The organism is Pseudomonas sp. KK18 (assembly GCF_037094675.1).
Classification (GTDB): Bacteria; Pseudomonadota; Gammaproteobacteria; order Pseudomonadales; family Pseudomonadaceae; genus Aquipseudomonas.
On sequence record NZ_CP146605.1, the window covers coordinates 5,079,622 to 5,536,401 of the forward strand.

At 59.3% G+C, this 456,780-nt stretch carries 430 protein-coding genes, 8 tRNA genes and 5 pseudogenes (1 of these 443 only partly in view); 177 read left to right on the forward strand and 266 right to left on the reverse strand.

The window, feature by feature from the left end:
- The 16 genes from V6607_RS22705 to V6607_RS22780 all read left to right on the forward strand — a co-directional run.
- On the forward strand, positions 1–255 hold the 3' end of the coding sequence (locus V6607_RS22705; protein WP_087695262.1) for a sigma-70 family RNA polymerase sigma factor. The gene continues 264 nt to the left of window position 1, outside the view; only the last 255 of its 519 coding nucleotides appear in the window; its start codon lies off the left edge, out of view; its stop codon occupies positions 253–255.
- A 7-nt stretch (positions 256–262) separates the two neighbouring features.
- Entirely contained in the window at positions 263–1,243 is a 981-nt protein-coding gene (locus V6607_RS22710; RefSeq protein ID WP_134327073.1) for a FecR family protein, read from the forward strand.
- Positions 1,244–1,320: 77 nt separating this feature from the next.
- On the forward strand, positions 1,321–3,744 hold the full coding sequence (locus V6607_RS22715; RefSeq protein WP_087695264.1) for a TonB-dependent siderophore receptor: 2,424 nt from the start codon (positions 1,321–1,323) through the stop codon (positions 3,742–3,744).
- 949 nt (positions 3,745–4,693) lie between these two features.
- Positions 4,694–5,542: a transporter substrate-binding domain-containing protein gene (locus V6607_RS22720; RefSeq protein WP_042558395.1), complete on the forward strand. Its 849-nt coding sequence runs from the start codon at positions 4,694–4,696 to the stop codon at positions 5,540–5,542.
- 7 nt (positions 5,543–5,549) lie between these two features.
- Positions 5,550–6,209, forward strand: coding sequence for an amino acid ABC transporter permease (locus tag V6607_RS22725; RefSeq protein ID WP_131672230.1), 660 nt, complete (start codon positions 5,550–5,552; stop codon positions 6,207–6,209).
- Positions 6,209–6,856 carry an amino acid ABC transporter permease gene (locus tag V6607_RS22730; protein ID WP_042558394.1) on the forward strand — a complete coding sequence of 216 codons (648 nt, stop codon included), beginning with the start codon at positions 6,209–6,211 and terminating at the stop codon, positions 6,854–6,856. The genes V6607_RS22725 and V6607_RS22730 overlap by 1 nt, the downstream gene beginning before the upstream one ends.
- 4 nt (positions 6,857–6,860) lie before the next feature.
- Positions 6,861–7,667: an amino acid ABC transporter ATP-binding protein gene (locus V6607_RS22735; RefSeq protein ID WP_042558393.1), complete on the forward strand. Its 807-nt coding sequence runs from the start codon at positions 6,861–6,863 to the stop codon at positions 7,665–7,667.
- Positions 7,664–8,896: a M20 family metallo-hydrolase gene (locus V6607_RS22740; protein WP_042558392.1), complete on the forward strand. Its 1,233-nt coding sequence runs from the start codon at positions 7,664–7,666 to the stop codon at positions 8,894–8,896. The genes V6607_RS22735 and V6607_RS22740 overlap by 4 nt, the downstream gene beginning before the upstream one ends.
- Positions 8,897–8,912: 16 nt before the next feature.
- Entirely contained in the window at positions 8,913–9,623 is a 711-nt protein-coding gene (locus V6607_RS22745; RefSeq protein WP_042558391.1) for an urea carboxylase-associated family protein, read from the forward strand.
- 82 nt (positions 9,624–9,705) lie between these two features.
- Complete coding sequence (locus tag V6607_RS22750; protein ID WP_042558390.1) at positions 9,706–10,311, forward strand: cupin domain-containing protein; 606 nt, start codon at positions 9,706–9,708, stop codon at positions 10,309–10,311.
- A gap of 496 nt (positions 10,312–10,807) precedes the next feature.
- Positions 10,808–11,815, forward strand: a complete 1,008-nt coding sequence (locus tag V6607_RS22755) for a BMP family protein (RefSeq protein WP_162184574.1) — start codon at positions 10,808–10,810, stop codon at positions 11,813–11,815.
- Positions 11,815–13,332 carry an ABC transporter ATP-binding protein gene (locus tag V6607_RS22760; protein ID WP_042558389.1) on the forward strand — a complete coding sequence of 506 codons (1,518 nt, stop codon included), beginning with the start codon at positions 11,815–11,817 and terminating at the stop codon, positions 13,330–13,332. Before V6607_RS22755 ends, V6607_RS22760 begins: the two co-directional genes overlap by 1 nt.
- Positions 13,329–14,429 carry an ABC transporter permease gene (locus V6607_RS22765; RefSeq protein WP_042558388.1) on the forward strand — a complete coding sequence of 367 codons (1,101 nt, stop codon included), beginning with the start codon at positions 13,329–13,331 and terminating at the stop codon, positions 14,427–14,429. Before V6607_RS22760 ends, V6607_RS22765 begins: the two co-directional genes overlap by 4 nt.
- The gene (locus V6607_RS22770; protein ID WP_042558387.1) at positions 14,419–15,345 is read left to right on the forward strand and encodes an ABC transporter permease; all 927 of its coding nucleotides are present in this window, start codon (positions 14,419–14,421) and stop codon (positions 15,343–15,345) included. Before V6607_RS22765 ends, V6607_RS22770 begins: the two co-directional genes overlap by 11 nt.
- Before the next feature lie 38 nt (positions 15,346–15,383).
- Positions 15,384–16,298, forward strand: coding sequence for a polysaccharide deacetylase (locus V6607_RS22775; protein WP_223816864.1), 915 nt, complete (start codon positions 15,384–15,386; stop codon positions 16,296–16,298).
- A 486-nt stretch (positions 16,299–16,784) separates the two neighbouring features.
- Positions 16,785–17,804 carry a GlxA family transcriptional regulator gene (locus tag V6607_RS22780; protein WP_169864294.1) on the forward strand — a complete coding sequence of 340 codons (1,020 nt, stop codon included), beginning with the start codon at positions 16,785–16,787 and terminating at the stop codon, positions 17,802–17,804.
- 89 nt (positions 17,805–17,893) lie between these two features.
- Here V6607_RS22780 and V6607_RS22785 read toward each other — a convergent pair whose 3' ends face one another.
- From V6607_RS22785 to V6607_RS22815, 7 genes are all read right to left on the reverse strand, one after another.
- Positions 17,894–19,234, reverse strand: a complete 1,341-nt coding sequence (locus tag V6607_RS22785; RefSeq protein ID WP_042558386.1) for an MFS transporter — start codon at positions 19,232–19,234, stop codon at positions 17,894–17,896.
- Positions 19,235–19,531: 297 nt separating this feature from the next.
- Positions 19,532–20,743, reverse strand: coding sequence for a M24 family metallopeptidase (locus V6607_RS22790; protein WP_042558385.1), 1,212 nt, complete (start codon positions 20,741–20,743; stop codon positions 19,532–19,534).
- A 999-nt stretch (positions 20,744–21,742) separates the two neighbouring features.
- Entirely contained in the window at positions 21,743–22,351 is a 609-nt protein-coding gene (locus V6607_RS22795) for a hypothetical protein (RefSeq protein ID WP_052491505.1), read from the reverse strand.
- A gap of 151 nt (positions 22,352–22,502) precedes the next feature.
- Complete coding sequence (locus V6607_RS22800) at positions 22,503–23,300, reverse strand: amino acid ABC transporter ATP-binding protein (RefSeq protein ID WP_042558384.1); 798 nt, start codon at positions 23,298–23,300, stop codon at positions 22,503–22,505.
- An 8-nt stretch (positions 23,301–23,308) separates the two neighbouring features.
- Positions 23,309–23,968: an amino acid ABC transporter permease gene (locus V6607_RS22805; protein ID WP_042558383.1), complete on the reverse strand. Its 660-nt coding sequence runs from the start codon at positions 23,966–23,968 to the stop codon at positions 23,309–23,311.
- A 9-nt stretch (positions 23,969–23,977) separates the two neighbouring features.
- Positions 23,978–24,628 carry an amino acid ABC transporter permease gene (locus V6607_RS22810; protein WP_042558382.1) on the reverse strand — a complete coding sequence of 217 codons (651 nt, stop codon included), beginning with the start codon at positions 24,626–24,628 and terminating at the stop codon, positions 23,978–23,980.
- Between the two features lie 30 nt (positions 24,629–24,658).
- Positions 24,659–25,510, reverse strand: coding sequence for a transporter substrate-binding domain-containing protein (locus V6607_RS22815; protein WP_042558381.1), 852 nt, complete (start codon positions 25,508–25,510; stop codon positions 24,659–24,661).
- A gap of 178 nt (positions 25,511–25,688) precedes the next feature.
- Here V6607_RS22815 and V6607_RS22820 point away from each other — a divergent pair, with 178 nt between their 5' ends.
- The 6 genes and pseudogenes from V6607_RS22820 to V6607_RS22845 all read left to right on the forward strand — a co-directional run.
- On the forward strand, positions 25,689–26,615 hold the full coding sequence (locus V6607_RS22820; protein ID WP_042558380.1) for a LysR substrate-binding domain-containing protein: 927 nt from the start codon (positions 25,689–25,691) through the stop codon (positions 26,613–26,615).
- A gap of 114 nt (positions 26,616–26,729) precedes the next feature.
- Complete coding sequence (locus V6607_RS22825; RefSeq protein ID WP_338740782.1) at positions 26,730–27,944, forward strand: aminopeptidase P family protein; 1,215 nt, start codon at positions 26,730–26,732, stop codon at positions 27,942–27,944.
- A gap of 117 nt (positions 27,945–28,061) precedes the next feature.
- Positions 28,062–28,250 (forward strand): annotated as a pseudogene (locus tag V6607_RS22830) (transposase); the annotation flags it as partial.
- 197 nt (positions 28,251–28,447) lie between these two features.
- Complete coding sequence (gene tnpB, locus V6607_RS22835; protein ID WP_003425037.1) at positions 28,448–28,792, forward strand: IS66 family insertion sequence element accessory protein TnpB; 345 nt, start codon at positions 28,448–28,450, stop codon at positions 28,790–28,792.
- Between the two features lie 37 nt (positions 28,793–28,829).
- Positions 28,830–30,335 carry an IS66 family transposase gene (locus tag V6607_RS22840; RefSeq protein WP_003425038.1) on the forward strand — a complete coding sequence of 502 codons (1,506 nt, stop codon included), beginning with the start codon at positions 28,830–28,832 and terminating at the stop codon, positions 30,333–30,335.
- A 3-nt stretch (positions 30,336–30,338) separates the two neighbouring features.
- A pseudogene (locus V6607_RS22845) lies at positions 30,339–30,635 on the forward strand (plasmid pRiA4b ORF-3 family protein); the annotation flags it as partial.
- A gap of 95 nt (positions 30,636–30,730) precedes the next feature.
- Here V6607_RS22845 and merB read toward each other — a convergent pair.
- Genes merB through merT form a run of 5 tightly spaced genes read right to left on the reverse strand, consistent with a single transcriptional unit; the run spans position 30,731 to position 34,190 of the window.
- Positions 30,731–31,369: an organomercurial lyase MerB gene (gene merB, locus V6607_RS22850; RefSeq protein ID WP_003425042.1), complete on the reverse strand. Its 639-nt coding sequence runs from the start codon at positions 31,367–31,369 to the stop codon at positions 30,731–30,733.
- A gap of 12 nt (positions 31,370–31,381) precedes the next feature.
- Positions 31,382–33,064: a mercury(II) reductase gene (merA, locus tag V6607_RS22855; RefSeq protein ID WP_003425044.1), complete on the reverse strand. Its 1,683-nt coding sequence runs from the start codon at positions 33,062–33,064 to the stop codon at positions 31,382–31,384.
- A 35-nt stretch (positions 33,065–33,099) separates the two neighbouring features.
- A complete protein-coding gene (gene merC, locus V6607_RS22860; protein WP_003425046.1) occupies positions 33,100–33,534 on the reverse strand; it encodes an organomercurial transporter MerC in 435 nt (144 codons plus the stop codon).
- A 12-nt stretch (positions 33,535–33,546) separates the two neighbouring features.
- On the reverse strand, positions 33,547–33,822 hold the full coding sequence (gene merP / locus V6607_RS22865) for a mercury resistance system periplasmic binding protein MerP (protein ID WP_003425048.1): 276 nt from the start codon (positions 33,820–33,822) through the stop codon (positions 33,547–33,549).
- A gap of 17 nt (positions 33,823–33,839) precedes the next feature.
- On the reverse strand, positions 33,840–34,190 hold the full coding sequence (merT, locus tag V6607_RS22870; protein WP_003425049.1) for a mercuric ion transporter MerT: 351 nt from the start codon (positions 34,188–34,190) through the stop codon (positions 33,840–33,842).
- 71 nt (positions 34,191–34,261) lie between these two features.
- On the opposite strand from merT, the gene merR reads away from it, so the two are divergent.
- The 23 genes and pseudogenes from merR to V6607_RS22985 all read left to right on the forward strand — a co-directional run bounded on the left by merR (position 34,262) and on the right by V6607_RS22985 (position 54,244).
- Positions 34,262–34,693, forward strand: coding sequence for an Hg(II)-responsive transcriptional regulator (gene merR, locus V6607_RS22875; protein ID WP_003425050.1), 432 nt, complete (start codon positions 34,262–34,264; stop codon positions 34,691–34,693).
- A gap of 569 nt (positions 34,694–35,262) precedes the next feature.
- On the forward strand, positions 35,263–36,012 hold the full coding sequence (locus V6607_RS22880) for a hypothetical protein (RefSeq protein WP_042558378.1): 750 nt from the start codon (positions 35,263–35,265) through the stop codon (positions 36,010–36,012).
- A gap of 115 nt (positions 36,013–36,127) precedes the next feature.
- Complete coding sequence (locus V6607_RS22885) at positions 36,128–36,352, forward strand: AlpA family transcriptional regulator (protein ID WP_042558377.1); 225 nt, start codon at positions 36,128–36,130, stop codon at positions 36,350–36,352.
- Between the two features lie 5 nt (positions 36,353–36,357).
- The gene (locus tag V6607_RS22890; RefSeq protein WP_042558376.1) at positions 36,358–37,203 is read left to right on the forward strand and encodes a ParA family protein; all 846 of its coding nucleotides are present in this window, start codon (positions 36,358–36,360) and stop codon (positions 37,201–37,203) included.
- Positions 37,204–37,288: 85 nt separating this feature from the next.
- A complete protein-coding gene (locus tag V6607_RS22895) occupies positions 37,289–37,498 on the forward strand; it encodes a hypothetical protein (protein WP_042558375.1) in 210 nt (69 codons plus the stop codon).
- A gap of 14 nt (positions 37,499–37,512) precedes the next feature.
- Complete coding sequence (locus V6607_RS22900) at positions 37,513–39,102, forward strand: ParB family protein (RefSeq protein WP_042558374.1); 1,590 nt, start codon at positions 37,513–37,515, stop codon at positions 39,100–39,102.
- Positions 39,099–39,647 carry a DUF2857 domain-containing protein gene (locus V6607_RS22905; protein ID WP_010565142.1) on the forward strand — a complete coding sequence of 183 codons (549 nt, stop codon included), beginning with the start codon at positions 39,099–39,101 and terminating at the stop codon, positions 39,645–39,647. The genes V6607_RS22900 and V6607_RS22905 overlap by 4 nt, the downstream gene beginning before the upstream one ends.
- Complete coding sequence (locus V6607_RS22910; RefSeq protein WP_131672194.1) at positions 39,644–40,834, forward strand: STY4528 family pathogenicity island replication protein; 1,191 nt, start codon at positions 39,644–39,646, stop codon at positions 40,832–40,834. The genes V6607_RS22905 and V6607_RS22910 overlap by 4 nt, the downstream gene beginning before the upstream one ends.
- Before the next feature lie 264 nt (positions 40,835–41,098).
- Positions 41,099–41,854, forward strand: a complete 756-nt coding sequence (locus V6607_RS22915; RefSeq protein WP_042558373.1) for a TIGR03761 family integrating conjugative element protein — start codon at positions 41,099–41,101, stop codon at positions 41,852–41,854.
- Positions 41,851–42,369 (forward strand): DUF3158 family protein, encoded by a 519-nt coding sequence (locus V6607_RS22920; RefSeq protein WP_042558372.1) that lies wholly within the window; start codon positions 41,851–41,853, stop codon positions 42,367–42,369. Before V6607_RS22915 ends, V6607_RS22920 begins: the two co-directional genes overlap by 4 nt.
- Positions 42,366–42,821 carry a single-stranded DNA-binding protein gene (locus tag V6607_RS22925; RefSeq protein ID WP_042558371.1) on the forward strand — a complete coding sequence of 152 codons (456 nt, stop codon included), beginning with the start codon at positions 42,366–42,368 and terminating at the stop codon, positions 42,819–42,821. Before V6607_RS22920 ends, V6607_RS22925 begins: the two co-directional genes overlap by 4 nt.
- A 228-nt stretch (positions 42,822–43,049) precedes the next feature.
- Positions 43,050–45,017 carry a DNA topoisomerase III gene (locus V6607_RS22930; RefSeq protein ID WP_042558370.1) on the forward strand — a complete coding sequence of 656 codons (1,968 nt, stop codon included), beginning with the start codon at positions 43,050–43,052 and terminating at the stop codon, positions 45,015–45,017.
- A gap of 897 nt (positions 45,018–45,914) precedes the next feature.
- Positions 45,915–46,496, forward strand: coding sequence for an STY4534 family ICE replication protein (locus V6607_RS22935; RefSeq protein WP_042558369.1), 582 nt, complete (start codon positions 45,915–45,917; stop codon positions 46,494–46,496).
- Between the two features lie 71 nt (positions 46,497–46,567).
- Complete coding sequence (locus V6607_RS22940) at positions 46,568–46,825, forward strand: hypothetical protein (protein ID WP_080896004.1); 258 nt, start codon at positions 46,568–46,570, stop codon at positions 46,823–46,825.
- A 100-nt stretch (positions 46,826–46,925) separates the two neighbouring features.
- A complete protein-coding gene (radC, locus tag V6607_RS22945) occupies positions 46,926–47,420 on the forward strand; it encodes a DNA repair protein RadC (RefSeq protein WP_042558368.1) in 495 nt (164 codons plus the stop codon).
- A gap of 52 nt (positions 47,421–47,472) precedes the next feature.
- Positions 47,473–48,232 (forward strand): annotated as a pseudogene (locus tag V6607_RS22950) (ABC transporter substrate-binding protein).
- Positions 48,233–48,325: 93 nt separating this feature from the next.
- Positions 48,326–48,868, forward strand: coding sequence for a PilL N-terminal domain-containing protein (locus V6607_RS22955; protein WP_042558367.1), 543 nt, complete (start codon positions 48,326–48,328; stop codon positions 48,866–48,868).
- Positions 48,865–49,536 (forward strand): chemotaxis protein, encoded by a 672-nt coding sequence (locus tag V6607_RS22960; protein WP_042558366.1) that lies wholly within the window; start codon positions 48,865–48,867, stop codon positions 49,534–49,536. Before V6607_RS22955 ends, V6607_RS22960 begins: the two co-directional genes overlap by 4 nt.
- A 9-nt stretch (positions 49,537–49,545) precedes the next feature.
- Complete coding sequence (locus tag V6607_RS22965) at positions 49,546–50,265, forward strand: TIGR03759 family integrating conjugative element protein (RefSeq protein WP_042558365.1); 720 nt, start codon at positions 49,546–49,548, stop codon at positions 50,263–50,265.
- On the forward strand, positions 50,247–50,795 hold the full coding sequence (locus tag V6607_RS22970; RefSeq protein ID WP_042558364.1) for a lytic transglycosylase: 549 nt from the start codon (positions 50,247–50,249) through the stop codon (positions 50,793–50,795). The genes V6607_RS22965 and V6607_RS22970 overlap by 19 nt, the downstream gene beginning before the upstream one ends.
- A complete protein-coding gene (locus V6607_RS22975; RefSeq protein ID WP_042558363.1) occupies positions 50,792–51,307 on the forward strand; it encodes an integrating conjugative element protein in 516 nt (171 codons plus the stop codon). The genes V6607_RS22970 and V6607_RS22975 overlap by 4 nt, the downstream gene beginning before the upstream one ends.
- Positions 51,308–51,315: 8 nt before the next feature.
- The gene (gene traD, locus V6607_RS22980; protein ID WP_042558362.1) at positions 51,316–53,421 is read left to right on the forward strand and encodes a type IV conjugative transfer system coupling protein TraD; all 2,106 of its coding nucleotides are present in this window, start codon (positions 51,316–51,318) and stop codon (positions 53,419–53,421) included.
- Positions 53,422–53,512: 91 nt separating this feature from the next.
- The gene (locus V6607_RS22985) at positions 53,513–54,244 is read left to right on the forward strand and encodes a TIGR03747 family integrating conjugative element membrane protein (protein ID WP_042558361.1); all 732 of its coding nucleotides are present in this window, start codon (positions 53,513–53,515) and stop codon (positions 54,242–54,244) included.
- Between the two features lie 27 nt (positions 54,245–54,271).
- Here V6607_RS22985 and V6607_RS22990 read toward each other — a convergent pair whose 3' ends face one another.
- On the reverse strand, positions 54,272–55,354 hold the full coding sequence (locus V6607_RS22990) for a hypothetical protein (RefSeq protein ID WP_042558360.1): 1,083 nt from the start codon (positions 55,352–55,354) through the stop codon (positions 54,272–54,274).
- 117 nt (positions 55,355–55,471) lie between these two features.
- On the opposite strand from V6607_RS22990, the gene V6607_RS22995 reads away from it, so the two are divergent.
- The 9 genes from V6607_RS22995 to V6607_RS23035 are packed head-to-tail and all read left to right on the forward strand — an operon-like array spanning position 55,472 to position 62,933.
- Entirely contained in the window at positions 55,472–55,801 is a 330-nt protein-coding gene (locus V6607_RS22995; RefSeq protein ID WP_042558359.1) for an RAQPRD family integrative conjugative element protein, read from the forward strand.
- Positions 55,798–56,037, forward strand: a complete 240-nt coding sequence (locus V6607_RS23000; protein ID WP_042558358.1) for a TIGR03758 family integrating conjugative element protein — start codon at positions 55,798–55,800, stop codon at positions 56,035–56,037. The genes V6607_RS22995 and V6607_RS23000 overlap by 4 nt, the downstream gene beginning before the upstream one ends.
- A gap of 17 nt (positions 56,038–56,054) precedes the next feature.
- Positions 56,055–56,426 (forward strand): TIGR03745 family integrating conjugative element membrane protein, encoded by a 372-nt coding sequence (locus V6607_RS23005; protein WP_042558357.1) that lies wholly within the window; start codon positions 56,055–56,057, stop codon positions 56,424–56,426.
- A 7-nt stretch (positions 56,427–56,433) separates the two neighbouring features.
- Positions 56,434–56,847 carry a TIGR03750 family conjugal transfer protein gene (locus V6607_RS23010; protein ID WP_042558356.1) on the forward strand — a complete coding sequence of 138 codons (414 nt, stop codon included), beginning with the start codon at positions 56,434–56,436 and terminating at the stop codon, positions 56,845–56,847.
- Positions 56,844–57,485 carry a TIGR03746 family integrating conjugative element protein gene (locus V6607_RS23015; protein WP_042558355.1) on the forward strand — a complete coding sequence of 214 codons (642 nt, stop codon included), beginning with the start codon at positions 56,844–56,846 and terminating at the stop codon, positions 57,483–57,485. Before V6607_RS23010 ends, V6607_RS23015 begins: the two co-directional genes overlap by 4 nt.
- Positions 57,482–58,294 carry a TIGR03749 family integrating conjugative element protein gene (locus V6607_RS23020; RefSeq protein ID WP_042558354.1) on the forward strand — a complete coding sequence of 271 codons (813 nt, stop codon included), beginning with the start codon at positions 57,482–57,484 and terminating at the stop codon, positions 58,292–58,294. Before V6607_RS23015 ends, V6607_RS23020 begins: the two co-directional genes overlap by 4 nt.
- Entirely contained in the window at positions 58,284–59,801 is a 1,518-nt protein-coding gene (locus tag V6607_RS23025) for a TIGR03752 family integrating conjugative element protein (protein ID WP_042558353.1), read from the forward strand. Before V6607_RS23020 ends, V6607_RS23025 begins: the two co-directional genes overlap by 11 nt.
- A complete protein-coding gene (locus V6607_RS23030; protein ID WP_042558352.1) occupies positions 59,764–60,180 on the forward strand; it encodes a TIGR03751 family conjugal transfer lipoprotein in 417 nt (138 codons plus the stop codon). Before V6607_RS23025 ends, V6607_RS23030 begins: the two co-directional genes overlap by 38 nt.
- Positions 60,180–62,933, forward strand: a complete 2,754-nt coding sequence (locus V6607_RS23035; RefSeq protein WP_042558351.1) for a conjugative transfer ATPase — start codon at positions 60,180–60,182, stop codon at positions 62,931–62,933. The genes V6607_RS23030 and V6607_RS23035 overlap by 1 nt, the downstream gene beginning before the upstream one ends.
- A 35-nt stretch (positions 62,934–62,968) precedes the next feature.
- On the opposite strand, the gene V6607_RS23040 is transcribed toward V6607_RS23035, so the two are convergent.
- Complete coding sequence (locus V6607_RS23040) at positions 62,969–63,226, reverse strand: LasR-specific antiactivator QslA (RefSeq protein ID WP_042558350.1); 258 nt, start codon at positions 63,224–63,226, stop codon at positions 62,969–62,971.
- Between the two features lie 158 nt (positions 63,227–63,384).
- Between V6607_RS23040 and V6607_RS23045 the strand changes: the two genes are divergently transcribed.
- From V6607_RS23045 to V6607_RS23065, 5 genes are all read left to right on the forward strand, one after another.
- Entirely contained in the window at positions 63,385–63,639 is a 255-nt protein-coding gene (locus V6607_RS23045; protein ID WP_042558349.1) for a helix-turn-helix transcriptional regulator, read from the forward strand.
- Positions 63,640–63,744: 105 nt separating this feature from the next.
- Complete coding sequence (locus V6607_RS23050; protein ID WP_042558348.1) at positions 63,745–64,701, forward strand: TIGR03756 family integrating conjugative element protein; 957 nt, start codon at positions 63,745–63,747, stop codon at positions 64,699–64,701.
- Positions 64,698–66,080 carry an integrating conjugative element protein gene (locus tag V6607_RS23055; RefSeq protein WP_042558347.1) on the forward strand — a complete coding sequence of 461 codons (1,383 nt, stop codon included), beginning with the start codon at positions 64,698–64,700 and terminating at the stop codon, positions 66,078–66,080. Before V6607_RS23050 ends, V6607_RS23055 begins: the two co-directional genes overlap by 4 nt.
- A 3-nt stretch (positions 66,081–66,083) precedes the next feature.
- Positions 66,084–66,392 (forward strand): hypothetical protein, encoded by a 309-nt coding sequence (locus V6607_RS23060; protein WP_042558346.1) that lies wholly within the window; start codon positions 66,084–66,086, stop codon positions 66,390–66,392.
- A gap of 10 nt (positions 66,393–66,402) precedes the next feature.
- The gene (locus V6607_RS23065) at positions 66,403–67,959 is read left to right on the forward strand and encodes a conjugal transfer protein TraG N-terminal domain-containing protein (protein WP_042558345.1); all 1,557 of its coding nucleotides are present in this window, start codon (positions 66,403–66,405) and stop codon (positions 67,957–67,959) included.
- A gap of 8 nt (positions 67,960–67,967) precedes the next feature.
- On the opposite strand, the gene V6607_RS23070 is transcribed toward V6607_RS23065, so the two are convergent.
- Entirely contained in the window at positions 67,968–68,333 is a 366-nt protein-coding gene (locus tag V6607_RS23070; RefSeq protein ID WP_080896003.1) for a DUF3742 family protein, read from the reverse strand.
- Between the two features lie 455 nt (positions 68,334–68,788).
- On the opposite strand from V6607_RS23070, the gene V6607_RS23075 reads away from it, so the two are divergent.
- Positions 68,789–69,118, forward strand: coding sequence for a hypothetical protein (locus tag V6607_RS23075; protein WP_042558344.1), 330 nt, complete (start codon positions 68,789–68,791; stop codon positions 69,116–69,118).
- A 130-nt stretch (positions 69,119–69,248) separates the two neighbouring features.
- Entirely contained in the window at positions 69,249–70,208 is a 960-nt protein-coding gene (locus tag V6607_RS23080) for a zincin-like metallopeptidase domain-containing protein (protein WP_042558343.1), read from the forward strand.
- 129 nt (positions 70,209–70,337) lie between these two features.
- Here V6607_RS23080 and V6607_RS23085 read toward each other — a convergent pair whose 3' ends face one another.
- Positions 70,338–70,535, reverse strand: coding sequence for a hypothetical protein (locus V6607_RS23085; RefSeq protein WP_007901093.1), 198 nt, complete (start codon positions 70,533–70,535; stop codon positions 70,338–70,340).
- Positions 70,536–70,756: 221 nt separating this feature from the next.
- Between V6607_RS23085 and mobH the strand changes: the two genes are divergently transcribed.
- Positions 70,757–72,496 carry a MobH family relaxase gene (mobH, locus tag V6607_RS23090; protein WP_338740840.1) on the forward strand — a complete coding sequence of 580 codons (1,740 nt, stop codon included), beginning with the start codon at positions 70,757–70,759 and terminating at the stop codon, positions 72,494–72,496.
- A gap of 107 nt (positions 72,497–72,603) precedes the next feature.
- Here the strand turns inward: mobH and V6607_RS23095 are convergent, their stop codons facing one another.
- Genes V6607_RS23095 through V6607_RS23105 form a run of 3 tightly spaced genes read right to left on the reverse strand, consistent with a single transcriptional unit; the run spans position 72,604 to position 76,849 of the window.
- Positions 72,604–73,278 carry a hypothetical protein gene (locus V6607_RS23095; RefSeq protein ID WP_131672193.1) on the reverse strand — a complete coding sequence of 225 codons (675 nt, stop codon included), beginning with the start codon at positions 73,276–73,278 and terminating at the stop codon, positions 72,604–72,606.
- A 2-nt stretch (positions 73,279–73,280) separates the two neighbouring features.
- The gene (locus tag V6607_RS23100) at positions 73,281–76,346 is read right to left on the reverse strand and encodes an N-6 DNA methylase (protein WP_042558341.1); all 3,066 of its coding nucleotides are present in this window, start codon (positions 76,344–76,346) and stop codon (positions 73,281–73,283) included.
- Between the two features lie 47 nt (positions 76,347–76,393).
- Positions 76,394–76,849, reverse strand: a complete 456-nt coding sequence (locus tag V6607_RS23105; RefSeq protein WP_042561996.1) for a hypothetical protein — start codon at positions 76,847–76,849, stop codon at positions 76,394–76,396.
- Positions 76,850–77,552: 703 nt separating this feature from the next.
- Here V6607_RS23105 and V6607_RS23110 point away from each other — a divergent pair.
- Positions 77,553–78,884 (forward strand): site-specific integrase, encoded by a 1,332-nt coding sequence (locus tag V6607_RS23110; protein ID WP_170037988.1) that lies wholly within the window; start codon positions 77,553–77,555, stop codon positions 78,882–78,884.
- A 60-nt stretch (positions 78,885–78,944) separates the two neighbouring features.
- Positions 78,945–79,961, forward strand: coding sequence for a hypothetical protein (locus V6607_RS23115; RefSeq protein ID WP_170037986.1), 1,017 nt, complete (start codon positions 78,945–78,947; stop codon positions 79,959–79,961).
- 13 nt (positions 79,962–79,974) lie between these two features.
- Here V6607_RS23115 and V6607_RS23120 read toward each other — a convergent pair whose 3' ends face one another.
- The 3 genes from V6607_RS23120 to V6607_RS23130 all read right to left on the reverse strand — a co-directional run bounded on the left by V6607_RS23120 (position 79,975) and on the right by V6607_RS23130 (position 83,155).
- On the reverse strand, positions 79,975–81,075 hold the full coding sequence (locus tag V6607_RS23120; protein ID WP_170037984.1) for an inovirus-type Gp2 protein: 1,101 nt from the start codon (positions 81,073–81,075) through the stop codon (positions 79,975–79,977).
- Between the two features lie 327 nt (positions 81,076–81,402).
- Entirely contained in the window at positions 81,403–82,857 is a 1,455-nt protein-coding gene (locus V6607_RS23125; protein ID WP_170037982.1) for a YfjI family protein, read from the reverse strand.
- A gap of 28 nt (positions 82,858–82,885) precedes the next feature.
- Entirely contained in the window at positions 82,886–83,155 is a 270-nt protein-coding gene (locus tag V6607_RS23130; RefSeq protein ID WP_338137002.1) for an AlpA family phage regulatory protein, read from the reverse strand.
- A 372-nt stretch (positions 83,156–83,527) separates the two neighbouring features.
- On the opposite strand from V6607_RS23130, the gene V6607_RS23135 reads away from it, so the two are divergent.
- The 5 genes from V6607_RS23135 to V6607_RS23155 all read left to right on the forward strand — a co-directional run bounded on the left by V6607_RS23135 (position 83,528) and on the right by V6607_RS23155 (position 89,943).
- Positions 83,528–83,857: a hypothetical protein gene (locus tag V6607_RS23135; RefSeq protein ID WP_170037980.1), complete on the forward strand. Its 330-nt coding sequence runs from the start codon at positions 83,528–83,530 to the stop codon at positions 83,855–83,857.
- Between the two features lie 71 nt (positions 83,858–83,928).
- A complete protein-coding gene (locus tag V6607_RS23140) occupies positions 83,929–84,897 on the forward strand; it encodes a DUF932 domain-containing protein (protein ID WP_032902033.1) in 969 nt (322 codons plus the stop codon).
- Between the two features lie 81 nt (positions 84,898–84,978).
- Complete coding sequence (locus V6607_RS23145; protein ID WP_032902034.1) at positions 84,979–85,983, forward strand: YqaJ viral recombinase family protein; 1,005 nt, start codon at positions 84,979–84,981, stop codon at positions 85,981–85,983.
- 418 nt (positions 85,984–86,401) lie between these two features.
- The gene (locus V6607_RS23150; RefSeq protein WP_143979135.1) at positions 86,402–88,471 is read left to right on the forward strand and encodes a bifunctional diguanylate cyclase/phosphodiesterase; all 2,070 of its coding nucleotides are present in this window, start codon (positions 86,402–86,404) and stop codon (positions 88,469–88,471) included.
- Between the two features lie 152 nt (positions 88,472–88,623).
- Complete coding sequence (locus V6607_RS23155; RefSeq protein WP_064361040.1) at positions 88,624–89,943, forward strand: methyl-accepting chemotaxis protein; 1,320 nt, start codon at positions 88,624–88,626, stop codon at positions 89,941–89,943.
- A gap of 132 nt (positions 89,944–90,075) precedes the next feature.
- Here the strand turns inward: V6607_RS23155 and V6607_RS23160 are convergent, their stop codons facing one another.
- The 3 genes from V6607_RS23160 to V6607_RS23170 all read right to left on the reverse strand — a co-directional run bounded on the left by V6607_RS23160 (position 90,076) and on the right by V6607_RS23170 (position 92,349).
- On the reverse strand, positions 90,076–91,623 hold the full coding sequence (locus tag V6607_RS23160; protein WP_034128274.1) for an IS66 family transposase: 1,548 nt from the start codon (positions 91,621–91,623) through the stop codon (positions 90,076–90,078).
- Between the two features lie 61 nt (positions 91,624–91,684).
- Positions 91,685–92,020, reverse strand: a complete 336-nt coding sequence (gene tnpB, locus V6607_RS23165) for an IS66 family insertion sequence element accessory protein TnpB (protein WP_009682493.1) — start codon at positions 92,018–92,020, stop codon at positions 91,685–91,687.
- Complete coding sequence (locus V6607_RS23170; RefSeq protein WP_009682494.1) at positions 92,017–92,349, reverse strand: transposase; 333 nt, start codon at positions 92,347–92,349, stop codon at positions 92,017–92,019. The genes tnpB (V6607_RS23165) and V6607_RS23170 overlap by 4 nt, the downstream gene beginning before the upstream one ends.
- A gap of 114 nt (positions 92,350–92,463) precedes the next feature.
- Between V6607_RS23170 and V6607_RS23175 the strand changes: the two genes are divergently transcribed.
- Positions 92,464–93,384 carry a hydrolase or metal-binding protein gene (locus tag V6607_RS23175; RefSeq protein ID WP_038443645.1) on the forward strand — a complete coding sequence of 307 codons (921 nt, stop codon included), beginning with the start codon at positions 92,464–92,466 and terminating at the stop codon, positions 93,382–93,384.
- A 51-nt stretch (positions 93,385–93,435) separates the two neighbouring features.
- Positions 93,436–93,933 (forward strand): DNA repair protein RadC, encoded by a 498-nt coding sequence (gene radC, locus V6607_RS23180; RefSeq protein WP_172312784.1) that lies wholly within the window; start codon positions 93,436–93,438, stop codon positions 93,931–93,933.
- Positions 93,934–94,164: 231 nt separating this feature from the next.
- On the opposite strand, the gene brxL is transcribed toward radC (V6607_RS23180), so the two are convergent.
- The 10 genes from brxL to V6607_RS23230 form a co-directional block, all read right to left on the reverse strand.
- The gene (brxL, locus tag V6607_RS23185; RefSeq protein ID WP_170037976.1) at positions 94,165–96,267 is read right to left on the reverse strand and encodes a BREX system Lon protease-like protein BrxL; all 2,103 of its coding nucleotides are present in this window, start codon (positions 96,265–96,267) and stop codon (positions 94,165–94,167) included.
- A gap of 12 nt (positions 96,268–96,279) precedes the next feature.
- Positions 96,280–98,787, reverse strand: a complete 2,508-nt coding sequence (gene pglZ / locus V6607_RS23190) for a BREX-1 system phosphatase PglZ type A (RefSeq protein WP_170037974.1) — start codon at positions 98,785–98,787, stop codon at positions 96,280–96,282.
- Entirely contained in the window at positions 98,780–98,962 is a 183-nt protein-coding gene (locus tag V6607_RS23195) for an AAA family ATPase (RefSeq protein ID WP_198832883.1), read from the reverse strand. Before V6607_RS23195 ends, pglZ begins: the two co-directional genes overlap by 8 nt.
- Before the next feature lie 22 nt (positions 98,963–98,984).
- A complete protein-coding gene (pglX, locus tag V6607_RS23200; protein WP_170037972.1) occupies positions 98,985–102,512 on the reverse strand; it encodes a BREX-1 system adenine-specific DNA-methyltransferase PglX in 3,528 nt (1,175 codons plus the stop codon).
- A 71-nt stretch (positions 102,513–102,583) separates the two neighbouring features.
- Positions 102,584–106,141 (reverse strand): BREX system P-loop protein BrxC, encoded by a 3,558-nt coding sequence (gene brxC, locus V6607_RS23205; protein WP_170037970.1) that lies wholly within the window; start codon positions 106,139–106,141, stop codon positions 102,584–102,586.
- An 11-nt stretch (positions 106,142–106,152) separates the two neighbouring features.
- Entirely contained in the window at positions 106,153–106,809 is a 657-nt protein-coding gene (locus tag V6607_RS23210; protein ID WP_169885067.1) for a DUF1788 domain-containing protein, read from the reverse strand.
- Complete coding sequence (locus tag V6607_RS23215; protein ID WP_169885065.1) at positions 106,806–107,417, reverse strand: DUF1819 family protein; 612 nt, start codon at positions 107,415–107,417, stop codon at positions 106,806–106,808. Before V6607_RS23215 ends, V6607_RS23210 begins: the two co-directional genes overlap by 4 nt.
- The gene (locus V6607_RS23220; RefSeq protein ID WP_010463602.1) at positions 107,410–107,613 is read right to left on the reverse strand and encodes a helix-turn-helix domain-containing protein; all 204 of its coding nucleotides are present in this window, start codon (positions 107,611–107,613) and stop codon (positions 107,410–107,412) included. Before V6607_RS23220 ends, V6607_RS23215 begins: the two co-directional genes overlap by 8 nt.
- Before the next feature lie 207 nt (positions 107,614–107,820).
- Complete coding sequence (locus V6607_RS23225; RefSeq protein ID WP_170037968.1) at positions 107,821–108,870, reverse strand: ADP-ribosylglycohydrolase family protein; 1,050 nt, start codon at positions 108,868–108,870, stop codon at positions 107,821–107,823.
- A gap of 11 nt (positions 108,871–108,881) precedes the next feature.
- Entirely contained in the window at positions 108,882–109,139 is a 258-nt protein-coding gene (locus V6607_RS23230) for a hypothetical protein (protein WP_169885060.1), read from the reverse strand.
- A 119-nt stretch (positions 109,140–109,258) separates the two neighbouring features.
- Between V6607_RS23230 and V6607_RS23235 the strand changes: the two genes are divergently transcribed.
- Entirely contained in the window at positions 109,259–110,131 is an 873-nt protein-coding gene (locus tag V6607_RS23235; protein WP_170037966.1) for a WYL domain-containing protein, read from the forward strand.
- Positions 110,132–110,286: 155 nt separating this feature from the next.
- Here the strand turns inward: V6607_RS23235 and V6607_RS23240 are convergent, their stop codons facing one another.
- The 6 genes from V6607_RS23240 to V6607_RS23265 all read right to left on the reverse strand — a co-directional run bounded on the left by V6607_RS23240 (position 110,287) and on the right by V6607_RS23265 (position 116,954).
- Complete coding sequence (locus V6607_RS23240; RefSeq protein ID WP_169864281.1) at positions 110,287–111,915, reverse strand: GTPase; 1,629 nt, start codon at positions 111,913–111,915, stop codon at positions 110,287–110,289.
- Positions 111,902–113,761: a hypothetical protein gene (locus V6607_RS23245; RefSeq protein WP_169864279.1), complete on the reverse strand. Its 1,860-nt coding sequence runs from the start codon at positions 113,759–113,761 to the stop codon at positions 111,902–111,904. Before V6607_RS23245 ends, V6607_RS23240 begins: the two co-directional genes overlap by 14 nt.
- A gap of 6 nt (positions 113,762–113,767) precedes the next feature.
- Positions 113,768–114,220 carry a hypothetical protein gene (locus V6607_RS23250; protein WP_170037964.1) on the reverse strand — a complete coding sequence of 151 codons (453 nt, stop codon included), beginning with the start codon at positions 114,218–114,220 and terminating at the stop codon, positions 113,768–113,770.
- Positions 114,221–114,232: 12 nt separating this feature from the next.
- Positions 114,233–115,099: a GTPase gene (locus tag V6607_RS23255; protein WP_169864276.1), complete on the reverse strand. Its 867-nt coding sequence runs from the start codon at positions 115,097–115,099 to the stop codon at positions 114,233–114,235.
- A 205-nt stretch (positions 115,100–115,304) separates the two neighbouring features.
- The gene (locus V6607_RS23260; RefSeq protein ID WP_255141968.1) at positions 115,305–115,433 is read right to left on the reverse strand and encodes a hypothetical protein; all 129 of its coding nucleotides are present in this window, start codon (positions 115,431–115,433) and stop codon (positions 115,305–115,307) included.
- 243 nt (positions 115,434–115,676) lie between these two features.
- Entirely contained in the window at positions 115,677–116,954 is a 1,278-nt protein-coding gene (locus V6607_RS23265; protein WP_169864275.1) for a DUF445 domain-containing protein, read from the reverse strand.
- Positions 116,955–117,264: 310 nt separating this feature from the next.
- Between V6607_RS23265 and V6607_RS23270 the strand changes: the two genes are divergently transcribed.
- The 5 genes from V6607_RS23270 to V6607_RS23290 all read left to right on the forward strand — a co-directional run bounded on the left by V6607_RS23270 (position 117,265) and on the right by V6607_RS23290 (position 125,336).
- Positions 117,265–117,915, forward strand: a complete 651-nt coding sequence (locus tag V6607_RS23270) for a hypothetical protein (protein ID WP_338740931.1) — start codon at positions 117,265–117,267, stop codon at positions 117,913–117,915.
- A gap of 30 nt (positions 117,916–117,945) precedes the next feature.
- Positions 117,946–119,034, forward strand: coding sequence for a WYL domain-containing protein (locus V6607_RS23275; protein ID WP_169864273.1), 1,089 nt, complete (start codon positions 117,946–117,948; stop codon positions 119,032–119,034).
- A gap of 107 nt (positions 119,035–119,141) precedes the next feature.
- Positions 119,142–121,757 carry a PD-(D/E)XK nuclease family protein gene (locus tag V6607_RS23280; RefSeq protein WP_178123929.1) on the forward strand — a complete coding sequence of 872 codons (2,616 nt, stop codon included), beginning with the start codon at positions 119,142–119,144 and terminating at the stop codon, positions 121,755–121,757.
- 2 nt (positions 121,758–121,759) lie between these two features.
- On the forward strand, positions 121,760–124,945 hold the full coding sequence (locus V6607_RS23285; RefSeq protein ID WP_170037960.1) for a UvrD-helicase domain-containing protein: 3,186 nt from the start codon (positions 121,760–121,762) through the stop codon (positions 124,943–124,945).
- Positions 124,946–125,030: 85 nt separating this feature from the next.
- Positions 125,031–125,336 carry a hypothetical protein gene (locus V6607_RS23290; protein ID WP_047227866.1) on the forward strand — a complete coding sequence of 102 codons (306 nt, stop codon included), beginning with the start codon at positions 125,031–125,033 and terminating at the stop codon, positions 125,334–125,336.
- A gap of 338 nt (positions 125,337–125,674) precedes the next feature.
- Here the strand turns inward: V6607_RS23290 and V6607_RS23295 are convergent, their stop codons facing one another.
- From V6607_RS23295 to V6607_RS23305, 3 genes are all read right to left on the reverse strand, one after another.
- Positions 125,675–126,652, reverse strand: a complete 978-nt coding sequence (locus V6607_RS23295; RefSeq protein ID WP_170037958.1) for a hypothetical protein — start codon at positions 126,650–126,652, stop codon at positions 125,675–125,677.
- 80 nt (positions 126,653–126,732) lie between these two features.
- The gene (locus V6607_RS23300) at positions 126,733–127,095 is read right to left on the reverse strand and encodes a hypothetical protein (protein WP_233097144.1); all 363 of its coding nucleotides are present in this window, start codon (positions 127,093–127,095) and stop codon (positions 126,733–126,735) included.
- Between the two features lie 74 nt (positions 127,096–127,169).
- The gene (locus tag V6607_RS23305) at positions 127,170–128,051 is read right to left on the reverse strand and encodes a hypothetical protein (RefSeq protein WP_169864271.1); all 882 of its coding nucleotides are present in this window, start codon (positions 128,049–128,051) and stop codon (positions 127,170–127,172) included.
- A 100-nt stretch (positions 128,052–128,151) separates the two neighbouring features.
- On the opposite strand from V6607_RS23305, the gene V6607_RS23310 reads away from it, so the two are divergent.
- The 4 genes from V6607_RS23310 to V6607_RS23325 all read left to right on the forward strand — a co-directional run bounded on the left by V6607_RS23310 (position 128,152) and on the right by V6607_RS23325 (position 134,070).
- A complete protein-coding gene (locus V6607_RS23310; protein ID WP_169864270.1) occupies positions 128,152–129,225 on the forward strand; it encodes a WYL domain-containing protein in 1,074 nt (357 codons plus the stop codon).
- A 241-nt stretch (positions 129,226–129,466) separates the two neighbouring features.
- On the forward strand, positions 129,467–131,269 hold the full coding sequence (locus tag V6607_RS23315) for a DUF262 domain-containing protein (protein WP_170037956.1): 1,803 nt from the start codon (positions 129,467–129,469) through the stop codon (positions 131,267–131,269).
- The gene (locus tag V6607_RS23320; RefSeq protein ID WP_170037954.1) at positions 131,266–133,539 is read left to right on the forward strand and encodes a DUF262 domain-containing protein; all 2,274 of its coding nucleotides are present in this window, start codon (positions 131,266–131,268) and stop codon (positions 133,537–133,539) included. The genes V6607_RS23315 and V6607_RS23320 overlap by 4 nt, the downstream gene beginning before the upstream one ends.
- 201 nt (positions 133,540–133,740) lie before the next feature.
- Positions 133,741–134,070, forward strand: a complete 330-nt coding sequence (locus V6607_RS23325) for a hypothetical protein (protein ID WP_170037952.1) — start codon at positions 133,741–133,743, stop codon at positions 134,068–134,070.
- A gap of 697 nt (positions 134,071–134,767) precedes the next feature.
- Here V6607_RS23325 and V6607_RS23330 read toward each other — a convergent pair.
- The 3 genes from V6607_RS23330 to V6607_RS23340 form a co-directional block, all read right to left on the reverse strand.
- Entirely contained in the window at positions 134,768–136,096 is a 1,329-nt protein-coding gene (locus V6607_RS23330; protein WP_042558340.1) for an integrase arm-type DNA-binding domain-containing protein, read from the reverse strand.
- Between the two features lie 233 nt (positions 136,097–136,329).
- A tRNA-Asp gene (locus V6607_RS23335) sits at positions 136,330–136,406 on the reverse strand.
- 19 nt (positions 136,407–136,425) lie between these two features.
- Positions 136,426–136,501: transfer RNA gene (locus V6607_RS23340), tRNA-Val, on the reverse strand.
- Positions 136,502–136,662: 161 nt separating this feature from the next.
- Here V6607_RS23340 and rdgC point away from each other — a divergent pair.
- From rdgC to sugE, 3 genes are all read left to right on the forward strand, one after another.
- Positions 136,663–137,583 carry a recombination-associated protein RdgC gene (gene rdgC, locus V6607_RS23345; RefSeq protein WP_008430455.1) on the forward strand — a complete coding sequence of 307 codons (921 nt, stop codon included), beginning with the start codon at positions 136,663–136,665 and terminating at the stop codon, positions 137,581–137,583.
- A gap of 155 nt (positions 137,584–137,738) precedes the next feature.
- Entirely contained in the window at positions 137,739–138,704 is a 966-nt protein-coding gene (locus tag V6607_RS23350) for a bile acid:sodium symporter family protein (protein ID WP_003212369.1), read from the forward strand.
- Positions 138,705–138,811: 107 nt separating this feature from the next.
- Positions 138,812–139,126: a quaternary ammonium compound efflux SMR transporter SugE gene (gene sugE, locus V6607_RS23355; RefSeq protein ID WP_003190128.1), complete on the forward strand. Its 315-nt coding sequence runs from the start codon at positions 138,812–138,814 to the stop codon at positions 139,124–139,126.
- A 102-nt stretch (positions 139,127–139,228) separates the two neighbouring features.
- Here the strand turns inward: sugE and V6607_RS23360 are convergent, their stop codons facing one another.
- From V6607_RS23360 to V6607_RS23375, 4 genes are all read right to left on the reverse strand, one after another.
- Positions 139,229–141,103 (reverse strand): MFS transporter, encoded by a 1,875-nt coding sequence (locus tag V6607_RS23360; RefSeq protein WP_003212372.1) that lies wholly within the window; start codon positions 141,101–141,103, stop codon positions 139,229–139,231.
- Between the two features lie 69 nt (positions 141,104–141,172).
- Positions 141,173–142,327, reverse strand: coding sequence for a TDT family transporter (locus tag V6607_RS23365; RefSeq protein WP_134327074.1), 1,155 nt, complete (start codon positions 142,325–142,327; stop codon positions 141,173–141,175).
- 106 nt (positions 142,328–142,433) lie between these two features.
- Positions 142,434–142,745, reverse strand: a complete 312-nt coding sequence (locus V6607_RS23370) for a hypothetical protein (protein ID WP_003212380.1) — start codon at positions 142,743–142,745, stop codon at positions 142,434–142,436.
- 41 nt (positions 142,746–142,786) lie between these two features.
- Positions 142,787–143,980 carry an MFS transporter gene (locus V6607_RS23375; protein WP_003212382.1) on the reverse strand — a complete coding sequence of 398 codons (1,194 nt, stop codon included), beginning with the start codon at positions 143,978–143,980 and terminating at the stop codon, positions 142,787–142,789.
- A 91-nt stretch (positions 143,981–144,071) separates the two neighbouring features.
- On the opposite strand from V6607_RS23375, the gene V6607_RS23380 reads away from it, so the two are divergent.
- Complete coding sequence (locus V6607_RS23380; protein ID WP_087695266.1) at positions 144,072–144,617, forward strand: TetR/AcrR family transcriptional regulator; 546 nt, start codon at positions 144,072–144,074, stop codon at positions 144,615–144,617.
- 911 nt (positions 144,618–145,528) lie between these two features.
- On the opposite strand, the gene V6607_RS23385 is transcribed toward V6607_RS23380, so the two are convergent.
- From V6607_RS23385 to V6607_RS23400, 4 genes are all read right to left on the reverse strand, one after another.
- Positions 145,529–146,308, reverse strand: a complete 780-nt coding sequence (locus tag V6607_RS23385; protein ID WP_003217229.1) for an ABC transporter permease — start codon at positions 146,306–146,308, stop codon at positions 145,529–145,531.
- The gene (locus V6607_RS23390; RefSeq protein WP_003217227.1) at positions 146,305–147,237 is read right to left on the reverse strand and encodes an ABC transporter ATP-binding protein; all 933 of its coding nucleotides are present in this window, start codon (positions 147,235–147,237) and stop codon (positions 146,305–146,307) included. Before V6607_RS23390 ends, V6607_RS23385 begins: the two co-directional genes overlap by 4 nt.
- Before the next feature lie 135 nt (positions 147,238–147,372).
- Positions 147,373–147,996, reverse strand: coding sequence for a glutathione S-transferase (locus V6607_RS23395; RefSeq protein ID WP_003217226.1), 624 nt, complete (start codon positions 147,994–147,996; stop codon positions 147,373–147,375).
- Positions 147,997–148,053: 57 nt separating this feature from the next.
- Positions 148,054–148,713 carry a transglutaminase family protein gene (locus V6607_RS23400; RefSeq protein WP_003217224.1) on the reverse strand — a complete coding sequence of 220 codons (660 nt, stop codon included), beginning with the start codon at positions 148,711–148,713 and terminating at the stop codon, positions 148,054–148,056.
- Between the two features lie 192 nt (positions 148,714–148,905).
- Between V6607_RS23400 and V6607_RS23405 the strand changes: the two genes are divergently transcribed.
- Positions 148,906–151,353, forward strand: coding sequence for an acyl-CoA dehydrogenase (locus V6607_RS23405; RefSeq protein ID WP_008431294.1), 2,448 nt, complete (start codon positions 148,906–148,908; stop codon positions 151,351–151,353).
- A 231-nt stretch (positions 151,354–151,584) separates the two neighbouring features.
- A complete protein-coding gene (locus V6607_RS23410) occupies positions 151,585–151,992 on the forward strand; it encodes a PA2817 family protein (protein ID WP_003217220.1) in 408 nt (135 codons plus the stop codon).
- Positions 151,993–152,134: 142 nt separating this feature from the next.
- Here V6607_RS23410 and V6607_RS23415 read toward each other — a convergent pair whose 3' ends face one another.
- Entirely contained in the window at positions 152,135–153,067 is a 933-nt protein-coding gene (locus V6607_RS23415) for a LysR family transcriptional regulator (protein WP_003217218.1), read from the reverse strand.
- 91 nt (positions 153,068–153,158) lie between these two features.
- Between V6607_RS23415 and V6607_RS23420 the strand changes: the two genes are divergently transcribed.
- Positions 153,159–153,785, forward strand: a complete 627-nt coding sequence (locus V6607_RS23420) for a hypothetical protein (protein WP_008431289.1) — start codon at positions 153,159–153,161, stop codon at positions 153,783–153,785.
- Here the strand turns inward: V6607_RS23420 and V6607_RS23425 are convergent, their stop codons facing one another.
- Together V6607_RS23425 and V6607_RS23430 are read right to left on the reverse strand one after the other, a co-directional pair.
- Positions 153,786–155,354, reverse strand: coding sequence for an alkaline phosphatase D family protein (locus V6607_RS23425; protein ID WP_134327075.1), 1,569 nt, complete (start codon positions 155,352–155,354; stop codon positions 153,786–153,788).
- A complete protein-coding gene (locus V6607_RS23430) occupies positions 155,354–155,908 on the reverse strand; it encodes a GNAT family protein (protein ID WP_134327076.1) in 555 nt (184 codons plus the stop codon). Before V6607_RS23430 ends, V6607_RS23425 begins: the two co-directional genes overlap by 1 nt.
- A gap of 189 nt (positions 155,909–156,097) precedes the next feature.
- Between V6607_RS23430 and V6607_RS23435 the strand changes: the two genes are divergently transcribed.
- From V6607_RS23435 to V6607_RS23465, 7 genes are all read left to right on the forward strand, one after another.
- Complete coding sequence (locus V6607_RS23435) at positions 156,098–156,505, forward strand: biopolymer transporter ExbD (protein WP_003217209.1); 408 nt, start codon at positions 156,098–156,100, stop codon at positions 156,503–156,505.
- A 2-nt stretch (positions 156,506–156,507) separates the two neighbouring features.
- The gene (locus V6607_RS23440; protein WP_003217207.1) at positions 156,508–157,245 is read left to right on the forward strand and encodes an energy transducer TonB; all 738 of its coding nucleotides are present in this window, start codon (positions 156,508–156,510) and stop codon (positions 157,243–157,245) included.
- Between the two features lie 24 nt (positions 157,246–157,269).
- Positions 157,270–159,552, forward strand: coding sequence for a TonB-dependent receptor (locus V6607_RS23445; protein WP_008431274.1), 2,283 nt, complete (start codon positions 157,270–157,272; stop codon positions 159,550–159,552).
- Positions 159,553–159,569: 17 nt separating this feature from the next.
- The gene (locus V6607_RS23450) at positions 159,570–160,217 is read left to right on the forward strand and encodes a MotA/TolQ/ExbB proton channel family protein (RefSeq protein WP_003217203.1); all 648 of its coding nucleotides are present in this window, start codon (positions 159,570–159,572) and stop codon (positions 160,215–160,217) included.
- A 56-nt stretch (positions 160,218–160,273) separates the two neighbouring features.
- Positions 160,274–161,491 carry a phospholipase D-like domain-containing protein gene (locus V6607_RS23455; RefSeq protein WP_134327077.1) on the forward strand — a complete coding sequence of 406 codons (1,218 nt, stop codon included), beginning with the start codon at positions 160,274–160,276 and terminating at the stop codon, positions 161,489–161,491.
- Between the two features lie 116 nt (positions 161,492–161,607).
- Positions 161,608–161,934: a hypothetical protein gene (locus V6607_RS23460; RefSeq protein ID WP_087695362.1), complete on the forward strand. Its 327-nt coding sequence runs from the start codon at positions 161,608–161,610 to the stop codon at positions 161,932–161,934.
- A complete protein-coding gene (locus V6607_RS23465; protein WP_003217196.1) occupies positions 161,931–162,476 on the forward strand; it encodes a hypothetical protein in 546 nt (181 codons plus the stop codon). The genes V6607_RS23460 and V6607_RS23465 overlap by 4 nt, the downstream gene beginning before the upstream one ends.
- Positions 162,477–162,575: 99 nt before the next feature.
- Here the strand turns inward: V6607_RS23465 and V6607_RS23470 are convergent.
- The 4 genes from V6607_RS23470 to V6607_RS23485 all read right to left on the reverse strand — a co-directional run bounded on the left by V6607_RS23470 (position 162,576) and on the right by V6607_RS23485 (position 162,989).
- Positions 162,576–162,651: transfer RNA gene (locus tag V6607_RS23470), tRNA-Gly, on the reverse strand.
- A 3-nt stretch (positions 162,652–162,654) separates the two neighbouring features.
- Positions 162,655–162,730, reverse strand: a tRNA-Glu gene (locus tag V6607_RS23475).
- 104 nt (positions 162,731–162,834) lie between these two features.
- Positions 162,835–162,910: transfer RNA gene (locus V6607_RS23480), tRNA-Gly, on the reverse strand.
- A gap of 3 nt (positions 162,911–162,913) precedes the next feature.
- Positions 162,914–162,989, reverse strand: a tRNA-Glu gene (locus V6607_RS23485).
- A 370-nt stretch (positions 162,990–163,359) separates the two neighbouring features.
- Between V6607_RS23485 and V6607_RS23490 the strand changes: the two genes are divergently transcribed.
- Together V6607_RS23490 and V6607_RS23495 are read left to right on the forward strand one after the other, a co-directional pair.
- Positions 163,360–164,118 (forward strand): hypothetical protein, encoded by a 759-nt coding sequence (locus V6607_RS23490; RefSeq protein WP_003217193.1) that lies wholly within the window; start codon positions 163,360–163,362, stop codon positions 164,116–164,118.
- Positions 164,119–164,239: 121 nt separating this feature from the next.
- The gene (locus V6607_RS23495) at positions 164,240–165,052 is read left to right on the forward strand and encodes an alpha/beta fold hydrolase (RefSeq protein WP_134327078.1); all 813 of its coding nucleotides are present in this window, start codon (positions 164,240–164,242) and stop codon (positions 165,050–165,052) included.
- A 36-nt stretch (positions 165,053–165,088) separates the two neighbouring features.
- On the opposite strand, the gene V6607_RS23500 is transcribed toward V6607_RS23495, so the two are convergent.
- The 3 genes from V6607_RS23500 to V6607_RS23510 form a co-directional block, all read right to left on the reverse strand.
- Positions 165,089–167,056, reverse strand: a complete 1,968-nt coding sequence (locus tag V6607_RS23500; RefSeq protein WP_134327079.1) for a methyl-accepting chemotaxis protein — start codon at positions 167,054–167,056, stop codon at positions 165,089–165,091.
- A gap of 115 nt (positions 167,057–167,171) precedes the next feature.
- Positions 167,172–168,596, reverse strand: coding sequence for a PLP-dependent aminotransferase family protein (locus tag V6607_RS23505; protein ID WP_134327080.1), 1,425 nt, complete (start codon positions 168,594–168,596; stop codon positions 167,172–167,174).
- A 203-nt stretch (positions 168,597–168,799) separates the two neighbouring features.
- Positions 168,800–169,561 (reverse strand): SDR family oxidoreductase, encoded by a 762-nt coding sequence (locus V6607_RS23510; RefSeq protein WP_008431261.1) that lies wholly within the window; start codon positions 169,559–169,561, stop codon positions 168,800–168,802.
- Between the two features lie 229 nt (positions 169,562–169,790).
- Between V6607_RS23510 and V6607_RS23515 the strand changes: the two genes are divergently transcribed.
- Positions 169,791–170,798 (forward strand): NADP-dependent oxidoreductase, encoded by a 1,008-nt coding sequence (locus V6607_RS23515; RefSeq protein ID WP_134327081.1) that lies wholly within the window; start codon positions 169,791–169,793, stop codon positions 170,796–170,798.
- A 155-nt stretch (positions 170,799–170,953) separates the two neighbouring features.
- On the opposite strand, the gene pyrF is transcribed toward V6607_RS23515, so the two are convergent.
- Positions 170,954–171,652, reverse strand: a complete 699-nt coding sequence (pyrF, locus tag V6607_RS23520) for an orotidine-5'-phosphate decarboxylase (protein WP_003217180.1) — start codon at positions 171,650–171,652, stop codon at positions 170,954–170,956.
- Positions 171,653–171,942: 290 nt separating this feature from the next.
- Between pyrF and V6607_RS23525 the strand changes: the two genes are divergently transcribed.
- Complete coding sequence (locus V6607_RS23525) at positions 171,943–172,707, forward strand: response regulator (protein WP_087695371.1); 765 nt, start codon at positions 171,943–171,945, stop codon at positions 172,705–172,707.
- A complete protein-coding gene (locus tag V6607_RS23530) occupies positions 172,707–173,744 on the forward strand; it encodes an ATP-binding protein (protein WP_003217175.1) in 1,038 nt (345 codons plus the stop codon). The genes V6607_RS23525 and V6607_RS23530 overlap by 1 nt, the downstream gene beginning before the upstream one ends.
- 28 nt (positions 173,745–173,772) lie before the next feature.
- Here the strand turns inward: V6607_RS23530 and V6607_RS23535 are convergent, their stop codons facing one another.
- The 9 genes and pseudogenes from V6607_RS23535 to V6607_RS23575 form a co-directional block, all read right to left on the reverse strand.
- Positions 173,773–174,837, reverse strand: a complete 1,065-nt coding sequence (locus V6607_RS23535; RefSeq protein WP_003217173.1) for an AI-2E family transporter — start codon at positions 174,835–174,837, stop codon at positions 173,773–173,775.
- A 73-nt stretch (positions 174,838–174,910) separates the two neighbouring features.
- Entirely contained in the window at positions 174,911–175,729 is an 819-nt protein-coding gene (locus V6607_RS23540; RefSeq protein ID WP_003217171.1) for a DUF4892 domain-containing protein, read from the reverse strand.
- A gap of 102 nt (positions 175,730–175,831) precedes the next feature.
- On the reverse strand, positions 175,832–176,686 hold the full coding sequence (locus V6607_RS23545; RefSeq protein ID WP_087695368.1) for an alpha/beta hydrolase: 855 nt from the start codon (positions 176,684–176,686) through the stop codon (positions 175,832–175,834).
- A complete protein-coding gene (locus V6607_RS23550) occupies positions 176,683–177,492 on the reverse strand; it encodes an alpha/beta hydrolase (protein ID WP_008431257.1) in 810 nt (269 codons plus the stop codon). Before V6607_RS23550 ends, V6607_RS23545 begins: the two co-directional genes overlap by 4 nt.
- Positions 177,493–177,590: 98 nt before the next feature.
- Positions 177,591–178,034: a hotdog fold thioesterase gene (locus V6607_RS23555; RefSeq protein WP_003217165.1), complete on the reverse strand. Its 444-nt coding sequence runs from the start codon at positions 178,032–178,034 to the stop codon at positions 177,591–177,593.
- Between the two features lie 31 nt (positions 178,035–178,065).
- Positions 178,066–179,732 (reverse strand): annotated as a pseudogene (locus V6607_RS23560) (AMP-binding protein).
- 937 nt (positions 179,733–180,669) lie between these two features.
- On the reverse strand, positions 180,670–181,119 hold the full coding sequence (gene sixA / locus V6607_RS23565; protein WP_134327083.1) for a phosphohistidine phosphatase SixA: 450 nt from the start codon (positions 181,117–181,119) through the stop codon (positions 180,670–180,672).
- Complete coding sequence (locus tag V6607_RS23570; RefSeq protein ID WP_134327084.1) at positions 181,116–181,463, reverse strand: DUF4389 domain-containing protein; 348 nt, start codon at positions 181,461–181,463, stop codon at positions 181,116–181,118. The genes sixA and V6607_RS23570 overlap by 4 nt, the downstream gene beginning before the upstream one ends.
- A gap of 10 nt (positions 181,464–181,473) precedes the next feature.
- On the reverse strand, positions 181,474–182,499 hold the full coding sequence (locus V6607_RS23575; protein WP_003210548.1) for an NAD(P)H-dependent glycerol-3-phosphate dehydrogenase: 1,026 nt from the start codon (positions 182,497–182,499) through the stop codon (positions 181,474–181,476).
- 195 nt (positions 182,500–182,694) lie between these two features.
- Here V6607_RS23575 and V6607_RS23580 point away from each other — a divergent pair, with 195 nt between their 5' ends.
- From V6607_RS23580 to fabB, 5 genes are all read left to right on the forward strand, one after another.
- Positions 182,695–184,827: a TonB-dependent receptor gene (locus tag V6607_RS23580; RefSeq protein ID WP_134327085.1), complete on the forward strand. Its 2,133-nt coding sequence runs from the start codon at positions 182,695–182,697 to the stop codon at positions 184,825–184,827.
- Positions 184,828–184,847: 20 nt separating this feature from the next.
- Positions 184,848–185,759 carry an ABC transporter substrate binding protein gene (locus V6607_RS23585; RefSeq protein ID WP_052024261.1) on the forward strand — a complete coding sequence of 304 codons (912 nt, stop codon included), beginning with the start codon at positions 184,848–184,850 and terminating at the stop codon, positions 185,757–185,759.
- Entirely contained in the window at positions 185,756–187,657 is a 1,902-nt protein-coding gene (locus tag V6607_RS23590; protein WP_102369646.1) for an ATP-binding protein, read from the forward strand. Before V6607_RS23585 ends, V6607_RS23590 begins: the two co-directional genes overlap by 4 nt.
- Positions 187,658–187,905: 248 nt before the next feature.
- Positions 187,906–188,421: a 3-hydroxyacyl-[acyl-carrier-protein] dehydratase FabA gene (fabA, locus tag V6607_RS23595; protein WP_003210552.1), complete on the forward strand. Its 516-nt coding sequence runs from the start codon at positions 187,906–187,908 to the stop codon at positions 188,419–188,421.
- Positions 188,422–188,432: 11 nt separating this feature from the next.
- The gene (fabB, locus tag V6607_RS23600; protein WP_003210553.1) at positions 188,433–189,653 is read left to right on the forward strand and encodes a beta-ketoacyl-ACP synthase I; all 1,221 of its coding nucleotides are present in this window, start codon (positions 188,433–188,435) and stop codon (positions 189,651–189,653) included.
- Between the two features lie 503 nt (positions 189,654–190,156).
- On the opposite strand, the gene V6607_RS23605 is transcribed toward fabB, so the two are convergent.
- Both V6607_RS23605 and V6607_RS23610 read right to left on the reverse strand, forming a co-directional pair.
- A complete protein-coding gene (locus V6607_RS23605) occupies positions 190,157–191,782 on the reverse strand; it encodes a methyl-accepting chemotaxis protein (protein ID WP_134327086.1) in 1,626 nt (541 codons plus the stop codon).
- A gap of 148 nt (positions 191,783–191,930) precedes the next feature.
- Positions 191,931–192,935 carry an amidohydrolase family protein gene (locus V6607_RS23610; RefSeq protein ID WP_008434016.1) on the reverse strand — a complete coding sequence of 335 codons (1,005 nt, stop codon included), beginning with the start codon at positions 192,933–192,935 and terminating at the stop codon, positions 191,931–191,933.
- A 140-nt stretch (positions 192,936–193,075) separates the two neighbouring features.
- Here V6607_RS23610 and V6607_RS23615 point away from each other — a divergent pair, with 140 nt between their 5' ends.
- Both V6607_RS23615 and V6607_RS23620 read left to right on the forward strand, forming a co-directional pair.
- Positions 193,076–193,492 (forward strand): OsmC family protein, encoded by a 417-nt coding sequence (locus V6607_RS23615; RefSeq protein ID WP_003210558.1) that lies wholly within the window; start codon positions 193,076–193,078, stop codon positions 193,490–193,492.
- A gap of 64 nt (positions 193,493–193,556) precedes the next feature.
- Positions 193,557–194,429, forward strand: coding sequence for a pirin family protein (locus V6607_RS23620; RefSeq protein ID WP_102369648.1), 873 nt, complete (start codon positions 193,557–193,559; stop codon positions 194,427–194,429).
- Between the two features lie 135 nt (positions 194,430–194,564).
- Here V6607_RS23620 and V6607_RS23625 read toward each other — a convergent pair whose 3' ends face one another.
- From V6607_RS23625 to V6607_RS23640, 4 genes are all read right to left on the reverse strand, one after another.
- Positions 194,565–195,293, reverse strand: coding sequence for a dienelactone hydrolase family protein (locus V6607_RS23625; RefSeq protein WP_008434010.1), 729 nt, complete (start codon positions 195,291–195,293; stop codon positions 194,565–194,567).
- A 66-nt stretch (positions 195,294–195,359) separates the two neighbouring features.
- The gene (gene htpG / locus V6607_RS23630) at positions 195,360–197,264 is read right to left on the reverse strand and encodes a molecular chaperone HtpG (RefSeq protein ID WP_003210561.1); all 1,905 of its coding nucleotides are present in this window, start codon (positions 197,262–197,264) and stop codon (positions 195,360–195,362) included.
- Between the two features lie 89 nt (positions 197,265–197,353).
- Positions 197,354–197,806, reverse strand: coding sequence for a PaaI family thioesterase (locus V6607_RS23635; RefSeq protein WP_063028212.1), 453 nt, complete (start codon positions 197,804–197,806; stop codon positions 197,354–197,356).
- A complete protein-coding gene (locus tag V6607_RS23640; protein WP_003210563.1) occupies positions 197,803–198,279 on the reverse strand; it encodes a PaaI family thioesterase in 477 nt (158 codons plus the stop codon). The genes V6607_RS23635 and V6607_RS23640 overlap by 4 nt, the downstream gene beginning before the upstream one ends.
- A gap of 157 nt (positions 198,280–198,436) precedes the next feature.
- Between V6607_RS23640 and V6607_RS23645 the strand changes: the two genes are divergently transcribed.
- A complete protein-coding gene (locus V6607_RS23645) occupies positions 198,437–198,679 on the forward strand; it encodes a hypothetical protein (RefSeq protein ID WP_003210564.1) in 243 nt (80 codons plus the stop codon).
- A 149-nt stretch (positions 198,680–198,828) separates the two neighbouring features.
- Here V6607_RS23645 and brnQ read toward each other — a convergent pair whose 3' ends face one another.
- The 10 genes from brnQ to sdhC form a co-directional block, all read right to left on the reverse strand.
- Positions 198,829–200,142 carry a branched-chain amino acid transport system II carrier protein gene (gene brnQ / locus V6607_RS23650; RefSeq protein WP_003210565.1) on the reverse strand — a complete coding sequence of 438 codons (1,314 nt, stop codon included), beginning with the start codon at positions 200,140–200,142 and terminating at the stop codon, positions 198,829–198,831.
- A gap of 417 nt (positions 200,143–200,559) precedes the next feature.
- Positions 200,560–201,441 (reverse strand): succinate--CoA ligase subunit alpha, encoded by an 882-nt coding sequence (gene sucD / locus V6607_RS23655; protein ID WP_003210566.1) that lies wholly within the window; start codon positions 201,439–201,441, stop codon positions 200,560–200,562.
- Positions 201,441–202,607, reverse strand: a complete 1,167-nt coding sequence (sucC, locus tag V6607_RS23660) for an ADP-forming succinate--CoA ligase subunit beta (protein ID WP_003210567.1) — start codon at positions 202,605–202,607, stop codon at positions 201,441–201,443. The genes sucD and sucC overlap by 1 nt, the downstream gene beginning before the upstream one ends.
- A gap of 214 nt (positions 202,608–202,821) precedes the next feature.
- Positions 202,822–204,258, reverse strand: coding sequence for a dihydrolipoyl dehydrogenase (lpdA, locus tag V6607_RS23665; protein WP_003210568.1), 1,437 nt, complete (start codon positions 204,256–204,258; stop codon positions 202,822–202,824).
- Between the two features lie 95 nt (positions 204,259–204,353).
- Positions 204,354–205,586: a 2-oxoglutarate dehydrogenase complex dihydrolipoyllysine-residue succinyltransferase gene (odhB, locus tag V6607_RS23670; protein WP_008434003.1), complete on the reverse strand. Its 1,233-nt coding sequence runs from the start codon at positions 205,584–205,586 to the stop codon at positions 204,354–204,356.
- Positions 205,587–205,630: 44 nt separating this feature from the next.
- Positions 205,631–208,462: a 2-oxoglutarate dehydrogenase E1 component gene (locus tag V6607_RS23675; protein ID WP_003210570.1), complete on the reverse strand. Its 2,832-nt coding sequence runs from the start codon at positions 208,460–208,462 to the stop codon at positions 205,631–205,633.
- 262 nt (positions 208,463–208,724) lie between these two features.
- On the reverse strand, positions 208,725–209,429 hold the full coding sequence (locus V6607_RS23680; protein WP_003210571.1) for a succinate dehydrogenase iron-sulfur subunit: 705 nt from the start codon (positions 209,427–209,429) through the stop codon (positions 208,725–208,727).
- Between the two features lie 11 nt (positions 209,430–209,440).
- Complete coding sequence (sdhA, locus tag V6607_RS23685) at positions 209,441–211,216, reverse strand: succinate dehydrogenase flavoprotein subunit (protein ID WP_003210572.1); 1,776 nt, start codon at positions 211,214–211,216, stop codon at positions 209,441–209,443.
- Positions 211,217–211,219: 3 nt separating this feature from the next.
- Positions 211,220–211,588 (reverse strand): succinate dehydrogenase, hydrophobic membrane anchor protein, encoded by a 369-nt coding sequence (gene sdhD, locus V6607_RS23690; protein WP_003210573.1) that lies wholly within the window; start codon positions 211,586–211,588, stop codon positions 211,220–211,222.
- Positions 211,582–211,956, reverse strand: a complete 375-nt coding sequence (sdhC, locus tag V6607_RS23695) for a succinate dehydrogenase, cytochrome b556 subunit (RefSeq protein WP_008433998.1) — start codon at positions 211,954–211,956, stop codon at positions 211,582–211,584. Before sdhC ends, sdhD begins: the two co-directional genes overlap by 7 nt.
- A 363-nt stretch (positions 211,957–212,319) precedes the next feature.
- Here sdhC and gltA point away from each other — a divergent pair, with 363 nt between their 5' ends.
- Positions 212,320–213,609: a citrate synthase gene (gene gltA, locus V6607_RS23700; RefSeq protein ID WP_003210575.1), complete on the forward strand. Its 1,290-nt coding sequence runs from the start codon at positions 212,320–212,322 to the stop codon at positions 213,607–213,609.
- A gap of 162 nt (positions 213,610–213,771) precedes the next feature.
- Here gltA and V6607_RS23705 read toward each other — a convergent pair whose 3' ends face one another.
- The 3 genes from V6607_RS23705 to V6607_RS23715 form a co-directional block, all read right to left on the reverse strand.
- Positions 213,772–215,430, reverse strand: coding sequence for a cation acetate symporter (locus V6607_RS23705; RefSeq protein ID WP_003210576.1), 1,659 nt, complete (start codon positions 215,428–215,430; stop codon positions 213,772–213,774).
- Positions 215,427–215,738: a DUF485 domain-containing protein gene (locus tag V6607_RS23710; RefSeq protein WP_003210577.1), complete on the reverse strand. Its 312-nt coding sequence runs from the start codon at positions 215,736–215,738 to the stop codon at positions 215,427–215,429. The genes V6607_RS23705 and V6607_RS23710 overlap by 4 nt, the downstream gene beginning before the upstream one ends.
- A 240-nt stretch (positions 215,739–215,978) precedes the next feature.
- The gene (locus V6607_RS23715) at positions 215,979–216,830 is read right to left on the reverse strand and encodes a glycine betaine ABC transporter substrate-binding protein (RefSeq protein ID WP_008433997.1); all 852 of its coding nucleotides are present in this window, start codon (positions 216,828–216,830) and stop codon (positions 215,979–215,981) included.
- A gap of 330 nt (positions 216,831–217,160) precedes the next feature.
- On the opposite strand from V6607_RS23715, the gene V6607_RS23720 reads away from it, so the two are divergent.
- On the forward strand, positions 217,161–218,714 hold the full coding sequence (locus tag V6607_RS23720; protein WP_134327087.1) for a glycosyl hydrolase family 17 protein: 1,554 nt from the start codon (positions 217,161–217,163) through the stop codon (positions 218,712–218,714).
- Positions 218,715–218,812: 98 nt separating this feature from the next.
- Here V6607_RS23720 and V6607_RS23725 read toward each other — a convergent pair whose 3' ends face one another.
- On the reverse strand, positions 218,813–219,181 hold the full coding sequence (locus V6607_RS23725; RefSeq protein WP_134327089.1) for a hypothetical protein: 369 nt from the start codon (positions 219,179–219,181) through the stop codon (positions 218,813–218,815).
- Positions 219,182–219,417: 236 nt separating this feature from the next.
- Between V6607_RS23725 and V6607_RS23730 the strand changes: the two genes are divergently transcribed.
- Entirely contained in the window at positions 219,418–220,716 is a 1,299-nt protein-coding gene (locus V6607_RS23730) for a hypothetical protein (protein ID WP_003210581.1), read from the forward strand.
- On the forward strand, positions 220,709–221,497 hold the full coding sequence (locus V6607_RS23735; RefSeq protein WP_003210582.1) for a VacJ family lipoprotein: 789 nt from the start codon (positions 220,709–220,711) through the stop codon (positions 221,495–221,497). Before V6607_RS23730 ends, V6607_RS23735 begins: the two co-directional genes overlap by 8 nt.
- A 30-nt stretch (positions 221,498–221,527) precedes the next feature.
- On the opposite strand, the gene V6607_RS23740 is transcribed toward V6607_RS23735, so the two are convergent.
- The 7 genes from V6607_RS23740 to V6607_RS23770 form a co-directional block, all read right to left on the reverse strand.
- Positions 221,528–223,519 carry an FUSC family protein gene (locus tag V6607_RS23740; protein WP_134327090.1) on the reverse strand — a complete coding sequence of 664 codons (1,992 nt, stop codon included), beginning with the start codon at positions 223,517–223,519 and terminating at the stop codon, positions 221,528–221,530.
- Between the two features lie 71 nt (positions 223,520–223,590).
- The gene (locus V6607_RS23745; RefSeq protein WP_134327091.1) at positions 223,591–224,574 is read right to left on the reverse strand and encodes a GlxA family transcriptional regulator; all 984 of its coding nucleotides are present in this window, start codon (positions 224,572–224,574) and stop codon (positions 223,591–223,593) included.
- Positions 224,575–224,608: 34 nt separating this feature from the next.
- On the reverse strand, positions 224,609–225,514 hold the full coding sequence (locus tag V6607_RS23750) for a DUF808 domain-containing protein (protein ID WP_134327092.1): 906 nt from the start codon (positions 225,512–225,514) through the stop codon (positions 224,609–224,611).
- A 67-nt stretch (positions 225,515–225,581) separates the two neighbouring features.
- Positions 225,582–227,003 carry an efflux transporter outer membrane subunit gene (locus V6607_RS23755; protein ID WP_134327093.1) on the reverse strand — a complete coding sequence of 474 codons (1,422 nt, stop codon included), beginning with the start codon at positions 227,001–227,003 and terminating at the stop codon, positions 225,582–225,584.
- Positions 227,000–230,131 (reverse strand): efflux RND transporter permease subunit, encoded by a 3,132-nt coding sequence (locus V6607_RS23760; protein WP_003210587.1) that lies wholly within the window; start codon positions 230,129–230,131, stop codon positions 227,000–227,002. The genes V6607_RS23755 and V6607_RS23760 overlap by 4 nt, the downstream gene beginning before the upstream one ends.
- Entirely contained in the window at positions 230,131–233,193 is a 3,063-nt protein-coding gene (locus V6607_RS23765) for an efflux RND transporter permease subunit (RefSeq protein WP_134327094.1), read from the reverse strand. The genes V6607_RS23760 and V6607_RS23765 overlap by 1 nt, the downstream gene beginning before the upstream one ends.
- Positions 233,194–233,206: 13 nt before the next feature.
- The gene (locus V6607_RS23770) at positions 233,207–234,334 is read right to left on the reverse strand and encodes an efflux RND transporter periplasmic adaptor subunit (RefSeq protein ID WP_134327095.1); all 1,128 of its coding nucleotides are present in this window, start codon (positions 234,332–234,334) and stop codon (positions 233,207–233,209) included.
- A 241-nt stretch (positions 234,335–234,575) separates the two neighbouring features.
- Between V6607_RS23770 and V6607_RS23775 the strand changes: the two genes are divergently transcribed.
- Together V6607_RS23775 and V6607_RS23780 are read left to right on the forward strand one after the other, a co-directional pair.
- The gene (locus V6607_RS23775) at positions 234,576–235,145 is read left to right on the forward strand and encodes a TetR/AcrR family transcriptional regulator (RefSeq protein WP_338741032.1); all 570 of its coding nucleotides are present in this window, start codon (positions 234,576–234,578) and stop codon (positions 235,143–235,145) included.
- A gap of 211 nt (positions 235,146–235,356) precedes the next feature.
- Positions 235,357–235,815, forward strand: coding sequence for a transposase (locus V6607_RS23780; protein WP_003210591.1), 459 nt, complete (start codon positions 235,357–235,359; stop codon positions 235,813–235,815).
- A 64-nt stretch (positions 235,816–235,879) separates the two neighbouring features.
- Here the strand turns inward: V6607_RS23780 and V6607_RS23785 are convergent, their stop codons facing one another.
- On the reverse strand, positions 235,880–236,320 hold the full coding sequence (locus V6607_RS23785; protein ID WP_003210592.1) for a heme-binding protein: 441 nt from the start codon (positions 236,318–236,320) through the stop codon (positions 235,880–235,882).
- 267 nt (positions 236,321–236,587) lie between these two features.
- Between V6607_RS23785 and gcl the strand changes: the two genes are divergently transcribed.
- From gcl to V6607_RS23825, 8 genes are all read left to right on the forward strand, one after another.
- Complete coding sequence (gene gcl / locus V6607_RS23790) at positions 236,588–238,363, forward strand: glyoxylate carboligase (RefSeq protein ID WP_003210593.1); 1,776 nt, start codon at positions 236,588–236,590, stop codon at positions 238,361–238,363.
- A 10-nt stretch (positions 238,364–238,373) separates the two neighbouring features.
- A complete protein-coding gene (hyi, locus tag V6607_RS23795; RefSeq protein ID WP_003210594.1) occupies positions 238,374–239,156 on the forward strand; it encodes a hydroxypyruvate isomerase in 783 nt (260 codons plus the stop codon).
- A 176-nt stretch (positions 239,157–239,332) separates the two neighbouring features.
- A complete protein-coding gene (locus V6607_RS23800) occupies positions 239,333–240,223 on the forward strand; it encodes a 2-hydroxy-3-oxopropionate reductase (protein ID WP_003210595.1) in 891 nt (296 codons plus the stop codon).
- 178 nt (positions 240,224–240,401) lie between these two features.
- The gene (locus V6607_RS23805; RefSeq protein ID WP_134327096.1) at positions 240,402–241,697 is read left to right on the forward strand and encodes a glycerate kinase; all 1,296 of its coding nucleotides are present in this window, start codon (positions 240,402–240,404) and stop codon (positions 241,695–241,697) included.
- On the forward strand, positions 241,687–243,102 hold the full coding sequence (pyk, locus tag V6607_RS23810; RefSeq protein WP_003210597.1) for a pyruvate kinase: 1,416 nt from the start codon (positions 241,687–241,689) through the stop codon (positions 243,100–243,102). The genes V6607_RS23805 and pyk overlap by 11 nt, the downstream gene beginning before the upstream one ends.
- Before the next feature lie 129 nt (positions 243,103–243,231).
- On the forward strand, positions 243,232–244,107 hold the full coding sequence (locus V6607_RS23815) for an urea transporter (RefSeq protein ID WP_134327097.1): 876 nt from the start codon (positions 243,232–243,234) through the stop codon (positions 244,105–244,107).
- 31 nt (positions 244,108–244,138) lie between these two features.
- On the forward strand, positions 244,139–244,963 hold the full coding sequence (locus V6607_RS23820; RefSeq protein ID WP_008434745.1) for an ion transporter: 825 nt from the start codon (positions 244,139–244,141) through the stop codon (positions 244,961–244,963).
- A gap of 107 nt (positions 244,964–245,070) precedes the next feature.
- Entirely contained in the window at positions 245,071–246,075 is a 1,005-nt protein-coding gene (locus V6607_RS23825) for a sulfate ABC transporter substrate-binding protein (RefSeq protein ID WP_003210600.1), read from the forward strand.
- Positions 246,076–246,239: 164 nt separating this feature from the next.
- On the opposite strand, the gene V6607_RS23830 is transcribed toward V6607_RS23825, so the two are convergent.
- Positions 246,240–246,854 carry a DUF5666 domain-containing protein gene (locus V6607_RS23830; protein ID WP_134327098.1) on the reverse strand — a complete coding sequence of 205 codons (615 nt, stop codon included), beginning with the start codon at positions 246,852–246,854 and terminating at the stop codon, positions 246,240–246,242.
- A gap of 178 nt (positions 246,855–247,032) precedes the next feature.
- On the opposite strand from V6607_RS23830, the gene V6607_RS23835 reads away from it, so the two are divergent.
- Positions 247,033–248,229, forward strand: a complete 1,197-nt coding sequence (locus tag V6607_RS23835) for an MFS transporter (RefSeq protein ID WP_032899318.1) — start codon at positions 247,033–247,035, stop codon at positions 248,227–248,229.
- Positions 248,230–248,386: 157 nt separating this feature from the next.
- Here the strand turns inward: V6607_RS23835 and V6607_RS23840 are convergent, their stop codons facing one another.
- From V6607_RS23840 to phnC, 15 genes are all read right to left on the reverse strand, one after another.
- The gene (locus tag V6607_RS23840) at positions 248,387–250,414 is read right to left on the reverse strand and encodes a M10 family metallopeptidase C-terminal domain-containing protein (protein WP_134327099.1); all 2,028 of its coding nucleotides are present in this window, start codon (positions 250,412–250,414) and stop codon (positions 248,387–248,389) included.
- A 389-nt stretch (positions 250,415–250,803) separates the two neighbouring features.
- Positions 250,804–252,300: a M10 family metallopeptidase C-terminal domain-containing protein gene (locus V6607_RS23845; protein ID WP_134327100.1), complete on the reverse strand. Its 1,497-nt coding sequence runs from the start codon at positions 252,298–252,300 to the stop codon at positions 250,804–250,806.
- A 348-nt stretch (positions 252,301–252,648) separates the two neighbouring features.
- On the reverse strand, positions 252,649–253,398 hold the full coding sequence (gene phnP, locus V6607_RS23850; protein ID WP_003210610.1) for a phosphonate metabolism protein PhnP: 750 nt from the start codon (positions 253,396–253,398) through the stop codon (positions 252,649–252,651).
- Positions 253,389–253,952: a phosphonate metabolism protein/1,5-bisphosphokinase (PRPP-forming) PhnN gene (gene phnN, locus V6607_RS23855; protein ID WP_087694466.1), complete on the reverse strand. Its 564-nt coding sequence runs from the start codon at positions 253,950–253,952 to the stop codon at positions 253,389–253,391. The genes phnP and phnN overlap by 10 nt, the downstream gene beginning before the upstream one ends.
- Complete coding sequence (locus V6607_RS23860; protein WP_134327101.1) at positions 253,952–255,097, reverse strand: alpha-D-ribose 1-methylphosphonate 5-triphosphate diphosphatase; 1,146 nt, start codon at positions 255,095–255,097, stop codon at positions 253,952–253,954. The genes phnN and V6607_RS23860 overlap by 1 nt, the downstream gene beginning before the upstream one ends.
- A complete protein-coding gene (phnL, locus tag V6607_RS23865; RefSeq protein WP_008434762.1) occupies positions 255,087–255,806 on the reverse strand; it encodes a phosphonate C-P lyase system protein PhnL in 720 nt (239 codons plus the stop codon). Before phnL ends, V6607_RS23860 begins: the two co-directional genes overlap by 11 nt.
- Positions 255,806–256,579: a phosphonate C-P lyase system protein PhnK gene (gene phnK / locus V6607_RS23870; RefSeq protein ID WP_256662367.1), complete on the reverse strand. Its 774-nt coding sequence runs from the start codon at positions 256,577–256,579 to the stop codon at positions 255,806–255,808. Before phnK ends, phnL begins: the two co-directional genes overlap by 1 nt.
- Positions 256,576–257,442 carry an alpha-D-ribose 1-methylphosphonate 5-phosphate C-P-lyase PhnJ gene (locus V6607_RS23875; protein ID WP_134327102.1) on the reverse strand — a complete coding sequence of 289 codons (867 nt, stop codon included), beginning with the start codon at positions 257,440–257,442 and terminating at the stop codon, positions 256,576–256,578. Before V6607_RS23875 ends, phnK begins: the two co-directional genes overlap by 4 nt.
- A complete protein-coding gene (locus tag V6607_RS23880) occupies positions 257,435–258,511 on the reverse strand; it encodes a carbon-phosphorus lyase complex subunit PhnI (protein WP_134327103.1) in 1,077 nt (358 codons plus the stop codon). Before V6607_RS23880 ends, V6607_RS23875 begins: the two co-directional genes overlap by 8 nt.
- Positions 258,511–259,101, reverse strand: coding sequence for a phosphonate C-P lyase system protein PhnH (gene phnH, locus V6607_RS23885; RefSeq protein ID WP_134327104.1), 591 nt, complete (start codon positions 259,099–259,101; stop codon positions 258,511–258,513). The genes V6607_RS23880 and phnH overlap by 1 nt, the downstream gene beginning before the upstream one ends.
- On the reverse strand, positions 259,101–259,538 hold the full coding sequence (gene phnG, locus V6607_RS23890; RefSeq protein WP_003210619.1) for a phosphonate C-P lyase system protein PhnG: 438 nt from the start codon (positions 259,536–259,538) through the stop codon (positions 259,101–259,103). The genes phnH and phnG overlap by 1 nt, the downstream gene beginning before the upstream one ends.
- Positions 259,539–259,549: 11 nt before the next feature.
- Positions 259,550–260,254 (reverse strand): phosphonate metabolism transcriptional regulator PhnF, encoded by a 705-nt coding sequence (phnF, locus tag V6607_RS23895; RefSeq protein ID WP_166742177.1) that lies wholly within the window; start codon positions 260,252–260,254, stop codon positions 259,550–259,552.
- A gap of 36 nt (positions 260,255–260,290) precedes the next feature.
- Complete coding sequence (gene phnE / locus V6607_RS23900; protein ID WP_003210621.1) at positions 260,291–261,073, reverse strand: phosphonate ABC transporter, permease protein PhnE; 783 nt, start codon at positions 261,071–261,073, stop codon at positions 260,291–260,293.
- 148 nt (positions 261,074–261,221) lie between these two features.
- Positions 261,222–262,223, reverse strand: a complete 1,002-nt coding sequence (gene phnD, locus V6607_RS23905; RefSeq protein WP_003210622.1) for a phosphonate ABC transporter substrate-binding protein — start codon at positions 262,221–262,223, stop codon at positions 261,222–261,224.
- Between the two features lie 32 nt (positions 262,224–262,255).
- Positions 262,256–263,089 carry a phosphonate ABC transporter ATP-binding protein gene (gene phnC / locus V6607_RS23910; protein WP_087694468.1) on the reverse strand — a complete coding sequence of 278 codons (834 nt, stop codon included), beginning with the start codon at positions 263,087–263,089 and terminating at the stop codon, positions 262,256–262,258.
- A gap of 495 nt (positions 263,090–263,584) precedes the next feature.
- Here phnC and V6607_RS23915 point away from each other — a divergent pair, with 495 nt between their 5' ends.
- A complete protein-coding gene (locus V6607_RS23915) occupies positions 263,585–264,007 on the forward strand; it encodes an NUDIX domain-containing protein (RefSeq protein WP_102604693.1) in 423 nt (140 codons plus the stop codon).
- A 298-nt stretch (positions 264,008–264,305) separates the two neighbouring features.
- A complete protein-coding gene (locus tag V6607_RS23920; protein WP_087694315.1) occupies positions 264,306–264,659 on the forward strand; it encodes a DUF6124 family protein in 354 nt (117 codons plus the stop codon).
- A gap of 158 nt (positions 264,660–264,817) precedes the next feature.
- Here the strand turns inward: V6607_RS23920 and V6607_RS23925 are convergent, their stop codons facing one another.
- Positions 264,818–265,714 carry a LysR family transcriptional regulator gene (locus V6607_RS23925; RefSeq protein ID WP_166742178.1) on the reverse strand — a complete coding sequence of 299 codons (897 nt, stop codon included), beginning with the start codon at positions 265,712–265,714 and terminating at the stop codon, positions 264,818–264,820.
- A gap of 135 nt (positions 265,715–265,849) precedes the next feature.
- On the opposite strand from V6607_RS23925, the gene V6607_RS23930 reads away from it, so the two are divergent.
- Complete coding sequence (locus V6607_RS23930) at positions 265,850–267,049, forward strand: MFS transporter (protein WP_087694340.1); 1,200 nt, start codon at positions 265,850–265,852, stop codon at positions 267,047–267,049.
- Between the two features lie 185 nt (positions 267,050–267,234).
- On the opposite strand, the gene V6607_RS23935 is transcribed toward V6607_RS23930, so the two are convergent.
- From V6607_RS23935 to ccmA, 10 genes are all read right to left on the reverse strand, one after another.
- Positions 267,235–267,627, reverse strand: coding sequence for a hypothetical protein (locus V6607_RS23935; protein WP_134327105.1), 393 nt, complete (start codon positions 267,625–267,627; stop codon positions 267,235–267,237).
- 15 nt (positions 267,628–267,642) lie between these two features.
- The gene (gene ccmI / locus V6607_RS23940) at positions 267,643–268,836 is read right to left on the reverse strand and encodes a c-type cytochrome biogenesis protein CcmI (protein WP_134327106.1); all 1,194 of its coding nucleotides are present in this window, start codon (positions 268,834–268,836) and stop codon (positions 267,643–267,645) included.
- Complete coding sequence (locus V6607_RS23945; protein WP_003210629.1) at positions 268,829–269,302, reverse strand: cytochrome c-type biogenesis protein; 474 nt, start codon at positions 269,300–269,302, stop codon at positions 268,829–268,831. Before V6607_RS23945 ends, ccmI begins: the two co-directional genes overlap by 8 nt.
- Complete coding sequence (locus tag V6607_RS23950; RefSeq protein ID WP_008434782.1) at positions 269,299–269,835, reverse strand: DsbE family thiol:disulfide interchange protein; 537 nt, start codon at positions 269,833–269,835, stop codon at positions 269,299–269,301. Before V6607_RS23950 ends, V6607_RS23945 begins: the two co-directional genes overlap by 4 nt.
- Positions 269,832–271,820: a heme lyase CcmF/NrfE family subunit gene (locus V6607_RS23955; RefSeq protein ID WP_003210631.1), complete on the reverse strand. Its 1,989-nt coding sequence runs from the start codon at positions 271,818–271,820 to the stop codon at positions 269,832–269,834. Before V6607_RS23955 ends, V6607_RS23950 begins: the two co-directional genes overlap by 4 nt.
- A gap of 3 nt (positions 271,821–271,823) precedes the next feature.
- Positions 271,824–272,279 (reverse strand): cytochrome c maturation protein CcmE, encoded by a 456-nt coding sequence (ccmE, locus tag V6607_RS23960; RefSeq protein WP_008434786.1) that lies wholly within the window; start codon positions 272,277–272,279, stop codon positions 271,824–271,826.
- Positions 272,276–272,452 (reverse strand): heme exporter protein CcmD, encoded by a 177-nt coding sequence (gene ccmD, locus V6607_RS23965; RefSeq protein WP_008434788.1) that lies wholly within the window; start codon positions 272,450–272,452, stop codon positions 272,276–272,278. The genes ccmE and ccmD overlap by 4 nt, the downstream gene beginning before the upstream one ends.
- Positions 272,449–273,204, reverse strand: a complete 756-nt coding sequence (locus V6607_RS23970) for a heme ABC transporter permease (protein ID WP_003210634.1) — start codon at positions 273,202–273,204, stop codon at positions 272,449–272,451. Before V6607_RS23970 ends, ccmD begins: the two co-directional genes overlap by 4 nt.
- A gap of 85 nt (positions 273,205–273,289) precedes the next feature.
- Complete coding sequence (ccmB, locus tag V6607_RS23975; protein ID WP_003210635.1) at positions 273,290–273,958, reverse strand: heme exporter protein CcmB; 669 nt, start codon at positions 273,956–273,958, stop codon at positions 273,290–273,292.
- On the reverse strand, positions 273,955–274,590 hold the full coding sequence (gene ccmA, locus V6607_RS23980; RefSeq protein WP_023659260.1) for a cytochrome c biogenesis heme-transporting ATPase CcmA: 636 nt from the start codon (positions 274,588–274,590) through the stop codon (positions 273,955–273,957). Before ccmA ends, ccmB begins: the two co-directional genes overlap by 4 nt.
- A gap of 198 nt (positions 274,591–274,788) precedes the next feature.
- On the opposite strand from ccmA, the gene V6607_RS23985 reads away from it, so the two are divergent.
- The 3 genes from V6607_RS23985 to V6607_RS23995 all read left to right on the forward strand — a co-directional run bounded on the left by V6607_RS23985 (position 274,789) and on the right by V6607_RS23995 (position 278,089).
- The gene (locus V6607_RS23985; RefSeq protein ID WP_032899324.1) at positions 274,789–276,372 is read left to right on the forward strand and encodes a flagellar hook-length control protein FliK; all 1,584 of its coding nucleotides are present in this window, start codon (positions 274,789–274,791) and stop codon (positions 276,370–276,372) included.
- Complete coding sequence (locus V6607_RS23990; protein ID WP_003210638.1) at positions 276,369–276,698, forward strand: EscU/YscU/HrcU family type III secretion system export apparatus switch protein; 330 nt, start codon at positions 276,369–276,371, stop codon at positions 276,696–276,698. The genes V6607_RS23985 and V6607_RS23990 overlap by 4 nt, the downstream gene beginning before the upstream one ends.
- 227 nt (positions 276,699–276,925) lie before the next feature.
- Positions 276,926–278,089, forward strand: coding sequence for a hypothetical protein (locus V6607_RS23995; RefSeq protein ID WP_102369668.1), 1,164 nt, complete (start codon positions 276,926–276,928; stop codon positions 278,087–278,089).
- Between the two features lie 33 nt (positions 278,090–278,122).
- Here the strand turns inward: V6607_RS23995 and V6607_RS24000 are convergent, their stop codons facing one another.
- The 49 genes from V6607_RS24000 to V6607_RS24240 form a co-directional block, all read right to left on the reverse strand.
- Positions 278,123–278,518: a DUF2802 domain-containing protein gene (locus V6607_RS24000; protein ID WP_003210640.1), complete on the reverse strand. Its 396-nt coding sequence runs from the start codon at positions 278,516–278,518 to the stop codon at positions 278,123–278,125.
- The gene (locus tag V6607_RS24005; protein WP_003210641.1) at positions 278,519–279,004 is read right to left on the reverse strand and encodes a chemotaxis protein CheW; all 486 of its coding nucleotides are present in this window, start codon (positions 279,002–279,004) and stop codon (positions 278,519–278,521) included.
- 73 nt (positions 279,005–279,077) lie between these two features.
- A complete protein-coding gene (locus tag V6607_RS24010) occupies positions 279,078–279,881 on the reverse strand; it encodes a CheW domain-containing protein (protein WP_003210642.1) in 804 nt (267 codons plus the stop codon).
- Positions 279,882–280,032: 151 nt separating this feature from the next.
- Positions 280,033–280,821, reverse strand: a complete 789-nt coding sequence (locus V6607_RS24015; protein ID WP_003210643.1) for a ParA family protein — start codon at positions 280,819–280,821, stop codon at positions 280,033–280,035.
- A 51-nt stretch (positions 280,822–280,872) separates the two neighbouring features.
- A complete protein-coding gene (gene motD, locus V6607_RS24020) occupies positions 280,873–281,760 on the reverse strand; it encodes a flagellar motor protein MotD (RefSeq protein WP_003210644.1) in 888 nt (295 codons plus the stop codon).
- Between the two features lie 15 nt (positions 281,761–281,775).
- Positions 281,776–282,516 (reverse strand): flagellar motor protein, encoded by a 741-nt coding sequence (locus tag V6607_RS24025; protein WP_003210645.1) that lies wholly within the window; start codon positions 282,514–282,516, stop codon positions 281,776–281,778.
- Positions 282,516–283,637, reverse strand: a complete 1,122-nt coding sequence (locus tag V6607_RS24030; RefSeq protein WP_008434810.1) for a chemotaxis response regulator protein-glutamate methylesterase — start codon at positions 283,635–283,637, stop codon at positions 282,516–282,518. The genes V6607_RS24025 and V6607_RS24030 overlap by 1 nt, the downstream gene beginning before the upstream one ends.
- A 49-nt stretch (positions 283,638–283,686) precedes the next feature.
- Positions 283,687–285,897, reverse strand: a complete 2,211-nt coding sequence (locus V6607_RS24035; protein ID WP_134327107.1) for a chemotaxis protein CheA — start codon at positions 285,895–285,897, stop codon at positions 283,687–283,689.
- Between the two features lie 11 nt (positions 285,898–285,908).
- The gene (locus V6607_RS24040; protein WP_003214538.1) at positions 285,909–286,697 is read right to left on the reverse strand and encodes a protein phosphatase CheZ; all 789 of its coding nucleotides are present in this window, start codon (positions 286,695–286,697) and stop codon (positions 285,909–285,911) included.
- Positions 286,698–286,715: 18 nt separating this feature from the next.
- The gene (locus V6607_RS24045) at positions 286,716–287,090 is read right to left on the reverse strand and encodes a chemotaxis response regulator CheY (protein ID WP_005790040.1); all 375 of its coding nucleotides are present in this window, start codon (positions 287,088–287,090) and stop codon (positions 286,716–286,718) included.
- 170 nt (positions 287,091–287,260) lie between these two features.
- Positions 287,261–288,001: an RNA polymerase sigma factor FliA gene (gene fliA / locus V6607_RS24050; protein ID WP_008434817.1), complete on the reverse strand. Its 741-nt coding sequence runs from the start codon at positions 287,999–288,001 to the stop codon at positions 287,261–287,263.
- Complete coding sequence (fleN, locus tag V6607_RS24055) at positions 287,998–288,831, reverse strand: flagellar synthesis regulator FleN (RefSeq protein ID WP_003192912.1); 834 nt, start codon at positions 288,829–288,831, stop codon at positions 287,998–288,000. The genes fliA and fleN overlap by 4 nt, the downstream gene beginning before the upstream one ends.
- A gap of 120 nt (positions 288,832–288,951) precedes the next feature.
- Positions 288,952–290,268: a flagellar biosynthesis protein FlhF gene (gene flhF / locus V6607_RS24060; RefSeq protein ID WP_003214543.1), complete on the reverse strand. Its 1,317-nt coding sequence runs from the start codon at positions 290,266–290,268 to the stop codon at positions 288,952–288,954.
- 11 nt (positions 290,269–290,279) lie between these two features.
- A complete protein-coding gene (gene flhA, locus V6607_RS24065) occupies positions 290,280–292,409 on the reverse strand; it encodes a flagellar biosynthesis protein FlhA (protein WP_003214545.1) in 2,130 nt (709 codons plus the stop codon).
- A 474-nt stretch (positions 292,410–292,883) separates the two neighbouring features.
- Entirely contained in the window at positions 292,884–294,020 is a 1,137-nt protein-coding gene (gene flhB, locus V6607_RS24070; protein WP_008430191.1) for a flagellar biosynthesis protein FlhB, read from the reverse strand.
- A gap of 3 nt (positions 294,021–294,023) precedes the next feature.
- The gene (fliR, locus tag V6607_RS24075) at positions 294,024–294,800 is read right to left on the reverse strand and encodes a flagellar biosynthetic protein FliR (protein ID WP_003214551.1); all 777 of its coding nucleotides are present in this window, start codon (positions 294,798–294,800) and stop codon (positions 294,024–294,026) included.
- Positions 294,801–294,813: 13 nt separating this feature from the next.
- Positions 294,814–295,083, reverse strand: a complete 270-nt coding sequence (gene fliQ, locus V6607_RS24080) for a flagellar biosynthesis protein FliQ (protein WP_003214552.1) — start codon at positions 295,081–295,083, stop codon at positions 294,814–294,816.
- Between the two features lie 3 nt (positions 295,084–295,086).
- On the reverse strand, positions 295,087–295,830 hold the full coding sequence (gene fliP / locus V6607_RS24085) for a flagellar type III secretion system pore protein FliP (RefSeq protein ID WP_003214554.1): 744 nt from the start codon (positions 295,828–295,830) through the stop codon (positions 295,087–295,089).
- Positions 295,830–296,264 carry a flagellar biosynthetic protein FliO gene (fliO, locus tag V6607_RS24090; RefSeq protein WP_023659254.1) on the reverse strand — a complete coding sequence of 145 codons (435 nt, stop codon included), beginning with the start codon at positions 296,262–296,264 and terminating at the stop codon, positions 295,830–295,832. Before fliO ends, fliP begins: the two co-directional genes overlap by 1 nt.
- 1 nt (position 296,265) lies before the next feature.
- Positions 296,266–296,733 carry a flagellar motor switch protein FliN gene (gene fliN / locus V6607_RS24095; RefSeq protein ID WP_003214557.1) on the reverse strand — a complete coding sequence of 156 codons (468 nt, stop codon included), beginning with the start codon at positions 296,731–296,733 and terminating at the stop codon, positions 296,266–296,268.
- Between the two features lie 34 nt (positions 296,734–296,767).
- Positions 296,768–297,736 (reverse strand): flagellar motor switch protein FliM, encoded by a 969-nt coding sequence (gene fliM, locus V6607_RS24100; protein WP_003214559.1) that lies wholly within the window; start codon positions 297,734–297,736, stop codon positions 296,768–296,770.
- A 9-nt stretch (positions 297,737–297,745) separates the two neighbouring features.
- Entirely contained in the window at positions 297,746–298,246 is a 501-nt protein-coding gene (gene fliL, locus V6607_RS24105; protein ID WP_003214560.1) for a flagellar basal body-associated protein FliL, read from the reverse strand.
- A gap of 223 nt (positions 298,247–298,469) precedes the next feature.
- Entirely contained in the window at positions 298,470–299,840 is a 1,371-nt protein-coding gene (locus V6607_RS24110; RefSeq protein WP_134327109.1) for a flagellar hook-length control protein FliK, read from the reverse strand.
- Positions 299,841–300,255: 415 nt separating this feature from the next.
- Positions 300,256–300,603, reverse strand: a complete 348-nt coding sequence (locus V6607_RS24115) for an Hpt domain-containing protein (protein WP_003214564.1) — start codon at positions 300,601–300,603, stop codon at positions 300,256–300,258.
- Between the two features lie 30 nt (positions 300,604–300,633).
- Positions 300,634–302,352 carry a fused response regulator/phosphatase gene (locus V6607_RS24120; protein WP_102604685.1) on the reverse strand — a complete coding sequence of 573 codons (1,719 nt, stop codon included), beginning with the start codon at positions 302,350–302,352 and terminating at the stop codon, positions 300,634–300,636.
- Positions 302,349–302,654, reverse strand: coding sequence for an STAS domain-containing protein (locus tag V6607_RS24125; protein WP_003214569.1), 306 nt, complete (start codon positions 302,652–302,654; stop codon positions 302,349–302,351). Before V6607_RS24125 ends, V6607_RS24120 begins: the two co-directional genes overlap by 4 nt.
- Positions 302,655–302,742: 88 nt before the next feature.
- Positions 302,743–303,192 (reverse strand): flagellar export protein FliJ, encoded by a 450-nt coding sequence (gene fliJ / locus V6607_RS24130; RefSeq protein ID WP_008434833.1) that lies wholly within the window; start codon positions 303,190–303,192, stop codon positions 302,743–302,745.
- A gap of 3 nt (positions 303,193–303,195) precedes the next feature.
- Positions 303,196–304,554 carry a flagellar protein export ATPase FliI gene (fliI, locus tag V6607_RS24135; RefSeq protein WP_134327110.1) on the reverse strand — a complete coding sequence of 453 codons (1,359 nt, stop codon included), beginning with the start codon at positions 304,552–304,554 and terminating at the stop codon, positions 303,196–303,198.
- Positions 304,544–305,308, reverse strand: coding sequence for a flagellar assembly protein FliH (gene fliH, locus V6607_RS24140; RefSeq protein ID WP_008434837.1), 765 nt, complete (start codon positions 305,306–305,308; stop codon positions 304,544–304,546). The genes fliI and fliH overlap by 11 nt, the downstream gene beginning before the upstream one ends.
- Positions 305,309–305,318: 10 nt before the next feature.
- Positions 305,319–306,338 (reverse strand): flagellar motor switch protein FliG, encoded by a 1,020-nt coding sequence (fliG, locus tag V6607_RS24145; protein ID WP_003214577.1) that lies wholly within the window; start codon positions 306,336–306,338, stop codon positions 305,319–305,321.
- Complete coding sequence (gene fliF / locus V6607_RS24150) at positions 306,331–308,106, reverse strand: flagellar basal-body MS-ring/collar protein FliF (RefSeq protein WP_008434839.1); 1,776 nt, start codon at positions 308,104–308,106, stop codon at positions 306,331–306,333. The genes fliG and fliF overlap by 8 nt, the downstream gene beginning before the upstream one ends.
- A gap of 14 nt (positions 308,107–308,120) precedes the next feature.
- Positions 308,121–308,453 (reverse strand): flagellar hook-basal body complex protein FliE, encoded by a 333-nt coding sequence (gene fliE, locus V6607_RS24155; protein ID WP_003214581.1) that lies wholly within the window; start codon positions 308,451–308,453, stop codon positions 308,121–308,123.
- Between the two features lie 129 nt (positions 308,454–308,582).
- Entirely contained in the window at positions 308,583–309,965 is a 1,383-nt protein-coding gene (locus V6607_RS24160) for a sigma-54 dependent transcriptional regulator (RefSeq protein ID WP_087694335.1), read from the reverse strand.
- Between the two features lie 6 nt (positions 309,966–309,971).
- Positions 309,972–311,183 carry an ATP-binding protein gene (locus tag V6607_RS24165; protein WP_032899354.1) on the reverse strand — a complete coding sequence of 404 codons (1,212 nt, stop codon included), beginning with the start codon at positions 311,181–311,183 and terminating at the stop codon, positions 309,972–309,974.
- 110 nt (positions 311,184–311,293) lie between these two features.
- Entirely contained in the window at positions 311,294–312,769 is a 1,476-nt protein-coding gene (locus V6607_RS24170) for a sigma-54 dependent transcriptional regulator (RefSeq protein WP_003214588.1), read from the reverse strand.
- Positions 312,770–312,940: 171 nt separating this feature from the next.
- Positions 312,941–313,237: a hypothetical protein gene (locus V6607_RS24175; RefSeq protein ID WP_003214590.1), complete on the reverse strand. Its 297-nt coding sequence runs from the start codon at positions 313,235–313,237 to the stop codon at positions 312,941–312,943.
- 24 nt (positions 313,238–313,261) lie between these two features.
- Positions 313,262–313,657, reverse strand: coding sequence for a flagellar export chaperone FliS (fliS, locus tag V6607_RS24180; protein WP_003214591.1), 396 nt, complete (start codon positions 313,655–313,657; stop codon positions 313,262–313,264).
- A gap of 129 nt (positions 313,658–313,786) precedes the next feature.
- Positions 313,787–315,166 (reverse strand): flagellar filament capping protein FliD, encoded by a 1,380-nt coding sequence (gene fliD, locus V6607_RS24185; protein ID WP_102604683.1) that lies wholly within the window; start codon positions 315,164–315,166, stop codon positions 313,787–313,789.
- Between the two features lie 80 nt (positions 315,167–315,246).
- Entirely contained in the window at positions 315,247–315,606 is a 360-nt protein-coding gene (locus tag V6607_RS24190; RefSeq protein WP_008434852.1) for a flagellar protein FlaG, read from the reverse strand.
- A 74-nt stretch (positions 315,607–315,680) separates the two neighbouring features.
- Positions 315,681–317,138 carry a flagellin gene (locus V6607_RS24195; protein ID WP_008434854.1) on the reverse strand — a complete coding sequence of 486 codons (1,458 nt, stop codon included), beginning with the start codon at positions 317,136–317,138 and terminating at the stop codon, positions 315,681–315,683.
- Between the two features lie 266 nt (positions 317,139–317,404).
- Complete coding sequence (locus tag V6607_RS24200; protein ID WP_003214601.1) at positions 317,405–318,334, reverse strand: ketoacyl-ACP synthase III; 930 nt, start codon at positions 318,332–318,334, stop codon at positions 317,405–317,407.
- Positions 318,335–318,637: 303 nt separating this feature from the next.
- Positions 318,638–320,221: a flagellar hook-associated protein 3 gene (locus V6607_RS24205; RefSeq protein WP_003214602.1), complete on the reverse strand. Its 1,584-nt coding sequence runs from the start codon at positions 320,219–320,221 to the stop codon at positions 318,638–318,640.
- A 14-nt stretch (positions 320,222–320,235) separates the two neighbouring features.
- The gene (gene flgK, locus V6607_RS24210) at positions 320,236–322,272 is read right to left on the reverse strand and encodes a flagellar hook-associated protein FlgK (protein ID WP_102604682.1); all 2,037 of its coding nucleotides are present in this window, start codon (positions 322,270–322,272) and stop codon (positions 320,236–320,238) included.
- A 10-nt stretch (positions 322,273–322,282) separates the two neighbouring features.
- Positions 322,283–323,545, reverse strand: coding sequence for a flagellar assembly peptidoglycan hydrolase FlgJ (gene flgJ / locus V6607_RS24215; RefSeq protein ID WP_134327112.1), 1,263 nt, complete (start codon positions 323,543–323,545; stop codon positions 322,283–322,285).
- 4 nt (positions 323,546–323,549) lie between these two features.
- Complete coding sequence (locus V6607_RS24220) at positions 323,550–324,638, reverse strand: flagellar basal body P-ring protein FlgI (RefSeq protein WP_032899355.1); 1,089 nt, start codon at positions 324,636–324,638, stop codon at positions 323,550–323,552.
- A 27-nt stretch (positions 324,639–324,665) separates the two neighbouring features.
- A complete protein-coding gene (gene flgH / locus V6607_RS24225) occupies positions 324,666–325,361 on the reverse strand; it encodes a flagellar basal body L-ring protein FlgH (protein WP_003214607.1) in 696 nt (231 codons plus the stop codon).
- 53 nt (positions 325,362–325,414) lie between these two features.
- Entirely contained in the window at positions 325,415–326,200 is a 786-nt protein-coding gene (flgG, locus tag V6607_RS24230) for a flagellar basal-body rod protein FlgG (RefSeq protein WP_003214609.1), read from the reverse strand.
- A gap of 63 nt (positions 326,201–326,263) precedes the next feature.
- Entirely contained in the window at positions 326,264–327,004 is a 741-nt protein-coding gene (locus tag V6607_RS24235; RefSeq protein WP_003214611.1) for a flagellar basal body rod protein FlgF, read from the reverse strand.
- A gap of 307 nt (positions 327,005–327,311) precedes the next feature.
- A complete protein-coding gene (locus V6607_RS24240) occupies positions 327,312–328,877 on the reverse strand; it encodes a sigma-54-dependent transcriptional regulator (RefSeq protein ID WP_134327113.1) in 1,566 nt (521 codons plus the stop codon).
- Between the two features lie 266 nt (positions 328,878–329,143).
- Between V6607_RS24240 and phhA the strand changes: the two genes are divergently transcribed.
- The 3 genes from phhA (at position 329,144) to V6607_RS24255 (ending at position 331,592) form a co-directional block, all read left to right on the forward strand.
- Positions 329,144–329,935, forward strand: coding sequence for a phenylalanine 4-monooxygenase (gene phhA, locus V6607_RS24245; RefSeq protein ID WP_003214615.1), 792 nt, complete (start codon positions 329,144–329,146; stop codon positions 329,933–329,935).
- Between the two features lie 104 nt (positions 329,936–330,039).
- Positions 330,040–330,396, forward strand: coding sequence for a 4a-hydroxytetrahydrobiopterin dehydratase (locus tag V6607_RS24250; protein ID WP_010166022.1), 357 nt, complete (start codon positions 330,040–330,042; stop codon positions 330,394–330,396).
- A complete protein-coding gene (locus tag V6607_RS24255) occupies positions 330,396–331,592 on the forward strand; it encodes an amino acid aminotransferase (protein WP_134327114.1) in 1,197 nt (398 codons plus the stop codon). The genes V6607_RS24250 and V6607_RS24255 overlap by 1 nt, the downstream gene beginning before the upstream one ends.
- Before the next feature lie 149 nt (positions 331,593–331,741).
- Here V6607_RS24255 and V6607_RS24260 read toward each other — a convergent pair whose 3' ends face one another.
- Complete coding sequence (locus tag V6607_RS24260) at positions 331,742–332,551, reverse strand: UDP-2,3-diacylglucosamine diphosphatase (protein ID WP_003214618.1); 810 nt, start codon at positions 332,549–332,551, stop codon at positions 331,742–331,744.
- Positions 332,552–332,684: 133 nt separating this feature from the next.
- On the opposite strand from V6607_RS24260, the gene V6607_RS24265 reads away from it, so the two are divergent.
- Positions 332,685–333,476 (forward strand): AraC family transcriptional regulator, encoded by a 792-nt coding sequence (locus V6607_RS24265; RefSeq protein ID WP_134327115.1) that lies wholly within the window; start codon positions 332,685–332,687, stop codon positions 333,474–333,476.
- A gap of 154 nt (positions 333,477–333,630) precedes the next feature.
- Positions 333,631–334,521, forward strand: a complete 891-nt coding sequence (locus tag V6607_RS24270; RefSeq protein ID WP_102369680.1) for a DMT family transporter — start codon at positions 333,631–333,633, stop codon at positions 334,519–334,521.
- On the opposite strand, the gene V6607_RS24275 is transcribed toward V6607_RS24270, so the two are convergent.
- On the reverse strand, positions 334,515–334,802 hold the full coding sequence (locus V6607_RS24275; protein WP_003214624.1) for a SelT/SelW/SelH family protein: 288 nt from the start codon (positions 334,800–334,802) through the stop codon (positions 334,515–334,517). The genes V6607_RS24270 and V6607_RS24275 overlap by 7 nt on opposite strands.
- 83 nt (positions 334,803–334,885) lie before the next feature.
- Between V6607_RS24275 and V6607_RS24280 the strand changes: the two genes are divergently transcribed.
- Positions 334,886–337,075 carry a patatin-like phospholipase family protein gene (locus tag V6607_RS24280; protein WP_003214625.1) on the forward strand — a complete coding sequence of 730 codons (2,190 nt, stop codon included), beginning with the start codon at positions 334,886–334,888 and terminating at the stop codon, positions 337,073–337,075.
- A gap of 132 nt (positions 337,076–337,207) precedes the next feature.
- Here V6607_RS24280 and V6607_RS24285 read toward each other — a convergent pair whose 3' ends face one another.
- Positions 337,208–337,642: a MarR family transcriptional regulator gene (locus tag V6607_RS24285; RefSeq protein WP_004371158.1), complete on the reverse strand. Its 435-nt coding sequence runs from the start codon at positions 337,640–337,642 to the stop codon at positions 337,208–337,210.
- Between the two features lie 121 nt (positions 337,643–337,763).
- Positions 337,764–339,890, reverse strand: a complete 2,127-nt coding sequence (gene recQ, locus V6607_RS24290) for a DNA helicase RecQ (RefSeq protein WP_004371161.1) — start codon at positions 339,888–339,890, stop codon at positions 337,764–337,766.
- A 276-nt stretch (positions 339,891–340,166) separates the two neighbouring features.
- Here recQ and V6607_RS24295 point away from each other — a divergent pair, with 276 nt between their 5' ends.
- Positions 340,167–340,754 (forward strand): YecA family protein, encoded by a 588-nt coding sequence (locus V6607_RS24295; RefSeq protein ID WP_004371163.1) that lies wholly within the window; start codon positions 340,167–340,169, stop codon positions 340,752–340,754.
- 20 nt (positions 340,755–340,774) lie between these two features.
- Positions 340,775–341,167, forward strand: a complete 393-nt coding sequence (locus V6607_RS24300; protein WP_004371165.1) for a YbaN family protein — start codon at positions 340,775–340,777, stop codon at positions 341,165–341,167.
- A 117-nt stretch (positions 341,168–341,284) separates the two neighbouring features.
- Here V6607_RS24300 and V6607_RS24305 read toward each other — a convergent pair whose 3' ends face one another.
- Positions 341,285–341,971, reverse strand: coding sequence for an HAD-IA family hydrolase (locus V6607_RS24305; protein ID WP_004371166.1), 687 nt, complete (start codon positions 341,969–341,971; stop codon positions 341,285–341,287).
- 104 nt (positions 341,972–342,075) lie between these two features.
- A complete protein-coding gene (locus V6607_RS24310) occupies positions 342,076–342,924 on the reverse strand; it encodes an oxidoreductase (protein ID WP_087692746.1) in 849 nt (282 codons plus the stop codon).
- Positions 342,925–343,021: 97 nt separating this feature from the next.
- On the opposite strand from V6607_RS24310, the gene V6607_RS24315 reads away from it, so the two are divergent.
- Both V6607_RS24315 and V6607_RS24320 read left to right on the forward strand, forming a co-directional pair.
- Positions 343,022–343,918 carry a LysR family transcriptional regulator gene (locus V6607_RS24315; RefSeq protein WP_134327116.1) on the forward strand — a complete coding sequence of 299 codons (897 nt, stop codon included), beginning with the start codon at positions 343,022–343,024 and terminating at the stop codon, positions 343,916–343,918.
- 24 nt (positions 343,919–343,942) lie between these two features.
- Complete coding sequence (locus V6607_RS24320; protein WP_087692747.1) at positions 343,943–344,299, forward strand: DUF2784 domain-containing protein; 357 nt, start codon at positions 343,943–343,945, stop codon at positions 344,297–344,299.
- Here the strand turns inward: V6607_RS24320 and V6607_RS24325 are convergent.
- Positions 344,286–345,254, reverse strand: a complete 969-nt coding sequence (locus V6607_RS24325; RefSeq protein ID WP_134327117.1) for an SDR family oxidoreductase — start codon at positions 345,252–345,254, stop codon at positions 344,286–344,288. The two genes, V6607_RS24320 and V6607_RS24325, sit on opposite strands and share 14 nt — an antisense overlap.
- A 96-nt stretch (positions 345,255–345,350) precedes the next feature.
- On the opposite strand from V6607_RS24325, the gene V6607_RS24330 reads away from it, so the two are divergent.
- From V6607_RS24330 to V6607_RS24350, 5 genes and pseudogenes are all read left to right on the forward strand, one after another.
- Positions 345,351–346,235 carry a LysR family transcriptional regulator gene (locus V6607_RS24330; RefSeq protein WP_087692749.1) on the forward strand — a complete coding sequence of 295 codons (885 nt, stop codon included), beginning with the start codon at positions 345,351–345,353 and terminating at the stop codon, positions 346,233–346,235.
- A gap of 54 nt (positions 346,236–346,289) precedes the next feature.
- Complete coding sequence (locus V6607_RS24335) at positions 346,290–346,868, forward strand: DUF4337 domain-containing protein (RefSeq protein ID WP_134327118.1); 579 nt, start codon at positions 346,290–346,292, stop codon at positions 346,866–346,868.
- Between the two features lie 68 nt (positions 346,869–346,936).
- Entirely contained in the window at positions 346,937–347,599 is a 663-nt protein-coding gene (locus tag V6607_RS24340) for a M24 family metallopeptidase (protein WP_102606416.1), read from the forward strand.
- Positions 347,600–347,616: 17 nt separating this feature from the next.
- A pseudogene (locus tag V6607_RS24345) lies at positions 347,617–347,971 on the forward strand (gamma-glutamylcyclotransferase family protein).
- A gap of 242 nt (positions 347,972–348,213) precedes the next feature.
- Positions 348,214–348,483, forward strand: coding sequence for a short-chain dehydrogenase (locus tag V6607_RS24350; RefSeq protein ID WP_087692753.1), 270 nt, complete (start codon positions 348,214–348,216; stop codon positions 348,481–348,483).
- 75 nt (positions 348,484–348,558) lie between these two features.
- Here the strand turns inward: V6607_RS24350 and V6607_RS24355 are convergent, their stop codons facing one another.
- Together V6607_RS24355 and V6607_RS24360 are read right to left on the reverse strand one after the other, a co-directional pair.
- Positions 348,559–349,017: a DUF2442 domain-containing protein gene (locus V6607_RS24355; protein WP_134327119.1), complete on the reverse strand. Its 459-nt coding sequence runs from the start codon at positions 349,015–349,017 to the stop codon at positions 348,559–348,561.
- Positions 349,018–349,172: 155 nt separating this feature from the next.
- Positions 349,173–349,262: transfer RNA gene (locus V6607_RS24360), tRNA-Ser, on the reverse strand.
- Positions 349,263–349,595: 333 nt separating this feature from the next.
- Here V6607_RS24360 and V6607_RS24365 point away from each other — a divergent pair.
- From V6607_RS24365 to V6607_RS24375, 3 genes are all read left to right on the forward strand, one after another.
- Positions 349,596–350,285 (forward strand): crotonase/enoyl-CoA hydratase family protein, encoded by a 690-nt coding sequence (locus tag V6607_RS24365; RefSeq protein ID WP_004371187.1) that lies wholly within the window; start codon positions 349,596–349,598, stop codon positions 350,283–350,285.
- Positions 350,286–350,500: 215 nt separating this feature from the next.
- Positions 350,501–351,256, forward strand: coding sequence for a 1-acylglycerol-3-phosphate O-acyltransferase (locus V6607_RS24370; protein WP_134327150.1), 756 nt, complete (start codon positions 350,501–350,503; stop codon positions 351,254–351,256).
- 71 nt (positions 351,257–351,327) lie between these two features.
- Positions 351,328–352,299 (forward strand): magnesium and cobalt transport protein CorA, encoded by a 972-nt coding sequence (locus tag V6607_RS24375; protein WP_004371189.1) that lies wholly within the window; start codon positions 351,328–351,330, stop codon positions 352,297–352,299.
- A 131-nt stretch (positions 352,300–352,430) separates the two neighbouring features.
- Here the strand turns inward: V6607_RS24375 and V6607_RS24380 are convergent, their stop codons facing one another.
- From V6607_RS24380 to V6607_RS24390, 3 genes are all read right to left on the reverse strand, one after another.
- Complete coding sequence (locus V6607_RS24380; protein ID WP_008434897.1) at positions 352,431–353,159, reverse strand: amidotransferase; 729 nt, start codon at positions 353,157–353,159, stop codon at positions 352,431–352,433.
- A 210-nt stretch (positions 353,160–353,369) separates the two neighbouring features.
- Entirely contained in the window at positions 353,370–355,517 is a 2,148-nt protein-coding gene (locus V6607_RS24385; RefSeq protein WP_134327152.1) for a 3-hydroxyacyl-CoA dehydrogenase NAD-binding domain-containing protein, read from the reverse strand.
- Between the two features lie 16 nt (positions 355,518–355,533).
- On the reverse strand, positions 355,534–356,739 hold the full coding sequence (locus V6607_RS24390) for an acetyl-CoA C-acetyltransferase (protein ID WP_134327153.1): 1,206 nt from the start codon (positions 356,737–356,739) through the stop codon (positions 355,534–355,536).
- A gap of 681 nt (positions 356,740–357,420) precedes the next feature.
- Here V6607_RS24390 and V6607_RS24395 point away from each other — a divergent pair.
- Positions 357,421–358,224, forward strand: a complete 804-nt coding sequence (locus tag V6607_RS24395) for a cytochrome c (protein WP_134327154.1) — start codon at positions 357,421–357,423, stop codon at positions 358,222–358,224.
- Positions 358,225–358,430: 206 nt separating this feature from the next.
- Here the strand turns inward: V6607_RS24395 and V6607_RS24400 are convergent, their stop codons facing one another.
- The 14 genes from V6607_RS24400 to V6607_RS24465 all read right to left on the reverse strand — a co-directional run bounded on the left by V6607_RS24400 (position 358,431) and on the right by V6607_RS24465 (position 370,101).
- On the reverse strand, positions 358,431–359,234 hold the full coding sequence (locus tag V6607_RS24400; protein WP_134327155.1) for a transglutaminase family protein: 804 nt from the start codon (positions 359,232–359,234) through the stop codon (positions 358,431–358,433).
- Positions 359,231–360,181 (reverse strand): alpha-E domain-containing protein, encoded by a 951-nt coding sequence (locus V6607_RS24405; protein ID WP_004371204.1) that lies wholly within the window; start codon positions 360,179–360,181, stop codon positions 359,231–359,233. The genes V6607_RS24400 and V6607_RS24405 overlap by 4 nt, the downstream gene beginning before the upstream one ends.
- A 3-nt stretch (positions 360,182–360,184) precedes the next feature.
- Positions 360,185–361,594, reverse strand: coding sequence for a circularly permuted type 2 ATP-grasp protein (locus V6607_RS24410; protein WP_134327156.1), 1,410 nt, complete (start codon positions 361,592–361,594; stop codon positions 360,185–360,187).
- A 425-nt stretch (positions 361,595–362,019) separates the two neighbouring features.
- Entirely contained in the window at positions 362,020–362,361 is a 342-nt protein-coding gene (locus V6607_RS24415) for a ribonuclease E inhibitor RraB (RefSeq protein ID WP_003193463.1), read from the reverse strand.
- Between the two features lie 213 nt (positions 362,362–362,574).
- The gene (locus V6607_RS24420) at positions 362,575–362,835 is read right to left on the reverse strand and encodes a hypothetical protein (RefSeq protein ID WP_004371213.1); all 261 of its coding nucleotides are present in this window, start codon (positions 362,833–362,835) and stop codon (positions 362,575–362,577) included.
- A gap of 79 nt (positions 362,836–362,914) precedes the next feature.
- Positions 362,915–363,520, reverse strand: coding sequence for an START domain-containing protein (locus V6607_RS24425; protein WP_004371215.1), 606 nt, complete (start codon positions 363,518–363,520; stop codon positions 362,915–362,917).
- A 44-nt stretch (positions 363,521–363,564) separates the two neighbouring features.
- The gene (locus V6607_RS24430) at positions 363,565–363,819 is read right to left on the reverse strand and encodes a YkgJ family cysteine cluster protein (protein WP_004371217.1); all 255 of its coding nucleotides are present in this window, start codon (positions 363,817–363,819) and stop codon (positions 363,565–363,567) included.
- A gap of 163 nt (positions 363,820–363,982) precedes the next feature.
- Complete coding sequence (locus V6607_RS24435) at positions 363,983–364,483, reverse strand: hypothetical protein (protein ID WP_004371218.1); 501 nt, start codon at positions 364,481–364,483, stop codon at positions 363,983–363,985.
- Positions 364,484–364,587: 104 nt separating this feature from the next.
- Positions 364,588–366,027, reverse strand: coding sequence for a PLP-dependent aminotransferase family protein (locus tag V6607_RS24440; RefSeq protein ID WP_008434911.1), 1,440 nt, complete (start codon positions 366,025–366,027; stop codon positions 364,588–364,590).
- 312 nt (positions 366,028–366,339) lie between these two features.
- The gene (locus V6607_RS24445) at positions 366,340–367,152 is read right to left on the reverse strand and encodes an OmpA family protein (RefSeq protein WP_004371220.1); all 813 of its coding nucleotides are present in this window, start codon (positions 367,150–367,152) and stop codon (positions 366,340–366,342) included.
- A complete protein-coding gene (locus tag V6607_RS24450; RefSeq protein ID WP_008434912.1) occupies positions 367,149–367,511 on the reverse strand; it encodes a DUF4398 domain-containing protein in 363 nt (120 codons plus the stop codon). The genes V6607_RS24445 and V6607_RS24450 overlap by 4 nt, the downstream gene beginning before the upstream one ends.
- 9 nt (positions 367,512–367,520) lie before the next feature.
- Entirely contained in the window at positions 367,521–368,336 is an 816-nt protein-coding gene (locus tag V6607_RS24455) for a transporter substrate-binding domain-containing protein (protein ID WP_102369693.1), read from the reverse strand.
- 83 nt (positions 368,337–368,419) lie between these two features.
- Positions 368,420–369,349: an FAD-binding protein gene (locus V6607_RS24460; protein WP_004371223.1), complete on the reverse strand. Its 930-nt coding sequence runs from the start codon at positions 369,347–369,349 to the stop codon at positions 368,420–368,422.
- A 2-nt stretch (positions 369,350–369,351) separates the two neighbouring features.
- Positions 369,352–370,101 (reverse strand): electron transfer flavoprotein subunit beta/FixA family protein, encoded by a 750-nt coding sequence (locus V6607_RS24465; RefSeq protein ID WP_004371224.1) that lies wholly within the window; start codon positions 370,099–370,101, stop codon positions 369,352–369,354.
- A 554-nt stretch (positions 370,102–370,655) separates the two neighbouring features.
- Between V6607_RS24465 and V6607_RS24470 the strand changes: the two genes are divergently transcribed.
- A complete protein-coding gene (locus V6607_RS24470) occupies positions 370,656–372,320 on the forward strand; it encodes an electron transfer flavoprotein-ubiquinone oxidoreductase (RefSeq protein WP_008434918.1) in 1,665 nt (554 codons plus the stop codon).
- 193 nt (positions 372,321–372,513) lie between these two features.
- On the opposite strand, the gene V6607_RS24475 is transcribed toward V6607_RS24470, so the two are convergent.
- Entirely contained in the window at positions 372,514–373,404 is an 891-nt protein-coding gene (locus tag V6607_RS24475) for an AraC family transcriptional regulator (protein ID WP_004371227.1), read from the reverse strand.
- Between the two features lie 181 nt (positions 373,405–373,585).
- Here V6607_RS24475 and V6607_RS24480 point away from each other — a divergent pair, with 181 nt between their 5' ends.
- Complete coding sequence (locus V6607_RS24480) at positions 373,586–374,638, forward strand: NAD(P)-dependent alcohol dehydrogenase (RefSeq protein ID WP_134327690.1); 1,053 nt, start codon at positions 373,586–373,588, stop codon at positions 374,636–374,638.
- Between the two features lie 136 nt (positions 374,639–374,774).
- On the opposite strand, the gene V6607_RS24485 is transcribed toward V6607_RS24480, so the two are convergent.
- The 6 genes from V6607_RS24485 to V6607_RS24510 form a co-directional block, all read right to left on the reverse strand.
- On the reverse strand, positions 374,775–375,578 hold the full coding sequence (locus tag V6607_RS24485) for an IclR family transcriptional regulator (RefSeq protein WP_004371229.1): 804 nt from the start codon (positions 375,576–375,578) through the stop codon (positions 374,775–374,777).
- A 185-nt stretch (positions 375,579–375,763) separates the two neighbouring features.
- Positions 375,764–376,729, reverse strand: coding sequence for an L-arabinose ABC transporter permease AraH (araH, locus tag V6607_RS24490; RefSeq protein WP_004371231.1), 966 nt, complete (start codon positions 376,727–376,729; stop codon positions 375,764–375,766).
- A 16-nt stretch (positions 376,730–376,745) separates the two neighbouring features.
- A complete protein-coding gene (araG, locus tag V6607_RS24495) occupies positions 376,746–378,254 on the reverse strand; it encodes an L-arabinose ABC transporter ATP-binding protein AraG (RefSeq protein WP_004371233.1) in 1,509 nt (502 codons plus the stop codon).
- Entirely contained in the window at positions 378,251–379,231 is a 981-nt protein-coding gene (locus V6607_RS24500; RefSeq protein ID WP_008434927.1) for a substrate-binding domain-containing protein, read from the reverse strand. Before V6607_RS24500 ends, araG begins: the two co-directional genes overlap by 4 nt.
- Before the next feature lie 31 nt (positions 379,232–379,262).
- Positions 379,263–380,084: an SDR family oxidoreductase gene (locus V6607_RS24505; RefSeq protein ID WP_004371237.1), complete on the reverse strand. Its 822-nt coding sequence runs from the start codon at positions 380,082–380,084 to the stop codon at positions 379,263–379,265.
- A 149-nt stretch (positions 380,085–380,233) separates the two neighbouring features.
- The gene (locus V6607_RS24510) at positions 380,234–380,713 is read right to left on the reverse strand and encodes a GNAT family N-acetyltransferase (protein WP_004371239.1); all 480 of its coding nucleotides are present in this window, start codon (positions 380,711–380,713) and stop codon (positions 380,234–380,236) included.
- Between the two features lie 112 nt (positions 380,714–380,825).
- On the opposite strand from V6607_RS24510, the gene V6607_RS24515 reads away from it, so the two are divergent.
- The 5 genes from V6607_RS24515 (at position 380,826) to V6607_RS24535 (ending at position 383,951) form a co-directional block, all read left to right on the forward strand.
- Positions 380,826–381,485 (forward strand): HD domain-containing protein, encoded by a 660-nt coding sequence (locus V6607_RS24515; protein ID WP_134327157.1) that lies wholly within the window; start codon positions 380,826–380,828, stop codon positions 381,483–381,485.
- An 86-nt stretch (positions 381,486–381,571) separates the two neighbouring features.
- Positions 381,572–382,765, forward strand: coding sequence for an MFS transporter (locus tag V6607_RS24520; protein ID WP_134327158.1), 1,194 nt, complete (start codon positions 381,572–381,574; stop codon positions 382,763–382,765).
- 85 nt (positions 382,766–382,850) lie between these two features.
- Positions 382,851–383,198 (forward strand): hypothetical protein, encoded by a 348-nt coding sequence (locus V6607_RS24525; RefSeq protein WP_008434934.1) that lies wholly within the window; start codon positions 382,851–382,853, stop codon positions 383,196–383,198.
- A 48-nt stretch (positions 383,199–383,246) separates the two neighbouring features.
- A complete protein-coding gene (locus tag V6607_RS24530; protein ID WP_004371249.1) occupies positions 383,247–383,513 on the forward strand; it encodes a hypothetical protein in 267 nt (88 codons plus the stop codon).
- A gap of 57 nt (positions 383,514–383,570) precedes the next feature.
- Positions 383,571–383,951 carry a Rho termination factor N-terminal domain-containing protein gene (locus V6607_RS24535; RefSeq protein WP_134327159.1) on the forward strand — a complete coding sequence of 127 codons (381 nt, stop codon included), beginning with the start codon at positions 383,571–383,573 and terminating at the stop codon, positions 383,949–383,951.
- A gap of 129 nt (positions 383,952–384,080) precedes the next feature.
- Here the strand turns inward: V6607_RS24535 and V6607_RS24540 are convergent, their stop codons facing one another.
- From V6607_RS24540 to V6607_RS24640, 21 genes are all read right to left on the reverse strand, one after another.
- Entirely contained in the window at positions 384,081–384,809 is a 729-nt protein-coding gene (locus V6607_RS24540; RefSeq protein ID WP_134327160.1) for a class I SAM-dependent methyltransferase, read from the reverse strand.
- Positions 384,810–384,847: 38 nt separating this feature from the next.
- A complete protein-coding gene (locus tag V6607_RS24545) occupies positions 384,848–385,768 on the reverse strand; it encodes a PfkB family carbohydrate kinase (protein WP_134327161.1) in 921 nt (306 codons plus the stop codon).
- On the reverse strand, positions 385,761–387,227 hold the full coding sequence (locus V6607_RS24550) for a cytosine permease (RefSeq protein WP_008434943.1): 1,467 nt from the start codon (positions 387,225–387,227) through the stop codon (positions 385,761–385,763). Before V6607_RS24550 ends, V6607_RS24545 begins: the two co-directional genes overlap by 8 nt.
- A 198-nt stretch (positions 387,228–387,425) precedes the next feature.
- Positions 387,426–388,427: an ADP-ribosylglycohydrolase family protein gene (locus V6607_RS24555; RefSeq protein ID WP_004371263.1), complete on the reverse strand. Its 1,002-nt coding sequence runs from the start codon at positions 388,425–388,427 to the stop codon at positions 387,426–387,428.
- Complete coding sequence (locus V6607_RS24560) at positions 388,424–389,137, reverse strand: GntR family transcriptional regulator (protein ID WP_080673275.1); 714 nt, start codon at positions 389,135–389,137, stop codon at positions 388,424–388,426. The genes V6607_RS24555 and V6607_RS24560 overlap by 4 nt, the downstream gene beginning before the upstream one ends.
- A gap of 70 nt (positions 389,138–389,207) precedes the next feature.
- Entirely contained in the window at positions 389,208–389,768 is a 561-nt protein-coding gene (locus tag V6607_RS24565) for a DUF1285 domain-containing protein (RefSeq protein WP_134327162.1), read from the reverse strand.
- Positions 389,769–389,785: 17 nt separating this feature from the next.
- A complete protein-coding gene (locus tag V6607_RS24570) occupies positions 389,786–390,391 on the reverse strand; it encodes a DUF4823 domain-containing protein (protein WP_063027950.1) in 606 nt (201 codons plus the stop codon).
- Between the two features lie 75 nt (positions 390,392–390,466).
- Positions 390,467–391,435 carry a radical SAM protein gene (locus V6607_RS24575; protein WP_004371275.1) on the reverse strand — a complete coding sequence of 323 codons (969 nt, stop codon included), beginning with the start codon at positions 391,433–391,435 and terminating at the stop codon, positions 390,467–390,469.
- A gap of 139 nt (positions 391,436–391,574) precedes the next feature.
- Entirely contained in the window at positions 391,575–392,228 is a 654-nt protein-coding gene (locus V6607_RS24580; RefSeq protein ID WP_004371278.1) for a TetR/AcrR family transcriptional regulator, read from the reverse strand.
- Between the two features lie 438 nt (positions 392,229–392,666).
- Positions 392,667–393,452 (reverse strand): TatD family hydrolase, encoded by a 786-nt coding sequence (locus tag V6607_RS24585; RefSeq protein WP_017475806.1) that lies wholly within the window; start codon positions 393,450–393,452, stop codon positions 392,667–392,669.
- A gap of 63 nt (positions 393,453–393,515) precedes the next feature.
- Positions 393,516–394,505 (reverse strand): DNA polymerase III subunit delta', encoded by a 990-nt coding sequence (locus V6607_RS24590; protein WP_004371282.1) that lies wholly within the window; start codon positions 394,503–394,505, stop codon positions 393,516–393,518.
- The gene (gene tmk, locus V6607_RS24595; RefSeq protein WP_008434959.1) at positions 394,498–395,130 is read right to left on the reverse strand and encodes a dTMP kinase; all 633 of its coding nucleotides are present in this window, start codon (positions 395,128–395,130) and stop codon (positions 394,498–394,500) included. Before tmk ends, V6607_RS24590 begins: the two co-directional genes overlap by 8 nt.
- Before the next feature lie 19 nt (positions 395,131–395,149).
- Positions 395,150–396,268: an endolytic transglycosylase MltG gene (mltG, locus tag V6607_RS24600; RefSeq protein WP_023659249.1), complete on the reverse strand. Its 1,119-nt coding sequence runs from the start codon at positions 396,266–396,268 to the stop codon at positions 395,150–395,152.
- Position 396,269: 1 nt separating this feature from the next.
- Entirely contained in the window at positions 396,270–397,085 is an 816-nt protein-coding gene (pabC, locus tag V6607_RS24605) for an aminodeoxychorismate lyase (protein WP_134327691.1), read from the reverse strand.
- Positions 397,085–398,329, reverse strand: a complete 1,245-nt coding sequence (fabF, locus tag V6607_RS24610) for a beta-ketoacyl-ACP synthase II (protein WP_004371291.1) — start codon at positions 398,327–398,329, stop codon at positions 397,085–397,087. Before fabF ends, pabC begins: the two co-directional genes overlap by 1 nt.
- A 110-nt stretch (positions 398,330–398,439) precedes the next feature.
- Positions 398,440–398,676: an acyl carrier protein gene (gene acpP, locus V6607_RS24615; RefSeq protein ID WP_004371293.1), complete on the reverse strand. Its 237-nt coding sequence runs from the start codon at positions 398,674–398,676 to the stop codon at positions 398,440–398,442.
- Between the two features lie 192 nt (positions 398,677–398,868).
- Positions 398,869–399,612 carry a 3-oxoacyl-ACP reductase FabG gene (gene fabG / locus V6607_RS24620; RefSeq protein WP_004371297.1) on the reverse strand — a complete coding sequence of 248 codons (744 nt, stop codon included), beginning with the start codon at positions 399,610–399,612 and terminating at the stop codon, positions 398,869–398,871.
- Between the two features lie 30 nt (positions 399,613–399,642).
- Positions 399,643–400,581: an ACP S-malonyltransferase gene (gene fabD / locus V6607_RS24625; RefSeq protein WP_023659248.1), complete on the reverse strand. Its 939-nt coding sequence runs from the start codon at positions 400,579–400,581 to the stop codon at positions 399,643–399,645.
- Between the two features lie 126 nt (positions 400,582–400,707).
- Complete coding sequence (plsX, locus tag V6607_RS24630; RefSeq protein ID WP_083853208.1) at positions 400,708–401,718, reverse strand: phosphate acyltransferase PlsX; 1,011 nt, start codon at positions 401,716–401,718, stop codon at positions 400,708–400,710.
- Positions 401,719–401,722: 4 nt separating this feature from the next.
- Positions 401,723–401,905 (reverse strand): 50S ribosomal protein L32, encoded by a 183-nt coding sequence (gene rpmF, locus V6607_RS24635; RefSeq protein ID WP_004371305.1) that lies wholly within the window; start codon positions 401,903–401,905, stop codon positions 401,723–401,725.
- Between the two features lie 13 nt (positions 401,906–401,918).
- Complete coding sequence (locus tag V6607_RS24640) at positions 401,919–402,446, reverse strand: YceD family protein (protein WP_004371317.1); 528 nt, start codon at positions 402,444–402,446, stop codon at positions 401,919–401,921.
- A 105-nt stretch (positions 402,447–402,551) separates the two neighbouring features.
- Here V6607_RS24640 and V6607_RS24645 point away from each other — a divergent pair, with 105 nt between their 5' ends.
- Positions 402,552–403,130: a nucleoside triphosphate pyrophosphatase gene (locus V6607_RS24645; RefSeq protein WP_008434969.1), complete on the forward strand. Its 579-nt coding sequence runs from the start codon at positions 402,552–402,554 to the stop codon at positions 403,128–403,130.
- Between the two features lie 129 nt (positions 403,131–403,259).
- On the opposite strand, the gene V6607_RS24650 is transcribed toward V6607_RS24645, so the two are convergent.
- From V6607_RS24650 to rluC, 3 genes are read right to left on the reverse strand one after another with little or no spacing between them, the layout of a single operon-like run.
- A complete protein-coding gene (locus V6607_RS24650; protein ID WP_338741261.1) occupies positions 403,260–404,252 on the reverse strand; it encodes a S49 family peptidase in 993 nt (330 codons plus the stop codon).
- Positions 404,253–404,273: 21 nt separating this feature from the next.
- The gene (locus V6607_RS24655) at positions 404,274–404,936 is read right to left on the reverse strand and encodes an HAD-IA family hydrolase (RefSeq protein WP_004371323.1); all 663 of its coding nucleotides are present in this window, start codon (positions 404,934–404,936) and stop codon (positions 404,274–404,276) included.
- Entirely contained in the window at positions 404,923–405,882 is a 960-nt protein-coding gene (gene rluC / locus V6607_RS24660; protein ID WP_004371325.1) for a 23S rRNA pseudouridine(955/2504/2580) synthase RluC, read from the reverse strand. The genes V6607_RS24655 and rluC overlap by 14 nt, the downstream gene beginning before the upstream one ends.
- A 747-nt stretch (positions 405,883–406,629) precedes the next feature.
- On the opposite strand from rluC, the gene rne reads away from it, so the two are divergent.
- On the forward strand, positions 406,630–409,884 hold the full coding sequence (gene rne / locus V6607_RS24665; RefSeq protein WP_338741264.1) for a ribonuclease E: 3,255 nt from the start codon (positions 406,630–406,632) through the stop codon (positions 409,882–409,884).
- 67 nt (positions 409,885–409,951) lie between these two features.
- Here the strand turns inward: rne and V6607_RS24670 are convergent, their stop codons facing one another.
- The 10 genes from V6607_RS24670 to V6607_RS24715 form a co-directional block, all read right to left on the reverse strand.
- Entirely contained in the window at positions 409,952–410,539 is a 588-nt protein-coding gene (locus V6607_RS24670) for a nucleotidyltransferase family protein (RefSeq protein ID WP_134327164.1), read from the reverse strand.
- On the reverse strand, positions 410,536–411,522 hold the full coding sequence (locus V6607_RS24675) for an XdhC family protein (RefSeq protein WP_008434978.1): 987 nt from the start codon (positions 411,520–411,522) through the stop codon (positions 410,536–410,538). The genes V6607_RS24670 and V6607_RS24675 overlap by 4 nt, the downstream gene beginning before the upstream one ends.
- Before the next feature lie 150 nt (positions 411,523–411,672).
- Positions 411,673–412,692, reverse strand: coding sequence for a UDP-N-acetylmuramate dehydrogenase (murB, locus tag V6607_RS24680; protein WP_134327165.1), 1,020 nt, complete (start codon positions 412,690–412,692; stop codon positions 411,673–411,675).
- A complete protein-coding gene (locus V6607_RS24685; RefSeq protein WP_004371338.1) occupies positions 412,689–413,153 on the reverse strand; it encodes a low molecular weight protein-tyrosine-phosphatase in 465 nt (154 codons plus the stop codon). The genes murB and V6607_RS24685 overlap by 4 nt, the downstream gene beginning before the upstream one ends.
- Entirely contained in the window at positions 413,153–413,917 is a 765-nt protein-coding gene (gene kdsB, locus V6607_RS24690) for a 3-deoxy-manno-octulosonate cytidylyltransferase (protein WP_008434982.1), read from the reverse strand. Before kdsB ends, V6607_RS24685 begins: the two co-directional genes overlap by 1 nt.
- Positions 413,914–414,099 carry a Trm112 family protein gene (locus tag V6607_RS24695; protein WP_003174668.1) on the reverse strand — a complete coding sequence of 62 codons (186 nt, stop codon included), beginning with the start codon at positions 414,097–414,099 and terminating at the stop codon, positions 413,914–413,916. The genes kdsB and V6607_RS24695 overlap by 4 nt, the downstream gene beginning before the upstream one ends.
- A gap of 24 nt (positions 414,100–414,123) precedes the next feature.
- A complete protein-coding gene (lpxK, locus tag V6607_RS24700; RefSeq protein ID WP_004371358.1) occupies positions 414,124–415,134 on the reverse strand; it encodes a tetraacyldisaccharide 4'-kinase in 1,011 nt (336 codons plus the stop codon).
- Positions 415,134–415,562, reverse strand: a complete 429-nt coding sequence (locus V6607_RS24705; protein WP_004371361.1) for a biopolymer transporter ExbD — start codon at positions 415,560–415,562, stop codon at positions 415,134–415,136. Before V6607_RS24705 ends, lpxK begins: the two co-directional genes overlap by 1 nt.
- Positions 415,559–416,194 (reverse strand): MotA/TolQ/ExbB proton channel family protein, encoded by a 636-nt coding sequence (locus tag V6607_RS24710; protein WP_004371363.1) that lies wholly within the window; start codon positions 416,192–416,194, stop codon positions 415,559–415,561. Before V6607_RS24710 ends, V6607_RS24705 begins: the two co-directional genes overlap by 4 nt.
- 31 nt (positions 416,195–416,225) lie before the next feature.
- Positions 416,226–418,517 (reverse strand): DNA internalization-related competence protein ComEC/Rec2, encoded by a 2,292-nt coding sequence (locus tag V6607_RS24715; protein ID WP_134327692.1) that lies wholly within the window; start codon positions 418,515–418,517, stop codon positions 416,226–416,228.
- Between the two features lie 147 nt (positions 418,518–418,664).
- Between V6607_RS24715 and V6607_RS24720 the strand changes: the two genes are divergently transcribed.
- Positions 418,665–419,180 carry a DUF2062 domain-containing protein gene (locus tag V6607_RS24720; RefSeq protein ID WP_004371367.1) on the forward strand — a complete coding sequence of 172 codons (516 nt, stop codon included), beginning with the start codon at positions 418,665–418,667 and terminating at the stop codon, positions 419,178–419,180.
- A 3-nt stretch (positions 419,181–419,183) separates the two neighbouring features.
- On the opposite strand, the gene V6607_RS24725 is transcribed toward V6607_RS24720, so the two are convergent.
- Both V6607_RS24725 and V6607_RS24730 read right to left on the reverse strand, forming a co-directional pair.
- Positions 419,184–420,554 carry a sensor histidine kinase gene (locus V6607_RS24725; RefSeq protein ID WP_008434990.1) on the reverse strand — a complete coding sequence of 457 codons (1,371 nt, stop codon included), beginning with the start codon at positions 420,552–420,554 and terminating at the stop codon, positions 419,184–419,186.
- A complete protein-coding gene (locus tag V6607_RS24730; RefSeq protein WP_004371371.1) occupies positions 420,541–421,269 on the reverse strand; it encodes a response regulator transcription factor in 729 nt (242 codons plus the stop codon). Before V6607_RS24730 ends, V6607_RS24725 begins: the two co-directional genes overlap by 14 nt.
- Before the next feature lie 205 nt (positions 421,270–421,474).
- Here V6607_RS24730 and V6607_RS24735 point away from each other — a divergent pair, with 205 nt between their 5' ends.
- From V6607_RS24735 to V6607_RS24750, 4 genes are all read left to right on the forward strand, one after another.
- Positions 421,475–424,234 carry a response regulator gene (locus V6607_RS24735; protein WP_338741277.1) on the forward strand — a complete coding sequence of 920 codons (2,760 nt, stop codon included), beginning with the start codon at positions 421,475–421,477 and terminating at the stop codon, positions 424,232–424,234.
- 214 nt (positions 424,235–424,448) lie between these two features.
- Entirely contained in the window at positions 424,449–425,438 is a 990-nt protein-coding gene (locus V6607_RS24740) for a 2-hydroxyacid dehydrogenase (protein WP_008434996.1), read from the forward strand.
- 71 nt (positions 425,439–425,509) lie between these two features.
- Positions 425,510–425,950 carry a hypothetical protein gene (locus tag V6607_RS24745; protein WP_004371378.1) on the forward strand — a complete coding sequence of 147 codons (441 nt, stop codon included), beginning with the start codon at positions 425,510–425,512 and terminating at the stop codon, positions 425,948–425,950.
- Entirely contained in the window at positions 425,947–426,351 is a 405-nt protein-coding gene (locus tag V6607_RS24750) for an META domain-containing protein (protein ID WP_004371380.1), read from the forward strand. Before V6607_RS24745 ends, V6607_RS24750 begins: the two co-directional genes overlap by 4 nt.
- A 117-nt stretch (positions 426,352–426,468) precedes the next feature.
- Here V6607_RS24750 and V6607_RS24755 read toward each other — a convergent pair whose 3' ends face one another.
- Positions 426,469–426,930 carry a TlpA disulfide reductase family protein gene (locus V6607_RS24755; RefSeq protein ID WP_004371382.1) on the reverse strand — a complete coding sequence of 154 codons (462 nt, stop codon included), beginning with the start codon at positions 426,928–426,930 and terminating at the stop codon, positions 426,469–426,471.
- Positions 426,931–427,045: 115 nt separating this feature from the next.
- On the opposite strand from V6607_RS24755, the gene arsC reads away from it, so the two are divergent.
- From arsC to V6607_RS24770, 3 genes are read left to right on the forward strand one after another with little or no spacing between them, the layout of a single operon-like run.
- Positions 427,046–427,399, forward strand: coding sequence for an arsenate reductase (glutaredoxin) (gene arsC / locus V6607_RS24760; protein WP_008435325.1), 354 nt, complete (start codon positions 427,046–427,048; stop codon positions 427,397–427,399).
- Entirely contained in the window at positions 427,396–428,010 is a 615-nt protein-coding gene (gene wrbA / locus V6607_RS24765) for an NAD(P)H:quinone oxidoreductase (RefSeq protein ID WP_004371390.1), read from the forward strand. Before arsC ends, wrbA begins: the two co-directional genes overlap by 4 nt.
- Positions 427,994–428,413 carry a DUF2069 domain-containing protein gene (locus tag V6607_RS24770; RefSeq protein ID WP_102604978.1) on the forward strand — a complete coding sequence of 140 codons (420 nt, stop codon included), beginning with the start codon at positions 427,994–427,996 and terminating at the stop codon, positions 428,411–428,413. The genes wrbA and V6607_RS24770 overlap by 17 nt, the downstream gene beginning before the upstream one ends.
- A 189-nt stretch (positions 428,414–428,602) precedes the next feature.
- Here the strand turns inward: V6607_RS24770 and V6607_RS24775 are convergent, their stop codons facing one another.
- Both V6607_RS24775 and ttcA read right to left on the reverse strand, forming a co-directional pair.
- The gene (locus V6607_RS24775; RefSeq protein WP_004371396.1) at positions 428,603–429,274 is read right to left on the reverse strand and encodes a DNA-3-methyladenine glycosylase I; all 672 of its coding nucleotides are present in this window, start codon (positions 429,272–429,274) and stop codon (positions 428,603–428,605) included.
- A gap of 67 nt (positions 429,275–429,341) precedes the next feature.
- A complete protein-coding gene (gene ttcA / locus V6607_RS24780; protein WP_102604979.1) occupies positions 429,342–430,166 on the reverse strand; it encodes a tRNA 2-thiocytidine(32) synthetase TtcA in 825 nt (274 codons plus the stop codon).
- Between the two features lie 362 nt (positions 430,167–430,528).
- On the opposite strand from ttcA, the gene V6607_RS24785 reads away from it, so the two are divergent.
- Together V6607_RS24785 and V6607_RS24790 are read left to right on the forward strand one after the other, a co-directional pair.
- The gene (locus V6607_RS24785; protein ID WP_004371402.1) at positions 430,529–431,131 is read left to right on the forward strand and encodes a Yip1 family protein; all 603 of its coding nucleotides are present in this window, start codon (positions 430,529–430,531) and stop codon (positions 431,129–431,131) included.
- Positions 431,132–431,259: 128 nt separating this feature from the next.
- Positions 431,260–431,754: a SprT family zinc-dependent metalloprotease gene (locus V6607_RS24790; protein WP_004371405.1), complete on the forward strand. Its 495-nt coding sequence runs from the start codon at positions 431,260–431,262 to the stop codon at positions 431,752–431,754.
- 123 nt (positions 431,755–431,877) lie between these two features.
- On the opposite strand, the gene V6607_RS24795 is transcribed toward V6607_RS24790, so the two are convergent.
- Complete coding sequence (locus V6607_RS24795) at positions 431,878–433,059, reverse strand: CaiB/BaiF CoA-transferase family protein (RefSeq protein ID WP_102604980.1); 1,182 nt, start codon at positions 433,057–433,059, stop codon at positions 431,878–431,880.
- Positions 433,060–433,208: 149 nt separating this feature from the next.
- Positions 433,209–434,543: a dicarboxylate/amino acid:cation symporter gene (locus V6607_RS24800; protein ID WP_008435307.1), complete on the reverse strand. Its 1,335-nt coding sequence runs from the start codon at positions 434,541–434,543 to the stop codon at positions 433,209–433,211.
- A 337-nt stretch (positions 434,544–434,880) separates the two neighbouring features.
- Between V6607_RS24800 and V6607_RS24805 the strand changes: the two genes are divergently transcribed.
- Positions 434,881–435,879 carry an AraC family transcriptional regulator gene (locus tag V6607_RS24805; RefSeq protein ID WP_003214223.1) on the forward strand — a complete coding sequence of 333 codons (999 nt, stop codon included), beginning with the start codon at positions 434,881–434,883 and terminating at the stop codon, positions 435,877–435,879.
- 129 nt (positions 435,880–436,008) lie between these two features.
- Here V6607_RS24805 and V6607_RS24810 read toward each other — a convergent pair whose 3' ends face one another.
- The 3 genes from V6607_RS24810 to V6607_RS24820 are packed head-to-tail and all read right to left on the reverse strand — an operon-like array spanning position 436,009 to position 438,356.
- Positions 436,009–437,355: an ATP-binding protein gene (locus tag V6607_RS24810; RefSeq protein WP_023659245.1), complete on the reverse strand. Its 1,347-nt coding sequence runs from the start codon at positions 437,353–437,355 to the stop codon at positions 436,009–436,011.
- Positions 437,352–438,029 carry a response regulator transcription factor gene (locus V6607_RS24815; RefSeq protein WP_003214228.1) on the reverse strand — a complete coding sequence of 226 codons (678 nt, stop codon included), beginning with the start codon at positions 438,027–438,029 and terminating at the stop codon, positions 437,352–437,354. Before V6607_RS24815 ends, V6607_RS24810 begins: the two co-directional genes overlap by 4 nt.
- A gap of 18 nt (positions 438,030–438,047) precedes the next feature.
- On the reverse strand, positions 438,048–438,356 hold the full coding sequence (locus tag V6607_RS24820) for a hypothetical protein (RefSeq protein ID WP_003214230.1): 309 nt from the start codon (positions 438,354–438,356) through the stop codon (positions 438,048–438,050).
- Positions 438,357–438,536: 180 nt separating this feature from the next.
- On the opposite strand from V6607_RS24820, the gene V6607_RS24825 reads away from it, so the two are divergent.
- The gene (locus tag V6607_RS24825) at positions 438,537–439,253 is read left to right on the forward strand and encodes a 4'-phosphopantetheinyl transferase (RefSeq protein WP_102604981.1); all 717 of its coding nucleotides are present in this window, start codon (positions 438,537–438,539) and stop codon (positions 439,251–439,253) included.
- Here the strand turns inward: V6607_RS24825 and V6607_RS24830 are convergent.
- Both V6607_RS24830 and V6607_RS24835 read right to left on the reverse strand, forming a co-directional pair.
- Positions 439,250–440,860 (reverse strand): ATP-binding protein, encoded by a 1,611-nt coding sequence (locus V6607_RS24830; RefSeq protein ID WP_008435298.1) that lies wholly within the window; start codon positions 440,858–440,860, stop codon positions 439,250–439,252. The two genes, V6607_RS24825 and V6607_RS24830, sit on opposite strands and share 4 nt — an antisense overlap.
- On the reverse strand, positions 440,857–441,582 hold the full coding sequence (locus V6607_RS24835; RefSeq protein ID WP_008435295.1) for a response regulator: 726 nt from the start codon (positions 441,580–441,582) through the stop codon (positions 440,857–440,859). Before V6607_RS24835 ends, V6607_RS24830 begins: the two co-directional genes overlap by 4 nt.
- A gap of 804 nt (positions 441,583–442,386) precedes the next feature.
- On the opposite strand from V6607_RS24835, the gene V6607_RS24840 reads away from it, so the two are divergent.
- Complete coding sequence (locus tag V6607_RS24840; protein WP_008435294.1) at positions 442,387–445,284, forward strand: ribonucleoside-diphosphate reductase subunit alpha; 2,898 nt, start codon at positions 442,387–442,389, stop codon at positions 445,282–445,284.
- Between the two features lie 364 nt (positions 445,285–445,648).
- Here V6607_RS24840 and flgE read toward each other — a convergent pair whose 3' ends face one another.
- From flgE to V6607_RS24870, 6 genes are all read right to left on the reverse strand, one after another.
- Positions 445,649–446,971: a flagellar hook protein FlgE gene (flgE, locus tag V6607_RS24845; RefSeq protein ID WP_003214240.1), complete on the reverse strand. Its 1,323-nt coding sequence runs from the start codon at positions 446,969–446,971 to the stop codon at positions 445,649–445,651.
- A gap of 31 nt (positions 446,972–447,002) precedes the next feature.
- Positions 447,003–447,731, reverse strand: coding sequence for a flagellar hook assembly protein FlgD (gene flgD / locus V6607_RS24850; protein ID WP_003214242.1), 729 nt, complete (start codon positions 447,729–447,731; stop codon positions 447,003–447,005).
- Between the two features lie 16 nt (positions 447,732–447,747).
- The gene (flgC, locus tag V6607_RS24855; protein ID WP_003214244.1) at positions 447,748–448,200 is read right to left on the reverse strand and encodes a flagellar basal body rod protein FlgC; all 453 of its coding nucleotides are present in this window, start codon (positions 448,198–448,200) and stop codon (positions 447,748–447,750) included.
- A 3-nt stretch (positions 448,201–448,203) separates the two neighbouring features.
- A complete protein-coding gene (flgB, locus tag V6607_RS24860; RefSeq protein ID WP_003214246.1) occupies positions 448,204–448,611 on the reverse strand; it encodes a flagellar basal body rod protein FlgB in 408 nt (135 codons plus the stop codon).
- A 233-nt stretch (positions 448,612–448,844) separates the two neighbouring features.
- Entirely contained in the window at positions 448,845–449,672 is an 828-nt protein-coding gene (cheR, locus tag V6607_RS24865) for a protein-glutamate O-methyltransferase CheR (protein WP_003214248.1), read from the reverse strand.
- Positions 449,673–449,715: 43 nt separating this feature from the next.
- The gene (locus V6607_RS24870) at positions 449,716–450,648 is read right to left on the reverse strand and encodes a chemotaxis protein CheV (protein ID WP_003214250.1); all 933 of its coding nucleotides are present in this window, start codon (positions 450,646–450,648) and stop codon (positions 449,716–449,718) included.
- 80 nt (positions 450,649–450,728) lie between these two features.
- On the opposite strand from V6607_RS24870, the gene flgA reads away from it, so the two are divergent.
- The 4 genes from flgA to V6607_RS24890 all read left to right on the forward strand — a co-directional run bounded on the left by flgA (position 450,729) and on the right by V6607_RS24890 (position 453,320).
- Positions 450,729–451,493: a flagellar basal body P-ring formation chaperone FlgA gene (gene flgA, locus V6607_RS24875; protein WP_032899382.1), complete on the forward strand. Its 765-nt coding sequence runs from the start codon at positions 450,729–450,731 to the stop codon at positions 451,491–451,493.
- A 142-nt stretch (positions 451,494–451,635) separates the two neighbouring features.
- The gene (gene flgM / locus V6607_RS24880) at positions 451,636–451,959 is read left to right on the forward strand and encodes a flagellar biosynthesis anti-sigma factor FlgM (RefSeq protein WP_003214254.1); all 324 of its coding nucleotides are present in this window, start codon (positions 451,636–451,638) and stop codon (positions 451,957–451,959) included.
- Between the two features lie 48 nt (positions 451,960–452,007).
- Complete coding sequence (locus V6607_RS24885; protein ID WP_003214256.1) at positions 452,008–452,475, forward strand: flagellar protein FlgN; 468 nt, start codon at positions 452,008–452,010, stop codon at positions 452,473–452,475.
- A 95-nt stretch (positions 452,476–452,570) separates the two neighbouring features.
- On the forward strand, positions 452,571–453,320 hold the full coding sequence (locus V6607_RS24890) for a flagellar brake protein (protein WP_087694479.1): 750 nt from the start codon (positions 452,571–452,573) through the stop codon (positions 453,318–453,320).
- A gap of 60 nt (positions 453,321–453,380) precedes the next feature.
- On the opposite strand, the gene V6607_RS24895 is transcribed toward V6607_RS24890, so the two are convergent.
- A complete protein-coding gene (locus V6607_RS24895; RefSeq protein ID WP_102369716.1) occupies positions 453,381–454,763 on the reverse strand; it encodes an MFS transporter in 1,383 nt (460 codons plus the stop codon).
- 342 nt (positions 454,764–455,105) lie between these two features.
- Positions 455,106–455,182 (reverse strand) — tRNA-Arg (locus V6607_RS24900).
- A 336-nt stretch (positions 455,183–455,518) separates the two neighbouring features.
- On the opposite strand from V6607_RS24900, the gene V6607_RS24905 reads away from it, so the two are divergent.
- The 3 genes from V6607_RS24905 to V6607_RS24915 all read left to right on the forward strand — a co-directional run bounded on the left by V6607_RS24905 (position 455,519) and on the right by V6607_RS24915 (position 456,708).
- Positions 455,519–455,746 (forward strand): hypothetical protein, encoded by a 228-nt coding sequence (locus tag V6607_RS24905; RefSeq protein ID WP_102604982.1) that lies wholly within the window; start codon positions 455,519–455,521, stop codon positions 455,744–455,746.
- Between the two features lie 20 nt (positions 455,747–455,766).
- On the forward strand, positions 455,767–455,946 hold the full coding sequence (locus V6607_RS24910) for a PA3371 family protein (RefSeq protein ID WP_003214263.1): 180 nt from the start codon (positions 455,767–455,769) through the stop codon (positions 455,944–455,946).
- Between the two features lie 435 nt (positions 455,947–456,381).
- The gene (locus V6607_RS24915) at positions 456,382–456,708 is read left to right on the forward strand and encodes an Arc family DNA-binding protein (protein ID WP_003175643.1); all 327 of its coding nucleotides are present in this window, start codon (positions 456,382–456,384) and stop codon (positions 456,706–456,708) included.
- Positions 456,709–456,780: the final 72 nt, after the last annotated feature.

Here is a 456,780-nt window from a genome sequence, read left to right on the forward strand (position 1 = left end):
GAATTGATGCTGACGGTGGAAACCCTGGAAGGTTTCCAGTCGCCCGAACAGATCCACACCACCCTGGAAGCCCTCGAGCACATTGCCTTCATGCTGGAAGGCATGCACGACAATGTGCGTCAGGCGTTTGTGCTGTATTACCTCGAAGACCTGACCCAGCAGCAAATCGCCCGCCACCTGAAATTGTCGGAGCGTACGGTACGCAAGTATTTGATCCAGGCCCTGCTGCATTGCAGCCACAGCGTGGATATCTGAACCGCACATGCCCGCCTCCCGCCAACAGATCGATGAACAAGCCGCCGAATGGATGATTCGCCTGCACGAAGGTGAATTGACCGAGGCCCAGCGCCAGGCGTTCGAGCGCTGGAAGCAGCAAGGCCCGCAACACGCCGCATCAGCAGCGCGCATGGAAGATGTGATTGCGCGGATGCAGGCCCTGCGCGGGCAAAAGGCACCGGCCCGGGCGGCCTTGAGTGCGGCCTTTCCCCGGCATGGGAAGGCGCGCAAAAACTACGTCCGCGCGTTGGTACTGGCCTGCAGCCTGGGCCTTCCCGCCATGGCGCTGCTCTACAGTCCTTATCCACAACAATGGATGGCCGATGTGCACAACGGTCCCGGCGAATGGAAAACCCTGCGGCTGGCGGACGGCTCGACGCTGACCCTGAACGGCATCAGTGCGGCGAATCTGCATTTCGACAGCCGGCAGCGCCGCATCGAATTGCTGCGAGGCGAGATCCTGGTGGAAGTGGCCCACGATGGCGAACGGCCATTTGTGGTGCAGACCGCCCAAGGCATCCTGCGCGCCCTGGGTACGCGATTTGTGGTCAGGCGCGAGGATGACGTTACGGTGCTGAGCATGCTCGAATCCCGCGTTGCCGCCCAAAGCGCGAATGGCCAGCAGACGCTGGAAGTGGACGCCGGCTCACAGGCGCGGGTCAGCAAGGATGCGGTGCGGCTCTCGGGCAGCGTCGATACGGCGAGCATCAATGGGGCCTGGCGCCGCCATCAACTGGTGGTGGATAACCGACCGTTGCCGGAAGTGCTGGATGAGATCGCCCGTCACCGTTCGGGCCGCTTGCAGTTTGATCGCGCCGCACTGGCCAGTCTCAAGGTCTCGGCCGTACTTCCCCTGGATGACACCGACCGCACCTTGCAGATGCTGGCTCAAACCCTGCCGATCACGCTGAAAACCTTTACGCCGTGGCTGATGATCGTCAGCCCGGATACCGAGAGCAAAAAATAATTATCCAAATTGTTTCCGCTTTGTTTAAAGCTACCCGTCAAGGAAGGTATATCGATAACTAAAGGACTGCCATCGTCATGCCGCTCCCTTCCAAACCCCGCAGACGCCTGCTGAGCAGCGCGCCGCTGACCCTCACACTGCTCGCGACGACGCTGCTCAATACCCATCTGGCCCAGGCCGATACGGTAAACGTCGCGGCCCAAGCCTACGACATACCTGCAGGGCCGCTGGGCGCCACACTTAACCAGTTCGCCCAGCAAGCGGGCGTGGCTATCGTGTTCCAGTCCCAGAACCTGCAGGGGCTGAATGGGCCGGGGCTGAAAGGCACTTATAGCGTGGACGCAGGGTTCGACAGGCTGTTACAGGGCAGCGGCTACCGCGTGATCAAAGGTGATCAGGTGTACGCGCTCGAAGCTGACCCTGCCGCCACCGACGCCATGGAACTAGGCCCGACCCAGGTCAGCTCCAACCAGTTGGGCAACGTTACTGAAGGGACTGATTCCTACACTCCAGGCAGCATCGCGACTGCGACGCGGCTGGTGCTGACCCCCAAGGAAACCCCGCAATCGGTGACCGTCGTCACCCGCAAACACATGGATGACTTCGGCCTGAACAACGTCGACGACGTGATGCGCCACACCCCGGGCATCACCGTGTCGGCCTTCGACACCGACCGCACCAACTACTACGCCCGCGGTTTCTCCATCAATAACTTCCAGTACGACGGCATTCCTTCCACCGCGCGCAACGTCGCCTATTCGGCGGGCAATACCCTGAGCGACATGGCGATCTATGATCGGGTCGAAGTGCTTAAAGGCGCCACCGGCCTGCTCACGGGTGCCGGCTCATTGGGTGCCACGATCAACCTGGTGCGCAAGAAACCCACGGCTGACTTCCAGGGCCATGCCAGCCTCGGCGCGGGCTCCTGGGACAACTACCGCAGCGAACTGGACGTCAGCGGCCCGATGACCGAAAGCGGCAACGTCCGTGGCCGGGCCGTCGCGGCGTATCAGGACAAGCGCTCGTTCATGGACCGTTACTCGCGCAAAAGCCCGGTGTACTACGGCATCATGGAATTCGACCTGTCCCCCGACACGATGCTGACCGTGGGCGGCGACTATCAGGACAGCCTGCCCACCGCCTCGAGCTGGTCCGGCAGTTTTCCGCTGATCAACGCCAATGGCGATCGCAATAGCGTAAAGCGCTCGTTCAACAACGCGGCCAACTGGAGCAGTTGGGAGCAATACACCCGTACCGCCTTCGCCATGCTTGAACATGACCTCGGCAACGGCTGGGTGACCAAACTGCAACTGGACCACAAGATCAACGGCTACCATGCACTGATGGCTTCGATTCAGGGTGACGAGCCCCGTGCAGACGGCACCGCACATGTCACTTCGCAAAAATACACCGGGGAAACCGTCAGCGACTCCGCCGACCTGTACGCAAGCGGCCCCTTCAGCCTGGGCGGCCGTGAGCATGAACTGGTGGTGGGGGGCTCCATCGGCATTTCGGACTGGAACGGCAAGGGCTACTGGAACCTCGCCCCCAACCTCGTCGACTTCAATAACTGGCACGGCCACGCCCCCCAACCTTACTGGGGCGCGCCGCAGCAATACATCGACGACACCATTCGCCAGACCGGCGCCTACATGACCACACGCCTGAACCTGGCCGATGACCTGAAGCTGCTGCTCGGTGGCCGCGTGGTCAATTACCACCTGACCGGCAATAACCCGTCCTACCGCGAGACCGGACGCTTCGTACCGTATGTCGGCGTGGTGTATGACCTGGATGAAACCTACTCGGTCTACGCCAGCTACACCGATATCTTCATGCCCCAGGAGAACTACAACCGCGACCGGCAAAACCAGTTGCTTGAGCCGGACGAAGGCCAAAACTACGAGCTGGGCATGAAGGCTGATTTCTTCGACGGACGCCTGAACGCCAGCGCAGCGTACTTCGAGGTCCATGAAAACAACCGCGCCGTTTCCGACGACGACTACAACAACCTGAAACCTACACCGCAGAACTATGCCTACAAAGGCACCAAGGCCGTCACCAAGGGCTACGAGCTTGAAGTGTCCGGCGAGTTGAGCCCGGGCTGGCAGATTCAGGCCGGCTACACCCACAAGGTGGTGCGTGACGACCAGGACCAGAAGATTTCCACGTTCGAGCCCGAAGACCAGGTCAAGCTGTACACCACTTATAAGCTCAAAGGCGACCTGGACAAGCTGACCGTCGGCGGTGGCGTGCGCTGGCAAAGCGTGGGCTGGCAGGACATCTACAACACCCCCCATGGCGGTTATGAAGAGTTCTCCCAGGAGGCGTACTGGCTGGTGGACTTGATGACCCGTTACCAGATCACCAAGAACGTGTCGGCGACCCTGAACGTCAACAACATCTTCGACAAGTCCTACTACACCAACATCGGCTTCTATAACTCCGCCGCTTATGGTGAGCCGCGCAACTTTATGGTCACCACCCGCTGGGATTTCTGAACCCAATCAAAAACGCCCCCGATCACGGTACATGATCGGGGGCGTTTTTCTGACTGATGGTTTTAGCAAACCCCAGACAGCAAAAAGCCCGCTCAATGAGCGGGCTTCCTGTGGTACCTGGCGTTCAGCGTTCCAGGTGACCGAATATGGCGCAGCGGACGGGATCATAACTCATCCTCTAAATCATTGAAAGCTTCAGCTTTCTGTCGCTCAGCATACCGCTGATGGACTTGATTATGTACTCATTATTTTAAGTTGGGAATTACGATGCTCAGCGACTCTCTGAATGGCCCGAATAGATTACTTTGGACCAGCTTGACGTTCGCGAGCACCTGATACGTCTTGGTAACGTCAAAACCTCGGAGCCGGAACCCAGTCGCTATGTAGTGGTCGACTGATCCCAGCCAGATGTAGCATTGCCCATTACCGTTGCTGCGGCTCTACGTAAAGCAGTTGACTAAAGCCAGAAATCGGCCAATTGCGGACATTCCGTGCTAATCACTGTAGGTCAATGATCATGCGTTCGGTTTCAATCGAATGCCTCGCAATCGTAGCCTGCCGTCTCAGAGTTCAAACTTCCGGCTCTCGCCAACCCTGCAAAGCGTGCCAAGGCGTTCAAGCTGACCAAAGCTGCCATTAGTGACCGACTGCTTTCGAGCTCTGAATAGTTACTCGTTAGGACATATGTAAGCACTGCGTTTTTTCCCCCGCCCCACGAACAAGCACCCGAGCAGCGTCGGCACATCCAAGCACTACAGACACCACCCACACACTGCGCACCACATCAATGCGTAACACCTGCTATCGCACGCAATTAGCGCACCTCTCCCGACTTCCCATCCTCTCCTACGCCCCTATTCGCGCAAGCTACCTCCTGGCACGCTTCATGCTCTTGTATTAATATTCAAGTTACTTGAATAACAATTTGAGGAATTCAAGGGGAATACCAATGACGCGTTTCACTCTAAAAGCACTCTCGCTGTCGCTCGTCACGCTGTGCAGTATTTCTCTAGCGCACGCAGACGATTTGCTGCAGCGCATCAAGCAGAAAAACGAGATAGTCGTTGCCACCGAGGCGCGTTTCGCGCCGTTCGAGTCGGTAGAAAATGGCAAGATTGTCGGCTATGGCGCAGACCTGATGCATTACGTACTGGATGCTGACTTGCCCGGCGTTAAGGTGCGCCAGCTCGATCTACCGTTCCAGGGGATTTTGCCAGGCTTGGATACCCGTAAATTCGACTTCGTCGTGACATCAGTGACAGTCAATAAAGCGCGTTTTGAGCAATTCGCCTTTACCGTCCCCATTGCCGAGTCCACCGTTGCATTGCTCAAGCGCGCCGACGATAACAATATCAAGGCATTGACCGACTTGAACGGTCGGGTGATTGGCTCTCAGGCAGGTTCCGGCCAGCTGGCAGTGCTACAAGCACTGGACACCAAGCTCAAAGCTGAAGGCCAACCGGGCCTCAAGCGGATCAAAGAGTATGTGAGCTTCGATGAAGCTTATGCGGATCTGGCCAATGGTCGTCTCGATGGCGTGGCACAGTCGCTTTCCAACCTAGGCCCATTGATGAAAGCTCGTCCGGGGCTTTTCACAACGCTGCCGGAGATGGTGGGTCCAGTGACGTATTTCGGCTGGGTCGGTCGCAAGGATGCTGACAGCGCAAGCCTGGTGAAGCTATTTAGCGAGGGCATTGCCCGTGCAGGAAAAGATGGCACCTTAAAGACGCTGCAAGATAAGTGGTTTGGTTTCACCATGGACTTGCCTGCTGATGCCATGCCAGTACCGAGCATCTGAGCCGCTGATGATGAATGATTTCAGCAGCCGTCTCGCGCTCTATTGGCCTGCCTTGATCGACGGTGCAACAACCACATTGTGGTTGTGCGCCATCGGCATGCTGCTGGGTTTCATTCTCGGCGTAGTAATTCATCTGATTGCCAATGGTCGCAGCCCTGCCGGCAGAGCATTCACCCGGGTGTATGTCAGTTTCTTTCGTGGCACGCCCATGCTGGCGCAGCTGCTGCTTCTGTTCTATCTCCCATCAGCCCTGGGCCTGGATGTGCCACCCATGGTGGCTGCTGCTGTAGCCCTAGCGCTGAACACGGCGGCTTATCAGTCGCAGATTCTGAGCAGCGGTTTCGCCGCAATCCCCAAGGGCCAGATGGAAGCGGCGGCCGTGTTTGCCATCGGCAAATACAACACGCTTTTTCATATCCAACTGCCACAAGTGTTGCGCCTCACCTCACCCGCGCTGATCTCCGAGTTGATCGATGTGATCAAGGTTTCAGCCGTGGTTTCGGTCATTTCCATCACTGATTTGATGCGCGTCAGCCAGCAGCTGGTTTCGCAGACTTACCGCCCGCTTGAGGTGTATCTGGTGGCGGGCTTGTTTTATCTCGTGCTGACAAGCCTGTTGAGCGTGCTCGGCAGCCTGCTGGAACGTCGCTGGAAGGAGCTCAAGTGATGCAAGAATTATTGAGTTATCTCCCGGATTTCGCCAATGCACTGCTTGTCACGCTGGGTATTAGCCTGACTGCCGCTGCCATGGGCTTACTGCTGGGATTCGGGATCAACGCCTTGCGCATGGCGGCCCCAGGATTTGTAGCGATCTATCGCGTTTACGTGTGGCTTATTCGCGGAACACCTTTTCTCGCCCAACTCGCGATTATTTATTTCGGGCTGCCAGTCATCGGTCTACGGCTGGAAGCCGTCGAGGCAAGCATCCTCTCGCTGGCCTTATACAGCGCTGCTTATTTTGCTGAGCTGTTCCGCTCTGCCTGGGCCAGTGTGCCCAACGGTCAAGTAGAAGCAGCGCGGGTGCATGGCATTTCGCGCAGCCGGGTGTTCTGGCACATACAAGCGCCGCAAGCGCTGGCATTCGCCCTCCCGCTATTGGGCAATCAGGTGATCCTGACCATCAAGGAAAGCGCCGTCACCTCGATTATTACCGTGCCAGAACTGACCATGACTGCCGGACGCATCGTATCCACCACCTTTTCCTACGTATTGCCGTATGCCCTGCTGGTGTTGAGCTACTGGCTGCTGACCTCGTCGGTCGCAGCTGTAGCCAGCGCACTGGGGCGGCGCATGACACGCCATCTACGAGGCTGAACAGATGAATACCCTTCCGCTTCTCAACTTGCGTGGCGTTGGCAAATCCTATGGCTCGCACCGTGTGCTCAGTGAGTTTGACCTGAGCGTACAAGCCGGTGAAATCGTGTCTTTGATCGGGCCTTCAGGATCAGGAAAAACCACCGCCCTGCGCTGTATGAATTTCCTTGAGCGCTATGACGAGGGAGAGATATGGATCGATGGTCAACTGCTGGGCTATAGCGGACCGGGCAGACGTGAAGCCGACCGCGACAGCGAAGCCAAGATCGATGAGGTGCGCAACCCGCTGTCCATGGTGTTCCAGCAATTCAATCTGTGGCCGCACATGACCGTGCGCGACAACGTCATGGCGCCTTTGGTACTCGGCAAGAAAATCGCCAAGGCCGAGGCGCGCAACCTGGCTGATCAGGCACTGGCACGGGTCGGCCTGAGCGCCAAGGCGGATGCGTACCCCGCTCGCCTCTCCGGCGGACAGCAGCAACGCGTCGGCATTGCCCGGGCACTGGCAGTAAAACCGCGGTTGATGCTGCTCGACGAACCGACCTCGGCGCTGGACCCGGAATTGGTCGAGGAAGTACTGCAGGTCATTCGCAGCCTTGCGAACGATGGCATGACCATGGTGATGGTGACCCATGAAATGAGCTTCGCTGCACAGATATCCAGTCAGGTAGTGTTTATGGAAGCAGGAAAAATTATTGAAACCGGTACTCCGCAGGCACTGTTTCAGGCACCAAAGACGGAACGCTTACAGCAGTTTCTCAGCCCCTGGTTTAACCGCAGCCTCACTCCACGCGTGCAGGTGACCCCATGATTGCCGATCAAGTGATGCAGGCCGTTTCATCGGAACGACTGCAGCGTTTGTTGGAGACCCTGGCAACCTTCGGGCCCGGCATCGATGGCGGAATGAACCGTCAGGCGTTGTCCGAAGAAGACTTCCTGGCCCGCGCCTGGCTGATTGAAGAAGCCCGAAAACTGGACTGCAAAGTGTGGACCGACGCCAGCGCCAACCTGTTCATACGCCGCGAAGGCCGTGAGGACTTAACGCCAGTGATGACCGGGAGCCACGTCGACACCCAACCCACAGGCGGGAAGCTTGACGGCTGTTACGGGGTGATGGCCGGGCTTGAATGTCTGTATGCGTTGGCAGAACTCAACGTCAGCACCCGTCGCCCGATCGAAGTGGTGGTCTGGACTAACGAAGAAGGCAGCCGCTTCAGTCCAGGAGCGATGGGCTCCAGCGCCTACGTAGACCCGGCGCGACTGGAGACTTATCGAAACAACCTTGACGCTGCGGGTATCTCGGTAGGAGAGGCACTGGACGCTCACGCCCTGCGCTTTGCCGAACTGCCACAGCGCGAAAAAATCGCCACACACGCCTTTGTCGAGTTGCACATTGAGCAAGGCCCGATATTGGAGCAAGCCAATGTCCCGCTGGGAGTGGTTTCGGGTATTCAGGGCGTGCGCTGGTATCAAGTGCGCTGCAAGGGTGCTTCGGCACACGCAGGAACCACGCCGACGCACATGCGGCGCGATGCGTTGTTGCTCGCCATGGAATCCCTCGGCCGCATCGACGCGCTGGCCGAACAACTTGCCGGTGACGACAAGCGCCTGACATTCGGACGCTGGAACGTCTCGCCCAATGCAATCAACACGATTGCCGGTGAAGCAACCTTCAGCATCGACTTCCGCCACGCCGATCCGGCTGTACTCGAAGCCTTCGATAATGCCCTCAGTGCCTGCCTGCCTGCCGACGCCGAACTGACCAGCCTGTTCAGCCACAGCCCGACCGCGTTCGATCATCAGGTCATCAATGTGTTGGAGAACGCCTGCGACGCCACAGGACTGACTTGGCAATCGATACGTTCTGGCGCCTTCCACGACGCCATGTATCTGGCCGGGCACTGTCCGACAGCAATGCTTTTTGTACCCAGCCGGGACGGCATAAGCCACAACCCGAAGGAATTCACAGATCCCGCGCAATTGAAAGCAGGCGCCCAGGCATTGGCCTGGAGCCTGGTTGCACTTGCAGAACAACCCTGAACCCATAGGAACTCATATGACCAATATTACCCATAGCCACGACTATCCGGCCTGCTGCCAGCCCGACAATGGCTCCTCGCTGGGCATCAACGCCACGTTGAAAGAACCGATCTCGGCCGATGGCACTCCAGTCCTGGGCGAAAGTTACACAGTGCCTGCCCGTTGTGGCCGCGCCGTCCGCCTGAAAGCTGGCCAGGTCATCAAAATCGTCAACACTCACGGCACCCAGGTATGTGACACCTGGTTGTTCAACAGCGAAGACATGAGCGAATTCCTATCGATGGAACATGCTCGCGCGCATTGCAACAGCATCATTCCCAAGACTGGCGACGCGCTGTTCAGTAACCGCCGCCGCACGATCGGTACCTTGTTGACCGACACCTCACCCGGCATTCACGACACCTTGATGGCTGCGTGTGACCTGCACCGCTACACCAACCTGGGAGTCGAGGGTTATCACGACAGCTGCGCGGATAACATGCGTCTGGCCTTGCAGGCTATTGGTCTGCGCTCCCATGAAGTTCCGCAGCCTTTCAATCTGTGGATGAACATTCCGGTCAAGCCTGATTACACTGTTGAATGGCTGCCGCCGGTATCCACAGCCGGGGACTACGTTGAAATCCGTGCAGACATGGACGTTATCGTGGTGATGTCAGCCTGCCCTCAGGACATTGTGCCTATCAATGACCTTAACCCGGTGGAAGTTACCTTCTCGGTTCACGGCTGATCTTCAGTACCCCAGTAGACGACAGGCTCCCGTAACCCTAGGATGCCTGTCGCTCACTTCGTACAAACTTTTCGAGGGATGCATGTCCACACCCAGCAAAACGCCAGTAGCCAAATCCCAGCATTCCGATGCCCTGCCGAGTTTGAGCGTTCGCCTTCGCCATGCGCGTAAGGTGGCAGGCTTAACTCTCAAGCAAGTTGCCCAGGCTGCCAACTGCTCCGAAAGCCTGATTTCCAAGCTGGAAAACGACGCCGCATCGCCTTCACTGGCCATGCTGCACCGCCTGGCACTCGCGCTAGGCAGCAACGTGTCCGAGCTGACATCCGAAGACTGGGAGTCTGAAGAGCCCGTGCTGCGCGCCGGCGGTCGACAAGTGAGTCGTTTCGCACAAGGCACCGCCAAGGGCTATATCGATCTGGAACGCATCACCCATCTGCAAAAAGGCGGGCTGCTGCAAGGCGATATTCATATCGTTTCCCCTGGCATGGTCAGCGACATGATCGAGCATGCTGGTGAAGAGATGGGTTACGTGATCGAGGGAAGCCTCGACCTGACTCTCGGCGAGACCACCTACACGCTGAATGCTGGCGACTCCTTTCACTTCCCCAGCAACGTACCCCATGGCTATCGCAACTCGACCAAGAGTGTCGTTCGCATACTTTGGATCAACACGCCCGCTACCTTCTAACAAACTGCTTTCGGTACTTGGCAACGTCCGCCTCGTCGACACCGCCGCTGACAGCAGCGCCCACCACCCCGCAACATGCGCCGCTCTGATTTGAAATGCATATCTGCAGAGAAAATCGGGAGCGCAGCCTTTTTGGCAAAGTAGTGTCAGCACGCCGCCTCGCAACGCCGTTGGCTCATACAGGTGTTGCATTTGCGGTGCTGTAGGCGATGTCAGGATCGGTGACAAATCATCCGGCCACAACGCCCTCAACGCGCCTTTAACGTCAGAACCAACAATATTCATCAAGCACCTTGAATAAATATCCTGCCACCGTCTTCTATTAGTGCAGCCTACGCCCAGACGCCTCAATCCGGCGCAATTCAGGTTGGCGAAAGACCTTGGTTTTGTGGTGCTACAGGGCAATAGATCGTGCCTCCGAATCAGGCATGAACATTGCTTTCACATTATTCAAGTAACTTGAATTAAATGTAAGCCACTATAATCAGGGGACCGTATGACCCAATCCAGCGTCACGACTCGCTTCACTTTGCTCGCTCGCATTGCAGCGATAACCACCCTCTCCTTCTCGTGTGCCTACGCGGGGACAGTGGCTGCGGATCCGTTGAAAGTTGCCATTGTGCTAGCCGGCAACATCACCGACCGTTCCTTCAACCAGTCCGGTTATGAGGGTGTAATTCAGGCACGCGACGCACTGAAGATAGATGTGGCCTACAGCGAAAAGGTCCCGCAACCAGACCAGGCTCAAGCCTTGGCAGACTACGCCCGACGCGGCTATGACGTGGTGATTGGTTATGGGGGCGAGTTTCAGGATTCAGTGGACCGGGTTGCCAAACGCAACAGCAAGACCCAGTTCCTGGTGGTAAACGGCACCAAAAGCGGCGGCAATGTCTCGACGCTGGCGTTCGATATGAAGGACATGGGTTATGTCATTGGCTACATCGGCGGCAAAACGTCGTTGAGCGGAGTGGGTGGTTTTGTCGGTGCGCAAAAAATCAAAGCGTACTCCGACCTCAACGACGGTTTCGTCGAAGGCTTCAAGGCCGCCCGACCACAGGGCCAGGTCCTGAGTGCATGGACCAACGACTGGGATGACCTGGCCAAAGGCAAAGAAGCGGCCTTGAATCTAATTGGGCAGAAAGCCGATGTGGTGTTCCCAACCATGGATAACGCTGTACTTGGCAGTCTGCAAGCAGTCCGTCAGGAGAACAAACAGGGGTTCGGAATTTACTACGATGCGTTGAGTGACTGGCCGGATAACCTGCTGCAATCAGCCGTGCTAGATATGCGCGGTGCGCTGCTGACGGTGCTTACTCAGGCGCAAAGCTCGTCGCTGGGCGGCAAGTCTTATGTGTACGGCTTTGAAACGCCCAAAGCCTTCCGCCTCGGTAGCTACGGCAAAGCAGTATCCGAGCAGACCAGGACCGATGCCGCGGCATTGATCGAGACCATCAAGCAGCGCAATGCCAGCCAGCCAGCAGTCGCGGCGGCGGTAAAACCCTGATGAGCTATTTACAACTGGAGGGAATCGGCAAGCGATTCGGCGACTTCACGGCCCTGAAGGACGTCACTCTGGGAGTAAGCAAAGGCAGTATCCATGCGCTGTTGGGTGAGAATGGTGCGGGTAAAACCACACTGATGAACATCCTCTACGGCTTTTACCAACCGGACTCCGGTGTGGTTCGCCTTGATGGTAGGGAGCTGTCAATCGACTCGCCCCGTCAGGCCCTGTCCGATGGTATTGGCATGATCCACCAGCATTTCATGCTGGTGGATAACCTGAGCGTTCTGGAGAACGTCGTCCTCGGCCTGCCGGGCGGCCTGCGGCTGAAACTCACTGATCACCGTCGCAAGCTGATAGAACTGAGCGCTCAGGTCGGCCTGAATGTCGATCCTGATCGCCTGATCTGGCAACTTCCGATAGGCATGCGTCAGCGGGTGGAAATCCTCAAGGCGCTGTATCGGGACGTGGAAGTGCTGATTCTGGATGAACCCACCAGCGTTCTGGCCCCTACCGAGATCGACGCATTTCTACAAATTCTGGATAACCTGCGCTCGATGGGCAAAACCATGTTGTTCATCACGCACAAGCTCGATGAGGTGTTTCGGGTTTGTGATCGGGTGACGGTACTGCGCCGGGGCAATGTCGTCGGACACGCTCAGGTCAGTGAAAGCACGCCACAGGAAATTTCCCGGTTGATGGTCGGCCGTGAATTGGCCCAGCCCGTTGAGCTTCCCATGGTTGTACAGGGCCCGGTTGTGCTCAAGGTACGAGCTTTGTCGGCCAATAATGATCGCGGCATTCAGGCGTTGAATTCTGTCAGCTTCGAGATTCGAGCGGGGGAAGTGCTGGGTATTGTCGGCGTTGACGGCAACGGCCAGGCGGAGCTTGCGGATACGATCGCCGGAATGCGCCATGCGCAATCCGGGGAAGTCTACATGCGCGGCCAGTCGATGCTTGGCCACGATGTCGCCAGCCGCCGTAAACGGTTCAGGGTCGGCTATGTTCCCGAAGATCGCCACAGCACCGGGCTGGTACTGGATTTCACGCTGTGGGAAAACGCCATGCTGCGCGATCACCGACGCTCACCGTTTTCGCGTTTCGCCCTGCTCAAAACAAAACGCGCGCGGGAGATCACCAAAGACTGGTGCTCCCGATACGACGTGCGCATGCACTCGGTTGACCAGCAAGTACGGTTCCTCTCAGGAGGCAACCAGCAAAAGCTGATTTTTGCCCGGGAAGTCGAATGCGACCCTGATCTGCTAATCGTCATGCAGCCGTGCAAAGGCTTGGATGTCGGTGCTATCGAAGCCGTGCAAGGGGTCGTGCGCGAACAGCGGCAAGCGGGCAAAGCGGTGCTTTACATATCGACGGAGCTGGAAGAAGTCATGGCGATTTCTGATCGTATTGGCGTGATGTGCGCAGGTCATCTGACGGGTGTACTGAATCGCGCCGACGCCACAGCGGACCTGATTGGTTCACTGATGACCAGCACGGCTTCACAAGAGGTTTTGTCATGAATGAAGTCTGGCGCTGGCTGCATCGCCTGCGAATGGTCTGGGCGGTGCTTGCAGCCTTTGCCCTGGGTTCGCTGCTCATCGTAGCGGCTGGCAAAAATCCCATGGCTGCTTATCAAGCGTTGTTTAAAGGAGCCTTTTTCGACTATCACGGCCTGGCCGATACCCTGGTCAAAATGTGCCCGATGCTGCTCGCCGGGCTTGCGGTGATCATTCCCATGCGTTGCGGGCTGCTCAATGTCGGTGCCGAGGGGCAGATCTATATCGGTGGACTGGCAGCGGCAGCCGTCGCGCTGTATCTGCCGCAGATGCCTGCGATGCTGCATGTGCTGCTGTGCCTGCTGGCAGGCATGCTGGGCGGTGGCCTGTGGGGCTCGATTCCAGGGTATCTAAGGGCAAAACGCGGCATCAATGAAGTCATCGTGACGCTGCTGATGAACTACGTGGCGATCAATATCGTCAGCTATTTCGCAGGCGGTCCAATGATGCAGGAAGGCGCGCCCTACCCTTACTCAGCAGAAATCAGCGAAGACTTATGGCTGCCTCTGCTGCTGTCGGACACTGACACTCACATCGGTGTGCTGATTGCGGCGCTCTTGAGCTTGATGACCTTTGTCGTCTTCAAATACACCACCATCGGCTTTTCAATGACGGCGGTAGGCAAAAGCCCGCAAGCCGCGCGCTACGCTGGTATGTCCGTGAACCGCAACCTGATCGGCAGCATGATCGCAGGTGGCGCCATCGCTGGCTTGGCGGGGGCGATAGAAGTACTCGGGGTCAAATACCGGTTGTATCACCTGTTCAGCCCCGGCTATGGCTACGACGGCATCGTGGTTGCCTTTATGGCCAGCCTGAATCCTTTGCTGGCGACATTTTCGGCGTTTTTCCTGGCAGGCCTGAGCACTGGCGCGCAGTACATGCAACGCGCCATCGGCCTAGATGTGACAGCGATAGAAGCATTGCGCGGGCTGATCGTGATCTTTGTCGCCGCCGGGCTGATCTGGAAATTAAACCTGCAAAAGCGGAATAACCCGTTGGCGAAAACGGCCAGCATCCCGAACCAGCAAAACACAGCGGAGGGTTTGACCGATGGACGCTAGTTATCTGGATATTCTTGCCACCGGACTGCGCCTCGCCGTCCCGCTAATTTTCGCGGCATTGGGCGGCATCTGGTGTGAACGTGCCGGGGTGTTCAACCTGGCGCTGGAGGGCAGCGTCCTGGGCGGCGCGTTCGGTGCGGCTCTAGGTGCGTTTTTCCTGCAAAGCGTGTGGGGAGGTTTGCTGGGTGGATTACTTGCGGCGGGACTGGTCGGACTGCTATTGGCAACCATGACGGTGCGCCTGGCAATCAACCAAATGGTTGCGGGTATCGCCATCAACATGCTGGTCATTGGCATGACCTCTTTCTTCGCACGCATGGCGTTCAGCGAGCAAGCTGCTTCAGCATTGTTGCCGGGCTTCACGACATTGCCTGTTCCGGGGCTGGCGTCGATCCCGGTGATCGGCGATATTCTGTTCCAGCAGAATTTACTTGTCTATCTGCTATACGGCCTGGTGCCACTTGCCTGGTGGCTTCTATTCCGCACTTCGTGGGGCCTGAACCTGCGCGCCACCGGTGAGTATCCAAGAGCCGCCGATAGCGCCGGATTGAACGTATTCCGGATTCGTTTTTTAAGCGTTGTGGGCTCTTGTGTGATCGCCGGACTGGGTGGCTGCTATTTGGTGCTGTCACAAGTCTTCATGTTTACCGAGCACATGAGCGCGGGCAAAGGCTTCATTGCCCTGGCGGCATTGATTCTAGGTCGATGGAATCCAGTGGGCGCACTAGCTGCCTGTCTGTTGTTCGGCCTGGCCGATGCACTGCAACTGCGTTTGCAATTTGGTCATCCGGATGTGCCCTATCAGCTGTTCGTGGTGCTGCCTTATGTCGCATCCATTGCCGCACTGGTGATCTTCGCCGGAAAGATCAGGCCTCCGGCCGCCGCAGGTGAATACTTCAAGCGCGGTGGCAAATAGCATTTCGCCTCGACTTTCAGTTTTTAACAGGTACCGACATGAGCAAACCTGCAAGCATGATCAACAACCCTATTCCGTGGCCTGGCGGCGCGCGATGCGCCGTGGCGATCACCTTCGACATGGACGCCGACAGCTTCCTGCACCTGCATCGCCCCGCAGACAGCCATAAGCGGGTCAGCACCATTTCAACCCTGCAATACGGACCGAAAGTCGGCGTACCGCGAATCCTGCAATCCTACCGGGACCTGGGTCTGAAACAGACATTCTTCGTTCCTGCCTGGTGCATTGAGCAATATCCGGCCGCGGTCGAAGCGATGGTCAAGGACGGTCATGAAATCGGACACCATGGCTACATCCATGAGCACGTCAACGAAATCAGCGAAGAGGAAGAGCTGTTCTGGCTGCGTAAATCTATCGATATCATCGAACGCCACACAGGCCAGAAACCCCGAGGTTTCCGCGCCCCGCTATACAACTTCTCGCCCGCTACCACAGACCTGTTGATTGCCGAAGGCTTCAAGTACGACGCCTCGTTGATGGGCGACGATATCCCGTACATCCTGCAAGGCAAAACCGGCCAACTGGTAGAGCTACCGACCCATTGGGCGATGGATGACTGGCCGCCGTACGTGCACATGAGCGACATCGACTACAGCATGCCGATCCGTTCGCCTCAGGAAGCCATCTCCGTTTACAAGGCCGAGTTTGATGCGATGTGGGAGCACGGAGGGCTTCTGGTTGCAGTCTGGCATCCGTTCGTAAGCGGCCGCCTCGCCCGCTGGCATGAGGCGGTGCGCTTCATTGAATACATGCAGGCCAAAGGTGGAGTGTGGTTCGCCACGCTGGAAGAAATCGCCGCGCATGTAAGTCAAGTACATGACCAAGGGTCGGCAAATCTGCGGGTGGAGCGTATGCCGCCGTACGACGGCCCCGTCAAGTTTGACAAATATTAGCCAAAACGCTGATTAGCGGTCGCCATCAGGCGACTGCCTGACCACCACAGGCAATTCCTTAAACCTATAAAAATACACAGTCAACTCACTTACCCACATGTCCATTTCGGCGACGAGTCGTTAACTACAACTGACAGAATTCGCAATTGACTAAAATGCCCGCGCGTCGAATTCACAGCAGCGCACTTCAACGTCGAGTATTAGAGGGTTACCTAGACAAAGCTGCTATTACGCCCAGCGATTTAACAAGTGGCCATTACGGAGCACCACCCCAATCACATTTTCTGGTACGGACGCCATGGCAGATGGGTAACAAAATGGACGCTCCATGCCCAAAATAAAAAAGCAAAAAGGCCGTTACGCATAGGCCCGACATGCAGGGTAAGATCAAGAGCCAAAACCTGCTAACAATCCCAGAACCAGATGATGCCGAATGTCGGCAGATTGCTGCAGAACGCGTCACTTATACCTTGAGGAGCGCTATCGATGGCGAAACTCCACGCGTCCCTCCACCCTGTCGCAGGGCGTTCGGTTGATGAACATCGGCCATTGAAAACCGTTGGTTTTTTGGTCATACCAAATTTCACCACTATCGGCTTCGCTTCCGCTGTGGAAACCTTGCGCATAGCCAATATGGCGGCGCGTCAAACGATGTTCCGCACGGTTATCATCGCTGCCAACATGGAGCCGGTCATGGCCAGCAACGGCATGCGCCTGCTGCCCGACTACACCATCACCGATGCACCAAAGCTGGATATGCTGTTCGTTGTCGGATCAAACCCTATCGTCTCTAATCACAGCAGCCTACCGCTACTCAACTGGCTCCGTAAGCTGGCGCATGATCAAGTGCCCCTAGGCGGGATTTGCACTGGAAGCCACTTATTGGCGCGCGCAAACTTACTTAAGGGTTATCGCTGCACTATTCACTGGGAAGACATCGAAGCTTTGAAGGAGCGTTTCCCGGGCATCATTATTTCCAATCAGTTGTTTGAGCTTGATCGCGATCGCTACACGTGCTCAGGCGGCGTGGCCTCTATGGACATGACACTGCAGTTGATAGCGCGCGAACCCGGTGGTCGCGAAATTGCAGCCCATGCAGCCGAGTTGCTACTGTGTGATCGGGTCCGGGGCGCGCAGGAACAGCAGCGTGTGCCATTACGACAGAAACTGGGCACCTCTCAACCTAAGCTCAGCCAGATGGTGGCAATCATGGAGGCCAATCTTGAGGAGCCGTTGGGCCTTGAGGAGCTCGCGCGATTGAACGAAGTGTCGGTACGGCACCTAGAGCGGTTGTTTCACAAGCACCTACAACGCACGCCGAGTCAGTATTACCTGGAACTGCGCCTGTCGCGAGCGAGACAATTGCTACTGCGCAGCGAGTCGCAAGTTCGTGATATCGCCCTCGCTTGCGGCTTTATCTCCCCTGCGCACTTCTCCAAATGCTACAGCCGTTTCTTCGGGATATCACCCCTCGGCGAACGCAAGCAAGTGGCTGCGATGCATTAATTTATAGGGCGTATCCTCATCGCAATGGCGACCGCGAGGACTCCACTGAACAGGCTATGCCCCCTATATATTGGGTTGTGACGTTCGGGTCAGTCTTGCAAAGCTTTATGCGCAGTCTCGCGGCTCGCCAGCATGGCAATTAACGCTACAGCGGCGGCCGCCAGCAGATACCAGGCTGGTGCCATTTTATTACCGGTCAGCTGAATCAGCCAAGTCGCAATAAATGGCGCCGTACCGCCGAACACCGCATTGGCGATATTGAAGCTGAAGGCAAAACCACTGAAGCGCACGCGGGTCGGGAATATCTCGGCGAGGAAGCACGGCAAGGTGCCGTCGTTCATCGCCAGGATCGCGCCGAAGGCTATCTGGATCATCAGGATGACGATCAGCGGCTGGTTGTTCAACATGCCGAACAGCGGCCATGTAAGCGCCAGAAACAGCACCGATGCGGTCAGCAACATGGCCTTGCGTCCGAACAGATCCGACAGCTTGCCCATCAGGAAAATCAGCCCGATGTAGGTCGCCAACGACACAGTCGACGCCATGAACGAATCGCTCTCGCTCATGCCCATCTCGGTAGACAGGTAGGTCGGCATATAACTGAGCAACAGGTAGAACGCTACCGCATTCAAGCATGTCACACCGATGCCGATAATCACGCTACGCCGGTGTAAGGTCAAAAGTTCGCGAACCGGAGCGTGGGTCGCGCATTCCTTGGCCTCGAGGCGTTTTTCCATCTCTAGAAATTTGGGTGTGTCTTGCAAACTCATACGGATGTAACGCCCGACTAGACCGAACGGCGCCGCCAGCAGGAAGGGCAAACGCCAGCCCCAACTGTGCAGATCCTCAACGCTCATCCACGAATGCAAACCGGCCACGAACACTGCGCCGAACAACAAGCCGGCAGCAGTACTCGCCGGCACGATGCTGGTATACAAACCGCGTTTACCCTCAGGGGCATACTCGGCCAGAAAGGCTGATGCCCCAGCGTACTCTCCGGAAGCGGAAAAGCCCTGAAACAAGCGGATTAGTAACAACAGAGCGGGTGCCCACAGACCAATATGGTTGTAAGTCGGCAGGATACCGATGCAGAAGGTCGAGATTGACATGATCAGAATCGACCAGGACAACGCGCTGCGCCGCCCGTACTTGTCTCCGAAGTGACCCCAGACTAGCCCTCCCAGCGGGCGAACGAAAAACGACAGCGCAAACACCGCGAAGGTTGCCAGCAGCCCGGTCGCCTTGTCGGTCTGCGGAAAAAACGTCAGTGCAATCACGGTTGCCAAATAGCCGTAGGCCGCGTAGTCGAACCATTCGACGAAGTTGCCCATGAAGCTGGCACTGGCCGCGCGCCGCAGTGCCTTGCGCTCGGAAATCCGTTCAAGCTGCTGTTCCAGGATCGGCGTCAGACTTGCGTTTTGGGTGCTCATTGCGCACCTCCGGGGGTAGAGGTGCTGTTATCGGAATGAAGAGGCAACGCTGTATCGCTACCAGAAGCGGTATGGAAATTGAACTGCTTCGAGCCCGTGGCCGGAATCGTGACGTAGTACATGACAAATACCCTCTATTGTTTTACTTGGCAGGGTTAAGGGTCAGTAAATGATGCGCGATATTATCGTGCACGCGTTGGTTTTTCCGGTTTAACTCAGCCGCCGGGACGGTATTTCCTATACTTTTACTATTAACAAAAGAAAACGCCGCACAGGTTCACTGTGCGGCGCCTAATCTCACTTCTTGATGATGTTATGTTCCGGGCCATACGGGAATTTGGTGATGTTTTCCCCGCCCTGCTCGTTGACGATCAATATGTCATGTTCGCGGTAACCGCCCGCGCCCGGAAGGCCTTCAGGCAGCATGATCATCGGTTCAATGGAAACCACCATCCCCGGCTCCAGTACCGTGTCAATGTCTTCGCGCAGTTCCAACCCAGCTTCGCGGCCGTAGTAATGGCTCAGTGTACCGAAGGAGTGGCCGTAGCCGAAGGTGCGGTATTGCAGCAGATCGTGCTCAAGGAAAATCTCGTTGAGTTGCAGAGCGATATCGCAGCAGCGCATGCCCGGCTTGATTAGTTTCAGGCCGGCCTCGTGCACTTTAACGTTCACTTCCCACAAACGGAGATGCTCGTCGGAGCAATGGTCCAGGAACATTGTGCGTTCCAGCGCAGTGTAATAACCAGCGATCATCGGGAAGCAATTGAGGCTCAGGATGTCGCCCTTGTTAACCTTGCGCGAGGTCACCGGGTTATGAGCACCGTCGGTGTTGATGCCAGACTGGAACCAGGTCCAAGTGTCCATCAGTTCGGAGTCCGGGAAGGTGCGGGCAATTTCGCGCACCATCGCCTGGGTAGCGTGCAAGGCGACTTCATACTCCGGCACCTGATCACGCAAGGCTTCCACGACTGCTGCGCCACCGATGTCTGCCACGCGGGCACCATGACGGATGATTTCATGCTCTTCGGCGGATTTGATCATGCGCATACGCATGCAAGGTGCACCGATATCCACCAGTTCGGCCTGCGGGTAACGACTGGCAAGTTTGTCGCGATTGAGCAGGTTCAGATGGTCAAATTCGATGCCAATGCGTCCAGCTTTCGGCAAAGCTTGCTGAATCGCGACGAAATAATTATCGCGCTGCCAGTCTGTGTAAATGATGTTCTCAGTGCCCACGGTGCGGCGCCAAGGCTGACCGCCATCGATGTTGGCGCTGATGGTAACGGCACTGTCTTGGGTAACGACCAGCGCGTACGGGCGACCGAAAGAGCAAAACAGGAAATCGCTGTAGTAGTTGATGTTGTGATAGGACGTGAATACTGCCGCATCAATATTGTTTTGCGCTAGATACGCTCGCAATTTGGCCTGTCGATTGGCGTACTCCTGAACCGAAAACGTCGATTTTACTTTTTCGCCGTTCTTGATCTGGATCGTTTTAGGCATTTGCATGTCATTTATCCTTGTCGTTGATTGAGCGACATAAGACGCCACTCTGGCTGGCCGCTGAACATCATTCGAACAGATGCGAACTAGGATTTTTTGTGCGAATCCGACCTGTAATTGGCCAGACCCGCTATTTTCGAAGGCGAACTCAGGCCTAATCAAAAAAAGTGCTCCACAGCGCGACGTTTTGGATGGCATACGTCCATCAACACTCAGCACGTCGCGCGTGAGGCTGCGACGGACAGGTTGTGCGGGCTATTCGACGCCAGGGGACGCCAGTCAAATCTCAGGCAACTACGTCATCATCTCGATACGTCGAGCTAGCTTGGAAAAGGCAAAATGTCTGGAGGTCGGTAATTGAACGTCGCCGATTTGTGACGTCAGCTTGGCTGATTTCGCGTGCGCCTTGATTAGTGAATTGCAACATCATCAGCCGCACTGACGCCAGATATAGATAGCACTACTTCCAGCAGACAGGCCTATCGGAGTTATGCGCGCCCAGCTGCCCACCATCATGACTTTGCCTTGTGGAGTAACATCAGACTACAGATTATTACGTAGGCGCCTGGAGCGGACAGGATCAAACATTAGCAGGCCGCCTGACCGCTAGCCTGTAGGGGTCTGCCAAGTGCAGCGTATTTGCGCTGTTATCGGTGATCAGAGCGAAAAAGCGCTTGAGTTCCGAGTAGCCCAACACATCTCAGATGTGCAGACCGGCTTCCAGAATGGGCGATGGATGCGATTCATTAGCGGATATCATGATATTAACGATAACATCCTTGCCGAGGCAGATCTTCATGCTAGCCCGATCAATCTCAGGATAAGGGTATGGCCACGGCGGTAGAGAGATTACCGAAACAAGCTTGGCGATGGATAATTTCGGTCTAGAAGTAAATAACATTGATATGCGAACGGTTGAGCACTTTCGAATCGGCCACACAAAACACCCAGGGCTCTGTCTCTTAAATCTACATCGATAAGCCACTTCATAACGGTTATCTGGAATTAAGTTCGGACCTGAGGGATCGTACCACTTGCGCCTAGTTTAACTGCCAGATTCTTTTCAACTTCTAACATCATGTATCCCCCATACTCTTGTGCTAGAAATTCGCACATGAGCCCTTGAACAGCTTGGCGGCCAATACATGTTAGGCGTCCACGGTCGACACAGAATGGCGCGGTGACAAACTTGATGTCTTTGTAAATACCGAGGTGCTGGGAGTATCCTATTTCAGGAAGGCTGCAACGAAAACCATTTAGCGCGCCACTCATTGCCAACAACCAGCCCGCACCGCCGAAGGCCCCCAGATCAACAGGCTCGGTGCTCCAATGGTCCAGCCGCTGCCTGATATCATCGTAATCCGTATCGGAATGTATATTCTCGGCGGTACACAGGATCAACACATTAAATAACTGCGCATGGTCCAGCCGAGTAGTTTCAGTAGCTATGCCGCTGCTTGCGTTAAGCGTGCCCCCTTCTAAACTGAGAATTTGCCATTCACAAAGCTGAAAGCCTGCTACATGATTAGCGGATCGTAGTGGCTGTATAGCATTCGCTAATGAATATAGGTCAAACCCCTCAGTGAGCAAGAACCCAACTTTCACAATATCCAAGTCACCTCCAGGAAATCTAGGCACTTTTCTGCATCCTCGGAACCATGCTCAAACGCGACACCGCACAATATAACATTTAGCAACTAATATTTCTGGAAAGAGATCAGACGATAGCTTGATCACAAAGTAAGACCATTGATGTAAATGCAATTCAATTTACACTGCCACCATTCTGCCGCTCATTCCATGACGTAAGGAACTGAAGTAAGCGAGGGCTGGTAGGAGCCCCAAATATCTGGCTAGGAGGTCCCTGTTCCTCTACGCGACCATCAGCGAGAAAGACGACTTTATCCGATACCTTTGCCGCGAATCCCATCTCATGCGTCACGATGACTAATGTCATACCTTCACTCGCCACGTCCTTAATGACATTGAGCACCTCTCCTACTAATTCGGGGTCTAAAGCTGAGGTAGGCTCGTCAAAGAGCATAATGCTGGGTTCCATCGCCAACGCTCTGGCTATTGCCACCCGTTGCTGTTGACCTCCGGAGAGTTGACTCGGGTAGCTTGAAGCCTTATGAGCGAGACCGACCTTTTCAAGCTGGGCCTCCGCCATCGCATATGCCGCAAGTTTCGGCATTTTTTTTACAAGCCTCAAGGGGGTGGCAATATTATCAAGAACACGCATATGTGGCCATAGATTGAACTGTTGAAAAACCATGCACACCTTGCGAAGCGAACTCTGGATTATGTTTTCGGGCAATTGGTACAAACCTCCAGTAACAGAGCTTCCGTAACCAATAAGGCGGTTATTTACCAGTACCTCACCACCGTCATATTCTTCAAGAAAATTTATACATCTCAGCAACGTTGATTTACCAGATCCAGAACCTCCGATGATGCTAACCACCTCGCCTTTCGCGACGGTGAGTGAAATGCCTTTGAGCACTTCATGTTGACCATAGCTTTTTTGCAAATCACGAATTTCTATAGCGTATGAATTGGACATGCATAACCTCAGCGCTGCAGATAATTTTTAAAATGCCGCTCAGCTCTGGAACCAATGCCAGCTAGTACAATGGCAATAGCCCAATACGTCAACGCCAATATCGTATATGGCTCCAGCATGGAGTAGCTCTGAACAGCAATTGTCATCGCCACGTTAGTTAACTCAGCGACTGTTATAATCGACAAAACAGACGACTCCTTTAGTAGAATTATCGTCTGCCCGACGACTGCTGGTACGCACCGAGCCATCATCTGCGGCCACAGCACAACGCGAAATACCTGGGTACCTGTCAGTCCCAGATCTCTTGCAGCTTCGAGTTGACCTTGTGGAATTGACTCACGTCCGGCACGAAATATCTCTGCAAAATAGGCTGCACCATACAACCCTAGACCTATCAATCCTACGGTTTCTGCAGTCCATTCAATACCTATGTATGGTCCCCCATAGAAAACCAAAAATAATTGTAGAAGAAGCGGCGTACCCCGAAAAACATTTAAATACAGCTGGTATAAAAAGGCAAATGGCTTGTTATCAGGCTTGTATAAACTCTGTAACACCAAGCCCAAAACCATCCCCAGCGCAATTCCCCCGATACTCATTTTCAGCGTAACGCAAATCCCAGCTAGGATTGAGCCACCGTACTCGTCAAACAGACCAATGCCGATCAAAGGCACCTCCTACGCAATTTTTAGCCTAGCTTCCAGCCAGTTACCCACCCGTCCAGTCGCCATTGTTAGAGCCAAGTAAAGCAGCCCGGTCACGATAAAGAATTCGATGGGGCGGTAGGTAGTTGAGGCAAGGGTTTGAGCTGTCCTCATAAGCTCATGTACAGCGACAGCAGAAATCAATGAGGAATTTTTAATGATATCGATAGTTTCGTTTACAAGAGCAGGCAACATGGCCTTCAACACTTGAGGTGTTTTAATATAAATCAATGCTTGCCAGCGCGACAGACCAAGATCTCTGGCCGCCTCAGTTTGACCGTATGGCAGAAGCTGGAAACCGGAGCGCAATATTTCACCTTGGAAGGCTCCACTGTTCAAAGTTAATGCGACAATCGCGGCCGCCAGTGGAGGTAAACTTATTCCGATAGAAGGTAGTGCATAAAACACTAGAACAAGCTGTACCAACAAAGGCGTGCCTCGAAAGAAGCTTACATAAACAGCGCAAAACATCCGGAGCCACCTACGCTCACTCATCAGACCAAGACAAACAGCCCAGCCCATCACCAGCCCTAACGCAATAGCGGTCAAAGATACCCATAGTGTGGTAAATAGGCCTGCCAAAAGCTGTGGCAAATAGTGGGCTGTAGCTGTTAAATCAAACATACCTAATTTTCCCGATTAGCATTACTGCATTCAGTTTATCGGTGCTGGAACAGCATCAGTAGGTAGAGGCATTTCGAAGCCGAACCATTTGCGCTGAAGTTTGGCTAACTCACCGCTTGCGTTCAGCTTTGCAATACCGTCACTAAAGAATTTAACAAGAGAGGCGCTGTCAGCATCTTTACGACCGGCCCACGCATAGTATGTCGGCGGTCCGAAGGGAGGCTGTACAATTTCAAATACATCTCCACGCTCCTTGATTAAAGGCGCGAGATTGGGTAGGGATTGAACGACTGCATCGACACGACGGGAGGCCAAAGCCGCATAAGCCTCATTATAGTCCATAAATGCCTTGATTTCTTTCACGCCCGAGTTCTTCGTCGGCTGTAGTACAGTCCGCTCATACTCCTTGAGCACGTCGATTTGTGGTGCCCCGGCTTGACTTCCTACTACCATGCCAATCAAATCTTCGGCACTATTGATCCGGGCGTCTCCTTTACGCTTCAATACTGCCACACTAGCAGTGGAGAAAGGCAAGGTAAAAGCAAAACTTTCTGCGCGCGCCTTAGTTATAGTAAGTGACGTGGCTACGAAGTCGAATCTTTTGCTGGATAATCCAGGAAGTATGCCCTGAAATGGAACATCTAATTGTTTAAGTTTAACCCCGGGCAAATCAAGCATAATCGCGTCGAGTAAGTCTTTCCCGTACCCGACAATTTTACCGTCCTCGATCATCTCAAAAGGCGCATAACGTGCTTCGGTTGCGACGACAATCTCGCCACGCCCCTTGATGTCAGAAAGTAAATCAGCCTTAGCCTCAACAGCTGCAAAGGACACTAAAGTGCCAACTAACAATGGGGTCAGCAGCGAGTACAGTGGTCTCATGACGCGATCCTTTCGATGAGTTACGAGTAGAAGTGGGCGAACCGGTTGGCGTTCACACAGCATGTCCACAACCGAAATCATGAACAAACGGCTATTTTTAACGTCGACTCATTAGGTTTACTAATGTCGGCATGACTCATGCTTGTACCGGTAAAATCCCAACAGCTGGAGCCTCGTCATGTCTCGTGCCCTACCTTCTCTTGAGGGATTGCGCTACTTCGATGCTGCTGCACGGCACTTGAGCTTCACTCGCGCATCAAAAGACCTGTTCCTTACACAAAGCGCTGTAAGCCAGAAGATTCAAGCGCTTGAGCAGGAACTGGGCTATGAGCTTTTTTATCGCCTGCCTCGGGGTTTGAGGCTTACGCAACGCGGTGAACGCTTGCACGTCGGAGTCGACCAAGCGTTGAGGCTTTTAGGAATGACTTTGCACCAAATTGGAGATGAAGAGCTAAGTGGCACGCTAAAAGTGCGCGTTATGCCCTCCTTCGCTAGCAAGTGGTTGCTGCCGCGGATGCCATCCTTCAATCAAGCCTACCCTGGCATACAGTTGGAGGTAGAAGCGGATCTGAGTACCCCTAATTTCAATAGCGACGGCGTCGACTTGGCAATCAGCTGCGCTTGGACTGACAATGCCAAACTCTCTCAGCTACACCTATTCGATGACCTCGTTTATCCAGTAGCCAGCGCGGATTTGTTGGCACGAGTAGAAATCAAAGATTATGGTGATTTGTGCCAGACAATCTTGTTACATGACTCTATGCCTCACGCTGCCTACAGCACCAACTGGGACGCTTTTTTCTCCCGGCACAGCCGCTACGATATCAATACCCGTGGAGGCTGCTCATTTTCACGGGCAGACCTTGTGTTGCAGGCGGCTTGTGATGGTCAGGGGGTCGCGTTAATGCGGCATTCGCTGTGTGCAAAAGAGATAGCAAACGGTACCTTGGTCAGGCCGTTCCCTGAGGTAATGCAAGATGGCCAAGTATGGCTAGTGCACCCCAGCATTCATGAAGACCGCCCTCGGGTTCAGGCGCTAAAGAAGTGGATCAAGAGCGAGGTGGAGCAGCATCTGTCGCAGCGGCGCTTGAACCTGGGCAGCTAGATATCTGTCTCAGCCATAAGCTCTGCTAATAGTACGGAATTAAAAATCGTCATTTGTTCCTATTGGGCGTGAAGGAGATGCTACGCGCTGCCTTCACTAGACAGGAACCTCGGCATGAGCATGCCTAATAACATTACACTTCAAAATGGACCTAAAACACGGTCTACTTTCAGTGTGAAGGAAATGTCCCGACGCCTTCAGCTGTTACGTCAGCATATGACCAGCACCAGTTTGGACGCCATTGTATTGAGTTCAATACACAACATAAACTATTTTGGCGACTTCCTCTTCTGCGAGTTTGGGCGTAGCTACGCATTAGTAGTAACGCACGATAGCTCCATTCTTATCACAACCAATATTGATGGAGGCCAAGGTTATCGCCGCAGCTGGGGAGATAATCTTGTCTATACAGACTGGGAGCGTGATAACTATTTCGTTGCTCTACGTAAAGCAATCCCATTAAAATCTCGCCGTATAGGCGTAGAGTTCGATCATCTATCCCTCGATAAATTTCGCAAGATCGAAGCCGCTCTTGATAATGCGGAACTGGTTGACATCGCGCCTGGCACCAACCGTATTCGTATGTTCAAGTCAATCGAAGAAATCCAGCTGATTCGTATTGGTGCAGCGGTAGCGGACGTAGGAGGTGCGGCTTGTTTAGACGCGATATCTGAAGGTGTGCCTGAGTACGAGGTAGCCATTGCGGGGACGTCTGCAATGACTAGGGAAATTGCTAGGCGTATGCCTTACTGCGAGTTACGCGACACGTGGACGTGGTTTCAATCCGGTCTGAACACCGATGGTGCACATAATCCCGTTACCAGTCGTCGAGTTAAATCCGGGGATATACTTTCAGTTAACTGTTTTCCGATGATCGCAGGCTATTTTTCTTCATTAGAACGAACGGCTTTTTTGGGTGAGCCAAATGCCCAGCAGCGTCGCATATGGGAAATCAACTGCAAAGTACACCAACGCGGGCAGGAGATAATCAGACCAGGGGTTCGTTGCTGCGATATTGCGGCAGAGCTAAATGAAATCTATCTACAAGCGGATCTGCTCAAATATCGCACATTTGGTTACGGTCACTCAAATGGAGTCCTTTGCCACTATTACGGACGGGAGGCTGGGCTCGAATTGCGCGAAGATATCGAGACGGTGCTAGAACCGGGCATGGTGGTATCGATGACACCAATGGTAATGCTACCGGAAGGTACGCCAGGTGCTGGGGGATATCGAGAGGGCAGCGTGCTCATTGTAAATGACAGGGGTGCGGAAAATATTACGAAATTAGGCTCTGGGCCTGAGCACAATATAATCAATCTTCCCTAGCAATTAACGTCCAGAGCGGTTCAATTGATCAAGAAGTTCCAAACATCGTAACCGTCCGGCCAGCACCCTCTCCTGACAGCCCTCCAAATTGGCCAAGATAGTGGACACCATTTTTTAGTGGACACTATCTTGGATACAGTTGCCCCAGCCCGTCGAGCCGGTCGCCGCCCCAACTTTCCGCTGGACTTTAAACGCCAAGTCGTCGAGGCCACCTTCCAGCCTGGCGCCTCCGTGTCATTGATCGCTCGCGAACATGACGTCAATGCCAATCTGGTCTTTCGCTGGCGGCAGCAATACCAAGAAGGGCTATTCGGCCCGGTCAGCCAGAGTGCTTCGTTTTTGCCAGTCCAGGTGATCGAGGCGCCAATGGATCTGCCGCCAGTCTTCCAGCCACAGGCAGAGTGTCATTCCGAGATCGCAGTTGAGGTAGGAAAAGCCAAGTTGCGTATCACCGGAGCACCAGACCCGCAGACGCTGCAACTCGTCTTGCAGCAGTTAGTGCGATGATTGCCCCTCCCGCTGGAACCCGTATCTGGATCGCCGCTGGCGTCACGGACATGCGTCGTGGCTTCGACGGTTTGGCGGCCATGGTGCAGACTCAACTGGAAGCCGATCCCTTCTCCGGTCAGATCTTCGCCTTTCGCGGACGGCGTGGTGACCGGATCAAACTGTTGTGGTGGGATGGCGACGGCTTGTGCCTGTTTTGCAAACGGTTGGAGCAAGGACGCTTTGTCTGGCCGCAAGCAACCAGCGGCAGCGTGTCGCTGACGACCGCGCAGTTGTCGATGCTGTTGGAGGGCATTGATTGGCGCCGGCCAATTCGTACAGCACCCGTCCTCGCGGTCTGACTTGCCGCGCTGAAAAAATCCCCAGTAATATTCGGGCATGACCCTCGTGACCGACTCCCTGCCGAATGATCTTCAAGCCTTGAAGGCGCTGATCGCTGCCCAGCACGCAGAGATTGAGCGCTTGAAGATGATGATCGCCAAGCTGCGTCGTACGCAGTTCGGTCGCAGCTCCGAGCAACTGGAAGCGATGATCGACCAGCTCCAGTTGAGCCTTGATGAGCTGCAAATCAGCCAAGCCGAAATGACACCTCCAGTCGAGCCGGCACCTCGCGCAGTTTCGCGCCGTAAACCATTGCCTGAACACCTACCTCGCGAAACCCACGTTCATCAGCCCGAGTCGCAATGCACTGGCTGCGGTGGGACGCTTCGCCATTTAGGTGAGGATGTGTCCGAAGTGCTGGAGTACGTTCCGGCACGTTTCAAAGTCATTCGCCATGTCCGTCCGAAGTGGGTTTGCCGCTGCTGCGAGCACTTCGCCCAGGTGCCGGCACCGAGTCGCCCGATCGCCCGAGGTCTTGCCGGCCCAGGGTTGTTGGCCCATGTGCTGGTCTCGAAGTTTGTCGATCATTTGCCGTTGTATCGGCAGTCCGAGATCTACGCCCGTGAGGGCGTGGAGCTGGAGCGCTCAACCCTGGCCGACTGGGTTGGCCAGAGCAGTCAGTTGCTGCGACCACTGATCAACGCCCTTGAGCACCACGTCATGAGCGGACACAAAGTCCATGCCGACGACACGCCGATTGGCGTGCTCGCGCCGGGCAACGGCAAGACCAAATCGGCGCGCCTGTGGACGTACGTGCGGGACGACCGACCTACGGGGGACGCGACACCGGCGGCGGTCTGGTTTGCCTACTCGCCGGATCGCAAGGGGCAACATCCCCGCGCGCATCTCAAGCGCTTCAGCGGGATCTTGCAGGCGGACGGCTATGCCGGTTTTGCTCAACTATATGCCACGGGCACCATTGAGGAAGCGGCGTGTTGGGCTCACGCCCGGCGCAAGTTTTACGAGGTCTACAAAGACCTGGCTTCACCACTTGCCGCCGAGGCGCTGCAACGGATTGCGGCCCTGTATGCCATCGAAAGCGAGATTCGAGGGCAACCGCCCAACCTGCGAAAAGTGGTTCGGCAAAGCCGAGCCAGTCCGCTGCTGGAACAACTCCACGCGTGGCTCAACCAGACGCTGACTCAACTGTCGAAAAAATCGGCATTGGGCGGTGCGATTCTCTATGCCCTCAATCGGTGGCAGGCCTTGGTGCGCTATTGCGATGACGGGCGAATTGAGATCGACAACAACGCTGCCGAACGCGCGCTACGTGCTGTCGCGCTAGGCAGAAAAAATTATCTGTTCGTCGGTTCCAACGCCGGCGGCGAACGAGCGGCTGCGATTTACAGCCTGGTGGGTTCAGCCAAACTCAACGACCTGAACCCGCAAGCCTATTTGACACACGTGCTGGAGCGCATCGCCGACCACCCGATCAATCGGGTCGACGAACTGCTGCCCTGGAACGTTTCTCTCGCCTCCACGGAACTCTGCGAGGCCGCCTGATCCATGGTCAAAACTGTTCGCTTGCCAAAACCCGAACCTGATTTGTTGCTACTGCACATTGAATTGAAGTGGATCGAACCTGCCATCTGGCGCCGTGTGGCGGTGCCCGAGAACATCACCTTAGGCAAATTGCACGCGGTGATCCAGATCGCAATGGGCTGGCACGATGACCATCTGCATGAGTTTGAAATAGCTGGTGAGAGTTACGGTATTCCCGACTCCGATGGATGGGGGCCTCCCGTGAACTCGGAGACCCGCAAGACTCTGATCAAAGCGTTGAACGGGAAAAGGACATTCCGCTAGGTCTATGACTTTGGCGATGGCTGGGATCACCGGATCAAAGTCGGAAAGAGAAATCCGATGCCCACTCCGTAGGACATTGAGTCGAAATCCAATCACGATGTTCTCATTGGAAGGGTCTGCAACAGATGTCGATTAAGCTCCTGGCCCACGCCGAACGCCTCTTGGACGCTTACGATAGTCAATCCTTGATGCTTGGAGGCCCAATCTTCTGCCGCTGGGATAGATGCGAAGAAATGCACATGGCAACAGAAGGACTGACGAACGTCGGCCGCCTCCTGCGGCAATACCAGTGACACTGCCACGTCGGCAGGTTCAACAGCCTGTATCTCGCTGGGTGAAACCGTAAGCGAAACGGGTGCTCCAGTTGCAGCGCAATGCGACGAGACGCGAGCTGTACGGCCGATTAACGCCGGGAGCATCAGGGTGTCCAGCGCGCACCAGGCATACAGCCGGCGGTTGTCAATTTCCAAGACATGCGACGTCTCGCGCAAGGTGAGGACATAGCCGATGATGTTCCCATCGTTGTCGTATTCGGTACTGGTGGCTTGTTCGAGCACAGCCGCCACTTGCTCAGCGGGCCAGCCAAGAGTCCTGGCAAGCGTAGTTCGCGAAATCGGGCGTCCCTTGGCAAGTTCACCCAGTAGCGCGACCAAGAACTCCGCAAAACCTTTGGGCCGGTTGGTCGGGGTGAGACGTTCGGCGATCTCGGTAATGTAGCGGGCAAATTTCATGGTGCTCTCCATTCATCCAGCGCAGCAGGACAATTGCTTTACGTCCTTGGTGAAAGTCTGCGCCGCGAGCTTCAGGCCCTCGACCATGGTTAGGTAGGGGAACAACTGGTCGGCCAGCTCCTGCACGGTCATGCGGTTGCGAATAGCCAGCACCGCCGTCTGAATCAGCTCGCCCGCTTCCGGGGCCACCGCCTGCACGCCGAGCAACCGACCAGAACCCGCTTCGGCGACCAGCTTGATGAACCCTCGCGTGTCGAAGTTGGCCAGCGCACGCGGCACGTTGTCCAGGCTCAGCGTGCGACTGTCGGTTTCGAGGCCTGCGCGCTGTGCTTCCGCTTCGCTGTAACCGACGGTGGCCACCTGCGGATCGGTGAACACCACCGCCGGCATGGCATCGAGATTAAGCGTAGCTTCGCCGCCGGTCATGTTGATCGCCGCACGGGTGCCAGCCGCCGCCGCGACGTAGACGAACTGCGGCTGGTTGGTGCAGTCGCCGGCTGCATAGATATCCACTGCGCTACTGCGCATGCCCTGATCGATCTGAATGGCGCCGCGTTCATCCAACAGTACACCCGCCGCTTCCAGGTTCAGGCTTTGGGTGTTGGGCGTGCGGCCGGTGGCGACGAACAGTTGGTCGGCGCGCAGTTCACCGTGGTTGGTGGTCAGTACGAATTCGCCGTTGGCGTGGGTCACCTGACTGGCTTGTGTCTGCTCAAGCACGTCGATGCCCTCCATGCGGAAGGCTGCGGTCAGCGCCTCGCCGATGGCCGGATCTTCGCGGAAGAACAGCGAGTTGCGCGCCAGGATGGTGACGCGGCTACCCAGCCGGGCAAAGGCTTGCGCCAGCTCCAAGGCCACCACGGATGAGCCGATCACGGCGAGCCGTTGCGGAATACTGGCGCTGGCCAGTGCCTCCTCCGAGGTCCAATAGGGGGTGTCTTGCAGCCCGCGAATCGGCGGCACGGCCGCACCGGCGCCGGTAGCGATCAGGCAGCGGTCGAACGCGACTTCGCGCCCGCCCCCCTCGACCAGTTCGACGCTGAGCGTGTGGCCGTCCTGGAAGCGAGCGGTGCCACGCAGCACGGTGATGGCTGGTGTGCTCTCCAGAATGCCTTCGTACTTGGCGTGACGCAGTTCGTCGACAAGGCCTTGCTGTTGCGCGAGCAGCCGCTCGCGCAGGACGGTCGGCGGCGTGGCGGGCATTCCGTCATCGAACGGACTCTCGCGGCGCAAATGAGCCACATGCGCGGCGCGAATCATGATTTTCGACGGCACGCAGCCGACGTTGACGCAAGTGCCGCCGATGGTGCCGCGCTCGATCAGAGTGACGCGGGCGCCGGCTTCCACCGCCTTCAAGGCGGCCGCCATTGCCGCACCGCCGCTGCCTATGACTGCAATGTGTAGCGCGTCGCCGTTTTTGCCGACCTCGGTGTCGCTGCGCAACCAGCCCAGCGCCTTATCGAGCTGGCCGGGGCGCGGTTGTAGCGAGGCGACTTCGAACGACGCTTGATACCCAAGGGCCTCGACGGCGGCTTGCATTTGTTCACGGCTGACAGCCGCGTCGGCCGTCATTTCGGCCTTCCCACCGGCGTAGGAGACGTCCGCCCGGTGCACGCCGGAGATTCCCTCCAGAGCATCTCTGACGCGGTCGGCACAGGAGGCGCAGGTCATACCGTGGATTCGCAGTGTGGTCATAGCGTTTACTTCCTCAAATGGGTCTCTTTGCGGCATTACTGTTTTGGCTGTGGTGGGCAGGCACCCGGGGCGCAACGGGGGTGGGCGGGCGACACGAGATCCCAGATCGAGCCCCCAAGCATGAGGGCCAGACCGATATAGAGCAGCCAACCGCTCCGCCAGCCATAAGCCCGCATCAAAAACACCGCAGCCAAGACCAGGACAGGGCCTATCAGGCCGAGTGCAGTTCGCTGCCACTGCCGATGTTTGAGCCAGCCAAGGGAATTGACGAGCAGCGCCAGGGCCGCAAACAAGGGCAGTAGCGTGGTGATGAACAGGCCTTCCCACTGGCTCAAAAAGCCCAGACCGATTGCAGCGCCTAAGCTAGCCAGAGCAGGAAAACACGCGGCGCAGCCTAGGGCTGAAACCAGCACACCGACGGAACTGGCTTTGTCACCGATCCGCGTGAACAGATTGAGAGGATTTCTCATTGGTATTTCCTCCTATTGCTTGATGGTAGATGGATAGCCGGCATCCTCGGTCGCCTTGGTCAGGGCCTCGGAGTTGGTCTTGGCATCGTCGAAGGTCACGATGGCTTCGCGTTTCTCGAAACTCACCTCGGTCTTGGTCACGCCCTCGACCTGGGTCAGCGCTTTCTTGACCGTGATCGGACAGGCGGCGCAGGTCATGCCCGGTACCGACAGGGTGACGGTTTGGATGGCGGCCCACACCGGGGAAACCACGGCAATGAGCGCGAGAGCGGCAAACAGCTTTTTCATGGGAGACTCCTGCCTGATCAGTAAAACAACGGGAGGATGTAGGGGAAACCGAGCGCGACCAGCACGAGTGCCATCACGAGCCAGAAAATGAACTTGTAGGTAGTTCGTACCTGCGGAATTGCGCAGGTCTCACCGGGTTTGCAGGCTTGAGCCGGGCGGAAAATGCGCCGGTAAGCGAAGAACAGCGCCAACAATGCCGCGCCGATGAAAAACGGGCGGTAGGGCTCCAGAACGGTGAGATTACCGATCCAGGCGCCGCTGAAGCCCAGGGCAATTAGCACCAGCGGGCCCAGGCAGCAGGTGGACGCAAGGATCGCCGCCAGACCTCCAGCGAGGAGTGCACCACGGCCCTTTTGTGATTCAGACATGGGTTCAACCTTTCGAATGTTTGATCGATGGGTTAAGGTTATTTCCGTAGTCAGGTACGGAGTCAAGCGGTATGAAAAACACTGCGGAAAGCCTGACCATTGGCGTCTTTGCCAAGGCAGCCGGGGTTAACGTGGAAACCATTCGGTTCTATCAACGCAAAGGGCTGTTGCCCGAACCGGACAAGCCCTACGGCAGCATTCGTCGCTACGGCGAGGCGGATATTGCACGGGTGAAATTCGTGAAGTCCGCACAACGGCTGGGCTTCAGCCTCGATGAAGTGGCCGGACTGTTGCGGCTCGATGACGGTACGCACTGCAATGATGCGCGTGTGCACGCCGAGCAGAAGCTCGAAGACGTGCGGGGGAAACTTGCGGATCTGCGGCGGATCGAGTTGGTCCTGGCGCAGTTGGTTGATGACTGTTGCGCGAGCCACGGGACGGTTAGCTGCCCGCTGATCGATTCGCTGCATGGAATAGATAGCCACGAAAACTTCGCGCCTTAGCCTACGATTTCCCGTTTCATTGCCCCCCTGTTTGTCGGCTTGAACAGGAAAAGAGCGGCGCTCAATGAGCCCCGTTGACTGGCCAAACCTACGGTCTGCTTTTAGCCACGCTCTTACCCTACAGAGCCGAGAGTCCTGATCACTTCGAATGCAAATGATTGGTCAGTTGCAACGCAAATGGGTGGTCAAGTGGGGTGCAATTTCGCAGTTTTTGAGTGTGAGCGCGTCAATCAGCGGTTAAAGGGGATTAAGGTCTGAGATGCAAGGCGGTGTAGTTCGGACGCTTACCAAACATCAAGAATCTGCATCATTGATTAATGATATCTGCACCTCTGGGTCATGTGGAGGATACCTAATCAGAACCCGAATTTTTGGTTAAGAGACCGAGATTGTGGCTCTGGATTGCGTAAAAACATCGATTGCTACTCGGGTATTGCTTTCTGGTAGCACTCGAAATTAAATGACCTCACCGATTTGGTCGATGGAGGAAACAGCTAGCATGAATCGCTAGTTTGAATATTGATAGTCGGTGAGAGGCCTATCCATTAGGAATGGAGGTCCGTCACGCTATGGCTATTAATGTTTTTAATTCGCATAGCAAAAGCTTCTATCGCCCTATAGATGCCGCATTGCGCTGGTGCAATCTCACTCGCTACGAAGCCCAAATTATGCAGGCGGATTGGTCTCGTCCTGAGAACCTTGCAACCCTCTTTCCCCAATGGCCCAATCTTCACATCGCTGTCGAAAGGATTTTAGACGCCATACGCAATGGAGAACTGCCGTACGGCTGCCTCGGCGTTTCTGTTCCTTTGGGAAGCTACGTAGAGCCCTATCAGCTGACCATACGCCATTCAGACTTACGCCGCTGGATGGAAATTCATTATCCCGACCATAAGCCCAGCTTTTTATTCGAGTCCGGTGAGGATACATCTGCAAAGGTCAGTCTCGGAACGTTTCTTTCAGTGAAAGCAGATCGAGACGAGTTATCGAGAGCGTTGAAAGCGCAACAGCAACACATTCAAGAAATCTTGGGAGAACTCCAGTCGATTGGACTTGAAAGAGATGATCTCAAAGCCTTGGCCAAAACGAATGGTCAACTCAGCGAGCGTAGTGAACTGACCTATCACAATATGATCGGGGCATTGGTCAGCCTTCTTTTGGACCATTCGCCCGCCGGAAAACCTCTTTCGGTATTCACGAATCAAGCAGCCATCGTCGACGCCATTGTCGCCCGTCACAAAGATGTGCCCGGCCTCAGCAAGCGGACGCTGGATGAAAAGTTTGCCGTGGCCAATCGTAGCCTCAAGAAAAACAACTGATCCAGTCAATTGCGTTGCAATGGGCTTGATTGCAGTGCAATGACTCAGCCGCGCTAGTGCGATTCAATCCAAGTCACTTCCCACCACGCGCCAACAGGCGCCAGGAGTGACTAGCATGTCCAACCCATCGGTACCCGCACTCGAAGCACCTCAACCCCAACGCCACATCATGCGACGTGACGAGGTTGAACTAAAAACCGGCTTCAAACGTGCGCATATTTACAACCTGATGAAGGAAGGCAAGTTCCCGCGGGCGAAGCGTATCGGGCTGCGCGCAGTCGGCTGGGACTCTCTGGAAATCGAACACTGGATTGCAGAACGCCTTTCACAACAGGAGTGAGGGTGATGCACGTGGTCTCGGTGGTTTCCACCAAGGGTGGTGTAGGCAAAACTACAGTAGCGGCGAACCTCGGCGGCCTGTTGGCCGATGCTGGTCTCCGTGTTCTGCTCTTGGATCTGGATAGCCAACCCACCCTCTCCAGTTATTATTCATTGAGCCAGAAAGCGCAGGCAGGTGCGTACGAGCTCATTGCACTCAATCTAACAATACCTGAACGAATAATTTCTAGGACTGCAGTCGTCGGTCTCGACCTGATTTTCTCTAATGACGATCAAGGTCGACTGAGCACTTTGTTGCTACATGCCCCTGACGGACGACTACGCCTACACAATTTGCTCAACGATTTGCATCTCAATTATGACCTGCTTTTGATTGATACTCAGGGAGCCCGCGGTGTGCTGTTGGAAATGGCCATCTTGGCCTCCGATCTCGCCCTCTCTCCCATCACGCCGGAAATGCTCGCTGCCCGCGAAATGCGTCGGGGCACCTTAAAACTACTGAGTGAGCTCGAACCGTTTCGTCATCTAGGCATCGACCCGCCGCCGTTGCGGCTCTTACTGAACCAAGTGAACGTCAATCGAGTGGACACCCGGATGATCATCCGAAGCCTGCGCGAGAATTTCGCAGAGGCTACCAATATCTCGGTTCTAGACACCGTAATCCCGGACCGGGTGGCGTACCTCAATGCCGCCTCCCTCGGCTTACCGGCCCACCGAATAGATGCTCGCCCGTCGAGTAAACGCCGACGCTCGCAGTCTGCGCTAGAAGTAATGCAAGCGCTGGCAATCGAATTATTCCCGGAATGGCGCGAAGCGGTCTCATCGGTAATGAGGTGTGCGGAGTCTCGATAAACCAAATCGCCCAATTAGCTTTTTCACCGAATTATTTTTGTTTGATCGACCTTGAAGCCATCAGGGCTTGGTAAGGAGTTTTCTAATGTTGGATCAGTTTCCTATCGTTGTTCAGCCTTCCATTCGACCACACGACGCGGCTTGCGGGGAGTGCTGCACTTTAGTTTTTCGTTTGCAAGGGGGGCGCTCGGCCATGTTGTGGTTCCTCGCAGAACTCTCCCAACATTTCGAAGGTTCAGGGACTGCCGAAATCGTGAAATTCGAGGTCGGTGACCATTTGCGTAGCCGGCGTTAACCGAGGCGGTTCAGATGAAGAAGCTCAGTCAGGAGGAAATTACCGACAAGCTGCACCAGGACCACTTCACTCAAGGTCCTGGACTGGAGCGACTGTCCGATCCCGTCATCGACACTCCCATGCTGGTCACTCTGGAACAGTTACGTCCCTACGAACACAACCCACGCTTCATTCGTAACCCGCTTTATGACGATATCAAGGCGTCGATCCGTGAACGCGGGCTGGATCAACCGCCACCGATAACCCGCCGCCCGGGTGAAACCTCTTTCATCATCCGCAACGGCGGTAATACGCGCTTAGCCATTCTCGGCGAACTGTGGCAGGAAACTCGCGACGAGCGTTTCTTTCGGATCCACTGCCTGTTCCGACCTTGGGGCAATGAAATCACCGCCCTACTCGGCCATTTGGCGGAAAGCGACCTGCACGGTCAACTCACGTTCATCGAACGGGCGCTGGCAGTAGCCAAACTCAAAACCATGCTTGAGTCCGATGGCGCAGATCTATCACAACGGGAGCTGGCTCGACGTCTTGCCGCTGGAGGCTATCCGATTTCGCAGTCGCATATCAGCCGTATGCTGGACACCCTCGAACACTTATTGCCCGCCATTCCACAAACTCTGTATGCCGGATTGGGTAAGCCTCAGATAGAGCGCCTGATCGGTCTACGTAGTCAGGCTGAGCGAACCTGGAATCGTTATCCAACCGCTGCCGTTTCATTTGCAGAGTTCTGGCTAGAAACCATGGGCTACTTCGATGGCGATCCTGAATCTTTTGATCTTGAGCAGATCCAGGACGAATTGCTCGAACGCATGAGCCACCTGCTTGGACAGTCCTACCGTATGCTGGCCCTGGAGCTGAGCGATACCCAACGGGTCGTCGCCACGCCTGGGGCTGTCACCACCACGCCTCCAGAAAACAGCCATCGGCCAAGCGTGCATGAAACTGCGGCAGAGTCGCCCTCCTCCGACGCTAATCCCGAATCAACTGATGCCCAGAGCAAGATAGAACCAATTTCAGAAGAACGGCTCACAGCCCCCGAAAAAAATACTTCACCTGCGGTCAGTCATCTATCACGCGTTCAACAGATTCGTGAGCAAATCGATCGCGAGATCTCCACCGAGCCGACGTCTCCAGTCGAAACCTGCCCAATCGACGACCTTTGGATCATCACACCACAGCTGGATACACCTGAACAACTGCGTTTAGCCATTGCTGGACTGGCTCGAGAAATGGCGGCCTATGCCGGAGATGCCGAGAGCATCATTGATCAAAAGCGTGGCTTGGGCTTCGCCCTGAACATTGAGCGACTCGATCTTTCAGCGCCTCGCTCGACGGGCGTTCACCTAATGCTCCTGGCCCTGTTACGGGCTCAAGACGAGGTGAACTGGGAGGATCGCAAGCAAATCCCCTCCGCACTGTTCGGGCAGTTGTTGCTGGGGGTCTATCAACTCCCTCTACCAGATAGACCAGTCACGGACGTGGGCCTGGAGCGACTGCCTGACAGTATGCTAATCAAACTGTTTCGCCTGATCCGCTTGGCCCGGCGCCTAATCGACTTAACACTCATCTTTGAAGACAAAAACTCACCGGAGGAGCTGAGATGAATTTGTCCTTCAATATGCTCAATCAAGCCATGCTAACCCAGGTACTGCACGAACTACGCCTGGGCAACCTGCAACGCTGCAAGGCACTTGGACTGAGTGAGGATGACATCTTCATGCTGCAATCCTTACCACCGACCACGTTATCGCGCCTGGCCCATGCCACTGTCCCTTGGCTTGAGGTCAAGATTGACTCGCCGGTGCTGCATCGTTTGATCGAACAAGCTGAACGTGATGAACAGAACGAACGGTTGATCAACCGAGCGCTCAAACTCGGCGCCAGCAGCACCATTATGTACCAGTGTTTTGGCTTGGCGCATTCGGAAACAGCCATGCGTCGGCGTCTACTCAAGATAGAAACTCGTAAAGGCCGCCCCCAACATTTAAGCGAAGCGCAGGAGCATGCGTTGTGGCAACGTTGGTGCCAAATACGAACAGAGGACGGCACCGAGGATAAACTCGACGCTATGATGATGCTTGCCGAAGAACAGCAGATCAGCTTGACCATCGTTTGGCAGCAAATCGACCAGTACAGCAACAAAACATGAATGCTGTTCCTGCCAGTCGCTGGCAACGTGTCCTGCAGCAATGCACACAGCAGCTGCATGAGCGCTGGCCAGCCCGCCCTGCCACTGAACAGCCCTCCAATCAGGCTCTACAGGCTGGCTTTCTGTTCAGTGGCCAATCACACGAAGTCGTGCCGCGTCGCCTGCTGTTGGATAGTCGGCTGACGCCACTGGAACGTAATGCCTGGCAAGTGTTTCGACTCATGCTGCAAGGCCAGGGCGTGGTCACGCCGCGCTATGAGGATCTGCAGCCTTACTTATCGAGTGTGCCCTACGGCGCCTTAGCCTCCCGTGAAACCATTGCTCGGGTGTTGACGATGCTCAGGTTGACGCGCTGGCTCAGTTTGGTGAGTCGCGGACGCGATCAGCTCAGCGGACGTCTCCAAGGTTCTCTGTATGTCCTGCACGATGAGCCGTTAACCCCCGCCGAAGCCTTGGAACTGGATCAGGATTACCTGGCGCTGGTCGGACATGCCCTCGGTCATGCCACCAAGGCGGTGCGTATTGTCGCCCAGCACGTTGTGGAGGAAGTCCGCCAAGACACGAATATCGATCAGGATCGGTTACCGACGCGGCTCGACAGTTGGGGCGAACTTTGGGCGCAGCAAGGATTGGATCCGGCAACCGATGCCACTCTGCACGATTCCGAACGGAGGGAAGATGCCCTCGTTCGGAATCGTGCAGGCCCTCGTTCGGATTCCGAACCGAGTCTGAACGCCAGTGTTTCCCGCACCGTTCGGAATCCGAACGCCGCCTGTACTGTATTAAAAGAAAGTATTTGTACAGTACCGCGCGCGACCCCAGCGGTGGTTAACCTGCACTGGCCTGCTGCGCTGCACCTGAGCCCAAACGAGCGTCAGGCCATCGCCGTGGCGCTGAACAAGCTCAAGCCCGCGGATCGGCAGGCGGTGCTCAACGAAGCGGGAGCACGCTGTACGGCCGGCGGTATCCGCAAGCCAGCGGCGTATCTGATGGGTCTGATCCAGCGTGCGCTGAAAGGTGACTTTCGTCCTTGGGCAGGTCAGGCCGAACCGTCACCCATTGCAGAACCGCCCCCACCCGCCCCCTCGCGGCCATCTCGACAACAGGGCGAACCCGCGTCTGCCCTTGCCCAAGCGTGCCTGAATGAGCTGCGCCAACTGCGTGGCAAACGCGGTGGACGTCAGTAGATTTGATGCCAGTGGCATCAAATCCAGGGAGTTCCACTCTACGAACACATCGGACCATACCATGAAATTTTTAGGAAAAAGCCGGGGCATCTCCTCCCATGAACGTAGACGTCAATGGATTTGATGCCACTGGCATCAAATCCACTGACGTCTCCATAGTTAACCCTCTTAAACCAAACCGAACAGACCGCATTCAGCTTTTTGGCTGTCCTTCACCTTCATCTGTCGCAACGTTCCTGTCCAAGCGAATGCGAGGACACCACCGTGGCCGATCACTATCAACTCAATCTGGGTTCATTGCGCAGCAGCATCACCCTGACCCTGCACACCCACCATGCCGCCCGTATCTGGCAAGGTCGAGCCGCACGCGAAGGCGTCCACTCGATCATGGGTATGGCCGGCTACATCAGTGTCACCAACCTGATCAAACAAACCGCGGCCCAGGACGATCCCTATGCCGATTGGGCCATCGTGCAACTCGAAGAAAAACTGATGCAGGCCAAGGCTGGGATGCGGGAACTGACCCAACAGCTGGATCGGATCAGACAGGACCTGCCGACACAGATCGACATGGGGGACAACCTCAACATCCACCCCGTCACCTTGCCGTTGTACATCGGCAGCCAGCTGGGTTTTCTCGCGGTCTACCTGCTGACCGACTACGACACCCTGGTGCGTCGTACCCTGTTGGCCCATCACACCGCCCTGATCGGCCGTATCGACATGGAAGCCTGGATCGACGACGGCGCCCATCTGCTGCGTAGCCTGTTCAGTCAGGCACAGCGCTATCGGCATGCCGGCGTCACGCGTGATGACATGGCGGCGAACAACGCCCGGGCCATTGCGGCCATTGAGAAACTGGGTTTGCCCCCGATGGACATTCTTGAGGGTCATCGCCGCTCCCAGTTTGCACCGCCAATCACTCGCCGTGGTGCGGTGGCAGTGGATGATGCCGACGCGTTGGCAGAGGACGCGGGAGAGCCCTCTGCGACAGTGGATGAGCCGGAGGACGAAGCATGAATCCGATGATCCCGGCTCAACCAATGCCCTTCGAAGCGTTAACACCGGATGCCTATCGACAGCTCGAACACGCAGCCTCCCTAAAAGGCCTTTTAAAACCTTTTAAGGGTAAGGGGGAGTTGGAGCACCTGGCGCAGGTGGCGAGGGAAATCGAGGCGCAGTTATGTCACCTGATGGAGGCTGTGGTGCAGCAAGCCGGACAGCCCCCTTACTCGCTGCTGGACATTCGTTTAGTGCTGCAGAACACCAGCGCAGGCAGCACCTTTTTGCGTTGGCGCACCCGTGACTTCGCCCGTATGGGGGTTGCGGTCTGGGAACGCCAGATCTGCAACAACGCCCTGCCGCAGGCCGTACGCGAGAGATTGCACCGCTTCGAATGCGATCGCATTGCACTGAACCTGCAGATGAGCGTGGTGCATTCGCTCTACCGCCAGGCCACGACCTGCGCGATCAACATGGCCAGTGCCGAACGGCTGCTGCGCCAGTTCACACCCGCAGTGGAGGTATCACGATGAGTACTTTTTTCGTTGGCGAAGGCAATATCGGCAGTGCGCCAGAATTCCAGGAGTTCGCCTCTGGCAATGACGAGCCGCGGCGTTTGCTACGGCTGAATGTGTACTTTGACAACCCCATCCCACGCGAGGGCAGCTATGAAGATCGGGGCGGCTATTGGGCGCCGGTTGAGCTCTGGCACCGTGAGGCTGAACACTGGAGCACCCTGTACCAGAAAGGCATGCGCGTACTGGTCGAAGGTCGTACGGTGCGCGATGAGTGGGAGGACAGCGAAGACAATGCGCGGGTGACCTTCAAGATCGAGGCCCGTCGAGTCGGCATCCTGCCTCACCGGGTGCACAGCGTGGTCATGCGGGAACGCTCCAGTGAACCGACGACCGCTCAAAATACTGAGCAGGCCAGCTCGCCGACCTCGAAACCCAGGAAACACAGAGGGCAATCACCTAAGGCCTGAACGACTTCAGGCATAAAAATTGCGCCTTTGCGCGAAGTTCCTGGCCTGTCATTGCTCGCGGCTCATGAAGCCCCCCACCCAGTTACAAACGCTCCAATAAGGTAGCAGCTTCAGCCCATTCAAAGCCGCCCTCACCGACTAATATGAGGAACCTGCCATTCGGGTTTCTCATATCTCGCACCTGCTACTTCGAACAACGCTGCTCCGAACTCAATCCGGAGTAGTTATATGCGCCTCTTCCTCTGCGAAAAACCTTCCCAGGGTCGTGACATCGCCAAGGTTCTCGGAGCCACTCGGCGTGGTGATGGTTGCCTAATCGGCCCCGAGACAACTGTCACCTGGTGTATCGGCCACCTACTGGAGACGGCCCCGCCTGAAACCTACGGCATTCAGTACAAAAACTGGTCGTTGGATCATCTACCTATCATTCCCGTGCAGTGGCAGGTCGAGGTCAAACCCAAGACTGCCGCGCAGTTCAAAATCATCAAACGCCTGCTCAGCGAAACCACCACCGTTGTCATCGCAACCGACGCCGACCGAGAAGGTGAGATGATTGCCCGCGAGTTGCTGGAGCTCTGCAAGTATCCAGGCTCCGTTCAGCGCCTCTGGTTGTCCGCCCTCAACGAGGCGTCGATTCGCAAAGCCCTCTCCTCGCTGAAGTCTGGTCAGGAGACCTTCCCGCTCTATCACTCGGCCCTCGCCCGCAGCCGTGCCGACTGGCTGATCGGCATGAACCTCAGTCGTTTGTTTACCCTTCTTGGTCGGCGGGCAGGCTACGACGGCGTTTTGTCAGTGGGGCGCGTCCAGACACCCACCTTACGTCTGGTGGTCGATCGGGATCGTGCGATTGCCGGCTTCGTCCCGGTACCTTACTGGAACATTGAGGTACACCTATCGTCGATGGGCCAGCGATTCATCGCGGCGTGGTTACCGCCATGCTCAGGACGGGACGAGTCGGGGCGTTGCCTACAACAAGTGCTTGCCCATCACGCGGTCCAAACAATCACCGACGAGAAGTCCGCCACGGTAATCTCGTTACATACTGAGCACTTCCGAGAACCGCCGCCCCTGCCCTTCGACCTAAGCACGTTGCAGGAAGTCTGCTCGCGTAAGCTGGGGCTCGGCGTCCAGGAAACCCTGAACATCGCCCAAGCCCTGTATGAAACCCACAAAGCCACCACCTACCCGCGCAGCGATTGCCGCTATTTGCCAGAGAATATGTTCAACGAGGCTCCCGCGGTACTAGACGCCCTGCTCAAAACGGATCCTGCACTCAGACCTGCATTCGAGGACCTCGATCAATCATTGCGCTCCCGCGCATGGAACAATGCCAAGGTCACTGCGCACCACGGCATCATCCCCACCATCGAACCGGCAAACCTGGTGCGGATGTCCGAACAAGAACGCCATGTCTACGAACTGATCCGTAGCCACTACCTAGTGCAGTTTCTTCCGCATCATGAGTTTGATCGGACCCAGGTCGAACTGGCGTGTGGCGAAGAACGATTGACCGCTGTGGGCAAACTGATCTTGGTCCAGGGCTGGAAAAGCTTACTCTCCGAAAACACCGAGGAGGATGAGCCCAGTCACAAATCCCAAGTCTTACCCATCTTGCAAAAGGGAGCGCAGTGCGCAGTGGACAATGCCGAACTCAAATCCATGCAAACGGCCGCTCCTAAACCTCTCACCGAGGGTGATCTGATCAAGGCGATGAAAAACGTCGCCAAGCTTGTCAACGACCCACGCCTGAAACAGAAACTTCGGGACACCACCGGTATCGGAACCGAAGCCACACGAGCCGGCATTATCAAAGGGTTAATTGATCGCGGTTATTTGCTGAAGAAAAAACGCGCCTTGATGGCCACCGCCGCGGCCCATACCCTGATCGAGGCGGTACCAGCAGCAGTCGCAGATCCGGGTATGACCGCAATCTGGGAACAGGCGTTGGACGAAATCGAAGCGGGACGCCTGACCCTAGATGCGTTCGTTGCCAAGCAGGCGAACTGGATTGCGCAGTTGATCGCACACTGCCGCTCGCTCACGTTGGCAATAGCGCTCGAAACGAACCCAGGCTGTCCCATGTGCAACGCCTCAATGCTCAAACGAAAGGGCAAATCAGGACCGTTCTGGTCATGCTCCCGATATCCGGATTGCAAAGGCACTGTGTCAATCAGTAAAGATACGCGTCGCTCATAATGTTCCATGGGGCGATAACCATGAAAATGGTGCGTTCTCCGCCTTGACCTAGTCCCATCCTCTCTGCTGTAGTGGCTCAGGGTAATCGCCAACGGCAACCCAAGGCCGATTAGCTCCGGGCAGTTCGGTCAAACTCTTCGAGTTCGGAGTCTCCTCTTCTGCGGGATCTCGTTCCCGTTTTGTGCTCGACCTGATTGTGGTGGCGGATGACCACTGTTGCCTCTACCCGGCAATAGCGGTCATCCGCTTCGGCGATCGTATTCAGTCCCGGAGCCCACCGGGGAAACAAGGGGCACCCTTTGTGCGCGGATGCGTGCCAGCATGTTCCGACCCAGGCCACGACAAGGATCGGTTGACGAATCATTGCGCAGTTCAACCAAGTTTTGCGAGGAGCTTGTCGACTGCGTAAGACCGTCAAAGGTGGCTTTTCTGTTCCTTGCCTGACACTCCGTCAGGCCCACTCTTCATTTTGTTCATGCCAGTGAATACCACTCTAATCCAGGCGTAAAAAATCGGGTTGCAGCGTCTTGACGCTCCCCTTTGACAGGCTTATACAAAGGGCGTGGTTCGCTGTCGTTGACAGCCCAGCCCAGGTGGCCAGAACCTTCAAGGCTACGCCACGTTCGTGGTGGTTTACCCAAGTGCGATTAGCGTTCGGAAGCTCGCGCGGTTGCCGCTTCAGCGGTGATGAATGCCGACTAGTCCATGCCTGTGGATTACCACCGCAAACGCTCCTCTACTGCACAGCTATTCCTTCAGAAGCATCATTCTGATGGTCATCGGTTTGCCGGTGACGAGTCGTTCATCGCTCGACTTCATCTTACCCACCCTGACGGGGGCTCACTTTCCCGTCAGGGGCTGTGCGTCGCCGTTTTCCCTTGAAACAGGAGAACCACCATGGCCTACGCCAACCAATCCCAAGAAGCGACCTCTTACTTCAACCTGCACACCGTCGGTATCGGCTACCTCAACCGTGTTCGTGAAGTACAGGTCCGCCGCGGTCAGCCATTCATGGCCTGCGATATCGCAGCCTTGCATGGTGCCACTGATGCAGTGGAGTACACCCGCTTTGATTGCAAAGTCGCTGGTGGCGAAGCTGACCGTTTGATTCGTCTCTATATGGACGCCGTCAAGGCCGAGAAAAAGGTCTTGCTGTCGTTCCGTATTGGTGACCTGTGGATCGACCCATTTCTCTATGAGAAAGGCGATAAACAAGGCCAACCTGGCGCCAGCCTGAAAGGTCGTTTGCTGTTCATCGACTGGATCAAGGTCAATGGCAAGTTCGAATACAAAGCGCCCGCCAGGCAGGAAGCAACAGCACCTGCTGAGCAAGCGCCAAACCGTGAGCCGTCCCCAACTTCGGCTGATGCCGAAGTTGAGGATACCGACAACCCTACAGACTCCAGGATTGAACCGGAATCTCCAACCACTCCCCGCACGGCCCGCCGTGTCGCCACACGTGCTGTTCAGTCCGTCTGAACAATCCATGATGTTTTACATCAAGGCGCTCAATCGAGCGCCTTTTCTTCAACCAGCACAGGAGAACCAATATGGAATCCTTCTGGCTTTGCGACGACTGCCTGTTCGGTGCGGCTTACGAGGACTACAGCACGTTATCGCTGTATTACTCGCCAGATGAGACCGAACAACGTATCGCCGCGATACACCGGGGGCTGGTTCGCTTATTGCCCATCAGTGCCGACTTCGATCCCGAAACCGGCTGGGGAATAAGATCCTTTTCTCCATTGCCTTGCGACGGTTGTGGTTCACCTCTGCACGGTCAACGCCACCGATACACTCGGCTGTAAACCCTACATCACCTGCAAACGCCTGCAACTCCACACCCACCCTGGGGAAACCACTCCCCTCGGGCGTGTACCCCTGATTATTCCCTTCGGAGGTAGCGCCATGAACACCCCACTCACACTGATTGAGACCTCGGATTTCGAGGCTGATCGCATTATCCAAGAAAACCAGCTGATCGACGAAGCGCTGCATATTCTGGATCGTCGACTGTTCAACCGCGGTCCTAAACTGACGTCACCTGAAACCGTGACCTCTTACCTAAAACTGCAGCTTACACAACAAGAACATGAAGTCTTTGGTGTGATTTTTTTTGACGCCCAGCACCGGGTGCTGGCGTTTGAAATCCTCTTTCACGGCAGCATTGATAGCGCCAGCGTTTACCCCCGCCAAGTCGTTAAGCGTTCCCTCGCGCATAACGCTGCAGCCGTCATTTTTGTTCACAACCACCCCTCAGGGTGTACAGAGCCCAGCCAGGCGGACCGTGTTTTGACCGTACGGCTGAAAGAGGCCTTGGCCTTGATCGACGTGTGCGTACTGGATCACTTTATCGTGGGTGAAGGTCGCCCGCTCTCCCTTGCCGAATACGGATGGCTTTAAACCTCACAGGCGCCTACGGGCGCCTCGTTTATTTTCATTCTGGAGCACGCTCATGAACCCCACACACCAAGCCCCCACCCTGCTGATCGCCTCAAATCCATTTACTCGGGGCTACGACAAACTTTATATCGAACGGTTGTTACTGATCTTCTACGAGGATGGCTGTCCTCCCTGCTTTCGGCCTATGCACGACTCCCAGGAGCATCTGTCCGACGATACGTTGCAACTGGTCCCCTGCATCTTCAATGATGATTTCGCCTTGATCAGCGAAGGCCAATCCATTCTGAATGAATTGGATGGTTGCTGCCCGTCCAACGGACTGGTGCACCAGGTGGTCTATGCCGTAATAGGCTAAGTGTTCAACGAGCAGTGCCACGTCGCGGACTTTGACTCCTTGGAAGAAGCCAAGTCCGTGGTCCATCGTTTGAGTTTCGAGACTGGACGCTACAGCCGAGCTTGGGAGATCAGTACCGCACACCTCACTGAAGAAGCATTGCGCTACTTGGAACGCGGGGCGGACTATTTCGACTCTAGCCCAACCGGGCTGCTGTTCGAACCCTTTGTCCTGAAGGACTGCAATGGCAGTCGGGTGTAAGCTGATCGGCACGCCCTGGACAGACGATAACCTGATAAAAATCGAGGGCTGTTCTTACTCATCGCTGAGGCAAGAGCAACTCGATGCTAGTACGCCGGCAGCCTTGGTCAACGTACTGTATATGGCGGCATTGGCGGATGTGCGATTGTTGATCTTCGACCCCGACGCTGATGTCTTGGATGGACTAGCTATCTATGATGCAGAGCAAAGTATTTAGCGTTAACACGACCTGCCATAAATCGGATTTCTCACTGAATCGATCCTTCACCTCATGTCAGGTTCTGTACTGAATCTGACATGAGGTTTTTTCATGGAGCGTTTTTTTACGCCTGTCTGCCTGCTGTTTTTTTTGAGTGCCTGCAGCGCGCAAATTTCCACCCCATTGCCGACTAATCCAAAGATCGACAGTGGCTCCAATCGGACCCAATTATCAAGGAGCCCGGCCGAAGCAAACCATCCGGCGGAGATCCGTTATGGTCGCTATACCCTGGTGAGCACAGAGCCCACTACGGAGCAACGTGATCTTCTCGCTCAAATAATTGATGTGAGCATACCGTCCAACCTTAATCCCTCGGTAGAGGAGGCGATGCATTACGTGCTGCAGCGCTCGGGTTATTCGCTCTGCCCTACCACCGAACCAGTAAAGACACTTTTCACTCGGCCTCTGCCTGCAGCCCATTACCGACTCGGCCCGATTGCGTTACGCAGCGCACTACAGGTACTGGCTGGCTCCGCCTGGCAACTCACGACCGATGAGGTCAGCCGTTCGGTCTGCTTCGAACAGCAGAAAGCTGATGTCGGCATCGTGCGGGCTACACCAGACTCGTCCCATCAGGCGGAGGCACGTCCATGAAAGCCTCGACGTTTCAAACCATAATTGTTGGCTTACTTTGCCTGGCAGTCGCCGGGCTGAGCGGCGGTTTGTTTAACCAGTATCAGCGCATGGCCGAGCTACAGAGTACGAACACCCAGCGCTTCCAAACTTTGGACACCTTGCAACGTGATTTAAGCGCGCTCAGGGACGCACAGGAGAAACTGCAGTACTCGCTGAAAGACCTGAAGCAGATGGTCGATACAGGTGAGCAACAGGCCAATACCCTCGATCCGATGCTGGATCAGTGGGCGCAAGAGATACAGGAGATGCGCGACGGTCTGGCAGAGCGCGCCACCGTGAAAGATCTGACAGCTCTAAGCGGACGCTTTGAGCACGTCGAACAGCAGCTACTGGAGCTCAAGACTCAGCCTTCCCTACCACCGCCAACCTCTTCCGCGAACAAGCCGAAAAAGACGGCTCCCCCAAAACCCGTCCCGCTATCGCCACCGTTCTCGGTGTTGGGTGTCGAGTCCCGCGGAGGTGAGCGCTTTTTGGCAGTCGCACCTCATGACAGTAGCTCTCTCATAGATGTTCGGCTGCTGCATGCCGGCGAGCAGTTCGGAGCCTGGCACCTGAAAGTGCTGGAGCCGCACTCAGCCATCTTCTCGGTGGTCGCTCAGCCAGACCAGACCGTGCAACTCCCTTGAGAAGCGATCATGAACAGAGCGCCACTACTCCCCGTCGTCTGTCTCGCGTCGCTGCTGGCCATAGGCGCTGCGATGGGCACGCCTGTCACGACACCGTCGCGGATCCAGGACACACAATCCATTCCGCTGGGACGCTTGCACGCTGAACAGGCTGCAAGCTGGGGTCTGACGGAGCAGGAGTGGACGCGCTTCGAGCAGATCCAAACCGGCCCACGTGGTTTCTGGAGCCCGAAGCTCGATCCCTTGACCGCCCTAGGGGTTGAGGCCCAGACCGACCAAGAGCGCCAGCGCTATGCTGAATTACAGGTAGCACTGGAAGCCAAACGCGCCGAGCGTGAATTGGCCTACCAAAACGCTTACACCGCGGCCTGGACCAAGCTGTTTCCTGGTCAGCTACCGATCCAGGGCATGGCATCTTCTTCCCCTACCAGCTCATCAGTCGCCCCGCGCCCAGCCCTTTTTGTAGAGGACCACTGCCCTGCATGCACCGCTGAAGCACAACGTTTGCAGAACAGTGACACGGCGTTCGATATCTACCTAGTGGGCAGCCAAGGCCAAGATGAACGCGTCCGCAGTTGGGCTCGGCAAGCGGACATCGATCCGGCTAAGGTTCAACGCGGGCAGATCACCCTGAACCATGACCGTGGTCGATGGTTCAGCCTGGGGGCTCCGGGGCCATTGCCCGCCACATTTCAACAGGTGAATGGACAATGGCAACGTCTCGATTGATTGCTATTGCGCTCCTGCTGACGGTGCACACGGTTCGGGCTAACGAACTTCCGCCTCCGGCTTATCAACTGGCGGCGCATGACGCCAACATCCCTTCTACGGTGTTGTTCGCGATTGCCTTACAGGAGAGCGGTATTCGCGTCCGTGGTCGACTGCTGCCGTGGCCTTGGACCCTAAATATCGCCGGAACACCCTACCGTTTCCCCACTCGCCAGGCCGCATGTCACGCCTTGCTCCAGGCGCTCACACAATATGACGCTAAACGGGTCGACGCCGGACTTGGGCAAACCAACCTGGGTTATCACGGACAACGTTTTTCCAGTCCCTGCGAAGCTCTCGAACCCTACCGCAATCTAGCTGTGACTGCCGCCCTGCTGCAAGAGCATCACGCCGTCACCGGTGACTGGGTTTCAGCCGCTGGGCGTTATCACCGACCTGCGGGAGGTTTACCCGCCGCGCGCTACCGCGATGGATTCTCCCGGCAACTCGCACGGCTACAGGCTTCCGCTGAACAAGGCACACCACCATGAAACGAATTCCTACTGCCTATTACTTCTCCCTGCTCTTGGCTGCTTTCGCCCAGTCGAAACAATCCGTTGCAGAGGACCAGTTTGGCGGCTTCACCCGTCCCCATCTTCAAGTTGCTAGGCCGCCCATAAACAACAATCTCCAGCCTGGTCGCGCCATGCATACGGACTTGTCCACATTTGCCGATGAAACCTGGATATTACCCGTTCGCAGCTCCCTCTTGAGCCCCGGCCAAATCACGTCTCGCGCCCTAAACATGCCGGGCTTACGGCCATTTTTCCTGGTGGGTGAGGATACCCAATCACTGGCTTGGTTGCGTCAACGCGCGACTGAGCTGCAGGAAATCGGCGCGGCTGGCCTTGCCGTCGAAGTGGCCGATACCGGAGCCTTGGCTCGGATCCGAGCAGCCGCTCCTAGTGTCACCATCCTACCGGTCAACGGTAACGACATCGCCACCCGCCTGCAGATTGAGCATTACCCTGTCTTGATCACTGCCACATCATTGGAGCAGTGAGTAAGGTCATGGCCGAGCATGCGATGGAGTCCAAGCTCCGTCCCGCGGTGGAGCTTTACACGGTAGCAATTTGCATCGCTGCCGCAGTACTGTGCGTGTACTCGCCCTGGGCTGTGGCCCTGTCACCCGAGATCGGGCTGGTTGCGGCGCTGGCCTATACCCTATTCGGCCTGATCCGCCTGCGACAAGCATGGGAGGTGTTGCGCTATCGGCGCAATATCCGTCGGCTATCCCGCTACGAGCTGACCAGTCGGCAGATTCCGGTCAGTTGTAAGCGTCTGTTCATGGGCCGCGGGTTTCGCTGGACCCGCCTGCATACCCAGCGCTTGGTCGAGGCTCAGGATCCAGCGGTCGCACATTATGTCGACCAACCGACCTGCTATCGCCTGGCCCGTGGACTCGAACGGTCCCTTGAGCATGCACCGTTTCCGCTATCGACATTGGCTCGTGTCACCGCCTGGGACAGTGCCGTCAATCCGTTGCGCCCTTTACCACCGGTAGGAGGCTCGCCATTGCTGCATGGGGTCGAGCCCGATGAGACGCAAGTCAGTCTGCCACTGGGCGAACGGGTCGGTCACACGCTGGTGCTGGGCACAACCCGCGTCGGCAAGACGCGACTCGCTGAGGTGTACATCACCCAGGACATTCATCGCATTGAACATGAGGTAGTGATTGTCTTCGACCCGAAGGGCGATGCCGACTTGCTCAAGCGCATGTACGTCGAAGCCAAACGCGCCGGCCGGGAGAAAGAGTTTTATGTCTTCCATCTGGGCTGGCCAGAAATCTCCGCCCGCTACAACGCGGTGGGACGTTTCGGACGTATTTCTGAAGTGGCATCTCGCATCGCTGGGCAGCTCAGTGGTGAAGGTAACTCTGCGGCCTTCCGTGAGTTCGCATGGCGTTTCGTCAACATCATTGCCCGGGCTTTGATCGAATTGGGCCGGCGTCCGGACTACCTGCAGATCCAGCGGCATGTGGTCAACATCGATGCGCTGTTCATCGAATACGCCCAGCAGTTTTTCGCCAAGACCGACCCGAAGGCGTGGGAAGTGATCGTCCAGCTCGAAGGTAAGCTCACAGAGAAGAACATTCCCCGGCATATGATAGGACGCGAAAAGCGGGTGGTGGCCATCGAGCAATACCTGGCGGTGAAGCGTGTATTTGATCCCGTAATGGACGGACTGCGTTCAGCGGTGCGCTACGACCGCACTTACTTCGACAAAATCGTGGCCTCGCTACTGCCGCTGCTGGAGAAACTCACTACCGGCAAGACCGCTCAGTTACTGGCTCCCAACTACACCGACCTGGATGACCCGCGGCCGATATTCGACTGGATGCAGATCATCCGAAAACGCGGCATCGTCTACGTTGGCCTGGATGCGCTGACTGATGCCGAAGTGGCCGCCGCCGTGGGCAATTCAATGTTCGCCGACTTGGTCTCGGTAGCGGGACATATCTACAAACATGGCATTGACCATGGGCTGCCTCAATCTGGCAACGCTGGTGACAAACTGCCAATCAACCTACATGCCGATGAGTTCAACGAGTTGATGGGCGATGAGTTCATTCCGCTGATCAACAAGGGGGGCGGTGCCGGTATCCAGGTAACCGCCTATACCCAAACCCTCAGCGATATCGAAGCACGTATAGGCAACCGCGCCAAGGCCGGCCAGGTGGTGGGCAATTTCAACACCCTACAGATGCTGCGGGTGCGCGAAACCGCAACCGCGGAACTACTCACCCAGCAGTTGCCCAAGGTTAATGTGCTGACCAAAACATTGGTCTCGGGTGCGACCGACACCTCCGATCCGGAGGCCAATACGGACTTCACCTCGTCCTCACAGGACCGTGTCAGCAGCACCAGCGTTCCGCTGATCGAGCCTGCTCACATCGTCAGTTTGCCCAAGGGGCAAATGTTCTCCTTCCAGGCCGGTGGTCAGCTCTGGAAAGTCCGCATGCCGTTGCCAAAACCCTCCAACGACGATGCCATGCCCAAAGACCTGCAGGAACTAACTCAACGGATGCGAGCGGCCTACAACGCGCAGGCGGGACAATGGTGGAGCGCCAGTGGTGGCGGCCCAACTACCAACTTCGATTTAGATCAGGTGGGATAGCCCGGCCCCACCACAGGTTTCGATCAACCGAATACGCACTCGGCAGGAGTCATGCCTAAATCAAAATCTGCAGAGCGTAATGGAGTGAACGATGGCGACTTTCGCCCACAAACAGCCACCACAACCGATCCACCGCCCGGGGTTGATTATCTCGGCAATCAGCCTAGTCCTGCGCATCATCGGTGCGCTAATGGCGTCGTTGGTGTTTTCGATCCTCATCGAGTTCGCCGGCCTGCTGCTGGTCTGGGGCGATCAGGGTTGGCATCACAGCCAGGCAATGTTGAATAGTGAATTGGGATGGCTCAGCGAGCACTTCAAAGATTCACTCATCCTCCAACAACCTGGACAGACGATTGGCCGGTGGCTGGATTTCCTCAATCAGTGGCTTCTGGTCAAAGCTGGCTTTGCGGATTTTACCCAGCAGGCGCGAGTGTCAAGCCAAGGCAACGGCCCTTGGGGCTGGATCAACCAGCTTTACGTGAGCATTGAGGATTTCGTGCTGGCCGCAGTTTACGTGACCTTTACCTTCGTGGTACGCCTGACCATTCTGGTCCTGGCCGCCCCACTGTTTCTAATGACCACGTTTACTGGTTTTGTCGATGGGTTGATGCGACGCGACCTGCGCAAGTTTGGGGCAGGTCGCGAAAGCAGTTTTGTCTACCATCGTGCTAAACGAGCCGTGACAACAGTGCTGCTCGTGCCCTGGATCATTTATCTGTCTCTCCCCTTTTCGCTCAATCCACTCGCTATTTTTTTACCGTGCGCCGCAATGTTGGGGATAACAACGGCGATCACCGCCGCAACATTCAAGAAATATCTTTAAAATTTGACGCCCCTTTTTTTCAAAGCATTAGATATGACTGGAGTTCGTACTCGCTTTTTTGCAGGCCGTGACGATTGCACTCATAAAATCCTGGTACTTAGGCTGAATCCAGTCACCTCGCTTCTGATGTTCAGAGAAGGGTTTCGAAAACATGAAATTAACCATGCCTTTGATTTGATGCTCCGTATCAGCTGTCCCAAACTCCACCCCCGCACTCTCGACATATGAATGTCGATGCCGCAGGACATCAGAGAGCGTATCGTCCAGCGTTTGCCCTACTAAAACATAACCGGCTTTCTGCTTATATTGCCGGGAACCGTCACATACCTGCAACATATCGACATCCCCTAGGCCTAACAAAGTCCCCTTCTTATTGAAGTTATTAAGATCCGCTAGAGCATCCGCCATTGGACCACTCCCAATCGGAAGGGCATCAGGGTTATGCTGTGACTGCTTAATTATCGCGCGCTCAACTCGACTAGTGAGCACAAACTTAACATACCAGGGATCAAAATATTTCAATGGCAAGTCATCAGGTATTTCCCGATATGCAATACCTAGAGGAATTAGCACACCAAAAGGAGCCTCGAGATCTTTTTTCCAACTCAGCTCTTCTATTCTTTTAAAATATTGAGTGAGGTATACATCGTCATCATGCACCGCCTCCAGAACGCTCACCAAATGCTCAATCGACTTAAAGCCGATCCAAGTCATACGCAGACCTGTATCAGCGAAAAACAACCGAAGCTCTTCGAGGGCACTTAATGCGTCAGCAGATTTAATATTTCCACGACGCCCCATATGCTCATATAAGGCTACAGGAGTCACAGCCAAGTAGGTTTCTCGGTCGCTCCAGCCTGTTACAAATCTGGTGAACGCAGTATATGATAACGCCTGCAAATCACGATTCGGCTTAGTTGCTCTATGTTTAAAAGACTGAATTATGCTGTTATCAAGAACCAAATGCATTGGTCCTTCTAGCTCGTAACTGACAGCGTATTTTCTTGCGAATTTCTCAGTCGATATATAAAACTCAAGAATTTCGTGGTCAGTGCGGCCACGCAGACACTCTGCGACCTCAACTATCAATTTTTCTTTAACTCCTTCCACCACTATCATCCTTAACGACAACTGAATAAAAACCGATCGTAGCCAGCTCGATTAATTTGCTGACGTTCACTCTTCCCTCGGAGATCTTAATTCCAGACCAACGTCGGGACCACCACAATGTCCGTTTTTCCTATTCGTGTTCTCATGCTCACTGTGATCGCATTTCACAGCGACTGCTTTGCTGCGGGCGAGCATGAGCAGCAACTCAGTCTACTCATCCGACAGCTAGATACTCTCGACACGTTGGTACTACGGGTCTCGCGTGACGAAGCACCAGAGTCAAATACACGTTACCGCTTTGACTATCCCCGCCTAACTCAAGACATCCAGCGCATCCGCCAGGGTGTGCAGGACTATCTCTCCCCCTCTCGCGCTCAACCCCGCGACTCCACTGAGTTGGTCGGAGAATACCGTCTCGACACCCCATCCGCAGAGTCCTCGCCGTGAGCATGACTGACGCCCAGACCGCCGCCTTTCAAAACGCTTCCGGCTTCTCGGCACAGAGCAGCTCGAAACTGTGGCTGTCCTTGGTTCTCGTCCTGGCTTTGCTGTGGTGTGCCTGGGTGATGTGGACGGCTTACCGGGGCTGGGCGACAGGAAGCATGCGCTTTGGTGCCTTTGGCGGCAGTGCTGCGCGCGTACTGCTCGCCTTGCTGATTTTGATGTTCTTCACCCTGTCCTAATATCGGAGATCGCGATCATGCTCAAGTGCCTTGTCCCTATCAAAAACAACCTGCGTGATCGTACAAGCCAACGCTTGATCGGTCTGCTGCTGGTCCTTGGTCCAGGCCTAGCTTTTGCCGAACTACCGACCATGGAGGCGCCTTCCCGAGGCGAAGGTTCCGGGCTGATCGAGACGATCAAAAACTACGCCTACGACGGCGGCATTTTGCTCGGTCTACTGATTGCCCTGCTCGCGTTTCTCGGCGTGGCCTGGCACTCCCTGACCGTATTCGCCGATGTCCAAAACCAGCGCAAGACCTGGAAAGACCTTGGCGCGGTAGTTGGTATCGGCGCCCTGTTGGTAGTGATCATCATCTGGTTCCTCACCAAAGCTGCCGCGATTCTGTGAGGTTGGCATGAACGACACTATCGAACGCCTTGCCGACGGCACTTTGGTCTTTCTGCCAGAGCGACTCAATCGTGATCCAGCCGTATTGCGCGGTTTAACCAATGATGAAATGTGGGTAGCCCTAGGCTCCGGCGCCGTCATTGGCCTGCTGGTGGGCATTCCTCTGGCGATCGTCACCGCCTCGATTGCCGTGGCGCCGACCAGCATGATCGCAGGCATGACAGTGGTCTTATTGATCGGGGGCACGCTACTGCGTCGGGCCAAACGGGCTCGTCCGGAGACCTGGTTGTACCGCAAGCTCGAATGGATACTCGCCAGCCGTTGGCGCCTGGGGCGTGGAAGTTTGATTCTCCACTCCGGTGCCTGGACGGTTCGCCGTTCACGTCGACTGCGCCCTGCCCTGTCCCGGTGGCAGCCATGAGTCGATTTCGAAACAAGGTCGATGCCCAACAGGCCCATATCTTCAGCCTGCGTCTGGCGATAGTGATGCTCGCCCTGCTCAGCGCCGGACTATGGTATGGCTGGCGCTCAGCACCAACCGATCTGACCGTGCACGTCCCCCCTGATCTGCGCTCGGGCAGCACGCGCAAGTGGTGGGATGTTCCCCCAGAGAATGTGTATGCCTTTGCCCTTTACATCTTTGGCCAACTCAACCGCTGGCCCTCGGATGGCGAGCAGGATTATCGCCGCGCCATCTATGGCTTGCAGTCCTACCTGACACCCGCCTGCAAGGCCTTCCTCGACGGCGACTACGAGTATCGCAAGGCCGCCGGCGAACTGCGTCAACGGGTGCGTGGCGTCTACGAAATTCTAGGCCGAGGCTACAGTGAAGATCCGGAACTGCGGGTCAAGCAACTCGATCGCGACAGTTGGTTGGTCACACTCGACCTTAACGCTGATGAGTATTACGCCGCCGAACCGGTGAAACGGGTGGTCGTGCGTTATCCGTTACGGGTGGTGCGTTTCGATCTGGACCCCGAACGCAATAAGTGGGGCCTTGCACTGGATTGCTATCAGGGTACGCCGCAAAAAATCTCACTGCCTGAAGGTGATCCATGAAGCGGATTTCTACCCTGGGACTCACCCTCACACTGATGCTATCGGGCGCTGCAGCGCAGGCCGTCGAACTGATGCACTGGGAACGCCTACCGCTCGCGGTCCCACTGGTGATCAATCAGGAACGAGTGGTCTTTGTCGATGAAGCTGTTCGTGTCGGCGTGCCTCCCACTCTGAAGGATAAACTGCGCGTGCAATCAACCGGAGGCACGCTGTACCTGCGCGCGTCGGAAGCCATTGCACCGACACGACTGCAACTGCAATCGGTCAAGACGGGCGAGATCATCCTCTTGGATATCGCGGCCACGCCTGGCGATCAACCCCTGGAGCCCGTGCGTATTCTCAAGAATGCTCCGATGCAAGCTATCGAGTCTGAATCGAGCACCGTCCCTGTTCCAGAACGTACGCCGATCCCGGCCGCTTTGACGCGCTACGCCGCGCAAAGCCTGTACGGCCCGCTGCGCACCGTGGAGTCCCTGCCCGGCGTACGCCGCGTCCCGCTCAAGCTGCGCACCGAACTGCCGACCCTGCTGCCGAGCGAAAACGTTTCCAGCACACCCATCGCCGCCTGGCGGCTCGGTGACTATTGGGTGACGGCCGTGAAGTTGCGCAATCGAGGTACAGCGACGGTGCAACTAGATCCGCGTCAGCTTCAGGCAAAGCTGTTCGCCGCGACCTTCCAGCATGCTTTCCTCGGGCCGGTCGGCAGTGCGGAAGACACCACGATTGCGTACCTCATCACTCGCGGTGCCGGCCTCGAACACGCCGTGATGCTTCCGCCCGTTGCGCGAGGTGCTTACGATGAAGGCTAACGCCTTGCTCAAATGGCTGGTACCGGCTGCGCTGCTGGGCGTGGTGCTGATCATCATGAAAAGCTGGGTCGCGGGAGGCAGCACACCTTCTCCAGAGCACCCAGTTGATCAGGGCGATATTCAATTATCTGCCGAGCAAGCCAAGTCGCTCGGCATTGCGGGCGATACCCCACGCGATACCGTCGCCACCCTGGTCGGCCAGGTGAAGGCCATGCGCAGCGACATGCTCGGTTTGAAGAAGCATAACGATTCACTACAAACAGAGAACAACCGCCTGCGCGAACGGGAAAACAGTGTCGATTCGCGTATCCAGACGGCGCTTGGCAGCGTGACACAGCAGGTCGACGAAGGCCGTCGACAAGCCAACGAGGCCCGACTTAAAGCAGAACTAGACAGTCGTCAGGCTCGCGGTCTACTAACGCAATTGCAGGAGCAGTTGTCGGGGCTGGCCGGCAAAGGCAAGGACATGCCGATCGGATTGGGGCTTGAGCCGGGCGATGGGGACCAGTTCGAAGGGCTGCATTCTGCCAACGATGCGCTGCAGTGGATTGAACCTTCGGATGCTCCCTCCACCGAAGCCCGAGGCAAAACCAAGACCTCCTCCGCACCGAGTCTGCCTACTGCCTTCAACTCACTGGAGGGTTTGAAGGACAATGCCATCGACCGCAGCCAGAAGCAGTTACGCGAGGTCACCAAGGGTGAGCGTGACCTGACGCGATCCGGTGATCGTACCGAAGGTGCGAAGCCGGTCTACACCATTCCCGAAAATGCGACATTAATGGGCTCGGTCGCCATGACCGCGCTGATTGGCCGAGTCCCGGTGGATGGCACCGTGAATGATCCCTATCCCTTCAAGGTGCTGGTCGGTCCGGAGAACCTGACGGCCAACGGCATCGACCTGCCAGACGTCGCGGGTGCTGTGATGAGCGGCACGGCGTCCGGTGACTGGACCCTGTCTTGCGTACGCGGACAGGTCGAGTCGATCACTTTTGTATTTACCGATGGCACCATCCGCACGGTGCCTCAGCCGAAAGCGGTAGCCAGCCGCAATGCCTCCACCACCCAGAGCTCAAACACCGACAAGATCCGCGGCGGACTCGGTTACCTGTCCGATCCGTATGGCATTCCCTGCATCGTCGGCGAGCGCCGCTCGAACGCCCAGCAGTACCTCGGTAGCCAGAGCCTGATCACTGCTGCCGGCGCGGGCGTCGCTGCATTGCTCGGGAATGAGCAAAACAACAGCAGCGTGATCAGCTCGGGCGGCAGTGCCTTCGGGGTCACCAGCAGCAGTGGCAATAGCGCACTGAATTCAATTCTCAGTGGTGGGGTCAGCGACATCCGAGAGTGGGTCAACAAACTGTATGGCGAAGCCTTTGCGGCCGTGTACGTGCCACCGGCAGCAGAAGTAGCACTGCACCTCGACCATGAGATCACCATCGACTACGAGCCTAAGGGCCGGAGCGTTCGCCATGAAAAAGATCCTACCTCTCTATCTGACCTGGATTAGCTTGCTCTGCTGGGTCCTGACGGGGTGTTCCACAGACAAGGACACACTTTTGCCGCATGGCGAGCAAACCATGCTGGACATCTGGAACGGTGCCGGCTCACAGGGTACTCAACAGCTACTGTTGGATGCTCGGCAACAGTTGCGCCGCCCGTTGGCTCAAACAGATCTCTCCGCTGCGCTCCAGGAACCGTATACGCGTACAGCAGTGAATGAAATTCGCAACCTGTTCCCTCGTCTACCCAATCCTGATTTGGTGATGTACGTGTATCCGCATCTGAGTGGTACCGAGCAAGCACCAGTGCCGGGGTACTCGACCGTCTTTCCATTCTATCAACGGGTGCAGTACGCAATGCCGGGTGAACGCCAGGAAGATCTGTAATGTGTAGCGACGATGCGGGAAACCGCTCTTCTGCATGGAAAGCCTGGCGCAACCCATTGCGCCCACGCGCCACATTTGCCGATGAAGCTGCGTTATATGCGCACAACCCCAGCTTCACCGATCATCTGCCGTGGGTCGAATACCTCGACACCGAGCAGTGTTTTCTACTAGATGACAATCAATCTGTGGGGGCGGTGTTCGAGTTACTGCCCATCGGCACAGAAGGGCGCGAACCCGATTGGCTAATGGCAACCCGCGATGCCATAGAAGATGCCCTGCAGGATAGCTTTGACGAGCTGGATCAAGCGCCATGGGTGGCGCAGTTTTTCTGCCAGGACGACAACGACTTCACCCCCTACCTGACCAGGCTCACCGACTATATTCAGGACAACGCCCGGGGCACGGTTTTCACCGAAGCGTACCTAGAACTAATTCACAGACATCTGAAAGCCATCTCCAAGCCCGGCGGCCTGTTCGAGGATAAGGCAGTCACGCGCCTGCCCTGGCGAGGAAACAGCCGTCGGGTGCGATTAGTGATCTATCGCTGGCTTGAGTCTGAGGGTGAGGAGGCGGGACTCAACCCAGTGCAATCGCTACAACAAACTTGCGAACGTGTCGCTGTTTCGTTGCAGGCGTGCGGGGTGCAATCGACGCGAGTCGATGGCCGAGGTTTGTATGCATGGTTGCTGCCCTGGTTCAATCCAGCCCCCAAGCTCACAGATGAATCGCCCGAACATTTCTACCGCCGCGTGGCCTATCCGGAGTCTGGCGAGAGCGAGTCGCTGGAACTGCCCTTCGATCACGACTTTGCCGAACGGTTGTTCTTCAACGAACCGCGTTCGGACGTGCAGCATGGACTCTGGTTTTTTGATGATCAGCCCCACCGGGTCATGGTGGTAGATAAACTGCGCCGGGCGCCATTGATTGGTCAACTCACTGGCGAAATCCGCAAGGGAGACGCGGTGAATGCCCTGTTCGACCAGTTACCCGAGGGCACGGTGATGAGTCTGACCTTGGTGGTCAAACCGCAGGATGTACTCGAGGATCAGTTGAACCGTCTAGCCCGCAAAGCGATCGGTGAGAACCTTGCCTCGACCCAGGCCCGTCAGGATGTTGAAGAGGCTCGTGCGATCATCGGCCGTCAGCACAAGCTTTACCGTGGCACGATGGCGTTTTACGTGCGCGGTCACGATGAACAGCAGTTGCACCAACGCTCAGTCGGCCTAACGAACGCGCTGCTGGGTGCGGGGCTACAACCGGTGCGTGAGGGCGATGAAGTCGCCGCCTGCAACAGCTACCTGCGTTGGTTACCGATGGCTTACAGCCCAGCCCGCGACACACGTAACTGGTACACACGCCTGATGTTCGCCCAACACCTGGCAAACCTCGTTCCAGTCTGGGGCCGCAGCATTGGCACCGGCCACCCGGGTATCACGCTGTTTAATCGTGGTGGGTCGCCTCTGAGCTTTGATCCGTTGTCACGTTTAGACCGGGCAATGAACGGCCATCTGCTGTTATTCGGCCCCACCGGCGCCGGCAAGTCAGCGACCCTAGTCACCTTGTTGATGCAGATCATGGCTATATACCGCCCTCGCCTATTTATCGTAGAGGCTGGCAACTCGTTCGGCCTGCAGGGTGACTACTTCGCCACACAGGGCTTGTCGATCAACAAGGTCCAATTAAAACCTGGCGCCCCGGTCAGTCTTGCCCCATTCGGCGATGCCTGGCGCTTGGTCGAACAACCAGATCAGGTGGCGAGCCTTTCCATTGATGAGTGGGACGATGAAGCAGTAGCCAGTCGCGAGGACCAGCGCGATGTGCTCGGCGAGTTGGAAATCACCGCTCGCCTGATGATCACCGGTGGCGAGGCTAAGGAAGAGGCGCGACTGAGTCGAGCTGATCGCAGCTTGATCCGCGAGTGTATTCTCGATGCGGCGCAAATCTGTGTCGCAACGAACCGTCAGGTACTGACCCGCGATGTGCGCAACGCTTTACTGCGCGTCGCCACAGACTCGCGCTTACCGGAAAAACGTCGCGAACGTGCACAGGAAATGGGCGAGTCCATCGATCTCTTTTGCCAGGGCTTCGAGGGTGAGCTCTTCGACCGTGAAGGCACCCCGTGGCCGGAAAGCGATGTGACCATCGTCGACCTCGCCACTTACGCTCGCGAAGGCTATGAGGCTCAGATGTCCATTAGCTACATCAGCCTGATGAACACCGTAAACAACCTCGCCGAGCGCGACCAGTACTTGGGCCGACCAATCATCATGGTCACCGACGAGGGGCACATCATTACCAAGAACCCGCTGCTGGCGCCCTTCGTGGTCAAGGGCACGAAGATGTGGCGCAAGCTCGGCGCCTGGTTCTGGCTGGCGACGCAAAACCTTGCCGACTTTCCAACGGCTGCGCAGACCATGCTCAACATGATCGAATGGTGGATTTGCTTGAATATGCCGCCCGCGGAGATTGAGGAAATCGCACGGTTCAAAAAGCTCACGTCTGCGCAAAAAGCCTTGCTGCTGTCCGCTGGCAAGGAGCCGGGGAAGTACACCGAAGGGGTCGTGCTATCGAAAAAAATTGAGACGCTGTTTCGGGCCGTACCACCCAGTCTTTATCTCGCCCTGGCCATGACTGAGCCCGAGGAAAAAGCCGAGCGCTGGACATTGATGCAGGAGAACGTCTGCTCCGAGCTGGAAGCGGCATTTCGGGTAGCGGAACGAATCGATAGAGCGCGAGGAATAGACCCTGTATAGGTAAATCTATTCAGCGCTCTAAAACGAGATAACGGTTATTGCCGTACTCCCCGGAGACGCTGCTGAACCCTCAACAAAAATCCGGCTTCAAAGGCATCCTGACAGTCACCGACAGGGAAGGACTTGCGGGTTTGCGCCAGCTCCCACCACAGCGGAATTTCGCCAGGCGCATCAAGCCAAGCCTGGGCGCATTGCACGCCACGCTCAATCATTGAGGAAAATTCGCTACCCCACGGCGTCAAAAGACTTGGACAACCATCCGCCGGCGGAATTGAAATGTAGTTTTCGTCCATATACACCCTAAATTTCTGATTTATTTTCAGACGCAAAGGCCAGCTTCGAAAACATATAGGCTCTAGGTACCAGCCATAAGCATTCAAATCGCATAGAGCAATGCTAATGCAGACTATATCCCGTGGATTGAGAGTCCCTCAAGGCGCAATTTGCGCGCATGACTCAAGACTACGAACAGCTTCGTCTGCGGCTGGCGGAAAATATCCGCTTGATGCGACGCGTGAAAAACCTTAGCCAGGAGCAGCTCGCGCTCATGGCCGAGGTGGATCGCACCTACGTCAGTCAAATCGAACGATGCACGGGCAATCCGTCGCTGTTGGTTCTGTGCAAGCTCGCCAATATTTTGGAAATTACGGCAGATCAGTTACTTGTGGAACCCGACATCCTGCGCAGCTTCCTTCACGTCAAATAATAGTCTCACGTCTCGCAAACCCGATACACCCGCTTCCATAATTTCCGCTGACAATCTCCAGCCCCTCACCGAATCTGCCCAGGCCATACATATTGAGCCTGGATTATGACTGCCGTCTGCTCGTCAATATCTCCCGCAAAGCTAAGACCCTTGGCACTGAGCATCCTGCTGGCATGCGGTCCAAGCATGGCGCTGGACACCGGAAGCATCACGTCCTCCGTGCTTTCGCCAGACTGCCTCGAATACAGGGTCGTCGGCATTTGCTTCTGGCTGCTCTGCACACCGTTCGGCTGCACAGTCAAAACCTCGACCAAGGTTCGTCATTTCATTCCTGAACTGGTGGTCTCAAGCTACACCGCCACGGGCAATAACCCCTGGATCGAGATGGCCACCCTTTCCTCTCCCGTCAGCGGTGCGGAAGGTGGCGGCAACCTTATCACCCCGAACCCCCACCGCAACAACCTGCCCCGGTTCAAAAACGTCGATGGTATAGGCCACCCTGGCGGATGGGCAGCCACGCAACTGGCTTCACAATCCGGCTACGCCTGCGCCAGCGGCGCAACTGCATTCATGCCCTACTATTTGAGTACCTTGGACTCACTGGCCTGGCGCCATGGCATCCCGGAAAATTTCTACCCCGAGTCACTTGTGCCAGGGGTCCGCGAAGTCGGTAGTCAAGTTTTAGGAAACATGTGGGGCAACGTTTATCCCCGGCAGGGTTTTCTGGTACAGCCCGACGATTTCAAGGCAGCCGCAGTCATGGCACAACGGGCCGGTGATGTAGTTACCCGAAACTGGCAGCCGCATGTGTACTTACCACTCACACCAGCCAGACACGACGGCTACTGGCCACCTGGCCCGATCGTCGAAAACGACGCTTCGACCCACAAATGGCAATTGCTCTCCCCCCAAATTCAGCCCACGTGCGCCATCTTCCCCAGCAATCCAGTCCAGAGCGCGGATGGCGGATACGCCTGGTCGCTTTGGCGTCCCTATAGCTGCTGCAAACGTGAGGGGCAGACCTTTCTGTTCAGTATCGACTTCGAAGGAGGTGCTTCATGAGCCGGCTTCTCGCACGACCATGGTTGGGCGCGATGAGTCTGTTGTTCTGTGGACTGCTTGCCATGGCCACGCATGCCCACTCCGCCGAAGACGATTACCGCCTGGGCACTCAAGGCGAAGTGCTCGATGACCGCGTGATGTACACCATTGGTGGCGGCTCGGCAGTCGGTTCACCGAGTTCGCTCTATCGACCCAGTGGTCTCGGTGTCGGTGGTTCTTGGCGAGCGAACATGATGTGCGGAAACATGAGCCTCACCAACACCCTGCAAAACCAGCTGAACGGCGTCACCGAAGGTTTTCAGCAGATCATGGGTAGCGTCGTGCAGAACGCGACCCAAGCGGTGATGTCGCTGCCGGCGTTGATCATCCAGCGCGCCAATCCAGGACTCTATGAGTTGCTCAGCAACGGAGTGATGCAAGGTCGTATCGACTTCGACCGTTCCAAGCTGACCTGTCAGGCCATGGCCGAAAAGATGGCGGACAAAGTAGGTCAAGCCGGCTGGGGTGCACTGGCCAAGAACCAAGAAATGCAAGGCAACCTGGAGCAAACCGGCGGCGATGCAGTGGCCGCGGTGAAAAATACCGAGGCCCATAACGGCAACAATGGAGTGACCTGGGTCGGCGGTTCGAAGGCTGGTGGTGATGGGCAGACGCCCATTCGGGTGACCTCCGACGTGGTGCGTGCGGGCTACAACTTGCTGCATAACCGGACGGTGGACGACAGTGCCTCGATCAGTAGCAGCGATTGCCTGGGTGGCGCTATTTGCCAGACATGGACCTCGCCCCAAGAGGAATCCGAATGGGCCGTTCGAGTGTTGGGTGAGAGCGAAGTCGCGACCTGCGATAGCTGCGAAACCCTGCGTGCGACCGCAGGCAGTGGACTGACGCCGCTGATCCAGGAGGCCTATAACGAGCGCCTTAAGGCCTTGCAAGGGCTGTTGTCTGGCTCTCTGCCCCCTATCCCTGACAACCTGGCGAAAGCCTCCAGCCCGATGCTGCCGGTGAGCCGTGGTGTGATCGAAGCCCTGCGCGACGATCCCGATCAGGATCTGCTGGCACGACGCCTGGCTAGTGAGACGGCCCTGTCCAGCGTCCTGGACAAGGCACTGCTGCTACTGCGCACACTACTGGCAGGCAGTCACGAACCCAACATCGCCTCCGCCGAGCCGGCCCAGACCGCCTTGACGAAAAACATCGACGCTTTGGAGCGTGAAATACGCCTGCTGCAGACCGAACTGCAGGTTCGACAAATGCTGGCTACCAACACCGCCAGCCTCGTGCTCGATCGACATGCGGGTGGTGCCGAGGCTTCGCGCACCGTCGAGCAAGGTGACCCTGAGCCGGGTCGACTCAATGATGCTGACGCCAGGCGCAAGTGAGCCATGAAACGCTCACCGCTATTCACTTTGCTTTCAAGTCTGGGGATTGTTGCGGTGATGATCTTGACCGCCTCACTGGCCGCCTGGATCGGTCGTACCGCGCTGGGTAGTTTCGACGCCTGGCAGCAGGCATTCGAATCCGCACAGCCTTATCTGCGGTGGTGGCGTGCGCTGCTTTACGGCGCTCTCTTTGCACTCTGGTGGGACCTGCTTCGGCGCTACCAACATCGACCACAGGATCGACGGCGCATAAAACGCATCGGGACATTAGGACTCCTGCTCTTTATCTGCGTCGAGCTCACCCGACTGTGAGGTCATTACCATGCTCATGAGCACCAACAGTTACTTGGAGTTTTACCTCTCTCTCCTGGCCTGGATCATCAACAACGGCCTCTGGAGTGTCCTGTCCGACACAGGACTGTTCGCCGCGCCCTTTGGTGCAATCATCTTGCAGGAATGGTTATCTGCCCGTCAGCAAGGCGCGGACGAAGGCAACAAGGGGCTGCTCTCGGTGCCACGGATCGAGAACCGGTTGTGGCTGGCCTACATCGTCGTCTTGTTCGGTTGCGCGCCTGTCTTTCCGTTGAGTCTCGCCTCTATGGCGTTCGATGATGCGGCGAGTCAGCGCTGCGGCGTAAGTGTGGCCAAACCAGCAGAAACCGCCTGGGGGACGACCTTCAATACCATCGGCGGGCGCTCCGCCAATGTGCCGATCTGGTGGTTTCTGGTGCATGCTTTGAGCAAAGGCGTGACTGCGGCAGCCACCGCCTCCATCCCTTGCGCACCGGATATCCGACAAATGCGCATGGAGATCGACAGCTCGCGCATCGATAATCAGGTCCTACTGCAGGAAGTCGCCGACTTCACCCGCGACTGCTACGGCTATTCCCGTTCTCGGCTGTTCACCAACCGTCCGCAGTTGGACAAAGCACAAAGTCACGACGCAGCGTGGATCGGGTCAAGCTTTTTTCTCGACACACCCGGCTACTACGATACGGATCGCTCACGTACACCGAGAGTCAGCTGGCCGTATGACGACAACCGCGATGTTTCCTTACCGCGGCTGGAGAATGGCGCGGGCTACCCCACCTGTAAACAGTGGTGGAGCGACAGCGGTGTCGGTCTACGCGAACGCTTGATCGAGCAGGTTAATCCCTCGTTGCTGACTCAGTTGAAAGGTTGGTTGACTGGGCGTTCGAGCAACGAGATCGAAGATGCCACCCTTCGCGAGCTGGTTAGTCCGCGCCAGCAATCGATGTCCATGTCGCCCGGACAGGTGTATCAGGACTACGGCTCCAGCGCTCGTGGCGGTTCGATCAATCAGGGGCTCAATAACCTGGCCACCAATACCGGGTTGGCCCTCGGTTCCTTCAGCAACTTCCCGGCAATGAATGCACTACGCGCAGCCTTGCCGATGGTGCAGGCATTCCTGATCATGGGCGTCATCATCAGCTTGCCGCTGATCCTGCTGGTCAGTACCTACCAGCTGAAGACCGTCATGACGGTGACGTTTGCCATGTTCACCTTACACATGCTGAGCTTCTGGTGGGAACTGGCGCGCTGGGTCGACTCCAGCATGCTCGATACGTTGTACAACCAAGTGTCAGCGTCAAATCAGGTGCTGTTGTCGCTGCCCACATCAGGCCTCATGGATGGAACCGTCACGGCGCAGGTGATCGAGTATGTAATGGGGGCGATGTTCATCGTGCTACCGATGCTTTTTCTCGGGGCAATGAGTTGGGCCGGATATAGCGTAGGTTCAGGCGTAGAAGGAATGCTCAGCAGGGGAACCCACGCAGCACAGACAGCGAGCTCTAACGGGACCTCTCAGTTGATGAGCGGTGCAAGAATTGTTTCGGGTAAATCGAGCTCAAAGTAACCAAGAGCCTACTTCAGAGAACCCCATTTATCGTAACGCTCAGGCCAAGAAGTTCTATGCATTGGATCATCGAGATCGTCACTATCTGGAGTGTCTGACCCCTGAAATGGGACAGCTGCAAATACGACAATTGTGCACATCAGCACAAACAACCAGAAGCTGACAAAAAGAAATGCTCCGAACAGAGCGAACTTAGCAGTCAGAAAACTCCCGCGAACAAGAAATTTACCTGCGGGCACACCTGCGGTCTCGGCACGCTCAACCACGCGGGATTCAAAAGTTTTCAACCTACGGTAGCTACGCTTCACCGACAGACCACAGGCATACGCCCAGCGGTGGGCACGTGAATTCTGAACAGGTTGCTGAGTCGGCATGGTCTCGTCCTCTTCTGAGCGTTTTCATGGTTGAGCCTGGAGGAATAGGCTACTACTGAAAACGGCCCATACCTGACCGTTTATCAGTTTCCCCGGCCGAAAAATCCTCATTGGAAGCCAGAAGACAAGCTCTGCGAAACATCGTCTCTACAGCGATTGACCCAGATAAATCGTCCGGCTAAATACAAGGTGCGGATCGCTGTTATCGACAGCACTTTCCCAGGTAGCCAGAACCTTCAAGGCTACGTCACTTCGATGGTGGTTCCCCCCAAGTGCGATTAGCGTTCGGTGGCTCGCACGATGACCGTTTCTACGGTAATGAACGCCTACTGCTCTTATGAGCGCCTTTCGAGCTCTGCCCGTGAGGTAAGCCCTCTTGATTTTCTTCAACCCACTGCGGGGAAATCTTTCTCCGCACGGGAAAGGTTTCTTCGCGTTCTCAACGGAGACATACCATGCCCGACTCACTTACACCGGAAACACTGAACACCCTCCGGTTGCCCATCGTGTTCACCCCTGGCGCGTGGCAGCACGCAGTAATGCTCGAGCAATCCGATCACGCTGAGAAGCTGCAGGTCGATCGGTTGAGCCACGTATTGCGCGCAGCCTTCGAAGCCCACCTGGCCTATCCACAAAAGCCCTATGTGCTGTTCGAGGTAGTCCACATTGAACCAACCGATCAATTCGACCACGACCCGTTGCTGCAGTTGAGTCTCAGCCTACTCCAAGAACCGGGTCAGCCTGGCGCCTTACTGATAGCGCTTGCAGGAGAACACCAGCGCTAAGCGCAATGGGCGGCGCCCACCTCCACATTCGGATGGTATGCAGGCCTGCATCAATCCAGCCCATCACCCACCGGGGAACCCTCCCCCGGCGGGCAAGGCGTTCCTCCATTTTTCTCTCGAGGAAATTGCCATGCGCGATATCTACCAAGACGTGACAGACAAGATCGTTACCGCGTTAGACCAAGGCGTTGCTCCCTGGATCAAACCCTGGTCCTCAAGTGGCTCCGCTTACATCGGCCATCAACCCTACCCCATCAATGCCATCACGCGACGTCCGTATTCGGGCATCAATTTACCGCTGCTCTGGGCCGAGGCCAGATTGCAGGGGTTCACTCAAGATCGTTGGCTGACCTTCAACCAAGCTAAAAAGGCCGGTGGGCACATCCGTAAGGGTGAACACAGCACTCTGGCTGTGCTCTACAAGCCTAGGGAGCGCGAGGAACAGACTGAGTCAGGCCAACCCGTACTCGATGAAAACGGTCAGCCTAAGGTCGCTCACTTCGGCATTCTCAGGACACATTTTCTGTTCAACATCGAGCAAACGGAAGGGCTCGAAATGCTCAATGGCACCCTGCTCGAGACGGAACAGAGTGATCCCTTCCAGCCCAACAGCGCCGCGGAAAATCTGCTTTTAAGTTCAGGTGCACGCATCGTTCATCGGCCTGCCGACGAAGCCTTTTACCATCCGATCAGGGATCTCATCCAACTGCCGACAAAGGCACAATTTCACGATGAAAGCGGGTACTACGCCACGGCACTTCATGAGCTGACGCACTGGACCGGGCATCACTCTCGGTTGCAGCGCGAAGGCGTGACGTCAGCCTGTCCGTTCGGCTCGCCAGGCTACGCGTTTGAGGAGTTGATCGCCGAGATGGGCGCAGCTTTTTTATGTGCCTACGCCGGTATACAGGGAGAGCTACGGCACGAGGGCTACATCGACTCCTGGCTCGGCCTGCTCAAGGCTGACAAACGCGCGATCTTTCGCGCCAGTGGTCAGGCCCGAAGCGCCTCGGAGTATGTACTCAACCTGGAGCAGCAACTGAAGCAGATGGTAATGGATGACTCACGATGCATGAACGATGGAGTTTGAGCGTTAACTCACCGTTGCAATCGCATCACAGGGCCCAACGCGAGTTGGGCCCTGTGATGCGCCCAGAAAAATCCCATGCCGCGGTGCTCTAATGCAAAGAGTCAGGGATGGGCACACACTCGCAGCCTGTCATTCCGCATCCAGGTTCTGCGCCAGAAAATCCACCAGCTCGAGCGGACTTCGGCTATCGATTACCTTGTAGATCAGATCACGTTTACTGCGCGGCAACTTCTTGACCACGCTCTTCGCCGAGGCCCGGACGGCTTCGTCGGTCCCATGGATACGTGCCGCGAGCAGCAGCACAAGCGTGGCGTCAGTGAGGTTCATGGCAAGACCTAAAAAATATGCACCGCAGTGTATCGATTCTTTTCTTTTCCGTACTAGCCCCAAAAAATGATGCCTAGGAGAATCCATATTCCGATTGCCGCACAAAGGGACACGAGCCAAAAAGGACGGGTAAGGGTTGGAAGGGAATGGGCACTCAAGGGTAAGAGCGCTATCCGAAAAGGCTAAAAGGCCACTGACCCAGCCACTTCCCGGAGGTCACGATGCTCAGTCTGTTTCGCCACAAAAGTCAGAAGCCCCCTCCGCCACCGACACAGAGCGCCACCGAAGGTTACCTGCCCATCGAGTCGGCCCACAGCTTGTTAGCCGCGGAGCACCGCCGCCAGTTGCTCGATCGCATCTGGCAGTACACCGCCCTCTCCCACGCGCAGTTCATCCAGCTTTATTTAAATCCGATTCATCGCTACGCCGAGCAGGTCCAGCAACTCCCGGCCAGCGAGACGCACCACCATGCGTATCTCGGTGGCATGCTTGACCATGGCCTGGAGCTGGTAGCTTGCAGTTTGAAACTGCGTCAGTCGTATCTACTTCCCACCGGCGCCGCGCCCGAAGACCAAGCCGCCCAGACCGATGCCTGGTCGGCTGGCATCGCCTATGGCGCCCTGCTGCATGACATCGGCAAGATCGCCGTGGACCTGCTGGTCGAACGCCAGGATGGCCGTGTTTGGCATCCTTGGCAGGGCTCCCTGGATCAGCCCTACCGTTTTCGTTACATCAAGGGTCGTGACTACCACCTGCACGGCGCCGCCGCAGGCTTGCTCTACACCCAAATTCTCGACCGCCCAATCCTCGATTGGCTCAGTGGATTTCCGCCACTGTGGGCCAGTCTGCTGTATGTCCTGGCGGGCCAGTACGAACGTGCCGGCGTGCTCGGTGAGTTGGTGATGCAGGCCGACCGTGTTTCCACCGCACAGAACATCGGTGGTAACCCGAGCAAGGCGCTGCAAGCACCGATTCATTCGCTGCAACATCACTTGATCAGCGGACTACGTCATCTGGTTCAGCACGAGCTGAAACTTAATCAGCCGGGGGCCGCGGGTTGGTTGACTCAGGACGCGCTGTGGCTGGTCAGCAAGACGGTCACCGACAAGCTGCGAGCTTATCTGCTGTCGCAAGCGATAGAAGGCATTCCCTCCTCCAACCTCGCGGTGTTCGACGAACTCCAGTCACATGGGTTGGTTGAGTCCACCCCAGAAGGCAAAGCCATCTGGACCGCGCTTGTCGCACAGGGAAGCTGGGAGCAGACCTTTACATTTCTTCGCCTTCAACCGGCGTTGATTTGGGGGAGCGAAGACCGCCCCGAAACTTTTAGCGGAACGGTGAGCGTGGGAGTCGATGACCACCCGACTGACGCTCCGGCATCACCAGCAGCGCCGGAGACCGTCAGTGCAGGATCGCGTCAAAGCCCATCGCAGCCCGATCCAATGACGATGGAAAATGCCGACTATCTCGGCACGTTGTTGGATATGTTCGAGCTGGAAGAGTCTGAGGTCAGCAATGTATCGTCAGCAGGCACCCTCGAAATCTCAAATCCTTCATCGGACAACCCTGGTCAGACATTCCTGAATTGGGTCAAGGAAGGGATCCTCAGCCATAAGCTGATCATCAATGACAGCAAGGCCAAAATCCACACGGTGAGTGGTACTGTATTTCTGGTAACTCCTGGTCTCTTCCAACGTTATGTCCAGGAGTTTCCTGGCATAGCCAAGAGGGTCGATCAAGAGATTGAAGAATGGCGTTGGGTACAGAAGCAGTTCGAGAATCTGAAGGTCCACAGGAAGCGAGACAACGGCCTGAACATCTGGGCATGCCAAGTGCAGGGCCCTAGGAAGAGAACCACTCTGAAGGGGTATGTGATTGAGGAACCAAAGCTATTTTTTGAACTGACTCCCCCAGATAACCCCTTTCTAAAAATCGACGATATTGCCTCCACGGGTCACTAACAACAATCCTCCTTCTGCCCAACAAATATATACAACTTTAAACATATATTTATGCATTAGTGAAACGCCACCAACCAGCAACAACACTTTCGCTCAGCACATAAAATCTAAACAACTGGGCAAGGGAGCAACGTATGTAGAATAACTATAGGAAGAGACGGATTCTGCGTTATTCTAAAATGACTGGTATCAAAATGTACCTGCCCTCCCATCATAGAAGGGGAAACAGCTACATCCCCGTTGGGAGCTGGAATGCAATTCAGCCTTTTTGGATAATCGGCGCTAGCAATATATCGGGCCAAATCACCTGCCTCCTTTATCAAATCCAATGGACTAAAAGCGCACATAATTCCATATTCATGACCGACAGCATATTTTCCGTCAATAAAACGATTCAAACCGTCAAAGCAATATTTCCATTTACTACTTGCTGAACCATCTAGTTTTTTGAATTCAAGAACTAAGTGCGGAGTACCTGGAGCGCCTAAAATTACGCGAATATCTGCCCTGGCGATTCGAGAGACATCACCATTGGCGGCGCGGCGCAACTCCCAAGTTTCAGCCTGGAAGTCACAATCCATTCCCCAATCGAAACGACGGTCTTCGTCGCTTAGGGCCTCGCATAGATTATCAGTTAACGTCGGCTCATCTTTCTCAAATGAAATTGCTGATGGCGAGGTTTGCAATAGAGAAGACCAAGTATCACTCATATAAACGAGGACATCAGGTATCTTCGGCCCAGGAAATAGGCGAAACCAAGCTGCTGAGATTGAGGAACTCATAACTAATTGCGCCCCCAAGCTGCGGCCTGAACTGTCTGAACAATCAAGTCAGCATCAGCAAGAGCGGTTCTAGCAAGCCAAAACCGACGCCTTAACGGCTTTACAAAGTAAAATGCTTCTCCTGCAGCAACCAAAATATTGGGGACATTGAATAATTTGCCCTCGGACTCTACCGAATGGTTAGCTTCTAGCCCTGCATAGAGATCACCGATCAGTCGTTGATAAGCAGAATCGGCAACATTAAGCCCACCGGTGCTGGACTCCCCAACAGAAACTCTAACTGCCCCAAAAAAGCCCTTAGCTCCATCTATAACAGCTTCCACTGTCAGCTCTCCCGCGCCTCTGCTACGACTGCGCCAAAGCGCAAGCTCTGTTTTAAAAACAGTTAAATAACGATCAATCTCATCGTTCGACGGTCTATCAAGCAAAGGGGTCGTAAGACCTTGATAGTTTGAAGGTTGAATTGAAGAAGCAATAACGTCGACAGTGTCGGTTATTAGTACACGCTCAGCCTCAGCAAGCATGAAATAATCAAAAACCAAATTATCAAGCTGAACTTTTACTGCATCATATGCTGATTCACGATGCAACTCAGACTCCGCCGAAATCTTATCCAGCAGCTGACAGGACTTAAATATTATTTCCTTTGCAAGCTCTGGTTTTTTGTGCGCCTCCGGCGAGCAAAATGGAAAACGCTCAACATCATCAATCGCAACACGAGGACGCTCACCGATCACCGAGTAACCTGTCATTATCAACATATACGTCGCTATCGGAGATCTAAGATAAATCATAAGAAACTTAAGAAGATTAGCATCAACTGATGCCCCGCCTATTGCCCCAATAGATGAGGTAAAAGCAAAGGGGACTTCTGAATAGATCGCCCTAATAACATAAGATTCAGACAAGCCATCTGGAAATATTACTCTAGGCCCCGAGTAAAGCTTCGCATTTTTTCCACCAGGACTTGCAACTATAGGATAAAAATCTGCAAGCCGAGCAAGTTGCGCATCAGCAGAAACTATTGGATAGACTCTAGGCAATCTATCTGCCGGCATCAACGAGAGATCAGCTAGCACACCTAGTTCGCGATCTCGATTACTGTGATTGGCAGCATGAAATCCTTTTCCAGAAAGCCAAGGACTTTCACGTGACTCCATAGTTTCTTTGACACTCCCAAAACGCTGAAGCCGTCGAAGTAATTTTTGATCGCGCTTTTCCCCCCAATAACTTGAAATAAGCAAGTAGTTATCTTGATATATTTCTTTGGCTGAAATTATCTTTTTATCGGCCTCGTGTAATGCCAGCCGCCCCAACGCCAGTGTTACATCGGTCTTAGGGGCCCAATACTCGACGTACTCACTTCCAAGTGAGATGATTTCGTCTTCAAAGCTTCTCGGCCGAGCCCGGACGACAGCGCATGGATGTTTAGCTGCCGGAAAAAGTAGCCGCCTCACATCAGCAAAGTTTATTATCCTTTCGATTCTTACATCTTCTAGCCAACGCCGTCTAAAATCACCTGATTGATCACTAGCACCAATTACAAGATTTAAAGGCATGATCAAAACAATAACACTATTTACTTTAACGCAACTCGTGGCTTTAAAAGCGTATCCAGCTGCAATTTGACGACGCCCAACTGGGTAAGGAGGTACATGTTTACGACACCACTCCTCCCAGACTGGCTTTTCACTATTATCAGACTCACGCCAAGGCGGATTAGATAAAAGAATATCAAACTTACGCTTACCTGAAAATGGATTATCTTCCGAGAAAAAATCTCCGTACAGCTCTCCTTTTTGAATATTTAGACCAGAGCCAACTAGACGAGGAAGTTTTAAGCTATTATCTGTCTGAAGGCGCATTACCTCTTCAGAATCTAAGCCTTCAAGTAGAGAAAGGTATAAACTGAACGCAGTTATCCAGCAAGCCGTTTCATCTATGTCGTTTCCGAAAAGATTTGATTCCATCAGAGCTACGCGTTCTGAAAATGTAAGTCGTCTCCCTCCACTTACTTCCGCATGCCTGAGCATCTTCCTAAATGCACTTGTTAGAAGAATACCAGAACCACATGCTCCGTCATATACGGTGCAACCAGCCGGATTATCAAAGCTCTCAAATGCTTGCTCAGTAACTAGGCTAGCCAAGTGCCGAGGAGTATAATAAGCTCCTAGCGCTCCCTGTCGATCTTTCAACAGCGTCTCATATATACCTGAAATAAGCTCAACTGGAATATGACTAAAATCATACTGCCAGAACGCCCCCTGCCCAGTTTCAAAATCTACAGCCTCTAAGAAGCGCTTTATACATCTGAAACATTGCTCATTGAGCACAACCCAATCTGGGGCGCCACCATCTCTAGAGCTGAGAAAGTCACCATTGAAATCAAATTTTAGTTGGCGTAACAGACTGTCAACACCCTCACCATCTGACTTAGCCACATAATCTTCTAACCTTTCAAGATTATGAGTTGCACGATATCCCTCACCAACAATACCTCTTTGTTCGAGGTAACATAAGAAAATGACTTGAGCCATTAATGCTTCTGCTTGACTACTACCAAGTCCTTCTTTTGCCAACTGCTTGACAACTTGTCTTAAATTAGCAAGCAAACGTTGATCTACCCTTTCCTCCGGCAAAAACCAATGCGAGAGGCGATCCTTAATAAATCCAGACTGCACTTCGTAGGCCGACCAATACCCTTGGGCAACAACAGCCTCACGTGATAGAACCTCGGGCTCAGCTTCTCTATCGTTTACCGAATACGCCACCAACCCATCAGGATCAAGAACAAGAACCACCGATGCTAAGTTCTGATTCCAGACCCGCTGACATATTTGCTCGACTCTTTTCTGACGCGGCAGCTGTAATGTTTGGGAGTCTATAAAGCAAACTGTAGGTACTTCCCCTACACAGAAGACTGCAGACGCGGAAATTCCTCCGCCAATCTCCAGCATTTCCTCAATTTCAGATGCGTAGGGCCTAGTTCCAATACTGTCGCCGGCCCGGTACAGCTCGTGCGGGAACTTTATATAGGCTAGATCGCTAAGCCATTGCTCAAGCAGCATGATTGTTGTCCATAGACCAAAATAGCAATATCCCACTCATGTCGTATCTACTTAACTGCAATGGCTGGAAAAAGATGAAATTGGTGCGACTCATCTGAAGGCTCAAACTCAGATGAAAGGATTTCTAAATGTGGATTCATATTAATTACTAATGCATCACCGTTAAAACTTGAATATTCTCGATACTGATACAGTGTAAATTCACCGCCAGGCTTAATCACAAGCACCGAGTCATATAAAGCGGGGAAGGAATGATTTTTGAGCTTTTGCGCCAGTCCCAGAAACAAATTTTTCTGAGATGTCAGCTCAACATGGAACTTTTCTCTCAACACAACTGCCAGTCGAAGCAAAAGCACTGTCTGCCATGAATACAATGCGCGAGAACCTGGTCCAGACGGCTTCTCATCGGGCACGATAAGGTGTCGACGAGATGTCCACTCCCTCAGCTGGTCTGATGTCAGCCCTGTGAGCGCTTGAACTGCAGCCGCCTTGATGAGTCGCATCAGTTGCCCCTTCGCTCCGCCATACATCCAAGCGGGCATCATACCCACTTAAATTACTGTTATCTATGCTTACCTCGTAGACAAGGCAAGAAACAGTCTGCTGACCTAGATACGCTAAGCACTATTCAACAGCCACTCCAGCCCCCCACCTGCAATCCTGCGCTGTGTACTCGGCAACCCGATGGGCTATCCCAGACGCAACCTCCAATTGAAGGCCAGTCATCATCCGGAGTGCACCCGCATACCAAAAACCAGGTTTCAACTCCCAGGGGCGGGATAAAGGATCGATGTTGGTGTCTCCCAGCACGCGCGCAACTTCCCTCCACACACACCTCGTTGACGCTGCCTACCTGAGTCCACGTACAATATGCATCACAAAAAATGACCAAAAAAATTTGTGGGAGTAAATGCGGGAGTAATTTTTCAGACATGAAAAAGCCCAACCTTCGCAGATTGGGCTAAGTCATTGAAAAATATGGTCGGGACGGAGTGATTCGAACACTCTACCCCTAGCACCTCATAAAGGTGAATCACAATCCAATCCAGTCTAAACAATTCCAGGAACAAGGCCTAAAGCACTGTATTTACTAGGCCAATACAGTTTACACAGTCCAACCGCTTCCGATAGCATTCTACCAAAGCCAGCGAGAAACGGTGACCCAACGGTGACCATCTGGAGCCTGGCCTTTATGAGGAAGCGAAAGTGGCGACGATCACCGACAAACAGATGAACGCAAAACCAGCCAAACCTACCTGGCTGATCGAGGATGCTCCTCGCGGCTGCGGCCGATTCATGGCACGTCTTCGCCCAGATGGCGAACGCCTGTTTTACTTCAGGTATACCAACACCAGCGGTGGAAGAGTGTTTCTGCCCATAGGTGCATATGACGCCACTGGCACTGATGGACTTACCCTCAAGGAAGCAAGAACTAAAGCTGGAGAGTGGTCACGCCTCTACCAAAGTGGAACTCGCAACTTACGTGAACATCTGGATGCCGAGGAAGCTGGCCGTATCGCAGCCCGAGATGGTGAATTGACACGACTCACCGCCGAGAAAGCAGAAGCCGAAGCCGAGCAAGCTCGCCAGGCGGCACGCAAGACTGTTACCGACCTATTCGAGCACTGGGCTAAGGTTGATCTCATCAACCGCAAGGACAAGGGTGCAGAGGCTCGTCGGATGTTTGAAAAGGACGTTCTGCCCTTCTTGGGCGACGTGGCTGTCGCTGATGTGAAAAAGGGTCATATCACCGAGGTGACAGATGCCCTCCTCGCTCGCGGTGTAAACCGTATGGCCAAGATGGTTTTTTCGCTTATGCGTCAAATGTTCCGCTTTGCCGTAGACCGCGACCTTATTGAGCACGATCCCAGTGCCAGTATCCGCAAAGCTAAGATAGGCGGCAAAGATACTGAACGCGACCGAGTACTGAGTGATGACGAAATCAAGCTGCTTGCTAAGAAAGCCCCTGATGCAGGACTGCTAGTCACCACCGAAGCTGCAATCTGGATTGCCCTATCGACCTGCTGTCGAATTGGTGAGCTCCTGAGCGCCCGATGGGAGCATATCGATCTAGAGCAAAGCACTTGGCTGATTCCGTCCGAGAATAGTAAAAACGGCAAACCGCACAGCATCATCCTTTCAGACTTTGCCATTAGCCACTTCAAGCGCGTAAAGAAGATCAATAGCCTGTCACCTTGGTGCTACCCGAACACCTACATAACTGACCATGTATGCCCTAAAACGGTAACCAAGCAGCTGGGAGATCGCCAGCGCCTTCCGGAACAAGGCTCCATGAGCCGACGTAGCGCCAAAGCCCAAGCACTGTTGCTACCAGGCGGAAAGTGGACGCCTCACGACCTGCGGCGTACAGGCGCGACGATTATGACTGCTATTGGCGTGCTTCCTGAAGTGGCTGAACGTTGCCTCAACCACACAGAGGAAAATAAGGTAAAACGCATTTATCAGCGTCATAGCTATGCTAAAGAAATGGCGGAGGCTTGGGAACTTCTCGGCAAGCATTTATCCGGCCTGATATAGACAACCACTCCAACCGCCCAGAGAAAAGACTAGCAGCGCTACACAAGGACACGATTACAAATGAAAAACAAAGAGTTTGTTATATCAGTAACTGAATTTCTTGAGGAGCACAGCATCTCCGAAAGTGAATTCAAAGACAGAATCGAAAAGCTGCAGATTTCCCTTTTATGCCGCCGCCCTAGAAATGTTGCAGTTCACGTATCAGGCTCGGCTATCGTCGCAGGTTCAGATGAGCTACAAACAGCACAAAGCCTATTTAAGCGGCATAGGGGCACACCTTTCAGCGAAGAGCACGATTACCACGCAATTGTAGAATCCAACATTAAATTCTTCTCCATACCCCCCTCTGAGTGGGCTGAAATTATAGATTACGGAGAAATCCTAAAGGATAATTTTAGCTGTGCCTTTATCAGCAGCATCAAAGAAGGACTTTCAGTAATTTCGGCGATTGAACAACTAAAAGCACAATTAAAACCCTATCCATCCCTTGTGGTTGACGCAGGATTTTTTGTGACTAACCGAAAAAGCAACCAGCCACAAGAAGAAAAAATTACCGCCGCGGAAATACTAATTAAAAAAGAAGACACTCAAAAAATCCTTAATGAAGGAATGGAGGAGAGCCGCTACAGTCAAAAAATGGAATGGATGTCAGAGGATCTTGCAATCCTGAACGAAGCATCAGATAGATTCATCAAAAAAGAACAAATCACCTCAATCGATCAAAAAAAAGAACTTATCGAAAAAATAAAAGACTGGCTAAAATCTAGATTCAGCCTCAGAGGCGGTGATCTTCTAGATCAGGCGGCTTATGCAATACTTCCAGACAGGCTCTATGAGTACACACCAATTGAAAAGCCAGGCAATGAAACCATCAAAGAATATCCTTCCCATGCCTCAATCTCGTTGATTATGATAAACGAGGCGGCAAAGCTTTTCTGGAAACAAAGCCAAGAAAGCACCAAAAAATATCACCCCAAAAAGGAAACAATTAAAAACCATTTGTGCGATGAGTGCGGGCTAACAGTAAAGCTTGCCGTAGCAGCTGCCAGTATTATCAGCTTAAAGCCTAGAAAGTAATCAAAAAGGCTTTCTACACAGAACCATTAGGCGCCGCCTGAGCAGGACATGAACGTCTAGGGCGCCCTCTCTTCATAGTTTTCAGCTTTGGCATATTTCCCCTGAAAAATGACCTGCCACTATCAGCAGAGAGCCGTACCCAATAGTCCACTTTCGTAAGATATGACGCCACCCTATTCTTCAAAGCGCTTACCCTGTCCAGCTGATTAAAACTAATCATACCTATTCCAAGATATTTATATTTATCCTTTACTGCATTACAATTGAAATAGCGCCCTGTTCCTGCCGTAATTGAGTCCCGCCAATACTCACCAACCATTCTAGCCAAAACCCCATCCTGGCGATGATTTGATCCATTATAAAAAAGCAACAAATGAAAATGAAACCCCTTTAGCTGTCCATATTCCAGCTTACAAGCAAACCCTAACAACCCATAAACTGGAATGCCCTTGTGTAGATCTTTCTGCATTTTTGCCCAATGTACCTTTACCTTATTAACATCGCCATAAAAATCCTCACGACCACTTACAAAGCCTGACTGATAAGACAAATCAACACGCACAACAAGCATCCTAGAGTGCTTGGCGAAAAGAGCGTCTATATAACCTTCCAAGCTGTTAACTCGCTTAACGGACGCTTTACGGAATCGTTTCAAAACGGCTTTAAAAGCATCACTGGCCAGCTCCAGCCGCACAAACTCTACGAGATCATTCATTCTAACTAAAAAAGCCTCAGCGGCTCCATTGCGTAAATCCCGCCAGACTCTGAGCGAATGAAGTTCATCGACTCGATCAACACATCTGAAAAAAAACTCCACATAAGGATTAACTACATGACAGGGGAAGTACTGTTCAAGCATTCCCTTCCCCCTCTTCAGTTTGTCAACAAAATAGCGACCAAGCCTCTCAGCCTTAACCTTTACCCCGTAAAGTTGATGAGTATAAGAAGAGAACAAAAAGCCCTTACTATCAGCAAGCTCACACATTAATTTCTCAATAGAACGCAACTCCAACACCAAGCTTTCCTCTACCCTTAAAACAGGAAGCCCTCCGACCTCCTCAACCATTAGATCTAACGACCCTCCATTATCGATCCAATCAACTTCATCTATCACTCACTGATTCCTCAAGAAGCCAGCAACATGGCTTTGGGGGGCCATGCTGCTGACAAATGATCAGTTGACATCACAACCGTCAACTATTGCACCATCAACTTACCTAACCAATTAACTAAACATCAAACAACTGATTTAATTAAACTTAACAACCAAACTACAAACCTAACAATCTAATTAAATAGTAATACATAATCAAGCAATAACCACCTTGAACATATTTCCTATAAAACCTAGACAAACAAACCAACACAACTCGTAAACAACTAACGCTAAATATCAAAAACAACCAAAAAAGTTAGTACCCCGAAAAGAGACTAGCATCATCTACAAACCACCCTGCCAAGGACAGAGATCAACATAAATAGTTTTGCCCCCAGGATAATTCAAAATCCGGATAGCACTGTTATTTACCAGTCGCAAAAGAACATGCTCAAGAGCAGCTTTCTTTCTAAACTTCCCAGGCCCGCATTGCAAAATATAATTTTTTTTAACAAAACGCTTACCCACCTTACGAAAACTATCAAGCCAGCAATTTAATTCCTGCTCTTCATCGTTCTCTTTAGAGTTCTCCCCAAACAACTTTATAAAATCATTGGAGTACCATTTAGCAAGATCCGTTGCCGCCTGCAAGGTTGACATCGAAATATCACCCTCAAACCCTTCAAAACAATGAAGCAATGCAGCCAACCTAGAAATAACCTCAACTAACTTTGAACCATGATCACCTAGCCCATACAGTATTCCACCTGCACACATCCTTGACTCAATATCATTCGCAATCTCTACCCAAAGCCGAGCCGCTTCGGAGTCGAATCCGATCACTTCTTTTTCTTTTTTATTTCCTCTGAAACAAATAAGATCCATCTCAAGAAAGTGCTCCAACCGCGAGGCAAATTGTGTTTGATGATACCAGGACGGTACGTGAGTGCTTACATATCTAGTCCCCTGTGTTGAAGCCGGGCGACAGATTAGAAAGCGCGCCCACAAACCAGATCCCCTAGACACCCCGCCTTTATGAGCCATGTACTTCGAAAATACGCTCTCCTGGACCATAAGAGAGACTGTCAGCCGTGCGTCAACAAGTTTAAAGCTTTCCGCCGTCTTACGATCAATTGTGATTGAGTCACCACTCCAAATCGCATTTTGCTTTGAAAGGTCATTAAAGGCGCGCCCTTCTAAAACACCTCCACCTTCACTTGAAATCAAACCAGCCGCAGGTAAATTTTCGTACATCCCATGAAACAAAGCCTCAGAGGTTGAGTCCTCATACAAGATCTTAAATTCTTTTGGCTTAGCTGGGGCTTCTTTCTCTAAAGCCAATAGAACCTTCTCCTCTTCGTCAGCAGAAAGCCCTTTTGATGCTTTTTTCATAATCGCTTTTAATACTCCGTTACGTCGAACCATCCAGGTATCGTACTTAACTTTCCACACCGACTGACTCTCCTTCACCTCCTCGCCCTGTTTAGCCTGAAAGGCCCTAATCGGCTTCAAAAAAACATTCTCAACCGTTGACTTTCTTTCACCCGAGTCAGCAATAGCCAGAAGCATCAGCGAGGTCGGAGCGACCTGGCCATTGGGTTTACGAATATCTACAAGGCCCTGCAAGACAACAGAGATTGCAGTTAGGGCCGCATTTTGAATCAATCCACGCGGAGCCTGAATATTAGCTTGAGCCTCATTTATTGCTGCATCCAGCAAGGGAAATTGCGACAAACTCGGATATGAATCATCTCCGAAATTAGACTTATTTGCGCTATTTCTGAAATAGTTAAAATACATAGCTCACCCAAAAATACAACAAACAACATTAAGAAACTGCAGCAGACATAACGCCCGCCATTGACCATTGATTCTGCCTAGACAGCCTCACACACTCTTCCACCCACGAATTTATTTCACTCTCAATCCAACGCACAGATGTTTTCCCGACACGTATCTGCTTTGGGAATTTCGCATCATAATGACGCGAGGCCACATTTAGCTTGTTATAAATAGTTGACCTTGAAAGACCCGTTCGCGTTAAAACATCTCTCAAGCGAAGCATAACCAACGCTTCTGATTTTTCATTAAACATCATTACACCCGTTAGGACTGGACGAGGCAATCCTATAAGCAGCAACTCAAATCTCAAAGAACGTGAGCGTAACGCTTGCTAACGTTACGCCTTAGAACATGCCACTTTGAAAGCAATTCTGTCTCGCGCCTCAAAATAGAATGTATCTCCCCTTAGCCAGTACTATTCCAGCTATTAATAGCAAAAATAGCTGCCCTTAACGCCAAACCTCACATTCAGATTCCGCCCACAACGTCCCTCCCTGGGATGTTGTTTTGGCAAGCCTCATTCAAAAAAAACTCAGACCTATATCACCTAGATGAACGCTCAACGATGAGCGCGTCATTCAGCATTTCTGCGTGATACGTGTACTCAGCAAACAGAGAGGAATCATTTATGTACACCCCGTGCCCGAGCTGCAATTCAGGACGAGTGGTTACTAAAAATATCGGTAAACAAACGGGTGGATTAATTGGTGCGGCAGGCGGTGTGGCCAGCGGTGCCGCCGGCGCCCTTTCAGGCGCAGAAGCCGGCGCGGTGCTGGGAGTAGTCGGCGGGCCGGTGGGAATCGCTATCGGCAGCATCGCCGGGGCGATTTTGGGTGGTCTGTTCGGTGGGGTCGCAGGTGGCATTGCCGGGGCCACGCTGGGCGAGCAGATCGATGAAAAAATCCTTCACAACTATCAGTGCCTGGCGTGCGGTTACAGCTTCAGCGTCAACCGTTAAGTCGTTGTGAACAGGCGTCGTTGGTTAATGAAACGACGCGCTTTTCCCTTCATTCGCAAGGAATCATTCCCATGGCTCATCTCGTTGAACAAATGGCTTACGTTGGTGCCACGCCCTGGCATGGTCTGGGCAGTCGCCTCTCCCCCAAACAACCGCTCGAAGTCTGGCAGCGTGAAGCGGGTATGGACTGGCAGATTCAGGAAAGCCCGGTCCATTTTAAGTCTGACGCCATCGGGCACCTGGGCTCAATTCATACCTTCCCTGAGCAGAAGGTGCTATATCGCTCCGACACCAAGGCCCCTCTGTCGGTGGTTTCTCAGCGCTACCAGGTCGTGCAGCCGCGTGAGGTCTTGGAGTTTTATCGCGATCTCACCGAAGTCTCGGGCTACGAACTGGAAACCGCTGGAGTGCTCAAAGGCGGTCGCAAGTTCTGGGCGCTGGCCCGTACTGGGCAAGGCACGACGCTCCGTGGTAACGACCAGGTGAATGGCTACCTACTGCTGGCCACCTCCTGTGATGGCACTCTGGCCACCACAGCGACCCCGACCACCGTGCGCGTGGTCTGCAACAACACCCTGACCATCGCTCTGGATGGCACCACCCGCGCGATCAAGGTACCGCACAACACCCGCTTCGATCCGCAGGCGGTGAAAAAGCAGTTAGGCATCGCCGTTTCACAGTGGGACACCTTCATGCATCGAATGCGCACTCTGTCTGAACGCAAGGTGCAGTGGCATGAAGCGATGGGCTTTTTCATGAGCGTTGTGTGTGACGTCCCCCCCAATAGCAAACTGCCCGAAGTCCTGCCGAACGAGCGCGCATTGCGCAAGGTTCAAAGCCTATACGAAGGCGGAGGTCGCGGCGCCACGCTGGAATCGGCCCAAGGAACTGCGTGGGGCTTGCTCAATGCGGTGACCGAGTACGTTGATCACGAGCGACGTGCCCGAAGTACTGAATACCGCATGGACTCGGCTTGGTTTGGCCAAGGGGCTCTCATCAAACAACGCGCCCTGCAAGCCGCATTGCAACTCGCCGCCTAGCTCCACTCACTTAATCAACTATTAAAGCGCCTGGTCAGCTTCTGCTGGCTGGGCGTTTTTTATGCCGCACAGGAAAACATCATGCACACACAAACTCTGCAACACCCCAGTAACAAACCCCGTCCCGCCTTACGCCTGGTGGGGACCAAACAACTGCCGCGTGAGGACTGGTTGGCAGTTCGCAAACAAGGTATCGGCAGTTCGGATGCCGCAGCAGCCGTCGGACTTAACCCATATAAATCCCAGTTGGAGCTGTGGCTGGAGAAAACTGGGCGTGACACCTCACTGCCCAAACTCGATCCACAGGATGAAGACAGCCCAGCTTACTGGGGCAACATTTTGGAGCCTATCGTGGCGACGCATTACAGCCGGCGCAGCGGTCATCGGGTCCGCCGCATCAATGCGGTGCTGCAGCATCCTGATCCAAAACTGGCCTGGATGCTGGCCAACATCGACCGAGAGGTGATCGGCGCGCCAGAGGTGCAGATCCTCGAATGTAAAACGGCCGGTATCAACGGGGCTCGCCTCTGGAAAGAAGGTGTACCGGAGTATGTGCAGTTGCAGGTCATGCATCAGCTCGCCGTCACCGGCAAGCAGGCGGCGGATGTGGCGGTACTGCTCGGTGGCCAGCACCTGGAGGTCCATCGCATCGAACGGGACGAATCGATGATTGCTCGGCTGATCGACCTGGAGCGGTTGTTCTGGGATTACGTGGTCAGTGACACCCCACCACAGGCCGATGGCACGGCCTCAGCAGACGCGGCATTGCGCTGCCTCTACCCCGAGGATAACGGGCAGACCCTGGACTTCAGCCAACAAACGGAGTTGGCCAGCACCTACCTAGAGCTCAAGGCTGTTCGCCAGCGCATTGCTCAGCAAGAGACGCGTGAGGCGCAGCTCAAGCAGGTCCTGCAGCAGGCCATGGGTGAAGCCACCCGTGCAGAGTTTGCGGAAGGCTACATCAGCTGGAAGAAGTCCAAAGACAGCCTTGGTCTGGATGTCGAACAGATGCTCAAGGACAAACCCTACCTGCAGGCCCGCTACCCCAAGATCAAAACAGGCAGTCGCCGCTTCCTGATCGGCTGAATCATCCCACTCACCCACGCCACCCGGACCGTTTAGGTCCCGGTGGCTTTTTTATTTCCGGATTAAGGAGAACCGTAACCGTCCGGCCATGTCATCTACCCAGCCCCGCAAAGCCAAGACATCGTGTGCACTCAAATTTAAGTGAGCACCAGATCTAGCCTTTTAAACGGGTATTTCATGCAGCCAACACTCGGTTCCTATTCCAAGGCCTTCAAAGCCCAGGTCATTCAATATGGGTGCCCAGCACGGCACTACAATTGCCAGCATCGCATTCAGCCGTAAGCGTGCCCGTGGAAGTCGCAAGGCTGGCATGACGCTTTTTTTTGTAAAATTTTTGACGATAGGATGAAGCGTACTCTTCAGAAACTGCTCGTGCCGCCGATGCCCAGAGGAGCCAAATTCAACCTTCGGGGTTTCAATGCTAGTAAGCAGCTATAACAGCGTGTATGTGCTGTTTTCCTTCGCCGTAGCGATCCTGGCGTCTTATACCGCGCTGGACATGACTGGTCGAGTCACCCGTACCGAAGGCAAAGCATCGGCACTTTGGCTTGCCGGTGGATCTTCCGCCATGGGCACGGGCCTCTGGTCGATGCATTTTATTGGCATGTTGGCCTTCCAACTGCCCATCGAGCTGGGTTACGACCTGACGCTGACTGGCTTATCGTTGTTGATCGCCATCGCCTCCTCCGCCTTTGCTTTGTGGCTAGCATGCCAGACGGAAATGCCACTGCCGCGTTTGCTGCTTGGTGCGGTGCTCATGGGTATCGGAATTGCATCCATGCACTACGTTGGAATGGCGGCGCTGCTGATGAATCCTGTAGTGGAATACGTTCCGTCGTTGTTCGCGCTATCGGTGCTGATTGCTATCCTTGCTTCGGGCGTGGCTTTGTGGATCGCTTTCCGCCTGCGTGGCGAAGGTCAGTACATCAATCGTACACGCATCGGCGCCTCGTTAATTATGGGGTGTGCCATTGTTGGAATGCACTATACCGGAATGGCGGCTGCCCAATTTCCTATCGGGAGCGTGTGCGGAGCGGTCAATGCAGGCATTGATAGCAACTTGCTAATGGTTTTGGTGATTCTGATCACGCTGGCTGTCTGCGCTATTGCCTTGATCGTATCAATGCTTGACGTCCGCACCAGCATACTTGCCAGCTCCCTTGACCTCGCAAACAGTGAACTGGTGCAGCTAGCTCTTCACGACAATCTTACTCGCCTCCCTAACCGTATCCTCCTAAACGACCGTCTTCAGCAAGCGATTCATAAAGCCATCAGGCAGAAGAGCCACTTTGCCGTACTCTTCATGGATCTGGATGGTTTCAAAGCTGTTAACGATACTTACGGTCATCACACTGGCGACCAGTTGCTTCTGCAAGTAGCAAAGCGAATCAACGACGCCAAACGCGGCGAAGATACGGTGGCTCGCCTCGGAGGCGACGAGTTCGTTCTGCTTATCGATCCCGGCGAACCTGAAGACGCTGCGATGTTGGCGCAACGCTTGGTGGAAAATATTCGATTACCTTACGTACTTGGGCGGCAGACAGTGCATGTGTCCGCTAGCATCGGTATCGCTATATTCCCAGAAAATGGCCTAACCGAGCATGAGCTGATGGTCAATGCCGATGCGGCTATGTACCACGCCAAGGAGCAGGGCCGCGATGGCTACTGCTTCTTTGAAAAAGCTATGAACGTTAACGCTCACCTGCAGTTGGAAATGCAACAGGATCTGCGGTGCGCACTGGATCGGAATGAATTTATCCTGCACTTCCAGCCGAAGATGCTCGCCCCAAATGGCCCTATGATCGGCGTTGAAGCTTTACTGCGTTGGAACAAGCCAGGTTTGGGCTTGGTGCCGCCCGTCCGTTTCCTGCCCTTGGCAGAGCGTACTGGATTGATCGTGCCAATCGGTAGCTGGGTAATCCATGAGGCGTGCCGGCAGATGGCCGAATGGCAAGCGTTAGGCGAAGGTAAAGACGAATGGAGTATTGCGGTCAACATTTCGACGGTACAACTGGCCCATGCAAAGCTCGTTGATGTCGTGCGCAATGCCCTGCAAAGCAGTGGCCTGCCCCCCCGTTTCCTGACACTGGAAGTTACCGAATCTACGGCGATGCGGGACGCTGAAGCTGCTTTGATTGTTCTTGATCAATTGGCAGCATTGGGCGTGAATATCTCCATCGACGACTTTGGTACCGGTTATTCCAGCCTGCTTTATCTTAAGCGCCTACCAGCCAACGAACTGAAGATCGACCGAGGTTTTATCACCGAGCTGGCTAAGTGTAACGATGACGCGGCTATCGTTTCGGCCATAGTAGCGCTCGGTAAAACGCTGGGGCTGAGGATCGTTGCAGAGGGTGTGGAAACCGCTGAACAACAACAGATGCTTACCGAGTTGGGTTGCGACATTTTGCAAGGTTACCTGCTGGGCAAGCCGATGAGCGCAGAGAGGATGCTGGAAAGCTTAAGCGCGACCAAGACTCTAGCGTGATACTGCACAAGCCATAGATTCAAGTTGGTGCTTGCTGGTGCAATTTGCAGACCCGCTACATCACCTGATTTAAGCATCAGTTAAACATTCGAATTGGGATTTACGGCTTCTCCTCATTCGTCCGATAGTAAAATTCACTCTAAGGCTAATCAATGTTCAACAAGGCAATCAAGCAGACCTTGGCTGAGGCTCTGCAAAAGCTTCAGGCCGCAGAAGCAAGGGCCGTGGCCGTTGACCGTTCGACGGCAACAATTGAATTTAAACCCGATGGCACCATCATAGGTGCCAATGAGAACCTTCTTACCACCATGGGCTACCGACTGGAGGAGATCGTCGGACAGCACCATCGTATTTTCTGTTTTCCTGATTACCAGGCGAGTGCCGACTATCGTAAGTTCTGGCAGCGCCTGGCTGGTGGCGAGTACATACGTGAACGTTTCCTGAGGCGTAATAAGCAAGGCCTGGAGGTCTGGCTCGAAGCCAGCTACAACCCTATCCGAGGCGCCGATGGTCGCGTCGAAGGCGTGCTGAAGCTGGCCACCGACATTACTACTCAGGTGATCCGTGAGCAGGAGCAGAGCAGCATGGTTCAGGCCATCAGTCGCTCGATGGCTGCGATTTCCTTTAACTTGAAAGGTGAGGTTCTCGACGCCAACGAAAACTTCGAGCAGGCCATGGGCTATCGCCTGGATGAGATTCGGGGAAAGCACCACCGCATGTTCTGCACACGAGGTGAAGCGGACTCTCCTGAATACCGCGATTTCTGGGAGCGACTGAACCGTGGTGAGTTCTTCTCTGGACGCTTCCAGCGACTCAACCGGCATGGCGATACCGTCTGGCTGAGCGCAACCTACAACCCGGTATTCGATGCCAGTGGCCGGCTTTACAAAGTAGTTAAGTTTGCCCGTGATATTACGTCCCAAGTGCGCCAGCAGCAGGCAGAATCCGATGCAGCCACGCTCGCCTACAATATATCCCAGCAGACGGACAGAAGCGCTCGCCATGGTGCCGAGGTCATTAGTGAAACGGTCGAGGTGGTACAAGGCATAGCAGCCGAGCTCTCACGAGCGGCTGAAGGCATCACTGCAGTCAATCAGCAGTCAGAGATGATCCGCAGCATCGTGCAGACCATCCGAGGTATCGCCGAGCAGACCAACCTACTTGCTCTAAATGCTGCTATCGAAGCTGCAAGGGCGGGTGAACAAGGCCGAGGTTTTGCGGTGGTCGCCGATGAAGTACGAAACCTTGCAGCCCGCACGGCGCAGGCCACCGTGGAAATCGTCGATGTTGTGAAGCGCAACCATGAACTAGCGCAGGATGCTGTGGAGAGCATGCAGGCTAGTCGCCAAAAGGTCGATCAAGGCGTCGATTTGGTCAGCCAAGCCGGCTTTGTGATAGAGGAAATTCAGAGCGGAGCACGGCAAGTAGTCGACGCCGTGCGCCAGTTCGCCGAGGCAAAGGAAGAGCTCTGATGTAACTGTATCGGGCACAACCTCGTAAGGCTGTTCCAATTTCTCACGATAAGCGTGCTTGTCCAATATGACATCATCGCTGCTTACTGGGCGCAACTGAACGTTTGCATCCGAGCATCACGTCTTACGCAATTAGACCGGTTGCCAAATATGCGGCAGCAAATGATCGATTTCACTCGCCCGCTGCGTCGGCAGGCGTGTGAGCACGTCCTTCAAATAGGCATACGGATCATGACCGTTGAGCCGCGCAGACTGGATCAAACTCATGATCGCCGCCGCCCGTTTTCCGCTGCGTAGCGACCCTGCGAAGAGCCAGTTCTTGCGTCCAAGAGCCCATGGTCGGATCTGGTTCTCTGCCCAATTGTTGTCTATGGGTACAGCCCCGTCATCGAGGTAGCGCGACAGCGCTGCCCAGCGTTTCAGGCTGTAATCGAGTGCTTTGCTGATGGCTGAGCCTTCGGGCACAAGGTCGCGCTGGGCGCTCATCCAGACATGTAGCATGTCCATTACCGGGACGGCTTTTTCTTTCCGTATTCGCCGCCGTAAATCCGGCTCCAGATCGCGGACTTCGCTCTCGATTTCGTACAACAACTGGATATAGCGCAGGGCTTGCTCAGCAAGCGTGCTTTTATTCGTAGCGTGCAGCTCGAAGAATTTGCGCCGTGCATGGGCCATGCAGCCGATTTCGGTCACGCCGAGTTCGAAGCTGGCTTTGTAACCGCCAAAATCGTCACAGACCAGCTTGCCCCTCCAGCCTTGCAGGAAGTTGCGAGCATGCTCTCCGGCACGGCTGGGGCTGAAGTCATAAACCACCGCTGCCACATCCGAGAACTGGCTGGTGGCGTAGGCCCAAACATAGGAACGGTGGGTTTTCTTTGTTCCCGGCATGAGCATTTGCACGGGTGTTTCATCGGCATGAATAATCTGCTGCCCGAGTACCACTTCGCGCAGCGCATCGACCAGCGGCTGCAACTGAACCCCAGTCACGCCAACCCATTCGGCCAAGGTTGAGCGTGGAATCGCCAGGCCCGCTCGACCGAAGATCGATTCCTGACGGTAAAGCGGTAAATGGTCAGCAAACTTGGCAATCATGACGTGGGCCAGCAGCCCAGCGGTTGGGATGCCCTTGTCGATGATCTGAGCCGGAACCGGTGCCTGGATAAGCGTTTCGCAGTCATCGCAGACCCATTTGCCACGTACATGACGCTCGACGGTGAACACGCCCGGTGTGTAATCCAACTTCTCACTGACATCTTCACCGATGCGTTTCAGCGCGCAGCCGCATGGGCAGTGAGTGTTGTCAGGTTCGTGATGGATCAGTGTGCGTGGAAACTCAGCCGGCAATGCAGTGCGCTTGGGCTTCTGCTTTTTCTCGGTCGCCGCTGGCACTGTTTGCAAGGCCTGAAGCTCTGCTTCAATCGCTGCGATATCTGTATCGATCAGGTCATCGAGCAAACTGGCCTGCTCAGGATTCATCTGCTCGCTGCGCTTGGCAAATTTCAAGCGCTTGAGCTGCGCAATTTCGAAGGTCAGCTTCTCGATCACCGTCTGATCGCGGTTGATCTTCTTGCCCATGGTTTCGACCGTCTTACCCATTGTTTCGACTTGCGAGAGCAATTGCGCAGCTAAGGCACGCAGTTGGTCGGGAGTCATTTGGTCGAGATTGGGAGAAGAAGTCATGCGCCGAATTTTGCCAGAGCAGGCGCTTCGCGGCGATAGACCGATAGGCTAATGGCAGCCGTTAAAGCAGTGTGATCGAGCCGCCGGAACCTGCTCGTTGCCATGGCAGGCCCAATACCAAGGCTTGGAGTTGCTCGGTGTCCAACTGCATTTCAGAGCCATGACGAATGCTTGGCCAGTGGAACTTGCCCTGGCTCAACCGGCGCGCCGCCAGCCATATGCCGAAGCCGTCATGCACCAGCACTTTCATGCGATTGGCGCGGCGGTTGGCGAAAAGATAAGCACAGTGCGGCTGCGCCGCACCGAACACCGCAATCACCTTGGCTAATGCCGTTTCGGTACCAGCGCGCATGTCCATCGGCTCGGTGGCGAGCCAGATGGAGTCGATGCGAATCATCGCAGAAGGTCTCGAAGAAAGGTCGCGCAGGCAGCAGCATTTTCAGTGGGCCAGTTCACTGTGACGGTGCCACGCGGGTGCTGTATTTCAACGCAAATATTCGATGATGATGTGTGGGATTTCGCCCCTGCCAGCGGCACGGGTAACGGAATAAATGCAGGTTGCAGCGCCGTGCTTTTCTGCGCTTGCAGGCGAATCCATTTGTGGACGAGGTTTGCGTTGAGGTTATGGCTGAGTGCGATGCTGGCAATCGAAGCACCGGGCTGGGCACACTCTTGAATGACCTGAGCTTTGAAGGATTTGGAATAGGAACGGCGTGTTGGCTGCATGAAATACCCGCTTAAAAGGCTAGAACTGGTGCCCACTTAAATGTAAGTGCACACCATGTCTTGGCTTTGCAGGGCTGGGTAGATGACTTGGCCGTACGCATACGGAGAACCGCCATGCTCAAAGGTTTAGCCATTACCCCTCCGGTACTCGGGCGCATTTCCATCGGCAAGGTCGTCGAGAAAAACGGCAAGCGTCTACCGGAAAAGGACGATCAATTCACCCTTACCTCCCAAGTACAGAGCCGCGACGGCTGGCTGCTGCATCCACTCAATGAGGAGCTGCGCAATGGCCAGGACGGCAAGCTACGCAGTATTCCGATCCGGCTGCTGTTCAACGAGCCTGACCTGAACTTTCGGGCGGACTACAGCCTATTTGACCGTAACAGCGGCCGGCCGCTGTGTGTAGGCAACGGCGAGACTTGCAAGCGTTTGACCAAGGACGGCATCCAGTCGTTGCCCTGTCCTTCACCGGATGGCTGTTCACTGGCTCAAGGCAATGCCTGCAAGCCTTACGGCCGGCTGAACGTGGTAATTGGCGATGACGATCCGCTGGGCAGTTTCGTCTTCCGTACCACTGGGTTCAACAGCATACGTACCCTGGCGGCACGCCTGCAGTACTTCAGCGCAATCTCCGGCAATCGCCTGGCCTGTCTGCCGCTGGAGCTGCGTCTGCGGGGTAAGTCCACTCGGCAGAGCCACGGCACACCGATCTTCTACGTCGATATCACGGTGCGCAGCGGCCTGAGCTTAGAAGACGCCTTACTGGAAGCCCAGCAGCTGGAGGAAACCCGACAAGCCGCGGGTTTTGACCAGAGCGCCTTGGATCACGCGGCCCGGCAGGGCTTTAACAATGGGGCCTTTGAAGACAGTGAGGAGGACACCGGGGCCATCGTCGAGGAGTTCTTCCCCAGCATTGAAGATCAGCCCAGCCCTTTAGAGCCAAAAGCCCAACCGGCAGCGCCTGCCAAACCCTCACTCGCCCAAAAATTGGAGTCGCAAGCCACGCGACACAACGGCAAGCCCACCGTCCAGTAACAGGGTTTCTCAGAACCCTTCGTTCTCACGCACTCGTATAGGAAGACCCAAATGAAATATCACAAACTCCAAGCCGGTGAAACGACCGGCACCTATGTCATGGACTCCCCTGTCACCGAAGCTGACATCCTACGTATGGCGCAACAACTGGCAATGAGTCGCCTGTCTAAAGGCCGGGCACTGACAGAGCCGAAGCAGGTCTTCAGCCACCTGCAAACACTGCTGCAGTACCATGAGCACGAAGTCTTTGCTCTTCTGCTGCTCGACACCAAGCACCGGATTATCGGATTTCAGGAGCTGTTTCGCGGCACGCTGGACGGGGCCAGCGTTTACCCAAGGGAAGTGGTCAAGATCGCCCTAGAGCACAACGCAGCAGCCGTGGTACTGGTGCATAACCATCCTTCTGGAGATCCCGAACCCAGCCAGGCCGATCGCACGCTGACCACCACCCTCAAGAACGCCCTCAACATGATTGGCACAAAGACGCTGGATCATATCGTTGTAGGCCACGAAGGCTGCGTATCGTTGGCTGAACGAGGTTACCTATAACGCCTAGGCTCACACTGCCCGATAGACTGCCCTTGGCTGATGCTAGGGCAGTCATCGGCAGGGAAACTCCCCTCACTTATTTTTTGTCGTAATCCAGCGGTTGTACTCAGCTCCTGCTGCAGCCGACACTATGACTTCCCCACGCCTAAGGGCGTCCACAGTTGACCTAACTTTTTTCTTTATTCGTACCGCGAACACCAATCAGAGTGCCTCTGCCTAATCGCCGTAAACCTACGAGCAAGCTGCCGGGTCAACCCGCACAAAGGTCACACTGAATTCTTTGCACTGCCGATGCTGCTGGAGCCGATTCGCAAAGCTGAAGGCATCATTCAGCTCAAAGCGTTGAAAAACATCCAAGCCACGTCCAAGCACTATCTTCCAACCCGTGTCGGTTGTGATATCTCGATCATGCTTGGTGCCGCTGGTGTCGTAGGCCCAACTGAACTGGATGCCAACACCGGTACAAGCATCAGAGATCTTCTGCAGGCTTTCGGTCTGGCGATCACCATTTGTATCATCTTCAACGGTCACCACATGAACAACCACCTCATCTTCCGGACCTTGCAGCTTGCTAATGGTCTCCATCAGTTCCATCAAATTGCGCAACTGATGGAACATACGAAGATAGGGGTCTGTGATGATGATGCGCTTGGCACCTACCAGATAGGGACTGAACAACTTGTCAAAACTCAGGCCTCGCTGATTTTCGTGGAAGACCAAATGCTGCTCTTTCAGCACAGGCTCCACAGACACTGGATTGATAGGGCGTGAAATTGGCCTTTGCTTGGCTGGCGCTGCCTCGATAAGCGCCAAATGGTCAGTGCCGACGTGGGGTAAATCGATAGCAGAAACTTCAGTCGCTCCCCGACGATGGTACTGGTTAGGGTACTCATCCTCTTCCAGTGTGCGCACCAATCGCTCCTGAGCATCAGCACCCTGGTAGGCAAAGCGAACTGCTGGATAGGTCGCGTCAATGCGTAGCAACTGATCCTTCACCCGCTTGCGCCCTTCAATTGCTGTGCGCAATACGTCTTCCACTTCGGCGTCTGTCGCCTCGTCATGCGGGTACAGGATCTTCATCAAACCAGAAAAAGTTTTGTTGATGCCATCGCGGTCGCGCGTCGAAATATCGTCGGATAGCGTGAACTGTCCCTTGTAGCGATCTGAGTAGTCATGACTACGAAGCGAGCGCAGGATCTCGGCCAGGTAGTCCACCACGAAGCCATAACCACTGGAGAACATCTCGCCACGGATGACATCCACTTCCCATCCGGGGATGTAGCTGTGAATGCGGTCGAGAAAGGCTGAATCGTGGAACTTTTCCGGCAGCGGGTCGAACAGGTCCGTGTGCTTAAGCATGTACGGCACGGTGTGATCGGTATTACCCACAAACACCATGCTGGCCTCTGCTCCCAAGGTTTCCACTCCCCGTGAGAACGACTTGTTGGCCATATAGTTCTTCATGATGTCCACCAGAGCCTTGTCCACTCGCTTTTGCTTGCCGGCGAATTCATCGAAAGCCACTACATCCCAGTAACCCACCAGGCCGAGCTTACCTGTGCCGTTATGGACGAACAGCTTGGGAACCGTAACTTCGCCACCGGAGATAAGAATGCCGTGGGGCGAGAACTCGGAATAAACGTGCGACTTGCCAGTGCCCTTCGGCCCCAGCTCTATCAGGTTGTAATTGCGCTCGCAGAACGGGATAAGGCGGATAAGCTGGGCGAGCTTATTGCGCTTGCCGAACATCTGCGGATTGAAGCCTACACTCTGTATCAGCAGGTCAATCCACTCATCAGTGGTGAACTGCTTACGCGCCTCCAGATAGCCGTCGAAATCAAAGCGGGAAATCTGAATTGGCTTTAGCGAGGCCAGAATCCAAGGTGAGGCAGACTTATCCTCGGTGTATTCATACTCCACATCCGCAATGCACCAAACACCACCTACCAGCAGCTTCTGGTGGGCCTTGACGGTGTTGGAGTCGATCAGCACCTTCTTGATGCCCAGGTTGGCGAACTCAGCCTCGTACACGTCATCCTTGTCGTTTAATGAGACGCTAATACGGTCAATAACCTTGTGCCGCCCCTTCTCCTTGATGGTCGAGCGTACCAGCCCTGCTTCGTTTCGGTGGACATAGTGCTTGCGCAGAATCTCCTTGACCGTCTCGATACCGGTCTGGATCGTCGCCTCGTCATTGGTCGCGCAGTATTGGCCCAGCAAGTACTCCAGCACATACGACGGCACAATGGCGTTGCCCTTCACCGCTTTGACCAGGTCTTTGCGCACCACCAGGCCGGCAAAGTACTGGTTGATCTTGTCGTCGAGCTGACTCATTGGAGCTCCTGCTTAAAAATCGAATTCGCTGCTGAACGAGCGGCGAATGGAGTAACGCGCGGCTTTGTACCGTGTGAAGTGTGAAGTGCCTTCCACGGTCTCTTCAAGGAGCAGCTCCACCTGCTGATTGTTCGCCTCATCGGCCTTGCGGCTGAGAATGAAGCGTACCGGCAACTCCCGCTCACGCGGGTTAGCAGAGCTGAAGTCGAACAACAGCTCATGCTGATCGGATACCAGCTCACCGTCCAGCGTGAACAAACCTGCACGCAACCGGCGCGACTGCAGTTTCTCGGTCACTGCCTCGGTTTGATAGAGCACCACCGCCAACTGCCCGGTGGTGATGGTCTTACCACCGACACCGATGAACTCCACACCCACCCGACCCACATCGCTCTGGCGCTTCTTGTTAATACGGATGACCGGGATCACCACCTCTTGCAGGGTGGCACCACCGTGCACAAAGCGACTACCAGAGCCTTTCAGCCGCAGACGGTTGATGGATTTGGGAATCTGCACCATAAGCGTCCCCGTCAGGCCTAGCTGCACCGGGTTGAAGGTTTTAAAACTGGCTCCTTCGCGCAAGCTACGACCCAGTACAAAACGCCGGTCGCGGTAGAGGACCTCATCGCCCTCTGGCTCACCGCTGAGGAAATCGCTCTCCTGCAGCGGATGATTCTGATAGATGAAGCCATGATCGGCAGTGATCAGCAGGTTACTGGCATTGGCGTTGGTCAGCTTCTTCACCAGACGGATTAGCTCACTGAGCGTTTCCTCGGCCGCCGCAAACACTCGTTCTTCGGTATCACGGGTGTCGCCGGTCTTGTCGATCAGGTTGTGATAAACGTAAACCACCTCATTGTCGCGCAGCAAGGCACGAGAGTCGGCCTGGTTCATCGCCAGTAGATCCTTGGCTCGTACCACCTGAGATGCTGGCACCCTGGTCGCCAGAATCTTGCCCCGGTTGACCGAGCCTTGAGCGCTCTGACCATCCACTATGGCATCGCCACTGTCGTTGTCGGCCAGTTGCAGGCTGCTGTTGGGTAGCAGTGCCGCCATGCCCAGCTGGGTATAACTCGGCAGCATCGACAGCATCGGTTCCAGATCAGCCTCGAAGCGATCTTCCTGACGAATCAGGCTTTGCAGCTCCTCGCCTACCTCATAGCGGAACGCATCGGAAATCAGCACACACACCTTAGTTCTGCGCTCCACAAAGGGCTGCACATAGCGGCTGAAGAAATTGCGCTGCAGCACTACGGGCGCGGCCTCCCACTGCTGCGCCGCATCCACGTGCTGCTGCCAGCGGTCGTTAAGACGGCTCAGGTAGTTGTTGCCGTACAGATTCTCGACCTGCATAGCCAACTCACCCAGCAGCGAAGCCTGACCGGATTCACGCAGGTGATAGACGAACTTGCGGTAACGCTGATCCAGCCTGAACCACTGGCTGGCGTACTTTTTCACGCCATCAGTCAGCGATTCCATTTGCAGCTGCGTTATGTCCAGCACCTGGATGAACTGCGCCGCATGCTCCAGCGCCAGGTACACATCCTTGAAGCGCTCAAACCAGTGGCTCTGGCGGCGCTGGCGTACCCACTGCTCAACCTCCACAGCGGTGACTGTACTGGCCACCACGGCACGTACCAGCTCACTGAGGATCTTGCGGTCGATCAGCTCGAAATAATCCAGCTCCAGCAGGCTGCGCCAGTCCAGAGTTTGCAGCTTGTCGTCAATCTGCAGCACCGCCGCGCACTGCTCAGACAGTGTCTCGAAACTCTGCTCATGCGAACGACTGTCCTTCCAGCGTTTGAGGAACACCAGCGCCTCAGCGGACAGTCGCGCCTTGTAAGCCGGGTCGATCCCAAGCATGAAACAAGCCTTAAACAGCTCGATAACGAAATCGTGCAACCCTGGTTGCTCGGAGCTATAGCCATAGGCGCGCTTCACCTGCTCCCACAGATAGGTATTCAAGCCGCTGCTTTCGATTAACTTGATCCGCACATCTTTGCCAGCGGCCAGATCACCCAGCAGGCTTTCCAGAATCACATCCAAGCGCGGCTCGTTGCCGGCACACACGGCGAGCATCTTGCGTTGCAGCAGGTTCTGCGAATCACCCGGCTCAAGTAACTTGCTCAGGGCCTCACGGCGCTTGGCGGATTCGAAAAACGCCACATGGGCTTCCAAAAGTGGGTAGCAGTCCGGTCCCAACTCCAGCTCAGCCAGCCACAAGGCAACCTGATCGGTACGGAAGCAATTGCCACTGGCAAGCTGCACATCCAACAGCCAATTGTGCAAATGCGAAGGCTCAGTACCTTCACGGTAGATCAGAAACTTCTGTTCCGGTTGCTCTCGCAGGAGGCGGTATTTCACGCCAAACTCATTGTTAGCCAGCTCGACTTTCTCGACATCCGGCAACTCCAGCGTCTCGAAATCAGCGCGAAACTCCAGGCGCGTGTCATACCAGAACACTATGCGCTGCTTGTCGAACAGGTTACTCAGGGCCTGGGTGATTTTGGGGTTACTCATGTTTATGCATTCCCAATCCGAGCCTGCAGCGTTTCGACAATTCGATTGACTCGAGCTGGTTGGACTTACCCGAACCATTAGGCCCAATGATGACATTCAACGGCCCCAGCGGGATGACGGTAGAGAACGCGCCGAAGCTCAAAAAATTGTTCAGTTGGATGGACTGAATCAGCATTGTATCTGCTCCTTGTTATGCTTCATTCATCCCCCTTGGCATCTAGCCCGACGATCTTTTTCAGCGCCGAGCCGAGCTTGAGGTAGTTTACTTTGACGCCGTCATCCAGATTCAGCGGCACTTGTTTAGTAGCCAGCGGGTAGAGGGTGTCACGCTCGTAGTCGTCCAGCTCCAGTAGTTGCTTTTTGAGCGGTTCAATTTCCTTGAGGGCGCGGGTCTTTTCACCTTGGCTGGCGCTGGTGCTGATGCCGATTTGTTGGAGGTGGTCCAGCCGTGCAGCCAGTTTTTTGCGGAAGTCGCGCAGGTATTGCAGCACCACACTCGCTGTGTCGGTGCGGTAGCGATGCAGGTAGATCAGCGCACTGAAGGTGCCTTTAGGGCTGGCGAACAACCAGTAGATCGGGCGCTTCTTGTAGCGTTTCACATGGTCGGCGTAGAAGTCCTTGATAAAGTACTTGCGCACGTCCTTGCCCAGCGATGCCTCAATAAAGGCTAGGTTGTCCTCGTAGTGCTCCACGCCGAAGGTAACGCGTAAAAAGGTGCGGAAACGCTCGGTCACATCGTCAGCAAACCACTCGCCATCCAGCAGCGGGATCACGTTGTCTTCGTCCGGCATAAAACTCGGCTCGGGGATCTGGCGCAAATACTCAGCCAGTGTGTCGCCCTGGTTGGCCAGCACCAGCCCTGGATTGTCCAGGCTGTAGCGGCCAAACATACAGCCCACGGCGTAGGACAAAAACTCGCGCATCGTATCGGCCAACAGCTGCGCACCCAACTCCTCCCCTGACTTGTCACCACCGTAGCGGTAGTGTGGGTTGCATGTGAGGGTGACTTCCTTGAGCGACACCTCGGGTGTCAGTTCATCCTGCAGACTATAAGCCTCGATAAAGATACGGTTGTTTTCTTCTTCGAGGCGCTGCATTTCTAGCATCATCTCGCGCCAGTGAGAGTGGAGTTGTTGATAAGCGGCTTGTAGGGTGGACTGCCGGTGGCCGGGGTGTAGCAATGGCAGAACTGTGAAGTCCCAGGAGGTTTCGTAGGAGTCCCAGTCGGACTTTGCGGCTAGCACACTGCGCCGAACCCGATCATTCAACTGCTCATCGTCTGGCTTTTTGAACGGTAAACTAAGCACGTGGGTGAGTTTAAAATCAAGCGTAGGAGCAAGCATTCTTAGTAGGAAGCTGCATACACGACTATTCAGAAATGCCTCTACGGCCTCCGTTTTACTTGACTGACTGACGAAACCCATTGGCCCTTTGGCATCAAACATAAAACCACACGGAACCACACGAACAGCAAAGTCGCTGCTCGAAATGCCAGACCAAGTGAACCCCTCACGAAAGCCATACTCACCGTTGTAGTTATGAGAGCGGATACGCCCTGTCTTTTCATCCTTGAAATTTTTAAGCTCACGGCCATCATCAAACCAATTTACAAAATGCTCTGAATTACCATACCAACGCCTAGAGCCACCACCCTTCACATAAGGAAACCATCTTTTTTCAGATGTTTTAGCCTCGGCGTCACTTTTAATGTTAAAACCGACATTCATCACGCTCGCCTCATGCCACTCCCGTAAGAACGTGGCATTACTACCAGTCGCGAGCCCTTCCCTCGTGATGATCTCCTTGGAAATCGAAGGATAGCTTGTGAATAAATTCCTCATCCTTTCAGATGCCCAAAAAACTATCGGACATCCTGGGATTTTTTCAAATTGCTCCGACGAAACCCGATAGCGTATTTTGCTTTGAGGGACTTGAATCGCCTTCAAAAGATCAGCATCCTTTTCGGCCTCAGACTGGCCTTCAGTCAGCTTTATAAACTCTCCTTTGAAGTCTTCATTGGCCGCGCTACTCAAGACGAATGCAGTAGTCGAAACGACCTCCCCACCAATAGAGTCAAATGCGCGCTCTCCAAGCTGGGCCATCGTGCAGATTGTTGACCTAGATAAAATCACAGATCTAACCGCCTCATATCTAGGCGCGAACATCCAACCCTGCATCGTGATCATGCCAACATATGACTTTGCTAAAACCAGCTTCAGACTTCTTAGGATAAACGCCTGATAAAGGTCGTATTTACCCTCGACGTATTCAACATCGAGCCAGCTTTGCAATGACTCATTTAGATCTGCCTTTTTCTTGTACGGAGGGTTGGCAACTACCACCGCATAACGCGGGCTCAGGTAGTCGGTCATTCGTAGCACCTGCAGCACTTTAGCGTGGGTGCCAGCAAGGAACAGACTGCCTGCCATGTCCTTAGCCTCCAGCACGGGCAACACGTTTTGCACGCTGCTGAGTTTGGGACGGATCAGCGAGCCAAAGTTATCGGCCTCCTCAAACTGCTTGAGGGTTTCACGCAGGTCAAGAGTGAACAGGTCACGCCCTACGGCCGTGATGTATTCATCCAGCTCGTCATGGCTGAACACCACTTTTTCCATCACGCAGATATTTGGCTCGATGGCCTTGTTGAAAAAGCGGCGCTGCTTGGCGCGGGCTTTCATGGTCAGTGCAAAAGCGGCTAGCTCCCCTGCGCGCTCATCCAACTCGATGCCGTAGAGGTTGTGGGTAAGAATTTTTTCCGGGATTTCGCTAGGGTCAGTGCCCATCTCTTCGTAAATGGCATAGAGCAGATCGAAGGCATAGGTGAGCATGTGACCGGAGCCGCAGGCCGGATCGCAGACCTTGATGTCTTCGGGGCAATCGATCTTGAGGAAGTCGGTTTCTGCAGCCTCGGGCTTGATGTAGTAATCCATCTGCCTGGCAAGTGCCGAGTTAGGATGGTTGAGCATCCACAGACGGCCGAGAGAGTTTTCCACCAGGTAGCGCACGATCCAGTGCGGGGTGAACAGCTGGGTAGCTGCGGGAATATCTTCTGCCGTGATCTTCTGATTTTTCTTCAGACCCTCAAATACCGAGTCCTTTTTCTCGGAGATGTAGAATTGGTACAGCCAGCCGATGACTTCCACGTCCTGGCAGGTATCAGGGGTCATGGCTTCGCGGGTGTAGGCCAGGATGGAGTTGCCCGAGAGCAGGTCATCCGGCATCAGCAATTCGGTGTAGTCGGCAATGCGCTCGAACAGGTAAGGCATGGCGCTGTGGAAGGCGTTGCACTCGGCCACTACCAGCAGACGATAGGCTTCCTGCTGCGGATCGTGGCTAGGGGCGTTACCGCTAAGCAGAGCCTGGATCTGCTGGCGGACTTTCTCGGGCACGCGCTCATCGTCGATATGTCCTGCTTTGGCTTCAGCCAGTATTTCAGGCTGGAACTGGCCTTCATCAGCGGGCGATACCACGCGGATACGGGTGTAACCGTTTACATCCATAAAGCGAAGGGCGCAGAAGCGGTTGAACCAGGTGTAGGCGACCTTGTCGATGAGCTGCTCACGGCCGTTCGCGGCGATTTGTTTTTCCAGCTGGGCAACGGCTTGCGGACTCTCACGGCGGGCAGCACTGCTTGCATATAGCACTAGGGAGAGCTTGGCGCCCACTTGCTCCAAGAGCAGGCGACGTGTGTGCTGGGCGAACTTCTTGAGTTTGGTGGTTTCCATCATTCTTCTCTTTATGGGCCTGCTCGATCATTTGTGTGGTTTCACGAAAATGATCGGGGCACTTGTCCGTTTCAAATCTGTACGCGGTTGCCTGCTTGGATTTCCTTCAGCCAAGCTTCGCGCAGCTGTCGTAAGTAATCATCCAACTCGGATTCACTGGCCAGCCAAGGCTTGCTGTAACCCACCGTAATAGATCGTGCGGGCACCAAGCGCGGTTCGGCCACTTTGGGTGGTTCTGTGCTTGGTGGCGGCGGATAATCGATGTCCTGATTTCCCGCTGGTGGCGGAGAAAAGGGTGGGATTGGATCTGGTACCGGTTGCGGACGAGCCAGTCGCTCTAATTTGAGCAGTAACTGTGCGTATTGGTTGTCCTCGAAGGCACGCAACTGATCGCGGATCATGGCGATACGCTTCTGCCCTTGCATTGACTGCTGAGCTTCAACAAACGGCACAGCGAGCTGAGCCTGCTGCTCAGGCTTAAGACTGCCGTACTCGTTGCTCCCCTGCAGACGCTGCTCCAACTCGGCAAGCCGGCTGACTGCGGTAGCCTTCTCGCTGGTTAGCTGGTTAGCAATGGCTTGTTGCAGGGCCTCCAGTTGCGGTTTGGCCTGCTGCAGGCGGTTGCCTTGCCAAGGTTTATTCTCGGTGAGTAATGCCTTGATGGCTTCAACCTCCCCCGTGGCAACATAGGCGAAATTGTCTTCCTGCTCCTGCACCAGTTGGCGAGCCTGATCGTAAATAGCTTTTTGCGGACTACCCATGAAGCGACGTAGCGGCTCAATGATCTGCTCTTTGGTGTCGAGCATGGCATCGGAGGCGCGGGACAGTTCGGTAAGGAACCAGCTGGCGTTTTTGCCGGCGATTTCCTTGAGAGTAGCCATCACGCCATCCAGCACGCTGAGGAAGCCATACAAGGCTTTTTGCCCATGCAGGTCGGCTAAATCAATCTCCAGTTCTTTGATGGCGTCGATGGTTTCACGTGCCAGAGCGCGGGCTTCGTTGCAGCTGGCGGGACGGTCGAAAAAGTCGGCAAAGAACTCTTTGAGATGGCGAACCTGGGAGGCACTGAACTCGATTTGCGGCTCCAGCACCAAGGTGGTGTGAGCGTTGGTGTTGCGCAAGCTGCGCTCTAGGTTGTCGCCTTCCAGCAGGTTGCTGTCTTGCCGCACCTCCGCTTTGCCGCGTGCGCAAAGCAGCGCGAGGTTGCAGAGGATGGCCGCGTAGTACCAACCGTAGTTCTTGCGCTCGAAGCGCTCCAATAGGGTTTTGACCGTGGTGCGCACACCGCTGCGAGCATTGCTCTGGATATAGGCCAGTAGTTCCTGCTCGGGCTCGGTCAGGCTAGTAGCGTCGTTGCCGAGTAGACCGTCCTGGGCCTGGCGCAAGTATTTGCCGATGTCATTCTCGTTGAACGGCACATCGCGCAGCATGCGCAGGTTCGGATAAGTAGTTTCAATCAGCTGGTAGAAGCCTTTGAGAATACGGGCCTGACCGTCGCTGCTGGTGGCCTCCACGTCGGCGGCGTTAATTATCAAGTGCGCTTTGCCGAGCAGCTCCTTGGCACGATCCTGCAGCTCGGCCAGACGTTCGTTGTTCTGGAAACCCTTGGCGTCGATGATGCGTTTGACCGCTTCCTGCTGGGTGCTGCTGTTCTGTCGGATGTATTTCTCAGTGCGCTTGTGCAGGGTGAGATCCTGCATGAACCGGGCATCAGCCGGCAGCACCACGCGCAGCTCATCACGTCCCATACTCTGCATACGCTGCACCGTGAGGTTATCGAAGTTGTCACTAAGCGGAGTGACAATGTGGATGGCCAACTCAAACTCACGACTGAGCGAACGGTCGTCCATTTTGCGCGTATAGGCGTAGTCCTGGCCGTTTTCATAGCGGACCTTGCGCTGCTTGACCACACCATCAAACAGCAGGGTTTCCAGCTCCTTGATGACATCGGCAGTTTCGATCTCTGTGTTTTTGATCTCTTCTTCGATGTCCTTCTCTTCGTCGGTCAGGTACTCGTAGAGCTCGCCATTGCGTTGGATGTAGGTTTGCTGCTCCAGCAAGTTGAGTGCCGCTTCCAGCTTCTTGCGTTGGGCTGGAATGTCTTCGCCAAAACGCTCTAGCATCAGTACATTGAGATTGCGCAGAGTGGCCTTGAACTCCTTGACGTACTTGACCAAGAACAATGCTTTGAGCACGCGCACCGCGTATGGGTCGCCAAGGTGCCGCTCGGCATTGTTGATAGCGCTTTGAATAGCGCTTTTCAGCGCGCCGCGAATGCCTTCGAACATCCGATCGAAGGTGGCCAGCTGGCCCACTGGCTCGCTGTCGATAGCCATGGCCACTTCGCGGAATACACCGAGCATGGAGCGTTCGCCCACCGAGTTGGCCTTGCCCTCAAAGCCGTTGTGCATGGATATGCCACGAATGGCCGACTGGAAAAGCGGGAACTGGTAGGGCACGAAGGGGTAGCAGTAGGTGAAGTGCTCCAGATCGCGGAAGTTCTGGTAGTGCTGTCCACCGTCGGCAAAGTCGAACAGAGTTTTGAAGTTGTTGAGCTGCTGGTTGTAGACGGTTTTCAGCAGCTCGGCACCGGAATCGTTCTTGGTCAGCAAGCGTTTCTGGATCACCTCGGCCACGTCGGCGCTGGTGAGCTTGAGACGGTTGGCAAAGCGCGCCTGGATCTTGGTGAAGTCGTTGCTTTGTTGCTTGCTCATGTCGCCCATCACAGAGTCCATATCCTCCTGTGCGGTGACAAATACCCATGCCCGGCCCTGGCACTTGGTGGCCAAACTTTCAGCCACGGTTTGCAGGTTGGTCATGAGCTTGGTGTTGTCGGCAATGTACTGACCGACCTCATCGACAAAGAAATTCAGGCGGAAGTTGGGCGGCTGTTTGTCCAGCCACTCCTTGACCTGATTGCCGAAGTCTTCAATGGAAACGCTGTGTTGAGCGCGGTATTTATCGAGGATGCCCTTGGCCAGCGCCAGGTCTTCGTCGGTGATCTGGGCGTAGGCCTTGGCGATGTTGCCTGTCTCCAGCAGCGCCTGCTCGCGACCACGCTCCCAGGGCTTATTGGCGATGCTCTGGTAGGCTTCCTTGAACGGTTGGAACAGTTCGCGACTGTCCAGGTCGCGTTCAAACTGGGCAATGTAGCCCTGCTTGCCGTAATAACCACACATCTCGTTGAAGACTTTGACGAACACAGAAAGCAAGGCGTCGACCTGGGTCTTGCTGATGATGTCGGCCTTCTGGTCGATGTTGAACAGGATGCTTTTCGAGGGGATGGCGACAGCTTTCTTGAGCTGGGCGCGCAACAGCTCGTCGTCATCCTTGATCTTGGGTAGGAAGATGTCCAATGCAGTACTGCCGTCGACCTGGCGATTTTCCAGCAGCAGGGCGAGCATTTTCAGCAGGTGCGACTTACCCGAGCCGAAGAAGCCGGAGACCCAGACGCCATTGGCATGGTGGTAGTCGGTATAGGCATCGAGGAAGTGCTCCAGACGCTTGGCGACTTCGTCAGTCAGGACGTATTCACTGAGCTCGTTGAACAAGCTAGCTTCGTCGTCGGCCTTGATGACGCCCTCAATCGGGCGACTGACTGGGCTCTTGAAAATTCCGTTGAGTTTCATCGACTGCTTCCTTACACCTGAGACTCGAAAATATTGAATGCACGGTAGTACTTGTCATCGTGCAGCAGACCGAACAGCTCCAGTGACGCGCCTTGTTCCAGCGAATGCCGATACTCACCGGGGAAGAACATCACCGTGGGTTTGTCCTTGGCCGTGCTTTGCAGATTGTTGAGTACGTTGTGCGAGCGAATATAGGGGAACACTTCACCGATGCCGGAGAGGAAAAGCACGTCGTAATCCGCCTGAGCAATACGTTCGCCAATAGCCGGGACCAGGTGTTCCTTGATATCCAATACACCCTGCAAAAGTTCCAGCAGACCTTCTTTTTCCACATCGGGCTCAACCGCCCGGATCTGTTCCCACAAGCTGACACCTTCGTCACTGCCCTCACGAGCCTTTAGCAAGTCGATGGTCAGGTCGTACAGGCTGACTTCCAATACCTTTACACCACGCCCCTGCAAACAATCGATACGCAGACCGGCCAACGTGTTGACCAGTTGCCGCTGCATGCGTTGTATCTCAAAGGCTTCAGCCGCCTTGAATTCGCAGATGTAGAACGGCAGATCATTATTCAGCCCTTTCATTTCCAGAAAGCGTTGACCGCTCATGACGTTCAATAGGTGTTCAAAGCGGGCTGCCAGCGGCTGCTGACTGATTTTTTGGCTCATTGCAGCCACCTTTTAAGTTCATGGTCAGTTGCCGGGAATATCAGCAATTGCTCGTTATCGTGGCGAACCAGTAAATGGGCCAGCGCTGGAGTTATCAACACAGGCTGAATCTGGTGCTGTGCGCTGATCAAGTCGGCATCCCGCAACATGCGGAACAGGTTTTGTCGCAATTTGCTATGCGTGGACGCAGCCAGTTCATCCAGCTCGGCATGCCACAAAGCTTTGGCATTGCAGAAGGCATCGTAATCGCTTGTCGTGAGTTGGCGGCGCATAAGCAGGTAATGCTCGCGCAGAACTTCGCGAGCGAAGTCGCGGATGAACGCATAGCGCCGGCAAGTTGCAGCCCACAGAAGGTAGCCTTGCTCCCGCAGGCTGCCATCCACCAAAAACTCCAGCTCCTCTGGATCCAAAAGCTCCAGACGCGCGATCAACTCCTTACTGATACGTGTCGCAGCAGCCGCTGTACGAACTTGCAACAGGTTCTCACCACGCACCTGCTCCCGTGTTTGCTTCCAATCACGCAGCGTTAGATAGCGCTCCACAACCAGCGGTGCTTCCTGCAAAAACAGGCCACCCGTGGTGAAAGAAAGACGATAACGCTCAGCCATCACTTCGCGCCTGCTGCGATTCGTCACTGGCTCCGCCAGCTTTGACCCAGGTATCCACCTCAACCTTCTGGAACTTCCACAACCGACCGACCTTGTGGGCTGGCATGCTGCGTTTGGCAATCCATGCATAAACGGTGTCCTTGCTGACGCCGAGGTGTTCGGCAATTTCATCAACACTGTGCCAACGATCAGTCATAGCTAAATCTGCCGATAAAAAAACGTGCTGATATTAGCCGTTTTTGTCGGTTTTAATAAGGTTAAAGCTGTTTCTCAGGATTAATGCCTGACAAATGCCTGCGCCACTTCAAAATGGCTTCAAAGGGCAGCCTAGCGAGTTTGCTTTGGTAAGCCTACGCTGCGAATAGCTCAGTGGCGAAATGAAAATGCGTCGCCATCAGTTCCCTCACCCGCCGGGATACATCTGCTCGATCAGCTGATCGAACTCTCCGCCATACCCACAGTAATCACGCGGAACGCGCTCAATATCCTCGGCAATCTGCGCAATCACTTCGCGCAGTTCCAATTGTCCATACCACCGAGCAGGAATCGCCGCAGCGCCATACTGAACACCAAGTATGTGTCCAGTGATCAGTCCGGAACCGTCGCTGTTGCCACCGTGATTCACCGCTGTTATGACGCCATCCTCGAACGAGCTCGCCGTCAGGGCACACCAGAGGCCAATTGCCAGCGCTTCTTCAGCGACCCAACCGCCACCGAGTTCGCCGATGCGTTGCGGGGTGGGCTTGTAGCCTTCATAGAAGAAAAACAGCACACGCTCGATAAGGCTGCGAGCTTCTTCCATGCCGGGCTTTTGCCCATATTTGGCCAGGCTTTCGCTAACTGCATGTTCGAGACTGTCCTCCCTGACCATCCGCTGGAGGATGTCAGCGAACAGCCCTGCCGTCAGGTAGCCTGTAGGGTGCCCGTGAGTAAGGCGCCCTGACTGGGCAGCGTAGTCAAAGGCGTTAGCAAAGAATGCACAGGGAGCAACGCGCATCAAGGCGCCGCAGCCCTTGCTGTTGTTCTCGGCGACAGCACCAAGCCGCTGGGTGGCCTTGAGGGCCGTGAGACATGTGGTGCCAGGGGCGCGACAAGACCAGAGTTCTCGCTGTTCGATCAACCACCCGTCCCTGCTGACTAGTATCGCAGGAGGGTAATTCTGGGTCATCAGCCAGCGCAGCAACGCATGGTGGATAATGCTGGGAACATGGCAAATCCCTCGTGAACTACTTCTCACATAAGCCCGCAGCAAGCCTTCGGCCGTGAATAGCATCATCTGCGTGTTGTCGGTGATGACACCGGAGATACCGAAAGTAGGGGCAAAATCAACGATACCCTGCGAACCGAATTTAGCTTCGATTGCAGGCCATTCGAGGAACTCCACCGTGGCGCCCAACGCATCGCCGACTGCACCGCCCAGTAGGCAACCTTTGATCCGTTCAAGTCTGTTCATATCCTTCGCCCTTATCCCTCTGCTGGGATCAATTCCTGCAAAATCACCAGCTTTCTTTGCAGCTGCTCGATGTGCGCTTTCTCAGCGCGCAGCGCCGAGCGCAGCTCCCAGTTTTCCATATCCAAAATCCTTGCCCAGCGCGTGCCCTTTTGACAGCCAAGAGCCATTTTCCAGAGCTCCCGCAACCTCAGGCACTGCAGCACAAGCGTCAGCAGGATTGCTCCCATCATCACCAATGCACCTGTCGAAACAGCATCCGACATTGTCATGTCCACATCCTTTAGTGAGTTCGATTGAGCTCGAAGACAGATCAAGGATATGTAGTGTTTTACGACAGGTATAGAATGTAGACTTATACAGGTAAAGTATTCACGCATATGGAGCTGTCATGAAACGCAATCAAGACATCAAGCAGGTTCGTTGGGATTTGGCACTTCGTTATCGCTTGATCGAGACCGTCGCCTGGTGGGAAGGCCGGCTGACCACGGTGCATCTGATCCAGAGCTTCGGGATCAGTCGTCAGCAGGCGTCTAAAGACATCAACACTTACATCACCGAACATGCGCCTAAAAACCTTACATATGACAAGCAGCTGAAGGGCTATGTCCCCAGCAAACAGTTCAAACCACTGTTCATCGACGACAGCGCCAGCGCTTATCTGCACCTGCTGAACCAGACCCATTCCCGTGCGCCGCATGTGGAAGGGTTGGCCTTGGCGTATGCCCACACCATGGTGCTGGAGGTGCCTGACCGGACAATTCGACCTGAAGTGTTGCGCCCATTGCTTAAGGCATGCCGCGACAGCGAGGTTATTGAAGTCGAGTACGTTTCACTCGCTAACCCGGTTCCAGAAACTCGCTTGATTGCACCACACACACTGATTTACACCGGTATGCGTTGGCATGTGCGGGCGTATTGCGAGAAGAATCGTGAATACCGAGATTTTGTGCTGAGTCGCCTGCGCGGCAAACCTGAGTACGAACGCAAGACCGAGAACCTCATCGACGAGGATGAAGACTGGAACACCAAGGTAGCCGTGATCATAGAACCCGACTCAAGGCTCAAACCAGAACAGAAGGCAATCATCGAAGCCGATTTCGGCATGGAGGATGGCGTGCTGATCATTCCGACACGCCGCGCCTTGGTCAAGTATGTGTTGCAGCGTTTTCAAATCGATCCGAAAAAGCTCGACCCCAAAGCGGCGGCGCAGCAGATCGTGGTGAGGAATCTGGATGAGTTGAAGCCTTGGCTTTATGAGTGACTCAACCCGGCATTTTAATTCGTGACGCACTGCATCACGAATTAATTGAACCTCCGAGAGGGAAGAATAATAGGCGTGACTCTGGGCACTCTGGAAGCATTCGCCCCGTCCTATGTCCGGAGCGAATGTTGAGATGAGATGCGTTAAGGACCAGATCAGTCTTGCGGGCGCAGTTCAATCAGTGCCTGTTCGAACAGAATTCTATCGTTCTCTGCGGCCTTGTCTTGTTGCACCAGAGCCTGGCTTTGCGCGTCGATCCACTCATCCATAGGTTTGAACACCTGCTCAACCACCAGAGTGATTTGGAACTGGTAGGCCTGACGCAAATCGTGGACAAACGAACTGGCAGAGTCGTCGATGGCTTTGGTACGACGAGCTTGCGCTGCCTTCTCCGCATTCTCTGTACGAATAGCCTGGTAGATGTCGTACAACGCCACGCCGACCTGTACCAAAGGCCCCGCCCAGCGACCCGCTGTACTGGCCCAGCGTCCCATGGTCTTGGGGCCAATACCTTTGAACAGTTTGGGCAGAAACTCTTTTCCTAGCTCCAGTGCCGCTTTCACTCCCTGTTCAGTCATGTCCTTGACATTACCCATGGGGACTTTCTTCAAGGCATCCTTGATGGCTGGCGACAGGATGCTTTCACCAGCATCCTGCGGCGCATCCAGATCCGCATTCAGCATGGCGTCAGCGTGTCGGAGAGTGGACTCGGCCAGTTTCTCACCGATTTCACCGAGGCTCTGCTGAGTCTTGGGCAGCTCGTACTCCAGCGTGCGCATCAGTTTGTCGCCCAGAGACTGGACAACTTCTGCCGCCCCCTCTTCCATCGCCTGGTTGGTGTCACCCCTGACTTGTCCTTCTGCTACTGAAGTAATCAGACTGACAATTGCCTGCTTTGCGCTACGACAATCGCGATCCAGGTGATCGTTTAGGCATGCAGTCAGACGGCTGCGCTCGTTTTCAATCTGCAGTTTGGCTTTCGTCAGCGCTTCAGCCTGACGGTCATTGCCGGCCTGCACCAACCGCAAATTGGCTTGTTCGATCGCAACCACCAGGTCTTTGCGACAAGCCTTGAAGATTGTCCCGGTGTCGCTTTGCTCAAGGAAGTCACCCAGCGCCTCCTCCAAGTCAAGAATGCCGCTGGCGCTTACCAGCGGCGCCTTGTCTTCGAGTCGTCCTTTGAGGGCGCTTCTGGCATTGACCCATTGCACCGGGACCTTGTCCAGAATGTTTTCAATACCGCGCTCGCTCGCCGCACGCTGCAGATGAATGCGCAGGCGATCGGTGATGCCGACATAATCGCGATCGCCGACCGTAATACCTGCCTTGTTGTTGACGATGAGCATTAACCGGCGCTCTGAAGCGACGATATCGACCAGCCGCTCCCAGGTTTTCGCTTCGTCGGTGGCACCGCCTGCAGCGACCACGAACAACACAACTTCGCTATTTTGCAGCTGGTTCTCAGCCACCTCTTCATGCTCGATCGGCGCGTCGATACCAGGTGTGTCGAGCAGCGTGTAATTGCCCCAGCGGTACTCAGTTACCGCGGCCGTTTCCGGTCGATCCGCCATCTTGGCATCTGCCCGCCCCATCAAGGCATTGAGCAGGGTACTTTTGCCAGCGTTGTAGTTGCCGTAGACCATGATTCGAGGGTGTAACTGCTCAGCCTTGGTCTGCAACCGGGCTCCCAGCTCATCACGTTGTTGTTCGGACAGCCAACGGCCCAGCGGGGTGCTGACCCGTTCATAGGTGTGGATAACCCGTGCGAAGTCAGGCAATGCCATGGGACAGCTCCTTTTCGATTTCCTGAATTTGAGTAAGCGTGTGCTGGCGCATCTCTTTTAATGCGCTGTGGAAGTTTTTCAACCAGTCGGCAATGTCGATAAAGCACAATTGGTCCAGTTGCTCATACAGGACATTCAGCCGGTTCTCGGCAAGCTCAAGCAACTGTTCGCGGGTCCCCAGTGAAACTTCGTCGCGGTTGTCGCCCACAGCCACTTCGATTTCTTCACTGGTATTGAAGTATTCTCCCGCCGCGCCCCCAGCCTTGTTTCCCGCCCAGGCTCCAAGTGCGCCACCGATCAGGCCACCGATGACCGTCCCCACACCTGGCATGATCAAAGTGCCTAGAGCTGCCCCACCTTCAGCGCCCCCCCAGGCACCGAAACCTGCCCCGCCCGCCCTGCCGAATGACTCATTGCGGCGGGAGTCGAATTTGATTTTTTCAACGCGCTCTGAAAACTGGGGGGCCTCTCGGGCGACAGGTCCAACCGCTTGGTCGTGAATTTCAATGTTTTCGAATTTCTGGCCAATCGAATCACACAGTTCGCTGGCGTAATACTGGAAAGCATGATCGAGCAACTTACGGCAGGCTTCAGAGAAAGCCTGGTCGTTCATCGCATATTGATCGGCATACTTTTCGATCTGACCCGGTAATTCTTTTCTGAGCTGGCTCAGAATATGATCGACGCTCAGTTTCAGGTCCTTACGCGCGGCGTTCAGCCCTGTTCTGATATCAACCAGCTCTTTTTCCAGCTGATCCGTCGATTCGGCCAGCTTGAGGCAGAACGCCTGCAGATTCTTCAAGGGTGTCTGGCGCTTGAGGGCGAGCCCACTGGAACGGGCTATGTTGCCAATATCTGCGGCGAAGTCGGCCAGCCCACTGTCCTGCCAGCGTTGCGCCTGCTCCTGGGGGCCACCTTCCTCAGCATAACGCACCGAAATCGAGTGAATATTGATTTGATTCAGGAGCGATTGTGCTGATGGGTCGATTTTGGCCAGCTCCGACCCGACGTAACCAATCTGGTCATCACGATCGGATCGCGCCTTCATTACCCGTTGGTTAACCAAGTTACCCAAGTCATCAACATCCTCCTCAATCACATCACTGCCAGTGATAAGCACCATGAGATTTTTCTTTTTCTGGAGCAACCCGACGACCTCATTCATATCGGAGTGCCGGCCAGGACTGCTGGAGTTGCTCAGGAATACGATCAGGTCGGCACACGCGACATAGTCGTCGGCCAACTGGCCGTTGACGCTGTTGACCGAGTGAACCCCAGGGGAATCGACCCAGGTCATACCCGGCAACCTGAAACCCTGGATTGAGCTGGTCGCTTCCACCACGTCGACGCCAAAGCATCGCTGCTTGCTCATCAACTCTGCCGACATGGTTTCCGCAGTCCCGGTACTTTCGCGCCAGAAAAACTCGGGGCGAGGGGAAGCGCTGTCGATCAAGGCCGCGTCCGGAGCAGAGTTCCCGTAGGCGAGATAATTCCCCAGGGAGGATTTTCCAGCTTTGACCTTGCCGTAGACAAAGATCAGTAGCGAGTCATCGAAATCCTTGCGAAACGAAGTATTGCGCTCATAGTTTTCGACGTTCCTGATCCAGGCATCAAGCTGACTGTCGAGCCCCTGCTGACAGCGCTCAGCCATGTCCTGCAACGGGTGACGCTGCTCAAGCGGGCTTTCACGCCAAGGCGAAGTCTTGCGTGCGTCATTAAGCTTCCTCAGCTGAGCCTTGAGGACACTTTCCCGGCGATCGATCTGGCGTTTGACCTGATCGAACTCACCGGCAATCCCGGCGAAGACATTTAACAAATCATTTCGGTTGGCGTGGCGGTCGGTCATCGTGACTTATCCCAGCAATTCTTCTTTCAGGCGCTGAAGGCCCGTGATTTCTTTCTGAAGTGCGTGCGCCTGGACAGCTTGCTTCACCCAGATCGGGCTGAAGGCTGCACCGGGGGCAATTGTATCCAAGTGCTTCAACATAGCTTTTGGTTTGTTCGGCACCTTTTTGATTACAAAGGCACTAAGGCTGTCAAAACTGACGTGCAGCGCGCCCTGGTTAGTTCGATCGAGTACCGCAGGGTGCGTCGCAAATAAATCTTTCAGTTGGCCATCAACGTCGGCAACCAGTTGAGCCTTACGTTTCTCGAGGTTTGCCTGTTTGCGACGAGCAATGGCCTGTGCCTCGGCCTCACGAGTCTGAATGCGTGCCCTGCGTTCGGCCGCTTCTTTTTCTTCATCGTCGGAGCTGGCGACGGCAGCAACCACAGCGCCGATTAAGGGTACCAATAACCACCACATAGCAATGTTCTCTCAATCGGATTCAAGGGTTTCGCAGCGGCTGATGCGTTCTCGGGTCGTGCTGACCAACTGGTTCACACTCTGACTAAGCACCAGAAACGCCTGTGATTGTTTGGCTTCGACGGCAGCCAGTGTGCGTTCCCGCTTGGCGATGGCCTTATCGACAATGGCCTCCAACTTACTCAGACGCTGCTTATCTCGCGCACGGCGCACGGCATGCAACTCGCTTTCGGCGCGCTCGACAAGTGTCTTCAAATGGTGGTGCAGCACGTTGATGCCGCTATGTTCGATAAGGGCGGGCTTTTGCTCCAACACGCCTTTGCGGTATGTCGTGAACGAGGCCGGGATCAACGTGCGAGGTGCCTTGAACAACGCCGAGAGGATGGCACTGATTGCGTCCAGGCGATCCTGCCTTTGCTCCGACGCACTTTCGGCATGGGTCAGAACGACCAGTAAGCTGTCTTCGATATCAGGACGCCGATGTTTCAACTCATTAAGGAAGTTGATTTCTACGGTTTCCAGAGTGCCCGTGCCCAGGTTGTGGGCGAACAGGATAATGTCGGCCGTCGCCAAGCCACGCCAGGCGTGCTGGTCATCCTCGTTATTGGCGTCAATACCCGGAGTGTCTACGTAAGTAATCCCTCCATGGGTTAAGGTTTGCACCGTTTTAGTCGAGCGCACTGCTTTGGTTTCGAAGAATTCGTTTTCAAGATGGCCGGTCAATGCATTGAGCAGTGCGCTCTTGCCAGCGTTCATCAGGCCACAGACCGCTATACGCAAAGTCCGGTCGACGGTCTTTCCCTCTTGACGCTCCTGATACAAACGCGCGAATTCAGCTGACTCGCGATTGAGCTGAATCAGCCAATTTTCAGCTGGCATGAAATGTCCTTATTGCAGTGTCGGAAGCGCTGGCGCATCCGGGATCAAACACAAGTTGCCCCCAAGTCATAACGTTCAGCGCGCACCCTAGCGTCTGAACACCTGCAACCCGGATCATCCTCCACGCGATATCACTTTGCCACGCCTTAGTAACCTGTCAATCAAACGCAGATCTACAAGCAGCAATAAGGCGATGGGATGGACACTAAACCGGCCCCTGCCCCTTTCGCAAAAACTCGTTTTCCGCCTCCATTGACTTGTAAGACCGATACACCTCGTACCCTTTCTTGGCGATAACGACGAGGCCAACTGCGGCGAGAAAGTTTTTCAGCATGATCCATACTCCTGTTTATTGGCTGGTTTGAGCATAACCATGCCTCGCGACAAATTGCGTCGCCCCGAGAAAATCCATTTTAAATCGCCGACCCCGCTGTGACGGACAGGCTGATAACTCCATTGAAGGTTCAGTCGTTGGTCGCCTCAGCCTTTTGTTTTGTCGGCCTTCGCCTGGAAATCTTTAAGCGGCAAGCTCACTGGGGATTTACACTCTCCTGAGGACCACGATTCAAAGTGCTTCTCACATCTGTAATGCAAACTCAGTCCCAAGATGAATGATCACCCCCACCAGCCCTCCCACCAATGTTCCGTTGATACGAATAAACTGAAGGTCTTTGCCCACGTGTGACTCCAGTTGCTCCACCAGTTCCTTCTCGTTCCAGGCTTCGATGCGTTCAGCGATGTAGCGGCCGATCTCTGAGCGATAGCGCTCAACCAATGGGCCCGCCATTGCCAGAATCTGGTCGTTTATCCAGGCCTGCATCAAAGCGTCTTCGCTCAATGCGTCACCAAGCTTGCGAGTACCCTCCTCCAAGCGCTGGCGCGTTGTGGAATCGCTTCGAGTAATGTCTTCCTCAAACCAGGTCACTACATCGTCGACCATGTCAGTCAGGTAGCTGTGCAGGGCCGGGTGTTGAACGAGTTGAGCGCGCAGTTGTGCCGCACGCAAACGAAAAGCTGGCTCCTCCTTGAGCTTATGCACCAAGGCTCCCAACTGCTGGTTGAAATGTTTGCGCAACGGGTGTTCAGTGTCGTGGTTGACCTCGCTGATCACGTCAGAGATTCGCTCGACCAACTTTGCCGATGACCAGTTGCCGGCAACGTTGTGCAGAGGCAGTTCCTTGCCGAAAACGTTGAACCGCAAGAACTCGAACTCCGTGGCCAGAACGTCGGCGATGCGTTTTTTTGTCGCTTCGCCTTGCAGTGAAACATCGACTTGATTCAATACGGCGTCGAGTACCTCCTGTGCCCTCCCATCATCGGTGAGCACTTCCAGCAACTGACCACTCATTTTTGCCAAATCAACTTCTTCCAGGCGCGCCAGAGCAGTGCTGCGTACAAACTGGCGCACACGCTCGTCACGCAGGGCGCCAATACCATGCCCAGCCAGCTTGACGGCTAAACCCGACAAGACTGCGGCGTTGTCTTCCTTCGACAGCCATTGCGCCAACCGCCTGGCAGTATCAAATTCGCTGACCTTCTGAAGTACCTGCTCACGTGAAAGAAAGTGAGTACAAATAAAGTCCCCCAGGTTGGCGCCAATACGCGCCTTGTTGCGCGGGATGATAGCCGTGTGAGGAATAGGCAACCCCAAGGGGCGTCGGAACAGGGCAGTAACGGCAAACCAGTCGGCGATAGCGCCAACCATCGCAGCCTCGGAGAAGGCTTTCATGTACCCCCCCAACACGGGATGGGAGTGGATCAACATCAAGGCTGCGACATAGAGCGCTGCCGCCAACAAGAACAACCCGGACGCTATTGCCTTCATCCGCGCCAACGGTGAATCGAGTTTCAACATCAAAAAACCTTAAATGTAAGTACGCAATGGAGGTCGTCGTCACCCGCTTCCGCGACCATTGGCCTCAATTTTTTGTCTGGGGCCTAGATATGAGCCTGCGCTGGATGGACACTCAATGCGTCATCCAAAACACCTGCCCTATAACGTATCAGTGAATAGATACAAAACTTTATTACGTGATAGCTTAACGCCATATCGCGTCATAATGTGTCGCAGGGCTCATTGAATGCTCAATCCCGCCCCTCATCCGCCGATAAAACCATGATCCTCAAGGTCCCGCGGATCCCCTCAGCCAAAGGAAGCACCTGGAATGGATTACCAGTCACTCAAGACACGCCACCGTAACGAACGCGACGCGCACCACCCAAACCTTGCGCTACGGGTTCACCGAGCCCTGAGCTGGCTCAATCGTGCGGAACAGGCAGAGGACGTTGACGGGCGCTTCATCTTCCTCTGGATCGCTTTCAACGCTGCCTATGCCACCGATATTGATGAGCAGCATCGATTGTCCGAACAGGAGGCATTCAAGGCTTTCCTGCAAAAACTTTGTACGCTGGACACCGAGCACCTGATCGAAAAACTGGTTTGGTCAGAGTTTTCCGGGAGCATACGTGCACTGCTGGACAACCCTTATGTTTTCCAAAGCTTCTGGGATTTCCAGAACGGCAAGATCAATGAAGCCATGTGGGAGGAACGCTTGCGTAACGGCAAACGTAGCGCTCATGCAGCACTGGCCGATCGCGATACAGCCAAGGTGCTGGGGGTGATGTTTAACAGCATCTATACCCTTCGCAACCAAATGATTCATGGCGGAGCCACCTGGGACGGCAGCGTCAATCGCACACAATTGCGTGACTGCTCAAACCTGCTGGCAAAGCTTGTCCCCCTGGTGATCCTTCTGATGCTCGACAACCCGAAAACATTGTGGGGCGACGCCTGTTACCCGGTGGTCAAGTCGTAACCCACCTCTCGCTTGCGCAAGGAAAAGCCCATGCCGTCCGCCAAATCGCATTCCACTGTCAGCCGCCAATGGGAGTTGCTCAAGCACCTGCCAAAGCGTGAGTCCGGTATCACCGTGACGGAGTTACTGGCGCGTCTTGAGTCCTCCGGTTTCAACATCAGCCGGCGCACCGTCGAACGTGACTTGATTGATCTGTCGCTGGTGTTCCCGTTGCAGTGTAGCGAAGGCACGCCACAAGCCTGGTACTGGACGCCTGGCGTGAATGTGGAGCTGCAAGGCATTACGCTGAGCGAAGCCTTGAGCCTGACCCTGGTTGCCGACACCATCCGCCCATTGTTACCCGCCAGCATGCTCAGCGTGCTTGAACCGCGCTTTGTGCATGCGCGGCAGAAACTCAAGGGACTGGAGGACGATAACGCGGCTGCCCGCTGGCTGGACAAGGTCGCCAGCGTGCGACCGGACCTAAACCTGCAGGCGCCGGATATCGACCCACTGTTGCTGGAAACATTGCAGAGGGCGCTGATTAATGAGCGTCAAGTGCAATGTCAGTATTACTCGGCACACAACGACAAACTCAGTGAACTGACACTCAATCCATTAGCCATGGTACAGCGTGGGTTGGTGACCTATTTGATCGCCACAGCGCATCCGTATACCGATGTGCGCCAGTTTGCGGTGCATCGTTTTCGCAATGTCGATCAGCTCGATAAACCCGTAGAGGGATTACAGGCATTTGACTTGTGTGAGTACCTGGCCAGTGACGCCTTGCAGTTCGGCACCCCCGAAAAGATTCAGTTTCAAGCTTGGGTTAGTGACCATCAGACGCGGCTGATTCGTGAGACACCATTGAGTGCGGATATGACACTGGAGCCGTTGGAGAATGGCTTTCGAGTACGCTCGACACTGAGCAACACCTGGCAGTTGCACTGGTGGATTTTGTCCCTGGGCGACTCAATGGTGGTGGAGCAGCCGCCCGAGCTGCGGGCTCAGATTGGCAAAACACTGCATCGTGCGGCGGCAGCCTACCGGCCACTGGATTCAGTGGCGGATGCAATAGGTACCGTGGTTTCGCTACAAAACCTGGCAGGCGCGACACAAACCGTCGCACCAGGTTCGTAGGGTAGCGCCACGTCGCTGATCAGCAGTCTATTTTTCCTTATGCAACAACGTGCCAATCACGGTGCGTTGAACCACCAGCGTTCACAAGGAGCGTCAACGTGTCAGAAATGCTTATCACGTTCGGCATGCAACTCGATGGTCAGCGGGCAACACGAGCCAGTAATCGATTAGGGGCGTTGACCGTCGGGCCACAGGGACTGCTGGATATTCTGGAGACCCAGCTGGGCCTAGTGGCACGTCAGCCTTGTGCGGCACAACGTACAGCCACGTACCGCGATTGCCTGGCGCACTGCAATAACCCACTGCGCTTCTATCATGCCAGTTTTTCCTCCGATGAATTGGGGGTGGCTGCTGCATTGCTGGCCTGGCGGGGTGATTTGTATTTGCACGGTTGGGATGGGCGCGTCGGTGCCGACGCCAGCCAACGTCTGAAAGACCTTGCCGAGATCGAGACTCAAGCTCGCGTGCAGGTCGCCCCTTCCATGGGACAGCGCTTGCAAAATGTTGCCAAAGCGCTGGGCTCTCGTCGCCCCCCGATCAAGACCGTGCTGTTGGCTGACGCTTTCGAGCTTTATCCACTGGCCTGGCAAATGGTGCTGAATCTCCTGCCTAACGAGCGCCTGGAGATACCGGAGGGTAAGGCGCAAGGTTTTCTGGGGCAGTTGCAAATGCAATTGCGCCAGAGCATTGCCGGTGTAGAGGTCACGCCCATTCAATGGCAAGAAGATGGCACAGTGCAAGTTGTTCAAGCGCAAACTCGAGCATTGGCCGCCAGCTGGCTGAGCCGCTCACTGGGCCAGGGCACCCCCACCTTGCTGGTGACGGGTGACGAGGGTGGTTGTCTTGATGGTCATTTTATTGGTGCCGGCCAGGCTCGCCATGGCCTCAATGGTAGCAGCAATCTACGCCCTGCCCTGCAGGTATTGTCACTGGCCATGGAGCTGCTTTGGGCACCAGCCAACTACCCGGCACTCCTGCAGTTTTTGACCCACTCGATATGCCCGATTCGTTTGTTTGCACGTCGGCGCTTGGCAACCAAAATAGCAAGCTCACCCGGCCTCGTCGGGAGCAAGTGGGAGGATGCACTGGAGGAAATCGCAGCGCATTACGCTGCAGATGCGCCCGACGTACTTGCCTCGATTGACGAGTGGCTGAATATGCCCACTTTTACGACTGACGACGGCGTGGCGCCCAGTGAGGTGCTGGTACGTGTCGAACGGTTGCTGAAGTTTTTTAAAGCACGCCTGGGGCACCAAGAGCCCGCGCATAGATTCGCGGCTCAGGCAGGTTACGCTCAGTGTGAAGCAGCACTAGACTCCCTCAAGACCTTGCATCTTCAAGGTGTGGAGCGGTTAAAACCGCGGCAGTTGCAGCAGGTCATCGAGCAAGCCACAGCCAGCGGCGTGGATAATCCATTGCTGGCCGCACAAGTCGGCGCCCACTTGAGCGTCTCGCGTCCAGGTGCGGCCATTGAGCAAGCCGACACAGTGATCTGGTGGCACCTGAGCATGCCGGTGTTACCGCCCCTGTCGCCCTGGTCCAAGGCCGAACGCATTCAATTGGCCGATGCCGGGGTGGCGCTACCGGACGGTGCCACACTACTGACTCAAGCAGCCCGTGACTGGCTGCGACCAGTCCTGGCAGCAAACTGCCGGCTGATACTGGTACTCGCGCCACCACGGGAGGAAAGCCACCCGCTCTGGCAAATGATCGAAGCCGTTGTGCAGCAGCCAAAGGTGCATATTCTCGAGGAGCTTCTGCATAACCCCGGCCCGCTTTGCCAAGTCCAAGCATCGGCGCCACTGCCACTGCGCAAACGCTGGTGGCGCCTGCCACCCGACATCCCGATCGAGACGCCTGAGAAAGCGTCTTTCTCGAGCCTCAACCTGTTGCTGTTCAACCCTTATCAATGGTTGCTGCAATACGGAGCCAAGATTCAGGCGTCCAAAAGCCAGAGCCTGAGCGACGGTTTTTTGCTCTATGGTTCGTTGACCCATCGCTTGGCTGAGCACTTTTTCACTCGGCCGGACGCGCTGAGCATGAGCACCACAGATTTTAACAGCTGGTTCTCGACCCACTTCCCCCGTGTGGTACGTGAAGAAGGCGCGGTGTTGCTGATGGAGGGACGCGGTGCCGACCTGGCAACACTGCGCCATCGTGCGCTGCGTGCTTTGACTCGACTGCGATCGCACTTTCTCAATGCTGGCATCACGGTCGTAACGTCTGAGCAGGCGCTGGCTGGTCGTTTCGAGGGTGGCGCATTGGGCGGCTCTGCTGACCTGGTATTGACCACTGCGCTAGGACATCGAGCCATCGTCGACATGAAGTGGTCGGGGGGCAAGAAATACCCGGAGCAGCTCAAGGCAAACCGCCATCTGCAGTTGGCGATTTATGCCGAGTTGCTTCGTCAGGACAGCGGTTCATGGCCTTCCGTAGCCTATTTCATCCTTGAGTCCGCGCGCCTGCTAACCCCGGATGACCAAACCTTCAGAGATTCAGAGCAAGTGCCGGCCAATCCGCCAAGCACAATGCCTCAGCTGTGGCTCAGTTTTACCGAGGCCTGGAAGTGGCGGAAGGCGCAACAGGCAGAGGGGCGGTTTGAAGTTGCGCTGCAAGGTATTGAAGAGGATGAGGACTCGATCCCTCCCGATCAGGCGATGCTGATGGAATACCTTAACGAAGCCTACAACGACTACCTGGCCTTGGCCGGATGGGAGCAATGACAATGTCGACCACCGCACACATCACATTTATCAGTGCTGGCGCCGGCAGCGGCAAAACTCACCGGCTTACTGAAATACTGCACCAGGAGTTGCTTGATCAGCAGGTCCAGCCTTCGGGTGTGATTGCCACGACCTTTACCCGAAAAGCCGCTGCCGAGCTGCGCGAGCGGGTCCGTAGCCACCTTCTCAAGCAGGGCCAAATCAATCTAGCCACAGCCATGGGCCAAGCCCGTATCGGGACCATCAACAGTATTTGCGGGCAATTGCTTGAGCGTTTTGCATTCGAAGCAGGCATGCCACCCGAGCAACGTGTGTTGGAAGAAAACCAGGCAGCCCTGCTACTGAACAAAGCGGTTGACCGGGTCCTTGATTGTGAACGCCTGGATAATCTACTCGCCGTCGCCCGACGTCTGGGCCTTGAAGACACCAATCAACAAGGCGACTTTGCTAATACCAACTGGCGCGATGAGTTGCGCAAGCTTTTGAGTCAGTTGCGCACCAACGACATTGATCTTGAACTGTCCCGTAGTTTTGCTGACCGAAATGCCAACGACATGCTGAAGCATTTCCCCAAACCGACCACAGCCGACTTGAACGGCGAGTTGTTGCACAGCATTCCTAAGGCACTGGATCTGTTACAGGCAGCTGGCAGCGATAAAAAGAACACTGAAGCCTACATAACGTTGCTTACCCGCTTCCACTATGAACTGCAGCAAGGCAACGCGCGCTGGAGTGATTGGGCAAAACTGGCGAAGGAAGCTCCTGAGGCAAAGCTCAAGCCATTGGTAACAACCCTCTCTGAAACCATTGGCCGCTACGCCGAACACCCGGATCTACATGGCGACATCCGCGCCTACCTCGAACAGGTTTTCGGCCTGGCCATTGATGTATTGAACGTGTACGAACACAACAAACGTGAGTTTGGCGTACTGGACTTTGCCGACCAGGAACATGCCTTGCTCAAGTTGCTGGACAACCCAGCCGTGGCGCAGGTGCTCGAGGATGAGCTCGATCTGATCATGGTCGACGAGTTCCAGGACACCAGCCCGATGCAGCTGGCGATATTCCTCAAGCTTTCACGCTTTGCCAAAAAGGTTTACTGGGTCGGGGATATCAAGCAGGCGATCTATGGTTTTCGGGGCAGCGACTGTGCGCTGATGCAAGCCATCCTCAAGGCATTGCCCGATATGGGTGGCAAGAAACAGGTATTGCCTAACTCTTGGCGCTCACGTACCGAGCTGGTCGAACTGGCGAACGATGTATTCAACAAAGCCTTCGCCAACAGCCTGGAAACAAAGGACGTTGAGCTGATACCGACCCGCACGGATCAACTACCCGGCCCAGCCTTCGCCAATTGGGTACTGGACGGCAAAAATGCCGAATTGCAAGTCAACGCGTTGGCCGAGGGGATTGGCCAACTACTGGCTAGCCGTTATCAGGTATTCGATAAACCCCGCCAGGAAGCCCGAGCGGTACGCTTGGGCGATATCACTGTGCTTTGCTACTCCCACAGTAACGTTGCGAAAGTAGCAGCAGCCCTCGCTACTCTGGGCATCCCCTGCTCCACAGCACAACCAGGGCTGCTAGCAACCGCAGAGGCAACTCTGGCACTGGCGTGTTTGCGCCGATTGAACGACCCGGCCGATACCCTGGCAACGGCACAGATTATCTCGTTAACCGAAACCGAAGGGCCGGAAAGCTGGGTTGCCGAGCGCCTGCGCTACCTCAATGCAGGACACCCCAAAGCGCAGTGGCGTGAACTGAGCCTCGGCGAGTTTTTGCAACACCCGCTTGTGGCGGCCGTTGCACAACTGCGCACAGATCTGCCAGTGCTGACACCAGTAGAGGCGTTGCAACGCCTGATCGCCGAGTGCGATTTACCCTCGCGTGTTACCGGCTGGTCAACCTCGACAGCGCTGGCGCAAAAGCGCTTGGCCAACCTTGATGCATTGATCGATCTGGCGCAGCAGTATGAGGATCTCTGTCGAAATGGATTAGGGGCGGCATCCATCTCCGGGCTGTTGTTGTGGCTGGACGAAATCGCCAACGCCAAAAATGATGCACTGGCCACTCCTGCGCTGGATGCCGTTCAAGTGATGACTCATCACGCCAGCAAAGGTCTGGAATGGCCGGTCGTGATTTTGATGGATCTGGCACGCGATATCAGCGACCGGTTATGGTCAGTCTCGGCTCAGTCCAATAGCGCATTCGATCCACATAAACCATTGCATGACCGCTTTATCCGCTACTGGCCATGGCCGCTGGGCAAACAGAAAGCGGTTCCGTTGAGCGAAACGTTCGAACAGACCGCCATGGGCCTGGCGTGCCGGGCTGAAGCCGTTGAAGAAGCAAAGCGCCTGCTCTACGTGAGCATGACCCGCGCCCGAGACCTGCTGGTCATTGCCCGTTCGAGTAGAAAGATCACAGGAGAGTGGCTCGACACTGTCCAGGCACCCTGGTTGATGACGCCTCCCGGGCTGTCGACTTTGAAGCTGCCGAATGGAAAAGAACTGCGCGCCGATTGCCAAACGCTCACTGCCAGTGATTCACCTGTGCCCGTGGCGGTGATTGAACAGAATCTGCACTGGTTTGCCCCGGTACAAGCGATCCAGCCTCGTTTGCCACTGGGCTTCCAACCGTCCAGCGGTGGCGCTCGCACCAGCACCGCAGCCCGCAATACATGCCGGATCGGCACTCGCATCGCCTTCCAAGGCAGCCCGGAAATGAGTGTATTGGGAACGGCCATTCATGCCAGTTTGTGCCTTTCATTCACTGACCCCAACTTCCCCCTCACCTTAGACGAAGTGCAGGACCTGTTGCAGAGCCACGCAGTGCACGAGCACGTGAATGCCAGTCAGGTCATCGCACAGCAATTGGCCTTGCACGCCTGGATCGAATCCCGCTGGCCAGAGGCCAAAGCCATGGCTGAGTACCCGGTGCAACAGTTGCTGCGCTCGGGTCAGGTGCTCAATGGTCGGATCGATCTTCTGCTGGACACAAAAGATGGCTGGGTGCTCATTGACCACAAATCCAACCCGGCGCCCGAAGCCCAGTGGGAGCGATTGGCCGAGGAACATGCTGGTCAGCTTGATGCTTACGCCCAAGCGATTGAGGCGGCATCGGGTCGGCCTGTCATCGCCGCATGGCTCTTTCTGCCGGTGGCCGCGGGAGCGATTCAGGTTTTTTAGCCGCCGACGTGATTCCACATTCGCGTAAACGACCAATCACGGCGGTCGGGTTGATCTCGGCCGCTGACATCACAAGGAAAAAAGCATGACGCTGTATGAATCAATCCTGCTGGAAGTGCGCAACGGTGCGCTGAGCGAACCCTTTGAAGTGCAAGAACTGACTAGCGAACGTCGTCGGGTCATGTGCTCTATAGAGCAGAAGCTGGTTGAAAAATATCGTATCGGATTCGAGTTCTTTATGGAATCGACGATCGGGACGACCATCGCCAACTACGCGCAGGACGAGCAGACGGGAGCCGGCGGCTACAATGTCGAACAGGGTGCCGAAGCAAAGTACCTGCGAGTCAAGCCTGGCGTATACAAAGTAAAAGAACTGAATGGTCCGCTATAGCCGCCAGGCAAAGTTTCAGGCTCAGGGCTAACCAAATAATCGCTTTACTTTCGCCACGGCCACTTCCAGGGCCGTGGCTTGTTCCATATTTACATCCCGACTTTTACAACGCGGGCAAACCTCAGGACAGTCTTCGAATCGCAAGACATCACTGAGCGGGATAACCGTTTGGCTCCAGCCACAATCTTTGCAACGCATGGTGAAAGGACGCACTGGCCTGACCATAGAAACCCCTCAATCTGTTGGCACTTATTCCAGACTACAGCGTGTTGCGACAAGATGAGTCGTTAGCCGAAATCAGATCCGAGCCTAGCGATGCCGTTCATTGACAGGATGTCTTAGAAACCTCGAGCAATATAGCCTCGCGTCCATAGATGCCGGCAGTCCTTGCACTCGAAATCCTGACTCACCTCATGGTCTGTCACGGTCACCTGCCGCGACTTGCGCTGCCCTGTCAATCTTTCGATGACAAGATGCTCCACGGATCGGACTTGATAAACCGCCTCATGAGAGCGGACCATCTTTATCGCTCTATGGTGACAACTGGGGCACTCTTTGTTTTTCTGGTGTTCGATCCAAAGGATCTGAAGATGGGGAATTAGCCAGCTTGAGGCGCTGAGCACTCCAGCGATGATCAACTGGTCCGCCGACTTGGCCGAGAACGTGATGATCTCGAACGCGCCAAGCACGCACAGCTCACCAAAAAAACTGCCCCAGAGTACAGCCCAGAGCAGTCGATACCTGCACAATTGCCGATAGCTCGACTCTCGTCTGGCAATCTGTTCAGCGAACGTTGTGTCTTCTGTCCGTACAGCTACGCCACTGACGGCTGACAAATACTCGTCACCATCGAAAGCGTTGTTATAGAACTGCTGAGCCTGCAACTGTAGCTGGGCACAAAATTCGTCCGGAAGAACCGTATGCTCATTTTTCTCGTCAGATTGAAGCTTGAGCTTCAGTACTTTGGCATCACACAGGCAGCGAAGAATCTTTTGAGATGGCTCGATGAAAAACATGCCGATTTCGTAGAAGCTACCCCCGCGATATTCGCTGCTTCTGTTTGTCTGGTACTTCAAGTCAAACCGTTGACGGTCGACCAATAGGGTCAATTGAGATGGTAACCAGCTGCCTGAGCGAGTGGTCTTGATCTCCACATCAAGAATCATGCGGTCTGAAGCAGGACGGATATTGCGGCGCCATGAGAAGGTAATCTCATACATGCCGGAGCGATGCCGGCAGTGGCGCAGGTGCTCAATCGTGGTGAGGCCATCGAACTCATCCCGTTCGACGGACACAAAATCGGACTTGATGTCCATCAAGCCCCCCCTTTCTGACTGATACACAGTTGATGTTCGTTAAACACCGCATCCTTAATGATCACTGGACTGCCGGGTGTTTACGTTCCTGTGTTCGGGTTCTTAGCGCGAGCCTTTGCCAGCATCTCGTCCAGCTGAGCCAGCAAATCGTCTGCGCTGATCTCGACAAACTCCCCGCATGATGCGGCCAAGATCTTCTCGGCAAATTCAGCGCTGTACTCCGGGTGAGGGTAGCCCGGGGCAGCTTTATCGATTGCTGTGAAGCACCACTCGCCGCCCACTTCCTGGCCCATAAGGCTATCGGCCTCCTGCAGGCCAAATAGCGTGGATTGATACTTCGCATCACAAAGATTTGGGCATGCCTGCATCACGGCCTTTCTCAAGTCACCAGCGCTGATGCCGTCAGCGGCGAGCTGCATAATCAAAGCCTGCAACGGATTCATGTCGCGCATCCTGCACCTCACTCATTTAGAATGACCTCCCCGTCAAGCAACGAAAGGAAGTTGTCGATCAGGTCTTAAGCCGCTAAAGCTAGACGCTGATCACCCAGGTCGTAGCCAATCATGAAGAGTGCAGCCTCCAGGGCACGCAGCGGGTCATTCGGAGTGGGCACCAAATGGAAGCGGCTGCCGGCGGCGCTTGGATGCGCCAGGACCGCACTCAGCACCCAACTGGCGCGCATATTCCACATTGCGTGATGATGGCCTGAGCGCAAGACCTTGAACTTGAGCCCGCCGGCACCAGGGTCGCGGCGCTTGGGAGCGAGCGTATTCTCTCCTTCCTTGGCAGCGGCCCAAGGGAAGCACAGCCCTTCAGGAACCTTAGACAATCCGTATGCAAGGCAAAACTTTACGACCATCCAGCCCAGACTTGCGGCAACGCGGCTGTCGTAGATGATGAAGTCTTTGCAGAGCAAGGAGTACACCTTGGTCATCCCAGAGTTGAAACGAAGGTTTTTCGAACGCAAGACAGGTGCATGGCTGTCGCCGGCGACTATCGCAGCTTGTACGTCTTGCAACATGCGGCCAAGCCCGAGCTCATTCTTCTTCAGCCAATCCACATTGTGGGCAGTTACACCCCCCCAGCGCATCACGTCGACGGCTGCATCTAGAGTGCGCGAGTCGCTCCCACAAGCATTCACCAAGTCCTGACGCAGGGCAGACAAAGCGATACCGTTGCTGCTGGAGCAAAACCCTCGATTGAAGCCTAAGCGGGCATTACCCGGATGGTTCCAACGGTAGTTTTCGAAGGCGTTGTACAGGCTGCTACATGACCATTTCTCATCAGTCTTGCGATTGACATATTGATGATTAAAGTGCACTTGTGAATCGAGCTCAGTGGCCAGCCAGCTGATGAACCCAGAAACGTCAGGAAGGGCTAGATAGGTTTGGTCGTTCATGAAATGCTCCTGTGGGCTGACACATGTAGTCGCAGGATTGCTTGTCAGCCAGTACATAGTCCCAGCAGATAAACCCACTTTTTGTCCCTGAGCTTCAGCAATGATAAATCATCACCGACGCCGTACCGCTTTGCGCAAAATTCTTCAACGCGAAGGCAAGTCCCTGTCGACGGCGGATATCCACACTGAACTATGTCGGTGGTTCAATGATTTCAGCCTCCATGTAAAAACCACACTGCGAGACCTCGAAGCTCTGACCGAAGCCGAGTTGGTAACTCAGGGTGAAACCGGCTCAGATAAGAAATCAAAATATTGGAAAACCGGTCGGGGCAGCTTCGACTTGACGCTCTCTCCCACAGAGGCAATGACGTTGGCCGCTATTTTCGACCACGCAGAGCGCTTCGGCTTCCCACCACATACGGTACAACTGACCAAGCTACGCGAATGCGCAACCACGGAAATAACCAAGCACTCCAAGCGGACTGTCGCCTGGACGCAGCAAATCACTTCGGGGACCCGTTTTACGCTGCTCAAACCCGGTAAATATGACCCTGCGCATCTCGACCTTATCCAAGGGGCGATTCTGGACGATGCTTCGCTTGAGGTGACCTACCTTCCAAGAGACGCCGGAGGCGTTGAGTGCATTTACCTACTTAAACCCTTGGCACTTTCCTATCAGGATTCAAACGTCTATCTGTCTGCCTACGTGCTCGAGGAGCAGTGGCCGCAGTCGGATCCACCCGCGTCAGACACCTACCGCGGCAAGTACAGCAGTAACGGCCCCAAGTCGATGTGCGCCCTCATGCTGCATCGAATGGTAGAGGTCAAGACGAGTTGGCAGAAAATACCTGGCCCGGCCAGCTACGACTTCAACTCCTTTGAGGTCCAAAAGCACCTCATGACGATACACGGCGAAAGTCCCATCCAACTCAAACTACGTCTTAGCCCCAACCTGCACAATCGGCTTACCGAGAACCCGCTGGCTGAAGACCAGGTTGTAGTGCAATACGCCGACGACCGATGGGACTTGAGCTGCACCCTCCACGACACCCAAGGCTTGCGCCTGTTCCTGCTCAGCAATGCTGGGGACATTGAAGTGCTCGCCCCTCCAGTAATACGAGCACACGTGCGCGAAACGCTTCGTCGAGCAGCGAGTGTATACGCGGGCGATTAATTGCCCGGACCGCAGATCCGATGCAATTGCGTAAGTGCTTTGGACATGGCTACCCAAACGTGCTGCCACTGACCAGACATAGGCATTCGGGATGTCGGGTGGACGCCTGGAAGGCTGAGTTTCATGGATTTTGCCCATCCGCCAGTCAAAATGATGGCAATGAGCCGCACTGGGTGATTGAATCCACGCGAAGCGCCAAACATCCCATGCCTACCCAGCACCCGATTCGAGATCGTAAATCATGGAAGAACTTTGCTTGGACTCACACAGTGTCGATTTGACTGCAGCAACGCTGGCTAGCAAATTCGTAGGCGATATTTCTGGTGTTTTCAGGGTGCCTGGATACCAACGTGGCTACCGTTGGGACACTACGGATGTGGACCGCCTGCTGAACGACATCTGGCAGGCGTTGAAAACCGCAGAACTGGACCAGCCCTATAATCTACAGCCCATTGTGGTCAAACAGCATTCACGAGGCTCTACGGCGCAAACATGTCAATGGGAATTGGTCGATGGGCAGCAGCGCTTGACCACGATCTACCTGATACTGCTCTACATGCATAAAACGGGTTTGAACAAGGCCCCGCTGCCCTATTCACTGCACTACGAAACCCGCCCAGGGAGCGCAACATTTCTCGAAAGGCTCGGCGATGAGGAGCTGGAAGACTACGACAGCAACATCGATTACTTCCATTTGCACAGGGCTTATCGCTGTATTGGTCAGTGGTTCGATAAACACGGTGCTCGCACTCAATTCGCGGCCAACAAATTCTACGAAGCGCTGTTCGAGAAAGTCGCGGTGATCTGGTATCAGGCCCCCGAAGACATGGATGCCACGGCCCTGTTCACTCGATTGAACGTCGGCCGGATACCGCTGACGGATGCGGAGTTGGTCAAAGCGTTGCTGCTGTCCAGGATCAAGGTCGAGCATGCCGATCGAGCCGCCGAGGTCGCCAGCCAATGGGACATCATCGAGCGCGATCTCCATGCCCCCGAGCTGTGGGGTTTCATCTGTGGCAATTCGCCGAAGGTTACCGACCGCTACCCGACCAGGATCAGCCTTTTGCTCGATTCGCTGGTATCCGGCAGCCAGTCACGCAAGTCGACCCGCTACCATACCTTCGAGTCTCTGCGGCCGGATATCGAAACAGACCCACTGGCATTCTGGCTGCAGGTTCTCAACCTGCATGACCTGATGCTTGGCTGGTTCAACAACCGCAACCTGTTTCATAAGGTGGGTTATCTGGTACTCACAGGGACGGACTTCGGAGAACTGGCTCGTTTGTCCGCAAACCAGAGCAAACGTCAATTCGAACAGGACCTGGATCACCGCATCCAAGATTCACTGAGCCTCAAAGCTTCGGACGTGGAAGCGCTCAGCTATGACGACCGAAAGCACTACGACAAGTTGCTGAACCTGCTGTTGCTGGTGAATGTCGAAACCATGCGCCGGGTGCCACACGCCAACCAACGCTTCCCCTTCCACATGCACACCGATACGGCATGGTCGCTGGAGCACATCCATGCGCAGGATGCCGAGAACCTGACCAAGGCCGAACAATGGCAAACCTGGTTAAGGCTGCATTTGACCGCGCTCAGTGAGCTGGCGCCCGATACCGTCCCGCAACAGTCGCAGCTGTTTGAGGAACTGAAGACAGCGCTTGAGCAAGTCGGCACGGCGCAGAACTTTGGCAACACCTTTCAAGACCTGGCCAGTCGTGTCGTCGCCGCTTTCAATGCGCCCGACGAGCAGACTGCCTCTGCTCATGGCCTGCACTCCATCGCCAACCTAGTCCTGCTGTCGAGGTCGGACAACAGCCTGCTGAGCAACGCGGTGTTCGAGGCCAAGCGGCAAATGCTTCTGGATGTAGACCGAAAGGGAGGCTACATACCGGTGTGCACGCGCAATGTATTCCTCAAGTACTACACCCCGGCGAACGCGCACCAGAACCATTTCTGGGGCCCTCAGGATCGCAATCATTACCTCGATACAATCCTCGAGATCGCCAAGCCCTATTTCCTGAACGAAGAGAAAATGGCATGAACCACACACTCACGTCGTACATTTCACTCTTCGACAAAAACTTGCAGGCGACTCATCGAATCCAAAGAATCGAAATCCCGCTGATCCAGCGCGACTATGCACAAGGCCGTCATGGCGCATCGGTGGAGCGAATCCGCAAGGACTTCGTCGACGCCTTGCATGATGCCGTCATGCATGACGACCGTCCCATCAGCCTGGATTTCATCTATGGCGATGTCGTGGACGGCACCCTCTATCCCCTGGATGGCCAACAACGCCTGACCACGCTGTTCCTGCTGCACTGGTACCTGAGCTGGCAGGCCGGCGAGCCCATCGAAGGGCAAGCATGGCGCAACTTCACCTACGCCACCCGCGCCAGTGCCCGACAGTTCTGCGAGGCATTGGCCAACTATCGACCACCCGCCGGCGAGACCGATTTGAAGGGTTGGATTGTCGATCAGCCCTGGTATTTTCACGGGTGGCAACATGACTCCAGTATCCGAGCCATGCTGGTCATGCTGCAGGCGCTGGAACAGCGTTTTGCCAGCGCCAGCAGCGAAGCATTCGCTGCTGCCTGGGAACGTCTTGCCGCGACCGACCATCCGGCAATCAGCTTCCACCTGCTGCCGGTGGTGAAGAACAAGCTCAATGACGATCTCTATATCAAGATGAACTCTCGCGGCAAGCCGCTGACGCCGTTCGAAAACTTCAAAGCGCATTTCGAGACGTTGCTCAAAAGCGCCTGTCCTGCACAAGCCGACGATTTCGCACACAGGGTTGATACCGTGTGGACGGACGTCATCTGGGCTTACAAGGACGCTGATCAGCTTATTGATGATCAATTCATGCGCTACTTCCGTTTTGTGTTTGACCTTTGCGCCTGGCGCGAGGGTAATCGCGCCGACAGCAAGGCCAGCCTCGATCAGTTGGCACAAAGCCTGTTTGCCAGCGACCAAGCGAAGGCGGTCGAGCACCTGAACTACCTGTTTGCAGCCTTCGATATCTGGGTCGACCTGGACACGAGTGATGCCTTCAACACCTGGCTGCGTGCAGCCGACGCTCGATCCCCATCGGCCCTGCTGCTGTTCAATCCTCTGCGCACCCAGCCCGGCCAGAGCCGCATCGACCTCTTCGGTGGTTGCTGCCGGCATTACGGGGATTCCGAGTGGAGTCAGGCTCATAGCCTTCTGCTCTACGCAGTGCTGCTGCATCGCATGCACAACACCGCTGATTTCCCTGAACAGTTACGTATCGTGCGCAACCTGATCGAAGCGTCCGGTGGCGGTGAGATGCGCGCCCAGAACATGCCCGCCTTATTGGAAGATGTACGCCGTGTCATAGTCGACGGAACCCTGGACGGCGTATCGACCTTCAATCAGAAGCAGATCGCGAACGAAAAGGACAAGATCAACCTACTTGCCGCCCACCCGTCGCTGCGAAAAGCGGTCTACCAACTGGAAGACAACAGCGTGCTGCACGGCGCACTGGCCGTGTTCGACCTCGACCCAGCTCTGGACCCTGCAATTTTTGCCCAACGTGCCTTAGCGTTTCTTACCTTGTTCGAAGATGCTCACTGTTGGCCACAGTTGACCGGCGCACTGCTCTCGCTGGGCGATTATTCGCGCAAGCAGGATCGTTATGGCGGCTACCGATTTTTCGATTTCGGCTCGCCGCGCAGTGAAGCAGTCTGGCGGGATCTGCTTGCGAGCAGAAAGAGTCCCGAGTTGGTACAACCCCTTACCGAACTACTCGATCAGGTCGCGCAAAGCGGTAACGATCTCGCCGTACTCAAAGAGATTCAGCAGGCGTTCCTCACCGCGTGCGAACGCGACCACGTGCTGGACTGGCGTTATTACCTGGTCAAGTACCCGCGCATGCGTGAAGGTAACTCGGGCCGCTATGCCATCAGCCAACGTGGCTACAGCATTTGCATGCTGGACAAGACAGTCATGCGCAGTTACTACCGCGACCCCTATCTCTCGGCGGTGGCGACCACGAGCGGCTTGAAGGTTCCAGACAACAACCTCTGGTTTTATGGATACGAAACCCTGCGTCGCGGGCTGGAACGAACGGGTGGTACTGTCACCATCGAAAGTGTCGACGACGGATGGAAACTCGAAAACTTACCTGACGACCCTGAACTCGCACGGAATATGGAGGACTTACGTGCAAGCTTCAACATCGGCAGTGACCAGATATATCGAGTGCCACAGGAAAACGGCATAGATGCTACTGACCGGATCATACAGGGTGCCAAGTTGCTCCTTGCAATGGATGAGCTCGGTCTCTAGCGGCAGGATCGGCTCAAGGGTTAGCCGGTTTCTGATTAGTAAGACTGTTGACGATGGTTGTCCAAATGTCGGCTTTGCCAAAAGCCGACATCTGCCCCCGACTGATCAGGGACAGACCGGCTTGAGTACCAGTTTTCGAAATACTGGCTTGATCCATTGATTCACCATTACAATTCCACTCTAACCAAGGAGTGAAATCGGATGGCGTTTTACATCGAAAGTGTGGGTGAGGCCGTGATTAGCCTTCAAAATGAGGAGTTTCGAGTTGACTCCGACACCTTGAAGCAAGGTGATACTGTTCAGACAAGTCAACAAGCCTATGATGAGGACGACGTCGAATTCGAAACTTCGTTCTTCGCTATATCGCGGGGTGAAAACACCGAAGAAAAGCAGCTCTTCACATGGAGGGTGGAGTACACCCAACACTTCAGCACTGGCAAGCTATTTATTAACGCCACTGAATGTGTAACTCCAGGCGCGCTAATGATAAAAGACCTCAGCTTCAGTGTAGCCGTAGATGAAAATGAGTAGTTAAAAGGAAGTTTTCACCGGGCGCTTTACTTTAAGCGCCCATAGCCTCAGCCATTACATGCACTAACGATGGATGGGCGCACATCTACATCGAATCTATTCAATGTGACGAGCCTCGAGAAAGCTTACTTTGCCAGTCGCTTCGAGCTTTGCCTGACTACCCGGTTCGGGCCTGCCTCCGAACACCAGAAAAATCGACCTCCCACAACGCTTATCATGCGACGATCTCAGCTCAAGCAATGCGACGTGATGGGTTCACGCTTGCCCTGCCTCCTGAGACCATCTGACTGGCTCCACCCGCCCTCACTGCTGCGACAGGCACGGGAACTCTGCCAGCTGCAGGACGAAAACATCCACCGTAAGCAGTTGGTGATCGGCCTCGCCCTAATTTGTCATATCCTTCTGGTGGTGATCAGAAAAAATCTGAAGACAGCTAGTCGTGTCGATGTCAGCTAGCCCCCCCAATAGAAAATTCGCGAAAAGGAAAAGATCGCAGCCAATACAATCAGAACTGATCAGACTTGACAGGTTTCAACGCGACGAAGCCCCGAATGGCCCTTTAAGAGCTTTTTGCTAACGGTGACCCAACGGTGACCAAAATGATCAAATCCCAGAAACAACAAAGCCCGGTGGTTTCCGAACCGGGCTAAGTCATTGAATAATATGGTCGGGACGGAGTGATTCGAACACTCTACCCCTAGCACCCCATACCATCACCGGCAGACTCCTGCTGCGCGTTCAGAAAATCCATTGAACGTCGACCGCTCTGCGCCATGTATGCTTCTGGCCTAGGTGGAGCAAAGCCGACCTCTAGGGCATCTAATAAATCCGCCCAATATTGCATCATCCTACGTCTCGGCTCGACGTATTCTGCATGATTGTATGCAGCCCGAATTTGGTTGGTATCAGCGTGTGAAAGCTGCGCCTCAATCCACTCTTCTACAAAGCCAACCTCGTTAAGCGCCGTGGAGATGGTAGCCCTGATGCCATGACCGGTGAGCCTTCCTTTGTAACCCATACGGCTAATCGCGGTGTTAAGGGTATTTTCACTGATCATTTCCTGCGGTTCGTATCGGTGAACCAGCAGATACCGCGCACCGCGCGCCCTTAACTGCATCAGCCGCTGCACAATTGCAATTGCTTGGGTAGACAGCGGAACCACATAAGGTGGGATCTCATTCCCCTGGGTTCGAACACGACTCCGGAGTTGCTTGACACCCTCCGGCGGCACCAGCCAGATCCCCTTGTCGAGGTCGAATTGGTCTGGCGTCGCCGCCCGTAGCTCTCCTGTACGTACCCCTGTCAACAGCAATAGACGAATACCAAGCCGTGTCGCTTCTGCACACCCATAGTGGGTTACGGTCCTGAGCAGTCCTGGAAGTTCATTTACCTGGAGGAAGGGATTATGGCGAACTGGCCGCGGCGTCTCGGCAACGATATCAAGATCTGCTGCTGGGTTCACATCAACGAGCCCTTCCGCCATGGCAAAACGGAAGATCTGGTTGAGCCAGGTGCGCACCTTCCGAGCAGAGACCAGCGCCCCTCTGCGCTCAATTCGCCTAATGAGCTCCAGCACGTCACCACGAGAAATATCTGAGATCGGAAGATCGCCCAAACACGGCAGCATGTCCTTCTTCAGGTATTTGCTCGCTTGCCCTGCACTGCCCTTCTTACTTTTCGTCAGCTTTTTACTTCGGAACTCATGCCAGCGACCAGCAACCGCTTCAAACGTGTTGTTGGCGGCGTGAGAGGCTTTTTGGCGCTCGGCGCGACGATGTGAGCGGGGATCGATATTGTTGGCCACCAGCGCACGTGCAGCCTCTCTCCGCTGGCGAGCCTCCTTGAGACTGACGTCGGGATAGATGCCAAGGGAAATACGCAATTGCTTGTCATGCCAATAGAAACGGAAATGCCAGCGCTTCGAACCCGTCGTGGGCACTTGCAGAGATAAGCCATCCCCATCAGTTAACGTATAAGGCTTGCTGGCGGGCTTGGCTTGCTTGATCGCTGTATCTGTCAGAGCCATCAGACACCTCCTTTTGCATCAAGGAGGGGAATACAACCCAGCGGTAGACGGACCAATACGAAAATTGATGCGTAAGGAATCGTAAAAGGCTGTGCCAGCGGTGTACTTAAATGTGTACTTAAAAACCGTGGCTGGAGATGGATTCCAGTGGAATTCAGAAAACGAAAAAAGCGGCTCAAGGCCGCTATTTCCGTAGCTTCCAGGCGTTCAGTGGGCCTTAGTGGAAGCAAATATGGCGCAGCGGACGGGACTCGAACCCGCGACCCCCGGCGTGACAGGCCGGTATTCTAACCGACTGAACTACCGCTGCGCGTAACACATAAAGCGAATGGTGGGTGATGACGGGATCGAACCGCCGACATTCTGCTTGTAAGGCAGACGCTCTCCCAGCTGAGCTAATCACCCTTCACTTTCGGTGTGGCGCGCATTCTACGGAGCGACCCATGGTCTGGCAAGCACTTTCTTAAATAATTTTTTTCAGGCCTTCCAATGGCTTAGCGAGGGTTGGCCTATGACGCCATGAGGAGAATAATGCCCCCCTTTGTATATAAGGAGAGACTCACCCCATGTGGTTCAAAAACCTGCTTATCTATCGCCTGACCCAAGATCTGCCTGTTGATGCCGAGGCGTTGGAAACTGCACTGGCCACCAAACTGGCGCGCCCTTGTGCAAGCCAGGAATTGACCACTTACGGTTTCGTCGCCCCTTTCGGTAAAGGCGAAGACGCGCCACTGGTGCACGTCAGCGGTGATTTCCTGCTGATCGCTGCGCGCAAGGAAGAACGTATCCTGCCGGGTAGCGTGGTGCGTGATGCGGTGAAGGAAAAGGTCGAAGAGATCGAAGCCGAGCAAATGCGCAAGGTCTACAAAAAGGAACGCGACCAGATCAAGGATGAAATCATCCAGGCCTTCCTGCCGCGCGCGTTCATCCGTCGCTCGTCGACCTTCGCCGCCATCGCGCCGAAACAAGGCCTGATCCTGGTGAACTCCGCCAGCCCGAAACGTGCCGAAGACCTGCTGTCCACCCTGCGTGAAGTGATCGGCACCCTGCCGGTACGTCCGCTGACCGTGAAAACCGCGCCAACCGCCATCATGACCGACTGGGTCACCACCCAGAAACCGGCCGATGACTTCTTCGTCCTCGACGAATGCGAACTGCGCGACACCCACGAAGACGGCGGCATCGTGCGCTGCAAACGCCAGGACCTGACCGGCGAAGAGATCCAGCTGCACCTGACCACCGGCAAAGTCGTGACCCAGTTGTCCCTGGCTTGGCAGGACAAGCTGTCCTTCATGCTGGACGACAAAATGACCGTCAAGCGCCTGAAGTTCGAAGACCTGCTGCAGGATCAGGCTGAACAGGACGGCGGCGACGAAGCACTGGGCCAGCAGGACGCCAGCTTTACCCTGATGATGCTGACGTTTGGCGACTTCCTGCCGGCGTTGGTTGAGGCACTGGGTGGCGAAGAAACCCCACAAGGTATCTAAAGCCTTGTGAAGATCAAAATGTGGGAGCGGGCTTGCTCGCGAATGCGTCCTTTCAGTTGATATCTTCCTGGCTGACACACCGCATTCGCGAGCAAGCCCGCTCCCACATTTGATCGCATGCGCACTTCCAAAATCGAATAACAAGGACCAACCCCATGCGTGCACTCGCCGCCTTGAGCCGTTTCGTCGGCAATACCTTCGCCTACTGGGTGCTGATTTTTGCCGTGGTTGCGTTCCTGCAACCCGCCTGGTTTCTCGGCCTCAAAGGCGCCATCGTGCCGCTGTTGGGCCTGGTAATGTTCGGCATGGGGCTGACCCTCAAACTTGAAGATTTCGCTGAAGTCGCGCGCCATCCGTGGCGCGTGGCATTGGGTGTGGTCGCGCATTTCGTGATCATGCCCGGCGTGGCCTGGCTGCTGTGCCAGGTCTTTCACCTGCCACCGGAAATTGCCGTCGGTGTGATCCTCGTCGGCTGCTGCCCGAGCGGCACGTCGTCCAACGTCATGACCTGGCTGGCCCGAGGCGACCTGGCCCTGTCGGTGGCCATTGCAGCCGTCACCACCCTCCTCGCTCCGCTGCTGACGCCCGCGCTGATCTGGCTGCTGGCCTCGGCCTGGTTGCCGGTGTCGTTCATGGAGTTGTTCTGGTCGATCCTGCAAGTGGTACTGCTGCCGATCGTGTTGGGCGTGGTGGCGCAGCGCTTGCTGGGCGCCCGGGTACGGCATGCGGTCGAGGTGTTGCCGCTGGTGTCGGTGGTCAGCATCGTGGCGATTGTCGCCGCCGTGGTGGCGGCCAGCCAGGCGAAGATTGCCGAGTCGGGCCTGTTGATCATGGCGGTGGTGATCCTGCATAACACCTTTGGCTTCCTGCTGGGCTATTTCACCGGCCGTGTGTTCGGGCTGCCGCTGGCACAACGCAAATCCCTGTCGCTGGAAGTGGGCATGCAGAACTCCGGCTTGGGCGCCGCACTGGCAAGTGCACACTTCTCACCGCTAGCCGCAGTGCCGAGTGCGCTGTTCAGCGTCTGGCACAATATTTCCGGGGCACTCCTGGCTACGTACTTCCGGCGGATGAGCGAAAAGGAAGACCGCGAATTGTTGGCGGGCAAGTCCGAAACTTGATCACCTGATCAATATTCGGCAATCTACCGGGCTTCGCGGGGACGACCCTGCGACGCAATCAAGCGCTTAATCCGGGGACGACCCCACTTCTATAAAGGAAGGTCACCATGTCCTGGATCATTCTGTTTTTTGCCGGACTGTTTGAAGTCGGCTGGGCCGTCGGACTGAAATACACCGACGGTTTCAGCAAGCCACTGCCCACGGCCCTGACGATTGCCGCCATGGCCGTCAGCCTCGGGTTGCTGGGGCTGGCCATGAAGGAACTGCCACTGGGTACCGCCTATGCCATCTGGACCGGTGTCGGTGCAGTGGGCACGGTGATTGCCGGGATTATCCTGTTCGGGGAATCCATGGCGTTGTTTCGACTGGCCAGTGTGGCGTTGATTATCTGCGGGCTTATTGGGCTCAAGATCAGCGCTTAGGCCACTACCGCCTTCGCGAGCAAGCCCGCTCCCACATTTGGAATGCATTCCAAGTGTGGGAGCGGGCTTGCTCGCGAAGAGGCCCTCAAATACACCAAAAAACTACCTGACACTCCCGCGCAATTCCCCCACCACCCCATGCAACGCCTCGGGCGTCGCCGCCTCCACCGTTACCGGCGCGCCGGCCACCAGGGTCACTCGCGACCAGATCCGGTGGAAGAAGCCCTTGTTCGGATCGCGACTGAAAAAACTCCCCCACAACCCCTGCAACGCCATCGGAATCACCGGCACCGGCGTCTCTCCAAGAATCCGCGTCACGCCGCTTCGGAACTCGTTCATCTCGCCATCGGAGGTCAATTTACCTTCCGGGAAGATGCACACCAGCTCGCCGTCCTTAAGGTAGTGGGCAATCCGCTGGAAGGCCTTTTCGTAGATCTGGATGTCCTCATGCCGCCCGGCAATCGGAATCGCCCCGGCAGTGCGGAAGATAAAGTTCAAAACCGGCAGGTTGTAGATCTTGTAGTACATGACAAAACGAATCGGCCGACGCACCGAACCGGCAATCAACAGCGCATCGACAAACGACACGTGATTGCACACTAGCAACGCCGCGCCCTCGTCTGGGATCAGCTCGAGGTTCTTGTGCTCGACGCGGTACATGGAATGGCTGAGCAGCCAGATCATGAAACGCATGGTGAACTCGGGCACGATCTTGAAGATGTAGGTGTTGACCGCGATGTTCAGCAGCGACACCACCAGGAACAGCTCGGGAATCGACAGCTTGGCCACGCTCAGCAGCAGGATCGAGACGATCGCCGAGACCACCATGAACAGCGCATTGAGAATGTTGTTGGCCGCGATCACCCGCGCCCGCTCGTTCTCGGCGGTACGCGACTGAATCAACGCGTACAGCGGCACGATATAGAAGCCGCCGAATACGCCAAGGCCGAGGATATCGAACAACACCCACCACGCCTGGCCGTAACTCAGCACGGCGATCCAGTCGTTGGCCTGGACGTTCTGCGGGAAGCCGCCGGAATGCCACCACAACAGCAGGCCGAACACGGTCAAACCGAACGAGCCGAACGGCACCAGGCCGATCTCGACTTTGCGCCCGGAGAGCTTTTCGCACAGCATCGAACCCAGTGCGATGCCCACCGAGAACACCGTGAGGATCAGCGTTACCACAGTCTCGTCGCCGTACATCCATTCCTTGGCGTAGGCCGGGATTTGCGTCAGGTAGATCGCGCCGACAAACCAGAACCACGAGTTGCCGACAATCGAGCGCGACACCGCCGGTGTCTGCCCCAGGCCGAGCTTCAAGGTGGCCCAGGACTGACTGAAGATATTCCAGTTCAGGCGCATCTCGGGGCTGGACGCCGCCGCGCGCGGAATGCTGCGGCTGGCCAGGTAGCCCAGCACCGCAATGCCGACGATGGCCGTCGAGACCACCGGCGCGTAATGGGTGGACGACATCATGATCCCGGCGCCAATGGTGCCCGCGAGGATCGCGAGGAACGTGCCCATTTCCACCAGGCCATTGCCGCCCACCAGCTCATCTTCGTGCAGGGCCTGGGGCATGATCGAGTACTTCACCGGCCCGAACAGCGCCGAGTGCGTGCCCATGGCAAACAGCGCCAGCAGCATCAGCTCCAGGTGGTTGAACATGAAACCCACCGCGCCCACGGACATGATCACGATTTCGCCGATCTTGATCACCCGGATCAGCGCGTCCTTGTTGAACTTCTCGCCAAATTGCCCGGCCAGGGCCGAGAACAGGAAGAACGGCAGGATAAACAGCAACGCGCAGAGATTGACCCAGATCGAGCGGTCGCCCTCGATGGTCAGCTTGTAGAGAATCGCCAGGATCAACGACTGCTTGAATATATTGTCGTTGAACGCACCAAGGGACTGGGTAATGAAGAACGGCAGGAAACGCCGTTTGCGCAGCAAAGTGAATTGCGAGGGGTGGCTCATCGTCCGTGTTCCTGCGTGGCCTGAAGGCTGTTATTGGTTTTTCCAGGCCACGACTTTACCTAATCCTGCTTACTTATTCGCTAGTCCTGCAATGCACGGCGATACAAAAAGCTCGCCTTTATAGGCGCCCTGCACCGTGCGCTTGGCGACAATCAGCCACATCAGCGCCAGCGCCGCCACCAACACGCAACCAACGATGCTGAAAAAACCCAGGTGCAAGGTGCTCGCCAGTTTCAGCGTGGCCAGCGAGTACACGCCCAACGGAAAGGTGAAGCCCCACCAGCCAAGGTTGAACGGGATACCGGCCCGCAGGTAACGCAGGGTGATCAGCACCGCGATCAGCATCCACCACAAGCCGAAGCCCCACAGGGTGATGCCTGCGACCAGGCCGATGCCGTTGGCCATCTCACCGACGCCGGGCAGACCGTTGGCGGCAAAGATGGCAGGTGCATCACCGCCCAGTACCAGCATGCCCAGGGCACCGGTGCCGATGGGACCTAGAGCCAGCCAGCTCGACGCGGCCATATTGGCGTGTGGCAGTTTATGCAGGGCCATGCGCAGCATCAGGATGGTCAGGATGCTGAACGCCACCGGCAGGGAAAACGCCCACAGCACGTAGCTGGTCACCAGCATCACCAGTTGCGAATGGGCGTCGGCCAGGTGCGGCGCCAGCAGGCCACCGCTGGCGGCGGCGACTTCCGCGGCCACCACCGGCAACAGCCACACGGCAGTCATCTGGTCGATGCTGTGTTCCTGACGGGTGAACATCATGAACGGGATCAGCACCCCGCAGGCCAGGGCCATCGCGACGTCGAGCCACCACAGCACCTCGGCCAGTTGCACCACGCCACCCCCCCAGCGCGGCACGCCGAACAGCAGGAAGCCGTTGATAATGGTCGCCAGGCCCATGGGGATGGTGCCGAAGAACATCGACACCGTGGAGTGCCCGAAAATGCGCCGGGCCTCGTGGAAAAACATCACCCAGCGCGCCGCATACAGCACGCTGAACAGCACAAACAGGCCAATGGTAAACAGCCACAGCCCTTCGGCCACGGCGTGCAGCCCCGCCAGGTTGACCGGCAATTGCGCCAGCGCCAACGCCAGCACCCCGGTGCCCATGGTGGCGGCAAACCAGTTGGGGGTGAACTGGCGAATCACTTCCCGGGGACGGGTCAGGTGACTGAAGGGTTTCAAGCTGCTGTGAAGCGTATTCGGGCAAGTCATGGTGTAGTCCTCTTCCTCGCATGAGGTTGAGACCATGGTAGAACCGAATCGAATATCTATATAACGGGTAATATCTCTAACTGTTATCTGTTTCGTAGATATGTGATTAAACGCTGCCTTCGGTTTCAATCACCAGAATCCGTGCCGGGCCCTGTGGATGGGCCACATGCTCGGTGCCGACACTGGCGTAGAAGATGTCGCCTACCTGAAGCAAGGCCATCTGTTCGCTGCCGTTTTCGCGATAGTGCATCTGCACCTGGCCATCAAGCACCACGAACACCTCTTCGCCGTCATTCACGTGCCAGCGATACGGCTGGTCGGTCCAATGCAAACGGGTGGTGATGCCGTTCATATTGGCGATGTCCAGCGCCTCCCAGGCGCGGCTGCCGGTGAATTCTTTGCTGCGGATGATCTTCATGGGTGAATCCCAAGGCGTAAGGGTGACGAATTATTACCGAATCAATTACCCGCCGTCGCCCTGCTCTTCGCCAAATCCTGCATTAGCAACGCCACCAACGCGCCGAGTGCCAATACGATCAGCACCACGCCATAACCGTCGGTGGTGGCGATCAAACCGAAGGTGCGCGTCAAGTTGCCCGCCAACAGCGACGGCACACAGAACGCCAGGTAACTCAGCACATAGAACGCCGACATCAAGCCCGCCCGCTCATGGGGCAAGGCCAACGGCAAAACACTGCGCAGCGCACCGAGGAATCCCGAGCCAAAACCACCGCCGGCGATCAGCGTGGCAATGAAGAACAGCGGCAGGCTGGCGCTGTGGACGGCCGTGAGGATCAGCGCAACACCCACCGCCAGCAGCACGGCGCCCAACCGCAGGACTTTGTCCGCCGGGCGGTTGCGCAGGCTGAAAATCATCACCGCACCGCTCAGCGTCAACACCGCCACCAGCCCGCCGCCGATCAGGTTCGAGGTGGACCCGGTCGCCGCCCGCACCAGCGAGGGCGCCAGGGACAGATAAAAACCGCCCATGGCCCATACGGCTACGTCTACCGGCAACGAGATCCACAAGGCGCGTCGGGCCTGGGGCGGTACATGCAAGGTGGGCCATAGCGAGGCCAGGGCCCCCGGAATCCGGCTGACTGTCTCCGGCAGGCGCCAGACGTACAATGCCTGCAGGATCATCAACCCGAGCAGGGTCCAGTAAATCAACGTGGTCGGCATCGGCGCGAACTCCACCAGCAGGCTGCAGCCCATGGCCCCGCAGGCCATGCCCAGCAAAGGCGCTACGCTGTTGATCAGCGGGCCTTGCTGGCGGTCGGTGTCGAGCAATGCGGCGCCCAGTACGGCGGTGGCCATGCCGGTGGCAAAGCCTTGTACCGTGCGGGCGGCAATCAGCCAGCCGACGCTGTCGGCATTGATAAACAGCAGCATCGCCAGCATATCGAGGAGCAGCGCGGCAAAAATTACCGGCTTGCGCCCCAGGTGGTCCGACAGTGAACCCACGGTCAGCAATGCAGCCAGCAGGCTCAAGGCGTAAATGCCAAATACCAGGGTCAACATCGCCGCCGAAAAGTGCAGGCCCTCTTGATAGAGGTGGTACAACGGGGTCGGCGCGCTGGAGGCGGCGAGAAACGTCAGCAAGGTGATCGCCAGAAACACCAGGCTGGAACGATGAGAAGTAACGCTGGACATGGGCACGCTCCGCTAAAGCTAATATTTTGCTTTTGCGGAGTGTGCTACCGGATGGCGCTTAAAGCAAATTCTTTGTGTTAAGGTTTTACGCATGGCGATAAAAGAAGGCCTCCGCCCGGGGGGCCGTAGTGCCCGGGTCCAGGAATCAGTGCATTCGGCGGTGCGTGAATTGCTCGAAGAGCAGGACCGTTCCAGCGTGACCGTGCCGCAGATAGCCACGCGCGCCGGAGTGACGCCTTCGACCATCTACCGGCGCTGGGGTGACTTGGCGGCGCTGCTGGCCGATGTTGCGATGGCCCGTCTGCGCCCGGACAGTGAGCCGGCTGATACCGGCAGCCTGCGCGGAGACCTGCGGGCCTGGGGTGAGCAATACCGCGATGAGATGAGCTCGGACCTTGGCCGCGAGATGATGCGTGATGTGCAATGCAGTCAGGCGCCGGGGTATTGCGTGGGGATTCTCACCGGGCAGTTGGAGACGATCCTGGATCGGTACACCGACGACGCCGGGACACTTCCCAGCGTGGATCGGCTGATCAATTTGATCGTTGCGCCAACCGTTTTTCGTAATCTGTTTTCTACCGCGCCGCTTGAGGTTGAAGAACTGCATGAGCTGATTGAGTTGGCTTTGCTGCCGTAAGGTGGTTTGTGGGTTTGGGTTTGGGTTTGGGTGTATATCCGTTATTTGGGTTGTTGCTGATATGGGTTCCGCTCTTACAGCGGCTCACTTTTGAAAAGCGCAAAAGTAAGCAAAACGCTCTTGCCCCACCACTCGGCACCTCGCCTAGGCTCGGTGTGCCCTCACTCCGGCTTTGGACCGTGGGCCGCCGTCATGGGCCATCCTTGGCCCAGGACGGCTAACCTGGCGTCCTGCCAGGTTACCCACGCTCCAAAGCCTGCGTTCAGCCAGCGTGGTTTAACGGGGCGCCTAAGATCAAGATCAAAAGCAGATCAAAAGCACAGCGGCCTCCCGGCCGGCTTGAGTGTTGAAGAGCAAAAGCCAAATCAAAATCTAAAGCCGGCACGGTCCAAAAAATGTGGGAGCGGGCTTGCTCGCGAAGGTCGTTAACGATGACGCGGGCATTCTGGATGAACGCGGCGCTCTCAGGTTTTTCGCGAGCAAGCCCGCTCCCACAGAAAAGCAGATTTGTTTTCGCTTTGGTCTTTGCTTTTGCTTTTCAACACTCAAGCCGGCCGGGAGGCCGCTGTGCTCTTGCTTTTGATCTTGATCTGACTGCCCCAATAAGCCCGAGGCCGAACGCAGGTATTGCGGAGCGGGTAAACCGGCAGGACGCCGGTTTAGCCGCGCCGGGCCATGGATGGCCCGTCGCGGCGGCCCGCGGAGCAATGCCGGAGTGAGGGAACGCCGAGCCACAGCGAGGCGCCGACAGGCGGGGCAGAGCCCTTTGCTTACTTTGGGGCTTTTCCAAAGTGAGCCGCTGTAAGAGCGGAACCATAGGTGGCCGTTACCGAAAAAACGGATATGTACTCAAACCAATCGCCAAAAAAAACGGCCTCATCTGGAGGCCGTTTCTCATTACATATCAACGCTTAGGTGCGCATTCCACGCCCACTCACCAGCAACCGCGCACACCCCACATACAGCACCACAGTCGCCACCAGCATAAAGGTGATCGCCACACTGATCTTGATGTCCGAAACGCCCAGGATCCCATAGCGAAACGCGTTAACCATATGCAACACCGGGTTAGCCAACGACACCGTCTGCCAGAACGGCGGCAGCAAGGTGATCGAATAAAACACCCCACCCAGATACGTCAGCGGCGTAAGAACAAACGTCGGAATAATCGAAATATCATCAAAGTTGCGCGCAAACACCGCATTGATGAACCCCAGCAACGAAAAGATAGTCGCCGTCAGCACCACCACCAACAGGGTGATCCCGAGGTGATGCACCTGCAAATGGGTAAAGAACAGCGACAGCAACGTCACAATCACCCCAACCATCAACCCGCGCAGCACACCGCCCAGGGTGTAGCCGATCAAAATCGTATGAGGCGACACCGGCGACACCATCAATTCCTCGATGGACCGCTGGAACTTGCTGCCAAAAAAGCTCGACACCACGTTGCCGTAGGAGTTGGTAATCACCGACATCATGATCAACCCCGGCACGATGTACTCCATATAGGTGAATCCACCCATATCACCAATCTGCCGACCAATCAGGTTACCGAAGATCACGAAGTACAAAACCATGGTGATCGCCGGCGGCAGCAAGGTCTGCGGCCAGATCCGGGTAAAGCGCTTCACTTCGCGATAAACGATGGTCTGCAGCGCGACAAGGTTGGGTTGCAGTTCCGAACTCATACCGCCACCTTCGCCAGATTTTTCTCCACCAGGGACACAAACAACTCCTCAAGGCGATTGGTTTTGTTACGCAGGCTCAGCACCTCGATGTTCTGGGTAGCCAGTTGGCCAAACAGCGCGGTGATGCCCACGGCTTTGTCCACCTGGACTTCCAGGGTGTGGCTGTCCACCAGGCGATTCGGGTAGCCGATCAACTGGGGCGCAACCGTCATGTCGTTTTTCAGGTCGAGCAGGAAGGTCTCGACGTGCAACTGGCTCAGCAAATTACGCATGCTGGTGTTTTCGACAATGGTGCCGTGGTCGATGATGCCGATGTTGCGGCACAGCTGCTCAGCCTCTTCCAGGTAGTGCGTGGTGAGGATGATGGTGATGCCTTTCTGGTTCAGCTCGGTGAGAAACGTCCACATCGAACGACGCAGCTCGATGTCCACGCCCGCCGTCGGCTCGTCGAGGATCAGCAGGCGCGGTTCGTGAACCAGGGCGCGAGCGATCATCAAGCGGCGCTTCATGCCCCCGGACAGGGAACGCGAAGGCACGTCGCGCTTGTCCCACAAGCCCAGTTGCGTGAGGTATTGCTCGGCGCGTTCCTTGGCGATCTTCGGCGGGATGCCGTAGTAACCGGCCTGGGTCACGACGATGTCGAAGGTCTTTTCAAACTGGTTGAAGTTGAACTCCTGGGGCACCACGCCGATGCTGCGCTTGAGCGCCGCCGGGGATTTGTCCAGGTCGTTGCCAAAGATATTCACCGTACCGGTGGTCTTGTTGACCAGGGTCGAGAGAATCCCGATGGTGGTGGATTTGCCGGCGCCATTGGGGCCGAGCAAGGCGAAGAAATCACCTTCGGCGACGTCCAGATCGATACCACTCAGGGCCTGGAAACCGTTGCCGTAGGTTTTGGTTAGCTGCCGGATGGACAGAGCGGAACTCATATCGGATTACGCACCAAAGAAGAGGAATAGAATTGTTACATGAGGGCAGACCGCACGGAATACAACGGCTGCGCGTGACAAGCATGGTGCTTGTCCGCGCCGCACAAGTACAGTAACCCGTATTAATAGTCGGTATCAGGTCAACGCGGTCATGACCGATTTCTGATAGGCCGGACGCTGGCGCAGCCGCTGGTACCAGGCTTCCAGGTTAGGCATCGACGGGCGTTCGATGGGCATTTCGAACCAGGCATAAATGAAGCTGCCCAAGGGAATATCGCCCATGCCGATCTCGCTGCCGGACAGGTAAGGTTGCGTGGCCAAGGCCTGATCCACCGTCTGCAAAACATCGATGCAGGCCTGGCGACCGGCGTTGATGGTGTCCCAGTTCTGTTTTTCAGCCGGGGTTCGCAGCACGCCCCAGAACACGGTCTTGAACGGTTCGGCCAGGGTCGAGGTGGTCCAGTCCATCCACTTTTCAGCGTTGGCCCGGGCTTGCAGCTCGCTGGGGTACCAGTTCGAATCCGGCGCATGTTTGGCGGCCAGGTAGCGCACGATGGTGTTGGATTCCCACAGCACAAAATCGCCATCTTCAATCATCGGCACCCGGCCATTGGGGTTCAGCGCGCGGTATTGCGGCGTGTCGACCACACCAAAAGCCCCGCCCGCATCAATTGCCTCATAGTCCAGGCCGAGCTCCTCGGCGCACCACAGTGCTTTCCTGACATTTGACGAATTTTTACGACCCCAGATTTTCAGCATGACCGCCCCGATTTTGAAAAAGATGGTTGGATGAATGCCGGGGCAGCATACGCCGGATCACGTTCGGCTTAAATCACTCTGCATGTCCCCCAGCAGGATCGGCATCTGCTCGCCAAACAGGTGCGGGTAACATTTCTGGATGTGGGCGAAGAAGAATTCCTCGGGCACCTCGGCAAATTGCCCATGGTCCACCACGTACTCCATGGAGCGCTGGCCCTTGCGGTTGAAGGCGTGGAAAACACTGTCATGAACGCCATCGAAATCCAGCGGCGGCACATCGAACAGTTCGCACAGTTGCTGATTGAACGCCGGCGTGGCCTTGACCCAACGGCCGTCCAGATACAACTCGGTATAGCCATGCATGGCAAATACGTCACTTCTGAGCAGCTCGATCAAACGGGGCGTCGAGAGGTGGTTACGCACGTCGGCCAGGCCGATGCGCGCCGGGATCCCGCAGTGCCTTGCGCACGCCGCCAGCAATGTTGCCTTGGGCACGCAATAACTCTCGCCGGCCGCCAGTGCGAAGCTCGCGCTGAGGGTTTGCGGGTCGCGACTGAAGGTATAGGGGTTATAGCGCACCGCCTCGCGCACAGCGTAGTAAAGACTGACTGCCTGGTCACGGAGTGCGGCACTCGAACCGCGATGTTTTTCGGCGAACTCCACCACCGCAGGGTGGTCACTATCGATGAAGCGGCCGGGATTCAAGTACGCATTCATGAGGTTAATCTCAGAGAGCAAGCCCTGAGTCTAACCACAGGCATGCACCTGGGATAACGACGATTCGGCCAAATGTCGGCGCCTGGTGCTGATCATTGCCGGCACACCACGTAACACCCTCGTCACCCCGCTTGTTCGGATGCCGACTAAGCTCTGAGGTGATTTCGCACCTGGTTTCACGGAGGATTGAATATGCTGTTGTTGTGGATACTGGTTCTGGTGGTGGGCATTGCCTACCTGGCGCACCGGCGCATCGCGCCCCTGCCCGCCATCGGCGTGGTCGCCGTCTACCTGTTGGCGATGGGCGCCTTCAGCCACGCACCAGGCTGGTTGCTGCTGATCTTCTGGGTACTGATCGCCGTGGTAGCCGCCCCGCTGCTGCTGCCGGACCTGCGCCGCAAGTACTTCACCGCGCCGCTGTTCAACTGGTTCCAGAAAGTCCTGCCGCCGATGTCCGAGACCGAGCGCGACGCCATCGACGCCGGCACCGTGTGGTGGGACGGCGAGCTGTTCAGCGGCCGCCCCGACTGGGACAAGCTGCTGGCCTATCCCAAGGCGCAACTGACTGAAGAAGAACAAGCCTTCATCGACGGCCCTACCGAAGAACTGTGCGCCATGGTCACCGACTGGGAAATCGGCCAGGCCATGGACCTGCCCCCCGCCGCCTGGGAACACATCAAGCAGCATGGCTTTTTTGCCCTGATCATCCCCAAGGAGTTCGGCGGCAAAGGCTTCTCCGCCTACGCCCACTCCCAGGTCGCGATGAAGCTGGCAACCCGCAGCGGCGACCTCGCCTCCACGGTCATGGTCCCCAACTCCCTGGGCCCGGCCGAATTGCTGCTGCACTACGGCACCGATGAACAACGCAACCATTACCTGCCACGCCTGGCCCGTGGCGACGATATCCCGTGCTTTGCCCTGACCGGCCCACTGGCCGGTTCCGATGCCGGCTCCATGCCCGACACCGGGGTGATCTGCAAAGGCGAATGGGAAGGCAAGGAAACCCTCGGCCTGCGCCTGAACTGGGAAAAACGCTACATCACCCTCGGCCCGGTAGCGACCTTGCTCGGCCTGGCCTTCAAGGCCCATGACCCGGATCATCTGCTGGGCGACAAAGAAGACCTCGGTATCAGCCTCGCGCTGATCCCCACCGATACCCCGGGCGTTGAAATTGGCCGCCGCCACCTGCCACTGGGCGCCGCGTTCATGAACGGCCCCAACTCCGGCAAGGATGTTTTCATTCCGCTGGAATTCCTGATCGGTGGCCAGGAAATGCTCGGCAAGGGCTGGATGATGCTGATGAACTGCCTGTCGGTAGGCCGTTCGATTTCCCTGCCTGCCGTCGGAACGGGCGCGGCCAAGTTCACCAGCCTGGTGACCGGCCAGTACGCCCAGGTGCGTGAGCAGTTCAACGTACCGCTGGCGGCCTTTGAAGGCATCCAGGAAGCCCTGGCCCGCATCGGCGGCAACGCGTGGCTGATGGACAGCGCGCGGATGCTCACCGCCAACGCGGTCGACCTGGGGGAGAAACCCTCGGTACTGTCGGCGATCCTCAAGTACCACCTGACCGAACGCGGCCGCGAATGCATCAGCCACGCGATGGACGTGCACGGCGGCAAGGGCATCATCATGGGCCCCAACAACTACCTGGGTCGCAGCTGGCAGGGCGCGCCGATCTTCATCACCGTGGAAGGCGCGAATATCCTCTCGCGCAACCTGATGATCTTCGGCCAGGGTGCGATTCGTTGCCATCCGTTCGTGCTCAAGGAAATGGCCCTGGCCGGTCGCGAAGACCATGACCAGGCGCTGAAGGAATTCGACGGCCTGCTGCTGCAGCACATCGGCTTTGCCGTAGGCAACGCCGCCAGCACCCTGGTGTTGAACCTCGGTTTCGGTCACTTCGAAAAGGCTCCGGGCAACAGCCTGAGCCAGGGCTATTTCCGCGCACTCAACCGTCAGGCCGCGGCGTTTGCGATGCTGGCGGACCTGAGCATGATGCTGCTGGGCGGCGAGTTGAAACGACGCGAACGCCTGTCGGCACGTCTTGGTGATGTGCTGAGTCACATGTACCTGGCATCGGCTGCACTCAAGCGTTATCACGACCTGGATTCGCCAGACCACCTGGAACCGCTGTTCGCCTGGGCTATGGAAGAGAGCCTTGGCCACTCCGAGCGTGCACTGGATGAACTGCTGACCAACTTCCCGAGCAAGGTGTTGGGTTGTCTGTTGCGGGTGATCGTGTTCCCGTTCGGCCGCCGTCATAAAGGCCCGTCCGATGCGCTGGATGCCGAAGTGGCCGCAGTGCTTGGTCGCGCCAAGGGTGACCCGACCCTGGAAGCGGTGCTGGCTGGCTGCTATCGCCCACAGTCTGCAGAAGATCCGGTGGGCGCCCTGCAACATGCCTACGACCTGTTGGCCGACAGCCATCCGTTGCAGAAAAAACTCCACGAAGGCCTCAAGAGCGGCCAGGTCAAACCGACCGCGGGCGAACACGCCATCGATGCCGCGCTGCATGCCGGCGTGCTGCAACCGGCCGAGGCGCAGACCCTGCGTGACGCTGAAGCGGCGCGACGCAAGGTGATCGACGTGGATGATTTCAGCAAGGAAGAGCTGAGCCAGGCTGAGGGAAAAGTCCGCTGATCCCAGCGGTCATATAAAAACGGGTAGAGTGCCCTGCCTCACAAATACTGATCCCTTTTGACGGCGTCTGTTGTCGTCATGCTGCGTTGCCGCTCCTCGCCATAGCAAGCTATGACTCGTCGCGGCGCCTTGCCTGACAACAACAGCCACTCGTCAAAAGGAATCGTATTTGTGAGGCAAGGCACCGAGCTATATACTCTCGCGCCCGTTTTGCTCTTGAGGACTTATCTCGTGTCCAACGTCGTTGCCGATCATCTCGTCTTGCTCGACCACCTGCGCAGCATCCTGGTTGCCGTCGGCGAAGCCGAACAGGTTCCCGAGGAAAGCCACCTCCTGTTCCTGGAGCGCTTCGATGAACTGCGCGCCTTGCTGCCCATCGACCCGATCGAAAGCCAGTACCTGGGCCAGGACATGATGAGCCAGGTCATCCTGCGCTATCCGCAAATTGCTCACCTGGTGCCACGCGATCTGCTGTGGTTCTTCGGTGGCGACTGCCTGCACTTCATGCCCGACGACGAGCTGGACCTGTACCAGGCCCTGGAAGAACGTCGCTTCGAAGCTGAACAGAACGACGAACCGTTCGACTGGAACCAGGAAAAGCAGTTGTTGGCCATGTCCAATGACCAGCCCAAGCACTGATTTCAGGGCTAACGCAGATCAAATGTGGGAGCGGCGGTGCGACGGTTCGACTTGCTCGCGAATGCGGTGTGTCAGTCAATATTTTAGGTGACTGATACACCGCATTCGCGAGCAAGCCCGCTCCCACATTTAAACTGTATTCCTACCGTTTCTTCAGCGTCGGCTCTTTGGCCATGCACTCCACCAGATAATCAATAAACACCCGCAACTTCGGCGGCAGGTACCGCGTCGGCGAATGCAGTAGCCACGCATCCCCGTGGTACGACGCAATGAAATCCCACCCCGGCAGCACCTGCACCACCTCCCCCGCTTCCAGCGCATGCCGCGCCGTGAAATACGGCAAGCTGCCAATCCCCACATGTTGCAATACCGCATCCAGCCGCACGCCTGTGTGATTCGCCGCATACCGCCCGCGCACGCCCACCGTCACCGCCTTGCTGCCCTGGCGAAACTTCCAGCGCGCATCCCCCGGCGTCTCACCCAGGTAGATGCAACTGTGCTCCAGCAAATCATGGGGATGCTGCGGCGTACCGTGCTCCGCCAGGTACCGCGGCGTGGCGCAGATCAAATGCTCGATCGGCAGCAACTGGCGCCCCACCAACCCCGGCGGCGGGCTGTCGGTGATGCGGATGCTCAGGTCGACATTGTCGTCAATCAGGTCCACATGCCGGTCCTCCAGGATCAACTGCACGTCGACCTTGGGATAACGCCGCAAAAACTCCGGCATATGCGGATGCACCACAAAACGCCCCACCGCCTTGGGCACGCTGACCCGCACCAGCCCTTCGGCTTCATGGGTGTATTGGCCGCTGATTTCCATCACCGACCGCGCAGCACTGACCATTTCCTGGCAGCGCTTGAACACCTCTTCGCCGCCTTCGCTGAGGCGCAATTTGCGCGTGGTCCGTTGCAACAGGCGAGTCGCCAGGGCCTTTTCCAGGCGTGAGATGCTGCGGCTCACGGAGGACGGTGATGCTCCCAGTTGGCGCGCAGCCTCGGAGAAGCTGCCGGTTTCCACCACCTTGACGAAAATCGCCATTTCGCCCAGCAGCGGCAAGGGAAGATTGATGCTCATGACGCACAAGTCCATTGAGATTTGAACGGATTATCACCCATTGGCGCACTTCTTATACTGCCGGTTAGAAACCCTGATGCGGATATAAATGATGACCCAGCGCCTGTTTTTTACCCATGACCACCTGAATGCCGAACTTGAAGTGCTGGGATGCACACCTTTTGATAACCAGTTTGCGGTAATCCTGCAGTCCACAATCTTCCATCCACAAGGTGGCGGCCAGCCCTCCGACACCGGCTGGCTCGGGGCAAGCCAGGTGTTGAAGGTGGTGCAGGAAGGCGATCATGTCGTGCATTACGTAGACCGCCCCGTGGCTCCCGGCGTGATCCAGGCACGCGTCGATGAAGACCGCCGCACCTTGCACACGCGCCTGCACTCGGCCGGGCATCTGATCGGCAATGCCGGTGAAACCCTGGGCTGGATGCCGATCAAGGCTCATCACTGGCCGGGCGAAGGGAAGATCACCTTTATTCGCGGCACCTCGGCCCAGGCCATGGACGCCGAGGCGATCCAGCGGCAAGTCGACCAATGGATCGCCGCCAACCTGCCGCGCCATATGGCCCTGGATGACGGTACGCGGCAAGTGGGTTTTGGCGACCTGCCGGCCTATGCCTGCGGCGGCACGCATGTGCAGGCATTGGGGGACGTGGGCCAGGTGACGATCCTGGCCCTCTCCGAGAAAAAGGGTGCATTGTCGGTGCGCTATACCCTGAACTGACTAAACCGCAATCGCCCCCGCCCTGCCCGGTTCCACCACAAACGACTTGAGGGTCGAGACGCTGGCGTTCGGATCCCGGGCATCGGAAATCACCCGGAAGTTCGTCAGCATATTCCTCTCCTCAAGCGCCACCGACACATAGCCGCGCTGGCGGCTGTCGAAAAACTTCACATGGGGATTGAGGGGCAGGATCGCACTGAACGCATCAAATGGTGGCCCGTCAGACGTCACCGACGTGCCGACAAACTCGGTCGCGACCACGGGCGAATCCGGATTCCCTGCGTCAGCGTGCAGGTCCGTCGTCCAGAACGAGTGAATATCGCCGCCCCAGAACACCGGGTTATTCACCTTTCTGCGCACCATCGACGCAAGCATCCGCTCACGGTTGGCCATGTAACCATCCCAGCCATCGGTCCAGCGGCCGGGCTTGTGGTTGGTCAGGTCACGTTGCGTGAGCGGCGCGACCAACAGGTCCTGGGCGATCACGTTCCATTGTGCCCGGGACTCGGCAAAACCCTGGTCCAGCCAAGCCTCCTGCTCCCAGCCGAGCATGGTGCGACGGGGATCGCGCAGGTCGGCACAGGTGTTGGCGGCCACATGTCCCTTGTGGCTGCCATTGGCCAGGATGCATGGCTGCTCGGAGCGGTACTGACGCCCATCCAGCACATGGAAACGCGCCAGCCGGCCGTAATCCAAACGCCGATAGAGGCGCATGTCCGGCCCGCGCGGCAGGCTGCTGGCCCGCAGCGGCATGTGCTCGTAGAAGGCCTGGTAGGCCGCCGCTCGCTGCTTGAGAAAACTCGTCACCGGGATGTTCGGGTCCTGGGACCACTGGCTGGCATAGTCGTTTTGCACTTCGTGATCGTCCCAGGTGACCACACTGGGCGCCGCAGCATGCAGTGCCTGCAAATCCGGATCGGTCTTGTACAGGGCGTAGCGGTTGCGGTAATCCACCAGATTCAACGCATTGCCGCTGCCGTGGGAGCGAATGACCTTGCCGGAATCAGCCGCGTAGGAACTGTCATAGATGTAATCCCCGAGGAAAAACACCAGGTCAGGCTGCTCGGCGGCCAAATGCCGATAGGCGCTGAAGTAGCCTCGCTCCCAATGGGAGCAGGAGACAAAACCCAACTGCGCCGATGCCATGGCATGCACCGCCGGCGCTGTGCGCGACTGGCCCACTGGGCTTTGCGCACCGAGGCCCTCGAACTGGTACCAGTAAGGTCGACCCGCCTCCAACCCGCTCACTTCCACATGCACCGAATGGGCGAAACGCTCGCTGGCCATCACCTCGCCCTGGCGCACAACGTGCGTCATCGCTGCATCGCGGGCCACCTTCCAGCGCACCGGCACCGCTCGGTTCAGGCCACCCCGACCGTCGGCGGCATTGAACAGCGGCGCGAGGCGCGTCCAGATCACGAAACCATCGGGCAATGGATCGCCTGACGCCACACCGAGGGTGAAGGGATAGTCGATGCCTGCACTACGGGCAAACGGGCTGAGGATCGAAAACGCCGTGGCAACTGCAAGCCCGCCCAGTACGCGACGGCGATCGTGATTCACACTCATCAACTGCGCTCCTTCCAATCGGCACGCACCAGGCCATACAACAACATGTCCTCGTGCACCCCATTCTTGAGGAAGGCGCCCTTCATGCACCCTTCGTAACCCAAGCCAATTTTTTCCATGACCCGAGCGGACCCTTTGTTACGAGCAAAGCACTGGCTGCCCACACGCTGCAGCGCCAATTCGCTGAACCCAAACGCCATGATCTGCGCCGCTGCTTCGGCGGCATAACCCTGGCTTCGAGAATGGGCGGCCACCCAATACCCGAGATGCCCACTTCGATGAGCAGCAGATAATCTGAGACTGATCACGCCGATCAATTCGCCAGTTTCCCGCAGATGAATCCCCAGCCCCAGTGAATGCCCCGAGCGGTAATTCTCTGCCTGGCCATCAATAAAGGCGTGTGCGGTTTCCAAGGTGTATGGCGATGGAATCGCAGCCGTGTTGTTCGCAATATCGGGATGGTTGGCCAGCACCGACAACGTCTCGGCCTGTTCCTTTTGCAGAGGCTTCAACAGCAGTCGCGGGGTGGATAAATGCGGCAGTGCAATGCTCATGCAGGGGGACTCGCGAAATAAATTCTCCAAGAATGTACCCGCGTCGTGTCAGTTTCATTACGTAGATAAATAGACCCACGAGTCGTCTGTAAGACGCGTCCTAGAGCCTTAAAAGCTTAAATTAAAGTTAACCATTCGGTCATTTTTGGTTGCTAGCGTGTCGCCCCTAATCAACTGCGGGGTAGCGGAATGAGAACTTGGGATGAACCCAAAAAACGCAAGGCACACATCGAACTGATCCCGATGATCGACGTGATGATGTTCCTGTTGGTGTTTTTTGTACTGGTGAGTTTGAACGTGATTCCGGCCCTGGGCATGAAGACTCAGCTGCCGAGCGCCAGCAGTTCACAGCAGCTCAAGCCGCAAAATAAATTCATCCTGACCCTGGGCCTGGAAGGTCAGCTGCAGCTCGATGGCAAGGACCTGACCGTCGACGCGCTGGTGCCTGCACTCAAGGCCGGCGAGAAGCCAGACACCAAGTCGACGATCATCGTCAACAGCGACAAAGGCGTGGAAGTGTCGCGCCTGGTCGAGGTGATGGACACCCTGCGCCTGGGTGGCTTTACCTCTGTCTCCATCGCCACGAAAAAGTCCTGATCATGTATGCCTTGTTTCGTGCGCGTCGGCTGCTGGGCAGTGTCCCGGCCCTGATCGCCCTGGTGCTGATTGCACTGGGTATCCAGTCCCAACCCCTGAAGATCCAGCCGCAGTACGACGAGTCGGCGGTTGAACTCGCGCTGGTCGAGCCGGAGCCGGAAGTGGTCCCCGAGCCCGTGGTGGAAGAACCGCCGCCACCGCCGCCGGTGATCGAAGACGAGGAGGCCGAACCTGCCCCTCCGCCTCCGCCACCCAAGCCGATCCCCAAACCACTGCCAAAGCCTGAGCCCAAGCCAAAACCGGTGCCCAAGCCCGTGGTCGCCAAGCCAACGCCTGTGCCTGCGCCAGCTCCGGTGGCCGCCAAGCCGGTGCAAGCCGCTCCCGCTCCCACGCCAGCACCCGCTGCGCCACCGGCGCCGCCGAAAGTCGACGGCCAGGCACTGGAAGGCGGCTACCTCAAGGGCTTGCGCAACGAGTTGGACACCTACAAGCAATACCCCACCGGGCGCCAGGCGTCCCTTGAACGCCCGAGTGGCGAGGTGGTGGTCTGGTTAATGGTGGACCGCCAAGGCCGCGTCCTCGACTCCGGGATCCAGACCCCGGCGCCGAGCATGCTGCTCAACCGGGCCGCCACCAACAGCCTGCGCCGTATCAAGCAGGTGAAACCGTTCCCCGAACAAGCCTTCGGTGGACGTAACGAGCAGCGCTTCACCGCCACCTTCAACTACAGCGTGCAATAAGCACACACCACCAGGACGACAGTGATGAAGTTCACCCGGATTCATCTGGCACTCGTTGCCGCGACGAGCATGACCCATGGAGTGGTCATGGCAGATACCAGCGACAGTGACGTCGGGACTATTGGGGTACAGGGCAAGGCAACCGCTGGGGGCGGTTACATGGTCCAGGAAGAGAGCGCCAAGGGCCGCTCGACCATCACCAAGGAAGCGTTGGACAAACAGACGGCCACCGGCAACGCCATCGACAAGCTCAAGTACACCCCGGGCCTGAACATCTCCAGTGAAGACAACACCGGCCTCTCGGGTTTCCGCTTCACCATGCGCGGCATGAACTCCGACCAGGTCGGTATGTCGGTGGACGGCATGCCGATCAACGACTCCGGCAACTACGCGTTGTACTCCAACCTGTTGGGCGACCCGGAAAACATCGACCAGATTTTCGTCACCCAGGGCTCGTCGGAAGCCGACGGCCCGCACATCGGTTCCAGCGGCGGCAACATCGGCATCGTGACCATTCGCCCCACCAAGGAAACCGGTGCCTTCGTCAAGCAAGTGGTCGGCAGCAACGCCACCCGCAAGACCTTCGCCCGCCTCAATACCGGTGAAGTCAACGGCCTGAGCAACTGGCTGTCGGCCTCCCACACCGAAGGCCAGATGTGGCGCGGCTCGGGTGCCGTACGTGCGGACAAGGTGGAGTGGAACAGCTTCTTCGACGCCGGCAACGGCAACACCGCCAACCTGATCCTCAAGTACCACGAGCAGGACAACAACAGTTACAGCCAGTTGACCAAGGCACAGTTCCAGCAGTACGGCCGCAAGTACGACCCGTACCCGGCGACACCGGCGGTGGGCGCCAACGGCAAGGTCAGCAGCTACTACGACCTGGCGCAGAACCCGTTCCAGACCTTTACCGCCGTGCTCAACACCCAGTACAAGCTGAGCGACAACCTGTCCCTCTCGGTGATCCCGTATTACTACTACGGCAACGGCAGCGGCGTGGGCTCCTCGGCCTATGCGCTGAACAGTGGCTCGAACAAGGGCGGCGTTTTCGACCTCGGCAACCTGCCGACACAGGCTCAATACAACGCCGACGGTTCCGCGACCACCGGCGTCTACTACCGCCCTTCGCGCACCCAGACCTGGCGCCCGGGCATCACCACCAAGCTGAACTGGGACCTGGGCGACCACAGCCTGCAATTCGGCTACTGGTATGAACGCGCCCGCCAAAGCCAGACCCAACCGTTCATTGCCCTCAAGAACAACGGCAAGCCAAGCGATACCTGGCCCGACGGCAACTCCGTGGTCGACGCCAACGGCAACACCGTACAGGGTCGCGACCGCTACACCGTGACGCCGGCGCAAAAGGTCTGGACCCAGGACACCTGGTACATCAACTCGGACTGGACGTTGATCGCGGGCATTGCCTACATGAACGTCGAGCGTGACGGCACCAACCACGGCAGCCTCACCGAGCAACCCGGCAAGGCCAGCCAGACCTACAACAAACTGCTGCCCAACGCCGGCCTGAAATACCAGCTCGACGAGCGTGACCAGTTGTTCTACAGCCTGTCGCGCAACATGCGTATTCCACAGAACTACGTGCTGTACGACAAAGGCGTCGGCTCCCTCGACTCCAAGCCGGAACTCAGCTGGAACCAGGAACTGGGCTGGCGCTACACCGGCGAAGACAGCACCCTCGCCGCGACCCTGTTCTACATGCAGTTCAAGAATCGCCAGCTCACCTCCCTGGACAGCAACGGTGATTCCGCCGACATCAACGCCGGCACCGTCATCAACAAAGGCCTGGAACTGGAGTGGAGCGGCAAGCTGCCGCACAACTTCAACTACTACACCTCCTACACCTACACCAGCTCCAAGCAGCAGGACGACCTGACCGTCTACAGCGCCGGCAAGCCGATCGTGCTGCCCACCAGCGGCAAGCAGTTCGCCAACGTGCCGACCAACATGCTGGCGGCCAACATCGGCTATGACGACGGGCGCTTCTACGGCACCTTCGGCGGCAAGTTCACCAGCAAGCTCTATGGCGACCTGACCAACGACGAAGCCATCTCCGCCCGCACCATCTTCAACCTCGGCGCCGGTATCTACCTGCCGGTGGACAAGAAAGTCGTCAAGGACGCGACCCTGCGCCTGAACGTCGACAACCTGTTCGACAAGAAGTACCTGGACGGCGTGTACACCACCAAGACCAACTCGGCGAGCTACAGCGGTTTCCGCGATGGCGACCCGGCCTACATCGTTGGGCTTGACCGCACCGTCACCGTTTCCCTGGAAGCCAATTTCTAACTGCGAGGCTCAGCATCATGGACATGAACCTGCTTCACCAAATCACCTTTTATGTGATGTACGCCGCACTGGCGATTGCAATCTTCATCACCATCGAACGTGGCATCTACTTCGCCTACGTGCGCCGCCAGGCCCGTGCATTGACCGAAGTGCTGGGCGCCAATGTGCACAGCGAACGCGACCTGCCGGAAAACCTGACTCGCCGTGACAGCCTGCCGCTGAGCATGGTGCTGCCGATCCTGGCGCAGAAGGCGTCCCATGGTTCGCGCAAGGACCTGGACGACGAGATCGAAACCCAGTACCTCAAGACCCGCGCGCCGCTGTCGCGCAGCCTGTGGATCATCGAAACCATCACCACCGCCGCGCCGCTGCTCGGCCTGCTGGGGACCATCCTCGGCATCATCGACACCTTCAAGGCGCTGGCCAGTGCCGGTGTGTCCGACCCGGGCCAGATTTCCGGTGGTATCGGTACGGCCCTGTTCGCCACGGGTTTGGGTATCGCCATCGCGCTGTTCTGCGTGGTGTTCCACAACTTCTTCCAGGACAGCCTGGAGCGCATCAACGACCAGCTGAAAATCCTGCTGATCCGCGCGGCAACCGGTGCCCGCGTGCAGGGTGAAGTGCCGCACCTGGTACCGACCCCGCTGCACACCCGCACTGCGTGACCTTCCCGGGGCGGGCGCATCATGCGCCCGCCCTTTTTTTGCCCGATGAGACGCCTATGTCCATATCGCTGAAATTACGTATCGCCGGCCTTGCAGGCCTGCTCCTCAGTCCGCTTGCCCAGGCGGACTTTTCAATTCCGGGATTTGAGTTGGTACACACCGTGCCAGTGGACACCCAACTTGGCACCGCCGATCTGCGCCAGCCCGGCCCCGTGTGGATCCAGCTGTTCGACGGCGCGAAAAGCCGCATCGACATCGGCCAGTTCTACGCGGCCGACCATCCTGGCTCGGTGATGGACAAGGTGATTGAACACCTGGAAGCCGCCGGCAAACGCGGGGTGAAAATTCGCTTCCTGCTGGAAGAAAAAGGCGTGCGGCTGTCGGAAGCCTCGACCCTGGAGCGCCTGAAAGCCATTCCCAACCTGACCTTCCGCATCCTGCCCTATGGCAAGCTGAGTGGCGGGATCATCCACGCCAAGTACATGGTAGTGGATGGCAAGCAGGCGTTTATCGGCAGCCAGAACTTCGACTGGCGTTCGCTGGAGCATATCCACGAAACCGGGCTGTTGATCAGTGATGCAAACGTCGTCGCCCAGACCCAGGCCATTTTTGAACAGGACTGGCAGGCCCAGGCTGCGTTGGCCGACAACCAGCCTGTTGCCCTGCCCGCCACAGGCGCCACACCGGCACGCACCGGCAACTACCTGGTAGCCAGCCCCCAGCGCTACAACCCGCCGGGTGTGGGTGATTCGCAGCTGGAACTGCCACGTCTGCTGGGCGAGGCGAAAAAGGAAGTGCGCGTACAACTGCTGGACTACGCGCCGCTGTCCTATGGACCTGACAGAACCCGGCCTTACTACGCGATGATCGACAATGCAGTGCGTGCAGCGGCAGCGCGCGGGGTCTCGATCAAGTTGATGGTATCCAACTGGAACACCGAAGCACTGGAATTGCCGTACCTGAAAAGCCTGGCGGTGCTGCCGAATGTCGAGGTCAAGATCGTCACGCTGCCCGAGGCCAAGCAAGGATTCATTCCTTATGCGCGGGTGATCCACAGCAAGACCATGGAAATCGACGGGCAAGTGGCGTGGGTAGGGACCAGTAACTGGCTGGGCGGTTATTTCGATAACTCGCGCAACCTGGAAGTGGTGATGCGCAGTGAGGCGATGGCCAAGCGTGTGGGAGATTTACACGAGCAACTGTGGGACGGGCCGTATGCCAAGGCATTGGACGTGACAAGCGAGTACCCGGAGCCGCATCCGGGCAAGCCGTGAGCCGTTGCCTGCAAATCCCATGATTTGCGGGCAATGTCACATTGCCAGATATGAATGTTGCACTTTTCCGCCGTTGCGCTGACCAACCCTGCACACCTCATGGATGGAGAGCAGGGATGAACACCACACGCAATGGACTGTACGGTACGGCGCTGGTTTGGGCGGCCATCGGGCTGGCAGGTTGTGCCAATTCCATGACCTCCACCGGGGTGCCGGGGGTGAAGATGGGCGACAGCTATGAGCAGGTACTCGCCGTGGTCAGCCGTGACAATACGGTGACCAGGAAGATCGACGGGCAGGGATTCCGGGCTGAGGGTTACTCGCAGACATTCAGGGATTGTCGCAGCACATATTTTATCTTCCAGGGCGCCGATGGCTTGCAGATGGTCAGCCATGAGCCCGCGCCGCATCTGTCGGTCAGCCAGAACTGCCGCCAGCCATGAGCACTTTACGTGTCATTCCCGCCCTGTTCCTGGTGCTCCTCAGCGGCTGCGGCCAGGTGTATAACATCCGCTCCCTCAACACCGCCTACACGGCGCCGCCCGCCACCGAGACGGCGCGCGTGCGCGTGATCAGCGACGGCATGGTGCGTGCAGTGCCAGGGCGCGACTGCCTGGACTGGAATGTTCCCGGCGCCGGCGTGATGGTCTCAGCCAAATCCGGCTTCGCCGACCGCAATGGCGCAAGCCTGGGGATGCCGGGGCCGATTTACACCTGGGACGGTGCGGTGTCGTCCGAACAGGTGATTCCGGCGAACACGCCCATTGCCTTTCATTACCTTGGGTTGCCGCAATATGGCCGGCAATGTTTCAACACCATGACCTTTATCCCCAAGCCCGGCATGGACTACATGGTGCGAGCATCAATGTCCGGGAGTTGCTCATTCGAGCTTGCTGAGCTGCCGAAAGGTGCCGAACGATGGAGTCCGATTGAACCGACGCCATCGGGAAGGCTATCGATGTGCCATGCGATGGATAATTTCTAGCGGTACAAACGCAACGTGGGCCGAGGCATTGCACTGCGGCTCACAAAAAACCCACAAACAAAAACGCCGATCATTGCTGATCGGCGTTTTCGTTAAATATGGAGCGGGAAACGAGACTCGAACTCGCGACCCCGACCTTGGCAAGGTCGTGCTCTACCAACTGAGCTATTCCCGCAAATGGCGTCCCCTAGGGGACTCGAACCCCTGTTACCGCCGTGAAAGGGCGGTGTCCTAGGCCACTAGACGAAGGGGACACGCTACTGAAACACATGGTGTGTATTTCAGTGCCCAGAGATTAAATCCGAAGATTACGCCCTGGTTTCACTCAGTGCCGCCCGAGGGCAACACTGCTTAAATTTGGAGCGGGAAACGAGACTCGAACTCGCGACCCCGACCTTGGCAAGGTCGTGCTCTACCAACTGAGCTATTCCCGCATATGGCGTCCCCTAGGGGACTCGAACCCCTGTTACCGCCGTGAAAGGGCGGTGTCCTAGGCCACTAGACGAAGGGGACACACGTACAACATTCACTCCCTACCGCGTTTCGCTGTGTGCTTTACGCTGTAAGTGGCGCGCATTCTATGGATGGATTGGGAGGTCGTCAACCCCCAAGGATAAATTTATTTAAATCAATGACTTCGCCGTGGTTTACGGGGGTTGCAAGGGTTTCTCGCCGTCCAGGCTTTGGCGCCTATATTCTGGCGTTCCACAAGGCGCTATAGTTCGCCACAGCAAATGATGGCAATGTGCATCTACGCAGGGACTGCCCCGCTATATAGAAGAAACTACTGACGCAACTGGTCGCTCAGTCCTATCCGGTCACTGCACCAGTCACTACACTTCAATGCAAACCCCATAAAGAGGTCACACCGGTGACACCACTCATGATCACCCTGCTGGTAATAGCCGGGATCGTAATACTGATCGCCATTGGCTACATGAACCACGTGGTGGAAAACAATAAGCTGGAAAAGAACCGGACCCGGATCGAACTCAATGACCGGCTGCGCCGCTGCGGCGAAATCACCGAGACCTTCCCTGGCCAGTTGATGACGCCGCGACTCAAGTTGCTGCTGACCCGCCTGGAGCTCAACGTCAATCAGCGCCTGCTGAACCTCGACAAGTCCAATGCGTCGCTCAAGGCACGCATCACTGAACTCAACGCACTGGTGGCCCAGGGCGAATCGATTCCGGTGAACAACCCGCCAGGCCCGATCCAGACCGAAGCCAAGGCCAAGGATGTACGTTTCCTGCTCGAAGCACTGCATGGCCAGGTGACCCGAGCGGCCCAGGACGGTTTCCTGCCGACCAATGAAGCCAAGCACTGGATCAAGGAAATCCGCCATATCCTGGTGCTGCTGCACATCGAGTTCTTCAACAACCTGGGCCAGCACGCACTGCAACAAGGCCAGCCGGGCCAGGCTCGCCTGGCGTTCGAACGCGGCGTGCAGTACCTGCGCAAGCAACCGGAGCCGGTGGTGTACAGCCAGCAGCTGCAATTGCTCGAGAAACAGCTGGCGCGCGCCAACTCCATGGTGCTGTCCAACCTTGAACCGGCTGAAGACGAGGTCAACGAATTGACCGAAGGCTTGAAAGTGGTGGATGCGGACGCCGACTGGAAGAAGAAAGCCATCTACGACTGATCCCCTGCCATTGTGGTGGGCGGCAAACCCGCTCGCCACATGCCATCACTCTGCACCTATCCCCTTCCCCTCGAATAGCGTAAAAAAGGCCCCTCTCTCCGTTAACGAAAAGGGCTTAGCCATGCCTGTCGTGCTCATCGATGGACAACCGCTGCACTACCTCGACCAGGGCACCGGCCCGGCCGTTCTCCTCGGTTCCAGCTACCTGTGGGACAGCCAGATGTGGGCGCCGCAGATCGAAGCGCTGTCGCAACAGTACCGGGTGATCGTCCCCGAGCTTTGGGGCCACGGCGAGTCCGGCGCACTGCCTGCAAACACTGCATCCCTGGACGACCTCGCACGCCAGCACCTGGCGCTGCTGGATCACCTGGACATTGCCCAGGTCAACCTCGTGGGCTTGTCGGTCGGCGGCATGTGGGGCGCACGCCTGGCGCTGCTGGCACCCGGGCGGGTCAACAGCCTGGTGCTGATGGACACGCACCTGGGCGCCGAGCCGGAAGCCACTCGCCAATACTACTTTTCGCTGTTCAAGATGATCGAAGACGCCGGCGCCATTCCGGAACCGCTGCTGGATGTGGTGGCGCCGATCTTCTTCCGTCCCGGTATCGACCAGGAGTCGGCCTTGTACCAGGATTTCCGCAACGCACTGCAGGCCTTCCCCAAGGAGCGCCTGGTGCACAGCATCGTGCCCCTGGGCCGGATTATCTTCAGCCGCGCGGATGTGCTGGAACAACTGGCGCGCCTCGACACCGACACCACCCTGGTGATGTGTGGCGAGCAGGACAAGCCACGCCCACCGGCCGAATCAGAAGAAATGGCGGCCTTGATCGGCTGCGCGCTGACGTTGATTCCGCACGCCGGGCATATCTCCAGCCGGGAAAACCCCGATTTCGTCAACGAAGCGCTGCTGACCTTCCTGGCCAACAACGCCTGACCGCCCTGCCCTTTGATCACCGCAGGCCTGCGGTGATCAAAGGCGAAAGTGCCCGACCATCCCCTTAAGCTCCGTACCCAACTGCGCCAGCTCGATGCTCGACGCTGCATTGCCCTGCATGCTCAACGCCGATTGATCGGCACTCGCACGGATGCTGGTGACGCTGCGGTTGATTTCCTCGGCCACCGAGCTTTGCTCTTCGGCCGCCGCGGCAATCTGCTGGTTCATCTGCTGGATCAACGACACCGCCGCCGCGATGCTGCCCAGGGCGCTTTCGGTTTCCAGGGCATCACTGACCGCCAGCTTGACCAGTTCGCCGCTCTGCCTGATCTGCTGCACCGAAGCCTGCGCAGCGCTGCGCAAGGTACTCACCAACCGTTCGATTTCCTCGGTCGATTGCTGGGTGCGCTTGGCCAGCGCCCGCACCTCGTCGGCCACCACGGCAAAACCGCGGCCCTGCTCGCCCGCCCGCGCCGCCTCGATGGCCGCATTCAGCGCCAGCAGGTTGGTTTGCTCGGCCACGCTCTTGATCACCTCAAGGACGGTACCGATAGTCTGGATCTCCGCGCTCAGGCTTTCGATGCTGGTACTGGCGGAGGTCGCGGAGCTGGCCAGCAACTCGATACGCTGCAAGCTCTGACGCACCACCTGCTGGCCGCTGTCGACCTTGTCATCCGCCGTCTGCGCCGCCTGGGCCGCTTCTTCGGCGTTGCGCGCCACATCGTGCACGGTGGCGGTCATCTGGTTCATGGCCGTGGCCACCTGCTCGGTTTCTTCCTTCTGGCTGCTGACCTCGATATTGGTCTGCTCGGTGACGCTGGATAGCGAATGGGCCGAGCTGGCCAGTTGCTCGATACCCGCCTGCAACCCGCTGACCATGCTGCTCAGGCCGCTGCTCATCTGTTGCATCGCGAGCATCAACTGGCCCATCTCGTCCCGGCGACTGACTTCCATACGGCCACTGAGATCACCGGCGGCAATCTGCTGGGCCACTGCAATCACGCTGCGCAACGGTGCAACGATCAAACGGGTAATGATCCACGCGGCAATCAGCCCGACCAATAACGCCAACGCCGAAGAACCGATGATCAGCAACGCGCTTTTCTTCAACTGCGCCTGCATCGACAGGTCTTCTGCGTCGTAGGCCTGATTGACCCGGGTGACCACTTCGGCTGCGCGCTCGTGCAACTGCTTGTAGACGACTTTTTCCTGGGCCAGCAGCCCGGTGTATTCGCCGAGTTTTTCGCTGAAGGCCGCGATATGCCCGGACACTTCGTTAAGCACGGTTTGGTAGCCAGGATCCTTGACGGTGGTTTTCAGCTGTTCGACCTGGGCCAGGGCCTGATCGGCCTGCTCGATCTTGCCTTGCTCGGCGTTCTCGTCATCGCCCTTGCGGCTCTGGTCCAGGCGCACATGCGCTTCGTTCATGGCCTGCAGCATCAGGCGCGAGACCTGGCTGACCTGCCCCGCCTGCTCGATGAATTCGGCACCTTCCTTGCCCTGGCTTTCCTTGAGGCCATAGGCGCCGTCGTCCGCCAGCCCGGCCTGCAACACATCAAGGTTGTTGGCGACACTGGAGACCGACCAACTGGCCATTTCCAGCGCCAGGTCCTTGGTCTGGGTCAGCTCGACAAACTCATCGAACGCCTTGCGATACGCCGCCAGCGCCTGCTCGACGTCGCTCATCACCGGGACATTGGCAGGCGACTGGGCCTTGAGAATTACCGCCTGGGTCGCCAACGCGTCGACACTTTCGTGCAAGGCGTCCACCGACTTGGGGTCGGCATGCAACGCGTAGTCCTGCTCGATCAAGCGCACCTTGAGCAAGCCGCTGTTGAGCGCCGACATGGCTTTAAGGCCCTCGAAGCGCTGGCCAACGGTTTGCAGCGACCATACGCCAATCGCGGCCACCAATGCCGTCAACAGCAGTACCAGGGCAAAGCCCAAGCCCAGTTTCTTGGCCATACCGAGGTTGGCAAAACGTCGTTGCACGGCAGAAATCATTGCACTTGAGTCCTCTTGCAATGGCGAATGCCATCAAGCCAGGTTTCGATGCAGCGAGATTCGCAACCCCGGGGCACTGAATACAAGGGTTTGGCGCCACAATAATGGCAAAAAGCTACATCCTCGTCGTTTTCAGAATGGTAGAGGTCGATCCTGCCGGCCCCATGGCCTTGAACAACGCCAGTGCACGCTGATCAGAAGCGTAGGCCACATTGATGCGCAGCCAGTCGCTGGATTCGCCCGTCGGGCTGAAAAGCGTCCCCGGCGACAGCAACACCCCCAGCCGGCGAGCCCGCGCCTGCACGGTGGAACGGTCGCCGACACCAGGGCGCGCCCAGAGGAACATGCCCCCCGCCGGCACCGCAAACACCTCCCACTCTTCGTCTTCCAGCACCTGCAGGGTCATGGCCATTTCCGTACTCAGCCGCCGGCGCAGGCGTTGCACCCACTTGCGGTAGGTACCATTGGCCAGCAACGTAGCCACCACCGCCTCGGCAAACCGCGAGGTGCCGATGCCGGTCAAGGTCTTGACCCTGGCCAATTGCGCGATGATCGCCCCGCTGGCCGTGAGGTACCCCACCCGCAAGGCGCTGCTGAGGGTCTTGGAAAAACTCGAGACATAGATCACCCGGTCCTCGTGGGGCAACGCCGACAACCGGGTGCACGTGGCATGTTGCAGGTCGCCATAGACGTCCTCCTCGATGATGAAGAAGTCCTGGGAATGGGCCAGTTGCAGCAAGCGCTCGGCCACCGCCAGGGACAGGCTGGTGCCGGTGGGGTTGTGATACAGGCTGTTGATGAACAGGCACTTGGGCCGGTGCCCGCGCAACAGCGCTTCCAGGGCATGCATGTCCGGGCCGCCACGGGTGCGCGGCACTTCCAGCAGCTTGACACCATGAAAGGCCAGTTGGCGGTAAAGGTTGCCGTACCCCGGGCTTTCCACCACCACGGTGTCGCCGGCCTTGAGCAGCGTGCGGATCAGCAGGTCCTGGGCGTGGCTCGCGCCGTGGGTGGTGAGAATATGCTCGACCCGGGTTGCCACCTGGATGTGCGCCAGGCGCTTGAGCAGCTGTTCACGCAGGGCCGGCAGGCCCAGCGGCGTGCTGTAGTTGAAGACGGCCGCGGTGTCGGTGCGGGTGACTTCACGAATCGCGTAGCTGATGTCGTCGCTCTCGCGCCAGGTGTCCGGCAGCCAGCCGCATCCCAGTTTCAGTTCGCCCAGTTGATTGTCGATGAAGGCGCCCCACCCCGACTCGGCGCCCTCATACCATTGGTTTTCACCGCGAAGACCACGCTCGGCGGGTGGCTGGGCCACACAGAAACCGGCGCCTTGCCTTGAGGCCAGCACCCCTTGGGCAACCATCCGCTCGAACGCCTCGATGACGCTGGACTGACTGAGCAGGTTCTCGTGGGCCAGTTGCCGCACCGAGGGCAACCGCGTCCCGGGGCTGGCGCCGCTCTCGCGAATCCAGGCGGCCAGCGCACTGACGATTTGCTGCACTACCGGTACAAGGGCTTGTCGATCGATCCCTAAATCCATGAGCCACTCACTTAAACTGTTGTCATTTAACCCAAACCAGTTAAGCACAGAAGCCCAATGACAGCCGCGATCAAGATTTATTAAATCATTGATTTAATTGAATTATTTACCTAGTGAAACACATTCAGGTGAGGCATCTGGCCACCTGCGGAAAAACCCCACAGCGCCTCCAACGCTTTTCTGAATGGCATCCGTCTCACTTCCTAAATCGCGGTCGCGCCACCGTCCACCGCCAATGCCTGGCCCGTGGTGAAGGCAGCACCGTCGCTGCACAGATAAAGCACGGCGCTGGCGATCTCCTCGACCTTGCCGATACGCCCGACCGGGTGCATGGCGGCGGCAAATTCGGCTTTGCGCGGGTCAGCTTCATAGGCACGGCGGAACATATCGGTGTCGATCACGGCCGGGCATACCGCGTTGACGCGGATTTTCTTTTTCGCGTATTCGATCGCCGCCGACTTGGTCAGGCCGATCACCGCGTGCTTGGACGCGGCATAGATACTCATCTTCGGCGCCGCCCCAAGTCCTGCCACAGAAGCCGTGTTGACGATGGCGCCGCCGCCCTGAGCCAGCAGCAACGGCAGTTGATACTTCATGCACAGCCACACGCCCTTGACGTTGACGCCCATGATTGCGTCGAACTCATCCAGGCTGCCGTCCGCCAGCTTGCCCTTCTCGATCTCGATCCCGGCGTTGTTGAAGGCATAGTCCAACCGGCCATAGGTGGCCACGGTCTGCTGCATCAACTGCTGCACGTCCGCTTCGAGGGTGACATTGCAGCGCACAAACACCGCTTCGCCACCGGCCTGATGAATCAGCGCCACAGTGCCCTCGCCGCCAGCCGCGTCCAGGTCGGCGACTACGACTTTCAAGCCTTCAGCGGCGAACGCCAGCGCAGTGGCGCGGCCAATGCCGGCGGCCGCACCGGTCACCAGGGCGACCTGGCCGGAAAATGTCATGCTCATGGTGGATGTTCCTTCGATGGGGATGCTCGATGACCCCAGTCTAGCCAGAGCCACCATCGGCGCGTCAGCACTATCAAAAGCCCGGTTGGCGAACCATGAGCCGCAGTGATAACGGCACCGGCATCACTATCATTGCAGTGGATCGGTGGGCATTCGCAGGTGCCGCGCGCCTTGCCGGTGCAGCCCGAAGGGTCTATCACTCAAGGTCCACTTCTCAAGAGTCGCTGCCATGACTGCCCAGACTAACCGCCAATTCCTGCTCGCCAAACGCCCGGTCGGCGCGGCCACACGGGACACCTTCACTTACCAGGAAGTGCCGGTGGGTAAACCCCAGGACGGCCAGGTGCTGGTGCACAACGAATACCTGTCCCTGGACCCGGCCATGCGCGGCTGGATGAACGAGGGCAAATCCTACATTCCGCCGGTGGGTATCGGCGAAGTCATGCGCGCCTTGGGCGTAGGCAAGGTGATCGCGTCGAACAACCCGAAATTTGCCGTGGGCGACTACGTCAACGGTGCCTTGGGTGTGCAGGATTACTTCCTCGGTGAGCCGCGGGGTTTCTACAAGGTCGATCCGAAACTCGCGCCGTTGCCGCGTTATCTGTCGGCGCTGGGGATGACCGGCATGACCGCCTACTTCGCCCTGCTGGACACCGGCGCGCCCAAGGCCGGCGAGACCGTGGTGATCTCCGGCGCGGCAGGCGCGGTGGGCAGCATTGCCGGGCAGATTGCCAAGATTAAAGGCTGCCGCGTGGTAGGCATCGCTGGCGGCGCCGACAAATGCAGGTTCTTGGTGGATGAGCTGGGTTTTGATGCCGCCATCGACTACAAGAACGAAGACGTGCATGCCGGCCTCAAGCGCGAGTGCCCGAAAGGTGTGGACGTGTATTTCGATAACGTCGGCGGGGACATTCTCGATGCCGTGCTCAGCCGCCTGGCATTGAAAGCCCGCGTAGTGATCTGCGGCGCCATCAGCCAGTACAACAACAAGGAAGCTGTCAAAGGGCCGGCCAACTACCTGTCACTGCTGGTCAATCGTGCGCGCATGGAAGGGTTTGTGGTGATGGACCACGCGGCGAATTTTGCCGCTGCCGGGCAGGAAATGGCCGGCTGGATGGCTCAGGGCAAGCTCAAGAGCAAGGAAGATATAGTCGAGGGGCTGGAGACGTTCCCGGAGACGCTGATGAAACTGTTCAACGGTGAGAACTTTGGGAAGTTGGTGTTGAAGGTCAACTGACACACCGCAGAACCAAATGTGGGAGCGGCGGTGCGACGGTTCGACTTGCTCGCGAAGGCGGTGTGACAGTCAATGCATAAGGTGACTGCTCTACCGCCTTCGCGAGCAAGCCCGCTCCCACATTTTTTTACCGTGCCCGCTTCAGGTCGGGTAGGTCAGGCAATCTCGGCAACTACCGCTGCCAGCGCCTTGGCCGGGTCGGCCGCCTGGCTGATCGGGCGACCGATCACCAGGTAATCGGAACCGGCATCCAGGGCCTGGCGCGGGGTCAGGATGCGACGCTGGTCGTCCTGGGCGCTGCCCGCCGGGCGAATCCCCGGGGTCACCAGTTGCAACGCCGGGTGGGCGGTCTTCAACGCCTGCGCTTCCAGCGCCGAGCACACCAGGCCGTCCAGGCCAGCCTTTTGCGCCAGGGCCGCGAGGCGCAGCACTTGTTCCTGTGGCTCGATGTCCAGGCCGATGCCGGCCAGGTCTTCACGCTCCATGCTGGTCAGCACGGTCACGCCAATCAGCAGTGGCTTGGGGCCGCTGCGCTGATCGAGCACTTCACGGCACGCAGCCATCATGCGCAAGCCGCCGGAGCAGTGCACGTTGACCATCCACACGCCCATTTCGGCGGCGGCCTTGACCGCCATCGCGGTAGTGTTGGGGATATCGTGGAATTTCAGGTCGAGGAACACCTCGAACCCTTTGTCACGCAAGGTGCCGACAATTTCGGCGGCACAACTGGTGAACAGTTCCTTGCCAACCTTGACCCGGCAAAGCTTGGGGTCCAACTGGTCAGCCAGCTTCAGTGCGGCGTCACGAGTGGGGTAATCCAGGGCGACGATGATAGGAGTCTGGCAGGCGGACATTGGAATGGGCTCTCAGGCAAGTCGAAATCGGCGCGGATTGTAGCGCAAGCAGCGGGTTTGCGGGATCCGATGATCGGTAATTCGCGATTTAGCCGCCAGATTGCGGGCTCCCGGGCAATTGTGTCGAAACAGATACATTCCCGACATGCCTGCAATACCCCCGAAGATTAGCCTCGCACACGTGAACCATCGTACAGAACTTCCAGCCCCGGGGCTGGGCGCCTATGCTGAACGCAACAACCTCGCCGCCGAGCTTCGGCCCGGCGGCCAACCAGGTAGATGATCGCACCATGCAAACCCTGACTCCTGTGCTGAATGACGATCAAAAAGGCTCGCTTGTGGGTGAAGACAAGCGCTGGAACACCCGCGCGCTGATTGTCGACGACGACGTGCCGATCCGCGAACTGCTGATCGATTACCTGGCACGCTTCAACATTCTCGCCAGCGGCGTGACCGATGGCGCGGCCATGCGCCAGGCCATGCAAGCCGAGACCTTCGACGTGGTGGTGCTCGACCTGATGCTGCCGGGCGAAGACGGCCTGTCGCTGTGCCGCTGGCTGCGGGCGGAATCGGACATCCCGATCCTGATGCTCACCGCCCGCTGCGAACCTACCGACCGCATTATCGGCCTGGAACTGGGGGCCGACGACTACATGTCCAAGCCCTTCGAGCCCCGTGAACTGGTGGCGCGCATCCAGACCATCCTGCGCCGGGTGCGGGATGACCGCACCGAGCAGCGGGCGAATATCCGCTTCGACAACTGGCGCCTCAACAGCGTGCTGCGCCAGCTGGTGGCCGACGACGGGCTGGTGGTGCCGCTGTCCAACGCCGAATTCCGTTTGCTGTGGGTGTTTATCGAGCGCCCGCGCCGGGTGCTGAGCCGCGAACAATTGCTGGACGCGGCCCGGGGTCGCTCCATCGAGGCCTTTGATCGCAGCATTGACCTGCTGGTCTCGCGCCTGCGCCAGAAGCTGGGGGACGACCCCAAGGCCCCGCAGTTGATCAAGACCGTACGCGGTGAAGGCTACCTGTTCGACGCCCGAGATATCGGCTGATGCGCAACGCCTTCAACACCCTGTTCGGGCGGCTGTTCGGTGTGTTGCTGGTAGCGATTGTGCTGGCCCACGCGCTGGCATTCTTCTGGTTTCACCATTATGGCCCGCCGCCCCCTCCGCCCCACGAGACCTTCATCGAGCAACCGGACGGCAGCCTGACGCCAATGCCCAAGGAGCATCGCCGTCCCTGGTTCGGCGGGCCTGTGGTGCCACTGACCTTCCAGTTTATCTCGCTGATCATCGCCGCCTGGTATGGCGCCAAGCTGCTCAGCCGGCCGATCCAGCGCCTGAGCGCCGCGGCCGAGCGCCTGAGCCTGGACCTCGACAGCCCACCGCTGAACGAGTCCGGCCCACGGGAGGCGCGGCAAGCGGCATCGACCTTCAACCTGATGCAAAAGCGCATCCGCGAACAGGTCACCCAGCGTGCCCGCATGCTGGGCGCCGTGTCCCACGACCTGCGTACGCCGCTGTCACGGCTCAAGCTGCGCCTGGAACAGATCGAAGACACCAAGCTGCAGGGCCAGATGCGCCAGGACCTGGACGACATGATCGGCATGCTCGACGCCACCCTGAGCTACCTGCACGAGCAGCGCACCAGCGAAACCCGGCATTGGCTGGATGTGCAGGCGCTGGTGGAATCCCTGAGTGAAAACGCCCAGGACCGCGGCTCCGATGTGCAATGCAGTGGTGAGTGCGCGCCGCTGCAAGTGCAACCGATGGCCCTGCGTTCGTGCCTGAACAACCTGATCGATAACGCCCTGCGGTACGCCGGCACCGCGCGCATCGAACTCGCGGACACTCCGCAGGCGCTGGTGGTGAAGGTGATCGACCACGGCCCGGGCATTGCGGCGGATAAACGCGAGGCGGTGTTTGAACCGTTTTATCGGCTGGAAGGCTCGCGCAACCGCAATTCCGGTGGCGTGGGGTTGGGCATGACGATTTCCAAGGAAGCCGTGGAACGCCTCGGTGGACGGCTGAGCCTGGAGGAAACTCCGGGCGGCGGCCTTACCGCCGTAATGTGGCTGCCAAGGGCGTAGGAATGGTTCCTGCGCCCTGCAGGAACCATTACTGCCCGGTTTTATCTTCCCGCCGCACCTGAGCCTGGGTGGCACTCCAGTCGGTCAACAAGCTATACGCCACCGCCAGCAATGTCGGGCCGATAAACAGGCCGATAAAGCCGAACGCAATCAACCCGCCAAACACCCCCAGCAACACGATCACCAGCGGCAGGTTGCCGCCACGGCTGATCAGGTAGGGCTTGAGCACGTTGTCGACGCCGCTGATGATGAACGTGCCCCATACACCGAGGAACACCGCATAGGTGTAGTCGCCCTTCCAGGCGAGCCAGGCGGTGGCCGGAATCCAGATCAGCGGCGGGCCCATCGGAATCAGGCTGAGCAGGAACGTCACGATCCCCAGCACCAAAGCCCCCGGAACACCGGCAATCCAGAAGCCGATCAGCGCCAGCAAGGCCTGGGCGGCAGCGGTGCCGATCACACCGTTGACCACCCGCTGCACCGTACCCGCGACCAGTTCGATGTAATAACCCGCCCGGTCGCCGATCAACCGCTCCAGCAAGCGATGCACAAACATCGCCAGGCGCGGCCCGTCACGGTAGAAAAAGAACACGAACACCAGGCTCAGGGTCAGTTCCAGGATGCCGCCGCCGATCTGCGCACTGCGGGCCAGCAACCAGTTGCCGACCTGGCCCAGGTACGGTTTCAACGTGACCATCAGTGCCGCGCCCTGCTGGTCGATGCTGTCCCACATCGCCACCAATCGTTCGCCGACAAAGGGAATGGAACCGAGCCAGGTGGGCGCCGCAGGCAAGCCATCCACCTGGATATCCTTGATCAGGCCCACGGCATCGCGCACATGGTCGGCCAGGTTGAACCCCAGCCAAACCAGCGGCAACGCCACCAATAGCATCCAGACCAGGGTCAGGATCCCGGCGGCCAGCGATTCGCGACCGCCCAGCCAGCGGGTGAGCAAGCGCATCACCGGCCAACTGGCAAACGCCAGTACCGCGCCCCAGAACAGCGCCGACCAGAAAGGCGCCATCACCCAGAAGCTGGCACCAAACAACACCAGCAGCAGGATCTGCACCAGCAGGCGATCGTTATTGAGCATGTGGTTTCTCGAAAAGAAGTCTGTAAGAGCAAGAGCTTAGGCGAACGGCGCGGGTCCGTTCGCCCTGGAACGGTCAGCGTATCAGATGCAGGTGCAAACCCTTGGCTTCGGTGGTGCCGGTTTCCAGGCGCGCCGCACGTACGCCCTGATCGATCAAGCCCTGGCGCCATGCCTCGGCGGTGGGCCCGGTCAAACTGACCCGCAACGTGGCATCCAGGTTCAATCCGCGGGAAATAAGGGTGAGCCAGGTGGCGTCAGGCTCGGCGCCCAGCTTGGGAAAATCCAGCTCGCCAGTGCTTTTCAGTTCCCGCAGCAGCGTAGCGGAGGTCGGCAGCAAATCGCCCAACGGTGCGCTGGCGTCCATCTGTTCCACGTGCAGGTACGCCCGTCGATTGCCCCGGGTGATGCCGTACAACGCGACCAGGGAGTTGTCCTGCGGGGCCGCCAGGCGCAGCAGCAGGTATTCCTGCTGGCCGTCGGCGCCCACCAGCTTGGCATTGCCGAACACTTCATTGGCCCACAGGCTGCTTTCACCGCAATCACGGGCCTGGCACCAGAACAGCAGTTGCGCGCCCTGGGCCTGCAAGGCTTCGCGGGTGGCGGTAAAGGCGGCGCTGGAGGTGTGCTCGGCAGGCAGTTCGTAGGTGATGGCAGTGGCTTGGCCGCGGGCGGTGGCCTGGCCTTCATAGCGCAGCTGGCCGCTGATCTTGCGGATCGAGCCCAGCGGGTAGATACGTTCTTTCTCTTCGGCGGGACGGTAGTCGACGATCTGCGCGTCGACCTGACGGGCCACGGCGGGCAAGTCCTGGCTACCCGGTACGTCGGCGGCAAACACCAGCGGGCTGAAACAGCACAGCCCCAGAACACGGAAAAATCCCTTCGGCATACTCATCGGATCGGCGCGCCCTGGCCATTGGGGTGCGCTGCGGTGTTGAGATCGTTCATGGTTGACTCCCTTTCGATCCGCCCAGCCTCGGCAGTTGACCCCGCCAAGTCAAGGCGTGGAGAAGAACCGATTGAAACAGTCTGCAACAAGGGTAGCGCCTGGCTCGTCATTCAGGTGCAAATGATGGCCACCGGGCAAGGTAGTCACCTGGAATGGAAGCCCGGAAAGCAATTCGGAATGTTTCGCCAACATGCCGTCTTCGGCGACCACCAACTGTGTCGGACAGCCGACTCGGCGCACGAAGGCCATCGCCTGTTCTTCTGTCAGGCGCATGGGGGAGGCCAGGGTCAGGCGGCTGTCGCTGCGCCAGGTGTAACCACCCGGCACGGGCATCAAGCCACGCTGGGCCAGCAGTTCGGCGGCTTCACGACTGACTGCCACCACGCCTTTCATCCGCGCTTCCACCGCGCGATCAAGGGTGCTGTACACCGGCTTGCGCTTGTCCTGCAGGTTCATTTGCGCCTGCAACGCCATGCCGAGGCGTTCGGCGGCGTTGTCTGCGGTGCCGGTCGGCGGGATCACGCCATCAATCAATCCCAGGTGCGTCACCCGCTCCGGCAAGGCGCCGGCCAACACCAGGGAAACGATGGCGCCGAGGGAGTGGCCAAGTAATGCAAAACGTTTCCATCCCAATTGTTCGGCGACTTGCAGCACGTCGTGGACGTAATCCCACAGGGAATAACCGGCTCCAACGGGTCGATGGGCCGAGTGACCATGGCCGGCCATGTCCAGCGCAACGATGCGCAGGCCATCGAGTTTCGGTGCCAGCCGGGCGAAGCTGTTGGCGTTGTCCAGCCAGCCATGCAGGGCAATCACCGGCAGGCCATCTTCAGGGCCGAACAGATGCGCCGCCAACTCGATGTGCGGCAGCGCCAGGCGGACTTCTTCGACGGGCGCAGTCATGCGCAACTGCGCTCGCGCTGGCGAGCTTCCCAACGGGCAAACAGGTTCTTGATCAAAGTGGCGGTGTCCTGTGGGCGTTCAAGGGGAAACATGTGGCCGCCGGGCATGGTCAGCATTTCGCCCATGGGCATGCGCCCCACGCCGCTGGCATGGTGACGCATCACCACCCGGCTCTGGCGACCACGCACCACCGCCAGCGGCACTTTCAGTTGCCGGGCCTGGCCGGGGCTGGTGTGGGGTACGCCGCGGTAGATGCTGATTTCGGTGGCCGGATCAAAGCGCAGGCGCAGGCGATCACCCACCGGCTCCAGGCCGTGTTGCAGGTAGGCATCAAAACAGTCGGGATCAAAGCCGCGAAACAAGGTCTTGCCAGCGAAGTACTGGCGCGCAGCCGCCAGGTCGGCGAACTCTTCACGACGGCCCAGGGTGCGCCCCGCCGGGGTCAGCCGGTCAATAAAGCCGAAACGCTTGGCCGCGCGGATCACCCAGCGATCGGCCAGGGTCAGTACCGGCGAATCCAGCATCACCACCCCGCGATACAGCTGCGGGCTACGCATGGCCGCGTGCAGGTGCAGCACGCCACCCAACGAATGGCCCACGCCCCACACCGGCTCCGGTTGTTGCTCAAGGTGGTGGATCAGTTCGTCCACCAGGTTCTGCCAATTGTCATCCACTGGAAACCGGGGGTCGTGACCGTGCTGCGGCAAATGCGCGACGGCGTACTCCGGGGCCAGGGCGGCAAACAATTTGCCGTAGGTCGCCGAAGGAAAGCCATTGGCGTGAGCGAAAAACACGTGCTGCGACATACCTGATCCATCACCGTAAACAGAGTGTTGATTCTCCCCAGACCGGGCAGTCACGGCAATGACTGTAACTGCCAGGAATGATGACACTCACGCCACGCCTATCGGGCCGGCGGCGTCTCCCCCAGCGGTACCACGGCCATGGTCAGGCGCGACACACAGCTGGCCTTGCCTTCATCGCTGGTCAGGCGGATGTCCCACACGTGGGTGGTGCGCCCGATATGAATCGGCTTGGCCACCGCCGTCACCCGCCCGCTGCGCAAGCCGCGCAGGTGGTTGGCGTTGATTTCCAGGCCCACGCAATAGAACTTGCTGGCGTCGATGCACAGGTAACTGGCCATGGAGCCCACGGTTTCCGCGAGTACCACCGACGCGCCGCCGTGCAGCAGGCCGTAGGGTTGATGGGTGCGGTGGTCGATCACCATGCTGGCCGTCAGGGACTCGTCGTCAAAACGTTCAAAGCGGATATCCAGTACTTCACCGATGGTGTTTTTCTGAATCGCATTCAGTTGCTCGATATTCGGTTGGGTGCGCCACAGGCTCATTGATCGGTCCTTATTGGTTTTATGTCAGTGCTCAATCCTGCCACAGCACGGCTTCGGAGCGCTCGCTCCAGGCCAGGAACTGCGACCCGTAGGCTGATTCAATCACGTTGCGCTTGATCTTCAAGGTCGGCGTGAGAAAACCGTTTTCCACCGCCCAACTGTCTTTCACCACCACCAGTTGGCGCAAGCGCTCATGTTTATCCAGCACCTGGTTGACCTCTTCCAGCAAGCGTTCAAGGCTGCCCTGCAAAGCCTGGCGCCCAGCGCCTGCGGCATCTTGCAGACCCACGGCAGATAACACGCACAGGCCCATGGGCGCACTCAAGCCATCGCCCACCACGCACACCTGCTCGATGCGTGCATGTTCGGCCAGGCGGTTTTCAATCGGCGCCGGGGCCACGTATTTGCCTTTGCTGGTCTTGAAGATTTCCTTGAGCCGCCCGGTCAGCCGCAGGCGGCCATCGGTGCCCTGCTCGCCCTTGTCGCCGGTGCGCAGGAAGCCGTCGGCGGTGAGGGTCTCGGCAGTTTTTGCCGGGTCCTTGTAATAACCGAGCATGGTCGCGCCGCTGCGTACCTGGACTTCGCCGTCGTCACCGATGCGCACTTCGACGTCCGGGCATGGCGGGCCTATCCAGCCGAGTTTCTGCTGGCCGGGGCGGCACACGTGGGAGTAGCCGCAGCTTTCGGTCATGCCATAGACCTCCAGCACATCCAGGCCCAGCCGGCGATACCAGACCAACAGTGCTTCGGGCACGGGGGCTGCGCCGGAGATCGCCACGCGCACAGCGTCCAGGCCCAACCCGGCGAGTACTTTGTGGCCGACCCGCTTGCCGATGAAGGGCAGGCGCAGCAAGGTATCGAGGCGGCTTGCGGGGATTTTGCTATAGACGCCCATCTGGAATTTGGTCCAGATCCGCGGTACGCCGAACAGCGCTGTTGGCCTCGCCCGTTTGAGGTCTGTCAGAAAAGTGTCGAGGCTCTCGGCGAAAAATACTGTCTGTCCGGTGTAGATCGAGGCCATCTCCACGAACATGCGTTCGGCGACGTGGCACAGCGGCAGGTAGGACAGCAGGCGGTCGCCCTCCCCCAGGCCGAACAGTTCAGTGCCGCGGATGGCCGCGAAGGCCAGCGCGCCGAAGCTGTGCATCACGCCCTTGGGCAGGCCGGTGGTGCCGGAGGTGTAGATGATGGTGGCTAGATCGGATGCTGCGGGCGCGGGGTTGTCCTGAATGGGTGAGCAGGCTTGCAGGTCGGCCCAGGTGAAATCGAATTCGCCATCGGGGCACAGCGGCAGGCTGATGGTGGGCAGGTCGGCCTTTACTCCGGCGGACATGGCGGGCCAGTCGTCCAGTTTGCCGATAAATGCCAGTGCGGCTTCGGAATGCTCGAGTACGTGGGCGACGGAGTCGGCGGTGAGGTTGGGGTAGAGGGGGCCGAGACGTGGCCGGCCATCCAGATGGCGAGGTCGGCGATGATCCAGTGGGCGCAGTTTTTCGAGATCAGGGCGATGTGGGAGCCCTGGGGCAGGTCGCGGGCTCGCAGCCAGTGGGCGGCGCAGCGGGCCTGGTGACCGGCTTCGGCCCAGGTGAGGGTTTGGACCTCGCCGCCTTTGATGGGCTGAACCAGGAATCGTTGCCGTGGGCGGCGGGCTTCGCGGTCGAAGAAGACTTGCAGCGGCAAACGAATAGCGACAGACATGGACGCGCTCCTTTGTGTTCCGATGGTAGCCAACCAAGCACTTGCTTGGCTGACTATTTCATGGGAGCGCGGGGGGTGCAAGTTCTGCTGTTTTTGGGGGCATATCCGTTATTCAGGTAACGGCCGCTTATGGTTCCGCTCTTACAGCGGCTCACTTTTGAAAAGCGCAAAAGTAAGCAAAACGCTCTTGCCCCACCACTCGGCACCTCGCCTAGGCTCGGTGTGCCCTCACTCCGGCTTTGGACCGTGGGCCGCCGTCATGGGCCATCCTTGGCCCAGGACGGCTAACCCGGCGTCCTGCCGGGTTACCCACGCTCCAAAGCCTGCGTTCGGCCAGCGTGGTTTAACGGGGCGCCTAAGATCAAAATCAAAAGCAGATCAAGAGCACAGCGGCCTACCGGCCGGCTTGAGTGTTAAAAGCAAAAGCAAAGACCAGAGCGAAAACAGATCTGCTTTTATGTGGGAGCGGGCTTGCTCGCGAAAAACCTGAGGTCGCCGTGCTGAATCAGAATGCCCGCGTCATCGTTAACGACCTTCGCGAGCAAGCCCGCTCCCACATTTGGACCGTGCCCGCCTTAGATTTTGCTTTTAACACTCAAGCCGGCCGGGAGGCCGCTGTGCTCTTGCTTTTGATCTGCTTTTGATCTTGATCTGCGGGCCCCGTCAACCACGATGGCCGCAAGTAGGCACGGTGGAGCGGGTAAATCGGCAAGGATGCCGATTTAGCCGCGCCGGGCCATGGATGGCCCGTCGCGGCGGCCCGCGGAACCGGGCCGGAGTGCGGGCATGCCGAGCCTAAGCGAGGCACCGAGTGGTGGGGCAAAGCGTTTTTTGGTTACTTTTTTAGGCGTTTGTAAAAAAGTGACCCGCTGTAAGAGCGGAACCCTAAGTGGCCGTTACCGAAGAAACGGATATGTACCCAAAACCAAACCCAACCTTAAGGATTCCGAACACTCAAAAGACTCATCAACCCCGCCAACGGAAAATCCCCCTCCAACTCCGCCAAACTCGCCGTACTCATAGCCTGCGGCTGCCGAAAATGCCCATGCTGCAAATAACTGATCAGCCCCCCCACAAACGGCTGATGGCTAACCAGCAACACATCATCGTCATTGTCGAGATGCTTGAGCACCTCCAGCGGATTACTCTCCGGCGTCAACCAAGGCACAGTGCGGACATCCGGCTCAAACCCCAACGCCTCCCGCACCAACTGCGCCGTCTGCTGCGCCCGCACATACGGACTGGCAATGATCGCCCGAATCGGCTGCCCAATCAGATGCCCCGCACTGCGCAAAACCTCATCGCGCCCATGGGCCGTCAAATTACGCTCGGCATCCGTACGCGCATGCCCCTCGGCTTCACCGTGACGCAACACCCACACCTTCATAGCTTGGGTTCCTCATCACGCGCCGGATGCGGTGCAGGCGGCACACTGTGGGCAGCCTCACCTTCCGGTGCACGGGGCGTCGGCCAATCGGCGAACGGCCAAGGCTTCTGATCACTGTGAAAACTGCCAAACCGCCCAATCTGCGCCAAGAACTGACTCAGGCTGTCACCAAAATTCATCATCCCCAGGTTCGGCGCCCCATACACCAGGCGATAAACCAGTTGCACCACCACCAGCGCGCCCAGCAGAAACTGCGCCACTTGCCACACCAGGGCAAACACCAGCATCCACAGGACACGCAGGCCGATGGACTCGTACTTGGGTGCTGCTTTCGGATCGTTCATGACGCGTTCCTCAGTTGAAACCACTGGTGGAAATAAAGTCGACATCGGTTTTAGGCTCGGCGCGCATCAGCAACTCGATGACCTGGTTCAAGGTGCGCCCTTCAAACAGGATCGCGTGCAACCCGGCAACCAGCGGCATATACACCCCGACCTCCTGAGACTTGGCCTTCAGCACCTTCAGGGTGTTGACGCCTTCCGCCACTTCGCCCAAACGCGTCACGGCGTCTTCCAGGCTCAAGCCCTGGCCAAGGGCAAAACCGACCTGATAGTTGCGGCTTTTCGGTGACGAGCAGGTGACGATCAGGTCGCCCACACCCGCCAGGCCAAGGAAGGTCATCGGGTTGGCGCCCTGATTGACCGCAAACCGGGTCATCTCGGCCAGGGCGCGAGTGATCAGCATGCTCTTGGTGTTTTCACCCATGCCCAGCGCAACCGCCATGCCGGCGATGATCGCGTAGACGTTCTTCAACGCCCCGCCCAGCTCGACGCCGAAACGGTCGGCACTGGCGTACACGCGGAAGGTGCGACCGTGCAGCACCTCCTGCACCCGCTCGCAGAGTTCTTCGTCTTCACTGGCGATCACCGTGGCAGTCAGCGCGTGCTCAGCCACTTCCCGCGCCAGGTTCGGCCCGGACAACACGCCAATCCGCGCTTCGGGGGCGATTTCTTCAAGGATCTCGCTCATCAACTTGAAGGTGTGCGCCTCAATGCCCTTGGTCAGGCTCACCAGCAGCTTGCCCGCCAGCCGCTCGGCATGGGGTGCAAGCACCGAACGCAAAGCGCTGGAGGGCAGCGCGACGAAGCACAGGTCGCACTCGTCCAGCGTCGCCTGTAAATCAGTCACCGGCTCCACGGCCGGCAGAATCTTGATGCCTTTAAGGTAACGGGGGTTTTCCCGGTTGACCCGAATGGCTTCGGCTTGCTCGGGGTCACGCATCCATTGGCGCACCCGGTGACCATTTTCAGCCAGCAGATTAGCCACGGCGGTACCAAAACTTCCGCCTCCCAGGACCGCAATAGGGCGCTGTTCAGTCATATGCAATCCGTTAATCCATAGCAGTGGCGATGGCCGCATTATACGGAGCGACCCGCCTGCGGCCAGCCCCCGCGTCAATTCAAACGCTTGTCGGAAAATGCGACATTTGTGCGAAGTAATTACAGGGCCGACGACTGGCAAAAGGCCCCACCTCAGTTAACATGGGCGGCTATCCGTAATTATCAAGGCCGTGCCGTGTATTTGGGCCCTCCTCCTCGCTCATCCCTTCTGCTGACGTTGTTGTGCATGCCGTGGTGCAGTGTGCCGGTGCTGGCTGACGACCTGTTCCTCGACAGCCAGCCGCTGCCGCAGGTGCTGACCGCCACCCGGCTCAAGCAATCGGCCGCCGCCGTGCCCGGCAGCATGACGGTGATCGACAGCGAGCTGATCAAGGCCAGCGGCGCACGGGATATCCCCGAACTGCTGCGGCTGGTGCCCGGGATGATGGTCGGCTACACCACCGGCAACCAGGCCGCCGTGAATTACCACGGCACCCAGGCGGGCGATGCGCGGCGCATGCAGGTGTTGATCGATGGGCGCTCGGTGTACCGCGCGGGCCTGGCCACGGTGGACTGGAGCGATATTCCGGTAGCCCTGGAAGACATCGACCGCATCGAGGTCTTCCGCGGCCCCAATACCGTCAGCTACGGCGCCAACGCGCTGATGGCCGTCGTCAACATCCTCACCCGCTCGCCGGCCAACAGCCATGGCACGCGGATGAAACTCACCCAGGGCGGCCGAGGGATCAACGACTGGTACGCCAGCCAGGGCATGGGCTGGGACACCGGCGATTTGCGCCTGTCACTCTCCGGTCAACAGGACGATGGCTTTGACAGCGACCGCGTGGGCGCTGACCGCCGCGACGGGCGCCGCCTGAACCGCTTCAGCCTGGCCGTGAGCCAGACCCTGAATGCGCAACAAAGCATCGACTGGCAGCTGGACGCCAAGGAAGGCACCAACCAGCGCCCTTACACCTACCAACCGGTGTTCGACGGGATTACCGAAGGCGGTAACAATTCCGACGTCAGCGCCAAGGACTATGCCGGTTCCCTGCGCTGGAACTTCGACTTCAACCCCGATCACAGCCTGTATATCCAGGGTTCGGCCCAGCAATGGGATCGCCGGCAGATCTGGCGCGCGTGCGATGCCAAGGTCTCGTTCAGCCCGGAACTGACGCAGCTGTGGCAGCTCAACCCCAACTATGCCGAGCGACTGGCCCGGCACATGAACAACTTCAACCCAGGCAACCTTCCACCCGGCAGCGCCGCCGAGCAGGCACTGGCCCGCCAGGTGCTCCAGCAATGGGGGGACGGCGGCAAGGACCCGGTCTGCGGCAACATCGACCAAAGCACCAAGGAAAGCCGCTACGACCTGGAGCTGCAAGACACCCTCAGCCTGTCCGACAGCCTGCGCCTGGTCAGCGGCATGAACTACCGCTACGACCGCGCCGACTCCGACACCTACTTCAACGGCACCCTGGACGACACCACCTGGCGCCTGTTCGGCCACCTGGAATGGCGGGCCAGCGAACACTGGCTGCTGCAGGGCGGCGCGATGTACGAAGACACCCACCTGAGCGGCAACTCGCTGACGCCACGGGTGGCCGTCAACTACCTGATCAACCCGCGCCACGGCCTGCGCGCGGTGTACTCCGAAGCCATTCGCTCCCCGGACATGTTCGAGAACAACGTCAACTGGAGCTACCGCGTCACCAACCTCAGCTCGCCGGCCTACGGCCAGAACTCCGGCCAATACTTCGTGGTGACCCGCGGCCCGGGCAACCTCGACAAAGAGCTGATGCGCTCCCGGGAGCTGGGCTACAACGGCTTTTTTGCCGACATCGGGCTGAACGTCGACGTGAAGCTGTTCTACGACGAAATCAGCGAAATGGTCAGCGAGCCGCTGCGCAACAACCAGTACATCGCCAGCAACTCGAACAGCTCGCGCTTTACCGGCACCGAAACCCAGCTCGACTGGCACATAAGCACCGCCGACCGGCTGCGCGTCACCTATGCTTATGTGGATGCCAGCGCCACCAACCCCCTGGACAGGCAGCAGACCGCGCGCAACAGCGGCTCGGCCGGCTGGATGCGGGAATGGGGCCATGGCTGGTCCAGCGCGGTGTTCTACTATGGCGACGATGCGCTCAACCAGTATCGCTTCGAACGGGTCGACCTGCGGGTGGCCAAGCGCATTGCCTTGGGCAAAGCCAACGTGGAGCTGGCCGGCATGTTGCAACAACGCCTCGACAATCAGCCCACCACCTGGCCCGACAACAACTATGACCAACGCCACGTGCTCTACTTCAGTGCGGAGTTAGAGTTCTAGTGGACAGCGACTCGTCACGGATGACCCTGCCCTTTACCGCCCGGCTCTGGCGGTGCTGTGTGTTGCTTGGGGTTTTACTGTTCGGCGCACCGACATGGGCAGCGGATATCCTGCTGACCGCCGACGAAGACGGCCCGGGCGTACAAACATTCGTCCAGGCCCTGGCCCTGCAGCGTCCCGAAGACAGCGTGAAGTTCACCCCGCTCAAGGACCTGCCCGCCCCCGCAAACTTGCCGACCAGCACCCGCCTGATCCTGCTGGACCTGCCCAGCCTTGATTGGCGCCTGCAAGACGCCCAGGGCCCACCGACCCTGGTGCTGCGCATCAGCCGCCTGCAAGCGCGCCAGCGCCTGGGTGCCACGTTGCCTGCGAAGATCAGCCTGCTGTGGAGCGACCCACCGCTGGACCGACAACTGCGCCTGATCACCGGCATCCTGCCTCAGGCCCGGCGCATCGGCGTGCTCTATGGCATCGACAGCGAGTTCCTGCTGCGCGAGCTGCGCCAGTACGCCGCGCCCATGGGCCTGGAGATCGTGCCCCAGCTTTGGGAAAACATTAATGACAGTCGCCCGCTGCAAAGCCTGTTCAAGAACAGCGACGTCTTGCTGGGGCTGGATGATCCCCAGCTGTACAACCCGAAAACCGCGAAAAACCTGCTGCTCAGCAGCTACGCCAGGCAATTGCCACTGGTCGGGCCCAACGCCGGGTTCGTCAAGGCCGGCAGCCTGGCCAGCACCTACAGCGATCAGACCGACTGGCTGGATGTGCTCGACCGCCTGCTGGATCATGCGCCGGCCAGTTGGCCGCGCTCGCTGTACCCGGAACGTTTCAAAGTCGTAGGCAACCCGCAGGTTGCGCGCTCACTGGGGATCGAACAGGTGGACGAAACCAACGTCGCCGCCCGCCTGGCCGAAGGAGAAAAACGCCCATGACATTTCGTCGCCGTTGGGACATCAACACCCGGACCCAGCTCATTACCCTGGGCCCGGCACTCCTGCTGACGCTGCTGTTGATCAGCTTCTTCACCTTCGTGCGGATCCAGGACCTGCGCCAGGAACTGGACCACACCGGCCAGTTGATCGCCAACCAACTGGCGCCGGCCACCGAATACGGGGTGATTTCCGGCAACAACGACGTGCTTGAAAGCCTGTTGCGGGCCACCCTCGCCACGCCGCACGTGCGCTTCCTGGAGATTCAGGACAGCGCAGAAAATATCCTGGTGTATGTCGAGCAACCGTCGGAGAAGCACGATCGCTCGCTGTCGGTGAAAGTCTTCCAGGCGCCGATTCGCCTGCAACATATCCAGCTGGGCAATGACTTCTTCCAGGACAGTACTGCCGAGCCCAAGGCCCCGCGCGCGGACTACCTGGGGCGAGTGATTGTCGGCATGTCCAACGATGCGTTCAGCCAGCGCCAGCAGGAAATCCTGTTCAAGGCCGGGATTCTCGCGCTGTTCGCCCTGCTGTTTACCTTCCTGCTGGCCCGGCGCCTGGCGGCCAGCCTGTCGCAACCGATCAGCGCCATGGGCAATGCGGTCAAGGCGATCCAGCAGGGCGATTACCAGACGCCGCTGCCCATCGTGGATGACTCGGAGCTGGGCGACCTGTCGCGCCACATCAATAACCTCGCCGATGGCTTGAACCAGGCCAGTCGTGAACAGCACCAGGCCATGGCCCAGTTGATCCAGACCCGCGAAGAAGCCGAGCGGGCGAACAATGCCAAGTCGGACTTCCTGGCGATGATGAGCCATGAATTGCGCACGCCGATGAACGGGGTGCTGGGCATGCTGCAACTGCTGGAAACCACCGACATGACCGAGGAACAGACCGAATACGCGGCACTGGCCTCGGAGTCCACCGAACACCTGCTGAAGGTGATCAACGACATCCTCGACTTCTCGCGCATCGAGCGCGCGGCCCTGGAGCTTGAGCACATTCCGTTCGACCTGGTGGAGCTGATCAGCAGTTGCGCCCAGGCCTTCCAGCACGCCGCCCAACAACGCGGGCTGGCGCTCGAAGTGCCGATCCCCCAGGGCCTGGGCTCGCTGCAGGTACAGGGCGACCCGACCCGCATCCGGCAGATTTTGGTGAACCTGATCGGCAATGCCCTGAAGTTCACCGAGCAGGGCACCGTCACCGTCGAACCCCACTGGCAGACCCTGGACCATGAATTGCTGTGGTTCACCTGCACCGTGCGCGATAGCGGGATTGGCATTTCCGCCGAGCGCCTGGAACTGATGTTCGATGCGTTCCAGCAAGCCGACAGTTCCATTTCAAGACGTTACGGCGGCACCGGACTGGGACTGCCTATCGCACGCACCCTGGCCGAACGCATGGGCGGCACCCTGCGCGCCCAGAGCGAAGAAGGCCACGGCTCGGTGTTCACCCTGGAAATCCCGCTGGCGATCTACCAGCAGAGCTTGCCGGTGCTCGCGCCGAATACCGAAGGCAATGGCCGTGCGGGCGAAGGGCGCAACGTGTTGCTGGTGGAAGACAACCCGGTCAATCGCACGGTGGTCGAAGCCATGCTGCGCAGCCTGGGGTTCGAGGTGAGCATCGCCACCGACGGCGCCGAAGCGATTCGCAGCGCCGAGAGCCTGATTTTTACCGCAATCCTGATGGACTGCCGACTGCCGGGCATCGATGGCTACGAGGCTACCCGGCAGATTCGCCAGTTGCCCGGTTGCGCCGAGCTGCCAATCATTGCCCTCACGGCCAATGCCTTGCAGGGCGATCGCGAAGCCTGCCTGGCAGCTGGAATGAACGATTACCTGGCAAAGCCGTTCAAACGCACGGATTTGCAGCAAATCCTGCAGAGATGGGTGCAGTAACACGGTGCCATCAGCCAACTGCGACTGGCGTGAAAGACGAAAGTGCGGCAGTCTTAGGCACCCGAACGGGCCCGTAAACCGGCCCGGTTTATAATTTCAGTGCACAAGTGTACATTCATGACCTTGACGCTGTGACTTTCACTACAACGCAATAGTCTATGTGTAGGCTGCCGATATGAGGCATGAACGCTTCAGTCGGCCGGGAAGATTTGCCCTGCCCTGCCGCATGGGATTATTGAGGAGCTCGCATGACCAAACAAAACGCCTTTACTCGGGAAGACCTGCTGCGCTGCAGTCGCGGTGAGCTGTTCGGCCCAGGTAACGCGCAACTGCCCGCCCCGAACATGCTGATGGTGGATCGCATCACCCATATCAGCGAAGAGGGTGGCAAGTACGGCAAAGGTGAATTGGTCGCCGAGCTGGATATCACCCCTGACCTGTGGTTTTTCGCCTGCCATTTCGAAGGCGATCCGGTGATGCCGGGCTGCCTGGGCCTTGACGCCATGTGGCAGCTGGTCGGTTTCTATCTGGGCTGGCAAGGCCTGCCGGGCCGCGGTCGCGCCCTGGGTTCGGGCGAAGTGAAGTTCTTTGGCCAGGTCTTGCCGACCGCCAAGAAAGTCACTTACAACATTCAAATCAAGCGCGTCCTCAAGGGCAAGCTGAACCTGGCCATTGCCGATGGTTCGGTGACTGTCGACGGTCGCGAGATTTATACTGCCGAAGGCCTTCGGGTCGGCGTATTCACTTCCACTGACAACTTTTAAGGGTTATCCGCATGCGCCGCGTCGTTATCACTGGTCTGGGCATTGTTTCGTGCCTGGGCAATGACAAAGAGACCGTCTCCGCTAACCTGCGTGCAAGTCGCCCTGGCATCCGCTTCAACCCGGAATATGCCGAAATGGGTCTGCGTAGCCAGGTTTCCGGCTCCATCGACCTGCCCCTCGAAGAACTGATCGATCGCAAGATCTATCGCTTCGTCGGCCACGCAGCCGCTTACGCCTACCTGGCCATGAAGGACGCGATCACCGATTCCGGCCTGAGCGAAGACCAGGTATCCAACGTGCGCACCGGCCTGATCGCCGGTTCCGGTGGCGCGTCGACCTTGAACCAGATGGAAGCGCTGGACATCCTGCGCGAGAAAGGCGTCAAGCGCGTTGGCCCGTACCGCGTCACGCGGACCATGGGCAGCACCGTTTCCGCCTGCCTGGCCACGCCGTTCAAGATCAAGGGCGTGAACTACTCGATCTCCTCCGCTTGCGCCACCAGTGCTCACTGCATCGGTACCGCTGTAGAGCAGATCCAGTTGGGCAAGCAGGACATCGTGTTTGCCGGCGGCGGTGAAGAAGAACATTGGAGCCAGTCGTTCCTGTTCGACGCCATGGGCGCCCTGTCGACCCAGTACAACGAAACCCCGGACAAAGCCTCCCGCGCCTATGACAAGAACCGTGATGGCTTCGTCATTGCCGGCGGTGGCGGCATGGTGGTGGTCGAGGAGCTGGAACACGCCCTGGCCCGTGGTGCGAAGATCTACGCGGAAATCGTCGGCTACGGCGCGACGTCCGACGGCTACGACATGGTTGCGCCAAGCGGCGAAGGCGCCATCCGCTGCATGCAGATGGCCATGTCCACCGTTGATACCCCGATCGACTACCTGAACACCCACGGTACTTCGACTCCGGTCGGCGACTCCAAGGAAATGGAAGGCGTGCGTGCGGTATTCGGCGACAAGGCTCCGGCGATCAGCTCTACCAAGAGCCTGTCGGGTCACTCCCTGGGCGCCGCTGGCGTTCACGAAGCGATCTACTGCCTGCTGATGATGGAAGGCAACTTCATGGCGGGTTCTGCCAACATCGAGGAACTGGATCCGGACGTGGCTGACATGCCTATCCTGACCAAGACTCGTGAAGATGCGACCATCAATACAGTGATGAGCAACAGCTTCGGCTTTGGTGGCACTAACGCCACCCTGGTGCTGAAACGTTGGCAGGGTAAGTAAGCTTCCGCAGCTTGATCGCCTGAAAACGCCCCGACTGGTTCGGGGCGTTTTTTTACCCGTTTACCCCGCTTACAGTGGCTCACTTTTGAAAGCCGGAATGCGTGCCCAGTCAAAAGTAAGCAAAACGCTCTTGCCCGATCACTCGGCACCTCGCTCAGGCTTGAGTGTTTAGAAGCAAAATCAAAAGCTAAAACGGGCACGGTCCAATGTGGGAGCGGGCTTGCTCGCGAAGGTCGTTAACGATGACGCTGGCATCCTGATTCAACGCGGCGTTCTCAGGTTTTCGCCGGCAAGCCGGCTCCGACAGAAAAGCGGTTCTGCTTTTGCTTCTAACACTCAGGTCGGCTTCCAGGCCGCCGTGCTCTTGCTTTTGATCTTAGGCGCCCCGCCGACAGGCGAGGCAGAGCGCTTTGCTTACTTTGCCGCTTTTGCAAAGTGACTCGCTGCGAGAGCGAAACCATAAGTAGCCCCTACCACAGCAACGGGCATACTCCCCCAACAACCTAAACCGAAAACCTAGCCACCATCGTGTTGAGATCCACCGCCAACCGCGACAACTCCTGGCTCGCCGCACTGGTCTGGTTCGCCCCCGCCGACGTCTGCTGTGCCAAATCGCGAATATTCATCAAATTGCGATCCACCTCCCGCGCCACCGCCGCCTGTTCTTCCGAGGCACTGGCAATCACCAGGTTGCGCTCATTGATCAGGGTAAACGCCGAAGCAATCTCCTCCAGCGCCGTCCCCGCCGACTTGGCGATATCCAACGTCGAACGCGCCCGAGTATTGCTCTGCTGCATGGAGCTGACAGCCTGATCAGTCCCCTGCTGAATCCCACTGATCATCTGCTCGATTTCCTGGGTCGACTGCTGCGTACGATGCGCCAAGGCCCGCACCTCATCCGCCACCACCGCAAACCCACGCCCGGCATCCCCAGCCCGCGCCGCTTCGATGGCGGCATTCAGCGCCAGCAAATTGGTCTGCTCGGCAATCGAACGAATCACATCCAGCACCTTGCTGATGCCATACACCTTCTGCGCCAGGTCCTCCACCTGAGTCGCATTGGCCGTCACATCATCCGCCAGGGACTCAATCGACAACACCGTCTGATGCACCTGCTCGCGCCCGTGCTGAGCGATACGATCCGACTCCCGCGATGCCTGGGACGTAGCCACCGCGTTGCTCGCCACCTCCTCCACCGCCGCCGTCATCTGGTTCACCGCAGTAGCCGCCTGCTCGATTTCCTGACTCTGCTGATGCAACCCACGGGTGGCATCTTCGGTCACGCAACTAAGCTCTTCGGAAGCCGACGCCAACTGGCTGGACGAATCGGAAATACGCCGAATGGTTTCCCGCAAGCTCTCCTGCATGCTTTTCAGCGCCTGCTGCAAACGCGCAGGCTCATCCTGGCCGCTGACCGTAATCACCCCGGTCAGATCGCCACTGGCCACACCCTGGGCGACTTTCAAAGACTGGGATAACGGCAGCACAATACTGCGGGTCAGCAACAATGCCAGGCCGATGGTGATCAGCGCCGTCACGGCAATCATGCCAACCACCCAACTGCGCGATTGCGTGAACACACTTTGCGCCAGGCTCGCCGCCTGATTGGCACTGACCTTGTTCAACGTCACCAGCTCACGCAGGGTACCGGCCAGTTCGTCGGCCAACTGGTTCATCTCGCCGTTGACCACCTTGATCGCGTCTTCCAACTGATTCGCCTGGGAAAACGCCATCACCTGTTCCTGGCGCTGCAGGTAACGCTCTTCCTCGGTTTTAAAGCGATCGAACAGCACCCGCTCTTCAGGCAGCACGATCAAGCCTTCATAGAGGGACTGAGCCTTGTGCAGGCCACTTTTCAGCTCGGTGATTTTCTGCTCATTCTGCGTGATTGCCTGCGGGTCGCGGTTAAGCAGCAGCCGCAACGTCAGGGCCCGTACCCGCAGCAGGTCCTGATTCATCTCGCCGACCGCCATCACGCTGGGCAGCCAGTTGTTTTCCACCTGGTCAGACTGCTGGCGCATATTGCCCATCTGCAACAAGGCGAACCCGCCCAGGGCAAACACCATCAGCGCCAGCAAACCAAACCCCAGGCCGGCGCGAGGGGCGATATTCAGACTTCTGATATTCATGCTCGGAATCCTTCCAAAAGCGCTGCATCCACCTGCAGCGGGCTCTTGAAAGGTATCGGCGAGTTGAGACTTTTGCCTAAGACGAAAACGCGATATCAAAACGCCTAACGATCGCCCCGCCCCGGCTGTAGCGATTCAGCTAAACCCATCACCTGGGCTTGGGCAGAATCGCCAGGAAATTGTCCCGCGCGACCTTTCTGGCTACATCCTCAGGCAACGCATCGAGGAACGGGTCAAAGCTGCGCATTTCCTTACCGAGCTTGTTGAAGCGTCCTACTACGTCTGAGCCAAGCATGAAGCGGTCCGGGAAGCGCTCCACCAGCTTTACCCACTCAGGGCGTGCCTTTCCCGCCTCATCCAGCAAGTAAGGCGTGAGCACGCTCCAGGACAGGTCGACGTACAGGTTGGGGTAAGCCTCCAGCATGCGCGCCAGGGTCGGCAGCAAAAAATCCATCTGCGTCTGGTGCCGATGGATCTCCATGCTGCTGCCCGCGTGGGCCCAGATAAACCGGGTGTGCGGGTGATTACGCAGCGGCTCTTCCATTTCCGCCAGGTACAACGGATTTTTCTCACGCTTGGAGGTGATGTTGGAATGCACCATCACCGGCAGATCATTCTCCGCGGCCAGGTGATAGATGCGGGTCATCGCCTCGTTGTTGGCCCTTGGGGTGTCGCCGGAGGTCAGCGCGGTCAGGTCGTCGTGACGGGTGAAGACTTCGCCGATGCCTTGCCAGAGCCCAGGATTGAGATCGAGCATGCGCTGGATATGGGATGCGGCATTTTTATCGTTGGGATTGAAACCACTGAGGAACGGATGAAAGCGCTGACGTTGCTCCGGGCTCAATTTATTGACCGCATCGGCGACGAACACGTCGGTGGCGCTGTACCAATAGGCGTCGGCGTCGTCCCCGGCGTAATAGCGCGGCCGCTTGGGTTCGTCCTCATGCCATTTCTTGGCCACCGGTATGCCGGAAATCATCACATGCTCGATGCGATTATCGGCCATGGCCTTGAGTAATTTATCCATGCCCGCCGACTCCTGGAAGAAATCGACGTAATGCAGGTGTGCATCGCTGTAGGCATAGTCGCGAGCCTGCACCGCAAGGCTTGCGGCGGTCAGCAACAGGGCAATACTCAGGCGGGTCCGGCGCACGGGGGTACCTCAAACAAGGGCTAATGCCGGTAGACCTCGGACCGCGCCTGCGGGTTCAGCGGTAAACAACGGGGAACACCAACGTGCCAGCATGCTCTATAACTGCATGAGCTTCTTCCTGCCACCCTGTGAGGTTTGCCATGCCTGTTACCGTGAACACGCTGAACGCCGAAAACTTCCGCCACAGCGTCAATATCAATAACCACGAGCTGTTTACCGACCTGCCCAAGAGCTTGGGCGGCGACGATTCGGCGCCCTCCCCCCACGATTACTTCGACGCCGCACTGGCGTCCTGCAAGGCCCTGACCGTCAAGCTCTATGCGCAGAAAAAAGACATACCGCTGACCGGCGTGACCGTGGAAGTCACCCATGACAGCACCGAAGAGCAAAAGGGCAAATACAAGCTCAACGTCAAACTGACCCTGAAGGGCGTACTCACTGACGAGCAGCGCGACGAGCTGCACCGCGTGGCGGATCGCTGCCCGGTGCACAAGCTGATGACCACGGCCGAAGTCACCATCGAGACCCGGCTCTCCGAAGGCGCCTTCAGCCAGTAGCGGCAACCTCCCGTCGAGCGGGTTATGCTCAGTACCATCAGACCCGCTCAGACTGGGAAGCACCATGACCACCGTGACCGTGATTCGCCCGCGCGCCGAAGATGTGGAAGGCCAACCGATCCTGCGCCCACTGCCCTCCAGGCAATGCCGCAGCGTCGGGCCTTTCGTGTTTTTCGACCATATGCTGCAAACCCGTTATGCCCCGGGTACCGGCATGAACATTCGCCAACACCCGCACATCGGCCTCTCTACCCTGACCTACCTGTTTGAAGGCGAACTCCTGCACAAGGACAGCCTCGGCTCCGATCAGGTGGTCAAGGCCGGGGACGTCAGCTGGATGACAGCCGGCAGTGCCATTGCCCACGTTGAACGCAGCCCCGAGGCGTTGAAGGCCAGTGGTTTCAGCCTGCACGGGTTGCAAGTGTGGCTGGCCTCCCCCAAGGAACATGAACAAGGGCCTGGGCATTACAGCCATCATCCGGCCGCCAGCTTGCCGGTGAGCGATAACCTCGGCGTGCAGATTCGCCTGATTGCCGGCAATGGCTTTTGCCTCGAATCGCCGGTGCCGGTGTTGTCGCCCACCTTGTATGCCGAGGTGCGGATGCAGACGGCTACCACCCTGCTGATCCCGGATGAGCATGAAGAACGGGCGGTGTATGTGCTGGAGGGTGAGGCGCAGTTGGATGGCGAAGCGCTGGAGGTGCATAGCCTGGTGGTGTTGCCGGCAGGCGCAAGCATGGGGCTGTTTGCCGAGACTGATTGCCACCTGGTGGTGTTCGGCGGCGCGGCGCTGGATGGGCCACGGCGGATTAACTGGAATTTTGTCGCGAGTGATCCGGCGTTGATCGAGCAGGCTCGGCAGCGTTGGGCGGCTGGGGATTGGCCGACAGTGCCGGGGGAAAGTGAGCGGATCGAGTTGCCTCTAGGCAAGGCTTAAGCGCTTTATTGCCTGTGAAACAGCCTTCGCGAGCAAGCCCGCTCCCACATTTCGACCGCGTTCCTTCAGGATTTACACGGTTAAAATGTGGGAGCGGGCTTGCTCGCGAAGGGGCCAGCTCAGGCAACCGAACTATCAGCCCTTGAACACTTCATCCAGCAAGTTATGCATCGACTGAAAGGCCCGCGCAGCGGTCTTCGCGTCATACATCATCTTGCCCGGCACATTCGCGTGCGGGTCGGTAAACGAGTGCACCGCACCGCCGTAGCTCAGCAATTGCCAATCCACACCGGCGGCGTTCATTTCGTCTTCAAACGCCGGCAGTTGCTCCTTCGGCACCAACGGGTCGGAAGCACCGTGCAACACCAGCACGGAACCCTTGATGTTTTTTGCATCGGCCGGGTTCGGCGTGTCGAGGCTGCCGTGGAACGAAACGGCAGCTTTCAACGGTGCACCGGTACGCGCCAGCTCCAGGGAGCAGCAACCACCGAAGCAGAAACCAAAGGTCGCCAGCTTCGAGGTATCCACCGCCGCTTCAGTCTGGGTTTTCAGGTGATCAAGCGCGACCTGCATGCGCTTGTTCAACAGCGGCCGGTCATTCTTCAACGGCATCATCGCCGCACCCGCTTCATCGCCGTTCGAAGGGCGGACGGTTTGCCCGTACAGGTCGGCAAGCAGCACCACGTAGCCCTTGCTGGCCACGCTCTTGGCGATCTCTTCAGCGCCGGCACTGACACCCATCCAGTTCGGCGCCATCAACAACCCTGGCAGCGGGCCCTTATGACTGGCATCAAATGCCAGGCGGCTTTCATAAGACTGGCCATCAATCTGATAGACCACGGAACGCACGGTGATTTGGCTCATCATTTACTCCAGGTGAAAGGCTCCAGAACGAAAAAACCCGCCGAAGCGGGTTTTTCTACAACGGTGTTAAACCGACAGTTCAACCAACAGCTTGTTCAGTCGGCGCACATAAGCGGCCGGGTCTTTCAGGCTGTCGCCGGCAGCCAGGGCTGCCTGGTCGAAGAGGATGTGCGACAGGTCGCCAAACCGCTCTTCGCTCTGCTCGCCGTCGAGTTTCTCGATCAGCGGGTGCGCCGGGTTGAATTCGAAGATCGGCTTGGAATCCGGAACCTTCTGACCGCTGGCTTCCAGGATCTGACGCATCTGCATGCCCAGGTCCTGCTCGCCGATGGCCAGGATCGCCGGGGAATCGGTCAGACGGTGGGAAACCCGCACTTCGCTGACGGCATCGCCCAAGGCGGTCTTGATTCGCTCAACCAGACCCTCTTTGGACTTGGCCACTTCTTCAGCGGCTTTCTTGTCTTCTTCGGAATCCAGGTTGCCCAGGTCCAGGTCGCCGCGGGCGACGTCAACAAAGCTCTTGCCGTCGAAGTCGCTGAGGTAGCTCATCAGCCACTCGTCGATGCGGTCGGTCAGCAGCAGCACTTCGATGCCTTTCTTGCGGAAGACTTCCAGGTGCGGGCTGTTCTTGACCTGAGCGTAGGTTTCACCGGTCAGGTAGTAGATCTTGTCCTGACCTTCCTTGGCGCGCGCCAGGTATTCAGCCAGGGAAACGTTCTGCTCGCCGTCGTCACCGTTGGTCGATGCGAAACGCAGCAGGCCGGCGATTTTTTCCTTGTTGGCGAAATCTTCTGCCGGGCCTTCTTTCATGACCTGGCCGAAGTTTTTCCAGAAGCCCTTGTATTGCTCAGGCTCGTTTTTCGCCAGCTTTTCCAGCATGTCGAGGACACGCTTGGTCAGCGCCGACTTCATCGAGTCGATGATCGGGTCTTTCTGCAGGATTTCCCGCGACACGTTCAGCGACAGGTCGTTGGAGTCAACCACGCCCTTGATAAAGCGCAGGTACAACGGCAGGAACGATTCCGCCTGGTCCATCACGAATACGCGCTGCACATACAGCTTCAGGCCTTTCGGCGCTTCACGCTGGTACAGGTCGAACGGAGCACGGGCCGGTACGTAGAGCAGCGAGCTGTATTCCAGCTTGCCTTCGACCTTGTTGTGGCTCCAGCTCAGCGGGTTTTCGTAATCGTGGGCGATGTGCTTGTAGAACTCCTGGTATTCCTCGTCCTTGACTTCGGTACGAGGACGGGTCCACAGGGCGCTGGCGCGGTTGACCACTTCCCATTCCTGGGCTGGGGCTTCTTCGCCTTCGGCCGCCGCTTGTTCTTTCGGCAACTCGATCGGCAACGCGATGTGGTCGGAGTACTTCTTGATGATATTGCGCAGACGCCAGCCATCGGCGAACTCGTCTTCACCGGACTTCAGGTGCAGGACGATGCGGGTACCACGATCAGCCTTGTCGACAGTGGCGATTTCAAATTCGCCCTCGCCCTTGGAAGACCAGTGCACGCCTTCGCTGGCGGCAAGGCCGGCACGGCGGCTGAATACTTCAACCTTGTCGGCAACGATGAAGGCCGAGTAGAAGCCCACGCCGAACTGGCCGATCAGGTGCGAATCTTTCTTCTGGTCGCCCGACAGGTTCTTCATGAAATCAGCGGTGCCGGATTTGGCGATGGTCCCCAGGTGGGTGATCGCATCGTCACGGCTCATGCCGATACCGTTGTCTTCGAGGGTGACGGTTTTCGCGTCCTTGTCGAAGCTCACACGGATTTTCAGTTCCGCGCCACCTTCCAGCAACTCAGGCTTGGACAGGGCTTCGAAACGTAATTTGTCGACAGCGTCAGAGGCGTTCGAGATCAATTCGCGAAGGAAAATTTCCTTGTTGGAATACAGCGAATGGATCATGAGGTGCAGCAGTTGCTTCACCTCGGTCTGGAAGCCCAGGGTTTCCTTTTGAGTTTCCACACTCATGGTCATCAAACTCCAATTGGATGGCAGTGGCCGCGCCCTTGAGGGTTGGCGGCGGGTTGTCATCAAAGTTGGGGGCTAAGACCAGGATTTCAAGGGCGGGCCGGTTCCTCAATCTTGAAATGCGCGCGGGCGGTGGCAATCGGTTCGGCCGGGGTGCTTTGCCAGGCGGTAATCGCCACATTGGCCACCCGTCGGCCCTGGCGCCACACCTGGCATTTGGCGTAGGTGTCGCGAAACTGGCCAGCGCGCAGGTAATCCAGGGAGAAATCGATGATCTTGGGAACACCAGGCGCACCGGTGAAAACCAGCAAATGCAAGGCTGCGGACAGCTCCATAAAGCCTGCGATCACCCCACCATGGATCGCCGGCAATATCGGGTTACCAATGTTGTCCTTGTTGGCCGGCATGCGAAACAGCAATTCATCCCCCAGGCGCGTGCATTCGATGCCAATCAGCTTGGCGTAGGGAATCAGGTTGAGCAGCGCTTCATAGTTGCCGCGCTCGTGGGCTTGCTGCAGACGGGTCTTGAACTGATGTTTCATGCCTGTTCTCCCTTGATTGCATTGCCCAGGCCCTGGCTGCCCTTGAGGCGCTTGCCCATGCGCATGAACGTGCCCACCACGTGGGCAATCGGTTGCTGCGGATCGTCCTGGTAGGCGAAGCCGCGGGTGAAGATCACGTCGGTGGTCACCCGGTAGCACTGGGCAAAGCCGAATACCGGTTTATGGGGCTCGGCCGGGTGCATGTAGTCGATGCGCAGGTCCAGGGTCGGGCAAACCTCGAACTCCGGCAGTACGCACAAGGTAGCCATGCCACAGGCGGTGTCCATCAAGGATGTGATGGCGCCGCCGTGGATCACGCCGGTCTGCGGGTCACCGACGATATGCGGAGCATAGGGCAACACCAGCGTCATGCCGTCCTCGCTGGCGGCGTGCACCTGGATGCCCAGCACCTGGCAGTGGCGCAAGGCTGAAACAAAGCGCGTGGCACGGGATAAAAGAGGATTTTCGGTCATTCGTTAAAGACTCTTATTAGTGTGGAGCCGGCGGAGTAGACAACCTTGCTGAAAGTTCCCTAGGGAAAAGCCTTATATATCTGTGAGATTTAAGGAACTAAGCGTTGGGCATAGGCTCGAAAGGCCAGTAGATATCTTCAATAAGGAGAAACACCCCATGCGCAAGACTTTAGCTATTTCCATGATGCTGGCTGCTGCCCTCGGCCTCGCTGCCTGCGACAAAAAATCCGAAGACAAAGCCCAAGACGCCGCAGCCCACTCTGAGCAAGCTCAAAAAGACATGGCGAAAGCACAGGATAAAGTGAACGACGCTGCGAAAGAAAACGCCGATGCTGCCAAAGCTCAGGCTGAATCGAACGAAGCTGCAGCGAAAGAAGCAACACCTGCAACCGGTTCTTGAGTCTGACGACTTGAACACTGTGACTTGAAAAGTCATGTTGCAAAAGAAAGCCCGCTTAATAGCGGGCTTTACTTTGTCCGGTGCTTTTAACCCGGCCGGGCAGCTCGAAACTTCGAACTAAACCTCGGCACAAGTTAGTGGCTAAACGTTTAAGCCATCGCTTCACTGCGTTTGCCCAGCAGGCGGTCAATCACCACCGCAACCACCAGCGTCATCACCGAAGGCACCAGCCACGCCAGGCCCTGCTCGCTCAGCGGCAGGTGAGCCAGTTGCGATGGCATCCAGTCAGCCAGGCCCGCGCCCTTCAGCGCGTCAATGCAACCGAAGATGAACGACACCAGCATCACCGGGCCAACGATCCGGCCCTGCTCCTGCCAGAAGTCCTTACAGAAGCTCAGGGCCACCAGCACGATGCACGGCGGGTAGATGGCGGTCAGCACCGGGATCGAGAACGCGATCAGCTTGGTCAGGCCCAGGTTGGACACAAACAGCGAGAATACCGCCAGGATCACCACCAGGGTCTTATAGGACAGCGGCAGTACGCGGCTGAAGTACTCGGCGCAGGCGCAGGTCAGGCCCACCGCGGTTACCAGGCACGCCAGGGAAATCAGCACGGCGAGGAAGCCGCTGCCCAGGGAGCCGAAGGTGTGCTGGACGTAGGCGTGCAGCACGGCGGCGCCGTTGGCGGCACCGGCCGCCACTTCGTGGCTGCCTGAACCGAGGCGGAACAGGCTGATGTACACCAGCGCCAGGCCCACACCGGCAATCAGCCCGGCGATGATCGCGTAGCGGGTGATCAGCTTCGGCGACTCGACGCCACGGGAGCGGATCGCGTTGACGATCACAATGCCGAATACCAGCGCGCCGAGGGTATCCATGGTCAGGTAACCATTGATAAAGCCCTGGGAGAACGGTGCGGCCACGTACTCAGGGGTGGCAACACCCACATCGCCGGCCGGCAAGGCAAAGGCAGCAATGCCCAAGACGGCCAGGGCGATGATCTTCAACGGTGCCAGGAAACGACCGACGGTATCCAGCAGGCGGCCCGGGTACAGGGAGATGAAGAACACCAGCAGGAAGTACACCGAGCTGTAGAGGAACAGCGCCAGCGGGCTTTCACCGGTCAGCGGCGCCAGGCCCACTTCAAAGGAAACGGTGGCGGTTCGCGGGGTGGCGAACAACGGGCCGACAGCCAGGTAGGCCGCCGCTGCCAGCAAGCCACCGGCGATCTTGCCGATCGGACTGCTCAACGCGTCCATGCCACCACCGACCTTGGCCAGGGCGACAACGGTGATCACCGGCAAACCGACCGCGGTGATCAGGAAGCCCAGCGCTGCCATCCAGACATGAGGCCCGGACTGCAAACCGACGATTGGCGGGAAGATGATGTTGCCGGCGCCCACGAACAGGGCAAAAGTCATAAAGCCCAACGCCAGGATGTCCTGGCTTTTCAACACTTTCATTTGAGGAAATACCACACTACTGAATCGGAATTTAGAGAGGGCTTCCCTATGGATGAGGGAAATACTGCCGGTCCGGATGGGGACCGACCGGTCTGGCGCGAGGCTTCCTTTTGGGAGGCACACGCATAAAGAGGCGGCTAGCCTAACGAATTTGCGGGTCAAACGCACTGTTGCGGGGCGAACTGTCCGATAAGCGACATTTTTATGTCGCGTTTTTATATCTAAATTTTGAAATGCGATCGAATGTGGGAGCGGGCTTGCTCGCGAAAGCGGTGTATCAGCCACTCATGAGCTGACTGACACACCGCTTTCGCGAGCAAGCCCGCTCCCACATGTTGATCTCCACCAACCTTCAGAATGCACAAAGGCCACCCGAAGGTGGCCTTTGTGGGGTGAAGCGTCAGTTAAGCGCGAGGCTTACTTGACAGCCCAACCGGTCAGCTCGGACAAAGCCTTGCCGATGTCTGCCAGCGAACGCACGGTTTTAACGCCTGCGTCTTCCAGGGCAGCAAACTTCTCGTCTGCAGTACCCTTGCCGCCAGAGATGATTGCGCCAGCATGGCCCATGCGCTTGCCAGCAGGGGCAGTCACACCAGCGATGTAGGAAACAACCGGCTTGGTCACGTGTGCCTTGATGTAGGCAGCCGCTTCTTCTTCAGCCGAACCGCCGATCTCACCGATCATTACGATCGCTTCGGTCTTCGGGTCTTCCTGGAACAGCTTCAGGATGTCGATGAAGTTCGAGCCTGGGATCGGGTCACCGCCGATGCCGACGCAAGTCGACTGACCGAAACCGGCGTCAGTAGTCTGCTTGACAGCTTCGTAGGTCAGGGTGCCGGAACGGGAAACGATACCGACTTTACCTGGCAAGTGAATGTGACCTGGCATGATGCCGATCTTGCATTCGCCTGGAGTGATCACGCCTGGGCAGTTAGGGCCGATCAGGACTACGCCCAGCTCGTCGCACTTAACTTTAGCGTCCAGCATGTCCAGGGTAGGAATGCCTTCGGTGATGCAAACGATCAGCTTGATGCCGCCGAATGCTGCTTCCAGGATGGAGTCCTTGCAGAAAGGAGCTGGAACGTAGATCACGCTGGCGGTGGCGCCAGTGGCAGCTACAGCATCTTTCACGGTGTTGAACACTGGCAGGCCCAGGTGCTCGGTGCCGCCTTTACCAGGAGTAACGCCACCCACCATCTTGGTGCCGTATTCGATGGCTTGCTGGGTGTGGAAACTACCTTGGGAACCGGTAATACCCTGGCAGATAACCTTGGTGTCTTTATTGATCAGGACGCTCATTATTTGCCCTCCGCAGCTTTGACAACTTGTTGAGCAGCGTCGGTCAGGCTGGTAGCAGCGATGATGTTCAAACCGCTTTCTGCCAGTACTTTAGCGCCCAGTTCAGCGTTGTTACCTTCAAGGCGCACAACAACCGGGATTTTAACGCCGACTTCTTTCACTGCACCGATGATGCCTTCGGCAATCATGTCGCAACGAACGATGCCGCCGAAGATGTTGACCAGTACTGCAGCGACGTTGGAGTCGGACAGGATGATCTTGAACGCTTCGGTAACGCGTTCTTTGGTGGCACCGCCGCCTACGTCGAGGAAGTTGGCTGGTTTGCCGCCATGCAGGTTGACGATGTCCATGGTACCCATGGCCAGGCCAGCACCGTTGACCATGCAACCGATGTTACCTTCCAGGGCTACGTAGTTCAGTTCGAACTTGGCAGCGTGCGCTTCGCGCGGATCGTCTTGCGACGGATCGTGGAAAGTCTTCAGCTTAGGCTGACGGTACATGGCGTTGGCGTCGATGTTGATCTTGGCATCGAGGCAATGCAGATCACCGTCAGCCTTGATCACCAGCGGGTTCACTTCCAGCAGGGCCAGATCGTGATCCTGGAACAGTTTGGCCAGACCTACGAAGATCTTGGCGAACTGGGCAACTTGCTTGCCTTCCAGACCCAACTGGAATGCCAGCTCGCGACCCTGGAATGGCTGAGCGCCAACCAGTGGATCGATAGTGGCTTTCAGAATTTTTTCTGGGGTTTCTTCAGCGATCTTCTCAATGTCCACGCCACCTTCGGTGGAGGCCATGAACACGATGCGACGGCTCGAACGGTCAACGACAGCGCCCAGGTACAGCTCTTTAGCGATATCAGTGCACGATTCAACCAGGATCTTGGTGACTGGCTGGCCATTGGCATCAGTCTGGTAAGTCACCAGACGCTTGCCCAGCCACTGCTGAGCGAAGGCTTTGGCGTCTTCTTTGCTGCGAACCAGCTTGACGCCGCCCGCTTTACCGCGACCACCAGCGTGGACCTGGGCTTTGACAACCCACTCGGTGCCGCCGATTTTGTCGCAAGCTTCTGCTGCTGCTTCCGGGGTGTCTACTGCGTAACCCTTGGATACTGGCAGGCCGTATTCAGCGAACAGCTGCTTACCCTGATACTCGTGAAGATTCATGCTTATTACCGTCTTCGTTAGGTACTGCGCATTCGGCGCTGCGCTCTTTATTGAGTGCCGCGCCACCTGTGACTGCTGCTTGCACAGTCAAACCACCAAAGGCCTGAACCCTGGGTGGTGAAACTGCGCAAGACTGCGTCCAGCGGATATTCCGCGGTGAGTCTTGCGCACAAGGCTCACGACGGGCAACCGCCGTGGTTTCTTATTATCTCGCTTAGCGCTTCTTCTTGTTGGCGATGTGGATGGCATGGCCATTCACTGCCAACGCGGCTTCGTGCAGCGCTTCGGACAGGGTCGGATGGGAGAAAACCATCATGCCGATGTCTTCGGCGCTGGTGCCGAATTCCATACCGATTGCGCCTTGCTGAACCAGTTCTGCTGCGCCTGGGCCGATCACGTGGACGCCCAATACGCGGTCAGTCTTGGCATCAGCGATGACTTTGACAAAACCACCGGTGTCGTTGGCTGCCATGGCACGGCCAGAAGCGGCAAACGGGAAGGTGCCGACGTTAACTTCAACGCCTTCAGCTTTCAACTGCTGTTCGTTCTTGCCGACCCATGCAATTTCCGGGTGGGTGTAGATAACAGACGGGATCAGGTCGTAGTTCATCTGGGTCTTGTGACCCTTGATGCGCTCGACAACCATGATGCCTTCTTCGGAAGCCTTGTGCGCCAGCATCATGCCGCGAACCACGTCGCCAATGGCGTAGACGCCCGGCACGGTGGTAGCGCAGTGATCGTCAACGTGGATGAAACCACGCTCGTCGATGTTCACGCCGCTGTCGGAAGCCAGCAGGTCAGTGGTCACCGGACGGCGACCAACGGCTACGATCAGCTTGTCGAAAGTGATGGTCTGTTCGCCATCCTTGTCGGTGTAGGTCACGACAACTTCTTCGCCGTTAACCTTGGAACCGGTAACACGAGCGCCCAGCTTGATGTCCAGACCTTGTTTGGTCAGGGTTTTCAGCGCTTCTTTGGACACTGCGGTGTCGGCAGCCAGCAGGAACGTGTCCAGGGCTTCCAGCACGGTCACTTCGGAACCCAGGCGGGACCAGACCGAACCCAGTTCCAGGCCGATCACGCCAGCGCCGATCACGCCCAGACGTTTTGGAACCGCTTGGAATTCCAGGGCGCCGGTCGAATCAACGATCACGTTCTGGTCGACCGGAGCCGGTGGAATGTCGATTGGACGCGAACCTGGAGCCAGGATCACGTTCTCGGCTTCGATGATTTCGGTCGAACCGTCAGGCTTGGTGATTTCAACTTTCTTGCCGGCCAGCAGTTTGCCGTGGCCTTGCAGGGAAGTAACGCCGTTGGCCTTGAACAGGGTAGCAACGCCGGAAGTCAGGCCTTTAACGATGTTGGCCTTGCGGCCGACCATCGCTGGCACGTCCATGGTCACGCCAGCGTGGTTGATGCCGTGGATGGCAAAACCGTCTTGCGCTTCGTGGAATTTCCAGGAGCTGTCCAGCAGCGCCTTGGAAGGAATGCAGCCAACGTTCAGGCAAGTACCGCCCAGCGCCAGTTTGCCTTCCTTGTCGGTGTATTTTTCGATGCAAGCAGTCGAGAGGCCCAGTTGTGCGGCCTTGATGGCGGCAACGTAGCCGCCAGGGCCTGCGCCAATCACTACAACGTCAAATTTCTGCGACATGAAAAAAAATCCTCTTTAGCTAAAAGCTTCAAGCCGTGAGCCGCACTCCGGCCTGCCTCGCGGCAGACCGGGTGGTACGGCGCACCGCCGCTTTATCAGATATCCAGCAGCAGACGAGCCGGGTCTTCCAGCAGGTTCTTGATGGTCACCAGGAAAGTCACGGCTTCTTTACCATCGATCAGGCGGTGATCGTACGACAGCGCCAGGTACATCATCGGGCGGATAACCACTTGGCCGTTGATCGCCATAGGACGCTGCAGAATGTTGTGCATGCCCAGGATCGCAGCTTGTGGCGGGTTGACGATCGGAGTCGACATCATCGAACCGAAAGTACCACCGTTGGTGATGGTGAAGGTACCACCGGTCATCTCGTCGATGGTCAGTTTGCCGTCACGGGCCTTCTTGCCGAAGTTGGCGATGCCGCCTTCGATTTCAGCCAGGCTCATCAGCTCGGCGTTACGCAGAACCGGTACCACCAGGCCACGGTCGCTGGAGACGGCAACGCCGACGTCAGCATAACCGTGGTAAACGATGTCGCCGCCGTCGATGGAAGCGTTGACTGCCGGGAAGCGTTTCAGCGCTTCGGTGGCCGCTTTCACGAAGAACGACATGAAGCCCAGGCGTACGCCGTTGTGGGACTTCTCGAACAGGTCCTTGTACTTCGAACGCAGGGCCATGACTTCGGTCATGTCGACTTCGTTGAAAGTAGTCAGCATCGCCATGTTCGACTGTGCTTCAACCAGGCGCTTGGCCACGGTGGCACGCACGCGGGTCATCGGTACGCGCTTCTCGGTGCGGTCGCCAGCGGCGAACACAGGAGCAGCGGCAGCCGGGGCGGCAGCCTTGGCAGGCGCAGCAGCTGGAGCGTTTTTCTTGGCTTCAACGGCGGCAACCACGTCTTCCTTGGTCACACGGCCATCTTTGCCGGTGCCCTTGATGGACGCCAGGTTGATGCCGTTTTCGTCAGCCAGCTGACGCGCAGCCGGTGCAGCGATTGGATCTTCGCCACCCGCAGCCGGTGCAGCAGCTGGAGCTGCGGCAGCAGCCGGTGCCGCAGCGGCGGCAGGAGCAGGAGCAGCGGCAGCAGCACCGCCCTCTTCGATCGAGCCCAGTACCTGGTTCGACAGGACGGTAGCGCCTTCTTCGGCAACGATTGCGCCCAGCACGCCGTCAGCTTCAGCCAACACTTCGAGCACGACCTTGTCGGTTTCGATGTCGACGATCAGGTCGTCACGCTTGACGGCCTCGCCTGGTTTCTTGTGCCAGGTGGCAACGGTGCCATCGGCAACCGATTCCGGGAATGACGGGGCTTTGATTTCGATAGCCATTATCTGTGGGTCCTTAAAATTCGGTTTCAGTCAGCGCGAAGGCGTTAAACAGTGAAAGCATCTTGCAGCAGTTTTTCCTGCTGCTCGGCGTGCATCGACGCATAACCACACGCAGGTGCAGCAGAAGCATCACGACCGGCGTACTCCAGGCCCAGTGCCTGTTTGTGATTGCCGATGCTGCGACGCAGATGATGCTGGCTGCTGTACCACGCGCCCTGGTTCATCGGTTCTTCCTGACACCACACCACATTGGTGAGGTTGGTGTAAGGCGCGATGGCCTCCATCAGGTCGTCTTCCGGGAACGGGTAAAGCTGCTCGATCCGCACGATGGCGATGTCTTCGCGGCCTTCGGCACGGCGTTTTTCCAGCAAATCGTAGTAAACCTTGCCGCTGCACAGGATCAGGCGAGTGACCTTGGCGGCGTCGAGGGTATCGATTTCTGAAATAACGGTCTGGAACGAACCATCCGCCAGATCTTCCAGGGTCGAGATGGCCAATTTATGACGCAGCAGCGATTTCGGCGTCAGCACTACCAGCGGCTTGCGCAGCGGGCGGATCACCTGGCGACGCAGCAAGTGGTAGATCTGGGCCGGGGTAGTCGGCACGCACACCTGGATGTTGTGCTCGGCGCACAATTGCAGGTAACGCTCCAGACGGGCCGAGGAGTGCTCCGGACCCTGACCTTCATAACCGTGTGGCAGCAGCATGGTCAGACCGCACAGACGGCCCCACTTGTGCTCGCCGCTGGTGATGAACTGGTCGATAACCACCTGGGCACCGTTGGCGAAGTCGCCGAACTGGGCTTCCCAGATCACCAGCGCCTGAGGCGTGGTGGTCGAGTAACCGTATTCGAACGCCAGTACGGCTTCTTCGGACAGGAACGAATCGTACAGGTCGAAACGTGGCTGGCCTTCGTACAGGTTCTGCAACGGGATGTAGGTGCCCGCGTCTTTCTGGTTGTGCAACACAGCGTGACGGTGCGAGAACGTACCGCGGCCGATGTCCTGGCCGGTCATGCGGATCGGGTGACCTTCGAACGCCAGGGTCGCGTACGCCATGGTTTCAGCGTAACCCCAGTTGATCGGCAGGCCGCCGGCTTGCATCTTCTGACGGTCTTCGTAGATCTTCGCAACCTGGCGCTGTACGACGAAACCGTCTGGGATTTCCAGCAGCTTGGCCGACAGTTCCTGCAGGGTCTTCAGATCGAACGAGGTGTCGTGACGCGCAGTCCAGGCGTGGCCCAGGTACGGACGCCAGTCAACGAACAACTCTTTGTTCGGCTCTTTAACCAGGCTTTTCACGACATGCAGGCCGTTGTCCAGCGCGTTGCGGTATTCATCGATCTTCGCCTGAACACGTGCATCGTCCACCACGCCGGCCTTGATCAGGCTATCGGCATACAGCTCACGGGTGGTGCGCTGCTTGGTGATTTGCTGGTACATCAACGGTTGGGTGCCGCTAGGCTCATCCGCTTCGTTGTGACCGCGACGACGGTAGCAGACCAGGTCGATGACCACGTCACGCTTGAACTGCATGCGGTAATCGATGGCCAACTGGGTCACGAACAACACGGCTTCCGGATCATCACCATTCACATGGAGGATCGGCGCCTGGATCATCTTGGCAACGTCGGTCGCGTACTCGGTAGAGCGTGCGTCCAGCGGGTTGCTGATGGTGAAGCCCACCTGGTTGTTGATGACGATGTGAACGGTACCGCCGGTCTTGAAGCCGCGAGTCTGCGACATCTGGAACGTTTCCAGGACCACGCCCTGACCGGCGAACGCCGCGTCACCGTGGATGGAAATCGGCAGGACCTTCTCACCGGTGGAATCGTTACGACGATCCTGGCGCGCACGTACCGACCCCTCGACCACTGGAGAAACGATCTCCAGGTGGGATGGGTTGAACGCCATGGCCAGGTGAACTTCACCGCCGGTGGTCATTACGTTGGACGAGAAGCCCTGGTGATATTTAACGTCACCGGAACCCAGCTCGACCTTCTTCTTGCCTTCGAACTCGTCGAACAGCTCGCGCGGGTTCTTGCCGAAGGTGTTGACCAGCACGTTCAAACGGCCACGGTGGGCCATGCCGATCACGATTTCCTTGGTGCCGTAGGAACCGGAACGCTGGATCAGCTCGTCGAGCATCGGGATCAGGCTTTCGCCGCCTTCCAGGCCGAAACGCTTGGTGCCCGGGTATTTGGTGCCCAGGTATTTTTCCAGGCCTTCCGCTGCAGTGACGCGCTCGAGCAAGTGGCTCTTGACGTCCGCAGACAGCACCGGGCGACCACGCACGCCTTCAAGGCGGTGCTGGAACCAGTGACGCTGCTCGGAATCAGTGATGTGCGTAAATTCGGCACCGATGGTGCGGCAATATGTCTGCTGCAACGCTTCGTGAATTTCGCGTAGGCTCGCTTCCTCTTTGCCGATGAACAGGTCGCCGGCACGGAAGGTCGTATCAAGATCGGCATTGGTCAAGCCGTAATGATTGATCGACAGGTCTGCAGGTGCAGGACGCTGCCACAGCCCCAGCGGGTCAAGCTGGGCTGCCTGGTGGCCACGCATACGGTAGGCCTGGATCAGTCGCAGTACTTCAACTTGCTTCTTCTCGTGCTCACTGCTCACGCTTGCGGCAGAAACCGGCTGGGCGCGGCGCTGGTTCTTTGCCAGCAGCACGAACTGATCGCGAATTGTTGCGTGCGATACATCGGTGGCAGCGTTGCCGTCTGAAGACAACGTCTGAAATTTGGTGCGCCATTCTTCTGGCACAGCGTTAGGGTCGTGCAGGTAGAGCTCATAAAGCTCTTCCACATAGGCAGCGTTACCACCTGAAAGATAGCCGCTGTTCCACATGCGCTGCATCACGCTTTCTTGCATGCTTGGTCACCCTCGATTTGGGGACACCACCGGCGAAAACACCGAGTTTGCTTGCAAAAGGCCAAGTGCAGCGACCAAAACAAGCCACTTAGGATCACGCTGATAGTTCGGGTACCAACCCGAATGCCCCTGCTTGTCTCATTTCTTCAAAATAAGAGCCGCGTCTTTGTAAGTCGCTGCTCAAGTTAAAACTACGGCGCCGGTTGAAGCCTGCGCCGTAGCATCTACGGGCACAACGGTCCTGCTTTTACTACAACGTCGGTTACACGCCGCTTTGCAGCAGCATGCTACGTACGTGACCAATGGCCTTAGTCGGGTTCAGGCCTTTGGGACATACGTTGACGCAGTTCATGATCCCGCGGCAGCGGAATACGCTGAACGGGTCATCCAGCGAAGCCAGACGCTCGGCAGTCTTGGTGTCACGGCTGTCTGCCAGGAAGCGGTACGCTTGCAGCAGGGCAGCTGGGCCCAGGAACTTGTCGGGGTTCCACCAGAAGGACGGGCAGGAAGTCGAGCAGCAAGCGCACAGGATGCACTCGTACAGACCATCCAGCTTCTCGCGCTCTTCCGGAGTCTGCAGACGCTCGATGGCCGGAGCCGGCGTGTCGTTCTGCAGGAATGGCTTAACCTTCTCGTATTGCTTGTAGAAGATGCTCATATCGACGACCAGGTCACGGATAACCGGCAAACCTGGCAGCGGACGAACAACCAACTTGTTGCCTTTCACCACGGAAGACAGCGGCGTGATGCATGCCAGGCCGTTCTTGCCGTTGATGTTCATGCCGTCGGAGCCGCAAACACCCTCACGGCAAGAGCGACGATAGGAGAAACCTTCGTCCTGCTCTTTAACCAGGGCCAGCACGTCCAGCACCATCAGGTCCTTACCACCGGTATCGACCTGGAATTCCTGCATGAACGGCGCAGCGTCCTGATCAGGGTTGTAGCGATAAACACTGACTTTCAACATGGCAGCCACCCTTAGTAAGTCCGAATCTTCGGTTCAAACGTCGGAACCGTCTTCGGCGAGAAGTTCACGGCACGCTTGGTTACGCGCTTGTCACCCGGGAAGTACAGGGTGTGGCACAACCAGTTTTCGTCGTCGCGGTCTTCATAGTCTTCACGAGCGTGAGCACCACGGGATTCTTTACGAACCTCGGCGGCGATCGCAGTCGCTTCAGCCACTTCCAGCAGGTTTTGCAGCTCAAGGGCTTCGATTCGAGCGGTGTTGAACGCCTGGCTCTTGTCGTTGATCTTGACGTTGGCGATGCGCGTACGCAGGTCAGCCAGCTGGGCGATACCTTTCTGCATGTATTCGCCGGTACGGAACACACCGAAGTAGTTCTGCATGCAGCTTTGCAGCTCTTTGCGCAGGGAGGCGACGTCTTCGCCATCGGTACGCGAGTTCAGGCCATCCAGACGTGCCAGGGCAGCGTCGATGTCGGACTGGCGTGGACGCGCGTAATCAACGCCTTCCTTGAGGGTCTGTTCCAGGAACAGGCCGGCGGCACGACCGAATACCACCAGGTCAAGCAGCGAGTTGCCGCCCAGGCGGTTGGCACCGTGAACCGATACACAAGCTACTTCACCTACCGCGAACAGACCAGGGATGATCTGGTCAACGCCGTCGGCGTCCTGGGTGATCGCCTGGCCATGAATGTTGGTGGCAACGCCGCCCATCATATAGTGGCAAGTTGGAACAACCGGGATCGGCGCAACAGCCGGGTCAACGTGGGCAAAGGTCTTGGACAGCTCCATGATGCCTGGCAGACGGCTGTGCAGCACTTCTTCACCGAGGTGATCGAGCTTCAGCATCACGTGATCGCCATCGGGACCACAGCCGTTACCGGCGATGATCTCTTTAACCATGGAACGGGCTACAACGTCACGACCGGCAAGGTCTTTGGCGTTCGGAGCATAACGCTCCATGAAGCGCTCGCCGTTCTTGTTGATCAGGTAACCACCTTCACCACGGCAACCTTCTGTAACCAGTACACCGGCGCCGGCGATGCCGGTCGGGTGGAACTGCCACATTTCGATGTCTTGTACCGGAACGCCTGCACGCAGGGCCATGCCGATACCGTCACCGGTGTTGATCAGGGCGTTGGTAGTCGAAGAGTAGATACGGCCTGCACCGCCGGTCGCCAATACGGTGGCGTTAGCCCGCACGTACGAGGTTTCGCCGGTTTCGATGCAGATAACGATCATGCCTACAAAGGCACCGTCTTCGTTCTTCACCAGGTCGACGCCGTAGTATTCGTTGAGGAATACGGTGCCGGCCTTCAGGTTGGCCTGGTACAGGGTGTGCAACAGCGCGTGACCGGTACGGTCGGCTGCGGCACAGGTACGAGCGGCCTGGCCACCCTTACCGAAGTCTTTCGACTGGCCGCCGAACGGACGCTGGTAGATGCGACCCTGTTCGGTACGGGAGAACGGCAGACCCATGTGTTCCAGCTCGAAGACCGCTTCCGGGCCTACGGAGCACATGTATTCGATAGCGTCCTGGTCACCGATATAGTCGGAACCCTTGACGGTATCGTACATGTGCCAGCGCCAGTCATCGTTTGGATCGGCGGAGGCGATGGCGCACGTGATGCCACCCTGGGCCGAAACGGTGTGGGAACGGGTCGGGAACACCTTGGTGATCACGGCAGTCTTGTGACCGCCCTGGGCCAGTTGCAGCGCAGCGCGCATGCCGGCACCGCCGCCGCCAATGATGATGGCGTCGAATGAAAGCGTATTAACTGTGTTAGCCATGAATCAGATACCCCAAAGAATCTGCACACCCCAGACGAAGTAAGCGAACATCGCGACGCCGCATACTGCCTGGAAGAGAAACCGTACTGCTGTCGCGGACTTGCCCAGCGCCATCGGCGTCAGGTAGTCGGTCGCGATGGTCCACATGCCAACCCAGGCGTGAGCGCCCAGGGCTACAAGGGCCAGCAGACTGAAGATGCGCATCCCGTTGTGAGCGAACAGGCCGTGCCATTGGGCGTAGCCAATGCCAGGGTTCGCCGCGAGGTACCCGATCAGGAAGATGAAATAAGCCGCGAGAACAACCGCAGACACACGTTGCGCCATCCAGTCATAGAGGCCCGAACGCGACAGGTTCGTAACGCTGGTTACCATATCCAAACTCCCGCCAGAACGATCAGCACCACGGAAATGGCGATGACGATTTTCGAGCCCAGCTTGCCGCCTTCCAGCGTCTCACCGATACCCATGTCCATGATCAAGTGGCGAATACCGGCCACAAGGTGATAAAGCAGAGCGGACAGGAGGCCCCAGGCGACGAATTTGGCCAGCGGACTGGTCAAGCATGCCTTCACCTCGGCGTACCCTTCTTCCGAACCCAGGGATTTGCTCAATGCATAAAGCATGATGCCCAGGCCAAGAAACAGGATGATGCCGGATACACGGTGCAGGAACGACGTTACGCCGGTGATGGGGAGTTTGATGGTCCTTAGGTCTAGGTTTACAGGTCGTTGGCTATTCACGGCTTTTTTTCACACTGAAGAGCCCCTAACAATCAGGGCAAAGTTGTTGGGGAGTGCACTGGTCAGGTAACCACCACCCAGGGAGTGCGACCCCCATCAAAACGGGCCCAAAAGCCCCTGGCGGTCGGAGGCCGAGTATAGACAGTTAGGCAACTAATGACAACGCGCACTCCTCACCCTAATAGCGCATTGCGCTGGCGGCATAAAAGGCGTAAATGGCAGGTAATTTCGAGGAAAAAGTACGGTTAAAGCCTTCTGGAGCAAGACTTTAGGCAAATTGACATCTGAATTTATCTCACTATAGTGGTGCGGGCCCTGCGTGGGGGGTCTGTCTGATGATTTGAAGCATAAATAGGAGGCCACATGGCTGACAAAAAAGCGCAGTTGATCATCGAGGGCGCAGCCCCCGTCGAGCTGCCCATTTTAACCGGCACCGTTGGTCCCGATGTTATCGACGTACGGGGCCTGACGGCCACGGGCCGTTTTACATTCGACCCAGGCTTCATGTCGACCGCCTCATGCGAGTCGAAGATCACCTATATCGACGGTGATAACGGTATCTTGCTGCACCGCGGCTACCCGATCGAACAGCTTGCTGAACAGTCGGACTACCTGGAAACCTGCTACCTGCTGCTTAATGGCGAATTGCCAACAGCTGAGCAAAAGGCCCAGTTTGTCAGCACCGTAAAGAACCACACCATGGTTCACGAGCAGTTGAAGACCTTCTTCAACGGCTTCCGTCGCGACGCCCACCCGATGGCCGTCATGTGCGGCGTAGTCGGCGCCCTGTCGGCCTTCTATCACGACTCCCTGGACATCAATAACCCGCAGCATCGCGAAATCTCCGCGATCCGCCTGGTTGCCAAGATGCCGACCCTGGCCGCAATGGTTTACAAGTACTCCATGGGTCAACCCATGATGTACCCGCGCAACGACCTGACGTACGCGGAAAACTTCCTGCACATGATGTTCAACACCCCGTGCGAGATCAAACCGATCAGCCCGGTGCTGGCCGCCGCGATGGACAAGATCTTCATCCTCCACGCCGACCACGAACAGAACGCCTCGACCTCTACCGTGCGCCTGGCGGGCTCCTCGGGTGCCAACCCGTTCGCCTGTATCGCCGCCGGTATCGCCGCACTGTGGGGCCCTGCCCACGGCGGTGCGAACGAAGCCGTATTGACCATGCTCGATGAAATCGGCGATGTCTCGAACATCGACAAGTTCATCGCCAAGGCCAAGGACAAGAACGATCCGTTCAAGTTGATGGGCTTCGGTCACCGGGTCTACAAGAACCGCGACCCGCGCGCCACCGTAATGAAGAAGACCTGCGACGAAGTGTTGAAGGAACTGGGCATCAAGAACGATCCGCAACTCGAACTGGCCATGCGCCTGGAAGAGATCGCCCTGACCGACCCGTACTTCATCGAGCGCTCGCTGTACCCGAACGTCGACTTCTACTCGGGGATCATCCTCAAGGCGATCGGCATTCCAACCAGCATGTTCACCGTGATCTTCGCCCTGGCGCGGACCGTGGGCTGGATCTCCCACTGGAAAGAAATGCTCTCCAGCCCGTACAAGATTGGCCGTCCGCGCCAGCTGTACACTGGCTACGAGTCGCGTGACATCACCAAGCTGGAAGACCGCAAGTAAGCTAACCGCTACTTGGCTACACCGAAAACGGCCTCCTTTGATAGGGAGGCCGTTTTTATTTGTGCCGGATTTAAGAAACAGTTTTGTCGTATCTGTTACCAATAAAGGCAAAAAAAAGCCCCGATCTCACGACCGGGGCATTTTTTTGTAACTGTTACGGGCTTAGTGGCTAACCGCCCCACTCGCCCCCAGGCCAGTCTGCGAACGCACAAACTGCGGGAAGTACAGCGCACGTTCCTTCTCTGCCGCCGCCGACTTGTCGGTGATGGAGAAGAACCAGATGCCGATGAACGCAATGATCATCGAGAACAGCGCCGGGTACTCGTAAGGGAAGATCGCCTTCTCATGGTGCAGGATCGAGACCCAGATGGTCGGGCCGAGGATCATCAGGCCAACGGCACTGATCAAGCCCAGCCAGCCACCAATCATCGCACCGCGGGTGGTGAGGTTTTTCCAGTACATGGAAAGCAGCAGCACCGGGAAGTTACAGCTGGCCGCAATGGAGAACGCCAGGCCCACCATGAACGCGATGTTCTGGCTTTCAAACAGGATGCCCAAGCCAATCGCCAGTACTGCCAGGGCGATGGTGGTGATCTTCGATACGCGAATCTCATCCTTCTCGTTGGCCTTGCCTTTCTTGATCACGCTGGCGTACAGGTCATGGGACACCGCCGAAGCACCCGCGAGGGTCAAACCGGCAACCACTGCCAGGATGGTGGCAAACGCCACGGCCGAGATGAAGCCCAGGAAGATACTGCCGCCCACCGCGTTGGCCAGATGCACCGCCGCCATGTTGTTACCGCCGAGCAAGGCACCTGCAGCATCCTTGAACGCCGGGTTGGTGCTGACCAGCAGGATCGCGCCGAAGCCGATGATGAAGGTCAGGATATAGAAGTAGCCGATGAAGCCAGTGGCATACAGCACGCTCTTGCGAGCTTCCTTTGCGTCACTCACAGTGAAGAAGCGCATCAGGATGTGCGGCAGGCCGGCGGTACCGAACATCAGTGCCAGGCCGAGGGAGAACGCCGAAATCGGGTCTTTCACCAGACCGCCCGGGCTCATGATCGCTTCACCTTTAGGGTGAACCTTGATCGCCTCGGCAAACAGCATGTTGAAGTCGAAGTTGACGTGTTTCATCACCATCAGCGCCATGAACGAGGCACCGGACAGCAACAGCACTGCCTTGATGATCTGCACCCAGGTGGTCGCCAGCATGCCGCCGAACAACACATAGAGGCACATCAGGATGCCTACCAGGATCACCGCGACGTGATAATCCAGGCCGAACAGCAGCTGGATCAGCTTGCCCGCGCCAACCATCTGCGCGATCAGGTAGAACGCCACCACCACCAAAGAGCCGCACGCCGACAGGCTGCGGATCTGGGTTTGCCCCAGGCGATAGGACGCCACGTCGGCAAAGGTGTATTTGCCCAGGTTACGCAGGCGCTCGGCGATCAGGAACAGAATGATCGGCCAGCCCACCAGGAAGCCGATGGAGTAGATCAGGCCGTCGTAGCCGGAGGTGAACACCAGCGCGGAAATCCCCAGGAAGGAGGCTGCCGACATGTAGTCACCGGCAATCGCCAGACCGTTCTGGAACCCGGTGATCTTGCCGCCGGCCGCATAGTAGTCGGCCGCCGACTTGTTGCGCTTGGACGCCCAGTAGGTGATGCACAAGGTCGCGCCGACGAAGGCCACGAACATCAGGATCGCTGCGATATTCAGCGGTTGTTTATGCACTTCGCCGGTCAGTGCATCGGCCGCCCAAACGGCAGGTGCAAAGGCCGAAGCGCCGAGTACAGCCAATAGACGACGGATCATTGCGCAGCCTCCTTGAGAATCGCATTGTTCAAGTCGTCGAATTCGCCGTTGGCGCGTCGTACATAGATGCCGGTGAGGACGAAGGCCGACACAATCAGCCCGACCCCGATAGGGATCCCCCACGTGATGGACGAACCGGGGCTGATCTTGGCCCCCAGTATTTGCGGCCCATAGGCAATCAGAAGAATGAAAGCGGAGTACAGCCCAAGCATGATTGCCGAGAGAATCCAGGCGAATCTTTCCCTTTTACTAACCAGCTCCTTGAAACGCGGGCTGTTTTGAATCGAGAGGTAAATGCTGTCGTTCATTGTTTTTATCCTCGCAGCACAGCTTTTTATTATTGGAACATATCCACTGTATGCGGCTGAGGAACAGGTTCCAGACGACCTTAGTAGTAGAAGGAGTGTAGCGAGGGTTTACGGGTGTGCAGAAACAATTGTAGGAGCGAGCTTGCTCGCGAAAAACGTCAACGGTAACGCGTTCATTCTGGATGATCGCGGTGCCCTTGCGTTCTTCGCGAGCAAGCTCGCTCCTACAGTTTTAACGCCTTATTTAGCGGTCCACTCGGCGACGCGCTCAGGGTGCTTGGCCACCCAGTCCTTGGCCGCCGCTTCAGGCTTGGCGCCCTCTTGGATCGCCAGCATGACTTCGCCGATTTCATCCTTGGAGGCCCACTGGAATTTCTTCAGGAACGCCACGACTTCCGGGGCTTTCTTTTCCAGGCCTTTGCTGCCGATGCTGTTGACGGTCTCAGCAGCACCATAAATTCCTTTTGGGTCGTCCAGGAAACGCAGTTTCCACTTGGCGAACATCCAGTGTGGCACCCAGCCGGTGACCGCAATGGATTCCTGTTTGTCTTCGGCACGGGTCAACTCGGCGATCATCGCCGCGCCCGAGCTGGCTTGCAGCTTGTAGTCCAGGCCATAGGCCTTGATTGCTTCGTCGGTCTTGAGCATCACACCTGAACCGGCGTCGATACCCACGATCTTGTTCTTGAAGGTGGTGTCGGTCTTGAGGTCTTCGATGGATTTGGCTTTCACGTACTCAGGCACGATCAGGCCGATCTTGGCGTCCTTGAAGTTGGGGCCGTAGTCGACCACCTTGTCCTTGTTCTTGGCCCAGTATTCACCGTGGGTCACCGGCAACCAGGCGGAGAGCATGGCGTCGAGTTTGCCGGTGGCCACGCCTTGCCACATGATCCCGGTGGCGACCGCTTGCAGTTTCACGTCATAACCGAGCTTTTGCTTGATCACTTCTGCCGCCACGTGGGTGGTGGCGACACTGTCCGACCAGCCATCCACATAGCCGATGCTCAGGGTTTTGCTGTCGGCGCTGGCCAGTGTGGAGCTCATCGCAACTACCAGAGTGGCAGCTGCGCCCAAGAGTCGTCGCATCTTCATAGTGCTTCCCCGAAAGTGCTGCGCCCGGCGGATGCCGAGCGACGTCAACCTGTTGTTATGTGGTGCACCGCGCCCCCTTCACGCGCATCGATCACGTGGGTGCCTCATCAGTGGAGGGCTGACACTTCGATCATCAACCTGCTGCCACAAGCGACCTGCTCTGACTGCGACCTCAGGTAAGCAAGAAACGACATCACATCGCCAGCAGGATGATTTGTAGGACATTCACCGACGATCCCGCCCGAACTTTGCATGTCAAAATTATGCGGCCCCACTGGGACGGCTCAAATCCGGGTAAGATGCGCGCCTTTGCCCCCAGACGGCCTGATCATGCCCGCGACTGCACGTTTCCCGCTCCTGCCCTATTTATTTGCCCTGATCCTCGGTGTGCTGGCCCTCGGCGGCTATTGGTACAGCCTTGGCCAACCGGTGGTGCTGCCGGACGTGGCCAGCGCCAGCCACAAGCTGCAATGTGCGTCCTACACGCCCTTCGACAAAGACCAGTCGCCGTTCGACCAGCCGTTCAAACTGCGCCCCGAGCGCATGGACGCCGACCTGGCGTTGCTGGCCACCCGTTTCGAATGCATTCGCACCTACTCCCAGACCGGCCTTGAAGACTTGCCGGCACTGGCGCGCAAACACGGCCTGAAGCTGATGAGCGGCGCATGGGTCAGCAGTGATCCGGTGGCCACCGCCAAGGAAGTCGAGGCACTGATCGCTTCGGCCAATGCCAACCCCGACGTCGTCACCTCGGTGATCGTCGGCAACGAAACCCTGCTGCGCAAGGAAGTCACTGCCGCGCAGCTGGTCAAGTTGATCCATCACGTCAAGGACCATATCAAGCAACCGGTCACCTACGCCGATGTGTGGGAGTTCTGGCTGCAACACCCGGAAATCGCCCCGGCCGTGGACTTCCTGACCATCCACCTGCTGCCTTACTGGGAAGATGCCCCCTCGGGCATCGACCAGGCGCTCAAGCACGTGGGCGATGTGCGCCAGACCTTCGGCAACAAGTTCGCCCCCAAGGACGTGATGATCGGCGAGACCGGCTGGCCGAGCGAAGGCCGCCAGCGGGAAACGGCGGTGCCGAGCCGGGTCAACGAAGCGAAATTCATGCGCGGGTTCGTAGCCATGGCCGAAGCCAATGGCTGGCACTACAATCTGATCGAAGCCTTTGACCAGCCGTGGAAACGTGCCAGTGAAGGGGCGGTGGGGGGTTACTGGGGCCTGTTTGATGCGGATCGCCAGGACAAGGGCGTGCTCGCCGGCCCGGTGACCAATGTGCCGTACTGGCCGCTGTGGCTGGGGGTTGGCGGGATCATCCTGCTGGGCACGCTGCTGCTGGGTGGCCGCGTGCGCACGACCCGGGCTGCGTTGTTGTTGCCATTGCTGGGCGCCGTGGCGGCCTGCTCGATCGGCACCTGGGCCGAGTTGAACCGGGTCACCGCGCGCTTCACGGATGAGTGGGTGTGGGCTGGATTGCTGGTGGCCTTGAACCTTGCGGTACTGGCTCACGCGGCCCTGGCGTTGAGTGCGCGAGAAGGTTGGCGCGAACGCGCCTTCAACTGGCTGGAGCAGCGCGCTGGCTGGCTGGTGGCAATCGCCGGGTTTGCCGGTGCGGTCATGATGCTGGCGCTGGTATTTGACCCGCGTTACCGCAGCTTCCCGAGTGCCGCGCTGGTGCTGCCGGCGCTGGTGTACCTGGTGCGTCCGGTGAGCGGGCTGCGGCGGGAGATTGCGTTGCTGGCGTTCATCATCGGTGCCGGTATTGCGCCGCAGTTGTTCCGTGAAGGGGTGATGAACCAGCAGGCGTGGGGTTGGGCGGTGGTGAGCCTGTTCATGGTCGTAGCCTTGTGGCGTTGCTTGCGGGTGCGCAAGGCTTAAGACCGCTTTCGCGAGCAAGCCCGCTCCCACACTCGACCGCATTCCAAGGGATGTACTCGGTCAAATGTGGGAGCGGGCTTGCTCGCGAAGAGGCCCCATCAGGCGACGCGAGACTTACGGACCAACCGCAACCCCGCAATCACCACCGCAAACACCGCAAAGGTCGTGTTGTACAACGCCAACGCCGGAAACCCGAACACCAGCGCCAACACCGCCAAACCCCACCCGGCCCGGCCCGGCACGAAAAACGCCAGCACCGCCGTGACCAGCGCCGCCCAGCCCAGCACCTTGAAGTGAATCATCAACCCCAGGTTGGAACGCACCTGGCATTCCCAGCGGCTGGCTTCGTCGGCGCAAATGCCCACCCAACGGCCATCCTCCATGAATCCGTAACGCGCGCCATAACTGGCGGCCAGCCAAAGCGGCAGGGCAATAAGCAACAGGATCAGCGGAAAACGGCGGGACATGGGGCACTCCGATAGGCGAAAACGGCGCCCAGCTTAATCCCCCGGTGGCCGTTGGCAAGTTTTGCAAACAGATAAGTGTTCATTAAGGCGTGCCAAAGTGTATCGTCTCGCTACTATTACCCCGATTCCGACGTTTTTTCCGACTTTTAGTGCCGAAGGCTGGCACTTCGGCAGCAACGCGGTGGTCATAGCCTGCGAACTCCACTTCAGCACGTTTTCCTCTTAGGGATTTAGTCATGCTCCGTTCCTTGCGCTGTGCGGCCCTGTTGGGCAGCCTTTTTCTGAGTGCGTCAGCACTGGCGGTCGATATCGACCAGGCCAGCTATGGCTACCCTTTGACCAACCCGTTTGAAGCGACCATCGCCACCACCCCGCCGAACCTGCGGCCGGAACTGCCATCGGACGATCAAATCAATCAGTCCGACTACACCCTGACGATGCGTCCCGAGCGCGAGTTCAGCCTGCCTGACAACTTCTGGGCGGTGAAGAAACTCACCTACCGCATCGCCAAGCAGGACCGTGCCGCACCGCTGATCTTCCTGATCGCCGGCACCGGCGCACGCTTTGACAGCACCATCAACGAATACCTGAAAAAGCTCTACTACAAGGCCGGTTACCACGTCGTCCAGCTGTCGTCCCCCACCAGCTTCGACTTCATCGCCGCCGCCTCGCGCTTCGCCACTCCCGGCATCAGCCAGGAAGACGCCGAAGACATGTACCGCGTGATGCAGGCCGTACGCGCGCAAAACCCGACGCTGCCCGTGACCGACTTCTACCTCACCGGCTACAGCCTCGGCGCCCTCGACGCAGCCTTTGTCAGCAAGCTGGATGAAACCCGTCGCAGCTTCAACTTCAAGAAAGTCCTGCTGCTGAACCCGCCGGTCAACCTCTATACCTCGATCACCAACCTCGACAAACTGGTGCAGACCGAGGTCAAGGGCATCAACAACAGCACCACCTTCTATGAGCTGGTGTTGAACAAACTGACCCGCTACTTCCAGCAAAAGGGCTACATCGACCTCAACGATGCCCTGCTGTACGACTTCCAGAACTCCAAGGAACACCTGACCAACGAACAAATGGCGATGCTGATCGGCACTTCGTTCCGCTTCTCGGCGGCCGACATTGCCTTCACCTCGGACCTGATCAACCGTCGCGGCCTGATCATCCCGCCCAAGTACCCGATCAGCGAAGGCACCAGCCTCACGCCGTTCCTCAAGCGTGCGCTGCAGTGCGACTTCGACTGCTACCTCACCGAACAGGTGATCCCGATGTGGCGCGCCCGTTCCGACGGCGGCAGCCTGCTGCAACTGGTTGACCAGGTCAGCCTGTATGCCCTCAAGGACTACCTGCACGACAGCCCGAAAATCGCCGTCATGCACAACGCCGACGACGTGATCCTGGGCCCTGGCGACCTTGGCTTCCTGCGTAAAACCTTCGGCGATCGCTTGACCGTCTACCCCCTGGGCGGCCATTGCGGCAACCTCAACTACCGCGTCAACGCCGACGCCATGCTGGAGTTCTTCCGTGGCTAAATATCTTCTGCTGCTCGCCGCCCTGATGTGCGCGGGCGTGGCCAATGCCGACAACAGCAAGGCCCACACGCCGACCGTAGTGGACTCCGACGGCTTCAAGGAGCCCCTGAGCCACCTCAAGTTCAACCCTGGCCTGGACCAGCGTGAGTTCGAGCGCTCGTCGGTCAACGCGCTGAATGTCTACGACCCGCTGGAGTCGTGGAACCGCCGGGTCTACCACTTCAACTACCGCTTCGACCAGTGGGTGTTCCTGCCCGTGGTGGACGGTTACCGCTATGTCACCCCGAGCTTCCTGCGTACCGGCGTCAGCAACTTCTTCAACAACCTCGGGGATGTACCCAACCTGCTGAACAGCCTGCTGCAGCTCAAGGGCCATCGTTCCCTGGAAACCACCGGGCGCCTGCTGCTCAACACCACCATCGGCATCGCCGGCCTGTGGGACCCGGCCACCGCCATGGGCCTGCCGCGCCAGAGCGAAGACTTCGGCCAGACCCTGGGCTTCTACGGTGTACCGGGCGGCGCCTACCTGGTGCTGCCGCTGTTTGGTCCGTCGAACCTGCGGGATACCACCGGCCTGCTGGTGGACTACGGCGCCGAGACCGAGATCAACTTCCTGAACGTGTCCAAGGTCAGCGAAAACCACCCGGAAATCTGGGCCCTGCGCGCCGTCGACAAGCGCTACCAGACCAGCTTCCGCTACGGCCAGATGAACTCGCCGTTCGAGTATGAAAAGGTGCGCTACGTGTACACCGAGGCGCGCAAGTTGCAGATCGCCGAGTAATGCCCCGTGTAGGCGCTGGCTTGCCAGCGCCTACATCCCCCGCCGACACCACTTACGCCACGTAAACCGCAGTTGCAGCACGGCCGCCCTGGCCATTTCCCGATCCTGCTCCGCCAATCCCGAAGGCTGTTCAAGCGCTTCAAGCATCGCAACGCTGGCCGCATCCATCAGCGACTCATTCGCCACGCTCGGCCCCCCCTCCTCCAACACCGACGCCAATGCCCGCAAATAGCGATCGCGCTCAATCGCCAACGCACCCCGGCTGTCCGCCAGGCAGGCGCGCAACTCCAGCAACTCATCCCCCAGGTCCAGCCCCAGCAATCCGTTATCCCAGTGGACACGGCGATCGGCAGGCAAGGTTTCGCTGTAGCGCGACAGGCGAATCAGCCGGTCCGCCATGCGCCCGCCAAACCAGCTTTCAGCCTGTTCCAGCGGGCGCGAGGTCAATTGCGCCAGGTCGAACAGCGACGCCTTGAACATCCGCCGATAGTGATGTTCGCCGGGATTGAGCTGGATCAGCCGAAACACCACCACGGCAATACCGACACCCACCAACGTCGCGATGGACTTGTTGAGGAACGCGGCGAAGTCATAGGTCATCACATTGCTGGGCCCGACGTTGTTGACGAAAAAGATGCAGAACGCCGAGGCCGTGGCCGCCAGCTTGAGGCGGCTCATGCACAACGAGGCGAAAAACAGCGGCACTCCCAACGCCAGGCATAACAGGGGAAAGCCATCGAAGCCGGGCAACAGCACGAAGCACACAAAACCGGCCACCGGGATCGACAGCGCTATGCCCTTGAGGAAATTCAGGCTGGAGGCCGACGGGTTTTCCCGCGCTGCAAACAGGCTCAACACCACGCCACAAATCGATACCGCGCCCAAACCCGAAGGCCATGCCGTAAAGATCCAGAACGCCGCGACCGCCAGAAACGCCAACGCACTGCGCAGCCCGCCAAGCACCCCCTGCTCGATATCCCGGTGCCAGGACATCGCCCCCGGTGCGCCGGGCGGCACCCTGCCCTGCTCGACCGCCGACAGCGTCAATGCACCCCGCTCAATCAAGCGCAACACCTGCGCCAGTTGCACCAGGCAAAAGTGCGCCTCCTGGCCAAGCTGCGGATCCTGCAACGCCAGGCCAAGCCGTTGTGACAACTCGGGCAGTTCATCAAGACGCTCCTGCTGCAACGCCGAAGCCACCGCTTCAATCAGTGGCCCGACCGCCGCCGTTTCATCGAGCATCATCCGCTGGCGCGCCACGCCCCGCGCCGCCCGCAGCAGGCTAAGCAGATCACGGCTGAGCACCCGCAAGGCCTGGGAGCGGCGCCGGCCCTTGGGCCCTTCAAACCAGGCATGGTCGCGCTGGCTGTCCACCGCCACCAGGCGGCTCAACGCTTCGAGCAACCCCTTACGTTGATCATTACCCAACAGCTCCGAAGCCGCGGCGCGCACCCCGGCCTGCCACGCGGCCCGCGCTTGAACCGCCAGCACCTGCTCGACCCGGCGTGGCCATAAAATCGTACTGGCGATGGAAGCGCAGAGGATCCCCAGGCTGATCTCCTGACAGCGCGCCACCGCCTCATCGAACACTCCCAGCGGTGCCGCCGTAGCGGGCAGCGCAATAATCGCCGTGGTGTAACCCGCCAGCACAAACCCATAGGACGCGTGATTGCGCAGCAACGAAGCCCCGGTGGTACAGAACGCCAGCCACAGCGCCATGCACAGCAGGAACAACAACGGCGCCTGGCCAAACACGCCGATCATCGCAATGGAAACCATGGCCCCGACAAACGTACCCACCAGCCGATAGGCGCCTTTGGCCAGGACCATGCCGCTGGTGGACTGGCCCACGATAAATACGGTGGTCAGGGCCCACTGCGGTTGCTGCAATTCAAAACAGAAGGCCAGGTACAACGCGACCCCGCCGGCGATCATGTTGCGCAAGGCAAACAGCAGATCGCTACGGGACGGGGTCAACGTCGCCTGCCAGAAATCAGGGAGCTGGAAGGTGGAGGATTTCATTAAACCTACATATAGATAGCAAGCTAATGATTAGCATCGTATCTATATTCGTGGCGAATGCCAATCTCAGGCTATTTGACCAGGCGCTTTTCCTTGGATGGCCTGTAGCCAAAGTAGGCGCTGTAGCACTTGCTGAAATGGCTCGGCGAGACAAACCCGCAGGCCACCAGCACGTCCACCTGGGACAGCTCGGTGTGTTGCAGCAGCCGACGGGCCTCGGTGATGCGCAGTTCCAGATAATAACGCTGGGGCGTGGTGCCAAGCTGCTCCTTGAACAAACGCTCCAACTGGCGTCGGGAACGGCCCGCATAAACGGCCAGTTGCTCAAGCTCCAGAGGCTCTTCGAGGTTGGCGTCCATCAGGTTGACCACCTCGCGCAGGGGCGCGCTCAAGCACACGTTTTCCGTGGGTTTCACCCGCCGGTAGCGCGACTCCTCAAACGCCAGGATGTCCTCGATCCCCTCCACAAGCGCTTTGCCGTACAGCCCCTTGATCCAGTCCAGCGCCATATGAAACGCACCGGAAGGGCTCGATGCCGTCAGCCGGTCGCGATCAATCACATAGGGTTCGCTGCTGACCTGCGTCGCCTTGCAGAAATCAGCGAGGGCCGGGCGATGTTCCGGGTGCACGGCGCAGCGGTAGCCGCCCAGCAATCCCGCACGCCCCAGGAACCACGCACCATTCCACAAACCGGCCAGGCTCACACCCTGCTCCGAGGCGCTTTTCAGCAGGTGGATAAACTCCTCCGCAGCCTTCAGTTCAGTGCGATAGCCACCGCATATCACCAACAGGTCCAACTCTTTAAGCACCGAAGACTCAAGCCGCGCATCGGGCCGGATCACCAACCCCAGGTCACTGATCACCTCGCCTTCCCGCAAGCCGAAGGTCGAGGTAGAAAAAGAAGCGGGCCGCAGCAGGTTGGCGGTGATCAGCGTATCCAGCGCCTGGGTAAACGCCGGCAGCGAAAAATGTTCGAGCAACACAAATCCCGCACGCACCGTCTGGCGGGCCTCGCCGGGATTTTCATTCAGATAACGGAGGTTCTTGCCTTTCATGCCTCCGCTGAATTGCCGTCGCTCGATCAAATGCCTATGCCCTCACCCGCTTCCAGAGGTTACCCAGCACGCTGACCACCGCCAACACCATGGCCCCGGCAATGATCCCCGCCACTGCATTGAGCAACGTCGGCATCAACCACGCCAGGCCGCCAGTACTCTGGCTCACGGTCTCGATCCAGTGATGCACCACCGGCACACCGTGGGTCAGGATGCCACCGCCGACCATGAACATCGCCGCCGTACCGATCACCGACAGGCTTTTCATCATGTACGGCGCCGCCCGCAAGATCGCCCCGCCGATGCTGCGCGCCGCCTGGCCGGGCTTCTGGGTGAGCCACAGGCCCAGGTCATCGAGTTTGACGATACCGGCCACCAGGCCGTAGACGCCGATGGTCATGACGATGGCGATACCCGACAACACGATCACTTGCTGCATCAGCGGTGCATCGGCCACGGTACCGAGGGTGATGGCGATGATTTCGGCGGAGAGGATGAAGTCGGTGCGGATCGCGCCCTTGATCTTGTCCTTCTCGAAGGCCACCAGGTCCGTGGCCGGATCCGCCACGGCTTCCACCAGGTGCGCCTGCTCTTCGGTGCGTTTGTGGAAGAAGCTATGGGCGAGTTTTTCGAAACCTTCAAAACACAGGTAAGCGCCGCCCAGCATCAACAACGGCGTGACCGCCCACGGCGCAAACGCGCTGATCAGCAACGCAGCCGGCACCAAAATCAGCTTGTTGACGAACGAGCCCTTGGCCACCGCCCACACCACCGGAATTTCCCGCTCGGCGCGCACCCCGGAGACTTGCTGGGCATTCAGCGCCAGGTCGTCCCCCAGCACGCCGGCGGTTTTCTTCGCGGCCATCTTGGTCATCAACGCCACATCATCGAGCACCGCGGCGATGTCGTCGATCAATACCAGCAAACTGCTTCCTGCCATGGCTCAGGCTTCCCGTGATTCAAAGTGCGCCGAGAATAACGCGGCGCACACCGGGTTAGCGAGCCGTTCAGCGCGCAGGCGTTTGCCAGCCACCGCCAAGGCTCTGGATCAGCGCCACACTGCCCTGGCTGAGCTGGCCCTGGGTGTCGCGAAGATTCTGCTCGGCTTGCAGCAACACCAGTTGCTGGGTCAGCACGGCCTCCTGGCTCACGGTGCCGGCGCGCAACTGTGCTTCCTGGCTGCCGAACAGTTGCTGATTACGCTGGTACACCTGCTGGAACGCATCGGCCTGGGTTTGCAGGTGGTTGATTGCCGACAGGTTGTCTTCAACGTTCTGCAAGGCGCTGAGCACGGTGCCCTTGTAGGTCGCGGCGATCTGGTCATAGCTGGCCTCGGCCTGCTTGACCGCCGCTTCGCGGGCGCCGCCGTCAAACAGGGTTTCCGCCAGCGCCGGGCCCAACGTCCAGATGCGATTGGGCAGGGAGAACAACCCGCCCAACGCACTGCCGCGGTAACCGGCCTCGGCAGTAAGATCCAGGGTCGGGAAGAATGCGGCTTCAGCCACGCCGATTTTCGCGTTGGCCGCCGCTGCCGAGCGCTCCGCCGCCACCACATCGGGACGCCGTTGCAGCAGGGTCGACGGCAAGGTCAACGGTGGCCGCGGGACCACGAAGCTGTAGTCATTGCGCACCGCCACGCTGAATTCACTCGGCGCCACGCCCACCAGCACGGCCAGCGCGTGTTCGTATTGCTCGCGGTCGCGCAGGGAGGTCTGCAAGTCGGCAATCGAGGTGGTCAACTGGTCCTGGGCCACCAGCAACTGGTCGTTGGTGGCGACGCCCTGGGTGAACTGCACCTGGATCATGTCCAGCAGTTGCTGGTTGATCTTCTGTTGTTGCTGCAACAGGCGCACGTCGATGTCCATCTGCCGCAGGGCGAGGTAGTTACTCGCCACGCTGGAACTGATGGACAGCCGCACCCCGGCCAGCAACGCATCCGATTGCTGGGCCGTCGCCTGGCTGGACTCTATCCCGCGCCGCACCAGGCCCCACAGGTCCGGCTCCCAACTGGCGGTCAAGGTTGCGCTGACGCTGTTCGCGACGCCGCCCGTCGTGGTGCCGGTAGTCGACGTACCGCTGCCGCTGCCCGCCGTTCCCCGCGAACCCGACAACCCCACGCCCACCGTCGGCCACAAACCGGCCCGGCTGGACGCCACCTGCGCCTGAGCCAAACGGTACGCGGCCTCCGCCGCGATGATCGACTGGTTGGCCTTGGCCGAGCGCGCCACCAAATCGTTCAGTACCGGATCCTGATAAGCCAGCCACCACTGACTGTCCATCGCCCCTTGGGGGTTAGCCGCCGCGCGCTGCCACTGCGCGCCTTCCTTGAACGACTGCGGCAGCTCCATAGCGGGCTTCTGGTAATCGGGCCCGACCATGCAGCCGCCGAGCAGCAGGCTGATGCAAAGCACGCTGTATTTCACGTTCATAACCTTGCTTCCTTACGCCGACCCAGGCGCTGTGACGCCCGGTCGAGCCACAGGTAGATCACCGGGGTGGTGTACAGCGTCAGCACCTGGCTGAACAGCAGGCCACCAATAATCGAAATCCCCAACGGCCGGCGCAACTCAGAGCCATAACCGGTGCCGAGCACCAGCGGCAGCGCGCCAAGGATCGCCGCCAGGGTGGTCATCATGATCGGCCGGAAACGGATCAGGCACGCTCGGCGAATCGCTTCCTTGGCCGTGAGGCCGAACTCCCGCCGCTCGGTGATCGCGAAGTCGATCATCATGATCGCGTTTTTCTTCACGATACCAATCAACAGAATCACCCCCACCAGCGCAATGATCGACAGCTCGGTGCCGGTCAGCAGCAAGGCGATCAACGCACCGACGCCGGCCGAGGGCAGGGTCGAAAGAATGGTCAGCGGGTGCGTCAGGTTTTCGTAGAGGATGCCCAGCACGATATACACGCACAGCAACGCAGCGACGATCAGCAGCGGCTCACTGGCCACCGACGACTGGAACACCTGGGCCGTACCGGCAAACTGGCCGACCACACTGGCGGGCATGCGCAGTTGCTTCACCGCATCGTCCACCATCGCCGTGGCCTGGCCGATGGACGTGCCGGGCGCCAGGTTGAACGAGACTGTCACCGCCGGGAACGTGCCCTGGTGACTGATGGAAATTGCAGTGCGCGCCACCGTGTTATCCGCCAGTGCCGAGAGTGGCACCAGGGTCTGCCCGGTGGTCAGGTTGGGCGCCGCCGTGGTGCCCTTGGTGGTCGTGGCCTGGGTGCCCGTCGGCACATAAATGCCCTTGAGCGCGGAAGGGTCGGTCCAGTATTCCGGCGCGATTTCCATCACCACGTGGTACTGGTTGGCCGCGCGATACAGAGTCGCGACCTGGCGCTGGCCAAAGGCGTCGTACAGCGTCTGGTCGACCGCCGAGACACTCACCCCGAGGCGCGCCGCCGTGTCCCGGTTGATTTGCACATTGGCCAGCAAGCTGTTGTCTTGCTGGTCGGTATTGAGGTCGGTGAGTTGCGGCAATTTGCGCAGCACCGCCACCACCTTGGGCACCCATTCGTCCAGCGACTCCTGGTCATCGGCGGTCAGGGTGTATTGGTATTGCGCGCCACTTTGCCGGCCACCCACGGTGATGTCCTGGGCCGACTGCAAATACAGCTTGGTGCCCGGCAAGTCGCCGAGGCTGCGGCGGATCTGGCCGATGATTTCGGTGGCGTTGTCCTTGCGCTCGCCCAAGGGCTTGAGCAATACAAACATCTGCGCGCTGTTGACCGCCCCGCCGCCCCCTCCGCCACCGCCGACAAACCCGGCGACGGTTTCGATGTTCGGGTTTTTCATCACCTTGCGGTTGATCTCGGTGAAGTCCTTCTGCATCGCCCCATAGGAAATGCTCTGGTTCGCCAGGATGCTGCCCTGCAAGCGCCCGGTGTCTTCCTGGGGGAAAAAACCCTTGGGCACCAGCACGTACAACACGCCGGCGAGCACGATCACCAACACCGTCACAAAACCCATCAGCACCGTATGGTCGATCACCCAACCGAGGGTGCGATCGTAGAAGCGGTGAAAGCGCGAGTCCGGGTGTTCATTGCCTTCATGAATCGCTTTCGGCGCACGCAGCAGCACGCTGGCGAGCATCGGTGTAACCGTCAGCGAGATCAGCATCGAGATCACAATGGCCACCGACAACGACACCGAAAACTCGCGGAACAGGCGCCCGACAATCCCGCCCATCAGCAGCAGCGGAATAAACACCGCCACCAGCGACACGCTGATGGTCAGTACCGTGAAGCCGACTTCCTGGGCACCGGCCAGCGCCGCTTCCACCCGGGTCTTGCCGCGCTCCAGGTGGCGCATGATGTTTTCCACCACCACAATCGCATCGTCCACCACAAAGCCGGTGGAAATCGTCAGCGCCATGAGTGACAGGTTGTTCAGGCTGTAGCCGAGGAAGTACATCGCGCCGAAGGTGCCGAGCAGCGACAGCGGCACCACAATCGCCGGCACCAGGGTGCTGCGCCAGTCGCGGAAGAAGCCGAAGGTCACCAGGGTCACTAGCAGGATCGACACCAGCAACGTGATCTCGACGTCATGCAACGAGGCGCGAATAGTGGTGGTGCGGTCCATCAGCAGGTTGAGCTTGATCGTCGCCGGAATCGAGCTTTGCAGGAACGGCAGCGAGGCCTTCACCGCGTCCACCGTCTCGATCACATTGGCCCCCGGCTGCTTGAACACCACCAGCAATACCGCCGGCTTGCCGTTGGACAGGCCGAAGTTGCGCAGGTCCTGCACGTCTTCGCGCACGTAGCCCAGGTCGGCGATATGGATCAGGTCGCCGTTGTGGGCCTTGACCACCAGCGGCCCGTAGTCCTTTTCATCGAGCAACTGGTCATTCGCCGCAATGCCGTAGTTACGGTCGCCGATGGCCACGTTGCCCTTGGGCAAGTTGACGTTGGAGGCGTTGATCACCTGGCGCACCTGCTCCAGGCTGACGCCGTACTGGTTGAGCCGATCGGGGTTCAATTCCACCCGCACCGCCGGCAGCGCGCCGCCGCCCACCGTCACGTCACCGACCCCGGTGGTCTGCAACAACTTCTGCTCCAGCAGGGTCGAGGCCACGTCATACATCTGCCCCGGCGTGGCGCTGTCGGAGGTCAGGCTGATGATCAGAATCGGCGAATCCGCCGGGTTGACCTTGCGGTACGTCGGGTTGCCGGACAGGTCGCTGGGCAGGTTGCTGCGGGCGGCATTAATCGCCGCCTGCACATCCCGCGCGGCGCCGTCGATGTCGCGATTCAGGTCGAACTGCAAAATGATCCGCGCCGAGCCCAAGCTGCTGGATGAGGTCATCTGCGTGACCCCGGCGATCTGCCCGAACTGGCGCTCCAGGGGCGTGGCCACTGAACTGGCGACGGTGGTCGGATCGGCGCCGGGCAACGAGGCGCTGACGCTGATCGTCGGGAAATCCACCTCCGGCAACGGCGCCACCGGCAACAGCATGAAGGCCAGCGCGCCAAACAGCGCGAGGCCGGCCGCCATCAAGGTGGTTGCAATCGGGCGGCGAACAAACGGCGCGCTGAGGTTCATTGCCATCAGACCGCTTCAGCCGGGCGGCGGCTGAAGCGCTGCCCCAGGCCGTGCATGGCGAGGAAGATCACCGGCGTGGAAAACAGCGTCAGCAACTGACTGAGCAACAACCCGCCGATAATCGCGATGCCCAGCGGGTGACGCAGCTCCGAACCAATCCCCGTACCGAGCGCCAGCGGCACCGCGCCGAACAGCGACGCCATGCTGGTCATCAGGATCGGCCGGAACCGCAACTCTGCCGCCTGGCGGATCGCGGCCGTGGGGCTCAGGCCGCCCTCGCGTAACAACTCCAGGGCAAAGTCGACCATCATGATGCCGTTTTTCATCACGATGCCGATCAGCAGCACAATGCCGATCAATCCGATAATGTCGAACTGTGTGCCGGTCACCAGCAGTGCCAGCAAGGCCCCGAGCGCTGCCGAGAGCAGCGTCGAAAGGATCGTCACCGGGTGCACGAAGCTTTCGTACAGAATCCCCAGCATCAGGTACACCACCACAATCGCCGCCACCACCAGGAATACCTGGTTGGACAGCGACTGTTCGAACGTCGCCGCCGCGCCTTCCAGGTTGGCCTGCACCGACAGCGGCAAGCCGACCTTGGCCTCGATGTCCTTGAGCCGCGTCACTGCCGTGCCAAGGGTCTGGCCCGGAGCAAGGTTGAACGACACGTCGGCATACGGAAACTGACCCAGGCGGTTGATGGTCACGGGCGTACGCACCACCTGCATGGTCGCCATGCTCGACAGCGGCGCCACACCGCCACCGGGAATGTCCACGTACAACCCGGTGAGCAGGTCCGGCAAGTTGCGCGGCGGATGGTCGGTGGCGATCACCACGTGGTACTGGTTGAGCTGGGTGTAGATCGTCGAGACCTGGCGCTGGCCGAAGGCGTCATACAGCACGTCGTCAATCGCCTGGGGCGTGATACCCAGGCGCGAGGCGGTGGCGCGGTCAAAGGTCAGCTGGATCTGATTGCCGAATTGCATCGCCTGGCTTTGCACGTCGGTGAACATCGGGTCTTGCTTGATCGCCGCCAGCAGCTTGTTGGTCCACTGCTCCAACTCGTCCGGATCGGTGGCTTGCAGGCCCAGCCGGTAGCTGGTGGTGGACACCGTGGCGTCGAGGGTCAGGTCCTGTACCGAGTGCAGGTACAGGCGGATCCCGGCGTCGTCGGCGTTGGCATCGGAGAGCCGGCGGATCACCTCGGTGGCACTGTCGCGCTCGCCGCGGGGCTTGAGGTTGATCAGCAGGTTGCCCTGGTTGATGGTCGGGTTGGTCTGGTCGATACCGACGAAGGACGACAGGCTTTGCACCGCCGGGTCCTTGAGGATTCGCGCGGCCAGGCGCTGTTGTTCGGTCTGCATCTGCTGGAACGAAACCGTCGGCGCCGCCTGGGAAATACCCTGGATCAGCCCGGTGTCCTGGTCGGGGAAAAAGCCCTTGGGCATGATCACCAGAATCATCAGGGTCAGCGCGGCGGTGAGCGCTATCGAGATCAGGGTCAAGGTGCGGTGCGCCAACACCCAGTCAAGGCCACGCACGTAGTGGGTGTTGATGCGGTCGAAGAAATCCGCGCGGCGTTCCTGGTGCTTATTCTTGAGCATCCGCGCGCACATCATCGGCGTGAGCGTCAGGGAGATGAACGCCGAGATAACGATGGTCACGGCCACGGTCATGGCGAATTCGCGGAACAGCCGGCCGACCACATCGCCCATGAACAGCAGCGGGATCATCACTGCAATCAGCGCAATCGACAGCGAAATAATCGTGAAGCCGATTTGCTCCGACCCCTTGAGCGCCGCCTCCAGCGGCGAGTCGCCCGCCTCGATATAGCGCGTGATGTTTTCGATCATCACGATGGCGTCGTCCACCACGAATCCGATGGCGATAGTCAGCGCCATCAGTGTCAGGTTGTTCAGGGAGAAGCCCAGCGCATAAGCCACCGCCAGGGTGCCCACCAGCGTCAGCGGCACGGTGACTGCCGGAATAACCGTCGCCGCAACGTCGCGCAGGAAAATGAAAATCACGATCACCACCAGCAGCACCGCCACCGCCAGTTCGTACTGCACATCGGTGACCGAGGCGCGGATGGTTTGCGTGCGGTCGGTCAGCACATCGACCTTCAAGGTACCCGGCAAACTGGCCCGCAGCTTGGGCAGCAATTGCTGCACGCGGTCGACCACCTGAATCACGTTGGCGCCTGGCTGGCGCTGAATGTTCAGCACAATCGACGGCGTGCTGTTGGTCCACGCAGCCTGGCGCGGGTTCTCCGGGCCCTGGGTGGAACTGGCGATCTGCGACAGGCGAATCGGCGCGCCATTTTTATAGGCGATCACCAGGTCGCGGTATTCCTCGGCCGATTGCAGCTGGTCGTTGGCACCAATCGAATACGCCTGGAACTTGCCGTCGATATTGCCCTTGGCCTGGTTGACGTTGGCCGTGCCGAGGGAGGTGCGCAGGTCATCAATGGACAGGCCGAGGCTATTGAGCGCCGAGGTATTCGCCTCGACCCGCACCGCCGGGCGTTGGCCGCCGCTGATGGTCACCAGGCCGACGCCAGTGATCTGCGAGATCTTCTGCGCCAGCCGTGTATCCGCCAGGTCCTCGACCTTGGTCAGCGGCAACACATCGGAGGTCAGGGACAGGGTCAGCACCGGCGCATCCGCCGGATTGACCTTGCTGTACACCGGCGGGTACGGCAGGTTGGCCGGCAGGAAGGTGCCGGCGGCGTTGATCGCGGCCTGCACTTCCTGCTCTGCCACGTCCAGGGACAGCGACAGGTCAAATTGCAGGGTCACCACCGAAGCGCCGTCGGAGCTGGTGGAGTTCATGGACTTGAGGCCCGGCATCTCGCCGAGCTGGCGCTCCAGCGGCGCGGTGATCGAGGAGCTGACCACGTCCGGGCTGGCGCCGGGGTATTGGGTGAAGACCTGGATGGTCGGGTAGTCGACTTCAGGCAACGCCGACACCGACAACAGGTGATACCCCAACATGCCCAGCAACAGCACCGCGACCATCATCAAGGTGGTGGCGACGGGACGTTCGATAAAGGGCCGCGAAATGTTCATGCTCGGCAGCTCCTCACTGGGCGACGACCTTCACGGCCGAACCGTCATCCAGTTTGTCGGCGCCTTCGGTGATCACCTGCTCGCCTGGCTTGACGCCGTTCTCGAGCACCGCCGACACATCGCCCATCGATGGGCCGGTCTTGATGTTGCGCAGGCTGGCCTTGTCGCCATTCACCACGAACACAAAATCGCCCTTGCTGCCATGCTGGATCGCCCGGGTGGGCACCACGGCAACCTGGGCCAGGGTGTCGGCCTTCAGGCGCGCATTGACGAACTGGTTGGGGAACAGCGCACTGCCCGAATCATCGAACTGCGCCTTGACCTTGATGGTGCCGGTGGAGGTGTCTACCTGGTTGTCCAGGGCCAACAGGCTGCCGGTGGCCAGCAGGGCTTTCTTGTTGCGGTCGTAGGCCAGCACCGTCACGACGCCACGGCCCAGGGCCTGGTTGATAGCGCCCAAGTCGTCCTCGGGGACCGCGAACACCACGGTGGCCGGGTTCATCTGGGTAATCACCACGATGCCGGTGGTGCTGGTGGTGGTGACGTAATTGCCGGGGTCGACCAGGCGCAGGCCCACCACACCGTCGACCGGCGAAGTGATGGTGCAGTAGCCGACCTGCACTTCAAGGTTCTGCACATTGCCCTGGTCGGCGGCCACGGTGCCCAGTTGTTGCTGGACCAAGGACGCCTGGGTGTCGACGGTTTGCTGGCTGGTAGAACCGGCCTTGACCAGTTCGCGGTAGCGCACCAGATCGCGCTGGGCATTGCTCAACACAGCCTGGTCGTGGGCCAGGGTACCCTTGGCCACGGCCAGCTGGGCCTTGAGAGCACGGTCATCGATCCGCGCAATCACCTGGCCCTTGCTGACGTGCTGGCCTTCCTTGAATTCCACGCTGCTGAGGATGCCATCGACCTGGGTGACCACGGTCACACTGCGGGTGGGGGTGACGGTGCCGAGGGCGTCGATATACACCGGCACGTCCTGCAACACCACCGGCACCACGGCTACCGGTTCGCCGGTGGCGGGAGGCCGGCCTTTGTGCCCGCCTGCAAAGAAGTGCAAACCCAGGGCAATCAACAACGCTACCAGTAACAACGTGCCAACGGCCCAGGCGAACGTACGTCGTCTGCTTTTCTCCACGGGTTTCTCTCTCGAACGCCGAAAACAGGAAGGGGCGGCCAGGCTAAATGGCCGCTCGCTGCCTGAACTCTAGCAGCGCGCTCGAGCTGTGCCTGTACGACCGTGAATGCGTTCAGCATCAAGACAGACAAAGTCAGCTGGGCGCCCCGCCATGCAAGGGCTGCGGCGGGATTCTTGAGCCCTGCGCAAAGCCGGTGCTACCATGCCAGACCGCCTGTCTTGGCAAGGAACCTCCTGGTCTATGAGCACCATTCGCGAGCGCAACAAAGAACTGATCCTGCGGGCTGCCAGTGAGGAGTTTGCCGACAAGGGCTTCGCCGCGACCAAGCCCAACGTCTACTACTACTTCAAGTCCAAGGACAACCTCTATCGCGAGGTGCTCGAAAGCATTATCGAGCCGATCCTGGCGGCCTCCACACCGTTCAATCCTGATGGCGACCCTTCGGCCGTGCTGAGCGGGTACATCCGCTCGAAGATCTGCATCTCCCGGGATTTGCCGTTTGCCTCGAAAGTGTTTGCCAGTGAGATCATGCACGGCGCCCCGCATTTGAGCCCCGAGCAGGTGGAACAGCTCAATGCCCAGGCCAAGCACAACATCGACTGCATCCAGAGCTGGGTGGACCGTGGGCTGATTGCGCCGATTGATCCGCATCACCTGATGTTCAGCATTTGGGCGGCGACGCAGACGTATGCGGATTTTGACTGGCAGATTTCAGCGGTGACCGGCAAGGCGAAGTTGGATGAAGCGGATTATGAGGCGGCGGCGCAGACGATTATTCGGTTGGTGCTTAAGGGGTGTGAGCGGGACTGATAGACCGCAGCGTCTTCAAGATTCGCGAGCAAGCCCGCTCCCACATTTGAATTTGTGCCAGACATAAATTGTTTAAACGCCGCAGATCCAATGTGGGAGCGGGCTTGCTCGCGAAAGCGCCCTCCCAGACACATCCTGCACAAAGCCAAACCATCATCTCCAGATTCCCCGATCTAGCCTCTCAGAACCCCACCTGAAGAGAGGCAAAGGAATGCCTGATCCAGCTGCTTCACATCGCCTGCGCATCGGGCGATTCAGCGAATCCAACCGTATTTACCTGATCACCACCAATACCCACGAACGTGTGCCAATCTTCAGTGACTTTTACCTGGATCGGCTGGTGGTCTGGCAATTCCGGCTCGCCCAATACCAAGGGTTGGCGAAGTCCCTGGCCTGGGTGGTCATGCCCGACCACTTTCACTGGTTGATTGAGCTGCAAAAAGGCTCATTGGGAGACCTGATGTGCCAGGTGAAGTCCAAAAGCACTCGAACCGTTAATGGCGCAACGGGCCGCAAAGGGCGGCTATGGCAAACCAGCTTTCATGATCGTGCGCTGCGCAAGGACGATGACTTGGTGAAGATGGCTCGGTATGTCGTGGCCAACCCATTAAGAGCAGGGTTGGTGGAGCGGATTGGCGACTATCCGCTGTGGGATGCGGTTTGGGTTTAGGTCCGGGACCGAGTCGCCCCTTTCGCGAGCAAGCCCGCGAAGAGGCCCGACCAGTCACCTCACATCAAGCAGTAACCCCCGCATCCGCCAACAACCCCAACCCCTCGATCGCACTGATCGCACACTGCTCGTCAATATCAGACGTATCCCCGCTGATCCCGATCGCGCCCAGCACCACACCCGCCTGATCCCGGATCAACACCCCGCCCGGTGCCGGCACCACGCTGCCCTGCCCCAGGCTGTTCAGCGCGGCAATAAACGCCGGCCGTTGCTGTGCGTCCAGCGCCAGCAAGCGCGAGCCCTTGCCCAGGGCTATCGCACCCCAGGCCTTGCCAATCGCGATCTGCGGGCGCAGCAGGCTCGCGCCATCCTCGCGCTGCAACGTTATCAAATGCCCGCCGCTGTCGAGTACCGCAACGGTCAGCGGTGCCGCCGAAATGGTGCGGCCTGCCGCGATGGCGTGGCTGGCCAGGTTGACTGCGACTTTCAAGGTTAAAGCGCTCATGGGTGCCGTCCTTATCTTGTTATGGGAAAGCCGTGGGGCTCTGTCTGATCAGAAGCTCGATCAAACAAATAGAACACAATAGATTTATTTTTTGTATACAATATTTCGAATCATACGCACCACACGTCGAAATATTCCCGTCCATAAGCCTTCCGACGAACGTAAAGGCCACCCAAGAAAATGGATTGACCTGCCCCGCTCGCCGTGAATACACTTCGGACCAACACCACTTGTATACAATTACAAAACGCAAGAGGCACCAAAACCATGAGCAAAATGAGAGCAATCGAAGCCGCTGTCCTGGTGATGCGCCGTGAAGGGGTCGACACCGCCTTCGGTATCCCGGGCGCCGCGATCAACCCGCTGTATTCGGCCTTGCAGAAGGTCGGTGGCATCGATCACGTCCTTGCTCGCCACGTTGAAGGCGCCTCGCACATGGCCGAGGGCTACACCCGCACCAAGGCCGGCAATATCGGCGTGTGCATCGGCACCTCGGGCCCGGCGGGCACCGACATGGTTACCGGCCTGTACAGCGCCTCGGCGGACTCGATCCCGATCCTGTGCATCACCGGCCAGGCGCCACGGGCACGCATGCACAAGGAAGACTTCCAGGCTGTCGACATCACCAGCATCGTCAAGCCGGTGACCAAGTGGGCGACCACCGTCCTGGAACCCGGCCAGGTGCCGTATGCCTTCCAGAAGGCCTTTTATGAAATGCGCTCCGGTCGCCCGGGCCCGGTGCTGATCGACCTGCCATTCGACGTACAAATGGCCGAGATCGAATTTGACATCGACGCCTACCAACCACTGCCCCTGGCCAAGCCTTTGGCGACCCGCATCCAGGTGGAAAAAGCCCTGGCCCTGCTGGACCAGGCCGAGCGCCCGTTGCTGGTGAGCGGTGGTGGCGTGATCAACGCCGACGCCAGCGAACTGCTGGTGGAATTCGCCGAGTTGACCGGCATCCCGGTGATCCCGACCCTGATGGGCTGGGGCACGATCCCGGACGATCACCCGCAGATGGTGGGCATGGTCGGCCTGCAAACGTCCCACCGTTATGGCAACGCCACGATGTTGAAATCGGACGTGGTGCTGGGCATCGGTAACCGCTGGGCCAACCGTCACACCGGTTCGGTGGAGGTGTACACCGAGGGCCGAAAATTCATTCACGTGGACATCGAGCCGACGCAAATCGGCCGCGTGTTCACCCCGGACCTGGGCATCGTTTCCGACGCCGGCTCTGCATTGACCATGTTCATTGAAGTGGCCCGCGAGTGGAAAGCCGCCGGCAAGCTCAAGGACCGCAGCGCCTGGCTCCACGATTGCCAGCAGCGCAAGGCCACCCTGCACCGCAAGACCCACTTCGACAACGTGCCGGTCAAGCCGCAACGGGTGTACGAAGAGATGAACCAGGTGTTCGGCAAAGACACCTGCTACGTCAGCACCATCGGCCTGTCGCAGATTGCCGGCGCGCAGTTCCTGCACGTCTACAAACCACGCCACTGGATCAACTGCGGCCAGGCCGGCCCGCTCGGCTGGACCATTCCGGCGGCACTGGGTGTGGTCAAGGCGGACCCGACCCGCAACGTCGTGGCACTGTCCGGTGACTATGACTTCCAGTTCATGATCGAAGAGCTGGCCGTGGGCGCACAGTTCAAGCTGCCGTACATCCACGTGGTGGTGAACAACTCCTACCTGGGGCTGATCCGCCAGGCCCAGCGCGGGTTTGAAATGGACTACTGCGTGCAGCTGTCCTTCGACAACCTCAACGCACCGGAACTCAACGGTTACGGCGTCGACCACGTGGCCGTCGCCGAAGGCCTGGGTTGCAAGGCCCTGCGGGTGTTCGAGCCGGGCCAGATCCAGCCGGCACTGCGCAAGGCCCAGGAAATGATCGAAGAATTCAAGGTTCCGGTGATCGTTGAGATTATTCTGGAACGGGTGACCAATATTTCCATGGGCACCGAGATCAACGCCGTCAACGAATTCGAAGATCTGGCACTGGTGGGCAACGACGCGCCGACTGCCATTTCACTGCTCGATTAAGGAGAACCCCATGCCGCGTTTTGCCGCCAACCTGTCCATGCTGTTTACCGAACAGGACTTTCTTGCCCGTTTCAAAGCCGCCGCCGATGCGGGGTTCAGTGGTGTGGAATACCTGTTTCCCTACGAATTCAGCTCAGCTGAAATCAAGGCGCAACTCGATGCCCACGGCCTGACCCAAGTGCTGTTCAACCTGCCGGCCGGTGACTGGGCCAAGGGCGAACGCGGCCTGGCCTGCCACCCGGACCGGGTCGAGGAGTTCCGTGCCGGGGTCAACCTGGCCATCGCCTACGCCCAGGTACTGGGCAATACCCAGGTCAACTGCCTGGCGGGGATTCGCCCGGCCGGCGTGGATGACGCGACGCTTGAAAAAACCTTCGTCGCCAACCTCAAGTACGCCGCCGACAAGTTGCAGGCGGTGGGCATCAAGCTTGTGATGGAGATGATCAACACCCGCGACATCCCGGGTTTCTACCTGAACAACACGGCGCAGGCCCTGTCGATTCGCGAGCAGGTGGGCAGTGCCAACCTGTTCCTGCAATACGACATCTATCACATGCAAATCATGGAAGGCGACCTGGCCCGCACCATGGCTGCGCACCTGGGTGAGATCAACCACATCCAGCTGGCGGACAACCCGGGGCGCAACGAGCCGGGGACCGGTGAGATCAACTACCGCTTCCTGTTCGAACATTTGGACCGCATCGGTTATCAGGGTTGGGTCGGCTGTGAGTACAAGCCGTTGACCACCACCGAAGCGGGTTTGGGTTGGCTCAAAAGCCACAACGCGATCTAACTGAACAAACACAGCACCCAATGTGGGAGCGGGCTTGCTCGCGAAAGCGGTGGATCAGTCGACATCAATGCTGAATGTCGGCCCCCATTCGCGAGCAAGCCCGCTCCCACAGTGGATCTCCTGTGTTTAGCAGGCCGCGCCAGGCCTGCACACCTAACAATAAGAGGATTTTCGTCATGGCTAAAATCGGATTTATCGGCACCGGCATCATGGGCCAACCCATGGCTGCCAACCTGCAAAAGGCCGGTCACCAACTGTTTCTTTCCGAGCATCACGGCAAGGCGCCGGCTGAACTGATCAGCGCTGGTGCGGTGGCCCTGGCCAACCCGCAGCAAGTGGCCCAGGAAGCCGAATTCATCATCGTCATGGTGCCCGACACTCCGCAGGTCGATGATGTGCTATTCCGCGCCGACGGCGTTGCCGCAGGTCTTGGGCCGAACAAAGTGGTGATCGACATGAGTTCGATCTCGCCCACCGCCACCAAGGCCTTCGCCGCAAAGATCAACGAGACCGGCGCACGTTACCTCGACGCCCCGGTGTCCGGTGGTGAAGTCGGTGCCAAGGCCGGCACCCTGAGCATCATGATCGGCGGCGACCCGCACACCTTCGAACGCGCCCTGCCGCTGTTCCAGGCCATGGGCAAGAACATCACCCTGGTGGGCGGCAATGGCGATGGCCAGACCGCCAAGGTGGCCAACCAGATCATCGTTGCGTTGAACATCCAGGCGGTGGCGGAAGCGCTGCTGTTCGCCTCGAAGAACGGCGCCGACCCGGCCAAGGTGCGTGAAGCACTGATGGGGGGGTTTGCTTCGTCGAAAATCCTCGAAGTGCATGGCGAGCGCATGATCAAGGGCACCTTCGACCCGGGCTTCCGCATCAACCTGCACCAGAAGGATCTGAACCTGGCCCTGGCCGGTGCCAAGGAGCTGGGGATCAACCTGCCGAACACCGCCGGCACGCAGCAGGTATTCAGCACCTGCACCGCCATAGGTGGCGGCAACTGGGACCACTCGGCGCTGATCAAGGGCCTGGAACATATGGCGAATTTTTCGATTCGCGATAAATAACGCCCGTTGAAATGCGATCGAATGTGGGAGCGGGCTTGCTCGCGAAAGCGGTGTATCAGTCAGCATGGATGTCGAATGGTAGACCGCTTTCGCGAGCAAGCCCGCTCCCACATTTTTGACCGCATTTCACATCGAATTTGATGCACCCCTAATAACAAGAATCCCCGGGAGCCCGCTTATGTCGGTCGATCCGCAACACCTGCTTCGCGAGCTGTTTGCCACAGCCATCGACGCCGCCCACCCCCGGCAAGTCCTCGAACCCTATCTGCCCGCCGACCGCAGCGGCCGGGTCATCGTGATCGGCGCCGGCAAAGCCGCCGCCGCCATGGCGCTGGTGGTGGAAAACTGCTGGCAAGGCGAAGTTTCGGGCCTGGTGGTCACCCGCTACGGCCACGGCGCACCCTGCAAGAAAATCGAGGTGGTCGAAGCCGCGCACCCGGTGCCGGACGCCGCAGGCCAGGCCGTGGCCAAGCGTGTGCTGGAGCTGATCAGCAACCTGGGCGAAGACGACCGCGTGATCTTCCTGCTCTCCGGCGGCGGCTCTGCACTGCTCGCCCTTCCGGCCGCCGGCATCACCCTGGCGGACAAGCAAGCGATCAACAAGGCCCTGCTCAAATCCGGCGCCACCATCGGCGAGATGAACTGCGTGCGCAAGCACCTCTCGGCGATCAAGGGCGGGCGCCTGGCCAAGGCAAGCTGGCCTGCCACCGTCTACACCTACGCGATTTCCGATGTACCGGGCGACCAGGCCACGGTCATCGCTTCCGGCCCCACTGTTGGCGACCCCAGTACCTCGCAACAGGCGCTGGCGATTCTCAAGCGCTACCAGATTGAAATCCCGGCGTCGGTGCGCACCTGGCTGCAAAGCCCGGAGTCGGAAACCGTCAAGCCCGGGGACCCGGTGCTCGCCCGTAGCCATTTCCAACTGATCGCCCGTCCGCAGCAATCCCTGGAAGCGGTGGCGGTGAAAGTCCGCCAGGCCGGTTTCAGCCCGCTGATCCTCGGCGACCTGGAAGGCGAAGCGCGGGACGTGGCCAAGGTGCACGCCGGTATCGCCCGGCAAATCATCCAGCACGGCCAACCCCTGGCGGCGCCTTGCGTGATCCTCTCCGGCGGCGAAACCACCGTCACCGTACGCGGCAATGGCCGTGGCGGACGCAACGCCGAATTCCTGCTGAGCCTCACCGGCAGCCTCAAGGGCCTGCCCGGCGTCTACGCCCTGGCGGGTGACACCGACGGCATCGACGGCTCGGAAGACAACGCCGGCGCGATCATGACGCCCACCAGCTACGCCCGCGCCGAAGCCCTGGGCTTGAGCGCCAGTGACGAGCTGGACAACAACAATGGCTACGGCTACTTCGCGGCCCTCGACGGCTTGATCATCACCGAGCCGACCCGCACCAACGTCAACGATTTCCGCGCCATTCTGATTCTTGAAAGCCCTGAAAGAGAGTCCCCTGAACATGACGCCTGACAAGAAGGTCAAGATCCTCGCCACGCTGGGCCCGGCCACCGACAGCATCGACGACATTCGCGAGCTGGTGGAAGCCGGGGTGAATATCTTTCGCCTGAACTTCAGCCATGGCGATCATGCCGACCACGCCCAACGCTACCAGTGGATTCGCCAGGTGGAGCGCCAGCTCAATTATCCCCTCGGCATCCTGATGGACCTGCAAGGGCCGAAGCTGCGGGTGGGGCGTTTTGCCGAAGGAAAAGTGCAACTGATTCGCGGCCAGGCCCTGCGCCTGGACCTCGACCCGACACCCGGTGATCAGCGGCGGGTCAACCTGCCCCACCCGGAAATCATCGCGGCCCTGCAGCCCGGCATGGACCTGCTGCTGGACGACGGCAAGCTGCGCCTGCGGGTGATCACCAAGCACGCCGATGCCATCGACACCACCGTGCTCAATGGCGGTGAACTGTCGGACCGCAAAGGCGTGAACGTACCCCAGGCATTGCTGGAGCTCAGCCCGCTGACGGCCAAGGACCGCCGCGACCTGAGCTTCGGCCTGGAACTGGGGGTGGACTGGGTGGCGCTGTCGTTTGTGCAACGCCCGGAAGACATCCGCGAAGCCCGCGAGTTGATCGGCGACAAGGCGTTCCTGATGGCCAAGATCGAGAAGCCCTCGGCGGTGCAGCGCCTGCAGGAAATCGCCGAGCTGAGCGACGCGATCATGGTCGCCAGAGGCGACCTGGGGGTGGAAGTGCCGGCGGAAAGCGTGCCGCAAATCCAGAAGGACATCATTGGTGTGTGCCGCCAGTTGGGTAAACCGGTGGTGGTGGCCACGCAGATGCTTGAATCCATGCGCTTCTCCCCGGCGCCGACCCGTGCCGAGGTCACCGACGTGGCCAACGCAGTGGCGGAAGGGGCGGACGCGGTGATGCTGTCGGCGGAAACCGCTTCCGGTGAATACCCGTTGGAGGCCGTGCTGATGATGAGCAAGATCATTCGCCAGGTGGAAAATGGCCCGGATTACCAGACCCAGCTGGACGTCAGCCGGCCCAAGGCGGATGCCACGGTGTCGGACGCCATCAGCTGTGCGATCCGCCGTATCAGCAGCATCCTGCCGGTGGCAGTGCTGGTGAACTACAGCGAGTCGGGCAGCTCCACCTTGCGGGCGGCGCGGGAACGGCCGGCGGTGCCGATTCTGAACCTGACACCGAACCTGTCGACGGCGCGACGCTTGAGCGTGGCGTGGGGCGTGCATTCGGTGGTGAACGATCGGCTGCGGCAGGTGGATGAGGTGTGTTCCACGGCGTTGGAGATTGCCCAGGCACAGGGTATGGCGGAGCGTGGGGATACGTTGGTGATTACTGCTGGGGTGCCATTCGGGCAGCCAGGGTCGACCAATTCGTTGCGGATCGAGACATTGATCTAATCCCCTGTGGCGAGGGAGCTTGCTCCCGCTGGACTGCGCAGCAGGCCCATCTTTTGGGGCCGCTGCGCGCCCCAGCGGGAGCAAGCTCCCTCGCCACAAGATTCGGTGCTTTCCTGCAGATTATTGATCATGCCCAACCAACCCTGCCCCGACTGGGCCGAAGCCCTGCTCAACGGCTTCAGCCAGATATTCCTGCAGCGCCACCCGCTGTGTGGCCTGCTCTGCCTGCTGGCGATCCTGATCGGCGCCCCAGCCCTGCTCGGCGGCGCGCTGCTGGGCGGTGTCGCCGGCTTACTGACCGCCCAACGCCGCGGCTATCCCAAGGCCGAACGCCAGGCCGGTCTCTATAGCTACAACGGCGTGCTGCTCGGCTTGCTGATCAGCCAGCACTTCAGCTGGTCGGCACTGCTGCCGCCGTTGATTCTCGCCTGCGGTGGCCTCAGCGCAATCCTCACTCGCCAGTGGCTCAAACGCGCCGCCAACCCCGATGACCTGCCCGCCTACACCGCACCGTTTGTGGTACTCGGCTGGCTGCTGCTGGGCACCACCGCGCCCGCCGCATTTGCCGCCAGCGAACCCGGCACCTGGGCGCTAATCTGCGCGCCGTTCACAGGTCTGGCCCAAGTCATCCTGATGGACCAACCCCTCGCCGGCCTGCTGATCGCCCTCGGCCTTTTAATAGCCAGCCGCCGCGCGGCCTTGTGGGCGCTGACCGGCGCGAGCCTCGGCGTGTTGATCGCCCTGTTGATGGACGAGCCCGCCAGCGCCCTGCTCGGCCTGCACAGCTATAACCCGGCGCTGGCCGCCCTGGCCCTCAGCCAGCATCGTCGCCAACCCTGGCTGCCGCTGATCGGCATCCTGCTGGCGATCATCCTCACGCCCGGCTTCACCGGCCTGAACCTGCCCGCGCTGACCGCGCCGTTTATCCTCGCCGCCTGGCTGGTGCGCGCCAGTCAGCGGGTGATGCAGAAAACCCGCATGGACAGCCCCTTCGAATCCCCCTAGGCTTCGCTGATCTTCGATTCAGGCGACTTCCATGGACAGCAACAAGCACTGGCGTGAGCGTCTCTACGTCATGGTTTTCCAAAGTGACACCCCGGCCGGCCGACGCTTCGACAGCACCCTGTTGCTGATCATCCTGGCCAGCCTGGTGATCGTGATCCTCGACAGCATCCAGGCAGTCCACGACAACTACGCCAACGTGCTGGCCTATATCGAGTGGGGCTTCACCATCATCTTCGCCATCGAGTACGGCCTGCGGCTGTATTGCTCGCCCAAGCCGTTGCGCTATGCCTTCAGCTTTTATGGGCTGGTGGATTTGCTGGCGATCGTGCCCGGGATCCTCGCGCTGTACTACAGCGACGCGCAGTACCTGCTGATTATCCGAATCATCCGGATGCTGCGGATTTTCCGCGTGCTCAAGCTCGGCCCGTACCTCAAGCAGGCCAACTACCTGATGTCGGCGCTGCGGGGCAGCAAGCAGAAGATCGTGGTGTTCCTGGTCAGCGTCTGCACCCTGGTCACGGTGTTCGGCACCTTGATGTACGTGATCGAAGGCCCGGAGCACGGGTTTACCAGCATTCCCAAGGGCATCTATTGGGCGATCGTCACCCTGACCACCGTGGGCTTTGGCGATATCGTGCCGAAGACCCCGCTGGGCCAGGTGATTTCGTCGCTGGTGATGATCACCGGTTATTCGATCATCGCGGTGCCCACCGGGATCTTCACCGCCGAACTGGCCAACGCCATGCGCGGTGAGCAATTGCAAACGGATTGCCCGGTGTGCAAGAAAAACAGCCATGAGCCCAATGCAGCGTTTTGCTCACGGTGTGGCAGCGCGCTTTTCAAGAAACTGGAATAAGCAAAGTTCTTTTTAATCTTTAAGCGACTATGCGCCCCCCCGTTATAGTCGCTGGCATATTGCCCCCATGCGTTTCAAAAACCTTCTCGAACAACAAGGAATGAGCAGTGAAAAAACTCGTTAGTGCCTCTCTCCTGGCCGCCGGCCTCGCACTGGCTGGCGTCGTCCAGGCCGCCCCGGTCACCCTGCTCAACGTCTCCTATGACGTGATGCGTGACTTCTACAAGGACTACAACGCCGCCTTCCAGAAGCACTGGGCCGCCGAGCATCCAAACGACAAGCTGACCCTGCAGATGTCCTTCGGTGGTTCGAGCAAACAAGCGCGCTCGGTGATCGACGGCCTGCCGGCTGACGTGATCACCATGAACATGGCCACCGACATCAACGCCCTGGCGGACAACGGCAAACTGGTGCCGGACAACTGGGTTACCCGCCTGCCGAACAACAGTGCGCCGTTCACTTCGGCCACGGTGTTCATCGTGCGCAAAGGCAACCCGAAAGCCCTGAAAGACTGGCCGGACCTGCTCAAGGATGGCGTGCAAGTCATCGTGCCGAACCCGAAGACCTCCGGTAACGGCCGCTACACCTACCTCTCGGCCTGGGGTTATGTGCTGAAAAACGGTGGCGACGAAGAGAAGGCCAAGAAGTTCGTGGGTGACCTGTTCAAGCACGCACCCGTGCTGGACACCGGTGGCCGTGCCGCTACCACCACGTTCATGACCAACCAGATCGGCGACGTGCTGGTGACCTTTGAGAACGAAGCAGAAATGATCGCCCGTGAATTCGGCCGTGATCAGTTCGAAGTGATCTACCCGAGCGTTTCCGCAGAAGCTGAGCCGCCAGTGTCGATCGTCGACAAAGTGGTCGAGAAAAAAGGCACCAAAGTGGCTGCCGAGGAATACCTGAAGTACCTGTGGTCGCCGGAAGGCCAGGAAATTGCCGCCAACAACTACCTGCGTCCACGTGACCCGAAAGTGCTGGCCAAGTACACCGACCGTTTCCCGAAAGTCGACTTCCTGTCGGTAGAGAAGACCTTTGGCGACTGGCGCACCGTGCAGAAGACCCACTTCAATGATGGCGGGGTTTTTGACCAGATCTACTCCGGGCAGTAATCCGCACCCTGATCGCTGATCGTTCCCACGCTCCGCGTGGGAATGCATCATAGGACGCTCCGCGTCCAGGTCGCGCCGCAAGACCTGGACCGTGCGCAATGGTGACGCAGAGCGTCACTGGATGTATTCCCACGCGGAGCGTGGGAACGATCTATCTACAGCCGTTACATCGGCGGTGTCACGCCATCCTTACCCGCGGAAATCGCCTGGGCCGTCACGCTCCCGTCCTCGCCCTTCGCCGCAAACATCACCACCTTCACCCCAGGCTTCAGCAAGCTGCGATCACCCGGCTCCAGGTTGACGATCGGCACATCATCCGGCACCACGATCTTCTGCTCGCCGCCCTTGTACTTGACGGTCAACGTGCGGCCATTGCTCACCACCAGGTCACCCACGGTGCCGTTGGTCATGCTGCTGCCTTCCTTCAGGTCGAACGCACGGTGCCCATCGCCTGTACCGGCCATCGCCGGTGGGAATACATGCACTTCCAGCGCCGTCAGGGTGCCATCCGCGTTGGGCATGGCCGCCGAACCGATGTAACTGCCGGGCTTGATGTCTTCGATTTTTGCCAGGGTGACCGCACGCACCTGCGTGTCCTTGGTCAGGTGCACGGTGACGTCTTCACCGCTGTTGACCTTGACGTGCATCGCGTCGCCGTCCATCGCGGTAATCGCACCCCGCACGCCGACACGCGGGGCATCTGCGGCCTGGGCAACGCCCACGGTCATCAGCGCGGCCAGGCTGGAGGCCAGGAGCATCTTGTTGAATGTCGTCTTCATGGCAGTCGATTTCCTGTTTATGCAGTTGTGACTGAATGTATCATCGACCTTCAGCGCGAAAGTTAACGTTTCAGTCATTAATTCCCGGCATGAGTGTTATCACCACAGACAGGCTACTCGCGCCCGGGGCCAGTCTTTATCCTCGCTCGCCACAATCCTTCGCTTTTATGAGAACGCCATGAACGCCACGCCCCCCGCTACAAGCACGATGACCCGAGGCATGGTGATGCTGTTTGCGTTCTGTTGCGGCGCCATCGTCGCCAACATCTACTACGCGCAACCGATCATCGAGCTGATCGCCCCGGACATCGGCCTCACGCCGGCCATGGCCAGCCTGATCGTGTCCCTGACCCAGATCGGCTATGCCCTGGGCCTGTTCTTCCTGGTGCCGTTGGGCGACCTGCTGGAAAACCGCCGGCTGATGATCATCACCACCGTGGTGGCCATCGCCAGCCTGCTGGGTGCGGCGTTCACCGAACAGCCGAACCTGTTCCTGCTGGTGTCGCTGCTGATCGGCTTCAGCTCGGTGTCGGTACAGATCCTGATTCCGCTGGCGGCGCACCTGGCGCCGGCTGAATCCCGTGGCCGGGTGGTCGGCAGCATCATGGGCGGCTTGCTGCTGGGTATCCTGCTGGCGCGGCCAGTGTCCAGCGTGGTGGCTGACCATTTCGGCTGGCGCGCCATGTTCATGGCCGCTGCGGCACTGATGGCGTTTATCAGCGTGGTGCTGATGCTGACCATCCCCAAGCGCCAACCGGATCACGCGGCCAGCTATGGCCAGCTGCTCGCCTCGCTGGGCACCTTGCTGCGCCGCCAGCCGGTGCTGCGCCAGCGCGCGTTTTACCAGGGCTGCATGTTCGCCACCTTCAGTCTGTTCTGGACCGCCGCCCCGCTGGAACTGTCCCGCAACCACGGCCTGAGCCAAAGCCAGATCGCCCTGTTTGCCCTGGTCGGCGCCCTGGGCGCCATCGCTGCACCCATCGCCGGGCGCCTGGCGGATGCCGGCCACACCCACCGCGCTTCGCTGCTGGCGATGCTGTTTGCCGCACTGAGCTTCCTGCCGGCCTTCGTGCACCCGCTGTACAGCGTGATCGGCCTGGCGGTGACCGGCGTGGTCCTGGACTTCTGCGTGCAGATGAACATGGTCCTTGGCCAGCGCGCCATCTACGCCCTCGACGCCAACAGCCGTAGCCGACTGAACGCGCTGTACATGACCAGCATCTTCATCGGCGGCGCCTTCGGCTCGGCGATTGCCAGCAGCGTGTACGAACACGGCGGCTGGCTGGGGGTGATGCTGGTGGGCAGCGCATTCCCGCTGGTGGCGTTGCTGCGCTTCTTGAGCGCCTCGCGGCAAGGGGCGGTGGCGACTGCCTGACCCACCTTACAACCGCATCAACGGCTCCAACGCCGCATCCGCCAGAAATGACGAGTGACGAGGTCAAGGGCTTGCTGACTGATTGGGAATTACCGCCCAGGGATTTATGGGCGGTATCCCCTCCAGGAGGATGGCGAGCGCCCTGGCGCGTTGCTTTTCAGCGCAGGTGAGTAGACAGACCGATCACGTCCTCTGGCCGGATCAAGCGTGTGCTTTTAAGCAGGAAGTTTGTCTGACGCCGTCCCAGTAAGTCGATGCCCACAAAGTAACGCCCGCTCTGCTGGTTGTATTTGACGACGGTATCTCCAATACGGCCCGTGTAGCTATCCACCAGCCGCAAGGGCGTTCCGACTTCTGTCATTAAACCCGTCAGATCAATTGTGTCTTGGCCACTGGTGAAATCCATGATCAGGTCAGCGTCGTCATAGGCCGAGTCGCTGGCCTTCTCATACCTGAACGTGTTTCTACCGCCCACACCCCAGAGCGTATCTCCACCTGCCCCGCCGGTGAGAACGTTATCCACCGTATTGCCTATGAGCGTGTCACGGCCTGAGCCGCCAATCGCATTCTCCACGGTGACACCTTTGGCTATACCAACGTTATTGCGCAAGCCGCCTATGCTGGAGGCTGCGCCCTCGCGCAAGTCGATGGTCTGGTTCTGCCGGAAGCCCGAAAAGTCCAGGGTGTCATCGCCACCTTTGTCCCTCACCAGGAACCTGGGAGCGCCACTCTGGGAATGCAGGCTAAGGAAGGGATCACCGGTGTTGGAGTTGAAGCCATAGACAGTATCGTGCGGAGCAGGAAAAGGGTCCGGTTGAGGTTCTGGCTTGGGCTCTGGTTGGGGCTCCGGCTTGGAAACTCCAGGTTCGTATGCCCCGCCAGTGACTATGTCACTGGCCTGAATGCCACCCACGCTCTTAATCAGAAAATCCGCTTTGCCCCTGCCAGTGGTGTCGAGACCCAGACTACCGTTTCCGCTGCGCGGGTCATGGCTCAGGACAATCTCGCCAGCACGCCCCGTAAACCGCTCAACAATGTTGAAATGCTTGATTGAGGTATTTTTCAATAAGCCCGAAAGGTCGATCTTGTCTGTGCCGCTGGTGAAATCCAGGATTTCGTCAGGCCTGGTGAGTGTCGAGTCACTCGCTCTATCGTAAGCAAACACGTCCGCGCCTGCGCCGCCTGTCAACCTGTCTGAACCCGCTCCACCCTTGAGCCGGTTGCCGGCCTCATTCCCTATGAGCTCATCGTCACCTGAGCCACCTGTGGCATTTTCAATGACAACGCCCTTGGCGATAGACACATTACCCTTCAAGCCACCCACATTGGAAAACGACTCCGCATTCAGGTTGATCTTCTGGTTCTGGGAAAATAGCGAAAAGTTCAGCGTGTCATTCCCGCCCCCGTCCCATACCGAAAATATCGGGGCGTCCTTCGAGGACTCAAGGCTGAAGTGGTCACGGTCAGTATTGGATTCAAAGCCATAAGTAGTATCGGTATTCCGCGTATTGAGATTGGCCCCGTAGAGTTTCTGTACGGCAGCAATATCATCTTTCATTGGTGTTGAAGGTTCGCGCGATTTGAAGTCATGGCCCGTATGATTGGTTTCCCGCCAGTAACTCATTACGCTGTGGGCTCTGGTGTCCTGCGTGTATAGGGCATCTGCATAAGAGTGCACACTTTCACCATAGTCCCCAGGGTGGCCAAGCCCCAGGGCATGTCCCAACTCATGTATGGCCGTTGATAAAAAAACATCGCCATGCCGTGGGGCATCAGAAGCGCCTTTCGTTCCAACCGTAGTGCTCATATCACCGTACCAGCGATTAGGCAGCCCCGACACCCCGCCATTGTCATCGGGATTGGCCTTGATGGTTATTGAACCATCCGGACCTGGCGCCCCCTCCTTGAAGACAATATTTGTCACGTCCTGCCAAGACGTCAGGGCTTTGCGCAAGGACGCTTTCTGTTGCACAGAGAATTGATCGTCAAGGGTGAAGGAAAGCTCGATTTTGTTATCGCCATTACGATCGTAATGCCTCGAACCCTCTCGCAGGATTTGCTTTGCAGCATCATCCGTGGTGAAGGTTTTTTTTGAGGTTGCGCCATCACTGGTAGTGGCCGCATTCAACGTAGATAGCTCATGACCTGATACAGGCGGACTAACGAAAGAAGCAGTGACTCTCATACAAACAACATCCTTTTAGTTGAGACTTTGATTCATCAGGAAACAGACTTTCAACGCGACTTTTTCATTTAACAGCCGCCTTAAAATCTCACATGAAAAAGCCGAATGTCACCCCTATGAACGTTTCAATTTAAATATCCAAACAGCCAGAAATACATCGCCAATTTTTCAAGCGCACTATATTTATATTCAGAAGTTTCAGATCAGGCCAGCTCTGCATTCAATATGCGATACGAAGAAAACCGGAGACATATAATCCTACAATTACCCATCGCCCTAACCCGGGCATGAAAACAATCTGCTACACATCCGGCTGCTGCACCACGTGGTGCTGATGGCTGAGAGCCAGGCACTGGAAACAGGGCCAGACTCTGCCTTCACTCTGGCGGTTACCCAGGGGCGCCCGGCTGTTGAAGCAGACCTTTCAATAGCTGCAGCAACGTCGACAATGTCTTGGCGATCATCTCGTTCAACACTGCAAGCGTGGTCGTTTTCGAATCAGGCGCAGGGGGCGGCGCCGGGGACGGCACTACATTTGGCATGGGTAATGGCACCGGCTTGAACCCAGGCGTCGCCCCCGCCCACTGCACATCCGTCGACTTGATCTGGCCAACACTGTTGATCAACAACTCGGCTTTGCCACTGCCGTTCAGGTCAACTTCCAGGCTTGACCGGCCCGTGGCGGCGTCGTACTTGAGCAAGGCCTCGCCAGCGCGCCCCGTGAATCGGTCCGTGAACACCAGGGTGCCCACGCCGGCTTCTTTCAATGCGCCCGACAGGTCGATCTTGTCGGTACCGCTGGTAAAGTCCTCGATCAAGTCAGGATCCTGGGGCGTGGAATCACTGGCCTTGTCGTAGATAAACATGTCCGCTCCGCCGCCACCGCGCAACGTATCAGCCCCTGCTCCACCTTTGAGTCGATTGCCCGCCTCGTTACCGATCAGGGTGTCGCGACCGGCCCCACCTGTTGCGTTTTCAATTGTGCACCCCTTGGCAATCGAGACATTGCCCTTCAAGCCGCCCACGTCAGAGAACGACTCGGCATTGAGGTTGATCTTCTGGTTCTGTGAGAACCCTGAAAAGTCCAACGTATCGTCACCGCCGCCGTCCCATACGCAAAAAACGGGTTTGTCCGTGGCGCTCTTGAGCGTCATCGCCTCCCGCTCGGTGTTGGAGTTGAAACCATACGTGGTGTCGGTATTGCGGGTTTGGTGATTGGCCCCATACAACCGCTGCGCTGCCGCGATGTCGTCCATCATTGGCGCGGATGGATTCGAAGACTGAAAGTCGTGGCCGGCCTGGTTTTTCTCCGACCAGTAGCTCATGACGCTGCGCGCCTTGGTATCCCCGGCATAGACCGCGCCACTGTTGTAGGCAGAGCCGCCACCATTGTAGTTGCCTGGATGCTGCAGGCCGATGGCGTGCCCGATTTCATGTACCGCGGTCACCGAAAAGTGGCTGCCCAGGCCAGGTCTGCTCCCTGCTTTCAGCGTGCCTATCGTCGCGGTCGTGCTGGTGTTGGAGCGTGTAGGTGATGTGGCAACACCACGGTCACCGCGAGGGTTGTTTTTAATGTTTACCGTGCCGTCTGCCCCATCTGCCTGCTCCTTGAGGTTAATGTTGGCAACATCCTGCCAGGACTGCACCGCTTGACGAACGCGTTGTTGCTGCTGCGCGGTGAAACTGGGGTCGACGGTGTAGGACAGATCAACTTTCATGTCGCCGTTACGATCGTGAAACCGCAGGTTGTCCCGCGAGATCTGCTTGCCGGCCTGATCCGTGGTGTAGGTCGGCTTGGCTTTCGCGCCGAAGCCAGTCGGACCGGGGTCAGACTCCGGCAAGTTTTGAAGCATGGGCCTGATGGAGATCGCGTCAAAAACGTTCATGAGAAAGAGCACTCTTTATTAATTAATAGACGAGCCGGAACAATCGGCATCAGCCATTAAGCTCCCATGCATGGAAAGCACGGGACAGCGCTTATTTAGTTCTCATCGAAACACTTAAAAGCGATGAAACACCCGCTAAGAAACTCAATAAATTACTTGCAATTTAAACAACTGAACACACACCAGCCGTTGCGGCAGCGCCTTGGTTTATCAGAAAAAAAACAAAAATCCACACAATGCCGCCAATATGAATACTCCAAACCGGCATCAACAAAGATACATCCACTCAAACTTTTCATCCAAATCCACCAGCGATCAGGACCTCACCGCTTGACATAACTTCCCACGCTAAATCACCCGCCCATCCCAGCCCACCGTCACATGCCGCGGCAGCTCCCGCCGATGCTGCAACAACCACGCATCCAGCGTATGCCCCACATGGGTCAGCACCCCCAACTGCGCACCCACCTCCTCAATACACTGCAATGCCAGCGTCAGGTCATTGTGATTGCGCGGTGCCTGCGGTTGCGGCGGCATGGAGCAATCGAGTACCAGCACATCCAGCGGCTCGCGTTGCAGCCAATCGCGGGTGGCGGGTGGCAGGCCGACGGTGTCGGTAAGGTAGGCAATGCGCCGCCCTTCACCTTCCAGCAGATACCCCAGGGTGGGCTTGGAATGCAGCAGCGGTAACGCGGTGACGCTCAGTTCACCCAACCGGCGGGTTTCAAACTCGGCAAACGGCTGGCTGAAATCGAGGATGCCGGGGTGCTTGTACAGGTCGGACAACCCTTCCGGATCCACCGGCCCATGCACCGGAATCACCAGCCCCTGGCCCCAGCGCAGATGCAGCAGACCCTGGGCATGATCGGCATGGTAATGGGTCTGGAGAATCCCGTTGAAGCTGCGCGGCGGGAAGCGCTCGGTGAGGTCGGGCAACCCGCTGTCGATCAACCAGCGCTGGTCGCCACACTCGATCAATGCGCTGCATGGGCGGCGGCGCAGGCTCTGGTCATGGCGGGCCAGGCCACAGGCGGCGCACTCACAGCCATACACCGGGACTTGCCGCGCATCGCCGGTGCCCAGCAGTGTCAGGCGCATGCAGGTTGCCCGTCGAGGCAGCCCAGCAAGCGCTCGACCGTGTGTTCCAGTTGGCCGGAATTGTCGAGCAGGAACACATCTGCAGCAGCGCTCAAACCCTCGGCGAATCGCGCATTGCGCGCCAGGCGCAGATCAATATCCGCCAGGGATTCGCGACCCCGCGCCAACAAGCGCTGGCGCAACACCCCTTGGTCTACCGTCAGCAGCACCACCAGCAGGTTCGGGTAACGCAGCCGGGTTTGCGCCAGGTGGCCGCGGGAGCCGTTGACCAGCACATCGTGCCCCGCCGCCAGCCACTCATCGATTTCCCGTGGGATGCCATAGGACAACCCGTTGGCGTGCCAGCTGAGGGCAAATGCGCCCTCGGCCTCCATTGCGGCAAACTGCGCCGGGCTCACACCCTGCGCCGCTTCGCCCACCGCTTCCGCCGAGCGGGTGATGACCCGCCGCACAATGCGGCAGCCACGCTCGGCCAGACGCGGTCGTGCGGCATCCAGCAGGCTGTCCTTGCCCGAACCCGATGGTCCGATGAGATAGATCAACCTGCCTGCCATCAAAACACCCTCTTCGCTTGTCGCCACACTTGTTGGACCACGGGCAGTCCGTCGCGGCTCCTGGCTTGCACCAGGTCGGCCCGCAGACCCGTGGCGATTTCGCCGCGATCACTCAGGCCCGCCGCGTGTGCGGGCGCCAGGCTGATCATCCTGACCGCCCGAGAAAGGTCGCCGCCGTCCTGTTGATTGGCCAGCACGAACGCCGCCTGCAACAGGCTGGCCGGGTAGTAGTCACTGGAAAGTATATCCAGCAATCCTTCGGCGGCCAGGCCGGCGGCGGCCACATTACCCGAGTGGGACCCGCCACGCACCACGTTCGGCGCGCCCATCAGAACTTTCATGTTCAGTTGACGGCAGCCACGGGCGGCTTCCAGGGTGGTGGGGAATTCGGCGATGGTCATGCCGTAGCGTGCCGACTCCTCGACGTGAGCCAGGATCGCATCGTCATGGCTGGCCACCGACAGGCCGCGTTCCAGGCAATGCTCGACGATCGCGGCGCGGTAGCGGTCGCTGTACTCCCTGGAGTTGGCCATTTGCAGCTTGATGAACGCGTCCATGGTCTCGTCGTTCAGGTGGTACTTGCCCATGTAGTACTCACGGTACTTGGATTCAAGCACGAACTGGCGCTGGCCCGGCGAGTGGTCCATCACTGACACCAACTGCACCAACGGGTTTTCCACCAGGTCGCGGAACACGCTCAGGGTGTCGGGGTGGCACAGCTCGCAGCGCAGGTGCAGGTGGTGTTCGGCGCGGGTCAGGCCGGCGCTTTCTGCTGCCGCGATGGCATTGAGCATCGCCGGCAGTTTCTGCATGCGGTTGCCCTTGGGGTTTACGTCGCCGATGGACACCGCGTCGAACACCGTGGTGATGCCGGCCGCGATGATCTGCGCATCATGGCTGAGCACCGCCGAGGTCGACGGCCAGTCCACGCCGGGGCGCGGGGTCATGTGTTTTTCCAGGTTGTCGGTGTGCAGTTCCACCAGGCCCGGCAACAGGAAATCCCCGTCAAGGTCCTGGGCCTGGGGCAGTTGGCTGCGGCCTTCGGCGATGTCGACGATCAGCCCGTCACGCAGCACGATGCTGCCAAGGAACATGCGGTCAGCCGTCACCAGCCGGGCATTACTGAGGATCTGTTCAGCGGGCATGGGCGTATTCCTCTTGGGCAACAGGCGCGGGGGTCATGTCGAAATGGCGGTCTGCGACCGCTTCACGGGCGGCGCGGTCGTGGAAGATGCCGATCAAGGCCGCGCCAGCAGCCTTGGCTTCGTTCATCAGTTCCAGCACCACCTGGCGGTTGCTGTCGTCGAGGGACGCAGTGGGTTCGTCCAGCAGCATCACCGGCCAATCCACCATGAAGCCGCGGGCGATGTTGACCCGCTGCTGCTCGCCGCCGGAGAACGTACCGGGCGCCAGCTGCCACAGGCGTTGCGGGATATTCAGGCGGGTCAGCAGATGCTCGGCGCGCGACTGTGCATTGGCCTTCGACCAGCCACGGGCCAGGGCGGGCTCCATCACCACATCCAGGCAGGCCACCCGCGGGATCACCCGCAGAAACTGGCTGACGTAGCCCAGGGTCTGCTGGCGCACCTGCAACACCTCACGCGGCTCGGCACCAACCAGCTCCAGCCATTCGCCGAGGTGCTGTACCCGGATGCTGCCGCCCGCCGGCAGATAGTTACCGTACAGGGTGCGCAGCAACGTGCTTTTACCGGCGCCGGACTGGCCATGCAGCACCAGGCACTCACCGCCTTTCACGCTGAACTCCACCCCGCGCAGCACGTTCAGCACCACGCCGTTCTGCTGGTGCAAGGTGAAGGTTTTCGAGAGGTCACGGACCTCGATCAAGGCATTCATCATGGTTGCAATACCGAAGACACCAGCAGTTGAGAGTAAGGGTGCTGTGGATCGTCGAGGATCTGGTCCGTCAGCCCGGTTTCCACCACGTGCGAGCGGCGCATCACCATCAGGCGGTCGGCCAGCAGGCGCGCCACGGCGAGGTCGTGGGTGACGATCACCACCGCCAGATCCAGCTCGCGAACGAGGCCGCGCAGCAGGTCGAGCAAGCGCGCCTGTACCGACACGTCCAGGCCGCCGGTGGGTTCGTCCATAAACACAAGACGTGGGCTGGAGACCAGGTTGCGGGCGATTTGCAGGCGCTGCTGCATGCCGCCGGAGAAGGTCCGGGGCACGTCGTCGATGCGCTGCGGGTCGATTTCCACCTGGCCCAGCCAGTCGAGGCCGGCGCCACGCAGTTGCTCATAGTTGCGCACGCCCTGGGCCATCAGGCGCTCGCCGATATTGGCGCCGGCAGACACGCCCATGCGCAAACCGTCCCGAGGGTTCTGCTCGACAAAGCCCCATTCGGTGCGCAGCAAGGTGCGACGTTCGGCTTCGCTGGCGCTGTACAGATCCAGCCATCCACCGTCCTTGCCGCGATAGCCGATGTGGCCGGCCTGCGGTGGCAGACGCCCGCTGAGCAGCGAGAGCAAGGTGGACTTGCCCGAGCCCGACTCACCAACAATCCCCAACACTTCACCGGGGTACAAATCGAAGCTGACGTCCTGGCAGCCCTTCTCTTCCCCGTACAACAACGACAGGTCACGCACTTGCAAAAGAGGCTGGCTCACTGGTTGTTCTCCTTGACCCGTTGGGCGCAATACCAGGTGTCGGAACACACAAAACTCTGGGTACCGGCGTCGTCGAGAATCAGCTCATCGAGGAACGATTCATGGCTGCCGCAGATCGCGCAGGTGTGTTCCCACTTCTGCACTTCGAACGAATGGTCTTCAAAGTCGAGGCTGGTGACCTGGGTGTACGGCGGCACCGCGTACAGGCGCTTTTCGCGACCGGCACCGAACAGCATCAGCGCCGGGCTCATGTCGAGTTTCGGGTTGTCGAATTTCGGGATTGGCGAGGGGTCCATCACGTAGCGCTCATCCACCATCACCGGGTAGGCGTAGCTGGTGGCGATATGGCCGAAGGTGGCGATGTCCTCGTAGAGCTTTACGTGCATTACCCCGTAGTCATTCAGGGCGTGCATGGTGCGGGTCTCGGTTTCCGACGGTTCGATAAAACGCAGCGGCTCCGGGATCGGCACCTGGTAGACCATGATCTGGTCGGCCTGCAACGGAGTTTCCGGGATGCGGTGGCGGGTCTGGATCACCGTCGCGTCCGGGGTGCTTTCGGTGGTGGCGACGCCCGCCGTACGGGCGAAGAAGCGGCGGATCGACACGGCGTTGGTGGTGTCGTCGGCGCCCTGGTCGATCACCTTGAGCACGTCGTCAGCCCCCAGGATCGCGGCGGTCAGTTGCATGCCGCCGGTGCCCCAACCGTAAGGCAGCGGCATCTCGCGGCCACCGAACGGCACCTGGTAACCGGGGATCGCCACGGCCTTGAGCAAGGCGCGGCGGATCATGCGTTTGGTCTGCTCGTCGAGGTAGGCGAAGTTGTACGCCGGGTCACGCGCAGGCGCTTGAGTCTGGTCATTCATGGCGGGTGCCCTCGGCCGGTTGGCGCAGTTTGCGGATCAGTTCCAGCTCGGACTGGAAGTCCACGTAGTGAGGCAATTTGAGGTGGGAAACGAAGCCCGCCGCCTCGACGTTGTCGCAGTGGGACAGCACGAATTCTTCCTGCTGGGCCGGCGAGACGATCTCTTCGTTGAACTCATTGGCCCGCAGCGAGCGGTCCACCAGGGCCATGCCCATCGCCTTGCGCTCGGCATGCCCGAATGCCAGGCCGTAGCCCCGGGTGAACTGCGCCAGCTCGGTGGCCGAGCCGACGAATTGGTTGACCATCTCGCACTCGGTGACTTCGATGCTGCCCAGGCAGATCGGGAAACCCAGCTCTTCCGGGTCGATCCACACCTCCACATCGCCGATGCGAATCTCGCCGGCGAACGGGTGGTTGCGGCCGTAACCACGTTGGGTCGAGTAACCCAGCGCCAGCAGGAAACCTTCATCGCCACGGGCCAGGGCTTGCAGGCGCTGGGCGCGGTTGGCCGGGTATTCCAGCGGGTCGCGGGTGATGTCGGCGACGCTGCCGGTGTCGTCGGATTCGTTCTTGATCAGCCCTTCCTTGGCCAGCAGGCCGAGTACCCGAGGGCACGCTTCCAGAGTGGCATCCGGCGTGGTTTGCGGGCCGGGGTATTCACCTTCGGCCAGCAGCGCAAAGTCCAGCAGGCGGTGGGTGTAATCGAAGGTCGGGCCCAGCAGTTGCCCGCCCGGCACGTCCTTGAAAGTCGCCGACAAACGCCGGCTCAGTGACATCTGCACGGTATCGATCGGCAGGCTCGGGCTGAAGCGCGGCAACGTGGTGCGGTAGGCCCGCAGCAGGAAGATCGCTTCCACCAGATCCCCCGCCGCTTGCTTGATCGCCAGTGCGGCCAACTCCGTGTCGTACAGCGAGCCTTCGCTCATCACTCGCGCGACCGCCAGCGGCAGTTGCTCGCGGATCTGCTCCACGCTCAGTTCCGCAATGGAAGTATCGCCCCGGCGCTTTTTCGCCAGCAGGCGGTGGGCATTGTCGATGGCCTGTTCGCCACCCTTGACGGCTACGTACATCAGGCATGCTCCTGTGGAATTCGGGTGCTGCGTGGCAGGCCGATCAGGTGATGGCCGGCGGCGAACAACACGTCCAGGCCACGGGGAAACGTCTCGCGGCGTTGACGTTCCAGCCAGAATGCTTGAGGCACCGGCAGGTTGACCTGACGCTGGGTCTTGATCCCCGGACCGCGCCAGTTCAAGGCGCGACCGGCTTCCAGGTCGGTCAACTGGACCAGCAAGGTGCAGGACTGATCCGGGTAGCGGTCATTGCCGTGGTCGAAGCCGCTGAGGTCGAGCAAGTCCTGTTCACCGAGCAAGGCGAACGCGGCCTCTTCCCGGTTGGCGGTCAGCGGGCAGCCGCAGTGGAAGGCCAGGTTGGCGCGGATCAGCGGCGTGTCGAAGCACGGCGCCAGCCAGAGCGGTGTGTCCATATCCAGCAGCGCCAGGCACAGCGCATAGGTAGCGGGCGCCAGGCCTTCAAGGCTGGGGGCCGCGGGCAAGGACTGGATCAGGCCGGGCTCGGCGAGGGCCTTGAGGGCCCCGCGAAAACCGCGCTGGGCGTCCAGCACCGGGTCTACAAAGGCCGGTTGCAAGCGTTGGGCATTCATCAGTTTTCTCCTCGAACCAGGGTGAAGAACTCGACCTTGGTGGCGGCGGTGTCGGCCTCTTTTTGCGCCCGGCGCTCGGCCTGGGCGTTGGCCAGTGCGCCGATCAGGTCGCTGAGCCAGGGGCTCGGGTGTGCGCCCTGCAAATGCGCATCCGCCAGGGCCGCCAGTTCGGCGTGGACCTTGTCGCGCCCGGCCAGGTAGCTGTAGCCGGTGCGCCCGTCTGCCAGGCGCACCACGCAGCGGGTCACGCTCATTTCGCCGAGGTTGAACGGCGCGCCATTGCCGCCCATGCGGCCACGCACCAGGGTCATGCCGATTTCCGGGGCGCGGATCAGTTGGTAATCCACGTCGCGCAAGGCGTCTTCATGGGGCAGCAATTCACTGCGAAAGGCGCGGGCGAGCACGCCGATCCAGTGTTGACGCGGGGACAGGTTCATCGGGGTCTCCATCAGGTCACCACTTGGTACTGGAAGCGATCCGAACGGCTGGTGGACTGCGCCAGCTCCACCGGGCGGCCGTCGCGATCGCGGGAAAGGGTGAATACGGTGAGCGCCGGCAAGTGCCGGGGCATCATCAGCAGTGCGGCTTCGTCGCGGTTGGGCAAACGCGCGCCGATCAGGCTTTGGGTGCGGGTCAACGGCAGGTCGCGTTCACGCAGGTACTGGCGCAGCGAGCCGCCGTTGTAGTCCGCCAGCAGCGGCGCATGGCTGGCGCAGTAACGGTGGCGGATCAGGCTGACCGGCTGGTGGTCGAGCTTGCGCAGGGTTTGCAGCTCGATCATCGGCGCCATCTCGGCGATGCCCAGTTGCTGGGCCTCTTCGCGGCTGGCAAAGCAGTAGCGGCGCTTGAGCAGCATCGCTTCCACGCCCACGCCTTGGGCCGACAAGGACTGGCTGTAGGAGGTCTCGGCGCCCATCGGGTAAATCAGCGGGCGGTCCAGCACCTGGGTGCCCTTGCCCTGGCGGCGCAACAGGCTGCCTTCGAACACCAGCTCGTCGATGGCGCGGCGCAGGGTGTGGCGGTTGACGCCGAAGCGTTCAGCCAGTTGCACCTCGCCCGGCAGGAATTCACCGGCCTGGTAGCTGCTCAGTTCGCGGCGCAGGATGTCGGCGAGTTCGCGGTACACCGGCTCATCTTGTCTAGACAACTGCATGCTTAAAAAAAAGCGCCCAGAGGCACCCCTCCGACGTCAGATGAACTGCTTGCGCAGGCGTTGGGACAGCACGTCGATACAGCTCACCACCACGATGATCACCAGCAGCACCGCGCAGGTCTGCACGAACTGGAACGCGCGGATGTTCTCCCAGAGGATCACGCCGATCCCGCCGGCACCGACCATCCCCACCACCGTCGCCGAACGCACGTTGGCCTCGAAGCGGTAGAGCGCGTAGGACACCCACAGCGGCATCACTTGCGGGATCACGCCGTAGATCACCTCTTGCAGGGCACTGGCACCGGTGGCTCGCACACCTTCAACGGGGCCCGGGTCGATGGCTTCGACGGCTTCGGCAAACAGCTTGGCGAGGACCCCGGTGGTGCTGATCCACAAGGCCAGGACACCGGCAAAAGGCCCGAGGCCGACGGCGACCACGAACAACATGGCGAACACCATTTCGTTGATCGAACGGAAGGCGTCCATCACCCGGCGCAGCGGCTGGTGAATCCACCATGGGGTGATGTTGTCGGCGCACAGGATGCCCAGGGGCACCGAGCAGACGATCGCCAGCACCGTGCCCCAGAGGGCGATTTGCACGGTGACGATCATCTCCTTGAGGTAGGAGCGCCATTCGTGGAAGTCCGGCGGGAAGAAGTCGGCGGCGAAGGTCGCCATGTTTCCGGAATCGCGGTACAGCGCCAGCGGGTTCATCTCGGCGCCGTGCCAGGCCCAGGCCAGCAGGATCAGGAACAGGCCCCAGCCCAGGTATTGCGGCCAAGTCCTTTTGCCCACTGCTTCAGCATGCAAGGTAGTCATGGGTCACTCTCGGTGTAGGGTTGGAACTGGGCTTAATGTGGGAGCGGGCTTGCTCGCGAATGCGGTGACTCAGTCGCCGGATGCGTTGAATGACACACCGAATTCGCGAGCAAGCCCGCTCCCACATGAACCCGATTCCTACAGGGGGTTAGCCGTTGGCTGCGGTCTTCTTGTCCAGTTCGGTGATGCGCTCTTGCAGCTTGGCCAGGTCGGCGTCGATGTCGGCGAGCTTCCTGGCCTTGTCAGCCGCTTCCAGCTTGTCGTCGGCGCTGATGGTGGTGCGCTGCTTGAACAGCTCCAGTTGGCGGATCGGCAACAGCTGGTCGTCGCTGGACTTGAGGAACTTGCCCAGTTGCATGTTCTTCAGCACGGCCTTCTCTTCGTCGGTGTCACCGTAGTTGGCGAAGAAGTCGCGGATCTTGGTCTTCTCGCTGTCGCTCAGGGCCTTGCTCCACACCATCGGGTCGGCCGGGATCAGCGGCGACTTCCAGATCACCTTGAGCATGGCGGCCTTGTCCGGCTGGGTGACTTCCAGGCGGTCCCAGCTTTCGGTGTTGAAGGTGGCGACGTCCAACTGCCCCTTGGCCACGCTCAATGCGTTGACTTCATGGCTGGAGTTGAGGGTGCGCTTGAAGGCGGTGGCGGCGTCGACGTGGTTCTTGGCGAACACGTAGTAGCCGGGTACCAGGTAGCCCGAAGTGGAGTTCGGGTCACCGTTGCCGAAGGTCAGGTTCTTGGCGTTCTTGAGCATGTCATCGACGTTGTTGATCGGGCTGTCCTTGCGCACGATCAGCACGCTCCAGTAACCGGCAGCCCCGTTGGCGGCGGCGGTCTGGGCGAAGATTTCCCCGTTGGAACGGTCCACCGCTTCCATCGCGGCCTTGTTGCCCAGCCAGGCCACGTCGACCTTGTTGAAGCGCATGCCCTGGATCAGGCCGGCGTAGTCGGAAGCGAAGGTGGCGTTGATGGTGAGGCCGGTCTTCTTGTGCATGTCATCCAGGAAGGGCTGCCAGATGCTCTTGAGGTTCTGCGAAGACTCGGTGGACATGATGCCGAAATTGATCGCCTTGTCGGCGGCCTGGGCAGTGCCCATGGCCACGCTGGCAAGCAGCACGGCAGACAGAAACACATGACCGATACGGTTCAACATGGAGAGGATTCCTGTGGGTCGTTAGTAAGGTTTCAAGCGCGGGCCAGGGCCAACCGTGCGGGGACGACGGGTGTGCGGGTCTGGTCGGAAAACATCAGGCTGGTGTCGACATCGGCACCGTACAAATCGTTGAGGAACTGGCTGCTCAGCTCGCTGGCCTGGCCGTCGAAGTGAATCCGCCCGCCCTTGAGCGCCACGGCTCGCGGGCAATAACGCATGGCGTAATCGACCTGGTGCAGGGTGACCACCACGGTCTTGCCGTCGCGGCCGTTGATGTCGGCGAGGATCTCCATGACCTTGCGCGCCGACTCTGGGTCCAGGGAGGCGATGGGTTCATCCGCCAGGATCACTTCGGCGCGTTGCGTCAAAGCGCGGGCGATTGCCACGCGTTGCTGCTGGCCGCCGGACAAGGTGGAGGCGCGCTGGCTGGCCAGGTCTGCCAGGCCGACGCGGGCCAGGGATTCCATGGCGAACTGTTTTTCCTCGGTGTTGAACAAACCGAGGTTGCCGCGCCAGCGCGGCATGCGGCCCAGGCAACCGAGCAGTACGTTGTCGAGCACGCTCAGGCGGTTGACCAGGTTGAACTGCTGGAAGATGTAGCCGATGTCGGCGCGCAGGCGCCGCACCTTGCCATTCAACCGCCCGCTGGCCTGCACTTCCCGGCCCAGCACCTTGACGCTGCCGCCGTTGCTCTTGTCGCAACAGGCCAGGCCCGCGAGGTGGCGCAGCAAGGTGGACTTGCCGGAGCCGGAAGCGCCAATCAGCGCGACCATCTCACCGGTGGCAACGGTGAGTTCGAGGTCGACCAGCGCGGATTTCTTCGCAAAGGTCTTGTTCAGATGATCGACATGGATAGCTGGAGTCATGGGCTTCTCTGTCTGGTTGAACAGCCATCCGTGGCTGCGTTTGAGTTCAAACGACAGTAGGCGCGGGCTGTGTCAGCCCTATGACTTGCACATGACTGGGGTAAAACCGTTTGATGAAGGTTTGATGAAAGGTTGGAAGTAGCTGTAGGACGTTGATCGTTCCCACGCTCTGCGTGGGAATGCCGCCTCGGACGCTCTGCGTCCATTGAAGTCTTGCGCAGTGGTGACGCGGAGCGTCACGGGATGCATTCCCACGCAGAGCGTGGGAACGATCCATACCTAACCTGTGGCGAGGGAGCTTGCTCCCGCTGGGCTGCGCAGCGGCCCCAAGCCTGGGTGACACGGTCTGTCAGATGTACTGAAGTGGCTGACTTGGGCCTGCTTCGCAGTCCAGCGGGAGCAAGCTCCCTCGCCACAAGGTCTTCGCCCGGCATTGGAAATGTGCCGGACTGTGGTGCAATAGCTGGCCGCCAATATGTGCAAAAGGACAACGTGATGGGAAAAGACAAGGCATGTCCGGTCATCCTGCGAACCCGCCAATCCCTGGAAATCCTCGCCTTCAAACACCCACTGGCAGGTCTTCAACTGGTCAAGGGCAGCTTGGAGCCTGGCGAAAGTACCGAGGCTGCGGCAGTTAGAGAGTTGCTTGAAGAGGCCGGGATAACCGGCAAGGTGATACGTGACCTGGGCACTTGGCACTCAGCGTCCACGGGGCATACATGGGCCTTTCATCAATGCCTGATCCCTGAAGACCTGCCAGATACCTGGACCCATTTTGCAGAGGATGATGGCGGCCACGAGTTCCAGTTCTTCTGGCACCCGCTGGCGAGCGAACCGTCAGAAGAGTGGCATCAGGTCTTTAAAGATGCCCTGGAGTTTCTAAAGCCGCGCCTTGCCGAAGTATCGCTTCAGGAATAATCAAGATCCCGGTAAATCGGTGATTTTTCCTACGATCTCTATGGCTTGCAGCAGCCTTAACTCGCCGCTAGCCTCTCCAAGTCGCTGCTCATCAGCGATCGGGTTTGGTCGCCCGGGTTAGAATGGCGCACAGTGCCGCGCAAGCGGCATTATCGTGTTCGCTTTATGGCGAGCTGTGCGTGGGAGGGCCCTGGCCCTGCCGGGTTTCCATTCCCTGGTCGACCAACCTGCGTACAGCTCGCCACCCACCTGCTTGGTCGCAGATGTGGTGAGCTCCCACTGAATGGAGAGTCATTGCATGTACAAGGTCACGCCTAATCCGCCAGAAACGTCTGGCTCCAAGTCTGAAAAAAACAAGCTTCAGGACGCCGCCCAGCGGGCCATCGATCACTACCTGAAACCCGCCGAAACCAAAGCGTCCACCAATGAAAAAAACCACTTCAGTCTGTTCACCGTATCAGCCAACGTTGAAACGGAAGCACTGCTGAGCAACGCCTACGAAACACTCCAGTCTGCCAATGCAATGGCGTTGGACCTTTCCGAAAACATTGATGGCAAAGACCGCAGCCTGGTATTGGCGATGCAACAACTGCTGGAGTTGGGATTGTTGTTGGTGGATAGAGCGCTGGATCGAGAGTGCCCGGTGGCCTGATCAAAACCGAAATCCAACTGGCAACATAAATCCAATGTGGGAGCGGGCTTGCTCGCGAATGCAGAGGGTCAGTCAATACATCGGGTGACTGATCCACCGCTTTCGCGAGCAAGCCAGCTCCCACATTTTGATTTTCATCAGGTTCAAACTGCCCGGTGTTATTGAGCGATGCGGGCGCGCAATCGCGGCATCACAAAATCCATAAACGCCCTTAACTTCAGCGGCAACGGTGACTGGCCTTTATGCACCAAACTGATGGGCAGCGGCGCCGACTCGAACGCCTCAAGCACCACCGCCAACGCCTCCTCCCGCAGCGCATCCGCCACCTGATACGACAGCACCCGAATCACCCCCACTCCTAACGTCGCCGCTGCAATCGCCGCTTCTGCGGTGTTCACCGACAACCGCGAATGCACCGGTACCGAGAGCCCGGTTTTACCCGCGCCAAATCCCCACGCCCCTTGGGACGCCAGCACTTCGAAGGTGATGCAGTCATGTTCCGCCAGGTCCTGGGGTTCGGCCGGTACACCGCGAGCGGCCAGGTACGCCGGGCTGGCACACACCACCCGCCGCACCGTGCCCACCTGCATGGCCTTGAGCGAGCTGTCGGGCAATTCGCCGATGCGTACCGCCACATCGCAATGCTCTTCCATCAGATGCACGACGCGGTCGGTGAGGATCAGGTTGATGTCGATCTCCGGGTACTGCGCGAGGAATTCCGCCACCACCGGCACGATGTGCAGCCGCCCGAAGACCACTGGCGCGGTAACGACCAGTTCGCCCCGGGGCTGGGAATATTCGCCAGTGGCCGCGCGCTCGGCCTCGCTGATGTCTTCAAGAATGCGCCGGCACGCGTCGAGGTAAGAGGCGCCGGCATCGGTCAACGACAGCTGGCGCGTGGTGCGGTGCAGCAGGCGGGTTTTCAGGTGCGTCTCAAGTTCAGCCACCTTGCGGCTGACGCTGGCCAGCGGCATGTCGAGGCGCCGCGCCGCAGCGGTCAGGCTGCCTGCATCAACCACGGCAACGAAGATGGACATGGATTCAAGACGGTTCATGGCAACCTATCAAATTCTGGAAGGATGATTCCAAATCCTAGGGGATTATCCTGATAAGCGCGAGTGCGTAACGTTGGCCACTCATCTCCTTCCCGGAGATCTGCATTGAAGGAGAGCGCCGTGAGTGGCCTGCCGATGACATCCCAACCTTCCACAGCGCCTGCGGTCGCGCCGCGCGGCAAGATCATCATGATGGCGGTGATCGCCGGCGCGGTGATTACCAATATTTACTGCACCCAGCCGATCCTGCCGCTGATCGCTTCGGACATGGGCGTGGACGTGACCACCGTGGATCTGGTGGCCGGTTCCGCCCTGCTGGGTTTTGCTACCGGGCTGGCGTTGCTGCTGCCGATGGGCGACCGTTTTGACCGCCGCAAGCTGGTGCTGGGGCAGATCGCCCTGGCGTTCTGTTTCGCCCTGGCGGCGGCGTTTTCACCGGGCATCTGGGCGCTGATCGGGGCGTCTTTCGGCTTGGGGATTGTGAGCTGTGTGCCGCAGCAACTGGTGCCGTTCGCGGCGGTGATGTCGCAGCCCCACGAACGCGGGCGCAATGTGGGCACGGTGGTCAGCGGGATCATGGTCGGCATCCTGCTCGGGCGCACGATCGCCGGCGTAGTCGGTGAGGCTTATGGCTGGCGGGCGGTGTACGCGATGGAGGCGGCCTTCATGATCCCGGTGTGGATCGGTGCCGCCAGGCTGCTGCCACAAGGCGTGCCGAGCACCAACCTGTCCTACCCTCGCCTGCTGGCTTCGCTGTGGCCGCTGATGCGCGACAACAGCCCAATTCGCCAATCAATGATGGTGCAGGCGTTGTTGTGGGCTTGCTTCAATGCGTTTTGGGTGAATCTGGCAGCACTGTTGGCTCATGGGCCATGGCAATTGGGCAGTGCCTGGGCAGGTGGCTTCGGGATTATCGGTGCGGCGGGTGCGTTGGCGGCGTCGCTCGGTGGGCGGGCTTCCGACAGGCTGGGTTCGCGCAAGGTGATTGGGGCGAGTATCGGGATTGTGACCTTGGCGTTCCTGCTGCTGGCGGGTGCCGAGACTTCGATTATCTTGCTGGTGCTGGGGGTGATCGTGCTGGATATCGGCGTGCAGTCGGGCCTGGTTTCCAACCAGACCCGGGCGTTTGCGGTGGACCCGAAAGCCCAGGGCCGCATCAATAGTTTGTACATGACGGCGACGTTTTTTGGCGGTGCGGTGGGGGCGACAGTCAGCGGCTGGTTGATGGCGCGGTTGGGCTGGATGGGGATTGTGGAGTTTGGGGTGATGCTGGGGGTGATTGCCGGGGTGGTCCACTGGACAAGCGCGCCCAGGCAGACTGAGGAGCTGGCGTAATTTCAAATCAAACGAGATTCAAAATGTGGGAGCGGGCTTGCTCGCGAATACGGTATATCAGTGCCCGATTTGTTGGCTGACACGCCGTATTCGCGAGCAAGCCCGCTCCCACATTTGAGCTTTGTTGTTGGGTGGACTGTATTCCAAACCAGCCATGAAAAAGGCGACCCGAAGGTCGCCTTTTTTCATTGCGCGTACTGCTTGCTCAACCCCGGCGGTACGCCATGGACATCGGTCTCTTCCCAAGGCCCGTTCGGGCTGATGGACCGGCTCCAGCCGTTGCTCCAGCGGTAGTAGGTGCGCTGGCGGTAGAACGTATCCGGCTGTTCGTCCAGCACGTACACCTGCATCTTCCCGTCCCAGTGACTGGCCGCACCCGGTGGCGGTGCGAAGGTCGGCGAGGAGCTCGGCACCGGCTTCGACGGCTTGATCACCGGGCCCGAGGGCTGTGTGCTCGGCTGGGTCGACGGCCCTGTCGGTGGAATAGTCGGCCCGGTAGGCGACGGAGGCCGATGGACCGCACAAGCACTCAACCCCAGTACCAGGCTGAGCAGGGTGATACGTGCGATAGCGGTCATGGGCATTTCCTCGAATTATTGGTCCGGACTGTCGATGGTCAGCTGCTGCAGCGCAGTGGTGCTGCTGGCCAGGGGTTGGCTGCGGCCGATCCACTCGCCAGCTGTGGGAACACCTGCCCGGGATATGCGCGCAACCAGTTGGACTTCGGGAAAGTTGGACAGTTTCAACTGCGGCATCATCGCGTCGCTGTCGCCCAGCTCGACGGTGATCGGCAGGTCGGCCACGGTCACGCGCTTGGCCGCCAATGGCGCAGGCGGGCCTTTGACGGCACGGGCGAAGATGAACACGCTGTCGGTCGGCAGGGCCTTGGCCTTCACATCGGCGGCCAGGTCCACCCGCACTTGCATCTGTTTTTCTGCCTTCACGGGCGCCACGCTACCGCCGCTCTCCTTGAGCTTCTCGGCGGCCCGGTCGATCCCGCCTTGCAGCGCGGCACGGGAATTGTCGTCCGGTGGCAGTTGCGCCAGCAGGCGGTTCCAGTAGTCGATCGCTTCCTGGTAACGCTGGCCTTCAAAGGCGGCGATGCCCAGCAGGCCGAGGCTGGTGACTTCCTTCGGGTCGAGTTTCAGTGCTTCGTCGGTCAGGGCCTGGACCTTGGGCGACCACTGTTTGTTGTCGGCAAAGTACTGGGCCTGGGCCCACTGGCCGAGCAACTCGGGCTGGCGACCGGCCAGGGCCACGGTGCGCTCGAAGATTTTCGCCGCATCGGCGGAACGGTCCTGGGCCATGTAGGCGCGACCGAGGAAGTACAGGCCTTCCGGCGAATCCGGCTGGGCCGCTGCGGCGCGCTCCAGGCGGCGGGTCATGTCTTCCATGGACACCGGCGGCTGGGAGAATTCGCGGGTCAGTTCGACCTTGTCGCTGGCACCGTAATGCAGGTACAGCGCCACGCCCAGCACCGGCACCAGAAACGCCGCGAGCAACGGCAACGGTTTGCCGAGGCGCGATTCCCGGGGTTTTTCCACACCCTCGGTATCCGCCAGCAACTCACGGGCTGCTTCAGCGCGCCCGCTGTCCAGCTGGGCCGCATCCAGCACGCCTTCGGTCTGCTGGGTTTGCAGTTCCGCCACACGTTCTTGATACAGCGCCACGTTCAGCGCGGTGCGATCCTCTTCAAGCTGGGCACGGCGGCCGCGTAACACCGGGATCAGCAGGAAACTCAAGGCAATCAGAAGCAGCAGACCTGCTGCGAGCCAGAAATCAATCATCAGTTTTTTTGTCCAGCAGTTGGTCGAGGCGTTGACGCTCATCGACGGAAAGCGAGTCCGAGCCATCGGCCGGGGCGACACGACGGCGGCGCACAATCACCGCCATAACGACTAAGCCTGTGAGCAACAACCCGGCGGGGCCGAACCACAGCAGCGCTGTCTTGCCGGTGAGCGCCGGCTTGTAGCGCACGAAGTCACCGTAGCGGTCGACCATGAAGTCGATGATCTGCTGATTGTCCTTGCCCTCGCCGAGCATGCGGAAAATCTCTTTGCGCAGGTCGGCGGCGATCGGTGCGTTGGAGTCGGCGATGTCCTGGTTCTGGCACTTGGGGCAGCGCAGCTCCTTGGTCAGTTCGCGAAAACGCTCGCGGTCTCCGTCCTTGGCAAATTCGTAAGTGTCGATGGCGGCGTGGGCCACGCCGACCATGCTCAAGCCCAATACCGCGGCGGCTAACCAACGCTTCATGGCTTGGCCTCGTCCACCAGCGCCTGGTACTTGGCGGCCAGTTGCTCGCGCCACACCACTTCGTCGATCACGCCCACGTACTTGTCGCGGATCACGCCCTTGGCGTCGATGAAGAAGGTTTCCGGAGCGCCGTACACACCAAGGTTCAGCCCGAGGTTGCCGTCTTCGTCGCGGATATCCAGCTGGTACGGGTTGTGGAATTCCGCCAGCCACTTCAGGGCGGCAGCATTGTCGTCCTTGTAGTTGATGCCGTAGATCACCACGCCCTTCTCCGCCAGCTTGTTCAGCACCGGATGCTCCACGCGGCAGGAAATGCACCAGGTGCCCCACACGTTGACCAGTGCCGGTTTGCCCAGCAAGTCAGCCTGGGTCAGGGTTTTGTCGCCCTGCACCGTCGGCAGCGAGAACGCCGGAAATGGCTTGCCGATCATGGCCGACGGCAGCTCGGCCGGGTCCAGGTACAGCCCGCGATACAGGAACACCGCCACCACCAGAAACGCCGCCAGCGGTAACACCATCAACCAACGCTTCATACCGCCGCTCCTTGCAGACCGAGGGCTTCACGCACCCGGCTCTTGACCTTGACCCGGTAGCGCCGGTCCATCGCTGCCAGCAAACCACCGAAGCCGGTGAGCAGGCCACCGAACCAGATCCAGCGCACAAACGGTTTGACGTGGACCCGCACGGCCCAGGCGCCATCTCCCAACGGTTCACCCAGGGCGACGTAGAGGTCGCGGGTGAAACCGGCGTCGATCCCGGCTTCGGTCATCATCGAGCTTTGCACGGTGTACAGGCGTTTTTCCGGGTGCAGCACGGCGATTTCCTTACCGTTGCGCACAACGCGTACGGTGCCTTTGTCGGAGGTGAAGTTCGGCCCTTCGAAGTGCTTGGCGCCTTCGAAAATGAAGTGGTAACCGGCCAGGTCCATGGACTCGCCGGGCGCCAGGCGCAGGTCGCGCTCGGCACTGTTCTGGCTGGACAACACCACGCCCAACGCACACACGGCGATGCCGATGTGGGCGACCTGCATGCCCCAGTAGCTGCGGGTCATGGTCGGCAGGCCTTTGATCAAACCTTTGTGGCGGGTCTTGTCGATCAGGTCGCGTACACCGGCCAGCAATACCCAGGCCGCGAGCATGAAGGTGGCAAGCACGGCCCAGTTGAAGTCGCCGTAGGCAATACCGGCGATCACGGCCAGCGCGGCGCTGCCGAGCAGTACCGGGGTGAGCATGCCCACCAGCCATTTCACCGGGGTGTCTTTCCAGCGCACCAGTACGCCGACCGCCATCACCACCATCAGCAGCGCCATCAACGGGATGAACAGCGCGTTGAAGTACGGCGGGCCGACGGACAGCTTGGCGCCGCTCAGGGCATCCAGCACCAGCGGGTACAGGGTACCGAGCAGAATCATCGAGGCCGCCACCACCAGCACCAGGTTATTGCCCAGCAGCAGGGTTTCCCGGGACCAGAGGTTGAAGCCCACGTGGCTCTTGACCACTGGCGCACGCAGGGCGAACAGCGTCAGGGAGCCGCCGACCACGAACAGCAGGAAGATCAGAATGAACACGCCGCGCTCCGGGTCGGAGGCAAACGCGTGCACCGAGGTCAGTACGCCGGAACGCACCAGGAACGTACCCAGCAGGCTCAGGGAAAACGCGGCGATGGCCAGCAACACGGTCCAGCTTTTGAACACGCCGCGTTTTTCCGTGACTGCCAGCGAGTGAATCAGCGCGGTGCCCACCAGCCAGGGCATGAAGGAGGCGTTTTCCACCGGGTCCCAGAACCACCAGCCGCCCCAGCCGAGTTCGTAGTAGGCCCACCACGAGCCCAGGGTGATGCCGATGCCGAGGAATGCCCAGGCGACGATGGTCCACGGCCGCGACCAGCGCGCCCAGGCCGCATCCAGACGCCCGCCGAGCAAGGCGGCGATGGCGAAGGCGAAGGCGACCGAGAAACCGACGTAGCCCATGTAGAGCATCGGCGGGTGTACGATAAGGCCGATGTCTTGCAGCAGCGGGTTGAGGTCGTGCCCGTCGACCGGGATCTGCGGCAGGATGCGGGTGAACGGGTTGGAGGTCATGATCAGGAACAGCAGGAAGCCGATGCTGATCATGCCCATCACCGCCAGCACCCGGGCCAGCATCACTTGCGGCAGTTGGCGGGAGAAGATCGAGACGGCAAAGGTCCAGCCGCCGAGGATCAATGCCCACAGCAGCAACGAACCTTCGTGGGCGCCCCACACGGCGCTGAACTTGTAGTACCAGGGCAAGGCGCTGTTGGAGTTATTGGCGACGTAGGCGACAGAAAAGTCGTCGGTCATGAAGGCGTAGGTCAGGCAACCGAAGGCGAATACCAGAAAGGCGAACTGGCCCCAGGCAGCCGGCTGGGCCAGGCTCATCCACAGGCGGTCACCGCGCCAGGCGCCCAGCAACGGGACCACGGCCTGGACGATGGCAAAGCACAGGGCGAGGATCATCGCCAGCTGGCCCAGCTCCGGAATAAACAGTGCGGACGTCATGACTTAGCCCTCCTTGGCGGGGGTCGGGGCGGATTGACCGCTGTCTTTGAGGGCCTTGGTGACTTCCGGCGGCATGTATTTTTCATCGTGCTTGGCCAGCACTTCGTCGGCCACTACCACGCCGTCGGCGTTGAGCTTGCCGAGGGCAACGATGCCCTGCCCTTCGCGGAACAGGTCCGGGAGGATGCCGCGGTAGGTGATGGTCACGGATTTGTTGAAGTCGGTGACGATGAACTTGACGTCCAGGGAGTCGCCGGAGCGTTGCAACGAGCCTTTCTCGACCATGCCACCGGCACGGATTCGGGTGTCCAGCGGCGCTTCGCCGTTGGCGATCTGGGTCGGGGTGTAGAACAGGTTGATGTTCTCCCGCAGGGCGCTCAGGGCCAGGGTCACGGCAATGCCGACACCGGCCATGATGGCCAGGATGATCAACAGACGCTTTCTACGCAGCGGATTCACTTTTCGGTCTCCCGGCGCAAACGACGCGCCTCTTGTTGCAGGTAACGCTTGCGGGCCAGGATCGGCGCGGCGACGTTGAGGGCCAGCACCGCCAGGCAAATGCCATAGGCCGTCCAGACGTACAGGGCGTGATGGCCCATGGCGAGAAAATCACTGAAAGAGTTGAAGCTCATCCACGGGCTCCCAGGCTGTTTTGCACTTCGGCCTTGACCCAACTGGTGCGGGCTTCACGCTTGAGCACTTCGAGGCGCATGCGCAGCAGCAGCACGGCGCCGAAGAAGCAGTAGAACCCCAGCACCATCAGCAGCAGCGGCGCCCACATTTCCACGGGCATTGCCGGCTTTTCGGTGAGGGTGAAGGTGGCGCCCTGGTGCAGGGTGTTCCACCACTCCACCGAGTATTTGATGATCGGGATGTTGATCACGCCGACGATCGCCAGCACCGCGCAGGCCTTGGCGGCGCTGTCACGGTTGCTGATGGCGTTGCCCAGGGCAATCAGGCCAAAGTACAGGAACAGCAGGATCAACATCGAGGTGAGCCGCGCATCCCAGACCCACCACGAACCCCAGGTCGGCTTGCCCCAGATCGCACCGGTGACCAGCGCCACGGCGGTCATCCAGGCACCGATGGGCGCGGCGCATTGCAGGGCGACGTCCGCCAGCTTCATCTTCCACACCAGGCCGACGATGCCGCACACCGCCAGCATCACGTAGCAGGACTGGGCCAGCATCGCGGCAGGCACGTGGATGTAGATGATGCGAAAGCTGTTGCCTTGCTGATAGTCCGGCGGCGCGAAGGCCAGGCCCCAGACCAGGCCGATGCCGATCAGCAATACCGCGGCGATGCTCAACCACGGCAGCAGTTTGCCACTGATGCCGTAAAACCATTTGGGCGAGCCGAGCTTGTGAAACCAGGTCCAGTTCATGCTGTTTCCATCACGGTTGCTTCTCGTCGTTGCGAGAAGCTTAGGGTCTTTACTGGTTAAGGTTCTATCGCTTAACCAGACCTCATTATTCGCCGACGCTGATCTTCAGGCCAGCCGCTATAGCAAAGGGTGTCAGGGTTACCGCCAGGGCGGCCAGGCTGCCAAGCCACAGGAGGTAACCGGTCGCCGGCATGCCCTGGAGCGCGGCTTGCAACGCGCCGCTGCCCAGGATCAACACCGGGATATACAAAGGCAGGATCAGCAGGGCCAACAACAGGCCACCGCGTTTCAAACCGACGGTCAGTGCCGCACCTACGGCGCCCAGTAGACTGAGAACCGGCGTGCCAAGCAACAAGGAAAGGAGCAACACCGGCAGGCATTCGGTGGGCAACCCCAGCATCATCGCCAGCAGCGGCGCGAGCAATACCAGCGCCAGGCCGGAAAACGCCCAGTGTGCCAGTACCTTGGCCAATACCAGAAGTGGCAGGGGGTGCGACGAAAGGACCCACTGTTCGAGGGAACCGTCTTCAAAATCACTGCGAAACAGCCCGTCCAGCGAGAGCAGGACTGACAAAAGCGCCGCCACCCAGACCAGTCCCGGAGACAAGGTTTGCAACAGTTTAGTCTCGGGGCCCACCGCCAACGGGAACAGCGCGATCACAATCGCGAAGAACACCAGCGGGTTGGCCAATTCGGCCGGACGGCGACAGAGTAACCGCGCTTCGCGGGCGACCAACAGGGCAAATACGCTCATACCGCCCACCGGCCCAGGTCGAGGTCGCGGTAACCGGCAGGCATGCGCGTCAAGGTGTGGTGAGTGGTCAGGACAACCATGCCGCCCTGCTCGCAGTGCGCGGCAAGGTGTTCTTCCAATTGGGCAACGCCTTGTTTGTCGAGGGCGGTGAAGGGTTCGTCGAGAATCCATAGCGGCGGGCCGTCGAGATACAAACGGGCCAGGGCCACGCGGCGCTGCTGGCCGGCGGACAGGGTGTGGCAGGGAACGTCTTCGAAACCCTTGAGGCCAACCGCGGCCAGCGCCTGCCAGATCGCCTCGCGGCTGGCGGGATGATGCAGGGCGCTGAGCCAACTGAGGTTTTCTTCAGCGGTAAGCACATCCTTGATTCCGGCGGCGTGGCCGATCCAGATCAGGTTGCGCGCCAGCTCGGTGCGCTGCTCGTGCAACGGTTTGCCGTTGAGCCGCACTTCCCCCGCCGTCGGCTGCATCAGACCGGCCAGCAGGCGTAACAGGCTGGTCTTGCCGCTGCCGTTGGGGCCGCTGACCTGCACCATGTCGCCGCCCGCCAGACGCAGTTCGAGGTGTTCGAACAGCATCCGCAGGTCACGTTCACAGGCGAGCGCTACGGCTTCTAGAAGAGGGCTGGTCAAGAGATCGCGGGCCTTTACGGTTCAAGTCGGCGGTGGAACGGCCGTTAAAGAGATGCACATTAACTGCTTTGGCGACCGTTTTTAGAGAGCTGGATCAATCAGTTGTGTTGTTTTTAACGCTCTCTTTGAAGACGGGCGGCATTATACATGTGATGCCCTACTCTAAAGAGGGCAATTTCCCCTGAGACGGCGCGCACGATGACCGGTGAGATCAATCTTCCCACGCTCCCCCCGACGCTTCCGGCCGGGCCTGCGCCCGCGCCTGCAGCGGGCGAGTTGCTGAAACTGCTGGAGCCGCAGACCGGCCTGATCGACCCCGGAAAAACCGTAAATGCCGAGGTGCTGGCACTGAAACAAGGCGGCGATGCATTTCAGTTGCTGCTCAAGCTGACCCTGGAAGGCGGCCGGCAAACCCTGGTGCAGGCCAGCAGCAGCCAGCCGCTGCCGCTGGGTACCCAGGTGGAAGTCAGCCAGACGCCGTCGGGCAATTTGTCCATCAGCCTGCAGCAGGCCCTGAGTTCCAGCGTCGCCGCGCTGACGCGTATCGATACCAGCCAGTTACCGGTGGGCACCCTGCTGCAAGGCAAGGTGCTGACCACCCAGGCGCTGCCACAGGGCGCCAACCAGCCGGTGGTGTATCGCTCACTGGTGTCGGTGCTCAATAACGTCCTCAGCGGCGCGACCCTGACCGTCGAAAGCCCGCAGCCCTTGCGCGTCGGCAGCCTGCTCAGCGCCGTGGTGCAAAGTGCGCAGACCTTGAGCTTTGTACCGCTGAGCGGGCGCCAGGACCAATTGGCCGTGGCCCAGCAACTCTCCACCCAGCAAAGCCGCCAGGGCTCGCTGGACGTGGTGTTCACCGCGCTGCAAAGCCTGCCGGCGACCAGCAGCGACAGCACCGGGGCCGACCTGCGCGCCGCCGCCGAGCGTTTGCTCGCCGGCCTGCCCGACCTGGCCCAGGCCAGCAACCCCAAGGTGCTGGCGCAACTGATCCAGAACAGCGGGACCTTCCTCGAAGCCAAGTTGCTGGCCGGGCAAAACCCGCAGATACCGCCGCTGGACATGAAAGGCGCGCTGCTGCGCTTCGTCGCCGACCTGCTGCCATCCCTGCCCGCCAGCACCAATCTGAATGCGATCCTCGCTGCCAACACCCTGGCGCAATTGCTGCCCAGCTTCGTACGCAGCCCGCTGGGCACCCTCGGCCAGGTCGGCGCCAGGCAGGCGCCCGCAGGCTTTCCGCTGCCCGATCGGCTGATGCAACGCCTGGAAGGTGAAAGTGACCTGGAAAACCTGCTGCGCCTGGCCGCCGGGGCCATCTCCCGCCTGCAAAGCCATCAGCTGTCGAGCCTGGAGCAGACCGGTACCACCGCCGACGGCAAGCTCTTGACCACCTGGCAGCTGGAAATCCCCATGCGCACCTTGCAGGACATCGTGCCGTTGCAGGTCAAGTTCCAGCGGGAAGAACCGGCGCCCGACAAGGAACAGCCGGAACGCAAGGACAGCAAGGATCCCAAGCAAATGCTCTGGCGCGTGGAAATGGCGCTCGACATGGAGCCGCTCGGCCCGTTGCAGGTCCAGGCGCAACTGAGCCAGGGCAAACTGTCGAGCCAGTTGTGGGCGACCCGGCCCTTCACCGCCAGCCTGATCGAAAGCCACCTGGGCAGCCTGCGCGAGCGCCTGGTGTCGTCGGGACTCAACGTCGGCGACCTCGACTGCCACCTCGGCACCCCGCCACGGGGCCCGAAAACCGGGCTTGAACAACGCTGGGTGGATGAAACCGCATGAAAAACCCCAACCCGCCCCGCCAGGCCATCGCCCTCAAATACGACGGGCAACAAGCGCCGACCCTGACCGCCAAGGGCGACGATGCCCTGGCCGAAGCCATCCTCAAGCTGGCCCGGGAGAACGAAGTCCCGATTTACGAAAATGCCGAGCTGGTCAAATTACTGGCACGCATGGAGTTGGGCGACAGCATCCCGGAAGAGTTGTACCGCACCGTCGCCGAGATCATCGCGTTTGCCTGGACGCTGAAGGGCAAGTTCCCGGTGGGCTACGACCCGGACGCGGGGCCGGTGGAGCGGGATGTGACGGAAAGAGGCGACGATTATTAAGGTGGGAGCCGGCTGATCGTTCCCACGCTCTGCGTGGGAACGCCGCCTCGGACGCTCCGCGTCCAACCGGCGCTGCAACGTTCAAGTCTTGCGCAGGGGTGACGCGGAGCGTCACGGGATGCATTCCCCCGCAGAGCGTGGGAATGATCAGTTGCGGTGGGTGGTGTATAGCAATTATATCTTTCGAGGTATAGATTATCCCTAACCCGATAGTTCAGGATAAACCCATGAGCCCTACCCGCCCGATTCTCAGTCGAAAGCTACTCGCCGAAGCGCTCGCCCGTGATCTGGCAGGCGAGTCATTTGCCGACTACAGCTCCGGCATGTTCCTCGCGGCTCCGCGCCGTACCGGCAAGAGTACGTTCCTGCGCAACGACCTTATCCCCGAGTGCAAGGCCCGGGGCTGGCTGCCGGTGTACGTGGACCTGTGGATGAACCGCGAAGTCGACCCCGCCGAACTGATCTCCGGCGCTATCGGCAAAGCCCTGGGCGAGTTCGAAAGCGCAGTGAGCAAGGCGGCCAAGAAAGCCGGTATCGACAAGATCAGCCTGCTGCGCACCCTGAGTTGGGATTTCACCAAGCCTCAACTGCCCGCCGGCACCACGCTCAGCCACGCCCTAGACGTGCTGCACCAGGTCTCGGGGCAAATGATCGTGCTGATCGTGGACGAGGCCCAGCACGCCCTCAACAGCGAAGGCGGGGTGAACGCCATGTTCGCCCTCAAGGCGGCACGGGATCATCTCAACGGCAGCAGCACGGCCGATGGCCTGCGCCTGGTCTTCACCGGCTCCAGCCGGGACAAACTGGCCAACCTGGTACTCAAGAGCAAACAACCGTTCTTCGGCGCCCACATCACACCGTTCCCGCTGTTGAGCCGGGATTTCGTCGAGTTCGTGACGGACCTCTGGAACCAGCGCCTGGCCGCGACCAACCAGTTCAACCTGGAGGACATGGACTATGCCTTCCAGCTCGTTGGCCGGCGCCCGGAAATGCTCAACAAACTACTGACCGAAGTGAGCGTGGGTCTTGGCGAGGCCAGCAACCTTGGCGAGTTGCTGAGGACCGGGGCACTCAATCACCAGGCCGGCATCTGGAGCGACTACGAGAGCGCCTACAACGACCTCTCGCCGCTGCAACAGGCGGTACTTGAAGTGATGGGCGAACGAACCCTGGGCAAGCAGGCGTTCTCGCCTTTTGCGGAGAAAACCTTCCAGGATGTGAACCGCAAGCTGGAACAGGCCCAGGTCGAGCCGAACGCCAGCACACCAAACGTGCAGAAAGCACTGGAAGTGCTGCGGGAGAAGGAGTTGGTCTGGAAAGCCAACCGTGGTGAATATGCTTTGGAGGACTCGACCATGGCCGAATGGCTGAGCAACCGGCACCGGCTATAAGCTGCAAGCAATAGCGCTTGCAGCTCGTAACCTTCAGCTGTCCTTGTGCAACCGGCTCATCAACTGCGCTTCAGCCTGGGTCAACCCGCAGGACTGGGTCAGCTCATCCACCGTGGCGCCCATGCCCACCAGCTTCGCCGCCTGGGCGAATGAGAGGCTCGACGGGTCACGCTGCTCGAGTGCCGACAGCTTGTCCGGCAACGGCGCCAGCACCGAACGCAGCTCGTGCACTTCATCACCCACACGCACCGCACTTTGCTGGAAGTGGTCGACCCGCTTGGCCAGCTCCAGGATCCGCCGGTCGCGCACAGCGTCGCGCTCGACTTGTCGAGTGGCCAATTCCCGTTGCTGGCGAACATAACGCAGCAGGAAGCCCAGGGTCCCGGCCCAAAGGATGGCCAGGACGATCACCGCTACCTCAAGAAACAATCAGATATTCTCCAGGTCCTGCCACTCTTCTTCGCTCATCATCTTGTCCAGCTCAACCAGAATCAGCAGTTCGCCGTTCTTGTTGCAGACACCCTGGATGAACTTGGCCGATTCTTCGTTGCCGACGTTCGGCGCAGTCTCGACTTCGGATTGGCGCAGGTAAACCACTTCCGCCACGCTGTCGACCATGATCCCGACCACTTGCTTGTCGGCTTCGATGATCACGATGCGGGTGTTGTCGTTGACTTCGGTCGGCACCAGGCCAAAACGCTGGCGGGTGTCGATCACGGTCACCACGTTGCCGCGCAGGTTGATGATGCCCAGCACATAGCTTGGGGCACCCGGAACCGGAGCGATTTCGGTGTAGCGCAGCACTTCCTGCACACGCATCACGTTGATGCCGTAGGACTCGTTGTCCAGCTTGAAGGTGACCCATTGCAGGATTGGATCATCCACCAGACCTTGTGCGGACACTGACTTGTTCATACTCCAGACCCCTTCAAATACCGTTGGTTACGGTGTGTGTTCTTGGGCAGCGCCGTAGCGCTGCTGCTTGTTATCAAGTGCGTTTGTTCAGCGGCATGGCTTTTACCGCGCCGCTGGCAATCAACTCCGCCAGTTCGGCGACATCCAGCAACGCGCACATGTGTTCGATCACAGTGCCCGCCAGCCATGGCCGCTGGCCCCGGTGGCTGCGCCATTTGATTTCGTTCGGGTCCAGGCGCAATGAGCGGCTGACCTGATGCACCGCCAGCCCCCACTCGTAGCCCTGGACCGAAATAACGTATTGCAGGCCCTGGCGGAAGTCATCGCGGTAGCGGTCGGGCATCACCCAACGCGCGGTGTCCAATACCTTCAAGTTGCCCTGCTGGCTCGGCAGGATCCCGAGGAACCAATCCGGCTGGCCGAACAACGGCGTCAACTCCTGGCCTTCCAGGGAGTAGATCGACCCCAGGCACACCAGCGGCACCGCCAGGGTCAGCCCGGCGACATCGAACAGCAAACATTCGAACGGCTCCGCAGCCCACACCGGGCGACCGTCGCCCTGTACCGGCGGCGGCGTGATGCTCGGCGGGAGGTGAACCTCAACCACCGGCTCCACCACTACAGGCGCAATCACCACAGGCTCGACGGGCACAGCAACCGGTACAGGAACTGCTACGGGAACCACCAACGCATCACGGGCCTGTTCTTCCAGGACCGCCAACTGAAACTCGTCCAGGGCAGCAGGTTCAGGCTCGATGACTTCATCGAGGATCAGAATCGGTTCCGGCATGTCCTCGGTGGCGTCCTGGAGCAAGGCGTCCAGGTAGGACTCCAGCGCCAGTTGCGGCCGGGTCTTGAAATCAACGGGACGGTTCATCTGTATGCCCACGCGCAAGCCCCATCAACCCTGTATTCAGAGGTTATCGGCCTGTGAGTGTCCGGACTTGAATCGAGAGCCGGTTTGGTCAGGAAAACCGCGGCGTCTGCATCGCTGGCAAGCCAGGCTCCTACAGGGCTGTTTATGATCATCACGCCACCTGCGCCACAAGTTGCTGGGACAACAGGTGCTTGAGCAACGCCCGATACGCCAGCACCCCACGGCTCTTGCCGTCGAACTGCGACGGCGTCAGCCCTGCCCGGCTCGCATCCCGCAGGCGCGTGTCCACCGGGATGTAGCCTTGCCAGATGGTGTCCGGATAAGCATCGCGCAATACCCGCAAGGTGCCGAGGGACGCCTGGGTACGGCGGTCAAACAGGGTCGGCACGATGCTGAACGGCAGCGCTTGCTTGCGCGAGCGGTTGATCATCGCCAGGGTGCTGACCATGCGCTCCAGGCCCTTGACGGCCAGGTGCTCGGTCTGCACCGGGATCACCAGCTGTTGGCTGGCGGCCAGGGCGTTGACCATCAGCACGCCGAGCAACGGCGGGCTGTCGATGATCGCGTAGTCGAAGTCCTGCCACAGCTGCGCCAGGGTCTTTGCGATCACCAGGCCCAGGCCGCTCTGCCCCGGCGACTGGCGCTCAAGGGTGGCCAGGGCGGTGCTGGACGGCAACAGCGAGATCTTTTCATTGCTGGTAGGCAGCAACAGTTGCCCCGGCAAGTCGGCCGGCACGCTGCCCTTGTGCAGGAACAGGTCGTAGCAACTGTGTTCCAGGGCATCCGGGTCATAGCCGAAATAGCTGGTCATGGAGCCGTGGGGGTCCAGGTCGACCACGACCACACGCTTGCCGGCCTCGGCCAGCAAGCCGGCCAAGGCGATGGACGTGGTGGTTTTACCGACACCACCCTTTTGATTGGCAACTGCCCAGACTCTCATTCGGATTGTTCCTCCCGGCAGGCACAGGCTCGACCGAGAAATTGCATGGGGTTATAGAGCCGGTGACGGAGAATTGACGGCACTCCCGCGAACCGGCGCCTTTACGGGCGCTGGTGCAGTTTGTGTGCCAGCCCGCTTCAAGGCGGCATCCGGTGTTGCATTGGCAGTGCCGGTACCGGTCAGGCTGCGGCGTACGTCCAGGTTGCGCGACACCACCAGCACCACCCGTCGGTTGCGCGCACGGCCTTCCGCCGTGGCGTTATTGGCCACCGGCTGGAACTCGCCGTAACCCACCGACGCCAGGCGCCCGGGGTTCACACCCTGCATCGCGAGCATTCGTACAATACTCGCCGCCCGGGCCGAAGACAGCTCCCAGTTGGTCGGGTACTGCGCGGTACTGATCGGCAGGTTATCGGTAAAGCCTTCAACGTGGACCGGGTTTTCAAACGGCTTCAGGATCGCCGCCACCTTGTCGATGATGGTAAACGCCTGGTCGCTGGGCATTGCATCGGCACTGGCGAACAGCAGGCTGGAATTGAGTTCGATCTCGACCCACAACTCATTGCCGCGCACGGTCATCTGGTTGGAGCTGATCAGGTCGCCAAAGGCCGCGCTGATGTTATCGGCGATGCTTTTCAGCGGGTCGCTGGTGCCACCAATGCCGGCGGCGGTTTCATCGCTGTCGTTGACCAGCGGCTTGGCCGGGGTCACGGTCTTGGGGCGTTCTTCGCCAATGGGTATCGGTTTGAGGGCGCGGTCAGCGTCGTTGAACACGCCAATCAGCGCCTGGGAAATGACTTTGTACTTGCCTTCGTTGATCGAGGAAATGGAGTACATCACCACAAAAAACGCGAACAGCAACGTAATGAAGTCGGCGTAGGACACCAGCCAGCGTTCATGGTTGACGTGTTCTTCAGGCTCGCGGCGGCGACGGCTCACAACAAATACCTCCCATCAATCCATGAAGCCCTGGAGCTTCAATTCGATGGAGCGCGGGTTTTCACCCTCGGCAATCGAGAGGATGCCTTCGAGCAACATCTCGCGATAACGCGACTGGCGCAGGGCGATCGACTTGAGCTTGCTGGCCACCGGCAACAACACCAGGTTGGCACTGGCCACGCCGTAGATGGTGGCGACGAACGCCACGGCAATCCCGCTGCCCAGTTGCGACGGATCGGCCAGGTTGCCCATCACGTGGATCAAGCCCATCACCGCACCGATGATGCCGATGGTCGGCGCGTAGCCGCCCATGCTTTCAAAGACTTTGGCAGCGTTGATGTCGCGGCTTTCCTGGGTGTAGAAGTCCACTTCGAGGATGCTGCGAATCGCTTCCGGCTCGGCGCCGTCCACCAGCAGTTGCAGGCCTTTGCGGGCGTAGCTGTCGGGCTCGGCATCGGCCACGCCTTCCAGCCCGAGCAGGCCTTCCTTGCGCGCCGTGAGGCTCCAGTTGACCACGCGGTCGATGCCGCCCGGCAAGTCGACACGCGGCGGGAAAATAATCCAGATGAGGATCTGCATCGCGCGCTTGAACGAACTCATGGGCGACTGCAACAACGCCGCGCCCACGGTGCCGCCGATCACGATCAACGCCGCCGGGCCGTTGGCCAGGGCACCCAGGTGGCCGCCTTCGAGGTAGTTGCCGCCGATAATCGCGACAAACGCCATGATGATGCCAATCAGGCTCAATACATCCATCAGAGGCAAGCCTCCACCAGGTGCTTGCCGATGTCGTCCAGGCTGTAGACGGCGTCGGCCAGGTCGGCCTTGACGATGGCCATGGGCATGCCATAGATCACGCAGCTGGCTTCATCCTGGGCCCAGATCGCGCTGCCGCCCTGCTTGAGCAGGCGCGCGCCTTCACGGCCATCGGCGCCCATGCCGGTCAACACCACCGCCAAAACTTTGTCGCCGTAGGATTTGGCCGCGGAACCGAAGGTGATATCCACACACGGCTTGTAGTTCAGGCGTTCGTCACCCGGCAGGATTTTGATCGCACCACGGCCATCGACCATCATTTGCTTGCCACCGGGGGCCAGCAGCGCCAGACCCGGACGCAGGATGTCGCCATCCTCGGCTTCCTTGACGCTGATGCGGCACAGCTTGTCCAGGCGCTCGGCGAACGCCTTGGTGAACGCGGCCGGCATGTGCTGGATCAACACGATCGGCGCCGGGAAGTTGGCCGGCAATTGGGTCAACACCCGCTGCAAGGCCACCGGGCCGCCGGTGGACGTACCGATGGCCACCAGTTTGTAGGCCTTGCGCTTGGGCGCAGGTGAATGTGCGGCGGGCGCAGCCGTACGCACCGGGGCGGCGGCCGGGCGCGCAACCGGTGCAGGCGCCGGGCGACCAAAGGTGCTCGGGGCGGCCGGTGGCGGCGTAACGGGTGCGGGCGCCGGCGCACTGAACAGGCTGCGACGGTTACTGCGGGAGATGCTGTGCACCTTCTCGCAGAGCATCTGCTTGACCTTCTCGGGGTTGCGCGAGATGTCTTCGAAATTCTTCGGCAGGAAGTCCACCGCGCCGGCATCCAGCGCATCCAGGGTCACCCGGGCGCCTTCGTGAGTCAGCGAAGAGAACATCAACACCGGCGTCGGGCAGCGCTGCATGATGTGCCGCACCGCCGTGATGCCGTCCATCATCGGCATCTCGTAGTCCATGGTGATCACGTCCGGCTTGAGGGCCAGGGCCTGATCGATCGCCTCTTTGCCGTTGGTGGCCGTGCCGACCACCTGGATATTGGAATCCGATGAAAGAATTTCCGAGACGCGGCGGCGGAAGAAACCCGAATCGTCCACCACCAGGACCTTGACTACCATAAACACTCCGTTAGGCCGGGCGAGGGACAACCGCCCTGCCCGGGCCGAATCAAATACGCCGTGCGGCGTAACGCTTGAGCATGCTCGGAACATCCAGAATCAGCGCGATCCGACCGTCACCGGTAATGGTCGCACCCGACATGCCCGGGGTTCCCTGCAGCATTTTGCCCAAAGGCTTGATGACCACTTCTTCCTGGCCCACCAGTTGATCGACCACGAAGCCGATACGCTGGGTGCCCACGGAAAGAATCACCACATGGCCTTCGCGCTGCTCTTCATGCTTGGCCGAAGCCACCAGCCAGCGCTTGAGGTAGAACAGCGGCAACGCCTTGTCGCGCACGATCACCACTTCCTGGCCGTCCACCACGTTGGTGCGCGACAGGTCGAGGTGGAAGATTTCGTTGACGTTGACCAGCGGGAAGGCGAACGCCTGGTTGCCCAGCATCACCATCAGGGTCGGCATGATCGCCAGGGTCAACGGCACCTTGATGACGATCTTCGAGCCCTGGCCCTTGGTCGAGTAGATGTTGATCGAGCCGTTGAGCTGGCTGATCTTGGTCTTCACCACGTCCATGCCCACGCCACGGCCCGACACGTCGGAAATCTCGGTCTTGGTGGAGAAGCCCGGGGCGAAGATCAGGTTGTAACACTCGGTGTCGGTGAGGCGGTCGGCGGCGTCCTTGTCCATCACCCCACGCTTGACTGCAATGTTGCGCAGTACCGTGGGGTCCATGCCTTTGCCGTCATCAGTGATCGACAGCAGGATATGGTCGCCTTCCTGTTCGGCCGCCAGGATCACTTTGCCCTGGCGGTTCTTGCCCGAGGCTTCGCGCTCTTCCGGCGTCTCGACACCGTGGTCGACCGCGTTGCGCACCAAGTGGACCAGCGGGTCGGCCAGGGCCTCGACAAGGTTTTTGTCGAGGTCGGTTTCTTCACCCACCAGTTCCAGGTTGATCTCTTTCTTGAGCTGGCGTGCCAGGTCGCGAACCAGGCGCGGGAAACGGCCGAAGACTTTCTTGATCGGCTGCATCCGGGTCTTCATGACGGCGGTCTGCAAGTCTGCGGTGACCACGTCGAGGTTCGACACGGCCTTTTGCATGGCCTCGTCGCCACTGTTCAGGCCCAGGCGCACCAGGCGGTTACGCACCAGCACCAGTTCGCCGACCATGTTCATGATGTCGTCCAGGCGCGCGGTATCAACCCGCACGGTGGTTTCGGCTTCACTGGCCGGTTGCTTGTCCGGGGCCGGGGCAGCCGTGGCAGCCCGGGCCGGTGCTGGAGCCGGAGCCGGAGCCGCTTTCGCTGCGACAGGCGCGGCAGCCTTGGCGGCAGGAGCCGGTGTTGCGACAGCCGCGGCAGCAGCCGGTGCAGCAGCGCCGACCACTTCGGTGAACTTGCCCTTGCCGTGCAGTTCATCCAGCAGGGCTTCGAATTCGTGATCGGAGATCAGTCCATCGGCGGCCGGCGCAGCAGCGGGTGCCGCAGGCGCGGCGGCCGTTGCGGCGACTTCCGGCAGAGCCTCGGCGGCAAACGAGCCTTTGCCGTGCAACTGGTCCAGCAGCGCTTCAAATTCGTCGTCGGTGATTTCATTGCTGACGGGCGCCGCGGCTTCCGTTGGCGCTGGCGCTGCGGCCACCGCGTCCGGGGCAAACTGGCCCTTGCCGTGCAACTGGTCGAGCAACGACTCGAACTCGGCGTCAGTAATGTCTTCGGTGGTCGGCACCATGGCCGGCGCACTGGCTGCCGGCGCTTCGGCTTCGGCCTTGACGGCGTTCAGCGAGTCCAGCAGTTGTTCAAATTCGCTGTCGGTCACGTCGCCCGCAGGCTCGGCAACCGGCTCAGCCACCGCTTCCACCACGGGAGCGTTGGCCGCAGGTTCCGCCAGGCGCGCCAGAGCGGCCAGCAGTTCCGGCGTGGCGGCAGTGATCGGTGCGCGCTCGCGCACTTCACTGAACATGCCGTTGACCGCGTCCAGTGCTTCCAGGATCACGTCCATCAGTTCCGAGTCGACGTGCCGCTCACCCTTGCGCAGGATGTCGAACACGTTCTCGGCGATGTGACAGCACTCCACCAGCTCGTGGAGCTGGAGGAAGCCGGCGCCCCCTTTTACAGTATGAAAACCGCGAAAAATTGCATTGAGCAGGTTCGCATCATCCGGTCGGCTTTCCAGCTCGACCAGTTGTTCGGACAGTTGCTCTAAAATTTCGCCGGCCTCTACAAGGAAATCCTGAAGGATTTCTTCATCGGCGCCGAAGCTCATGGGTGTGCTCCTTAGAAGCCTAAACTGGACAGCAAATCGTCTACGTCGTCTTGCCCGGATACAACGTCTTCACGTTTATCGGCATGAATCTGCGGACCTTCACCCTTGGCGAGGTGTTTTTGTGGATCTTTTTCAGAAAGGATCGCTGCGCGGTCATGTTCGATGCCGGCAAACCGGTCGACCTGGCCCGCCATCAACACCAGTTTGAGCAGGTTGCTTTCCACTTCGGTGACCAGTTGGGTCACACGCTTGATCACCTGACCGGTGAGGTCCTGGTAATCCTGGGCCAGCAGAATGTCATTGAGGTTGCTGGAAACCGTGCGGTTTTCCTGCTCGCTGCGGGACAAAAAGCCCTCGACCCGACGCGCCAGCTCACGAAACTCCTCAGCGCCCACTTCCCGACGCATGAACCGGCCCCAGTCAGTGCTCAGGGCCTTGGCTTCACTGGCCATACCGTTGACCAGAGGCGTGGCGTTTTCCACCAGGTCCATGGTGCGGTTGGCCGCCGCCTCAGTCAGCCTGACCACGTAGGACAGGCGTTCGGTGGCATCCGTGATCTGCGAGATTTCCTCAGCCTGGGGCATGTGCGGGTCAATCTGAAAATTGACTATCGCACTGTGCAACTCACGGGTGAGCTTGCCCACTTCCTGGTACAGGCCGCGGTCACGGGTCTGGTTGAGCTCATGGATTAACTGCACCGCGTCGCCGAACTGGCCTCTTTCAAGGCTTTCGACGAGTTGATGAGCATGTTTTTTCAGGGTCGACTCAAAGTCGGCCTGCGATGATTCTTTATGCTCCATAGCTCCCCCGTGGCAGCATCAATGACCGATGCGTTCGAAGATCTTTTCGATCTTCTCTTTCAAGGCCAGTGCAGTGAATGGCTTGACCACGTAGCCGTTGACCCCGGCCTGGGCGGCTTCGATGATCTGTTCACGCTTGGCTTCAGCGGTCACCATCAGCACAGGCAGGCTGCGCAGTTTTTCATCAGCGCGCACGTGGCGCAGCAGATCGATACCGGTCATGCCCGGCATGTTCCAGTCCGTTACCAGAAAGTCGATGCTCCCGCTGTTGAGGATCGGAATCGCCGTAATACCGTCATCCGCCTCGACCGTGTTAGTGAACCCAAGGTCACGCAACAGGTTTTTTATGATCCGCCGCATCGTTGAGAAGTCATCAACGATGAGGATTTTCATGTTCTTGTCCAATTCGACCTCCAAGCAGTCTTAAACGCGCCCAGCACCTGGGCGCGCCATATCAATCAACAGGCGTTACACAAAAAGGACTACCGGGGGCGCACCACGGGCCAAGCCCGTCCGGGCGCAGGGCCTGGACGGTATCGTTCGCAGTGTCCCCACACTGCCTGTCAGCGCGCTCGCCACTCTCCCAAACGCCCCCGCAAGCGGGCCGCGCACTGGCTGTGTAACTGGCTGACCCGCGATTCGCTGACCCCCAGGACCTCACCGATTTCCTTGAGGTTCAGCTCTTCGTCGTAGTACAGCGCCAACACCAGTCGCTCACGCTCCGGCAAATTGGCTATCGCGTCCGCCAGCGCGCTCTGGAAGCGTTCATCTTCCAGGTCCCGTGACGGTTCGAGATGGGCACTCGCGCCGTCCTCGTGCAGCCCTTCATGTTCGCCATCCTGTAAAAGGTCGTCGAAACTGAACAGCCGGCTGCCCAAGGTATCGTTCAAAATCCCGTAGTAATCGTCGAGACTCAATTGGAGTTCGGCCGCAACTTCATGATCTTTAGCGTCGCGACCGGTTTTTGCTTCAATTGAGCGAATTGCGTCACTCACCATCCGCGTATTGCGGTGCACTGATCGCGGCGCCCAATCACCTTTACGCACTTCATCGAGCATGGCCCCACGGATACGGATACCCGCGTATGTCTCGAAACTCGCGCCCTTGCTCGCGTCGTACTTGGTCGACACTTCAAGCAGGCCGATCATCCCGGCCTGGATCAAGTCTTCGACCTGCACGCTGGCAGGCAAGCGCGCCAGCAGGTGATAGGCAATGCGCTTGACCAGGGGCGCATAGCGCTCGATCAATTCGACTTGACTGTCACGTGCCGACTTCTTGTAAAGGTTGTAGCCGCTGGCTGTCATAGCACCGGTCCTGCGCTCGTCTGATGCACCAATCGCTCGACGAAAAACTCCAGATGCCCCCGGGGATTGGCGGGCAACGGCCAGGTATCGACCTTCTGGGCAATAGCCTTGAACGCCAATGCGCACTTCGAACGAGGGAACGCTTCATAGACCGCACGCTGCTTTTGCACGGCCTTGCGCACACACTCGTCGTAAGGAACTGCGCCAACGTATTGTAAGGCGACATCGAGGAAGCGATCCGTGACCTTGGTCAACTTGGCGAACAGATTCCGCCCTTCCTGCGGGCTTTGGGCCATGTTGGCCAGCACGCGGAAGCGGTTCATGCCGTAGTCGCGGTTGAGCAGTTTGATCAGGGCGTAGGCGTCGGTGATCGAGGTGGGTTCGTCGCACACCACCAGCAACACTTCCTGGGCTGCGCGCACGAAGCTGACCACGGATTCGCCTATCCCGGCGGCGGTGTCGATCACCAGCACGTCGAGGTTGTCGCCGATGTCGCTGAACGCCTGAATCAGGCCGGCATGTTGCGCCGGGCTCAGGTGCACCATGCTCTGGGTGCCGGAAGCGGCCGGCACGATGCGAATCCCGCCGGGGCCTTGCAACAGTACGTCGCGCAGCTCACAGCGGCCTTCGATGACATCGGCCAGGGTATGTTTGGGCGTCAGTCCCAGCAGAACGTCGACGTTCGCCAGCCCCAGGTCAGCATCCAGCAGCATGACGCGACGGCCAAGCTCTGCCAGGGCCAGGGACAAATTCACTGACACGTTAGTTTTTCCGACGCCACCTTTGCCGCCGGTCACCGCGATCACCTGTACGGGATGCATGCTGCCCATTTTATTTCTTTACCTTGTCTTGCTTAGACGCAGGCTACATAAGTTGGCCGCGCGAACTGCTGGCAGGCCATCGATGTAGATACTTTTCACTGTCATTTTTAAATAGAAAGCCATGATGCCTCAGCCAACTCGCTTGTTCGGGCTGTGGTAGAGGTCAGCAAACATGTCAGCCATAGCTTCCTCACTGGGTTCTTCCTGCATTTGCACGCTGACAGCCCGGCTGACCAACTGATGACGGCGCGGCAGATGCAGATCATCCGGGATCCGCGGCCCGTCGGTCAGGTAGGCGACCGGTAATTCATGACTGATTGCCAGGCTCAATACTTCGCCCAGGCTTGCCGTCTCATCCAGTTTAGTCAGGATGCAACCCGCCAGCCCGCAGCGCTTGTAGCTGTGGTAGGCGGCGGTCAATACCTGCTTCTGGCTGGTAGTGGCAAGCACCAAATAGTTTCTGGATTTGATCCCGCGCCCGGCCAGGCTTTCCAGCTGCATGCGCAGGGCCGGGTCGCTGGCTTGCAGGCCGGCGGTGTCGATCAGCACCACGCGCTTGCGCAGCAATGGGTCGAGGGCGTTGGCCAGGGACTGGCCCGGGTCGACGTGGGTCACCGGCACATTGAGGATGCGGCCCAGGGTCTTGAGTTGTTCCTGGGCGCCGATGCGGTAGCTGTCCATGCTCACCAGCGCGATGTTCTGGGCGCCGTACTTGAGCACGTAACGTGCGGCCAGCTTGGCCAGGGTGGTGGTCTTGCCCATGCCGGCCGGGCCGACCATGGCAATCACACCGCCTTCTTCCAGGGGTTCGATTTCCGGGGTGACGATCATCCGCGCCAGGTGGGCCAGGAGCATGCGCCAGGCCTGGCGAGGTTCTTCAATTTGCGTGGTCAGTTGCAGCAGGTCGCGGGACAACGGGCCGGACAGGCCAATGCGTTGCAGGCGACGCCACAGGTTGGCCTGTTGTGGCTGGCTGCCCTGCAACTGGTTCCAGGCCAGCGAACCCAGCTGCACTTCCAGCAGTTCACGCAGGCCGTTGAGTTCGAAACGCATCGAGTCGAACACCCGCTGGTCTACCGCCGGCGCCGGGGCTGGCGCAGCAGGACGCGGTGGTTCAACAAAAGTCGGCTCTACCAGCGGCTCGGACGCGGTCAACGGCAGCCCGGCAAACAGCTGGCGATTGGTGGAGGCGTCGCTGTCGCCACGCATGCTCAGTTCAGCCTGGGCCGAGACAATGCGCGAAGCGGTCTTGCGCAGCTCGTCTTCCAGTTCCATGTTCGGCACGCGCGGCGCCAGGGCCGAGGGTTTGTAATCCAGGGCAGCCGTCAGCTCCACACCGCCGGCAATACGACGGTTACCGATAATCGCAGCGTCGGCGCCCAACTCATCACGTACCAGTTTCATGGCCTGACGCATATCGGCGGCGAAAAAACGCTTCACTTGCATATCCCACTACCTCAGCCGTTGGGCCCTACTGTCGCGACGATAGTCACTTGCTTATTGTCAGGAATTTCCTGGTAAGCCAATACGTGCAAATTCGGTATAGCCAGGCGTCCAAACCGCGACAACATCGCCCGGACGGGGCCAGCCACCAGCAGGATCACCGGATGGCCTTCCATTTCCTGGCGCTGCGCGGCCTCGATCAACGAACGCTGCAGCTTCTCTGCCATGCTTGGCTCCAGCAACACGCCCTCATCAGCGCCCTGCCCAGCCTTCTGAATACTATTGAGCAATATTTGTTCCAACCTTGGTTCCAAGGTGATAACAGGCAGCTCGGAGTCAAGCCCTACAATGCTTTGGACGATTGCACGCGACAATCCGACGCGCACTGCGGCCACCAGGGCGGCAGTATCTTGACTCTTGGCGGCATTGTTGGCGATAGCTTCGGCAATGCTGCGAATGTCCCGCACCGGCACCTGCTCGGCCAACAGCGCTTGCAGCACCTTGAGCAGTTGCGAGGTGGACAGCACACCCGGTACCAGCTCTTCGGCGAGTTTTGGCGAGGCCTTGGCCAGCAATTGCAAGAGTTGCTGGACTTCTTCGTGGCCAATCAGCTCGTGGGAGTGCTTGTACAGAATCTGGTTGAGGTGGGTGGCGACCACAGTGCTGGCGTCGACCACGGTGTAGCCCAGCGACTGCGCCTGGCTGCGCTGGCTGATTTCGATCCATACCGCTTCCAGGCCAAAAGCCGGATCTTTGGCGGTAATCCCGTTGAGGCTGCCAAACACCTGGCCCGGGTTGATCGCCAGTTCGCGGTCCGGGTAGATCTCGGCCTCGGCCAGAATCACCCCCATCAGGGTCAGGCGGTAGGCGCTCGGGGCCAGGTCGAGGTTGTCGCGAATGTGCACGGTGGGCATCAGGAAGCCCAGGTCCTGGGACAACTTCTTGCGCACACCCTTGATCCGCGCCAGCAATTGCCCGCCCTGGTTGCGATCCACCAGGGGAATCAGGCGGTAGCCGACTTCCAGGCCGATCATGTCGATCGGGGTCACGTCGTCCCAGCCCAGCTCCTTGGTTTCCAGGGCGCGGGCCGGCGATGGCAGCAGTTCCTGCTGGCGCGCCACTTCCTGCTGGGCAATCACCTTGATGTTGTTTTGTTTTTTCCAGAACAGGTAGGCACCGCCGGCGGCCATGGCGGCCATGCTCAGGAACGAGACATGGGGCATGCCCGGCACGATGCCCATGATCGCCATGATGCCTGCCGCCACCGCCAGCGCCTTGGGCGAGGCAAACATCTGCCGGCTGATCTGCTTGCCCATGTCTTCGGAGCCCGAAGCACGGGTCACCATGATCGCCGCAGCTGTAGATAACAACAGTGATGGCAATTGCGCCACTAAACCGTCACCGATGGTCAGCAGGGCGTAAACCTTGCCGGCGTCGCCGAAGGTCATGCCGTGCTGGAAGATGCCGACCGCCATGCCGCCGATCAGGTTGATAAACAGAATCAACAGGCCGGCGATGGCGTCGCCGCGCACGAATTTGCTGGCACCGTCCATGGAACCGTAGAACTCGGCTTCCTGGGCGACTTCAAGGCGACGGGCCTTGGCCTGGTTCTGGTCGATCAGGCCGGCGTTGAGGTCGGCGTCGATCGCCATCTGCTTGCCGGGCATCGCGTCGAGGGTAAAACGCGCGCTCACCTCGGAAATCCGCCCGGCGCCCTTGGTCACGACCACGAAGTTGATGATCATCAAGATCGCAAAAACCACGATACCGACCACGTAGTTACCGCCGATCACCACCTCGCCGAAGGCCTGGATCACCTTGCCCGCGGCGGCGTGGCCGTCCTGGCCGTGGAGCATTACCACCCGTGTGGAAGCCACGTTAAGCGCCAGCCGCAGCAGGGTGGCGATCAGCAGGATGGTCGGGAATACCGCGAAATCCAGCGGCCGCAGGGCGTATACGCACACCAGCAACACGACGACCGACAGCGCAATGTTGAAGGTGAAGAACACATCCAGCAGGAACGGCGGCATCGGCAACATCATCATTGCCAGCATCACCAGCAGCAACAACGGCACACCCAGATTGCCTCGCGAGAGGTCAGTCAGGGTGCCACGGGCCGTGCTGAGCATTTGAGAGCGATCCACCGGTATTCCTCGTTTCCTTGAAGCAAACTTTTGACGCCGGGAAGCGTCCTGGAGGCGGTATTGCAAGAAGCCTTCCAACTTTTGCTTGAGGAAGCAGATCGGTCTCACGAACAGCGAAGGGCTACCGCCGTACACACATCACCTGTGGCGAGGGAGCTTGCTCCCGCTGGGCTGCGCAGCAGCCCCGGAACGGCTTGCGCGCTTTGCCTGATTCACCGCGGTAGCTTTATTGGGGGCGCTTCGCACCCCAGCGGGAGCAAGCTCCCTCGCCACGCTGATTGAGGTAGCGCCCTCGCCCGCGACTTACACGGTGCGAGATGCAATTGCGGGAACGCTCAGGGGGATTTTTGTTGTTTGGGCGGACGCCTTCGCGAGCAAGCCCGCTCCCACATTTGACCGCGTTTCTACAGGATATACACGGTCAAATGTGGGAGCGGGCTTGCTCGCGAAGAGGCCAGGAGGGACGCTACAAAATCAGGAATCCCGACGCAAATCCGGCGGAATCGGCAGGTCTTTGAGCGGATCCGGCCGCTTGCCCTTGCCCGCCCGGTACTGGCGGATCTGATACACGTACGCCAACACCTGAGCCACCGCCAGATACAACCCGGCCGGAATTTCCTGATCCAGGTCGGTGGAGTAGAAGATCGACCGCGCCAACTCCGGCGATTCCAGCAGCAGGATGTCATTGGCTACCGCAATCTCGCGGATTTTCAACGCCGTGAAATCACTGCCCTTGGCCAGCAACATCGGCGCCCCACCCTTCTCCGGGTCGTACTTGAGCGCCACGGCGTAGTGGGTCGGGTTGGTGATGACCACATCGGCATCGGGCACCGAGGCCATCATCTTGCGCTGGGACATCTCGCGCTGCAGCTGGCGAATCCGCTGTTTGACCTCGGGCCGGCCTTCCTGGTCCTTGTGCTCGTCGCGCACTTCCTGCTTGGTCATCAGCAGTTTCTTGTGGCTTTCCCACAGCTGGATCGGCGCATCCACCGCAGCAATGATGATCAGCCCGCAGGCCATCCACAGCGAGCTCCAGCCCACCACTTGCACACTGTGGATGATCGCCAGCTCGATCGGCTCATGGGCGATGCGCAGCAGGTCGTCGATGTCGGACGACAACACCGTCAACGCCACAAACAGGATCAGGATGAACTTGGCCAAGGCCTTGAGCAGTTCCACCAGGGCCTTGGTGGAAAACATCCGCTTGAGCCCGGCCGCCGGGTTCATCCGGCTGAATTTGGGCGCCAGGCTGCCGGCGGCAAACAGCCAGCCGCCGAGGGAAATCGGGCCGATCAGGGCCGCCAGCAACAAGGTGATGAGGATCGGCTGCACCGCGAGGATCGCGATCTTGCCCGAGTGCAGCAGGTACAAGCCCATGGCGCCCGGGCTCAGCAGCACGTCGCGGGGCAGGGAGAAATTCAGGCGCATCAACTCCATCAGGTCCAGGGCCAGGCCACCGCCATAGATCAGCAGGCCGCCGGAACCGGCGAGCATGATCGCCAGGGTGTTGAGCTCTTTGGAGCGGGCAATCTCGCCCTTTTCCCGGGAGTCCTTTTTACGTTTCTCCGTGGGGTCTTCTGTCTTGTCCTGGCCACTCTCGCTCTCGGCCATGGCTTACCGCGCCCGCGCCAAGTCACGTAAAAACTGCAAGGCGTCGGTCGCCAGCGGTTGATACTGATTGAGAATGTCAGCCATGCCGACCCAGAAAATCCCCATGCCCAGCACCAGGGTCAACGGGAAACCGATGGAGAAGATGTTCAACTGCGGCGCCGCCCGAGTCATCACGCCAAAGGCGATGTTGACCACCAGCAGCGCAGTGATCGCCGGCAATACCAGCAGCAGGGATGCACCGAGCACCCAGCTCAAGCGCCCCACCAGCTCCCAGAAATGATTGACCACCAACCCGCTGCCCACCGGCAAGGTGGTGAAGCTTTCGGTCATCACCTCGAACACCACCAGGTGGCCGTTCATGGCCAGGAACAGCAAGGTCACCAGCATCGTCAGGAATTGCCCGATCACCGCCACCGACACGCCGTTGGTAGGGTCGACCATGGACGCGAAGCCCATGCCCATCTGGATCGAGATGATCTGCCCGGCGATCACGAAGGCCTGGAAGAACAGCGTCAGGGAGAAGCCCAGCAAGGCGCCGATGATGATTTGCTCGGCGATCAGCATCATTGCACTGAGGTCCAGGGCATTCACCGGTGGCATCGGCGGCAAGCCCGGCACGATGACCACGGTGATCGCCACCGCGAAATACAGGCGGATGCGCCGTGGTACCAGGGTGGTGCCGAACACCGGCATGGTCATCAGCACGGCCGTGACCCGGAACAACGGCAGGATGAACGAGGCCACCCAGGTGCTGATCTGGGTGTCGGTCAAGGCCAGCATCGAATTCACGGGGTCAGCCGATCAACTGCGGAATACTGCCGTACAGCTGCAGGATGTATTCCATGAAGGTTTGCACCAGCCACGGGCCGGCAACGATCAGGGTGATCAGCATCACCAGCAGGCGCGGCAAAAAGCTCAGGGTCTGTTCGTTGATCTGGGTCGCGGCCTGGAACATCGCCACCAACAGGCCCACCAACAGGCTCGGCACCACCAGTACGGCGACCATCATGGTGGTCAGCCACAGGGCTTCGCGAAACAGGTCGACTGCTACTTCTGGCGTCATGGCCTACACCCCACCGAAACTGCCGGCCAGGGTGCCGATTATCAGCGCCCACCCGTCCACCAACACAAACAGCATGATCTTGAACGGCAACGAAATGATCAGCGGCGACAGCATCATCATACCCATGGCCATCAGCACACTCGCCACGACGAGGTCGATGATCAGGAACGGAATGAAGATCATGAAGCCGATCTGGAACGCGGTCTTCAACTCCGAGGTCACGAACGCCGGCACCAGGATGGTCAGCGGTGCCATGTCGGGGCTGGCGATGTCGGTACGCTTGGACAACCGCACAAACAACTCGAGGTCGCTGGAACGGGTCTGCGACAGCATGAAATCCTTGATCGGGCCCTGGGCCTTGTCGATCGCATCCTGGGCGGTCATTTTCTCCGCCAGGTACGGTTGCAGGGCTTGCTGGTTCACCTTGTCGAACACCGGCGCCATGATGAACAGCGTCAGGAACAGCGCCATGCCGGTGAGGATCTGGTTCGACGGCGTCTGTTGCAGGCCGAGGGCCTGACGCAGGATCGAGAACACGATGATGATGCGGGTGAAGCTGGTCATCAGCATCACGAACGCGGGGATGAAGCTCAGCGCGGTCATGATCAGCAGGATCTGCAGGCTGACCGAATACTCCTGCGCGCCCGCCGCGTTAGTGCCCAGGGTGATCGCCGGGATCGACAACGGGTCTGCTGCGTACGCCAGCGGCGCTGCCAGCAACAGCATGAGCGTCAATAAAACGCGCATTACTTCTTATCCTTCTGATCCTTGCCCAGCAACTCCATGAGGCGCTGGGCGAATTCCGGCGTGGCCGCTTGGGTCTGGGCCACTTCCACAGGCGACTTGAGCACGTGCAACGGGGTGATGCGACCGGGGGTGATGCCCAGCAGGATCTGCTCGTCGCCGACCTGCACCAGCACCAGCCTGTCCCGCGGGCCAAGGGCGCGTGAACCCACCAGCTCGATGACCTGGGCATTGCCCGGGCCGATGCGCTGCACGCGGCGCAACACCCAGGCGAGCACGAAGATCAGCCCCACCACCAGCAACAACCCCAGCACCAACTGGGTGAGTTGCCCGCCCACACCGCTGCCGAGTGCCGGCGCAGCCGCCTGGGCAACCGGTTCTGCTGCCATTACGCTCAAGGGCAGCGTCGATAACAGTCCTACCAATGAGCGCTTCATATCAACGCAACTTCTTGATGCGTTCGCTCGGGCTGATCACGTCGGTCAGGCGGATGCCGAACTTCTCGTTGACCACCACCACTTCGCCATGGGCGATCAGCGTGCCGTTGACCAGCACGTCCAGCGGCTCGCCGGCCAGGCGGTCCAGCTCGATCACCGACCCCTGGTTGAGCTGCAGCAGGTTGCGGATGTTGATTTCAGTGCTGCCGACTTCCATGGAGATCGACACCGGAATATCGAGGATCACGTCCAGGTTCGGACCGTCGAGGGTCACCGGGTCATTGTTCTTCGGCACGCTGCCGAACTCTTCCATGGGAAGGCGGTTGCCGACCGGTGCAGTGGCTGCATCGGCCGCCAGCAGTGCATCGATATCGTCCTGGCCGACATCGCCGGTTTCTTCCAGGGCAGCCGCCCACTCGTCAGCCAGGGCCTGGTCTTCGGCGGAAGTGTTTTCGTGTTCGGTAGCCATTACATGTCCTCGGCGGAGCAGAAATTAAGGTGGATCAGCGACGGTTGATCGGTTCGATCACTTGCAACGCCAGGTTGCCTTTGTGAGAACCGAGCTTGACCTTGAACGACGGCACGCCGTTGGCGCGCATGATCAGTTCTTCCGGCAGGTCGACGGGAATCACATCCCCCGGCTGCATGTGCAAAATATCCCGCAAACGCAGCTGGCGACGGGCCACGGTGGCGCTCAGGGGTACGTCGACGTCCAGCAGGTCTTCGCGCAGGGCTTTCACCCAGCGTTCGTCCTGGTCGTCGAGGTCGGACTGGAAACCGGCATCGAGCATTTCGCGCACCGGCTCGATCATCGAGTACGGCATGGTCACGTGCAGGTCGCCGCCGCCGCCATCGAGTTCGATGTGGAAGGTGGAGACCACAATGGCTTCGCTGGGGCCGACGATGTTGGCCATGGCCGGGTTCACTTCCGAGTTGATGTACTCGAAATTGACTTCCATGATCGCCTGCCAGGCTTCCTTCAAGTCGATGAAGGCCTGCTCCAGCACCATGCGCACCACCCGCAACTCGGTCGGGGTGAATTCACGGCCTTCGATCTTGGCGTGACGGCCATCGCCGCCGAAGAAGTTGTCCACCAGCTTGAACACCAGCTTGGCGTCGAGGATGAACAGCGCGGTGCCGCGCAGCGGCTTGATCTTCACCAGGTTGAGGCTGGTGGGCACGTACAGCGAGTGCACGTACTCACCGAACTTCATCACCTGCACGCCGCCCACCGCCACGTCCGCCGAGCGGCGCAGCATGTTGAACATGCTGATACGGGTGTAACGGGCAAAACGCTCGTTGATCATTTCCAGGGTCGGCATGCGTCCACGGACGATGCGATCCTGGCTGGTCAGGTCGTAGCTTTTGACGCTGCCGGGCTCGGCAGCCATTTCGGTCTGTACCAGACCATCGTCGACGCCATGGAGCAGCGCATCGATTTCATCCTGGGACAGCAGGTCCTGCACGGCCATGTCGTGATCCTACTGCAATACGAAATTAGTGAAGAGCACCTGCTCGATCACAGGTTTGCCGACTTCCTTCTGGGCCACTTCCTGCACGCTGGCAGTGACCTTCTGGCGCAGCATTTCCTGGCCCACCGGGGTGGCGAGGGTGTCGAAGGGTTGGGCGGAAAACAGCATCACCAGGTTGTTGCGGATCACTGGCATGTGCACCTTGAGGGCATCCAGGTCTGCCTGGTTACGCGCCAGCAGGGTAATGCTCACCTGCAGGTAGCGTTGACGGCCGTTCTGATTGAAGTTGGCGACAAACGCCGGCAGCATCGGCTCGAAGATTGCCGGTTGCTTGACGTTGGGGTTGACCTCGGCCGTGGCGGCCGGTTTGCTCTGGGCACTGTGCATAAAGTACCAGGTAGCCCCCACGGACAAGCCGATCGCCAGCAACAAGGCCAGGACAATCAGCAGGATAAGCTTGAGCTTGCCCTTGCCTGCGGGTGCTTTTGCTGCGTCGTCGCTCTTCGCCATGCCAATAATCCGTCACTATTCTGGGATTCATAGTTCTGGGGAAAGGCAAGAGCAAGTGTTATGCCAGAGTTGTCAGTTCGGTCACGGTTTCGCCGACACTGCAAAACCAATGTGGGAGCGGGCTTGCTCGCGAAAGCGGTGGATCAGCACCTGTAACGGTGACTGACACTCCGTATTCGCGAGCAAGCCCGCTCCCACATTTTGATCATCGCCAGACCTCGGATCAGGCGTAGTAGTCCACGGCACTGGAGCCAATCACCGACTGCACCACCGGCGCGGCCACTTCAGCCACCTCACCGATACCGCCGCCATCAACCCCATCACCCCGCCCGCCACTGCCGCTGACGCCGCGAGCCTGGTTCTGCTGTTGCTGGTCCTGGCCCTGCTGCCCCTGCCAGCCACGGGATTGGTCCGACACGTTGACGTCGACCTGGCCCATGCCCTGCTGGGCAAACATCTCCCGCAAGCGGCCCGATTGGCTTTCCAGGGCTTCACGCACCACCGCATGGCCGCTCATGAAGGTGACTTGCGCCTGCTGGTCGGCGGACATCTTCACGCTGATGTCCAGGCGACCCAGTTCAGCGGGCTGCAACTGGATCTCTGCCGACTTGAGGTTGGCGCTGGACAGGTACATGACCCGGTTCACCACCTCATCGGTCCAGCCACTCTGGTGCATGGCCAATGGCGCGTTGGCCACCGGCGGCAGGGCATTCGCAGTTTTCGGCGTGGCAGCCTGGGTCAGCGCGGCGAGGCGGTTGGCGAAGTCATCGACACGGGTGTCGCTGCTGGCGTCCTTCAAATCCTTGAGGCCGCCGTCGATCAGACCGGCAAAGGCTTTGTCGCCGCCCTGGTCGGTGCTGTCCTTGGACGCTTGCTGGTCGACCATATTGGCCAGGCCTGTGACGAAGTTTTGCGCGGCAGTCGGCTGATCCTGGGTCGGGGCCGGGGCGGTTTTTGCCGGGGCCTGGCTGCTGGCGGACACGTGTCCGCCCTGTTCCATGGCCAGGCGCACGGCGGGCATTGCATCCAGCGGATCGGCCTCGGGGTCGAAGGCGGGCTTGGCGTCGTCGGTCGCGGCCATCGGTGGCGCCACGACTGGCTGGTTTTTGTCATCCTTCGCGGTGGTCGGCGTCGGAGTCTCGACGGGCGCCGGCGTAGCGGGGACGGGGACAGGGACTACCGCGGCTATCAGCGCCGGGTCTACGGCGGGGTCGACCGGAGGTTGCTGGGCCAGGGACGGATCGTCTGCCGGGGCATCGTCGTCTGACTTGGCGGTGGTGTCCGGGGTGTCCGCCTTGGCCGGCGGGTTGGCAGGCAAAGTCTTGCCGTTATCGGCAACCGATGGGGTACCGGCGGCAGGCTTGTCGTTGTTGGCGGCGGGCTTGGAGCTGTTGTCCGCAGGCTTGTCGCGGGTGGATTTGATGGGGGTGTCGACAGGTTTTGCCGCAGGCGCAGGGGCCTGGTTGGCGAACACCTGAGCGAAGCCCGGGGCCTTGTCCCGCGGGTTCGCAGCCACTGCCGGTGGATTGGCAGCGGGCGCTTGAGGCTTGGCCGCAAGGGCTGCCTGAAGGAGCGAATTCGGGGTGATTGCCATAGTCAAGAGTCTCCGCCGCACAGGGGTCGAGGGTGCGGTAACAGGAGGTAGAGCAAGAGTTGGGCCAGGTTTTGGTTTAAGGGTGTATATCCGTTATTTGGGTGATGGCTTGTATGGGGTCTTGAGTGTTGAAGAGCAAAAGCAACAGCCAAATCAAAAGCGGGCACGGTCCAAATGTGGGAGCGGGCTTGCTCGCGAAGGTCGTTAACGATGACGCGGGCATTCTGGATGAACGCGGCGCTCTCAGGTTTTTCGCGAGCAAGCCCGCTCCCACAGAAAAGCAGCTCTGCTTTCGCTCTGGTTTTTGATGGGGCAGAGCGCTTTGGTTACTGTGCCGCTTTTGCAAAGTGACTCGCTGCAAGAGCGAAACCATAAGCCGCCGTTACCGAAGAAACGGATATACACACCAAAAGCGTCAGAGCTGAAACCGCCCCCGCTCATGCTCATACAACGGCCGCACCAGCGCGAATTCATGGTCAATCTCATCCACCAACTGCGCCAAATCCGCAACCACAGGCTTGGCGGACTTATCCTCGAGCAACTGACAAAGCTCAGCCAACCGCACCGCCCCAAGATTACCGCTACTCCCCTTGAAGCTATGCGCAATCCGCCCAAGCGCCTTGGCATCATCCCGAGCCCGGCGCAACGCCTCTACCCGCTTTTGCGAGTCATCGAGAAAAGTGTCGAGCAGCTTCGGATACTCGCCCTCCATGACCTCCTGCAAGCCAGTCAGCACATCGGGGTCCAGATGAATCTCTGCCACTTGTTCGCTCCTTGATCAAGAATCGGCGGATTATGCCAGAGCCTTCCATGAAAACTCCACGCACACACACCGCCCGCCGTCAGACCAGCCTACATCGCTGCTCAACTGGCGCACCAGGCTCAATCCCCTACCAGACAGACGGTCAACATCCAGCGGCCTGGCCAGCACCTTATCCACATCAAACCCGGCCCCACTGTCCTCGATCCGCAGCGTCAGACACCCCCCCTCCCCGGTCGGCACCACATCCAGGTGCACCCGCACATACCCGCTATCCAACCGCGCCAGCCGCTCATTACGCTCGCGGTAATACGCAGCAAACCCCTGTGCATCCCGCTTGAGCCGCGAATCCAGCCCCAGCACACCATGTTCAAGCGCATTGGAATACAACTCTGCCATCACGCTGTACAACGCCCCGCTCTGCTCCCGCAGCCCATGAATCTCCAACAGCAACTGCAACAAATACGGCAAAGGGTTGTAGGACTTGAGCGTCTCGGCACGAAACTCAAAACTTACCGACCAATCCAGCGGCGACGACTGCCCACTGTCGGAATACACCACCGACGACGAACGCAACGGCTCATCCGCCTGCAGGCTGATCTCCACCATGCTGATGTCATCGCGCACCTCACCGCGAAAACCCGCCAGGGCCTGTTCGATCTCCTCGAACAACCGGTCCGGCTCGCGATTGGCCGCAAACACCTGCTGCAACCGCTCGGCGCCAAACAACTGTTCATGGGCATCGGCGGTATCCAGCACACCATCCGACAGCAAAAACACTCGGTCACCCAGCGCCATCGGCCAGACTTCAGTGCGGTCATCAAACGCCTCGGCCGCCAGCACGCCCAATGGCAAATGCCGCGACACCAGCGGCGTGCGCTTGCCGGTGGTGACGTCATGCACGTAGCCGTCGGGCATGCCGCCATTCCACACTTCCACCACCCGTCGCTGGGCGCTGAGGCACAGCAAGGTGGCACAACAGAACATGTCCACCGGCAGGATGCGCTTGAGCTTGGCGTTCATCTCCCGCAGGGTTTGCGCCAATCCGTAGCCCTTGGCAGTCATGCCGTAGAACACTTCCGCCAGGGGCATGGCGCCGACCGCCGCCGGTAAACCGTGGCCGGTAAAGTCCCCCAGCAGCACATGCATATCGCCCGACGGCGTGTACGCGGCCAGCAGCAAATCGCCGTTGAACAGCGCGTAGGGCGACTGCACATAACGAATATTCGGCGCGGCGTTGATGCAGCCCGAGTGGGCCACCTTGTCGAACACCGCCTTGGCCACTCGCTGCTCCTGCAGCAGGTAGTCGTGGTGCCGGGCGATCAGGTCGCGTTGCTGCAACACCGTGGCCTGCAAGCGACGCAGGCGATCCATGGCATTGATCTTTGCCGCCAGGATCACCTGGTTATAGGGTTTGGCCAGGAAGTCGTCACCCCCGGCATCCAGGCACTGGGCCAGGGCTTCGCTCTCGCGCAGGGAGGTGAGGAAGATGATCGGCACCAGCGCCTCCCCCGCCCGCTGCTTGATCTGGCGGGCCGCCTCGAAGCCGTCCATCACCGGCATCAGGGCGTCCATCAACACCAACTGCGGCCGTTCACGGGTAAACACATCGACCGCTTCCTGGCCGTTACTGGCGGTCAGCACCTGGTGGCCCTGGCGGCGCACGATGGTCGACAGCAACAACAGGTCGGCGGCGCTGTCTTCGGCGATCAACACCGTCAGCGCCTCGAGGACCGGGGCCAGGACGCTCAAGTGAGGTCGAACAGTTTGTCGAAGTTGGAAATGGCCAGGATCTTGCGCACATCGGAGTTGGCGTTGACCACCTGCACTTCGGCATTGTCGCCTCCGGCATGGTCACGCAACAGCAGGAGCATGCCCAGGGCCGAGCTGTCCATGTAGGTGGTTTCCTTCAAGTCCACCACGTAGATCTCGGGCACCTTATAGAACCGCTCGTAGGCATCACGAAAGGCCTGGTGGCTACCGAAATCGAATCGCCCCCTGACGGTGATCGTCAACTTCGTCCCGTCCAGGGACACTTCTGATTCGACTGACATACGACTGCTTCCTTGTCATTGGCAATGTGCAACAAGGTGTAGCAGGTGATAGGGAAGTGGGCAAATCCGTGTAGGAGCGAGGGCGTGGTTAATAGGGGTTTTGGCGGGGAAGACGCTGGGACAATTCATCCAGCAATTTCTGCTCGCGCTTGTCTTCCAGTGCACGGGCTTCGTCGATGTAGCGCTGCACCAGTTTGCGCAGGCCTTCGACCCGGGCATAGGCCTGTTGCCAGCTGTCGCGGGCCTTGTCGACGTTGGCCTGGTGCCAGGCCAGGCTCTGGCGCTGCTGGCCGACGGCGGTTTCCAACTGGTTGAGAAAGCCCTGGTAGCCCATCAGCCACTGCCCGGAGACGCCCTTGCTGCCACGCTCGATCCACTGCTGCTGATACTCGCCGCGAAAGCGCTCCAGGTCCCCCAGCTTGCTTTCCGCCAGGCGAACCTGGCCCTGGAAGTACCCCAGGCGCTGGACGGCGGTCTTTTCAGCTTTTTCGGCCATGTCCACTACCGGGGCAAGGCGCGCGGCGCGAGTGTTGGCCATGGTTTATCCGCCCGGCGCCGGCGTGAAGATGGTGCCCAGGTGTGCCTCGCTTTCACCCATGCTGATCTTGTCGTTGAGGCCCTGGCGCAGGTACGTCACCAGTTGCGGTTGCAGGGCAATTGCCAGGTCGGTCTCGCGATCGCCGCCGGCCACGTAGGCGCCGACGCTGATCAGGTCGCGGCTCTGTTGATAACGCGACCACAGTTGCTTGAACTGCTGCGCGCGCATCATGTGCTCCGGGGTGACCACCGACGGCATCACCCGGCTGATGGAGGCTTCGATGTCGATGGCCGGGTAGTGCCCTTCTTCGGCCAAGCGCCGGGACAGCACGATGTGCCCGTCGAGCACGCCCCGCGCCGAGTCGGCAATCGGGTCCTGCTGGTCATCGCCCTCGGAGAGTACGGTGTAGAACGCAGTGATCGAACCACCACCGGCTTCGGCGTTACCGGCACGCTCCACCAGCTTGGGCAGCTTGGCGAACACTGACGGCGGATAGCCCTTGGTGGCCGGCGGCTCGCCGATGGCCAGCGCAATTTCCCGCTGGGCCTGGGCGAAACGGGTCAGGGAGTCCATCAGCAGCAGGACGTTCTTGCCCTTGTCGCGAAAATATTCGGCGATGCGTGTGCAGTACATCGCGGCGCGCAGGCGCATCAGCGGCGCGTCATCCGCCGGCGAGGCCACCACGACCGAACGCTTGAGGCCTTCTTCGCCGAGGCTGTGCTCGATGAATTCCTTCACCTCCCGGCCCCGCTCGCCGATCAGCCCGACCACGATGATGTCGGCCTCGGTAAAGCGCGTCATCATGCCCAGCAACACCGACTTACCGACGCCGGTACCGGCAAACAGGCCCAGGCGCTGGCCGCGGCCCACCGTCAATAAACCGTTGATGCTGCGAATGCCCACGTCCAGCGGCACGCTGATGGGGTTGCGCTTGAGCGGGTTGATGGTCGGGCCGTCCATCGGCACCCAGTCTTCGGCCTTCATCCCGCCCTTGCCGTCGAGGGCGCGCCCGGCGCCATCCAGCACGCGGCCGAGCATGCTCATGCCCATCGGCAGGCGGCCGGTGTCGGCCAGCGGCACCACGCGAGCGCCGGGGGCAATGCCGGCAACGCTGCCGACGGGCATCAGGAATACTTTGCTGCCGGAGAACCCCATCACTTCGGCTTCGACCTGCACCGGGTGGTAGCTGTCGTCGTTGATCACCATGCAGCGGCTGCCCATGGCGGCGCGCAGGCCTTCGGCTTCCAGGGTCAGGCCGACCATGCGCAGCAGGCGGCCCTCCAGGATCGGCTGGCCGGGCAACTCGGTGACTTCGGCATAGCCACCCAGGCGCTTGGCGAAGCTGGTGCGATCAAGGCGCATCGGGGGTGTCCAGCTCGACGCTCAAGTCCGGCTCTGCCGGGTGCAGCGCCTGCTCGTGCAACTGATCGAACAGCTTGGCCATGATCTGCGTGATGCGCGTCTCCACCGTGGCATCGATGCGGCTGTGCTCGGTCTCGACCCGGCAACCACCGGGCAGCAGCGCAGCGTCTTCGACGATGCGCCAGGTTTCTTCATGGCGCTCGCGCAGGGCTTTGACCTGTTCGAAATCCTGCGGGTTGATGTACAGCCGCACATTGCCGACGCCCAGGGGCAGCAGCTTGAGGGCTTCGCGCATCACGCTTTCGATTTGCGTGGAGTCCAGGGCCAATTCGCGCTGAATCACCTGGCGGGTGATGTGCTCCACCAGCCCGACCATGGCTTTTTCAATCTGCGAGTCCTGCTCGGCGATGGGCTCGAACAGGCTGCCCATCAGGGTTTCCAGGCTGGCCAGCTTGACGCTCAGCGCGGCCTCGGCTTCCTGGCGGACCTTGAGGGTGGTGCTGCGAAAACCGTCCTTCTCGCCGGTGGAGAAACCTTCGTTGTAGGCTTCCTGGCGAATGCTTTCGAGCTCTTCCAGGGTCAGTGGCTGGACTTCCTCCAGCGGCACTTCTTCCATCTCGGCCGGGGGTTCTTCTACCGGCTCCGGCTCAGGCTCCGGGCGATGCGGGTCGAAACTGGGCAGCGACCAGACGTCGAACCCTCCGACGTCCCGTGCGCGAATCAGATCGCTGGGCGTCTCATCTTTGTTCGACATGCGCGGCGCCTTAAATCATTTCTTCGCCGCCCTTCCCACCGAGAACGATTTCTCCGGCTTCGGCCATACGGCGGGCAATGGTGAGGATTTCCTTCTGTGCAGTTTCCACGTCGCTGACGCGCACCGGGCCCTTGGCCTCGAGGTCGTCGCGCAACAGTTCGGAAGCCCGCTTGGACATGTTCTTGAAGATCTTTTCCTTGACGCCTTCGTCGGAGCCCTTGAGGGCCAGCACCAGCACGTCGGAGGAGACTTCCCGCAGCAACGCCTGGATGCCACGGTCGTCGACGTCGGAGAGGTTGTTGAACACGAACATGAGGTCTTCGATCTGCACCGACAGGCTGTCGTCGATCTCGCGGATCGAGTCCATCAACTGGCCTTCCACCGAGCTGTCGAGGAAGTTCATGATGTCGGCCGCACGCTTGATGCCGCCCAGGGTGGTGCGCGAAGCGTTGGAATTGCCCGAGAACTGCTTCTCGAGAATCGTGTTCAATTCTTTCAGGGCCGCCGGCTGTACGGTGTTCAACGACGAGACGCGCAGGATGATATCCAGGCGCACCTTATGGTCGAAGTGGCCGAGCACTTCACCGGCCTGGTCGGGGTCGAGATACGCCACCACGATCGCCTGGATTTGCGGGTGTTCGTAGCGGATCACGTCGGCCACGGCCCGCGGCTCCATCCACTTCAGGCTGTCGAGGCCGCTGGTGTTGCCACCCAGCAGGATGCGGTCGATCAGGCCGTTGGCCTTGTCTTCGCCCAGGGCCGAGGTGAGCATCTTGCGAATGTAGCTGTCGGAGCCGACGCCCAGGCTGGTCTGGTCGCCGACGATCTCGACGAACTCGCTCATCACCTGCTCGACTTGCTCGCGGTGCACATTGCGCATTTGCGCCATGGCCACGCCGACACGCTGAACCTCTTTGGGCCCCATGTGGCGCAGCACTTGGGCGGCGTCGGTTTCTCCGAGGGACAGCAACAGCACGGCGGCTTTGTCGACCCGGGAGAGTTTGGCTACTGCAGCTCGGCTATCACTCATCTGCGTTAATCCACTCTTTCACGACCTGGGCCACACGACCCGGGTCTTCGGCCACCAGGCTCTTGATTGCGTTCAACTGAGCGTCATAACCCTCGCTCGGGCTCGGCAACAGAATGCTTTGCGGGCCACCGAGGCTCACGCGGTCGTTGGCCAGTTCGCCATCGAGGCCGCCCATGCCACCCAGTTCGACGTCGCCGCCGGCCAGGGCCAGTTGCTTCTTGCCGTGGCCGGTGATGTTGTTGAGCACCGGGCGCAGTACGCCGAACACCAGCAACAGGATGAACAACACCCCCAGCACTTGCTTGACGATGTCCCAGAACCACGGCTGAGTATAGAACGCTGCCTCGGCGATGACTTCGCCACGCTCGGCGGAGAACGGCATGTTGATCACGCTGACGCTATCGCCACGGCTGGCATCGAAGCCCACCGCGTCCTGCACCAGGCGAGTGAAGCGCGCCAATTCATCGGCGCTCCATGGGGCGCGGGTGATGGCGCCGTCTGCGGCATTGACCTTGACCTGGTCATCCACCACCACCGACACCGACAGGCGATTGATCCGACCCTGTTGCTGCTTGGTGTGGCTGATGGAACGATCAAGCTCGAAGTTCTTGGTGGACTGGTTGCGCTTGTCGGCCGGGTACGGCGCGAGCATGGGCTGGCCGGTGGCCGGGTCCATGATCTGCTGGCCGTTGGCGTCCAACAGCGGCTGGCCAGGCTGCACCGCGCCTGCGGTAGCGGCAGCGCCACCGGTGGTTTGCGGGGCAGTGGCCGGGGTGGGTGGCTGGTTGCTCAGGGCACCCGGCACGCCTTGCGGGCCATTGCTGGCGGTACGTTGTTCGGTGGTCGATTGCTCGCTGCGCAGGGCCGGCTGGTCCGGATTGAACTGCTCGGAGGTCGATTCGACGGCGCTGAAGTCGACGTCGGCCGACACTTCAGCCTTGTAGCGATCATTGCCCAACACCGGTTGCAGGATGTTGTGCACCCGCTGGGTCAGCATGCTTTCCATGCGACGGCTGTAGTCGAACTGCTTGCCGGCCATGGTCAGCGAAGAGTTTTCCGCGAGGTCCGACAGCAAGTTGCCCTTCTGGTCGACTACGGTGATCTGCGACTTGCTCAATTCAGGAACGCTGGTGGCCACCAGGTTGATGATCGCCAATACCTGGCCAGGCTCAAGAGAGCGGCCGGCAAAGAGTTCGACCAGTACCGAGGCGCTGGGCTTGCGTTCATCACGCACGAACACCGAGCTTTTCGGAATCGCCAGGTGCACGCGGGCGCCCTTGACGTTGTTCAGGGCGGAGATGGTGCGCGCCAGTTCGCCTTCCAGGCCGCGACGGTAGCGGGTGGCTTCCATGAACTGGCTGGTCCCCAGGCCCTGGTCCTTGTCGAGGATTTCAAAGCCGATATTCGCGTCGGACGGGGTTACGCCGGCAGCCGCCAGTTTCATCCGCGCACGGGCCACATCGTCGGCCTTGACCAACAGGGCGCCGGAATTCGGTTCGACGGTGTAGCTGATGTCTGCCGCCGCCAGGGTTTCCATGATCTGCTTGGAATCCATGCCGGCCAGGCTGCCGTACAACGGACGGTAATCCGGTTGCTGGGACCACAGCACCACGGCAAAACCAATCGCCACGCTGGCAGCCAGGCCGACCATCAGGCCTACCTGACGCAACATGGTCATCTCGGAGAGGTTTTCCAGGAACGACAGGCCAAACAGCGGCGGCTTGCCGTCTGCCTTGGCGGGTGCGTTATCCACGAGTGCTTCTGCCATGACTCAAATCGTCCTTAAACCGGCATCTGCATGATGTCTTGATAGGCTTGAACCAGTTTGTTGCGCACCTGGGTCAAGGCCTGGAATGAAACGCTGGCTTTTTGCGAGGCGACCATCACGTCGGTGAGGTCCACGCCGCTCTTGCCGATCTCGAAGGCGGTCGCCAACTGATTGGATGCCTGCTGGGTGTCGCTGACTTTGTTGATGGCCTGGCCGAGCATGTCGGCAAAGCTGCTCTGGCCCAATTCCGGTACGGCTTGCGCGGCGGATTTCGGTTGAGCCATGGCATCCATTTGCATGGACCGCATATCCAACATCAACCGATTGAACTCAACACCTTGGCTCATGAACTTTCTCTCCGACGACCCGCAATTTTTTGACACTACACAGCGATTACAGGGGTGGTAGCAACAAGGGTGCCAGCTCCGTGGCATTCTGTAAGAAAAGGCGACTGGCCCTGTCGGCTTTGAGAATTTTCAGGTGGCGTAGAGGTAGGCTTCCACGTCCATCCCGGCGTCACGCATCTGCGCCAGCTTGTAGCGCAGGGTGCGCGGGCTGATGCCCAGGCGCTCGGCGGCTTCTTTGCGGCGCCCGCGCTCGGAGCGCAGGGTGTCGATGATCATCTGGAATTCGCGGCGGCGCAGGTCGTCGCCCAGGGCGCCGGCGGATTCGGCAGGCACGGCTTCGACCTGTGGCGCGGCAGCCAGGCTCGGCTGCGGGGCTGCGCCCGCGCCCATGGCCAGGCAGAAATCCTGGGGCTGGATCAGGCCGCCCTGCTGCAAAATCAACGCACGCTGGATCGCATTGTCCAGTTCCCGCACGTTGCCGGGCCACGGGTAACTGATCAGACAGGCCTGGGCCTCGGCCGACAGGCGCGCCTGGGCATGCTTCATTTTATTGACGTGCTTGCCCAGCAGGCGCTCGGCCAGCGGGATGATGTCGGCCGGGCGCTCGCGCAACGGGCGCCAGGCCAACGGGAACACCGAGAGCCGGTAGAACAGGTCCTCGCGGAAGCGCCCCGCCGCCACTTCGCCCGCCAGGTCGCGGTTGGTGGTGGCGACCACACGGATGTCCAGCTGGATCGGCTTGCGTGCGCCCACCCGCTCCACTTCGCGCTCCTGCAATACCCGCAGCAACTTGGCTTGCAGGCCCAGGGGCATTTCGGAGATTTCGTCGAGCAGGATGGTGCCGCCGTCAGCCTGTTCGAACTTGCCGGCCTGCGCCGCGATGGCGCCGGTGAACGAGCCCTTCTCATGGCCGAACAAGGTGGCTTCGAGCATGTTGTCGGGAATGGCCGCGCAGTTGATCGCAATGAACGGCTGGCTGGCACGATGGGACTGCTGGTGGATGTAGCGCGCCAGCACTTCCTTGCCGGTACCGGACTCGCCGGAGATCAATACGGTGGAGTCGCTGCGGGCAACACGGGCCGCCAGTTCCAGCAATTGCGCGCTGGCCGGTTCGAAGGCAATCGGGCCTTCACCCTCTGCAGCGCCCAGGGTGCCGAGGGCATGCCGGGCGACCAGCTCGATCAAGGCTTTGGGTTCGAAGGGCTTGACCAGGTAATCCGCAGCGCCCTGACGCATGGCGTCGACGGCACGCTCCACGGCGCCGTGGGCGGTCATCAGCAGCACCGGCAGTTGCGGCTGGCGCGCACGCAACAGGCCGAGCAACTGGTGTCCGTCCATGCCCGGCATGTTGACGTCGCTGACCACCAGGCTGAAGGACTCCTGCTCCACCGCGTCCAGGGCTTCTTCGGCAGAACCGACCGCCCGATAGTCATGGCCCGCCAGCAACAGCGTGTCAGCCAATGCTTCACGCAGGGCGCGATCGTCTTCAACCAATAAAACCTTGATAGCCATGACCTTTTACTCCGCGCTGACGGCGCATGAAAACAGCGGCAGCGTGATCAACGCGCACGTGCCACGACCCAACCGGGAATGCAGCTGCAATTCTCCCTGATGTGCACGGGCGACTGCCTTGACCACGGTCAGGCCCAGGCCGGTACCGTTGGTCTTGGTGGTAAAAAAAGGCTCGCCGAGGCGCTGCAGCACCACCGGGTCAATCCCGCTGCCGCTGTCGCTGATGCTCAGGCGCAGGGTCTCGCCACGGTTGTACAGGTGCACCTTGAGCCGCGCCCCGGGGCCGCTGGCCTGGGTCGCGTTTTCGATCAGGTTGAGCAGCGCGCCCACCAGGGTGTCGCGGTTGCACAGCAACTCGCCGTAATGGCTGTCGCACTGCCAACGGACTGACGCTTCCTGGATATGAGTGGCGGCCGCCGCTTGCAGGGACTGCATCAAGGCGGCCGGGGTGACGCGATCGGTCAGCGGCAATTCGCCGCGGGCAAACACCAGCATGTCGCGCACCTGATGCTCCAGTTCGTGCAGGCGCTCCTTGAGGCGGCCGGCAAAACGCTGGTGGGTGGCGGCGGGCAATTGCTCATCAGTCAAATGACTGGCGTAAATCAGCGCGGCCGACAATGGCGTACGAATCTGGTGGGCCAGGGAAGCGACCATTCGCCCCAAAGACGACAGGCGCTCATGGCGGGCCAACTGGTCTTGCAGGTGCCGGGTTTCAGTCAGGTCGTTGAGCAACACCAACTGGCCAGGCTCGGCATCCAGGGAACGCGTGGCGATGGACAGGCGGCGCCCATCCTTGAGGGAGATTTCGTGGCCGTCGTCTTCCCGCGGGGCAAAGCAGCGGGTGATGACCTCGCGCCACAGCTCGCCTTCCAGCGGCAGGCCAAGCATGTTGCAGGCCGCCGGGTTGGCTTCGCGCACACGGCCCTGCTCGTCGATGACGATCACGCCACCGGGCAACAGGTCGAGGAGGTTTTGCAGACGGTTGGCCAGTCGCTCTTTCTCGGCCAGCTCTTCCATGCGCTGGGCACTGACCACGGCCAACTCGCCTTTAAGCTCGGAAACCCGGGCTTCCAACAGGCTGTAGGAGTCAGTCAACTGGCTCGACATCTGGTTGAACAGGGAAAAAGCCTGTTCAAGCCCGAGGCGGCTGATCTGCTCTACGGAGGGGGCCGGCCCCTGAGTGTCAGGGACCGAAGATAGTTGGGCGGCGTGGGGCATCATGCTCTCTCGCTTGGCTGACCGTCAGTTAAACGGAACGTTGCGAGTGCTGTAGCAATACCCGTGCCTAAAAAAATAGGCTTAGTTTTCAGTCAGTTGAAAAACAGGCGTCAATCATCCGCCTGTTCATCACCTTCCTTGCGACTCATGCCGTACTTGCGCATCTTCTCCACCAGGGTGGTACGTCGGATGCGCAGGCGCTCGGCGGCACGGGCGACGATACCGTTGGCGTCGTCGAGTGCCTGCTGGATCAGGCCTTGTTCGAGGCTGCCGAGGTAGTCCTTCAAGTCCAGGCCTTCCGGCGGCAGCATGGCGGTGGAGCCGAAGTCCGGCGTGTGGCCGTTGATGGCCACGCGCTCTTCCAGGTCGCTGCGCAGGCTGTCCACCAATTGCTCGTCTTCGTCGTCGACGTAGCGGAATTTCTTCGGCAGCTCGACCACGCCGATCACCCCGTACGGGTGCATGATCGCCATGCGCTCCACCAGGTTGGCCAACTCGCGGACGTTGCCCGGCCAGCCGTGGCGACACAGTGACATGATCGCCGCCGAGTTGAAGCGAATCGAACCACGCTTTTCGTGTTCCATGCGCGAGATCAGTTCGTTCATCAGCAGCGGGATGTCTTCGACGCGCTCGCGCAGGGGCGCCATTTCGATCGGGAATACGTTGAGGCGGTAGTACAGGTCTTCGCGGAAGCTGCCGACCTCGATCATGCTTTCGAGGTTCTTGTGGGTGGCCGCGATGATGCGTACGTCGACGCTCTGGGTCTTGTTGCTGCCCACGCGCTCGAAGGTGCGCTCCTGCAATACCCGCAGCAGCTTGACCTGCATCGGCAGCGGCATGTCGCCGATTTCGTCGAGGAACAGGGTGCCGCCGTTGGCCAGTTCAAAACGCCCGGCACGGCTGGTGATCGCCCCGGTAAAGGCGCCCTTCTCGTGGCCGAACAGTTCGCTTTCCAGCAGTTCTGCCGGGATCGCCCCGCAGTTGACCGGCACGAACGGCCCGTCACGACGCTTGGAATGGTAATGCAGGTTGCGTGCGACCACTTCCTTGCCGGTGCCCGACTCGCCGAGGATCAGCACACTGGCGTCGGTGTCGGCCACTTGCTGCATCATCTGGCGCACGTGCTGGATCGCACGACTGGTGCCGACGAGGCTGCGGAACAGGTTGGGTTCGCGGTGACGGCCGCGCTCGCGGGCCTGGTCGTACATCTCGCGGTAGACCTGGGCACGGTGCAGGGAGTCGAGCAATTTGCTGTAGCTGGGGGGCATTTCGAGGGTGGAAAGCACGCGGCGGCGCTGGTCTTCCGGAAGGTCCACGGAAGAAATATCGCCCATCAGCAACACCGGAAGGAACTCATCCCAGGTCGACAGTGTCTTTAACAAGCCCAGAACTGCACCAGGAGCGTTTACCGTCCCGATCAGCACACAAATGACTTCGCGGCTCGACGACAAAGAGCTGACCGCCTGCTGCCAGTCGTGGCTGCCACAGGGTAGATTTTCTTCGCCAAGAAAATTCAGGATCACCGCCAGATCGCGGCGCCGAACGCTATCGTCATCGATCAGCAGAATTTTGGTTTCACGCCACATGCAATAGCAACTTCCCTAGTAAAACTCTAATGCCCTCGAGTTGGGGCAATCTAGATTGCTGTAGGCATTTTCTGCGCTACGGCTTTCTGACGTCTGAAAATAGCACTAGTTAAGTCAAAAAATCGTGCACAGTCAAATTTATGACGCGCGGTGTTCGGATTAACTGAGCCTTCAGCCGAACATATGGTAAACCTTTGACGCATGTTTAGCTCGGTTGAACTGCGACATCTCTTCGAAAATAGCCTGTCGCTCCCCTGTCGTCGCCTCAAGCAACTGCTGGTAGACCGAAAGCAAGTCTTCCAGTTTTGCCCGAATGGCTGCCTCATCCGCCGATTCCTCGTTGAGCGCAGCATCGATCAACGCGCGGCAGCCCAAATCCAGTTCGCCGATCGCCCCCCAGTTGCGTTCAGCCAACGCCTCGGACAGCGCCTCACGGGTCTCGTCGATTTTTTGCAATGCTTGGCTCATGACATCGTCCTCAGGCCTTACGGCCTACTGTACCTCTGTGGCAATACCATCCCAGCCTTCCTTGAGCGTAATCATCAGGCCTGCGACCTCATCGATCATCGCAGCGTCATTCTGACGGTTGGCTTCCAGCAGACGCATGGTCATGAAGGCATACAGGTTATCCAACTGCTGCAGTGCAATCGGGTCCGGGGTCTTCTCGGGGTTCAGGCCGTCACGCAACCCGACGAGGATGTCCACCGCCTTGCCCAGCATCAACCCCTTCTGCGCGATATCACCGCGAGCCATCGCACCCTTGGCCTGCGCCATACGATCCAGTGCGCCTTCCATCAGCAACTGCACCAGGCGGTGCGGGCTGGCTTCGGAGATCTGGGCGTGGGTGTTGACCTTCTGGTATTGGCGAAGGGCTCTCATGGGATTCATGTTTCTACCTCGTGACAGGCGACAACTAAAAGGGTGGACGCTGATTATTATGTCGACGGCGTTACACAAAACTTTAGCCCGCCTGGCGCTTTGACACAGCGCCTTCGGCGGGCTTTATCCATCCGCCAATCAGGTGGACTTCGGATTGTTCAGCGAGTTGAGCGTGGTCATGACGCTGTCGCCTTGAGCCTTGAGCTGGGCAACCAGGGAGTCCATGGCGTTGTATTTAAGGGTCAGGGATGCCGTCAGGGCATCAGAACGCGTGTTCAAGGCGGTCTGCTGGTTGGTCAGGTCCCTGAGGTTATCCTGCAGGGTCGCGGACTTTTCGGCGAACACCCCGGTCTTGCTCAGCGCAAAGTTGGCGGTGGCATTCGTCAGGCTTGCCAGCAGCCCGTTGGGGCCAATGAAGATGCTGTTGATGTCGGAGCCGTTTGTGAGGGCCGCCTTGTCAAACGCCACATCACTGACGCTCAGGGTGCCCGCTGTCTGGTCCGTGGTCACGCCAAACTGCGCCAGGGATGAAAACGAGCCGCTACCGGTCACCGAGTTCATCACGTTGCGGATCGACGCCATCATGCTGCGCACCGAACTGTCCCCGGTCAACGGGCCTGGCGTGACGGAACCGTCGGCATTGGTGGTGACCTGAGTTTCGGCATTCACAGCCTTGACCAACGCACTGTAGGTATCTGTGAAGCCCTTGACTGCCGACTTCAGGGTTGCGCTGTTCGCAGAGACTTTGATCGTCGAAGGGGCATCGGTCCCCGAAACCCCCGTCAAGGTAATGCTCACACCACTGATTGCGTCGGGCAGGGTATTACTCGTGGACTCTTGAGGGCTGCCATCAAGGTTATATATGGCGTTCTGCGGCGCCGAGCCCACAACCGTCGCACCCGTATCCAGGCCCGAGGAACCCTTGAAGGTGATGTCGCTACCGACACCGGTCGTCGACGATGTGACCACCAACCGCGAACCGTTGGAGTCAGTCAGGATGTTGGCACTCAAGCCCGCGTTGCCGTACTGCGAGTTGAGCGAATCGCGCACCTGCTGCAGGGTTCCGCCCGGTGGCACACTGACGCTGTAATTCTTGCCGGACTGGGAGACCGTAAACACCGTCGCCGAGACCCCAGAATTGACAACGGCCGTCGGCCCGCCAGGAATTACTGCGGTGGAGACCTTTGACGCCGTGGCCAATTGGGTGACACCCAGCGTAAAGTTGCCGGCGGCGGCACCTGGGCCCAACGTGACCGTCGCGAGCTTGTCGTTCGACAGCGTCGAACTCAAGCCGCTGAAGTTAACAGTCTTGGTCATGGTGTCCAGCGCGCCCCGGAACGCGTCCAGAGCCGCCTGGATCTTGCCGATTGAGGTCAGTTGCGCAGTGGATGTTTTGGTCTGGCTGTCGATCTGCGCTTGCTTGGGTGCGGTTTGCGACCCCACCAACGACTTCACAAGACCTTGAACGTCGATGCCCGTACCCGGGCCGTTGACCGTTAGACCTGCTACGACTGTCATCGTCTTTCTCCTAATCCGGGGCTGATGCTTTATTGACGAATCACGCTCTAGGCAGTTTTCGCAACAAAGTTCATGCCAGTTTAGACCTTGGCGTCAAACAGCAAGCTGCTGGCGTCATGAAGGCTCTGGGCGAGTTTCAGGGCCAATTCCGAAGGAATCTGGCGAATGACCTCACCGCTTTCGGTCGCAATGACCTTGACCACAACCTGGTGGGTGGAGTCATCAATGGAAAAATCCAGTTTGCGCTGGGCAGCCTGGATGAATTCGTTTATGTCGTTGACCGCTTTTTTCAAGTCGGTGTGGCTCGATGGCTGCTGGGCATCTTTCGCGCCAGCAACGGCGTCCACCTTGGGCTTCTGCGGATCGGCACTGACAGGAGCGGGTGCACTCTGTGGCGCTGCCGCAGGGTAAGACAGGTTCAGTTTGACGCTCATGTCCATAACCAATCACCTCATTAGACAAAAGACAAAAGGGCACGTAAACGCGCCCTTCCGTCAGTTACCAAGTGCCGTTATTACTGAAGCAGCTTCAGTACAGCGGATGGCAGTTGGTTCGCCTGGGACAGGATCGCAGTCGAAGCCTGTTGCAGAGTTTGTTGCTTGGTCAGCTGAGCAGTTTCAGCGGCGAAGTCAACGTCCTGGATCACGCCACGGGCAGCGGTGGAGTTATCCGAGATGCTCTGCAGGTTGGCGATGGTGTTGTCGAAACGGTTTTGTACCGCACCGAGGTCAGCACGCTGGGAGTCGATGGTGGACAGTGCTTGGGTCAGCACGTCTACAGCCTTCTGTGCGTTGTCAGCAGTGGTCACGTCGGTATTGCTGACGACGACTTGCGCCGAGTTGACAGCGGTAGCAGCTGCAGCACCGAACACACCGGTAACGCCGTTGCCAGCCAGCGAGTAGCTGGAGCTGGAGTTCAACGAAACTTGGCCGGTAGCGGTCAGGTTGGTTGCGGCCAGGTTGGTCACGGTAGCATTGAACTTACCGTCGCCGCCTTTAGTGGCAATGCCGATAGTTTGGGCACCGGTGTCAGCATTGGCGAAGGTGAAGTTCTCACCCGAGTCGGATTTGATCGACAGGGCGCCGGTCGACTGGTTGAAGTTAACGCTGATACCCAGTTTGGCAGCGTTGGAGTTCAGTTGACCCGCCAGGTCGGCAGCGCTGGTGATACCCACGAACGAAACAGTAGAGGCAGTAGGACCGCTGCCGACTGTAAGGTCGAACTTACCGCTAGGAGTGGCCGCAGGAAAGCCACCAGCAGGAAGCGTGAACTGAAGCTCAGTGCTAGCAGTGGCCGCCAGACCGCCTACTGCGCCATTAAGCTGGGCAGCAATTTGCTTGGCCGACGCGCCTTGAGCGATGGTCAGAGCGTTCGACACCTGACCACCACCGGTCACAGTGATAGTGCCGCCCGCAACACCGTTAAGACTTGGCGTCTGAGCGTTGGACAGCAGTTGCTGCGAACCGATGTTACTGGCCGCTACGTTACCCAGACTCATGTTGATGGTCTGGTTGGCGTTCGCGCCTACTTGGAAAGCGGTAGTACCGAAAGAACCGTCCAGCAGGTTACGGCCACCGAAGGTAGTGGTCGATGCGATACGGGTCAATTCCGAACTCAGAGCCGCGTACTGAGCCTGGTTCGACTTACGGTCGTCAGCGCTGAGGGAGCCGTTAGCGGACGACAGAGCCAGGGAACGCATGGTCTGCAGGATGTTGGTGGATTGCTGCATCGCGCCTTCAGCAGTTTGCGCGATGGAGTTACCGTCACCGGCGTTCTTGATGGCAACGCCCAGGCCATTGATTTGGCTGGTCAGACGACCAGCGATTTGCAGGCCGGCCGCATCGTCTTTGGCGCTGTTGATACGCAGGCCGGAGGACAGGCGCTGCATGGAAGTTTGCAGTGCGCTGGAAGCCTTGTTCAGGTTGTTCTGAACGGTCAACGAAGCAAGGTTGGTGTTTACTGTTAATGCCATGACGAAATCCTCGTGGGTGGTGTACTGCGGCTTCCGGCCCTGGCAACCGCCGGGTGTGGCCTAGAGAACCTTCGTAATAGTTATCGTCGTGAAAGCAGGTTGCTTGAGGACTTTTTTGATTTTTTTTACTGGCGCCGTGCCACCCCTTTTAATTCAAGCATTTACGATAGCCCAAACCCCAGCAATTGTTGGCTTTCTGGCGCCAAATAAAAAACGCCCATGATCTTTCGATCATGGGCGTTTTTTTGTGCAGCGCCTTTAAGTCGTCAAGGGCGGTGCAAAATCGCCGAGCCCCAGGACAGCCCCACACCAAAACCACTGATGGCGACGCGCTTCCAGGTGGAGTCGAGCATGTGCTTTTCCAGCAGCAGCGGAATGCTCGAGGACACGGTATTGCCGGTCTCGACCATGTCCTTGATGAACTTGTCCACCGGCGCGTCTTCGAAACGTCGGGCCACGGCGTCGACAATCGCCGCACTGCCCTGGTGGATGCAGAACGCATCGATCTCGTCAGCCTTGAGGTCCGATTCGTTGAGCAGCTCGTGCAAATGCGCCGGCACCTTGAGCAAAGCGAAGTTGAACACCTGGCGGCCGTTCATGAAGAACACGCCATCGCTGACCTTCAAGTGCGGCGCACCGGAGCCGTCAGTGCCGAACTTGGACTTGCCCAACTGCCACGGCGCGTCTTCACCCATCCAGGTGGCGGTAGCGGCATCGCCGAACAGCATGGTGGTGTTGCGGTCTTCCGGGTCGACGATCTTCGAGTACGGATCGGCGGTCACCAGCAGGCCGTTCTTCAGGCCGGTGGCTTCCATGAAGCCCTTCATCGCATAGATGCCGTAGACGTAGCCCGAGCAGCCCAGGGAAATATCGAAGGCCGCCACGTGCGTCGGCAGGCCCAGCTTGTCCTGGACGATGGCGGCGGTGTGAGGCAAGCCCTCTTCGTCGCCGTTCTGGGTAACGACGATCAGCGCATCGATGGACTCGCGCTTCAAATCGGGGTTGTTGGCAAACAAGGCGTTGACCGCCTCGACGCACAGATCGGAGGTTTCCTGCGCGGCATCCTTGCGCGGCAGGAACGCCGAACCGATCTTGCCAATGATGAATTCTTCATCCTTGGCGAATTTGGCACCCTGGGCGTAGTTATCAATCCCGTCTGCCGGCACGTAACTGGCGATGCTTTTTATGCCAATCATTGTGGCTTCCCAATACTAAATAGCTGGAGAACACCCCGCGAGACACGTCGCCGGGTGCTGACAATAATGGGGATGACCCCGCAAAAAACTCGCCGAAAACCGCCTTTGTACCCTGGCGGCAGGCCCTCGCAGAGACCTGGCGACGACCTATCCTTTTCACACGATACAGTGAAGATGCGCTTTATGACTCACAGGTCACTCAATTTTCTGCGCTTTGTGCGAAACACGGGGACATACAAACGCCAAAAACCACAACGGCCCACCCCGTTTCCAGGGTGAGCCGCCGGTTTGCAGCCGCGGACATCACATTTTGTTGAACAGGCTCAACTGAGAGATTTTCACAAAGGCCAACTGAGAGGCCTGCAGCATGGTTTGCTGAAGCTGCAGGTTGATCGCCGCCTGACCCATGTCGACGTTGCCCAAGGAACTCATGGTGTTGGTATTGGCAGTCCCCAGGCTGGTGTTCTCATCCGTTTGAAGATCCAGGGCATTCTGGCGAGCACCGATGGAGCCGCGCACCTGGTCAATCTGTGAACTGGCGTTGTTCAGGTTGCCGATGGTTTTGGCCACCACATCCTTGAGGTTGTTCTGCGCGACCAGGTTGCCGTCAGCCGGCGTTTCCAGGGCTTTGCGCAATTGGCTCAATGTGTCCAGGGCGTTTTCGTTCTTGTTGCTGACGGCGCTGACCGCAAACTGGTCGCCCGCCCCTGGCGCACCACTGATGTCGAACGTCACGCCGGCCGCGTTGATCGAGGTGGCACCGGCAGCCATGGTGCCGGTCGCGATGGTCTTGCTGTTCGGACTGTAGGGCTGCGCATACACCTCATACGTGGTGCCGCTGGTGAATTTGATCACCGCACCGGTATCAGGGAAGGTGCTGGCGTAGGCCGCCTGATCCGTCACCTGGCCACCGGTCACTTGTGCAGTCGACGCGTTGCCTGGCGAACGCGAAGCACTGAAGGTGTCCGGCTTGGATTGCAGGGTGAACGCCTTGCCCGCCACCAGTGCGTCGGAGTCAGCGCCGGGCGCAACGTCCGCGCCGAGCGTCAGGCTGATATCGAACTTGACGCCGCGCAGGTTGACGCTGGATGCGCCCTCTTTGGTCGCGTCGAAAGTGCCGTTGCCGGGAATCTCGGAGGTAACGTCGTTACCGTCCTTGTCGGTCACGGAATACTGCGTGCTGCTGCTGAAGGTCAGCTTGTAGGGCTGGCCGTCGGTAAAACTCTTGGTGTAGGTGACACCGGAGGTCACCGTGCCCGCCGATACCGCGACCTTGCCGTCATTGACCGCAGGCGGCAACAACGTAGCCTGGGTGCGACCGGTGTTGGTCGAACTTTCCATCATCGACTTACCGGTGTCGCCCCCCGCCATCGACAGATTGTCCGAGATCTGCAAGCTCAGCGGCGTCTCGTCACCCTGATACGTGTAGGTGCCGTCGTTATTGCGGATGTAAGGCGGCGTGTCGGTTTTCGACCCGGAAAACATGTAGTTGCCGTTGGCATCCTTGGAGTTGAGCAAGCCCAGCACCTGGTCCTCAAGCGCGCCCACTTCGCTGGCGATGGATTTACGATCGTCATCGCTCAGGGACTGGTTGGCCGCACGCAGCGCCAGTTCATTACCGCGCTGCAAGGCGGTGTTGATGCTCTTTAACACCGATTCTTCGTTGGTCAGCGAGTTCTGCAGGGTGTTGATGTTGCCGTTGAACTGGCCAAGCATGTCTTTCTGTTGCTGCAATTGCAGCAAGCGCGCGGCGGCGACGGGGTCATCGGAGGCGGTCTGCACCCGGATACCGCTGCTCGCCTGGTCCTGGGCTTTCACCACACCGGAATAGTTCGTCTGGTACTTGCTGGCGCTGGTGTCGAAATACTGCTGTGTAGAAATACGCATCGTCCCAGACTCCTTTAAAGGGCATTAATCAGTGTGCTGAAAGTTTCTTGCGCAGCCTTGATGATCTGCGACGACGCGGTGTAGTACTGCTGGAACTTGATCATGTCACCCGCCTCTTCATCCAGGTTGACCTGGGACACCGAGTTGCTGGCCGCCTTGTTCGCTGCCAACAGCGCACCCGTCGCGGTGGAGTCGGTAGCGGCCTGGCTGGCTTTTGAGCCCACCTGCGACACGAGTCGGGCGTTGGCGCTGACCAGGCTCACACCCGGGCTGCCGTCGCTGGCGCCCACGGTGGCCTTGGTCTGCAAGTCCAGCAATTGCTGGGCATTGCGGTTGTCGGAGGTGCCCGAAGCGTTGAACGAGAAAGTCGTGCTGTCACCATTGGCAGGCGAGCCGCCGACCGTGGTGTCGAAGTTGAAGCTTTTGCCCGGGATCAACGCACCCGAGGCATCGCGCATCGGTACGTTGATGCTGATCTTGTTGCCCTGGCCCGGGATGATGGTGCCACTGCCGATCGGATTGCCTTGCGCGTCGCTCACCGTATACGACTGGGTGCCGTCGGCGGCCGGCTTGCCAAAGAGCATTTTTACCGGCATGGAGTTTTCGATGCCGGCGCGCAACTGGGCGGTATCAGCGCCGCCATGAATATCCAGCGGCACAGTCAGCTGAGGCGGTGTGAACGTACCGGTGCCGGTGTTGGTCTTGCTCGCGTTCCCCGCCAAGGGGCCCGCGAAGGCGAGCTTGTTGACGTCCTTCAGGTCGACACCGATGCCCGTGGCCCCGTTGGCCGTGGGGCTGACCTTGAAGCTGTCACCGGCAGCCATGGGCCCTTTGCCGTCCAGTGCCAGGGTAAAGCCATCAATCACCGGCGGCGGCGTGGTGGTGGTGTCGAACGAACCCATGGCCTTGCCGTCGGAGCGGACGACGTTGTACTGGTTACCACTGGTAAACGTGACTTTGTAGTCGTAGGTCGTCAGCTGGCTGCTGTCCTTGATCGTGACATTCAGGTTGCCAGACCCCGCGCTGTTGCCGGCGGCCCCTTGGCTGCGCTGGGAAATCGCCGCCGCGCTGTTGATATCGGTGAACAGCGACGAACCGAATTCGCCGTTGAGGTCCAGGCCCTGGCCCAACTGATTGTTGATCGTGTCTGCCGTGGCAATCGCGATGCGCCCCAGATCATTGATGGCCGGCATCAGCACGTCACTGCGATAGCGCAGCAAGCCACCGATACTGCCGCCGGTGACCACATTGCCAAGGTCAATGGACGAGTCGCCCATCGAGAGCTGGATGGTGTACTGGCTATTGTCAGTGCTACTCGGTACCGCAGAGATATTATTGGATATCCCGCCTTCCACCAGCGACTGCCCCGTACCGGTCGTAATACTGAACTGTCCGTTTTTTTCCGTGGCCGTAACGCCGATCAGCTCGTTGAGCGAGCGCACCGCTTCGTCACGCGAGTCCAGCAGGTTGGCCGGCGCACTGCTGGAAGTCCCCTGGGCCTGGGCAATCTGCTTGTTGAGCGAGGCGATCGAGGACGTCAGCTTGTTGACCTGATCCGTCATGGTGCTCAACTGACTGTTGATCGTTTGTTTCTGCTGGTTCAACTGGCCGGAAATGGAGTTGAAGCGGTTGCTCAGGGTCTGGGCGCTGGTCAGCAGCAATTGGCGCGCGGACACGTCGCCCGGGGTGGCAGAAGCCGTCTGCGCCGCCGCGAAAAAGGCACTGAGCACCGAAGACATGCCGGTGTTGGAATCCGACAAGGTCTTGTCGATGGCACTGGCCTGGTCCAGGTAGGCGTTGGCATCGCTGTCGAGTGCCGTGCTGTTCTGGTAAGCCGTGGTGAGGAACTGGTTGTACACCCGACGCACGTCCGCCAGGGTCGTACCGGTGCCGATAAATACGCCGCCGTAGGCGTTCGACGCATTCGCGGTCTGAGCGCTCTGTTGACGCGAGTATCCCGGGGTGTTGACGTTGGCGATGTTGTTACTTAAGACCGACAACGATCCCTGGGCGGCATTGAGCCCCGACATCCCGATATTGAGCAAACTCATGATTCAGACCTTATAAATGAGTGGAAGCGCCCGCGGCAGCGTAGTTCTGGTAGCTGTTCATCGTTTTTGCGATCTGCGAAATCTTGCTGGCGTAATCCGGGTCGGTTGCATAACCGGCTTTTTGCAACTCGCGCACAAACTGTTCCGGGTTGTCGGCTGATTTCACAACTTCTTTATAGCGATCATTGCTTTGCAGCAACGTGACCAGGTCATGGAAGCTGTCCTGGTAGGAATTGTAGGAACGGAACTGCGCCGTCTCCTTGACCATCGCGCCATCGCGAAACTCGCTGGTGATCGCCCGGGCCTGTTCGCCCTGCCAACTCTGGCCGGCCTTGATACCGAACAGGTTGTGGCTGCTGGTGCCATCCTCGGCACGCATCACCGATTTACCCCAACCGGTTTCCAGGGCGGCCTGGGCCACCAGGTAGCGTGGGTCGACGCCAATCCGCGCGGCGGCCTGCTTGGCCATCGGCAACATGGTGGCGACAAATTCATCCTGCGAGCTGAAGGCTTTCTTCGCCGGTGCCAGCGGTGGCTGGGCGACGGCGCGGCCGTAAACCTGCATCTGCCCGCGAGGCGGTATGGCGGCAAGGCTGCGGGCGGTGCTGTTGACCACGCCATCATCGGCAGCGCTGTTGCGCAGCGGCGCGGCCTTGGCGGCAGTGGTAGCCTCGGCACCCGGCAGGATGCCGGCCAGCAGGCGATCCGTCAGCTTGCTGGGCAACGAGATGCGTCGCTGGTTCATCAGCGCCATGTCGTTGGCGTGGGAGTTGGTGCCTTCAGGCACCGCCACGCGGTACGCCCACAATGGCCGCTGACCATTGCTGCGGCCCAGCGGGCCATCGGCCTTGGTACCGGCGGCAATTTCAGTCGGCACATCCACCTTCTTCGCGGGCGCAGCCGGGCCTTGCAAGGTGGCCGCCTGGGCGTCCACCGGTTTGTTCTTCTGCATCTGGCGCAGCAGCACGTCCGCCAGGCCGATACCACCGCCCTCGCGAGACAGGGAAACCGCCAACTGCTGGTCGTACATTTCCTGGTACTGCTTGGCCGCCGGGGTATTCAGCGGGTTGTCCTTGCCCAGGGCTTCGGTGGCCGAACGCATGGACTTGAGCATCTCGCCGAGAAACAGCGACTCGAATTCCTGCGCGACCTTGCGCATGTTGCCGTCGCTGTTCTTGTCGCCGACCTTCAACTGGTTAAGCCGGTTGAGGTCGGAATAGGAACCCGAATCCGCCGTGCTGGTCAGGCCGCTCTTGCGCATGTCCATGGCCATGGCGTCAGATCACGATCAGGTCGGCTTGCAAGGCGCCGGCCTGTTTCAATGCTTCAAGGATCGCCATCAAGTCGCCGGGCGCTGCGCCCACTTGGTTCACCGCACGGACAATCTCGTCCAGGGTGGTGCCGGGGCCGAACTTGAACATCGGCTTGGCTTCTTGCTGGGCATTTACCCGCGAGCGGGGTACCACGGCAGTCTGGCCGTTGGACAACGGGCCAGGCTGGCTGACGATCGGGTCTTCGGTGATGGTCACGGTCAGGCTGCCGTGGGTCACGGCCGCTGGCGAAACCTTGACGTTCTGGCCGATCACGATGGTGCCGGTCCGCGAGTTGATGATGACTTTCGCCACCGCCTGGCCCGGGTCAACCTCAAGGTTTTCCAGCAGGGACAGGTAGTCCACACGCTGGCTTGGGTCCAGCGGTGCCGTCACACGAACCGAGCCGCCATCGATGGCCTGGGCCACGCCCGGGCCGAGCAGCTCATTGATCTTGTCGACCACGCGCTTGGCGGTGGTGAAGTCAGAGCGATTGAGGTTCAGGGTCAGGCTGTTGCCCTGGTTGAAGCCGCTGGGCACGGTGCGCTCCACCGAGGCACCACCGGGAATCCGCCCGGCCGACGGCACGTTGACGGTGATCTTCGAACCGTCGCGGCCTTCGGCATCAAAGCCACCCACCACCAGGTTGCCCTGGGCAATGGCGTAGACGTTGCCGTCGATACCTTTGAGCGGGGTCATCAGCAAGGTGCCGCCGCGCAGGCTTTTCGAGTTACCCATGGACGAGACGGTGATATCGACCACCTGCCCCGGCTTGGCGAACGGCGGCAAGTCAGCGCTGATGGACACCGCCGCGACGTTCTTCAACTGCACGTTGCCCGAGCCCGGCGGTACCTTGATGCCGAACTGCGAGAGCATGTTGTTGAAGGTCTGCAGGGTGAACGGGGTCTGGGTGGTCTGGTCACCCGTGCCGTTAAGCCCCACCACCAGGCCGTAGCCGATCAGTTGGTTGGACCGCACGCCGGAAATGCTCGCGATGTCTTTCAAGCGCTCGGCCTGGGCGCCTGCGCTCAGGGCCAGCAGCAACATCGCAGCCATCAGCTGTTTGAAGTTCAAAGTGATCACCTAGAAAGGGAACAGCGGGCTAAGGAAGAAACGGTCAAACCAGCCCGGCTGACTGGCGTCAGCAAACGAACCCGTACCCGAGTAGGTGATGCGTGCATCGGCAATCCGTGTCGACGGCACGGTGTTGTCGGTGGAGATATCGTCGGCGCGAACCATGCCCGCAATGCGCACCAGTTCGTCACCGGTGTTGAGGGTCATCCACTTCTCGCCGCGTACGGCAATGATGCCGTTGGGCAGCACGTCGGCCACGGTCACGGTGATCGAGCCGGTCAGGCTGTTGCCCTGCCCTGCCGCACTCTTGCCGTTGGTGGCGCGGTCGCCGCTGTAGCCGGCGTCCAGGCTCAGGTCACCGCTGCCCAGCGGGTTGTTGGTGTTCGGTACACCGCCAAACAATGAAGTCAGGCCGATGCTGGTCTTGCTGGTCTTGCCGATCTGCGAGTTGGCGTTCTTGCTCGCCTGGGTCTTCTCGTTCAGCGTGATGGTGATGATGTCACCCACCCGGAACGCCTTGCGGTCGCTGTACAGGTTCTGTTCGAACCCGGCCTGGTAGATCGAGCCATTATTGGCGGCCGCCGGCAACGGCGTGCGCGGCAACACCGGCGCATAGTACGGGTCATTGGGCTTAGGCGTCGGGGCGACACAGCCCGCGAGCACAGCAATCCCACTCAATGCCAGAACAGAAACATAGCGATTCATGACCCATACCTCACGGTGTTGCAGGCGCCTTCAAGGGCGCCCCATAGACTTGATTACAGATTCTGCGTTACGAACGAAAGCATCTGGTCGGCGGTGGAAATCACCTTGGAGTTCATCTCGTAGGCGCGCTGAGTGGTGATCATGTTGACCATCTCTTCAACGGTGCTGACGTTGGATGTTTCCAGGGTGCTTTGCAGGGTGGTACCAAAACCGTTGAGGCCCGGGGTGCCGATTTGCGGCGCGCCGCTGGACGCGGTTTCCAGGAACAGGTTGTTACCGATCGCCTGCAGGCCGGCCGGGTTGATGAAGTCGGCGGTTTGCAGGTTGCCGATCACCTGGGACGCCGGGTTGCCGGCCACGGTGATCGACACGGTGCCGTCGTTGCCGACGGTGAAAGTCTGGGCGTTGTTCGGCACGACAATCGCCGGCTCCAGCGCGAAGCCATTGGCGGTCACGACCTGGCCGTTGGAGTCCAGGTGGAACGTACCGTCACGGGTGTAGGTGGTGGTGCCGTCCGGCTGCAGGATCTGGAAGAAACCCTTGCCGTTGACTGCCAGGTCCAGCGGCTGGCCGGTCTGCTGCAGGTTACCGGCGCTGAAGTTCTTCTGGGTGCCAACGATTGCCACACCGGTACCCAGTTGCAGGCCCGACGGCAATTCGCTGTCCTGGGTCGACTGGGCGCCAGGCTGCTTCTTGATCTGATAGAGCAAGTCCTGGAACTCGGCGCGGTCACGTTTGAAACCCGTGGTCGACACGTTGGCCAGGTTGTTGGAAATGGTGGTCAGGTTGGTGTCCTGAGCGGACAGGCCTGTCTTGGCAACGTATAGAGCCGGAAGCATGTTCTTCTCCTTCGTGCGCCTGTTTTATGGCGCCGCGCTACAAAAATTAGTGTGTGGCTGCTATCAGCTCATCGCCAGGACGCGGGTCATGGCCTGGTCGTCTTCTTTGGCGCTGTTCATCATCTTGATGTGCAATTCGAACTGCTTGGACAGGGCCAGGACTGCCGTCATTTCTTCGACGGCGTTCACGTTGCTCGCCTGCAGGAAGCCCGACGTCAGCTTGACGTTGGCATCGGCCTGGGCCGGCTGGCCATCCTTGGTGTGGATGGTGCCGTCGAGGCCCTTGGTCATGTTCTTGAGGTCGGGCTGCACCAGCTTGATCCGGTCCACTTCAGCCATCACCCGCGGGCCTTCGCCCATGGCGCGGATGCTGATGGTGCCGTCCTGGCCGACTTCGATCTGCTGCTGGGGCGGCACGGCAATCGGGCCGCCGTTGCCCATGATCGGCATACCGTTGCCGGCCCGCAGCACGCCCAGCGCATCGACGTTCATGCTGGCGCTGCGCACGTAGGACTCGCCGCCATCCGGGTTTTGCACGGCCATCCAGCCGTCGCCGCTGACGGCCACATCGAGGTCACGGCCGGTTTCAATCATCGCGCCAGGGGAAAAGTCCGTGCCTGGGCGCTCGGTCAAGGCAAAGGCCCGCGCCGGAAAGCTGTCACCGAACACCGGCATCGAGCGCGCCTGTTCCAGGTCACGCTGGAAACCATTGGTGGAAACGTTCGCCAAGTTGTTGGCGTGGGCCTTCTGCGCCAGTGCATTCTGGCTGGCGCCGGTCATTGCCACGTAAAGGTACTTATCCACGCTCTTTCCTCTTTCTGACGGACGCTTGCCGCCCACCGCTGTACTGATGAGGCTTAAGCAATTTGCGAACCAACTTTTTGAAATGAGGGAAAGTCCAGGCGGGGCGGGGGTTTGCCGGCAGGTGGCAGCTGAGGGCAGTAGGAAGAGAGTCGAAAAAACGGCGGACTTATGCCGCTAACGGCAAGTGCAGGTATCAAGACCGACAAAGAACCCATGTGGGAGCGGGCTTGCTCGCGAATGCGGAGTGTCAGTCACCGGATAATTCGACTGACCCACCGCATTCGCGAGCAAGCCCGCTCCCACAGGTTTAACCGCGTTCGGCTTTGACGACTTCGTAGTCCCGCAACTTGTTGGCAATAGTGGTGTGGGACACGCCCAGCCGCTTGCCCAACAGACGGCTGCTGGGATGTTCTGTATACAACTGCGCCAGCACGGCCTTTTCAAAGCGCCCGACGATCTCCTCCAACCCGCCTTCCAGGGAAAAATCCCCCAGCGGCTGGCGCACGCCATAGTCCGGCAGGCGAATGTGCTCGGCCTTGACGGTGCCGCCCTCACACAGCGAAACCGCCTGGAACAGCACGTTCTCCAACTGCCGCACATTCCCCGGCCAGTGGTAATGGCTGAGGCGTTCCATCGCCGCCGGTGCGAGCTTGGGCAGCGGGCAGCCGATCTGCCGGCTGGCCTGATCCAGGAAGTGCTCCACCAGCGGCGGCAAACCGTCGAGGCACTCGCGCAGCGGCGGGATATGCAGCGAGAGCACATTGAGACGATGGTAAAGGTCCTGGCGGAATTCGCCCCGGGCGCACAGTTCGGAAAGGTCCACCTGGGTCGCGCAGATCACCCGCACATCCAGGTACACCTCTTCATCACTGCCTACACGGCGAAAGCAGCCGTCCTGCAGAAAGCGCAGCAACTTCACCTGCAACCGCGCGCTCATTTCGCCGACGCCGTCGAGAAACAACGTACCGCCCGCCGTCAGCTCCAGCAGTCCCAACTTGCCCTCCGCCCTCGCCCCTTCAAAGGCGCCGGGACCATAGCCGAACAACTCGGTCTCGGCCATGGACTCGGGCAAACCGGCGCAGTTGAGCGCCATCAACGGCGACTGGCCGCGCGGGCTGGCCAGGTGACAAGCGCGGGCCAGCAACTCTTTGCCGGTGCCGGTTTCGCCTTCTATTAATAGAGGCGCATCCAACGGCGCCATGCGCCGAGCCTCACGCACCACGGCGGCCATGACCCTGGAGCTTTGGAAAATGCTGTCGAAGCCGCGCAGCTCCTGCTTGCGCACATTGTAGATACGCTCACCCACCCGGTCGGCGCGGTGCAGGGTCAGTACGGCGCCGGCCATGGCTTCGCTGTCGTCATGCTCGGAGGATTGCAGCGGCGCAATATCGGCCAGGAATACATCGCCCTTGACCTTGACCCGCAGGCCGTTGATTCGAGACTTGCTGGCCCGTACCAGTTCCGGCAAATCGAAATCTTCGGCGTAGCGCGACAACGGAATGCCCGGCACCTCATCCACCCGTACTCCGAGCAACTGCGCCGCCGCGCGGTTGGCCGCGACGATGGAGCCACCCATGTCGATGGACAGCACCGGAAACTCCAGCGCCCCCAGCAGCGCATTGAGCTCCATATGCCGACGCTCGCTGGGCATCAGCCCTACCCGCTTGACGCCAAATACCCCGGCAATCGCCTCGAACTGCGGGCGCAATGCCTGGAACTGCAGGTTCACCAGGTTCGGGCAATAGAGGTAGATGGCGTTGCCGTGCTCGCCACCGACCTCGCCCTTGGCAACGTTCACGCCGTACTCCACCAGCAGGTTGAGGATGTCCCGCAGGATGCCGATGCGGTTCTGGCAATGCACTTTGATACGCATGAGAAGGCCCGAAGAGGTGGAGTCGCTGCGTCTTTTTGCCGCCGGCCGCAGATAATCGTCAAGATTATGTGACAGCTGCGAGACGATTCACACCCAAAATACGCCACAGGGAGAACGAATCGCTTCATCCGTAACGAAAACTTTACGAATCTCAGTAACTTTTCCTACAAAAGCGTGGCACAGGAGGATGGCTTCCTGGCCCAGGCGGCGTATCAATAGGCTCATCCCAGGACATAACAAGAACGAATGCCTAGCAGGAGAGCAGTATGAAGCAGACGCAGTACGTGGCCCGCGAGCCCGACGCGAACGGTTTTATCGACTATCCGCCCGAAGAACACGCGGTGTGGAACACCCTGATCACGCGCCAACTGAAAGTGATCGAGGGCCGCGCCTGCCAGGAATACCTGGACGGCATCGACAAGCTCGGCCTGCCCCACGACCGCATTCCACAGCTGGCGGAAGTCAACAAAGTGCTGGCCGAGACCACAGGCTGGCAAGTCGCCCGGGTGCCGGCGCTGATCCCCTTCCAGACTTTTTTCGAATTGCTCGCCAACAAGCAGTTTCCGGTGGCGACGTTTATTCGTACCCGTGAAGAGCTGGATTACCTGCAGGAACCGGACATTTTTCACGAGATCTTCGGCCATTGCCCACTGCTGACCAACCCCTGGTTCGCGGAATTCACCCACACCTACGGCAAGCTCGGCCTGGCCGCCACCAAGGAACAGCGCGTGTACCTGGCGCGCCTGTACTGGATGACCATCGAGTTCGGCCTGGTGGACACGCCCGAAGGCCGGCGCATCTACGGTGGCGGCATCCTGTCTTCGCCCAAGGAGACCGTGTACTGCCTCTCGGACGTGCCCGAGCATCAAGCCTTCGACCCGCTCGAAGCGATGCGCACGCCGTATCGTATCGACATCCTGCAACCCGTGTACTTCGCCCTGCCCAACCTTAAGCGTCTGTTCGAAGTGGCGCAGGAAGACATCATGGGCATGGTCGAACGCGGGATGCAGCTGGGGCTGCACGCACCGAAGTTCCCGCCCAAGCCAAAAGCGGCTTGAACTGCGGCTTTTAGGGCCAGGTGAGTCTGTTCCCTGGCCCCGCGTTGCTTTAGGGTGACGCTACTGACGACCGTTTCCAAATACTCGATTTCAGGAATACCCACATGACCACGTTGAACCAAGCCCACTGCGAAGCCTGCCGCGCCGACGCCCCGCAAGTCAGCGACGAAGAGTTGCCGGTGCTGATCAAGCAGATCCCCGACTGGAACATCGAAGTACGCGATGGCGTGATGCAGCTGGAAAAGGTCTTCCTGTTCAAGAATTTCAAATTCGCCCTGGCCTTCACCAACGCCGTGGGCGCGATCTCCGAAGCTGAAGGCCATCACCCGGGCCTGCTCACCGAATGGGGCAAAGTCACCGTGACCTGGTGGAGCCACTCCATCAAGGGCCTGCACCGCAACGACTTCATCATGGCCGCGCGCACCGACGAAGTGGCCAAGGATGCCGAGGGCCGCAAGTAATGCATTTCGACGCAATTGGCCGGGTGCCCGGGGACCCGATCCTCGGGCTGATGGAGCTGTATGCCCAGGACCCGAACCCGCTCAAGTTCGACCTCGGCGTGGGCGTGTACAAGGACGACCAGGGCCTGACGCCGATCCCCCATTCGGTAAAACTGGCCGAGCAGCGCCTGGTGGAACAACAAACCACCAAGACCTACATCAGCGGCCATGGCAATGCCGCGTTCGGCAAGCTGATCAGCGAGCTGGTGCTGGGCGCTGGTTCGCCGCTGCTGAGTGAACGCCGCGCTGGCGCCACCCAGACGCCTGGCGGCACCGGCGCGCTGCGCCTGAGCGCCGACTTTATCGCCCACAGCCTGCCCGGCCGTGGCGTATGGCTGAGCAACCCGACCTGGCCGATCCACGAAACCATCTTCGCCAAGGCCGGGCTCAAGGTCAGCCATTACCCGTACGTGGGCAGCGACAATCGTCTGGACGTAGCGGCAATGCTGGCCACCCTGTCGACGGTGCCTGAGGGCGATGTGGTGCTGCTGCACGCCTGCTGCCACAACCCGACCGGTTTCGACCTGTCCCACGATGACTGGCGCCAGGTGCTGAAGATCGTCCAGGAACGTCAGTTGCTGCCGCTGATCGACTTTGCGTATCAGGGTTTTGGCGATGGCCTGGAACAGGATGCATGGGCCGTGCGGCTGTTCGCGGCTGAGCTGCCTGAAGTACTGATCACCAGTTCCTGCTCGAAGAACTTCGGCTTGTACAGCGACCGTGTCGGCGCGTTGATTGTGTGCGCGGCGGACGCCGAGAAACTGACGGATGTGCGCAGCCAGCTGGCGTTCATTGCGCGTAACTTGTGGTCGACGCCGCCGGACCATGGTGCTGCTGTGGTGGCGACGATTCTCGGTGACGCCGGGCTGAAAAAGCAGTGGGCCGAGGAGGTGGAAGCGATGCGGGCGCGGATTGCGCAGCTGCGTTCCGGGCTGGTGGAGGCGTTGGCGCCCCATGGGTTGTCGGAGCGGTTTGCGCATATTGCGGCGCAACGCGGGATGTTTTCCTATACCGGGTTGAGTGCGGACCAGGTGAAGCAACTGCGGGACAAGCACAGCGTGTATATGGTCAATTCCGGGCGTGCGAACGTGGCGGGGATTGATGCGACGCGGTTGACGCTGTTGGCAGAAGCGATCGCGGATGTTTCCCACACCTGACTGAAGAAACCGGCTCCAAATGTGGGAGCGGGCTTGCTCGCGAAGGCGGTGGGTCAGTCGAATTATCTGGTGACTGACACTCCGCATTCGCGAGCAAGCCCGCTCCCACATTTAGACTGAGTGAGTCTGTGAGTCTGTGGGTTTGAGGCTTAGCCCGCGACCATTTCGGCCTTTAGTTGCGCCTCTTTCGCCTGGGCATCCGCCAATCGATACAGCTCGATATGCCCGTCCCAGTGCTCGATCAGCGCCGTGCACGACTCCACCCAATCCCCGCAATTGAGGTAGTCCACCTCGCCCACCTTGCGAATCTCCGCATGGTGAATGTGCCCGCACACCACGCCATGCAGCTCGCGCTTGGTCACTTCGTGGGCGATCGCTTCTTCAAAATCACTGATAAAGCTCACCGCCGTCTTGACCTTGTGCTTGAGGTACGCCGACAACGACCAATAGCCGTAGCCATAGCGCGCCCGCCAGTGGTTCAACCAGCGGTTGAGCGTGAGGGTGAATTCGTAGGCCGAATCGCCAAGGAACGCCAGCCAGCGGTGATACCGGGTGATCACGTCGAACTGGTCGCCATGGATCACCAGCAAATGCCGGCCATCGGCAGTCACGTGCACCGCTTCGTCCACCAACTGGATATTGCCAAGGATCAGCTTCGAATAACGCCGCAGGAATTCATCGTGGTTGCCGGTGACGTAGATCACCTCGGTGCCGCGCTTGCTCATGGTCAGCAGGCGGCGGATCACGTTGGTGTGGGCCTGGGGCCAATACATGCCACTGCGCAGCTTCCAGCCGTCGATGATGTCGCCCACCAGGTAGACCTTGTCGGCGTGGTAGCCCTTGAGGAAATGCGAGAGGTGTTCGGCCTGGCAATCCCGGGTGCCCAAATGCACGTCGGAAATCCACAGGGTACGCACGCGTTGCTTGCGGCTGGGTTTGGCGAGTTCGGCGCTGGTCATGGGCATGCCTCACGGTGTTTTCGCGAGCTTGCGCCCACGGGATTAATAGCCCATGACAGTGTTGCGTCAGTCTGATGACAGCGCCCGCAGGCGGCGAAGCGATGTAAACTGCAGGCCTGCCCAGGAGACTGCGATGAGACCCAACCTCACGCTACGCCACTACCCCGATGCGCCTATCGCCCATAGCCACGACCATGCACAGCTGGTGTTTGGCCTGTCCGGGCACCTGGACTTCGAGGTGGATGGCCGGGGCGGCCAGGTGCAGCACAGCAGTGTGATGGTGCTGCCCTACTCCGCCCATCACGCGTGCCGCAGTCGCGATGGCAGCCGCTGCCTGGTGCTGGACGTGCCCGATGAGCACTGGCTGGCCCAGTCCCTGGGCGAGCATGCCGACGCCAGCCGCCGCTTGCTCGACCGGTGCGCACACCTGACCCTCGACAATCGCCAAAGCCAACTGGTGCAGTGGTTGGCAAGCAGCCCGGTGGACGATCCGCTGATCGCCCAGCAAGGCGCCGTATTGCTGCTGGCCAGCCTCAACCTTGCGCAGCCGCCGGAGGGCAAGCGCCTGCCCTATGCCGCGTTCGATGCGCATATCCAGCGGCACGCCGCGCACCCACTGCAAGTGGCGGACCTGGCGAAGCTCGCCGACCTGTCCGTCGCCCGCCTGCATGCACGGTTTATCGCGGAAAGCGGGCAGACGCCGATGGACTACATACGCACCCGGCGCTTGCAGATGGCCCGCGGCCTGTTGCGCGACAGCCAGCTGCCGATCGGCGAGATTGCCGCGCGGGTGGGCTATGGTTCGCAAAGTGCATTTGCTGCGGCGATGTTGCGCGAGTTTGGCCTCTCGCCCCGAGCCTTCAGACGAGCACCGCCCGGTGTGGGAGCTGGCTTGCCTGCGATAGCATCACCGCGCGCTATCTGAACGACCGAGTTGCCTGCATCGCAGGCAAGCCAGCTCCCACAGGGATCTTCACCAAGCAAGAGTCCTGCGACAAAAGCCGCGAGCCCAACGACAGACGCGAATGCCTGCAACCCTCTAGACTGCGATCCTGTAAACCCGTCGTTTAAGGATCGCAATGACTCCCCGCACAGCCCTCGGCGCCCTGCATATCGGCGCATTGATGTTTGGCCTCACTGGTGTGTTCGGCAAACTGGCGGCCGCTTCGCCGGCGATTATCGTGTTCGGCCGCGCCGCGTTCGCGGTCATTGCCCTGGCGATCTTTGCGCGCTTTGCCAGCAACACGCCCTGGCAGAAGCTGCAAGCCCGCGACTGGCGCCGCCTGCTGGTCAGCGGCCTGCTGCTGGCCGGGCATTGGGTGAGTTTCTTTATTGCGGTAAAGGTCGCCGGTGTGGCCATCGCCACCCTGGGCTTCGCCACGTTCCCGGCGTTCACGGTGATTCTCGAAGGCTTGATTTTCCGCGAGCGGATTCGCGCCAACGAGATCCTGCTGGTGGTGCTGGTGAGCATCGGCCTGGTGCTGGTCACGCCGGATTTCAATCTCGCCAGCCAGGCCACCAGCGGCTTGTTGTGGGCGGTCGGCTCCGGGTTGTTGTTCTCGCTGCTGTCGCTGAACAACCGCGCCAGTGGGCGCATCCCGCCGGTGCAGGCCGCCTTGTGCCAGAACGTGGTGGTAGCGCTGTGCCTGTTGCCCGTCGCCGCGCCCGGGCTGGCCGAAGTGCGACCAGTGGACTGGCTGTGGATCGGTCTGCTCGGGGTGTTCTGCACCGGCCTGGCCCATAGCCTGTTTGTCGCCAGCCTCGCGGTGCTCAAGGCGCGCACGGCGGCGGTGGTGTTTGCCATGGAGCCGGTGTACGGCATCACCGCGGCCTGGCTGCTGTTTGCTGAAACGCCGACCCTGCGCATGCTGATGGGCGGCGCGCTGATCATCGTGGCCATCGTGGTGTCCGGGCTGATGGGCGGCGCCAAACCGGCCAAGCAGCCGGCCACCACGGCCGAGGTTCATTGAGTACGGTCGTTATGCCCCAGGTCCCGTTGCGGGTCGATCTGGTCACGTACCCGTTGCTTGAGCACCTTGGCTTCCGGGAAGCCCCCGTCGGCCTTGCGTTCCCAGATCTGCACACCGTCGCAGGTAATCCGAAACGCACCGCCGGTGGCCGGCTCCAGGGCCACTTTGCCGAGGTCATCGGCGAACGTGCTCAGCAGTTCCTGGGCCAGCCAGGCGGCGCGCAGCAGCCACTGACACTGGGTGCAATAGGTGATGACAATCTCGGGCTTGGCCGCTGACATGAATTGACTGGCTCCTGCTTGGCGGGTTGAAAGGATCGAGTGGCTATAATACCGGCCTTTATCGTCCTGCCTTGAGATTGATGATGCGCCGCCTGTTGTCCTGCCTGTTGCTGTGCCTGTTCCCTGTCCTCGTCCAAGCCGTCGAAAATCCGCGCCCGAAGATCGGCCTGGTCCTCTCCGGCGGTGCCGCCCGTGGCCTGGCGCACATTGGCGTGCTCAAGGCCCTGGAAGAACAGGGCATCCACATCGATGCGATTGCCGGCACCAGCATGGGTGCGGTGATCGGCGGGCTGTACGCCTCGGGCTACAAGATCGACGAGCTGGAAAAACTCGCGCTGAACATCGACTGGAAGCTCGCCCTGTCTGACGCGCCACCGCGGGAAGACGTGCCATTCCGGCGCAAGCAGGATGACCGGGATTTCCTGGTCAAACAGAAACTCAGCTTCCGCGACGACGGCAGCCTCGGCCTGCCACTGGGGGTGATCCAGGGTCAGAACCTGGCCTTGCTGCTGGAAAGCATGTTCGCCCACACCAGTAACGTGCGGGATTTCGACAAGCTGCCGATCCCCTTCCGCGCCGTGGCCACCGACATCACCAGTGGTGAAAAAGTGGTGTTCCGCAAAGGCCACCTGCCCCAGGTGATCCGCGCCAGCATGTCGATCCCGGCGGTATTTGCCCCGGTGGAACTGGATGGCCGGCTGCTGGTGGATGGCGGCATGACCGATAACATCCCGCTGGATGTGGCGCGGGAAATGGGGGTCGACATCGCCATCGTCGTCGACATCGGCACCCCGCTGCGCTCACGCAAGCAACTCAACACCGTGGTGGACGTGCTCAACCAGTCCATCACCCTGATGACCCGGCGCAATTCCGAAGAACAACTCAAGGCCCTGGCGCCCCGCGACGTGCTGATCCAGCCGCCCCTGGCCGCCTACGGGGTGACGGATTTCGGGCGCGCCAAGGACATGATCGACGCGGGCTACCGCGCCACCCGCGCACTCGACGTGCGCCTGGCGCACCTGCGCCCGGCCGAACCGGTGGACCCGTCGCTGGTGGCCGCGCGAACGCCCGGCGAGCGCAACCCGGTGATCACCGCAATCAAGGTAGAGAACGACTCCAAGGTGGGCGACGAGGTGATCCGCTACTACATCCGCCAGAACCTCGGCGAGCCCCTGGACCTGGCCCGCCTGCAAACCGACATGGGCACTCTGTACGGCCTGGATTACTTCGAACAGGTGCAATACCGCGTGGTGAAAAAGGGCAAGGACAACACCCTGGTCATCAGTGCCCGGGGCAAACGCAGCGGCACCGACTACCTGCGCCTGGGCCTGAACCTGTCGGATGACATGCGCGGCGACAGCGCCTTCAACCTCGGCGCCAGCTACCGCATGAACGGCATCAACCGCCTCGGCGCCGAATGGCTGACGCGGGTGCAGATCGGGGACAAGCAGGAGCTGTACAGCGAGTTCTATCAGCCGATGGACACCGGTTCACGCTACTTCGTCGCGCCCTATATCAGTGCCCAGGCGCAGAACGTCGAACTGATTGAAGACAATAACCCGATCTCGGAATACCGCCTGGAACGCTACGGCTTCGGCCTGAACGTGGGCCGGCAGATCGGCAACAGCGGCGAGATTCGTTTCGGCGTCGGCGAGGCCTGGGGCAAGGCGGATGTGCGCATTGGCGACCGGAATTCACCGAGCATCAACTTCAGCGAGGGTTTCTATGAGCTGAAGTACTCCTTCGACTCGTTCGACAACGTGTACTTCCCCCATACCGGCGAAGACATTGGCCTGGCCTTCCGGGAGTTCGAACCGGGGCTGGGTTCGGACCAGCGCTATCGCCAGTGGGAGTTCAAGCTGGACAAAGCCATGAGCAGCGGGCCGGACACACTGATCCTCGGCGGGCGCTATGGGCGCACCCTGGATAAGTCGGACGTGGTGATTTCCAGCTTTCTGCTGGGGGGCGCGCGGCAGCTGTCGGGCTTCCGGGAGGATGCGATTGCCGGGCAGAACATCAGCCTGATGCGCGCGGTCTACTATCGCCGGCTGACGCCGCGGTCTTATTTGCCGCTGGATTTCCCGTTGTACCTGGGCGCGTCACTGGAGCGAGGGCGGGCTTGGAACAACGACAATGAATACGACAGCGGGTACATCAACGCCGCCAGTATTTTCCTGGGGTTTGATACGCCGCTGGGGCCGTTGAATTTCAGTTATGGGTTTAACGATGACAGTCAGCAGGCGGTGTACCTGAACCTGGGGCAAACCTTCTAGCTACGCCGCAAAACCCATGTGGGAGCGGGCTTGCTCGCGAAGGCGGTGTGTCAGTCAGCACATGTATTCACTGACACTCCGCCTTCGCGAGCAAGCCCGCTCCCACATTTTTGATCTTCTGTGTACTTGGGGTCAGGACTTCTCGAGATTTCCGAGGATGTGTTCATGCACCCGCATGCACACCCGCAGATCCTCTTCATCAACCCCCACAAACAGCTCATGGCGCAAGGCCGTGGCGATGGTCTCGATCTGCTCGATCAGCGGCTTCGCGGTGTCGCACAGCACGATGCGCTTGGCGCGGCGGTCTTCCACCACGGCCTGGCGTTGCACCAGGCCCTGGCTTTCCAGGCTGTCGAGCAAACGGGCCAAGGTGGGCCCCTCTACCCCGACACTCTGCGCCAACTCACGCTGGGTAGGCGGTTCGGTAAAACGGGCCAGGTGCAGCAGCACCAGCCAGCGTGCCTGGGACAGGCCCAAACCTGCCAAGCGGCGATCCAGCTCGGCACGCCATCCTCGGGACATATGCGCCAACTGCATGCCAAAACGGTGTTGATCGGTTAACGGCATAAAAAACTCATGGATTAGACTGAAAATAAAGTGTGGCTAATTATTAGTCAGCTAAGCATGACCCATGCCAGTAGGCAAGACCCGGTATGTACTGATTCGTTACATTGTCGTAATTGGCACATCAAATCTCGAATTCCGACTGCAAAGCGGCCCTTACGCAGTACAAAACGCCCTCGGGAACGCGGCCGGTAAACAGCGGCGCAATCTCGGAAACGGGTGGCAATTCGCCTTCTCCATCCAGGAATGCATCCTGGATTTCACCGAGCAAATCTTCCGGCAGATCAAGGGCCTGCTCCAACGACAACTGCTGCTTGCCAATGGACTCGGCGAGCAAGGTGTAGACGTTCTTTTCCGAGCACTGCAGCTGCCCGGCAATCTGGATCGGGGTCATGCCGGCACGGGCGAGGCTGATCAACTCGTGGCGGATGTCGGCGACCTCTTTCGGCGCCTCGACCTGGCCGCCGAGCACTTCGAGGAAGGCCTGGCCATAACGCTCCAGCTTGCGCGCACCGACGCCGCTGACCCTGGCCATCTCGCCGAGGGTAGTGGGATGGTCGCGGAGCATTTCCAGCAAGGTGGAGTCCGGGAAGATGACGTAAGGCGGCACGCTGTGTTCCTGCGCCAACTTCTTACGCAGCGCGCGCAGGGCTTCCCACTGTTCGCGCTCTTCGAAACGCACCAGTTGGCTGGCCTGGCTGGTGCTGCTCTTGGCGGTGGTTTGCGGCTTGAGGTCGCGGCGCAGCTCCAGGCTGACTTCGCCCTTGAGCAGCGGCCGGCAACTGTCGTTCAGGCGCAGGCCGCCGTAGCCTTCCAGGTCGATGTCCACCAGGCCACGGGCGACCATCTGCCGGAACAGCGAGCGCCACTCGCCTTCGGCGCGGGCCTTGCCCACACCGTAGACCGAGAGTTTTTCGTGGCCGAAGCTGCGAATCTTTTCATTGTCCTTGCCCAGCAACACGTCCACCAGGTGGCCGACGCCATAGCGCTGGCCGGTGCGGTAGATCGCCGACAACGCCTGGCGCGCCGGCTCGGTGGCGTCCCAGGTCTGCACGCCGTCCACGCAGTTGTCGCAGTGGCCGCAGGGCTTGGGCATGTCTTCGTCGAAGTAGGCGAGCAAGGTCTGGCGACGGCAGCGGGTTTCTTCACACAGCGACAGCATCGCGTCGAGCTTGTGCTGTTCCAGGCGCTTGTGGCGCTCGTCGCCTTCGGAGTTCTGCAGCATCTGCTTGAGCATCACCACGTCTTGCAGGCCGTAGACCATCCACGCATCCGCCGGCAGGCCGTCACGGCCGGCACGCCCGGTTTCCTGGTAGTACGCCTCGAGGGATTTGGGCAGATCCATATGGGCCACGAAGCGCACGTTGGATTTGTCGATGCCCATGCCGAACGCGATGGTGGCGACCATGATCAGGCCTTCCTCGTTGAGGAAGCGCTTCTGGTGGTAGGCCCGCAGTTCGTTGGGCAAACCCGCGTGATACGGCAGTGCCGGGTAGCCTTGTTCACTGAGGAATGCGGCGACCTCATCGACCTTCTTGCGCGACAGGCAATAGACAATGCCGGCGTCGCTGCGCCGATCGGAGAGGAACGCCAGCAACTGCTTGCGCGGCTGTTCCTTGGGCACAATGCGGTAAAAGATATTCGGCCGGTCGAAGCTCGAGAGGAAGCGCTCGGCGTTCTGCAGGTGCAGGCGCTCGACGATTTCTTCGCGGGTCCGCTTGTCGGCGGTGGCGGTCAGGGCGATGCGCGGGACGTTGGGGAACAGTTCCGCCAGCTGGCCCAGTTGCAGGTATTCACGACGGAAATCGTGGCCCCATTGGGACACACAGTGGGCTTCGTCGATAGCGAACAGGGCGATTTCCAGGCTCTGCAGGAACGCCAGCATCCGTGGCTGCACCAGGCGCTCGGGGGCGAGGTAAAGCATCTTCACTTCGCCGCGCTTGATCCGGGCAGCGAGGTCGCGCTGCTGTTCGGCGCTGAGGGTGGAGTTCAGCGAAGCAGCCGCCACGCCGAGCTCTTCAAGGGTGGCCACCTGGTCGTCCATCAGGGCGATCAACGGTGACACCACCACCGCAAGCCCTTCCCGCAGGAGTGCCGGTACCTGGAAGCACAGCGACTTGCCGCCGCCGGTAGGCATCAGGACAAGGGCATCGCCGCCGTTGGCCACGCGCTCAATGATCGCACCCTGGCGGCCACGAAAACTGTCGTAGCCGAAGATGTCCTTGAGGACGCGTTGAGCCTGCTCGAGCATGAAAAACTCCAAATATCGCCGAAATCCCTCTGTACAGGCTGGTCGAAAAAGCACGCTTGAGCGGGAAATAATCCGTAAGCGAACTTTTCCCGCGACTGGCGCTTGGCCTGCAGGGGCATCACAAAACGCGGCAGTATACCCGAGCGTTACCCGGCAAAGGGTGCCGTTGGTGAATTGCCGCCGGGCTCAAATACCTCTCAAATCTGTGCTGCGGCTGGCCTGGCAGCTCAAGAAAGCCTAGAATTGCCCATCGTTTATTCCCAAGGTAGTCCGTCAATGTCCTTCGCTGAGCAACTAACCCGCCTGCAAGCCTTCCTCGATGCCGATGAGCTGCACGACGAGGCGCTGGACTACGTGGCCGCCCACGGCTATCTGACCGCGCTGTCGATCTGCTCCGATGTCGTTCCCGACCGTGAATGGATCGACGCCCTGTTCTCCGAAGAGCCTCACTACAGTGATGCCGCCCAGCGCGAAGAAATCGAATCGACCCTGCTGGCCCTCAAGGCTCACATTGGCCGCCAACTGGCTTCCGATGAAGAGTTCGAACTGCCTTGCGACCTGGACCTGGGCGAAGACCCGGACGACTCCGAACTGCGCGGCTGGTGCATCGGTTTCATGGAAGGCGTGTTCCTGCGTGAAGAGGCCTGGTTCGAAACGGCTGAAGAAGAAGTCAGCGAAATGCTGCTGCCGATCATGGTCGGTTCCGGCCTGTTCGACGAGCAACCTGAGTTCTCCGACATCGCCGCCGACGCCAACCTGATGGACGACATGATCGTTCAGATCCCGGAAGCGCTGACCGCCCTGTACCTGCTGTGCAACGCACCTGACGAAAAGCCGGCGATCCTCAAGCCTCGCCACCACTAAGACCGTTGCCCGTGGCGCCCATGGGCAACCGTTCCGTGATCCTGCGTTACGTTCTGCTGGCCATCGGCTGGTTGAGCGTGGCGCTCGGGGTAATCGGCATCTTCCTGCCGGTGCTGCCCACTACCCCCTTCCTTCTGCTGGCTGCCGCCTGCTTTGCCCGTAGCTCCCCGCGCTTCTACCACTGGCTGGTGGAACACCCGCGCCTGGGGCCGTGGATCCGTGACTATCTGGATGGCAACGGGATTCCGCTCAAGGGCAAGGTGTATGCCATTGGGTTGATGTGGGTGAGTATCGGGTTTTCCTGCTACCTGGTGCCGCTGATCTGGGCGCGAGGGTTCATGCTGACCAGTGCGGTGTTGGTGACGGTTTATATTTTGCGGCAGAAGACCTTGCCCAAGGCACCGCAGGACTAAATGTGGGAGCGGGCTTGCTCGCGAATACGGTGGATCAGTCAGCACATGTATCGGCTGACACACCGTATTCGCGAGCAAGCCCGCTCCCACATTTTTAATCCCGTCGCTTCAGAGGGATCAACGCATCGGCGGCAAGCCATACGCCGCCAAATCAAAGTCAGCCAACTTGCGAATAATCTGGTCGGCATGGTGATACTTGCTGTCCGCCATCGCCTCATCCGGCACCGCAATCGCGGTCATGTGCGCAGCCTTCGCCGCTGTCACGCCAAACGGCGAATCCTCAAACACCAGGCAATCCTCTGGTGCCACACCCAAGCGGCGCGCCGCCGTCAGGAAGATATCCGGCGCCGGCTTGGCCGCCCCGACCTCCGGGTCATCCGCCGTGACGATAGTGTCGAACAGCCCAAACCACTCACGGTGCAACGTGGTCTTGTGGCCAAACGAATTGCGCGACGAACTGGTGCCCACAGCAATCGGAATGTTATGCGCCTTCAAGTGCCGCACCAGCGCCTCAGCGCCCGGCATGCCCAAGGCCTTGGGGAAACGCTCGCTCATCAGCGGCTCGCGGATCACCAGGAATTCTGCGGGGGTAATCGGCAGGTCCAGCGCCTTGACCACGTAATCCGCCAGGTCCTGGGCGCCGCGACCAATGATGTGCTGCTTGATCCCCCAGTCATAGGTACGGCCATAGCGTTCGGCGATGATCTGTGTGACTTCGGTGTAGATGCCTTCTGTGTCCAGCAACAACCCGTCCATATCGAAAATGACAGCCTTGATCGGGACAGCGGTACGCGGTGCATTCATCACTACAGATCCGTGGGCAAAAGGACTAAAAGGATTCAGCACAATAACGGCCAGCGTTACCTGCAAGCAACCGTTACGGCCTTGTGCCGAATCCAGTCAGTGCTTCACTCGGGAAAATCCGCCCCCTCAGTTACCTCAGCCCACGCATCAAAATCCGCACTCAACGCCTTCACCTTGGTCCGCGCAAAGGTCAACGCAGCCTTGCCCAGCAACAGGCGCAATGGCGGTTGCTCAGCCTCCACCGCCTTGACGATGGCAATCGCCGCGCGCACCGGATCACCCGGCTGCTTGCCGCTGTAGTTGCGAACCATATTGGCCCGTGCCACCGCCGTTTCCTTGTAGTCGGCAATCCCGTGAGCCGCCTCGTTGGCCGAACGCCCGGCCCAGTCGGTGCGGAACGGGCCCGGCTCGACCAGCAACACCTTGATCCCCAACGGCGCGACTTCCTGGGACAGCGCCTCGGAAAGGCCCTCCACCGCAAACTTGGTCGCATTGTAGAAACTCAGCGACGGGAACGCCGCCACACCGCCCACCGAGGAAATGTTCACGATGCTGCCCGAGCGCCGGGCGCGCATGCCGGGCAAGGCCGCGCGGGTCATGGCGCTCAAGCCCCACACGTTGATTTCGAACATGTTGCGCACGTCATCCAGGTCGCTTTCTTCGAAGGAGCCGAAGTAGCCGACACCGGCGTTGTTGACCAGTACGTCGATATGGCCGAAACGTTCTTCAGCCGCTTTGACAGCCGCCTCGACCTGGGCCTGGTCGGTAACGTCCAGCGTCAGGACCAGGGCGTTTTCTTCGTGACCGGCAACGATGTCTTGCACCTGCTGCGGATTACGCGCGGTGACCACGGTCGGGTAGCCGAGGCTCAGGGTGTGCAACGCCAGCTGGCGGCCGAAACCGGTGGAGCAGCCAGTGATGAACCAGACGGGTTTTGCGGTGGAAGTCGTCATAAAGGGCCAATCCTCGTGTGTGTAGGAAAAGTATGCGCGCCGCTGTTCTTGCTAAAAAGATGCATAATCTGCAAGGCCCTTTCGGAAATACCACACAATGGACACGCCCGATGTTCAGCAGTTGCGACTGTTCCTGCAGGTCGCCCGCTCGAAAAGCTTCACCCAGGCGGCCGACGCCAGCAGCCTGTCGGTGTCGACCGTCAGCCATCGCGTGCGCGCCCTCGAGAAACAGTTGGGTGTGCAACTGCTCAACCGCACCACCCGCAGCGTCAGCGTGACAGAGGCCGGCGAGCAGTTGATCCAGAAGATCACGCCGCTGCTGGAAGAACTGCAAACCAGCCTGCACAGCGTAGCAGCGGCGACGGTCGACGCCGCCGGCACCTTGCGCCTGAACATTCCCTCCACCGCCAGCCGAATGGTCCTGCAACCGTTGCTCCAGCGCTTCCTGCGCAAATACCCGGGCATCAACCTGGAAGTGGCGGTGGACAACAGCCTGGTGGACATCGTCGCCCAGGGTTTTGACGCGGGCATCCGCTACGACCATGTGCTGGCCGAAGACATGGTGGTGGTGCCGGTGGCGACGCAGTTGCGATTCGTCATCGTCGCCACGCCGCAGTATTTGCAGGGGCGCAAACTGCCCACTCATCCCCACGACTTGCTCGAGCATGAGTGCGTCAACTACCGCAGTGCGCAGACCGGCTCGCTGCACCGCTGGGACTTTGAAAAAGCCGGCAAGCAGATGCGGGTTACGGTAAAAGGCCGGCTGGCGACCAACGATGTTGAATTGATGGTGCGCGGTGCGCTGGACGGGTTTGGCTTTGCCTACGTGGCGCGCTCCAGCGTCGAGCAGTACCTGCAACGCGGTGAGTTGGTGGAGGTGCTGGACGACTGGATTGCCCACAGCGCGCTGTATTTGTATTACTTCAACCGTACGAACACGCCGAAGAAATTGCGGGTGTTTATCGAGTTCCTGAAGGAAGAATTCGGGACCTGATCCATTCAAAAAGCGAACCCAATCATGCTCTACCGCTTCGCCGCCGACGGCCTGGTGCTGTTTCATTTGTCGTTCATTCTGTTCGTGCTGTTTGGCGGTTTGCTCGCCCTGAGATGGCGGCCCGTGATGTGGCTGCACTTGCCCGCTGCTGCCTGGGGCGTTGCGGTGGAAGTGTTCCACCTGCCCTGCCCGCTGACACGCTGGGAAAACCTGTTTCGCCACCTGGCCGGGCAGGACGGTTATGGCGGCGGGTTTATCGAGCATTACATCCTGGCCCTGATCTACCCGGCCGGGCTGACGCCGCAGATTCAATTGGGGCTGGGCGCGCTGGTGCTGTTGATCAATATCGCGGTGTATGTGCGGCTGATCAGGCGCGCTTAGGCAAGCAGCCGATACCCACCAATGTCGCCTCAACCGCCTCGTCCAAAGGCGTGTGCGGTTCACTGCCCAATATCTGTACGAGGCGGCGGTTGTCCATCCGCACCTCGGTTTGCCACAGGTAACGCATTTCCTGCATCTCGCGGAAGGTGGTGACAAAGGGCGCGGCCAGTTTCAGCAGCCACCACGGGAAAGCACGTACAGAAGGCTGTTGGCCGGTCCTGCGTGACACCACCCGCTGAATCGCCTGGCTCATCTGCCGACCATCGGCATCTATGTGCCCCGCCATATGAAAACGGGCGAAGGCATCAAGGCTGTCGCGGCGTGCAATCAACTCGACCATGGTCCTCGCCACATCAGGCAGGTAAGCCCACTGATGCCCCACGCCCGGCGCCCCTGGATAGCTCACGTTGGCCACCGGTTTTGCGGGCTTGACCAGGCCTTGGGAAAACCAGCTGCTGCCGGCCTTGGCGCCGAAAAAATCGCCTGCCCGCACGATCAACACCCGGGCGCCCTGCTGGGTCGCCTCAAGCAAACGCTGCTCCATCTCCACCCGGATCGCGCCCTTGCGGGTAAGTGGATGCTGCGGCGAATCTTCCTCCAACCGCGCGAATGCATCAGGCCCGAAGTTGTACACCGTGCCCGGCAAGACAATCGTCGCCCCTTCCGCGACTGCCGCCGCGATGCTGTTGTCGATCATCGGCAGCACCAGCTCCGCCCAGCGCTGGTAACCGGGCGGATTCACCGCATGCACGATCACCGAACAACCCCGGGCCGCTGCGACGACTTCCCCACGGTTCAGCGCATCACCTTTTATCCAGGTGAAATCGGCATTCTGCTTGTGAGCCTTATCCACATCCCTAGTCAGGGCGCACACCTGCCAGCCCGCAGCGAACAACTGCCGTGCCACCTCACCACCAATCCCGCCTGTCGCGCCCATTACCAGAACCTTGTTCATGCTTTTTCCCCTGAGGGTTGTGTGATGGGGCGATTCTGTTCGCCGGCGAGCTATAGAGGAATTGCCGAAGATCATCCAGACGCTATACATTTATGCATGGCATCAAATATTGGTTGGGAGCTTTACCGGTCGTTCCTCGGGGTACTCAAGGAAGGATCGTTGTCGGGGGCCGCACGGCAGCTCGGCATCACGCAGCCCACGGTCGGGCGGCACATCGCTGCGCTGGAAAAATCCCTCAACGTGGTGCTGTTCACCCGCTCCGCCAGCGGCCTGTTGCCCACGGCGGTCGCCCTCACCCTGCGCACCCATGCCGAAACCATGGAAACCACCGCCGCCGCACTCGAGCGCGCCGCGTCGCCCCAAGGCCCCGAAGTGCGCGGCGTGGTACGAGTGTCTGCCAGCGAAGTGATCGGCGTGGAAGTCCTGCCGCCGATCATCACCCGCCTGCGCCAACAGCACCCGCACCTCAAGGTCGAACTGGTGCTGAGCAATCGCCTGCTGGACCTGCTGCAACTGGAGGCAGACATCGCTGTGCGAATGGTCCGACCCAGCCAGGAACAACTTCTGGCGAAAAGGATCGGCGTTATTGAAGTCGGCCTGCATGCGCGCAACGACTACCTGCAACAACATGGCATCCCCCAGAGCCTGAATGATCTCTCAGCTCATTCAGTCATCGGCTACGACCAGGAAAGCGCCTTCATCCGCAGCCTGGCCGTCAAAGGCTTCGAGCGCAGCGCCTTTTCCCTCAGCAGCGACAGCGACCTCGCACAACTGGCCCTGATCCGCGCCGGTGCCGGTATCGGTGGCTGCCAGGTCAAACTGGCCCGGCAAGACGCCCGCCTGAGCCGAGTGCTGCCGGACGCATTTGCCCTGCAACTGGACACCTGGGTCACCATGCACGAAGACCTGCGCAACAGCCCGCGCTGCCGCGTCACCTTTGACGCCCTGGTGGCCGGTTTGCAGCATTACGTACAGGATTGAGACAGCTTCGCTGGTGAAGAATCAGAGTCCCTCAAACCCTTCATAGACGCCCCCATGTCCGAAGCCTTCGAAGTCCCCAGCCCCCACGAAAAACACGTCGAACACGCCACCGAACGTGCCCACCGCAGCGGAGACAATTTCGCCAGCCGCATCGCCGTGATGACCGCCATCATGGCCACCGTCGGCGCCATGCTCAGCTACCAGGCCGGCTCCACCGAAAGCGAAGCGGCGATGGACAAAAACAACGCCGCCATCTTCAAGACCGAAGCCGCCAACCAGTGGAACTACTACCAGGCCAAATCCAGCCGGCAGAACCTTGCGGAGCTGGCGACGCATATTCCGGGGGTTGATGCCAAGCACTACACCGACGAGATCGAGCGTTATAAAACCCAGAAGGAAGACGTGCGCAAACAGGCCGAAAAGCTCGAAGCCACCTCGAAGGAATGGGATGAAAAGTCAGAACAGGCGCTGCATCAGCATCACCGCTGGGCGCAGGCGATGACCGCGATTCAGATCGCGATTTCGCTGGCGGCGATTACCTTGCTGACAAGGAAGGAATGGTTGAAGCGCATGGCGTATACCGCCGGTGGTGTGAGTGTGGTGTTGGGTGGGATGGCGTGGTTGCATATTTAGGTTCCATCCTGCCATCGCTATATAGTAAAACGCATAACGCCTGACACTATAAAGCCGAGGAAAAGCCGGTGACCGCACAATCATCCAAGGAAGCTGTGGGCGTCGCCTACAGCATCGACTCAATGCGCTACGCCCAGGCCATGACTTGGCGCGCCATCGAAGCTCTGTCCAAACTCATCCGCCCCGGCATGCTCGAATCCGAAGCCCGCGAGCTCGGCAAAAAAGTCCTCGCCGACCTCGACATGCAGCGCATCTGGCACCCGCTGCTGGTGCGCTTTGGCGCCAACACCCTCAAGACCTTCAAGGAGCGCTCCGACGGCGACCCGGTGCTGGGGGAAAACGACATCTACTTCATCGACATGGGCGCCGTGTGGCAAGGCCATGAAGGTGATGCGGGGGCGACATTCAGCACCGGCAACGACCCCGAGCTGAAGGCGTGTGCGAGCGCGGCAAAAGAGTTGTTTGATCGGGTTGAGCGGCGCTGGAGGAACGATAAAGTCGTCGGCCTGGAGCTGTATCGTTTTGCCGAAGAGCAAGCGAAGGCAATGGGTTGGGTGCTGAACCTGGACATCAAAGGGCACCGTGTCAGCGACTTTCCCCATGCGATTTACCGTGGCGGTGATCTTGGGGATTTTGACCAGTATCCGAATGAAGGGCTGTGGATTCTGGAGATACAGATCGCGCACCCGAGCGGGGCTTATGGTGCGTTTTACGAAGATTTGCTGGCTTAATTTTTCAAGGAATAAAGATGGAACGCTCGACCGAATTTCCCGTGCTGTTGTTTTCTTACGGCACGTTGCAGGACAAAGCCGTGCAACTGTCCAACTTTGGGCGGGAGTTGGTGGGTCAGCAGGATGCTGATGCTGGGGTATTCAAAAAGCTGGGTGGAGATAACCGATCCCGAGGTGTTGGCGGCCAGTGGCAAGACCCATCATCCGATCGTTGCTCCGAGCGGGCGGAATGAGGACAGTGTTGACGGTACGGTGTTTCAGATTACCGAGAAGGAGCTGGCGGCGGCGGATGCGTATGAGGTATCGGACTATAAGCGGGTTTCGGTGGGGTTGGCTTCGGGGTTGACGGCTTGGGTGTATGTGCAGGCTTGAGAGCGTGCAGTTGATCAATCGGAGTGATTTCCTACAGATCAATCTGAAAGTATGCCCTGCCCGCTTCGTAATGCCAGGTCTATAGTCTTTCGGTCGCCGTCATGGCGACCGAGTTTGGCGACTCGAAGACAAATCTGAAAACTAAAACTCTGCGATCCAGTTTTTCAGGCGACGGCTGTTTTATGAAGGTCTAACTTGAAAAAGGTTAGCTATTTTTCTATTTGTCTCAGATGGACTCCCGTATGAATCAATATATGGCACTCACCAGCAACGACTGCACCACACCCGCCCTTTTCGTAGACACCACAGCACCGCTGGATGTCCTGCTTGATGCTGCAAACTATCGGATTCGCGCCGTAACCCAAGTTCTAGAAAACCTGGCGCTGCGTGCAGAAATCAGTAGTGATACGGTCGTGCTGGGCGACTTTTCCTTGCTCTGCGCAATTCCGTTACGCGATGGATGCGATCTGCTGGATGTCATAGGTCGGAGGATGGCAGCGCAGTATTCCTGAACCCATTGGCTTGACCCCGCAAAAACGAAAAAGGGACGACCTCTCAGTCATCCCTTTTTGCGAACATTACCCAACCTAAACGCAACGTGTGCCACGAGCCTTATGCTCGTACTCCCACCCCTTACACGCCAACCCTACATGCTTGGGAATCAGAGCGGCGCCGCTGCTGTAGGAAGTAATGGTCCTACGAGTGAAGCCTAGTTCCACAGCCGCAGCGGAGAGCGACAGATTGTTGCTGAGCATCCACTTTCTGAAGTCCTGCGTCAGCATGACCTCGCCGGACTGTTCCAGCGCCAAACGATGCAAGGTGCCGGAGGACAACTCAAGGTCATTGCCCCAAGTCACGTCAAGGCCCCACTCACCGACTTCAACCCGACCAAATAGAGCCAAGTCCTGAAGGGGTTTTAGAATCGGGAAGGTATTTATGTGATCAGTGAGATCAACGGTATGCCGCTTGCCGTTATTCCACTCAATTTCGATGGCATGCTTGCCGGCAACTGGTTGCACAGCAGAGATGCGAAGCTTGCTGGTCATAAGTCAGTTCCTCCGGTTTTGTTCATTCCATACCCGTTTAGACAAGGAGCTGAAGCTAGAGAAAATTTTTTCCTAGCACAACCAAATATTCAAACCCCAGAAACCACAAAACCCCTGGCTTCTCTCGAAACCAGGGGTTTTGTTTACATCGAATTTGGCGGTGAAGGAGAGATTCGAACTCTCGATACAATTTCTTGTATACACACTTTCCAGGCGTGCTCCTTAAGCCACTCGGACACTTCACCGTATCTCGTCAAACTGATTCAGTCTGTCGAGGCGCGCTAATGTAGTCGAAAGCTTTTCCGATGGCAAAGGTTTTTTTCAGAATTTTCATGCGCTTAGGCGGTTATACCGTTCCAGACCTCTGCGGCGCCGTGCACACCAAGGCAATTCTGCCATTCTCGGGCACTCACGGCGCTTGTCTATAGTAGCTGCTGCGCCTTGCCGAAGGCCACCTGCGGGTGGGCATGGGGGAAAAGTCTGACTGGGTAGTCAGTCATGGCGCTTTACCAGGGCGGGCGCGGTGGGTAACGTCTGCCGTCTGTCCTTCTATTACAAGCATTACAAGGAATCGCGTCATGAGTGAGTTGATTGCCTACCACCTCGAAGACGGTATCGCGACCCTGACCCTGAGCAACGGCAAGGTGAATGCCATTTCGCCGGCAGTGGTCAGTGCGTTTAATCAAGCGCTGGATCAGGCCGAGAAGGATCGGGCGGTGGTGATCATCACGGGCACGCCGGGGATTTTGTCCGGTGGCTATGATTTGAAGGTGATGACCGCCGGCCCTAAAGAAGCCGTGAGCCTGGTGACGTCGGGCTCCACCCTCGCCCGCCGCCTGTTGTCGCACCCGTTCCCGGTGATCGTGGCGTGCCCTGGGCACGCGGTGGCCAAGGGGGCATTCCTGTTGCTGTCGGCGGATTACCGGATCGGTGTAGACGGACCGTTCAGCATTGGTCTGAATGAAGTGATGATCGGCATGACCATGCACCACGCCGGGATCGAGCTGGCGCGGGATCGTCTGCGCAAGTCGGCGTTCCACCGTTCGGTGATCAATGCCGAGATGTTTAACCCGCAGGACGCGTTGAGCGCCGGGTTCCTGGATAAGGTGGTCGCGCCGGAAGAGTTGCAGGCCGCGGCGCTGGAAGCCGCTCGCCAACTGAAGAAGATCAATATGAACGCCCACAAACACACCAAGCTGAAGGTGCGTAAGGCGCTGCTGGAAGCCCTGGATGACGCGATCATTCAGGACCAAGGCCACTTGGGTTAATCAAACCTACGCCTGCTGAATCGAAGCCCGACCTTGAGTCGGGCTTTTTCTTACAAAGAATTCCGGTTTGCCTACAACCGCTCTAGACAGTGTCTGTCACAGCATGTTGAAACATGCGCTTAAACATCGCCTATCTTCCGACTCTATAGGGGCAATTGCCGAATACAGTGCACATCCGTACACTGCGCCACCTTTTGTCCCGATGGGCTGTGTCGATGCTTTTTTTGTTACGCATGTTGTTGATGGGCCTGCATTTTATGATTGCGGGCGTACTGGGCGTGCTGCTGGGGATCTGTCGGCCGTTCAATCCGGACAACAGCCGTTACTGCGCGCGCCTGTATGCGGTACCGGCGATGTGGCTATTGCGCCTGCGAGTGAAGGCCGATGTCGACTCGCTGCGTAACAAGCCCAGCAGTTGCGTGATCATCGCCAACCATCAATCCAACTACGACCTGTTTGTGTTCGGCACCGTGGTGCCGTACCGCACGGTGTGTATCGGCAAGAAGAGCCTGAAGTGGGTGCCGTTGTTCGGACAGTTGTTCTGGCTGGCGGGCAATGTGTTGATCGACCGGGGCAATGCGCACAAGGCGCGGCGTTCGATGCTGACCACCACCCACACCTTGGCGCATGCCGACACCTCGATCTGGGTGTTCCCGGAAGGCACGCGCAACTTCGGTGAAACCCTGCTGCCGTTCAAGAAAGGCGCGTTCCAGATGGCGATCGCCGCAGGCGTGCCGATTGTGCAGGTGTGTGTCAGCACCTATGTGAAGCAGATGAAGCTCAATAGCTGGAACAGTGGCGATATTCTGATTCGCTCGTTGCCGCCGATTCCTACGAAGGGGCTGACGATGGATGACATGCCGCTGTTAATGCAGACCTGCCGCGAGCAAATGCGCGACTGCATCGAGGCGATGGACCGCGAGCTGCAAACCACGCCTGCAATCACGGCTGAACCCCGCCGAATTTGCTGACTCTGATTGGGCAGGGCAGCTAAGCTGCCTGACAGTTGTCATCTGCCATTCAAGAAGAAGCGATCAGCACTATGGGTAGAGTTGTTGCGGCCGCCGTCTATAGCGCCGGAAAGAAAGTCACCGATATCACCCTCGACGAAGGCGCCGCGTGGGCCGCCAAGCCTGACCACTTTGTGTGGATCGGCCTGGAGGAGCCCAGCGCGCTGGAACTGGCCAACCTGCAGCGCCAGTTCAACCTGCACGAACTGGCCATCGAAGACGCCCTGGAAAAACACAGCCGCCCCAAGCTTGAAACCTTCGGCGACGCGCTGTTTATCGTGACCTATTCGCCGGTGCGCGATAACGGCAAGCTGGAGTTTATCGAAACCCATATCTTTGCCGGCAACGGCTACATCATCACCGCCCGCAACGGCCACTCGGCATCCTACGGCTATGTGCGCCAGCGCTGTGAGGCGCGACCGCTGTTGCTGGAGCATGGGGAAGATTTCGTACTCTATGCGCTGCTGGATTTTGTTACCGAGAACTACCAGCCGGTGAGCGAGGCGATTCATGCCGAGGTCGATGAACTGGAGCGCAACGTGTTGTGCAACTCCCTGAGTGAAGCGGATATCCAGAAGCTCCACGGCCTGCGCCGCGATGTGCTGCGACTGAAGCGCTATGTGGCACCGATGGTGGAGATCAGTCAGGAATTGCAGAAACTGAGCTTCCCGTTTATCGACAAGAACATGCGTCCGTACTTTCGCGATGTGCAGATTCACGTCACCCGGCAGATGGAAGACCTGACCACCTTGCGGGATATCGCCAGCCAGACCATCGAGATTGGGGTGTTGCTGGAAGCCTCGCGCCAAAGCGTGGTGCAACGCAAGTTTGCCGCGTGGGCAGCGATTCTGGCGTTCCCGACGGCGGTGGCCGGGATTTACGGGATGAACTTCCAGAACATGCCGGAGCTGCAATGGCACTACGGCTATTTTGCGGTGCTGGGGTTTATTGCGGTGGGGTGTACAAGTTTGTGGGCCAGCTTCAAGCGTTCAGGCTGGCTGTAGGAAAACTGCTGTTGTGGCGAGGGAGCTTGCTCCCGCTGGGGTGCGAAGCGCCCCCAAGGCTTGCGACTGCTGCGCAGCCGAACGGGAGCAAGCTCCCTCGCCACAAAAAGCTCGTCAATCAACCCTAATAGTTAGGCCACGTCCGCTTTTGGTTTGTGCGCCACAAACCGCATCATCCATTCCGCCACGGTAACGCCGTGATGGTCTCGCTCCAGGCTGGCCACACCGTTGGTGTAGACCTTCTCCCCCAGCGTTGTCTGAAGAATCTCCAGCAACTCGCGGGAATAGTCGTGGATAAATTCCGGGTGGCCCTGGAAGCACAGCACCTGGTCTTCAATATGATACGCCGCAAACGGGCAGAACTCGCTGGAGGCGATCACGGTGGCGTTTTCCGGCAAGGTGGTGACCTGATCCTGGTGGCTGATCAACAGCGTCAGTTCTTCCACCACCGGGCTCATCCACGGTGCCTTGGCGTTCAGTTTGTAGTCATGGATGCCCATGCCCCAGCCCTTGGTCGCCCGCTCGGTCTTGCCACCCAACAGCAGCGCCAGCAACTGGTGGCCGAAGCAGATGCCGATCAGCTTGTCGCCGCGGGCATGGCGGTCCAGCAGGTAGGTCTTGAGGGTCTGGATCCACGGATCGGTGCCAAAGGAGTCGGCCTTGCTGCCCGTCACCAGGTACGCGTCGAACACTTCTTCATCCGCCGGGTATTCACCCTGCACCACGTTATAGATGACGAACTCGGCGGCAATCGGCTGTTTGGAGAACAGGCGCTTGAACATCTGCCCGTACCCTTGGTACTGATCGATCAGCCCAGGACGCAGGATATCGGTTTCCAGGATGCACACGCGTAACGACATAAAAAATACCTGACACGGCGATGGGAATAATGAACACCCCCAGAGCCTGCCTTGAAATACCCTTTCAAGGCAAGCCCCATCGCCATGCTCAATGTGGGAGCGGCGATTCGACTTACTCGCGAATGCGGTGTGTCAGTCAACACACTCGTTAGCTGATCCACCGCTTTCGCGAGCAAGTCGAATCGTCGCACCGCCGCTCCCACATTTTGATCACCGAAACGCTTCACCCTGTGCAGCTTTCTCCAACAGCAGCGCCGGCGGCGTGAAGCGCTCGCCATATTGCTCGGCCAGGTAGCGGGCGCGGGCGACGAAATCGTTCAGGCCGTACTGGTTGATGAATTGCAGCGCTCCGCCGCTCCAGGCGGCAAAGCCGATACCGAAGATCGAGCCGACGTTGGCATCAGCCGTCGACATCAACACGCCCTCCTCCACACAGCGCACGGTTTCGATGGCCTGGATGAACAGCAAACGGTCGCGCACGTCTTGCGGCGAGATCTGTTGGCCAGGCTTTTCGAAGCGGTTTTTCAGCTCCGGCCACAGGTGTTTCTGCCCGCCCGCCGGGTACTCGTAGAAACCGCCACCCGCCGCCTTGCCCGGGCGCTTGTATTCATTGAGCAACAGGTCGATCACGGCAAACGCCGGGTGCTGCGGCAACGGCTTGCCCTCGGCCTGTAGGTCCTTGGCCGTTTGCTGGCGGATATGGCTCATCAGGCTGAGAGAAACTTCGTCAGAGACCGCCAGCGGTCCCACAGGCATGCCGGCCTTGCGTGCCTCGGTCTCGATCATCGGCGCCGCCACGCCTTCGCCGAGCATGGCGATGCCTTCGTTGGTGAAGGTGCCGAACACCCGCGAGGTGAAGAAGCCGCGACTGTCGTTGACCACAATCGGGGTTTTCTTGATTTGCAGTACGAAGTCGAATCCCCGCGCCAGGGTTTCGTCGCTGGTGCGGGCGCCCTTGATGATTTCCACCAGGGGCATTTTGTCCACCGGGCTGAAGAAGTGCAGGCCGATAAACTTGCCCTGGTCTGGAACGGCGGTGGCTAACCCGCTGATGGGCAAGGTGGAGGTGTTGGAGGCGATCACCGCTTCGGCACCCACCACGCTTTGCGCGGCCGCCGAGACCTTGGCCTTGAGTTCCCGATCCTCGAAGACGGCTTCGATGATCAGGTCGCAGCCGGCAAGATCGGCGTCGGATTCGGTAGGAACAATCCGCGCGAGGATGGTTTCCCGCTGTTCGGCGGTCAATTGCCCACGCCCGACCTTCTTGTCCAGCAACGTGGCCGAGTGGGCCTTGCCCTTCTCTGCCGCCGCCTGGCTGACGTCCTTGAGCACCACCTCAATGCCCGCCGAGGCGCTGACGTAGGCAATGCCCGCGCCCATCATCCCGGCGCCGAGCACGCCGACCTTGCGTGTTACATAAGGTGCAAAGCCCTTGGGCCGCGAACTGCCGGCATTGATTTCATTGAGCTGGAACCAGAAGGTGCCAATCATGTTTTTCGCCACTTGCCCGGTGACCAGCTCGGTGAAGTAGCGGGTCTCGATCAGGTGGGCGGTGTCGAAATCCACCTGGGCACCTTCCACGGCGGCGCAGAGGATTTTCTCCGGGGCCGGGAAGCAGCCGTTGGTTTTGGCGCGCAGGATCGATGGCGCAATGGCGAGCATTTGCGCGACTTTCGGGTTGGACGGCGTACCACCCGGGATCTGATAGCCCTTGATGTCCCAGCGCTGTTTCGCCTCGGGGTTGGCCAGAATCCACGCCCGGGACTTGGCCAGCAGCTCGTCACGGTCTGCCACCAGCTCATCAATCAACCCGGCTTGCAGCGCCTGCTGCGGCGTAATCTTTTTGCCTTCCAGCAAGTAGGGCAAGGCTTTTTCCAGGCCCAGCATCCGCACCATGCGCACCACACCGCCGCCACCCGGCAAAAGCCCGAGGGTGACTTCCGGCAGGCCAATCTGTACCGACTTGTGGTCCAGCGCCACACGGTGCTGGCACGCCAGGCAGATCTCCCAGCCACCGCCCAGCGCTGCGCCGTTGATCGCGGCCACTACCGGTTTGCCGAGGGTTTCCAGGGTGCGCAGTTGCGCCTTCAGCACCAGCACGCTGTCGTAGAAATCCTTGGCGTGGGGCTTGTCGACCTTGATCAGTTCATTAAGGTCGCCGCCGGCAAAGAAGGTCTTCTTCGCCGAGGTGATGATCACGCCCGCAATCGAATCCTTCTCGGCGTCCAGCCGGGCGACGGTGGCCGCCATGGCCTCGCGGTACACCCCGTTCATGGTGTTGGCGCTCTGGCCGGGCATGTCGATGGTCAGCACCACAATCTGGTCCTGGCCCTTTTCGTAACGAATGGCATCGGTCATGACTGATTCCTTAGGCTCAGAGGCGTTCGATGATAGTGGCGATACCCATGCCGCCGCCGACACACAGGGTGGCCAGGCCATAACGCTGCTGGCGCACCTCCAGCTCATCGAGCAAGGTGCCGAGAATCGCGCAGCCCGTGGCGCCCAGCGGGTGGCCCATGGCGATGGAGCCACCGTTGACGTTGACCCGGGCGGCGTCGATGCCCATGTCCTTGATGAACTTGAGCACCACCGACGCAAACGCTTCGTTGACCTCGAACAGGTCGATGTCTTCAACCCGCAAACCCGCCTTGGCCAGTGCCTTGCGGGTTGCCGGTGCCGGGCCGGTCAACATGATGGTGGGGTCGGTACTGGTGACAGCGGTGGCGACGATCCGCGCCCGGGGTTGCAGGCCGAGTTCGCGACCTTTGGCTTCAGAACCGATCAGCATCAGCGCCGCGCCATCGACGATCCCGGAACTGTTGCCCGGTGTGTGCACGTGGTTGATGCGCTCGACGTGGCTATAGACCCGCAACGCCGTGGCGTCGAAGCCTATCTGGCCCATCATTTCGAAGCTGGGCTTGAGTTTGCCCAGGCCTTCGAGGGTGGAGTCGGCACGGATGAATTCGTCCTGATCCAGCAGCACAATGCCATTTTGGTCCTGCACGGCGATCAGCGACTTGTTGAAGGAACCGTCTGATCTGGCCCGCGCCGCTTTCTGCTGTGAGTGCAGGGCAAAGGCGTCGACGTCCTGGCGGGTGAAGCCTTCCAGGGTGGCGATCAGGTCGGCACCGATGCCTTGCGGGGTGAAGTGGCTGTGCATATTGGTTTGCGGGTCGAGCACCCAGGCGCCGCCGTCACTGCCCATGGGCACTCGGGACATGGACTCGACGCCGCCCACCACCACGAGGTCTTCAAAGCCGGAGCGCACTTTCATCGCGCCGAGGTTCACGGCTTCCAGGCCCGAGGCGCAAAACCGATTGATCTGCACACCGGCGACGCTGATATCCCAGTCCGCCACCAAGGCGGCGGTCTTGGCGATGTCGGCGCCCTGGTCGCCAATCGGTGTGACACAGCCCAGGACGATGTCATCCACTTGCCGGGTGTCGAGGTCGGTGCGCTGTTGCAGTGCCGTCAGCAAACCGGCCACCAGGTTCACCGGCTTGACGCTGTGCAGGGCGCCATCCGCCTTGCCTTTGCCCCGGGGCGTGCGTATCGCATCAAAGATCAAAGCTTGGGTCATGACGTCCTCGAATCACTATGCAACGAATCGTGCCCTTACCTTAGGCGCCGGGGCGCCGGATTCAATGACCGAACCGCTCATTGACCTTGACGCTCACGCTCAGACGAACGGTAGGAGGCTACGGGAATCGGCTGATTAATCGTTTTAGCTGTCTAGCCGTAGGGCTGGCGTCTGGCTGGCAATTGGCCTCATGCCTTTTTAATAAGTTTTATTAAGTTGATGAGATGAAATGGATCTAAGCCATGTAGAACGAGGGCTCTAAGGTTGAATCTGTAAGAGAAGTTAAAGGTTGCTGCCGGGTTTTGCTGGAGCACCTGTAGGAACTGTAAGAAAAGAGTCATGTAGCACCGTCATAGTTGAATCGACCGGCACGCATTTGACGCTCAGGAATAACAACAAAAGGCAGTCAGCCATGTTCAAGCATTCGAAAGTACGTCAGGCGGGACTTATTCTGTTCGCCACCACCCTGATTCTGATCTTGCCCAACCTCACCAAGGTCATTGGGTGACCTCTCACACCCCACATTCTGCGCAGACACAGCGCCAGGATCGCAGCCTTTGGCAGCGCCTTTCGGGATATTGCGTATAGCGATCCCGTCAGGGGCTGCCGTTTTGCGCGCCGAGATTTTGTGATTTTGCGGTATCGTGAGTTCCACCGCCTTTTCCGATATGTGGCCCTTCCTTGAAACAGATCATCGTCCTCCTGATCCTGCTGCTGGCCTTGCCGGCGCACGCCGCGAAATTGACCGTCGAGCTGAATCACGCCAGCAAAACCTGGGAAACCACCGAACTGCTCAAGCGTCCGGATGTGCAGACGGTGCAGATCGTTGATGACGTTTCCTACAAGCGCAACATGACGTATCGCGCAGTGCCATTGGCAGCGCTGTTGCCGGACATCACGCCGGAAAACCATCTGCAGGCAGTGGCCCTCGACGGCTTTGCCGCGGAACTGACGGCGGCACCGCTGCTATCAAAAAGCGGCGCGCGGGCCTGGCTGGCGGTGGAAGATCCGGCGCATCCGTGGCCGCCACTGGCAGACGGCAAGCCCAGTGCCGGGCCGTTTTATCTGGTGTGGACCGATCCACAAGCCGGGCATATCAGCCCTGAGCAGTGGCCGTTTCAGATTTCCGGGATCAAGCAGTTGAAGACGGTGGCGGAGCGCTTCCCGGCTTTGTTGCCGGATCCGAAACTGGCGGCGAATGACCCGGTGAATCAGGGGTTCGCACTGTTCCAGAAGAACTGCCTGGCATGTCATCGCCTGAACGGGGCCGGCGATGCGCAGGTGGGGCCGGACCTGAATATTCCTTACAACCCCACTGAATATTTTGCCGGGGATTTCCTCAAGCGCTACATCCGCGATCCGCAAAGCATGCGGCACTGGCCACAGGCGAAGATGCCGGCGTTTGCCACCAGCGTGGTGCCGGATGCGGACCTGGATCTGCTGGTGGGGTATTTGAAGCATATGGCGGGCAGAAAGCAGCCTTAAGGCTCAGGTAAATCTGTGGCGAGGGAGCTTGCTCCCGCTGGGCTGCGCAGCAGCCCCAATCAGACAATCGCATTTCTCCAGACAGAACTCGGGGGCATGCCTTGGGGCCGCTTCGCAGCCCAGCGGGAGCAAGCTCCCTCGCCACAAAAAGCTGTCCTGGCACGGAGAGCTTTCCTGCTACACAGAGCTCCCTCTCTCCCTGGATCCTACTGCTGCTGCACCGATATCACCGGTGTCGGCGCTACAAATACCTTCGCATGCATTTGCTCATGCCCTCCCCCACGACGCATGCCTCGTACCGGGCAGGCGTCCAGGTAATCCAGACCCACCGCCAGCTTCAAATGCCGCTCCGGCCGCGCCAGTTGATTGGTCACGTCAAAACTGTACCAGGCGTCATCCAGCCACGCTTCAGCCCAGGCATGGCTGGCGAGGTGCTCGCAGTCTTCGCTGTACAAATACCCCGACACATAACGCGCCGGAATCCCCAGGCTGCGGGCACAGGCGAGGAAGGCGTGGGTGTGGTCCTGGCACACCCCGGCACGCCCGGCAAACGCCTTGGCCGCACAGGTGTCGACTTCGGTAGAACCCGGCGAATAGGTCATGTACTGGTTCAGCGCGTGCATCAGGTCGATCAATGCGCTGCGGTCGCGGCGTTGATGGCAATGCTTTTCGGCAAAGCTGCGCAGGGCCTCGTCCGGCTCGGTCAACCGGGTGCAGCGCAGGAACGGGAAGGCCGACTGGCTTTCATGTTCGGCCTCGCGCAATTCGTCGATATCCACCTGGCCACGGGCGCCAATGATGATGGCTTCGTGGGGCTCGTCCAGGCTCAACACGTGCAGGATGTTGCCGAACGGGTCCAGTTGCGCCCGTACCGGCCGGGGCAAGTCCAACTGCCAACTGAGGACATGCTGGCGCTCGCTGTCGTGGGGCGTGAGCCGCAGGTACTGGATGCTGGCACGCACCTGGTCTTCGTAGTGGTAGGTGGTTTCGTGGCTGATGGAAAGTCTCATGCCGCCTCCAGGTAGGAACTGTAAATAGCATCGCCCAACTCGCGCACGAGCGGGATGAAGTCGGTCAGCCAAGCGTGCAGGCCTTCCTCGAGAATTTCGTCGATGGCGGTATAGCGCAGGCGTGCGTCCATTTCCGCTGCCAGGCGTTGGGCCGGCCGACCGTTGATGCCGGGCAGGCTGCCAAGGATCTGGTCGATCTCTTCACTGCAGGCCCGCAGCGACCGCGGCACGTCGGCGCGCAGCAGCAACAGCTCGGCGACTTGTCGGGCGCCCGGGGCATCACGGTAGATTTCGGTGTAGGCCTCGAACGACGACAACGCCCGCAACAACGCACTCCATTGATAGTAGGCATGGGCGGTACCATCGGTGACCGCTTCGGCCTGGTCGCCGGCCATTTCATAGCGGGCGTCGAGCAAGCGCAGGGTGTTGTCGGCGCGCTCGATAAAGGTGCCCAGGCGAATAAAACGAAAGGCGTCGTTACGCATGATGGTGCCGTAGGTGGCACCGCGGAACAGGTGGGAACGTTCTTTGACCCACTCGCAGAACCGGCTCATGCCGTAGCGGCTCAGGCCTTGCTGGGCGATGTCGCGAATCTCCAGCCAGGTGGCGTTGATGTTTTCCCACATGTCGGCGGTGATTCGCCCACGCACGGCATGGGCACTGGCGCGTGCAGCGCCGAGGCAGCTGTAGATGCTGGCCGGGTTGGCAGCATCCAGGGCGAAGAAGTGCAGCAGGCGTTCGGCGTGCAGTTCACCGTGGCGCTCGCGGTAATCGTCGAGGGTGCCGGTGATCAGCAGCGGCATCGCCAGTTCATGCAGGCCATCGCCGCGCCCGTCCTGGGGCATCAGCGACAGCGAATAACTGACATCGAGCATCCGCGCGAGGTTTTCCGCGCGCTCCAGGTAGCGCGACATCCAATACAAATCCGAGGCAGTTCTACTCAACATATTTCAATCCTCGACCACCCAGGTGTCTTTGGTGCCGCCGCCCTGGGACGAGTTGACCACCAGCGAGCCTTCCCGCAGCGCCACACGAGTCAGGCCGCCGGGCACCACACGGGTTTCCTTGCCTTGCAACACAAACGGGCGCAGGTCGATATGCCGTGGGGCGATGCCGTTTTCGACGAAGGTCGGGCATGTCGACAGGCACAGGGTCGGTTGCGCGATATAGGCGTGGGGCTTGGCCTTGATGCGTGCGCGGAAGGCTTCGATTTCCGCCGCCGAGGCGGCCGGGCCGACCAACATGCCATAGCCACCGGAGCCCTGGGTTTCTTTCACCACCAGCTCCGGAAGGTTGGCCAGTACGTGGGACAGTTCACTGGGATTACGGCACTGGAACGTCGGAACATTCTTCAGGATCGGTTCTTCATCCAGGTAAAAACGGATCATCTCGGTGACGAAGGGGTACACCGACTTGTCATCCGCCACCCCGGTACCGATGGCATTGGCCAACACCACGTTGCCCGAGCGATAAGCCGCCAGCAGGCCCGGTACGCCGAGCATGGAGTCCGGGTTGAAGGCCAGCGGGTCGAGGAACGCGTCGTCGAGGCGACGGTAGATCACATCCACCGCCTTGGGACCATCGGTGGTGCGCATGAACACGCGGTCATCACGCACGAACAGGTCGGCGCCTTCCACCAGTTCCACGCCCATTTCCCGGGCCAGGAATGCATGCTCGAAGAACGCACTGTTGAAACGCCCAGGCGTCAGCACCACCACACTGGGATTATCCAGTGGGCTGGAGCTTTTCAGGGTGTCGAGCAACAGGTTGGGATAGTGGTCGATGGGCGCGATGCGCTGGGCCGCGAACAGTTCGGGGAACAGGCGCATCATCATCTTGCGGTCTTCGAGCATGTAGCTCACGCCGCTGGGGGTGCGCAGATTGTCTTCGAGGACGTAGTAAGTGCCGTCGCTATCGCGTACGAGGTCGACACCTGAGATGTGGGAATAAATATCCCGGTGCAGGTCCAGGCCCTGCATCGCCAACTGGTATTGCTCGTTGGCCAGCACTTGCTCGGCGGGGATGATCCCGGCCTTGATAATGCGTTGTTCGTGGTAGAGGTCGGCGAGAAACATGTTCAGCGCCTTGACCCGCTGGATGCAGCCGCGCTCGACGATCCGCCATTCACTGGCCGGGATGCTGCGGGGGATCGTGTCGAAGGGGATCAGGCGCTCGGTACCTTGCTCATCGCCATACAAGGTGAAGGTGATACCGGCCCGGTGAAACAGCAAATCGGCTTCACGCCGGCGCTGGGCCAGCAGTTCGGCCGGCGTGTCGGCCAACCAGCGGGCAAATTCGCGGTAATGGGGGCGCACCTGCCCTGCCCCGTCGTACATCTCATCGTAATAAGTGCGGATCATGCCGTACTCCTTGTCACCCGGACGCCAGAACCATCGCAAGGCCCGTGCCAGCGGCATAAACACTTAAGTATCAATCAGTTGGATATAGACGCAGGTCTCATCGCACCGTCCCGGTGCAGCAAATGCCCGCTGTCATGGGCGGCGCCTCATTGCAATGCAGGCCATGACTATCACCAGCATAGTCAGAGTTGATTTCACTGCCCGGCAAACCCCGCGGATAATCACCTCCATCAGCTGAACAGGACGCGTCCTACAGCTTCATCCATTGCGCATTACCGCTTGTACCGAATCGCTCTCCTCCTTTGCGATCTTCCCTTTGGCCACCCTGCTCGGGTGGCTTTTTTTTGCGCAGGATTTTTCCCGCGCCAGAAACAAAAACGGCCGACCCAAAGGTCAGCCGATACGCTGTGTTATTGCTCATGCCGCTACATGGGTAACCCACGCACCTCCTGTTTCACGCCCCATCCCTCGATGATTCCGCCCAAGGGCTCGACCACCGCCTCAAAGTCCTGCTCGAAGTCTCCTATGCCGTCGTAGGTGGCGAACATGATTTTGCTCAATTCCAGGTACCAGGCGCCGTCATCCCGCGCGCTGACCTGAGCATTCAGGGATTCCCCACGAAACCGACCCGCAGCCCGCCGCGCACGTTCCTCATCCGGGAAAATGGCGTAGAACTCGATGGGGTGGAAACGCGAGAAGTCAAAGCCGCCCTCTTTCATGCGGCGCAACACGTTGGTGCTGATGTCTTCTTGATAGGCTGTGCTCATGAAACGTCCTCCTCAAACCGATGGATAGACTTTCCGTGCTTCCCAAGGCCCGCGCTGCAAGGACGCGGGTGTTACGGCAGTGACGTCGCCGCTGGGAGACAAGCATGTAGCTGACAAGACCAGACCTTAGCGATTCATTCGCTGATCTCCATTGCAGAGTAGCGCGAAGCTATCACCTCCACCAGAGTCTGTTTAAAGGCGTACAGGGAATGTTCAGGCGGCGGGGTCGACCTTGAGGTCTTTGATGCTGTTTTGATCTTTCAGAATCTTGACCGTGGGTTCGGCAATACGCCCCTCCAGATCGTTGAGATCCAGTTCCTCCAGCACCGGTGATACGCGGGCGCGAACCAGGCGCGCGGCTTCTTCAAGCGTGGGTTTCTGCTCGCACTCGAATTGCTCGACTACCGACTCACCATGATCATTGGTGAAGGAAACGTTCCACTTTGGCATCAGAGCCTCCTCGATAAAACCCATGGGTGGGCTTACATCTATCTGGACCTTGAGGGCCTGGAAATCGTTCCACTCAAGGCAGGAGGCACCTGATCAACTGCAGTTATTTTTCAGCGTGTTCTTTCAGGGCTTTCAAGGTGTTGAACGGTGCGTCCACCACGAACTTGTTGGCCAACCAAGACGGCACGCTGCCACCTGGCTCGGTGTGCACCTGGTAGGTCACTTCGGTCAGGTTGTCGCCTTTAGGCACCAGTTTCCAGTAACCATCGACCTGGGCTACGCGCACGTAGCCTTTGACTTCTGGCTGGTAGGTCGGCACTTCCAACAGCTTGCGGGTGACGGTGCCATCGGCAGCCTTGGTGGTGGTGATTTCCAGGATCGAGTCACGATCGGTCACCGGGAACGGTGCCTTGAACTGGGTGTAGGTCCAGCTCTTGTCGCCTTCCTGCTTGAGCAGTTTCTGCGACTTGCATTCGTGGATCCAGGAACAGGCCCCCGCCACGTCTTCCTGCAGCGCCTGGATCTTGGCCAGCGGCGCCTTGATGGTCGTCACACCGCGATAAGCCTTGTACTTGGAACCGGCAATTTCACTCAAGGACACTTTGATGCCGTCTTCATCCTTGGCCGTCTGCCAGTCTTCAGCATGCGCTGCGGCAGCGAACAACGCGGTAAAACCGCACAACACAGCAATTCGTTTCAGTGAACCCATGGTCTTATTCCTTATTGTTGAAGTTCAGTACTTTGAACAGCCCACTAAGCCGCCGTCATCTGTTCCCACCAGCCGATCAACCTGATCGCTTCTGCCTGGCTACTGCCGCAGACCTCGATATCCGCCTGGAACGAACTACACACTGCCGGCCGCTCAGGCTGGCCAAACAACTGGCACAGTTGTTCGACCGAAAGATGCAGGCAGCGTTCGCCCGCCGGTTTGCCGGCAGGCATTCCCGGCAACGGAGAACTGATGGATGGGGCAATGCAGCAAGCGCCACAGCCTTCACGGCATTTCATGACGAACAGATCCTCGACAACTCAAGTGTTGATGGCCACGTAAGACTACGCCCTTAAACAGACGTTTTAAATTGGCTTAACAGGGGTTTTTCACCGAAAACAAAAGTGACTGACCAGTCTGCGACAGAAGGTCAGGGGTGCGCGTCACGTTTACTCGTCGGGTTTATTGCTTGAACTGGAAATCCAGCGCCGCACCTTCAACTTCGCGGCGTTCTTCGTTGCGCAGTTGCAGCTGCATTTCATTGCTGAGCAGGCGCCCGTTGATCTGGAAGGCACTGTTGTCAGTGGGCTTTTCGGCAAACATCGGCGGCAGCAGCGGCACGTTCTTCGGCTGCGGCATGGTGCCGAGGGGTTGCAGGTGGCGGACCATGTTCGACGGCAGGCTCAAATCCAGCTCTGCAGGCGGCAGCGGCGTCTTGGCGACTTCGTGGGCCGACTTTGACTTGCTGGCGATAGGCGCACGTTTTTTCACCGGCGTTGCTTTCTTTGCGGGGGCTTTCTTCGCGACCGGTGCCTTCTTGGCCGCAGCGGCTTTTTTCGCCGGCACCGTTTGCTGGGAGCTGGCAGCAGGTGCCGCTTCACCGGCGGGAGCCGCCAGGACAGCGCCAGCGTTACACAGGCTTAACACGCAGATCAGCAGGGCAGCAGGAAAGGTATAAGTCATATCGCCAGCAGCATTAACGGCAGAAGGCCATATGCTCGCTTGTTGAGGACGGTATGACAAGCATGGTAATTAGCCAGCTACCCGTCATGTCCCCTTTCCATGCCTCAAAAACCCGCCGCAGTCTCCTGGCATAACTGGCTTGCCAGCATCCCGAGGGTCATCAAGGCGCGCTCCGCCTCGCGGTTCCACGGGGTGCCGCAGTTCAGGCGAATACAGTGGTTGAACTGTTCCGTATTACTGAAGATCAGCCCCGGTGCAATGCTGATGCCCTGCTGCAAGGCGCGCACGTGCAGTTCCTGGGTATTGACCCGTCCAGGCAAACTGACCCACAGGATAAAACCGCCGGTCGGGCGGGTCATCTGGGTGCCTTCGGGAAAATACTGCTGCACGGCCAGCTGGAACGCGCTGAGGTTCTTGCGGTACTCCTGGCGGATATAGCGCAGGTGGCGGTCGTAACCGCCATTCTCCAGGTACGCCGCCGTGCCCATCTGGGTCACGCTGCAGGCCGAATGGGTGCTGAACATTTGCAGGCGCTGGATTTCCTGCTGGTACTTGCCGGCAATCATCCAGCCAATGCGAATGCCCGGTGACAGGGTCTTCGAGAAACTCGAGCAATAGATGACCCGGTCCAGACGGTCGTAGGCTTTCAGGGCCTTGGTGCGGCCCAGTTCGAACATCAGTTCGCCATAGATATCGTCCTCGACCACCTGGATATCGAAATCCGAGGCCAGGCGCAGCAACTGTTTCTGCCGCTCTTCGGGCATGGTGCCGCCCAGGGGATTGCTCAGGCGCGTGGTCAGCACCAGGGCCTTGATCGACCATTGGTTGGCTGCCAGTTGCAGGGCTTCCAGGCTCATGCCGGTGGCCGGGTCGCTGGGGATTTCGATGACCTTCAGGCCCAGCAGATCGGCCAGTTGCAGCAAGCCGTAATAGGTCGGCGATTCGGCGGCGATCAGGTCGCCGGGGCGGGTCAGCACCCGCAGCGACATCTGCAATGCATCGACACACCCATGGGTGATCACCACTTCGGAGGGGTCGACCACCACCCCGGCATCGCGCATACGGATCGCCACCTGGCGCCGCAGCGGCTCGAAACCCGGGCTGAACATGTAACTGAACGCCCGCGGGCTCTGGAAACGCGTGACCTTGGCCAGTTGCTGATGCAGCGCGCGCACAGGCAGGTAGTCGACACTCGGCACGGCGGCGCCGAGCGGGAACACGCCTTCGCGACGGGATTCCACCAACACCTGTTGAATGATGCTGCTGCGGGTGACCAACCCTGGACGCTCGACCCGGGCGATGTCCGGCGTGGGCGCAGTGAGCGCCGGCGTCTGGTGCACGTAATACCCGGACTGCGGCCGCGCGCGAATCAAACCCTGGTCTTCCAGGTTCGCGTAGGCCTGCAACACGGTGGCGTGGCTGACGTTGAGCTGGGAGCTCATTTTGCGTACCGAAGGCACGCGCTCGCCCGGTTGATAGACACCGCGGCGGATATCCTCAGCCAGCTGCTGGGCGATACGTTGGTAGAGCAACAGATTGGTCATGACGCAGCACTCGATTTCACGGGTATTTTATTTTTGTGTGAAACATACCGGCACAGTTTAGAAGTGTACGGGGACAGTTGCCACAATAGTCGAGCGCGGGCGGCAGTGATAGAAAAAACTGTAAGGGTTGCGAACTGAATCGCGGGCATAAAAAACCCGATCAGCGACCGGGCTTATGTGGGAGCTGTCGAGCTTCAGCGAGGCTGCGATGCAGGCGCTGCGGTCTCGCAGGTGCACCGAGGCGATCCTGTCGCAGCCTCGCTGGGGCTCGACAGCTCCCACAGGAATCACCTTTCACCTTGAGAATCAGGTTTAGCGAGCAGCGCCCAGCTGGCCTTTTTCGTCGGAGAACACAATTTCTACCCGACGGTTCTGCGCCCTGCCCCGCTCAGACGCGTTGGCTTCGACCGGATACTGATCGCCGTAGCCTTCGACCTGAATGCGTTTTTCGTCGATCCCCAGGTCGCTCAGTACATCCGCAACCGCTTGAGCGCGGTCCCGGGACAGTTTGATATTTTCCTGTTCGCCGCCGGTATTGTCGGTGTAACCCTCGATGCGCACCACGCGCTTGGGGTTCAGTTGCAGGAACTGCACCACTTTGAGCACGGTGCGGTTGGCCGAGTTTTGCAGCTCTGCATCACCCGTATCGAACAGCACGTCACCCAGGGTCATCACCAGCCCGCGATCAGGCTGGACGGTGGTCAGGCTGGATATCTGCGCCTCAATCCATTTGCCCTGTTGCTGAACGCTGGAGAGCTTGGCTTCACGCAGGGCCAGTTGCAGGCGCTGGCGTTCCAGCTCCAGCTTGACCCCACGCTCCTGATTGAGTGCCTGCTCGGTGTGTTCCCGGGCAATCGCGCTGTAGCGCTGGCTCAGGTAGGCGTAATGCGCCACATCGGCGCCGCTGCCCCAGAAGCTGGAGAAACGGTCGGCACGGGCCAGGGACTCACCGGCGCGAATCACGTCCTTGGGTGCGATACGCAGCACATTCGAATCTTCCTTGACCTTCTGGAAGTCAGTGCTGGCCTGTTGCAAGGCGAGGTTACTGTCGGGATGGGTCGCACAACCACCCAGCGCACTGCCCAGCAACACCACACAGCTCAACCCACGCATCAACGGGCTCATTGGGCGTCTCCCAACTGCAACTGCTTGCGCAGGCGGGTGATGCGGGTGTTGAGCACGTTCAGTTGCTCCTGGCTTTTGCGGGTCAGCACCCGCGCTTCCGCCAGGCGGGCGTCCAGCTCGGCTTCTTCAGCCTGCATGCGGGCGTCCTTGTAGGATTCATCGGCCATGTCGGCACGGGCCTGGGTGAACTTGTCTTCCGCCAGCTTCAGCTCGGGCGAATCGCTGGCAACGGCGCCCACGGCGCTGGCTTGTTCCAGGGCTTGCTGGGTCAGGCGCATCTGTTCATTCGGCGCAGGATCGGCTGCACATCCCGCCAGAGCTACAACGGCGAGGGCCGCGAAAAGAGGTCGAATAGTCACTGAAAATCCCTACTTTGTTGGGGTGCCGACGGGTTGCTGCAACTGCGCTTTCCAGCGCTCAAGATTGCTCTGCAGCGCGGTTTCCGCCAGACCGGACGCGGGCAATTCTGTCATCTTTTTGGCGAGCTGTCCGCGCAACCACGGATCGTTGCAGGCGGAGTTGTGGGAAATGGCCAGGTACAGGCCCGGCTGGTCGATGGGGATTTCCCGCGCCACCAGGTCGTTGCTCATGCCCAGGGTCTGGGCCATGGCCATGCCGGAATAACGTCCGGCGAGCACGTAGTCCACTTCTCCCAATAGCAGTTTCTGGAACGCCGGGGTCAGGCTGGGCAGGCGCTGCAGGGTCAGTTGCTCACCGGCGAAGGTTTCAAAGTCGCGGCTCAGGCGCGCCCTTTCCGACACCGCGCCCTTGTGGCCCTGCAGGTCGCTGGCCTGGCTGTAGGCCAGGGAGGAATCCTTGCGGGTCCAGACCAGATAATCGGTTTGCACCAATGCCGGGTGGATGTAGTCGAGGGAGTCCAGGGCGTCGAGGGTCAATGGCGCGTCGGCGAGGATGTCCATGCGCCCGCTGCGCACTTCTTCCAGCGCCAGGGAACGTTTGCCGCCGTACAGCAGGTCGATTTTCACCCCGAGGTCCTTGGCCACTTGCTGCAGCATGTCGGCGGTGGCGCCGATCAAGTGCGTGGGGTCCTGGGGATCACGCCACAGATAAGGCGGGGCGTCCGGGCTGCCGGTGATCACCAGCCGATCACATTTGCCCGCCGCCAGCGACACCGTCGGCAGCAGTGACAGGGCCAGCAGTACAGTCCAGGGACGCAATTCCATGGCAGGGTTCTCCAGTTGAAAAATTACCGGGCAAAAAAAAGCCCGGTCAAAAGACCGGGCTCTTTATAAGTGAAGCGGCTGGATTAGACCAGCTTCTCCAACTCGGGTACGGCTTCGAACAAGTCCGCCACCAGGCCGTAATCAGCCACCTGGAAGATCGGTGCTTCTTCGTCCTTGTTGATCGCAACGATCACCTTGGAGTCTTTCATACCGGCCAAGTGCTGGATCGCGCCGGAGATACCGACGGCGATGTACAGCTGTGGCGCAACGATCTTGCCGGTCTGGCCGACCTGCATGTCGTTCGGTACAAAACCTGCGTCGACGGCAGCGCGGGAAGCGCCGACCGCAGCGCCCAGCTTGTCGGCCAGGGCGTACAGGTGCTTGAAGTTGTCGCCGTTCTGCATGCCGCGGCCGCCGGAAACGACGATCTTGGCAGCGGTCAGTTCTGGACGATCGGACTTGGCCAGCTCTTCGCCAACGAAGCTGGAAGTGCCAGCGTCGTGGGCAGCAGCCACAGCTTCAACCGCAGCCGAACCACCTTCAGCTGCAACCGGGTCGAAACCGGTGGCACGCACGGTGATGACTTTTACCGACGCAGTGGACTGCACGGTAGCGATGGCGTTACCGGCATAGATCGGACGCTTGAAGGTGTCGGCGCTTTCTACCGAAACGATCTCGGAGATCTGGTCAACGTCCAGTTGCGCAGCAACGCGCGGCAGGATGTTTTTGCCGTTGGAGGTGGCGGCAGCCAGGATGTGGCTGTAGCCAGCGCCCAGTTCTGCTACCAGCGGCGCAACGTTTTCCGGCAACTGGTGAGCGTAGGCTGCGTTATCGGCAACCAGTACTTTGCTCACGCCAGCGATTTTGGCAGCGGCCTCAGCCACGGCACCAACGTTTTGGCCAGCGACCAGGACGTGGATATCACCACCGATTTTGGCGGCGGCGGCAACAGTGTTCAGGGTGGCCGGAGCCACGACCTTGTTGTCGTGTTCTGCGATTACCAAGATAGTCATGGTTAGATTACCTTCGCTTCGTTTTTCAGTTTCTCGACCAGTTCAGCCACCGACTTGACCTTGATGCCCGCGCTGCGTGCAGCCGGTGCTTCGACTTTTACGGTCTTGTTGGTGGAGGCGGTGGAAACGCCCAAAGCGTCCGGAGTCAGCACTTCGAGAGGCTTCTTCTTGGCTTTCATGATGTTTGGCAGGGACGCGTAGCGCGGCTCGTTCAAACGCAGGTCGGTGGTGACGATGGCCGGCAGTTTCAGGGAAACTGTCTGCGCGCCGCCGTCGATTTCGCGGGTCACGGCAACCTTGTCGCCGCTCACTTCGACTTTCGAGGCGAAGGTGCCCTGGCCGTAACCGGTCAGTGCAGCCAGCATCTGGCCAGTCTGGTTGTTGTCGCTGTCGATGGCTTGTTTGCCGAGGATCACCAGCGATGGCTGTTCCTTGTCGACAACGGCTTTCAACAATTTGGCAACGGCCAGGGAAGTCAGCTCTTCAGCGGATTCGACGAGGATGGCGCGATCGGCACCCAGCGCCAGGGCGGTACGCAGCTGCTCTTGAGCAGTGGTCGGACCGATGGAAACGACGACGATTTCAGTCGCAACGCCTTTCTCTTTCAGGCGTACGGCTTCTTCCACGGCGATTTCGCAGAAAGGGTTCATCGACATCTTGACGTTAGCGAGGTCGACGCCGGAATTGTCCGCCTTGACGCGAACTTTCACGTTGTAATCGACAACGCGTTTGACAGCTACAAGAACCTTCATGGATTCCTCGTTACTCTCCGGTGAAAAGAAAGTCGCCTAGGCGAACCTGGCGGTTTGATGCTCATCGGCACACAAGGGCACCTCCAAAAACACCGGCAATCGTCGGCGGGGGACCTTGCTCACGGGAGTGATGACCGTTCGTCAGTGGTGACTGAGAGGTCATTCATTATCGTGGCGTGTAAACTGCGCGCCATCGTGGCTCGCGCGTCACCCTTATTTACCTTCAGCCTGTCTTTCGAGGTGGCCTTGAAACCCACAGTCTGCCTACGGGATGCGCAAAACCGACCGTATATTGACCGGAACGCCTATTCCGGTCAATACGCCAAAATGGTCAGTTATAAGCCGCGTTGCTTTGATTTACCTAGCTTGCGGGCAATTCAAACAAACGTTTGTATTGGACGCTGAGAGTGGTGTAGATATAATGCGCCACCTAGAGAGAAAGGTGGGTCGTTCCCTGCCCCTTGCATGAGATTGATGCAGGCATTGTGGGACGGATTACCGAACCTCCACCCATTAGAAAAAAAAGCCGTTGAGCCTTGAGTAGGAGATAGCCTGTGGAACGCGAATACATGGAATTCGACGTGGTCATCGTCGGCGCTGGCCCGGCAGGCCTGTCTGCCGCCTGCCGATTGAAGCAGAAGGCCGCCGAAGCCGGTAAGGAAATCAGCGTCTGCGTGGTCGAAAAAGGCTCCGAAGTCGGCGCTCATATCCTGTCCGGTGCCGTGTTTGAACCCCGTGCCCTGAACGAACTGTTCCCGGACTGGAAAGAACTCGGTGCACCGCTCAACACCCCTGTTGTGCGTGATGACATCTATGTACTGCGCTCCAGCGAAGCTTCCACCAAGGTGCCTGACTTCTTTGTGCCCAAGACCATGCACAACGAAGGCAACTACATTATTTCCCTGGGCAACCTGTGCCGCTGGCTCGCCCAGCAGGCCGAGAACCTGGGGGTGGAAGTCTACCCGGGCTTCGCCGCCCAGGAAGCACTGTTCGACGAAAACGGCGTGGTGCGCGGGATCATCACCGGTGACCTGGGCGTCGACCGTGAAGGCAACCCGAAAGAAGGCGTCTACACCCCGGGCATGGAACTGCGTGGCAAGTACACGCTGTTCGCCGAAGGTTGCCGTGGCCACATCGGCAAGCAACTGATCCAGCGCTTCAACCTGGACAGCGACGCCGACGCCCAGCACTACGGCATCGGCCTGAAGGAAATCTGGGAAATCGACCCGGCCAAACACCAGCCAGGCCTGGTGGTGCACACCGCCGGTTGGCCGCTGGACATCATGAGCGCCGAGAACACCGGCGGTTCGTTCCTCTATCACCTGGAAAACAACCAGGTGGTCGTCGGCCTGATCGTCGACCTGTCCTACAGCAACACCTTCCTGTCGCCGTTCGACGAGTTCCAGCGCCTCAAGCATCACCCCGTGCTGGCCCAGTACCTGGAAGGCGGCAAACGCATCAGCTACGGCGCCCGTGCCATCTGCAAAGGCGGCCTGAACTCGCTGCCGAAAATGGTGTTCAAGGGCGGCGCGCTGATCGGCTGCGACCTGGGCACCCTGAACTTCGCCAAGATCAAGGGCAGCCACACCGCGATGAAGTCCGGCATGCTCGCCGCTGACGCCGTGGCTGACCGCCTGTTCGCCGAATCCGAAGGCGGTGACGAACTGACCGCTTACGTCGACAGCTTCAAGAACAGCTGGCTCTACGAAGAACTGTTCGCCAGCCGTAACTTCGGCCCGGCGATGCACAAGTTCGGCCCGATCATTGGTGCCGGCTTCAACTGGTTCGACCAGAACATCCTCGGCGGCAAAATGCCGTTTACCCTGCACGATACCAAGCCGGACTACGCCTGCCTCAAGCTGGCCAAGGACAGCAAGAAGATCGACTACCCGAAACCCGACGGCAAGCTGAGCTTCGACAAGCTGAGTTCGGTGTTCATCTCCGGTACCAACCACGAAGAAGAACAACCGTGCCACCTGAAGCTGAAAGACCCGAGCATCCCGATCGGCACCAACCTGCCGCTCTACGATGAACCGGCGCAGCGCTACTGCCCGGCCGGCGTGTATGAAGTGATCACCAAGGAAGACGGCGAGAAGCGCTTCCAGATCAACGCCCAGAACTGCGTGCACTGCAAGACCTGTGACATCAAGGACCCTTCGCAGAACATTACGTGGGTGACGCCGGAAGGTGCGGGTGGGCCGACTTACCCGAATATGTAAATCCGCTGCTTGAACAGAAGGCTCCCAAATGGGGGCCTTTTTTGTAGCCCGGAAAAAGACCCATCGACTCGGTCAAATGTGGGAGCGGGCTTGCTCGCGAAAGCGGTGTATCAGTCACAGATGTTTTGGCTGAACCACCGATTTCGCGAGCAAGCCCGCTCCCACATTTTTGACCGAATTGTGCCCGGGAGAGTTATGCCGCCCGCTCATCCCCAGGGCTGCGCTCGAAGTAGCGCTTGTATTCCCGGCTGAACTGCGACGTGCTCTGATACCCCACACTGTGGGCCGCCTGCGCCACGCCCATGCCTTCCACCAACAGCAACTGCTGTGCCTTGAGCAACCGCAGACGCTTGAGGTACTGCACCGGCGACAACAACGTGCAGCGCTTGAAGTGTTCGTGAAAGGTCGACGCGCTCATGTGCGCATAACCCGCCAAGGTCTCGATATTCAGCGGCTCGGCGTAATGGGCATGCAGGTGATTCAACGAGGTCGCCACTCGGGAAAACTGCCCCTGCTGCTCCACCAGCGCGCGCAACACATCCGCCTGTGGCCCACGCAACGCGGTGAACAACAATTCCCGAACCCGCGCCGGGCCCATGATCCGACTCTCCAGCGGATCGTGCAGGCACTGCAACAGCCGTTCGACGCAGCCACGCATGGCGTCATCCAGCACCACTGAACTCATGGACTCCAACGTCTGGGCTGCCGGGGGTGGCCCGGACTGGATCCCCATCGCCATCACCAACTCACCCAGCACCACCCGATCAATGCCCACCGTCACCCCCAACAGCGGTGCATTCGGCATGGCAAAAGTCTCGCATTCGAACGGCACCGGCATCGCCTGGATCAGGTAATGCCCCGCGCCGTACTCCAGGGTACGCGGGCCCAGGTACGCGACCTTGCTGCCCTGGGCGACGATCATCAGGCTCGGTTCATAAATCTGCGGGCCCCGCGCCACATCGCAACTGGCACGCAATACCTGCACGCCCGGCAGGTTCGTGGGCGAGAACCCATCACGGGGTGTCAGGGGTTCGATCAAGGCAACCAACGCGGCATTGGCATCGACATGGCGGGTCAACAACATGGCAAAAACTTCGCGAAAAAGGGGATGAGACCATCATCGCAGGTCTGGCGCCACAACGATCCAATCCAGGTGCACTCCCGGACGAATAGGCATGAGACTCGGAGCAATCGCCATGGCCGCACCCAGGCACGGCGCGGAGAATGCGCCACCTCACCTGTTACTGCACCTGCGAGGTTTCTCCATGTACACCGCCATCGGTTATGCCGCTCAATCGGCCACCACTCCCCTCGCCCCCATGTCCTTCGAACGCCGTAGCCCGCGCGTCGATGACGTGGCGATCGAAATTCTCTACTGCGGCGTCTGCCACTCCGACATCCACCAGGCACGCAACGAATGGGGCATTGCCGTGTACCCGCTGATGCCGGGCCACGAGATCGTCGGTAAAGTCACCGCCGTCGGCGCCAGCGTCACCGCGCACAAAGTCGGCGACCTGGTGGGTGTTGGCTGCATGGTCGACTCCTGCCGTCACTGCGACGCCTGCCACGCGGACCTCGAGCAATACTGCCTCGAAGGCCCGACCATGACCTACGCCACCCCGGACCGGGTCGACGGCAGCAACACCATGGGCGGCTACTCCGACAGCATCGTGGTCAGCGAGCACTTCGTGGTGAAGATCCCGGCCAAGCTCGACCTGGCCAGCGCCGCGCCGATCCTCTGCGCCGGCATCACCACTTACTCGCCGCTCAAGCACTACGGCGTGAAGGCTGGCGACAAGGTTGGCGTTCTGGGCATGGGCGGTTTGGGCCATATGGGCATCAAGTTCGCCAAGGCCATGGGCGCGGAAGTGACGCTGTTCACCCGCTCCGCGAGCAAGGCTGAAGAAGGCCGTCGCCAGGGCGCCGACCACGTGATCGTGTCCACCGACGAAGCCCAGATGAAAGCCGCTGCCGGGCATTTCGACTTCCTGCTGGACACCATTCCGGTGCAGCACGACTTGAATCCCTACCTCGACGTACTGCGCTTTGACGGCGTGCACATCCTGGTAGGTTTGATCGAGCCGGTCGACCCGCCCGTCAATGCCGCCAAGCTGGTGATGGGCCGCAAGGTGCTGGCCGGTTCGTTGATCGGTGGCATTGCCGAAACCCAGGAAGTCCTGGATTTCTGCGCCGAGCACGGCATCACCTGCGACATCGAGATGCTCGACATCCGCCAGATCAACGAAGCCTACACCCGCATGATTGCCGGTGATGTGAAGTACCGCTTCGTGATCGACATGGCGACCCTGAAGGCCTGATCATGATCGTTCCCACGCTCTGCGTGGGAACGCATGCTGTGACGCTCTGCGTCACCGTTGCGCAGGGCTCAAGTGCTGGACGCGGAGCGTCCGAAGCGGCATTCCCACGCGGAGCATGGGAACGATCACGGCCTGATCAGGCCTTCGCGCCCAACTCCGCTGACAGCCGTGCTGCGACCTGTTTGATCACAGGGATCAGCTCGGCCATTTTCTCCAGCGGCATGTAGGGCACGGTACTGGCGATGCTGATGCCGGCGACGATTCGCCGGCTGGCATCGCGCACCGGTGCCGCGACACAACGGATCGACGGTTCGTTGTCTTCCAGATCGAATGCATAACCGCCCGCCACGTATTCCTGCATGCGCTGTTCAAACTGCGCCCAGGATTGTTCGGGGTGCTGCGGCCACTGCAGATTCTTCCCGCCCGTCGGCAAGCTGACCTGATACAGGCGCTGCCACTCTTCCACGCTGTCATCCAGCAACAACGCCTTGCCGATCCCGGTGCGCGCCAGCGGCATGCGATGGCCGACGCGCGAGCGCATTTCCGGGCCGTTGCGGCCAGGGTTCTTGTGCAGGTACAGCACGTCGTCGTATTCGCGGATAGCCAGGTGGATGGTATCGCCGGTCAACGCCGACAACTCGTCCAGATACGGCACTGCCAGGCTGACCAAAGGCAGTTCTTCACGGGCCTGGAAACCCAGCTCGATCAATTTGGGGCCCAGCAGATAACCGACTTGCGGCACTACGCGCAGGTAGCGTTCTTCCACCAGGCAACTGGCCAGGCGGTGAGTGGTGCTGCGGGTGGTGCCGATGCGCTTGGCGATTTCCTTCAGATCCCGCGCACCGGCCGCCACTGCCTGCACCACGCCCAGGCCACGAAGCAGGGTTTGAGTGCCGGTGGGCGCGGCTTCTTTGACGGGAGTTTGGGCGTTTTCCTGCATATCGGGCCTATTGGGAAGTACGAAAACGGCGAGCATTATGGCAAATGCGGACCAGCAAAACAGGGGAGATCAAAATGTGGGAGCGGGCTTGCTCGCGAATGCGGTTTTCCAGTTAATGCATACGCTGACTGACACACCGTTTTCGCGAGCAAGCCCGCTCCCACATTGGTCGTGTGGCGCCCTTTTTATCGCTGTTTCATGCGGTCGATAATCACCGCCAGCAACAGGATCGAGCCGCGAATCACGTATTGGTAGAAGGTGTCGATGTTCTTCAGGTTCATCGCGTTCTCGATGATCGCCAGAATCAGCACCCCGGCAATCACATGCCGAATCATCCCGATTCCGCCGCTCAGCGACACCCCGCCCAGCACGCACGCCGAGATCACCGTCAGCTCGAACCCCTGGCCAATCATCGGTTGCCCCGAGGTCATCCGCGACGCCAGGATCACCCCGGCCAACGCGCCGATCACGCCGTGCACGGCAAAGATGATGATCTTGGTGCGATCGACATTCACCCCGGCCAACAGCGCCGCTTCCTGGTTGCCGCCGATGGCCATGGTGTTGCGCCCGTAGGTGGTGTAGTTCAGCAACCAGCCAAAAAACACAAAGCACAGCACGGTGATGACGATTGGCACCGGCACGCCAAATAGCTGGCCGTTACCAAAGACGAAGAAGTTTTCGTCCATCACGCCGACCGCCTTGCCGTTGGAAAAGATATACGCCAGCCCACGCACGATCTGCATCGTCGCCAGCGTCGTGATCAACGCGTTGATCCGCAGCTTGGCGATCACGATGCCGTTGATCAGCCCCACCACCAGGCCCATGGCCAACGCCGCCGACACGCCGAAGAACACGCTGTCGGTGTCGCGAATCACGATCCCCGCCACCACGCCCGAACAGGCGATCACCGAACCCACCGACAAGTCGAAGTGCCCCGACGCCAGGCAAAACAGCATGGTGCAGGCCGCAATCCCCACAGTGGAAATCGCCAGCCCCAGGCCACGCATGTTCAGCGGCGAGAGGAAGTTGTCGATGAAGATGGCGCTGAGCACAAAGATGCTCAAGGCCGCCAGCAGCATGACCCAATCATCGAGAAACTTGCGCTGGTTGAACCCCGGCCAGAAGCTTCTTGCAGTTTTTACCTGTGACATACCCACCTCGTATTCTTCAGTCCCGCGTACGCGGAAGAGCCAGTTGCAGCAGCCGTGCTTCGTCCGCTTGATCGCGGGTCAATTCGCCGGTCAGGGCGCCTTCGCTCATCACCAGGATGCGGTCGGAGATGCCCATCACTTCCATCAGGTCGCTGGACACCACGATCACCGCGATGCCACTGGCCGCCAGGTTGTGAATGATCTGGTAGATCTCCGACTTGGCACCGATATCGATGCCGCGGGTCGGCTCGTCCAGCAGCAACACTTTCATCGGCATCGACAACCAGCGGCCGAGAATCGCCTTCTGCTGATTGCCGCCCGAAAGGAACAGAATCGGCTGGTCCGCCGACGGCGTGCGCACGTTCAGCGCGCTGATCTGCCGCTGGGCGTTGGTGCGTTCCCAGCCGCCCTGGATCAGCCAGCCGAAGCGCGCATGGTCGCGCCGCGCACTGATATTGATGTTCTCTGCAACGCTTGCGCGGGGCACGATGCCTTCCTTCTTGCGGTCCTCGGGGCAGAGCAACACCCCCGCCGCAATCGCATCCCGTGGTGTCTTGAACGTCTGCGCCTGGCCATGCAGCACCAGGGTCCCCTGGGTGCTGCGGGACAGCCCGGCGAGCAGGCGCAACAACTCTGTGCGCCCGGCCCCCACCAGGCCGAACAGCCCGAGAATCTCGCCCTTGTTCACCTGCAGGCTCACCGGTTCCTGCAACCCCGGCCCGAGCAAACCTTCGACTCGCAGCGCTTCACCGCAGTGCTCGCGCGGCCGGTAGTCGTAGATATCCTGGATATCGCGCCCGACCATGCAGTTGACCAACTGGTCGACGTTCAACTGCGTCATGTCCTCGAACGTGCGCACGAAGCGCCCGTCCTTGAACACCGTCACCGCATCGCAGATACGGAACACTTCTTCCATGCGGTGCGACACGTAGAGGATCACCCGGCCTTCATCCCGCAGTCGGGCGATGATCACCATCAGCCGCTCGATCTCACGGGCCGAGAGGCTGCTGGTGGGTTCGTCGAACGCAATCACATGGGCGTTGCGCGACATGGCCTTGGCGATTTCCACCAGTTGCCGCTGGCCGAGGGACAGGCTGCCCAGGCGCATGTTCGGATCGATTTCATCCGCCAGGCCCTTGAGCAGTTCCCGTGCCTTGCGCACCATCGCCCCGCGATTGACCACGCCAAAGCGCGACGGCATATGCCCCAGCAGCAGGTTCTCGGCGACGGTCATTTCCGGCACCAGTTGCAGCTCCTGGTGAATCACTGCGATGCCGCTGGCGATGCTGTCGGCCGCCGACTTGAAACTCACGCTGCGTTCGCCCAACTGCAAGCTGCCGCTGTTGGGCGGATAAAAACCGCCGAGGATTTTCAGCAAGGTCGACTTGCCCGCGCCGTTCTCGCCCATCAGCGCATGCACCGAATGGGGCCGCGCTTCAAAGCTGATCTGCGCCAGGGCCTTCACCCCGGGAAACTCCTTGCCGATGCCGTTGAAGCGCAGGCTTTCTGCTGCGGCGCTGTTCATTTCCACAGACCGATCTTGCTCAACTCTTCCTTGAAGTTGGCGCGGGTGATCAGGGTCACGTTATCCAGTGCGGTGAACTTGGCAGGCTCAGTGCCTTTGGTCACCCACTCGAACATCGAGGTCGCGGTTTTATAGCCGGACGCATCGGGGCTGAGCAGCATCGAGCCGTAGAAACCGGTGTCGGATTTCTTCAGTTCTTCGATGGCGTCGGTGCCGTTGATGCCCACGCCAATCACGTTTGTGGCCTTGAAGCCGGCGCTTTCGGTGGCGCGTACGCCGCCCAGTACGGTGCTGTCGTTCATGCCGCCAATCAGCAGGTTTTTCGCGCCGCTGGGCAGTTTCACCAGGGCCGAGTTGGTGGAGTCCATGGCGCCCGGCACGTCGAGGGTTTTCTGCGCGGTGAACAGGATATGGTCAACCGGCAGGCCGGCGGCCTTGAGGCCTTCTACCGAACCGTCGGTGCGCTTCTTGCCGGTTTCCAGCTCGTCGAAGGTATTGATGACGGCGTAGGTGTCCTTCCAGTCCCAGTTGCGATGCTTGGCTTCGGTGGCCATGGCTTCGCCTTGTTTCTGGCCGATCTTGTAGGCGTCCAGGCCGACGTAAGGCACGTCTTCCATGGGCTTGCCCTTGGCGTCGACGAAGCGGTCGTCTACCGCCAGCACTTTGAGGTTATTCAGCTTGGCCTTGGCCATGATCGCAGGGCCCAGGGACACGTCCGGCGGGCAGATCACGAAACCCTTGGCGCCGTTGGCGGCCAGGGTATCGATGGCGGACAGGGTTTTCTCGCCGTCGGGCACGGCGATCTTGATCACGGTGAAACCATGGTCCTTGCCGGCTTTTTCAGCGAAGGCCCATTCGGTCTGGAACCAGGGCTCTTCCGCCTGCTTGACCAGGAAGCCGATCTTTACTTCTTCGGCAGAGGCCAGGCCGCTGAGCGCCATCGTGAGGGCAAGGGTGCCTAGTGTTTTCTTGAGCATGAACCACCTCTTCTTGTTATTTGGAAAAGTTTTAATCGTGGTACATCACCGACCGCCCACCATCGATCATCAGGCAGGTGGCATTGATAAAGGGCGCCTCATCGGTCGCAAGAAACAGTGCCGTCATCGCCACTTCAATCGGCTGGCCGATGCGCTTGGGCGGGTGCAGGTCGAAGGCACGCTGGCGCTCGGCGTGCGGGTCGGCAAAGCCGTTCCAGTAATCGACGTTGAGTTGGGTTTCGATATAGCCCGGCGCGATGGCATTTACGCGGATGCCCTTGGGCGCGTATTCGATGCCCAGCGCGCGGGTCAGCCCGAGCAAGCCGTGCTTGGCCACCGGGTACGGGAAGCAGCCGGGAATGATGTGGCTGGAGTGGGTGGAGGCGATGTTGATGATGTTGCCGATGCCTTGCTCGATCATGTGCGGCAACACGGTACGGCAGCCGTACCAGGCGCCGTCGAGGTCGATGGCGAAGCAGCGGCGCCAGTCTTCGTCGGTCATTTCCAGCGGGTCGCGGAACACGTTGACGCCGGCGCAATTGACCAGCACATCGACGCGGCCAAAGCGTTCGATAGCGACGTCCACCAGGGCGCGCCATTGATCCTTGGAAGTGATGTCGACAGGTTGTGCGTAGATCTCGGCGCCGTGTTCGCGCCAGTGGGCGGCGACCTGCTCGACCTTCTCGCCCTGGATATCACCGATCACCAGGCGCGCCTGCTGAGCCTGGAAGCAGGCGACGATAGCCTCGCCAATGCCTTGGGCGGCACCGGTGATGACCACGACTTTGTTCTTCAGTCGCTCGCCGTAAGTCGGCTCGGGCACCGGAGGTAACGACAACGGTTGTGCCTGCATCGCTTCACCTGTTTTGTTTTTGGTAGTGAGTGCTGATGCGCAAGACTATAAACCCAGAAACCGGAACATCTCAATATATAAATTATCATCCCATATAGTGAGCAAATATATAAAAAAACCGGCTTTAAAAGCCGGTCCTTTATGCACACTTAACCCTGTGCGAAATCCCTGAGGGCGTCGCCTTCCATGCGGTAGCGTACCCACTCTTCCTGGGGCTGGGCACCGATGGATTTGTAGAACGCGATGGCCGGCTCGTTCCAGTCCAGCACGCTCCACTCGAAACGCCCGCAGCCGTTGTCGCAGGCGATTTTCGCCAGGTGGCGCAGCAACTTCTTGCCCGCCCCGCCACCGCGTTGCTCGGGGTTGATGTACAGGTCTTCGAGGTACAGGCAGTTGCTGCCCAGCCACGTGGAATAGCTGAAAAAGAACACCGCAAAGCCGATCGGCAAACCGTCGCGCAGGCAGATCAGGCCGTGGGCGGTGGCACCTTCACTGAACAGGCTGCGCTCGATGTCCACCACGCTGGCGATCACTTCGTGCCGGGCTTTTTCATAGTCGGCAAGCTCGGTGATGAAGGTCAGGATCTGCGCAGCATCGCTGGGCACGGCGGGGCGAATCTCGATGGTCATGGGCAGGCCTTGTCAGGGAAAGAGAGCACACATACTAAGGCGCTTTAATGACCGATTGCAGTGCAATTTGATTCGCGGCTAACCTGCAGGCCATCGACCTTTGAGAATCCCCATGCCCTTCACGCCCTTGACCGACCTCGCCGCGACGTTATTGCCTCACGCCCTTGAGCCTTCCGAAGACGGCGCCCACGACCTGTCCCACTTGCAGCGGGTATGGCACAACGTGCGCTTGATCCAGGCTGAAGAAGGTGGCGATCCCGAGGTACTGCTGGCAGCCGTGTTGCTGCACGACTGCGTGGCAGTGGAGAAGAATTCGCCGTTGCGGTCCAAGGCTTCGAAACTGGCGGCAGACAAGGCCGGGGAGATTTTGCAGGGGCTGGCGTGGCAGCCCGGGAAGATTGCAGCGGTGACCCACGCCATCGAGACCCACAGCTTTTCGGCGGGCCTTATTCCGGTGACGCTCGAGGCAAAAATCATGCAGGATGCCGACCGTTTGGACTCCCTCGGCATGATCGGCGTGGCCCGCACATTTTACATCGCCGGGCGCATGGGCAGCGGGCTGTATGACCCAGCTGACCCAACGGCGCAGCATCGCGAGTACGACGACAAGCGCTTTTGCCTCGACCATTTCCAGACCAAGCTGCTGCATCTGGCGGGCGGATTTCAGACGCCGACGGGGCAACGCATGGCCCTGGCGCGCCATGAGCGGTTGAAGGGTTTCATGAACATGTTCATCGAAGAAATAGGCACGCCATACTCCGCTGCGGGCTAACGCAAGCGCCGCGAACCACAGAACAATCCCACGTGCCGTGCATGGTAAAAAGTTGGGCATAAATCCAACAGACGCAAGGCTCTTCCATGCACGCCTCACCTGCGGTTGGCGGAAAACTGTTCGCCCTCTTCTGCCTCGCCAGCTACCTGCTTTCCCTGTCCTATGGCTCGACATTCTTGCTGTCGCTGCTGATCCATTCGCGCGGAGGCAACGAACACGACGCCGGCAGCGTGATCTCCATGGCGATGCTCAGCACCTTTGTGGCGGTGCTGGTTTCCGGGCATCTGGCCGACCTGCTGGGGGCTGCCAGGTCGATCGCCCTGCTCGGCGTATTGCTGGTGGTGGCGTGCCTGGGCTTTGCGCTGGCGCCGGGGTTCGGCGAGGGCTTGATGTTCTTTGGCTTGTCGTTGGGATTGGGCTGGGGCGTGTTCTACACGTTGGGGCCGATCATCGTCGCGATGCTGGTGGAACCGGCGCAACGGGCCAAGTATTTTGCCCTGCTGTCGGGCAGCATGATGACCGGAATCGGCTCCGGGCCACTGCTGGGGCGGGCGGCAAGTGCCCTGGATTTTTCGCTGACGGCGGCCTTTCATATAGCAGCGCTGGCGAGCTTGGTAGGTGTGCTGATTTTCTGGCGACTGGGTCGCGCGCTGAGTCAACACACCGCGCCGGCGGCGAAGATTTCCTGGTCGGCGACACGCAAGGTGCTGTCGTCCCGGGCGGTGTTCGCGATCATCATGGTGGGCCTCGGCGGTTGCGTGTTTGGCGGGCTGTCGAGTTTCCAGACCAGCTACGCAACGCTGCACGGGCTGGACTATTCGCTGTTCTTCCTGGGCTTCATGAGTGCGGCGATTACCAGCCGCCTGCTGATCGCCGGCATCGTGGTCAAGCGTGATCCGTATTGGGCGGCGTGTGTGTTGTCGGGGTTGATGCTGGTGTCGATTTTCCTGTTCGGGTTCAGGGTCAGCGGCAACTACAGCTACCTGCTGGCAGCCGTCACTCTGGGCGTCGGTTACGGCCTGACGTATTCGGTGATCAATGGTTTGGCTGCGAACGAGGCACCCGCTGGCACCACCTCCCAGGCGTTGCTGTTGTTCAGCCTGGCGTACTTTATCGGGGTGTTCGGTTTCCCGCTGCTGGCGGGCAAGGTCATCGTCGAATACGGCATGCCGACCCTGTTGATGAGCGTACTGGCGGTGGCGCTGCTCAATTGGCTGATCACGGTGGCGCGGTTGATCTGGCGCCGAATCTCGTCACACAAAATCTTACAAGCGACCTAAGACCGTTCGTCGGTATCGAGGCACGAATCACAAACGGGGGCGGACCAATATCAGGTAAGGACATTAATCATATGGAGACACCATCATGACGACTTCCAAATTTGCCGCCCTCGCCCTCACCGGTTTGCTGTCTGCTGTTTCGCTGAGCAGCTTTGCCGCCTCCACAGGTTCCAGCACCGGCCCGACCGACCCTGTCGGCAGCCCGCCCAACCCGGCCGCTCAGGAGTCGAAGGACTCGATGGGTACCGGCATGGACACCAACGGCGGCGCCATCATCGACAACAGCAGGGACCCACGCACCCAGGGCGACGACACCAATCGCAACAGCGGTGCGGTGCCTAACGGCAAAATGGGCCCAGGTGCCACTTCGCCCTCGATCAATAAAGGCGATGACTCCAACATCCCCGGCGCGCCAAAACAGCCAGCGCCTTAATGCGCAAGAAAGACGAACACCCAACCATTTCCCAGTGAAGAGGTATGCATGAACGTCGATCACAACCTTGAAAAAGAAGTCCTCACCCGTCTGCTCCACGCTCATCCCAGTGGGTTGGGCAAAGAAGTGCTGGACAACTACCGAGGTGAAAAAGTGGTGGCCAGCGCCTTGGCCACCTTGCAGGACCGCGGGTGGATCAAGGAAGGCCATGTGACCTGCAACGATGCCGGTGAACATTCGCTGAACCTGCCGATCAAGCTCACCGCGTCCGGCGTGGAAGCGGCTCGCAAGCTTGAAAGCGAAGCGGGCCAGTAACACACCTTGCCTGGTCTGGCCCTCGTATCTTGTATGAGGGCCAGAAGGAGTATCGCAATGCCTCGTGGAAGCAAAGCCAAATACACCACCGAACAGAAGCGCAAGGCCGCCCATATCGAAGCGAGTTATGAGCACCAGGGCTTGTCGAAAGAAGAAGCCGAGGCGCGGGCCTGGGCCACCGTCAACAAGCAGTCTGGCGGCGGCGAAAAGGCCGGCGGTTCAGGCCAGCGCAAGGCGCCGGCGAAGAAGTCCCAGGACCGGCATGAGTCGGCCAAGCGGGCTGCTGCCAGCCGTGAGGGGCATCCGCGTAACAGCCGGGTTTCGCTGAGTACGCAGACCAAGGAAAGCTTGCTGAGAGAAGCGCGTGCCAAGGACATTCCCGGGCGCTCGACCATGCGCAAGGATGAGTTGATTGAGGCGCTGAAAAAGGCCGGTTAACGCGAATCAAAATGTGGGAGCGGGCTTGCTCGCGAAGGCGGTGTATCAGTGCCAGATTCATTGGCTGACCCACCGCATTCGCGAGCAAGCCCGCTCCCACATTTTTTGATCGGGTTTGCAGCCACGGAATCAGCGGTGGGCGGCCACCAGTAGCATCATTGGGCGTTCAAGCTCTTCTGCCAGTGCGGGACGGGCTTTCAGGTCCGCTTCGCTCGGGCCCCACTCGTCGACATGAGTCAGGGTAAACCCCGCCTGGATCAACAGCGTCAGCAACGTGCCCACGGTGCGATGTTGCTTGATCACACCCTCCGCCAGCCAGTTTGTCACCCGTGGTCCTTGCAACTGGTAGCTGTCCACCGGCCAGCTCTTGCGCCCTTGCTCATCAATCAGCCAGCCCGGTTGCCGGGGTGCCATGAAGATCGGGTGTTCGATGGAAAACACCAACCACCCACCCGGGACCAGCGCTTGATGGATGCGCGCGAACAGGCCTTTCAGATCGACGATGTAATGAAACGCCAATGAGCTGTAGGCCAGGTCGAAAGCGGCATTCGGAAGGTCGAGTTTTTCCAGGTCGGCGATGCCGTAGGTGATGGCCGAAGAGGACGTCATCTCCTTGGCCCGCGCCAGCATCTTTTGCGAGACATCCAGCCCCAGCACCTGTTCGGCGCCCTGCTCCTGGGCCCAACGACTGAACCAGCCGTAACCGCAACCCAGGTCCACCACTTTCAACCCCGGCACCGGCGGTAGCATGGCTTGCAAAGCCGGCCACTCCGGAGCGCCGGCGAGGCCTTCTACCGAGCGGCCCATTTTGCTGTAGCCCTCGAAGAAAACCTCGGTGTCGTAGATGTTCTGAGTCATGACGCTGCTCCGTGCTGAATGGCGACTATTCTGCCGAATCAGCCCTCGCTCAACAACGCATCCACTTCAGCCGTGCCCGGTGAGGTGGCCGGCCCCCAGCGCGTGACCGCCAAGGCCGCCGCCGCGTTCGCGCGACGTGCCGCGACAGCTGGCGCCAAACCATTGGCCAGGCCGGCGATAAACACCCCGGCGTGAGCATCGCCGGCACCGTTGCTGTCCACCGCCTGGACCTTGAATCCCGGCACATGCTCGGCCTGGCCATTACGGCTGATCCAGCAGCCATTCGGTCCATCGCGAACCACCAGCAAGGTGTCGGCGGGCAAGTGCTCGTTGAGCTTGAGCAATGCCCCCGCCAGATCGCTCGCGCCGGTAAAGGCCAGCGCTTCCGGACCGTTGCTGGTCCAGATATCGATACGCGGCAACAGGGCGACCATCAAGGCCGAGTCCGGTGCCTTCACCAGCGGGCCCGGATCGAACACCACCGTGATCTGGCGCGGCAATGCCAATAGCCAATCGAGCAACGCCTGGGCCTTGCCTTCCAGCAGCAGGCTGTAGCCACTGACGTACACGTAGTCGTCGTCGCGTGGTACCGCATTGGCCAGGTCTTGCGCCAGCAAGTCACCCTCAGCGCCAATATGGGAAATGAAGGTGCGCTCGGTAGTGGCTTCGGTCAGGGACACACACAGGCCTGTGTCCTTGTCGTCGCTGGCGGCCAGGGCCATTTCAATGCCCTCGGCCTGCATCGCCGCGCGCGCCAGGTCGCCGAAGCGGCCGGTGCCATGGCGGCCCAGGTAGACCACCGGCAAGCCGTTGCGTCGGGCCGCGGCCATCACGTTGAAGCCACCGCCGGCTTCGAAGCTGGCGGAGTTGGCCAATACATCGCCACCGGTGGCAGGCAATGTGTCGAGGGACATGACCAGGTCAACGATGACCTGGCCGCTGTGCAGCAATCTAGACATTAGCGCTCTCTACCAAAGCCGGGCGACGATCAGCCGCGCCACCCAGTACCGCATAAATCCCGCCGGCCACCAGGAAGGTGACGATCCAGCCCAGGCCGTTGTGGCCCAGCCACGAATCGGACAGCGGACCGGCGAACCAGATGTTCTCGGCCGTGGTGCCGATGGTGGTGAAGCTGAAGCCCAGCACGATCGCAATCGCCCAGGCGCCGAACGCACGCCATTCAACTCCGCCACGGTACCAGTAGGCGCTGCTTGGCGTTACGTCCAGCAGGTCTTTGGGGCTGTAGTAGTGGCGATGAATCAGGTCGACGACAAAGATCCCGACCCAGGCGGTGATCGGTACCGCCAGCAACGAGATGAAGGTGATGAACGGGCCGTAGAAGCTGTCGGCGATCAGCATGAAGTAGATCGAACCGGCGAAGATCGCAACGATGTCGACGATCACCGCGTGCACGCGCTTGACCTTCAAACCGAGGGTCAAGGTGGTGAGCCCCGCCGAGTACACCGACAGGTTATTCGACAGCAACAGCCCGCCAAACGCGGTGATCAGGTACGGCACCGCCATCCAGGTCGGCAGCATGTCGCGAATCGCGATGATCGGGTCAGTGGCCGACGCCAGGTCGTTGTTGCCCACCGACAGCAAACCGCCGAGGGTGATCAACAGCACCAGCGGAATCCCCGCACCGAATGCCGCGGAGGCCACCAGGCGCACGGCCTTGACGCTGCGGTGCTGGTAGCGCGACATGTCGGCACCGGCGTTGGCCCAGCCGATACCCGTACCGGCGGCCATGGTGCCGACGCCGATGATCATCGCGCTCAACGGCGCAGGCGTGGCGTTGAACACCGCGCTCCAATCGATGGTGGCGCAGAGGAAACCGCCCACCAGGATATTCAGCGCGCCGAACACGTAGGTGGCCCACTTCTGGATCACCAGCAAGGTGGCGTGGCCCAGGCCCGATACGGCGAGGGTCAGCAGCACGAAAATGCCAATGAACAGCAGGGTCAGTACCGGCGCGCTTTTGGCGGCAACCGGCGAGTTGAACAGGATCGAGCACAACGACAACAGCACGAACGCAGCCGTAGTGGTGTTGACGGTTTCCCAGCCGAGGCGCGACATCAGCGACACCAGCGTCGGCCCGATATTGCCGCGTACGCCAAAGATCGCCCGGGACAGGGTCAGGCTCGGTGCACGGCCACGACGGCCGGCGATGGAGATGATGCCCACCACGGCAAACGAGCCGGCGGCGCCGAGGATCGCCACGATGATTGCCTGCCAGATCGCCAGGCCGCGAAACGCTACGAGGGTCGCGCCCAGGGGCAAGCCGAGGATGCTGATGTTGGCCGCAAACCAGACCCAGAACAGTTGCAGCGGATGGCCGTTGCACTCGCCTTCCGGGACCGGCTCGATGCCGCGTGTTTCCAATTGCCCGGCGCTTTGGCCGGAAGAGGACGTACTCATGGTGGGGTGCTCCTGATGCCTGTTTTTTTGTGGTTGTGGCAGGTTGGCAAGTTGAATCTGTGTTCCGGTCTTCCTGACTCGACTGGATCAATGTGGGAGCGGGCTTGCTCGCGAAAGCGGTGTGTCAGGCAACGCATGTGTCACTGATGCACCGCTTTCGCGAGCAAGCCCGCTCCCACATTTTTTAATCTGCGGTGCTCAGCGCAGCTCGAGCAGGCCTTGGACCAAGGGTTCCAGGTCCAAGCGGTTAACCTGCTTGACCTGTTCGATCATCGCCTCAGGCCAGCACTGCATCCCCAGGCACGCACCGAGCATCGCGCCGAGAATCGCCGCGATGGTGTCGGTGTCGCCGCCGAGGCTGGCGGCCATGCACAGGGCTTCGATGGCGTTCATTTCACCCACCGCGACTTGCTGCGCGAGGGCAAACGACACCACCACCGATTCCTGGGACGCCACGGAGGTGCCGATCAATTCGTAAAGCAGGTCGGTAAACAGCGCCTTGTCGCCGCTGTCGACACTCAAGGTGCGCGCCCAACTGATGCGGGTGGCGATGCGCCCGCCGGCAATCCAGTGGCCGTGGTTTTCCGCCTGCTGGGCGATCTGCGTGCCGATGTTCAGCGCTTCGCCCAGATCGACGCCGTTGATCCCGGCGGAAACCACCGCCGCCACCGCCGCCGCGCTGGAGATGCCCAGGTTGGTGTTATGGGTGACCTGGCACGCCTGGATCACCGCCTGGATAAACTGCGCCGGGTCGTTGACGTCCGCCGCGATGCCCACCGGGGTAATACGCATGGCGGCGCCGTTGGTGGTGCCGTAGCGCCCGGACTCTTCCGGGGTATGGCCCGCCAGGATCATGTCGATCGCCCGTTTGGTCGAGGGGCCCAGCAAATCCTGGGAACCCTTGGCGCGCATCACCGCTTCCCAGTCGATCAAACGTTGGGCGAGTTCGGTGGGTTCAATCCTGCCCTGCCCGTCCACCAGCAACTGGCCGACGAGGATGGCCTGTTCGGTGTCATCGGTGATCGAGCCCTTGGGCATGTTCGGCGCGATCGGCTGATCGGCGTCGGCATCTTCCAGGCCGGTGATCGCGCCGAAACGCGCCTTGACCTGCTCGCGGCTCAGGGACTGGGTGGGCATGCCCAACGCATCGCCCAAGGCCAGGCCGTAGAAGGCGCCGAGGGCGCGGGTGGTGGCGGTCATGTCGGTGTTCCAAATTGAAGGTGCAAGCGGAAATGCAGAGGGTCGAGCAGGCTTTCGACGGATTCCATGAAGCGGTCCTGGCGGTCGTAGGTGGTGCGCAGGGCCTTGAGGAACACCGTGCCCACCGGGCGCCCCAGGAGCTGGGCGTCTTCTTCGTTCAGAGGCTCGGCACCGATCCATTGGTTGCCGGTGGCGCCGACATAGCCATAGGCCGCCAGGGTGATGGTCAGGGAATTATCGATCAGGCCGACTTGCGGCAGGCTTTCGAGGCCACCCGAGGCCGGCATCAGCGAGCGCTCCAGGGACACGAACGTGCCGTCGGCAGCGCGACGGCGGCGGTCGAGGGCGATGAATTGGTCGCTGCCGTGACGGCTGAGCAGGTCCGGACGGGTGACGGCTTCCAGGCGCAGGATTTCGGAGGTCACCACCGCGCCGGTGTCGGCCAGGGCTTGGGCCCAGCCGCTGCGCTGGTCGAGCACCATGCCGTCGAAGGTGACGATGGAGCCGACACCGCTTTGGGTGGCGATGTAGCTGCGGCGCTTGAGTTCGGCCAGGGCTTCACGCAGGGTGCCGCGGCTGACGGAAAACTCTTCGGCCAGTTGGTGCTCGCCCGGCAGCAGGACACCGTCGGCCATCACTCCACCCTCGATACGGCGGATCAGCTCGTCGACGACGCGTTTTTTCTTATCAAATCGGACATGTCTAATCATGTACAAATTGATAACCGAAAGCGCCCGGCTACAGCAAGCGATTTATTTCAGGGAGAACGAGAAATCAGCCTCAGGGCTCCAGGCCGATGGGGAAAAATACCCCGCCGCTCCAGACGCCAAGCCAGTTCTTACCGTTGATCGGACGGGTCACCGCCAGCTCCACCAGCTGGTAGAACGCATTGCGGTGAACCAGGGCTTCGAGGTTGGTGCGCACCCGCAGGTATGGCGAGGGTTCCTGGGTGTCCGGGTCGATCACCACCCGCAGCGGATGCTCGATACCGGCCTCGACCTGCTCATCCACGTTGGTGGTAAAGCGCAGGACCTGGCCTTCGCCCTGCCCTTCGACTTCCAGGGTCACGGCGACGAAGGGCGCGTCATCGACCTTGATCCCGACCTTTTCCACCGGGGTGATCAGGAAATAATCATCGCCATCGCGGCGGATGATGTTGGAGAACAGCTTGACCATCGGCTTGCGGCCAATCGGCGTGCCCATGTAGAACCAGGTGCCGTCACGGGCGATGCGCATGTCGATATCGCCGCAAAACGCCGGGTTCCACAGATGCACCGGCGCGGGCCCCTTGCCCTTGGGCAATTGCGCCAACAGGTCATTGGCCTTGGCCGAATCGGTCATGCTGCTCTCCTTGTGTCTTACTGATCGCTCATGCCCAACAGGCTGCGCGCGTAGTGCGCCAGGGGCTTGCCGATCAGGTCATCAGGCTTGTTGTCGTGGAACGTCAGTAAACCGCCACGGCTGTGAATCCGCACAGTATCAATCAAATACTGGGTGCTGGTCTCGATCAACATGACCTGAATGGTGCCGGTGTCGATACCCAGGCGATCCACCGCCTCCTGGTCAGACCATTCATCGGCGTTGCCGATACGGTCATCCGCCTGGGCGAAGCGGCAGTACAGCAGGTAATGCGCACCCGCCGCGCGGGCTTCCGACATCGCCTGCTCGAGGCCTTCCGGCTTGCGGGCGCGGCGGACCATCGGGAAATATTCGACAAAGCCGTTGAAGGCTTCCTCGGCCACCACGTTAGGCCGTGGATAAGCACTGCCCGGCGGGGTGAAGGCGCCCTGGGCGATGAAGACGAAGGAGTCCGGCTGTATGCGGACCGAATTGACGCGGCGAGTATCGCTGTGGTCCAGCAGCCCGGCATCGCTCATCTGATAGCGCGTGCCTTCGGCCATATCACTGACGGTCATGCAGCCACCCAGCGCGAGTGACGCCAGCACCAAAACCAGACTACGCATCCTAATTCTCCAAAGGCCGGTGACGGAAAACCGGCGAATGGGCACGAGATGCAGATTTTGCGCCAGCTTGCGGGACTAGCCGCCGATGATCTTCATGATGGTGGCGCCGCCGGAGAAGGCCACTTCCTGCTTGTCACCCAAGGCCTTGACCAACAAGCGCTGCAAGGCCGGCAGGGCCTGGTGGCGGGGTTTGTCCAGCAGGTCGCCGACGTAGTGGCGGTTGCTCGACGACAGGCAGCCATGCAGCCAGCCGGTGGACGACAGGCGCAAACGCGAACAGGTCCGGCAGAACGGCACGCTTTCGTTGGCGATGACACCGAAGAAACCTTTGCCGGGCACTTCGTAGCGCACGGCAGTGGCGTCCACCGGGGCGTTGGCTTGCAGGTATTCGTACTGTTCGCCGATCAGGCTGAGCAATTGCTGGAGGCTGACGAATTGCTGCAGGAACGCGTTGGAATCGTTGGCCAGGTGGCCCATGCGCATCAATTCGATAAAGCGCAACTCGTAGCCACGCTCCAGGCAGTAGTCGAGCAGCGGCATCACCTGGTCGAGGTTCTGGCCGCGCAGCGGCACCATGTTGACCTTGATCTTGATTCCGGCGGCGCTCGCCTGGTCCATGCCATCGAGCACGGTGGCCAGGTCGCCACCGCGAGCGATGCTGCGGAAGGCGTCGGCGTCCAGGGTGTCGAGGGACACGTTGATCCGGCGAATCCCGGCGTCCACCAGCAGCGGCAGTTTGCGCGCCAGCAGTTGGCCGTTGGTGGTCAGGCTGATATCACTGAGCCCCATCTGCCCCACCGCGCCCATGAAGGCTTCCAGCTTGGGGCTGACCAACGGTTCACCGCCGGTAATCCGCAGGCGCTCGATGCCGGCGGCCTCGATCAGGTACTCGACACCCCGCGCCATCGCCTCGGCCGACAGTTCGTCCTGCGCAGCCACCAGCCGCTTGCCGTTGGGCACGCAGTAGGTACAGGCGTAATTGCAGGCTGAGGTCAGGCTGATCCGCAAATTGCGGAATCGCCTGCCTTGACGATCAACGATCATGGATCACTCCGGCAGAGGATAATTCGGGCGCACTAAAACCTGACTTAAAAATCAAGTTTTAGCAAGGTCCTTGCCTGAGTATATTCCTGGGTTACTGCGCTGGGCAGGAAATCATATCGCCATCACGCTGGCGAATGATTCAAGTGGCCGGCGTTTCGGCGTTCGGCAAATCGGTGCTGTGCTTGCGCTTATTGCCCATGCGCACGCCGATGTCCATCAGGAACTGGAAGAAACCTTCCTGGTCTTCCAGCACATTGCTCCAGAACGGCGAGTGGTACAACGCCACGGCGCCGTGCACCAACGCCCAGGCGGCGCAGTAGTGGAAATACGGTGGCACGTCTTCGAGCTTGCCTTCGCTGATACGGCCCTTGATCAGCAGGGTCAGGCGTTCGAAGTTCGAGGCACGGATCTTGTGCAGCTCCTCGACCATTTCCGGCACCTGATGGCCCTTCACCACTTTTTCTTCCAGGCGATCAAACAAGCGGTAGCGCTGCGGGTCACGCATGCGGAACTCGAAGTAGGCGCGGGACAGCGCTTCCTTGTCCTTGTCGACATCGGCCGAGTGCAGCAGCTCGTTCAGGTCGCGCTCGTAGTCGAGCATGAGGCGCAGGTAGATCTCGGCCTTGGACTTGAAGTGCTTGTAGATGGTGCCTTTGCCGATACCCACGGCATCCGCAATCATCTCGACGGTGACGCTGTCTTCACCCTGGTCGAGGAACAGCTTGAGTGCGGTGTCGAGAATTTCCTGCTCGCGGCGGCGAAACTCACGGACCTTGCGGGGTTCTTTGTGCATAAGAAAAAGGTCTGCAGAGATGGATATTGGAAGGGCGTTCGCTCCCCAAGCCGTGCTTGTCGGAACGTTTTACCCGGTGCGCGAGATTATCCCGACTGAACGGTCGTTGGGCAACGCCTATATGAACAACCTTTGCACTTAACTTACAGCACGCCAACGAATGTGCCGATTCGAGTCAGAAATAAAACAGGTGATTGGCGCGTGTGCATCGCATCCAATGAGAACTCAACCGAAGCGGGCGTATTCCAAATCTGTTTAAAAAACGATCAGATGTGGCTGGACTGAATCGGATACTGATCAATACTTGAAATGTCGGCGTGGCATCTCCCCCAAGTGACGCGTCGACCTGGGTACCGACGGACTGCGTACCCTTGTTTTACTCCTAATGGTCTTAGCCCGGATTCACCCCCCAGAACCCGGGTTTTTTTTGCCTGCGATTCAGTGGCCGACGTGGGCCAGCGGGAACAGGCGCTTGAAGTTTTCGGTGGTCTGTTCGGCAAAGCGCTCGTAGGACTCGCCCCGCAGCATCGCCAGGTAATCCGCCACATCCCGTACGTATTCCGGCAGGTTGGGTTTGCCGCGATGGGGAATTGGCGCCAGGTACGGCGAATCGGTTTCCACCAGCAGGCGGTCTGCCGGGACCTGGCGCGCGACATCGCGCAGGGCATCGGCGTTGCGGAAGGTCACGATGCCCGACAAGGAAATGTAGAAACCAAGGTCCAGCGCGGCCTTGGCCATGTCCCAGTCTTCAGTGAAGCAATGCAGCACACCAGCCTGGGGCAGCGCGGCTTCGCGCAGCAGGGTCAGGGTGTCGGCACGGGCGCCACGGGTGTGGACGATCACCGGCTTGCCAGTCTGCTGGGCGGCTTGCAGGTGCAGACGGAACGACGCCTGCTGCAACTCGGCAGCTTCCGGTTCGTAGTGGTAATCCAGGCCGGTCTCACCGATGGCCACCACGCGCGGGTGATTGAGTTCACCGAGCAGCCAGTCGAGGGCCGGGGCTTCGCCGGGCTTGAGGTCCAGCGGGTGAATGCCCACCGAGCAGTCGACATCGGCATAACGATCGGCCAGGGCTTTAACGTCGGCGGCGTTTTCCGCGCTGACGCCGATGCACAGGAAGTGCCCTACCCCGCGCTGGCGCGCAGCTTCAAGGGCGGCGTCGAGGGAGCCGCCGTGCTGGGCCAGGTCGAGGCGATCAAGGTGGCAATGGGAATCTACGAGCATAGGGATCTACAACTTGAGTCACGGAAAGTGTCTGGCCAACGATACACCCGTCGGCCACTGAAATTAACGGCGGCCGAGCAAACCGACCCACTGCACCAGCAAGGCCTCAAGCAACAGCACGCGATTGAGGTTGGCCTTGCCGAGGACCTTCTGGCGTTGGGCGAGGATCCAGTCCTGGATGTTCAGCACCTTGTCCTGGGCGCTCTTCTGCGCCAGGTATTGCACGACTTTGCGCATGTCCGGCAGCCCAAGGCCGTTTTCGTCCTGGGTCAGCTGGTAGCGCAGGATCAGGCTCGACCAGTCGCAAAACCAGTCGAACAGCAGCAGCAAGGGAATGTCTTTCCAGGCGCTTTCGGCCAGTTGCGTGGCCGACACTTCCTGCTTGAGCAGTTTCTTCACCCCGTCCACCACCAGCGCACGCTGTTCACGCACGCCCTGGGCCTGGAGCTTGACCGCCGCCAGGGGCGAACCGGCCGCCAGGGTCAGCAACTCGACGCGCTCCGCCTCGCCGCAGTCCGGCAACGCCTGGGCCAGCCACTGCAGGCTCATGGCTTCGCTCGGCAACGGGCAGGCCTGCTGCACGCAGCGGCTGCGAATGGTCGGCAGCAGGCGGCTGGACTGGTGGCTGACCAGCAGCAGCACGGTATCGCCGGACGGTTCTTCCAGGCTCTTGAGCAAGGCGTTGGCGGCGTTGATGTTCATCGACTCCACCGGTTCGATCAGCACCACCTTGCGCCCGCCCATCTGCGCGGTCTGCACCACGAAGCTGACCAGATCACGCACCTGGTCGACCTTGATCGCCTTGTCGGCCTCTTCCGGTTCCAGCAGATAGTTGTCCGGGTGGCTGCCGGCCTTGAGCAGCATGCAGGATTTACATTCGCCGCAGGCTTCCAGGCCGTTGGGCCGCTGGCACAACAAGCTGGCCATCAGCCGCTCGGCCAGGGCGCGCTTGCCGATGCCCACCGGGCCGTGGAGCAGGTAGGCGTGGGCGTGCTGGGCACGGCCCGCCAGTTGCTGCCAGAGGCTGTCCTGCCATGGATAGGCTTCAGCCACGGACACGCTCCACAAGCTTCGGCAACAGGGCGTCAATGCACTGCTGAACCTGAGTCAACGGTTGTGCGGCGTCCAACAGGTAGTAACGAGCGGGGTCGGCTTCGGCGCGCTTGAGAAACGCGCCGCGCACAGCTTCAAAAAAGACTCGGGTTTCCAGTTCGAAACGATCGAGGCGACCCCGGGCGGTGGCACGGGCCATGCCGACTTCCACCGGGAGATCGAATACCAGGGTCAGGTCGGGCCGCAAATCGCCCTGGACGAAGGTCTCCAAGGCCGCAATGCGCTCCAGGGACAAGCCACGGCCGCCGCCCTGATAGGCATAGGTGGAATCGGTAAACCGGTCACAAATCACCACGGCGCCCCGGGCCAGTGCCGGGCGAATGACTTCGGCCAGGTGCTGGGCGCGGGCGGCGAACACCAGCAACAGTTCGGTGTCGGGGTTCATCTGTTCGTCGCCCGGGGTCAGCAGCACTTCACGGATACGCTCGGCCAGTGGCGTGCCGCCAGGCTCACGGGTCAGCAGCACCTCGATACCTTCGGCGCGCAGGCGCTCGGCCAGGTATTCACGGTTGGTGCTCTTGCCGGCGCCTTCCGGGCCTTCCAGGGTAATAAACAAGCCAGTCACAGGCAGTCCTTAGTCAGAGTCATTGCGGGCTTTGCGGCGCGGCGTCATCGGGTGCCGGAGCCGGCTCGGCGGGCGTATCCAGCGGCGCGTCCGCAGGCTTTGCCGCCGGCGCCGGGCTGGAACGGTAATCGGCGCGACGCTTCATCTGGAACTCACGCACTGCTGCGTTATGCGCATCCAGGTTATCCGAGAAAATATGGCTGCCATCGCCTCGGGCAACGAAATACAGGCTGCTGCCCGCCACCGGGTTCAGCGCAGCATGAATCGCCTCCCGCCCGACCATGGCGATCGGCGTCGGCGGCAGGCCGGCGATCACGTAGGTGTTGTAGGGCGTGGCTTCCTTGAGGTGCGCGCGGGTCAACTTGCCGGTGTAGCGCTCGCCGAGGCCGTAGATCACCGTCGGGTCGGTTTGCAGCAGCATGCCGATCTGCATGCGCCGCACGAATACCCCGGCGATCTGGCCGCGCTCTTCCGGCACGCCGGTTTCTTTCTCCACCAGCGAGGCCATGATCAGCGCTTGATAGGGGTCGGTGTACGGCGCATCGGCCGCGCGCTTGCTCCACTCCTGGGCGAGGACATCGTCCAGACGGTTGTAGGATTTTTTCAGTAGTTCAACGTCGCTCATGCCACGCACGAAGCGGTAGGTGTCCGGGAAGAAGCGCCCTTCAGGAAATACGCCCGGGTGGCCGAGTTTTTCCATCACCTCGCTGTCACTCAGGCCGGACAGGGTCTGCTCGATCTTTTCATGCTTGGCCAGGGCCGCGCGCACCTGGCGGAAGTTCCAGCCTTCCACCAGCGTAATGCTGTACTGCACCACTTCGCCACGCTGCCACAGGCCGATCAGGCCCTCGGCGGTGAGGCCCGGGGTCATGCGGTATTCGCCGCTGTGCAGCGGCTGGCCGTCGAGGTTGAAGCGCCAGTAGAGACGCAACCAGAACGCATCCTTGAGCACGCCGTCGTTTTCCAGACGATTGAAGGTGCCGGTGGGCGTCGCGCCAGCCGGTACATCCAGCAATTGCTCCTGGGTCAGATTCAGGGGCTGTTCAAGGGCCGAGTTCAGCTTCCAGGCCGAAGCGCCCAGCAGCAAACCCGCCAGGACCAGACCGATCTCCAGCAACAATACAAATTTACGTCTCAAATCAAATATCCAATAGTGCGCGAACAATGCCCTGCAGTTTACGGGTGAGCGGCCCAACCGGCCAGCTCATCGCAGCACATCCGCGCACCGGCCAAATGCCATATACGCTGTTGCACACCAAGACTTCATCGGCCTGTTGCAGCTGCTCAAAGCTGATATCGGCCACGCTTGTCGGGATGCCCAACGCCTGCGCCTGGGCCAACAGCTCGGCCCGCATGACGCCGGCGACGCCGCAGCGTTTCAGATCAGCGGTCAGCAACACGCCGTCACACACCAGGAACAGGTTGCTGAACACGCCTTCGATGACTCGACCGGACATATCCAGCATCAAACCTTCGGCGTGATCGGCATCCTGCCACTCGGCGCGGGCGAATACCTGTTCCAGGCGATTGAGGTGCTTGAGGCCGGCAAGCAACGGTTGCTCGGACAAACGCGTGGTACACGCAAACAGGCGGATGCCTGACGCTGCATGTTCCGGGGGATAAGTGGCAGGGGAACTGCCTTGCAGAATGCGCCGCGCCGGAGCGCCAGCACTGATGCCATAACCGCGCTGGCTGTCGCCACGGGTCAGGATCAACTTGAGTACACCGTCACCCAGGGCAGCGGCGTAGGCCAGCAATTCGCTGCGGATCAGGGGTTGATCCGCAACAATCGCCAACCGCCTGCAACCTTCTTCAAGGCGCTGCAGGTGGCGGTCAAGCAGCACGGGCTGCCCGGCCTTGACGGCAATGGTCTCGAACAGCCCATCACCGTATGCCAGGCCACGGTCTTTCAGGGGCACTGCGCCCGCCGGCTGACCGTCGACCCAGCTCTCCATCACTCGGCGAACCGGCGGAACACCAGGGAACCGTTGGTACCACCAAAACCGAACGAGTTGGACAGCACCACGTCGATCGGCATCTTCTGCGGCTCGTGAGGCACGAAGTTCAGGTCGCAGCCCTCATCCGGTTCATCGAGGTTGATGGTCGGCGGAGCGACCTGATCCTTGATGGCCAGCACGCTGAAGATTGCCTCGACCGCGCCCGCCGCACCCAACAGGTGACCGGTCATGGACTTGGTGGAACTGACCGCCAGCTTGTAGGCATGCTCGCCGAACACCGACTTGATGGCCTCGGCTTCCGCCAGGTCGCCGGTCGGGGTCGAAGTGCCATGGGCATTGATGTACTGCACCTGGTCAACGTTGACCTTGGCATCACGCAACGCATTGGTGATGCAGCGTGCAGCACCCGCGCCGTCCGACGGAGGAGAGGTCATGTGGTACGCATCACCGCTCATGCCGAAACCAATCAGCTCGGCGTAGATGGTGGCGCCACGGGCCTTCGCGTGCTCCAGCTCTTCGAGTACCAGCGCACCGGCACCGTCGGCCAGAACAAAACCGTCGCGGCCCTTGTCCCACGGACGGCTGGCACGGGTCGGCTCGTCATTGCGGGTCGACAACGCACGGGACGCGCCGAAGCCGCCCATGCCCAAACCGCAGGCGGCCATCTCGGCACCGCCGGCGATCATCACGTCGGCCTCGTCATAGGCGATATTGCGCGCCGCCATGCCGATGCAGTGAGTGCCCGTGGTGCACGCCGTGGAAATGGCGTAGTTAGGCCCCTGGGCACCCAAGTGGATGGACAGGAAACCGGAAATCATGTTGATGATCGAGCCAGGCACGAAGAACGGTGAAATTCTGCGAGGGCCGGACTCATGCAGGGTGCGGCTGGTTTCTTCGATATTGGTCAGACCGCCAATACCCGAACCCATGGCCACGCCGATGCGCTCACGGTTGGCGTCGGTGACTTCCAGGCCGGCATTACGCACCGCCTGAAAACCGGCTGCCAGGCCGTATTGAATGAACAGGTCGAGTTTGCGGGACTCTTTGACCGAGAGATATTCCTCGACATTGAAGTCCTTTACCGAGCCGCCAAAACGGGTGGAATAGGCAGAAAGGTCCGTGTGTTCGATCAGACCAATACCACTGCGGCCAGCCAGAATGCCCTGCCAACTGCTCGGCACATCCGTACCCAGTGGCGACAACATACCCATACCGGTGACTACGACGCGTCTACGCGACACAGCACTCTCCTTTTTCTAATGACGACACTTTGCATCAGGCTTAAAGGAAAAAACCGCACGCCATAGGGCAGTGCGGTTTTTCCATCACAGCAAGCGACGATTACAAACTATTACGCCTGGTGGCTAGTAACGTAGTCGATAGCAGCTTGAACGGTAGTGATTTTTTCAGCTTCTTCGTCCGGGATTTCGGTCTCGAATTCCTCTTCCAGAGCCATCACCAGCTCAACGGTGTCAAGGGAGTCGGCACCCAGGTCTTCAACGAAGGAAGCGCTGTTGGTCACTTCTTCTTCTTTAACGCCCAGTTGCTCGGCAACGATTTTCTTGACGCGCTCTTCGATGGTGCTCATACCTTGTTTTCACTCCTAATGGACAAATTCAGGCAGCTGGCCAGTGGGTAAGTGTATAGAAAGACTTTTCAGCTTTTCAACTGAAAGCTTCACCCTCGTACCCTATTGGCCATCTGCCTATAAATAGATTGCAGCTTTATAACGGATTTTAGACAGCTCGTATGACATTTTTTTGAAGCGATCCGTCACAATTTAACTCATGTACATCCCGCCGTTCACCGGGATTGTAGCCCCAGTCACGTATGCCGCACCGTCGGATGCCAGGAAAGCGACCACATTCGCGATCTCTTGAGCCTGGCCCAGACGGCCCAGCGGAATCTGCGTCAGCAACGCTTCACGCTGCGCTTCAGGCAATTCGCGGGTCATATCGGTGTCGATGAACCCTGGGGCCACCGAGTTGACCGTAATCGACCGCGAGCCTACTTCACGCGCCAATGCACGGCTGAAACCTTCCAGACCGGCCTTGGCGGCTGCGTAGTTTACTTGGCCTGCGTTGCCCATGGCACCCACAACAGAGCCAATATTGATAATTCGACCCCAACGAGCCTTGGTCATGCCGCGCAAAACACCCTTGGACAGGCGAAACAGACTGTTCAGGTTGGTATCAACGACGTCATGCCACTCGTCGTCTTTCATACGCATCATCAGGTTATCGCGGGTAATACCGGCATTGTTCACCAGAATAGCCGGTGCACCGAATTGCGCCGTGATTTCAGCCAATACGGCCGCCACGGACTCATCGCTGGTCACGTTAAGCTCAAGACCGGTGCCCTGGACGCCGTTTTCCTTCAGCGTCGCGGCAATACGTTCAGCGCCGGCGGCGGAGGTTGCGGTACCGATGACCACAGCGCCCAGACGGCCCAGCTCCAGGGCGATCGCCTGGCCAATGCCACGGCTTGCGCCGGTGACCAGTGCAACTTTACCTTGCAGACTCATGCAGGCTTCTCCTAGGTTCGGAAATTAACGTCAGGCCAGGGCTGCGCGAGCGGCAGCGAAGGCATCCGGGGTATTGAGGTTGGAAGTCGACACGCCCTCGGCGCAACGCTTGTTCAGGCCGGCGAGGACTTTGCCCGGGCCGCACTCTACCAATTGGGTGGCGCCGTTGGCGGCCAGGGTCTGCACCGACTCAACCCAGCGAACCGGCTTGTACAGCTGTTCCAGCAGATCGCGCTTGAGGGTTTCCAGGTCAGAGGCCACGGCGGCACTGACGTTCTGCACCAACGGAATCTGCGGCGCCTGCCAGTTGATCGCAGCGATCGACTCGGCGAAACGCTCGGCAGCCGGGCGCATCAGTTCGCAGTGGGACGGCACGCTGACCGGCAACGGCAACGCACGCTTGGCGCCACGAGCCTTGCAGCCTTCGATGGCGCGCTCTACCGCCGCCTTGGCGCCGGCGATCACCACCTGGCCAGGGGAGTTGAAGTTCACGGCGCTGACCACTTCGCCCTGGGCCGCTTCGGCGCAGGCGGCAATCACGTCAGCATCTTCCAGGCCGAGAATGGCAGCCATGCCGCCCTGCCCGGCAGGAACCGCTTCCTGCATCAACTGGCCACGACGCTCCACCAGCTTGACCGCTTCACCGAGGGTCAGGCTGCCGGCAGCCACCAGGGCGCTGTATTCGCCCAGGCTATGACCGGCAACGTAGGCCGGACGTGCACCACCTTCAGCCAACCACAGGCGCCACAGGGCGATGGAGGCGGTGAGGATGGCGGGTTGGGTCTTGTCGGTTTGATTGAGCAGCTCTTCCGGCCCTTGCTGGGTCAGTGCCCACAGGTCGTAACCCAAGGCATCGGAGGCTTCCTTGAAAGTGTCCAGGACCAACTGATGTTCCGCGCCCAGCTCGGCCAACATGCCGAGGGACTGCGAACCCTGCCCTGGAAAGACGAATGCGAGGGATGTAGACATGTAACAAGCCCCTAATGATCTGGTCGTCGGAAATTGGCGCCCCACACGTGGGAGCGCAAGAAACTGACAGATTGGATGGTCAATTGAACTGGCCGGTCACATTTAAGCATTTCCGGCCCGATTCGCCTAAGGCAACAGATCCTCAAGGCGGCCGTGCAAGCGTTGCGGCAGGTTTTCCTGGATCTCGATCAAGGCGCGCTGGATGGCACTTTGAAAACCCTGCACCCCCGCCGAACCATGACTTTTCACCACGATGCCCTGCAACCCGAGGAAACTCGCACCATTGTGCCGCGCCGGAGCCAGGTCAGCCTGCAAGCGCCGCATCAAGGGCAGCGCCAGGGCGCCCACCAGGCGTGACGCCAGGTTGCGCTTGAACAAGGCCTCGATGCGCGCAGCAATCATCGTCGCCAGGCCCTCGCTGGACTTGAGCAGGATATTGCCGACAAAACCGTCGCACACCACCACGTCGGCTTCGCCGCGGTACAGACCGTCACCCTCGACAAAGCCGATGTAGTTCAAGCCTCGCGCGCTTTGCAACAGCGTCGCCGCCAGCTTGACCTGCTGGTTGCCCTTGATGTCTTCGGTGCCGATATTCAGCAGCGCCACCCGAGGCCGGGCCACGCCCAGCGCTTCGGCCGCCACCGAGCCCATCAGGGCAAAGTGCAGCAGATGCTCGGCACTGCAATCGACGTTCGCCCCCAGGTCCAGCAACTGGCAATAGCCCTGCCGGGTCGGAATAGCCGCAACCATCGCCGGCCGGTCAATGCCCGGCAGGGTTTTCAGCACATGCCGGGACAACGCCATCAACGCCCCGGTATTGCCGGCACTGACACAGGCCTGGGCCTTGCCGTCGCGTACCAGCTCAAGCGCCACCCGCATCGAAGAATCAGGCTTGCCGCGCAAGGCCTGCGCAGGCTTTTCATCCATGGTGATGGTTTCGCTGGCCGGTGTAATAGTCAGGCGCGCGCGATCCACCGCCGGATGGCTGGCAATCAGTTCTTCAAGTAAGGAGGGTTGACCGACGAGGGTCAGGTGCAGCGAGGGCGTGGCAGACAGGCAAGCAATGCAGGCCTGAACAATGCTGCGGGGACCGAAGTCCCCGCCCATTGCGTCAATCGCGATGACTTGAGCAGACAAGTGATTACTCGTCAGCGCCCTTGTCGATCACTTTACGGCCACGGTATACGCCTTCTGGCGATACGTGGTGACGCAGGTGAACTTCACCGGTGGTTTTTTCTACAGACAGAGTGCTTGCCGTCAGGGCGTCGTGCGAACGACGCATGTCACGGGCAGAGCGGGATTTTTTGTTCTGCTGAACAGCCATAATTGATTAACTCCTAAACGTTTGGGTCACGCTTTAACTGCGCCAATACACTGAACGGGTTGGACCGCGTTACCTCGTCCTCGCTCGGTTCGGGCTCATCGAGACCCGCCGGCTGCTGGCATTCTTCCGGATGATGAGCAGGCACAATGGGCAAGGCGAGCAAAAGCTCCTCCTCGATCAGTGACTGCAGATCCAAAGGATCTTCGCCCAGTTCCAGCACGTCATAACCTTTCGGCAACGACTGGGTATTCGCACCCTCTTTCACCACAGCATAACTGCATTCGCTGTGGATCGGCAGGGTGACCAGCTCAAGACAACGCTGGCAAACCATTTTGACTTCGGTGTCGATAAAGCTGTGGATTACCACAGACTTACGTTCATCTCGTTCAAAAACGAATTTAGCCTGCACCGTACCGACAGTGTCGGAAAGCGGGTCGCAGAGTCTCTCCAAATCGGCCAGGAGCAGCTCACCTTGAAGGGTGGTGCCACGATCAGCCAATTTGCGCGGGTCAACGTGAGGTGGAATCGGGTCATTCAACATAGGCGCAGCATTATAGGGATGCACCCGGCCATGTCAAAGGAAATTCAGCCCTGTCCGTCACCGGGCCTCCCCGCTAGAATCCGCGACTGCCTTGAGGAGACGCCCATGCTGCCTTTATTACTCGCTTCCAGCTCGGTTTATCGCCGGGAATTGTTGAACCGCCTGCACCTGCCGTTCATCTGCAGCTCGCCGGATATCGACGAAAGCCACCGCCGGGACGAGTCCGCTGTGGAGCTGGTCAAGCGCCTGGCCGAGGAAAAGGCCCGCGCCCTGGCTGACAGCCATCCGGGCCACCTGATCATCGGCTCGGACCAGGTCGCCGCGCTCGACGGCCAGATCATCGGCAAGCCCCACACTTTCGAGAAGGCCCGTGAGCAACTGTTGGCAGCCAGTGGCAAGCGCGTCAGCTTCCTGACCGGCCTGGCTGTACTGAACAGCGCCACCGGCCATTGCCAGGTCGACTGCATACCCTTCACCGTACACATGCGCACGCTGGACGCCGCACGCATCGAACGCTACCTGCGCATCGAGCAGCCCTACGACTGCGCTGGCAGCTTCAAGGCCGAAGGCCTGGGGGTGAGCCTGTTTCAAAGCACCGAAGGGCCAGACGCCACCAGCCTGGTCGGACTGCCGCTGATCCGACTGGTGGACATGCTACTGGCCGAAGGCGTACAGATTCCCTGAGAACATCACAAACAAATGTGGGAGCTGGCTTGCCTGCGATGCAGACACCTCGGTACATCAGTTGCACCGAGGTGATGCTATCGCAGGCAAGCCAGCTCCCACATTTCGAGCCATGTCGCGCTCAAGCTCTCAGCGCAGGGTCGGACCCTGAAAGCCCATGTATAGCGCCAGCTTCTCAGCCACGCTGGCACCCAGCTTCTTGGAGAACCGGTCAAACGGCGATTCCTGAACAGTGAAGTCCACCAGTTCTTTCTCGCCAATCACGTCCCGCGCCACCGAACTGGCACTGCCCAGGCCATCGATCAAGCCCAATGGCAGCGCTTGCTCGCCAGACCAGACCAGACCGAAGAACAGCTCCGGATGCTCCTTATCCTTGAGCCGGTCACCGCGCCCCTGCTTCACACTGGCGATGAACTGCCGATGAGTGGTATCCAGCACACCCTGCCAGAACTGGGTTTCATCCGCCTTTTGCGGCTGGAACGGGTCCAGGAACGACTTGTGCTCACCCGACGTGTAGGTACGACGCTCAACCCCGAGCTTCTCCATGGTGCCGACAAAGCCATAACCGGCCGCCGTCACACCAATCGAACCCACCAGACTGGCCTTGTCGGCATAGATCTGGTCGGCAGCACTGGCGATGTAGTAGGCACCCGAGGCACCCAGGTCGGAAATCACTGCATACAGCTTGATGTCCGGGTGCAAGGCGCGCAGGCGACGAATCTCGTCATACACATAACCCGACTGCACCGGACTGCCGCCCGGGCTGTTGATGCGCAGGATCACAGCCTTGACCTTGGAGTCCTCGAAGGCCGCCCGCAGGCTGCTGACGATGTTGTCTGCACTGGCAGACTCCTTGTCGGCAATCACTCCGCGCACTTCGATCAACGCCGTGTAATTACCGCTTCGGGTGGCGCTCTTCTCCATGTCCATCAGCGGACTGAACAGCACCAGCATGCCCAACAGATAAATAAAGGTCAGAAGCTTGAAAAAGATCCCCCAACGCCGGGAGCGACGCTGCTCCTGGACACTGGCCAGCAGCGTCTTCTCCAGCAACTTCCAGCTTCTGTCATCGCCATTGTTATCGGCATTGGCCTTCTCAGGCGCTTTCCACTCATCGGTCATGCCATCTACCCCAGCAAAGACTTAATGGGCCCGGCTGAGCCAGGCCTGCAATTCAGAAAAACGGTCAATTGTCAGGCGCGGCTCGTAGGCCTGCAACGCCTGGGCAGATTGGGCGCCGTAGCTGACCGCCACGGAGTCCATGCCAGCATTACGCGCCATCATCAGGTCGAACGACGCATCACCCACCATCAACGCCTGCCGAGGCGACACGCCACATTGAGCGAGGATCTGCTCGAGCATCAGAGGGTGGGGCTTGCTGGCGGTTTCATCCGCCGCACGGGTGGCGTCGAAATAATCTTCCCAGCCATGGGCCTTGAGCACCCGGTCCAGGCCGCGACGGGCCTTTCCGGTCGCGACCGCAAGGTGATAACCGTCGGCGCGAAATGCTTCCATGGCCTGCGCCACGCCTTCAAACAGCGGCGAAGGCTGGGCGTCGAGCGCCATGTAGTGATCGGCGTAGTGCTGACGAAACGCTATCAGCTCGTCATCACCAATCTCCGGGTACAGGGTGCGGATCGCTTCCGGCAGGCCCAGGCCAATAATGCCCTTGACCGCCAGGTCGTCGCACAATGCATAACCGGAACGGGTCGACGCAGCGTGCATCGACTCGACAATCCGACCAATGGAATTACACAGCGTGCCATCCCAGTCAAAGATCAACAGCTTGTAGTCAGGGTGCGACACTCAGGCGCTCCACGGTCTTGGCCCACATTTCATCGACAGGCGCTTGCAGCTTCAATTCGCCACCATCGGGCAGCGGCACGGTCAGCATGTAGGCGTGCAGGAACAGGCGTTTGCCACCCAGGTCGCGGATTTCCTTGGAGAAATCTTCATCGCCGTATTTGGTATCGCCGGCAATGCAGTGCCCCGCATGCAGGGTGTGCACACGAATCTGGTGGGTACGGCCAGTGACCGGCTTGGCCTCGACCATGGTGGCAAAGTCACCAAAGCGGCGCAGCACCTTGAACAGGGTCAGCGCCTCCTTGCCCTCCTCGTCCACCTCGACCATGCGCTCGCCGGAACGCAGGTTGCTCTTCTGCAACGGCGCGCGCACGCTCTTGATCGAAGTGGCCCAGTTGCCACGCACCAGCGCCATGTAGCGCTTGTCCACGCCATCACCGCGCAGGGCGGCATGCAGGTGGCGCAACATGCTACGTTTCTTGGCGATCATCAACAGGCCGGAGGTGTCACGGTCCAGACGGTGGACCAGCTCCAGCTCCTTGGCATCCGGGCGCAACTGACGAAAGGCTTCGATCACCCCGTAGTTGAGGCCACTGCCACCGTGAACCGCGATGCCACACGGCTTGTTGATCACGATCAGTGCCTTGTCTTCGAAGACAATCGACGCTTCAAGGCGCTGCAACAAGCCCTGGGCCAGTGGAACCGGTTCGTCCCGCTCAGGCACCCGCACCGGCGGCACGCGGACGATATCGCCCGCCTGCAGCTTGTACTCGGGCTTGATCCGGCCTTTGTTCACGCGCACTTCGCCTTTACGCAAAATGCGGTAAATCAAGGTCTTGGGCACGCCTTTGAGCCTGGCAAGAAGAAAGTTGTCGATGCGTTGGCCGGCATATTCCGGCGAGACCTCGAGCAGCTGGACGCTGGGGGTCTGGGGGGCGGTAGTCGTCATGGCGGCGATGATAACAATTTTTTATGGAATTGAAGCACTTAATCATTGCTGCTATAGTCGCGAACGCCGCCAAAAGCGGCCTGGACAGAGGACTAGCGGCAAACTGCCGGCCCTGACCATCGCAATTCATCAGGACGCGAGGCCGTCCTACGGGGCTTTCGCCACCCTGGAAGGCTCGAGATTGTAACAAGCGCAGGTGACATGAGGCCTGAAGCGAGTGCAAAAAGCAGAGTGATTACTCGCCTTTTGCGCCGATATTTACGGCCAGTTCACAAAGTGCAGTCAGTCTGGAGCCAGACCACGGCGAATGCTTCGGAAACAACGCCTGTTACGAGCTGAGTGAGAGCACAATCGCCCACACCCGGTCTTGTTTAGCCATGAGCGTGGACTCCCCATTGGAGAACACGGTAAATGCCAACCCGCTGCGGATTCTGCGCGCGGCAGCACCCGAATTATCAGGGATACGTGTAGGGTGGAGATGCACAACCGTCGGACTGTGTAGCACTAGGCTTATATTTAGACGCTTCATCTCGTCCACAGTCGCCGGTTGATTCCTCCTCCTGACTGAGTGCTTAAGTCACCACAGCAAGCAGGAAGCGTACGTCGCGATACCGCCCATTTTGGCGGGTATTGCTGGACACTGGAGTGGCCAACCACTCTTGACGCACCTGACACCGACCGTGAGAAGTCGTGTGTGCCGAACGCCGTTTCCGGCAGCCCGGAAACCGACGGTACAACATGAAAAGAATGCTGATTAACGCAACTCAACCCGAAGAGTTGCGTGTTGCACTGGTAGACGGCCAACGCCTCTACGACCTGGACATTGAGTCCGGTGCACGCGAGCAAAAGAAGGCCAACATCTATAAAGGCCGGATTACTCGCATCGAACCAAGCCTTGAGGCTGCCTTTGTCGATTTCGGCTCCGAGCGCCATGGCTTCCTGCCCCTCAAAGAAATCTCCCGCGAATACTTCAAGAAATCCCCTGAAGGCCGCGTGAACATCAAGGACGTCCTGAGCGAAGGCCAGGAAGTCATCGTTCAGGTGGAAAAAGAAGAACGTGGCAACAAGGGCGCCGCCCTGACCACCTTCATCAGCCTGGCTGGCCGCTATCTGGTCCTGATGCCGAACAACCCGCGTGCCGGCGGTATCTCCCGTCGCATCGAAGGCGAAGAGCGCAACGAACTGCGTGAAGCGCTGAACGGCTTGATCGCTCCGGCCGACATGGGCCTGATCGTGCGCACTGCCGGCCTGGGCCGCAGCAGCGAAGAAATGCAGTGGGACCTCGACTACCTGCTGCAGCTGTGGACCGCTATCAAGGAAGCGTCCCTGGATCGTTCCGCGCCGTTCCTGATCTACCAGGAAAGCAACGTGATCATCCGCGCCATCCGCGATTACCTGCGCCAGGACATCGGCGAAGTGCTGATCGACAGCGTCGAAGCCCAGGACGAAGCCCTGACCTTCATCCGCCAGGTGATGCCGCAGTACGCCAGCAAGATCAAGCTGTACGAAGACAGCGTTCCGCTGTTCAACCGTTTCCAGATCGAAAGCCAGATCGAAACCGCTTTCCAGCGCGTCGTCGAACTGCCTTCCGGCGGCTCCATCGTGATCGACCCGACCGAAGCCCTGGTGTCCATCGACATCAACTCGGCGCGTGCCACCAAGGGTAGCGACATCGAAGAAACCGCCCTGCAGACCAACCTGGAAGCGGCTGAAGAAATCGCCCGCCAGCTGCGCCTGCGTGACATCGGCGGCCTGATCGTGATCGACTTCATCGACATGACCCCAGCCAAGAACCAGCGCGCTGTGGAAGAGAAAGTCCGCGAATGCCTGGAAGCTGACCGTGCCCGCGTACAGGTCGGCCGCATTTCGCGCTTCGGCCTGCTGGAAATGTCCCGTCAGCGCCTGCGTCCATCCCTGGGTGAAAGCAGCGGCATCGTCTGCCCGCGTTGCAACGGCACCGGCATCATCCGTGACGTTGAATCGCTGTCGCTGGCGATCCTGCGCCTGATCGAAGAAGAAGCCCTGAAAGACCGCACTGCCGAAGTGCGCGCCCAGGTGCCGATCCCAGTCGCTGCGTTCCTGCTCAACGAAAAACGCAACTCGATCACCAAGATCGAACTGCGCACCCGTGCCCGCATCGTCATCCTGCCGAACGATCACCTCGAGACGCCGCACTTCGAAGTGCAGCGCCTGCGTGATGACAGCCCGGAAGCCCACGTCAACCAGTCCAGCTACGAAATCGCTGCTGCCGCTGCCGAAGTGGAAGAAGTCCAGCCAGCCGCTGCGACCCGCACCCTGGTTCGCCAGGAAGCCGCCGTCAAGACCGCGCCAGCCCGTGCCAACGCACCGGTTCCGGTCGAGGCAGCTGCGCCGGTTGCCGCACCAGCTGCCCTGCCTGAGCCAAGCCTGTTCAAGGGTCTGGTGAAGTCGCTGGTCAGCCTGTTCGCCACCAAGGAAGAGCCAGTGGCTCCAGTTGTGGTCGAGAAGCCTGTGACTGAACGCCCTGCACGCAATGAAGAGCGTCGCAACGGTCGCCAGCAGAGCCGCAATCGCAACGGTCGCCGTGACGAAGAGCGCAAGCCTCGTGAAGAACGTGCACCCCGCGAAGAACGCGCCCCACGTGAAGAGCGCCAACCGCGCGAAGCCCGTGAAGAAACACCAACCGTAGCCCGTGAAGAGCGTGCACCACGCGAAGAACGTGCACCGCGTGCTCCACGCGCTCCACGTGAAGACCGCAAGCCACGTGGCGAGCGTGAAGAACGCGTGCGTGAATTGCGCGAGCCGTTGGATGCCGCTCCAGCCGTAGCCGCTGCTGCTGCCACCGCTGCCACTGCTGAAGAGCGTCCAGCTCGTCAGCCGCGTGAAGAACGTGCGCCACGCCCTCCTCGTGAAGAGCGTCAACCACGTGCCGAGCAAGCGGCTCCAGCCGGTGAAGAAGAAGAGCTGCTGTCCAACGAAGACCAGCAACAGGAAGACGGCCAGGACAACGCCGAAGGCGATCGTCCACGCCGCCGCTCCCGTGGCCAGCGTCGTCGCAGCAACCGTCGTGAGCGTCAACGTGATGCCAACGGCAACGAAATCGAAGGCTCGGAAGGGACCGGCGAAGCCAACGCAGCCGCTACCGGCGAACCGACTGGCGCCGAACTGGCTGCCGGCCTGGCCGTTACCGCTGCTGTCGCCAGCTCGGTCATCAGCGCACCTGCTGAAGCCCAGGCCAACGAGCAAGCTGAAGCAGCCACCGCTGCCATCCAGGAAAACACTGTTGTAGAGACGCCAGCCGTCGAAGCGCCAGTGGTTGAAGCAACGACCCCGGTCGAAGCCCCGGTTGTTCCGGAAGTGGAAGTAGCTCCGGCTCGTCACGTTCGTGAAGTTCGTGAAGTTCGCGAGCCTCAGCCTGAAATCGACGTGGTTGCCGAGCCTGCCGTGGTTGTTGAACAACCGCCCGTGGTTGAAGCTGCCGTTGAAGCACCGGTAGCCGAGCCAACCCCTGAAGTGCGTGAAGTTCGCGAAGAACAGACCGCCTTCCAGTGGGCTGCCGAACCTGCCCCGGTGGTTGAAGCGGTCGAAGCTCCAGCGCCTGCGCCAGTGGTCGAAGAAGCTCCAGCGCCAGTCGCTGAAGTGGTGGTCGCTGCTGAACCTGTTGCCGTTGTTGCCGAGCCTGCGCCAGTGGTTGAAGCGCCAGTGGTTGCCGAAGTGGCAGCCCCGGTGGTTGAAGCCGCTCCGGCCAGCGCCCTGACCGAAAATGGCCGTGCGCCGAACGACCCACGCGAAGTGCGTCGTCGTCGCAAGGAAGCTGAAGCGGCCGCCGCTGCTGCCAAGGCCGCTGCCGAAGCTGCTCCAGCCGTCGCTGAAGTTGCCCAAGCAACCCCTGCTCCGGTCACCGAAGCCGTGGTTGAGCACACTGCCCCTGCCATCGACGAGAACGTACGTTCCGTTGAAGAAGTGGTAGAGCACCACCCTAAGGCGCTGGAAGAAGAGCACGAGCCTAAACCCCTCGTCTGATTCCATCGGCCACTAAAAAGCCCCGCCTGAGTGATCAGGCGGGGCTTTTTTATGCCCGCTACATCAGTTAGCGGTAGTCCAACAACCCTGGCACATCGACGTCCCACAACACACCGGGATCATCGACTACGACTTCCTGCACCGAAGCCTTGGCAAATAACGGTTTTGCCCCGCGGTCTCCGGTCAGCGCGATCAAGGCCGGGCCGAATGAACGGCCAAACCCCACGGGGTGCCCGTACTGACCTGCATGCACCGGGGCGCTGATACCGTCTTCCTCCAGGCCTGCCATCACTTGCTCGATACTTGCCGGCAGGATAAACGGCATATCCCCCAACACCACCAGCCAACCAGCCGACGGCCCACTGGCCGCCACCCCTGCTGCGATGCTGTCACCCATGCCCGGCGAGCGCAAAAGCAATACTTCGCAACCGTGCACCTTAGCCAACCGAATCACTTCGGTGCGATCCGATGACGTCACCAGCCAACGTCTCGTAGCCACAGGCGGCAAATTCACCAATACCTGCTCGATCACCGGCCGCGTGATGCCATCCCGGCCCACGCAGGGCGCCAGCAACTTGTCCTGATCGGCACCCGCCTCGGCCCGAAAACGACTGCCCTGCCCCGCCGCCAGGATGATTACGGCGATGCCCGTCAACTGACCGCTGCCTGCAACGGCTTTTTCTGCAGCAGATCGATCCCGTTCTTGATGGCGACGATTTCAGCCATCAACGACAAGGCGATTTCCGCCGGCGTATGGCTGCCGATATGCAGGCCAATCGGCCCATGCAGCCGCGCAATGGCGTCCGCACTGAGCCCCAGTGCCGCGAGGTTTTCCCGGCGCTTCTGGCTGTTGACCCGCGAACCCAGCGCGCCTATGTAGAACGCCCGGGAATTGAGGGCCGTCAGCAACGCCATGTCATCCAGGCGCGGGTCATGGGTGAGCGCGACAATGGCGGTGCGTTCATCGGTCTGGATATTCAACACCGCTTCATCCGGCATACCCGGCACAAAGCGCCCGTGCTGCTCCTCCCAGCCATAAACAAACTCCTGGCGCGGGTCGCAGATCAGCACTTCGAAATCCAGCAACCGAGCCATTTCCGCCACATAACGTGACAGCTGGCCCGCGCCGATCAGCAGCAGGCGCCAGCGCGGACCGTAGATCGCGCGCAATCGCTCGCCGTTGAAGCTGACCACATCGGTCTTACTCGCACCGCTCAACACCACCTCGCCGGTGGCCAGGTCCAACTCACGGGCGACAATCTCGTGGGCCTCACAGCGCGCCAGCAGTTCAGCTACCCAACCCGGATCACTCACCCGCTCTTCGGTGAGACGCAGGGTGCCGCCACACGGCAGGCCAAAACGCGCCGCTTCGTCCCGGGTGACACCGTAGGTGACAAGCTGCACCGGCGGCCCGTCGTCAGGCAGCCGACCGTCCTGCAACCGGGCGATCAAGTCGTCCTCGATGCAGCCGCCGGACACCGAGCCAATCACCACCCCGTCGCCGCGCAAGGCCAGCATCGCCCCCGGCGGACGCGGGGCGCTGCCCCAGGTCTGGACCACGCTGTACAGCACCACTCGCTGCCCGGCGAGGCGCCATTCCAGCACGCTGCGTAATACATTCAGATCAACACTGTCCATCAGGCTTTCGCCTCCCGCCAACCTTGCAACTGATTTTGATAAACAGCATCTATGGGTTGATCAAAAATATCGGTAGTCAGCTAAGTTAACTCACCGGCAATAAAAAAGCCCTGCAATGCAGGGCTTGGTGCGTCAAAAAACAAGCTTAGTTCAATAGCGATTCGGCTCCATTTCCAGCACCACCTTGAAGCGCTTTTCGATGTCCTGCTGGATACGCAGCGCGAGCCCGGCAATGTCCTGGCCGCTGGCCGCGCCGTAGTTCACCAATACCAGTGCCTGCAAGCGATGCACGCCGGCATCGCCATCGCGAAAGCCTTTCCAGCCGGCCTTGTCGATCAGCCAGCCGGCGGCCAGTTTCATCTGCCCGTCGGCCTGGGGGTAAGCCACCAGGTCCGGGTATTGACGCTGCAACTCAACAGCCAGTGCCTGGGAGACCAGCGGGTTCTTGAAGAAACTCCCCGCATTGCCGAGCACCGCCGGGTCGGGCAGTTTCTCGCTACGAATGCTGCAAATCGCGCGGCTGACATCGCTGGGCGTGGCCTGCGCGATGCCTTGCTCGGTCAGGCGCTGTCGCACCGGCCCGTATTCAAGTTTCAGATGCACGGCGCGGCTCAGGGCAAAACGCACCCGCAGGATCAGCCAGCGCCCCACTTCGTGCTTGAACAGGCTGTCGCGGTAGGCAAAGTTGCACTCGGCCAGGCTGAAATCCCGCAGTTCGCCGGTCTGGCGATCAAGGGCGGTCAGGCCGCTGAATACATCCTTGATCTCTACACCGTAGGCGCCGATGTTCTGCATCGGTGCGGCGCCGACCGTGCCGGGAATCAGGCTGAGGTTTTCCAGGCCGGAAAAGCCCTGGGCCAGGGTCCACAGCACAAACGGATGCCAGGCTTCGCCCGCTTCGGCCTCAACCACGACCTGCACGCCATCGTCGTGCAACACCCGGATGCCCTGGCTGGCCATGCGCAGCACCAGTGCGTCAATATCCTGGGTCAACAGCAAGTTGCTGCCACCGCCAATCACCAGCAACGGCAGTTGTTGCTCGGCGGCACAGGCCAGGGCCTCACGCACGTCGGCGTCATTGTGGGCCTCGGCAAACAGCCGGGCATGCACGTCGATGCCAAAGCTGTTGAACGGCTTGAGCGAAACCTGTGCCCGTACCTGCAAAGTCATAACCGGCCCTTCAATTCAATCACCAACAGGTCACAGGCGCGCTCGATCAGGTCGAGGACAGTTTCAAAGCCCTGGTCACCTTCGTAGTACGGGTCCGGCACTTCATCCACCACCGAGTCGTAGCGGCGCAGGAACAGGTCCAGGTCCGCCTTGCCCTGAGCCGGCTGCATGGCCTTGAGGTTGCGCAGGTTGCTCTGGTCCATGGCGAGGATCAGGTCGTAGCGGGAAAAGTCGGCACGCGACACCTGTTGTGCACGCTGGGCCGACAGGTCGTAGCCGCGTTGCAGCGCTGCACGCTGGCTGCGCTTGTCCGGTGGATTGCCGACGTGCCAATCACCGGTACCGGCAGAGGCCACTTCAACCTGATCGGCCAGGCCGGCTTCGCGCAATTTGTGGCGCAGAACGCCTTCTGCCGTGGGCGAACGGCAGATGTTGCCCAGGCAGACGAACAGAACCTGCATCAGGCCCCCAGAAGGCGACGGACGCGCTCGAGGTCTTCAGGGGTGTCGACGCCCGCCGGCGGCGCTTCCAGGGCATCGCCCACATGAATGCGCACGCCGTGCCACAGGGCACGCAGTTGTTCCAGGGATTCGGTATTTTCCAGCCAGCACGGGCCCCAGCTCACGAAGTCGTGGAGGAAACCGGCGCGGTAGGCGTAGATGCCGATGTGGCGACGGTAAGGCACGCCAGCCGGCAGCACGTCAGGCTGTTTGGCGAACGCATCCCGCGCCCACGGCAAGGTGGAGCGGCTGAAGGTCAGCGCCAGGCCATTGATGTCGCTGACCACTTTCACCACGTTGGGGTTGAACAGGGTCTCGATGTCTTCAATCGGCTCGGCCAGGGTCGCCATGCGCGCTTCGCCATGGGCTGCCAGGTTGGCCGCCACCTGATCGATCACGCTGGGCGGAATCAACGGCTCGTCACCTTGCACATTGACCACGATGGCGTCCGCCGCCAGGCCCAGCTTTGTGGCCACTTCGGCCAGGCGGTCGGTACCGGAGTTGTGGTCTTCACGGGTCAGCACCGCTTCGGCACCAAAGCCTTTGCAGGCCTCGATGATGCGCGGATCGTCGGTGGCCACCACTACCCTTTCGGCGCTGCTTTTGCAGGCCTGTTCCCACACCAGCTGGATCATCGGCTTGTTGCCGATCAGTTGCAGCGGCTTGCCGGGCAGGCGGGTGGAGGCGTAGCGGGACGGGATGACAACGGTGAAGGCGGTGGTCATTTATCCAGGCGCTCGTCGGTGGTCAGGGTGCGGGCTTCGCTTTCGAGCATTACCGGAATGCCATCACGAATCGGGTACGCCAGGCCGGCGCCCTTGCTGATCAGCTCGGTTTTGTCGGCGCTGAGCTTGAGCGGCCCCTTGCAGATCGGGCAAGCGAGGATATCGAGCAGTTTGGTGTCCATGAGTATGTCCTGGAGAGCAGCGTTTTAAGGCAAAAGGCGAGCGGGCAGCAAGCGCATCAACTGCGTGTCGAACCAGGCGATAAACGCCGGTGACGGTGCCGCGTCCACCGCAAGGTACCACCAGTCGGGCCTGGCAAAGGCGCGGCACTTCACCGCGTCCTTTTCAGTCATGACCAACGGCAGTGCCGGTGTGAAATTCAAGACCTCGGCGCTGTACGGCGCGTGGTCGGCAAAAGCATGGGGTATTGGGCGCCAGTGTAGCGTTTCAAGGGTATTGAAGAAACGTTGCGGGTTGCCGATGCCGGCCACCGCATGTACCTGCTGCCCCACCGGGAAGTGTTCGACGGGTTTACGCTCGCCGGTATGCAGGTTGACCAGCGCGGCAGGCAACAGACGGAAGGCATAGCCGTCGTCACGGTCAGAACCTGCGCCGTTGTAAAGCAGCGCATCGACGCTCTGCAAACGCTCGACCGGCTCACGCAACGGCCCCGCCGGCAGGCAGCGACGGTTACCCAGCCCGCGGGCGGCGTCAATCAACACCAGTTCCAGGTCACGGGCCAGGCGGTAATGTTGCAGGCCGTCGTCGGAGAGGATCAGGTCGAGGGTTTCGCTGGCCAACAGCGCCTTCACGGCGCGGCTGCGGTCGGGGTCGATCATCAGCGGCACGCCGCTGCGCTGCACGATCAGCAGGGGTTCGTCCCCCGCCACCGCAGCGGTTTGATCAGCCTCTACGCGCCATGGAAACTGTGGCGGCTTGGCGCCATAACCGCGGCTGACCACACCGACGCGCAAACCACTGCGCTGGCAATGGTCGATCAGCCAGAGAATCATGGGCGTCTTGCCGGTGCCACCCACCGTGATATTGCCTACCACCACGACCGGCACCGGCGACTGATAGATCTCGCCCTCGCCCGCCAGGAACCGTGCGCGCTTGCGCTGCACCACCCGGCGATAGAGGGATTCCAGCGGCTGCAATAACGTAAGTGCAGGATGGCCTTCGTACCAGGCCTTGAGCAAACGATCAGTCATGGCCATCAGGGTTGGCTCGCCGCCTCGACGGTGGTCATGCGCAAATGGCTGAAGCCGAGCTTGCCGGCAGCGTCCATCGCCGTGATCACGGCCTGGTGCTTGGTGTTGCCATCGGCGCTGATGGACAGTGGCAAGTTAGTGTCGCCACCGGACTCCTTCTGCAGTGCTTCCATCAGGCTGGCCAGGTCGTTTTTCTCCAGCAACTGGTTATTCACCGAGAACACGCCATCGGCGCTGATGGCGATGTCCAGTTGCTTGGCCTGCTGGTCTTCCGCCGGCGAACCGCTGACGGCTTCCGGCAGGTCGACGCGCAGCTGGGTTTCCCGGGTAAAGGTGGTGGTGACGACAAAAAACAGCAGCAGGATAAACACCACGTCGATCAACGACGCCAGGTTGATATCGACGTTTTCCCGTTGCTTGCGACGAAATTTCACGCGTTGCCCTCAACCAGGTCCACGTCACGGTCGCCCTGTACCACTTCCACCAGCTTGATGGCTTCCTGCTCCATGCCCACCACCAGTTCGTCGATGCGCCGTTGCAGGAAACGGTGGAAGAACACCGAAGGAATACCGACCATCAGGCCCGCCGCCGTGGTGATCAAGGCCTTGGAAATACCACCGGCCAGCACTGCGGCGTTGGTGGTCATGCCCGACCCCATGAATGAGCTGAAAATATCGATCATGCCCAGCACCGTACCGAGCAGGCCGAGCAACGGTGCCATGGCGGCGATGGTGCCCAGGGCATTGATGTAGCGCTCCAACTCATGGATGACCCGGGCGGCGGCCTCTTCGATGCACTCCTTCATGATCTCGCGACCGTGCTTGGAGTTGGCGAGGCCGGCGGCGAGGATTTCACCCAGGGGCGAGTTGGCGCGCAGTTCCTTGAGTTTTGTCTTGTCGAGCTGCTTGTTCTTGATCCAGCCCCAGACCTGGCCCAGCAGGTGGTCAGGCGTTACACGGCTGGCACGCAGGGTCCACAGGCGTTCGGCGATGATGCCGAGTGCGGCGATGGAACTCAAAATGATCGGCAACATCATCCAGCCGCCGGATTTGACCAATTCCCACACAGTGAATGTCCCCTCGAAAAAGTGCGCCACTTTACCATAAGGGTCCGGTGGAAGGGCTGGCCTGCCCCAGAGCATCCTGTCGCAGGGGCCGCTCTTTGGTAACGCTGTTTTGCGGCGGGCGCTCGCGCCAGAAACGCCGCTGGCTGCGCGCGGCCAGCGGCGGCTGGAAGGTGCCCACTCGCAGGCGGAGTGCGCCTTGCTCGGCACTGTCATAAATCACGCTGCCAACGGCCTGGTAACGCTCCAGCACCTGTGGATGCGGGTGGCCAAACCCATTGCTGCGCCCCCGGGAAATTAACACGGCCTTGGGTGCCAGGCGCTGTAGAAAGGCCCATGACGACGAGCTGCGGCTGCCGTGGTGCGGCGCTTGCAGCCAATCGACAGGAGCGCCCATGGGAGTGGCCAGCAATGCCCGCTCGGCGTCATGGTCAATATCCCCGGTCAGCAACAAGCGCTCGCCATTGGCCTGCAGCCGCAACACGCAGGACATCTGGTTACCGTCCGTCGCATCAGGCCATTGCCATAGCTCGAACCTCACGCCATCCCACTCCCACTGCTCGCCGCTGACACACGCTTGGGTACCGAGCGAGGCCGGCAGCCGTGCCGTCTCACCGCCCACCACACGCTTGACCGGCAACCCTTGGGCGACGGCCAACGCGCCGCCGGCATGATCGGCATCGGCATGACTGAGCAGCATCACGTCCAGCTCTGCGACACCCAGCTTGCGCAACGCAGGCAATACGACACGCGCGCCAAGATCGAACTCACCGGAGCGCGGCCCGGCGTCATACAGCAACGCGTGGTTGCGGGTACGCAGGATGATCGCCAACCCTTGGCCGACATCCAGCTGCACCACCTCGACCAGCCCATGAGGTATCGACTCCCGCGGCGGAAACACCGCCAGCAGCAACATCGGCCAACCCAGCAGCCGAAACGGGACGCCCTTGGGCAGCAATAACAGCACCGCCCCCAGCAGGCTCACCAGCCAATAGCCAATGGGCACTTGCGCCGGTATCCAGGCCGGCAAGTACTGCGCCAGCAGCGCCAGTGCCTTGAACAGCCCGTCCAGCGTGCCGCCCGCCAGCCATAACAACCCCTCTCCTATATAAGGCAGCGGCAATAACACCGTACCCAGTAAGGCCAGGGGCAGCACCACCAGGCTGATCCACGGCACCGCAACCAGGTTGGCCAGCGGCCCGCTCAGGCTGATGGGCAGGCCGAGCACCAGCAGCAGCGGAAACAGGCCGATGGCAATCATCCATTGGGCGCGGGTCCAGGCTTGCCACAAGGGCCAGGGGCCCAATCGGCCACTGAACGCCAAAATCAGCACCGCAACAGCCGCAAAAGACAACCAGAACCCCGGCTGCAGGCTGGCCAGCGGTTCGAGGATCAGCACCGCGTCCAGCGCCAGCAACAGCGGCCACCAGATTCCCAGGTGACGAAACCGCAGACGCCACAGCAATACCAGGCCCACCATCACACAGGCCCGTTGCACCGGCACCTCGAAACCTGCCAGCAGGCCGTAGCCCAGCGCTGCAGCAAACGCCAGGCCGCAGGCCCAGGGCAGCCACGGCAAAGGTTTCGGCCAACCCCCGTAGCGCGCAAGACCGGCGACCAGGCCATAGATCAACCCCGCCAGCAGGCCGATGTGCTGCCCGGATATCACCAGTAAATGCACGGTGCCAGTGGCTTGCAGGACCCGCCAATCCTCGGCGGCCAACCCGGAACCATCGCCGAGCACCAGCGCCGCCAGGCCCGCCTCTCGCCCCTGGGCATCCACTGCCAGCAGCCGCTGGCGAATCCCGTCGCGCCAGGCATGTCGTGCCGGTGCCAGCAGTTGGCCGTCCTTGACCGAGCCGGTGGCGCCAATCCGCTGGGCCAGCAGCCAGGCTTCATAGTCAAAGCCATCGGCATTGAGCAATCCGGAAGGACGCTTGAGAGTCACCGCCAGTCGCCAGCGCTCACCGCTCTTAACCGGTGGGCCGCCGCGCCAGGACACGCGAATGCGCTTGGGAAGCAGGTCCTTGCGTGACCGGCTGTCGGTCAGTTGGAAGCGCACACCGTCGCCCATCTGCTGCGGTAACCCGCTGACACGCCCTTCCACCCAGCGGGTCTGGCCATCCAGATGCGGGGCCAACCGGTCATCCAGCGCCCACTGCGCGCTGAGGCATGCCCAGCCCAGGCCAAGCAGGAAAAACCCCAGCGGATAGGTACGAAAAGGCAACAGCATCAGGGCCAGCACCGGCATCAGCAACAGCCAGCCGCCGGACGGCAACGCGGGTAAAAAACGCAAGGCGAGCAGCCCCAGCGCGAGTGCGAACATCCCTGTTCTCATGGATCTTTCCTTGAAAGCGACCCATTGAGTCTTAGCCGGGCTAGCGGTGTGGCCTATTATTATTTGTCACAAAGTCTGAATTTCACGTTCGTGGAATGCGGGCATACTTGCCCCTCGAACTGACCTGGACCCCTTATGCCACGGCGCTTATTCAAACGGTACATGCCCGATCCGACCAGCATTCGGGAACACAAGTCCTTACGCTTTCTCGGCAAGTTGCTGCATGACCCGAATCTCTGGCACCTCAATCGGCACTCGGTCGCGCGGGCCATGGCCGTTGGCCTGTTCGCGGCATTCATCCCCATTCCCTTGCAGATGCTGCTGGCAGCGGTCCTCGCCATCAGCGTGCGTGGCAACATGCCGATTGCCGTGAGCCTGGTCTGGCTGACCAACCCGATTACCATGCCGCCGGTGTTTTTCTGCACCTACATGACCGGGGCCTGGCTGATGAATGTGCCACCCCGCAGCATGCCCGACGAGCTGACCTGGGAATGGATCAGCGGGCAGTTGTCGACGCTGTGGCAACCGTTCCTGCTGGGCTCGGTAGTACTGGGGCTGGTGATGGCGGTGCTGGGTTATTGCCTGACCATGGGTTATTGGCGCTGGTGGGTGGCCCGACAGTGGAAAAAACGCAAACAGCGCAGGTTGTAACCGTTAGCGCGCCAGCAAGCGCATGTGCACACGTAAACCCTGGCCGGTATTTTCCGCCCACAGGCTGCCGTCCTGACGCTGCACAGCGTTGCGCGCAATGCTCAAGCCCAGGCCAAAGCCGCCGTCGCCGGGCCTTGAGCCGTCCAGTCGAGTGAATGGCGCAAAGATTCGCTCCAACTCCACCTCATCGATCCCGCCGCCCTGGTCTTCCAGCCACAAGTGCCAGTGATCCCCCTCACGCTGCCCGCCCAATTGCACCGTTCCGTCTTGCGCAGAGTGCCGGATGGCATTGCGCAGGATGTTCTCCAATGCCTGGGCCAGCAGGTTCAGATGACCGCGCACCCAGCAGTCGGCCCCCAGCTCGCACTGCAAGCGTGAAGCCGGCCAGCCACTTTCAAAACAGGCGTTTTCCCGGAGCATGTCCCACAGCGCCTGCACCTGGATGTCTTCCTTGGGCAACGGCGCGCGTTCGGTGTCGAGCCAGGCCAGTTGCAGGGTGTCGTCCACCAGGCGCTGCATGCCGTCGATTTCCCTCCCCAGGCGCTCGCGCAGCTGGGTCAGGTCCTGCTCGCTGTCACTGGCCACACGCAGGCGGCTCAACGGTGTGCGCAACTCATGGGACAAATCCCGCAGCAGCTGCTGTTGCAGAGCCACGGTGCCTTGCAGGCGCTCAGACATCTGGTCAAACGCGCGGCCCAACTCCCCCAGTTCATCCTGGCGGCTGGTGGTGTCGCGGGAAAGCCGGGTGCCCAGTTGATCGGCACGCCAGGCGTTGGCCTGCTCTCGCAGGTGGTTGAGAGGCATGATCAACAGCCGGTAGAGGCCGATGCACAGCAGCAGGGTGAACAGGCCGGGAATCACGCCATTGGTGACGATCCGCCAGAACAGCTGGTTTTGCCCGGGCATGAAACGCCGCGGCAACTCGATCACCAGGGAGCCCGCACCCGGGTCGAGCGGGAACGGGATTTTCAACCACGGCAGGCCCTTGGCATGCCGGCTGACGGGCCAGTCCAGGCCGCGCAGGAAGGTCAGGCGCTGGCTCTCCTTGTCCGTCAGTGGGTAGCTGCTCAGGGATTGCAGGTCGTTGCCGATGACCCCCACCCAGGTGCGCTCGCGCTGGCCCAGGGTGTGCAACCATTCGTCCACACCGGCGTTGCCGCCCTTGTTCCAGGCCAGTTCCGCGCCAGCGGCATAACCGCTCAGGGTGGCGCGGGCCTCGCTGGACAGAAAGGCATTCTGCTCTTCCATATACCGGCCCCATGACCAACTGAGCCAGATCATCAGCAAGCAGAACGCGATCAGCAGACAGGCCAGTTTCCAGAATAACGAATGCTTGCCCGGCAGCCGTTTGAACGCGGCTTTAAAGCCCGTCATCGTGACCGCTCAACACATAGCCCTTGCCCCACACCGTGCGCACTTCCCGCTCGCTGTAGCCGACAGCCTTGAGCTTGCGACGAATCTGGCTGATGTGCATGTCCAGGCTGCGGTCATGGGGCGCATAGCCGCGCTGGAACACATGCTGGTAGAGGAAGGCTTTGCTGAGGACTTCTTCGGCGTTGCGGTGCAGTGTTTCCAACAGGCGATATTCGCTGCGGGTCAGGCCGGCCCACTGCTCCCGGTGAAACACATCACACAGCTCGTCATCGAAACGCAGGCTGCGGGCATCGCCGCGCACCGCCGCCAGGGCCGGCAACGGCCGCCGGTCCAGGGCGACCCGGCGCAGGATCGCTTCGATGCGCACCCGCAACTCGGCCATGCTGAACGGCTTGGGCAGGTAATCGTCGGCCCCCAGGCGAAAACCGCTGATGCGATCGGCTTCGGCCCCCAGGGCCGACATCAGGATCACCGGCATCGAATGGCTCTGGCGCAAATGCGTGAGCACCGACAACCCGTCCATGCCCGGCAGCAGGATGTCCATCAACACCACGTCGAAGCGCTGATCGCGGGCCATTTGCAGGCCCTGCTGGCCATTCTGGCACCAGGTCACCTGGAAGCCACACAGGCCCAATTGCTCATGGACATAGGCGCCAAGCACAGGATCGTCTTCAATCGCCAGGATACTGGGTAAGCCAAGTGCTGCGGGATTCATTAGCGTCTGCAAGTCATTCTCAATGACTGATTATTCAAGATTGCCCCCCCATGAGCAACCGCCGCCGGGCGTCCGGCGGCCCAAGGTTTGCCTCAGGTCATTAATTTTGCAAGATTCCCCGCCGCGCAAATGGCTACACTGCGCAGGTGGCGCGGGCCGGATGCCTGCGTGGAATTCGACAACAGTGTGGTAGCAGGAGAGTGGCGTGCTTAAAAGAATGGGGATAAAAGGCCGCGTACTGTTGCTGACCTTATTGCCTACCAGCCTGATGGCGTTGCTGCTGGGCGGGTACTTCACCTGGATGCAGCTTTCGGAGTTGCAGTCGCAGTTGCTGCAACGCGGCGAGATGATCGCCGAGCAACTGGCGCCGCTGGTGGCCCCGGCCCTCGGCACCAGGAACACCGACCTGCTGGAACGCATCGCCACCCAGTCCCTGGAACAAACCGATGTGCGCGCCGTATCGTTCCTCGGGCCCGACCGCACGCCCCTGGCCCACGCCGGGCCGACCATGCTCAACCAGCCGCCCATCGGCAACAGTTCGCACCTGTTGCAGCGCACCGGCAATGACGCCACCCGTTATCTGCTGCCGGTGTTCGGCCGCCATCGCAACCTCGCCGGTGAACTGATCCCGGATGAATCCGACCGCCTGCTCGGCTGGGTCGAGCTGGAACTGTCCCACAACGGCATGTTGCTGCGTGGCTACCGCAGCCTGTTCGCCAGCCTGCTGCTGATCGCCATCGGCCTGATCTGCACGGCGGCCCTCGCCTTGCGCATCAGCCGTACGATCAACTCACCGATCGGCCTGATCAAACAGGCCGTCGCGCAACTCAAGGACGGCAATCTCGAAACCCGCTTGCCACCCCTGGGCAGCCAGGAGCTGGATCACCTGGCCTCGGGCATCAACCGCATGGCCGAGACCCTGCAAAACGCCCAGGAAGAATTGCAACACAGCATCGACCAGGCCACCGAAGACGTGCGGCAAAACCTCGAAACCATCGAGATCCAGAACATCGAGTTGGACCTGGCCCGCAAGGAAGCCCTGGAAGCCAGCCGCATCAAGTCGGAGTTTCTGGCCAACATGAGCCATGAAATCCGCACGCCGTTGAACGGCATCCTTGGTTTCACCCATTTGTTGCAGAAAAGCGAACTGTCACCGCGCCAGCTGGATTACCTGGGCACCATCGAAAAATCCGCCGACAACCTGCTGGGCATCATCAACGAAATCCTCGACTTCTCGAAAATCGAGGCCGGCAAGCTGGTGCTCGACAGCATCCCGTTCAACCTGCGGGACTTGCTGCAAGACACCCTGACCATCCTCGCCCCGGCCGCCCACGCCAAACAGCTGGAGCTGGAGCTGGTGAGCCTGGTCTACCGCGACACGCCGCTCGCCTTGGTGGGTGACCCGCTGCGGCTCAAGCAGATCCTCACGAACCTGGTGAGCAACGCGATCAAGTTCACCCGCGAAGGCACCATCGTTGCCCGCGCCATGATTGAAGACGAACAGGAAGACAGCGTACAACTGCGCATCAGCGTGCAGGACACCGGCATCGGCCTGTCGAACCAGGATGTGCGGGCGCTGTTCCAGGCGTTCAGCCAGGCGGACAATTCGCTGTCACGCCAACCCGGCGGGACCGGCCTTGGCCTGGTGATTTCCAAGCGCCTGATCGAACAGATGGGCGGTGAGATCGGCGTCGACAGCACGCCGGGAGAAGGCTCGGAATTCTGGATCAGCCTGAACCTGCCGAAAACCCGTGACGATATCGAAGACCTGCCCTCCGCGCCGCTGCTGGGCCGGCGCGTGGCGGTGCTGGAAAACCACGAACTGGCGCGCCAGGCCCTGCAACATCAGCTGGAAGACTGCGGCCTGGAAGTCACCCCGTTCAACAGCCTGGAAAGCCTGACCAACGGCATCACCAGCGCCCACCAGACCGAACAGGCGATTGACCTGGCCGTGCTGGGCATCACCGCCAACGACATTCCGCCGGAGCGTTTGAACCAGCACCTGTGGGACCTCGAACACCTGGGCTGCAAGGTACTGGTGTTGTGCCCGACCACCGAACAGCTGCTGTTCAACCCCTCGGTGCCCAACCCCAACAGCCAGTTGCAGGCCAAGCCCGCGTGCACCCGCAAACTGCGTCGCGCCCTGGCCGACCTGATCAGCCCGCGCCCGCTGCGCAGCGAACCCGGCGAGCCCCTGTCCAGCCGCGCGCCGCGGGTGCTGTGTGTCGACGACAACCCGGCCAACCTGCTGCTGGTGCAAACCCTGCTGGAAGACATGGGCGCCAAGGTCCAGGCGGTGGAAAGCGGTTACTCGGCCATCGAGGCAGTGAAGCAGGAAGCCTTCGACCTGGTGCTGATGGACGTGCAGATGCCGGGGATGGACGGTCGCCAGAGCACCGAGGCAATCCGCACGTGGGAAAGCGAACGCCATGGCACACCGTTGCCCATCGTCGCGCTGACGGCCCATGCGATGGCCAACGAAAAACGCGCCCTGCTGCAAAGCGGCATGGATGATTACCTGACCAAACCCATCAGCGAACGGCAACTGGCCCAGGTGGTGTTGAAATGGACCGGGCTGGCCCTGCGCAACCAGGGCCCGGACCGTGGCACCGAAAGTTTCGGGCATGCCACGCAATTGCCGGTGCTGGACCATGAAGAAGGTTTGCGCCTGGCGGCCGGCAAGGCGGATCTGGCGGCAGACATGCTCGCGATGCTGCTGGCCTCGCTGGAAGCGGACCGTGAAGCGATTCGCGTCGCCCGTGACGCCAATGACCGCAACGCCCTGATCGAACGGGTGCACCGCCTGCACGGCGCCACCCGGTATTGCGGCGTGCCGCAATTGCGTGCGGCCTGCCAACGGGCCGAGACCCTGCTCAAGCAGGACGACGCCAAGGCCATGCCGGCCCTGGATGAACTGGACATGGCGATTGCCCGGCTGGCCAGCGAGGCGCGGGTCAGCGCGTAAACTTTCGGGGTAATGTGGACAGGGAGGCTTGCTGTGGCGAGGGAGCTTGCTCCCGCTGGAGTGCGAAGCGCTCCCAGGATTTTGGGGCCGCTGCGCAGCCCAGCGGGAGCAAGCTCCCTCGCCACAACAAGCTCCTCACCACAGCAAGCTCACTCACCACAGACAAGCCCCCTCGCCACAAAATCAGCTTTCCATCATCAAGAAGGAATATTTGATGCGCATCATCCTCTTCAGCAGCCAGACCTACGACCGCGACAGCTTTCTCGCCCAACCGCTGCCCGAAGGCATGCAGCTGCAATTCCAGCCGGCCCGGCTGAACCTCGACACCGTGGCCCTGGCCGAACACCACGAAGTGGTCTGCGCCTTTATCAACGATGACCTCAGCGCCCCGGTGCTGGAGCAGTTGGCCAGCGGCGGCACCCGCCTGATCGCCCTGCGTTCCGCCGGTTACAACCATGTCGACCTGCCCGCCGCCAAGCGCCTGGGCCTGACCATCGTGCGGGTGCCGGCCTACTCGCCCCATGCGGTGGCCGAACATGCGGTCGCGTTGATCCTGGCCCTCAATCGCCGCCTGCACCGCGCCTACAACCGCACCCGCGACGGTGACTTCAGCCTGCACGGCCTGACCGGGTTCGACCTGGTGGGCAAGACCGTCGGCGTGGTCGGCACCGGGCAGATCGGCGCCACATTCGCCAAGATCATGGCCGGGTTCGGCTGCCAGTTGCTGGCGTACGATCCCTATCCCAACCCGCAGGTCGAAGCCCTCGGCGCCCGGTATGTGAGCCTGCCGCAGTTGCTGGGCGAGTCACAGGTCATCAGCCTGCATTGCCCGCTGACGGCGGACAGCAAACACCTGATCAACGCCCAAAGCCTCGCCCATATGCAGCCCGGCGCGATGCTCATCAACACCGGGCGCGGCGGCCTGGTGGACACCCCGGCGCTGATCGACGCACTCAAGGACGGCCAGCTCGGCTATCTGGGGCTGGATGTGTATGAAGAAGAGGCCCAGCTGTTTTTCGAAGACCGCTCGGACCTGCCCCTGCAAGACGACGTATTGGCGCGCCTGCTGACCTTCCCCAATGTGATCATCACCGCGCACCAGGCCTTCCTGACCCGCGAGGCGCTGGGGGCGATTGCCGGCACCACCCTGGCCAACATCGCGGCGTGGGCTGGCGGGCAGGCGCAAAACCTCGTCGAAGGATGATCAGCGGTCACATAGCCGCGCCATGATGGGTAGCGACGCATGATAGGATGCCGCGCCTATTTGGAGGATCCATGGCCGAACACGATTTCCGCTTCAGCTTGCTGAGCCCGCAACACACCCTGATCGAATGCCGGGCCCTGGTGCCGGGCCGTTATCAAGTCACCGGCAACGGTGGCTCGATCAAGAACGGCGACGTTCTGATCGTCACCCTGCGCGGCAGCAAAACCCTGTCGATGCGCCTGACCGTCGAAGGCGATGCGCGCTACTCCATCCGCCCGGCGGGCCAGTGGGTCGCCATGGCCCAGGGGCCGAAATTCGGCGAACTGGAGATTCACACCTGGAAGGTCAACTGCGACAGCTGCGACAACGTGCTGGAGTTTGAATTCGCGGTGGAAACCAAGCTGACCAAGGAGCCGCTGCAACCGGCCGCCACTGCACGGGTTACCGAGTTGGGCTGGGCCACCCTGGGTGACAAGCACCGCTGCCCGAAATGCCAGCAGGCCGCGCAATGAAAGCCCTGCTGATGCTGGCCGTGCTCGGCGCAGGCCTTGCGGGCTGCGCCAGCGACGAGGTCAAGCTCAAGCAGGATCACAGCTACGTGGTGGAATGGATCGGTGAGCGGCCGCTGATGGATTACGCCCACCTGACCGTGACCCTCGGCGCCGATGGCCGGGCCTATGGCAATGGTGGCTGCAACCATTGGTTTGCGCCCTACACCCTGGACGGCGACAAGCTGAGCTTCGGCAAGGTCGGCAGCACCCGCAAACTCTGCGCCGAAGCGCTGATGGAGCAGGAGCACCGCTTCTTCCAGGCCCTGCAGGGCGTGCAGCGCTGGGACATTTCGCCGATCGAACAGACCCGCTTCTGGCCGGCGGATGGCAAGCCGTTGCGGTTGTGGCTGGAAGAAGGCTGATCTGAAGGCGCAACACATCTAAATGTGGGAGCGGGCTTGCTCGCGAAAGCGGTGGATCAGTCGATGTATCCGGTGACTGTCACACCGCATTCGCGAGCAAGCCCGCTCCCACATTTTTTATCCGCGCAACGCCTTGAGCTTGGCCAACACCCCTTCCGCCGTCTGCTCACCCATCAGTTGCTCGCGCACCTTGCCCTTGTCATCAATGATGTAGGTCACCGGCAGGGCTTCACTGCGGGGAATGTCGAAGATCCCGTCCGGGTTCTGCGCCAGTACGGTGAACTTGATGCCCAGCTTCTCGCTGGCGCTCTTGAGCTCTTCACCCTGGACGTTGTCGAAATTCACCCCGAACACCCCCACCGACTGGCCCTTGAGCTGTTCGGCCAAGGCGTTGAGTTCCGGGATTTCGGTACGGCACGGGCCACACCATTCGGCCCAGTAGTTAACCACCAGCCATTGCTTGTCCAGGCGCTCGGCGGCCACTTTCTGACCATATTGGTCAACGCCATAATCATTGCCACAGCCGCTGAGCAGCAGTGTGCCGATGATTGCCAATGCGCCTAACAGTCGCCTCGTCATGGGGTAATCCTTCGTAAAAATGAACGTTGGCTGCGGCCTATCGCCTCTCATGGTTTAAGGACGCGGCGCAGCGCGGGTAGAATACCCGCCACCTTACGCAAGATGCGACCCGCACATGACCGATCTGACGCTTTATCACAACCCGCGCTGCTCGAAATCCCGCGGTGCGCTCGAACTGCTGGAAGCCCGTGGCCTCACACCGACGGTGGTGCGCTACCTGGAAACCCCGCTCGACGCCGCGCAATTGCAGGCCCTGCTGGGCAAGCTGAACATCAGCGCGCGGCAACTGCTGCGTACCGGCGAGGACGAATATAAAACCCTCAACCTGGGTGACACCAGCCTCAGCGAAGCACAGTTGATCGCTGCCATCGCCGCTCATCCGAAACTGATGGAGCGCCCGATCCTCGCCACCGCCGACAAGGCCGTGATCGGCCGCCCACCGGAGAACATCCTGGAGCTGGTTTCGTGAGTGCGCCGTATGTGCTGGTGTTGTATTACAGCCGCAACGGTTCAGTCAGCGAAATGGCCCGGCAGATTGCCCGGGGCATCGAGCAAGCCGGGCTTGAGGCGCGGCTGCGCACCGTGCCGGCCATCTCCAGTGAATGCGAGGCCGTGGCGCCGGACATTCCGGTCGACGGCCCGCTGTACTGCAGCCTCGACGACCTGAAGAACTGCGCAGGCCTGGCGCTGGGCAGCCCGACCCGTTTCGGCAACATGGCCGCGCCGCTCAAGTACTTTCTCGACGGCACCAGCAACCTGTGGCTGACCGGCGCCCTGGTCGGCAAGCCGGCAGGTGTGTTCACCTCCACCGCCAGCCTGCACGGCGGCCAGGAGACCACGCTGATGTCGATGCTGCTGCCGCTGCTGCACCACGGCATGCTGATCACCGGACTGCCCTACAGTGAACAGGCGCTGCTCGACACCAAGGGCGGCGGTACGCCTTATGGCGCCAGCCACCATTCCGGGGCCGACGGCAAGCGTGCGCTGGATCAACACGAGATCGCCCTGTGCCGCGCTCTCGGCCTGCGCCTGGCGAAGACCGCTGCGCTACTGGAGAACGGCCGTGGCCAGGAAGCCTAAGGTACTGCCGCCCCAGGCCTGGCTGGAGCCACGGGTCAAGGCGATGCGGGCGTTGAGCCTGCTGGCGTTCCTGGGATTGGTGGGGCTGCTGTGTGCCTACTACCTGGCGTTCGCCGATCTGCATGGCGCGCGGCCGTGGGTGATTCTGCTGATCGAATTGGTGCCGCTGCTGTTGCTGGCGCCGGGGATGATCCTGGGCAGCGCGCGCGGGCATTCATGGATGTGCTTTGTGGTGAACCTGTATTTCATCAAGGGCGCGCTGGCGGCCTATGACCCGAACCGGCAGTGGTTTGGTGTGCTCGAGATGCTGGCGAGCCTGGCGGTGTTCTGCACGGCGTTGATGTATGTGCGGTACCGGCATCAGCTGAATCGGCGGTTGGCGGGGGAAGGATTGCCTGCCTGAATACACTTTTCGGGCAAAGCCGCAATCAATGTGGCTGGGGAGATTGTTTGAGAGGGAATCCGTTGTGGCGAGGGAGCTTGCTCCCGCTGGAGTGCGAAGCGCTCCCAAGATTTTGGGGCCGCTACGCAGCCCAGCGGGAGCAAGCTCCCTCGCCACAGCAAGCTCTCTCCCCACTGGGTATTTTCGGGCTTAGTGGTTGACGGTATACGCCAGCATCATCGACAACTGGCACATCGGCCGCCCGCTCTCGGCATGCCACTGGTTGAATGCGCCCTGCACCGTGGCCAGGTCCCGCAGGCTGGTGGGCACCTTGTCGACGATCTTCTGCGCATTCAGCGCCGCCACCACGTCATAGCTCGGCACGAACGTGTCCTTGCCCACCATCCGCAAAAAGCGCGGCGCCGACAGCCCGCCCAACTGGTGGCCGTGCTTGCTCAGGTACTTCCACAGGCCGACGATATCGGTCACCGGCCAGTCGGCAATAAACCCGCCGAAGCTGCCTTTTTCCTTCTCGATATCCAGAATCATCTGCGCATTGCGCGGCACGCTCTTGAGCTTGCCCAGGTGACGGATGATGCGCGTGTCCTGCATCAGCCGCTCCAGGTGCTCGGCGCCCATGAGCACGACTTTTTCCGGGTCAAACCCAAAGAACACCTGCTCGAAGGCCGGCCACTTGGCGTCCACCACGCTGTGCTTCAGGCCGGCGCGAAACACCCGCAGCGACAAGGTCGACAGGTAGCGGTCATCGCTGATCTTGCGCAGTTTCGCCGGGGTCAGGGGCACAGGCAGGTGGGCTTCCAGCTCGGCCGCCGAACCAAACCGGTTCAGACAATATTCGTGCAGCCACTTGTAATCGCGCATGCCCTCTCCTAAGGATTGAAATGAAAACGGCGCCCAGGAGCGCCGTCTGTCAGAGCGGTGAAAACACTCAGAGGTTCACTACGTTGACGAAGCGCGACGCCGCACTTTCGTCGATACGCAAGCTGGTGAAGTCGAACAGGTTACGGTCGGCCAACTGCGACGGCTGCACGTTCTGCAGACTGCGGAAGATGCTGTCGACGCGGCCCGGGGTCTTGCGGTCCCAATCCTGGAGCATGTCCTTGACCACCTGGCGCTGCAGGTTTTCCTGGGAGCCGCAGAGGTTGCACGGGATGATCGGGAATTGCTTGAGGTCGGAGTAGGCCTGGATGTCCTTCTCATGGCAGTACGCCAGTGGGCGGATCACCACGTTGCGCCCGTCATCGGCCCGCAGCTTGGGCGGCATGGCCTTGAGGCTGCCGTTGAAGAACATGTTGAGGAAGAAGGTTTCGACGATGTCATCGCGGTGATGACCCAGGGCCATCTTGGTCGCGCCGATTTCGTCGGCAAACGTATAGAGCGTGCCACGGCGCAGGCGCGAGCACAGCGAGCAGGTGGTCTTGCCTTCCGGGACCAGCTCCTTGACCACCGAATAGGTGTCTTTCTCGACGATGTGGTACTCGACCCCCAATGCCTTGAGGTAGGCCGGCAGCACATGCTCGGGAAAACCCGGCTGCTTCTGGTCCATGTTCACGGCGACGATGTCGAACTTGATCGGCGCGACCTTTTGCAGGTGCATCAGCACGTCGAGCATCGTGTAGCTGTCCTTGCCGCCGGACAGGCAGACCATGACCTTGTCGCCCTCTTCGATCATATTGAAATCGGCGACTGCCTCGCCGGCCAGACGACGCAGGCGTTTTTGCAGTTTGTTCTGGTTGACCGTAAGAGTGCCCATGGCGCTTGGATCCGCGAAAGGTGTGTGACGAAAAGCCGGGTATTTTACCGGGATGGACGACCGAGTTCCAATGTGGGAGCGGGCTTGCTCGCGAACGCGAAGTGTCATTCGCCAGGTGTTTAGCTGACCCACCGCATTCGCGAGCAAGCCCGCTCCCACAGTTGACCGCATTCCAATCAACAGACCCCGCCGCGATTAAGCCCAATGTTTACAGCGCAATTTGCTCTAAAGCCCCACACTTTTTCCGGTCATCACTTCCTATACTGCGACATAAGGTCGCACATATATCCAGACCTTTCAGGCCAATTGGCCCGTGGGCGCTCCGCTGGGGGGCGATGGTAATAACGACAGGAGTGACTGGCATGATCCATCACGTCGTGGGACTTTTCACCCACCCCGATCAGGAATGGCGGGAAATTCGTGGCGATAAAGAAGAAAGCATCGGCCACATGTACCTCACCCACACGCTGATTCTCGCGGCCATCCCCGCTGTCTCAGCCTTTATCGGTACCACTCAGGTGGGTTGGGTCATCGGCAGCCGCGCCCCGGTGATGCTGACGGTGGAAAGCGCGTTGTGGATGACCCTCATGTCCTACGCGGCGATGCTCGGCGGCGTGGCGGTGATGGGCGCGTTCATTCACTGGATGGCCCGCACCTATGACGCCAACCCCAGCATGGCGCGCTGCGTGGCGTTTGCCACCTACACCGCGACACCGCTGTTTATCGGCGGGCTGGCGGCGCTGTACCCGCATATGTGGCTGGGCATGGTGGTGGGCACGGCGGCCATTTGCTACACGGTGTATCTGCTGTACGTGGGGCTGCCGACCTTCATGAACATCCACCCGGACGAGGGCTTCCTGTTTTCCAGCTCGGTACTGGCGGTAGGCCTGGTGGTGCTGGTGGCGATCATGGCCTTTACCGTGATCGTCTGGGGGCTGGGCGTAGGCCCGATCTACACCAACTGACGCGGTTTACCCGCAGGAAAAGCCACCGCAAGGTGGCTTTGTGCGTTATGCATGACCATTCGGCGCCTGACAGATTCGGATACACCCTTGTTTGCGGCATACTGGACGTCTCTGGAGATATGTACAGCATGCCCGAGCAACTCAATACCCGCGTCGAAGATTGTTTCCTGCAAGCCGAATCCTTTTTCAAACGAAGCTTCAAACGCCCCCAGGTCAGCCTCAAGCTGCGGGGCCAGAAGGCCGGTGTCGCGCATTTGCACGAGAACCTGCTGCGCTTCAACCCGCAGCTCTACCGTGAAAACAGCCAACACTTCCTTAAACAGACAGTCGCCCATGAAGTGGCCCACCTGATTGCCCACCAATTGTTCGGCGAGCGCATCCAGCCCCATGGCGAGGAATGGCAGTTGATCATGCGTGGGGTTTACGAACTGCCGCCGGACCGCTGCCACACCTATGAAATCCAGCGGCGGCGCGTCACGCGGTATATCTACCGCTGTCCGTGTGCCGACAGTGACTTCCCGTTTTCGCCCCAGCGTCACGGGTTGGTGGGCCAGGGGCGGCGGTATTTGTGCCGCAGGTGCCGGCAGACTTTGGTGTTTACCGGGGAAACCCGCGTCGAGTGAGGTTTGTGGTGCTTGTATGGCCCTCTTCGCGAGCAAGCCCGCTCCCACATTTGATCGCATTCCAACGATGGAACTCGGTTGAATGTGGGAGCGGGCTTGCTCGCGAAGGGGCCGGCCCAGGCGCTACTGAATCACCTTGGCACGCCGCAAATCGTCTATCTGCTGAGCACTGAATCCCAACTCCGCCAACACCTCATCACTGTGGGCGCCCACTGCCGCGCCTATGTGCCTGGCCGCCGGCAAGCCCTCGGAGAACTTCAGCGGGCAGGCGATTTGCGCCTGGCTGGAACCATCGCCCCGCGGCACCTGGCTGACCAGCCCCCGGGCTTTCAACTGCGGGTGTTCAACGGCCTCGCTCAGATTCAGCACCGGCTCGACACACGCATCAATCCCGGCAAACAGCTCACACAGCTCATCAAAGCTGCGTTTCTCGAACTCGACCTGCAGCGCCAGCTTGAGGGCTTTCTGCTGCTCGGGTTTGGGCGATAGGCCCATTGCCGCCAATTCAGGGCGGCCAAGGGCCGTACACAACTGCTGCATAAACGCCGGCTCCAGACTGCCCACCGACAACCAGCGTCCTTCCCGCGATCGGTAATAGTCATAGAAACTGCCGCCATTGAGCACCTGGTTCTCCCATGCCGGCTCCACGCCGCACGCCAGGTAACCGGCACCGGCCATGGCATTCAGGCTGAAGGCGCAGTCGGTCATGCTCACGTCCAGGTATTGCCCCACCCCACTGTGCTGCCGGGCAATCACCGCCGCCAGCAAACCGATCACCGCATGCAACGAGCCGCCCCCCACATCCGCCAACTGCACACCCAAGGGCAACGGCCCGCTGTCCTGGCGCCCGGTGTAGCTGGCAATGCCTGCCAGGGCCAGATAATTGATGTCATGGCCGGCGCGATCCTTGTAGGGGCCGGTCTGGCCGTAGCCGGTGATGGAGACGTAGATCAGCTTTGGGTTGATCGCCTTCAACGCCTCGTAACCCAGGCCCAGGCGCTCCATGACCCCGGGGCGGAACTGCTCGAGGACGATGTCGTAGTCCGCCACCAGTTGCCGCACGATCGCCACCGCCTCGGCCTGTTTGAGGTCCAGGGCCAGGCTGCGTTTGTTGCGGTTCAGATAGGCATGGCTGGCCGACACGCCCTGGTCATGGGGCGGCAGTACTCGCAGCAGGTCCATGCGTGTGGGGGATTCGATGCGCAACACCTCGGCGCCCATGTCGGCCAGCAGCAACGAGGCGAACGGCCCCGGCAGCAAGGTGGAGAAATCCAGTACTTTGAGGGACGCCAAGGGACCTGACATGCGGACTCCGATTCCGATTCGATTGGCCACAGAGTAGGCAAACCCGGCGGTCGGCGGCAATCACATAAACCATCATCCGAAGTGACTGATGCTTCCCGAAGGCATAAAAAAACCCATCCGAAGATGGGTTTTTCACAAACGCTGCAGCCTTACTTGACGGCAGTTGGAGCCGGGCCTTCGGCCACGCCCAGGTCGTCTTCTTCACGGGTGTCGGAGATACCGCGACCACCGGAAGCCAGTTCGACTTTCAGCTTGTCTTCGTCCAGTTCCTTGACCCACTTGGCCACAACCAGGGTTGCAACAGCGTTGCCAACCAGGTTGGTCAGTGCGCGGGCTTCGGACATGAAGCGGTCGATACCGAGGATCAGCGCCAGGCCGGCAACCGGCAGGTGGCCAACAGCCGACAGGGTAGCGGCCAGTACGATGAAGCCACTACCGGTCACGCCAGCAGCGCCCTTGGACGACAGCAGCAGTACCAGCAACAGGGTGATCTGGTGGGTGATGTCCATGTGGGTGTCAGTCGCCTGGGCGATGAACACGGCAGCCATGGTCAGGTAGATCGAAGTACCGTCCAGGTTGAAGGAGTAGCCAGTCGGGATAACCAGGCCGACTACCGACTTCTTGGCGCCCAGGCGTTCCATCTTGATCAGCATGCGTGGCAGTGCGGATTCGGACGAGGAAGTACCCAGTACGATCAGCAGTTCTTCACGGATGTAGCGGATCAGTTTCAGGACGCTGAAGCCGTGTGCGCGGCAGATGGCGCCCAATACCAGCACCACGAACAGGATGCAGGTGATGTAGAAGCAGATCATCAGCTGACCGAGCTGCACCAGCGAGCCTACGCCGTAGGCACCGATGGTGAACGCCATGGCGCCCAGGGCACCGAGTGGCGCGAGCTTCATGATCATGTTGATGATGTTGAACATGACGTGGGCGAAACGATCGATGAAGTCCAGCACCGGCTTGCCGTAGGCACCCAGGCGGTGCAGGGCGAAACCGAAGATCACCGAGAACATCAGCACTTGCAGGATGTCACCGGTAGCGAACGCGCCAACGATGGTGTTCGGGATCACGTTCAGCAGGAAGCCAACGATGCTCTGGTCGGCACCGGCAGTCACGTAGGCCGCGACTTTGGAGGCGTCCAGGGTAGCCACGTCGATATGCATGCCGGCGCCCGGTTGCACGACGTTGACCACGACCAGGCCGATCAGCAGGGCGATGGTGGAGACGATTTCGAAGTACAGCAGCGCGTAGCCGCCGGTCTTGCCGACCGATTTCATGCTTTGCATGCCAGCGATGCCGCTGACAACGGTGCAGAAGATGATCGGGGCGATGACCATTTTGATCAGCTTGATGAAGCCGTCACCCAGTGGCTTGAGGGCCACGCCGGTCTGCGGGTAGAAGTGACCGAGCAAAATACCGATAACGATTGCAACGATCACCTGGAAATACAGGGATTTGTACAGTGGCTGACGAGTCGTCATTGCAAAGTTCCTCAATCGTCCCGTGTGGCAAATATCCGCCATTGCCCACGACACTTGAATTGCGAACCCTCCTGCACTGGAGGGATTTGTTGTTTGAGAGCCTGCTCGAGGCGGTCTCCCTGCGCTCTGTATCGCAAGCGTCGTGCCACTTCTGCTGAAACCCCCTGAAGGCCTTTAGACATCAGCGCTCGGGCGATTTCCAGCTTAAGGTTATGCCTACAGACAGTGGCGGATTTCCGCCTGCTCGCCTGATCTCGTCCTACAATTTGGCGGATATCCGCCTTGTTGCACCCGCCCGGGGTGGCTAACATCCGCCACTCAATGGACGAGGCCCCTCATGCGTGAACGAACCATCGCCAGTCACTACGCCCGAGCCGCCCTCGGCGGTGCTCGCCGGGCCGGCTACGATTATTCGGGCCTGCTGCAGCAAGTCGGCATCACTGCGGAACTGCTGAGCGAGCCCCGCGCCCGCATCGCCCCCGAGCAATTCACCCAGTTGTTGCAAATGCTGTGGCTGGCGCTGGATGACGAATACCTGGGCTTCGCCGAAGGCCCGAGCAAGCGCGGCACTTTCGCCATGATGTGCCACGCGCTGATTCACTGCCGCACCCTGGAGAAGGCTCTGGAACGCGGCTTATTATTTTATAGCCTATTCCCGCAGGGTCCGCGCTGGCGTCTGACACGTGAAGGGGAAATGGCCCGCCTGAGCCTGGACGATTCGCAACTCTGGGACCCGGATCACTTCCTCAGCGAATGCCTGCTGGTGATCTGGCATCGACTCGGCAGTTGGCTGATTGGCCAGCGCATCCGCCTGCACCAGGCCACCTTCAGCTACCCGACGCCGCCCCACGCCGGTGAGTACGACTTGCTGTTCCCCTGCCCACAGGTATTCGCGGCGCCCACCAGCAGCCTGGTGTTCCCCAGCCGCTACCTGAGCCTGCCGTTGTTGCAGGACGAGCGCACCCTCAAGCATTTCCTCGAACGCTCCCCGGCCGACCTGCTGTCGCGGCCGGATGAAGGCGACAGCCTGAGCAGCCAGTTGCGCCGCCTATTGAGCCGCGACCGCACGCCCTGGCCCGACCTCGAAGCCGTCGCCCAGCACCTGCATATCAGCCCGCAGACCCTGCGTCGGCATTTGCGGGAGGAAGGCACCAGCTTTCAGGCGCTCAAGGATGAGTTGCGCCGGGACATTGCGATCTATCATTTGGGGCGGGCGGATTTGTCGTTGCAGGAAATCGCCGAGCAGCTGGGGTTTTCCGAACCGTCGGCGTTTCATCGGGCGTTCAAGAAGTGGACCGGGTTGACGCCGGGGGCCTATAGAGCACAAGAAACCTAGGTGTGTATTGATGCGACTGGCCTCTTCGCGAGCAAGCCCGCTCCCACATTTGACCGAGTTCCACCTTGGGAATGCCATCGAATGTGGGAGCGGGCTTGCTCGCGAAGAGGCCGGCACAGCCAATAAAGATCAAACAGCCGGGAAGTGAATCTTGAACGCAGCCCCACCCAGCGGTGAATCCCCAAGGGTCAGCCGGGCGCCATAGCTTTCAATGATGTCCTTGACCACCGCCAGGCCAATCCCCTGCCCCGGATGCTGGCGGTCGAGCCGCTCGCCTCGCTGCAGGATGCGCGCACGCTGGTCCGGCGGCACGCCGGGGCCATCGTCTTCGATGCACAACTCGGTGCCCTCCAGGCTTTCCTGCAAGGTGATGCGCACTTCGCTCAGGCACAGGCGATAGGCGTTCTCCAGCAGGTTGCCGAGCAGTTCCAGCAAGGCGCCCTTCTCGATCGGCACGTCGCATTCGTCCGGCAGTTCAAAGGCGACCTTCACGCCCTTATCGCGATAAACCTTGTCCAGCGTGTCGCACAGGCTTTGCAGCACCGGCTCCAGCCGCACCTGGTGGCGCACCAGGCCGCTTTTACGCAGGCTGGCGCGCTGCAATTGGTAGCTGATCTGCTGGCTCATGCGTTCGATCTGCGATTGCAGTACCCAGGCCTGGTCCCGATCTTCGGGGCGCTGGGCCATGTCTTCACTCACGCCTTGCAACACCGCCAACGGGGTTTTCAGGCTGTGGGCCAGGTCATCCAGGGAATCGCGGTAACGGGTGCGTTGCTCCCGCTCGCTGTGGAGCAACCGGTTCAGGGAGCCGGTCAGGCGCAGCAGCTCGCGCGGGTGTTGCTCGCTGAGGCTTTCCCGGGTACCGCCTTCGATTTCATCCAGTTCCTGGCTCAGCCGGCGCAGCGCCTGCAGGCCCCAGGTCAGGCCCAGCCACAACAGGGTCAGCAGCACCAGCAAGGCGGCGCCGAAGCCCAGGTAGAGGTTTTCCCGCAGGCCTTCGAGGGTCAGTTGGTATTCACGCACCGGTTGCAGGGCGACGATACTGAACGCCGCGCTCTTGCCGCCCAGCAGCTTGACCTCGACGTCATAGACAAAAAATTCCTGGCCGTTGGCCTCGCGTATCCGCGCAAATTCGTTGCCGCGCCCGTCATAGCGCGGCTTGTAGTTGATGTTCTCTTCCTGTGTGGCGCGCGACCGCCAGACCAGATGGCCTTCGCGGTCATAGATGTAGCCCAGCAGGCGGCTGTCGGTGAGGTTGAAACGCTCGTCCGGCAGCTGCGCGGGCATCAGCAGGCGATTGTTTTCAACCCGGGCAGCCGAAATCAGCGTGGTGACATCCGACGCCAGGCGCTGCTCGATGGAGTCCTGCAGGGCCAGGCTGAAGGCGCCCTGCATGGCCGGCAACAAGGCCAGCATAAACAGCACGGCCAGGATGGTGGCCGCGAGCATCAAACGTACACGTAGCGAGCGAATCAACGGCAGCGCTCATTGAACAGGTAGCCCAGGCCACGCACGGTGTCGATCGGCTTGAAACCCGCCGGGCCTTCCAGCTTGCGGCGCAGGCGGCCCACCAGCACTTCGATCACGTTCGGATCGCGCTCGTCGTCATCGGGGTAGAGCTGTTCCATCAGGCGGTCCTTGGCGACCACTTGCTGGTGATGCCGCATCAGGTATTCGAGGATGCGGTATTCGTAGGCGGTCAGCGCCAGTGGCTGTTCGTCGAGGGACGCCTGCTTGCGATTGAGGTCCAGCAGCAACGGCCCGGCGACGATGGTGGATTGGGTGAAACCGCTGGAGCGGCGCAACAGTGCGTTCATCCGCGCTTCCAGCTCTTCGAACTGGAACGGCTTGACCACGTAGTCGTCGGCACCTGCTGCCAGGCCTTCAACCTTGTCCTGCCAGTTGCCACGGGCGGTCAGGATCAGGATCGGGAAGGTCTTGGCCTGGGCGCGCAATTGGCGGATCAGGTCCAGGCCGCCCATGCCGGGCAGGCCCAAATCGATGATCGCCAGGTCGTGGTTGAATTGCCCGGTCTGGTACAGCGCCTCTTCGGCGTTGGCGACGGCCTCGACCACGTGACCGCTGTCGGTAAGGCGGGTCAACAGGTGATGGCGCAGCAACGCCTCATCTTCGACAACCAGCAATTTCATAAAGCTCTCCAAGGCAAATCAACTTTCCAACTGGGGTATATCATAGCGGCCCTGCAGGTCTTGCTGGCGCAATTTACTGCCGTTGAAGTGACCTGACAGGTTTTCGTTGCCCACGCGATAGTCTGACTGCGGGGTGTGCTGGCCCAGGGACTGGCCCCATGGAGCCGCCTGTTCACCGGCATCTTCGAAGCTCACCCGCTGGAGAAGGCTGTAGGGCTTTTTGCTCTTCTCCTTGGAGAAACCCGCGAAACTCGAATCAGAGGCCTGGACGCCAGCGGTGGCGCTGAGCATGGTTAAGGCCAACATCAGCTTCTTGATCGCAGTCATGGTGCTACCTCATACGCTTGGGCTTTGGGTACGGGGCCAGACTACGCAGACGCCCCTGAACTCCCCCTGAACACTCTCTGAACCTGGGCTGAACCGAGGCCGGCTACTGTGTAAAGAGTTATTTACGTATCCCCGGCCGCAGGCTATCCAGCGGCCCTGCAACTCGGCAAAATACCCGGCATGAATTCCCTACCCGCCTGCTGCACCCCACTTGACGCCCATTGGCCGTTGCCCGATGCCTTGCCCGGCACGGTCTTGCTGAGCACCCGTTTTGACCCGGCCCTGCTGACCATCGGCGATTTCCAGCGCAGCGCCGTGCCGCCACCCGCGAGCATCCAGCGTTCGGTGGCCAAGCGGCAGGCGGAGTTCCTGGCCGGTCGCCTGTGCGCCCGCGCGGCCCTGCAACAGCTGGACGGGCTGGATTGCGTGCCGGCGATCGGCGAGGACCGCGCGCCGGTCTGGCCCGCGCACATCAGCGGTTCGATCACCCACAGCACCGGCCATGCAGCGGCCATCGTCGCCCACAAGACACAGTGGCGCGGGCTGGGGATGGACCTGGAGAACCTGCTGCCCCTGGAGCGGGCGGAACGCCTGGCCGGGGAAATTCTCACTCCGGATGAATTGCTGCGCATGGCCGCCGGGCCGCGGGAGCAGGTTGCACAACTGGTGACGCTGACGTTTTCGGCGAAAGAGAGCCTGTTCAAGGCGCTCTACCCGATCGTGCAGAAGCGCTTTTATTTTGAGCATGCCGAGTTGCTGGAGTGGTCGGATACCGGCCATGCGCGGCTGCGGTTGCTGACGGACCTGTCCGCAGAATGGTGCCATGGCAAGGAACTGGAGGCGCAGTTTGCGGTGGATGAGGGGCAGTTGTTGAGCCTGGTGGCCGTCCAGGCCTAGACCTTCTCCTGATCCCGTGGCCAACTCAGGCTGAAACACGCGCCACCCAGATTGTTGCTCTTGCTGATCAACGCCCGGCCGCCGTGCCAATAGATGATCCGCCGCACAATGGATAACCCCAGGCCGTGCCCACCCGACGCGCGGGTCCGGCTGTCATCCAGGCGCAGGAACGGCGTGAAAATCCGCTCCCAGGCACTTTCCGGTACGCCCGGCCCGTCGTCTTCCACGTCGATGCGGCAACGCACCTGGCCCACCTGGTAACTGATCAGCACCTGCCCCTGGGCGTGGCGCATGGCGTTGCTCACCAGGTTTTGCAGGGCACGGTGCAGGTAGCGCGGCTCGGCCTCCACCCATGCATCATCCCAATGCGCCGAGGACAGGCAGATGCCCCGCGCCACGTTGATTTCCGGGCGCAGCGGTGACAGTTCATCAATCACCTGATCCAGCAACGCATTGAGGTCGACCCGCTGGAAATTCAGTGCCGGCGCCCCCTGTTCCAGCCGCGCGTAGGTGAGCATTTCGTCCACCAGGCCATCGAGGTCCTGGATGTCGCTGTCCATGCCCTCCATATACTTGCGCCGCGCTTCAGGCGTGGCCGCGTCGCCGATCATCTCCAGGCCGAACCGCAGGCGCGCCACCGGGGTGCGCAGTTCGTGGGACACCGCCCGCACCAGTTCGCGCTGAATTGCCAACAGGCGTTGCAGGTGCTCGGCCATGCCATTGAACGCTGCCGCCAGGCGCCCCACCGAATCGGCGCCGCGGGCCGGCACCCGCACTTCCAGGCTGCCTTTGGCGATGCGCGTGGCGGCGGCTTCCAGGCCACTCAGACGCCGCTCCAGCTGGCGCACCAATAAATAGACGATCAAGCCGATCAAGGTCAGGCTGATCAGCGCAATCAGGATCAGCCATTGCGCCGGGTACGGATTCATCTGATACAGCGGGCCGATTTCCAGGACCCACGGCGTGCCGACCATGCCGGCAAATACCCGGATCGAATCCCCGCCCTTGCCCAGGGCCATCACGGTATCGCCTTCGGACACGCGGCGGCGCTGGTCTTCGTCCATATCAGCCTGATTGAGCATCACCAGGTGCATCTCGAAACCAAAGCCCTTGGCTTCCTTCAGGTCTGCGAGTTTCTGCGGTTGCTCCGCCACCGGGAAACGCACCAGCTCATCGGCCAGCAGGTAAATCGTCGCGCGGGCCAGTTGTTCGCTGATTTGCTGCACCTCACCGGTCAGCAACAGTTGCTCCTGGTCACTGACCAAGCGCAGTACCCTGGCCGCATGAGGCCCGGTTTGCTCCACCAACACCTGGCCGCGTTGCAGACGGGTACGCTGGGTCAGGTCCAGGTGCGCCTCGGCCACGGTCTGCAATTGCAGCGGGATACCCAGCAAGCGCTCCCACACTGCCAGGGCACGGCGGCGCTCGATGGCACTCATGGGTTGCAGGTTGTCGCCCATCAGCGCGAAGGTGCCGTGGGCCAGGCGCTCGCGGTACTGGCCGCTGCGCACTTCATTGAGCAGGTGCAAGGCCAGTACGCCGAGCAACGCCACCAGAATCAGCGCCGCGCACATGCCGCCGTAGATGCGCAGGAAGATTGAGTTCACGGCGTCAGGTCAGCCGCAGCTTCGGGGACGAACAGGTAGCCTTTGCTGCGAATGGTCTTGATCAGGCGTGGGTGGATCGGGTCGTCGCCGATTTTCGGGCGGATGCGCGAGATGCGCACGTCGATGGAGCGGTCCTGGCCGTCATAGCCAATGCCGCGCAAGGCGGTGAAGATTTCTTCCCGGGACAGGATCCGCCCGGCATTCGCCACCAGCAACCACAGCAGGTCGAATTCGGCGCTGGTCAGTTCGATGCCGCCCTCATGCAGCCAGGCTTCACGCAGGGCGTTGTCCACCACCAGCGGGCCGAATTGCAGGCGCCGCTGTTTTTCGGGGAGTGCCGGCTCGACGCTTTCGCTGCGCCGCAGCAGGGCCTGGATGCGTGCCAGCAACAGGCGAGGACGCACGGGTTTGCACACGTAATCGTCGGCGCCCATGTCCAGGCCCAGCACCTGGTCCATGTCGTCGGTGCGCGCGGTGAGCATCAGGATCACCCCGTCGTAGCGCTCGCGCACCTTGCGGCAAATGCTCAGGCCGTCTTCACCGGGCAACATCAGGTCGAGGATCACCAGGTCCGGCTGCTCGGCGATGATCCGCGCCGCCGCGAGGGCGCCATTGCCTTCCACCGACACCCGCAAGCCGTTGCTCTCCAGGTAGTCACGGGTCAACTCGGCCAGTCGCTCGTCGTCCTCGACAATCAATACCTGCCAGGCTTCTTGCTCCATGCGTTACCTCGGTTCTAATTATTGTAGGGGCGGGTTTGCCCGAGAAAACTCGAGGGCGCCGCGTTTATTCAGGTTTCCAGCGTCATCGTTGACGTCCTTCGCGGGCAAGCCCGCTCCTACAGTTGTCATGTAGGCGAGGCATAAACTGTATGGATAACCGCCGATTGTAGCAACGGGCCGGCCCTCTGCCACAAGCGCGCAAATGCGTTCGGACATCGTGTTTTTTTGTGATAGGGTTCGCGCCCGCAAAAATCCAACCGGTTGTTTTTACCTCGGAATATTCGGTGACAAACGGCGCAATGCAGCAGTACTGCGGCCTACACGGCCATTCCACGTTTCATACACATTTTACCCACAGCGTTATCCACAGGTAGTCCGTTGCTAAGCCCCCCAAAACGCATTATCTTGTAGGTCGTCGCCAAAAAAACCCTACATGTAGGGTTTTCAGCGAAAAGACCAAACACAAATCAGACAAGAAACTCAAGCTCTTTCTTGCTCCTGTTTGGTGAACTTAAGCCTTTTTCAGAAGACCAAACCGCGCACGCGGATGGCAGCCGTTTTCTGCCCCGATCAGGCGAAAACGGTACGGGTGTTGCAGTACGAAACTGTCACCCACCAGGAATACGGTAAAGAGCCCCAAGGCTTGTAACCGAAGACTTCGGCATGGAAGCGGCGCGAACAGCTCCCTTCCTCCTGTCCCGAAGTTGTTATGCCAGGCCCCTGGCCTGTTGTAAGTGCTTCAGGACGGAACGGTGGGCACCGTGATGGTGCCCAAATAAATATAGAATGTGGAGACAACCCCCCATGCAAACCGACACAACTCGCGAGAACCCGCAGGGCTCCGTGCCGCAGGCCGCTGATTCGAACCTGGATCTGTCCGCCACCGCGCCCGGCCAATTGCGCGTGATCAAGCGTAACGGCACTGTCGTTCCTTACACCGATGACAAAATCACCGTCGCGATCACCAAAGCGTTTCTTGCAGTTGAAGGCGGCACCGCTGCTGCCTCGTCGCGCATCCACGACACCGTTGCCCGCCTGACCGAACAGGTCACCGCAACCTTCAAGCGTCGCATGCCATCGGGCGGCACCATTCACATCGAAGAAATCCAGGACCAGGTCGAACTGGCCCTGATGCGTGCCGGCGAGCAGAAAGTCGCCCGCGACTACGTGATCTACCGTGACTCGCGCGCCAAGGAACGTGCCGTACGTTCCCCGGCCGAAGAAGCTGCCGTACAAGCTCACCCGTCGATCCGCATCACCCTGGCCGACGGTACATTTGCACCGCTGGACCTCGGCCGCCTGAACACCATCATCACCGAGGCCTGCGAAGGCCTGGAAGAAGTCGATGGCGACCTGATCCAGCGCGAAACCCTGAAGAACCTGTACGACGGCGTGGCCCTGACCGACGTCAACACCGCACTGGTGATGACCGCCCGTACCCTGGTCGAGCGTGAGCCGAACTACTCGTTCGTCACCGCGCGCCTGCTGATGGACACCCTGCGTGCCGAAGGCCTGGGCTTCCTGAAAGTCGCCGACAGCGCCACCCACCACGAGATGGCCGACCTGTACGCCAAGGCCCTGCCGGCCTACATCGCCAAGGGTATCGAATTTGAATTGCTGAACCCGATCCTGGCCACCTTCGACCTGGAAAAACTCGGCAAGGCGATCAACCACGAGCGCGACCAGCAGTTCACTTACCTGGGCCTGCAAACCCTGTACGACCGTTACTTCATCCACAAGGACGGGATCCGCTTCGAACTGCCGCAAGTGTTCTTCATGCGCGTGGCCATGGGCCTGGCGATCGAAGAGAAGCAGAAAGAAGACCGTGCCATCGAGTTCTACAACCTGTTGTCGTCCTTCGACTACATGTCGTCGACCCCGACCCTGTTCAACGCCGGCACCCTGCGTCCACAGCTGTCCAGCTGCTACCTGACCACCGTGCCGGATGACCTGTCGGGCATCTACCACGCGATCCACGACAACGCCATGCTGTCCAAATTCGCCGGCGGCCTGGGTAACGACTGGACCCCGGTGCGTGCACTGGGTTCGTACATCAAGGGCACCAACGGCAAGTCCCAGGGCGTTGTACCGTTCCTCAAAGTAGTGAACGACACCGCCGTAGCCGTGAACCAGGGTGGCAAGCGCAAGGGCGCTGTATGTGCCTACCTGGAAACCTGGCACATGGACATCGAAGAGTTCATCGAGCTGCGCAAGAACACCGGTGATGACCGTCGTCGTACCCACGACATGAACACCGCCAACTGGATCCCTGACCTGTTCATGAAGCGCGTCTTCGATGACGGCAAGTGGACCCTGTTCTCGCCATCCGAAGTACCGGACCTGCACGACCTGACCGGCAAGGCTTTCGAAGAGCGCTACGAGTACTACGAAGCCCTCACCGAATACCCGGGCAAGGTCAAGCTGTTCAAGACCATCCAGGCCAAAGACCTGTGGCGCAAAATGCTCTCCATGCTGTTTGAAACCGGCCACCCATGGCTGACCTTCAAAGACCCGTGCAACCTGCGCAGCCCGCAGCAGCACGTGGGCGTGGTCCACAGCTCGAACCTGTGCACCGAGATCACCTTGAACACCAACAAGGACGAGATCGCCGTTTGCAACCTGGGCTCGATCAACCTGCCGAACCACATCGTCAACGGCAAGCTGGACACCGCCAAGCTGGAACGCACCGTGAACACCGCCGTTCGCATGCTCGATAACGTTATCGACATCAACTACTACTCGGTACCCCAGGCGCAGAACTCCAACTTCAAGCACCGTCCGGTCGGCCTGGGCATCATGGGCTTCCAGGACGCGCTGTACCTGCAGCACATTCCTTACGGTTCGGACGCTGCAGTCGAGTTCGCCGACAAGTCCATGGAAGCGGTCAGCTACTACGCGATCCAGGCTTCCTGCGACCTGGCCGACGAGCGTGGCGCCTACGAGACGTTCCAGGGTTCGCTGTGGTCCAAAGGCATCCTGCCGCTGGATTCGCAACAGATCCTGATCGAGCAACGTGGCCAGAAGTACATCGACGTTGACCTGAACGAATCCCTGGACTGGGCGCCGGTACGTGCCCGTGTGCAGAAAGGCATTCGTAACTCCAACATCATGGCCATCGCACCGACCGCCACCATCGCCAACATCACTGGCGTATCGCAGTCGATCGAACCGACCTACCAGAACCTGTATGTGAAATCGAACCTGTCGGGCGAATTCACCGTGATCAACCCGTACCTGGTCCGCGACCTGAAAGCCCGCGGCCTGTGGGACTCGGTCATGATCAACGACCTGAAGTACTACGACGGTTCGGTGCAGCAGATCGAGCGCATCCCGCAAGAACTCAAAGAGCTCTACGCGACTGCCTTCGAAGTGGACACCAAGTGGATCGTCGACGCCGCCAGCCGTCGCCAGAAGTGGATCGACCAGGCTCAGTCGCTGAACCTGTACATCGCCGGCGCATCGGGCAAGAAGCTCGACGTGACCTACCGCATGGCCTGGTACCGTGGCCTGAAAACCACTTACTACCTCCGTGCCCTGGCTGCCACCAGCACCGAGAAGTCGACCATCAACACCGGCAAGCTGAACGCTGTTTCCAGCGGCGGCAACCACGGTGATGATTCGGTTCTCGCCGCACCTGCCGGCCCGGCGCCAGTGCCTAAAGCCTGCGCGATCGACGAGCCGGATTGCGAAGCTTGCCAATAAGCTGAGCACACCCTGGGTCTAACCACCCAAGGTTGAAAAACCCCCGATAGGCCTACGGCGTATCGGGGGTTTTCTTTTGCCTGGAACAACACCGTCGCGATTCGCGCAGGTATTTCACCTCCTTGAAAACATCGGTGGGCTTCTGGCCGACGTGCATCATGGCGGCTTTTATCGCTGAAACAGTGATGCAGTTGCCGTCGGAGCCCTGACTGAATCCGCTCCAGATATCGCCCGGCTGGCCTTGTACCGTTCCGACAGCCGTGTATCCGCCTGTGACGCCCCCACCTATAGGCGTTATCTGAACATCCAAAAAAAAGCCCCTCACGCGAGGGGCTTTTCGGTAAAGCGAGTTAAAGCGACAACATCAGGTCATCTGAATGATGGTCTGCATGATGGTGCTTTGGGTGGAGATGGTCTTGGCGTTCGCCTGATAGTTGCTCTGGGCCTTGATCAGGTCCACCAGCTCGTTGGTCAGGTTGACGTTGGAGTTCTCCAGGGAGTTGGCCACGATCGAACCCAGGGTACCGACTTGCGGGGTATCAAAACCCGGCTGGCCCGACGCGAAGGTTTCTTTCCAGGTGGTGCCGCCGGCTGGCTGCAGGCCCTGCTCGTTGTTGAAGCTGGCCAGGGAGATCTGGCCGATGGCCTTGCTCTGCTGGTTGCTGAACGTGGCGAACAGTACACCGCTGCCGTCGATTTTCAGCCCGGTGATTTGCCCGGTGGCGTAGCCATCGGTGGTCGGCGGGTTGCGGTAGGTGGCGGAGTTGTACTGGGTGATGTTGCCCATGTTGACGGCCACGCCGTCTGCGTTGGCGGCCGCACCGTTAGGCGTCCAGACACCATTGACCAGGCCGCCCGGCTTCCAGTCGGAAATGGTCAGGGTGGTATTGGAAGCGGTGGCTGGCGGGGTAACGATCCCGGTCAGCTTGCCGGAGGTGTCAAACGACAGCGTCGAGGCGACTGGCGCTTTCACGTCAGTACCGGTGCCGCTGATCGGCGAGCCGTCAGGGTTGCGCCCATCGATCAGGGTGTAGGACTTCCAGGTGTTGGAGTCGGTCTTCACCAGGTACTGCACCATCGGATGCGCGTTGCCCTGCGTATCGTACAGCGTGGTGGAATATTGAGTGGTGAAGCTGTCCGATTTGGTCGGATCAAACGGGTGCGCCGTCTGGTCGATCGCCGTCTCGGAGGAGTTCAGGTTACTGGTGGAATCCACCTTGCTCGAAGCCTTCGGCGGCAGGTACGACAGGTTGAGCTGCAGGTCGGTCAAGCCGCCCTTCTGGATGTTGCCATCGGCATCCGCTGCGTAGCCTTGCAGGCGCGAGGTGCCGGTGTTGTTGGTGATGTAGCCGTCCTTGTCGGCCCGGAACGCACCGTTGCGGGTGTATTCCAGCGAACCGTCGCTGCCCTTCTGCACGAAGAAGCCGCCGCCCTGGATCGCCATGTCGAGCGTGCCGCCGCTGTTGTTGACGTCACCCTGGGTGAACTGCTGGGACACGGCCGCCAGGTTCACGCCATTGCCGATGCTGTTCTGGCCGGTACCCAGCTTGGAAGCCGCGTAGATATCCGCGAATTCCGCACGGGACGACTTGAAGCCGGTGGTCGCGACGTTGGCGATGTTATTGCCCGTCACGTCCAGTTGTTTGTTGGCCGCATAGAGGCCGCTAAGGCCGATGTTAAAAGACATTGTTCTCTCCTTTTGCCGTATTTAGCCGGCTCTATGTACCGATAGTCTGAATTTGCGACAGCTTGATACTGCCCAGGCCGCCCGCCAGGTTCAGCACCATTTCAGCGCCGTTCGTACCCAGGGTTACGCTGGTCACCGTTGCCGGCAGCGAGGTGGCGAGGGCCACCGAGTCACCCTTGTCATTCTTGGTGGTGGCATTGAAGGTGTAGGTGCCGGGTGGCGCCGTCTCACCCGCATCGGTCTTGCCGTCCCAGACGAAGCTGGAGTTGCCGGCGCTCTGGGCGCCCATGTCGATGGTGCGAACGACGTTGCCATCCTTGTCGGTGATCTTGACGGAGACGTTGCCCGTCGCCGCCGTCACCGCCACGGAACCGGTCATGCTCTTGCTGGTATCCACCATCGCCTTGTCGGTCTGGGTGATGACCGAACGCCCCACCAGCGACGAAGCCTGCAGCGCCTGGGAGGAGCTGAAGTTGCTGGAAATCGCATTCACCGAGTCATTCAGGTTGTTGATGCCTTCCAGACTGCTGAACTGCGCCAACTGTGCGACGAACGCGCCATTGTCCTGGGGCGACAGCGGGTCCTGGTTTTTCAGCTGGGTCACCAGCAATTGCAGGAACGCGTCCTTGCCCATCGCCTGGTTGCCCGTCGCCGACTTGGCGGCGTCACCGACGCTGGTGTTATCTGTCGCCGTCTTGACCTTGGAATTAAAAAGGTCCTGGACTGCCGTGTTCGTCGAACTGTTATCAACAATGGCCATTATTTGGCGCCCCTTATCACTGACCCAGGGTCAGGACCTTCTGCATCATGGTTTTGGCGGTGTTCATCATTTCCGCGTTGGTCTGGAACGAGCGGCTGGCGGAAATCATGTCGGCCATTTCCTCGACCACGTTGACGTTGGGGTAGTACACGTACCCTTTTTCGTTCGCGGCAGGGTGGTTCGGCTCGTAGCGGGCTTCGAGGTTGCTCTGGTCTTCGACCACACCGAGCACCTGCACGCCCTGGCCTGCGGCATCCTGGTTCTGGAACAGCGAATCGCCGCTGCCACTCTGGCCGCCCTGGCCGCCCTGGAACATGGTGGCGAACACCGGGTGCCGGGCGCGGTAGGTCTGGTCAATGCTCGAAGACACGGTCTCGGCGTTGGCGATGTTACTGGCGACGGTGTTGAGGCGCGTGGTCTGCGCACTCATGCCACTACCGGCAATATTGAAAACACTGGCGAGGGACATGGCTTATTCTCCACGCAGGGCTGACATCAGCCCTTTGAATTTGCTGTTGAGCAGGGTGAAGCTGGCCTGGAAGTTCACTGAGTTCTCGGCGTAGGCCGATTGCTCCAACTGGGCGTCCACGGTGTTCTGGTCGATCGACGGTTGCATCGGCGTGCGATACAGCAGCGACTCGTCACCATTGCCCAGGCCTTGCGCCTCGATATGACGGCTGTTGGTCATGTTCAGGGCGAAGGTGCCGTTCTTGGTCTTGTCTTGCTGGGCGGCGAGCACGGCAGAGAAGTCCAGGTCCCGAGCCTTGTAGTTCGGGGTGTCGGCGTTGGCGATGTTGTTGGCCAGGACTTCGGCACGCTGGGCGCGAAAGCCCAGTGCTTGTTCGTGGATACCGAGCGCTTTATCGAAGCTGATGCTCATGGCGGAAACCTTTAGGGGCTGACCTGCTTTTCGTAACAAGGATTTAGCAAGGGCCATGCCAAGTTGCTTGATCCCCGTAAATCAAGGGTTTGAGAGGGAATTGCCGGCGGCAATGCCAGAAAAGCGGCAAAGGGTTTCCGCGAAACGCCAGTAAAGCGGCAATGAGGGCTTGCCGCTTTGCGGCCATAAAAAAGGGAGGCCTGTGCAGGCCTCCCTTTTTGTCCAAGCACTCATCACTTGGCCTGGTAAATGATTCCAGGACTGCACTGCACCATCTGGTAATGATCCGGCAAACCGTTCAGCGCCTCGGAAGCCCCCAGGAACAGATAACCGCCACGCTTGAGGGTGCCGTGGATGCGCAACAGAATGTCTTTCTTCACCTCGGCCGAGAAGTAGATCAGCACGTTGCGGCAAAACACCATGTCGAACTTGCCCAGGCTGGCATAACTGTCCAGCAGGTTGAACGAACGAAACTCCACCCGGCTCTTGATCGGCGCCTTGACCGCCCAACGCCCTGCTCCCTTGGGATCGAAGAAACGCTGCAAGCGCTCCTGGGACAACCCGCGCCCCAGCGCCAGGCTGTCGTACTCGCCGGTCTTGCAGTTGGTGAGCATGGTGCCGGACAAATCCGTGGCCACGATTTGCGCCCCGGCTTTCAACTGGCCCATGTTGGTCCGCTCGAACTCATCGATGGCCATCGAAATCGAATACGGTTCCTGTCCCGACGAACAGGCCGCCGACCAGATGCGCAGACGCTGGCCGGGAGCGGCCTTGATCGCCTCGGGCAGCACCTTGTTCTTGAGCACTTCAAACGGATAGGTATCGCGAAACCACAAGGTTTCGTTGGTGGTCATGGCGTCGACCACCATCTCCTTGAGCCCGCTGCGTGGCTGGCCCTGGATCCGTTGCACCAACTCCCCGAGGGACTTGATGCCTTGCTGCTCCATCAGTTTGTTGAGACGGCTGGATACCAGGTACTGCTTGTTTTCACCGAGCAATATGCCACAGGCCTTTTCCAGGAAGACCCGGAACTGTTCGAAATCCAAATTACCCGTAGACAATGATACCGCCTCTTAAATCGTGTGACCGCCAGGGAAAAGGCCCCTAGCCGTGATCTGCTGCCTTGATCCGGTCGACTACCCGGGATGCCAGGTCATCAGGGCGGAATTTGGCCAGGAAGTCATCGGCACCGACCTTCTTGACCATCGCCTGATTGAATACACCCGACAACGAAGTATGCAGGATGATATGTAGTTTTTGCATGCGTGGGTCGTTGCGTATCTCGGCCGTGAGGGTGTAGCCGTCCATTTCCGGCATCTCGATGTCGGAGATCATCATCAGGAATTCTTCTTCCGGCTTCTTGCCCTCATCCACCAGCTTGCGCAGGTAATCCAGGGCCTGGCGACCGTCATTGAGCGCGACCACTTCGACCCCAACGGTCTGCAGGCAACGGGACACCTGCTTGCGCGCGACCGAAGAGTCGTCCACCGTCAGCACCCGCAGCGAGATCGCCTTGTGCGCGGTTTCGGCGTCTACCACACCCACCGATATCGCCTCGGAGGTCGGGGCCACTTCGGCGAGGATTTTCTCCACGTCGATGATTTCCACCAACTGGTTGTCGACCCGCGTCACCGCCGTGAGGTAGTGATCGCGACCGGTGCCCTTGGGCGGCGGATGGATCTCTTCCCAGTTCATGTTGACGATGCGCTCCACCGAGCGCACCAGGAAACCCTGGGTCTTGGTGTTGTACTCGGTAATGATCACGAATGGGCTCTCGCGGTCCTGCAACCCCGCCGAACCGGTGGCCATTGCCAGGTCAAGAATCGGGATGGTCGCGCCACGAATGTTCGCCACACCGCAAACCACCGGGCTGGACTTGGGCATTATTGTCAGCTTGGGACACTGCAGCACTTCGCGAACCTTGAAGACATTAATCCCGTACAGCTGCTTGCCGTCCAGACGGAACAACAGCAACTCCAGGCGATTCTGCCCCACCAGCTGTGTGCGCTGGTTCACTGAATCCATTACACCGGCCATGCCCAGACTCCTACGCTAAAACTTAGGGGTACGACGCGTACCCAACACTAAACGGCACGAGCTTTGCTTTTTTATTGGCCATGGACATCAAAACGACAGTTTCCCGACGCCTCCGATCCCCACAGTACCGCAGATTGCTCTGCGTCTCGATGGCGTTGCTTGCCTTGGCTACGGGCCAGCCGGCCCGCGCCGATAACGTCACCTTGCCTGATCTGCTTATCGGCGTCACTCAAGGCTTTCTTGAGTTCACTGTAGAAGATTATCTGGCCACGACGCAGACACCGGGCCGCTACGAAATCCAGGTCAACCAGCTGGATCCGCGCCTGCGCATGCCCATGTGCGACAGAGAATTGACAGCTTCCCTGGAAAGCCCCGCCCAGCCCATCGGGCGCGTGACCGTGAAAGTGCGCTGCGAAGGCGCCTCGCCCTGGACGGTGTTCGTGCCCGCCCAGGTCAAACTGTTTCGCGAAGTGGTGGTGGTGACGCGCCCGCTGAAACGTACCGGAATCATTGGTTATGATGACGTCGCGATGCGTGAGCGCGACATCAGCATGATCACCCAGAGCTACCTCACGTCCCTTGACCAGGCACTCGGGCAGAAACTTACCCGACCAATGGTTGCTGACCAGGTGATTACCCTGGTCCATCTCGAGCAGGCCGAAGTCGTGCGCAAAGGTGACCAGGTGGTGATTTCCGCCAGCAGCGGTGGCCTGAATGTAAAAATGCCGGGGGAAGCCCTGTCCAACGGCGGCATGAGTGAACAGATTCGCGTCAAGAACCTGAATTCCAACCGCGTGATCAAGGCCCGGGTGACTGCGCCGGGGCAGGTTGAGGTGGCTTTATAGATCACTGGCATCGGACGCCAGCTTTTCCTACACTGTGCGCAAAGCGGCATCGCGCATAGGTTTATTGTCAATCGAGCCTAAAGTTTGTCCGGGTATGGCCGAAAACATGGCAAGCGTCCAAATACCCAGAGGTTTTTTTAACATGGTCATCGATTTCAGTCGTTTGAATAACGCCCTGCCAACGCCCGGTTCTTCGCGCACCAACGGTGCCAAAGACAGCGTTGAAGCCAAGTCCCAGCCTCTGCCTGCCAAGACAGAACAGGCCGGTGCGAGCCAAAGCGGGGAATCGGTACACCTGAGCAATGAGGCTCAACAGTTGCAGAAGGTCACTGACTCGCTGAGCGATCAGCCAGTTGTCAATAAAGCCCGTGTGGCCGAATTGAAACAGGCGATTGCCGATGGCAGCTATAAGGTCGACAGCAACCGTGTAGCCAGCAAACTGCTTAACTTCGAAGCCGAGCGCTAGGCAAAGGCCTGCGCCAGGCTTTTGGACGCTTAAACCCCAAGGCCAGCCATGCACGACGAAAACTTGCTACAACTGATCATTGAAGACCTGCCTCCCGCACAGCAGCTGCTGGAGCTCCTTCGAGAAGAATCACTGGCCCTGTACGGCCGGGACATGCGCATGCTGGAAGAAATCCTGGCGCGCAAGCAATCGCTGATCGTCCTGCTGGAACAGCACGGCAAGAAGCGCAGCCAGATTCTGATCAGCCTGGGCCTCACGGCCGACCACAAGGGCCTGGAACAACTCGCCAGCCACTCCACGGTGGGCGACCAGTTGCTGGCCCAGAGCAAAGAACTCAACCAGTTGCTGACCCTGTGCCAGGAAACCAACCTCCTCAACGGCCAGGCCATCCAGCTTCAGCAAGCCACGACCGCCAATCAGTTGCGTATTCTCCACGGCGGCGAGCCTCCGGCTCTCTACAACGCTCAAGGCTCCACCTCACGCCTGGCCAAGCCAAGCACCCGCAGCCAAGCCTGAAACCAGTTTGAGCGCGCCCTATCCAAGTCGCGCCACATACTGGCAAAATGACAGCACTTGCGTGTAGTCGTATTTTGTCTGGAGATGGAAGAACCGTGTTCAACGCCCTTAACGCGGAAGATGCTCCGCAGCCACCCAAGGTACTCACCACGCCGCTGGAAATCGCTGGCACCTTGCGGATGCTGCAAGAAAGCCATGATCCGCTGATCATCACCTTCCATGAACGCAACCAGCGGTTTCAAAGCTACCTGGTGGAAATCGACCGGGACAGCAAGACACTGGCCCTGGACGAAATGGTCCCGCGCGACGGCGAACGCTACCTCGAGAATGGCGAAGCTTTCCGGATCGAAGGTTTTCACGAGGGGGTGCGGGTAGCCTGGGAAAGCAACGGCACCCTGACCCTCGATGAAGCCGGCGGCCACCGTATTTACCGCGGCAGCATGCCTGGCGAGGTGATTTACCATCAGCGTCGCAACGCCTTCCGCGCGGCGCTGAAGCTGGCGCAACTGGTGAGCGTCGAACTGGGCGGCGACAAACTCAAGGCCCCCATCAGCGGCAAGTTGCTGGATATTTCCGCCACCGGCTGCAAATTGCGCTTCGAAGGGGATATTTCCGAGCGCCTGCAACTGGGCCAGGTCTACGACCGATTTATCGCCGCGCTACCCTTTGGCAGCATGACCACCTCGGTAGAACTGCGTTACCTGCACTTCGAAGAAAGGATCAACACCACCTTCGCCGGCCTACGTTTTCATAACATGAGCGGGCTGGTGCAGCGTCAGGTCGAGCGGTTTGTGTATCAACTGCAGCGTGAAGCGCGCCGGTTTGACAAGGACGACGACCTTTAAACAATAAAGGTCGCGACAAAAAAACGGGCAGTCCCTCAAGGGGGCTGCCCGTTTTTGCTTTCAGGGGCGCGCCCTGCTCAAGTCGTGGGGGTGATCATCCGGGTCCGGATGCTCTGGTGGCTCGGTGACAGGCTCCGGCTGATCCAGTTCGGGATCGACTACTGGCTCGGGATCCACAACGGCGGTCTGCATCTGGTCCTGCACCACCTGTTCGTCCACTCGCGGATCGAGGCATGCTACCAGGGGCGAGCTGGACATGCTGTCGGGCATCGCCACGTGATGCAGCGGTGCGTCGTCCACCTGATGCAGGTTGGTGACCGCCTTGGGCCGGATGCGCCACACCAGGATCAATGCGCACACGCTGAAAAACGCATACAGCATATGGCTGCCGAACAGCTTCATCACCACACCGGCCAACAGCGGGCCGACACTGGCGCCGATGCCGTAGGTCACCAGCAACATCGCAGTGAGCGACACCCGGCGATCACCCTCGACGTGGTCGTTGGAAAACGCCACAGCCAGCGGGTACAGGCAGAACTGCACCAGGGAACAGAGAAAGCCCGCGACGAACAGCACTTCCAGTGGTACCTGGGTCATGATCGCCAACGGCAACGCGGCCACCGCCAGGCACAAGGCGAAACAGCGAATCAACAGCGCGCGGTCATATCGATCGGACAGCCAGCCCAATGGCCACTGCACCAGCAGCCCGGCGAAAATGCAGCTACCCATGAACAGGCCGACCTGCTCGGTGGTCAGCCCTTGCTGAGACGCGTACAGCGGCGCCAAACCGTAGAACGAACCGACGATCAGCCCGGCCCCCAACACCGTACTGAGGGACTGCGGCACCCGCTTGATAAAGAAGCGCGGCTCCATCGGCGCCGGATGCAGCGGCGCCGGGTGAATGCGGCGAGTCATGGCCACCGGCACCAGGCACAGCGCAAAACACAGCGCGACCAGCATCAGCAACTCAAGCCCCAACTGCGGGTGCATCACAAGGATCAACTGGCCCAGCACCAGGCCCAGGTACGAGGCGATCATATAGCCGCTGAACACCGCACCGCGTTGCTTGGCTTCAGCCTGTTCGTTAAGCCAGCTCTCGATGACCATGTACTGGCACATCATGCCCAGGCCGACAATCATCCGCAGCACAATCCAGGCTGGCAGCCAGTTGATCAGCCCGTGGCCCAACACCGCCGCGCCGACGATCCCGGCACAGGTGGCGTAGGCCCGGATATGCCCGACGCGGCCAATCAGGCGGTGACCGATCTTGCCCCCCAACACCAGGCCAAAATAGTTGGCGGCCATCAACGCACCGACCCACAGGCTGTCGACGTGATCTGCCGCCAGGCGCAAGGCCAGGTAAGTACTGAGCAGGCCAGAGCCGATCAGCATCATCAGGGAAGCAAAATAAAGGGCTCGAAAAGGTTTCCAGATCTGGCGCATCGGCGTTCCGAGCGGCTCCTTGCTGTGGGTGTCAGGACTACCGGAATGATAGTCCCGGGTCGTCGGGTCCGGACAGCCAAAACATGCGGTTGCCGGGGAATATTTTGCTCATGCCAATTGGCTACGTGTCAGACGCTCGCCAGTCACCCGCGAGGTACACGATGCAGACGAATACTTGCGCCGCCCCGTTCTTGCCTCCCGTGTGAACCTCAAACGCGGGCAAGGTTCGGTTGGTGTTTGAAAAGTCTGCCGCACTCAAACGCCCGGCCACAAAAAAGCCCCGCCAGATAAATCTGATCGGGGCTTGCGGACGTCGAGGCCGCATGGGCAGCAACGGTGAAGTGGTGTCCCAGGGCCGGTTCGAACGGCCAACCTTCCCCTTAGGAGGGGGATGCTCTATCCAATTGAGCTACTGGGACTAATGACAGCCAACCGGCGATGGGCACGGCGACGGACGGCGTGCATGTTAACGGCGCAGGTGAATTTTGTCATGTCGTCCGTTGGCTTTTTGAGTGTAGGCCCATGCCAGTGACACCCGGTGGTATTCCGCTCAACGATTACGGACGGTTCGGACCATCGTGCAAAATGCACTCCCCCAAAATGCCATCATTGCAAATTGCAACAGCATGGCAATCTGGACGCTATATAAATGTCTGATTTTAAAGGATTTATTGTCAATTAAAGACTGGCACGACACCTGCAATCCTTTATCCTACAAATACAGTCCGGCCCAGCCATCTGCGGAGAACATGCACATGAACAGCGCACTTCTACTAGCCCTCAATACCGTTGCACTGGCTGCGCTGGTGATGTTCCATTTTCAGTCCACCACTTCCGACGACGCCGCGCAGGTCAGCCAGGCGATTCCCCATCACCTGCAGCAGCGCCCGCAACTGGCTGTCATGAAGCCGAACATGCAATCCCCACTGCAACTGACCCAGGGCACTCAAGCTGCTCCTGCCGCTGAACACTGGGTTTTCTGAACCGCTTACCGGAGCATTCCATGAACAAGTCCGCCTGGCTGTTTCTGACCCTGGCACTGGCCGCCGCCGGCCTCGGCCTGAACGTATTGTCGCAAGACGTACAGACAGTCTCCTTCGTCGCCGCCGGCGTGTTTGGCAGCCTGTGGGTATTGGCAGTCTTCATTGGTCGGCGCATCAAATTCGATCCCGTACTGCGCTGAATCCCTCCGCTCGTCGCCCTCGCTAAAATCGCTGCCACGCCTCGGCTCGTCCGTCCGGACAGCCGACCATATGTCGCTCCGCATTCGTAAATTGGCAATTTGCCACTAATCTTAAAGTTAAGGGCAAAAGGCCATATTGCTATAGGATGTGCGCCCGAAAAGCCTTTTGCGCCCAGGGTCTGCGGGCTCAACACTCATTTGGGTGCGTCCGCGGAAAGTTTTCCAACCAGTCCGCAAATTTTGAAATGAGTACTGGCATAAAGCCGGTAGCCGGTTCAATATTTGTCACAGAATTGACGCCAAGGAACTGGCAAATCTGAGGCATGATGCGGCCTCTTTGCAATTCAGGTTGAACATTTGGCAGCAAACCTTGTCCTAACATGCATCTTGCGGCCAATTCCAAAAACCGCTCCCCTGAACTAACCGGTTAAATATATGCGCCCATTGAAACAGGCAATTTATTCCAGCCGTACGGCTGACAAGTTCGTCGTACGTCTGCCAGACGGAATGCGGGAACGCATTGCCGAGGTGGCTCGCAATCATCACCGCAGCATGAACTCCGAAATCATCGCACGCCTGGAACAAAGCCTGATTCAGGAAGGTGCGCTGGGCGACGAGCTGAGCATGCGCCTGGACAGCCCCGAGCTGTCACTGCACGAACGCGAACTGCTGCAGCGTTTTCGTCAGCTCTCCCACCGCCAGCAAAATGCTCTCGTCTCGCTGATCGCCCACGACGTTGAGGCAGCTGCAGAAGCCAACTGATTGGCAACTGAAAGCTGAAAGCCAGCCATGCGCTGGCTTTTTTTTGCCCGGGATTTGGTCAGGAAAGGATCA

Excerpts from the sequence above, each read along its gene's own strand:
- araG (WP_004371233.1), bottom strand. The coding sequence starts at position 378,254 with ATGAACAGCGCCGCAGCAGAAAGCCTGCGCTTCAACGGCATCGGCAAG.
- V6607_RS22740 (WP_042558392.1), top strand. The coding sequence starts at position 7,664 with ATGATTGCCGATCAAGTGATGCAGGCCGTTTCATCGGAACGACTGCAG.
- V6607_RS24285 (WP_004371158.1), bottom strand. The coding sequence starts at position 337,642 with ATGCCGTTAACCGATCAACACCGTTTTGGCATGCAGTTGGCGCATATG.
- V6607_RS23845 (WP_134327100.1), bottom strand. The coding sequence starts at position 252,300 with ATGAACGTTTTTGACGCGATCTCCATCAGGCCCATGCTTCAAAACTTG.
- V6607_RS24740 (WP_008434996.1), top strand. The coding sequence starts at position 424,449 with ATGCGCATCATCCTCTTCAGCAGCCAGACCTACGACCGCGACAGCTTT.
- V6607_RS23235 (WP_170037966.1), top strand. The coding sequence starts at position 109,259 with ATGAAACGCAATCAAGACATCAAGCAGGTTCGTTGGGATTTGGCACTT.
- V6607_RS23125 (WP_170037982.1), bottom strand. The coding sequence starts at position 82,857 with ATGTATTTTAACTATTTCAGAAATAGCGCAAATAAGTCTAATTTCGGA.
- V6607_RS23755 (WP_134327093.1), bottom strand. The coding sequence starts at position 227,003 with ATGAACGTGAAATACAGCGTGCTTTGCATCAGCCTGCTGCTCGGCGGC.
- V6607_RS23935 (WP_134327105.1), bottom strand. The coding sequence starts at position 267,627 with ATGACCGCTATCGCACGTATCACCCTGCTCAGCCTGGTACTGGGGTTG.
- V6607_RS24035 (WP_134327107.1), bottom strand. The coding sequence starts at position 285,897 with ATGAGCTTCGGCGCCGATGAAGAAATCCTTCAGGATTTCCTTGTAGAG.
- flgD (WP_003214242.1), bottom strand. The coding sequence starts at position 447,731 with ATGGCCATTGTTGATAACAGTTCGACGAACACGGCAGTCCAGGACCTT.
- V6607_RS23280 (WP_178123929.1), top strand. The coding sequence starts at position 119,142 with ATGCTTATCACGTTCGGCATGCAACTCGATGGTCAGCGGGCAACACGA.
- fliG (WP_003214577.1), bottom strand. The coding sequence starts at position 306,338 with ATGAGTGATAGCCGAGCTGCAGTAGCCAAACTCTCCCGGGTCGACAAA.
- V6607_RS23160 (WP_034128274.1), bottom strand. The coding sequence starts at position 91,623 with ATGACTTCTTCTCCCAATCTCGACCAAATGACTCCCGACCAACTGCGT.
- merR (WP_003425050.1), top strand. The coding sequence starts at position 34,262 with ATGAAAAACACTGCGGAAAGCCTGACCATTGGCGTCTTTGCCAAGGCA.
- V6607_RS23300 (WP_233097144.1), bottom strand. The coding sequence starts at position 127,095 with ATGAATCCGTTGCAGGCTTTGATTATGCAGCTCGCCGCTGACGGCATC.
- V6607_RS23375 (WP_003212382.1), bottom strand. The coding sequence starts at position 143,980 with ATGTCCAGCGTTACTTCTCATCGTTCCAGCCTGGTGTTTCTGGCGATC.
- V6607_RS24515 (WP_134327157.1), top strand. The coding sequence starts at position 380,826 with ATGCCCTTCACGCCCTTGACCGACCTCGCCGCGACGTTATTGCCTCAC.
- V6607_RS24565 (WP_134327162.1), bottom strand. The coding sequence starts at position 389,768 with ATGACCGATTCGGCCAAGGCCAATGACCTGTTGGCGCAATTGCCCAAG.
- V6607_RS23350 (WP_003212369.1), top strand. The coding sequence starts at position 137,739 with ATGCGTGCACTCGCCGCCTTGAGCCGTTTCGTCGGCAATACCTTCGCC.
- V6607_RS23675 (WP_003210570.1), bottom strand. The coding sequence starts at position 208,462 with ATGCAAGAAAGCGTGATGCAGCGCATGTGGAACAGCGGCTATCTTTCA.
- V6607_RS22930 (WP_042558370.1), top strand. The coding sequence starts at position 43,050 with ATGCGCCTCTTCCTCTGCGAAAAACCTTCCCAGGGTCGTGACATCGCC.
- V6607_RS24335 (WP_134327118.1), top strand. The coding sequence starts at position 346,290 with ATGTCCGAAGCCTTCGAAGTCCCCAGCCCCCACGAAAAACACGTCGAA.
- V6607_RS24685 (WP_004371338.1), bottom strand. The coding sequence starts at position 413,153 with ATGCAGGTTCTGTTCGTCTGCCTGGGCAACATCTGCCGTTCGCCCACG.
- V6607_RS23385 (WP_003217229.1), bottom strand. The coding sequence starts at position 146,308 with ATGAGTTCGGAACTGCAACCCAACCTTGTCGCGCTGCAGACCATCGTT.
- V6607_RS23040 (WP_042558350.1), bottom strand. The coding sequence starts at position 63,226 with ATGGACGAAAACTACATTTCAATTCCGCCGGCGGATGGTTGTCCAAGT.
- V6607_RS23025 (WP_042558353.1), top strand. The coding sequence starts at position 58,284 with ATGAAGGCTAACGCCTTGCTCAAATGGCTGGTACCGGCTGCGCTGCTG.
- merB (WP_003425042.1), bottom strand. The coding sequence starts at position 31,369 with ATGAAATTTGCCCGCTACATTACCGAGATCGCCGAACGTCTCACCCCG.
- V6607_RS23035 (WP_042558351.1), top strand. The coding sequence starts at position 60,180 with ATGTGTAGCGACGATGCGGGAAACCGCTCTTCTGCATGGAAAGCCTGG.
- V6607_RS22880 (WP_042558378.1), top strand. The coding sequence starts at position 35,263 with ATGGCTATTAATGTTTTTAATTCGCATAGCAAAAGCTTCTATCGCCCT.
- V6607_RS23830 (WP_134327098.1), bottom strand. The coding sequence starts at position 246,854 with ATGAAGACGACATTCAACAAGATGCTCCTGGCCTCCAGCCTGGCCGCG.
- V6607_RS22955 (WP_042558367.1), top strand. The coding sequence starts at position 48,326 with ATGGAGCGTTTTTTTACGCCTGTCTGCCTGCTGTTTTTTTTGAGTGCC.
- V6607_RS24570 (WP_063027950.1), bottom strand. The coding sequence starts at position 390,391 with ATGCGTAGTCTGGTTTTGGTGCTGGCGTCACTCGCGCTGGGTGGCTGC.
- V6607_RS23075 (WP_042558344.1), top strand. The coding sequence starts at position 68,789 with ATGCCCGACTCACTTACACCGGAAACACTGAACACCCTCCGGTTGCCC.
- V6607_RS22775 (WP_223816864.1), top strand. The coding sequence starts at position 15,384 with ATGAGCAAACCTGCAAGCATGATCAACAACCCTATTCCGTGGCCTGGC.
- V6607_RS23275 (WP_169864273.1), top strand. The coding sequence starts at position 117,946 with ATGCCGTCCGCCAAATCGCATTCCACTGTCAGCCGCCAATGGGAGTTG.
- V6607_RS22925 (WP_042558371.1), top strand. The coding sequence starts at position 42,366 with ATGAGTACTTTTTTCGTTGGCGAAGGCAATATCGGCAGTGCGCCAGAA.
- V6607_RS23760 (WP_003210587.1), bottom strand. The coding sequence starts at position 230,131 with ATGGCAATGAACCTCAGCGCGCCGTTTGTTCGCCGCCCGATTGCAACC.
- radC (WP_172312784.1), top strand. The coding sequence starts at position 93,436 with ATGAAATATCACAAACTCCAAGCCGGTGAAACGACCGGCACCTATGTC.
- V6607_RS22800 (WP_042558384.1), bottom strand. The coding sequence starts at position 23,300 with ATGTCCAATTCATACGCTATAGAAATTCGTGATTTGCAAAAAAGCTAT.
- fabG (WP_004371297.1), bottom strand. The coding sequence starts at position 399,612 with ATGAGTCTGCAAGGTAAAGTTGCACTGGTCACCGGCGCAAGCCGTGGC.
- V6607_RS23775 (WP_338741032.1), top strand. The coding sequence starts at position 234,576 with ATGAGCACCATTCGCGAGCGCAACAAAGAACTGATCCTGCGGGCTGCC.
- V6607_RS23720 (WP_134327087.1), top strand. The coding sequence starts at position 217,161 with ATGCCCGCGACTGCACGTTTCCCGCTCCTGCCCTATTTATTTGCCCTG.
- phhA (WP_003214615.1), top strand. The coding sequence starts at position 329,144 with ATGAAGCAGACGCAGTACGTGGCCCGCGAGCCCGACGCGAACGGTTTT.
- V6607_RS24370 (WP_134327150.1), top strand. The coding sequence starts at position 350,501 with ATGCTTTTTTTGTTACGCATGTTGTTGATGGGCCTGCATTTTATGATT.
- V6607_RS23325 (WP_170037952.1), top strand. The coding sequence starts at position 133,741 with ATGGCGTTTTACATCGAAAGTGTGGGTGAGGCCGTGATTAGCCTTCAA.
- V6607_RS24730 (WP_004371371.1), bottom strand. The coding sequence starts at position 421,269 with ATGAATCCCGCAGCACTTGGCTTACCCAGTATCCTGGCGATTGAAGAC.
- V6607_RS22920 (WP_042558372.1), top strand. The coding sequence starts at position 41,851 with ATGAATCCGATGATCCCGGCTCAACCAATGCCCTTCGAAGCGTTAACA.
- V6607_RS24805 (WP_003214223.1), top strand. The coding sequence starts at position 434,881 with ATGCGTGAACGAACCATCGCCAGTCACTACGCCCGAGCCGCCCTCGGC.
- pyrF (WP_003217180.1), bottom strand. The coding sequence starts at position 171,652 with ATGTCCGCCTGCCAGACTCCTATCATCGTCGCCCTGGATTACCCCACT.
- V6607_RS24265 (WP_134327115.1), top strand. The coding sequence starts at position 332,685 with ATGAGACCCAACCTCACGCTACGCCACTACCCCGATGCGCCTATCGCC.
- V6607_RS23570 (WP_134327084.1), bottom strand. The coding sequence starts at position 181,463 with ATGAACGATCCGAAAGCAGCACCCAAGTACGAGTCCATCGGCCTGCGT.
- rluC (WP_004371325.1), bottom strand. The coding sequence starts at position 405,882 with ATGACGACTACCGCCCCCCAGACCCCCAGCGTCCAGCTGCTCGAGGTC.
- fliL (WP_003214560.1), bottom strand. The coding sequence starts at position 298,246 with ATGGCGAAGAGCGACGACGCAGCAAAAGCACCCGCAGGCAAGGGCAAG.
- V6607_RS22810 (WP_042558382.1), bottom strand. The coding sequence starts at position 24,628 with ATGTTTGATTTAACAGCTACAGCCCACTATTTGCCACAGCTTTTGGCA.
- V6607_RS24790 (WP_004371405.1), top strand. The coding sequence starts at position 431,260 with ATGCCCGAGCAACTCAATACCCGCGTCGAAGATTGTTTCCTGCAAGCC.
- V6607_RS23615 (WP_003210558.1), top strand. The coding sequence starts at position 193,076 with ATGCCTGTTACCGTGAACACGCTGAACGCCGAAAACTTCCGCCACAGC.
- V6607_RS24330 (WP_087692749.1), top strand. The coding sequence starts at position 345,351 with ATGGCATCAAATATTGGTTGGGAGCTTTACCGGTCGTTCCTCGGGGTA.
- pabC (WP_134327691.1), bottom strand. The coding sequence starts at position 397,085 with ATGGAGAGCTGGGTCGACGGTCAGCCGGCGGGCGCAGTGCCCCTGAAA.
- V6607_RS24475 (WP_004371227.1), bottom strand. The coding sequence starts at position 373,404 with ATGTTGTTGACCCGCCATGTCGATGCCAATGCCGCGTTGGTTGCCTTG.
- V6607_RS22910 (WP_131672194.1), top strand. The coding sequence starts at position 39,644 with ATGAATGCTGTTCCTGCCAGTCGCTGGCAACGTGTCCTGCAGCAATGC.
- fliH (WP_008434837.1), bottom strand. The coding sequence starts at position 305,308 with ATGTCGAACAAAGATGAGACGCCCAGCGATCTGATTCGCGCACGGGAC.
- V6607_RS23575 (WP_003210548.1), bottom strand. The coding sequence starts at position 182,499 with ATGACTGAACAGCGCCCTATTGCGGTCCTGGGAGGCGGAAGTTTTGGT.
- V6607_RS23245 (WP_169864279.1), bottom strand. The coding sequence starts at position 113,761 with ATGACCGACCGCCACGCCAACCGAAATGATTTGTTAAATGTCTTCGCC.
- V6607_RS24380 (WP_008434897.1), bottom strand. The coding sequence starts at position 353,159 with ATGTCGTTACGCGTGTGCATCCTGGAAACCGATATCCTGCGTCCTGGG.
- V6607_RS23515 (WP_134327081.1), top strand. The coding sequence starts at position 169,791 with ATGACTGCCCAGACTAACCGCCAATTCCTGCTCGCCAAACGCCCGGTC.
- V6607_RS23425 (WP_134327075.1), bottom strand. The coding sequence starts at position 155,354 with ATGAGTGTGAATCACGATCGCCGTCGCGTACTGGGCGGGCTTGCAGTT.
- V6607_RS23730 (WP_003210581.1), top strand. The coding sequence starts at position 219,418 with ATGCTCCGTTCCTTGCGCTGTGCGGCCCTGTTGGGCAGCCTTTTTCTG.
- V6607_RS24560 (WP_080673275.1), bottom strand. The coding sequence starts at position 389,137 with ATGATTAGACATGTCCGATTTGATAAGAAAAAACGCGTCGTCGACGAG.
- V6607_RS23070 (WP_080896003.1), bottom strand. The coding sequence starts at position 68,333 with ATGCCGACTCAGCAACCTGTTCAGAATTCACGTGCCCACCGCTGGGCG.
- htpG (WP_003210561.1), bottom strand. The coding sequence starts at position 197,264 with ATGAGTGTGGAAACTCAAAAGGAAACCCTGGGCTTCCAGACCGAGGTG.
- V6607_RS23415 (WP_003217218.1), bottom strand. The coding sequence starts at position 153,067 with ATGAGCATCAATCTTCCCTTGCCGCTGCTGGGCGAAATGGCGATTTTC.
- fliI (WP_134327110.1), bottom strand. The coding sequence starts at position 304,554 with ATGCGCCTTGATCGCACCAGCTTCGCCAAGCGCCTGGGTGGCTATGCC.
- V6607_RS24255 (WP_134327114.1), top strand. The coding sequence starts at position 330,396 with ATGCATTTCGACGCAATTGGCCGGGTGCCCGGGGACCCGATCCTCGGG.
- murB (WP_134327165.1), bottom strand. The coding sequence starts at position 412,692 with ATGACTTTGCAGGTACGGGCACAGGTTTCGCTCAAGCCGTTCAACAGC.
- gltA (WP_003210575.1), top strand. The coding sequence starts at position 212,320 with ATGGCTGACAAAAAAGCGCAGTTGATCATCGAGGGCGCAGCCCCCGTC.
- V6607_RS23195 (WP_198832883.1), bottom strand. The coding sequence starts at position 98,962 with ATGCTGATTCAGTCCATCCAACTGAACAATTTTTTGAGCTTCGGCGCG.
- V6607_RS23295 (WP_170037958.1), bottom strand. The coding sequence starts at position 126,652 with ATGGACATCAAGTCCGATTTTGTGTCCGTCGAACGGGATGAGTTCGAT.
- V6607_RS23060 (WP_042558346.1), top strand. The coding sequence starts at position 66,084 with ATGAAACGCTCACCGCTATTCACTTTGCTTTCAAGTCTGGGGATTGTT.
- V6607_RS24910 (WP_003214263.1), top strand. The coding sequence starts at position 455,767 with ATGAACAAGTCCGCCTGGCTGTTTCTGACCCTGGCACTGGCCGCCGCC.
- V6607_RS23585 (WP_052024261.1), top strand. The coding sequence starts at position 184,848 with ATGACCCTGCCCTTTACCGCCCGGCTCTGGCGGTGCTGTGTGTTGCTT.
- sdhA (WP_003210572.1), bottom strand. The coding sequence starts at position 211,216 with ATGGCTAACACAGTTAATACGCTTTCATTCGACGCCATCATCATTGGC.
- V6607_RS23620 (WP_102369648.1), top strand. The coding sequence starts at position 193,557 with ATGACCACCGTGACCGTGATTCGCCCGCGCGCCGAAGATGTGGAAGGC.
- phnC (WP_087694468.1), bottom strand. The coding sequence starts at position 263,089 with ATGACTCCAGCTATCCATGTCGATCATCTGAACAAGACCTTTGCGAAG.
- flgG (WP_003214609.1), bottom strand. The coding sequence starts at position 326,200 with ATGCTTCCGGCTCTATACGTTGCCAAGACAGGCCTGTCCGCTCAGGAC.
- V6607_RS23490 (WP_003217193.1), top strand. The coding sequence starts at position 163,360 with ATGATCACCCTGCTGGTAATAGCCGGGATCGTAATACTGATCGCCATT.
- V6607_RS23240 (WP_169864281.1), bottom strand. The coding sequence starts at position 111,915 with ATGGCATTGCCTGACTTCGCACGGGTTATCCACACCTATGAACGGGTC.
- V6607_RS23625 (WP_008434010.1), bottom strand. The coding sequence starts at position 195,293 with ATGAGCCAAATCACCGTGCGTTCCGTGGTCTATCAGATTGATGGCCAG.
- V6607_RS24040 (WP_003214538.1), bottom strand. The coding sequence starts at position 286,697 with ATGGAGCATAAAGAATCATCGCAGGCCGACTTTGAGTCGACCCTGAAA.
- sucD (WP_003210566.1), bottom strand. The coding sequence starts at position 201,441 with ATGAGCGTCCTGATCAATAAAGACACCAAGGTTATCTGCCAGGGTATT.
- brxL (WP_170037976.1), bottom strand. The coding sequence starts at position 96,267 with ATGAGTCAGCTCGACGACAAGATCAACCAGTACTTTGCCGGCCTGGTG.
- fliA (WP_008434817.1), bottom strand. The coding sequence starts at position 288,001 with ATGACAGCCAGCGGCTACAACCTTTACAAGAAGTCGGCACGTGACAGT.
- V6607_RS23820 (WP_008434745.1), top strand. The coding sequence starts at position 244,139 with ATGGACAGCAACAAGCACTGGCGTGAGCGTCTCTACGTCATGGTTTTC.
- V6607_RS23265 (WP_169864275.1), bottom strand. The coding sequence starts at position 116,954 with ATGTTGAAACTCGATTCACCGTTGGCGCGGATGAAGGCAATAGCGTCC.
- V6607_RS24365 (WP_004371187.1), top strand. The coding sequence starts at position 349,596 with ATGAGTGAGTTGATTGCCTACCACCTCGAAGACGGTATCGCGACCCTG.
- V6607_RS22825 (WP_338740782.1), top strand. The coding sequence starts at position 26,730 with ATGAGCATGCCTAATAACATTACACTTCAAAATGGACCTAAAACACGG.
- acpP (WP_004371293.1), bottom strand. The coding sequence starts at position 398,676 with ATGAGCACCATCGAAGAGCGCGTCAAGAAAATCGTTGCCGAGCAACTG.
- V6607_RS22770 (WP_042558387.1), top strand. The coding sequence starts at position 14,419 with ATGGACGCTAGTTATCTGGATATTCTTGCCACCGGACTGCGCCTCGCC.
- V6607_RS24005 (WP_003210641.1), bottom strand. The coding sequence starts at position 279,004 with ATGAACAAGTCAGTGTCCGCACAAGGTCTGGTGGATGATCCAATCCTG.
- V6607_RS23635 (WP_063028212.1), bottom strand. The coding sequence starts at position 197,806 with ATGAAACATCAGTTCAAGACCCGTCTGCAGCAAGCCCACGAGCGCGGC.
- V6607_RS24410 (WP_134327156.1), bottom strand. The coding sequence starts at position 361,594 with ATGATCCGCACTTATTACGATGAGATGTACGACGGGGCAGGGCAGGTG.
- V6607_RS23145 (WP_032902034.1), top strand. The coding sequence starts at position 84,979 with ATGCACACACAAACTCTGCAACACCCCAGTAACAAACCCCGTCCCGCC.
- flgK (WP_102604682.1), bottom strand. The coding sequence starts at position 322,272 with ATGAGTTTGCTCAATATCGGGATGTCGGGGCTCAATGCCGCCCAGGGA.
- V6607_RS22780 (WP_169864294.1), top strand. The coding sequence starts at position 16,785 with ATGGCGAAACTCCACGCGTCCCTCCACCCTGTCGCAGGGCGTTCGGTT.
- V6607_RS24645 (WP_008434969.1), top strand. The coding sequence starts at position 402,552 with ATGCTGCCTTTATTACTCGCTTCCAGCTCGGTTTATCGCCGGGAATTG.
- V6607_RS23080 (WP_042558343.1), top strand. The coding sequence starts at position 69,249 with ATGCGCGATATCTACCAAGACGTGACAGACAAGATCGTTACCGCGTTA.
- V6607_RS24375 (WP_004371189.1), top strand. The coding sequence starts at position 351,328 with ATGGGTAGAGTTGTTGCGGCCGCCGTCTATAGCGCCGGAAAGAAAGTC.
- V6607_RS23605 (WP_134327086.1), bottom strand. The coding sequence starts at position 191,782 with ATGAATATCAGAAGTCTGAATATCGCCCCTCGCGCCGGCCTGGGGTTT.
- V6607_RS24030 (WP_008434810.1), bottom strand. The coding sequence starts at position 283,637 with ATGGTAGTCAAGGTCCTGGTGGTGGACGATTCGGGTTTCTTCCGCCGC.
- V6607_RS23465 (WP_003217196.1), top strand. The coding sequence starts at position 161,931 with ATGAGCACTTTACGTGTCATTCCCGCCCTGTTCCTGGTGCTCCTCAGC.
- V6607_RS23955 (WP_003210631.1), bottom strand. The coding sequence starts at position 271,820 with ATGACGTCCGCACTGTTTATTCCGGAGCTGGGCCAGCTGGCGATGATC.
- V6607_RS24530 (WP_004371249.1), top strand. The coding sequence starts at position 383,247 with ATGAACGTCGATCACAACCTTGAAAAAGAAGTCCTCACCCGTCTGCTC.
- V6607_RS24800 (WP_008435307.1), bottom strand. The coding sequence starts at position 434,543 with ATGACGACTCGTCAGCCACTGTACAAATCCCTGTATTTCCAGGTGATC.
- V6607_RS24350 (WP_087692753.1), top strand. The coding sequence starts at position 348,214 with ATGAATCAATATATGGCACTCACCAGCAACGACTGCACCACACCCGCC.
- V6607_RS23780 (WP_003210591.1), top strand. The coding sequence starts at position 235,357 with ATGCCTGATCCAGCTGCTTCACATCGCCTGCGCATCGGGCGATTCAGC.
- V6607_RS23250 (WP_170037964.1), bottom strand. The coding sequence starts at position 114,220 with ATGTGGTGGTTATTGGTACCCTTAATCGGCGCTGTGGTTGCTGCCGTC.
- flgC (WP_003214244.1), bottom strand. The coding sequence starts at position 448,200 with ATGTCCCTCGCCAGTGTTTTCAATATTGCCGGTAGTGGCATGAGTGCG.
- V6607_RS23995 (WP_102369668.1), top strand. The coding sequence starts at position 276,926 with ATGAGCCCTACCCGCCCGATTCTCAGTCGAAAGCTACTCGCCGAAGCG.
- V6607_RS24885 (WP_003214256.1), top strand. The coding sequence starts at position 452,008 with ATGCACGACGAAAACTTGCTACAACTGATCATTGAAGACCTGCCTCCC.
- V6607_RS22790 (WP_042558385.1), bottom strand. The coding sequence starts at position 20,743 with ATGCAAATGCCTAAAACGATCCAGATCAAGAACGGCGAAAAAGTAAAA.
- V6607_RS22885 (WP_042558377.1), top strand. The coding sequence starts at position 36,128 with ATGTCCAACCCATCGGTACCCGCACTCGAAGCACCTCAACCCCAACGC.
- V6607_RS23100 (WP_042558341.1), bottom strand. The coding sequence starts at position 76,346 with ATGCTGCTTGAGCAATGGCTTAGCGATCTAGCCTATATAAAGTTCCCG.
- V6607_RS23540 (WP_003217171.1), bottom strand. The coding sequence starts at position 175,729 with ATGAGTATGCCGAAGGGATTTTTCCGTGTTCTGGGGCTGTGCTGTTTC.
- V6607_RS24010 (WP_003210642.1), bottom strand. The coding sequence starts at position 279,881 with ATGAACCGTCCCGTTGATTTCAAGACCCGGCCGCAACTGGCGCTGGAG.
- V6607_RS23225 (WP_170037968.1), bottom strand. The coding sequence starts at position 108,870 with ATGAACAGACTTGAACGGATCAAAGGTTGCCTACTGGGCGGTGCAGTC.
- V6607_RS22820 (WP_042558380.1), top strand. The coding sequence starts at position 25,689 with ATGTCTCGTGCCCTACCTTCTCTTGAGGGATTGCGCTACTTCGATGCT.
- V6607_RS24195 (WP_008434854.1), bottom strand. The coding sequence starts at position 317,138 with ATGGCATTAACAGTAAACACCAACCTTGCTTCGTTGACCGTTCAGAAC.
- V6607_RS24025 (WP_003210645.1), bottom strand. The coding sequence starts at position 282,516 with ATGGATGTATTGAGCCTGATTGGCATCATCATGGCGTTTGTCGCGATT.
- V6607_RS23420 (WP_008431289.1), top strand. The coding sequence starts at position 153,159 with ATGACCCAGCGCCTGTTTTTTACCCATGACCACCTGAATGCCGAACTT.
- V6607_RS24110 (WP_134327109.1), bottom strand. The coding sequence starts at position 299,840 with ATGGCAATCACCCCGAATTCGCTCCTTCAGGCAGCCCTTGCGGCCAAG.
- V6607_RS23505 (WP_134327080.1), bottom strand. The coding sequence starts at position 168,596 with ATGGATTTAGGGATCGATCGACAAGCCCTTGTACCGGTAGTGCAGCAA.
- V6607_RS22905 (WP_010565142.1), top strand. The coding sequence starts at position 39,099 with ATGAATTTGTCCTTCAATATGCTCAATCAAGCCATGCTAACCCAGGTA.
- V6607_RS23050 (WP_042558348.1), top strand. The coding sequence starts at position 63,745 with ATGACTGCCGTCTGCTCGTCAATATCTCCCGCAAAGCTAAGACCCTTG.
- V6607_RS23220 (WP_010463602.1), bottom strand. The coding sequence starts at position 107,613 with ATGACTGATCGTTGGCACAGTGTTGATGAAATTGCCGAACACCTCGGC.
- V6607_RS23455 (WP_134327077.1), top strand. The coding sequence starts at position 160,274 with ATGTCCATATCGCTGAAATTACGTATCGCCGGCCTTGCAGGCCTGCTC.
- fabB (WP_003210553.1), top strand. The coding sequence starts at position 188,433 with ATGCGCCGCGTCGTTATCACTGGTCTGGGCATTGTTTCGTGCCTGGGC.
- V6607_RS22965 (WP_042558365.1), top strand. The coding sequence starts at position 49,546 with ATGAACAGAGCGCCACTACTCCCCGTCGTCTGTCTCGCGTCGCTGCTG.
- V6607_RS23525 (WP_087695371.1), top strand. The coding sequence starts at position 171,943 with ATGCAAACCCTGACTCCTGTGCTGAATGACGATCAAAAAGGCTCGCTT.
- lpdA (WP_003210568.1), bottom strand. The coding sequence starts at position 204,258 with ATGTCGCAGAAATTTGACGTTGTAGTGATTGGCGCAGGCCCTGGCGGC.
- V6607_RS24795 (WP_102604980.1), bottom strand. The coding sequence starts at position 433,059 with ATGTCAGGTCCCTTGGCGTCCCTCAAAGTACTGGATTTCTCCACCTTG.
- fliP (WP_003214554.1), bottom strand. The coding sequence starts at position 295,830 with ATGCGCGTTTTATTGACGCTCATGCTGTTGCTGGCAGCGCCGCTGGCG.
- V6607_RS24455 (WP_102369693.1), bottom strand. The coding sequence starts at position 368,336 with ATGGAATTGCGTCCCTGGACTGTACTGCTGGCCCTGTCACTGCTGCCG.
- V6607_RS24160 (WP_087694335.1), bottom strand. The coding sequence starts at position 309,965 with ATGGCTATCAAGGTTTTATTGGTTGAAGACGATCGCGCCCTGCGTGAA.
- pyk (WP_003210597.1), top strand. The coding sequence starts at position 241,687 with ATGACGCCTGACAAGAAGGTCAAGATCCTCGCCACGCTGGGCCCGGCC.
- V6607_RS23005 (WP_042558357.1), top strand. The coding sequence starts at position 56,055 with ATGCTCAAGTGCCTTGTCCCTATCAAAAACAACCTGCGTGATCGTACA.
- V6607_RS23550 (WP_008431257.1), bottom strand. The coding sequence starts at position 177,492 with ATGTCGCAGCACGTGTTTTTCGCTCACGCCAATGGCTTTCCTTCGGCG.
- V6607_RS24815 (WP_003214228.1), bottom strand. The coding sequence starts at position 438,029 with ATGAAATTGCTGGTTGTCGAAGATGAGGCGTTGCTGCGCCATCACCTG.
- V6607_RS23380 (WP_087695266.1), top strand. The coding sequence starts at position 144,072 with ATGGCGATAAAAGAAGGCCTCCGCCCGGGGGGCCGTAGTGCCCGGGTC.
- V6607_RS23805 (WP_134327096.1), top strand. The coding sequence starts at position 240,402 with ATGTCGGTCGATCCGCAACACCTGCTTCGCGAGCTGTTTGCCACAGCC.
- V6607_RS23320 (WP_170037954.1), top strand. The coding sequence starts at position 131,266 with ATGAACCACACACTCACGTCGTACATTTCACTCTTCGACAAAAACTTG.
- brxC (WP_170037970.1), bottom strand. The coding sequence starts at position 106,141 with ATGAAACTCAACGGAATTTTCAAGAGCCCAGTCAGTCGCCCGATTGAG.
- V6607_RS23530 (WP_003217175.1), top strand. The coding sequence starts at position 172,707 with ATGCGCAACGCCTTCAACACCCTGTTCGGGCGGCTGTTCGGTGTGTTG.
- V6607_RS23095 (WP_131672193.1), bottom strand. The coding sequence starts at position 73,278 with ATGAGTTCCTCAATCTCAGCAGCTTGGTTTCGCCTATTTCCTGGGCCG.
- V6607_RS24720 (WP_004371367.1), top strand. The coding sequence starts at position 418,665 with ATGCCACGGCGCTTATTCAAACGGTACATGCCCGATCCGACCAGCATT.
- ccmB (WP_003210635.1), bottom strand. The coding sequence starts at position 273,958 with ATGAGCGTATTTGCCCTGTTGGTCGCCCGCGAAGCGCGGTTACTCTGT.
- V6607_RS23740 (WP_134327090.1), bottom strand. The coding sequence starts at position 223,519 with ATGAAATCCTCCACCTTCCAGCTCCCTGATTTCTGGCAGGCGACGTTG.
- V6607_RS23710 (WP_003210577.1), bottom strand. The coding sequence starts at position 215,738 with ATGAACGACAGCATTTACCTCTCGATTCAAAACAGCCCGCGTTTCAAG.
- V6607_RS23785 (WP_003210592.1), bottom strand. The coding sequence starts at position 236,320 with ATGAGCGCTTTAACCTTGAAAGTCGCAGTCAACCTGGCCAGCCACGCC.
- V6607_RS24580 (WP_004371278.1), bottom strand. The coding sequence starts at position 392,228 with ATGCACAAAGAACCCCGCAAGGTCCGTGAGTTTCGCCGCCGCGAGCAG.
- V6607_RS23555 (WP_003217165.1), bottom strand. The coding sequence starts at position 178,034 with ATGAGCCTGTGGCGCACCCAACCGAATATCGAGCAACTGAATGCGATT.
- V6607_RS23370 (WP_003212380.1), bottom strand. The coding sequence starts at position 142,745 with ATGAAGATCATCCGCAGCAAAGAATTCACCGGCAGCCGCGCCTGGGAG.
- V6607_RS23140 (WP_032902033.1), top strand. The coding sequence starts at position 83,929 with ATGGCTCATCTCGTTGAACAAATGGCTTACGTTGGTGCCACGCCCTGG.
- V6607_RS24200 (WP_003214601.1), bottom strand. The coding sequence starts at position 318,334 with ATGATTGGCATAAAAAGCATCGCCAGTTACGTGCCGGCAGACGGGATT.
- V6607_RS24415 (WP_003193463.1), bottom strand. The coding sequence starts at position 362,361 with ATGAGCACAGCCTATCAAGAAGACATCAGCACCAACGTGTTGCGCCGC.
- V6607_RS24240 (WP_134327113.1), bottom strand. The coding sequence starts at position 328,877 with ATGCGTATCAAAGTGCATTGCCAGAACCGCATCGGCATCCTGCGGGAC.
- phnN (WP_087694466.1), bottom strand. The coding sequence starts at position 253,952 with ATGGCAGGCAGGTTGATCTATCTCATCGGACCATCGGGTTCGGGCAAG.
- V6607_RS22715 (WP_087695264.1), top strand. The coding sequence starts at position 1,321 with ATGCCGCTCCCTTCCAAACCCCGCAGACGCCTGCTGAGCAGCGCGCCG.
- V6607_RS24545 (WP_134327161.1), bottom strand. The coding sequence starts at position 385,768 with ATGTCTAGATTGCTGCACAGCGGCCAGGTCATCGTTGACCTGGTCATG.
- V6607_RS22755 (WP_162184574.1), top strand. The coding sequence starts at position 10,808 with ATGACCCAATCCAGCGTCACGACTCGCTTCACTTTGCTCGCTCGCATT.
- phnL (WP_008434762.1), bottom strand. The coding sequence starts at position 255,806 with ATGAATGCCTTGATCGAGGTCCGTGACCTCTCGAAAACCTTCACCTTG.
- V6607_RS24045 (WP_005790040.1), bottom strand. The coding sequence starts at position 287,090 with ATGAAAATCCTCATCGTTGATGACTTCTCAACGATGCGGCGGATCATA.
- V6607_RS23030 (WP_042558352.1), top strand. The coding sequence starts at position 59,764 with ATGAAAAAGATCCTACCTCTCTATCTGACCTGGATTAGCTTGCTCTGC.
- phnH (WP_134327104.1), bottom strand. The coding sequence starts at position 259,101 with ATGAATGCCCAACGCTTGCAACCGGCCTTTGTAGACCCGGTGCTGGAC.
- V6607_RS23015 (WP_042558355.1), top strand. The coding sequence starts at position 56,844 with ATGAGTCGATTTCGAAACAAGGTCGATGCCCAACAGGCCCATATCTTC.
- V6607_RS23085 (WP_007901093.1), bottom strand. The coding sequence starts at position 70,535 with ATGAACCTCACTGACGCCACGCTTGTGCTGCTGCTCGCGGCACGTATC.
- V6607_RS23750 (WP_134327092.1), bottom strand. The coding sequence starts at position 225,514 with ATGGCAGGAAGCAGTTTGCTGGTATTGATCGACGACATCGCCGCGGTG.
- V6607_RS24295 (WP_004371163.1), top strand. The coding sequence starts at position 340,167 with ATGTCCTTCGCTGAGCAACTAACCCGCCTGCAAGCCTTCCTCGATGCC.
- traD (WP_042558362.1), top strand. The coding sequence starts at position 51,316 with ATGGCCGAGCATGCGATGGAGTCCAAGCTCCGTCCCGCGGTGGAGCTT.
- V6607_RS22785 (WP_042558386.1), bottom strand. The coding sequence starts at position 19,234 with ATGAGCACCCAAAACGCAAGTCTGACGCCGATCCTGGAACAGCAGCTT.
- V6607_RS23680 (WP_003210571.1), bottom strand. The coding sequence starts at position 209,429 with ATGTTGAAAGTCAGTGTTTATCGCTACAACCCTGATCAGGACGCTGCG.
- V6607_RS23510 (WP_008431261.1), bottom strand. The coding sequence starts at position 169,561 with ATGAGCATGACATTTTCCGGCCAGGTCGCCCTGGTGACCGGTGCGGCC.
- V6607_RS24400 (WP_134327155.1), bottom strand. The coding sequence starts at position 359,234 with ATGAGACTTTCCATCAGCCACGAAACCACCTACCACTACGAAGACCAG.
- V6607_RS24310 (WP_087692746.1), bottom strand. The coding sequence starts at position 342,924 with ATGACGACTTCCACCGCAAAACCCGTCTGGTTCATCACTGGCTGCTCC.
- V6607_RS23065 (WP_042558345.1), top strand. The coding sequence starts at position 66,403 with ATGCTCATGAGCACCAACAGTTACTTGGAGTTTTACCTCTCTCTCCTG.
- V6607_RS24425 (WP_004371215.1), bottom strand. The coding sequence starts at position 363,520 with ATGGGTTCACTGAAACGAATTGCTGTGTTGTGCGGTTTTACCGCGTTG.
- arsC (WP_008435325.1), top strand. The coding sequence starts at position 427,046 with ATGACCGATCTGACGCTTTATCACAACCCGCGCTGCTCGAAATCCCGC.
- V6607_RS24460 (WP_004371223.1), bottom strand. The coding sequence starts at position 369,349 with ATGACTATCTTGGTAATCGCAGAACACGACAACAAGGTCGTGGCTCCG.
- V6607_RS23330 (WP_042558340.1), bottom strand. The coding sequence starts at position 136,096 with ATGGCTCTGACAGATACAGCGATCAAGCAAGCCAAGCCCGCCAGCAAG.
- V6607_RS23950 (WP_008434782.1), bottom strand. The coding sequence starts at position 269,835 with ATGAAGCGTTGGTTGATGGTGTTACCGCTGGCGGCGTTTCTGGTGGTG.
- V6607_RS23045 (WP_042558349.1), top strand. The coding sequence starts at position 63,385 with ATGACTCAAGACTACGAACAGCTTCGTCTGCGGCTGGCGGAAAATATC.
- V6607_RS23390 (WP_003217227.1), bottom strand. The coding sequence starts at position 147,237 with ATGAGTTCCGCTCTGTCCATCCGGCAGCTAACCAAAACCTACGGCAAC.
- fliJ (WP_008434833.1), bottom strand. The coding sequence starts at position 303,192 with ATGGCCAACACTCGCGCCGCGCGCCTTGCCCCGGTAGTGGACATGGCC.
- V6607_RS24165 (WP_032899354.1), bottom strand. The coding sequence starts at position 311,183 with ATGCCCCACGCCGCCCAACTATCTTCGGTCCCTGACACTCAGGGGCCG.
- V6607_RS24440 (WP_008434911.1), bottom strand. The coding sequence starts at position 366,027 with ATGACCAATCTGTTGCTCTACCAACGTATCGCCCAGCAGCTGGCTGAG.
- V6607_RS23460 (WP_087695362.1), top strand. The coding sequence starts at position 161,608 with ATGAACACCACACGCAATGGACTGTACGGTACGGCGCTGGTTTGGGCG.
- sucC (WP_003210567.1), bottom strand. The coding sequence starts at position 202,607 with ATGAATCTTCACGAGTATCAGGGTAAGCAGCTGTTCGCTGAATACGGC.
- sdhD (WP_003210573.1), bottom strand. The coding sequence starts at position 211,588 with ATGGTAACCAGCGTTACGAACCTGTCGCGTTCGGGCCTCTATGACTGG.
- fliE (WP_003214581.1), bottom strand. The coding sequence starts at position 308,453 with ATGAGCCAAGGTGTTGAGTTCAATCGGTTGATGTTGGATATGCGGTCC.
- V6607_RS23925 (WP_166742178.1), bottom strand. The coding sequence starts at position 265,714 with ATGAACCGTCTTGAATCCATGTCCATCTTCGTTGCCGTGGTTGATGCA.
- V6607_RS23945 (WP_003210629.1), bottom strand. The coding sequence starts at position 269,302 with ATGAAGCGTTGGTTAGCCGCCGCGGTATTGGGCTTGAGCATGGTCGGC.
- V6607_RS23970 (WP_003210634.1), bottom strand. The coding sequence starts at position 273,204 with ATGAACTGGACCTGGTTTCACAAGCTCGGCTCGCCCAAATGGTTTTAC.
- V6607_RS23430 (WP_134327076.1), bottom strand. The coding sequence starts at position 155,908 with ATGAGCATTGCACTGCCGCATTTATCCACCCCGCGACTGCTGTTGAAG.
- lpxK (WP_004371358.1), bottom strand. The coding sequence starts at position 415,134 with ATGGCCATGACTGATCGTTTGCTCAAGGCCTGGTACGAAGGCCATCCT.
- V6607_RS24420 (WP_004371213.1), bottom strand. The coding sequence starts at position 362,835 with ATGGGTTTTATCGAGGAGGCTCTGATGCCAAAGTGGAACGTTTCCTTC.
- V6607_RS24840 (WP_008435294.1), top strand. The coding sequence starts at position 442,387 with ATGCAAACCGACACAACTCGCGAGAACCCGCAGGGCTCCGTGCCGCAG.
- V6607_RS23305 (WP_169864271.1), bottom strand. The coding sequence starts at position 128,051 with ATGAACGACCAAACCTATCTAGCCCTTCCTGACGTTTCTGGGTTCATC.
- kdsB (WP_008434982.1), bottom strand. The coding sequence starts at position 413,917 with ATGACCACCGCCTTCACCGTTGTCATCCCGTCCCGCTACGCCTCCACC.
- V6607_RS24280 (WP_003214625.1), top strand. The coding sequence starts at position 334,886 with ATGCGCCGCCTGTTGTCCTGCCTGTTGCTGTGCCTGTTCCCTGTCCTC.
- brnQ (WP_003210565.1), bottom strand. The coding sequence starts at position 200,142 with ATGAAAGTGTTGAAAAGCCAGGACATCCTGGCGTTGGGCTTTATGACT.
- flgA (WP_032899382.1), top strand. The coding sequence starts at position 450,729 with ATGGACATCAAAACGACAGTTTCCCGACGCCTCCGATCCCCACAGTAC.
- V6607_RS23435 (WP_003217209.1), top strand. The coding sequence starts at position 156,098 with ATGAGAACTTGGGATGAACCCAAAAAACGCAAGGCACACATCGAACTG.
- V6607_RS24485 (WP_004371229.1), bottom strand. The coding sequence starts at position 375,578 with ATGCAGGAAAACGCCCAAACTCCCGTCAAAGAAGCCGCGCCCACCGGC.
- flgB (WP_003214246.1), bottom strand. The coding sequence starts at position 448,611 with ATGAGCATCAGCTTCGATAAAGCGCTCGGTATCCACGAACAAGCACTG.
- V6607_RS24125 (WP_003214569.1), bottom strand. The coding sequence starts at position 302,654 with ATGTCAGTCGAATCAGAAGTGTCCCTGGACGGGACGAAGTTGACGATC.
- V6607_RS22890 (WP_042558376.1), top strand. The coding sequence starts at position 36,358 with ATGCACGTGGTCTCGGTGGTTTCCACCAAGGGTGGTGTAGGCAAAACT.
- rdgC (WP_008430455.1), top strand. The coding sequence starts at position 136,663 with ATGTGGTTCAAAAACCTGCTTATCTATCGCCTGACCCAAGATCTGCCT.
- V6607_RS23260 (WP_255141968.1), bottom strand. The coding sequence starts at position 115,433 with ATGCTGAAAAACTTTCTCGCCGCAGTTGGCCTCGTCGTTATCGCCAAG.
- V6607_RS23860 (WP_134327101.1), bottom strand. The coding sequence starts at position 255,097 with ATGCCCGCTGAACAGATCCTCAGTAATGCCCGGCTGGTGACGGCTGAC.
- V6607_RS22725 (WP_131672230.1), top strand. The coding sequence starts at position 5,550 with ATGATGAATGATTTCAGCAGCCGTCTCGCGCTCTATTGGCCTGCCTTG.
- mobH (WP_338740840.1), top strand. The coding sequence starts at position 70,757 with ATGCTCAGTCTGTTTCGCCACAAAAGTCAGAAGCCCCCTCCGCCACCG.
- V6607_RS24300 (WP_004371165.1), top strand. The coding sequence starts at position 340,775 with ATGGGCAACCGTTCCGTGATCCTGCGTTACGTTCTGCTGGCCATCGGC.
- V6607_RS24525 (WP_008434934.1), top strand. The coding sequence starts at position 382,851 with ATGACGACTTCCAAATTTGCCGCCCTCGCCCTCACCGGTTTGCTGTCT.
- V6607_RS23290 (WP_047227866.1), top strand. The coding sequence starts at position 125,031 with ATGACGCTGTATGAATCAATCCTGCTGGAAGTGCGCAACGGTGCGCTG.
- V6607_RS24715 (WP_134327692.1), bottom strand. The coding sequence starts at position 418,517 with ATGTTCGCACTCGCGCTGGGGCTGCTCGCCTTGCGTTTTTTACCCGCG.
- fabA (WP_003210552.1), top strand. The coding sequence starts at position 187,906 with ATGACCAAACAAAACGCCTTTACTCGGGAAGACCTGCTGCGCTGCAGT.
- V6607_RS24305 (WP_004371166.1), bottom strand. The coding sequence starts at position 341,971 with ATGAATGCACCGCGTACCGCTGTCCCGATCAAGGCTGTCATTTTCGAT.
- V6607_RS24675 (WP_008434978.1), bottom strand. The coding sequence starts at position 411,522 with ATGGACAGTGTTGATCTGAATGTATTACGCAGCGTGCTGGAATGGCGC.
- fliN (WP_003214557.1), bottom strand. The coding sequence starts at position 296,733 with ATGGCTACCGAACACGAAAACACTTCCGCCGAAGACCAGGCCCTGGCT.
- V6607_RS22975 (WP_042558363.1), top strand. The coding sequence starts at position 50,792 with ATGAAACGAATTCCTACTGCCTATTACTTCTCCCTGCTCTTGGCTGCT.
- araH (WP_004371231.1), bottom strand. The coding sequence starts at position 376,729 with ATGTCACAGGTAAAAACTGCAAGAAGCTTCTGGCCGGGGTTCAACCAG.
- V6607_RS23990 (WP_003210638.1), top strand. The coding sequence starts at position 276,369 with ATGAAAAACCCCAACCCGCCCCGCCAGGCCATCGCCCTCAAATACGAC.
- V6607_RS24755 (WP_004371382.1), bottom strand. The coding sequence starts at position 426,930 with ATGACGAGGCGACTGTTAGGCGCATTGGCAATCATCGGCACACTGCTG.
- V6607_RS23255 (WP_169864276.1), bottom strand. The coding sequence starts at position 115,099 with ATGCCAGCTGAAAATTGGCTGATTCAGCTCAATCGCGAGTCAGCTGAA.
- V6607_RS24175 (WP_003214590.1), bottom strand. The coding sequence starts at position 313,237 with ATGAGCCAAGCATTGCAAAAAATCGACGAGACCCGTGAGGCGCTGTCC.
- V6607_RS23640 (WP_003210563.1), bottom strand. The coding sequence starts at position 198,279 with ATGACCGAAAATCCTCTTTTATCCCGTGCCACGCGCTTTGTTTCAGCC.
- V6607_RS24505 (WP_004371237.1), bottom strand. The coding sequence starts at position 380,084 with ATGCAGGCACAACCGTTGTCGTTACCTCCGGTGCCCGAGCCGACTTAC.
- gcl (WP_003210593.1), top strand. The coding sequence starts at position 236,588 with ATGAGCAAAATGAGAGCAATCGAAGCCGCTGTCCTGGTGATGCGCCGT.
- flhB (WP_008430191.1), bottom strand. The coding sequence starts at position 294,020 with ATGGCCGAGAGCGAGAGTGGCCAGGACAAGACAGAAGACCCCACGGAG.
- V6607_RS24825 (WP_102604981.1), top strand. The coding sequence starts at position 438,537 with ATGAATTCCCTACCCGCCTGCTGCACCCCACTTGACGCCCATTGGCCG.
- V6607_RS23210 (WP_169885067.1), bottom strand. The coding sequence starts at position 106,809 with ATGAGCCAAAAAATCAGTCAGCAGCCGCTGGCAGCCCGCTTTGAACAC.
- phnE (WP_003210621.1), bottom strand. The coding sequence starts at position 261,073 with ATGACTACCTTGCATGCTGAAGCAGTGGGCAAAAGGACTTGGCCGCAA.
- flgH (WP_003214607.1), bottom strand. The coding sequence starts at position 325,361 with ATGAATCGCTATGTTTCTGTTCTGGCATTGAGTGGGATTGCTGTGCTC.
- V6607_RS23130 (WP_338137002.1), bottom strand. The coding sequence starts at position 83,155 with ATGATGTTTAATGAAAAATCAGAAGCGTTGGTTATGCTTCGCTTGAGA.
- V6607_RS24535 (WP_134327159.1), top strand. The coding sequence starts at position 383,571 with ATGCCTCGTGGAAGCAAAGCCAAATACACCACCGAACAGAAGCGCAAG.
- V6607_RS24650 (WP_338741261.1), bottom strand. The coding sequence starts at position 404,252 with ATGACCGATGAGTGGAAAGCGCCTGAGAAGGCCAATGCCGATAACAAT.
- fleN (WP_003192912.1), bottom strand. The coding sequence starts at position 288,831 with ATGGGCAGCATGCATCCCGTACAGGTGATCGCGGTGACCGGCGGCAAA.
- merC (WP_003425046.1), bottom strand. The coding sequence starts at position 33,534 with ATGAGAAATCCTCTCAATCTGTTCACGCGGATCGGTGACAAAGCCAGT.
- V6607_RS24895 (WP_102369716.1), bottom strand. The coding sequence starts at position 454,763 with ATGCGCCAGATCTGGAAACCTTTTCGAGCCCTTTATTTTGCTTCCCTG.
- V6607_RS23880 (WP_134327103.1), bottom strand. The coding sequence starts at position 258,511 with ATGTACGTAGCCGTCAAGGGTGGCGAACAGGCCATCGACAATGCCCAC.
- V6607_RS23360 (WP_003212372.1), bottom strand. The coding sequence starts at position 141,103 with ATGAGCCACCCCTCGCAATTCACTTTGCTGCGCAAACGGCGTTTCCTG.
- V6607_RS24640 (WP_004371317.1), bottom strand. The coding sequence starts at position 402,446 with ATGTTGAATGACCCGATTCCACCTCACGTTGACCCGCGCAAATTGGCT.
- fliF (WP_008434839.1), bottom strand. The coding sequence starts at position 308,106 with ATGGCAGAAGCACTCGTGGATAACGCACCCGCCAAGGCAGACGGCAAG.
- V6607_RS23440 (WP_003217207.1), top strand. The coding sequence starts at position 156,508 with ATGTATGCCTTGTTTCGTGCGCGTCGGCTGCTGGGCAGTGTCCCGGCC.
- V6607_RS24585 (WP_017475806.1), bottom strand. The coding sequence starts at position 393,452 with ATGCTCGTAGATTCCCATTGCCACCTTGATCGCCTCGACCTGGCCCAG.
- V6607_RS22895 (WP_042558375.1), top strand. The coding sequence starts at position 37,289 with ATGTTGGATCAGTTTCCTATCGTTGTTCAGCCTTCCATTCGACCACAC.
- sugE (WP_003190128.1), top strand. The coding sequence starts at position 138,812 with ATGTCCTGGATCATTCTGTTTTTTGCCGGACTGTTTGAAGTCGGCTGG.
- V6607_RS23645 (WP_003210564.1), top strand. The coding sequence starts at position 198,437 with ATGCGCAAGACTTTAGCTATTTCCATGATGCTGGCTGCTGCCCTCGGC.
- V6607_RS23105 (WP_042561996.1), bottom strand. The coding sequence starts at position 76,849 with ATGCGACTCATCAAGGCGGCTGCAGTTCAAGCGCTCACAGGGCTGACA.
- rpmF (WP_004371305.1), bottom strand. The coding sequence starts at position 401,905 with ATGGCTGTTCAGCAGAACAAAAAATCCCGCTCTGCCCGTGACATGCGT.
- V6607_RS24550 (WP_008434943.1), bottom strand. The coding sequence starts at position 387,227 with ATGAGTACGTCCTCTTCCGGCCAAAGCGCCGGGCAATTGGAAACACGC.
- recQ (WP_004371161.1), bottom strand. The coding sequence starts at position 339,890 with ATGCTCGAGCAGGCTCAACGCGTCCTCAAGGACATCTTCGGCTACGAC.
- V6607_RS23985 (WP_032899324.1), top strand. The coding sequence starts at position 274,789 with ATGACCGGTGAGATCAATCTTCCCACGCTCCCCCCGACGCTTCCGGCC.
- V6607_RS23175 (WP_038443645.1), top strand. The coding sequence starts at position 92,464 with ATGCTCAAAGGTTTAGCCATTACCCCTCCGGTACTCGGGCGCATTTCC.
- V6607_RS22720 (WP_042558395.1), top strand. The coding sequence starts at position 4,694 with ATGACGCGTTTCACTCTAAAAGCACTCTCGCTGTCGCTCGTCACGCTG.
- V6607_RS22730 (WP_042558394.1), top strand. The coding sequence starts at position 6,209 with ATGCAAGAATTATTGAGTTATCTCCCGGATTTCGCCAATGCACTGCTT.
- V6607_RS23135 (WP_170037980.1), top strand. The coding sequence starts at position 83,528 with ATGTACACCCCGTGCCCGAGCTGCAATTCAGGACGAGTGGTTACTAAA.
- V6607_RS22960 (WP_042558366.1), top strand. The coding sequence starts at position 48,865 with ATGAAAGCCTCGACGTTTCAAACCATAATTGTTGGCTTACTTTGCCTG.
- odhB (WP_008434003.1), bottom strand. The coding sequence starts at position 205,586 with ATGGCTATCGAAATCAAAGCCCCGTCATTCCCGGAATCGGTTGCCGAT.
- flgJ (WP_134327112.1), bottom strand. The coding sequence starts at position 323,545 with ATGGCCATGGACATGCGCAAGAGCGGCCTGACCAGCACGGCGGATTCG.
- fliM (WP_003214559.1), bottom strand. The coding sequence starts at position 297,736 with ATGGCCGTGCAGGACCTGCTGTCCCAGGATGAAATCGATGCGCTGCTC.
- V6607_RS24835 (WP_008435295.1), bottom strand. The coding sequence starts at position 441,582 with ATGGAGCAAGAAGCCTGGCAGGTATTGATTGTCGAGGACGACGAGCGA.
- V6607_RS24695 (WP_003174668.1), bottom strand. The coding sequence starts at position 414,099 with ATGGACACCAAACTGCTCGATATCCTCGCTTGCCCGATCTGCAAGGGG.
- V6607_RS23405 (WP_008431294.1), top strand. The coding sequence starts at position 148,906 with ATGCTGTTGTTGTGGATACTGGTTCTGGTGGTGGGCATTGCCTACCTG.
- V6607_RS24540 (WP_134327160.1), bottom strand. The coding sequence starts at position 384,809 with ATGACTCAGAACATCTACGACACCGAGGTTTTCTTCGAGGGCTACAGC.
- V6607_RS24355 (WP_134327119.1), bottom strand. The coding sequence starts at position 349,017 with ATGACCAGCAAGCTTCGCATCTCTGCTGTGCAACCAGTTGCCGGCAAG.
- V6607_RS24520 (WP_134327158.1), top strand. The coding sequence starts at position 381,572 with ATGCACGCCTCACCTGCGGTTGGCGGAAAACTGTTCGCCCTCTTCTGC.
- V6607_RS23445 (WP_008431274.1), top strand. The coding sequence starts at position 157,270 with ATGAAGTTCACCCGGATTCATCTGGCACTCGTTGCCGCGACGAGCATG.
- V6607_RS24575 (WP_004371275.1), bottom strand. The coding sequence starts at position 391,435 with ATGATCGTTGATCGTCAAGGCAGGCGATTCCGCAATTTGCGGATCAGC.
- V6607_RS22815 (WP_042558381.1), bottom strand. The coding sequence starts at position 25,510 with ATGAGACCACTGTACTCGCTGCTGACCCCATTGTTAGTTGGCACTTTA.
- V6607_RS24870 (WP_003214250.1), bottom strand. The coding sequence starts at position 450,648 with ATGGCCGGTGTAATGGATTCAGTGAACCAGCGCACACAGCTGGTGGGG.
- V6607_RS22900 (WP_042558374.1), top strand. The coding sequence starts at position 37,513 with ATGAAGAAGCTCAGTCAGGAGGAAATTACCGACAAGCTGCACCAGGAC.
- V6607_RS22710 (WP_134327073.1), top strand. The coding sequence starts at position 263 with ATGCCCGCCTCCCGCCAACAGATCGATGAACAAGCCGCCGAATGGATG.
- flhF (WP_003214543.1), bottom strand. The coding sequence starts at position 290,268 with ATGCAAGTGAAGCGTTTTTTCGCCGCCGATATGCGTCAGGCCATGAAA.
- V6607_RS23150 (WP_143979135.1), top strand. The coding sequence starts at position 86,402 with ATGCTAGTAAGCAGCTATAACAGCGTGTATGTGCTGTTTTCCTTCGCC.
- V6607_RS23365 (WP_134327074.1), bottom strand. The coding sequence starts at position 142,327 with ATGACTTGCCCGAATACGCTTCACAGCAGCTTGAAACCCTTCAGTCAC.
- ccmD (WP_008434788.1), bottom strand. The coding sequence starts at position 272,452 with ATGAGCTTCAACTCTTTCAGTGATTTTCTCGCCATGGGCCATCACGCC.
- V6607_RS24385 (WP_134327152.1), bottom strand. The coding sequence starts at position 355,517 with ATGACCGATGCCATTCGTTACGAAAAGGGCCAGGACCAGATTGTGGTG.
- V6607_RS24270 (WP_102369680.1), top strand. The coding sequence starts at position 333,631 with ATGACTCCCCGCACAGCCCTCGGCGCCCTGCATATCGGCGCATTGATG.
- V6607_RS24915 (WP_003175643.1), top strand. The coding sequence starts at position 456,382 with ATGCGCCCATTGAAACAGGCAATTTATTCCAGCCGTACGGCTGACAAG.
- V6607_RS24430 (WP_004371217.1), bottom strand. The coding sequence starts at position 363,819 with ATGAAATGCCGTGAAGGCTGTGGCGCTTGCTGCATTGCCCCATCCATC.
- V6607_RS24785 (WP_004371402.1), top strand. The coding sequence starts at position 430,529 with ATGATCCATCACGTCGTGGGACTTTTCACCCACCCCGATCAGGAATGG.
- V6607_RS22760 (WP_042558389.1), top strand. The coding sequence starts at position 11,815 with ATGAGCTATTTACAACTGGAGGGAATCGGCAAGCGATTCGGCGACTTC.
- V6607_RS23800 (WP_003210595.1), top strand. The coding sequence starts at position 239,333 with ATGGCTAAAATCGGATTTATCGGCACCGGCATCATGGGCCAACCCATG.
- V6607_RS24725 (WP_008434990.1), bottom strand. The coding sequence starts at position 420,554 with ATGACGGGCTTTAAAGCCGCGTTCAAACGGCTGCCGGGCAAGCATTCG.
- sixA (WP_134327083.1), bottom strand. The coding sequence starts at position 181,119 with ATGAAGGTGTGGGTGTTGCGTCACGGTGAAGCCGAGGGGCATGCGCGT.
- V6607_RS23230 (WP_169885060.1), bottom strand. The coding sequence starts at position 109,139 with ATGACAATGTCGGATGCTGTTTCGACAGGTGCATTGGTGATGATGGGA.
- V6607_RS22985 (WP_042558361.1), top strand. The coding sequence starts at position 53,513 with ATGGCGACTTTCGCCCACAAACAGCCACCACAACCGATCCACCGCCCG.
- V6607_RS22745 (WP_042558391.1), top strand. The coding sequence starts at position 8,913 with ATGACCAATATTACCCATAGCCACGACTATCCGGCCTGCTGCCAGCCC.
- radC (WP_042558368.1), top strand. The coding sequence starts at position 46,926 with ATGAACACCCCACTCACACTGATTGAGACCTCGGATTTCGAGGCTGAT.
- V6607_RS23495 (WP_134327078.1), top strand. The coding sequence starts at position 164,240 with ATGCCTGTCGTGCTCATCGATGGACAACCGCTGCACTACCTCGACCAG.
- phnD (WP_003210622.1), bottom strand. The coding sequence starts at position 262,223 with ATGTTGAACCGTATCGGTCATGTGTTTCTGTCTGCCGTGCTGCTTGCC.
- V6607_RS23915 (WP_102604693.1), top strand. The coding sequence starts at position 263,585 with ATGGGAAAAGACAAGGCATGTCCGGTCATCCTGCGAACCCGCCAATCC.
- merT (WP_003425049.1), bottom strand. The coding sequence starts at position 34,190 with ATGTCTGAATCACAAAAGGGCCGTGGTGCACTCCTCGCTGGAGGTCTG.
- V6607_RS24390 (WP_134327153.1), bottom strand. The coding sequence starts at position 356,739 with ATGACCCAAGCTTTGATCTTTGATGCGATACGCACGCCCCGGGGCAAA.
- phnF (WP_166742177.1), bottom strand. The coding sequence starts at position 260,254 with ATGCAGTTGTCTAGACAAGATGAGCCGGTGTACCGCGAACTCGCCGAC.
- flgE (WP_003214240.1), bottom strand. The coding sequence starts at position 446,971 with ATGTCTTTTAACATCGGCCTTAGCGGCCTCTATGCGGCCAACAAACAA.
- V6607_RS24510 (WP_004371239.1), bottom strand. The coding sequence starts at position 380,713 with ATGACCATCGAGATTCGCCCCGCCGTGCCCAGCGATGCTGCGCAGATC.
- fliQ (WP_003214552.1), bottom strand. The coding sequence starts at position 295,083 with ATGACGCCAGAAGTAGCAGTCGACCTGTTTCGCGAAGCCCTGTGGCTG.
- V6607_RS24315 (WP_134327116.1), top strand. The coding sequence starts at position 343,022 with ATGGACACGCCCGATGTTCAGCAGTTGCGACTGTTCCTGCAGGTCGCC.
- V6607_RS24820 (WP_003214230.1), bottom strand. The coding sequence starts at position 438,356 with ATGACTGCGATCAAGAAGCTGATGTTGGCCTTAACCATGCTCAGCGCC.
- V6607_RS22940 (WP_080896004.1), top strand. The coding sequence starts at position 46,568 with ATGGAATCCTTCTGGCTTTGCGACGACTGCCTGTTCGGTGCGGCTTAC.
- merP (WP_003425048.1), bottom strand. The coding sequence starts at position 33,822 with ATGAAAAAGCTGTTTGCCGCTCTCGCGCTCATTGCCGTGGTTTCCCCG.
- fliD (WP_102604683.1), bottom strand. The coding sequence starts at position 315,166 with ATGACAGTCGTAGCAGGTCTAACGGTCAACGGCCCGGGTACGGGCATC.
- V6607_RS24220 (WP_032899355.1), bottom strand. The coding sequence starts at position 324,638 with ATGGCTGCGATGTTGCTGCTGGCCCTGAGCGCAGGCGCCCAGGCCGAG.
- V6607_RS24015 (WP_003210643.1), bottom strand. The coding sequence starts at position 280,821 with ATGAGAGTCTGGGCAGTTGCCAATCAAAAGGGTGGTGTCGGTAAAACC.
- phnG (WP_003210619.1), bottom strand. The coding sequence starts at position 259,538 with ATGAACCTGTCCCCGCGTCAACACTGGATCGGCGTGCTCGCCCGCGCC.
- V6607_RS23875 (WP_134327102.1), bottom strand. The coding sequence starts at position 257,442 with ATGAATGACCAGACTCAAGCGCCTGCGCGTGACCCGGCGTACAACTTC.
- V6607_RS24170 (WP_003214588.1), bottom strand. The coding sequence starts at position 312,769 with ATGTGGCGTGAAACCAAAATTCTGCTGATCGATGACGATAGCGTTCGG.
- V6607_RS23840 (WP_134327099.1), bottom strand. The coding sequence starts at position 250,414 with ATGAGAGTCACTGCTTCTTTCGTTAGTCCGCCTGTATCAGGTCATGAG.
- V6607_RS23930 (WP_087694340.1), top strand. The coding sequence starts at position 265,850 with ATGACATCCCAACCTTCCACAGCGCCTGCGGTCGCGCCGCGCGGCAAG.
- V6607_RS24750 (WP_004371380.1), top strand. The coding sequence starts at position 425,947 with ATGAAAGCCCTGCTGATGCTGGCCGTGCTCGGCGCAGGCCTTGCGGGC.
- V6607_RS24480 (WP_134327690.1), top strand. The coding sequence starts at position 373,586 with ATGTACACCGCCATCGGTTATGCCGCTCAATCGGCCACCACTCCCCTC.
- V6607_RS22840 (WP_003425038.1), top strand. The coding sequence starts at position 28,830 with ATGACCCTCGTGACCGACTCCCTGCCGAATGATCTTCAAGCCTTGAAG.
- hyi (WP_003210594.1), top strand. The coding sequence starts at position 238,374 with ATGCCGCGTTTTGCCGCCAACCTGTCCATGCTGTTTACCGAACAGGAC.
- V6607_RS23055 (WP_042558347.1), top strand. The coding sequence starts at position 64,698 with ATGAGCCGGCTTCTCGCACGACCATGGTTGGGCGCGATGAGTCTGTTG.
- flgM (WP_003214254.1), top strand. The coding sequence starts at position 451,636 with ATGGTCATCGATTTCAGTCGTTTGAATAACGCCCTGCCAACGCCCGGT.
- V6607_RS22735 (WP_042558393.1), top strand. The coding sequence starts at position 6,861 with ATGAATACCCTTCCGCTTCTCAACTTGCGTGGCGTTGGCAAATCCTAT.
- V6607_RS23020 (WP_042558354.1), top strand. The coding sequence starts at position 57,482 with ATGAAGCGGATTTCTACCCTGGGACTCACCCTCACACTGATGCTATCG.
- fliO (WP_023659254.1), bottom strand. The coding sequence starts at position 296,264 with ATGAAGCGCTCATTGGTAGGACTGTTATCGACGCTGCCCTTGAGCGTA.
- ccmI (WP_134327106.1), bottom strand. The coding sequence starts at position 268,836 with ATGATTGATTTCTGGCTCGCAGCAGGTCTGCTGCTTCTGATTGCCTTG.
- merA (WP_003425044.1), bottom strand. The coding sequence starts at position 33,064 with ATGACCACACTGCGAATCCACGGTATGACCTGCGCCTCCTGTGCCGAC.
- V6607_RS23395 (WP_003217226.1), bottom strand. The coding sequence starts at position 147,996 with ATGCTGAAAATCTGGGGTCGTAAAAATTCGTCAAATGTCAGGAAAGCA.
- V6607_RS23815 (WP_134327097.1), top strand. The coding sequence starts at position 243,232 with ATGCCCAACCAACCCTGCCCCGACTGGGCCGAAGCCCTGCTCAACGGC.
- V6607_RS23010 (WP_042558356.1), top strand. The coding sequence starts at position 56,434 with ATGAACGACACTATCGAACGCCTTGCCGACGGCACTTTGGTCTTTCTG.
- V6607_RS24320 (WP_087692747.1), top strand. The coding sequence starts at position 343,943 with ATGCTCTACCGCTTCGCCGCCGACGGCCTGGTGCTGTTTCATTTGTCG.
- V6607_RS23535 (WP_003217173.1), bottom strand. The coding sequence starts at position 174,837 with ATGCTCAATAACGATCGCCTGCTGGTGCAGATCCTGCTGCTGGTGTTG.
- V6607_RS24190 (WP_008434852.1), bottom strand. The coding sequence starts at position 315,606 with ATGGACATGAGCGTCAAACTGAACCTGTCTTACCCTGCGGCAGCGCCA.
- V6607_RS23400 (WP_003217224.1), bottom strand. The coding sequence starts at position 148,713 with ATGAATGCGTACTTGAATCCCGGCCGCTTCATCGATAGTGACCACCCT.
- fliR (WP_003214551.1), bottom strand. The coding sequence starts at position 294,800 with ATGCTGGCCTTGACCGACACCCAGATCAGCACCTGGGTGGCCTCGTTC.
- V6607_RS23765 (WP_134327094.1), bottom strand. The coding sequence starts at position 233,193 with ATGAACATTTCGCGGCCCTTTATCGAACGTCCCGTCGCCACCACCTTG.
- V6607_RS23745 (WP_134327091.1), bottom strand. The coding sequence starts at position 224,574 with ATGAAAGGCAAGAACCTCCGTTATCTGAATGAAAATCCCGGCGAGGCC.
- V6607_RS23545 (WP_087695368.1), bottom strand. The coding sequence starts at position 176,686 with ATGACTGCGCCCGTCGAAGAAGTCCGCCTGGCGCTGCCGCACATCGAG.
- V6607_RS23500 (WP_134327079.1), bottom strand. The coding sequence starts at position 167,056 with ATGATTTCTGCCGTGCAACGACGTTTTGCCAACCTCGGTATGGCCAAG.
- ttcA (WP_102604979.1), bottom strand. The coding sequence starts at position 430,166 with ATGGGCACTCTTACGGTCAACCAGAACAAACTGCAAAAACGCCTGCGT.
- V6607_RS24260 (WP_003214618.1), bottom strand. The coding sequence starts at position 332,551 with ATGACCAGCGCCGAACTCGCCAAACCCAGCCGCAAGCAACGCGTGCGT.
- V6607_RS23835 (WP_032899318.1), top strand. The coding sequence starts at position 247,033 with ATGAACGCCACGCCCCCCGCTACAAGCACGATGACCCGAGGCATGGTG.
- V6607_RS24325 (WP_134327117.1), bottom strand. The coding sequence starts at position 345,254 with ATGAACAAGGTTCTGGTAATGGGCGCGACAGGCGGGATTGGTGGTGAG.
- V6607_RS24275 (WP_003214624.1), bottom strand. The coding sequence starts at position 334,802 with ATGTCAGCGGCCAAGCCCGAGATTGTCATCACCTATTGCACCCAGTGT.
- fabD (WP_023659248.1), bottom strand. The coding sequence starts at position 400,581 with ATGTCTACATCCCTCGCATTCGTCTTTCCAGGGCAGGGTTCGCAGTCC.
- V6607_RS23725 (WP_134327089.1), bottom strand. The coding sequence starts at position 219,181 with ATGTCCCGCCGTTTTCCGCTGATCCTGTTGCTTATTGCCCTGCCGCTT.
- V6607_RS23450 (WP_003217203.1), top strand. The coding sequence starts at position 159,570 with ATGGACATGAACCTGCTTCACCAAATCACCTTTTATGTGATGTACGCC.
- V6607_RS23155 (WP_064361040.1), top strand. The coding sequence starts at position 88,624 with ATGTTCAACAAGGCAATCAAGCAGACCTTGGCTGAGGCTCTGCAAAAG.
- V6607_RS23920 (WP_087694315.1), top strand. The coding sequence starts at position 264,306 with ATGTACAAGGTCACGCCTAATCCGCCAGAAACGTCTGGCTCCAAGTCT.
- V6607_RS24905 (WP_102604982.1), top strand. The coding sequence starts at position 455,519 with ATGAACAGCGCACTTCTACTAGCCCTCAATACCGTTGCACTGGCTGCG.
- V6607_RS23270 (WP_338740931.1), top strand. The coding sequence starts at position 117,265 with ATGGATTACCAGTCACTCAAGACACGCCACCGTAACGAACGCGACGCG.
- V6607_RS24250 (WP_010166022.1), top strand. The coding sequence starts at position 330,040 with ATGACCACGTTGAACCAAGCCCACTGCGAAGCCTGCCGCGCCGACGCC.
- tnpB (WP_009682493.1), bottom strand. The coding sequence starts at position 92,020 with ATGATTCGCATCGACTCCATCTGGCTCGCCACCGAGCCGATGGACATG.
- V6607_RS24435 (WP_004371218.1), bottom strand. The coding sequence starts at position 364,483 with ATGACTTATACCTTTCCTGCTGCCCTGCTGATCTGCGTGTTAAGCCTG.
- V6607_RS23170 (WP_009682494.1), bottom strand. The coding sequence starts at position 92,349 with ATGCAGCCAACACGCCGTTCCTATTCCAAATCCTTCAAAGCTCAGGTC.
- V6607_RS22935 (WP_042558369.1), top strand. The coding sequence starts at position 45,915 with ATGGCCTACGCCAACCAATCCCAAGAAGCGACCTCTTACTTCAACCTG.
- V6607_RS23285 (WP_170037960.1), top strand. The coding sequence starts at position 121,760 with ATGTCGACCACCGCACACATCACATTTATCAGTGCTGGCGCCGGCAGC.
- tnpB (WP_003425037.1), top strand. The coding sequence starts at position 28,448 with ATGATTGCCCCTCCCGCTGGAACCCGTATCTGGATCGCCGCTGGCGTC.
- V6607_RS23715 (WP_008433997.1), bottom strand. The coding sequence starts at position 216,830 with ATGAAGATGCGACGACTCTTGGGCGCAGCTGCCACTCTGGTAGTTGCG.
- V6607_RS23315 (WP_170037956.1), top strand. The coding sequence starts at position 129,467 with ATGGAAGAACTTTGCTTGGACTCACACAGTGTCGATTTGACTGCAGCA.
- V6607_RS22750 (WP_042558390.1), top strand. The coding sequence starts at position 9,706 with ATGTCCACACCCAGCAAAACGCCAGTAGCCAAATCCCAGCATTCCGAT.
- pglZ (WP_170037974.1), bottom strand. The coding sequence starts at position 98,787 with ATGAGTAACCCCAAAATCACCCAGGCCCTGAGTAACCTGTTCGACAAG.
- V6607_RS23705 (WP_003210576.1), bottom strand. The coding sequence starts at position 215,430 with ATGATCCGTCGTCTATTGGCTGTACTCGGCGCTTCGGCCTTTGCACCT.
- V6607_RS23310 (WP_169864270.1), top strand. The coding sequence starts at position 128,152 with ATGATAAATCATCACCGACGCCGTACCGCTTTGCGCAAAATTCTTCAA.
- V6607_RS24465 (WP_004371224.1), bottom strand. The coding sequence starts at position 370,101 with ATGAAGGTTCTTGTAGCTGTCAAACGCGTTGTCGATTACAACGTGAAA.
- V6607_RS24500 (WP_008434927.1), bottom strand. The coding sequence starts at position 379,231 with ATGCTCAAGAAAACACTAGGCACCCTTGCCCTCACGATGGCGCTCAGC.
- V6607_RS22970 (WP_042558364.1), top strand. The coding sequence starts at position 50,247 with ATGGCAACGTCTCGATTGATTGCTATTGCGCTCCTGCTGACGGTGCAC.
- fliS (WP_003214591.1), bottom strand. The coding sequence starts at position 313,657 with ATGAATCCCATGAGAGCCCTTCGCCAATACCAGAAGGTCAACACCCAC.
- rne (WP_338741264.1), top strand. The coding sequence starts at position 406,630 with ATGCTGATTAACGCAACTCAACCCGAAGAGTTGCGTGTTGCACTGGTA.
- V6607_RS23115 (WP_170037986.1), top strand. The coding sequence starts at position 78,945 with ATGAAAAACAAAGAGTTTGTTATATCAGTAACTGAATTTCTTGAGGAG.
- phnP (WP_003210610.1), bottom strand. The coding sequence starts at position 253,398 with ATGCGCCTGACACTGCTGGGCACCGGCGATGCGCGGCAAGTCCCGGTG.
- V6607_RS22765 (WP_042558388.1), top strand. The coding sequence starts at position 13,329 with ATGAATGAAGTCTGGCGCTGGCTGCATCGCCTGCGAATGGTCTGGGCG.
- V6607_RS23590 (WP_102369646.1), top strand. The coding sequence starts at position 185,756 with ATGACATTTCGTCGCCGTTGGGACATCAACACCCGGACCCAGCTCATT.
- V6607_RS24205 (WP_003214602.1), bottom strand. The coding sequence starts at position 320,221 with ATGCGTATTTCTACACAGCAGTATTTCGACACCAGCGCCAGCAAGTAC.
- V6607_RS23215 (WP_169885065.1), bottom strand. The coding sequence starts at position 107,417 with ATGGCTGAGCGTTATCGTCTTTCTTTCACCACGGGTGGCCTGTTTTTG.
- V6607_RS24405 (WP_004371204.1), bottom strand. The coding sequence starts at position 360,181 with ATGTTGAGTAGAACTGCCTCGGATTTGTATTGGATGTCGCGCTACCTG.
- pglX (WP_170037972.1), bottom strand. The coding sequence starts at position 102,512 with ATGGAAACCACCAAACTCAAGAAGTTCGCCCAGCACACACGTCGCCTG.
- V6607_RS22995 (WP_042558359.1), top strand. The coding sequence starts at position 55,472 with ATGTCCGTTTTTCCTATTCGTGTTCTCATGCTCACTGTGATCGCATTT.
- V6607_RS24445 (WP_004371220.1), bottom strand. The coding sequence starts at position 367,152 with ATGAGCCCGTTGATGCGTGGGTTGAGCTGTGTGGTGTTGCTGGGCAGT.
- V6607_RS24745 (WP_004371378.1), top strand. The coding sequence starts at position 425,510 with ATGGCCGAACACGATTTCCGCTTCAGCTTGCTGAGCCCGCAACACACC.
- V6607_RS24775 (WP_004371396.1), bottom strand. The coding sequence starts at position 429,274 with ATGCGCGATTACAAGTGGCTGCACGAATATTGTCTGAACCGGTTTGGT.
- V6607_RS24555 (WP_004371263.1), bottom strand. The coding sequence starts at position 388,427 with ATGACCGCCACCACCCGCGCCCTCGGCGCCTTCTACGGCCTGGCCTTG.